Here is a 452,571-nt window from a genome sequence, read left to right as displayed (position 1 = left end):
CCGAAGCGAAAAAGGCGCGAACGCAAGGCTTGACCGCTTCGTCTATGCTGCCTAGATGCGCGCCACACCACCGGCCCCCGAAGGGGACTGGCCCCTTCGTCTAGCGGTTAGGACGCGGCCCTTTCACGGCTGAAACACGGGTTCGATTCCCGTAGGGGTCACCACGGTGGCGTATTTCACCTCCCATTTGCAAACATCGTCGAAGTCGTCTGTCTTTGGGCTGGCCCGGCGAGAGCGTGCGCGGTAAGCGGCTGCGGATGGATCGCAACAGCGCCCTCCCTTGGCCGAGCATGGCAATTGCGGTTTCCGGGTGTGTCGGCCTGCTCGTACTGGGTGTGTCGTGGCTGGTGGTCGCTGTGCTGCTGCTGTTGTGGCTCGCATCGCTGCTGCTGCATTATCAGGCTGAACCGAAGCTGGAACCGCCTGCATCCTCCGACACGATTTCCCGCGAAAACCTGACCAAGCTTATGGAGCACTCCTCGCTCCCGTTGCTCGTGGCGGATGGGGACCGCGTGGTCGAGGTCAATATCCTTGCCCGCGAATTGCTGGGCGACCATCTCGTGGGGCAGGATATCCGCATCGCCCTGCGCCACCCCGATGCCATCGCACTGATCGAAGGGACGAAGGAACAGGCCACCGTACGCGGATTGATCCGTCGGCGCGATATCTGGCAGATCAACCGTCAGCGCGTAAACGGATCGCTGACCGTGCTGGAACTGGTCAATCGCACGCCGGAAGCCGATATTGGCCGCGCGCATACGGATTTTGTGGCCAATGCCAGCCACGAATTGCGTACCCCGCTCGCCAGTATCATCGGATACGCCGAAACCCTGTCCGAAGACGGTGTGCCGGAAGAAAAGCGCGCAAGGTTCCTCGATACCATTACTCGTGAGGCACGGCGGATGAGTGCGCTCGTCGAGGATCTTATGTCGCTATCGCGCGTCGAGGCGGAGAAGCACGATCAGCCCCGCGCACCGATCAATCTGTCGGAAATTGTCGAACGCGGCGCACGCGACGGGGCCGGACCGCAGCGTTCTGGAAGGCTCGACCTACACATTGCGCCGCATATCGAAGCTCTCGGCGATAGCCAGCAGATAGAACAGTTGTTGCGGAACCTGGTTGATAATGCGCTTAAATATGGGGACTCCGAACAGCCGGTCACCGTGTCGCTAACACGTGGTCAGCGCGATATGGCGATGCTCACTGTGAAGGATCGCGGTCCGGGCATTCCGGCGGAACACATCCCGCATCTGACCCGCCGGTTCTACCGCACCGATCCCGGTCGCAGCCGCGCATCGGGCGGGACGGGATTAGGTCTCGCGATCGTCAAGCACGTCATCGAGCGGCATTGCGGTCACATGGAGATCCGGTCGGAGGTAGGTGTGGGCACCGAAGTGTTGATCAAACTGCCGACTGCTGCATCGAACGGTTGAAAGTCTGCCCAGCGATAGTGCCGGACCTCTTTAAATCAGACTAATCCCATCCGCCGATGTCATATAGCTGCAAGAAGGTCATATAGTTGTAAAAAAACTGTCACACAGCATCCCTAGGTGCACGGTCAACATGGCGATCAGGTCATGACCACGGACCGTACCGAAGGATTTTGTTTTATGTCTCGTATCTCGCTTTATCGCACCGCCGCATTGGGCGCAGTCTGTTTGTGGGCGACACCCGCTTTCGCGCAGGATGCCGGTGATGCTGCCATTCAGCAGGAACTGGCTGAGATGCGCGCGCAGATGCAGGCGATGGCGCAGCGGATCGATGTTTTGCAGGCCGAACTCGCATCGACCGAAGCCGAACTGGTGGCCAAGGACGAAGCGAACGAGGCGGCCATTACCGCAGCCGGTGTTGAGATCGCATCCGCCAAGACTGCCAATGAGGGCGGTGTCGGTACGGTATCGGCCTGGAAGGGTGCCCCGGTCATTTCCGGACCTGGCGGTGTCACTTTCAAACCGCGCGGTCGTCTGCAGTATGATGCAGGCTCCATTTCGGCGCCCGATTCGACCGGCGTCGATGACGGCTTCGGCAATGAAGCACGCCGCATCCGCGTAGGCGTTCAGGGCGATCTGACCGGTGGTTTCGGTTACAAGGTGGAAGTCGACGTCACCGACGGCGCGGAGCTGACCGACGCCATCATCACTTACGACACCGATAACTTCGGCGTCACTGTGGGCCAGCACAACAATTTTCAGGGTCTGGAAGAACTTACTTCCAGCCTCAGCATTTCGTTTCTGGAACGCGCTGCGTTTACGGATGCGTTCGGTTTCCAGCGTAAGGTCGGCGTATCCGGCGAAGTGAAAACGGGCGACCTGCTGCTGCAAGGCGGTGTCTTCACAGACAACATTACCGACCTGCCGAACAAGCAGGTTGGCGCCGATGCGCGCGTAGTGCTCATGCCAAAATTCGGCGAAGCGCAGCTGCACCTGGGCGCATCCGTCCACTACACCGACTTCGACGAAGCCAATTCCTCGGTCCGCTATCGCCAGCGTCCGGCCAAGCACTTCACTTCCACCCGCTTCCTCAACACCGGAACCTTCGAGGGCACCAATGCCACCGGCTACGGTCTGGAAGCGGCCGCTATCGCTGGACCTTTCCACGTCACCGGCGAGGCCTTCTGGCAGAATGTCGACCGCCCCGATCTCAACAACGATCCCGGCTTCTTCGGCGGCTATGCGGAAGTCGGGTACTTCCTGACCGGCGGCGACAGTCGCGGATACAAAAGCGGGAAGTTCGACCGCATCAAGCCAGCAAACCCGGTTGGCGACGGCGGGATCGGGGCCATCCAGCTGAACCTGCGTTACGATTACCTCGACCTCAACGATGCAGGTATCGTAGGTGGCAAGCAAAACGGTTATCTGGCATCGATGATCTGGTCGCCGACCGCTTATACGCGTTTCATGATCGACTACGCATCGCTGGCCTATGACGACGCTGTCATCCCGGCTGCGAATGGCGATCGGGATTATACGGTCAACACACTGGGCCTTCGCGCTCAGGTCGACTTCTGATCGTCAGTTGAGAACCTTCCTCAATTCTTTGGGTTCGGGGCGCATTTCGGCTAGGGCGACAACGCCCGTACCCTTCAGGCCGGAATGCGCCCCGGCACTCGCACCCCTCAGACACCAGTTCACGGCAGCAGTGTCGCGGGGTTGTAACATCTGTCTGCCAGCGCCCATCATCACGCCCGACCGGGCAAACAAGGGAATCCATCCGATGAAATTCACTACCAGACTGGCCGCCACGCTGTGCGCGGCATCCGCTCTCACTCTTGCCGCATGCGGTGACGGTTCCAGCACCAATGGCGGCAGCCGCGATTCGGTCCGCGCCGTGGGTTCCTCCACCGTTTACCCGTTTGCAAAAGCCGTCGCCGAATCGCTCGCGCGTTCGAACCCCGACGTCAAATCCCCAATCATCGAATCGACCGGCACCGGCGGCGGCATGAAGCTGTTCTGCGCGGGCGAAGGCCCCAGCACGCCCGACATGGCCAACGCGTCGCGCCGTATGAAGGCGAGCGAGTTCGCCACCTGTCAGGAAAACGGCGTTAACGACGTTATCGAACTTCAAGTCGGCCTCGACGGGATTGCGTTTGCATCGGCCAAGGGCGGCATCACGATGAACCTGACACCGGAAATCGTCTATCGCGCACTGGCCGCCCGCCCCTATGGCGAAGAGCAGACCGCGACGCTGTGGTCGGACGTCGATCCAAGCCTGCCGGCGGAAAAGATCCTGGTATACGGCCCGCCATCAACATCGGGCACGCGCGATGCGCTGAAGGAACTGGTCTTGGAAGCAGGATGCGAAGCCGAAGCGTCGATGGAAACCATCAAGGCCGAGGACGAAGATCGTTACGACCAGCTCTGCACCGAAGTCCGCAGCGACGGCGCTTATGTCGATCAGGGCGAGCAGGATAACCTGATCGTCCAGAAAATAGAGAATAACGACAAGGCTGTGGGTGTTTTTGGCTATTCCTACCTTGAGGAAAATGCCGACAAGGTTCAGGGGCTGCCCATGAACGGGGTTGATCCGACATACGAAAACATCTCGACCTTCGCCTATCCCGGCGCGCGTCCGCTGTATGTCTATGTCAAGAAGTCACACATTGGCGCGATTCCAGGCTTGGCCGAATATCTTGCTGAATGGACCAAGAGCTGGGTCAAGGATGGCCCGCTTGCCAAGATCGGTCTTGTCGCCTCGCCGGACGATGTCATGGCCGCCAACATGAAAGCTGCCACCGACTACACGACCATCGACGGTAGCGAACTGAAGTAACCCACGCGATGTCGCCGGTCATCCTGCTTCTCCTCGCCCTGGGGCTTGGTCTTGCCGGATGGCTGGCGGCGCGCGCCCGCGCCTGGACTTTCAAGCGCGATACGAATGGCGGCCGGATCGCCGCCCTGCCGAATTATCACGCCTGGTATGTGGCATTGTGGATCGCTGTACCGGTGCTAGCATTCATCGCGATCTGGAGCGTCGTTGCGCCCAACCTTGTGAACCAGTCGGTGCTGGCCAGTCCGGCGGCGGCGGAGCTGCCTGCATTCGGCTTCAAGCGCGACGCCATCCTTAACGAAGCCCGCGCGGTCGCCAATGGTGATGCGCAGGCGGTGTTCAACGATACCGCCCGCGCGCTGGTCGATCCGTTCCGCGATGCCTTCGCGCGCTACAATTTCATCGGCATCGCCGTCACCCTTGCCATCGGGCTGTTGTCCGGGATGATAGCATTCCTGCGCCTGAGACCGGACTTTACCGCCCGCACCCGGGTCGAGCGGGCGGTGATGACGATCCTGTTGCTGGCGTCGCTGGTGGCGATCCTCACTACGTTGGGCATCGTGGTGTCGCTGGTGTTCGAGACCATCCGGTTCTTCGGCATGGTCAGTCCCATCGACTTCCTGTTCGGCACCCATTGGGGGCCTGACCCGATGGCCAATCCGGACAATCCCGATGCGAGCCGTTACGGCGCGATACCGCTGTTCTGGGGCACGATCTTCATTGGTGCGATCATAGCCATGATCGTGGCGATCCCGCTGGGTTTGATGAGCGCCATCTACCTCACCCAATACGCCCACCCGCGCATACGTAGTTGGGTGAAACCCGCCCTGGAGATACTCGCTGGCGTACCCACAGTGGTCTATGGCTATTTCGCCGCGCTGACGGTGGCGCCATTCATTCGTGACGTGGCTCTGTCGATCGGGTTTTCCAGCGCGTCGAGTGAAAGTGCGCTTGCTGCCGGCTTGGTTATGGGCGTCATGATCATTCCATTCGTCTCTTCCATGGCCGATGACAGTATCGCCGCTGTCCCCGCCGCCATGCGCGATGGTAGCCTGGCCATGGGCGCGACCCAGTCCGAAACCATCAAGCGGGTGCTTATCCCCGCCGCCCTTCCCGGAATCGTCGCTGGCGTGATGCTCGCCATCAGCCGTGCGATCGGGGAAACCATGATCGTGGTCATGGCCGCCTCCACTGCCGCAAACTTATCCGCCAATCCGCTGGAATCGATGACCACCGTGACGGTGCAGATCGTGGCCATGCTGACGGGCGAAGGCAGCTTTGACCATCCGGCCACGCTAAGCGCGTTTGCATTGGGCTTCGTGCTGTTCCTGGTGACGCTGGGGCTGAACTTCGTCGCCCTGCGCGTAGTGAAGAGGTTCCGCGAAACCTATGAGTAACGCAGCAGTCCCGACCGGCGAGCAGTCCGAGCCGCGCCCCGACAGGCGCGAAGCGTTCGAGGCGCGGCTGAAGAAACGTTATGCCTCGGAAAAGCGGTTTCGGCTGCTCGGGCTATCCGCAATCATATTTTCGATGGCTGTGCTGGCCGTGCTGCTGTTCACAATGACGGTGAACGGCGTTGGGGGCTTCCAGCGCGCCGAACTCACTGTACCCATTGCACTATCGGAGGCGGGCCTTTCGGCTACCCCCGCCGATCTGCAGGAGTCCGGCGCAGTGCAATTGCTGGAAGCACAAGGATTGCCCGGCGTCGTAGAATATTACGCGATCGAGGCATTGGGGGAAGAGGCCGCGGCAGAAGTCTCGCCGCAGGCGTGGCGCGATGTCGCCGATGCCATAATTGTGGACCCGTCGCTGCTGCGCCGTGATACCGTATTCAACCTTCCCGCTTCATCCGATCTTGCCTCCGGACTGAATGGCGAAGGGAGCGCGGAAAGCCGTGCCATGGCGGAGCAGCTATCGGCAGATGGTCAACTGTCCTCGAATTTCGACGAAGGGTTCCTGTCACGCGCAGATGCCACGAACCCGCAACAGGTGGGCATATGGGGCGCGCTGAAAGGCTCGATGCTGACCATGCTTGTCACGTTGGTGCTGGCGTTTCCCATTGGCGTGCTGGCCGCGCTCTATCTGGAAGAATACGCGCCGAAGAATCGCTGGACCGACCTGATCGAGGTGTCGATCAACAATCTTGCAGCAGTGCCGTCCATCATTTTCGGGCTGTTGGGGCTGGCGGTGTTTCTCTGGCTGTTTCCCAACCTTCGGTCCGCACCTTTGATCGGCGGCATGACGCTGGCGCTGATGACGATGCCGGTAATCGTGATTTCCGGGCGCAATGCGATCAAGGCCGTACCGCCGTCCATCCGCGACGGCGCGCTGGCCGTGGGTGCGTCGCCGGTGCAGGTCGTGTTCCACCACGTGCTGCCGTTGGCGCTCCCAGGCATCCTTACCGGGACAATCATTGGCATGGCGCGTGCGCTTGGCGAGACGGCGCCGCTCCTTATGATCGGGATGCGCGCATTCGTCGCCACTCCGCCCGATGGCTTCACCTCGCCCGCCACTGTCCTGCCGGTGCAAATCTTCCTCTGGTCCGATGAAATCGATCGCGGTTTCGTGGAACGCACCAGTGCTGCTATCATCGTGCTCCTGCTGTTTCTCCTCCTGATGAACGGCCTCGCCATCTATCTGCGCAACAAGTTCGAGAAAAGCTGGTGACCCTGATCCACCCCAATCTGAACCCGACCGAAGCCAAGATGAGCGCGCGCGACGTGTCTGTCTTCTATGGCGACAAAAAGGCTATCGACGAGGTGTCGATCGATATCCCGACCGAATACGTCACCGCCTTCATCGGGCCGTCGGGTTGCGGAAAATCTACCTTCCTGCGTTCGTTGAACCGGATGAACGACACCATCCCGACTGCGCGCGTCGAAGGCACGATCGAACTGGACGGCGAGGATATCTACCGATCCAAAATGGACGTGGTGCACCTGCGCGCACGGGTGGGCATGGTGTTCCAGAAACCCAATCCGTTTCCCAAGTCCATCTACGATAACATCGCGTACGGCCCCCGCATCCACGGGCTTGCTGAAGGCAAGACGGAGCTGGACGAAGTGGTCGAACGCTCGCTCCGACGGGCCGGACTGTGGGAAGAAGTCAAGGATCGACTGGAGGATAGCGGCACTGCGCTTTCCGGCGGTCAGCAGCAGCGATTGTGCATTGCGCGCGCTATTGCGGTAGACCCCGAAGTCATTCTGATGGACGAACCCTGCAGCGCGCTCGATCCCATCGCGACAGCCAAGATCGAGGAACTGATTGCCGATCTCAATGGTCGGTATGCTATCGTGATCGTAACGCACTCCATGCAGCAGGCAGCCCGCGTGAGCCAGCGCACGGCGTTCTTCCACCTTGGCAAAATGGTGGAATATGGGCGCACGACCGACATCTTTACCAACCCCTTGGAAACGCGCACCAAGGATTACATCACCGGCCGATACGGTTAGAACCAGGCCAGGAGCGCTTCGATGACCGAACATACAGTCAAGGCTTTCGACGAAGACATTACCCGTCTGCGCGGCATGATTGCCGAAATGGGCGGACTCGCCGAAGTTTCCATCCAGGAAGCGATGGAAGCCATCAGCAAGGACGATCAGGAACTTGCCCGCAAGGTCATTAAGCGTGACAAGAAGATCGACGCCATTGAAAGCGATGTGGACAAACTGGCGGTGCGGATCATCGCGCTGCGCGCGCCGATGGCCGACGATCTGCGCGAAGTCATCGCCGCCATGAAAATCGCTGGTATGGTCGAACGGATTGGCGATTATTCGAAGAACATTGCCAAGCGGGTGAAGAAAATTGAGGCGGGCAAACGCTTCGCACCGCTCGCATTACTGCCTGCGATGGGCGAGATAGCCGCAGAAATGGTGCACGACGTGCTGACCGCTCACGCCGCACGCGATCCGGTTCTGGCGCGCGAAGTCATCGCTGCCGACGACAAGGTGGATGCGTTCTATAATTCCATCTTCCGCAACGTCGTGACCTACATGATGGAAAATCCCGCCACCATTTCCAGCGCGGCCCAAATCCTGTTCGTGGCGCGAAATATCGAACGCATCGGCGACCACGCATCCAATGTTGCAGAAATGGTGCACTACGCCGCGACAGGCCTCTATCCGCCGGAAGAGGACGAGGAACAGGGTGAGGCAGGCAAGGCCTGACCGGCCAATCAACGAGCAGGAGCGGCAGTTATGAGCGAAGGCAAACTGCTACTGGTGGAGGATGATCCCTCGCTTGCCGAACTGCTGGAATTCCGGTTCGAGAAAGAAGGCTACACCGTGCGCGTAACGCCGGATGGCGACGAAGCACTGGTCATGGCACGCGAAGAATTGCCCGATTTGGTAGTGCTCGACTGGATGCTGGAAGGGACCAGCGGAATAGAAGTTTGCCGCCAGTTGCGCCGCGACAAGGCAACCGCCCATGTGCCCGTCATCATGCTGACTGCGCGGGAGGCGGAGGATGACCGCATCCGGGGTCTGGAAACCGGCGCCGATGATTATGTCACGAAACCGTTCAGCCCGCGCGAGCTGGTCGCCCGCGTCGCAGCCGTCATGCGCCGCATCCGGCCGGCTTTGGCCGGGGAGGAAATTACGGTTGGCGATATCACGCTGGATCCGAATGCGTTCCGGGTGACCCGGGCAGGAGCAGACGTGCAGATCGGCCCGACCGAATACCGTCTCCTTAAATTTTTCATGGAACGGCCAGGCCGGGTATTCAGCCGCGACCAGTTGCTCGACGGGGTGTGGGGCGCGGAAAGCGACATCGAATTGCGCACGGTAGACGTGCATATCCGCCGGCTCCGCAAGACGCTGGAAGGCGAAGGCCTGTCGGACCCGATCCGCACCGTTCGCTCCGCTGGATATGCGCTGGAGGCGCCCGCCCGTTAGCGTACCCGTGACGGCGTCAGCGACATACCCCGCCAAAGCCGCGATCTTGCTGGTCGAAGTGGAAATGGTCGCCATGCGCCGCGTTGTAATCGGGTGACAATACGGTCGCGAAACTGTCGCAGGCATGTTCGCGAACCATACGGAGGAAGCGGGCCTTGTCGCCTGTACCGCCTTCGTCCTGCCAGTCGTTCAGCACGCTGATGCGAGTGTCATCCTCCAGCAGGAAGCCTGCAATGTCGATCGCGTTGCCCGTCGCATGCTCGCTCCAGCGACCGTCACTCTGCCCATAAAGGCGGCGGCAGGAAAACGCGCCGTAATGTTCGATGGAGGCGAGCGGCGAACCGAAGGTTTCCAGCGCTGCCGGTTTAACGCCGCGCTCCAGCCAGAGATGCAACGCGCTCGATACCGCGCAGCTGGTCGGGGGTCGATCGGGCGACAAGGGGATGTCGTCCAGCACTACCCGGTCGGGCCTCGCGCAAGCACCCTCACCCTGCGGTGGCAGCATGGTGAATGCCACTTTGCTACGGGTCAGAACGGCGCGGCATAATTCCGGATCGCCGCGCAGCGCCAGCAATTTGCGCTCGGTCGCCCATCCTGGCGGATCGCGCAGATCCAGCGGCGCGCGTGGGTCATGTTCGGGGTGCATCGCCAGCCATGCGGCACCAAACAGCAACGGTGCTGCAAGCCACATCAGCCCGATCGCGATCCGGTCATACCGAAACGCCTGCTTGCCAAGCGTGATTGCGGCAAAGCCACGTTTCATCCAGTCATGCCTTCCGCAGCCGAGGCTACTGCATGTACAAACGGCGCGCGGCCCGTCACGCGTTTGCCAGTTCCCTAAGCCGTTCCGCCACGGCAGCGAGATCGGCATCGAACAGCGCTGCTTGCTTCATGCGGGCGTCTCCGTCCAAGCGCAGGAGATAGGAAGGATGCGCTGTAATCCACAATTCGCTGCCATCGTCCAGCGTAACGGCTTCACCGCGGGCCCGCGTGATACTGACCGTTCTACCCAACATGCTGCGCGCCGCGCTTGCCCCCATGGCCAGCACCAGCTTGGGTTTCACGACCTCACGTTCCGCCTCCAGCCACCAACGGCAGGTGTCGATCTCCTTCGCGCCGGGCGATTGATGGATGCGCCGTTTTCCGCGCTGGACATATTTAAAATGTTTTACTGCGTTAGTGACGTAAGCAGTGGCACGATCGATCCCGGCCTTTTGGAGATGCACGTCGAGCAATTGGCCGGCCGGGCCGATGAACGGTCGGCCGCCCAAATCTTCCTGATCGCCCGGCTGTTCGCCAACGATCATCAACCCGGAGAAGTTTTCGGCTTGATCCGGCCCCTCCCCCATCACCGCGCGATTTTCCAGTTGCCCGATGGGACATTTCGCGCAGCCGTGAATTGCCTGATCGATGGCCGGAAGCGTTTGGGGCCTCTCCTCGAATTCAAGCGCGCCAGCAGCCACCATGGTACTTTCCCGCGACTGCGCGCCTGCGATAAGTTCGGGTATCAAAGACGCCTCGGGCAGGTTCTTCCAGTATTTCTTCGGCATCTCAGACATCATCGCCCCGACTTTCAGCCGCGCCGGATTAAAAATGTTGGCGTAATAGCTGCGCCACAAATCCTCTACCGGATCGCCTTCCGGTGCATCGCTACGTTCCGCAGGCGGACCTTCATGCATGGTTTCGCCGTCCCAGTGCAGTGTGCCCCGCGGCGTAAGGATCGACCATTTCATATTGGCAAAACGCCGCATGAAGAAGCCGGCATTGGCTCGCAATATATGGTGGTCGGGCTCGAACCACGCGACGTAATGTTCTACCTCGTCCTGCACGGCCGCTTCTCGCGGCATATCATCCTCGATTAGTCGAAAGCGCACAAATGCGTGCATCTTGTGGCTGTCACGGCGCACAGCCTTGTCCAGATCGAGCAACTTGCGAACATCTGCATCGGTTTTGTCGTCCAAAGTACGCGGTTGCGACTGTAGCCGCCATAACAGCCGGTATAACAGCGCAAAGCGGTCCGGGTCGGAATGGAGCGCAGCGTTGCCTGCCAGTTGGAGGAACCGTTTGCTGGCGCGCGGCTGCGATGCATTCTGCGGTGGATCTGGAAGGTTCGCTCCGCCACCGCCTAGCTGACTTTGCGAAAACAGGTCGCCAGAACCACCCGGCTCCACCCAAGCAACCTTGTCCGGCGGGACACCGCATTGCACCAAACGCCGGGCCTGTTCACGCCAAAACGCGAAATCGTCCGGCGCGGGCATTTCGATCGAATAATACGCGCCCTGCGTGAGATCATTAGCCATCGCGGTCATGCGGCAAACAATTCCAGCTGCTCCTCTTTCGGAGCAAGCAATGCGCGCAAGTCCGCGCGGTCCGTCAGCTGAGTCGGGCGCCAATCCGGCGTACATATAAACGGCCGAACCTTGGCGATGGATACGGTCAGTTTACCCACATCCTCCAACCGTAATGTCTTGTAGCGTCGAGCGACAAGAATTTGGTTGACCGCCTTTACACCCAGCCCCGGTACGCGAAGCAAGCGGTCTTTCGGCGCGCGGTTCACATCCAGCGGGAACTCACCCCGGAATTTGAGCGCCCAGGCAAGTTTGGGATCGATATCGAGCGGGAGGTTTCCATCAGCACCCGTCGCTTGCATCACTTCGCCAGCCTTGTAACCGTAGAACCGCATCAGCCAGTCGGACTGATAAAGGCGATGTTCGCGAATAAGCGGCGGACGTTTCAGAGGTAACACAGCACTTGCGTCAGGGATTGGACTGAAGGCGGAATAGTATACCCGGCGCAGACTGTACCCATCGTATAGCCGGCTCGCCTTCCCGACGATATCGGCGTCGGTGGCCGCATCCGCGCCAACGATCATTTGCGTGGACTGCCCTGCCGGTGCAAAACGAGGCGCATGTTTGAACCGTTTGCGCGCATCCGTTGCTTCCACGATAGAGCTTTTCACGCCCTTCATCGCGCCCTCGATCTGGCGCGCGTCCTTGTCCGGCGCGAGACGTGTTAATCCGCTATCGGTGGGCAGTTCGACATTGATGGAAACCCGGTCTGCATAAAGCCCCGCCTGATGCACCAGTTGGGGATCAGCCTCAGGAATGGTCTTCAGATGGATATACCCACGAAAATCATGTTCTTCACGCAAAATGCGCGCGACTTCCACCATCTGTTCCATCGTATGGTTCGATGTCTTGATGATACCGGAAGAGAGAAAAAGACCCTCGATATAATTGCGCCGGTAGAAGTTCAGCGTGAGATCCACGACCTCCTGCGGCGTAAACCGGGCGCGCGGCGTATTGGAGCTTTTGCGGTTCACACAATAGTGGCAATCGAAAATGCAGTGGTTCGTCAGCAGCAATTTCAACAACGATATGCACCTGCCATCAGGTGCATAGGCATGGCAGATACCCATCCCTTCGGTCGAACCGATACCTTTCGACGAACCCAACGAGTTTTTCTTCGCGGTACCCGATGACGCGCAGGAGGCATCGTACTTGGCCGCATCGGCAAGTATTTCCAACTTCTGCAAAATCGTCTGCTGCGCCATGCGTTCTTTATATGTTCCAATACGGGGAAAAGCCAGAACTTTTCCAACATATTGTGCATGCGGGCGCGCCTTCCAAGGTGCATGATCAAATATCAATCCGGACGTACGCCATGCTGCAAGGGCGGGAACCGGTCCGTAAATGACACGTAGTATGAACGCGGCCGGGCCCCTCTGGCGAGTAAGAACTCGTGATGTCGGACGTAGCATACAGGGGCCGAATATTCTCTTCGATCCTCTATATAAATTTGCAACCGATCTTGCCGGGCGGTCATGCCTTGCGACAGATGACTGGAGACGAACATGAAATTCAAGACTGCAATTGCCGCTGCCTCGCTGACCGCACTGTCCGCGGCCGGTATCGCCACGGGTGCCGCAGCAGCAGATGGCCAGCTGGACTGGAAGTATACCGACGGCATGACAGCCGAAAGATGGTCCAACGCCAATTCCGATTATGCCGCCTGCGATGCTGGCGCGATGCAATCCCCGATCGAACTCGATCAGGCCAGTGCTATCGGCGATGTGAAACTTTCTGCCGCATATGGCAACGCGGCTGGCAAGCTCGCTATCGGCACGCACAAGGTCCAGGTCGATACGCCGACGGGCCAGGGCATGATTTCCGGAGACCGCCTGTTCAACCTGTTGCAGGTGCACTTCCACACCCCCTCCGAGCACGCCGTCAGCGGTAAGCGCTACCCGCTGACAGCACATCTGGTACACGCGACCAGTGACGGTACGCTTGGGGTTCTTGGAATAATGTTCGAAGCGGGCGCAGCCAATCCGGCGCTCCAGAATATCGTCGATGCCATGCCACGCGGGAATGGCGGCGATGTTACGGTCGATATGAGCGATATGGTTCCGGCCGATCTCTCGGTTCATCGTTATATGGGTTCACTTACTACGCCGCCATGCAGCGAAAATGTGAACTGGCATGTTGCCGAGACGGTGATGACAGCCAGCCCGGCGCAAATCGCGGCTTTCGAGGGCGCGCTGGGCATGACCGCCCGTTCGCTTCAGCCACTTAACAACCGCCTGCTCGTGGCACCGTCGAAGTAATTACGACCTCTTGAACATTAGCCGCCCGCCCTGTTTTACAGGACGGGCGGCTTCTTTCTTTCAACGCCGAGCCCCACGTGCGGACCTTCCCGGCATTTTCACACGGGAACGATGCTGCGCGAAATATCGTTGGTGGCGAAAGGAAGGAATTTTATGACCGACAACCCAACCGCCGACGAGCAGAAGACTCAATTCTGGAAAGCGATGGCGGATTCGCCGTTCGTCTTTCTACAGTTGGACGGCAAGCCTGATACTGCCGTGCCGATGACCGCACAGCTGGACAAGGATGCCAACAGCGCAATCTGGTTCTTCACGCAAACGCGCAGCGACTTCGCCAAGCTGGGTAAGGCTACAGCCAATTTCGCAAGCAAGGACCACGAGATGTTTGCCCGCTTCGACGGGACACTGGCGATTGAGACCGACCGGCAGCGCTTCGACGATATGTGGAACAACTTCGTCGAAGCCTGGTACGACGGCGGGAAGGACGATCCCGACATTCTATTCCTGCGCATGGACCTCGGCGATGCCGAGATTTGGGGCGCCGATTTGGGCTTGCTGACCACCGCCAAGATGGCGCTGGGCATGACTGTGCATGACGAAGCGGAAAAGAAGCACGTCGAAACCAGCCTGTAGGCTGACGGTAATACCGACAAAAAAGGGCCGCTTCCGTTTTGGGAGCGGCCCTTTTTTTGTGCGCAGGCGATTTATGCAGCGCGCCTGAAAGCGAACTGAAGAGTTACTCCATACCGAACACTTCAGGGAAGATGCCAACCAGCAGGATCAACGCCAGCGCGATCGGGCAAAGCCAGCGAACCAGAAACAGCCAGAATACATGCAGACCGCCGCTCAAACCGTTTTCGCTATCCACCAACCGCTTCGACGCAATCCAGCCCACAAATACCGATGTGAGAATAGCGCCGACCGGCATCAGGATCTTGCTTGTCAGGGTATCGAGAATGTCGAACATGCCCTGCCCTTCGAACAGGGCAAAACCGGTCAGCGGCTGGAATTCGGACAGATCGTTGAAGGACAATGCAGCGAGCGCGCCGAGAACCAGCGCCCCGAAGGATACAATGGCAGCGGCGATGGGCCGCGCGATGCCGAACTTGTCCTTCACCCAAGCGGTGGGCGCTTCCATCAGCGATACCGAACTGGTCAACGCAGCGAAGAATACCATGATGAAGAACAGCATTCCGACCAACGAGCCGACCGGCATATCCTGAAACGCGCGCGGCAAGCTTTGAAACATCAGGCCGGGGCCGGCATTCGGCTCCAACCCGGCGGCAAACACAATTGGAAAGATGCACAGGCCGGCCAGCAATGCGACCAGCGTATCTGCGCCTGCAATGATACCGCTGGTGCTGCCAAGATTGACGTCCCGCCCGACATAGGCGCCGTACGTCATCATCCCAGCCACACCCAGCGACAGCGAGAAGAACGCTTGGCCCACTGCGGCGAGCATCACGCTTCCTGTCAGTTTGGAAGGTTCGAACGTGAAGAGATAACTTAGCGCTTCGGCAAACGCTCCGGTGAAGGCACCGTAGATCGTGATCGCCACGAACAATACGAAGAACGCCGGCATAAGCCAGGTCGCGACCCATTCGATACCGCCCGATACGCCGCGGGCGACGAAGTAGAATGTGACCGCCAGAAACGCGACATGCAATCCGACCATTAAGGTGCCGTTACCGAACAAGCCAGGCAACAGCGCCTCGACCTCTTCGGCCGGACGGCCTTGGAACGCACCGCCGGTTAGACCGGTCGTGAAAAGATCCTGCACGAACGCGCCGACGTAATACAGCACCCAGCCGCCGACCACGCAGTAGAAACTGAGGATGAGAAAGGCAGAAAAGACCCCGACCGACGCCAGCACGTCCCAATGCCGCGATTTGCCTGATTCCTGCGCCATGCGCCGCACGCTTTCAGGGGCCGCAGATTGTCCATGGCGGCCGATCAGCGTTTCCGAAAGCAGGACCGGCAAGCCGATCAGAACGACGCATAGGATGTAGAACAGCACAAAAGCGCCGCCGCCATTTGCTCCAGCTTCGGCGGGAAACCGCCACATATTCCCCAGCCCGACAGCCGAGCCGATCGCCGCTAGGATAAATGCCGATCGCGAGGACCAGCCGTCGCGTTTGGTGATGCCGTCGCTTCCGGTGGTTGCAACCATGATGTCGTATGTTCCCTCATGAGCGCGGTACCCGCGCCTCCCGATCGCCTTGTGCATGGAAAGTCCCGGCTCGCCAAGACCCCGGGCATATTTGCAGCTCAGCTTTTCAACGCCTGCGCGAAGGGATAAGAGCCGTGCCCATGTCCACCACCTTCCAGCTCGACACGGCAACCAGCCGCGCCAATCCTACACCCGCGCCGATGAAGCGCCTTACGGTGCCGCGCATCCGTGGCCGCAAGGTGGACGGTGTAACAGCCGATCCGCTGGTGATGCTTACTGCCTATACCGCGCGGCAGGCACAGTTGCTGGATGCGCATTGCGACCTGTTGCTCGTGGGGGATTCGCTGGGTCAAGTCATTTACGGCCTCCCCTCCACTGTCCCTGTGACGATGGATATGATGGCTAACCATGCCGCCGCCGTGGTGCGGGGAAGCTATCATGCCGTTGTGGTCGTCGACATGCCCTTCGGAGCGTATGAAGCCAGCCCGCAGCTGGCGTTTGAAAGCGCCGCCACGCTCCTGAAGGCGAGCGGCGCGGCTGCCGTCAAGCTGGAAGGGGGCGAGGCCATGGCCGAAACCGTCGCCTTCCTGACCCAGCGCGGCATCCCGGTAATGGGGCATGTCGGCCTGACTCCGCAGGCGGTAAACATGCTCGGCGGCTATATGGCGCGCGGACGCAGCGATGCAGAGGCGGACAAGATCGTCAGCGATGCGCGCACGCTAGACGAAGCAGGCGCATTTGCCGTGGTGGTGGAAGGCGTCGTTGAACCGATCGCGATTGCCGTGACCGAAGCGATTGCCTGCCCTACTATCGGCATCGGCGCGTCGGCCCGCTGCGATGGGCAAGTGCTTGTTACCGAAGATATGCTGGGGATGTTCGAACGGGTACCGCGCTTCGTGAAGAAATATGAAAACATTGCGGAAACCATCGAGAACACCGTGAAGCAATACGCTGCCGAAGTGCAGGACCGCAGCTTCCCCACCGCCGAACAGACTTACCAGCCCAAGGGCTGACGCAAAACTTTTCCGACAGGACCGGACTGATATGGCCACGCTGCTGCGCTTCTACACGCTTTCGATCATCTTCACCGTTGTCTGCCTAGGCCTGGCCGTATGGTATGGCTGGGCCAGCACCGGCACGGTATCAGGTACACTGGCGCTACTGTGGATCGTGATTGTATTATCCGTACTGGAAGTATCGCTAAGCTTTGACAACGCGGTGGTGAACGCCAGCGTCCTGAAGGATATGGACGAGGTCTGGCAGCGGCGCTTTCTTACCTGGGGGATCGCCTTTGCCGTATTCGGGATGCGGATCGTGTTTCCGCTCGCGATCGTGGCGATTGCTGCAGGCATCGGCCCGATGCAGGCGATCGACCTATCGCTCAATGATCCGGAAGAATACGAACGACTGGTCAGTTCCGCCCATGTCAGCATTGCCGGGTTCGGGGGCGCGTTCCTCGCTATGGTTGGCCTCAAGTTCTTCTTCGACGGTGAAAAAGACATTCACTGGATCAGCGCGGTGGAGAAATTTCTCGCGCGCTTTTCCGCCCTGCCCGCGGCGGAGATTGCCATCCTTTTGCTCGTGCTGTGGGGCATTGCAGGCCTGCTTACGCCCGACGACGCGCTGACCTTCCTGACCGCCGGAATACTCGGTCTGGTCACGTTCATCGCCGTCGAAGGGGTCAGCACGCTGCTGGAGTTGAAAGAAGAGGCAGCGCGCGCCCGTGGAGCAATCGTGCGTAGCGGTCTGGGCGGGTTCCTTTATCTCAACATCCTCGATGCGAGCTTCAGCTTCGACGGGGTGATCGGGGCCTTCGCGCTGTCCAACAATATGGTAGTGATCGCACTGGGTCTGTCGATCGGCGCGATGTTCGTGCGCTCGATGACAATCCATCTTGTGAAAAAGGGAACTTTGGCCGAATACCGGTTCCTGGAACACGGCGCGTTCTGGGCCATCATTGCGCTGGGAGCGATCATGCTACTGTCGGCCAAGTTCCACATTCCCGAAACCATCACCGGTCTGATCGGTGCAACGTTGATCGGTATTTCGCTTTGGTGGTCGGTCCGGCACAACCGGGCCGAGGCGCGAAACACGGGAGCAGCGCTCAGGGAAGCGCCTGCCGAGTAAGGCGCTGTGCGATGGGCGCGGAGACGACTAGTTGCAGCAGGTGATAGGCCAGTAACGGCACAATCACGAGCCCGGCCATCGCCGGCGTAAACAGGATGCTGGCCAGCGGTACGCCCATCGCAGTGCTTTTCTGCGCGCCCGCAAACAGGAACGCGATACGATCGCCGCGCGGCAGCCGGAGAGCACCGCCTGCTGTCCAAGCTCCGCCGAAGCCGAAGAGCAAAAATACCGCCACACCCGCACCAAGCCAGCCCCACGCCGCCGGATCGACGCGCGTTCCCAGCCCTTCGGCAACCGCGCCGGACATAGCGACATAAACCGCGATCCCGATGGCGATACGGTCCATCCAGCCAATCAGCGGGCGATTGGCCGCAGTCCAGCGCGCCATGCGGACTTGAAACATCTGACCGATCGCAAACGGTAACAACAGGATCAGTGCGATGCGTATCAGCGCTTCGGAACCGAACGTTACGGCCCCGCCGCCCCCCAATACCGAAAACAAGGGAGCAGTGACAAATACGCCGAGGATGTTGAGCAAGGCTGCGGCCACTACCGATGTCGCGCCATTGCCGCCTGCCATCGAAGTATATGCCGTTGCCGATTGCACGGTGGATGACAGCGTGCCGAGGAACAGAAACCCGAGCGCCAGCATCGGTGGCAAGACCGATGCGGTTACGTGCCACAAGCCCAGCCCCGCCAGCGCCATCGCGCCATAGCACCAAGCGACCAGTGGCAGCATCACACGCAAATTTCGCAAACCACCTGCAACATCGCTGCGCGAAAGCCGCAATCCGTTCAGCAGGAACAGGAGAAAGATCGCGCCGTCGCTGATCCAGCCTGCGACCACGCGCGCATCGCCGGTCGCAGGCAAGATTACGGCGAATGCGATGGCAAGCAGTAACAGCCGGACCATCGGATCGAACAGGCGGGCAAGCATTCTCATGGACGATGGTCGCCCTGCCCCGCATCAATGCCAAAGTCGACCTGCTGGACCCGCTATCTCGTCGAAATCGCACCGGCCTTTTCGAGGAACACGTCGCGCCCCTCCTCTTTGCCAAGTGTCAGGCCTAGGGTTAGCGTAGCGAAGCGGTTCATCGGCTGGACGGCGTAGGCCTTGACAGCAAAAGCGCGCGCCTCTTCCAGACGGCGTAGCCGCAACGCCGCCTGCGCGCGCAAAGCCAGCATTTCCGGATCACGCGACGCGCCATGCGCAATAGCGTGATCGAGTGCGGCCACCGCACGAATCCAGTCCCCACGCTCGGCCATGACCACGCCCAACATGGCCGCCGCTTCGTGATTGCCGGGATCGCCCGCCAGATGCCGTTCCAACAGCGATACGGCATCGTCTTGGCGGTAGAGCGCGCGATAAGCGGCGATCATGCGGCGGGTGAGCGGCCAGGGCCTGCGAATATCTGCCGATCGTCGGTAAAACTCGATCGCTTCCAGTATCTGCGTATCGGCAAGGCTTGCATCGGCGGCCAACCCCAACGCGTCGGCAGAACCGGGAAAGCGGCGGCGGATCGCGGCGCCGCTGCTGGCGGCGGCATCAAACTGACCATCCACGATCAGCGCGCGCACCAGCGCCAATGCATCGCGGCCGCTCGCCGCTCCGCGCGTTTGCGCCACGTTAAGCGGTGTGTTGCCTCGCAACGCGGCCAGGTTGGCACTGCGAGGCTGCGCCGCACGTGCCAGTACATCCGCCGCGGCCTTGCGGTTGCCCACCCGTTCCTGCGCCCTACCAATTAGCTCGAGCAGATAGGGGCTGCTTCCGGGGCGACTGGCGGCCTCGCCCATGCGGTAGATCAACTCGCCATCGGCTCCGGAGAGCGACAGCGCGCGCGCCAGCAGGTCGCGTACGCGGCCATTATCGGGCTGTAGCCGATACAGCCGGTCAAACATCTGCGCGGCGCTGGAATAATTGCCGTTCTCGAGGTCTATGAGGCCGGACAGGAGCATCGCCGCGGGGACATTCCGGTCGAGGTTGCCGCTGCGTGACAAGAGCGACCGCGCAAGATCGAACTGGTTCGCCCGTGCTGCCAGGACCGCTTGCAGATAGTATGCGCGCGGATGACCGGGCGCTATCTCGGTCATCCTTCTAATGGCGGCCAGCATTTCCTTTGCGCGGCCGGTCTCTCCCAACGTGGCCGCATATTCACCCAGCAGTTCGGCATCATCGGGATTGCTTTTCAGGGCACGTTCGAACCACGGCAGGGCGGCGTCCATACCATCGGAATCGCGCACGAGCTGGCCGTGAAACTGCAAGGCAGCGGCGTGGTTTGGCCCCAGTTCCACAGCGCGCTCGCTTGCCTCGACTGCCTGCGCCTGCTCCCCGCCGCGATAACGCAGGCGCCCGATATCCACCCATAGTTCCGGGTTTTCGTCATCGATCGCCGCCGACCGGTCGAACGCTTGTCCCGCAGCAGCCAGATTGCCCTCTCGCATCTCCAGCCGCCCAAGCTGCAGGAAGCCGCGCGCGGCCGTATCTGGCGTGAACGCACCGGGTGCGAGCCAACGGCGCGCTTCCCCCAATTCGCCCTGCAACATTTCCGCTTCGCCCATGTCGGCAGCGATTTCGGCCTCGCCCGCTCCATCCTCGAGCTTCTGACGAAGGCGCAGTTCGGCAGAAAATCCGTCACCATCCGCCAGCAGCGCGGCAACATCGCCCCTTGTGTCAGGTGTGTCCGGACCGCCTCCACACGCGGCAAGCAGCGTGCAGCAAGCAAGCAATATCGCTGAATGGGTTTTAGGGCTGAAGATCATACTGCTTGAGCAAATCGTACAAGGTGGGCCGGCTGATGCCGAGCATCTTTGCAGTGCTGGAGATATTGCCGTCGCTCCGGCTCAGGGCATGCCGGATGATCTTGCGGTCCGACACTTCACGTGCTGCCTTCAGGTTCAGCGCCTGTGTATCGTCGTCCTCGCCCAGATCGAGATCTTCGGCGGACACCAGCTTGCCGTCTGCCATGATGGTGGCGCGCTTCACCCGGTTTTCCAGTTCGCGCACATTTCCCGGCCATCCCCATCCGTCGATCGCGGCCAATGCATCAGGCGCAAAGCCTTTTACCTGCGGGTTCATTTCGGCAGCAAACCGGCCGAGAAAGAATTTGGCCAGCAGCACGGCGTCGCCGGGCCGATCAGCGAGCGTCGGGATATTCACGACGATTTCGGCGAGGCGGTAGAAGAGGTCTTCGCGGAATTGCCCTTCTCCGATCATTGCTTCCAGGTTTTGGTGGGTGGCGCACACGATTCGGGTGTCCACCGCAATTTCCTTCCGGCCGCCAATGCGCTCGATCGTCCGTTCCTGGATAAAGCGCAGCAATTTGACTTGTAACGGCAGCGGGATGTCACCTACTTCATCAAGGAACAGCGTCCCCCCATGGGCCTGTTCGATCTTGCCCTCCGTGGTTTTTACTGCGCCGGTAAACGCACCCTTTTCATGGCCGAACAGTTCGCTTTCCAGCAGCGTTTCGGGGATGGCAGCGCAATTGATCGCCACGAATGCCCCATCCGCGCGATTGCTGGCATCATGCAGGCCCCGCGCAATCAGCTCCTTTCCGGTACCGCTCGCGCCCAGCAGCATGACCGACACGGACGTATCCGCGACCCGTTCGATCGTGCGGGCGACCTTGCTCATTTCCGGTGCGGCAGTGACAATCCGGCCAAGCACGGTCTGCTCCTGCGACACGCGTGCTGCCAGTCTGCTGTTCTCTGCCTCGATCCGGTGCAGTTCATACGCCCGGCGCACGATCAGCCCCAAAGTGTCGATGTCCACCGGCTTCTGATAAAAATCGTAAGCACCGCGTTCGATCGCCGTCAGCGCGCTTTCGCGGGCGCCGTGGCCAGATGCGACGATCACTTTCGTGTCGGGCTTCAGCGCCATGATTTCGTCCAGCACGGCGAAACCTTCGGTGGTGCCGTCAGGGTCAGGCGGCAGGCCCAGATCCAGCGTGACCACGGCCGGCATATCGGATCGCAAGGCGGCCAGAGCCTGATCGCGATTGGTAGCCTGGACAACCTCGAAATCTTCATACGCCCATTTCAGCTGCGCCTGCAGCCCGGCATCGTCTTCCACGATCAGCAGCTTGGGTTTGGTATCGGGCATCATGCAACCTTGTTCGGATGTTGTACGTGTGCGTCGTCTCGTGCGGATTCATCCGAAACGTGGTTCGTACGCAGCTGCGCGGCTGCCGCTATCGGAAGGCGAATGACGAAGCGTGAACCGAGCCCTTCCCGGGCATCGACGTCCAATCGTCCGCCCATTGCGAGGATAAGCTCGCGCGCCTCATACGCGCCGATACCAAAGCCGCCTTCTTTGGTCGACACGAAAGGTTTGAACAGTCCTTCGCGAATGAACTCGGCGCTCATGCCGCAGCCGGAATCGCTGACTTCGATACGACCTTCCAGCGCGTCGCTGGACACGTCCAGAATGACGGGCATATTGACGAGACTGGCATCGACGCTGTTGCCGACAATGTGGATCAACGCCTGTTCCAGCGCCTCGGGATCGCCAGCCACAATGCACTGCTCGTCCCGCGAAAGCTGGACCGGGTGGGTGCCGACATAATGCGCGGCAACCTTGCGAGCCAGTTCGGAAAGGTCGACGTCCTGCGCCTGGCTTTGCGACGATTTGCCATAGCGGCCGAGCCTTGCCAGCAATGTCTCAAGCTTGTCGGACGAATTACGCAGGGTGACGAGCATATCGGCATGGAAGGCCGGATTATCCGCGTGCTTCTCAGCATTGCCCGCAAGCAGCGACATCTGGCTGGCAAGGTTCTTAATATCATGCATCACGAACGCAATCCGCCGGTTAAAATCGTCGAACTGGTTGGCCTCCAGCAAGGCACGTTGGCTTGCCTGTTCTGCCATGTAACTTGCCAGTTGCCGACCCGCGATGCGGAGGAGGTCGAAATCTTCCCAGTCCAGCCTGCGAACGTGCTTGGGCCGTGCAAGAATGACCACGCCGGTAAGCTGGTCGAAATGCAGCAGAGGCACGATAGCCCATGCGCGTTGTTCTCCGATCAGCCAGTCCGGCATGGCGGGCAGTTCACCGTGGTAATCGGTTCCGGACCGGGCCTCGTCCATGTCCAGAATGAATTCATGCCGTTCGAACAGCGACACTATCCGCGCCGGCAATGCGCGCGGCGGCACGTCGAGGGTCGGCCAGTTGAAACGCGCACCAAGTTCCAACGCACCATCGTCCGACGGCAGCAGCAACAATCCCGACGGGCTATCGGTGATATCTGCCATCGCTTGTACCACCCGTTCCCCGAAACTGGCGTCGCCGCGATCCGCCCGGCCGATCGTTTGGGTGAAGCGCAGCCACTCCGCCCGGTAGTCGTATCGGTGTTTGAACAGGTGTTTCACGACGTTCACGCGAAGCCACCCGCGGAGCTTGTCAGACGGCAGGGCAACCAGGGCAAAAACCGCTGCCACGACGACGAAACCGACTTGCGCCAGCCGACCAAGGTCCCCACCCAGCAAGCTGAGCGAGCGCGCGCCCACGACCATCGCGCCGAAATACAGTCCGATTACCGCGAGCGACAGGGTCTGGAATGCCACTGCGCGCGATGGACGCAGGCGCAAATCGGCGCTGCGTGCGCTGGCCGTCATCAAGATTGCCGCGGCGACAAACACAACGATCAACCCGCGCAGACTGGCCAGTTGCGGAGAAAACCCATCACCAAGATAGCCGGCGGTGTAGTAATTCAGATCGAAAGCCAGCAACAGCGCCAGCGCTGCAATCGCCCAGCGCATGGCTGTCGCTTGCGACCGCGCCGCCACCGAATACACGTTGTGCAGCAGCATCAACGTGCCCACCGCGAACAGCATCCGCAACAGGGCGGACACCTGCTCGGCCAGCATGGTAAGGCTCTGACCGCCCGATAGACCGGCGGTCAGCACTACCAGCAGCGGCTGCATCCCTTCAACCAGCGCCAACGCAAATACGAGCGGTTTGACAGGGGTTAGCCGCTCGGCCCGTCCGTCATACTGGAACTGCCGATAAATGACGTGGAGCCAGGCAAGATTGCGCATCGTTTCGGCGATATTCACAAGCGGGGCACCCGATCCCCACGACGCGGACACCAGGCACCACAGCGCTGTTGCGAGAAGCGCGGCAGTAACGGGAACACGCTGCTTCGCGCGGCGGGCGGGAAGCCGCCATAACCAGACCGCCACAAACAGGCATGCCGCCGCGCCCGCAATCTGCGTTGCGCTGCCGGCGATTGCCCAAAGGTGGATGGAGCCAAGGGTCATGCGTTCACGCTCAGCGCGCGCCCTCCGGCCACAATACCACGCGCAGCGTTTGCAGCAGGATCAGCAGGTCGAGAAACGGGGTGTAATTCTTCGCATAATACAGATCATATTCCAGCTTATGCCGGGAATCCTCGACCGAAGCGCCATAAGGATAGTTGATCTGCGCCCATCCCGTTATGCCAGGCTTTACCATGTGCCGTTCTGCATAATAGGGGATCTTGTCGTCGAGATCGGTGACGAATTGCGGCACTTCCGGACGGGGACCCACAAAGCTCATCTTGCCGGTCAGCACCGTCCATACTTGCGGCAATTCGTCGATCCGCACTTTGCGGATGAACTTGCCCAACCTGGTAACGCGCGGATCATTCTGCGACGCCCATTTGGCACCGTCCTTTTCCGCATCGGTGGCCATGCTGCGCAGCTTCACCAGTTCGAAATCGCGCCCATACAGCCCGACCCTTTGTTGGCGGAAGAATGCCGGCCCGCGGCTGTCCATTTTTACAAGGATCGCGAACAACGCGATCACCGGCAGCGTCAGCAGCAATAGCGTCAGGCTGGCAATTACGTCGAAGATGCGTTTTGCGGCGCTGGAGATGACCCGACCCGAGGAGAAGCCGTCGGAGAAAATCAACCAGCTGGGATTGAGCGTGTCCAGATCGACGCGTCCCGTCTCACGTTCCATGAAGCTACTGAAATCATTGACGTGTACGCCCATGGTCTTGACCCGCACAAGGTCTTTCAAAGGCAACGCATTGCGGCGCTCTTCCAGCGCCAGAACCACTTCGCTCGCGCCGATATTTTCCACGAACCGGCCCAGATCGTGAATTGCCGCGCGCGGAATCGCCTCTTCCACTTCCAGCGCGCCTTCATTCATGCCGAGGAAGGACACTACGGCAAAACCGCTACCATCCTTTTCCGAAAGGCGCTTAATCCGCATCGCGCGCTTGCCAGCGCCCAGCACCAGCACACGGCGGCGAAATGCGGAGGTTCCGATGAAACTGCCGATCAGCAGCCTGTTCGCCACCAATAGCAGGATGGCGAAACCCATCGCGTAAAGGAGTGTGGAGCGCCAGAATGTGGCGCCCGGCACGAGAAAATCCATCACTGACAAGCCGATGATACCAAGGCTGATGGCCACCAGCAGACGGGCGCACGCATAGCGCATCGAACGTAGGGCGTCGGTGCCATACACTCCGACCGAGATCATCGCGATCCAGACGGTGCCGGCGAATGCCGCAAGCGGGACGACGCGCGTATACACTGACCCCGGTCCCGTACCGATCTGTGCCGCACGCAACAGCCAAGCGCCTTCGCCTGCCACGATCAACAGCAGCAGGTCGAACAATCCCAGCAGCAACACGGCATGCGGAATGTAGTGTTTGAACAGGCGTATCATCGCAGCGGTCTGTATCCTGAGCCCGAAATGGAACTAGGATGCGCGAGTAATCACCAGGTGTGAAATGTCGGTTAAGCATATGCATACGCTGACACGCAGAAAACAGCCAATCACGGTTTCAGGCGATGTTAAAACTGCATCGTTTGCCTTCAATGACTTGGCGGACGGTGTTCAAACCAAAACGGCCCGATGCGAGACTGGACTCTCCACACCGGGCCTACACACGCGAAAGGACCGCGCATGACTGATAAGCAAATAAATACTCGACCTGTCCGCGTCCAGCTTTCGCGAAAGAAGGGATGGCGGTTGCCGCCTAACACCGCCTCAGTTGCGCGGCCTCATAAGTGGGGCAACCCGTTCGTGCTGGAATGGAACGAACGACTGCGTCGATTCCAGGTGATTAGGGGCGGTCTCGTTTTACATCAATGCAAGGACCGCTTTGAGGCTGCGCATTTCGCGGTGAGCGGCTTTGATAATGAGATCGTCGGTAACCTGCCTGTCGAAGAACTGCGCGGCAAAAACCTTGCCTGCTGGTGCCGCCTCGATCAGCCCTGCCATGCCGATGTGCTACTGGAACTGGCCAACCCCACCCCATCCATCAAAGCACATGGAGGTGCACTATGACTGACCTATCCCCCGCTGAACAGCGGGAGCGTGATGCTGTCGTGAAGTGGCTGCGTGCGAGGGCCGACGCGCTTCTAGATGCATCCGAAGTGTGCGGGGAAAAAGGCCATAGTACGATCGCCGATGCATATTCAGTAGCGGGGCTTCAGGATCGTCATATCGCCGAAGCTATTGAATCCGGCCACCACAGGAAGGAACAGTAGCTATGGAATGGAACCCGATTGAGACGTTGCCAGATGAAGGCGAAGTGCTGGTGATCGGCGGCATATGGGATGGCGAGGTTCATGGAATAGACAAGGATGATGAAGGTCCCTGGCTGGTGACATTGCCCGAATGCTGGGTGAAGGGCTGTGATTGCTACACGACTACAATCCTAGACCCGACACACTGGTCGCCCCTTCCCCCACCCCCACCGAAAGCATAGAACATGGAACTGAAAGAGAGCCAATGCTTTGCCTTAAAGGATGCTGTGGAATTGCTTGCGAAGGAAGAGCAGAAACTACTTGATCCATTCGGCGAGGCGGCGAGAAACTTGCCCGAACAAACACGGAAATTCAGGGCTGGAAAATGCGCTCGGTCTGGGCGTATTTTAGCCGCCATGATCGAAGCAGCCCCATGATAACCACCGCCCTAGCCATAGCCCTATGCCCAGCCCCGCCTGCTGTTCGGGTTACGTGCGTAGTGGATGGCGACACAGTGTGGATCGATCGGGAGAAAATCCGCATCGCCGGTATAGACGCGCCCGAAACCAGAGCGCGATGCAGACGGGAAAAGCAGCTCGCCAGTGCCGCTACACACAGGCTTGTCGCGCTGTTGAACGAGGGGCCTATCCATATCAGGCGCACCGGGCGGGATCGGTTTGACCGGACCCTAGCCAACCTCACCGTGAATGGTCGCGATGTAGGCAAGCTTATGGTGTCCGGCGGATATGCCCGCCAATGGACCGGACGGCGCGAGACGTGGTGCTAGATGAAACCCGGCGGATAGCACGGGCCTAGATACACCCGCTTTAGACCGCACTTGCTGCACCGCATTTGCCCTGCCAGCCTATCGATCACCGGCGCGTAATTGTTCCGGTAGCATATCATTTGCACTTCGCGGGGATCCAGCTTGGCGGAATGGTGACACTCCCGGCATTGGACATATAGCCAGCGGCTGTCCTGCACCAGATCGCCAAGGGTTCGGTGTGTCTTGCGTCCCATACGTCCAGTTGGAACGAAATAGGAACGTGTGCAACGATTCGATGTTTCCTACAGGCCCTCGTCCATGCCTATCGGGTTGAATGCAAACCGATATAACCCCTCGTAATCGCCGTGAACGTATTAGCCGTCGCGGATGGAAGGCCCGTGATCGCAGGCTCATTGCCTTGGCAAAAGAATGGCGGTCGGTGAAAGAGCACACCACGTCCACCCGCTGAGGTCACTCCATAGGGAATGAATCGGGATGCCTCGCTAGTGCGCTCTATCGTGTTTACCTGCACTGCCTGTGACGTAGGCCAATCGCGGTCCCCTCCGATGGCTATTGCCTGCCGAGGTCGCATTATCTCCCCCGTATTGGGAAAGGTGACGTAAGGTGCAGATATCCCTTGGCCAGCTAGCTAGGCGTCAGGGGGAGCGGGTGTGTTCTCCCACGATATCCGCCATTTTAGACGCTGGCGAGGCGTTTTGCGGGATTGGATTTTGCCGGAATTAACTCGACTTGATATCCGATACCCAAGGCAGCTTTTTCGCATGGCCGCCGGAGAAAAACGCTCAATTCGCTTAACCGGGCTTGTCGGATTCCACGCTGTTCGTTATTGAACTGCATGGGCGTCGTCCGGGACCATCGGGCGGCGTCTTTTTACATGCTCAGGCATAGCGAATGTTCCGAGAACGTTCCAGCAACATGCATTGAATTTAACACATCAAAGTTTGAATCTTTGGCAGGTTATTTATCGCGAAAGCGATTACCGGCCCCCACACCCGTAATCCACGTCAAACCTATCTTCTAGCAGCAGGCATAGGTTTACACCGGCGGCCTGTATCCGTTCACCCCATGCCTCGATAGCTGCATCATCGCGGGCCTTGGCCTTCGCATCCGTCACCGCTTCCACCGATGGTAAAGGCTTCGCTTCTGTAACCGCTACAACGTCAGCGACAGGCGGCGGGGGTGTCGATACCGGCGGCGCGCAAACGCTCGCAAGCAAGGGCAGCACCAGGGGCGTCAGTTTCATCGTCGGCAGCATTGTCTATTACCTCCTGTCGGGCATTATCGGATCGTTTCAGGCGTTCGGTATCGGCAGCACGGCGGGCCGCAGCCTTCGCATCATCATCGCGGGCTTTGCGTTCAGCCTGCAGTTCAGCCTTGGCTATGCGGGCTTCGACAATGTCCTGCCCTGTAGAACAGCCGTGAAGCCATGCTAGGGACGCGCACAGGACGATAGCGGCTAACCACTTCCAACCACCAGTAATGAACGACAGGGCGCGGTCGCCTAGCTTGGCGAGTTCGGGCATCACCCTAACACCTGCCGAATGAGTTTCTCTTTCAACAATTCCACCCCGCCAATCATCGTGGAAACCGATGGCATGAAGGAATGTCCGCTGCCTGTTGTTCCATCGCGATAAACAACGGAAAACGCTAGGCTGGAAAGCTTACCTGCCTCATTCTGCTCTATCATGTCTTCTAGAAGTTCTGTGATACCCTCGGTAGGCGGTTCACAATCTAACTTGTGTAATTCGGCAGTCATTATTCCGGCTCCACAAATACAGGATCGGCAGGCGTTCCATTCGGGCGCGCACCGATGATTTCGGTCTTGTCGGACGATCCTTTGGACGACCCCAGCCAATAGCCTACGGCCAACATCGAGATTGCCACGATGGTCTGTTCGATGGCCGGGGAGTAGTGCTTGAATGCGGCATATCCAAACAAGCCCATGATAAAGACGGTGAGGGCCAGACGAGGCCATTCTTTGGCGGTCATGAGAACAGCCCCGTGCGGATCATCTGCGTAACCCGCCCCGCCCGTTCCGGGGTCTGGCGCGCCCATTTGCTTTTCATGAAGTTGTCGGCCGCATCGGCAAACCGGCCCTGCTCCACCATCCGAAGGCTGTTCTTGAACTTCGCCAGCCCATCCGCTCCCAGCTGGAAAGCCATCGATGTAAGCGCGACCTTGCGAGGGATATTATCGCCCACCGCCTTCCACGCCGGCCACTTGCTGATTACCGAAACGAAACGCTCAATGTCGTTCAGCTTTAGCATGTTCATTTCCGGCTCGGTCAGGACATATTGCCGCCAAGACTTCCCTTGGCGAGACGGGTCATTAGCCAATAAAATCGCATCCTCTTCAGGCGTGATACGCCCGCCCTTGCGAGGATCGATCAAACGCCCGATCCCGATAGTCCAATAGCCCAAGTGGTCCCGGTAGGCTTCTGGACGAACCCCCTCCTCGTCCCTGAGGTGCGCGATTACAGCCTTATCAAAGTCGCTGACCGGTTTCGTTGGTACGGGTGTAGGCTCTAAGCCCAGCAGCTTATCAAGCGCAGCGTCAAACGCGACGATGGCACCGGGCTTGTTCCAGATACCGTCCGCGTAACGGTTCACAGTGTCGAAAACGTGCTTGCGATCGCTCATCATTCATCCTCCGGTTCTGGCATCGGTATTTCTTCATCGGGCCAGTAGTCTTCGTCAGGCATCGGGCCAGATCACAACGGCGATGCTCCAAATTGCGATGGCGGTAAGGTAAAGCCGCCATTTCCAACGCTTGCCGTTCAGCGAGGCGGAATAAATGATTGCGCTCCCGCCGACGGAGAGAAGGCCGAGCGAAATGCCGGTCCAAAGATTGGATAAGCCTCCGTCCCACCCCAGCAATATCTGCATGACGCGGTAGCCCGAAATTAGCAGCACGCCGATGCTGTCCATGGCGAGGCCAAGTGCGAACAGAAATTGTTGGCTTTTGAACCAGTCGGAGCGCGGTAGGGTGTGCATGTAGTTCCACACCAGCGGCACGGTCGAAAGCAGCATTCCCAACGCCGTGATGGCTGCCAGACCATGCATGGTCGTATCGCTCATATATCCCTCGCAATTAATTCGATCGTGTTTTGTATGTCGCCTTCACCGCGCGCCTGCTTTGACAGCGCTTCAGCCGTGCGCCCTTGTTCGTCCAACCGTGTCAGGAGCGCCTGCATTTCAGCAGGAGGTTCACGCAGAGGCAGTTGCAGGCGGAGCCATGTCCGCAGCCCGTCAATCATTTCCCATGCCCAATTTACTCTCTATGCGAGACAGAGCGACGGCCACCGACAGGTTGGCCTGCGATTGCTTTTCCGAAACTTGGCTGAGACTGGCGAAAGCGTCTTTGATCAGCTTGTCGCGCCCGGACAGAGACTTGAGCAGCACACCACAAAAGCCGATCAGGGCAACGATCACGAACAGCAGCCCGTAGAACGCGATGCCGACTTCGCCCTTGTCGATTAAGGTTGCCGCAGGACCGTCCATCACCGGTCGAACCACTTGCGCCAAATGCGGCGAATGAACGGGACAGCGAACACAGCATCAGCCAGCAGCAACAGCGTGACTGCACCTGCAAATGCTATGGCGATCCAGAGGGGGTCCATCATGCGGCCTCCTGACTACCGGCAAAGCTTGCGCCAGAGCGCACAATCACGTTACTGTAGCGGTCTGAATTTTCTCGCAAAACGCCGGGGGCAGAATAATGGCTGACAACACCGAAGACAAAATTACGCGCGCTCAAAACGCAATCGATCAGGGCATTCGAGACTTGGGCTGGCATCTCTCTTACGATGATGAAGCTGCCGATAACGACCGCAACGAAGGCACCATCGAGACGATTGGCCGCATCGCCAAAATGGCGGCAACCGCTATCATTCGGGAATTGGACAAGTAGGGCCATCACACTTGCCCGCGCAGGAAGCCCTTGAAGCGTTCCTTGTAGATAAAATGCCCGTTCACATCGGGATGCGTCCAGTCCGGCACGAAACGATTGAATAGCGCCGTGCTGCTCTCCTGCGAGTTCGCAGTGTCCTGGACATATTCAGGCGTGAGCCCGCTATCGTCGTATGCGTAGAAGCATGAAATGCCATAGAGATCAGCGACCTCCGCAACTATGTCAGCATAGAGCCGCAACCCTTCGCGCAGCGTCCCTTCCGGTCCGGCATACGCACGGCGGATCGGTGTGGACCATGCGACCACGCTGCGCTTTGCCTCGGCAATTGGCTTGTCGTAAAATGCCAGCTTATTCATGCCTCGAGCGATGTGACCAAGCGCGCCATAGAACGTGTTCTTCGGACCGCTCAGGTTCTTCGCATCGTCTATCGTGCCGACAGGATAGGTGCCGAGAATACGCTGCGCATCCTCATCATTCGTACCGCCTTCGAAGATGAAAAAGTCGGCGGTCGGATCAAGGTTTTGCCAGCGGTCCACCATCGGGTTTTGCGCGCCCCCAACGTTCGCAACACGGCTGCTTGGAATGCCGTCATTGTCGAATGGTATGCCGAGGTCCGCGCAAAGCTGCGTGGCGAAGCTGTCGATCTGTGTCTGCGCGCTGGTGGCGTAAGGGTCGGTCCCGTAAAGGATGCTGGTGCCAAGCCCTGCCGCGCGTGTGAACCGCCCGATCAGAGGATCATTTATGCCCGACACCGGCAGAACCGATGCAGGAACCTTGCCATCCACCAGCGGCGCGACTTCGGTGCCGAGCTGCTTTTTCTGGATAGGCTCGTCGCCAGCGTAATTCGTCGGCTGTGCTGGAAGGTCGCCTAGCACAATCTGGAACGATCCGATGGGAGTATCGGTTTTGCGGAAGCTAATGCGAACCCAAGGTGCGCCGGCCGGAACGGTAAAGTCACCGCTTGATGTAGCCTGCGACACAAATGCTGTATCGTCCGCAGCGGAGTGGAAACTCACCCGCTTCGGAGAGGAGGGCGTGCTGAACGAATACCGCTCACCGGGGATAAGTTGAACGAAATTCGTGGTTGCGAAAGCCGATAGCTCAGACGTGCCGCCCGCATCTTGTAGCAGCGCTCGGTTATCCTCGACGTTTCCGGGACGGTGCAGATTCTTGCCATCGGTTGTGCGAAGGTGGACCGGGTCGAACTTATCGTCGCTGTCCAGCCCCAGTGCGCCACCGGGCTTCGACAGATTTTGGCGACGCAGATAAACGTCACCATTGAAAGTATCGTTGGGAAACAGCGTTGCCCCTTTGGAAATGGTTAGCGCAGAAGGGGCAACTTGCGCTGTTCGCCCAGATACCTCCATCGCTACTGCGGCGGGGTTCGACAGGGTATTGAACTGCGTCGTGTTGGCTGGATGCAGAATGGTGCCGAGATACGCGCCGTCTTTATCGTAAAACACCAGATACCGGCCTGATGCCGCAGGTGTGATTGAGTACTGGACCCCGCCACCCTCAACATTGATGTTTTCGGCAATATAGAACGCTGCGTTTGCGGTGCGCTCAGGGCCACTTGCGCCGAAAGTGACGCCGTCCACAAAAGACATGCCATCGAAGTATTGGTTCGTGTTGTCGTCGGAGCCGAGGGCAACAATTTTATCCGCCTCGCTTTGGGCAATCGTAGAGGCATCCTGCGCCGCCGCAGCAGCAGCCTTCGCTAGTGAGGTGCTTTCGCCCAGCACCAGACGCGTTCCACCCTCGACCAGCTTAAGGACAATCGTTTGCATTATTCTGTGCTCCCTGCGGTGACGATAAATGGACCGCGCAGCAGAACGGCGGGCGTGTTGTCTGTGATGAGGTGAAAATCAAAAACCAGCGTAACGTCCGCGTCCGGGTCGCTGTCGTTTTTCGGCATTGCTTCCATGGTCGTTTCGTTAATGCGAATTTTCAGCGTGCTTTCGGGAAACTCGCCGGTCGTATCGACGCTTTCCAGCTTAATGCCTTCCGCAGACAATGTGGTTTGGGTCACCAGATCAGCCCGGATTGCGCCGCCGTTCCAGCGGTCCCTCACCTGCATGGCAAAGTCCGCGTTCGTCAGATCCAACGGCACCACCAATGTGAGAAAGAAAGGAACGAAGCGCCCAGCACGAAGGGGCGGGCTTTCGACCGGCTCAAAATCCATGGGAATGGTCTTTCAGTTAGGGGGTGTTGTAATTCGGGTCGCCGCCACCCTCATGCCCCGGCGGTGCGGTCGGTGGCGGCGTGTAGGTTCCATCCGGGTTCGACGTGGCGTTCCAGGATATGAAAACGTTGTCGCTGTTTTGCAGTTCGTCGATTGCAGGCAGCGGCACAGCAATATAATTTTCGTCCGTCAAACTGTAGAGAACGGCGAATGTTGTCGCTGTCGGCAAGCCAGTTACGCTGCCCGCTGGGAGAGTAATTTTCCGGCTATCGTCCAACACTGCTTCAAACGTCTCGATGGTAATGCTGGTATCGTCACTTGTGACCGGGAACCGAATATCGCGCGTTACAATTTTGAGGGCCGAACGTTCTTCCGCACGGGCAGCAGCGGCGGTGCGGTCGCGTTCCTCAGCAGTCTGGCCGAGATAAGGCGTAGGTGGCGGCGTGGCCGTCTGTCCAAGCGCAAAGGCGTGCTTCGCAGTCGTCTCGCCCACCAGTGTCAGCGTGACCTTCATTGAAACCGGGTCAAGTTGGCGGCGCAGGATAATTGCGTTTGTGTCCAGCCCAAGTTCCGGAACATCGATCGCAAGACATTCGCCCGGCCGATAATGACGCAGGCGCGGTTGGCAGGTCAGTGTGATCGGTGCCAGTTCGCGGCTATCCCATACGCGGTAGGTGGCAAGCTGCGCGGCCTGCGAAGGGTTCTTCACGAAGTTAAACGGCCAGACTTCGCGCTTTTCCTCGCCATCCTCGGCAACAAATGTAGAAACCGCCACCGGACTGGCGTCGATCAATTCCCAGTCATGCAAGGGGCTGCGATACTTCGGAACGACAGTGTTCAGGCGGTCGCGGAAACTTTGCATTCCCGTTACGTCCTGCCGGTCCTCAGTCAGGTCGTTCACCGTGATGGTGTCCAGCGCGACTACGGGAGCAGAATAACGGAACGACAGTTTCCCGCCGACCACCGGCTCCGCACCGCCCGCAACGCAAATGTCCTCAAGGTTAGCCCAGCGATCGCCCGGTTCGTAAACGACGCCAAAAATCGTCCATCCGTTCGCATCGCAGACATTCGCCCAAGCCGAGATAACGGCCCAGTCAATGCCATCGGCAGGAAGGCCCATACCAAAGGTGCGCTTGCCGTTCTGATACCGCCCATAGGCGTAGGTGCCGGCGTGCAGCGCGGGGTTTTCACTCCATTCGTAAGTGGCTTCCGTGCCAAGGCGATGCGCGCCTACACCGCCGGGCTGCGTATCGTCCTTGCGCGGATCATAGACTTTGACCCATTTGCCTTCGGCAGCCAGCAACGGCACGCCGCCTGCAAAAACCTTGCCGTCCTTGTCAAACTTAAGGTTCCAGCCAATTGCGGCATGCCCTGATAGCTTGCTGGATGCGTTCCACCCCGGCGCGGCTCCAAATTCCGGCACCAGCGCGTCGGCTTCCGGCACTGTTCCAAGCTGCGTATCGGTATGCAGGAACCCACTGTAATATCCGCCGATGGATGCAAAATCGATGCGCGGTTCAATGCTTTCGACCGGCCCGCCGCCTGAATAGACCACCGGCATCCAGCGATAAGGATTAGGCACCTTCTTGAGCGTCGGCCCGTAGCCTACATCATGACGCAGGATGCCTGCAAAATAGCCCTCGCCCATGGCATAAGGCTGAGGTGCATCCGCTTGAATAACGAGGCTGGAAACCGATCCGCGAGCTGGTGGTGGCTTTTGAAGGGCCTGCGCACCCATGTTCGCAGCGGTGGAAACCAGACCCGCTATCCCGGCGACAACCTGCCCACCCGGAACAACCGAAGCGACCAGAGCGACCGCACCCGCAATCTTGCCGACAACCTTAAGGGCTTTTGCCATTCAAACCCTCCACGCTGCCGATATTTCGGTAAGGTCGATGTCCAGAACGACGAGTTCGGGCGCATCCTCACGCCACCCGAACACCTTCAAAGGTCCGGCACAGATAAACACCGCGTCCAGTCCGGAATCCCCTCGCAGCACCGCCAGATCGCCCAGCAGCATTTGCGCAGGCGCGATGCGAGGCAGCATGGTGTCCAGCATCGCTTGTACACTGTCCCACCCGTTATCTTTCAATGCGCGCTTTGCCGCCAGCGCACTTCGCACGCGGGGCATCGTCTGCGGCTTGTGTCCCATATTCTTCAGGTGCACGCGGGCGAGGTGAACGCAGGTTACGCCTGTTTTCCAGTCGAACGCTTTCCCGCGATACCGGGTCAGCGTCTTTTCGGTTGCGACCCGGCGGCGTTCCAGTTCCATCAGTATATCCGGACGTTCCGGCTTGGCTGCGTCGATCCGCCGCCATCCTTGCGGCCCTTGCCCATTCCACCGCTGCCGGGGCTTTCAATGCCCCATGCCACTTGCCGCGACAGGCCGGTTGCGTTGTCGTGTCCCGTTTCGCCGGGGTGAATGCTCTTGTGCCAGGACGGGTTCAGCGTGTTCCCGATATTTCCCTCGAACAACCGTTCGGCCAGACTGACAATTGATACGGCCACCTCGCGGCTGCCGGTGGCGATACTCAGAACGGTTTGGTCGACCTGCCCGTCAAACTGCACATCGGCGCTGGTTATGGCCCCGGTCTGCACATCGTATTCAGCCAGCCAGAATCGCACGCGCGAGGTCTGATAACCCGGCTTCGACAGCACACCCGGCGGGGCATCATTGGACGGCAACAGCGACAGGTTCAGGGCAGGAACGCTATCGCCAACCCCTTCGCTTAAAGACTGCACCCCGCCGATCGTACCAAAGGTGTCGTCCGCGCTCTGGTATATCTCGCCTTCAAACTGGAAAAACCCCCCATCGCACAGACGTATCGTTTGCTCCGGCAGTTCAATTCGCAAAAGCCCGGTAAGGCCAATTTGCCTCACTTGAATTCTTCCAGCATGAAGCCGACAGCAATTAAGCGATTAATTGGAACAGCCCAGCCCCACTCATCGCCATCCAGAAAACCTTGCACGAAGGGCCGCGCCAGCTCCACGCGGTCACCATCAGCAAACGGAGCACGCAAAGGTGGCACAATATCGACCGAAGCAAGGCCGATGGCATCAGCAACCGCAGTTTGGGCAACCGAATGAAGATACGCCGTGCCATCGGCTTCAACGACAGTCAGCCAGAACCCGGACTTGGCGATGTAACCCGGTGTCAGCCCGCGCAGAGCCAGCACCTTACCCGCTTGTCCCGCGCCATTGACGACCGGCGCACCCGGTAGGCCTTGCGACACTCCCAGCAGCGGAATGTCGATCTGCAAGCCTTCCGACTTCGCCCGCTGCAATCGGCTTGTAAACTCACGCGCCCGGTCCGCTGGCATGGGCGGATAGGAAACCTCGAACCTGTAGCGACTACCTGCGCGGTCCACCCTAAGCGACGAAGCCCCGCGCTGCGTGAACCCATAATCCAGCAAAGTAGGGCTAATGCCGTTCGGTGCCGGTGTGGCAGGCAGTTCGATCATCGCAGACGCCTCGAACGCTGTTGTGACGCTTGTGCGCCTGCTATCTGTGCGCCCGCTCCGGCGATACCGGGTGAAGCCTCTGCCACGACACTTCCTGCCGTATCGCGCACCATCGCGCCAAAACCGTTATTATTGGCAAAGACTTCGATCTTCAGATTGGAGTTGGCGGCGTTCTGTAGTTGGCTATTGGGCGTAACAGTCGTTCCGCGCGGCATATTCACCAATTCAGGACCCCGCTCCCCGACCATCGCGAGACCGCCGGGATGGAAGTCTGTTCCCCCAGCATAAGCCGGGACTTTGTTGAGGTTGGCAGCCAATCCCTTTCCGAATAGCCCGGTGCTGCCAAGCTGCGTGAACAAACCGACCGCCGCACCCAATATGTCGAGAAAACCGCCCCCTTTGATCGCGCCCAACATGTTCTGAAGCGCACTCATGGTGCTGTCAGCCATATCTTTGAACGATTGGCCTACGCGAACCGTCTGGACGCGGGCTGTATCTCCGAACGCTAGGAGGGCTTTTTTACCCTTAGCGAGACCTGCTCCCATTTCCTCAAGCGACAATGCTTTGGGTCCGCCACTGGGCAGATCAAACGAATACCCAACCTTGCTGTTCAGGCCGAGGTTTTCTTTCCGCAGGCGATATTGCGCTTCCTCTTTCGCTTGCGGAGCAAGGTTGGACGCTTCCAGCAAGGCCATTTCGCTGCGAAACGTCATGGCCTTGCGAATTTCAGGAAACAGCCGGTCTAGGATGCCGCTTACGTCGCTCGCCATATCCCGCATGACTTGGGTAGTAGTGCGGGCTGCCTGTGTAGCAGGGTTCACCATTACGCTGCCCAAACGAGCCATTTCGGCAGCAATGTCATTCACCATGTCGGGAATGTAAGACCGGCGTGTCACCTTGTCCCAAAGGTTGAAAAACGCCGCGCGAACTGTCTCGATCTTTTCCAGCGCGCCTTGCCATACCGCATTCAAACGGCTCGTGACCGCGCTTTGAATGCCATCCACCATCTTATTCATCGATGCGACCGCCGACGTCGCCAGACCTGCAAGAACGGCCTTTATGTTCCCTGCAATACCGTTCATTTTTTCGGTGAGTGAAACAAACCCGTCGATAATACTTTCATTGCGCGCACGTGCTGATGCAGCATTACGCTCATTCATCTTGTCGAAGTCGTCAGCCAGCCTTTGCAGGCCGTCCGATGCGCCCCGCAACCCCTCGCCTAGAGTTCGCCAGCCTTCGTTCTTCGCCAGTTCTTCGGACGTTCGGCCGGCCTTACCCTCTACGATCCCCAACCCCTCGCCAACCGCCATAAGCTGGTCGATTATCGGCTGTAGGCGCGGCGCTATGTCGTCCCAGTTTTTCCAGATCAGATACGCAGCACCGGCGGCAATAACGAGCGGTCCGAATGCACTGGCGATGCCAGCTACGCCTGCTTTGGCCGCGACCAATCCACCCTGTGTCGCCCCGATAGCCTTCAAGGTTCCTAGGAATGGAGCCATGGCTTTAACTATTGGCCCGACAATCATGAGGATAGGCCCAAGAGCGGCTGCAAACCCAGCAACAGCCACAATCGCAGTCTGTACACCCGACGGCAGTTTCGAAAACTTGTCCAGCAATCCGGCAAGGCCGCTAATCAAGGGTGTAATAACTGGGAGAAGCTTGTCGCCGAATGTGACCTTTAATTCTTCCCACGCAGCTTCAGCCCGCTTGATCTGGTTGGCCGTACTGCTTTGGGTACGGATAACGTCCCCCGATGCGTCTGCGAATTTCTCCTGCAGCAAGGTCGCGCGGATCAGAACCTTTTGCTGTTCGGTCAGCTTGGCCGTGCTGTTGCCGAGGCCCATTTCCATGGCCTTCTGCTTCATCACATTGTCATTGATAACCACACCAAGAGCTTTCAGGCCTTCGGTTTCGCCCGTTAGCGCGCTAAATATCTTTTGTTGGGCAACATCGTTCGACAGGTTCTTGAAGCTTGCTACATCCTGGGCAAGGACCGTGAATGTCTTGGACATTTCCGCCGCTTGTTTCGGGTCGAAACTGTCTTTGAAAAATCCTTGGAACACCGCAGACGCTTGCTGTAGTTCCTGCGTAGACCGCCCCAATGCGTTTCCGGTTGTTTCGGCCCACCGGTTCATTGATTTCGACATGTCATCGAAGGTCGTGTCGAACATGCCTTGCAGCTCGACCGCATCCGCCGCCGCGTCGATTGAAGCCTTCCCGAACAGGGCTAGCGGAGCAGTCACGCCGACGGTCAATTTCTTGCCCATCGACTGCATTTTTGTGCCTACTTCGGACGCGACAGTTCCCGCCTTGCGAGATACGCTGTCCAGATCCTTTTCGGCGTTCTTTAGACCCTTGGTATCAGCATCAAGAACCAGCTTCGCGAAGTCAGTCATAATCGCGCTCCATCGGTTCTATGCTAAGGGGACGGGTATCAGTTATGCCGCGAACGTAAGCCCGGCTCATATCCATCAGGCATCGGGCTTCGAACGCAGTAAGGTTCGCCCCGGCCGTCCGGCTGTAAGCGTCAATTTCAGACCATGTGAACGGCTGCACATCGCCGGTTGGCGATCGCATGGCGTAACCCACTTCGCGCCAATGATCTGGCAGGCTTTCACCGGGAGGCAAATCAGGCAAGCGGTGGCCGAATATCTCCGTTCGACTTTCAGGGCAGCCCTCAGGTTTGGCCAAAAGCCACCCTGATTGTTCCGCGAAAGTCAGGAGCCTCCGTCGGGTTCGGTAAAAGGGTCGTGCAGTTTTCCCATATCTTCAACGATGGTCATTACCAGACGAGAAAGCGGGGCCTTCGGTTCGGTCATGTCCGCCAACGCCTCTTTCGAAAACGTCAGCTTTTTTCCGCCCTTCTCAATGTTTTCCCAATCGAGAATGACCGTGTTGAGAAAGGTCTGAACCGCCTTCTGGGTCTGTTCTTCGGCCTGATCGAGGCGCGTTTCGGCGGTCCTTCGCTGTTCCCGGTTCACCGCGTTTGCAAGCTGATCGGATAGCGCAGCCTGCCGGCCGATAGACCGCTGCACAGACTTCATGACAGGCTCGACACCGTTACTGGCGGGAGAGGCCACGCGCACACGGCACGGACCTTCCTGCTTATCCATATCGGCATACAGTTTGGTTTCGCCGTGCCTCAGATGCAGCCAATACTCCTCATCTTCGGCATTGCGAAGGTCAAGGGTGTCGAAATCCATACCTTATGCCTCCGTCGCATCGACAGGCAGCGCGTTCTGCTTGAAGTTCACACTGAAGCCTTCATATGTCGTGCTGTCGCCCTGGTTGCGAATGAAGCTGTGCAGATAACCATGAGCGTACTCCACGGGATCGCCGGTGGCGGGCGCTTGATCCGGTCCACTGCCCTTCACAATACGGATGGAAGCAACACCTTCATCACCGCCCGCATTTGCCAGTGTCCGCACCAATTCCTGCCCTGCGTCACCTTCGACATTACGGAAGGATGCCGTGCTGTCGTTGCCGGAACCTTCACCTTTGATGCCTTTTGCAAAGCCGGTTTCCAGATCGGAAACGTCGATATTCGAGTGGCTTACACCTAGCTGAGGGAGTGTCTGGACACCTTCAACCTTCGTCCAAGCAAGGCCAGCAAAGCCTGCCGCGTCGTTGGTCGCTGGTGCTGCACCAGATACGTAAATGGTCTTTCCGATATGCGAGCCGGTCATTTGTCGTCACCTTTTTTCTTGGAGGGTTTGGTATCGGGAACAGCTACCCATCCGGCGGCTTCCCAAGTCGAAACTTCACGCAACTTCACGTTCGCTTCCCCGTGAGGGAAACGCTTGTTCTTCATCTTGACTGTCATGGTTAGTCCTCGGTCAGATACGGAACGGTCAGAGGTTGCCGCCAATAAGCGCCATCGGGAAAACCCGTGCCGGGGCTAACTGGATCGTAGATCAAGACGGTTTCTCCGCCTGCGGTAAGTCGCAGACCTTTGGGAAAGCGGTCCATAATCGCGCTGGCAGTGTCGTTCGCGGCAGTGGTAAATACGTCCTTGGCCGATACGACTGTCAGCAGCACCAGCCCAATCTGATAGGCTCCTGCGGCGTCTATGGTATCGTCCCTGCGTTCGTTCGGAGCATGGCGAAACTCGATGTAAGTCCCGTTCGGCGTGAAGTCCTTGTTAGGCCATGCGATCGGTGGGCAGTTGGTCATTCCAGCGAGGTGTTGTCCGATGGCCTTTTCGATTGCATTCATCGGACCATCCTTGCATTCTTCGCCACGTAACCAGGCCACCGCTGTGCTGCCTTATCGCGCCACAATCCCCCGCCTTGGCCTACACCGACAGCGTAGTGCCGAGGGATCGCATAGTCGGCAGTCCATGCCACGCTGAAAGGATCGCCCAATTCCATGGACGACAAACCCAAAACAAAGCTGCTTGCGCCTTCACCGGCGGTTGAACCGCGAACGCTGGTTACAAGGCTGTTGCGGAGAAAGCCCTTATCGACCGGCATATCGCCACCCTTGCCGACCGGCGTTTGCGCTTGCTTCACCACGTCCTGAATTGATTGCTTGGCGACCCGCAGCATTTGATCTGCGGTCTTGTCTGCGAATGCGGCAACGTCAGCGACGAACTTACGGTTGTCGTTCACCTAATCAGCTTTGCGCAATAGCCCGCTCGCCAATGCTTCATGGACATCGGCAGTGAAATAGACCGTGTTGTCGCGGCCGTCAGCTATGACGGCTTTGTAATCCTTACCCCAGCGCGTGCTAGCGACAGGCGGCGCTTTGAGTGCCGTTCCCGCCGCGATGACAATATCTCGTGTAGTCACATAAATCATATTCTGATCCTCACGGCGTGAGCCAATCTATCTCCAACACCTCATAGCACCGACAGGCCACCGTCTGACTGGCTGGAGCTCCCAATGAGGCGTCTCCTGGGAACAACATTCGGCTCCCGTCAGGGAGGGTGTATGGTGTATCCATGCCGTCCACCTCCCGCCCGTCCATCGCCCGATGATCGGCGCGAACGCGATTATCGCCACTGCTGTCCCATATCCGCTTCACCCGATCGGCCCGAATGGCCCCGGCTTCGATACCTTGCAGCATTCCTTCGCGCCGCCCAGCGCGTAGTGCCGTAATGCTTTCCGTCCGCGCTATCGTATCAGCCCGATGCTTCAGCATTCGGTCGCTATATCGGCCAGCGATGCGTTCGACGTCGGCCACGGATAGCGGCTTGCCTGTCGCGATGGCTTTGCGGACAATTCCGTCGAACCGCTTGTCGCGAAGCTTGCGGGTGAAATATTCCCCATTCAGTTCCTCTAGTTCCTGCCGCGCATTCGCCAGATAGCCGATCTGAGACCGCGACAATCCGATGAAACCACCTTGGCGTTTCCCGCCGGTTGTCCGCCCTGCAATGCGAACCGCAACACTGCGAGGGGCCTCACCAGCCTCTAACTGCTTTGCAATCGTCTCGCGGAGTAATTCCACCTGTTCGTCCGCAATGTCCGTCACAAGCCCGCCTACATGCGTTCTTGCCCATTCTGCCGCATGGCTTGCCCGACCATCGAAACCGAACTTCAGCGCAAAGGCTGGTGCGGCTTCCGGGATGGTTTGGCCACCTGCCACGTAAGCGCCGTTTATCTCGGCATCGAACGGGTACAGTTCCGCCCGTGTCAGCCCGGCAATCCGAAGCGCCCGGTTTAAATCACGAGCTTCAATCGCGTTGGTCAATTCCGCCAGATTGATCGATGCGGCCTTATCCTGCACGGCTTGCAGGAAGGTCCGCTCAATCTCTCTGTCATATTTCTTCAGTAGCGCGGCCAGCCTGTTTGCCAGTTTGCGGCGGTTGGACATTTAGTATGTGCCGCGCCCGCGGTGCGTCTGGTGGACAATGACGCGGCTCTTATATGCAAGCGCATCCACCGAGGGGCGCATGATAATCTTGCCGCCGTTCGCGTCCCATGTGTCCAGCGCATAAGCTCCGGTCGTCCATGTGATCTTCTTGTCGCCGGTAATCTTGTTGTGGCTGATCGTGCGCGGATACAGTTCGACCGGCCCAGCAATACCGATGTCTATAAAGCAATCCACCGCCCATTCGCCCGTTCCGGTGGCGCGGCGAATGATCGTCTCGAATGAAATCATAAGGCCAGAACCAGCCTGCGGCGTTTGGATCGTGTTCGTTACGTTGTCCCAAAAGGTTGCTATGCCAAACGGCAATTCCTGCGTCTGGCTTACTGCACCGTCAATTTCGACTGTCGTGTTCGTGTCAGTAGCGAAGGCTTGTGGGGAGGTATTGGAATACTGCCCATCCTGATAGTCGGCCCAGCCCGTCTGGCCGAGAGAGGAAACGATCAGATCGCGCATGTCTTGAGCCGTGATTGAGGCATCGGGCTGTCCATCTGCGAACGTAGTCAGAATATCCGAAAGTGAGCGGACTGTTTCAGGCATTATGCAAACTCCGCTGAAAATTCGGCGCTGAACGGTGATGCAGGGTCAGGCGGTCCAACTGTGGTCGTTGCAGGAGCGCCATTCCGAAGGACAAGCGTGTATCCGAGTGCAAAACCCGCTGGCTGCATTGTTTGGATCATGACTATTTGATACGTCACGCCCTTCATTTCCACTTGCCAATCCTGCTCAGGATTCGGGGCGGTCCCAGCAATCTTAATCAGTTCGTCGTCGGCGCGGATTAGCGAACCGTCAATCCACGCGTCACCGCCAGTGCCAGCATTGGCGAAGGTCGAGCCGACGAGTGCAGGAATATCCTTATGCCGGGTCGCCGCACCGCCAGGCTCATCCCAAGGGTTCGCCTGGCCCTCGCCCGGTTCGATCAAGGTAACAGTGAACGCCTTGCCTTCGCCAACCTCAACGCCGACGCTGCGATAAGCCGCTTCGATTTCAGCGGAGATGGATGCTCCGGCCATTATCCATCTCCCTGCGCCGCCTTCATGAGGTCCAGCAATTCGCTTTGCGCCATATCAGCCGCGCCTAGCAGCGAATAAGGCCCGACCATTCCAGCGATCGAATACGAGGCCAGCTTGTCGCTATGTAGTGAGGCGCAGACTATTCCGGTTATCTCCCCGGCTTCCGCGCGCTCAAGCAATTCCTTAAGTTTCGCAACACAGCCCGCATTTGGCGCGCCTGTCACAATATCCCCGCCGTGAAGCGCGGTTACTTTACGCCCGTATGAGGTATCGGGTTTGTCCATTGCCATGCAGATACGGCTTTAGCAGATCCAGCGCCATTGTCACGACACTGCGCTGCGCATCGATGCCGCCCTGGCCCGTCGGGGTCCATCCAATCTCACCCACCTGCGTCAAAATCTTTTGCTGACCTGGTGTGATATTTGGCTGCAAGCTTTCGGGCGATGCCAGTTCAGCGCGGGCCAGAATGCCTTGTGCGACCTTTACATCGGCCGGAATCGTGCCGCCGAACGAGGGGAACGATTTACTCCACCCCATCACCTTCATGGCAAGCCAAGCGCGCCGCAATGCGCTTTCCTTCTCGGCCTGAGTGCCATTGATCGGGGAAGGGAAGTAGTCCGCCTGCACCGCATCGAACTCAGCAACCGTAATGAAGCTGGACGCCCCGTCTATGCCAGCGCCGGTTTCGACAGTCAGTGCCATGGATCAGCCTCCCGCATGAGGGCGGCAGGGCGTTAACCCCGCCGCCGCCCGATCACTTGCTTCCGCCGCCATTCTTGGCTGCGCTGCCCTTGTCGCCAGCGCGCTTGGCTTCCTCGTCCTTCTTTTCCTGCGAAGTGGGCTTCGAAGCTGGTTTCTTGTCCATAGCTTCGTCCCAGGTTTTCTTGCCAACATAGTTGTCGGGCTCGGGGGAATGGTTTGCCATTGTGTTATCCTTTCAAAAGAGGTCGGGCGGGATGCAGGAGCGACACCCCGCCCTATCTGGTTAAGTTGCCGAGACCGTGAGGAACGCGATAGGGACCTGCTTGCGGTCCGCCTTGCGCTCCCAGTTGGCTGCGTTGGCGAGATCGGCCCAGCCTGCGCCGCGCGCGACAGTTTCCGTGCCATTGCCGGTGATTGCAGTGCTGGTGAAGTCATAACCCAGCGGGTGAACGATCATGTTACGGCGGGTCCACAGCGTTTCCGTGCCGCCGCCGTTACCCCGTGCGGCTTCACGCTCATACTCAAGCGGAATGCGCGGGTTCGCCATGCCGTAACCGAATGCACCAGGACCCATTAGGGTCACGACGGGCGAACCATTCAATGTCATGGCGGTGTCATTCACGATTGCAGGCAGCCCACTTACTGTGCGCTGTAGGACACCATCTTCACGGTATTCTTGGGCAAGTCCTTCACGGCGCAGCTTGAAAAATCCTGCAGAATTGAGAACGGCACCGGCAAGAGCGCCAAAGGCATCACCCATCGTCTCCTGAGTGCTCAAAACGCCATCGCTGGTCACACCATCGGCAAGTGCCGCTTCGTGAACCATTCCATTGCCTTCAGCCACGGCATCGTTCAGCAGGCCCTTGAGGGTAGCCACGATGCGCAGCTCGGCTTCCTGACGCCAGTAGTTGTCAAGACGCGATGCAACGCGCTGAAGCGGGTCCCTCCCGGTCAGATCGGTCACAAGGTCCATGCTGCCGAAACCTTCATTCAGGTGGCAGTTGCGAGCCTTGAGCGAACCGGTGCCGATCTTGCGCGGTACGGCAACGTCTTCGTAAATGTCGTTACTGTAGTTCGGCTCGACCGATGCATCGATAGCCGCCCAGTAAGGCAGTTCGGCAATGCCGGTGCCAGACGCAGCAGCTTCTTCGATGATGGGATTCGATACGATCAGTCCGCTTTCGAAAAACGGCGTCTGAGTAACGGGATCGGTGTCCATATAGCTTTGTATCACATCGTAAGACGCGGTCCGGTCAGCAGCGAACACATCGGAGAGAGTGGTATAGGGCATTCGTTATTCCTTTTGGGTTTTGAGCTTCCCGGCTTTCGCCAGCTCTAGTCGTTCAGCGTCCCCCATCTCGGACAGGGGTTTGGGTCCGCCACCATCTCCACCTTTTCCGCCGCCACCCTTGGGTGCAGTCACGAAATCTTTCCCCTCGCCGGCCGTCCAACGCTTCACGTGATCGGACAACGAAACCGGTCCCATGTCGGTATCGACAAAAGGCTGGCCATCGTCGCCGATCTTGACGCCGTCGGAGAGCATCGTGCGCGCTGCCTTGGCAAAGGCGGCATTCGTCACACCGGCTTGCGTCAAAGCGTCCGTCAAATCGCGGTCCAGCGCATTCCGGCGAGCCGCTTCTTTCGCAGCATCGCGTTCCGCAATGGCTGTGTCGCGCTCGGCTTCCAGTGTTTGCCGCAAGGCAACCAATGCAGCCTCATCCGGCTTGCCATCCTTGAGCTTCGCCCACTTTTCGGCGTCGAAGTCGTCAGGATAATCGCCAGCCTTGGACTTGAGCGTGTCGCGTTCAGCCTTGAGCGTGACATTATCCGCTTTCTGGCGTTCGAATGCAGACTTCAAGTTGGCCACTTGCGGATGCGCGTCCACACCTTCGATCTGAAGGATGAACCTGCCGTCCGCTTCGGCATACAGGGGGATAAGAGCCTCATCGAGGCCTTCGGTAGATTCGATTACGGTCTTGAGCATCGCTCGCAAGTCCTTTGGTTGTGTGATTGCCCATCGGGCAGGTGGGTGGCTTAGGCCACGTTCTCTTGACCCATCGGGCCATCAAGCAATTCAGCTTCTTGTTCAGCGGTGCGCTCGGTCGAATAAATCCCGCCGCGTAGGCCATTTTCGTGGAGCGTCTCCCAAGACATTCCGCCTTCGGCATAAACACCGAACAGCGCTGCGAAATCCTGCGGCGACATGGTGCGGTCCATTAGGTCGGTCGGCGCGTTCACGACTACTTCGGCTTCGTTCAACCCCATAATCATGGCCGCATTGCGCAATGCTCGTTCCAATAGCTGGCATGACGCTTGGGCGATCGACACCAGGGTTGCGGTTTCGGAGGCATACCGCAGCCGCTTGGCCTCGCCGCTTTCCGCACCGGCCGCAGTTTTCTCGAACAAGCGCGCGCCAGCCATCACAGCGGCCTCGCGGTTATCCTCCATCGCTTTCTTGTGCGCTTCGATCCCTGAACACGTAGGCGAGACGTATTTCAGATCAGGCGTCTGGCCCTCGCCGCCCTGCATCTCATGGACAACACCAGCGCCCACCGCTTCCGGGGCATCGCCATTGATTGCTACCAGCGTCTCTTGCCCACTCATGTATAGCTGGTGGCGGTAGTCAGCCGATAGCTGGTAAATCGCCTTCGCTGCGTTTGCCACGCCGATCAGAGGCGGGGTTTCCAGCTTGGCGGAAATGTCCATCGAATTGCCGATGCAGAACGGCACACGGGGCAGTGGTTTGCCACCTAAGCCGCGAACTGAGACCTCCCTGCCTTCCTTGTTGTCGGCATCGTAAACCAGCACTGAGTAAGCGCCTTCGTCGAGTTTCAGGACGCGGTGCTTTTCGACATTCTCCCAGGTGAACCCGTCCCGAACCAACCCGGTTTCATCAAGGACAAACCAGTCTTCATCCCAATTGATAACCGCATCGCGCCGATAACCAGCGAGCCATGGCTGCCCGCCCTCCTCCGGCATATCGGTAAGAACAGCATAGGCCCCAATAGTCAGCAGTTCGCGTGTGATGCGCTTATGGAAAGCTTCCAGCGGCAACCCCATGCCGTCTGCATCTTCCCAAAGGTAATTCATCGCCTCAGGCATATCGATAGGGATTTCCTGCCCGTGGATAATGCCGATCATCGCGCCCACCGATGGCTTCAACAGCTCGGGGAATTGTGCGCGGTTACGGTAGGCGGCATACATCCCCCGACCCCCGTCACTCTGCGCCTTGAACCCGCCGGGCATCGGCAGATAAGCTTCAGCAGCCTTCTTGACCGATTCCTCGCCCCCCATAGCGTCGCGGACTAATTGCCATTCCGCCAGGGTTTCCAACGTCAATGAAGGATGGAGGGTCTTCACTGACATATCAGATCATTCCCTTCACCGTGCGCGTTAGCGACTTTGGTTTCTGCCGCTGTCGGATCATCGGGCCAACTGCGTATCGGATCGCATCGATGTAGTGATTGTGCGCGTCCACAATGCTAGTCGTCACATCGCCAGTAAGACGATCGACCTTGTAACTGTATAGGCGCGCTTCGCTTTGAACCGCAGCGCAGTCAGGATGGACGACAATCGCACGAAACGTCCTTAGGTAGGCTATCCCATCCTCAACACTGCCGGGCCATTTCTCGCAGGATGTAACGCGGGGCAGCCCATGCCGTTTTAGGTGCGATATGCTTTCAGGCCGGGAGTTATCCCAGCGGCTTACTTCCTTGTCGAACCCCGGTATCTTGCCGCGAACGAACTTTGCTGTGTCGTCCAGCTCTAGGCCAACCCTGCCGGCTTCTCGGCGAACGTAAATCTCATCGCCGCCAATCCACACTTCGACTGCCGCTGTTGGATCTTGGCTGAACCCGAAGTCCCCGCCGTAATATGGTCCGTCCCAATGCAGCTCTGGCTCGAACGATTGCACTCGAACCTTGCCGTGAAGAACCTGCGCATCTGAATTGGTGAGGTATTCCCCATCCCAGATATGCGCATAGGTCGCCGGGTCCAGTCGCTCCTGTTCACGCTGGCGTAGTGTCTCAAGGCCTTTCGGGAAAAACGGGTTGTCGTTGTAATTGACCTTCGTAACGATCGCATTGCTCGGCGGGTTTTTGCGAAACCGTTTATCTACCGGGGAGCCGTCCAAGCGCGGGTTCCAGATCGCCCACAATTCTGAATCTGCCTGCCGAAACACCGTGGCTTCCAAAGCCAGCCAGCTTTCCTCAGGAACATCCTCCGCCTCTTCGACAATCGTAAGATCAATCTTCGCAAGCGATTTGATGCTCGCCGTATTGTGACGAAGTCCGCGAAATATGAACTCGGTCCCGTTGGCCCCTTTAATGTAATCCACACCAACTGAATAATGCGCTTCCAGCCATGGCTCGCTTGATATCGCCGCCTTTAGTTCCGCGTGAAAACTTTCCTTGATCGAGACTTGCAACTCGCGGGTACAAAGTATGCGGAGCGGATCAACCATCCCCCAAACTGCCGCCATCATGGCCGCACCGAACGACTTTCCGGAACCACGCCCGCCATAAAGCGCCCTGTACTGAACTGAGCCACGAGCCGGAGCGAATGCGTCCCGAATCTTGCGGGGGAGCCTAACCCTTGCTGTATGCATCAACCGCCTCTAGGGCGATCCGACCAATTCCCTTATGCGTCAGATCAACTTTGGCAGGCTCGTTATAGCCGTGCATCGCGTTCAGTTCCTTGACCGACGACACTCTGGCCGCTTCCGGCCCGGTGTTTGTATCGGCAATCGATCGAAGCACGCGCACACTATCCGCACGGCTCCACAATTGCTGCTCAGCAAGGTCGGCCCTCAACTGCTCAACCCTTTGCGCCACCTTAGTGTCAGCCATTAACTTGCTGGCGTTCACATGAATGCTATCAGCCTTCATCCTTCCGGCGCTGTAATTGGCTCGGTAGGCGTCTGCCTGGGTCAGGCCATCAGCGATCGATTGCGCGAAACCTTCCTGCTTGGCGGTCAGTGTCATAATTCACTCCGCCCCTCTATGCGCCCATGACGTTCCCGCTTGCCTGCCTTGGTGTATTGAGGCAGTTTGCGCGCCATGAAAGCCCTACTCCCAATCTTCGCCCTTAGCCTTGCGTCCTGCGATGCGCCCGACCCTGTAACCAGTGAGGCTCCTGAGCCTGAACCAGTTGCCGAGGCTGAGCCTGTCAACGCACCCGGTATGTCCGCCGCCGAGTTCGCCGAATTGCAAACCGGTATGTCCTATGCCGATGCGATTGCCGTTATCGGGTCCGAAGGCGAGCTACTAAGCGAGAATGAAATCGCTGGAACGCATACCGTTATGTATCAATGGGAAGGTGAAAGCGGCTTCGGGGCCAACGCCAACGCTATGTTCCAGGATGATAAGCTCATCCAGAAATCACAGTTCGGCCTTGAGTGAATTTCGCCCGTCTCGCGTCTAGCCGCTGATTAATCAATGTCTCGGCTGAGGATCGGGGCAGGGCCTAAGCCCTATCTGAAACGAAACACCGGTGATCAATTCCGGTGGCCTAGCTAACTAGGTCTCCAAGCCCGATGCCGAAGCAGAGCGGGAATCAAAAAAGCCCGCCGTGTGGCGAGCCTCAGGCGCAATATTCGATTACGCATTAACTGCGCGATTGCACATATGCAGGGGAATGTCAACCGGTTCTGCATCTTTTATCTGGCCTACTGTGTCCAGCGACTTGATTGCAGCCTTCAGCAACAGCTTGTGTGCTGCCGTGCCCTCCCCATCCAGTATCGCATCCAGCCAATAAGGTCCGGTGTCGGTGTAGGTCTTCAGGATAAGCTGGTCGAGGTAGGGCCTGCCTCCTGTATCGTCCAGGCGCTTGCGAGCTGCATCCAGCCATTCCTGCTGGTGAAGGTCGCGCTCGTGGTCTGTGACCCCCGTCCCGCCGCTTCCGTCACCCAATGGACAAGAGTAGCTGTCTCCGCCGATCAGCTTACTGTACCGAAGCGCAAACTTGTTGCCCGCGTCATACCGTTCCTTGGCCTCCGGTCCCTTGCCGAACAGTCCGCTGATGTACGCCCTACCCAATGCGCTGGAATAGTGATTGCCGAACCGCTCCTGGCGCGCAGCCACCCAATCGCTCGGCTTCACCCGCTCCCCTGCTCGCGATAGCTGCCCGCTGGCCGTGCGCTTGCCAGCCTTGCGCTTACGTCCCTTGGGCATCAGCCACCCCCTTGGACTAGGCTTTGCTTGACATATTCAAGCGCACCCAAAATGCGCCAGCGATCATCGAAGTTGGCGAAGGACGAAAAACACTGGTCGTCACGATGGTTGGCTGCGACCACAAACTCGGTAATTTCGCCCGCTTCCACATCATCTGCCATATCGCGCAAATATTTCGCGTTCTCGGCACGCTCCCCTGCCGAAGCGTCGTCCAGTTTAACTACCTGCATTCATCTTCCTCCCGCTCAATTCAAACCATCCGCGTGCATATTTGGAGTTCATGTTTCCGTAGTCCTCTCAAGGTTTGGCAATGCCTTCGGCCCCGGCTCTCGTGAACCGAGTCTATCGTCTCGGCCCTTCGGGCTTCGATCCGTATCGCGTTCACGCCCGCTTGACCGCCACCACATCGCCCGGCCCTCCATCATGCTTCCAGCGAGGCCCCTTGGCAGGCCACGGCGCAAGGTTATCAACCCAACCGGTGCGAAGCTGGACCCACCACTTGTCGCCACCGCGCGGGCCTTGTTTGCCGCTAACCAGTTTGAAGCCAGGTGCAGGTACGTCATGCTGCACGCGGCACCAGCGCCCGGACTTCGGCGGGATCTACAAAGTCGGCGGTCGGCTCCTGCCATTCGCGTTCATGCAGCCAAACCAGGTGCTTCGCCCGGCTCTTCGCGTACTTGCGAACCGCACCATGGCGCAGGGCAGCGGTCCGAATTTCGGCCGGAACCGGCAGGAACGTCTTACCCCGCACAATATCCACGAAACCGGCGCGTAGGTCGTCGGCGGGAATATCGTTCAGCGCCAGCCAATAGAGGTTGAACCGCTCATCGACTTCCGCATCCGAAAGCCTCGCCTGCGCGGTTGCCATCGCCAGCTTGCCTAACATGGTTTCCACCTGCCCCTGCGTTGCCAGCGGCGGCTCCGGCGTGTCAGCGAACGATTGCAATTTGCCTGCCGTCACTGGCCCCACCACCGGGCTGTCGTTGCTCAGCAGCAGTTCGCTCAGCCGCTCGTCTTGCAGCAACGCGAGCGTATGGGTTTCGGATTTCCTCGTTTGCGGCAGGGCGGCGGTCATTGGTTTGCTTTCGGTCATCGTATTGGCCCTCAAGGATTTTTGGAACGGTGTCGGGTCGCATCAGGAAATCGAGGTTTGCCCCAGTCCAATCGCCCTTCTCACCCCGCAGAAACGCGCTTTTCGGAATGTGTTCGATTGCTTGGCGGATCGGTTCAAAACCGTGGTCTCGCAGCCTCGAAGCGATCAGTTTTCGGCGCTTGGGCGTCAGCTTTTCCCAGCAGGACAGGTCAAGCGGCTTGGCTACACCCCGCCAAACTTCCAAAACCGTTTCGGGGTCGTCCGCTGAAGAGTGACTTTCATCGTCAGATGAAATGTCACTGGGGGTATGAGTTATATCTATAGGGGGCGTAACGCCGTTACTGTGACGGCGTGACTTTACAACCTTACGCTTGGCACGATAGCGAGCCTGCCGCTCAGCGCCGGTATGGTCCCTCTTCTTTTCAGACGCAGCCATGACATCGGCAATATCCTGCGCTGAAAGGCCTTTATCTACCAAGATTTGCACGGCTGCCGCGTTGATGCTCATGCCCAACCCCATTCGCTCAGGGTTTCGTCTACATCGTCATTGGACCTGCACACGGCATAACGGTGGCCAAGGGCTTCTAACGCCGCCTGACAAGTCTTCTGGTTCGGTTGTTGATACTTCCCTTCCGCCTTTACCTCGATCATGCCTACGCGGCCCTCAGGGCCATACAGCACCAGATCGGGGAATCCTGCGACAAGGCCCTCAGCTTTTAGGCGCGCGCCGGTACGCAACTTCTGCTGGCGAGTGCCAGGCAGCTTCCCTCCGTTCGGAACGTGGCAAACAAACAGGCCTTTGGCGCGAATGTGCTTCACCATCGCCTTCTGGATGATGCTTTCGGCGTGGATCATGTATCCACCTCCGGCGCTCGGTCCTTGAACCGATCGTATGCCATTTGAACGCGTGGGTTTACGGCGGCGTATTTCTCGAAATTGTGATAAGAATTGAAAACTGTCGAATGGTCGCGGCCGCCTATCATTCGCCCGATTTGTGGGAACGACCAATGACGCTCACGTAGTATGCGAGTAATTACACTTCGCGGATGTGTGTGACTGGCACGGCGGCAAGGTCCGTCAATGTCAGCCGAGGTCAACCCGAAGGTCTTGGCTACAGCGTCCTTCAGCTTTGGTGGGCGCATCCGGCCCGAACGTAGTTCATACAACCGCTCGGCCTCGATCTGCCGGCTGTTGGCAATCTCACGCGCCGCCGCAGCAGCCTCCCGCCCCAGAAGCATTTGCTTGCTTCGTGCGCGCATGACATTGGTTTGCAGGCTCCTACGACATTTTTGCCGACGGCATGGCTTGCACTGCTTGACGAAGCCGACCGTATGCGTAGTAAGCTCGGTGCGATGATGCCCACAGGGCCAGCGCTGCTCTGTCGCTGCGCCCAAAGCCTCTGCCAACCTTTGCGAGCCGCGAACCATCATGGCGCGAAACTTGAAATCACAGTGAGTTATGGGTATCATGCCCGCCCCCGCCGCGTCAGCCATCCGCGCTTGCCGGGTTCGTCTCGCAGGGCCTTACGCTGGGCAAGGTTGCGATCGATCTGCCGGGCGATCATCGCCAGCGATTGTTCAGGGTGCGGAGCTTCGTTCGTGAAGTCCGGCTCGGCCCGGCCGTCATTGCGGCGGCGGAAGTAGTTCAAGAGCCTCATGCTGCCATCCTTTCGGAATCAACCGAACGAGCCATGCCGATCAGTAGTTTGCGGAATGGTTCGGGGGTTCCGATGCGGGGCGTGCTGTCTTGACCGCCGCCGCGCGCGCCGACTTCGCCAAGGCGCTTTGCCCGCTTCAAACCCATCCGTTCAATTACGGCAGGGTCCAGACGTGGCTCGCCTACGCCCCAGTCAAGCTCTGGAAGGTCGGTTCCATAAGCCAGCAGTAATGTTGGTTTTCGGGCGTAATGCCCGTAGCGTCCCTGCTCGACACAGCAAGTCCAGCCCGGAACGGTTCCGGGCAGTTCGGCAGCAATCCAGCCACCTTCCCTTGGCGGTTTGTTCAGATTGAAATGTGCCCAGGCATGGCTACCCCACGGGTGCTCAAGAACCCCGCCGTACCGGCGCACGGCATCAAGGGCCGCAGCAAAGCATCCGCCATCATCGCCTTTGACTTTGCGAATACCGGTGCGCTTGATATAAAGCGGTTGTCCCGCCCACAACTTACCCCATCGCTGACACGGTGGGTGCGCCACGACAGGATGCGGACCGGTATAATTGCGGGCATCCCGCGCTTCGTCCCATGGGTCTATATCGTGTTCGCCAAAGTAGCACCCGCCGGATTGGACGTACAACGCGGCAATGGTTGTCAGATTACCCACAGGACACCCCCTAGGATGGCCCAGAAAGGCGTTGAGGCTAACAACCCGTTGCGGAGGCCGTGGAGGAAGGAGTTCATGCGCCCACCGCCTTCAGCTTGGACCCGCAGGCCGTCAGCCGTTCACTTTCGCATTCGGCAATATCCACACCATCCGGACTTGCCGGATTGCGAGCCGCCGCATATTCGGCAGCATATTCGATGCAGTGGGTTGCCAGCGTGTCGTGGTCGAGGTCGCCGCCGGCCCGCACAAAAAACATGCCATCAGGCAAAAGCAGGCTCAGCAGGTCGTCAGGAATAACGCCGATCATCTTGAACAGCGATGGACCGGACATAGCCGATTCACCGCGCGCATACTGGCCAATAACGGACGAGCTTAGCCCGGTTTTGGCGGCAATCATCTTTTGCGTTGCGCCACGGTTCGCTGCCAGACGGAACATGTCCTGCTGAACGGTTTTCATCACTGCCGTTATTGTGCAATCGTGGGCCATGTTAGCGGTGACCTTTCGGGCTATTACTTGTGGAATGGAAAGAGCGAGACAGCGAACTACCGGGGCAGCCGGTCATGGTGCAGTGAGTGCCTTCAGGCTGTCCGCAGTCGGGAATGGTGCACACGCTGCTTCCCATGCGATGGTGCGGGGCATTGTCAGCCGCCTGTTGCTCGCGGACCTTGGCCTGCCATCCGGCAAGGTCGGTGAAGTCGCGTGGCCAGATCAGGGTGCCGTCTGTTTCGCTATCGGGGATGGACGGGGGGCGCATTTAAGCGGACACCGGAATGGCTTGCGAGGTGCAAGCCAACTCAAGCAGCGCGTTGCGAAAATTGAGAGGCGTTGCATTGGCCTCTGCCTTATTAAGCGTCGGCTTATTCCGGGCAGGGCCACGTTGGTCGTGGAAACCAACTTGATGAGAACCCCGAGGACGATCCCAAAGCAAAGCAGTCGGTTCGTTCTGTCCGACATAACAAAGCCAAGTGGCCTTGTTTGCTCGATGGCCATAGGCGGATTGCCAAACCTCGCAAACCCACTCGCGATCGGAAACTCTTGCCCAGCCAATCCCCTTGGGTTTTTGCAAGCCGTAAGCTTTCCAGGCACGGCTTTTTGCGGGGTGCTCCAAGACACCCCCATATTTGCGCAGCGCCTTCAATGCCGAAGCGAAACAACCACCATCATTGCCCGGTCGGTTATGCTCACCACCCCAACGAGCAAAATTAACCGCTGCCATTGCACCCCAAAGTTGGCAGGGAGGGTGAGCTATTATCGGCCAAGGTCCATTGTAAGACCGGGCATCACGGGCCTCGTCCCATGGATCGACATGATCAATTCCAAAGTAACAACCGTTAGTTTGCACAAACAGCGCAGCAATCATCCCTCACCCCCTCCGCATTGCGTTGCGCAGACACACGGCGATAACCGGAATTGCGATGATAACAGCGATCAGGGTCAGACCGTCTGTTCCGATAAGGGCGGTGTGAAGGGCGCTCATGCTGCGCGCTCCGGTCCATTGTCGTTATGAGGGCGCGGATATCCGAGGTATGGCGGGAAGTGCCGCGAAAGACGGTTTGCTGCCGTCAGGATAATGGCCCGGCGATGCAGGGCAGAAACGTCCACGCCGCTCATGCTGCCGACCCCGCTTTTTTCACGTTTCCTATCAAGTTGTTAATACCTGAGGCAGCAAAAGCACCTAGGGTCGGGGGAAGCGACAGGAGGCTGAAATCATGGCAGAAACGACTAAAATCGCCGCGCTCGTCAACAAGTCGGTTGAAATGCACAAGGAAGGCGGGCTGTTCTTCCTCAAGGGGCCGATGGGCAGGGCGTTCTGCCTTCCCGTTTCGTTCACTCGCCAGCAGGCGCTTAGAGCCATTGCTATCTGCGACGAAGCCGATCTTGTCGCTCAGCCGGTCGAACCCATCCGGTCCCGAAATTACACCGACGCAAGGTTCGTCAACGTTCAGCCCACTGTCGAAATTATTGACGGGATCGTTTACATCTCCACGCTGGATGGCGGGAAAGAACACACCATTGCCATGCGGGTTAGCGACTATTACGCCCATGCCAGACGTTCCATTGCTGCCATGGATGAATGGTTTGCTGAGCGGGAAGCTGGATAGCGTCATGCTGCGCTCTTCACCGCGCCGGACATGAGTTCGTCCGCACCGCAAAGGCCTTCGCCAACCAGCAAAAGCCATTCTGTCGATGGTATGCTATCCCGACCATCCCAAGAGCGGACGGTTGCAATGGGCCTTCCGGTCAGTTCGGCAATCTGCGCATGACCGGCTTCACGAATAATCTCTCGGTGAGTTCTCATAAACCCGTTATGCATTATGCGTTACGCGATTGCAAGCGCCTTTTGCGTAATGAATTGCATTATGATCGTGGTATGTCCGATCCATCCAGCAGACTGCGTATCGCCCGCCTACGTGCCGGGTTTGAAACCGGCAAAGAGGCCGCAGAGGCTCTTGGGTTTCCCGTTTCGACATATCTTGGCCACGAGAATGGCCGCCGGGGTTACCCCGCTAAGAAGGCGGAGGTTTACGCGAGGCGATTCAAAGTGCGCGAGCAATGGCTACTATATGGAGTCGGCGCGGGACCTGGTGAGAATGAGAATCCAAAAGCAGAAGTGGTGGACATTTTTGACCGGCTACCTCCCCTGCGACAGGCGGAAGCCCTAGGGTATCTGCGGGGTCTGCAAGGGGGTAAGGGTAATTGACTTGGTATCTGTTAGGCCGTTTTGTCGGCAGCTTTCTACTGATCGCGCTACTAACTATTCCGATTGGGCGCTTCGCGTTTAAAGAGGATGCACCAGCGTCAAAGATAGCCAAAACGTCGTTTTGTGCGACTTTGGCGGTGGCGGCCTTGACGATCTTCGGGGAATACGGCGATGAATTTCTAGGGCCTCTCTCAATAGCGCCCGTGCTTGTTGCTGGGATCGCAGTATGGCGTGTCCAGCTTAATCGACTCAAAGCGCCTTCCGCCCCAGACATCACCGGGTAATTTTGAAAAAGCGCATTAAATAACGCAAAATGCGTTGACTACTCGTAACGCATAATGCATAACCGTTCCCAGAGACAAGGCATTGCCTTCAACTGAGGAACGAAAATGGCTATCGAAGTTAAGCCCGATGATCGCGAAATTCCTGACTACCCGTTTTTCGAAGTAGATGGTCTGACTGCGGCCTTTGGCGCGGACAGAAGTGTCTACTTGAGTAAGTCTGAGGGTAGCGCCGTTGCCAGGCGTCTGCCCGACAAAGCAGAGATATTTTCTAGGCTGTTTTATGTCGGCGGAACCTTAGCAGAGCACAGCCTTCGCTTTCGCCCTGAAATTGCTCGCAAAGGTCACGCCACACTAAAGGCGTTAATGGTCTCTTTCGAGCCTTCTCACGAGGCAAAAAAAGGGACTGTAGCCCTCGCTTTGCATCATTGGTGCGAGCCTATTGTCGCGGAGAAATCCGCATGACCACCACATCATTCAACGCCCGTATCAGCGATCGGCAGCGCGCCGAGATCGCCAAGGCTAACACTGCATCACTGGCTATGAGCCGGTTCGCTTGCGCCCTTGAACGCGATGGCGGACGCTACACCCCGAAAGTCAACATTGCTGCACTGGAAGCTGCCGAAGCTGTTCAGGCCTGCATGAATGACGTCCCCAGCTTCATCGACGAAATGTGCAATGAATTGTGCGTCGGTCCCGATGGCTTTCCGCTGGATGGGGAAGGCTTTGCTGTTCCCGGTGCTGAACGTCTTGTTGCTCCGCAGGTGGCGGCATGAGTAGAGTAAGCCATACGCCGGGGCCGTGGCGGATAAAGCGATGGTCGGGAAAAGAGGCGCAGGTCATTGGTACCGTGCCTATTGCGAGCGGACCTCAGAAAGGTGAACTGCCCTTCATTTCGCTACCGGCAAGCAATGCGGACGCCTGCCTTATAGCAGCCGCACCCGATATGCTGGAAGCGCTGGAAGAGTGCAAGCGCCAGCTTGAGTATCTTGATGGTCGCAGTCCAAGCGGAACGACGCCAGCTACCTTGCTCCGCGTCCGCGCTGCAATCGCCAAAGCTAAAGGCGGTGCATCATGACTGACCGTATAGAACCGGGAACGCCGCTGCCTTGGGAGTATGAGGATAACTACTTTTATGGCTCCGTCACTGCTGACACCGAATGCGGCAATGGATGGATAATTTGCGACATGAGCGTTCGCACCGATCTAGTGTGTAACGCACATGAGGACTTGGCTGAAAAGCATAAAGAAGCAATCACTGCAAACGCCGCCTACATCGTCCACACCGCCAACACCCATCCTCTACTTGTAGAGGCGTTGGGCGATGTATTTGAGACGCTGATATACATTTTTGAATGTAGTGACTGCGCGGCTTCCAGCAAGTCAGCAAAAGAGGCTGCTGATAAGATTGAAACCACCCTCTCCGCAGCCCGTGGGGAGCAAGTCACATGACCCGCCTCCGCACCATAACAGCATGTGATGCGTCTGTAGCGGCTGAGCGCAATGTCGTCCCGTTCGCTTCGCCTATCGCGCTGGCTGTTGACCGCGTGCGCGTCACCGATGTGCTTATGCAGGCTGCATTCGACAATGGCAACGAGGCGCAATCCGTCTCTGCCGAAACCCAATATCTCACCGCCGTAGAACGTCTGACCGACAAGCTGGAAGGCTTGGGTCTGGACCGGAAAACGGCCTCACAAATGGCAGGTGCTATATGAACGCTCCCGTAAAGATCGACACTGCCGGTGCCACGCCGATTGTGCACGCTACGCCGATTGTGCACGCTACGCCGATTGTGCACGCTATGCCTGAGGCAACGCTATCTCGGTTGCGGGCGATGGCGCTTGCCGATGCAATTTTTCACCTCAGGATAGAGGCTGACCGGCGCGACCATCGCGGGCTTAAGTCCGACCACCTGCACGCTTTCATCACACAGGCGAAGGGGTTGATAGCATGACCGCGCCAATTGGACATAACAACCCGCCCCCCATCGTCTATTTCAGCAATGCGCTGGACGATGTTCGGGACGAAGCCGCCAACTATCTCGATGGCAAGCCTATTGAAACGCAGGCGCAGGCTGATGCTGTTGGCTTGTTCCTATCCACCGCTCGCAAGATCAAAGCGGATGCAGACAAGGTGCGCAAAGCCGAAAAGGAACCGCACCTGAAGGCTGGCAAGGCCGTGGATGCGGAATGGAAGCCGATCGATAAGAAGGCGGACGATGTAATCACCGCTGGCCGCGCCCCGCTTACGGCATGGCTGCAAAAGCTGGAAGCTATACAGGCCGAGGAAGCCCGTAAAGCCCGCGAGGAAGCCGACAGGCAGCAACAGGCGGCAATAGAGGCCCGCCGTGCATCCGAAGGCAACCTTGAGGCACTGGAACAGGCCAACGCCCTGCAGGACGAAGCCGACCGCGCCGCCAAAGATGCGAAGCGCGCTGAGAAGGTAAAGCCGCTTGTCGCTGGCGAAGGCCGGTCCTTGTCGCTGCGATCAAGGCAGGTGGCAATCGTCACTGATCGTAAGGCGCTTTTGGAACACGTCATGAAAACCGACCCGAACGCCTTGACCGAATGGCTGGAAGGCTACGCGACTCGCGCCCTGCCCAGCAAATTGCCCGGCGTCGAAATCGAAACACAAAGGAGCGCGGCATGACGCCTGAACAAACCAAGATGCTGGAAGCGCCACTAGATCCGGCGCACGTCAAGAAGCCGTCCGGCAATTTCGGACCCAAGGGTGATTATCTTGAGGGCTGGCACGTCATGAACGAACTGAACCGCGTGTTCGGGTTCGGTGGCTGGTCCTACACCATCGACCTCACCCGTGACGCCCTGGAACAGGCTGACAGCAAGAACGGGAAGCAATGGCAGGCGGCTTACACCTGCGTCTGCACCCTGACCGTCGGTGATATTGTCCGGCAGGATGTTGGCTTCGGCAGCGGCTTTGCAAAGCAGATCGGTGACGCAATCGAAGGGGCCACAAAAGAGGCCGCTACCGATGCTTTGAAGCGCGCTGCCCGCACGTTCGGCAACGTGTTTGGGCTTGCCCTTTACGACAAGAGCCGCGTCAACGTTCACACCCCGCCCCCGCCGACAATAACCGACGCCCAGCGTGAAGAGTTGATGGCGTTTCTTGATGCCGCAAACTTCCCGGTCGCACGCCTGTTGGACGTGTCCAAGATTACCGACCTTAGCCAGCTTCCCGCCGCCAAGTTTGAAGGCGCGAAGGGCTGGGTCTCCGAACAAGCTAAATCACTCGAACAGAAAGCAGCATAAACATGGCAGGCTCACTCAATAAAGTAATGCTGATCGGCAATTTGGGCGCGGACCCTGAGGTTCGCAGTTTCCAGAACGGCGGCAAGGTGTGCAACCTGCGGATTGCCACTTCCGAACGCTGGAAGGACAAAGAAGGCCAGCAGCAGGAAAAGACCGAATGGCACACCATCGCAGTATTCTCCGAAGGCCTAGTGCGCGTCTGCGAGAACTATCTCCGCAAGGGCAGTAAGGTCTTCATCGAAGGCCAGCTTTCCACCCGCAAATGGCAGGATCAATCCGGCGCTGACCGCTACTCGACTGAAGTTGTTCTGCGAGGCTTTAACGGCACCCTGACGATGCTGGACGGCCGGAACGAAGGCGGCGGCAATCCCGGCGGATCGCAGGGTGGCGCACCCGCTGGCGATGGCGGCGGATGGCCTACCGATAATGACGCGGACGGGATTCCTTTCTGATGGGCTATCAGGTCGATCACAAGCGGATGCGGGATAAATACAACCCGATACCTACTAAGCGAGAGCGTGAATTTCATCTGTGGCTGATCGATAACTTTTCCTGTTTTTGTGAATGTGGTGGGCCTGCGGAATGCGTCCATCACCCACTGCAAAGGCATCGTGAACAACGCTGGCGGCGGGACCATGAGTTCGTCGTTCCAATGCGGTCAGCTTGTCACATGGCGCTTCATCTTGCGGGTAGCGAGGATGCCTATGCCGGACAACTCGACTTCCCTGAAGGCGCCGCTGAATATCGCTTTATGGGTCAGCAAGGGGGGTTGTTGTGAACGACGACACCGACCGCGCCATAAACGACGCTGAAGAACTATTCGTATCGGCTGCTCAGGCAAAGATACGGGCCGAAAGCATGGATTACCGCCGCAAGCGTGTCCGGGCCACCCTGTTCGTCAAATACAAGGCGGATGGAAACGCAGCCGGGGCAAGCGAACAGATGGCCGAGGCCGATCCTGTTTACGAATTGGCGGTGAACGACTGGGAGGCAGCCGCGATGGAAGCGGAAACCTATCGCGCCCGCGCCGAAGCTAAACGCATGAAGTTTGAAGCTTGGCGAACCGAACGGGCAACCGAACGCGCCCAAATGAACCTTCGCTAACCACCCTACAGAATGAAGCGGCCTGATGGCTGGAATGGAGATGATGATGGACTGGATTTTTCACATCGTGGCGTTGGTCTGCTTGGCCGTAAGCGCAGTTTATTGGAACAACGGTGGCGGCGCCAACCAACTGATAAAAACTGGGATGGCTCTTGCTGCAGCATTTGCTGCAGTCATGGTTGCGACGGACTGGGTATCGCCATGACCCCTGCGCTTCACCGCCCCAAACCCCCAATGCAATCAGCCCACCGATACCAGGTATTCGGCAAGGTCCAGCCCATGCACTCCCCCGGATTGTTGGCACGCTTATTCAGGAAGAAACCATGACAGATACCGAAACACAAGTAGAAGTGACACCTGAAAACCGGGATGTCTACGATATGGGTTACACTGACGGTTTAACCAACCGGATGAACAAGGCTCGTGCCAAAGGAGGTGACGTAATAAGTGCGGAGGAATCATTGGCTGACTTGGCTGATGTTCCGCCGACGCCATCGGAAACCTTTACTGCCCACGAAATGCTAGATTGGCTTTCCGCTACTTGGCCTGCGGGTTCGGGCTCTGACTTTAATCAGGGTGTGGTGCGCGGATACCAAATAGTTCAAGCACAATTGCGCTATGGGCACGTAACCCGCAACATACTTTCACAACGGGATGCCATCCGCACCACCCCTACAGCAAGCCCGGAACTGGTGGAGACAGCGCGGGCGCTCAAATTTGAAATTGGCCCACGGTTCGCTGATTATCCAGCAACGGACTATGCAGATGCTACGCTAACGCTTGGACAGTGGAGAACTATTGTCTCCGCCCTCCAAACCACCCCATCCCAGCCCATGATAGATGCGCTGCGGGAGGAAATAATCAACACGCCGGAAACACAGGACTTCATGGCTGGCGTTCCCATTGAAGCAACCCACCAGCGCGGGCGGTGGGGAAGCGAGCATGACGCGGGTAAAGGGCCACTCGATTGGTTTTGGCTGATTGGCTACCTGTCGCAAAAAGCAGCGACCGCACAAATGGCCGGTGACATGGATAAGGCTGCGCATCACACAATCAGCAGCGCGGCGGCACTTGCAAATTGGCACGCGCAAATCACTGGCCGATCATCTGCCATGCGCCCCGGTATTGAACCGCCGTCCGACACCCTCCTATCCCAACAGGAGCAGGGGACGTGAGCGGGCATATTTGGTTGGCAGACCACTACTCGGTTCCCGCTGATACGCTTTGCCTAAAGCGCGCGCCTTCACCGGATGCTGATCACTTTTGCGTTCGCGCCAAAGACCACGCCGGGCGTTGCGAGTTTCAGTATGGGATAGACCGCCGCGACCACTCTTGGAAGGACACCCCATGACCTCCCCAACCGATAGCGCGCTGGTGGAGCGGAAGTGGGCCTTGGGCGATCTCGTGCAGAAAAAGCGCAACTCGGAATGGCGAGGCGTCGTGGTGGGTTTCTACAGCACAGACGCAACACCCGAAGGCTACAATGTGGAAAGCCTGTTCGAGCGCGGATCATGTCAACTTTGGCCCGCTTCCGCCCTTATCGATTGGGATGGCCAAGGGGCACCGGAACAACTGGCCGCCCGCATTGAGGCGCTAGAAACAATGGTGCGCAGCCTAACGGCATCACTCGACCAGATCACCGGCGACGTAGCAAACGACAGTTACGAAGACCTGCTGGACGAGGCCCGCACCCTTACCGGAGAAACCCCATGACCGAATACCAAGGATATGCCGAAGAGGTCCCGATGGATAACGAAGCGCAGTTGGTGGATGGCTATTGTTACTGTCACACCCTTGTAGGGTCCGATGGCCGCACATTGGCGACAGCCTACAGCAAAGTCGCGGCTCACCCATTTTCAGCCCATTCAGGCGTTCACAGCGGCATGGCAATCGCGACGGAAAAGATCAGCCAATCCGCAACCAAGCCCGAAGAGCACAATACACTGGCCGCCTTCCTGCGCGAGTATCGCCTTGTAATGGGTGACGACACGCCCGAAATTCGTGACGCAATGCTCGCTTTAGAGGCCAAGCCCGATGCGGGGGAGCCTGCTGCACCAGACCCGCGCAAGCCGCAGTCAAATAGCATTGCTGCCAAAAGTGGTGGGCAAGTGTTCAACTCACCACCTACCGCCCTGTCCACGGTGAGCGATGATGACGTGGAGCGGGCTGCGCTTGTGCAGGAATTGCGAACACTTAGCCTAGACACAAATGCGGACGTCGCTGACGACAAAGCGCGGCTTCGATACATTCGCGCATTGGGTCAAGCTGCCGCCGCCCTGTCCACTACGGATGCGGTAGATATGCGTGAACGGGCAGTTGAGGCTGTCGCTGGTAGTAAGCTCCCGAAAGAGCGGTGGGCTTGTTCTGATGATGAAAGCGGCACTGCACTGACGCTTAGTCGCCAAAGGCGCGCTTCTATGGAAGCCATCCGGTCCCTTCCTCTTACTCAAGGGGATGGGTGGTGAAAAACATTAGTTTGACGATGCCTTACGGCCCGCGCTGCGACCGCTTCGCGGCTCAACCGGCTGCGCCGTTTTCGTGCAAGCATCACATCGCTATCGCGGGAGGTTCGTGATGGCCACCCTGACGCTGCCGATGAAGGGCGAATATTTCGATCAAATACGCGATGGTTCCAAAACCGAAGAATACCGGGTTCGGAACATCCATTGGGGATGCCGGATCGTAGGTAAGACCTTTGACGCAATTGTCCTGACGCGCGGCTACCCAAAAGGCGGCGGAGTCGAAGGCCAAACCCGGCTGACGCGTGAATGGCGCGGCTTCGAACAGAAAATGATTACGCATCCTCACTTCGGTGAGAAGCCCACGCCTGTGTTCGCGATCGATGTTTCCAGGCCAGCGCAAGGGATGGCCGCGCGAAGCGATGAAACGCCGCAGGCGGTTCAGCCGGAACGGCCACAGCCCAGTTCGCAAAGCGAATGCGCCCAACCCACTCCATCAAAGGACACTTCAAATGAATAGGGAAGAACTGCTGAAACTGGCGGAGCGGTGTGAAGCTGCCGAGGGGCCGGATGAAAACCTAAACAAAGGTATTGCTGTGGCTACTGGCCAATATCGAGCCGACCGATACAGGCCGGGAATGTTTTTCAAAAGTGATAACGACGTATGTAGCGTCTACGGCGTCCCTTATTACACCGACTCTCTCGACGCTGCCATGACACTGGTGCAGGAAGGGTTGCGAGTATGGCATTACACCCACGACGATGGTCGCTCTACAGTGTGGGTAAGGCATAGAGCAGCCGACAACCCGGATTGGAACGATTGGGGTAAATTGTTCGCAACCCCCGCCCTAGCCCTATGCGCCGCAGCCCTTCGCGCTCAAGCCGGGGATCCTTCCGATGGACGATAAAACACCTGCTGAGATAGCAGCGCAGCTTAGTGATGCGCAGCGGCGGGCAATGACTTGGCCTCAAGGTGCTGCACCTTATGCACGAGCCTGCACCACTTATTCTGAAACCGAACGGGTGCTGTATGCTCGCGGGCTTGTTGACGCTGGGCGCTGTTGGCTAAATCTTACACCCCTCGGCCAGCAAGTCCGCTCCTACCTCATGGAACAGGAGGGGTAGGTGACTGCACGCTGGCCTCATATGATGAAGCGGGACACGGCGGCGCAGTATTGCGACCTGTCGCCTAGCGCATTCACCGGAGAGGTCGGCGCGGGCCGCTTACCAATGCCTACAACACTTGGCGGACGCGACCATTGGTTCAGGCCTGCGCTGGACAAGGCGCTTGCCCGTATCGCTGGTGAGGTAGTGGACGATTACGAAGAGGAGTTCTGGCGCAATGGCCAAGCTGCCTAAAATGCCTTACGTCAAATTCGTCCGGTCCAAGGGCGAGGTCTATGCCTATTTCAATACTGGGCAGAAGGACACAGCTGGACAGCGTATCTATTCGCCCATGGGGAAGCCATCCAGCGTCGGCTTTCAAGATACCTATGCCACCCTCATGGGGCATCGCACCCGAAAGTCACAACAGCCGTTCACCGTTGCCGATCTGGCCGAAAAGTTCGAGAACAGTCCCGAGTTTGACAAGCTGAAGCTTGGCACCCGCCGGTTTTACAAGAGCCTTCTCAAGCACGTCAAAGTTCAGGTCGGCATGTTCCCGATCGATGGACTGAAGCGCAGCCATATCGTGGAAGTGGTAGGCAACCGGCTGAACGACCAACCCGGCACCCGGAATGGTTTTCTGGCGCTGATCGGCGTGCTATATCGCTTTGCCCGTCGGAACGAACTGACCGAACGCCCTTCTCCTTCTGCCGACATACCGAAGTTCGATACAGGCTCCCATGAACCTTGGCCGGAGGCAATCCTGTATGCAGGCTTAGAAGCGGAACACGAAAGAACGCGGCTTGCCATCGCGCTGCTCTATTACACGGGCCAGCGCATCGGCGATGTTGTGCGATTCCGCTGGAACGACGTTCGGGGCGGCGCGCTGTATTTCACGCAGCAAAAGACGGACAAGCCCATGGAAGTGCCGCTGCATTCGTCTCTGAAGGATCTGCTGGATGGTACACCGAAGCGCGGTATGACGATCCTGTCCACCTATGGCGGGCTACCCATGACTCCCCAGGTTATTCGCCGAGAGGTGAAAGCCTTTGCCGCTGAACACGATGAACAGCTTGTGCCGCATGGCCTACGAAAGAACAGTGTGAACGCTCTGCTGGAAAGCGGCTGCACGATTGCTGAGGTCGCTGCGATTACCGGCCAATCATTCCGAATGGTCGAGAAATATGCGCGCCGGGTCAGTCAACGCCAGCTTGGCAATGCGGCCATTTTAAAGCTGGAGAACAAAGAACGAAAGTTCAAACGAGTTGAAAACAGGGGGGCGAAACCCGCATGAATCCTTGCTATCAAATTAAATGTCGGTAAATTTTACAAACCGGGCGCGGTTTTTGTCGCGCCCGGTTTGGTATGAATGTTATGTGATCTAGCGCGGCGGGCGCGCCAGGCTATTCACCAGCAACGCTGTCCGCCGCATCCTGCGCCGCATCACCGACCTGGCCCGCCGCTTCACCCACGTCTCCGGCAGCTTCCGCCACAGCGTTATCCTTGGCAACCTCGGCACCACTCATTGTGCTCAGGAAGTAAATTGCGGCGGCTATCGCGCCCAGTACGACGAGCATCAGCACGACCTTGCCTCCGCCGCCGCCCGAACCGCGCGGTTCGTCATGGACGATTGTGGTCCGCGTGGTGGTGTTGCCATCGACGTCGCGCGTTTCCGTAATCCGTTCTTCAGTCATGGAATTCCCCTTTCGTAATATTTAGTGAAACCAGACAGATGGTGCTACAGTTCTAGCCTGTTGTTAAGCATAAACCATTAAGCCTTGGCAGAGAAATCGAACGGCGTCGTGCCACGCTTCGATCGGTCGAAGCGTAGGGGTGTGCCATGCGGCGGAAGCGATCGCTGCTGGCAGTTTTCGCGCAAGCAACGCGCACATCCATGCCCGATGGGCTGGGCGTGGTCGGGCTTCAATGACACGGGTTTGGCCTGCGCCAAGTCACCCGCGAGCCGGGCTTCGACGCCGATGACGACTACGAACCGCGCATCGCCTTCCGCCCCGCTGCCATCAACTGTGCGGGCGATCGTGAACCACTGGTCCCGCGCGGTGCCTGCACCGTCCGCGCTAACAGACTGCATATGGAATTCGCCCGCACGGCCGAATGCTTCATGGATATTCCACAAGGGACAGCTCGACGAGCCATCGAGCAGCGTGGCGCCGCTGGCCCCGGCGAAACGCTTGGAAAACTGCCCTGCCCGGTCCACCCGCGCCATGAAGAACGGCAAGCCGCGTTGACCAACACGCTGGAGGGTCGTCAGCCGGTGGGCCAACTGCTCGAAACTGACATCGAAGCGCCGCATCAACACCCGCACGTCATAACCGGTCGCCTCGCATGCGCGCAGGAACCGGCCATAGGGCATGATCAAAGCCGCCGCGAAATAGGCGGCCAGATGACGTTCGAACAACGCCCGCGCGGTATCGTCGGGCAATTGCGCGCCGGCCGCGAATTCCGTGATCAGGCTCTGGCGTTCCAGCCGGGCCAATTGCAGCGCGACATTGAAATTACGCGAGCGAGTATCGAGCATCTCGGAAAGTTGCAATTGACGGGCGTGTAGGTCGAGCCGGCGCAACGCATCCGGCATAATTTCGCGGGGAAGAATGCGTACGGACAGCTGATGCTTCTCGCGCAGACGCTCTGTCAGCGCGGCACCGATCTCGGCGCGGGACAGCCGCATCTCGTCGGCCATTTCTTCCGCCGCTGTATCCAGGTCGGCGAAATGGTTGCGCCAGCGTTCGATCTCGCGCCGCGATGCGGTCAGCGGGTCGGTGCCTTCCACAGCGTCACTTCCGGCATGGTCATACAGATGTGCAAAAGCAGCGGCGGCTTGCGGCGCGCTGGCGAGCAGTTCGGTGATCTCGCCGCGATCGACATCGAACGCGGCGAAGCGGTCGTCGGCGAACCGTCGCACCAAGCCGTCCACCCCGCCAATGGCAGCGTCTTCGCGCAAGGCGCGCGGATCGAAGTCGAACTCGTCGACTACTTTTACGACCACTCGAGCGGACAAAGGCCGCTGATTGCGTTCCAGCAGGTTTAGATAGCTTGGCGAAATCGACAGGCGCGACGCCATCGCGGCCTGTGTCAGCCCTTCCCGATTGCGCAACCGGCGCAGTGCAGCGCCTGCGAATAACGGTCCTTCGGACAAAACATGCTCCTGTAAATATCTTTACAATATGACACAGGGCTATGCCAAAACCGCGTCATTCAGACAAGTTAGTTTGTAATTTTACCTATCAATACGATCGTGCATGCGTGACAAGAAAAGGGACACGGAAGCAGCGCAGCCATGGGCACCGAAGCGATGCATATATTTTCAAGGAACCCCCGATGACCTATCAGGCCACTATCGAAGCCGCCGACAAGACAATCGCCAGCCAAGGCAAGGCTTGGGAAGCCATCGACGCGGAAACCGTCGCGCGGATGCGCGCGCAGAACCGCTTCGCTACCGGCCTCGACATCGCGAAATACACCGCAAAGATCATGCGCGCCGATATGGACGCATATGATGCGAACCCTGCCGATTACACGCAGTCTCTCGGCTGCTGGCATGGGTTCATCGGCCAGCAGAAGATGATCTCGATCAAGAAGCATTTCGGCAGCACGAAACAGCGCTACCTCTATCTTTCCGGCTGGATGGTCGCCGCCCTGCGTAGCGAATTCGGCCCCCTGCCTGACCAGTCGATGCATGAAAAGACCAGCGTTCCTGCTGTAATCGAGGAATTGTACACCTTCCTGAAGCAGGCCGACGCCCGCGAACTGGGCGGCCTGTTCCGCGATCTGGACACGGCACGCGACGGCGGTGACGAAGTGGAGGCCAAACGCATCCAGAACGAGATCGACACTTTCCAGACCCATGTCGTGCCGATCATCGCAGATATCGACGCCGGTTTCGGTAATGCCGAAGCAACCTACCTCCTCGCCAAGAAGATGATCGAAGCCGGTGCCTGCGCCTTGCAGATCGAAAACCAGGTTTCGGACGAAAAGCAGTGCGGCCACCAGGATGGCAAAGTCACCGTACCGCACGAGGATTTCCTGCAGAAGATCCGCGCCATTCGTTACGCCTTCATGGAACTGGGCGTGGAAGACGGCATCATCGTGGCCCGTACGGACTCGTTGGGTGCCGGCCTGACCAAGCAAATCGCAGTTACCAAGGAAGACGGCGATCTGGGCGACCAGTATAACAGCTTCCTGGATTGCGAAGAGGTCGACCCCGCCAACATCCAGAATGGCGATGTCTTCCTAAGCCGCGAAGGTAAGCTGCTGCGGCCCAAGCGTTTGCCCAGCAACCTGTTCCAGTTCCGGGCCGGAACGGGCGAAGATCGCTGCGTGCTCGACAGCATCACCAGCCTGCAGAATGGTGCGGACCTGCTGTGGATCGAAACTGAAAAGCCGCATATCGGCCAGATCGGCGGGATGGTCGATCGTATCCGCGAAGTGATCCCGAACGCGAAGCTGGTGTACAACAATTCGCCAAGCTTCAACTGGACGCTGAACTTCCGCCAGCAGGTATTCGACGCGTGGCAAGAAGCCGGTAAGGACCTGTCGGCCTATGATCGCGACCGTTTGATGAGCGAAGACTACGACAGCACCGAGCTTGCCCAGGAAGCGGACGAGAAAATTCGCACTTTCCAGCGCGATGCTGCGGCGCAGGCCGGCATTTTCCATCACTTGATCACGCTGCCGACCTATCACACGGCGGCGCTGAGCACAGACAATCTTGCGAAGGAATATTTCGGCGATCAGGGTATGCTGGGTTATGTAAAGGGTGTGCAGCGTAAGGAAATTCGCCAGGGCATCGCCTGTGTGAAGCACCAGAACATGTCCGGTTCGGACATCGGTGACGACCACAAGGAAGCGTTTGCCGGCGAAGCGGCCCTGAAGGCCGGCGGCAGCAACAACACCATGAACCAGTTCGCAGCGGCCTGACAGCCACTGCGAAGGGAGAACGAAAATGACCGATACCGACACACCGAAGACCGAACCGGGCCGGGCCCGGGCGCTGTTCTCGACCGCGGATTTCAAACTGTTGCGGGCCGCGCTCACCAGCCACGCCCGCGCTACCGAAGACCGCGAGGAGTTGGCGAAGATCAATGCTCTGCACCACCGGCTCGGAACCTATGTCTGAATAGGTTGCGTCAGGCGGGAGACCGGCTCTCCGGCTTGCCGCAATTACCAAATCTCCTGGGGAGGAGATACGGCCGCCGGACACGCAAGTGCACCGGCGGCCGTTCAATTTATGGCATACCGACGACCCGGACGACGATCAGTCGCCGTTTCTGGCCAGCAGATCGAGCGTCGAAGCGGCCATCGCTTCGGCTGCGGTGGCGATCACCTTTTCGGCATCCGGCGCCCAATACGGGCTGTGCAGCGATGGCAGGCTGCCTTTACCGTTTTGCACCGCGTCATATTGATCCTGCGGCACACCGCCGACCCAGAAAATGAGCGATTCGATATTGTCTGGATCAGCCCTGTAGAACTGCCCGAAATCCTCGCCGCCCATCACCGACGGCACCTGCATCACCCGATCTTCGCCGAACCGTGTGCGGTAGCCCGCCATCATCTGGTTGGTGAACTCCGGCGTGTTGTACGTCGACGGGGTGTAAGGGTCGGCGACCGTTACGGTCGGCATCCGATCGTCCGGCATTCCGGCAGCTATCGCCTCCCCCCGGGCCACACGCGCGATCCCGTCGAGTAGCAGCTTGCGCGATTCGTCGGTGTAGGACCGCACCGTTAGCTGCAGCTTGGCCTCGTCGGAAATGATGTTGTGTTTCGCGCCTGCATGAAAACTACCCACTGTGATCACCGCAGGGTCCAATGGGCTGGACTCGCGGCTGACCAGTGTTTGCAGTTTCATTACGATGGCGCTTGCCAGCACAATCGGATCCTTGGTGGTATGCGGATAGGCCCCGTGCCCACCCACGCCCGGAACCGTCACATCGACGCTGTCCACATTGGCGAGCGCAAAGCCCGGCGAATAGCCGATCATGCCTGCTGGAAACTGCGCCGCATCGTGGAAGGCAAGCACGTAATCGGGTTTCGGAAAGCGTGTGAACAACCCGTCCTCAAGCATCGCCAGCGCGCCCTCACCCAGCTCTTCCGCCGGCTGTCCGATCATGACGAGTGTGCCCGACCATTCGTCCTTGCGTTCGGCCAGTAATTGCGCAGAGCCGATCCAGGCTGCCATATGAGTGTCGTGACCGCACGCATGCATTACGCCTGTCGTCACACCCGAGGCCGGGGTCGCCGTCCGTTTGGAAGCGTATGGAAGGCCGGTCTGTTCGACCACTGGCAACCCGTCCATATCCGCGCGTAGCATGACAACTGGGCCGGGGCCGTTTTCCATCACCGCGACCACGCCGGTACGGCCGACTTTTTCGGTTACGGTAAAGCCAAGCGCCCGCATCCGTGCCGCCAGCTTCTTAGCCGTTTCCACTTCCTGGAAGCTCAGTTCGGGATTGGCATGGAGATCGCGGTACAGTTCCATCAGGTCCGGCATGTCGGCCATCAGGTCGTCGCGCAGTTCATCCGCCTGTGCAGGTGCGCTCGCAATCGCAAGAGCAGCCGCAGTGGCCAGCAGAGTCGTTATTTTCATGTCCCAATCCCCCGAGAAATGTCCGTTAATTCAAGTCGTAGGCAAACATCAGCGCAATCGATAGCGTGGCGACCATCAATACGACAAGCGGTACGCCGGTGCGGATGTAGTCGCGGAATTCGTAGCTGCCTTCCGACATGATCAGCATATTGGTCTGATATGCAATCGGCGTTGCATAGCACAGATTGCACCCGAACAGCACCGCCAGCACCAGCGGTTCGGCAGGCATACCAAGCTGGTTTGCAATGCTGAACGCGATAGGCGTGCCGACCGTCGCCGCAGTGGCATTGCTGGCAAAATTCGTGAGCACGGTGACGAACAGCATGATCGCCGCCAATACGCCCGCAGGCGGCAGAAACTGCAATCCCGATGACAGGGCCAGCCCCAGCCAGTCCGCCGCCCCGCTTTCGTCGATAATCCGGCCGAGCGCGATACTGGCGGCAATCAGCACGATCACCTGACCCGACAGTGCACGGCCCACACGGTCGAACTTCACACAGCCGGTCACCAGCATCAGGATTGCGCCGCCCAGCGCGGCGATGGCGATTGGGAATATGCCAATCGAGGCGAGCCCAACGCTGACGGCCATGATGGTGGCGGCCAGCAAGGCCTTGGCCCGGCGAGGCACCTCGCGGCGTCCCTCCAGCATCAGCAGGCTGTCCGCGCGGGAGAACTGGTGCAGATCGTCGGCTAACCCCATTACGAGCAGCACATCGCCCTCGGTGAAACGCATGTCGTCACCGGCCAGCGTCGGATCCGGCTTCTGAAGGATGGTGGGGCGATGAATACCCAGTACGGCAACCCCATACAGATCGCCGATCCCGCTGGTGGGAAGCGTCCGGTTCAGTAGCCGGGAATCGGCGGTAACCGCCATTTCCACAACGATGATGTCTTGCGCGGTCTCGCTTGCGCGCGACCTGATCCGGTCCAGCACCCACCCCGGGGCAACTTCGCCCTGCAGCACCCGCATCGCGTCTTCCAGGTCCTTATGCGTACCCGAAACGTCGAATTCCTGATTTGCTTCCATCGTCCCTGATGGCGCATTGAAGAAGATTATATCGTCCGGCAGGCGCGGAATAATTTCGCTCATGGTTTTGTTAATGAGGTCGCTGTTCGGCGATACGCGTAGATGCGCACGAAACCGGCGTTCGCCATGCTCGACCTCGACACGATTGTCCTTCAACAGCCGCGGCATAACGAGCCAGATGTAGGGCAAGGCCACCAGGCCAGCGATCAGTACGATGGGCGTGTAATGGAATACCCCCATACGCGGCATCCCAAGGTCTACCGCAATCGAGACCACGAGAATATTGGTCGAGGTACCGATCGTCGTGGCCAATCCGCCCAACAGTGATGCTGCGTTGAGCGGAATCAATGCCTTGGAACTGGGCAAGGCACCCCGCGCCGCCAGTGCGGCAAAGATCGGTATGAGCAGCACCAGAACCGGCGTATTGTTGACGCCCATTGACAGCACGAAGGCAATTACCAGCGAAACCAGCAGGCCAAGCTGAAGGTTGATCTTGAACACCCGTTCGAGGAAACGCGCCGCAGGTTCGAGCGCGCCCGTCACCACCAGCCCGCGCCCCATAATCATGAGGGCACAGATGGTTATCAGCGCGTAATGCCCGAACCCCTCGAAAGCGAGCTTCAACCCGTCCGTCGGGTTGGTATCCGGCATCGGGAAGAAATACAGGCCGACCGCGATGACTGCGATGGTGAGCAAGGACACGATCTCGATCGACAGACGTCCGCGTATGAAGCCGACGAACATAGCTATCGTCACCACCATGGCAGCAATCGCATGAGGGGATGGGGGCGGAATCATGTAAACCTGCGCTCCCAAACCCTGCGCCTGATGGCAAGGCCTATTCGATCATGCGGTCACCTTTTTTGGCGATGGCGCCCGAACGATAAGCACCAGAAGCAGAGCAAGCACAGCTGCGGCAGCCGTACCTGACGCACCCGCAGGCTGAGCCCAGCGCATACCGCCTGCCATACCAAGCAGATTGAGTACCGCCGCAGCCATTCCGGCAAGCACCCCCAGACCGCCGATGGCTTTCGCGGCAAAGGTTCCGCTGGCCCAGGCACGCAAGCCGAAGCCGATAGCGGCCAGACCGATCAGCGCCTTTCCATGAAAATACAGGAAAAAGGCGCCGGCAACTACGGTTCCCATCAAAGGCTCAAGCCCCTCCCCCGCAGCGGAAGCAGGTGGAAACATGGCCAGTCCCATTCCAGTCTGAAGGACGTTCACGAACCCCGCAACGGCGATGGCAGCCCATGCAAGCGGAGATCGTTCGTCGCGAGCGGCCATCGCAATGCCGATGACGGCAAGAATGGTGAACATCGCCATTTCCGTAGTCCAGACCATCCGCACAGACGCCGCCTCGGATCCGCCGCCGACTATTCCCGTAACGTACAGGACCTGGGTTATGACCGTCACAACCAGTGCAGCGGCCACAGTTCTAGCCGCATTCATGTGATTGAATGTCAAGATTACCTCCTCTTGTTCGAAGCAGGCATCGTGTCCTGCAGACGAGCCTGTTCGCAAATGCGGACACACAAGTTACATGAGGCGCTATGGAAGCACACGCTGTGGCTTGATTATTAAAGGTGGTGCCCCCGGCCGGAGTCGAACCGGCACTCCGTTAGGAACCGCATTTTGAGTGCGGCGCGTCTACCAATTCCACCACGGGGGCACATAGCCGCGGACAGCTTGCAGGAGTGGTTGAGCGCGCATAGCGTCGTGACTGCGCTGCATCAAGCGGGGCATGCACAGAATTCGCGATGTTACGCCGCTCGCGGTTTGCGCAACACCTCGGCCACGATCTTGTGCATCCGTGAATGCAATGACTGATTGCCTGCCAGAACCTGCTTGAAATGGATGTTCTCAGACCGCCCGCGATAATCGCTGACGAAGCCGCCAGCCTCACGCACCAGCAGGCAACCGGCAGCGGTATCCCAGATTTTCAGGTCGCTTTCCCAGAACCCGTCATACCGCCCGGCCGCCAGCCATGCGAGATCGAGAGAGGCGGCGCCGTACCTACGTATGCCCGCAACGCGCGGAGCGATAGCGCCGAAAATATTGGTCCATTCGGCAAAATCGCCATGTCCCTGAAACGGAATACCGGTCGCGATAATGGCGTCTGCCATCGAACCGCGGGTAGAAGTCCGCAGCCGGGCATCCTGCAGCCATGCCCCGCGAGTTTTTTCCGCCCAGAACGTTTCATCCGTGATCGGATTGTAAACCACTGCACCGAACACGTCGCCCCAGCCGCTATCGTCCAGCTTGCGCTCCTGCGCGGCTATGGAGATAGCAAAATGCGGGATACCGTGGAGGAAGTTGCTAGTACCATCGAGTGGATCGATGACCCAGCGCGGCTTGCCCGGCTCGCCTTCGATCGTGCCGCCTTCTTCCAGCTCGAAACCCCAGTCGGGGCGCGCCTTCAGGAGTTCGTCATACAGCGTGCGTTCGGACCGCTGGTCTGCCTTGGACACAAAGTCGCTCGGCCCTTTGCGGCTGACTTGCAGATGCTCGACCTCGCCGAAGTCGCGGCGCAAGCGATGTCCCGCCTTGCGGGCCGCGCTTTCCATGACGCGGATCAATCCAGATATGGCTACCATGGCAGCTTAGCTCGCCTTCCCGACATAGGTGCGTTCGTACACATCGACCACAATGCGCGTTCCGCTTTCGATATGCGGCGGGACCATCACGCGCACGCCGTTTTCCAGCACAGCGGGCTTGTAGCTGGACGAAGCGGTCTGGCCTTTCACCACGGCGTCGGCCTCGGTAATGGTCGCTTCAACCGTGTTGGGAAGTGCAACGCTGATCGGTTTTTCGTCATACAGTTCCAGCTGCACATCCATGCCATCGTCCAGAAACGCTGCCGCGTCGCCGACAAGATCGGTGGGCAGATTGATCTGTTCGTAATTGTCCTTGTCCATGAAAACGAGCATTTCGTCTTCGGCATAGAGATACTGGAATTCCTTGGTGTCGAGCCGGACTTTCTCGACCGTGTCGGCGCTGCGATAGCGGACATTGGTCTTGCGGCCATCGACCAGGTTTTTCATCTCGACCTGCATATAGGCCCCGCCCTTGCCGGGCTGGGTGTGCTGGATCTTGCCGACTTTCCAGATGCCGTTTTCATATTCGATGATGTTGCCGGGACGAATGTCCACGCCGCTGATCTTCATGGGGATGACCTTATATTTTCGGGGCGCGGAATTACGGGAAACCGCGAAGCTGCGCGCGCCTTAGCGGGTCGGCGATAGGGCGGCAAGGTGGCGCGGCTGAACCGGACGCGCTATACGAGGATCAATGAAGTTCGTCCGAACCCTCTGTGCAACCCTTTCGCTTACCGCCGTGGCGCTGTTCGCCGGCCTGCCGCAGGGCGCCGGCGCGAACAGTGCTGAAGGCGGGCAAGGTGAGAAACCGGGCGGGCGATTGGGCTTGCTGAAAACCGGCCAATATCGCTGCGCTCTGCCGGGTGATGCCGCCGGACCTGCGATCCGGGAAATGCCCGAAATGAATTTTACCATCGATAATGCCAGCACCTATCACGATGTTTCGGGAAGCGGAACATACTTGCTGATCGGCAATGTGGTCACCTTTACGCGTGGTCCGATGAAGGGCGTTCGGTTCGCCCGGTACACGGCGAACACGTTGCGGAAGCTGGACGATAATGGCGAGAAGACCCGGCTGCTTTGCAAGCGGGCGGGACCGGCCAAACGACCATAGCGCCACCGAACCAGCCGCGCCCTGCTCGTGGCACCAAACTCAGTTTTGTCGCGTGAGCAGCGGGTAAGGATTTATTGCGTTGGCCGGTTCCCACCACTTGGCATCCTTCGTTGTGCGAAGGATCGCAAAATGCAGGTGCGGCGCATCGGATGACGCGTTGCCGGTACTGCCAACCGTGCCGAGCCGCTGGTTGCGGCGCACTCGCTGGCCTTCCTTCAAACCCTTCGCATACTCGGCCAGATGCGCGTAATAATGGATGGTTTCGCCGTCGGCGCTGCGGATATACAGCGTCTTGCCCCCGGCGTCGGAAAGGAAAATTCGTTCGATCGTGCCGGGTGCCGCAGCGACAACCGATGTGCCTTCGGGTGCCATGATATCGATTGCCTCATGCAGCCGCGTACCGCCGCCACGATCATCGGTGAACGTGTCGGTCAGGTCTTCGCGCCGGACATTAAGTACGGGCACCGCCAACTGGTCGCTTTGCGCTGTATCCTGCGTCTCTACCCCGCCGCCGTCCAGCGGCAGCACGGCGCTTTCGGGGGCCTCGCGCCCTTCTCCGCCGGGTATAGCGACGATATCGCCCCCGTCACCAGCAACCGGGCTCGGACTGGGGGCCGCTTCAGCGGGGCGCGTTTTGCTTGCCTGACTGTCAGCAGTGGCGTTCTCGATGAGGCTGCCACCCGCAACGATCCAGATTGCCGACGTGATGGTGGCTGTAATCAGGATGGTTATGATGCGGTCCAGAAAATTCATGTCGTTCCTATGGCTATGACGCCCACCGGACTTGGGCCGATGGCAGCGCGCGGCAGGCTGATTGCAGTTCTATAGGGCAAAAAGCGCGAACGGCGAAGGGCGTCCTGATAACCAAAGGGCATGAGCCTTGTTGTTCCATGCGGAATCAGGCGCGGTTCTCCGCCAGGACTTCTGCAAAAGCGCGTATGGCTTCCACCTCGTCACCATTCCACACGGCACCGGAAACTGCCAGAAAGTCAGCCCCTGCGGCTATCAGCGGCGCTGCGTTGTCAGGAGTAATCCCGCCAATAGCCACACATGGTATTTCGAACAGATTGGCCCACCATTCCAGCACATCCAGCTCGGCGCGGTGCTCGGTATCCTTGGTCGTGCTGGGATGAAACGCCCCGAATGCGACGTAATCCGCGCCAGCTTCCCCTGCCTCCATCGCCAAATGCTTTGAGGCGTGACAGGTGACGCCGACCTGCACGTCAGCGGGCAGTTCCTCGCGCGCTTCGGCCACGGTGCCGTCGCCCTGCCCCAGATGCACCCCATCTGCGCCGAGCCGCCTAGCCAGCGCGGTGCTGTCGTTGACGACGAAAGCGACATCACGTTCCGCGCAGATTGCCTGCAAAGGCGCAGCAAGCGCCGCCGCCTCATGCTGGTCCAGCCCTTTCACACGAAACTGGAATGCCGATACCGGATTGGTCCCTTCACTTGCATCCAGCGCGCGTGCCAACCGACCAGGAAAGTCACCCCCGGTTTCAAGCGGAGAGATCAGATAGAGCGCACAGGGTGGGGGAGGTTTGGCCATTGGGCGCGCATTATAGGCTACTCCGGAATTCTCCAACCCCGCTATGGCTGAAGCCGCCCCGCCCCCGGCATTCGTGTTTGGTTCATGAATATTATGGGATGTTGGCCAGCATGATCAAAATGCTTCTCGGCCTCTTGCTGCCCGCTTCCGTCTTGGTTCACGGCCCGCAACAGGCCGCAGCGCCCGATGTTCAGCTCCCGGTCGCGCTTGGCGAAACCTTTGATGCCGGGCACCACGTGACCGTCACGCCGCTCGCAATAATCGAGGATAGCCGCTGTCCGCCCGACGTCATGTGCATCCAGGCTGGCAAGCTGTTGGTCGCTGCCCGCATCTCGGAACTTGGGGCAGTGTCGGAACGCACCATGGAAGAGCATGTCCCGCTACGCTTGCGGCGCGGAATGTTGACGATGCAGGCCAACCCACCTCCTGCGGCAGGATCGCAGGACGAGGGGCAGTCGGATGCCGACATGAACAACGACACGAGCGAGGATGGCACGAACAAGGACGCCGCGTCCTCATACCGTTTCACGTTTAGCTATGCGCCGGATATTGCCAGCAGCCAGCCCCGAGCGAATTCAGGCGCTTGACCGATCCGTTCAGGTCGCGCTGGCTGCGCTGATCTGGTCGATGGCGCTGGTCAGGGCAGCGTCGAACTGGGCATCGTCCATATCATACCGCAAATCCTGCAGAAGGGCACGGCTGAAGCTTGCAATCATGCCGTGATTTTTCGCCAGTTCCGCGCAAGCCTCGTCCCGTTCATATCCACCTGAGAGCGCGACCACGCGCAGCACTTTCGGATGATCGACCAGCGGGACGTAGGTGTCAGGTTCGACAGGGATGGTCAGTTTCAGCATCACCTGTTTACCGTCGGGCACGCGGTCCAGCTGCTCCAGCATATTGGCCAGAACCAGCGCTTCGGCTTGCGCGCGAGTGCTGCTTTTCAAGCTGACTTCGGGCTCCAGGATCGGAACCAGTCCGTTGCCCAGGATCTGCAAGCCGAAATCCATCTGCTGGCTGACATTGGCGGCGACGCCGGTTTCGTCGGCCTCATGAATGACGCTTCGCATCTTGGTGCCGAATACGCCAAGTTCCTTTGCCCGGGCGCAATTCTCGTCGAGCTGCGGCATCGGCTTCATCAACTGCCCGCCGTTTTCCGTATCGTGCATACCCTTGTCGACTTTCAGAAACGGCACGATGCCTTTCGCTGCCAGCCGCTTTGGAATGGGCATGCCTTCGGGGTTGCAGCCCTCCATCGTTTTCTCAAAGAGAATTGCCCCCACAACTCTGTCACCAGTAAACGCCGAGCTTTCAACGATGCGGCAGCGCATCTCGTGGATCTTGGCGAACATCTCATCATCGCCAGACCATGCACTTTCATCGACGCCATAGCCCGCGAGGGCCTTGGGGGTAGAGCCGCCCGACTGGTCCAGCGCGGCGATGAAGCCCGTTCCGTTGGCAATACGATCCTTCATTTCATCGAATGTCATGGCTGTGTCCCTGTCGGTTTTCGTGGGTAGAGTGTGTGTATCTGGCGGCGTGCATACGAATGCGCCGCACATCGCGCGGGCCTTAGCCAGACGGTAAAGCGCCCGCAACCGGTTCGCGGCAATTTAGTCATTAGGTTTCGTTCGATCGGCCCGCCCTTGCGGTAACCAAATGCGCCGGTGAAGCGTATTGGAAAGGCAGCAGGGAGATTTGCACGCGATGCTCGACGATACGCAGGAGCGCCTTTGCGCCGAAAACAGCACCGATTTCAGTGACCTGAAAGCGCTGACTATCAACTGCACGCTGAAACCAAGTCCGCAGGGTTCGCACACGGACAAGCTTTTGGGCATTCCCGAGACGATCCTTACCCGCAGCAATATTGCGCTGGAGCAGGTCCGATTGGCCGATCACACAATCCCGGCCGGCGTCTATCCCGACATGACCGAGCACGGTTTCGACCATGATGACTGGCCCGCGATCTGGGACAAGGTCGCCGCGGCCGACATCCTTATCATAGGCACGCCGATCTGGCTGGGCGAAAAAAGCAGCCTTTGCCAAAAACTTGTCGAACGACTTTACGGTCATTCCGGGCAGACCAACGACAAAGGGCAGTATACCTTTTACGGTAAAGTCGGCGGTTGCATCGTGACCGGAAACGAAGACGGCATCAAACATGTCGGGATGGGCGTGCTCTATTCGTTACAGCATGTGGGCTACACGATCCCTCCACAAGCCGATGCCGGATGGATCGGCGAAGCAGGGCCCGGCCCGTCCTATGGCGATGCCCTGGAAGATGGCCCGGACGGGGAGAAGCGCGGATATGTCGGCTTCGACAACGACTTTACCCGCCGCAACGCCACTTTCATGACATGGAACCTGATGCATATGGCCCGAATGCTCAAGGATGCAGGCGGAATTCCTGCACATGGGAATTCGGTCGATTTATGGAAAGAGGGATGCAGCTTCGACGCGCCGAACCCCGAATACAGGTAAGTTTCGTCGGTAGCGCGTCAACTCATCAAAGCTGCAACTCCTGGCAAATCCTTGCCCTCCATCCATTCGAGGAAAGCGCCCCCTGCCGTTGAAACATAAGTGAAATCATCTTTTACTCCGGCATGAGCCAACGCTGCGACCGTATCGCCGCCACCGGCCACAGAAGTCAGCGATCCGCCTTCGGTTAACGCAGCAGCAGTGCGGGCCAGCGAAACGGTGGCCGCATCGAACGGCTCGGTTTCGAACGCGCCCAACGGCCCGTTCCAGACCAGCGTGCGACAAGTCTTCAGAACATCGCCCAAAGCCTCGACCGCTTGCGGGCCGATATCGAGTATCATTTCGTTTTCAGCCACTTCGTGGACGTTGCAGACACGCAATGAAGCAGGGTTCGCCGCAAATTCCTGCGCCACGACGACATCATACGGAAGGTGGACGGTGCAACCGGCATGGTCGGCCTTGTCGAGGATCGCGTTGGCGGTACCGGTCAGATCGTGTTCGCACAGGGACTTGCCGACATCGACGCCCCGCGCAGCAAGGAACGTGTTGGCCATGCCGCCGCCAATAATCAGGTGCTGAACCTGTGTGACGAGGTTGTCGAGCACGGCCAGCTTGGTGGAAACCTTTGCGCCCCCTACTACGGCTGCGACAGGCGCTTCGGGATTGCCCAAGGCCGCATCCAACGCATCGAGTTCGGCCTGCATGGCGCGCCCAGCATAGGCTGGGAGGTGGTTCGCCAGTCCGACGGTGCTCGCATGGGCGCGATGCGCGGCGGAGAACGCATCGTTCACGAAAATATCCGCGTGATCGGCCATGCCCGCGGCGAAGTCAGGGTCGTTGGCCTCTTCGCCCGGCCAGAACCGCACATTGTCCAGCAAACCGATATCGCCATTACCCAGAATGCCGATCGACTGTTCAACCACCGGGCCCATGACCTCGGGAATGAACATGATTTCGCGGTCGAGCACCCGCTCCACATCGCCCTGCACCCAGCTGGTACTCATAGTGGAATGCCGCTGACCCTTTGGGCGCCCGTAATGCGCCAGAAGCAGGACCTTCGCGCCCTTGTCAGCCAGCTCCAGCACGGTTGGCCTGACTGCCTCGACCCGGCTCACATCGGACGCCGAACCGCCATCCATCGGCAGGTTCAGATCGACACGAACCAGCGCGACCTTTCCAGAAAGGTCGGCTGGCAAATCGTCAAGTGTCTGGAACTTCGGCATTATCGGCCCCTAAATCCTCCCCCATACGGGGAAGGGTCTGCGCTTCTAGATCAGCTTCGCCATGACACCGGCGGTATCGATCATGCGGTTGGAGAAGCCCCATTCATTGTCGTACCAGCTGACGACGCGGGCCAGCTTGCCCTCCATTACGCTGGTTTCCAGACTGTCTACGGTAGAGCTAGCCGGGTGATGGTTGAAATCGCTCGACACCAGTGGCTGCGAGGTAAAATCAAGGACGCCGTTCATCGGACCGTCCGCCGCCGCTTTCAGCGCGTCGTTCAGTTCCTCTCTCGAGGTATCGCGGCCCGGTGTGAATACCAGATCGATCAGCGACACGTTGGGGGTTGGCACCCGCACACTCGATCCGTCCAGCTTGCCATTCAGTTCCGGCAAAACCAGTCCAACCGCACGGGCGGCACCGGTGGTGGTGGGGATCATGTTCTGCGCCCCGCCGCGTGCCCGGCGCATGTCGGAATGCATCTGGTCGAGCATCCGCTGATCGTTGGTGTAGCTATGAATGGTGGTCATGAAACCGCGCTCGATACCGACCGCGTCGTTAAGCACCTTGGCAACCGGAGCCAGGCAGTTCGTGGTGCAGCTAGCGTTCGATACGATCACATCGTCTTTTGTCAGGCTGTCTTGGTTTACGCCGTAAACGATTGTCTTTGTAACATTCTTTGCAGGGGCGGAGATGAGCACTTTCTTCGCACCGGCTGTCAGATGCGGGCGTGCGGCCTCGTCGCTCTGGAAGAAGCCGGTGCATTCCAGCACCAGATCGATGCCCATGTCCTTATGTGGCAGCTTACCCGGGTCACGCTCGGACGTGACGGTAATAACCTTGCCATTTACAGTGATGGTGTTGCCATCGACGCTGACCTTGCCGGGGAAGCGGCCGTGGGTGGAATCGTACTGGAACAGCAGCGCGTTGGATTCCGCGTCGGCCAGATCGTTGATCGCGACAAGATCGAGATCGTGATCGGTCCGCTCCAGCAAGGCGCGTGCGACCAGCCGCCCGATCCGTCCGAAACCATTGATTGCAACCTTCGTCGCCATAGTCGTAACTCCTGCTTATGCGTTCAATTTATTGGTTATTTGCGGGACGATCGCGTCGACGGTGAAGCCGAATTTCTCGAACAGCTCGCCCGCCGGGGCAGAGGCCCCGAAAGTATCGATGCCGATCCGCATCCCGTTGAGCATGGTGTAGCGATCCCAGCCAAAAGTAGTGCCCGCCTCGATGCTGACCCGCAAAATCCGCTTAGGCCCGACATTGGGCAGAACGTCCTCGCGATAGGCCTCGTCCTGTTCGTCGAACAGCTGCGTGCAGACCATCGACACGACATCGGTGCCAATGCCCTGCTCTTCCAGCCTGGCGGCGCATTCCATGGCAAGATGCGTTTCGGATCCGGTCGCAATCAGGATAACGCGCCGTTCGCTTGTTGCTGCCTTCAGGCGATATCCGCCCCGCTTCGACAGGTTCTCGCCCTTATCTTCCAGCCGCAGCTGCGGCAGGCCTTGGCGGCTCAATGCCAGCACGGTTGGCCGGTCCGCTTGACGCAGCGCTATTTCCCAGCACTCGGCTGTTTCCACTACATCCGCCGGCCGCATTACTAATAGGTTCGGCATCGCGCGCAGCGATTGCAGGTGTTCGATTGGCTGGTGGGTCGGCCCGTCTTCGCCCAGACCGATGCTGTCATGCGTCATCACGTAGATCACGCGGGCCTGCTGCAGGGCCGATAGCCGGATGGCACCGCGCGCATAATCAGTGAAGACCATGAAAGTGCCGCCATAAGGGATCACGCCGCCATGCAGTGCCATGCCGTTCATGGCCGCCGCCATGCCGAATTCACGAATGCCGTAATACAAGTAGCGGTTGCCCGGGACGTCGGCACTGAACGCCTCCATCCCGGCTGTCTTGGTGTTGTTCGATCCGGTCAGATCGGCGCTGCCGCCGATGGTTTCGGGTAAGATGGGGTTGAGCGCCTCCAGCGCAATCTGGCTGGCCTTGCGCGTCGCGACCTTCTGCGGTTCGGCATACAGCCCAGCGAAGAAACCGTCCGGATAGATATCGTTGGGAAGGTCGCCCGCCATGCGGCGCTCGAATTCGGCGCGGTGATCACTTTCTTCCAACCGTGAAGTCCATTGGGCACGTGCATCCTTACCGCGCTGCGCGGTTGCGCGCCAGTCTTCCAGAATACGATCGGGGATGATGAAGGGATCGTGGTCCCAGGCCAGCACATCACGGGCGGCCGCGATTTCCTCCGGCCCCAGCGGCGCACCGTGAGTGGCGCTGGTGCCCTGCTTGTTAGGGGCGCCCTTGCCGATAATCGTCTTGCACGCGACCAGCGTAGGCAGGTCGGTTGCCGCCGCCTCGTCCAGCGCGCGCTCGATGTCGGCAAAATCATGCCCGTCGCAATCGACCACATGCCAGCCGGTCGCGCGGTAGCGGGCGCGAATGTCCTCGCTGGTGGAAAGGTCCGTACCGCCGTCGATAGTGATGTTGTTATCGTCCCACAGCACCTTGAGCCGGCCGAGATTGAGGTGCCCGGCAATGCCGATCGCTTCGTGGTTGACGCCTTCCATAAGACAGCCGTCGCCTGCAACTACCCACGTTCTGTGGTCCACCAGATCGTTACCGAAAGTTGCGTTCAGATGCCGTTCCGCCATGGCCATGCCGACACCCATGGCCAGCCCCTGACCCAGCGGCCCGGTGGTGCATTCCACCGCATCGAGCAGGAAGTTTTCCGGGTGGCCAGCGCACGGGCTGCCCAACTGGCGAAAATTGCGGATATCTTCCATCGTCGGTGCGGCATAACCGGTGAGGTGCAGTAGCGAATAAATTAGCATCGAACCATGGCCCGCACTTAGAATAAACCGGTCGCGGTCGGCCCAGTCAGGTGCGGTAGGATCGAACTTCAGATGTTTGGAAAACAGCACCGCCGCCACATCGGCCATTCCCATCGGCATTCCGGGATGCCCCGAATTGGCCGCCTGCACGGCATCCATCGAAAGCGCGCGGATCGCCGTCGCCATAGGTTCCAGACGGGCGGGGTCGAGGCTCATGCGAGAAGGCTCCTGCGGAATAAGGGATTCGGGCGCGCCCGCTGTCGCGGAGGGACCGGTTGAGGTCAAGCGTAGCGGACGGCATATTTCACCCTCGCCGTGCTGCTTTCGATCGGCTCCGACAGGCAGCACCGGCAGGCGTTTATGGTTACCCTTTTTCCATCGGTTCGGCGTGTAGCAGCCACCACTTATCAACAGCACCGGCGAAGCCTTTGCCATTCCATGAAGAAAGCCGTAAATTCGCATCATGAGCAGCCCCGATCCGCAATCGTCCGCAGGCGAACCCGAACAGGCGCGGGAGCGAATGGAGCAAGCGGTGGCGCGGATTGAATCCGCTCTCACGCGTATTCGCAAATCGGCCGATACGATCCGGCCGGCTCCGCCTTCGGTGTCTGCGCTGGTGGTCCGTCACGAGGCATTGCGCGATGAAGTCGCCGTCAATCTCAGGGAACTGGACGCGCTGATCGGGACGCTTGAAGAATGAGCGAAGTCAGACTGCAAGTTGGCGGCAAGAGCTACACCATTGCCTGCGAAGCCGGGGAAGAAGATCGCGTCGCTCAGCTCGGCGCGATGATCGACGGTAAGCTGCGGGACATGGGGCGCCTTGCGCCGCAGGAAGCGAAGAACCTGCTATTCGCCAGCTTGCTGTTGGCGGACGAGCTACAGGACACGGCCGGCAAGCTGGCGGCGCTGGGAACACAGGATGCCGAGGTCGCTCAACAGGTCGAAGTCCTTCGCACAGATCTCGCTTCCAAATCGGACGCCTTGACTACCGCCCAGCGAGAGCGGGACGAGGCACTGCACCAGAACGAAACCCTGCAGACGACGCTACAAAAGCTGAAAAGCGACCGCGACAACCCGCAGACCCTTCACACGAAGCTTCAGGAACAGGTCGAATCGCTTGAAGCCGATGTCGAGGCGGCACAACAAAGTCTCGCCGCCGCCACGCAGCGGCAGGCACCCGCCGCAGCCGAACTGGCCCAATTGCGCGAAGAGGTCGCCGCCTTGCGTTCCGCCCGCACCGAAAGCGCAGAAGCCCTGCGCAAGCTGGAAGCAGAGCGCGACGCCGCGCAAGATGAGGCTTCCAGCGCTGGGGAGGTGAAACAACAATCGGACGGCGAACTGGCGCAAACGCGTAAAGCGAATGCCGCGCTGAAGGAAGAACTGGAAGCTACACGCAGCTCTGCGTCCGTCTCGCCAATATCATTACTGGCTGATCCCGATGTGCTCCCGGCGCTCGAACGCTTTGCCGGCCTACTGGAAGAATGCGCGACCAAGCTTGAGACAAGCGCCACCGCACACTAGATAGATGGTGGCGGGACTGCCCGGCACGAGCCGTAGAACATCCCTGAGGCTATAAGCTATCCTAGGGAGCTGTCCCTGTTTTTGGGTACGGGCCCCTCTTTCGGGAGGGAAAGTCCCGGGCCCTGGAGCATACGGCGCCCACCTGACGTTTTCGCGTCAGAGGATTTCCCTGGCACCGACCCATGGTGGTTCCGCCACCCACCATGGGCCCGATCCCGGCCATGCCGGTGGACTGGATTGCACCTTTGATGACAGATATTCCTCCGCAGACCCCGCCCGCGCATACCCCGCAGAGCATCGAGACCGGCATTGCGAAGGCGGCTTTACGATCGGAACTGCGGGCGGCGCGTCGGGAGCATGTAGCGGCGCTGGACGATGCGACACGCGGCCTACTGTTCATGCGTCCGCCCGCGCCTCTTGCGGCGTTAGTGCCGCAGGGTGCGATCGTGGGGCTTTACCACGCCACCGCGCACGAGGCACCTGCACATTCCTACGCCAGGCATTGGCAGGAGCTAGGGCATACCGTTGCATTGCCAAGGCTCAGCGATACCCCAAACGAAGACGTTGCCGAGCCCGTCGTGGAATTCGCCGAATGGACCGACATGTTCGAGGAAAGCGATCTGGAACCGGGTCCGTTCAAGATGAGGCAGCCAAAGGCTGACGCAGCGCCTGCCGAACCGACCGTGTTGTTCATACCGTTGCTCGGCTTCACCGCTGCTGGCGATAGGCTGGGTCAAGGCGGCGGGCATTATGATCGCTGGCTGGCCGACCATCCCGACACCGTCCGCATCGGCATGGCCTGGGACGTACAATTGCGCGACGAATTGCCGACGGAGCCGCATGACCAGCGCCTCCATGCCATCGTTACCCCCACCCGCTTCTACGAGGTTTGATCCATGCGCGAACAACCAACATGGCGCATTCCTTTCGGCATTGTGGGATTGCTGCTGGCACTCACCATCTATGCCTTGTTAATCGCGCGTTATGCGCCACCACTTATCGGCGGATGGCCGGTGCTAGCGCAGACTGTCGTGTACATCGTTCTGGGCCTGTTATGGCTGGTTCCTTTGCGCAACTTCCTGATCTGGATGGAGACGGGCCGCTGGGGCGTGCCGGAGGATTGATCCTCGTGTAGCAGGAATTCGGAATCTGCTGAATGCTGGTCGGGCTACGCACTCGCTTTCGGACTGTGCGACCAACCACGTAACAAGAATGGCTTTACTGTCGGCTGCCCCTGAAACGGCCGCCGATCCAACAACTTCAAAATAAAGAAAATGGCGCGAGTGACGAGACTTGAACTCGCGACCTCCGGCGTGACAGGCCGGCGCTCTAACCAACTGAGCTACACCCGCGCGGGTGTGTCCGACAGCACCTTGACCACCGGAGAAACGCGCCACTAGGCCAGCCTCATTCGGGTGTCAACAGTCTGCAACAGAGTAAGCGCGAAGTTATTTTACAGACCGCCAATTAACCATATTTTCGGGCTTACAAACGTACGGCATCCGCAGCGCTTCCGTGATGGAAGGCAAGGGGGTTTGGGGCCATGAAAACAGCACGGACGGTGGCATTTGCGTTCGGATTGACCGGCCTGATCGGCGCGATATGGACTACCAGCGCGGCGGCCGAGGTCATTCACGCCGTCTCCCGCTCAGTCTATGTCGAGCGCACGGGACTAATTACGCAGGGACGTACCGCACGAACCCTGGCGCCAGCCAACGAGCTCGAGCGCGGCGACGTCGTCGTGCTTATGGTGGAGTGGGAGAAGCCGAGAGACGACGGTGATTTGACAGTATCCGTTGCCGTGCCGCGTGCCCTCGCTTTCACCCGCAGCAGCCGGGCGGGCCTGACGGTATCGGCGGATGGCGGACGCCATTGGGGGCGGTTAGGCCAATTGCGCCATGCCGGCCGGATTGCATCCCCCGAAGATGTGACAAACCTGCGATGGACAGTACCCCCGCGCAGCGGGCGCATCACCTACAGCGCCCGCGTGCGCTAAGACAGCCTAGCCCGCCAGCATCGTCGCAGGCGCTTCCAGCATCCGTTTCAAATCCTGAATGAAGCTGGCCGCATCATACCCGTCCACGACACGGTGATCGCAGCTGATCGAAATATTCATCAGCTTGCGTTTTTCGATCCGCTCACCGCCCATACCGTCAGGCACAAACATTGGGCGTTCGATAATACGGTTGGGGCCGATAATGGCGACTTCCGGCCGATTGATTACAGGCGTAGTTGCCACCCCGCCCAGCGGACCGAGCGAAGTTACCGTAAGCGTAGAGCCGGATAGCTCGTCAGACTTCGCCGTACCGTCCCGCGCCGCATCGGCCAAACGGCCGATCTCAGTCGCGAGCTGCCACAAATTGCGGCTCTGCGCGTCGCGTATCACCGGCACCATCAAACCGTTCTCAGTCTGCGCGGCCATGCCTAGATGAACGGCGCCATGGCGCGTTACCACCCCGCCCTCATCGTCATAGCGGGCATTGATCATCGGATAGTCCGGCAGGATCTTGCAGATCGCGGTTATCAGAAGCGGCAGCATGGTCAGCTTGGGCTTGCCGCCCCGCCTGTCGTTCAGCTGCGCCCGCATCCGTTCCATTTCTGTAACATCGGTTTCTTCGACATAAGTGAAGTGCGGGATGTTGCGCTTGGCGGCCTGCACGTTTTCGGCAATGCGGCGGCGAAGTCCGATCACCTTGATCGGCTGGTCTTCGCGGGTTGCGCCAACTGAAGCGTAACCACCGCTACTGGAATAGGACAGGAATGCGTCAAGATCCCCATGCCGAATACGGCCTTCTTCGGATGACCTTACTTCGGAAAGACTTACACCCAAGTCCTTAGCCCGCTTGCGAACTGCGGGCGAAGCCAGCACCTTGGGATCCGTTGCTGAGACAGATCTAAGTTCAGGCTTCTCTGGTGATGGCTTGGCTGGCGCAGTTTCTCCGCGCCCTCTTGCAATCGCGTCATTGGCGTCGCTTGCATCGGACGTTTCCGTTTCGATCCGCTCGGTGACCGCTTCGTCCTTGGGTGCCGGAGCAGGCGTCACGACGTCGTCAGCATCAGCCGCTTCGCCAACATCGTCACCTTCGTCACTCGCCTCACCTTCGACTTCGATCACCAGCAGCATCGAGCCGACTGGGACGATATCGCCTGCTTCTCCAGCGATTTCGAGCACCTTGCCATCCACCGGACTTTCGATATCGACGGTAGCCTTGTCGGTCATGACGTCGACAAGATGATCGTCCTCGCTGATCGTATCGCCTACCTTGACGTGCCATTCGACCACTTCAGCCTCGGCCACGCCTTCACCGACGTCGGGCATATTGAATGTGAATTTCGCCATGACTCAGGCCTCCAGAATTCTGTCGATGGCCTCGCCGATACGGACGGGCCCGGGAAAATACGCCCATTCGAGGCTGTGCGGATATGGAGTGTCGAAGCCGGTCACGCGTTCGACCGGAGCTTCGAGGTGGTAGAAGCAGCGTTCCTGAACCAGCGCGGACAGTTCGGCACCGAAGCCTGAGGTGCGCGTCGCTTCGTGTACAATCAAACACTTGCCCGTCTTTTTTACCGAGGTTTCGATGGCCTCGATGTCCAGCGGAACAAGCGTGCGCAGATCGATGATCTCGGCATCGGCGCCTTTGGCTTCGCACACTGCCTTCGCCACATGGACCATCGTGCCATAGGCCAGCACGGTAACGGCCTCGCCCGACTGCACGGTGCGCGCCTTGCCCAAGGGAATGCGGTAGTGACCTTCGGGAACCACGGCGTCGGCATGGCGCTTCCAGGGTTCGACCGGTTTGTCATAATAGCCGCTGAAGGGACCGTTATATATACGTTTCGGCTCAAAAAAGATTACCGGATCATTGTCCTCGATCGCGGAAATCAGCAGGCCCTTCGCATCGTAGGGCGTGGACGGGATGACCGTCTTCAGGCCTGACACGTGCGTGAACAGGGCCTCTGGACTTTGACTGTGTGTTTGTCCCCCAAAGATACCGCCGCCGAATGGGCTACGTACCGTCATCGGGGCGATGAATTCACCAGCGGACCGGTAGCGTAGCCGCGCCGCTTCACTAATGAGCTGGTCCAGGCCGGGATAGATATAGTCTGCAAACTGTATCTCCGGAACCGGACGCAAACCATACGCTCCCATACCGACCGCAACACCGATAATGCCGCATTCGTTGATCGGCGTATCGAACACCCGCGTCTTGCCATGCTTTTCCTGCAAACCTGCCGTGCAGCGGAACACCCCGCCGAAATAGCCAACATCTTCTCCCATGATCACCACGTCCGGATCGCGCTCCAGCATGATGTCGAGCGCCTCGTTAATCGCCTCGATCATATTTAGTGGGCGCGGTTCGTTCTCATCCGAATCGTTGGATTTCGGCGCATCACTTGCTGACGTCATGGCGTTCGCGTCGCTCATTTCGGCAACCCTTCAGGAAATTTGGTCTTGCGTTCATGCACGGCCTGCGCCGCCTGCTCTTCCAGGTGCCACGGCAAATCCTCGAACACATCTTCGAACATGGTGTGGAACGGATGGTGCAAACCATGGCCGAGAATACCGTTCTTTTCGGCTTCTTTGGTAACCCGCTTCACTTCGGTAACGCATTCTGTGTCGAGCGCGGTCTGGCGCTCCTCGTCCCATTCACCCAGCGCGATAAGGTGGTCTTTTAGCCGCATCACTGGATCGCCAAGCGGCCATTCGTCGCGTTCCTGCGCGCTTCGGTAAGCGGCAGGATCGTCCGATGTGGAATGCCCCTCCGCACGGTAAGTAAAGTGTTCGATAACAGTTGGGCCGGCATTGGCGCGCGCACGATCAGCTGCCCATTTTTCCGCCGCGTACACAGCCAGCGGATCGTTACCGTCAACCCGTAAACCGGCCATGCCATAGCCGATGGCGCGCGCCGCGAAGGTCGTCCGCTCGGCTCCTGCAAAGCCTGAGAAACTGCTGATAGCCCATTGATTATTAACGATATTGAAAATGACCGGCGCGTTATACACAGTGGCAAAAATACAGGCGGCGTGGAAATCCCCCTCCGCCGTCGACCCGTCGCCGATCCACGTCGCCGCGATCCGGCTGTCACCTTTGATCTGGCTCGACATCGCCCAGCCGACGGCCTGCGGGGTTTGCGTCGCCAAGTTTCCGCTAATCGTGAAGAAACTGTGTTCGCGGCTGGAATACATGATCGGCAACTGGCGGCCTTTCAGTTTATCGCCCCGGTTGGAATAGATCTGATTGATCATTTCAATGAGCGGATAACCGCGCGCCACCAGCACGCCCTGCTGTCGATAGCTCGGGAACACCATATCGTCGCTTGCCAAGGCCATCGCCGCGCTGATGCTGGTTGCCTCTTCGCCGGTGCACTTCATGTAGAAGCTGGTCTTACCCTGCCGCTGCCCACGATACATCCGCTCGTCGAAAGCCCGGGTCATCGCCATATGCCGCAGCATTTCGCGCAGCGTGTCCGGCGACAGTTTCGGGTCCCACGGACCATGCGGCATATTGTCGTCACCCAGCACCCGGATAAGATCGGTGGTCAGTCCAACCGTTTCGTCAGGGTGGCAGTTTTCGTCAGGCCGAGGCTGGTCGCCCGGCGTGGTGACAGTAACGTGGCTGAAATCGACCGCGTCGCCCGGGCGATAGTAGGGCTCTGGCACATGAAGCGACAGAGCGGGTCGGTTGCTACCGCCGCCCGCGCCGGTGTTCGGCCGTGCTGTATCGGGCTTTCCGGCCATTCTGCGCTCTCCCATGGTCCTCAACAATCTCGGCTTCGCATTCTCGGCTTCGCTTTGTAGCAATCTTGCCGAGCAGCATTATTTTATTTCAACCTGGCCGAGCGGTCAAGTTGCGCCCCGCCCGTACTTTTATACCGCCACCGCTGCCTGGATCGGAGGATGCGGTTCGTATCCCGACACCGCGAAATCTTCGATCTTATAGTCGAATATCGTCGGAGGCTTGCGAACTATTTCAAGCGTCGGACAGCCCTGCGGTTCCCGTGCAAGCTGCGTCTCGATCAGATCGGCATGGTTGCTGTAAAGATGGGTATCGCCGCCATTCCAGACCAACTCTCCCGGCTGCAATCCTACCTGCTGCGCGATCATTCGTTGCAGCAGGGCAGCCGACCACAGGTTGAACGGCAGCCCCAGGGCTACGTCGCAACTGCGCTGATACAGCAGCGCGTTCAACCGCGCCTCCTTACCCCTACCGGAAACATGAAACTGGTATGTCTTGTGGCAAGGGGGCAAGGCCATCCGGTCCAGTTCGGCCACATTCCACCCTTCGATAATGTGTCGACGGCTGAACGGATTATTTGACAAACTTTCAATGACTTGCGCAACTTGGTTGATACCATTTCCCGCCCGGTACGAACCATCCTGCGTCCGGTCGTAAGTCGGCCAGTCCACCCATTGTTTGCCATAGACGGGGCCAAGATCGCCCCAGCGTGCGGCAAACTTCTCATCGGCAGCAATCCGCTCGACAAATGCTTCCAGCGACAAGGCATCGCCAGTCTCGTTGACATATCGCGCATGGGGCCACTCATTCCAAATCTTCACACCTTGGAGCACGAGTGGACGGATGTTCGTCGATCCGGTCAGGAACCATAACATCTCGCGCGTCGCCGTCTTCCAGTACACGCGCTTGGTTGTCAGCAAGGGCATCGCGCCGCCGGACAAATCGAAGCGCAGCGTGGCACCAAAGATGGAGCGTGTGCCGATCCCCGTACGATCCTGCCTTTTGTCCCCATTGTCCCAGACATGCCGCATCAAATCGAGATATTGCTGCTCCGGGTGAGGAGAATCATTACTAACGGGATCGGTCGGCATGGAGGCTGCCTAGCGCCGCACGTCCATGCTTGCCACCCTGCAGGTCGGTGCCTATAGCGCGCGCCTTGCCGCGACCCGGACGGCGTTTAGCCTGGTTCGGGACCGACACGGTCGGGGAGTAGCTCAGCCTGGTAGAGCACTGTCTTCGGGAGGCAGGGGCCGGAGGTTCGAATCCTCTCTCCCCGACCAATTTACTGCCGCGCCGCCTTATTTAAGGACGAATTGCGCATTCAGCGTGAAGTTGGAATTGGCTGCAAAGGTTCCGGTCGGGATCACCCGGAAATTCGTGATTGCCGCGTCGCAACCATCTGCGTCGAGCGTCACGGGCGCGTTCCAGGTAGCGCCGTTATTGACCGAAAACTCTACTGTGTCCCCAGTATTGGTGGGTCCGGCGTAGCTGAAACCGAGGGTGGAGGTTGGCGAGCCTTGGGTGAACGCCACGGCGGGGGCGCCATTCGGGTTGGTGAAGCAGAACTTCAGATTGGCCGGCACGGCGTCCGACAGAACCACTCCATCGAGCCTGAGATCGACAGGATTGGCGACCGAGAATACGTAGTTCAGACGCGCGCCGGGCAACGCCTTTGGATTGTTGGTTCCATTCACCGGATCGGACAGCACCGTGCTGACCTTGGTGAGCCCCAGATCGACCGTCGGCAAACACAGCCTGATGTCGTGCAGCGCAATCCCCTGTTGCCCCGGGTTTGCAGGCGCGGCCGAGTGATTGCCGTAGCGTACGATGATCGTGTCTATCGGCGCAGTGAACGTCGCGACGACGTTGCCATCCGCGGTATTGTTTGCAGCAACGACATCGCCATATGCCGTGTTGGCTATGACGTAGTTTGCAACCCCGTTAGTCAGCGTCGGCTGCACCGTCACGCCATTGCGGCGACCCTCGATCTCGATCAGGTCGGCGAACTGGTTGGTGCCGAAATCAACATCGAAAATCTTGAACTGCGCGCCGGCAAATGTTCCGGGGAGAGTTACCGTAAACGTCGCACGACCTTCGCGACTGGTCATGTCCACCAAAGAAGCCAGCGAACGTCCCGGCGCTCCCAGTCCCCCATCGAATCCGGTTTGCAACGCTGGCGACTGGCCCCCAAAAGCCGCATTGTTCAAAAATACGCCGTCATTCGCTATGGCGATATTAACATCGCCCAACGTGGTCAGTTGTAAATTGTTATTGGTCGAACCTGCCGCCCAGCTTCTGCCTTGCCATGAAAACAGGTTTTCGCCAGCCGGGCATACCAGGTTAGGGGGCGTGCCAGCCACCCTTGCCCCAGCAACCGTGAAGCTGACTGACGCGTAGTCATCTTCGTTCGTTGCGCCGTTTCCAGGCGTGGAATCCGGATCGTATGGGGTACCGGACGTCACTTCGGCAGTGTTTGTGATCGTGGCTCCGGCAGATGCGTTAACTGTCCCGGTGAGCTCGATCGATACGCTGGTTCCCGGTGCGATGGTCGGGACTGTCCAAACCCCTGTGCCGGAGTTGAAAGTTCCTGTTCCCGATGCGGAAACAAACGCAAAACCCAATGGCAATGTGTCTGTAACGCGCACATTCGACGGTGTACGGCTCGAACTGGCGGCGCTGCTTAAGGTCAGCCTGTATGTCACGCTACTGCCGGGCGTCGGGGCGGCGTTCGATACCGTCTTGGCGAGCGAAAGGTCGGTGTTCGGACGGCTGTAAGTCAGATCGGACAGGGCCGCGAACTGTCCCGAAGGATTGCCGCCAGCCGCATTCACATAGCTGAAATATGTTATGCGGACGCGTTTGACGTTGGTGTTGCCGAACGACATGGCCAGCCGCCCGTTGGTCGAACCAGTGCCCGACCCGGCGACGCCGGTCCAGCCGTTCACGATCGTATCGTTGGTGCGCGCCACGGACGAATTGGCTTGCCAGAATGCGTTGTTGAGTGCGGCGTTCTGCCAGGTTCCATTGCCAGTATCGTAGGAAATCTCGACCGCATCGATAAATGCGCCTCGATCGACATCGTTGAGTGAGAACTGGAGGTTTTTCACAGCTTCGCTGAGCGTTACGATCGTCGTTACTTTGTCGTTCGGATCATATTCCGAATTGTCGAAATTGATGATGAGCGGCTGCGGGGCGTCGCCCACCGTTCCGTTGAAGTACGATACGTAATTGCCGTATGGGGCAGTAAATGTTCCCGGTCCGACGGTTTGCGCATTGTAGGTAACGGTCGCCGTCGTGCCATCGGACCCGGTCGCGGTCGATGGGCTCGGGATACCGGTCAGATTACCGGCGCCAAGTGTGGCCCAGTCCACAGTTTCCGTCTGCGCGCGCGCACTTCCCGGCAGCATCCCTGCGGCCAGCACGATGGCACTTAGCAGGACGATCAGGAACAGGCGGACAAGGCTCATGCCGCTGCGATAGTCCGGCATGGTTAACAGCGGCTCAACATCTGCCAATGGGATTGGACGGAAGCACATCATCGGCCCAGCCCCAGAAAGCCGAATGTGTCGGCATCGAATTTCAGGCGGACTGCGGCATACACACCCTTGTCGGTGTTGCGGGCGGCGGAAAAGTCGGGATCGCGGAAGCCGGAGATGTTGTAGCCCAAAGTCACCAGCACGCCGTCAGCCGGAACCACGCCAATCTGCGGCCCGAAGGCGAAACTGGTGGTGTTGTCAGTCAGGTTGGCGCGCACAGTGGCGGAACCGCCCAGCTCGATATGCTCGCCCACACCGATGCGTGCGTCGAGACCGGCCAGCGCAGTGAAACCTTCAAGGTCGAAGCCTTCTACGCTATCGAAATTGTAGCGACCTCCCAAAAACAGGCTGTATTCCTCGCGGCGCACCTGGCCTTCGACATCATCGGTCGTGCCATCGCCATCGACGTCGTAATTAGCGGTGCCGTGGGGCGACCAATTGGTAGACAGGCTGGCGATGGCGCGGCGCGATCTGGCGTCGCCGTTTACTAGCAGCGCTGTGCGTCCGGTCGGGCCGAAGTCCCCTGCAACAGCGTTCGTCACCGCGTCGCTGCGATATTCCAGCTTACCCAGGAAAGCGACTTCCGATGCGGCAGGGCGATGGGCGAGCGCAATCGCACCGTCGAGAATTTCTGTGGTCGCGCCATTTTCACCTTCCGCGCGGGTATAGGTGAAGCCGGAGCCGACAATGCTGCCCTCGCCCAATTGGCGGATTGCGCCCAGGGTGACGCCAGTGCGATCAGCGAATTCGCCATCGCGGTACTCGGCGCGGCCGGTCGCGCTCCAACGGTCCTTGCGATACGCAGCGCCCAGCGAAATGGCGGTGAAGTCTTCGAAGAAGGTCCCATCCTGGCCGAGCTGGCCGCCGCTAGCGACGGGCTGTGCGGGGTTTACGATGTCGGCAATCAAACCGAGCTGTTCGTCGCTGCTGTTCAACGTGCGGCTGCCGTCGATGGAGGCATCCAACACCAGCGTCGGCGAAACCTGCATGGTCTGGGCGAGGCCGAAGGCGGCGTAGCTGCGATTGCCCAGCTCGCCGATGTCCTGCTGGCCAAGTGCGGTAACGATTTTACCGCCGGTCCACGGGCTGGCTTCGACACCGGCCCGGAATGTGCGCGCATCGATGGTCTCGCCGTTGGCAATTTCATACACGCCCACCAGTGCCACGTCGCTGGTCACGGCGTAACGTGCGCCGAAGCGATGACGGGATGGCAGATCGATGCTTTCGGTAGTGCCGAGGCCGATGCTGCTGGTGCTGCTGAGTTCCAGCCTATTGTCGAGCAGACGCTTCGTGATGCCGCCTTCCAGCACGGTGGAGGTATTGATGGTGCTGTCGGGCAGGCGATCGGTAAAGTGCGTCAGACCGAGGCGCAGATCGGTGGTGTCGGCGGAATAGGTGCCCTGAACCTGCGCTGCGCGGCGGCGGGCGGTGTCCGTCATGCTGTCATCCTGCCACACGCTACCTACCACGCTAAGCTGGTCGGAAAGCTGCACCCGAGCGTCCACGCCAACTTTGCGGCGGCCCCGTTCCGCGCCACTTTGCTGGCCGACACCATAATCAGCCTCCAACGATCGGGCGTATGCCAGCACGTCGAGATTGCCGGTACGGTGCTCCGCCTCGACCATCCAACCCGTCGACGTCTCACCATCGCGGCGGCTAGCGGCGAGTTCGGCGCGGACTTCGGTAGCGTCCCCGATGCGGATGCGTGCGTCGACAGCAGCGATGTTGGTGCGCTCGTCGTCGCCCTTGTCGGAAATGATCGTTGCGCCGAGACGCACGCTGTCATCGTCATTTGTGAAAGTGGCGCGCGCGCCGGCGTTCCAGGTATCGCCCGACAATTCGTCCACTTCGTAATCCACGATAATGAATTGCGGGTTGAGGTCGAAATCGCGGCTGGTGACAGGAGCCTTGAAGGTGATGGTGCCGGATAGCAGGTCGATGTCGTAATCGATGAAGCGCGTCAGTTCACGGCGCTCGATGATGATTTCGCTGCGGAACCGGTCGCGCGTCTCGATCGCCACCTGTTCGCTGTTAGGCACAAGACGGCGGCTGCCGAGGCGGTATGGTCCGGTAATGCCGGCGCCTTGGATCTCGTCGCGGCGGTAGCGGGTGGCAACTTCCGCAGCGAAGCCTTGCACCTGCACCGCGCCGAGGCGTGCTTCCGCTTTTACACCAGTCGCGGTGCGGTTGTAACGCGCAAGCGAAGTCTGGTCGAAGCCGGTCGTGAAATCTCCATACAGCGCGTAGAACGTCGCGGTTTCGATACGCAGATAGAGCTTCTCGCGGCTGGCAGCGTCGAAACGGCGGCTGCTGGCATCGGCATACACCGTATAATAGGCGTTGGGGTCGATCGTACCGAGCAGGCGCTGGTTATCGCGCTGCTTGGCACTGTCGTAGGACAGCGTCAGCAGATACTTCCCTAGTACGCGGCCCTTGGCATACAGCGCAACACGGGCGTCGTTGCCCAGATCGCTGTCGAAGCTGCCGCTGCGCTGCATGTTGTCAGCTACACTGCGCGCACCGACCGTGCCTTCTGCGAGGCCCACAACCGTCCATTCGATATCGCCCGGCTCGATCCAGCTTTCGACCTTTTGCGTGCGAGTAATGTCTCCATCGGAAAATGCGAAATCAAGATCGAGCGAGCCGCTGACCATGGTCGGTGCAAGTTCGATCCGGGCGATGCCGTCATTACCCTGAATCAGCCAACGCGCGCTCGCCCCGCCCAGCCCGGTCAGCTGGCGCAATTGTTGCGCCTCGATCTGGCTGGCGCTCTGATAGGGAGCGTTGATGGTAAATTCGCCCGACACACCGGCACGTACCGGACGCCCGCGACGGTCCAGCATCCGGACAGCGATCACCGGACGCGTACGGCCGTCGGCAATCAGCAAGGATTGGTCGCGAACCAGTTCGGCGCGGTTGGGAAGCGAAGTGAAATACACCATGCGTTCAATCGACTGCGCGACAGTACCATCGGCGTTCAGGATATCCGCAGTGAGCTGTGTCCGTTCGCTCGGCAGCATGACACCGCGCCATTGGCTGACGGAGAAAGCCTTGTCGGCAGACGTGCGCATGCCCTCGAAGGACAACGGCTCGACTTTCTTGCCATTGGCCCGCAGCACCACCTTCTGCCCCGGACGATGGCGGATTGCCACGCGGGTTGCAGGCGCACGCGGGTTGTAGTCGGTACCCGGAAACAACCAGCCGTCGGGGCCGTCACCCAATTCCAGCCAGTTGCGCACACCAATTTCGGCTTCGCTCGAAGCATCGTTTGCGGCTGCATTAACTACGTTAAGCTGCGCAGGCGCTACAGTCCCGCCAAGCAAATCGCTTTCATTTTCAACGGTTTCGTTCAGCGCCAGCTCGCCCGGTCCGACCGGCGCTGCTGCTGCAATTTCAGCTAACGCAGCCTCGGTCAGGATGGCGTGGAAATCTGCCACCACCAACGAACCGCCCCGCCCGATTACGAAACGAGAGGTCGCGCTACCGGCATTACGGGTCGAGCGGCTGCAATCGACGAATTCGCCGCCTTCGGGCAGCGTCATCCGTGCGGCCTGCACCACATGCGTGCCGGGTACCACGCCTTCGAAATGATAGCGGCCTTGCGCATCCGTAACGGCAAAGCTGCCATCTTCCATCATCACCCGGATGCCGGGAATGCCGATGCGCTGCGCTTCCTCGATGCGGCAGTCGCCCGCAGTGATGCGCCCGATGATCGTCATGCGGCTAACGATGATATCGCGCAGAATATTGACCGTGGCGCTTGCTCTTGCGTTGCGCCCTCGGGAATCAATCGCTTCTGCGCGATTTTCCGCAGTTCCTGCAGGGGCATCGGAGCGCACCGTCATGGCGTAGGTTATCCGCCGGGTCGCCCCACCAGCAATATCACCCAGCGCCAGCGTAAGCGTGCTGCCATCAGGCGCGAAAGTCGCCGCTTGCGGAGCGGGTGTTCCGTCGATGCGGACGGAATCCTTCCGCAGGCGGAGCGATGGCGACGGCGTATCGACCAATATCACGTCCTGCTTGGCGCGCACGGCATCGGGATTGCGCACTGTAACGGTGTAAAACACCGCATCACCCGGCTGCACATCGGCGCGCGAGGCGGTTTTGGTTATCGCAACGGCCACTCCCGGTCGATCGAGCGGAATATCGATCTGCACCGGCGTGCGCGATACCAGGGCCACTTCGTCGCCATAGGAAGCATCCACAATTACAAATTGTCCGCCACCCGGTCGCGACAGCCGTGCAATCTGTTCCGGGGAGACAACCGAAGGGTGGCTGTACGGACCGGGCGGTTCAACCAATAGACGGTAATTTCCCAAAAATGTCAGCGGAAACCAGTATTCCCCGTCTTCCATCGGGTACACATTACCGGAGGCGTCCGTAATTGGCTGGCCGGCAATAACAGTTGATGGCCAACGAGTAACACCGTCTTCGGCAAATACCGTCGCGGGCAGTCCCGTTGCAGCTTCGACAAGAGTGACCCGGCCGCCCGACACTGCTTCCCCGGTTTCGCTGTCGAACAGGATACCGAATGGATCGACCAGCACCTCGACCTGCGCCTGCAGGATCGTAGCGGTTCCACCTGTCTCCAGGACGGCGATCTGAATCGTACTGCCGTTTGTCAGGCTGAGCGCGCAATCGTCCTGCCGGACCGGCGGGGGGATGCGGCGGGTGGCGATCTGTCCGATGAACAGCCCGGTGTTAGCCCCGGTTTCGTAAATAATTATTGTTTCACGGTCGCCGGTGCTGGTGGTGATGACAGTAGTCAGGCTGTCGACTGCACCAGGATCGACATTCGCCGATGCCGCGCGCACCTCGTAGACCAGCGGCTGGCCTGCACGAAGGATGGAGCTCTGCTCGACGGTTTGCGACAGCGTTCCACCAGCGGTGCGCGCGCTGGCAATGCCATTTGAGGCAGTGTCGCCTGCCGAGGCTGGGCAAAGCGGTGCCGGAAATTCGAGCGGGGTACCCCCCGCTCCGGGACGAAAAGTGCGAATTTGCGGCGGCAAGGCGTCGCGCGTCGTAACAATCGTGTTCGATTCAACCGAGAAATCCACTCCGCCGAAGCTCCATTCGGCCCTGGCGGTATTCGTAATGTCCTGCGCGCGTGCCATCCCACTAAACACGACGAGAGGCAGCAGCACTAAAAGTAGCGCTGCTGCCCATTCGCGAACAGTAGGATGAAAACGCACATTCATCCTGGATTTACGGTGTCGTAAACGTCACATCACCATCGATGATCGCCCGGAAATAGAACGCTTGGGATCCGCCAGCCGCAATATCGCTGAGAGTACCTGCAACGGTCCGCGTGCCAGCCGTATAAGTGCCGGAGTCCGTACCGCCGGAGCAGACGTTATTCACATCCGCGGTCGCGTCGACGAATACACCAAAGGTGTTATCGAACGTCAGGTTCGCGACGAGAACGTCGGTAACCTGGATGCCTGTGGCAGTAGCACTTCCGGCGCCGTTTTCCACATTAATACAGTATTCGACCACTGCGCCTGGAATGGCTTTCGGATTGGTGACGCCGCTGACCGGATCGGAAATTACCCGGCTGGTCTTCGATACGGTAAGCGCTGCGGCACTTACTACGAAGGTGTCTGTATCGGATTCGATCCCGTCATTGCCGGTGTCGGCAAACACGGTATCCACCGCATTCGGATCATCGGCATCGCCCGTGTTTGCAACTACATCAGCGCCAAGAACGCCGGTGGTACCCGCTTCAGCTGCAGTACCGGTTAGGGTAACGTTCGCGGTGTTGCCGGTAACCGTTCCGCCTGGAATATCACCAACGACGAAAACGGTGACCGTTTCGTCTTCAGGGATTTCGTCGAGGAACGTAATCAACGTATCGGCTGCGTCGAATTCACCCACCGTACCCGCCAACGGATTGTCGAGATACAGCTGGAAGCCGTCGTTGAGCGTGCCTGGCTGGCGGATGTTGAAGTCGTCCGCACCGTCTTGGGCAACGTCGAGCGAGAAGTCGAGCGCCGCGTTGGAGAGGTTGGTCACTTCAAACGTCACGTAGGATTCTGAAGAACCCGGCGAGACGGAAGTGGCGCCATTACCTGTTTCGACAACCGTGAAGTTGACCCGGCGGTCGACAGTAAACGTATCAGAAGCGGTTTCCGCCGTCTGGGCGACTCCACCGACATTGTAGTTCACCGTTACGGTGTTGGTGATGGTCTGGCCCGCCTGGGTGCCTTCTGCCATCGCTGGTGTACTGAGCCCGATAAGTGCGAATGCACTTACCGCCCCCAGCAATTGAGAGGTGCGTTTCATTCTACTGGTCCCTTGTTTTACGTCTCGCGCTTACCCGATCCGCCCGCGAAAAATGGCGGTATTCCATGCACTTGATCAGCGCACGATTGCGTAATATTCCAGTCGGCCGCTCTCGCCGGGAGCAATGCTCGCCAGCGTCCAGCGAACATGGGTAACGTCAATTTCAGCTGCATCGCGCGACACGCCGCCTTCGCTTTCGACGCGAAGGTCGTTTAGCTTGCCCCAGGTTTCGCCCCCGTCGACCGACACGACGAGATCAGCGTCGGATCCTTCGGACAAGCGCACGGCCGCAGGCAGCGGATTGGTTACGACGAAATCCTCAATCGCCTCGCCGCTGGTGTTGGTGTAGCTGGTCGCGAACAACAGACGGTCGCCAGGAATCACTACGTCCGGCGCAACCATCTCGATACGATCGCCGCCATTGTCATCGAGCGTGATCTGTTCCTTCATGACATCGCCGGCCAGAGTAACCGGTTTGTCCTGTGCCGTGGCTGGCGCGGAAAACGCGCCGATCGCAAAAGCGGCCGCAGCGAAAACAGAGATAAATTTATTATGCATGGCTATTACCTTACTCGTCGATCTTGACATCGAATGTGATGATATTGTCGGTTCCGCCGGGGGCATTGCCCAAATCCACGCGGATGCCGGTAGCGTCGGCCTCGCCGGCGTCGGTATCGTCCGCATCGGTTAGCGGAGCCGCGTCCAGCGCCAATGTTCCGAACTGGTAGGATGTACCGGATGGAATGGCGTCCGTGATGACCAGCGCCGTCGCCGTTCCGCTGCCGCTAACGCTGGCTGACAGTGTATACGTAATGATTGCACCGGGCACCGCACTGGTGCCGCCGAAAGGGTCGCTGACAACGCCGGTTTTCACGAGCTCTACCGTGGTAACACCGACGATGAGCGAACCGGTCGCATCGTCGTCCGCGCCGGTGGTTCCAACGACAGCGTCTACGCCATTTTCACCTTGCGCGCCGAATGTCGTCCCTGGCGCGCCGCTACCTGTCACGGCATCGGCGATGAGTTGCACCGAACTTTGCTGGCTGTCGGTGGCGGTATTCGGCACCGTGACCAGGACAAAGACAGTAAGGTTGCCATCGGCTGGCAGGATCGCGGTGGTTTCCGGCCCGGTGAGAACTTCGTCGATGCCGGGGTCGTAAACACCGTTGCCGTTCGTATCGACGGCAATGCCATCGACTGTTGTGTCGAAATCGTTGCCAGAAACGGCAGCGTTGGTGGTCAGCACGAACGCTTCCGGTCCGTTGCCAATATTGGTGAGTTCGAACGTTAGAACCGCATCGCCCGGCGCGGTACCTACCGCTGCCGCATCGAGCGAAGTCACGGTCACGTCGAGCAGCTCATCCACTTTAAGGGTTACGGTGTTGGAATCGACTGTCTCCACCCCATTGCCTACGTCGTATGACGCTTGCGCGGTGTTCTCGATCAGCGTTCCTGCCGGCACGCCTTCGGCATGTGCGGCAGAGGCAGCCAAAGCCGCGCTGAGAACAATAGGAATGAGCCCAATACGGGTTTCTACTCGTGTCATAGACACAAGATTTAAGGGAAATAGGTTATCAAACCGTTGATCCAGCCGAGTTCAGATGCCCGGAAACCGCGGTTTATCAACGATTACAGGCCGTTCATCAATCCGACAGCTTAGTTAACCGTGATCTAGCAAACCATGCATTTGCTTAGTGGATAACGCGTATTATCAGGTTTCCGTAACGTCGCTGGGACATCAAATCGCTAATTGAGAATAATCCGGGACAAAGACCATCCAGCGGTTCGAACAAGGCTCAATACGCGTTGGGGTGCACCAACACGCGCAAGGTCTGTGCAATGATTGTCAAATCGCGCACCAGACTCCAGCTCTGGACATACTCAAGATCGCTCTCCAGCCGGTTCACCAACTGGTCGCTCGTCTCGGTAGCGCCCCGGTAGCCGCGGATCTGAGCAAGCCCGGTCAGGCCAGGCTTCATCTTGTGCCGGTGCCAGTACCGGCTGTCGATTTCCCAGAACAACGCGTCTTCCGCCTTGCTTTCCAGCGCATGGGGTCGCGGGCCGACAATACTCATATTGCCCACCAGCACGTTGTATAATTGCGGCAATTCATCGATGCTTGTCCGGCGCAGAAATCTACCCACCTTCGTCACCCGGTCATCCGTGCGCGAAGTTGAGGTGGTGCCGTTAGCGTCGAGGCTGTCGGTTCGCATGGAGCGGAATTTCAACATCTGAAAGCGGCGATTGGCAAGGCCCAGCCGTTGCTGTTTGAAAAGCACGGGCCCCTTGCTGTCGAGTTTGATCGCAATGGCCGCACCGATGAGGATCGGAGCAAGTAGGATCAACGCTGCGACCGAGACGATCAGGTCCAGCGCTCGCTTCGACACCCGGTCGGCCAGTTTCATCGGGCCGCGATCGATCACGAGTGAGGGCGTATCGTAAAACTGGCCCAGCGCCACCGGCCGGGATTCCAGCAGCTCGGGCGCCAGCAGGTCTATCCGCATTCCAAGCCCGCGCAGCATATTGGTCCAGACGCCGCGCCGCTCCGGCCGGCAGGCCACCACTACAGCATCGCATCCGCGCAGCTCTTCAGAAAGGCGCTCGTACATGTCGGGGTTGTCGCGTTCGGGATCCAGCCAGTCGCCCGGCTCCACCACCACCGAAAATTCGCGACCGGGGCTGGCGTTCGGCTCGTCCACGATCAGGCCGACCCGGCTGACCCCGCGCGGCCAATTGCGTGCCACCAGATAGGCCCAGCCCCAGCGTGCCGGAAAAATCATGCCGAGGAAGATTATCGCCGACAGGAATATCTCTGCGCGGGAGACGAGCACCTGCCACTTTAACAGGAACAGCGCAGCCAGCAGGAGCGCGAAGGCAACGAAGAACGTGCGGATCGGAGCCAGTACCATGCGCCGCAACCGGGCGCGCCGGAAGAAGGCGAAATTCTCGCCCATGTACACGCCGCGCTCAAGCGCAGTACCGACGTAAAGAACGATGAGCGCAATCGCGACTTCCGTACCGCGCTGGGCCTCACCCGGCCAGATAGTGGCAGCGATAATTTGCGCCAGCGAAAGCAGGACTACATCGAGCATCACGAGCGAAAGCGACAGCTTTCGACGCAGCCCGATTGCCGGCACGAAACGCCGATCTTGCAAGAGTGCCGGTTTCAGCAACATAGAAGCGGTTTACACCCGTGAGCATCAACGTAAGAAAGGTGCCCGAACCACCCCGGGAACTGCCGGTGCCAATGCACCGTAAGCTATCAAATTTCAAGGCCCGGCCGTCGGAACGGGAAAATCCGATAGGCTGCAAGAGTTTACAGCTCGGATCGCTGGCCCGGCCCGGCCCGCCGTACTTTTGAGGAACGCGTCTTTCGCATACGCCTTGCGCGCCGTTCGGCCCGCAGCAGCCATACGCCGTAGGCGGCAAGCGCGAGTAGCCCAAGTTCCAACAGATAGTTAACCCGCAAGGGGCCAGCGGAGGCATAGATAAGTTGGTCGAGCGGATGGAATGAGATTATGCGCAGAACGATCAATCCGATAAAACCCAATGTAGCAAGGGTCCCTGCCAGCATCGAAAAAGTGCGCTTGCGAAACGTCATCGCCTGCCAGACCCCGACTGCGACCGCTATCAACACCAATGCAGCAGCAACCGGCCCCTGGACGGCGTAACGTTCTGCATAAGCCGCCTCATCGGTAAAAGTACCGCGCAGGATGGCGCGCAACCCTTCCTCTGCCTGAACCATCCGAAAAACCGCAAGTCCGACGAAGAACAGTGCGATCCCGATCCAATGCGCGCGGCCTGCCAAAGGTGCGCCGCGTGTGGGTTTCCTGAACCCTGCCCAGAAATACAAGCCGGCGACAAATATGTACAGCAAGCTGCCAGCGGCGTCGGCCAGCGTGAACGTTTCCATGCAATCCATTCCGTTCCATCCGGGCCGAACCTCATTATGAGGGGGCTGCCGGGGTTCAGCCGAAGCGATTCGATAACGCCCGGCAATGTGCACGCGGATTAAGCGATCGAGAGGCCGAGACAAAGTGCAATCAATCGAACCTGCCCATGACATTGCGGTTCCTTCGGACACCGCGCCTGTCGCAAGGCGAGATCGTGAAGTGGTCCGGACCGGCACGGTAGCCGGTTGGGCCTGGAGCGTGGCTATCGCCGTTATGCTGGTATTTGGCGGTACCAATCCAAGCTATCCGGCCACCCGTCATTTCGCTGAACTAGTCGCTTGCGGCGTGATTGCGGCTGCTCTGGCCGGCCGTGCAAGCGCACGGTTCCGCATTGGCACCACAGATGTGTTGCTGATCGCGCTGATCGTACTGATGGTTGCAACCATGATTCCATTGCCGCCCGGCCTGTGGTCCCTATTGCCGACTCATACAGGTGTCGCTGCGATGGATGAGGCGGTATTCGGAGCGGCGCAATGGCGAGCGATTTCGCTGAATTCTGAACACACGTTGCGCGCTTCCCTGTTCCTTCTTCCCGCCATCGCCATTTATCTGGCAGTGCGCAGCGGTGACGCGTTCCGTCACGAGGCGCTTTCGCGCGGCATCCTGATTGCGCTGGCAATCGCCATAACCATGGGTCTTGGTCAGACATTAATCGGCGAAGGGTTCTATCCTTTCTCCCGGTCGGACCGCGAATTCTCCATTGGATTTTTTACAAATCACAATCATCAGGCGACCTTCCTTGTGATGGGCGCGTTGGTATGGCTGGCAAGGGATCGTATTGCGCAGCCAATAAAGAGAACCAGCGGCACGGCACCCTTGCAGCTTGAACATTACATTTTGCCCGTTGCAATTGTAGCTCTGACAGCGCTCGCGGTTCTGCTCACTGCGTCGCGCGCAGGCCTCGGGTTATTGGTGTTCGCTTTGGCTGCCGGTGCCTGGGTGTTGGTACGTGCACGCTTGGCGCCCGGTCGGACTGCAATCTTATATGCCGGCGGGGGTTTTGCACTATTAATCGTCAGCGTGCTCGCACTACCGTTTATCGACGGCGGCGCGCTTTCAGCAATTACGGATCGTGGGGCCATCGGCGTGGATCGGCGGTTCGAAATCTGGCCACAGGCTGTTACGGTAGTGGGTCAAACGATGCCGCTAGGTAGCGGGTTCGGCACTTTCCGCGAAGTATACGAGCAGTACGAGCCGCTCTCACTGGTTGGAATGCTTTACGTCAACCATGCGCATAATGATTACCTCGAACTGCTAATAGAGGGTGGTATCCCGGCCGCTGCGCTTCTTATCGCTTTTGTTGTCTGGTTCGTCCGGCGCACCTGGCCATTGTTCATAAAGCGTCTCGCGCCGCCTTCGCTTTCCTTGTTTGCTACAGCTATCGTGGTTGCGATGTTGCATTCGGTGGTGGATTATCCGCTGCGGACAATCGCGGTCGCCATGCTCTGTTCATATGCCATCGCCCACTTCGCAAACCGCGCCGCACCCGATGCCAGGCAGGCTGGGCCGGTGCCGCATTGATCATTTTGTCGTGTCTGGCCCCGGGATCGGATCGACGGCGAACTAACATAGGTGAATCAAAGGCCCACGCCTTGCCACACGCTAGAGGCACCGTTAGTGGGAGGTTGAAATCGGCGACAGGTCGCAGCGCGCAGGATCGGCGTGTTCACCTGCCGGAAAAATGGACGTTTATCGATGAAGTTGGCCAATTTGTTATCGCGCGTTCTGATGGCGACGCTGGGCGCAGCGGCGCTGGCGGGATGTCAGAGTACACCACCCGTCGAAACAGGAGTCGTGCGCTCGACAATACCGGTAGATGCCGAATTGCTTGGGCTCGCGTCCGCCACGCGCCAGCTATCGGTGTACCCAATCGGCGCCAACGATACGCTTGCAATAACGGTGATGGGCGAACCAGAACTGTCGATAAATAGTGTGCGCGTTAGTCAGGACGGTACGTTCCAATATCCGTTGGTTGGCAGCGTGATGGCAGCTGGCCGAACCACTGAAGCGATCGGCAATTCCATTCGGGACCGCCTCGCTGCTCGCTATTTGCGCGACCCGGTAGTTACAGTGAATCTGCTGGAACAGGGCAGTCATTTGGTGACTGTCGAGGGTGCGGTGGAAAGCCCCGGAATTTTCCGGTTCCAGCCGGAAACCACGTTGATGGGCGCGGTGGCGCTTGCCAAGGGGCCGGAACGGTCGGCTGCGCTCGATCAAGTCGTGCTTTTTCGCGAAGTCGACGGTCAGCAGATGGCCGCCCGTTTCGATCTGCAGCAGGTCCGCACAGGGGCCATGATCGATCCGGTCCTGTTTCCCGGTGACAGGGTGATGGTGGGTACCAACAGGCGCTCGGTGCTGTGGCAGGATCTGATCCGCACCCTGCCCGCCTTCGGCATTTTTGCCACCGTTCTTCGATAGCGTTTGCGTGCAAGGCAGGACTGATACAGTGCAGGACATGACTACACGGGGCAATTTGCTCCAGAGCGAACGAGCGACAACCGAGCAGCCAGGAGGGTTTATGCCCGAAGGCTTCAGCTTGGCCGACTTGCGAGCGATGGCTTGGCGGCAGCGCAAGATGGTGGCGATCCTGGCCGGCATTGCGTTGATCGTTGGCCTTATCATCACGCTGCTGCAAACGCCGATGTACGCTGCCGCTGCGACAGTGCGGGTAGATAATGAAAGCATCCGGGTGACGGAGGGGCAGGATGCCAACCCGGTTATCAACGCATTCGAGACGGATCGTTACCTCAACACGCTTGTGGAAGTGGTGCAAAGCCGCGCCATGGCGCTCGAAGTGACGGACGATCTGAATTTGGCGCAGAACGAAGCGTTTCTGCAGCAGATGGGCTTCGCGCCGGAAGAAATCGCTGCAACTTCGGCAGCCGACATCGCCAAGCTTCGCAACGGTGTTGCGGACCTGTTGCAATCGCGCGTCGTCATGACTGTGCCGCAAAACAGCCGGGTGGTCTCGATCACCTATACATCGGAAAGCCCGACGGCCTCGGCGCAGATCGCCAACGCTTACGCCCGCAATTTTGCCGAACGCAATGCCAGCGGAAAGGCCGACGCCAACGAATATGCCGGCACCATTCTCAACCAGCAGGTTATCGAAACGCGCGCAGCCTTGCAGGAAGCGGAAGTGGCCGCGGTAGAATACGCCCGTCGCAATCGACTGATCTTTGCCGAAGGCGGCACCGCCGGCGACAATGAAGGCAATGCGGCGCCGGTAGGCCAGTCTATCGTGGCTGCAAACCTGACTTCGCTCAACCAGGCCTATGCCGATGCCCGCGCACGCCGCATCTTGGCAGAGCAACGCTTTCGCGGTTCGCGCGGGGTCGATGCGCTCAGCCTGCCGGAAGCGCAGCAGAACGGTTCGCTACAGAACCTTCTGCAACAGCGTGCCAGCACCCAGGCAGAATTGCGGCAGTTGCGCGAGCGCTATCTTGCGGACTATCCCGCAGTCCAGCAGACACAGGCAAAGCTGAACACGCTTCAAGGACAGATCGACGCTGCGGCACAACAGGTCCGCACTTCGATCAAGACCGAATATGAAGTGGCGCAGCGGCAAGAAAGCGAGCTCGATGCGGCCCGTTCCGAACTGGCTAACGAGACATTGGGCGAACAGGATCGCCGTGTGCAGTTCAACCTGCTTACCCGTGATGCCGACAATCTGCGCGAGCGGTTAAGCGACTTGCAACGTCGTGCCGCTGAAATCGCCGGCGCTTCCGATGTGGATGCCAACAACATTCGTGTGCTCGATCCAGCTGGCGTGCCCAGCGGACCGGTTTCGCCAAGCCTGCCGAAGAACATGGCGATCTCGCTGATTCTGGGCCTGCTTGTAGGCGGGGGTCTTGCCGTACTCAGGGAAGCCAGCGATGATACGCTCTACTCACCCGACGACGTGGAGCGGACGCTCAACGTGCCATTGCTCGGCAGCACACCGCTGGTGGATACGGTCGACACCGACGATCTGGAGGACGCGAAGAGCGATATTGCCGAGGCTTATTATTCGATCCGGGCGGCCATCGACATGGCGACGGGTGGCAGTCGTAAAAAGATGCTGCAGGTTACCAGTTGCCAGCCGGGCGAAGGCAAGTCGACGACCTCGCTGGCTATTGCGCAGGACTTCGGAAACATCGGGCGGCGCGTGCTGTTGGTTGATTGCGATTTGCGCAAGCCCAGCCTGCACAAAATTTACGGCATCCCGAACGAGCGCGGCCTGATGGACGTACTCGCAACGGAAGTTACATTGGAAGAAGGCATACGCCGCGCAGGAACCGGTGGCAGCAATCATGCTTTCGACTTCATTCCGCTCGGCACGCGTCCGACCAATCCCGCACAGATATTGAGTACGCAATTGCTACCCGACCTGCTGGCGCAGTTGCAGGATGAATATGACGTCATCATGCTAGATTCTGCGCCGGTTATGGGTCTTGCGGACGCGCCGATGCTGTCGCGTACTGCCGACCATACTATCGTGGTCACGGAGGCCGGCCGGGCCAGCACTGGCCAGACCCGTACCGCCATGCGCCGCCTGACGGAAAATGGTGCGAATATTGCTGGCGTCGTGATGACAAAATTCGATTTCCGACAGGCTGGCTACTCCTACGACTACCATTACAGCTATTACAGCTATGGTGATGAAGCCGAGGCAGGCTGAGGGGTGACATCTGCCGAATTGCGCCAGCTCGGTCGTTTGTACTTTGCATGGAGATGCCGTTTGGGTGAGCATAAACCATGATAGCGCGTTGGCTCGGCTGGCTGGTAGGTATCGCTTTGGCGGTGCCCGTATTCCTGGCCTGGGGCGGAACCGGTCTTGCTCTCACTCGCAACAGTCTTGCGATGGATGTGCCATTTGCCAATACACTTATTGCCCCGCGTATGCTGGAAAGCGAACGCATCGTCTTGCCGGAACTGCAAACGAGGCGAATGGCACTGGAAGCCCTCGAAGTATCGCCGCTGCAACAGCGCGCCATGCTTGCGCTAGCACAGCAGGATATGACCGAGCCGGCTACTGCGACCGCACTCCGAGCACGGATGGCGCAAACCGGATGGCATGATCTGCGCGTGCAGCAGCAGCTGTTCCTTAAAGCTGCATCGGCCGAACGTTTTGATGTGGCCATGGTCCACGCAGAGGCCATGTTGCGCCGCCACGACGAAGCCCGCCCATGGTTTTCGCAGCAGGTTCGGCAATATGCCGCTAACCAGCGCTTTCTCGCCGCCGCGGAACAGCGGCTGAATGATCCGGGAAAGTGGTCGGAAGGCTGGCTTCGCGCCGAGTACTCTGCCCTGCCCGCGCGTTCGTTAGCCGAAGTTTTTGCCGCGCGTAGTGCTGCTGGCAACCCGATCAGCCGTGACACCGCGGTACCAATTATTGCTGGATTGGCCGAACAGGGCGACATAAAAACCGCTGCGCAATTGGCCAGATTACTGAACGACGGTGCCAGCGATACGCGCAGCCTGATCGCCCCATGGCCATCACGCGAAGCGCAGCAGCGACCGAGCCCATTCGACTGGCGTATTCCAGCCGGATATGCAGTGCTCGAAAACGCAGAAGCCAGATCTCTCACACGAATTCCCGGAAATGCCAGCCGCCCGGTCGAGCTTACTGCGGCGCTGGCACCCGGCACCTATGATTTTCGCACCGATGGTGCGGCAATGGGCGTGTGGTCGTATGGCTTTTCTTGTGTAAGCCTGCCTCAACCTTCGAAGCCTTTGAATACTGCGCAAACCATTGTGGTACCCAGCAACTGCCCGCGGCAGTTTTTCGCAGTGGCGGCCAGTCCTGCGGCCATTGGTCAGGACGGTTTGGCTCCTCTACGCCTCGACGCGCGCGATTGAACCGAACCGGACATGCCCGTAGCGAACGACAAGGCGCGCATCGTACATGTCAGCGCCGACTTTCCCGATGCGTACGCCGCGCAGAAAACGCCAGCTATTGCGCGTTTGGTCGAACTGTCCGATCATGCTTTCGAAAACCATATAATTTCGCTGAACCGGCGCAATCCATCCAAATTCCGGTATGCCTGGCCAAATCTGTCGGTCGAGCGGGTTGCGCAGGACGGACCGGTTACCACCCTCGCTTATACCGCCCCGCCCGTTGGACTACATCATTGGCGGTTGCTCAACAATCTGGGTCACCAGCTGGCAGAGATGCTGCGAACAGTGCCACGTCCTGATTTACTGGTGGGACACAAGCTGACTGTCGAAGGTATTTGCGTTGCCCGTGCGGCACAGTTGCTCGGCGTACCTTACGCACTGTCGGTGCAAGGCAATACCGACACGCGCATCCTTCGGGCGAGGCCGGATCTGCGCGGCCGGCTTGCGCGAATCTACAGCGAAGCGGCGTGCATCTTCCCGTTTGCTCCATGGGCACAGCGATCGGTCGAAGAGATGCTGGGCGTAAGTGCGCGAAGTGCGACCCTGCTTCCCTGCGCGATGGCTCGCGACACGATTATCCCGCCTCGGCAGGGCGGGGACGGGCTGGTAACGGCCTTCCATCTGCGTAACGCGAAACTGAAGAACCTTCCTGCAATGACAGCTGCGATGGCAAACCTTCGCCACAGCCTTCCTAACGCCACCTTGTCCGTGATCGGTGGCGGCTCGGCGTCCGACGTAGCTGCTGCCGAGGCGATGGCGGGCGACGGTACCACTTTCGAGGGGGCCATCGACAACGCAGCTATCGCCAGGCGGTTTAATCGGGCAAGCGGCTTCGTCATGCCGTCCAGCCGCGAAAGCTTCGGTCTGGTATTCATCGAAGCGCTGTTTGCTGGATTGCCTATTGCATATCCCGCAGGCACTGCGGTTGACGGGTATTTCGACGATTGTCCGTTCGCAATTCGGGTCGATATGCGCCAGCCCGGGGCGTTGGAGAATGCCATGCGCACCCTGCTCGAGGACGAAGACGACTTGAAAGCGGCGCTGGCTGAGTGGCAGAAAAGTCCCGCCGCCCAGCGCTTCACACGCGGCACAATAGGCGACAGATTTGTGTCAGGATTGCGCGATGCGATCGGTACCAAGCGATGAGCGTCGGCCGCAACGCCGCCTATAACCTCGCCGGATTCGGCATTCCGCTGGTGCTGTTTATCGTCACGATCCCGATTTATATCGGGTTGATCGGGCCTGCCCGCTATGGCGTGCTGGCGATAGTCTGGCTAGTGCTCGGACTTGGCGGCCTGCTCGATCTTGGGCTTGGGCGTGCCGCAAACCAACGCGTAGCCTCCCTGAAGAACGACACGGCGGAGTCACGACGCGCCGCGCTAGGCACGGCGCTTGCAACCAATGTACTGATCGGGGCAGTTGGCGCGCTGATCATCGGCGGCGTCGCCTATTACGTCTTCGCCCACGCGATGAAAATGCCTGACGAGCTGCGTACAGAAGCGGTTCCGCTGGTTTCCTTTATGGCACTCAGCCTGCCAATTGTGACCACCATCGGTATTCTTAGTGGCGCCTTGATGGGCCGGGAGAAATTTTTCGTGGTCAACCGGATCACGATTATCAACGGCGCTTTATTTCAGCTCCTGCCTCTTGCAATCGCCCACTTTGTCGGGCCTGAATTAATGCCGCTGGTGGTGGCAGCGCTTTGTGCCCGGGTCGCAGCGCTATTTCTGCTACTGCGCGAGTGCCGCCGCGAATTTGGTCGAGGTGCCTTACTACTATGGGAACGCGTACAGTTCGTTTCGATGTTGAAGTATGGCGGGTGGGTTTCCGCGACCGGCCTGATTGGCTTGATGTTGGTCTTCTCCGACCGGCTGCTGATCGGTACAGTGCTGGGCGCGGTCGCCGTCACGATCTACGCCGTTCCGCTCGACGCGACTAGGCGGATTGCTGTGCTAGCCGACAGCCTGGCAAATGCGTTATTTCCGCGACTAGCATTAGCTAACAAAGAGGAAAGTCGCGAATTTTCAGCATACGCCGTTGGCGCCCTTTACGCAATTACAACGCCCCTGGTAGCGGGTTTTATCGTTGTGGCCGAGCCTGTTATGCGAATTTGGTTGGGCGATGATATCGGTGGCCAATCAGCTCCACTGGCTCAAATTTTGGCAATTGCGGGGTGGGCGAATGTTTTCGCCAAAGTACCATACGCGCGTCTTCAGGCGCAAAATCGACCGCATCGCGTGGCGCAAATCATGCTGGCCGAACTGCCGCTCTATATTCTTGCCCTATGGTTTGCGCTGGGATGGTTTGGTCCCGCGGGCGCTGCATGGGTCTATCTTGCGCGTACCGCCGGTGATACTGTAACAATGTTCTTGGTCGCAGATGGTCGGCTCCAAAATGGTGCGGCTTTGCTAGCGACCTTCATGGTCTTATTGGGAATGACGATTGGACTTGGTGTTTCGAAACCGCTTGGAGCGCTCACGGCTTTTGCGTTGGCTGTTCCTGTAACTCTCGTTACTTTGGTGGCTAGCTGGACGATGACACCACCGCCAATGCGTGCCTGGTTAAAGGGTTTGGCTACGCAAATTAGGAGCGGTAAGGAAAAGGGCGCATGAGGTATCGCCCTTTGTCACACCGCCTTGCCAGCAGGCTGGGTATCAAGATCAGGCCTAAACAACTGGCTAAGGTCTATCCGCAATACGATATCGGGCGTGGAAGCTACGGTGATCTCGAAATCCTCGATTTTGGAGAGGGAACGACATTCCTCATGGGCGCCTACTGTTCCGTCGCGATGAACTGCAAGGTCATCCTCGGCGGTGGGCATCGTACCGAATGGGTCACGACATACCCTTTTTCTGCGCTTGAAACCGACCTAAAACATATCCCCGGGCATCCGGTCACGCGCGGCGACGTACGCATCGGCCACGATGTCTGGCTGGCGAGCGGCGTTACGATTACGTCAGGTGTAACCATCGGTAACGGGGCGGTCGTGATGACGGGTTCGGTAGTAACGCGCGATGTCGAACCCTATGCAATCGTTGGGGGCGTGCCGGGACGCGAAGTGCGCAAACGCTTCGATGCGGAAACGATAGATCGCCTTCAGGCCGTCAAATGGTGGGACTGGCCGCACGAACGCATCGTCGCCGCCGGAACGCTCATGTTGTCCGACGATATCGGTGCGTTTTTGCACGCTGCGGAATCAGGTGAAATTTGACTGCTTCTCAAGCGACCTGAAGCCTATCAATCGTCGCGGCGAACCCTGATCGCAAATTGCAGTGCCGAGAAAGTGTTGATGATCGGCAGTTTGACCAGAGTCCGATCGATCCGGCCTCCCGATGGTAGCAAAGCGACCGACTCTAGCGTCAAACCACTCGACGTCATCAGTTCGATGGCGGTTTTCTTCACGAAGAACCGCAAATGGGTCCGATCCAGAATGCCGGAGTCCCGGTACTGCCATTTATTGCCCAGCAACAACGGTACGGTGACAGAACGGTGCCGCACGTTGGGCACACTTGATACGATCACGCCGCCGGGTTTCAATTGTTGGTGCAATCGCCGCACCATGGTCCAGGGATCTTCCAGGTGTTCAAGGATGTCCAGGGTCAGGATCGTATCGAACGGACCTTGCTCCTCGCCAATTTTTTCGATGAAACCATCCTGCGTTAGATCGCCCTGGTAGTTGAAGTCGAGCTTCGATCCCGGTGCCGGTTCGACCATATCGACGACCCCCACACGATCGGCCAATCCTTGTCTGCGAACCTCCGTTGCCGTGGCGCCATCGCCCCCGCCCAGGTCCAACAACGTACCTCCGCGCGGAACATGAGGCAGGACATCGTGCCGGACGTTGGAGTGATAATTGACAATGGCCGGATCGGACATGGCTGGCTCGTCCTTGTTAGTAAGATTGCGTGCGTTGACCGCGCCGCGTCAGGCCGTTGCCCTTAAAGCGTTTTAGGCTCGCTTGCCAATGGTGGTTGGAGTGGTTAGCGAGCGCGCAACTGTCGGCTCGGCCGCGTGACTCAAGGACAATTGATGGACCATCGTAAACTCGACAAACGCCAACGCCTGAAACGAGATATGTTTTTCTATGTGCTTGGCACGATCGTGCTCGTCGTCGGTCTGGCCGTGGTTTTGCCTCGAATGTAGAATGTCGGCGCATCACCTCCCGAGAAATAGGTAGCATTACCTGCTTTGATAGGGAGTTAACCGGATAGCGGGCTAGAGGCGTTTGCGCTCTTGCCGTTATATGGAACGCCTGCTCTTTTTCGTTACATTATTCGCCTCCGGTTCGCTGGCCGGAGCAGGCCTGTTTCAATTGAACGATTATGATCCCCCGGCCTATCCCGATAGCAGGACGCCGTTCGTGGTGAATCTGGCGCAGCAGTTTGGGAAGGCTGACACGTTGGTGCTGGGCGATAGCCTTATCGAACAGACCAACATGGACGGTGCCTGCGGAACGACTTTCAACGGTGGTATCGGTGGAGCGCGGCTGCAGCACGCTATCAAGGCCGCACCGGAATTGATTCAAGCCACCGATCCGGACACAATAGTCATTGCACTTGGCGCAAATCATTTTGCCGCCGGAAATGAGATCGGAGATTTTCGCAGGCTTTACCCCCAGCTTCTCGAACTGGCCGGCGAACGTGAACTCGTGTTGGTCGGGGTTCCCAACTCCGACGTGGCCAGCAGGAACGTGGCCGCGCTCGCCAGAAAGACGGGCGCGACCTACGTTCCTGCAATAAAAGGCCCAACCGGCCCCGATGGCCTGCACCATAATGCGGAAGGGTCCCGCGCCTATCGCGAGGCCATTTCCCAGGGGTGCGCACGCGCCTGAACAGCCGTGCATCGACCCACAAGCACGCTACTCAGGCATAAGCGCCTGCAGCCTGCGCCCCGCCGCCACGCGCCATACCATCCATATCGAAGGCGAGGACCGGTTTGGGCTGGATAGCCCGCGCCGCACTTTCCGGCAGCAAGTGGTAATCACCGCCGCCCATTCCGGCTACGGGAGCCTCTGCCGTGCCCGAAGTGCTGCGATCGTTCACGAACAACACCTTTCCGGCCCCGATCCTAGTGCCGGGTCCGGCGAAATCCTGCTCTTCCGCTTCCGGGAAGTTCGCATGCGAAACTGCGTAATTACCGCTGCACCCGACCCCGTGATTAAATGCGAACTGCCCAAGCCGTGTGCCATCCTGAGCGAAAATATCGCCCTTCGTATTGAGCTGTTCGCACAGGTTCCCCTTGAAGCTGTGCAGCCGATGTTCGCGCGCGCCCCCTGCGTTTTCATCGTAATAGAGGTTCCATCGGCCAAGCTGACCCGCGCCGGTTCCGATATTGTGATGGACCACGCTGTGCCGCGATGCTCCGCTTGCAGCGGCCAATAGAAACGCGGCGACCTGAGCCGTAGTATGCGTAACCTCGATAAGATTTTGCACCACCGCGACGGGTCCGACGATATCCGCCACGCCAACAGCCGACAGTCCGATGGGGCCTGTGCTGGCTACAGGTGAGAGGAACAGATTGCCGTGGTAAATCACTCCCTTCGCAGCGTCCGCCATTCTGCCTGCGTTGGCGCGAGTCAGCCTGCAACACAGTGTTACCCAAGCCTCTGGGCCGCCCCCCGCCAAATCCGCATCGAGCGCACGCAAGATGCGCACTTCACCCGCCGCGGTCTGCGCCAGCGTGTTGGCATAGCCGGTCATCTCCATGCCGAAGATCGAAACATGCGAACTGGTCCGCCAGGTTCCGGGCTGTCCGTTATTCCGCATCACCACGTCGTGAAACTGCACATGCAGCGGCGCCGCCGTCTCTCCGTAGAATGCCCATCCGGCGGTGCGATCGATGGTGCAGTCGCGGAATGTCAAAGCGCCTTCGGTGATGCCGGGCGAATGGTCCTTGAAATAACATCGCAAATGCGTGTTCCAGCGCACGACAGCGTTGCTGCGGCTGGTTTCGGGTGCTCGTTCCACGACCACGGCGGCGCAGTCTTGCGGATAGCTAACCGCATAGGGAACGCTGCCACTATCGACCGTATCCAGCACTCGAACACGCAGGCCGTCCATCGTACCACGGCCGTTACCCAACACGGTGCGAGCGCGAGCCCAAGCGCCGCCCAAGGTTCGGCAAGGCTTTGCCCGAGCAGTTGCGCTGTCAGATGACACCTCACCCAGGGCATCATCACCAGTAGACGCCACATACACCATCGGTGGGTTAGCTGCGCGGGTGACGTTCTTGCAGAACCAGCGGCGCGAGAATTCCCGCTGGCCAGTGCGCGCTTCGCTTTTCAGCACGCTGCCGGTACCGCCAAACCAGGGGAACACTTCCGCTTCCAGCCAGAACGGGCCGTCGGCCAATGCGCCGATGTCCAGATCGCCCTCGAAGCATTCCATGGCGGATGCATCCTGGCAAAGTGTGGATATCGACGTTTTACCGACCGTCTGCCAAGGCGACGCCTCGGTGCCGTTATTGGCTCGCACCCGTACCGCGGCGACCTGACGGCCAACACCGGTTATCGGATCCGAGCGCGCGTCACGATGATAGGCCGCTATTTCCCAATGGACCGATCCTGCAACCAGCTCGCATGCGGGCATTATCCAGGCTGCAATGGGTGGCGGACTGGTTTCCAAACTCCCGTTTGTAAAACCCTTCGCTATATCCTCGGCATAGATATAATCCGACACCGCAATCCGGTCTGCCGTAAATGCAGCTTCGTCTGGGTATGCCTGGCGGACACGCTTGGTCAGCAGCACGCTTTCCTTCCAAGTGGTAGCCATACCGGTTTGGTCGAAGCCGGCCCGGTCCACCGGAACGGCGGCAAAGGACAGATCCCGAGGCGATGCGGTGGTGACGGACCAGCCATCGGTTCCAACCGCGCCGGTAGGTTGCCACGGCGCCACAGGCACCGCACCGCCATTCATCAGCAAATGCGCCCGTGATCGTACGTTTGATCCGAATCCAAAACCCAACGCCCCCATCAGGCGAGCGCCACGATGTCGGCAGCGGTCGTGCCGCTTGCACGGACATTGGTAACGCGAATGTCCAGGATCATACCGGCAGGCACATTGCGGAAGATAACATCAAGATTATCGTCGGCGCAGCGCAGCGTAATGTCCCCGCTGGTTCCGACATACAGCGCCTTCGGCACCCTTGGCAGGTTTTCGGTGTCCGAGGGGCTGACAGCAAAGCAAGCCCGTGCCGGGGCGGACGGCGTATCGGAATGGCCGGAAAAAATATCGAGCGACATAAGCGATTCTCCAGTTGAAACAAAACAAGAACAGGCGCGCTATGAGCAAGGCATTGCTGTAGGAAAGCGTTTTCTGTGATTCGGCATAGATGGATCGCCGCGGTCGTATGCTGAGAAACACGGTCCGTGTTGGCGAGGAATCTGGCTAGTGCAGTTTTGACTTTGGTAGGCAACCGGACCAGTGAACTCGCCTGCAAACATAGCCCGTGTTCATGACAGCCGGACCGCCCCGAATGCATCAAGATCATTGGTTCCTATCTTTGTTTGAAGCGCCAGAGCGACAAGCAGAGTCTGGCCGCCTGAAGGGACCGGGAAATGGCTAAAACTGAATTGGAAACGCCGACCGTGCTCCTGGTGACCGATCCGCCGGGGCTGCCATGCATCCCGGCCCAGGCGTGTGTGTTGGAACTCGACCGTGTCATTGCTGATACGATCGCGTGTAAGGTCGTGCATGCCCCTTCGGAAGTGGGGGAGCATGGTGATCTTCCGTGGATTTTCACCGCAATCGGCTTTGCCACCCTGGTTGCCGATCTTGCAGAATACAGGGACAGAATTTCCGCGAATGCGAAAGTTTACGCCTATGTTTTTGATGGATTTTTATCGCCAAAACTCGTGAAGATCCCGCGCGCCTTGCGGCCGTTTACCAGCTATCGCAAGTTGCTGAGCCGGGTCGACGAAATTTTCACACCCATGAGAAGCCTGATCGCAGAGCAGGCGGACCTGCTTGGCACCAAGGTTTCCTACATGCCCATCGGTGTCGACACACGATTGTTCGGCAGTGACGTGCCAATGAAGTCCAGACCGATCGATGTGAACGGATATGGCCGCCAGCCCCCTGAATTGAGCGCGGAGCTCGCACAGTATCACAACATTGAAAAGCGCGGGTTTTTCCATCATACGAACCATATGACGATAGGCGCTCTTACCGATTGGGTAGCGCACCGAGCTCACTTCGCCAGCCTGCTACGCTATTCGAAGATTGCTCTTGCCTACGCGCCTGAAGCTTACGACCCGCATAACCGATTTACCTGTTCTTTCGTTGGTCAACGCTGGTACGAATCGATGGCTGCAGGATGTGTTATTGCCGGCCAACGCCCCAGCGCACCGGAAACGAGCGATCTGTTCGACTGGCCCGATGCTCTGCTAGAGTTGCCTGACGAAGCACCCGAAGCGCGTGCATTTCTTACCGATCTGGCTTCGCAATCAGACCATCTACAGGAGATCGGATCAAGGAACGCCCGCGAAACTGCCGAGCGTCACGATTGGCGCATCAGACTGCGCGAAATGTTTAGGAAGGAGGACGGCATTATAGAGCGAAGCTATGATGTATAATCGCTATCCTTTAGAAGTTAACTGGCGTTTCTATAGAGAATTAATGATTTATTGAGCCCCAGAAACTTCTCGGTTGTCAATTTGGATTCCGGAAACAGCGCTTTACATTGATCGATGGATAACAAGCGTGTTCCCCGGACAGCGTGAAGCGCTTTTTGATAGTCTCCGATACGGCCTGCTGTTGCGATGGAAAACTTTTGCAATAGTCTGGCTCGTACCGATTCTGGCAACCAGTGGAACCCTGGAAATTTCCAGAAATGAGGATCGATGGGAAACCAGAAATTTGGCGTTTGCACATAATGTGCCGGGGCCAGTCGCCGCGTTTCACAAGCAAAGGCGGCAATTTCTGCTTGCCCGCCAACATGCTCGATAACGGAGTTTGAATGAACGATATCGAAGGAGCCGTCGGGTAAATCCAACTGGGTGGCATCACCAACGAGCATCTTGAAAGGTCCTGTTCCAAGGTCGTTGGCTTCCAAATTTACTATCGTGACTGTAAAGCCATTCTCGTTGAGGAAGTTCAGACCGACGCGCCGCCAGTAATGCGCCGTCCCACCTAAATCGAGAATCCGCCGCCCGTTATTTACTAGGAACTTGCGGAGAAACCTGTCTCTACGACTGCGCAGCTTATATGATAACGAACGGTTGTTCCGTGGATCAGACAGCGACATAATAAGGTCTCGTTCGTGAACGTTGACTTCAGTACCGATACTGAGACGGCGCCAAATTTACAAGCGTTTCCAGTTAGAAAGAGGAAGCAATCGCTTCTAAAATCTGGACGAGCCGCGCACGGCCATGAGCGATAGTGGTCTGAATGGCTGGCGATGACAGGGAAACGCTACTAAAGCACCTTGCCAGATGCTACGCGAGAAACCGCCGCGGTCTTGCAGCCGCTTTGATGAATTGTTTCGTTTCGTTTCCCCCCATCCCAACCATACCAAAGGTCTGCTTACATGTTTCGGAACTGCGGCCGTTCGGTCAAGCCATGGCCGGCCTGTAGAAATGGGAACCAGCCGGCCTGTTTCGGGGCGCTAATAATTTGCACAAATACCGCCAATGTTACTGACCATGGATAGAAGCAGACCAATAACACTCGCGAACGCCGCTCACACGGGAAGACCGACCGTCTGGCTGCTGGTTATTTTCATTTATGCGCTTTTGCTACCGCGCGAGGTTCGCCTCTCGGCCGGCGACCTTGTGTTCTTTGCCGATCGGCTGGTTGCCATCGCTGCGCTACCCCTAATTATTTCAGCCTTTGCCAATCGTGCCTTAAGGATTACGCTCTGCGATACGCTGCTCGGGCTTGGCAGCTTGTTTATCTTCGTCAGTATGAGCTACCATTACGGTATTACGTCCGGCCTTGAGCGCGGGGGTGCGCTCGCTCTTGATACCGCGATGGCTTATTTCATAGGCAGATACTCGGTACGCAATATGGCAGAATTTCGCACGGTCATGATATTGATCGTCTTTGGCTTGTTGATCGCTGGCGGCTCGATGGCACTCGAATCAATCAGGGGTGCGCCAATTGTAAAGCCTATATTTGCAGGGATTTTCGGGCCGTTACCTTACTACGATGCTGGTTTGGAAATAACCGGTCAAACGCTACAAAGCGAATATCGGCTCGGCCTCTTACGGTCCAGCGGACCGTTCTCGCATCCTATTCTTGGCGGGCTAATACTATGCTCAATCCTACCAATTTATTTGATTGGGGGAATACGCAAATGGCCCCGCATCGCCGGTACGATTGCTGCCCTACTCAGTTTCTTTTCCCTTAGCTCTGCCGCTCTCATCGGTCTTTTCCTAGGCTTTGTAATGATCTTCTACGATTGGTTGCAAAGCCGCACCATGCTTTTGAGTTGGAAGACCGCGATAATATTTACTTCGGTTATCATGCTATTGTTGCAGGTTTTAACTCAAAGCGGGGTATTCTCGTTTATCGTTCGATATCTGACTCTAAGCGCCGCTACCGGCAACTATCGTATGTTGATTTACGAATTTGGTTTCGCGACTGCTTTGAACAATCCGATTTTCGGTATTGGTTTTGCCGGGTACGACCGCCCGGCCTGGATGGTCAACGCAACTGTCGATTCCCATTGGCTCCTTTTGGCATTGCGCCATGGGTTTCCCACGGCCCTGCTATTTTTCGCACTGGCAATAGTATCGATTAACATGGTCGCGAAAGCAGCTGGCCGATCGCGAGGGCAGGATGCTCTATTTTATAAATCAATCGCAATTCTGCTTTTCTTACTAACCTTCCTTGGATTTACGGTCGCGTATTTTGGCGGCGCCAACAGCTGGTACTTGGCCTTTACCGGCGCTGCCGTGTCCCTAGCTTTGAGCGATACGGCCCAGCGCCGCGCTCAATTGCCTAACGTCGTCCGGCCATCGCATTCTGGCGTAACCAGCACACACAGTCCCGCAGGTGCTCTACCTTTGCCTAAAGACCGTCCGCCAGAGCATGTACGCTCATACACCGCATGACCCGCCGAATCAGGTTCTTCGACACGCCGGTCGATCTTTTGACCATGGATCAGACGGTTGCGCGCGCCGAAGCCGCGATGAGTGCACGCGATACCGATCCCGCTAGCCCGCCCGTTCGCCATACGGCGCTAAACGTGGCCAAGCTTATCAAGCTCGACAAGGATCCCGAGCTGGCAGCAGATGTTCGGGGCAGCGATATCATTGGGATCGATGGTATGGGGATCGTGCTCGGGTTGAAGATGTTCGGTGTAGACGGCGCGCAGCGCGTGCCTGGGGTCGATCTGTTTCTCGAACTGCTCGCTCATTGCGCGCGCACCGGTAGGCGGCCGTATATTCTCGGCGCAAAACAATCGCAGCTCGATGCCGCTATAATCGAGGCCAAGCGCCGCTTCCCCGGCTTGGAATTCGCCGGATCGCGCCACGGTTATTTCGCTCAAGAAGACGAGTCGGAAATCGTCACCGGTATTCGCGAAAGCGGCGCGGATTGCCTGTTCGTCGCCATGCCGACGCCGCACAAGGAACGCTTCCTCAACCGCAATGCCAGCAAGCTGCGCGTACCCTTCATCATGGGTGTAGGCGGCAGTGTCGATGTTCTGGCCGGGCATGTCAGCCGCGCGCCTGAATGGATGCAGCAAGCGGGGCTTGAATGGTTCCACAGGATGGTGAAGGAGCCGCGCAAGATGGTGGGCCGTTACGCCAGCACGAATAGCGCGTTTGCCATGCTTCTGCTGAAAACGCGGCTGAGCGGACGGAACCCAATTTCGTCGTGATCCGGTCCATGCTTCGACCAGCCCTTTACCGGCAATCGGTTTAAACAGCTGCAAACTTGCCCGTGGCAAAACGCACCCGGTCCGCTATGGGCTTCACGACTGCAATTCGATGGGGGGCCTTAGGGCCAATCCGTACATGACGACAACTGACGCACCACAATTCGATGTGGCCATGATCGGTCTCGGCTATATCGGACTGCCAACCGCTGCCGTAATCGCCCGCTCCGGCTTGAAGGTCCGCGGGGTCGACGTGACGCAAAGTGTGGTCGACACAATCAATTCGGGCGCGGTGCATATCGAGGAGAAGGACCTCGACGAGCTGGTCCACCGCGTCGTGGAAAGTGGGCATCTGTCGGCCGCAACACAGGCCCCGGTGGCGGACGTTTATCTCATCGCGGTGCCCACTCCGTTCAAGGGTGATAACCAGCCCGATATCTCGTTTGTTTTAAGTGCGCTGCGCATGATCGCGCCGCAGGTTCGACCGGGAGCCTGCGTGATCCTGGAATCGACCTCGCCAGTGGGTACGACCGCAGCGATCGCGCAATTGCTGGCGGAGTTGCGTCCCGATCTTGCTGTGCCGGGCCATTCCGACTCCCCGGACATTGCCGTCGCCTATTGCCCCGAACGCGTGCTCCCTGGAAAAATTATCGAAGAATTGGTCGCCAACGACCGCGTGATCGGCGGATTGACCGATGCCTGCTCAGTGCGCGCGGCGGCGTTCTATCGCGGGTTTGTGGATGGCGAATGTGTGCCGTCGAACGCTGGCGCGGCGGAAATGGTCAAGTTGTCCGAAAACAGCTTTCGCGACGTGAACATCGCCTTCGCCAATGAACTGTCGCTGCTGGCCGAGGAACAGGGCATCGATGTTTGGGAGGTCATCCGGCTGGCCAACCGGCATCCGCGCGTGAACATCCTTCAGCCCGGCCCCGGTGTTGGCGGACATTGCATTGCGGTCGATCCATGGTTCTTGGTTGCAGGTTCGCCCGAAACAGCTCGCATCATCCGTACCGCCCGCGAAGTGAACGACGCGAAGGCCGTTCATGTCGCCAATCGGATGCGCGCCATGCTGGACGCCGCGCCTGACGCGAAGCTTGCGCTGCTGGGCCTGGCGTTCAAGCCGAACATCGACGATTTCCGCGAAAGTCCGGCATTGGAAATTGCCGAGGAACTGGCCACCGATTACGGACCGCGCCTGTTGGTCGTAGAACCATTCACAACCGAACTGCCCGGGACGCTGGCGCAACGCGGCGCGCAGTTGGTAGATTACGATACGGCCATGGACCAGGCCGAACTGGTCGGGGTACTGGTCGATCATGATGCGTTCAAGGATGCGCCCCGCAGCTTGAGCGAAGGCAAGATAACCTACGACACGCGGGGCATGTGGGCGTGAGCGCTCCAGCCAAGACCGCCGGACAACCGCGCATTCTGGTTAGCTTCGGCACCAGGCCGGAAGCCATTAAGATGTTTCCGGTCGTACACGCTTTACGCAATCACGGCGGGATGGACGTGCGCGTGGCGGTCACGGCGCAGCATCGCGAATTGCTCGACCAGGTGCTGGAGATCGGCGGGATCGTGCCCGATATCGATCTCGATCTGATGCAGGCCGGCCAATCGCTCGACGATCTATCGGCCCGCATCATCACCAGCTACGGCGCGGCGCTGGACGAATGGAAGCCGGATCGCGTGCTTGTGCATGGCGACACGCTGACCACCATGATGGTGACGCTGGCGAGTTATTTCCGCAAGATCCCGGTTGGCCATGTCGAGGCAGGCCTGCGCAGCGGGGATATCTACTCCCCGTGGCCCGAGGAAGTGAACCGCAAGGTTACCGGCACTGTCGCCGATCTGCATTTTGCACCGACCGATGGGGCTGCGGCCTCGCTGCGGGCCGAGAATGTGCCGGACGCAAATATTCACATTACCGGCAACACGGTGATCGACGCCCTGCTGTCGACGCATGACCGAGTGGCAAAGGATGCTTCCTTAGCTAATGGGCTCGATGAAGTGGCCTCGCGCTTCGCTGGGAAACGGATCGTGGCCTTGACGGCGCATCGGCGTGAGAATTTCGGCGAGGGAATGCGCAGTATAGCCGCTGCGGTGGGGCAGATTGCAGACCGGGACGATGTCGCCGTCATTTTCCCCGTACACCCCAATCCGAACGTGCGCCCGGTGATGGAAGCGGCGCTCGCAGGACGCGAAAACGTCGCCTTGATCGAGCCGCTCGATTATCCTCATTTCGTCCGTTTGATGGGTATGGCGGAACTGTTGCTGACCGACAGCGGCGGCATTCAGGAAGAAGCGCCAAGCCTCGGCAAGCCGGTACTGGTGATGCGCGATACGACCGAGCGTCCGGAAGGCATCGACGCCGGTACGGCCAAACTTGTCGCGACCGACCGGGACCGTATTGTGAGCGAGGCAAATCGCCTGCTCGACGATAAACAGGCCTATGACGCGATGGCGCAGGCGCATAATCCGTATGGTGATGGCAAGGCTAGTGCGCGGATCGCTGCGGCAGTGGCGACGGCTCACGGCCTCGCATAACTGCTAGCGTTTGAGCAGCACCTTCGCGCGCAATCTCGCCTCCTGCTTCAAGCGTGCGGCGATGCTGCAACTTTCTAACAAAGCGTGCGCCTGCGCTGCGATGTCGCGGTCGCCGCGGAACGAAAGCCTGGGAATAACACGCGTGGGGTCAGCGTCTATCATGGTGTAACGCGGGCCGCCGTCGCTGCTGTAGGCGGCTGTATAGCCTGCATCGGCAATATCTTTCAGAACACCGCGATCATACGCGCCAAACGGAATGCCCGCCTCGATCACCGGCGCCTGGATGGCAACTTCCAGCTGCTTGCGAGATCCGGCAATCTCTGCCTTGCGCGCTGCGCCCGACACCGTCCGCCAGCTTGTGTGATCGCATCCGTGGCTTCCGATGCGGAAATTTCGTACCGCTGCCAGTTCCTGTAACTGTTCCCGGTCCAGGTACCCCTCCCGCCCGATCCTGTTCGAGCAGATAAAGAACACCGCCTCCGCGTCACCCAGCGCAGGCGCGCCGATGTCGAGGTCGGACAGATTGCCGTCATCGAATGTGAACAAAACCGCCTTATCGCTATCCATCAGGCGGGATATGGCTTCGGCATATTGCGTCTCGCTAAGCCAATAAGGCCGTTCATCCGCATCGATCGCGATAGGGGGTTCGCCAATACCGTGAAAGTTGGCGACGGGCCGGGTCATATCCGTTTTCCTTTGGCGTACACCGCTTTTGCAAGACCCAGCAAAGGACCGCGCCATCCGCCCGCCTTGTAAGTTACCGGAGCGGGCGAAACGATTTCGGTACCACCCATACGATTTTTGAAACGATACACTGCAGGGTTTTCTTCAGGGTCGATCCCACCCAGATCGTAACGTGTGATGCCCAGGGATTTGGCTGTCAAAATGGCGCCCCACTGCGCCAGATAGGCAGCGCGCAATGGCCGGCCGCGTTCCGATGTCGCGCCGAGCAAATAGACCGCCGTATCGCCCGAGTAGGCGCCGATATGCCCGGACAGCAATTCGCCATCCTTCCAGATTTGCTGAATGATGAACCGCTCACCCTCGCCCGCCTGCCTCGCGGCTTCGGCAAAGAATGCAGCGTCCTGCGGTACGGCAAACCCCTTGGTCCGGGCCAGTTCATCGAGCAATGGCTCCATACGCTCGATCTCGTCGGGGTCGCCAGAGGAACGTAGTTCCAGCCCCTCTTTCCCGGCGCGGCGCCAATCGGTCCGCCATTTCCCGTGAAAGCCTGCCTGGATCAGCTCCTCGTCGCGGCTGATATCGAGCACTATCGTCCGGTATCCGTCGCTAACCGTGGTTTTGCCTGTATCGTTCGCAATTCGCAAATCCAGCTCTGCCAGGAAGGGATCAGGGTCGATGACCAGTTCGCCCTTCTCCTCACCAGATATGCGCTGCCGCAAGGTCCGTACAACGGTATCAAGCGCAGCCTGTGTGGGCTCACCCAGGAACACCGGACCATGACTGATTAAAGTGCTCGACAGTACCCCGGCAGCGACTTGTTTGGTACGCAGATTGGCAAGCGCAACTGCCGTGCCGTCCTGCTTAATCAGCGCATAGCGGGACCGTGCGCCAATTCGCCGCGCGGCCTGCGCGGCGTAGGCTGGGTATTGCCGCCAGCTTCCTTTGCCCGCCAGCAAGTCCTTCGCCTCGGCGTCCGAAATGAAGCGCAGTTCAGCCATCATGGCGCAGCTTCGTACCGCTCCAAACCTTACGCCCGCGCCAGACCTCGGACCATATTTTCGCCGCGTCGCGCTTGCCAGTCAGCCGGTACCCGACCGCGCGCATTGCTGCCGCCAGTTTCAGTGCGGCCTGCCCCGTCCAACGGCTGCCGAGAGCGAAATGCCGTTCCGCCATTCCTTGTGTTGCGGCAAATGTCCGCTCGATCTTCCGCGCGCCGGGCTTGGTGCTGCCGCCGTCATAATGAATTATGGTCGCATCGGGCGTAATCATCGGGGACGCGCCCTGTTCGGCCGCGCGCAGGCACAAATCGGCCTCCTCGCCATACATGAAGAATTGCGGATCGAAGCCGCCCAGTTCTTTCCAAAAATCCCTGTCGATCATCAACAAACATCCGGTTACAATGTCCACCTGACGCACAGTGTCACGATCCCAACCGGGATAAGCGCGCGGATTGAACAGCGCCGATCCGGGAAACGCGGCAGACAATCCGGTGGCGTAAGCAAACATCGACCACGGCGTTGGCTTCGCCCAGCAGGATGTGGGGTTCAGGGTTTTGTCCGCATAGAGCGTCCGTCCGCCCCATATTTTCGCTTCCGGATTGCCTTCCGCAAATGCGAAAAGATTATCGATCGCCCCGTCCAGCACGACCGTATCCGTGTTGAGCAACAGCAACTTACGCCCTTGCGCCTGTTTGACTTGAATATTGGTGGCCCGCCCGAACCCATGATTTTCGGTTTCGACAATCAGGCGGACTTGCGGAAATTGTTCCCGGATTGCCTCGACCGAGCCGTCCTTCGACGCGTTATCGATGACGATCACTTCGAAATCGGTGCGAACCGTTTCGTCGTAAATGGACTGCAGGCATTCCAGCGTCATCTGCCGGGTATTCCAATTGACGAGGAGTACGGACAAGTCGGGTTGGCCGGGGCTGTCTTCGGCCATCACAACTGCCCCTCGGTTCCGTCGAATGGTTTGAGCGCGCTCGGCGGAACGGTGGCAAAGGACTTGAAGCCGACTTTCTCGAAGGCGCGCCGGGCGGAACTGTTCCAGACTTTGCAATCGACCAGCATATCCGCTCCCTCCTCCTGCTCCGCTAGCAATGCCGCACGCACCAGATCGGGTGCGAGGCCGCGGCCCTTGAACGCTTCTGCCGTCACTACCGCGTAAACAACCTTGTCGCGCGGCTGAAGCGGTATGTACCAACCCGGCAGCGCAGCGCCCGTGACGACCCACAGGAACGCGGCGTAGTCACCATGTTCGACTGCAGCCCAAAGCACGGCCTCTTCTGCGAAGCGGTCCTCATACCATTGGCGCGGCATGCCACCGGAACCGCTTTCGCTGAAAGCCTTGGCGTCCAGCGCGTCGATGTTTTTATAACGGCGGGCATCCAGTCCCGCGCGCGGCGGCGTTAGCAGGGTCTTGTCGAGCCGATACAAGACATGGCGTTTTTCTACCCGCGCCCATACCGAATTTCGCAACTTCCCAGCCAGAAACGCGCGCAGCTTACCCGCCCGAATGGCCGATCCGGCATCGGCGGCAACAGTGCCCAGGCGGGACAGCAGCGCCATTGGCTCAATTCGCCATCAAGGGGCGCCACCAGTCCTCGTTATCGAGATACCAAGCGAGCGTTTGCGCGAAACCTTCATCGAACGTGCGGCTGGCGGAATATCCCAGCTCTTCGCGCGCCTTCGTTTCATCGATGGCATAACGGCGGTCATGACCCTTGCGGTCCTCGACAAAGGTTTTGAGACTGTCGCTCGGCTTACCTTGTGCCGCCGGTGCGCCCGGGAACCGCCTAGCCAGTTCAGGGTCGGCAGCGAATGCAGCGTCAACGCCGCGGCAAACTGCATCGATCACATGGAGGTTGGGCAATTCCTGCCCGCCACCGATATTGTACACCTCGCCCGCCTTCCCATCGGTAAAAGCCGCCTCGATCCCGCGGCAATGGTCTTCTACATGCAGCCAATCGCGCACATTCATGCCATCGCCGTAAATGGGCAGCGGCCGGCCATGCAGCGCGTTGATTAAGAACAGCGGAATCAGCTTTTCCGGGTACTGGTACGGCCCGTAATTGTTGGAACAATTGCTGGTCGTGACATCCAGCCCGAACGTGTGGTGATAGGCTCGCACGAGGTGGTCGGAGCCAGCCTTGGAGGCCGAATAGGGTGAATTGGGCGCATACGCGGTCGTTTCGCTGAACGCCGGATCATTCGGGCCGAGCGAGCCGTAAACCTCATCGGTGCTGACATGGTGGAAGCGGTGACCGCGTCCCGATCCATCAAGCCAAACCTTGCGCGCCGCCTTTAACATACTGTGCGTGCCGACGACATTGGTTTCGATGAATGCGTCTGGTCCGGTAATGCTGCGGTCGACGTGGCTTTCGGCGGCAAAGTGCACAACCGTATCGATAGCGCGGTCACGCAACAGCTTTTCAACCATGTCCGAATTGCAAATATCGCCTTCCACGAACTGTTCGTCCGGCAAATCGGCGATAGTCGCACGATTGCCAGCATAGGTCAGCGCATCGAGCACATGGATCGTGTCCTCAGGATGCGCTTCGCGCCAATAATGTACGAAATTTCCGCCGATAAAACCGGCCCCGCCAGTGACGAGCAAATTAGCCAATGCGCTGTTCCTCTTGCAGCATTTCGCGCAGGTTTGCGCGCCAATGCGATGGGGCCTCGTTCAATATGCCGGTTGTCTCGGTCACGTCCAGTACGCTGAAGGCGGGACGGGCGGCCGGTGTGGGGTATTGGCTGGTGGGGATCGGCGCAATGGCTACATCGCGCGTCAGCAAGCCAAGGGCGCGGGCTTCTTCGTAAATTGCCACAGCGAAATCATACCAGCTCGCTACGCCAGCATCCTGATAGTGATATGTGCCCGGTACGTTGGCCCGCGCCAGCCCCCACAACGCTTGCGCCAGACCTGCAGCATGTGTCGGCGCGCCGATCTGGTCGGACACCACGTTCAGCGCGTCTCGCTCCCCCATCAGACGCAACATGGTGCGGACGAAATTCGCGCCGCCTGCGGCATAGACCCAGCTGGTGCGGCAAATGATCGCGTCTGCACCTGCTGCATCCTCGCCCGCCGCCTTGCTCGCGCCGTAAACGGAAAGCGGGTTGCGCGGCGCATCGGGCGTATAGGGTGTGGACGAGGTGCCGTCGAAAACGAAATCGGTGCTGACCTGCACCAGCCTGCCGCCCATTTCGGCAAGCGCGGCAGCGAAATGCCCTGGTGCCGCGCCGTTGATGGCCTGCGCCAGTTCCGCTTCTTCTTCCGCCTTATCAACAGCGGTGTAGGCGGCGGCGTTGATCACGAAATCGGGCTTGTGTCGGGCAACCATCGCGCGGATTGCCCCGCCGTCCGCGAGATCCAGCTCTGCGCGGGCCAGACCCACAACGTCCCATTCCTCAGGCGCACTGGCCATCAGTGCGGAGCCCACCTGTCCGCCGGTTCCTGTCACCAGAACCTTCACGCAAATGCCTCGATTTCTGCAAGCGGCGTGCCGTTTCGGTCCTTGTCCGAAAGGATCGGTTCCAGCCCATCCAGTGGCCATTCGATGCCCACCGACGGATCATCCCATTGCAGCGAATGTTCGGCTTGGGGTGCATAAGCCGCATCGCATTTATACAGGAAGTCCGTTCCGTCTTCCAACGTCAGAAAGCCGTGCGCGAAACCCTGGGGGACCCAGAATATCCGTTTGTTCTGCGCGCTTAGTTCCACGCCCATCCATTGTCCAAAAGTTGCGCTGGAGCGCCGCAAATCGACCGCAACATCGTACACCGCTCCGGAAACCACGCGGACCAGCTTGCCTTGCGGACCCGGATTCTGGAAATGCATCCCGCGCAGCACGCCCTTGCCGCTGCGACTATGATTGTCCTGCACAAATTCGGTCGGCAGGCCTTCGCTGCCAAATTTTTGCGCGTTCCAGCTTTCCATGAAGAAGCCGCGTTCGTCGCCGAACACCGCCGGTTCGATAATCACCGGCCCCTCGATGTCGCCGCGTACCAGCTTCATTGGGTGTAACGGTGGTTGGGCAAGTCGGCGAGATAGTCGCCATAGCCCGATTTCTTCAATGGCTCCGCAATGCGGGCAAGCTGCTCGTCATCAATGAAGCCCTTGCGCCATGCAATTTCTTCCGGGCAGCAGATCTTCAGCCCCTGCCGTTCCTCGGTAATGCGGACATAGGTTCCGGCATCCAGCAACGACGAATGCGTGCCCGTATCGAGCCAGGCGTAACCACGCCCCATAATTTCCACATTCAACGCGCCGTCGTCCAGATACAGCCGGTTTAGGTCGGTAATCTCCAGCTCTCCACGCGGCGAGGGCTTAAGGTCGCGGGCGCGATCGACAACGGTTTCGTCATAGAAATACAGGCCTGTTACCGCGTAATTGGACTTAGGTTGCGAAGGTTTTTCTTCGATCGTCCGGGCGCGGCCCTGCTCGTCGAATTCGACCACCCCATAGGCCTGCGGATCACCGACGTAATAGGCAAAAACGCTGGCGCCATCGGTCTGCGCATCTGCATTACCGAGCAGTTCGGGCAGGCCGTGGCCGTAAAAGATGTTGTCCCCCAGCACGAGCGAGCTAGGTCCACCGCGCACGAAGTCCGCACCGATATGAAACGCTTGCGCCAGCCCGTCGGGAGTGGGTTGCACGGCATATTCGATGCTCATTCCCCAATCCGCACCATCGCCCAGCACCGCGCGAAACGCCTCGGCATCCTGCGGCGTGGTGATGATCAGCACTTCGCGGATACCGGCCAGCATCAAGGTGCTGAGCGGATAGTAGATCATAGGCTTGTCATAGACCGGCATCAGTTGCTTCGACACGCCGCGCGTCAGGGGCCAAAGCCGTGTGCCGGTTCCCCCTGCCAGAATAATGCCCTTGCGGTCGCCGCCGCCAGATCGTTTTGCGTTCATGTGCCGGGAATGTCCGAAGTTTCTGTCTTTCGTAGCCCTTAGCCGTAAGGGCTACCGCGCGGCAACCCGCGTGCGGGCGGGAATGTCTCGGGATTGGGACCGACCGCGTTGTTACGGCGTTGGGCTGGCATGGACGATGGAAATAACAAGCGCGGCCGGGCCGTACCCAGCGGCAGGCTCGCGCGGTTCGGCGGATTTGCTCGGCTGGCAGGCGGAGTGGCTCAGGGAATGGCGGCGGAAGGTGCGCGGCGTCTCGCGTCGGGCGAACGGCCGCGATTGGAAGATATGTTGCTGACGCCGGGCAATGCGCGCCGTCTTGCTGACAGGCTCGGCCATATGCGCGGCGCCGCGATGAAGCTTGGCCAGATGATTTCCATGGATGCCGGCGATTTCCTGCCTGCGGAACTGAGCGGTATCCTAGCGACGCTGCGCGACAATGCGGATTTCATGCCGCCTAAACAGCTCGACCGGGTGCTGGCTGTCGAATGGGGCGAAGGTTGGCGCAAACAATTCAAGCTGTTCAATGCCCGGCCGATGGCCGCAGCATCCATCGGGCAGGTTCACAAGGCGGAAACGCGCGACGGGCGCACACTCGCCATCAAGGTGCAGTATCCCGGAGTGGCCGAAAGTATCGATTCCGATGTCGACAATGTCGCTGGCTTGCTGCGAGTCTCCAAGATGCTGCCCGAGGAGTTGGACATTGCGCCGTTGCTTGCTGCTGCCAAGGCACAACTGCACGAAGAGGCGGACTACCGACGCGAAGGCGAGCAGATGCAGCTTTACGCGGGTTTGCTGGAAAACGAGCCGGCCTTCGTTGTTCCGGAGCTTGCAGAAGACCTGACGCGCGACAAGGTTCTCGCCATGAGTTTCGAACCGGGCGTGCCGATCGAAACCCTCGAAACCGAATCGCAGGAACAAAGGGACCGGATGTTTGCGCGGTTGATCCGCTTGGTCGCTCGGGAGCTTCTGGAGTTCGGCGTAATGCAGACCGATCCGAATTTTGCCAATTATCGTTTCCGACGAGGGGTGGATGGGGTGGACGACAAGATCGTCCTGCTCGACTTCGGCGCAGCGCGGGCTGTCGCGCCCGATGTCCAGGCTGCCTATCGCAGAATGATCGATGCGGGGCTGTCGGAGGACCGGCAACGCGTACGTGAGGAAGCTCTGGCAACAGGCTTTCTAGGCTTGGCAGCTGTCGATCGTCACCCGGAGCGGGTCGACAGGCTGATCGATATCGTCGTCACGGAAATGAGCCACGAGGGGCCGTTCGACTTCGGTGACCGTGCGTTCGTGCCGGAACTGCGCGAAACGTCCATGCCCATCGCAAGAGATCGGGAGGCGTGGCACCTGCCGCCTGCCGAAACTCTGTTCGTCCAGCGAAAAATCAGCGGCACCGCACTACTGGGCGCACGCCTGGGTGCGCGGGTGGATGTCCGCGCAATTCTGCAGGAGATGCTCAGGCCTACCGATTAGGCCGCGGCAGCGTCGCCCTCCAGTTCGGCTGAAATCCAGCGGTCCACATGCGCTTCCAGCACGTCCAGCGGCACAGCGCCATTTTCCAGAACGGTATCGTGAAACGCCCGTAGATCGAACTTCGCACCCAGCGCAGTTTCTGCCCGCGTACGCAGTTCACGGATTTTGAGCTCGCCGATCTTGTACGCCAACGCCTGTCCCGGCCAGGTGATGTAGCGGTTGACCTCAGCATCGATATTACCCGGCGTCAGCGCCGTGCTGTCCAGCATGAAGTCCACGGCCTGTTGCTTGGTCCAGCCTTTGGAATGAAGCCCGGTATCGACCACCAGCCGCGTGGCGCGCCACATTTCGTAGCTTAGCCGACCCATTTCCTTCGCGGGCGTATCATACAGGCCCATCTCGATACCGAGGCGTTCGGAATACAGCCCCCAACCCTCGACAAAAGCGGTGAAGAATGTTCCATGCCGGCGCAGCGGGTGAATATCCAGTTCCTGTTGCAATGCGATCTGGTGATGATGTCCCGGTACCGCCTCATGCACGCCGAGCGCGGGCAATTCCCACAATGGGCGCTGGTCCAGCTCGGTCGTGTTGACGCGGTAAATGCCGGGTTGTCCGGTTTCCAGCGATCCGCTTTCATAATAGGCGGTGGTGTTGCCGGGTGCCTGCGCGGCCGGGATCGGCTGGACCGTATAGGGAAGCCGGGGAAGCGTGCCGAACAGCTTCGGCATCCAGCCGTCCATTACCTTAGCCAGCGCCTGCGCCTCACGCATCAGCTCTTCCGGTGTTTCGGCATAAAATTGCGGATCGGTGCGCAAGTGATCGATAAACGCCTCGCGCGTGTCGAAGCCTGCCTTGCCTGCGACTTCCACCATCTCGGCCCTGATCCGGGCGACTTCCGACAGGCCCAGATTATGGATCTGGTCGGGTGTCATGTCGGTGGTCGTGAAGTTCTTGACGCGATAGGCGTAATAGTCATCCCCGCGCGGTGTCTCGGAAACGCCGGGCAGCCCGTTGCGGCATTTTGGCATGTAGTCGTCGCGGTAGAAGGCAACAAATTCGCGGAGCGATGGATACACGCCGTCGGTCAAGGCGGTTTTCGCCCTCATCTGTAGCGCGGTCCAATCTGCCTCCCCAATAGTGGCCGGACGTTCTGCAAAGGGTGCGTAAAGGCCGGACTCTTCCGGCGTGTCGAAGATTGCGCGTTCGACGCGGGCGTCCAGTCCCTGCATCGGTTCGCAAGCCTGCGTTAGGCCCATCTCCACACCCTTGCGCGCCCGCGCCATCGCGTCCCGGTGCATGGGCTGGAAGGCTTCCAGCCGCCCGACATAGCTTTCATAGTCGGCTTCGGTGAAAAGCGGTGAACTATAGGGCAGCGAGGCGAGCGAAAAGAACCAGCCCCCGCGATTGGTAAACATCACGTAGCGGGTATGATCGAACTGTGATGCGTCGATCTCGCCCTGCAAGGACCGGCGCAGAATAGCGTGATCGACCCGCAGATCGGCGGGTAGGCTGGCCGCGTCTATCTGCTCCAGCCGCGCAAGAAATTCGCGCGCTTCCGTAATGTCTTCGAGGTAACCATCGAGCGACAGGTCGCCCAGCCTGCCATCCCCGCGCCGATCCCCGACGCGCGTTGCAAGGGTGGGGTTATCATCCAGCACATCCTGCCAGATTTCCTCGCGCAGCTCGATATAGTCGTCGGCCGGCGCGGCGAAGGCTGGTGCAGCTACTGCGCAAAGAGCTACGCACGAGGCGGTCAGAGCAAGGTTGCGAATGGACAAGCGTGTTCTCCTGTAAAAGCTGGGCTGACCCTATTGCCCCTTCCCCGCTTGGTCCAGTAGGCAGGGGTATGAGCAATAAACCCAAAGTGCTGTTCGTCTGCCTCGGTAATATCTGCCGGTCCCCGATGGCGCATGGCGCCTTTCGAACGGCGGCAGCGGAGGCCGGGCTGGAAGTGGAGATCGATAGCGCTGGTACCGGCGACTATCACATCGGCAAGGAACCGGATGGCCGCGCGATTGCCGCTGCGGCACGGAATGGCAGCGCCATAGAGGATCTGCGCGCGCGGCAGGTGACTGCGCAGGATTTTTTAGATTTCACCCATATCTTCGCCTTCGATGCGCAAAATCTGGCGGACCTGGAAGCGATCAGGCCGGCAGATGCGACAGCGCGGCTCGCACTGCTGATGGATATGGTACCCGGGCGGGAGGGACATGCCGTGGCCGATCCCTACCACGGTGACAGTTCCGATTTCGACCTGGCATGGGCGGACGTTAACGCGGCCGCCAAGACGCTGGTTGCGGTGTTGATAAGCGAGCAGGGTTGACTGCCAGGCGGGGTGTTTACCCCCCGCGCAGGGTCTTCACTCCCCAATCGCGCTCGAACAAATAGAGCAACACCCGCGCCGCTTCGCCGCGTGCGCCCTCCAGCCCGTCGCCATGCTCCATCAGCAGCCGTGCATCGGCATGGGCGACAGGCAACAGGCGCTGGATTTGTTCGAGTGTGGCAGTGCGGAACGGCGTGTCGCCCGATTGCCGTATGCCCAGCAATTCGCCGCCGCCGCGCAGCTCCAGATCCTCTTCCGCCAGACGAAAGCCATCCTGACTTTCGCGCATCAGGGCCAGCCGACGCTTGCCGGTTTCCGAGAGCGCGTCGCCCCGCAGGAGAAGGCACACGGATTTCTCAGCGCCCCGCCCCACCCTGCCGCGCAGCTGGTGAAGCTGAGCAAGGCCGAAGCGTTCGGCCTGTTCGATTACCATCAAGGTCGCAGCAGGCACATCGACGCCGACCTCGATGACCGTGGTCGCCACCAGCAGCTTGGCCTGCCCGCTGGCAAACCTCTGCATTCCTGCATCCTTCAATTCGGGTGTCAGCTGGCCGTGGACAAGCACCACATCGTCACCGAAGCGTTCCCGAAGGCTGGCATAGCGCGCCTCCGCCGCGGCGATATCTTCGGTGACAAACTCGTTTTCGCGTACCATCGGGCACACCCAATAGGCCTGCTGCCCGCCCGCCACGTGCCGCGCCACACCATCGACCACTTCGGCCAGCCGGTCCTGCGGCACCACGCGCGTATCGATCGGCTGGCGGCCCGGCGGCAGCTCGTCGAGCCGGCTGACGTCCATCTCGCCATATTGCGCCAGCGTCAGCGTGCGCGGGATCGGCGTCGCGGTCATCGCCAGCGTATGCGGCGCGCGGCGACCCTTGGCCGCCAGCATCAGGCGCTGCGAGACGCCGAACCTGTGCTGCTCGTCGATCACGACCAGGCCAAGGTTCCGGTAGTTCACACTGTCCTGAAAGATCGCGTGCGTTCCCACGATGATATCGATGCTACCATCCAGCAGCCCCATCAGGATACCTTCCCGTGCTCGCCCCTTGTCGCGCCCCGTCAACCGCGCGATTTCCACCCCAACCGGGCGGAGCATGGCCTGCAGCGTTTCGAAATGCTGACGAGCCAGGATTTCGGTCGGAGCGAGGAGCGCGGCCTGTGCGCCAGACTCCACCGCGACCAGCATCGCTTCCAGCGCGACCACGGTTTTGCCTGCCCCGACATCGCCCTGCAACAGCCGGAGCATCGGCGACTCCTGCGCCATGTCGCCAGCAATCTCTTCATTGGAGCGTTTCTGCGCGCCTGTAAGCGGGAACGGCAGCTCTAGCTTCGCCCGCAATTGCCCGTCACCGCGCAACGGCTGGCCCGCTCGCTTGCGGCCCTCGGCCCGGACTAGCAACAGCGCCAGGCTGTTCGCCAACAATTCGTCGTAAGCCAGACGGTCGCGCGCGGTTTCGTGGTCGCTTTTGTGCGCCAACGCCAACGCATCCGCCCAACCGGGCCAGCCCGCGCCGTCCAGCTGCGAGGTCTCGATCCATTCCGGTAGCTCCGGCAGCCGCTCCAGCGATTGCTGCACCAGCGACGCCACCTTCGGTTGTGTCAGCCCTTCCGCCAGTGAATAGACCGGCTCGCACAAACGCTGCAGAGTATCGCCGCTGCCTTCCACCACGTGATCGGGATGCACGATCTGCAGCATCTGGCCATACTGGTCGAGCCGCCCCGCCACCCAACGCGTCTCGCCAACCGGCAGCAGCTTTTTGGCCGAATAGGATGCCCGCCCGAAATATGTGAGCGCGCAGACATTGCCGAGAGTATCGGTCGCCATCACGCGATACGGCCCTCGCCCGTTGCTGGCGCGATGTTCGGTAACGGTCAGCGCAACGACAATCTGCTCGCCCGGCGACGCCGCGTCCAGATTCTGCACCGCGCGCCGCGTAACGAACCGTTCGGGCAGATGGTAGATTACGTCACGGATGCGGGTCAGGCCCAGCTTCGCCAGGGGTTTGGCGAGTTTCGGCCCGACGCCGTCCAGCGTATCCGTTTCGGCAAACAGGGGGTTGAGAATATCGGGACGCATCGTGGGTCTGCCTATGCCAAACACGGCCTGCGATTGCGAGTGGCAGCTAAGGTGACGGCGCGTGCTGGGAAGAGCAATCGCGAATTGAACGCTGCCATGTGAACGGGTATGGCGCAGCCATGTCCTCCACAACGCCAGATATGCCCGACCTCGCCCCCCGCTTTGCGCGTGCCAAATTCCGTTCCTGGCATCGCGGCACGCGGGAAGCCGACTATATGATCGGCGGATTTTACGATGCCTATCATGCCGATTGGAGCGAACGCGAACTGGCATGGTTCGAGGCGCTGCTCGACGAGGACGATGTGGAAATCATGGCCTGGGCGCTCAAATCCGAACCGACACCCGATGCGCTGGCGGGCGAGTTGATGGCGAAGATGCAGTTGCTCGATTATGTCACGATCGGCGCGCATCACAAGGCGTAGTCTCCATCCTTCCAAACCGCTTTTTTCTTACATGACAGGATAAAACGCAGCCTCCGTGCGCTTCGTTCACATATGCCCGACCTCAACCGTATTCTGCAGGCCGAGCGGCCACTAACCCTGTCCTCCGTTGCACGCGGAGCGCAGCCGCTCGTCATGTCCGACCTAGCGCGCGCAGCCAAGACGCGCGCCGTTTTTGTTGCGCCAGACGACACCGCGATGCGCGCCATGGTGGAAGCCGCGCAATTCTTTGCTCCAGAGATGGACGTGCTGGAGTTCCCGGCATGGGACTGCCTGCCCTTCGACCGGGCCAGCCCGGCGCTCTCCATCAGTGCAAAACGCCTCTCGACCTTGCACCGGTTGCAGAACCCGGTCGGCGGCAGTTCGCAGCTGGTCGTGACGACAGCCAACGCAGTTCTGCAGCGCGTACTCACCCCGTTCCGAATTCGCGAATCCGTGCGCGAGCTGAAACCGGGTATCACCATCGGGCATGACAGCCTGACAGGCCTGCTCCAGAAACAGGGTTATTCACGCACGGATACCGTGGCGGACGCCGGTGAGTTCGCGGTCCGTGGTTCGATTTTCGACATCTATCCATCCGGTCTCGAACAGGGTTTGCGGCTGGATTTCTTCGGCGATGAGCTGGAAAGCCTTCGGCTGTTCGATCCGCAGACGCAGCTGACTACCGGTACGCTGGATAGTTTCCTGCTGCTGCCCGCCAGCGAAGCTTTGCTGGACGAGGACAGTATCAAGCGGTTCCGTAGCCGTTACCGCGAACAATTCGGTGCTACCGCCACGCAGGATCCGCTTTACGAAGCGGTCAGTGAAGGCCGCCGCCTCGCCGGCATGGAGCATTGGCTGCCGCTTTTCGAAGAACGGCTGGTCACCTTGTTCGATCACGTCGGCACCGAGGATGTTGCGGTAATCGATGCAGGCGCCATTACGGCCGGCGAGGAACGCCTCACCGATATTGCAGACTACCACCAGAACCGCGTCGATGCCGCAGGACAGGCGAAGGGCAGCTACCGCCCGCTCGATGCCGAAACGCTGTATCTTGCGGAACGCGAATTCAAGGTCGCATTGGAAGGCTGGCCGATCCACCGCACCGTAATCTTCGCCGAACCCGAAAGCGACAAGGTGATCGATTTCGGTTTCCAGTCCTCACGCGATTTCAGTGCGGAGCGAGCGCGCGGCGATAACGTCTACGAAGCCGCTGCCGGGCATCTGAAGGGCTTGGCCGCGCAGGGCAAACGCCCGCTGATTGCCGCCTATTCGCAAGGCAGCCGCAGCCGGATCGCATCGATCCTATCCGAGGCGGGCTTGGATATCCGGATTGCCGATAGCTGGCAGGAAGCCCTTGGGGCGGCAGCCGCCAAGGGCGGAAGCAGGAACCACCCTGCCGCCATGGTGCTGCCGTTGGAAAACGGTTTTGCAAATGCGGAGATGGAAGTCCTTACCGAACAGGATATCCTTGGCGACAGATTGGTCCGGCGGCGGAAGAAGAAAAAGGGCGCAGATGCTTTCTTGGCCGAACTACAGGCGCTCGCCCGCGGCGATCTGGTCGTTCATACCGAACACGGCATCGGCAAATATCTGGGTCTCGAACCGGTCGCAGTCGGCAAGAGCCAGCATGACTGCGTAATCCTGGAATATAAGGGCGGCGACAAGCTGTTCATTCCTGTCGAGAACATCGACGTCCTCACCCGCTACGGCAGCAGCGAAGATGCCGTTATGCTTGATCGGCTGGGCGGCGAAGCGTGGCAGAAACGTCGCAGTAAGCTGAAGGAACGTATACGCGCCATTGCCGGCGAGCTGATGCGGACCGCCGCCGAACGCGCGCTGAAGAAAGCACCCGTGCTGGAGCCGGACGAGTCCAGCTACAACCAGTTCCTCGATCGCTTCCCATGGGAAGAAACCGACGATCAGGAGCGCGCGATCGAAGACGTGCTGCGCGATTTGGAAAGCGGCCGCCCGATGGACCGTCTGGTTTGCGGCGATGTCGGCTTCGGTAAGACCGAGGTGGCCCTGCGCGCAGCCTTCGTCGCGGCGATGAATGGCGAACAGGTCGCGGTCGTGGCCCCCACCACCCTGCTCGCCCGGCAGCATTTCCAGAATTTCGCCGAACGGTTCAAGGGCTTCCCGTTGAATATCGGGCGTCTGTCGCGGCTCGTCCCGTCCAAGGAAGTTACAGAAACGCGCGAGGCGCTGGCGGCAGGGACAATGGATATCGTTGTCGGTACTCATGCCATCCTGTCGAAAAGCACGCAGTTCAAGAACCTTGGACTCGTGGTCGTCGACGAGGAACAGCGGTTCGGCGTGACGCACAAGGAGAAGCTGAAAAGCCTGCGCGCAGACGTGCACATGCTCACACTGACCGCCACCCCGATCCCGCGCACGCTGCAAATGGCGATGACGGGCCTGCGCGAGCTTTCGACCATTCAGACCCCGCCGGTGGACCGGCTGGCGGTGCGGACATATGTGATGGAATGGGACGATATGGTCATGCGTGAAGCCCTGCTTCGCGAACACCACCGCGGCGGGCAAAGCTTCATCGTGGTGCCGCGCATCTCCGACATGGAGAAGCTGGAAGGCTGGCTGCGCGACACGGTCCCCGAAGTGAAGGCCGTAAGCGCGCACGGGCAGATGAGTGCCGGCGAAGTGGAAGCGCGAATGAGCGCGTTTTACGAGAAGAAATACGATGTCCTGCTCAGCACGACCATTGTGGAAAGCGGGCTCGACATTCCGTCCGCCAACACCATCATCATCCACCGCGCCGACCGGTTCGGTCTGGCGCAGCTTTATCAACTTCGCGGGCGTGTCGGCCGCTCCAAACTGCGGGCCTATGCCTACCTCACTTATGGCGAAAACTCGCAGCTATCGGAAGTGGCGGAAAAACGACTGAAAGTGCTTGGCGATCTCGATACGCTGGGTGCGGGGTTCCAGCTGGCCAGTCACGACCTCGACATTCGCGGTGCCGGCAATTTGCTGGGGGACGAACAATCGGGCCATATTCGCGAAGTCGGCTTCGAACTGTACCAATCCATGCTGGAGGACGCGATTCTGGCAGTCAAGGCAGGCGCCGCGGGCCTGACCGAACGCGATACCGTCAGCCCACAGATTACCGTCGATGCGCCAATTATGGTTCCCGAAGAATACGTGCCTGATCTGGCCGTCCGCATGGCGCTGTATCGCCGCCTCAACGATGCCGCCGATAAGGGCGAGATAGAAGCGCTGGCAGCCGAAATGATTGACCGGTTCGGTCCGCTACCCGACCCCACACGCAATCTGATCCGCCTTATTGAAATCAAACATCAGGCCATCGCGGCCAACATCGCCAAGATCGATGTCGGCGCACGCGGTACGCTGGTCACGTTCCACAACAATGATTTCCCCGATGGCCCCGGTCTGATTGCCTATGTCGACCGGTTGAAAGGCACAGCGAAGCTACGTCCCGACATGAAGCTGGTTATCCACCGCGCGTGGGGCGATCCGCAGAGCCGCCTTAACGGTTTGTTCCAGCTTACGAAGGGCCTGAGCGGCGTGGCGAAGCGAGCTTTGAAGAAAGCGGCGTAGCGGGCACACCGAACCTTTTACCGCGTAAGTTTCAGGAAATCTTCCGCGCCAACCGGTTTCCCGGTCAGGAATCCCTGCACAACTTCCACGCCCTCTCGCTTGGCAACCTTGCGTTGTGCTTCGGTTTCGATACCTTCCGCTACCAGTGACAAGCCGAGTGCGCGGGCCATTGCGATAATACCGCGCAATACTGCCAGATCGCGCGGATCCTCGGCGATGCCTTCGATCATCGCGCGGTCCAGCTTCAGCGTGTCGAGCGGCAGGACCTTCAAATAACGAAAATTGCAAAAGCCTGCCCCGAAATCATCCAGCGCGATCCGCATGCCTGCTGCACGTAATTCGCCCAGCGCCTCTCCCGCCTGCTCGATATCGGAAAGCAACACCTGCTCGGTCAATTCCAGCGTCAGACGATCAGCCGGAAAGCCGCAATTTTTAAGCAGGCCGGTGAAGCTTTCGGCAAAGCTGGTGGAGGCGAGGTCGGCCGGCGTGATGTTGAGGGACATGCGCAAATGGCGCGGCCAAGCCGCCGCCTTAGTCAATGCGCGCTCGGCTATATGGCGCGACAGTTGCGCCACGTGATCGGCCCGTTCCGCTATCTCGAACAATGGCCCTGCGCCGACCAGCCCGAGATCGGGGTGCTGCCAACGTGCCAACGCCTCCGCGCCCACCAGTGTCCCGTCGGACAGGGAATATTGCGGCTGAAAACAGATTTCGATTTCGTCGCGGTTCAGTGCTGCCAGCAGGTCCACTTCGAGCTGTGCTGCGCCCCGCCCCGGCACCTCTGCCGTCTGGTCCGCCCAGAACAGGCGTTTGCCGTGGACGCGCTGCGCCGTATCGAGCGAGTGCGCGAGCCGGTCCAGCAGGCTGTCCGCAGCCTCCCCCGGCGCGAGCCTGATCAGCGACAGGCGTGGCCACAACCGGACCACTCCGGCCCCTTCGGCGGCAGCAATCGGATGAGCAAGCGAATCCGCCAGCGCCTCGCCCAGCCATTGCCAGCGTTCGCGGCTGCACGGTTCGCACGCGGTCAGCAGGAACTTCCCGCCATCCAGGCGCGCCGCCAAAAAGCCGCCGGTTTCAAACTCGTCGGCCGCAAAGTGATCGATGCGCCGCGCGATTTCGGAAAGCGCCCCGTCACCTGCGGCTTCGCCATAGGCCAGGTTCACGGTAGCGATCCGTCCGATACCGATCAGCATCGCATGGATCGGGGCCGCCTCCCCTTCTGCTGCGGCTTTCGCTTGCCACTTGGCGATGCGCGTCATGGCACCTGCCCGGTTGGCAAGCCCGGTCAGCATATCGCGGGAGGGTTCATTTCGGTCGATCACGGCATGACGCATAGCGCACAGTCTATAATGCGCGAAGAACCGATATGCGCTGGCGAAGCGGGGCTGCGTTGCCAAATGGGACACCTCGCCATAGGACTGTTCGCGATACTGCCAGCCGGCTTGCCTTCGATAAGGTCACGCCGGGCCGAGCAGGGCCACTCGGGGGATGGATCGCCATGACTGCAACGCAGGAGATAACTCGGCTGGCGCTGGCCGTATCGGACACACCTCAGGCGCTGGAATCCGCCGAAACCATGCGGGATACGCAGCACTTCGTATCACTTGAGGAAGCAGACGCGGTGGTCGTTCTGGGCGGTGACGGTTTCATGCTGCAAACCCTGCACCGAATGCTCGACAATGGGCGGGTTATCCCGGCCTATGGCATCAACAAGGGCACTGTGGGCTTCCTCATGAATCGCCCACGCAAGGGCGCAAACCTGCTATCGCGCGTCAATCGCGCCAAGTGCTTCGATGTGGCGCCGTTGGCAATGACAGCGACCACGCAGGACGGTGAAACGCAGCATTTTCGCGCCATCAACGAAGTATCGTTGCTGCGTGAAACGCGCCAGACGGCGAAAATCGAAATATCGATCGACGATCGTGTGCGGATCGAAGAACTGGTGAGCGACGGCGTGCTCGTCGCAACGCCCGCCGGCTCCACGGCCTACAACCTGTCCGCCAACGGACCGATATTGCCGCTGGATTCCGCCCTGATTGCGCTCACCCCGATCAGCGCGTTTCGGCCAAGGCACTGGCGCGGCGCCATCCTGCCCGACCGCAGCCGCATCACTTTCCGCGTCCTGGAGGCCGAGAAACGCCCCGTGTCCGTCGTCGCGGACCAGCGCGAACTGCGCGATGTGGTCAGTGTGGAGCTGGCCATCCAGCACGAAAACAGCCTCGGTCTGCTATTCGATCCGGGGCACGCGCTGGACGAACGCATCGTGGCGGAACAGTTCGTTTTCTAGGCCGAGCCGGCTGCGCAGCCGCTCGTCAGCTGAACAGTTCTTCAATTCCCGCAACACCCTCTTGCCAAAGGCGCGGCCCACCCATATAGGCGCATTCCTGCCTTCCTCGATACCGCTTGGAAGGCTGCTCCCCGATAGCTCAGCGGTAGAGTAGGTGACTGTTAATCACTTGGCCGTAGGTTCGAATCCTACTCGGGGAGCCATTCTTTTCAAAAGCTTGAGCTGAATAGCCCTGAGCGGCCCATTGGTCAGCTAGCACCGTTGGCTCGAACTGGGCGGCACTTCTGCCATACCGCCCCCCAATCCGTCCAAGCCTATACCCGATCACGAGTGCCATTATTGGTGGGTACGTTCAGGCCGCCGCCCCGTGGCAGTGTTTGTACTTGCTGCCTGACCCGCAAGGGCATGGCGCGTTCCGGCTGACATTCATTGCAGCGTAGGGATCGTCCTGGACCGCGCCGCCCGGACCAGTGCCTGCGCGAGATGCCCCGGCTAGCGCTCCGAACATCGCTTCCTGTCCTCGCGAACCGTCATTGTCGTCCGAATTATCGAGGCCGGTCAACGGATCGATATGGCCGGTGAGGAAGTCGGGTAGATCCGGCAACGCTTCGCGTGGCATGACCCGCAATTCATTCTTCAGAAGAATGCTCGTCACATCCTCACGAAGGGTTTCCAGCATCCGTTCGAACAGGCCGAACGCTTCACGCTTGTACTCGTTGATCGGCTGTTTCTGGGCATACGCACGCAGCGAAACGACCTGGCGCAGAGCATCCAGCGTGGCGAGGTGTTCCTTCCAGTGATGGTCGAGCCGTTCGAGGAGAATGCTCTTTTCGACACGGCGCCATACGCTGGCGTCCGTCGATGCGATCTTCCCGTCCATGATCCGGTCGGTTTCAGCGCGGACCCGTTCTTCGATCAGCTCCGGTTCGACCTGATCTTCCTGCAACCAATCGTCGACCGGGGGCTGGATACCGAACACCTCCTGCAGGCGTTCCTTCAGTCCATCGATATTCCACTGTTCCGGATAGGAGCCCGGCGGGCAGGCTTCCGTCACCACGTTGCCCACAGTGTCATGACGCATGTCGATGACCACATCATCGACCGATTCGCTGTCCATGATCTCGGCGCGTTGTTCGTAGATCACCTTGCGCTGGTCGTTCATCACATCATCATATTCGACGACCTGTTTGCGAATATCGTAATTGCGCGTTTCGACCTTCTTCTGCGCAGTTTCGATAGCCTTGGACAGCCATTTGGAGCCGATCGCTTCGCCATCTTCGAGGTTTGAATTCATCATCCGGGCGAACAGCGTATCGGGGCCGAAAATCCGCAACAGATCGTCTTCGAGACAGAGATAGAAACGCGAGAGGCCGGGGTCGCCCTGACGGCCAGAACGACCGCGCAGCTGATTGTCGATCCGGCGGCTTTCGTGCCGTTCGGTACCCAGAACGAACAGGCCGCCTGCTTCCAGCACCCGTTCGCGTTCGGCGCCGACCTCCTCGGTAATCTTCGCCACCGCCGCATCGCGCTCCGGCCCGTCTTCCATCTCCGCCAGCTCATCATTGACACGGAATTCCACGTTTCCGCCAAGCTGGATATCGGTACCGCGGCCGGCCATGTTGGTCGCGATGGTAACTGCGCCAAGCCGGCCAGCCTGCGCCACGATATGCGCCTCACGCTCGTGGAAGCGGGCATTCAGCACTTCGTGTTTCACACCCTCGTCGTCGAGAAACTTGCTGAGCAGTTCGGACTTTTCGATCGAGACCGTACCCACCAGCGTCGGCTGGCCGATCTCGGCCTTTTCGGCGATGGCTTTGGCGATGGCTTTGAACTTATCGACAGTGTTCTTGTAGAACTCGTCATCCTCGTCGATCCGCTGGACCGGCACGTTGGTGGGGATCTCCACCACATTCATCTTGTAGATATCCCAGAATTCGCTCGCTTCGGTCGCGGCGGTACCGGTCATGCCGGACAGTTTGGGATACATGCGGAAGAAGTTCTGGAATGTGATCGAGGCCATGGTCTGGTTCTCGGGCTCGATCTTGACGCCTTCCTTCGCCTCGACCGCCTGGTGAAGGCCATTAGACCAACGCCGCCCTTCCATCATGCGGCCAGTAAATTCGTCGATGATGACGATCTTGTCGTCCTTCACTATATAATCGGTATCGCGCTTGAACATAATGTTGGCTTTGAGAGCCTGGTCGAGGTGGTGGACGACCTGCGTATTTTCCACGTCGTACAGATTGTCGGTTTCCATCAGGCCGGCCTCGACCAACATCTGTTCGACTTTTTCGTTACCGTCTTCGGTCCACGAAATATTCTTGGTCTTCTCGTCCGCTTCGTAAAAGTCGGGATCGATCTGCTTCACGATAGCGTCGATGGTGACGTAAAGGTCAGTCTTGTCTTCGGTCGGACCGGAGATGATCAGCGGTGTTCGCGCCTCGTCCACGAGGATGGAGTCAACCTCGTCGACGATGGCGAAATTGAAGGGGCGCTGGACCATCTGGCCGCGCTCGTGCTTCATATTGTCGCGCAGATAGTCGAAGCCGAATTCGTTATTCGTGCCGTATGTGATGTCGGAGGCGTATGCCTGACGCCGCGCATCTTCGCCGATATTCGGCACGATGGTTCCGAAGGTAAGGCCGAGGAACTCGTAAATCTGCCCCATCCACTGTGCATCGCGGCTGGCGAGGTAATCGTTCACGGTAATGACGTGGACACCCTTCCCCTCGATCGCGTTGAGATAAGTCGCAAGCGTGGCCACCAGCGTCTTACCCTCACCCGTGCGCATTTCGGCGATTTCACCGCGGTGAAGCACAACGCCGCCGACCAGCTGCACATCGAAATGCCGCATACCCAGCACGCGCACCGAAGCTTCACGCACGGTGGCAAAGGCCTCCGGCAAGATATCGTCAAGCTTGCTGCCATCGGCCAGCATATCGCGGAACTTCTGCGTCTGTCCTTGCAGCTCCACATCCGACAGCGCTTGAATTTCAGGCTCCAGCGCGTTGATTTGCGAAACGACCTTGCCGATAGACGTGACATAGCGATCGTTGGATGAGCCGAATATCGACTTCATGAGCGATTGGATCATGGGGAACCGTGTTCCTGAATTTTATAGGCTGAATGAAAATGGGCCCCGCCCCCTTTAAAAGGGGAAGCAGCGACCGGAAACGAAATCGTATAGTATGGTAAGCGCGCGGCTACTTAGCGGCGCGGTCGATGCCAATCTGTACTGTTGGAATATAGATTGTTACCGGCTTGAGCGGACGGCACCCCTTGGGCAATGCGGTCTTGTCACCCCGTGCGATACGCTTACGCGCATCGCGACATTCTTCTTCCTTACGCTCCCGGTCGGTGTCACCAAAAGCCACCATTTCGCTGACACTCGACGACGAAAGCTGCGCGTGCGCTGGTGCACCTGCGGCAGCAAGGCCGGTAATAATAGCAAGTGTGGCAAGCAAACGACGAAGCATCGCCTATAGCCATACGCATATCGATCAAATAAATCCAGTGCTGCGCGGTAACTATGTAACCTGCTGCGTCAATTACCCCGGAACAGCCTTCTTCCGCCATGCCGATTTCGGTTCGCGAGGTCCGCCGTTGCCCATGCGGACCTTGGGCGGTAAGCGACGTACCCGATGGATCTTGCCCCTTCCCCTTTGGCCCTACCGTTCGCGACCCTGCCTCAAATCGCAGGTGTCACTGCGCGCGTTGCAAGGGCACATTACAAAGATTGGGACCGTTGCGATCTGACCTATGTCGAGTTCGCGCCCGGTACGGCTGTGGCGGGGGTCTTCACGCAAAGCGCCTGCGCCTCGACCGAAGTCGAGCTGGGCCGTGAGCAGGTCAAACAGGGGGTCGCTCGCGCGTTGATTGTAAACGCCGGCAATTCCAACGCGTTTACAGGCCATCGCGGGCGAACCGCCGTGGAGCAGATTGCCGCGCAAGTTTCCGCACATCTTGGTTGCGCGCCGGAAGCTGTTTTCGTGTCTTCCACCGGGGTAATCGGGGTGCCGCTACCGATGGACAAGGCGAAAGCCGGCGTTGCTGCCGTGCTGGATGCCGAACCTGCTGATTGGCGAGATGCAGCGCTGGCAATCGGCACCACCGACACCTTCTGCAAGGGGGCGACCGCTACCGCCATGATCGGCGATACGAAAGTGCAGTTGAACGGCATCATTAAAGGCAGCGGCATGATCGCGCCCGACATGGCCACCATGCTCGGCTATATTTTTACCGACGCCGCTATTGCTCCCAGCCTGTTGCAGCAGATGCTGGAGGATGCGAACAAGCGCACGTTTTCCTGCATTACGGTTGATGGGGACACGTCCACCAGCGACACGGTGCTCGCCTTCGCGACGGGAGCGGCCGGGAACCGGCCCTTGCTCGAAATGGACGACGCCGGAGCATACGCGTTTGCCGCTGCCTTGCACGATGTCTGTAGGCAGTTGGCGCAACTGGTGGTGCGCGACGGTGAAGGCGCCGCGAAGTTCATCGAAATTCGTGTAACGGGTGCGGCCAGCGACGACAGCGCGCGTAATATTGCGCTGGCCATTGCGAACTCCCCCCTCGTCAAGACCGCCATAGCGGGCGGCGACGCGAATTGGGGGCGCGTGGTTATGGCCGTGGGCAAAGCGGGCGAGCCTGCCGACCGGGACAAGCTATCCATCGGATTTGGTGGAATCTGGGCTGCGCGGGACGGGCAGCCCGTAGCGGATTACGACGAAGCGCCCGTTGCCGAGCATCTGGCCGGAGATGAAATCGACATTGATGTCGATCTGGGCATTGGCGACGGGCGCGCGACCGTATGGACCTGCGATCTTACCCACGGTTATATCGATATCAACGCGGATTACCGTTCGTGAGCGCGCTCGACGACGAGATACTCGGCCTGATGCGTTTTGCAGCGGAACGGTCGATTATGCCGCGCTGGCGCAACCTTGCCGATGGTGAGGTGGAGGAAAAGGCGAAAGACGATCTGGTCACAATTGCAGACCGCGAAACCGAGGAGTTTCTGACCGAAGCGCTCACGCGATTGCAGCCGGACGTAGCGGTCGTGGGTGAAGAAGCCGCGCACGAGGATCCGTCGGTTATGGAGCGATTGTCCGATCCGTGCTGGATTATCGACCCGATCGACGGAACATCCAATTTCGCAAGCGGCAAAGGTCATTTCGCGATCATGATCGCGTTGGCAGATGCGGGTGAGGCTGTTGCCGGATGGATCTACGATCCGCAAAGGGATCGCTTTCTCTCGGCAAGGAAGGACGCGGGGGCCTTCGTCAACGGCGATCGAATAACGGTAAATTCGACTGGCGAGACCCCGCCCAGCCTGTCTGCCATGCGGCGGTTTATGTCCGACAGACAACGCGAAATTTTCGCGCGTGATATCGATCCTGTGTACCGGGCCGCCAGCGCCCCCGGCTGTGCGGCGGAGGAATATCCACTGGTAGCCATCGGCGATCACGATCTCGCCATCTACGAGCGGACCCTGCCCTGGGATCATGCAGCAGGTTGCCTGTTCCTCAACGAGGCAGGTGGAACTTGCCTGCGGCTGGACGGATCGCCCTATCGCGTCGACGATGGACGTAAGGGAATGATCGCGGCCGCCAGTCGCCATTTGTTCGACGATCTGGCGGCACGCTTGTCTGCTTCGGGTTACGCCTGAAACTACGGCGTATCAGGCCAAGCGCTTAAAGCTGCCCTTCGATCCAGCTTTTGAGCTGGCTCTTTGGCGCAGCGCCTTTCATCTCCGCAACCTTCTGACCGTTCTTGAACAGCACCAGATAGGGGATGCCCTGCACGCCCATATTGCCCGGAACGTCGGGGTTTTCCATAATATCCATCTTAGCGATCGTCACCTGTTCGCCAAGTTCGTCGCTGATCTCTTCCAAAGCGGGCGCAATCATCTTGCATGGCCCGCACCATTCAGCCCAGAAATCGACCAATACAGGCTTGTCTGCTTCCAGAACATCGGACTGGAAACTGGCATCGGTTACGGCTTGTGTCGGCATGAAATGCTCCTGTATTTGTGCTGGCGCCCTATCTGGGGGGCTGGTGTCATCATTCAACGGGTGAGGCTGCAAAGCTTTCCTGTTCGGGCTGCAAGCGAGGGCCGTTTTCCGCCAGCACCGCGTCCGGAATTACGAACAATGCGGGTGTCTGAGTATATAGTACCGCCGCCTCAACCGGACGATCGGGGAAGATGACCTGCAATGCTGCGGCGTAAGCGGCCATCTGGCGCACTATACCTGCCGGGATGGCCTCGGCCGACGTCGGCGGACGGCGGGCGGTTTTGTAATCCACCACGAGCACCTTTTTGTCCGTTACCAGCAGCCGGTCCGCAATGCCTGCGACAACCACCTTGTTCACGGTCGCGGCAAGCGGCACTTCTGCCAGCGCGCCGGGTGCAAACAGGTCCGCAAAACTCGGTGTTTCGAGCACGCCCAGCGCGGAGGCCAGCATCTCATCACGCTCGTGTTCCGGAACGTCGGCAGCCTGCCGTGCAAGCCACCCCGCGCCCAGCTCACGCCGCTGCGCCGCGTCGACTTCCGGTAACCGTTCCAGCAATCCGTGGAGCAGGATACCACGCCGCGCCGCATCTTTCGCACGATCTGCGGGCAATGGCGGATCGGCGCCTTGTTCATCCCCCGCCGATGACGGAGCAAGCGGGCGTGGCGGTACCGGTTCAGGGCCGATGGGTGTTGTGGCCCATGTCGGCAAATCGGGCAGCGTTCCGGACTGTATCTCCGCAAGCGCAGGCTGGTCTGGTGCCTGCGAACCGCGTGTGTGGCTGCTGCCCCATATCGGGTCTGGCTGCCCGTCGCCTTCGAACAGCGGAGCAAGCTGCGCATACCAGCTATCGGGTGCAGGTTCCTGTTCCCGCTTCGTCAGCGCGCCGCCGATGAACAGTGCTTCTTCCGCGCGCGTCATGGCAACGTAAAGCAGCCGCCAGTGCTCTTCGCGTTCTTCGCGCGATTGCACTTCATCCGCGTCTGCAATTGGACCGACACGCTCCGCGCTACGCAGGGGCGGCAGCGGTATGGCGGTACCCGTCATATCCGGCAGAGCGAGGCCACGGGTGGGCGAGGTGTCCGGATTGCCCGTCGCATCGGCCAGGATGACGATGGGTGCTTGCAACCCCTTCGATCCGTGCACAGTCATCACCCGGACTTGACCGCCAGCGCCTTCGGCCTCGCGCTTCAGTTCGCTATCGCCGGCGTCGAACCACCGGATGAACCCTTGCAGGCTGACCACATGCGCGGCAGCGAAGGACGCGGCGGCGTTGAGCAGTTCGTCGATCGGGTCCGCCGCCTCCCGGCCTAGACGCGCCATCAGCTTGCGCTTCCCTTGCCATGGGCCAACCAACAGCCAGTGCAGCAAAGCCTGCGGCGATTCGATATCGGCGAGGCGGAGCAAATCGCGCAGCCTGTCGGCGGTCGCGGCGGCTTCGGGATGCTCCGCCTTGCGCAGGTGGTCCCACAATCGCGTTTTGGGATCGCGATAGCCATGCTGGAGCAGTTGTTCCTGCGTCCATCCGACCAGCGGACCGACAAGCAGGTTCGCCAGACTGAGATCGTCTAATGGCTGCGCGGCGAAGCGCAGCGCTGCCATCAGGTCCTTCACCGCCAACGGCGCACCTAGCCGGAGCCGGTCGACCCCCGCAACCGGCACATTGCGCGCATGGAGTCTGGCGACGATCAGCCCGGCCAGATCCCGGCGTTTGCGGACGAGTACCATCACATCGCCCGGACCCGCCCGGCGGCCGCCATCCTTCATCAACGGAAAACCGTCTCTCATCCAGCCGCGGACCTGATCGGCGATACGATCGGCCATTTCGAATTCGGGTTGGGTCAGGTGGTCGCCTGTTTCCTCGTAATCTGAGGAGGCGGATGCGATATCATCCGCTTCCGGCGCAGCACCGATCGGGTCCCACAGCCGCACCAAACCCGGGCGATCGAACCCCTCATGCTTACCTGCCCCATCGGCCAATCCGAACTCTGCCGGACCGATTGCGGCGATGGCGTCGTCCACGATATCGAGTACGGGCTGTGAAGTGCGATACGACCGACCCAGTCCCAGATCCTGCAATTCGCCAACCGATGTCCGTTCGCCGATGGCCAGCGCATTGCTGCGCGCGGTCGCCATGGCATCGGCGAAATAGTCGCGCGCGATGCGGAAGTTTTCGGGGCTGGTCCCCTGAAAGCGGAAGATGGCCTGCTTGTAATCGCCAACCACGAAAATCGTGCGCAACCGATCGTCCCGCTGGCCCCGACCGGAGAAGAAATCGTCAGTCAGTGCCCGGATGATGGACCATTGCGCCTCGTTCGTATCCTGCGCTTCGTCAATCAGGATGTGGTCGAACCGGCGATCGAGCTTGTAACGGATCCAGTCCGACATTGCGTCATTGGTAAGCAGGTCGGCGGCGCGCCTGATCTGATCGTCGAAATCGATCAACCCTTCGCGCGCCTTGGCCGCCTCCCACCGTAAGGCGAACCTCCGCCCGATGGTTAACGCAGGGACCAGCAGGTCCACAAGATCGAACAGTGCCTGCTGCTGGCGGATCGTATTTACACTGTCCTGCACGCGTGCGCTTGCATCGCGAACGGCGTCGCCAGCCGCCTTGGGCAGACGCGGATTGCCATTTTTGAAGAACAGCGCGGCTTCCAGCGTGTTCAGCTGAGCAAACCGGCCCTCGGCGTCCGCCGACAGAAACGGGGGAATGACCGCCGCCGCCTCGCGCCCGCCCTTCGCATTCCATCCCTCATATTCCGCAAGACAAATCCGTAGCGCCGCGACATCGAAACGGTCGTCGCTGCACAGCTGGGACAGGCCGTCGCGCGTGGCGTCCGACGGCAATCCCAGCAACACGCGGGTACGCGAACCGATGTCGCTTTCCTGCCACGCACCCTTACCCTCCCACGCCGAGCGATGGTCGGCGCAGCGCATCATCCAGCTGCGCACGCCGTCCGGCCCCATACGCAGCGTCATGCCGCCGAGATGGCCTAGCAGGTCGGTTTCGCCCGTCCGCTCCCAATCCACCAGCATGTCTGCAAGCACCTGATGGCTCAAAACCTCGCGATCGCGATCTTCCATCGCGCGGCTGCCGGGCATCAGGCCGGCCTCGTCGGGGAAGGCGGCGAGCAGCCATTGCGAAAATGCGTGGATCGTGTCGATCCGCAGCCCGCCGCCCGGAGTGTCCAGCACGCTTGCGAACAGGCTGCGCGCAAGTTCGCGCGTGTCGGGATCGGTCGGCGCGCCGATGGCTTCCATATCCGCGGCCAGCGCATCGGCGGGCATTCGCACCCAGTTTGCCAGCACCTCGTTCACGCGGGTTGCCATTTCGGCAGCCCCCGCCTTGGTGAACGTCAAACACAGGATTTGTGACGGATCGACACCCTTTCGCAGCAACAGACGCAGCACTCGCGCCGACAACACCTGCGTCTTGCCCGTGCCCGCGCTGGCGGACAGCCAAACGCTTTGCGACGGGTCGACCGCGCGCGCTTGGTTATCCTTCAGCGGATAAACCTTACCTGTGGGTCCGGCGCCGCTCATATCCGGCCCATCCATTCGTCCAGCCGCATCAGCTGGTCGTAGGTCGCATAACTTGGCGCATCGGGGTTCTCGCGCGCAATAAACGGTGCGTTACCTGTAATGTATTTGTCCAAGGCCTCACCCAACATACGCCGCGTTTCGGGAAGAAAGTCTTCGGGCGGGATGCCGCTGCGCTTGTTGCCGGTCATGATGGGAGTGGCGATAAACCCGAAAGCATTGTCGGACCCGGCGGATTTAGCCAGCGACCAGTATTCGAAGACGCTTGCCTCGCCCCTCGCGGTCGGGTCATCCTTAGCGAACCCGCCGGCCTCCACCATAAGCCCCAGCGTGCCGAGTTGCAGGGCATAGCCAGCCTCTACCTGCGCACCGGTCGGCGGCCTACCAGTCTTGTAATCGACCACGGCGAAGCCGCCTTCCGCCAACCGGTCCAGCCGATCGATACGGCCGAATATCTCGACTTCGGCCATTTTGAAATCGCCCCATCGTTCGAACAATGCGGGCACACGGCTGTCATCGTTGCAGATTGTGTCATCGACCCACTGTAACGCCTTCATAAGGCGTGGTTGCCACAGCGCGCGCATCAGCGGATGGGCGTTCATTCGTTTCAGCTCGCGCTTTGCAACCTCGTCGATCGGACCCTCGCCCTCATGCCATTTCTGCAGGATGTCGTGGACCACCTGCCCTTGCCAACCGGGCGAGGGTTCGGCGTCCAGCGCGTCCATCTCCGACAGGCGCAGAATTTGAGCGGCATAGAACTGGTACGGATCGGAACGCAGCCGGTCGATCGCAGTCACGCTGATGCGGTGCGGGCGCTGCTCTGCCGTGGGCATCGGGGCTGGCTGCGGATAGGGGTCGGCGCGTGGCGCGTAATCCAAGGCTCTAGCCAATTCCGGGGTTTCGGTATCGACGTGGCGAGACAGTAAGTCTGCACCCAGCAGGGCGCGTACCCGCAACAGGAAGCGGGAGGCAATTGCTGGCCCAGCGCTGTCGCGGCGTGCGCGGCTCAGCACTACTTCGGGCGCACCCATCGCGCCCGCCAGATCGTGCGCCGACAGGCCAATGCGGAAATCTGCACCCGGTACGCCGAGCGCTCGCAGCACGGGGGGCGCAAGCAGCGGATCGGTTGCAGGGCGAGCGGGCCAGGACCCTTCGTTCAGTCCGGCACAAATGACGAGATCCGCCCGCGCCCCGCGCGATTCCAGCAAACCATAAATGGCGACGCGCGGATGCCCGCCATAGGACGGACGCACCGCCACGCCTTCCATCGCATCACGTAGCGCGAGATGTAGCTCGGACGCAGCAAGAGTGGTGCCGCGCTCGCGAGCGTTCAGCCGCAACGCTTCCACGAAACGCGACAATTCGCGCCCATCCTCACGCGCCCACAGGGCCTCGCCGCACAACGCTTCCGCAGTGGTCGCCAGCAGGTCCAGCCAGTCGGCCAGCGGAGCCTCATCGGTGTCAGCGGTATCTCGTTCGAACAGCGGGGCGAGCATACCGGCGACATCGCTCCACCATTCTGCGACCTGCGCATTTTGCGCCACAGCATCAAGCGGTTCCAATCCGGGCGCAATTCGTGGACCGCGCAATGCGCGTTCGAATGCGCGGGCGTTGGACAGCCATTGACCGCGATCCTGGTCGATAGCGACAAGTGGGTGTTCCAGCAGCGCGGCAAGCGGTACGGGCGCGGCATGCTCGGCCAGCGTTTCGGCCAAGAGTAGGAAAAGCCGCCCGCTCCGCGTCTGGTCGAGCGACTGCCCAGCGGAATCGTCGGCCTGTATGTGCCAACGGCGCAGATGCTGTACGATGCGCCGCGCCAGCCCGCGATCCGGCGTAACTATGGCTACGCGGCGCTCGGAATGTTCGACCGCCTGCCGCACCAGCAAGGCCACGGCCTGCGCTTCCTCTTCCGGATTGGCCGTCTCGATCAAAGAGACGCCAGCCAGCCGGCGCTTGTCGGCCGGCAAGTCGACCCAACCCTTGCTCGCTTCCGGCGGTAGGAACAGCGAAGATATTGCGTGCGTGCGTTCGGGGGGAGCAGCCGTATCGCCCTTGCGGTGCCATTGGCGCACTTCGGCGCGGGCTACGCCCATGCGGTTCAGCAGCAGTTTAAGATGATATTGCGGATGCGTCACCGCGTCTTCCCGCGCGAAGGGCGGATCGCCGGGATTGTCGCCGACCCCGGCCCGCCCCAGTTCGTCCCAAACCCCATCATCCATCGCGAGGTCCAGATCGGGCATGATCACCGCGCCTTGCGGCATATCGGCCACCACGCGCAACAAGGCAGCAAGAGCAGGGGCGGCGCTAGTGACGCCTGCGGCCACGATAGGCGTTTTCGGCTGATCCGCCTTCCAGCGCTGCGCCGCGTGGTCGAACAGGCGGTTGCGCCGGGCAGATGCGTCGAGCCGGTTCATGGCTTGCAGTTCAGTCAGCCAATGCTGCTGAACCCGCGCGAAAGTCCGCAGGGAATTTTGCCAATGACCTGCCAAATCGCCCAGCAGATCGAGGATGCGATCCGACGTCAGGTCTTCGGGCGCGACATCTTCCGCCAGCAACCTGTCCATCGTCGCGGCAACATCGCGGGCAAGACGAAGCAAGGTCGCGCCGGATGGAGCCTTGTCAGCGAGTTCGTCCTTCAGGATATCCGCGATTGCCAGCCACCGGAATGTCGGATCGACCGCAGGCGGGATATCCGCTGCACCCAAAGGATCGAGCAGGCTGCCCAGCGTCTCGTCGAGATCGAGGTCGCCGATCACTGCCATGCGCGGCAGCAGCAATCCCTGCGCGGTATCCGCCCCAGTGCCGGAACGTGCGTCGTAGTGCCGGATAAACGCCTCGGTCACGGTACGCTGCATGCGCGAACTCGGCAGCAGCAGCGTCAGCCGGGCCAGGCCAAGTGCACCGTCCGAATAGCGTGGAACCAGACCCGCCACCAAAGCATCGGCAAACCCGCGATGCGCTGCAATGGAATAGACCTGCGGGGCTAAGCGACCGGTCAAGACTTTGCCCGACCTGAAGGCATGAATATCCTACCCACGCCGCAGAGCTTCCTCGGTCGGAGCGATGCTTTGCGGTGTGCCCACTTCGAACCACAAGCCGGTGAAAGCGGCACCGAACAGGCGCCCCTCCTCCATCGCGCGGGTCCACAAGATGTTGGTGGAAAACTTTCCGTCAGGCGCGTCGCGCAGAAGGCGGTGGCTTACCAGCTGGATGCCGGAATAGATGAACGGCGCGATGCGACCACTGCGGCGGCGGCTGAGCAACCCCGTGCCGTCCATGTGGAAATCGCCTTTGCCGCGAAAGTTCACTGCGCGGCCATGAGGGACTACCAGCAGCAGCGCATCCATCCGTGCCGGGTCCCACAATTGCGACAGGTCGGCAAACGCAGTGCGCGGTCCGTCAAGCCAGATATTATCGGAATTGAGGCAATAGAACGGGTCGGGCAGATCGCCTTGAGCCTTAATCATGCCGCCGCCCGTTTCCAGCAGTTGGTCGCGTTCGTTGGAAAAGCTGACGGAGATGTCCTTTCGCTCGGCCAGATGCGCTTCCAGCGAATCCGCAAGATAGTGCACATTCACCACCGCCCGCGTGAGGCCACTTTCCACCATCCTGTCGAGCGCATGGTCGATCAGCGGTTTACCCGCCACGCGCACCATCGGCTTTGGCTGCGAGGCGGTGAGCGGACGCATCCGTTTACCCATCCCGGCTGCCATTACCATCGCAGTGTCGGATACCAGCGCACGCGAACTCATGCTGCTTGCCTGCCGTTGGCGGCGCGCACGGATTGCGGGATATTTTCGTCGAACCAGCGCGCTACCGGTGCAAGCGCCGGATTGGCAAGATCGCGTTCCAGGGCAGCCCATACCCGCGGGATCATTTCCAGATAACGCTTCTTGCCATCGCGCACGGACAGCCGCGTGAAAATTCCGATGATCTTGGCATTTCGCTGCGCGCCGAGGATTGCATAATCGTCGGCAAAGCCAGCATCAGGTGCGGCCTGCGCGGTGTAATAGGCCAGCATCCGGCTTTCCAGATCTTCCGACACATCCCGCCGCGCATCCTGCAACAGCGATACCAGATCGTAAGCCGGGTGTCCGACCAGCGCGTCCTGGAAATCGATCAAACCCTGGCGCGCGGGATCAGCGGCCTCGTGCGCAGGATCGTGCGGCAGCATGATGTTTTCCGCATGATAATCGCGCAATACCGTGATGCCGGGCTGCTGCCGGTCCAGCAGCGGTACGAGCGCTTCGTCCCAGCTTGCAGCATAGCTGTCCGCATCGGCATCGATCCCGGCATGGCGTGTGTACCATTCGGTAAACAGATACGCCTCGCGCCGGTACGTTGCCAGATCATAAGCGCCGAACGGCCCGGCAGGCAGGCGGTGCAGTTCGACCAGCGCATCGATGGCCGCACGATAGGCGGTATCCTCGTCCTGCGGATGGGCATCAAGCCATTCGCGCATCCGGTCATCACCGAAATCTTCGGTCAGCACCCAACCTTTGGCTTCGTCGGCAGCGAGAATTTCGGGCGCGCGCAAGCGGTTCGCACCGAGCCAGCGCGCAACATGAAGGAATGGTGCGGGGTCTTCATGCGGCGGCGGCGCGTACATCAGCATCGCCCGTGTGCTACCCCCGTCTCTGTCTTCTCGAAACTTTGCCACCCTGAAATACCGCCGAAAGGACGCATCGCCCGGCATCGGGTCGATCGCGGCATCATGCCATCCGGCATCGGTCAGGAATTCGTGTAATCCATCGGGCAGTTCGTTCATGGCATCCGCCTTTGCCAAGCATCGCCGCCGTCCGCAATCGCGCGCCGTCCGTCATCCGCAATTTCCAGACGGATCGAAAGACAGGCCGCTTCCTGCGCGAAACCACCTGCCATTTCGGGCCACTCTGCAAGCAAAGCGGCACCGTGGCGATAATCGTCGAGTCCCAGCTCTTCGGCCTCCTGCGCAGTTTCCAGCCGGTAGAAATCGGCATGAACGATCGGCAGACGCGTTGCCGGCGGATCGTAGGCCTCGATGATTGTAAAGGTCGGGGATGGAACTTCGCCGGTATGGCCACATCCGCGCAAAATTGCCCGGGCTAACGTAGTCTTACCCGCACCAAGCGTCCCGGTCAGGGCAACGACATCGCCGGCGCGCAACTGCGCAGCAATCTTCGCGCCGAACCACTCCATCGCGGCGAGGTCGGGTAGGTCCACGATCATGGCAGGTGGATAATTGCGGCGGTACCGACACCCTTTTCCGACTGGATATCCAGCGTGCCGCCATGCGCCTCGACCAGTTGACGGGAAAGCGGTATGCCAAGTCCCTTCCGCTGGCTGTCGTCGCCCGCGTTTGCCCTCCCGTCCAAAGCGCGGCGCAATTCCGCATCGGTCATGCCAGCGCCATTGTCGGACACGACGATCCGCACGCCCTCTTCCTGCTTTGAAAGGTCGACCAGAATTTTACCGCCATCGCCTGTGGCAGTGATGGAATTGTCGAGCAGATGAGCGACTGCGCGGCCCAGTTGTCTTACGTCCGCGTCGATGCGCACCCCCGGTTTGCCGCGCAGGTCCAGTTTCAGCCCGCCGCGCGATATATCGTCCTGCCGCTCACGTACCAACCGCGTCAGCAGCGGCATCAGTTCGACTTGTTGTTTCTTGATCGGCAGCAACCCGGCTTGGCTCTGCGAAAGATCGAGCACGTTTTCAACTTGCTCCGTCAGCCTATCGACAGACTTCACGATAGCGTCGACATACTCCACGCCTTGCTCGGAAAGTTCGCCCGCAACCCCGGATTGCAACAATTCGGCAAACCCGCCGATCGACGTCAGCGGCGTGCGTAATTCATAGGACATGTTGGCGAGAAAGCGCGTCTTAACCTGGTCGGCCTGTTCCAGCGCCTGGTTCCGTTCACGCAGGGCGTCCTCCGCCTTCTGGCTGTCGGTTATGTCGAGCACGGTGAGCAGGCCATTTCCGTCAGGGAGCGGAACACCGGCATATTCCAGCGTGCGCCCGTCCTGCAGCATCAACCGGCCGCCTGTTTCCTTCCGGTCGAGCGTCGCAGCGCGGATGACTTCGCCGATATGGTCGGCCTGCTTGTCCTTGGCCAAGTTGGGCCGCAACGCAGCCAGCAGGTCCTCTGCCGAGGGATGCCCCTTCAGCGCATCGGATTCCAGCCCCCATGTTCCGGTAAAGCTGCGGTTCCAGAGCTGCAACCGGCCATCGGGCGCGAACACGGCAAGCGCTTCGAACAGGCTGTCGAAAATCGCCGTACGGGTGCGCAGCAAGGTGTCGCGCGTGGCGGACAATGCAAGCTGCTCAGTCCGGTCCTCCGCAATCAGCACCAACCCGCCATCGGGCATCGGTTGGCCGACGATGCGCAAATGCGTTCCGTCAGGAAGCGGCCAGGCTTCTTCCTGCGTTTCCCCGCTGGCAAACCAGGCCAGATGCTCGCCGCGCCATTCAGGAAAATCGCGTACTTCGGGCAAGCGTCCTGCCTCGCGCGCTTCGTTTAGCAGCCGATCGAACGGAATGCGAGTGGACACCGTGCCGGGCGAGATGTTGAATATCCGCCGAAAGGGCTGGTTGGCGAAGGCGATCTGGCGTTCGGCGTCGAATTGCGCCACGCCGATGGAAAGCTGGTCCAGCATGGTCCGTTGCGCTTCGCGGAATGCGCGGAAGGCCCGGGACTGCTCCTCCATCTCCTCAATATCAACCGCGTAACCCGCGATGCCTTCATCGCCCAATGGCAAGTCGCTTACCCGCAGGCTGCGCCGCTGCCCGTTGATGGTAGCGCTGACGGTGCGTTCGATAGCGCGCGCTTCCTGCAAGGCCTGGCGCGCAATATCGGCCGCCGCTTCGCCCTTCACCGGCTCCACCAATTCCGTCCCGGCTGCGACCACAGCGTCGGCATCGGTGCCTCCCACAGCCTCGACATAGGCGCGATTCACCAAACGCAGCGCGCCGCTGGGTTCGCGGAACCACATCGGCATCGGCGCCGCTTCGATCAGGCCGACCAGCGCACCGAAATCACCCCGTGCGCGATCCGCCTGTTCGCGCAGACGGCCGAGTTCCGTTTCGCTTTCGCTAAAATCGAACAGCCACAACAACGCCGCCCCGCCGGGCGATACTTGCGGGTCCGCCAGTGAACCGCGCACCGCCAAACTTCGCTGCGATCCCTTCGGGTTGAGGACCATGCGAAACGGGGCGGCTGTTTTCTGGGCGCGGCGCACGGCTTGGGCAAGCTCGCGAGCTTGCTCCGCAGGCAATACCGCGTTTTCAGTCGCGTCTTCCCCCGCGAGTTCGGACAGGAAATGCGGCATCGTTTCGAGCCCGAGCCAGCCTGCCAGCCGGTCCGGCCCTTCCAGTTTGCCATCGGCGCGCACCAGCAGCGGAATGGCCGGGCTTTCGTCGATCATGCGCGACATGCGCCGGGCGGCTTTGCGGCTTCCCTCCGCCTGCGCCGCGCGGTTCGCAGCCGCCACAGCCAGCCACGCCGCACCCGCCGTCCAGACGGCGAGCAGCAGGGCGACCATGACCATGGCGAAGGGCGTCAATTCCATGGGCTTCAGCTATGCGGTGCGGGCAGAGGATGCAATCGTCAGAGACAGAAAAAGCCCCCGGCCTGCGTGTGCTGACCGGGGCCTTTTCAATGGTTTGAATGGCGATGCAGCCGCAGTTACCTAGTAACGGTAATGTTCCGGCTTGTACGGGCCTTCCACCGGCACGCCGATGTAGTCGGCCTGCTGCTTGCTGAGCTGCGTCAGTTTCACGCCGAGCTTGTCGAGATGGAGCTGCGCCACCTTCTCGTCCAGATGCTTGGGCAGGACGAACACTTCATTCTCATACTGGTCATGCTTGGTAAAAAGCTCGATTTGCGCCAGCACCTGGTTGGTGAAGGAACAGCTCATCACGAAGCTGGGGTGACCTGTCGCGCAAGCAAGGTTCACCAGGCGTCCCTTGGCCAGAATGATGATCTGCTTACCGTCGGGGAAGGTGACGAGGTCGGTACCTTCCTTCAGTTCCGCCCATTCGTAATTGTCGAGCGCGCCGATCTGGATTTCGCTGTCGAAGTGGCCGATGTTGCACACGATGGACATGGGCTTCATCGCCTTCATGTGTTCCGCCGTGATGACGTCTTCATTGCCGGTGGTAGTTACGAAGATATCGGCGCGTTTCGTCGCCTCTTCCATGGTGACGACTTCATAGCCTTCCATCGCTGCCTGCAACGCGCAGATCGGATCAATTTCGGTGACCATCACTCGCGCACCGCCATTGCGAAGACTGTCGGCCGAACCCTTGCCGACATCGCCAAAACCGGCGACGCAGGCGACCTTGCCCGACAGCATGACATCGGTTGCGCGCCTGATCGCGTCTACCAACGATTCGCGGCAGCCATACAGATTGTCGAACTTCGACTTGGTCACACTGTCATTCACATTGATCGCGGGAAACGGCAGCTTGCCCTTCTTGGCAAGCGAATACAGGCGGTGGACACCGGTGGTGGTTTCTTCCGAAACGCCGCGAATATTCTGTACCGACTTGGTCAGGTAGCCGGGGTTTTTCTTGATGTACGCCTTCAACGCACGCTGCATCTCGACTTCTTCGGCATTGGCGGGCTCGGGCATGGTTTCACCGGCTTCCACCCGTGCGCCCCACAATGCGAACATGGTTGCATCGCCGCCATCGTCGAGGATAATATTGGCTGTCTGGTCCGGATCTTCGTTGGTACCCCAGTCGAATATGCGGCCGACGTAGTCCCAGTAATCGGCCAGCGTTTCGCCCTTCACAGCGAAAACCGGCACGCCGGATTTCGCGATGACCGCTGCGGCATGATCTTGGGTGGAGAAGATGTTGCAAGTCGCCCAGCGTACATCCGCGCCCAACGCCGTAAGCGTTTCGATCAGCACGGCAGTCTGGATGGTCATATGCAGCGAACCGGTAATCCGTGCGCCCTTCAGAGGCTGCTCGGCACCATATTCTTCGCGCAGAGCCATTAGGCCTGGCATTTCGGTTTCAGCAATGTTGATTTCAGCACGGCCGTAATCCGCGAGACCGATATCCTTGATGATGTAATCCTGGGCTTTCGTGGCCACAAAAATTCTCCTGCATTTGAAAAGCGAAACGGGCCGCGTAACGGGCCCGTTTGTGTGGCGCTTTACCTAGCGATTGCGGACTGCTCATGCAAATATAAAGTTATCTTTATATGTGATCCGAACAAAGCTTCCGTTGCCGCTACGCCCAAGCCGCCTATATCGGTTGCGCACCTGTATTCTCACGAAAGGAAATTACCCATGCGCATTTCAGTTGGCGACACATTGCCCGACGTAAAGCTGGTCAAGGCTACGCCCGATGGGCCGGAACAGGTCCAGTCGAAGGACTATTTCGCGGGCCGCAAGGTTGCGCTGTTTGCCGTCCCTGGCGCCTTTACTCCCACTTGCTCCGCCAAGCATCTGCCGGGTTATATCGACAAGGCCAGCGACCTGAAATCCAAGGGTGTCGATGAAATTGCCTGTACTGCCGTCAATGATGCATTCGTGCTGGGCGCGTGGAAGAACGAAAACGGTGCAGACGCCGTGACCATGCTGGCCGACGGCAATGCCGAGTTTGCCAAGGCGATCGGGCTGGACGCGGATTTCTCAGGTTTCGGAATGGGAACGCGCGCGCAGCGCTACTCGATGGTCGTGAATGACGGCGTGGTCGAACAACTCAATGTCGAACAGCCCGGCGACTTCAAGGTATCGAGCGCAGAGCATATGCTCGAGCAAATGTAAGCCGTTCGCCAGACCAAATGTGAAAAGGGCGCTCCGCGAGGGGCGCCCTTTCTGTATCAGTATCCCATCAGGCTGAGCACTTCCTTTCGGCTGCGTTCGTCTTTCAGGAAAGTGCCCATCATGCGGCTGGTCGTCATGCCGACGCCGGGCGTGCGAACACCCCGGGCGGTCATGCAGGCGTGCGACGCTTCGATCACCACGGCAACCCCCTGGGGTTGCAGATTGTCCCAGATACAGTCCGCAACCTCTGCCGTCAGCCGTTCCTGAATCTGCAGCCGCCTGGCATAGCCATGCAGCACCCGGGCCAGCTTCGATATGCCGACCACGCGGTCGCTCGGAAGGTAGGCAATGGCTGCCTTGCCGATGATCGGGGCCATGTGGTGTTCGCAATGCGACTGAAACGGAATATCCTTTAGCAGGACGATTTCGTTATACCCGCCCACTTCTTCGAACACGCGGCTCAGATGGATGCTGGGATCCTCCCCGTATCCCTGACAATATTCAAGCCACGCACGCGCCACCCGTTTGGGCGTATCGAGCAAGCCTTCGCGCTCCGGATCGTCGCCTGACCATTCGATCAGCGTCCGAATGGCGTCCTGCACATTCTCGGGTACGGGCGGCTTACCGCGCGGATCGTCTTCATCCGGTCCAACCAGACTGCTCATTTACGTCCCTTTCTGCTGAATTTCCGGCGCGCCCGGTCGAGTTTGCCTCCTTTGCGAAACAAACCCCCATCGGCATAGGCTTCGAACATATCGTCAGGGTTCTCCGGATCGAAGAACGCCGACTCTGCAACGCCTTCTTCTATGTCGTTCAGTTCCGGCGGTTCGTAGCGGCGCAGGCTGCGTTCGCCGTCACCCAGTGTCGCATCGAACAGCGCCGCCATCGAACCATGCCGTTCCAGCAGGCCAGCGACGTCCTTTTCCTCCAGCCCGCAATGCTCCGCAATCAACGAATGGTGGAGGGCGGTGATCGCATCCGAACAATGGCTGTTGGCGGGTCGGGCGGCGTCGATGAACATATCGCATTCGCTATCCAGCCCGAGCGAGCGGTTGTTGAGATTGGCAGACCCGATACGCAGCACCTCGCCATCGATAATCATGATCTTGGCATGGACATAGATCGGCGTGTCGCCGGTATATGGAATCCAAAGCGAGAAACGACCATGCACATCGGCTTTCTGCAAGGTCTCGACGATTTGCGCGCGAGCGTGATCCATGGCTTGTTGTTCCAGCCAGCCGTCCGCATGCGCAGGATGGACAATTACGATTTCGGGCGGGTCGTCTTCCTGCAACCTTTCCAGGATTGCCTCGCTGACCTTGCGTGACGCGAAGTACTGGCTTTCCGCGTAGATGAACTTTTTGGCACGCGCGATATGGTTGAGAAATAGCGCCTCGATTTCCGTTACGGCATCCCATTCCCGGTATTTGGCCCGGGTGCGCGCGATGCCGATCTCGACGTTCTCAAATTGCGCTTCAAGTCCATCGGGCCAGATACTCTCGGCAGGCGGACGCATCGGGACGAGCGGCGTACCGCCAGCCCTGATCCAGCGGTCGCGCCCAAGGTCGTCGAGCGCCTGGGCTACACCGCCCTCCACCATCATCGTTGCATCGTGCCACGGTTGGTAAGGTTTTCCGCGCGGTGTCTTGCGGGTTTCATCATGCTCTTTATGCTCGCGCGTGTCCCATCGCCCGATCGTCATATCGATGCCGCCACAGACGGCCAATGCGTTGTCGATCACAACGATCTTCTGGTGATGACTGCACCCGACCGGATGCGCGGTATCGAATTTGAAATCGATCCGCCTATGGGGAAGCCAGCGCAGCAGGTCAGCCCACATGCTGCCGCGGAACGTCAGTTTGAACGCACCGAAGCTCCATTTCAGGATTTTTATCTGCAATGACGGCCGATGGCGCGACAGCCAGACGAAGAAACTGCCGAGGCGCGACGGATATTTTTCCTTGAACCCTTTTTGCCACCAGCGCCGACCCTCGGCCAGATGGATGCGGGTGTCGAAATCCCAGCCGATCATCATCAGTCGGTATTGGGCATTCAACATGGCCGCCTGCATGACGGAAAAGTAATCGGCAGCATCAACGATTACGGTGGCGCGATCCGCATGCGCATAACGCCAGACGCCCGGCTCCACACTTTCGCGGAGCCGGGACACGTCTGTCGGGTCTACAAGTTGCTCCTCGTCGGACCCGGCATTGTCTGCAAATTGGTCGTTCATCTAACGGGGATGCCCCGCTTCGGCTCCCGGCTCAATCCTTGGCGTCCGATTTCTTTTCCGGGGTTACCTCAGCGTCCGCCTTCTCTTCCTTTTTGCGACGTTCGAAAACTTCGCGCATGTGTTTGCGGTCATCGTCGGTCAAATGCTTTTCGAAGTCCGGGAAATGGTCCTCTTCCTCTTCTTCGATATGATGCCGGTAATCGTGATCGAGCTGCTTGAACTTGGTCATCCATGCGCTGGAAGACATGTCCGTTGCGGCCAGATCGTTCAGGGCTTCGTTCAATTCGTGATGCTCGGCAACGGAGTGGCGCGTGTCATCCGTGGTGGGCGGCTTACGCAACATCGTTGAATAGAGAGCTTGTTCCTCGGCCGATGCATGACTTTTCACTTCTTTCGTGAATTTGGTCAGCAATTCCTTGCGCTTCTCGGTCTCGCCGCTGGTTTGCGCCATCTGGTCCAGGATATCGCGATGGCGATTATGATCTTCCTTCAAACGGGCGAAAATATCTTCGGACTGGTTCATGGCGGGGGCCTTTTCGAAAAAGATGTGCTTGGTATTCCGAACAGGTGAGCGCGGGCGCGGTTCCTGATTGGCTGGCCAATCCGGGCCGCAATACCCATAATATGAGTTATGGCAGAGGAGCTGAGGATGCACCCAACCGACCCCCCAGGGATGGAAGCGATGGCTGTCGCCGCTCTCTCCTCACTGCCTGCAAAGTTCGCCGAGCACCTCGCCGATGTGGTCGTGCAGGTGGAGGAGTTTGCTACGACCGAGCAACTGCAGGCAGTGGGACTTACCGATCGCTGGCATCTGACCGGGCTATATGAAGGTCGCCCGCTGCATGAACGATCGGTGATGGATACTGCTGAAATGCCGCCCATGGTCTCGCTGTTTCGGCAACCCTTGCTGGCGGAATGGCGCGAAACGGGCGTGCGCTGGGCGGATCTAATACGCCATGTGGTGATCCACGAAATCGGGCATCACTTCGGACTGTCGGACGACGATATGCATGCGTTGGAGGATCAGGCGGATTAAGCTTCCGTTGCTTCAGTGGTCGGATGACGAACGTCTGCCAGAACCTCGCCAACGAAAAAGGCCGCCCTGATCGGACGGCCTCTTTTATTTGGTGCGCCCGGAAGGATTCGAACCTCCGGCCACCTGATTCGTAGTCAGGTACTCTATCCAGCTGAGCTACGGGCGCACCCGAGGGGCGGCACATAGTCAGGGGTCGCAAGCTTGGCAATCCCTATCGCGCGCGTTTGGCGAACTATTTGGCAGGTTCGGGCAGGCCGGCAAACAGTTGCCCAGCCAGTTCCAGATCGAGCGGAGGACAGTCGAGGCGGGATATTTCCGGCTGCGTGAACCAATCGGGTGCCGCACCTTCCTGTGGAACCGGCACACCCACCCATCGCGCCGTACTGTAAAGAAGTATGACAATGGTGTGATTATCATCCGCTGACGGACCTGTGGCAAATCCGGCCGGAGCAAGTTGCTCCGCGTTCAGTTTGATACCGAGCTCCTCCCGGACCTCTCGAACCAAGGCTCCGACCGGCGTTTCACCGGGTTCTACCTTGCCACCGGGAAATTCCCACAAGCCCCCATGCAGCTTGTTTGCGGGGCGGCGCTGCAACAGCCAGCGGCCGTCACTACGCTGCATCGCCGCTGCTGTTACGAGCATGATCGGCGGTGCCGGAATAACATCATCTGTCGGACTTTTTTCCACTTCCACGCGCAATCCTCACTTTTTCTTAACTTCGCAGTTCGATTGGCAGGGATGTTGAACACATTCTCAACTGAAGGTTCGGGCGAAGCCAATGCTGAAACTTATTCTCCGTATCACGCACGATCAGCGCGGCACCAGTGCCGTTGAATATGGCTTGATTCTCGCTTTGATCTTTCTTGCGATTGCCGGTGCCGTCTCGGCTTTGGCCGATGAAAGCACCGAGCAATGGGATGGTCTCAACACAAAGGTAACGGACGCTTCGAAAAACAATTTCAAGGAATAGACCTTAGGATTTTGTCAACGAGTTGGCCGTACCAATCACATAGCTCCTGACGAAACCGTTTCGTGAGGGGTCGGGTAAGAAGACTACAACCAGGAGACTACACATGAAATTCATCAAGAACCTCGTTCGCGACGAAGAAGGCGCCACGGCTATCGAATACGGCCTAATCGCAGCTCTGATCGCTGTTGCCGCCATCACTGCAATGCAGGGTCTCGGTAACCAGCTCTCCACCACCTTTGGCGGCACGACCACGAAGATGGCTGAAAGCAACGACAAGTTCAATTAAGCTGATACGCCTTCCAACAGGGGGCAACAAAAGAAAGGCGGCGGGAGCGATCCCGCCGCCTTTTTTGTGCCTGTTGCCCAACTTGAACAGAAAGAAATGGGCGAGACGGGACCGTCGCCCCGCCTTGGCCTACTCGCCCACCATCAGCGTGACTTGACGACGATCTTCACTTTCTGGCCCGCGCGCAGCGCTTCGTTGGACGAAAGCCCGTTGAGGACCCGGAAGCGCTCTACCCGGCCATTGGGATAGGCCATCCGGTTAGCGAGCGAATTGACGGTGTCGCCAGCTCTGACAGTCACGACATCGATCCGGCGCGGGATGATATTGGCGGCTTCAGTCTGAGTGATGCGCCGCATCGAATTGAACATCGGATTGAACACCGAAGTACCACCCGCCTTGGTTATGGTCTGAAAATGGAAGGCCTGCGAGTTGGAAAACTCGTAAGCAAAGATCGTCACGTCCACTTGACCGTTCTGGGTGTTGACCCGAGCTGTCGAATAAGCGGCGGGCAGACCATTCACGGTCGTGCGCTGCACATTACCCGGATTTACCTGCTGTTGCTGGCTGCTCAGCGCAGAAAAGCCGCTCCGCACATAATTTTCCAGATTGCCGTTATATTGCGCGGTCGTGAGCTGAGCCTGGCCGCTCTGGCCGTTGATGGACACAGCGCGCGTGCCGTTGACCATGTAAAATCCGTTTGGCGAATTGAATGCCAGACGCAGGTCGGGATGCAGGAACGTATTGCCCTCGATCACGCCCTGCGCAGGGTCGTCCCCATAGATCAGACCGTCGATCCGAGTAAGGAACGTGTCGCGATTGGTAACTTGTCCGGGAAGACCCTGCGCTTTTTGCAGTGCTGTCTGCACACGCGTTGCCGGGTTGGGGTGAGTTGACGACCATTCAGGGATCGTCGCATTATTACGGCCCTGCAGACTACGATCGAGATTGTTTTGCGCGGCCAGGCTGGAAAGCACGGTGCCCATCGCACGCGGATCGTAGCCAGCCCTCGTCAGGTACTGGATACCTAGCGTATCGGCCTCAAGCTCCTGTTTGCGCGAGAAGCTCAAAGTGAGCAGCTGCGACCCTTGCAGGAACCCGCGCGAAAGTGTGTCGCCAAGCCCGCTATTGCCGAGCAGCACACCGGAAAGGATGGCGCCCAGTCCGCCGAGCAGTGAATTGCGCTGCGAGGCCTGTTGGCGGCGCTGCGAATGGCGCGCGGCAACGTGGCCTACTTCGTGTCCAAGCACAGCGGCGAGTTCCGCCTCGTTGTTCATCAGTGCGACGAGTTGGCGGGTGGTGTAGACGTAGCCACCGGGTACCGCGAAGGCGTTGTTCACACTGCTGTTGACCAGCGATACCGTGAAATCTTCACGCGCATTGCCAAGGCCGGACTGAACCGAAATGTTCTTGCCGACGGATTCCACGTAATTGGCTTGCGGGCCAGTCATCGCGCCGCCGAACTGGGCCAGCAATTGCGGGTGCGCTTCTGCGCCCTGCTGCGCCTCGGTCTGGGTGATAGGTGCGGACGCATCGGGAACCGGACCGCCACCGACGGCTGCGCAGCCGCCAAGCGAGAGAGCCAGAATGGCGGTGGATGTACAGGCAGTTTTGGTCAGACGTGGCATAATAGTCCCCTTCACGTTTTCGGACGCGGCAATCCACCCATCGCCGGCAAGTGTGTCCAAAAGTTAACCGTAGGGGACGCAGGTTGGTTCCCGCAAACAGTACGCTGTATGCTTGCAGTTCGTCAGGACGCGCCGAGTTGCAGGAAACGTTCTTCACGCTGACGCCGCAGTTCGACGGGATCGATGCCGGCCAGCGCGTCAAGCTCCTCGCCCAGCGCCTGGCCCACCGCACGCCCTGTCGCCGCAGGATCGCGATGCGCCCCGCCCACAGGCTCTGGCACGATACGGTCGATCACACCCAGTCGTTTCAAATGCTGGGCAGTGATTTGCATCGCCTCCGCCGCGTCGGGCGCACGGTCGGCCGAGCGCCACAGGATCGAGGCACAACCTTCTGGTGAAATCACGGAGTACACTGCGTGTTCCAGCATCAACACGCGTTCGGCACTGGCCAGCGCAACCGCACCCCCGGAACCGCCCTCGCCCACCACGATCGCGACCATCGGCACTTCCAGCGCAAGGCACGCCTCGGTGGACCGCGCGATCGCCTCCGCCTGGCCGCGCTCTTCCGCTTCTACACCGGGAAATGCTCCGGAGGTGTCCACCAGCGTCACTACCGGCAGGCCGAACCTTGCGGCCATTTCCATCAGGCGCACCGCCTTGCGATACCCCTCCGGCTTGCCCATCCCGAAATTGTGCCGCAACCGGCTTTCGGTATCGTGCCCCTTTTCGTGGCCGATCAGCATCACACGGCGGCCGTCGAGCCGCGCGAAGCCTCCCATGATTGCCTCGTCTTCGCCATAAAAACGGTCCCCGCCCAGTGGCACGAACTCTTCGAAGGCGTGGCGCACCAGATCGTGGAAATGTGGGCGCGAAGGATGCCGGGCAACCTGCGTTTTCTGCCACGGCGATAGCGCGGCGTAAGTGCTGGCAAGCAGATCCGCGCTTTTTATTTCAAGCCGCTGAAGCTCGTTCGAAATATCGACTTCATCCGTATCGGCGGCAGCGCGCAGATCGGCGATACGCTTTTCCAGCTCGGCGACAGGTTTTTCAAATTCGAGATAGGTAATCATCGGCGCTGAGCGCTAGTCGCTGGAGCGCATGGAGGCAAGCGGATGGCGCTCATTTACCAGTGCGACCAGCCGCGCGGTATCGACATGAGTATAGATCTGGGTCGTCGCGATATCCGCATGACCGAGCAGCGTTTGCAGCACGCGCAAATCCGCCCCGCCCTCCAGCAGATGCGTGGCAAACGCATGGCGCAAGACGTGCGGGCTGATTTTCTCAGGCGGCAATCCTGCGCGCGTGGCAAGTTCCTTCAACAGCTGGAACAGGCGAACCCGGGTCAAATGCGCGGCACGGCTGGGGAACAGGTATCTGGCAGCGCCGTCACGCGCCACAGTGCGCAGCGGCAGCCAGCGCCGCAAAGCCTCGTTGGCGCGGCTGCTGATCGGCACCATCCGCGTTTGGCCGCCCTTGCCGGTTACCGTGAGAAGCGGCGCGTCACGCGGGACCGAGGCGAGCGGAAGGCCGACCAGTTCGGTGGCGCGCAGGCCCGACCCGTACAACATTTCCAGCAGAACAAGCGTACGAATGGCGGCCGGACGGTCACTCGCCGCTTCCAGTTCCGCCTGTTCGAACAATGCGCCGACCTCGTCGTGCGAGAGGATTTTTGGCAGGCTGCGGCGCGCGGTGGGCCGGGGCAAGGCCGGTGAGGGATCATCCTGCCGCAAGCCTTCGTCGAGCAGATAGCCGTAGAACTGCCGCAGTGCGGATGCCTTGCGCGCGACCGTCGACGGGGCGAGCGCAGACCATGCTTGGCCCAGTCTAGCAATTGCCGCTCGGTCCGCCGATATCAGGGGTCCGGCGGCTTCCTGTGCGCCTTCCAGATCGCAGCGATAGGCAGCGATGGTGTTGGCCGCAGCGCCTCTTTGCGCGGCCAGCATGGCGAGGAAATCTTCGATCGCGTCATCCGTAGGCTTCGGCGAGCCGCCGATCTGGCCCATGACAGCCATCAGCCCCGCGCGACCGCCTCCGCCGCGATCATCCGCGCTTCCGCGCCGAGGCCAGAGCGGTTCAGCGCACGCACGATGTGGAACAGATGCCGCGGCGTCATTTTGTCCCAGCTATCTCCCTGCATACCCAGACCCGCCAGCATAGCTGCAAGCGCGGCGTTTCGATTGCTACCGGCGGCATCGATGGCGCGGCTCCAGCGGGTTGCACGGCCGGTTTCGAAACCGAGATCGGCAGCATGGTCTTCCAGCGCATCGTTTTCGATGCGGCCGAGACCGGCAAGTCCAGCCAACAGAAACGCCGATTTGCGCTGCTGGCCGCTTTCGTCGCGGTCGCGAAAATCGTCGAAGCGGTTTTCCGTGACGGGCGATGTACGGTTTGGCGCAGCCAATGCCAGCAGTGCCCAACCCTCGCTACCCGCGGGCACGACTTCGCGCCATTGCATGGCGTCCTGGTCCAGACCTGCGGCAAGCATCGCAGCTATCAGCGGTGCGGCGCTGTCAGCAAGATCGTCGGACGCAGAAATGCGCGCCGCGGCATAGGCCGTGAGCACCTGATCGGCATAGTCGATGCCGGCTGCATCGGCAGTACCGTCCGGACTACCCCAAAGACTGCGGATAGCGGCGAACCGTTCGGCAGGATCACGTGCCACATAAGCGGTGCGCAGGGTCGCGGCGCGGCTGGCCACATCGCCATCGATCCCGTCAGCGGCGTAAATCTGGCTATAAAGATCGACCATCGCGGCGGATGACAGGATGCCCTCGCGGCTCGCCACCTGCGCGCCGCCTGCGCGTTGCGGAAGGCCTAGCATCGGGGCAGTTGCTGCAATGCGCTGGTAGTACGGTCCCGCATCGTCCAGCAATGCTGCGGGAACGGTCTCACCCACGGCATTGGCCAGAGCATAGCGCCAGGGGTTCAGCGCCTCGACCTCGTCCCATTCGATGTTGACCGCATTGCGGCCCTGCCCGGCAGCCCCGGCATATCGCTGGGCCAGCAGCACATCGATGTCCGCAAGCCCGTCGTCACCCAGCATCCCACGTAAGTCGCGGCTAGCCCGGGCGGTCTGTCCGGCATAGGCGGCGCAGATGGAGCGCAGCATAGTCCATTCGCTATCCTTGCGCGCGGTACCCTGCATTTGCACGATCGGGCATGCACCCACGATATCACCGGTCCCGATATAGGCATCGACTGCCGCGTTGCGGAGCGCCGGGCGCCAGTCTTCTACGTCTACCTGCTGGGCCAGAGCGCGCGCGACTTGATGTTCGCCCATCCGGTTAAGGACCGCCACACGCAGTCCCACGAAATCCGCCTTGTTCAGCCCTTCCGGACCGGCCATCCGGCTCGCCAAGGCACGACGGAGCAGGATGTGACCCCAGCGCGATACGAGCGGACCCTTGGTGCCTTCCAGCGCCGCCCTGACAAGCGAAGCCGGTTGCCGTGCGAGTGAGGCCGACGGCAGGCCACCGCCGGCTGCACCGATAATTCCCACCTGATCGAGCGAGCGGCGGTCCGCCGACGGAATGTCGTATTTGGGTTTCAGGCCCAGCAGTTCGTCAAGCTCATCCGTTGGTAGACGTTCCAGCTCGCGGATCGATGGCAGGCGCCTGGCAGATTCACGCGCCAGGCCTGCCGATGGAGCCGGTGTCGATGGCGCAGCTGCGGAAGGGGTTGGCGCAGGCGCAGGTGCAGGTGCAGGAGCGGGCGCGGGCGCCGCTTCACCGGGTTCAGGCTGTGACTGCGCCACCGCCCAGCTCGACGAAAAGACCAGCAGCGCCCCGCCCATCAGCCACGCCCGCTTCATGGTGTAGCTCCTTCGACGCTGACAGGCTGGACGATGGGACGGATCGGTTCTTTCCCGCCGTCGAACCATGCCGCAAACAGCACGAAGATAGCGAGCGCACCCACCGCAAGCGCAATGCGGCGATTGCGCCTGCCATGCCCGCGAGCGCGATCGGGCCCCGTAGACCCCAATGAAACCTTTGCTGACATGACTTTCGCCGCCTCGTACCCGTCACTATCGATCAATTGCCTTCGCTCTAGCGCATTGATAGGCGAAGCGGCAATGCGCCACACCACATCCCCGACCGAAGCAGACGATCTGCGCGCTATCGCCCGGCGTATCAAGCGCCCGGTGGTGCTCGTGGGGATGATGGGCGTGGGCAAATCAACAATCGGCAGGCGGCTTGCGGGCCTTTTGCAAACTGGTTTCGTGGACGCCGATGATGCCATCGAGGACGCAGCGCAGCTTAGCGTAGCGGAGATTTTCGAACGGCATGGCGAAGACTATTTCCGCGACGGCGAACGGCGCGTAATTGCCCGCCTGATGGATGAGGGTAGCGGCGTCGTTGCCACCGGCGGCGGGGCATTTTGCAACGAGCAAACCCGCGCGTCGATACTGCAACGCGGGATCGCCGTGTGGCTCGATTGCGATATCGAAACCTTGGTCGAACGCACGGCGCGCAAAAGTCATCGGCCTTTGTTGCAAACCGGCGACCCGCGCGAAATCCTTACCCGCCTTCATGCCGAGCGAAAGCAGTTCTACGAACAGGCCCCCATTCGCGTAGTCAGCGACGATGGTCCGCATGCGGAAACGGCGCGCGACATTCTGGAGGCGATAGACCGATGGCTGTGAATACGGACCAAGGGTCGAGCCAAATGTCCATTGTCGACGTGGCGTTGGCCGGACGATCCTATCAAGTGCTCATCGGTGGCGGACTGCTCGACCGGATTGGAGAGTTGGCTGGTTCGTTTTTGCGAAAGAAAACCGTGCCGGTCGTCGCCGACGCCAATGCTCGCGCGGCCCATGGTGCACGGCTGGAACGCGCGCTGGAAGCGGCCGGAAAGAGCGTGGTTTGGTACGATGTGGAACCGGGTGAGGCTTCCAAAAGCTGGGATGGGCTGCAGCGCCTTACAGACTGGATGTTGCGCATCGGTGTAGAGCGGAACGATAACGTCATCGCGTTCGGTGGCGGCGTAGTCGGCGATCTGACCGGCTTCGCCTGCGCCATCCTGAAGCGCGGCTGCGGGTTTATCCAATTGCCCACCACACTGCTTGCGCAAGTCGACAGTAGCGTGGGCGGGAAAACTGCCATCAACACGGCTGCCGGCAAAAACCTGATTGGCGCGTTTCACCAACCGTCGCTGGTGCTGGCCGATATCGATTGCCTGAAGACGCTGCCCGACCGCGAGATGCGCGCCGGCTATGCCGAAGTTCTGAAATACGGCGTGCTGGGCGATGCGGCATTCTTCGACTGGTGCTCGCAAAACGGCGCGCCCGTGCTCGCGCATGATGCTGTTGCAGTTCGAGAAGCGGTTTCGTCCTGCGTCGCGGCGAAAGCGCGTATCGTGGCGGAGGATGAGCGCGAAACAAGCGGTACTCGCGCCCTGCTGAACCTGGGTCATACTTTCGGTCATGCGCTGGAAGCGAAAACGGGGTTTGGCGACCGATTATTGCATGGTGAAGGCGTCGCGCTCGGCATGGTGCTGGCGGCGCGGTATTCCGCCCGTCGTGGCCATCTCGGTATAGATGAGGCGGAGCGGGTGGCACGCCAGACCGCTTTGGCCGGGCTGCCATCCGACTTATCGGCCTTGGGTCTGACTGCCGATGGTGGGCAGCTTGTCGATCATATGCTACACGACAAAAAGATGGACGCCGGCACCCTTCCCTTCATCCTGCTGAGTGGGATCGGTGAGGCATTTCTCGCGCGCGATGTCGAACTGGCTGACGTCGCCGCGTTTCTGGACGAGCAACTGCGCGCGCACTGACGGAGCCTTAACGCATCAGAAAAGCCGCGAGCCGTTCGGTACCGGACGTTCGGGCATGGCCAGCACTACCTCTCCTGCGTCGTCAGCAAAGCCCAGTGTCAGCACTTCGGAGCGTGCGGGTCCGATCTGGCGAGGCGGGAAGTTCACCACCGCTGCAACTTGCCGCCCGACCAGATCTTCCAGAGCGTAGTTAGCTGTAATCTGGGCGCAGCTTTTCTTGACGCCAATTGCCTCCCCAAAATCGATCCGCAGCTTTGCAGACGGTTTGCGTGCTTCTGGAAAAGGGTCCGCAGCTACGATCGTCCCGACGCGAATGTCGGACTTCAAAAACGTGTCGAAGTCGGTTTCCTCAGCTGCAGGGGCTATGGCCGAGTGGTTCATATGCATCCTACTCCAGCTCCAGAATGATTGCGTCCACCGCGAGGCTTTCGCCTTCCTCTGCGTTTACCTTGCTGACGGTGGCTGCCTTTTCGGCGCGCAAAATGTTCTCCATTTTCATGGCTTCCACCGTGGCGAGCGGCTGGCCCGGCTGCACCTCTTCGCCTTCGCCTACATGCAATTTAACTAGCAGGCCCGGCATCGGGCAAATCAGCAGCCTTGAAAGATCGGGCGGCTCCTTCTCGATCATGTGCTGCGTCAGCGCGGCAATGCTGGCGGGCAGGACACGCAGATCATGCGCCGCCCCCTGTGTCGTCAGCCTCATTCCCGTGGCATTACGAACAATCTGCATGCCATAGCTAGCCGCCGGTACGGCATCTTCAACCGCTTCGCTGCGCGCCGGATCGAACACATCCACCGACACCACCCGGTCACCGGGCGTGTAGCGCATTGCGATGTCGACAGGCTCGCCATTCACCGTGATACCTGTCTCCTCCAACGATACGTCATATTCGGTATCGCCCAGCCGCACGTTCCACTCACCCGGCGGAGGCAATGGTCCGTCGAGCTGGCCGGAAATGCGGCGCGCGCGATCCGCCTCGATGGCTGCAATCGTTCCGCCGATCGCAGCAAGGCGCGGCAGAAGTTCTGGCGCTGGCGCTGCACCGGCGAAACCGTCTGGGTATTCCTCTTCGATAAAGCCGGTTGTCAGCGCACCTTTGCGGAAACGCGGATGCTGCATGATCGCGCTGAGGAAGTCGATATTATGGCCCAAGCCCTCGATGCGAAATTCGTCAAGCGCCTGAACCTGCAAATCGGCGGCCTCGTCCCGCGTAGGCGCCCAGCTTACCAGCTTGGCGATCATCGGATCGTAGAAGATCGACACTTCGCCGCCCTCCATCACTCCGTCATCGACGCGGATGTAGGGGTCCGATTGCTTGCCCGGCTGCGGCGGAGCCTGATGCGCGTGAGCCTCGGGCGGTTGGTAATGTACGAGCCGCCCGGTGCTGGGCAGGAATCCGCGATAGGGATCCTCGGCGTAGACGCGGTTCTCTATGGCCCAGCCATTGATGCCAATATCGTCCTGCGCCATGTCCAGCTTCTGGCCGGCCGCCACGCGGATCATCTGTTCGACCAGATCGATGCCGGTGATGGCTTCTGTCACGGGATGTTCGACCTGCAGGCGGGTGTTCATTTCGAGAAAGTAGAAGCTTTCCCCGCTTTCATCCGCGCCGCTAACGATCAGTTCCACGGTGCCGGCCGAATGATAGTCCACGGCGCGGGCCAGCGCGACGGACTGCTCGCCCATTGCCTTACGCATCTTGGGCGTGACGAAAGGCGACGGCGCTTCTTCCACCACCTTCTGGTGGCGGCGCTGGATCGAGCATTCGCGTTCGTTGAGGTAAAGGATGGTACCGTGCTTGTCGCCCAGCACCTGGATTTCGATGTGGCGCGGATCTTCGATGAACTTTTCGACGAACACGCGGTCGTCGCCAAAGCTGTTCTTGCCCTCGCGCCGCGTGGCCTCGAACCCCTCGCGCACATCTGTGTCGTTCCAGGCAAGCCGCATTCCTTTGCCGCCGCCGCCCGCACTGGCCTTCATCATTACTGGGTAACCGATGTCGTTGGCCCATTTCAAAGCGTCGTCTGTGCTTTCAATGGCTTCGGGGCTGCCGGGCACGGTATTTACACCCGCCGCCTTGGCCAGTTTTTTGCTCTCGATCTTGTCGCCCATCGCCGCGATGGCGTTGGCGGGCGGGCCGATGAAGGTGAGGCCTTCTTTGTTGAGCTGCTCCACGAAGCTCGCGCGTTCGGACAGGAAGCCATATCCCGGATGTACCGCCTCGGCGCCGGTTTCCTTGGCCGCCGCGATGATCTTTTCCGCGACGAGGTAGCTTTCCGATGCCGCCGCCGGGCCGATATGAACAGCCTCGTCCGCCAGCGAAACGAATGGTGCGTTACGGTCGGCATCGGAATACACCGCCACCGTTGCGATACCCATCCGCTGCGCCGTCCGAATAACGCGGCAGGCAATTTCTCCGCGATTGGCGATCAGGATTTTCTTGAACATCTAACGTTCCCAGCCAATGCGAAGATTTTGCGCAATGAAATAAGTGCCAATTATCGTTCCGCCAAAACAAAATACGTACCCGATAACTACGGCGACAATACTCGGAATGACCAGCATCAGAATGCCGATCAATATCGGAGTGATAAGCATCATAAGCATTAGCAGCGGGAGACCGATAAAAAGCCGCAACATTTGATAGCGCCAGAAACTCACTCCGCCGGCTCCACGACCTTGCATGCCCGCATCGGCTCCTCGCCCTTCAGCGCAGTCAGGCCGAGCCGCTCGAACAGCATCGCGTCGCTATCATCGCCCGCATTGGGTGCTGTCAGCAGCTTGTCGCCGGTGAAGATCGAATTCGCGCCCGCCATGAAACACAGCGCCTGCGCCGCGTCGCTCATGCTTTCGCGGCCCGCGCTCAGCCGCACCATGCTCATCGGCATGGTGATGCGCGCGACCGCTACGGTGCGGACAAACTCGATATCGTCGATCTTGGCCATCGGTGTATCGGCCAGCATATCGCCCAGCACTGTGCCCTTCACCGGTACCAGAGCGTTCACGGGCACGCTTTCGGGATGCTGGGGCAAGGTGGCGAGCGTGTGGACGAAGCCCACGCGGTCTTCCCGCGTTTCGCCCATGCCGACGATCCCGCCGCTGCACACATTGATGCCGGAATTGCGAACATGGTCGAGCGTCTCGATCCGCTCCTCGAACTTGCGCGTCGAGATGACCCGTTCGTAATATTCCGGGCTGCTGTCGATGTTGTGGTTGTAATAATCGAGGCCCGCTTCGGCGAGCATATCGGCCTGTTTCGGCGTGAGCATCCCCAGCGTCATGCAGGTTTCGAGGCCCATTGAGCGCACGCCCTTCACGATTTCGACGATGGCAGGCATGTCGCGGTCCTTGGGATTGCGCCAGGCGGCCCCCATGCAGAACCGCTGGCTGCCGGCATCCTTCGCCTGCGCGGCAGATTGCAGGACGGAGCGCACATCCATCAGCTTGGTCGCCTCGACCCCGCTATCAGCCTTCACCGACTGCGAACAATAGCCACAATCCTCCGGACACCCGCCGGTCTTAATGCTCAGCAGAGTGCAGAGTTGGACCTGCTCCGGCGGATGATACTCGCGGTGCACGGATGCGGCCTGGAAGAGTAGCTCGGTGAAGGGAAGGTCGAACAGTGTCGCGATTTCATCGCGGGTCCAGTCGGTGCGAATCTGGGTCATTTAGAAAAGTCCAAGTAAGAATACAGAAAGAAACGCGCCGATACCCATGCCGAAGCCCAGCGAACTGACGCCCCGATAAAACGCAATACGCTTTGGCCGCGCATCTCCCTTCATTTTGCTTTGAATGATTTCGCCCATTCCGGAGTATGCTCCGATACCGCCAATTGCCACCAGTCCCACTACCGTAGCCAAGGCAGCAGCTGGAATTTCGACTATTTTCTCTGAAGCAATCGTCATGATGCCGCCCAGCGAAACCAGAGACAAAGTCGTCATGTGCTTGAAAAAATCATACAGGCGATCATCGACCGACAACGCAAGCAGCGGCATACGATCGCCATCGGCCTGCACGATAGCCTGCTCGCCCTCACCCGCACTTTTAGGCCCAACATTGCTCACTCTGCAGCCTCCCCGATTTCCTCACCAGCGGGCGGCATATTGTGCCCCAGCAGGCGCAACACGTCCGCAGCGCATTCGACCACGTTGCTGCCCGGACCGTAGATGCCCTGCACCCCGGCGTCGCGCAGGAAGTCGTAATCCTTCTGCGGGATTACCCCGCCGGCGATGACCTTGATATCGGCGCGGTCCGACTCTCGCAAAAGCCCGATCAGTTCCGGGATCAGCGTCTTGTGGCCCGCCGCGAGCGAGGACGCGCCGATGGCGTCAACATCCTCGGCCAGCGCCATATCGCGGGTTTCCTCTGGCGTCTGAAACAGCGGGCCGCTGAGGACGTCGAAGCCCATATCGGCAAAGGCGCTGGCGATGACGTTGGCCCCGCGATCGTGACCGTCCTGTCCCATCTTGGCGACCATCAGCTTCGGTTTGTGACCAAGGCGGCGCTCCACCGCACGCACACCCTCCACCACTTGGTCGTAGCGGCTGTCATTCTCATAAGCCTCGGCAAACACGCCGCGCACCGGGGTCGGTAGCGTGTTGTAGCGGCCGAACACGTCCTCCATCGCGGACGAGATTTCGCCCAAGGTTGCGTCCTGCCGGGCAGCGTCGACGGCGAGCGCGAGCAAATTCGCCTCGCCCTTCGCCCCATCACGCAGCGCATCCAAAGCAGCCCGGCACGCTGCCTCGTCGCGCCCGGCGCGCACCTTTTCCAGCCGCGCAATCTGGCTTTTGCGCACAGCATGGTTGTCGATATCGAGCGTGTCGATCTGGGCTTCTTCGTCGAGCACGTATTTGTTCACGCCGACCACCACAGTTTCGCCCCGGTCGACGCTGGCCTGTTTGGCGGCGGCAGCACGTTCGATAGCGGCCTTGGGCGCGCCGCTGGCGACATAGGCGGTCATGCCGCCCGCCTCGTCCACTTCGGCAATCATGGCCCGCGCCTTGTCCACCAGTTCGGCGGTCAGCGCTTCGATGTAATAACTGCCGCCCAGGGGATCGGCGACGTTGGTGATGCCGGTTTCTTCCTGCAGCACAAGCTGCGTGTTGCGCGCGATACGGGCGCTGAAATCGGTGGGCAGCGCGATGGCTTCGTCGAGGGCATTGGTGTGGAGCGACTGCGTGCCGCCCAGCACTGCTGCCATCGCCTCTACCGTCGTGCGGATCACATTGTTGTAAGGGTCCTGTTCCTGCAACGAGACACCCGACGTCTGGCAATGGGTACGCAGCATCTTGGACTTCGGGTTCTGTGCCCCCAACTCGTGCATGATGTCATGCCACAGCGCACGCGCCGCGCGCATCTTCGCGATCTCCATGAAGAAATTCATGCCGATGCCCCAGAAGAAGCTGAGGCGCGGGGCGAAGGCGTCGATATCCAGCCCCGTTTCCATCGCGCGCTTGGCGTATTCCTTGCCATCCGCGATGGTGAATGCAAGCTCCTGCACCGCCGTCGCGCCCGCCTCGTGCATGTGATAGCCGCTGATGGAAATGCTGTTGAAACGCGGCATGTTTTGCGACGTGTAAGCGATAATGTCGCTGACGATCCGCATGGATGGCTGCGGGGGATAGATATACGTGTTGCGGACCATGAACTCTTTCAGGATATCGTTCTGGATGGTCCCCGATAGCTTGTCTGCCGAAACGCCGGCTCGCTCCCCCGCCACGATATAGAACGCCAACACCGGAATAACCGCGCCGTTCATGGTCATGGATACGCTCATCGTTTCGAGCGGTATCTCGTCGAACAGGATTTCCATGTCGCGCACTGTGTCGATTGCAACGCCCGCCTTGCCAACATCGCCGCGCACGCGCGGGTGGTCGCTGTCATATCCGCGATGGGTGGCCAGATCGAAAGCGACCGATAGGCCCTTCTGTCCGGCGGCCAGATTGCGGCGGTAGAATGCGTTGGATTCCTCCGCCGTAGAGAAGCCCGCATATTGCCGGATAGTCCACGGGCGGCCGGTATACATGCTGGCATAGGGGCCGCGCGTGAACGGCGCGAAACCGGGCAGGCCGGGGTCCAGCGCCTCGGTATCTTCAGCGGTGTAAAGCGGCTGGATCGCGATACCTTCCGGCGTGTGCCAGGTGAGGTCGCGGCCCTTCACTTCCTTGTCGGCGCGGGCCTGCCATTCGGATTTGCTTGGTTTGTCAGTCATTCAGACCGCTTAAGCACAATCGCCCGCGGCGCGAAAGCGCATGGCCGTTACTTACCCGTAAATTCCGCCTTGCGCTTCTGCAGGAACGCCACCGCGCCCTCGACCGCATCCTGACTTTCGCCGGCCTTGCGCTGGCCGAGCGCTTCCTGATGCAACGCGGCAGGGTAATTCATCTGTAGCGCCGCCATGATGTTGGCGCGCATCTGGCCGATGGCCTGCGTCGGGCCGCCTGCCAACCGAACCGCCAGCGCGCGCGCCTCGTCCATCAGCGCATCGTCTGATACTGCCTTGTAAATGAGACCCCATTCGGCCGCTTTCTCAGCACCGATCTTCTCGCCCAGCATCATCATTTCAGTCGCCCGCGCCTTGCCGATCAGACGCGGGAGCATCCAGCTTGCCCCGCCATCGGGGACCAGACCGATATTCACGAAAGCCTGCAAGAAATAGGCGCTGGAACCGGCAAACACGAAATCCGCTGCCAATGCGATCGAGCAACCCACTCCCGCCGCCGGACCGTTCACCGCGCTAACGATGGGCACCTCGCACTGCGCCATCTGCATCATCAGCGGATTGTAACTGCGGCTGAGCGAATCGTAAGCGCGCCGGCCGGGTGAGGTCGCGCCGCTGTCCGCATTGTTCGCCAGATCCGCGCCCGAACAGAACGCCCGCCCTGCCCCGGTCACCAGAATGCAGCGCGCATCCCCCGGATCGGCAAACACATCGCGCAATTCCACGCCCATGTCCGGCGGGCAGGCGTTCAGCCGGTCGGGCCGGTTGAGAGTGATGGTGGTAACGTCGTCGGCAGTTTCGACGAGGATGTGTTCGTAGGACAAGCGGCTTCCTTCCGGTTAAATTCGTCACCCCGGATTTGATCCGGGGTCCAGCGCGAAACTTGGTCGCAAGTGCTTAGGGGCAGAATGGATCCTGAAACAAGTTCAGGATGACGTAAGGGGGGGCGCTAGTGCCCGCCATCCACTTTCGGCGTTTCCATGATTTCCGTCAGCTGCCCCATCATGTCCTTGGGGTGCAGGAAAAAGATCGGCGTGCCATGCGCCCCGATACGCGTGGGGCCGAGGATGCGCTTGCCCAGCCCCTCGAAATGCGCGCGCGCCGCGTCGATATCCTCGACCTCGAAACACAGATGATGCTGTCCGCCCGCCGGGTTCTTGGCGAGAAAGCCGTTAATAGGCGAGCTTTCGTTATACGGTTCGATCAATTCAATCTGCGTGCCGTTCATACCAGATGCGGTCGGCGTGTCGACGAAGCAGACCTTCACACCCTGTTCGGGCAGGTCGAATGGTTCGGTGATAACTGTCGCGCCCATGGTGTCACGGTAATGCGCGATGGATTTCGCAATGGACGGCGTCGCGACGCCGATGTGGTTGAGACGGCCGAGTTTCATTTAGTTTTCTCAGCATCCTTTGCTGCTTGTTTTGCCTCATCCAGATTGCGACAAAGCAAGCTCAGTTCATCAAACGAAATTTTCGTTCCATTTCTGCGAGTTACCTTCCCATCACACCAGATGATGCCGGTTTTAGCGACATAGATGTCACCGAATTGCTTGTCGCCGTCCCATACGCCAATCTCAATTCCGTTGTTTTTCAGTTCTTGTTCTACCGCAAAGTCTTTCACAAATGCTGATTTAGCCATTTCAAATAGTCCTCCTACAACGGAATGTTGTCATGCTTCTTCCATGGGTTCTCGAGCACCTTCCCGCGTAGCTTCCGCAACCCCAGCGCAATGCGCCGCCGGGTCGAGTGCGGGTAGATCACCTCGTCGATATAGCCGCGTTGGGCGGCGATGAAGGGATTGGCGAAGCGGTCTTCGTATTCCTTAGTTTTCTCAGCGATCTTTTCCGCATCGCCGCGGTCTTGGCGGAAGATAATTTCCACCGCGCCCTTTGCGCCCATCACCGCGATTTCCGCCGTAGGCCAGGCGTAGTTCAAATCGCCGCGCAAATGCTTACTCGCCATCACGTCGTACGCCCCGCCATAGGCCTTGCGGGTGATCACGGTGATCTTGGGCACCGTCGCTTCGGCATAGGCAAACAGCAGCTTCGCGCCGTGCTTGATGATGCCGCCCAGTTCCTGGCTGGTGCCGGGGAGAAAGCCGGGCACATCCACGAAGGTCAGGATCGGAATGTCGAACGCATCGCAGAACCGCACGAAGCGCGCGGCCTTCTTGGAGCTGTTGATGTCGAGCACACCGGCCAGCACCATCGGCTGGTTCGCCACCACGCCCACGGTGCGCCCTTCCACCCGGCCGAAGCCGCACAGGATATTGCCTGCATGGGCCGGCTGCACTTCGAAGAAGTCGCCCTCGTCCAGCACCTTCGCCACCACTTCGTGCATGTCGTAAGGCTGGTTGGCGTTGTCGGGAATGAGCGTGTCGAGGCTCGGTTCCTCCCGATCCCACGCATCGCTGGTCGGACGTTCGGGGGCATCGTCGCGGTTGCTGAGCGGCAAATAATCGAAGAAATCGCGGGTTGCCAGCAGCGTTTCGATATCGTTTTCGAACGCGATATCGGCCACGCTGGTCTTGGTGGTATGCGTGATCGCGCCGCCCAGTTCCTCCTGCGTAACCTCCTCGTTCGTCACGGTCTTCACCACTTCGGGCCCGGTCACGAACATATAGGAGCTGTCCTTCACCATGAAGATGAAGTCGGTCATCGCAGGCGAGTACACTGCCCCGCCCGCGCATGGGCCCATGATGAGCGATATCTGCGGCACCACGCCCGATGCCAGCACGTTGCGCTGGAACACCTCAGCATAGCCGCCGAGGCTGGCCACGCCCTCCTGGATACGCGCGCCGCCGCTGTCGTTTATGCCGATCACGGGCGCGCCGACCTTCAGCGCGGTGTCCATCACCTTGCAGATTTTTTCCGCGTGGCGTTTCGACAGGCTGCCGCCGAAGACAGTGAAATCCTGGCTGAAGACATAGACCAAGCGGCCGTTGATCGTGCCACTGCCCGTGACCACGCCGTCGCCGGTGATCTTCTGGTCTTCCATCCCGAAATCGGTGCAGTCGTGGACGACGTAGGTATCCAGTTCTTCGAAGCTGCCTTCGTCGAGCAACACAGCCAACCGCTCGCGCGCGGTCAGCTTGCCCTTGGCGTGCTGCGCCGCAATGCGCTTCTCACCGCCGCCAAGTTCGGCTTCGGCACGGCGGCGTTCCATTTCAGCGATATTGGCGGACATAGCGTTCCTTGCTTGGTTGGCCGCCGGGGTTAGCTTGGCGCAGGCCGCCGTGCAATCCCGCGTCCCAACCGGTTGACCTCAGACCTTTACCACACCGTGCGCGATAAGGCTTTTCGCGCAGTCGAGGATGCTTTCCTCCTCCGGCCGGGTCTGCCAGCCAAGCCTGTCCTTGGCGTGGCTGGCATCGACATGGCGGCTCTTGCCGATCTCGCTCTTGATGGATGCGACGCCGGGGTTGAACAGCGCCAGCACCTTCACCATCAGGTTGGGCATGATGCGCTTGGGCACCTTGCGCGTCTGCGCGGAAGGCAGCCCATCGCGCAGCACTCCGGCGATTTCGATGATCTTCATGAACCGGCCGGCCGCCAGGAAACGTTCGCCGCCGAGCCCCGGCTCTTCCAGGCATTTGACGTGAAGCTGCGCCACGTCGCGCGTATCCACCACGGCAAAGCCAAGGTCCGGCGCCATCGGCATCGATCCGTCCAGCACCTGTTTGACCGCTTCGACCGAGGCGGAGAAATCCGCGCTGTGGACCGGACCCAGCACCATCGACGGATTGACGGAAACGAATTCCATCTCGGGCGCATTTTCCGCCACCCAATCGCGCGCCGCGCGTTCGGAAATGGTTTTGGATTTGACGTAGGGATAGACGTCGGGATGCGAGATATCGGTCCAGTCGCTTTCGTCCACGATGTAGCTTTTCTCGCTGCGGCCATAAGCGACCGCAGCCATCGAACTGGTCTGGACGAACCGCTTGACCCCGGCCTCTTTCGCAAACCGCAATGCGCGTAACGTGCCTTCACGTGCAGGCACGATCATGTCGTTTTCGTCCTTGGGCGTTGCTGCCGCGATCGGGCTGGCGACATGAGCCACATGGGTGCAGCCGTGGTTGGCCTCAGCCCATCCCGCATCGCTCATCAGTTCCGCCTCGAACAGGCGAAGACTATCGCCGGCATCGGGGAAGCGTTCGCGCATGATGCGTTCGCTCTTGCCAAGGCTGCGGACCGTGGCGTTCACCCGCCATCCGCGCGCCAGAAGCTGCGCGATGAGTTCGCCCGCGATATAGCCGGTGCCCCCGGTGACGAGGACCTTGCGCTGTTCAGTGTCGTTATTGGCCATCAGTCAGCTCCCAAGCCCTATTTCATCAAGACCAGTTCTTCCGACATCGTGGGATGCAGCGCAACCGTGGCGTCGAAATCATTCTTCGTAAGCCCGGCCTTCACCGCGATAGCGGCCGCCTGCATGATCTCCGGCGATTCCGGACCGATCATGTGCAGACCGACAATCCGGCCTTCGTCCCCGTCGCAGATCATCTTGTAGAGGCTGCGCTCGTTGCGGCCCGCCATGACGTTCTTCATCGGTCGGAAATCGGAAAGATACACTTTCACGGTGCCCAGCTTGTTCTTCGCCTCACCCTCGGTCATGCCGACGGAGGCGAGTGGCGGATGGCTGAAAACGGCGCTGGGAATGTAATCGTAATTCACGCTGGTCTGCTTGCCGCCGAACACACTGTCGGCAAACGCCTGCCCCTCCCGGATGGCGACCGGTGTCAGCTGCACCCGGTCGGTGCAATCGCCCACGGCATAGATGTGATCGACGCTTGTCTTACTGAAGCGGTCGACCTTGATCTCGCACTTGTCGCCCAGTTCGACGCCAGCCTTTTGCAAACCCAGTCCCCTGGTATGCGGCACGCGGCCCGTGGCGAACAGCACCAGATCCACATCAAGCGGATCGTGGTTCTTCATCGATACGCGCATGTTCCCGTCGTCCAACTTCTCGATCCCAGTGGGTTCGGCGTGGAAGCGGAAGTCGATGCCCTTGGTCATGCTGATTTGCAGCAACCGGTCGCGCAGGGTCTGGTCGTAGCCGCGCAGCAATTGGTCGGACCGGTTGACGATGGTCACCTTAGCGTCGAATTCGTTAAAGATCCCTGCGAATTCGTTGGCGATATATCCGCCGCCAGCAATCAGCACACGCTTCGGCAAATTGTCGAGGTGAAACACCTCGTTGCTGGTGATGCCCAGTTCGCAGCCGGGAATATCGGGCACGTGCGGGGTGGCCCCCGTGGCGATCAGGATTTTGCCCGCCGTGACGATCTTGCCGCTGGCCAACGTAATCTCGTGTGGACCAGTGATTTCGGCGCGTTCGTTGAACAATGTTACGCCGTGGCTGTCGAGCGTGGTCTTGTACGCCTCGTTCAGCCGGTCAACTTCGGCGAGCACATTGTCGCGCAGCTTGATCCAGCTGAATTCGGGCTTGTCCATGGTCCAGCCGAAAGCCTGCGCGTCCTCCAGGTCCTCCGCAAACTGCGCGCCGTAAACGAGCATTTTCTTGGGCACGCAGCCGCGGATGACGCAGGTGCCGCCGACGCGGTGTTCCTCGGCAATGGCAACGCGCGCGCCATGGCTGGCGGACACGCGGCTGGCGCGCACCCCGCCCGACCCTGCGCCAATAGTGAAAAGGTCGAAATCGTATTCCTGCGCCATGCGGCTCTCCTGACTGGAGCGCGCGCTATGGCGGCAGCGGCCCGGCTTGCCAATGGGGCAGGCAATTTACGGCGCGCAAACGACAAGCGCCATCCCGAACCCGGTTCGGAATGGCGCTTGTATTTACCAGTTAGTGATTTGGCTCAACCGGGCTGACGGCGCTGGCTGCGTTGTCCGCCGCCGCTTCCCCCTGGACGGCCACCCGGGCGGCCACCGGGACGTCGATCGCCCCCGCCACTGCCGCCGCTACGGGCAGGATTGCCGACGGGACCACGTTCGCCCTGCGGTTTTCCGCCGCCGCCGCGATGGTTCTTGCCGCCGCCGCCGGACTTGGCGCGCTGGCCGCCGGGCTTTCCGCCAGAATGGCCGCGCGCGCCCTTGGGATTTGCGTGGACTTTCTTCTGGCGCTGCCCCGGTGCAGCTCGCTTGGTAGGGCCGACGCCTTCCACCACGGCGCGGAAATTGTCCGGCAAAGGCAGGCGTTCGAGCGAGGCGTCGGTCGTCTTCTGAATGTCCTTGAGATACGCGCGCTCGTCTTCAGCACACATCGCAATCGCCACGCCGTCCGCGCCCGCACGCGCGGTGCGCCCGATGCGGTGAACATATTGTTCGGCCACATTGGGCAGTTCGTAATTCAGCACATGGGACACGCCGGGAATGTCGATCCCGCGCGCTGCAACATCGGTCGCCACCAGTACCTTCACCTTCGCGCTGCGAAACTCGTCGAGCGCGCGCTGGCGCTGGGGTTGCGACTTGTTGCCATGGATCGCGTTGGCGCGGATGCCGCACTGCGTCAGTTTCTTCACCACCCGGTCACAGCCATGCTTCGTGCGGGCGAACACCAGCACACGCTCCAGCTTGCCAGGAACCTTGTACCGCCCATCGAGCATCATTTCGAGCAGCGACTGCTTCTCGTCCTGCTGCACCATCAGCAGATACTGGTCGACCCGTTCCGCCGTGGTGGCGGCCGGCGTCACGCTGACCTGCACCGGATTGTCGAGATAGCGCGCCGACAAATCCTTGATGGAGCTTGGCATGGTAGCCGAAAACAGCAGCGTCTGGCGGCCATCGGGCAACAGCGCAACGATCTTGCGCAGCGCATGGACGAAGCCGAGGTCGAGCATCTGGTCTGCCTCGTCCAGCACCAGGATTTCCACACCGTCCAGCTTGAACGCCTTCTGGTCGATCAGGTCGATCAGCCGGCCCGGTGTTGCCACCAGAATGTCGGTGCCGCGGTGCAGCTTGTTGCGGTCGCGATTGACGGACGTGCCGCCAACGATGCTGTGCACCTTGAGGCCTGCAAGCGCGCCATAATCCTTGGCGCTTTCGGCGATCTGGCCTGCCAGTTCGCGCGTCGGCGCAAGCACCAGCATGCGACATGATTTGAACGGCGTCTGTTTGTCCGCATCACGCAACCGGTCGATGCTGGGAAGCATGAACGCGGCGGTTTTGCCGGTGCCGGTCTGCGCGATACCCAGTAGGTCGCGGCCCTCCAGCAGATGCGGGATGGATTGTTCCTGGATGGGGGTAGGCGTGGTGTAGCCCTTCAGGTCGAGCGCCTGCTGAACCGGCTGGGACAGGCCCAACTCTTCGAATGTCTTGGTCATGTAAGTGTATTGAACTCGCAAAATATGCGGCGCGCACGGCAACAGGCCGGCGCGGCGCGGGAGGGATAACCGCCCGCGTGAATTGGGAAGCTTGTAAGTAGAACCGAAACACTGCCGGGGCGGACCTTAAAAAGTCCGCCAGTTCACGCTGCGAGGCGTTTCGATGAACAGCAGATGGGGGAAGAGCGCACGAAAGTCAATTTATTTCGCAAGTGCAGCAATTTCATTGACGTCTCAACCCAACCCCGCCGCCGCCAACAACTCCTCCGTACTCGCGTCGAACCTCTCGCCGCCTGCGTCGATGCGGCCTGCCATCTGCTTGCCCAGTTCCACGCCGAACTGGTCGAACGGGTTGATCCCCATCAGCACCGCATTTGCGAAGGTGCGGTGTTCGTGAAAGGCGATCAGTGCGCCAAGTGTCGCGGGATCGATATCGTCGCACAGCATGGTTGCGCTGGGCCGATTGCCGGGAAAGGCGCGGGCCGGGTCATTGCCGTTTGCGCCCATGTTCCCACCCGCTATCAGCGCCGCGCCTTGCGCGAAACAGTTGGTCAGCAGGATGCGGTGGTGTGCCGGGTCCAGTTCGTCGCCCGGCGCGATGCTGGCGATGAAGTCCACCGGCACCAGATGGGTGCCCTGATGCAGTAACTGGAACACGGCGTGTTGTGCGTCCGTGCCTACCCCGCCCCATGTGATGGGCGCTGTCGGGCTGTCCACCAGCTCGCCGTCTGCAGTCACGCGCTTGCCGTTGCTCTCCATTTCCAGCTGCTGGAGGTAGTCGGGCAGCAGGGCCAGCCGCTCGTCATAGGCGAACACGGCGCGCGTCTGGCAGCCTTTGAGCCGCGTGTAGTACTGATCCGCAAATGCAGCGCGCAGGGGCAAATTGACAGCGCCGTCATGGTCGCGGAAATGTTCGTCCACCGCGCGGGCACCGGCAAGGAACTGACCGAATTCCTCCGTGCCGATAGCCACGGCTACCGGGAAGCCGATTGAGGACCATAGCGAATACCGTCCGCCGACGCTTTCCCCGAACGGTAGCACGCGCGTTTCATCTACGCCCCACTCCACCGCCTTTTCCGGGCTGGCAGTCAAAGCGACTACGCGCCCGTAAGGGTCATCGATCCCGGCACGCTCCAGCCACTGGATTGCGCTTTCGGCGTTGGTCATCGTTTCGATGGTGGTAAAGGTCTTGGAAGCGACCGCGATCATGGTCGCCGCCGGGTCGCAGGCGGCAAATGCCTGTTCCAGTGCCAGCCCATCGATGTTCGAAACGATATGCACGTCCACTTTGGCAAGGTCGCGGGTGAGCGCATCCACCGCCAGCGCCGGTCCCAGCGCGCTACCACCGATCCCCACATGGATAAGGTGTTTGACAGGTCCCAAGGCCCCATCATGAATGGCGTCCACCAACATGGCCATACGCCGGTGCAACGCGCCGGCTTCCTCGACCGAGGCATCCGCCCCGATGCCGCGCTGCGCGGTATGTTCTGCGGCGCGCCCCTCCGTGAGGTTTACCACTTCCCCGCCGAGCAGCGCAGAACGTTTGCCCACAAAGTCCATAGCCTCTGCCAGCGTTTCGAAACCGGACAGCAACCCCTGCGTCAGGTGGGTTTTCGACCAGTCGAACAGGATGCCGGCCTTACCATCCTCGCCGTCCCAATCGATCCGCCCCGACAGCAGTTCCACCCGATCGGTATCGCCTGCAAACAGTTCGAGCAGGGTCGGATCCGGTGCAGTTTCCAGTTCGCTCCAGGCGCCTTTCGCAGCTTCGTTCACGCAGAATTCCTTTCACTATCGGGCGCGTCGGGATAGGGAGCGCGGCGATGATTGGAAAGACCCCAGACAGCGATAATGCCGCCATGCAGGCTGGCGGGCGGGCCGAACGGGCCCAGGCTGAAGAAACCGGCGAAACCTGGGGCAGTTTCCTGCGCTTCCTGCTGACTGTGGCACTGATCGCGCTGATCTTCCGCAGTTTCGTCTTCACCCTGTTCAACATTCCCAGCGAAAGCATGATGCCGCGCCTGATGAATGGCGATTATCTTGCCGCGTCGAAGTGGGATTACGGTTTTTCCAAGAACTCGCTGCCGTTCGATCTGCCGTTGGGGGACGGACGGCTGTTTGCCAGCCAGCCGGAGCGCGGCGACGTGGTGATTTTCAAGCACCCGGTCGACAACAGCGATTATATAAAACGGGTCATCGGCCTACCCGGCGATATCGTTGCAGTGCAGGGCGGCGTGCTGGTGCTGAATGGCGAACGGGTACCGAAAATCCCCCTTGCCGATGCACTGGTTCCGCTTTCGCCGAACACCAGCTGCAATCCGGGCGGTGAGGTTGCGTTCGGCGACAATGGCCTGCGCTACTGCCGATACAAGCGATTTCGCGAGGAATTACCGGGCGGACCATCCTATGAGGTGTTCGATTTCGGACCGTTCATGGTGGATGATACGGAGCCTGTCATAGTTCCTGAAGGGACTGTGTTCCTGATGGGCGACAACCGCGACAATTCACAGGACAGCCGCTTCCCGGCCCGGGCTGGCGGGGGCGTAGGATTGGTTCCTCAGGACTTGCTGGTGGGCAAGGCGCGGCTCATGGTCTGGTCCACCGATGGTTCCGCCAGTTGGCTCAAGCCCTGGACCTGGTTCAGTGCAGCGCGCGGCGACCGTTTGGCAGAGGGTATATGAGCAAACTATCGACCCAGACCGCATCCTGGCTGCGCGACACCGGCTTTACAGTCGAGGACGAGGCGCTCTGGGTCGAGGCGCTCACTCATGGCAGCATGGGCGAAGAACGCGATTATCAGCGGCTCGAATTCCTGGGCGACCGCGTGCTCGGCCTGACGATCTCGACCTGGCTGTTTCGCCGCACAGATGACGCGGAAGGGCAACTGGCACAGCGGCTTAACGCCCTTGTCAGCAAAGCCGCCTGCGCAGATGTCGCGCGGCGGATTGGTGCGTCCGAACATATCCGGCTGGGCAAGCAGGCCCGCGATGACGGCACCGCAACCAGCGAAAACGTACTGGGCGACATTATCGAATCGCTGATCGGAGCCAATTACCTCGAAGCGGGTTTCGATCCGACGCGCGAACTTGTCCGCAATCTTTGGGAACAGGATCTTGTAGGCACGACCGGACGCTCCAAACATCCGAAAAGTGCGCTTCAGGAATGGGCCGCCGGCAACCAGCGCAAAATGCCCCATTACGAATTGTCCGACCGGTCCGGCCCGGACCATGCCGCCAAGTTCACGGTGACCGTCAGCATCCACAATGTTGGCGAGGCCAGCGGTACGGCAAGCAGCAAGCACGAAGCGGAGAAACTGGCAGCCCGCGAATTTATGAAACAATATGGGTGATGGACCTGAAATGACCGCGGAACCGAAATCGGCATCGAAGCCATCCGAACCAACCGCTACCCGATGCGGCGTCGTCGCCGTTATCGGGGCGCCCAACGCTGGCAAATCTACACTGGTCAACCAGCTGGTCGGACAGAAAGTCGCCATCACCAGCGCTAAGGCACAGACCACCCGTGCCCGGCTGCTGGGCATCGCGTTGCACGAACAGACGCAAATGATTCTGGTCGATACACCCGGCATATTCGAACCCAAGCGCAAGCTGGACCGTGCGATGGTCACTGCTGCATGGGATGGCACCCAATCGGCCGACGCCGTGCTGCTGATGGTCGACCCAATCAAGCAGCGCCGGCACGAATTGATCCCGCTGATCGAGGCGCTTTCCAAACGTCCCGAACGCAAGATCCTGGTGCTGAACAAAGTCGATAAGGCGGTGAAGGAACCACTGCTGATGCTGGCGGAGGAACTGACGGCGGGGACCGATTTTTCCGAAGTGTTCTTTATCTCAGCCCTGACCGGTGATGGTGTGCCGCAGATGAAGGCTGCGCTGGCTGAAATGATGCCGAAGGGGCCGTGGCACTATCCCGAGGATCAAGTGTCCGACGCCAGCGAACGCCTGCTCGCAACTGAAATCACGCGCGAGCAGCTTTACCAGCAATTGCATGACGAACTGCCCTATGACAGCGCGGTCCGGCCGGAAAGCTACACCCAGCGCCCCGATGGCAGCGTGGAGATCCGCCAGCAGATCGTGATCGGGCGCGAGAGCCAGAAGCACATCGTGCTCGGTAAGGGCGGGCGCATGATCAAATCCATCGGCGAAGCTGCACGTAAGGAACTAAGCGAAATTCTCGGGGTAAAAGTGCACCTGTTCCTGCACGTCAAGGTCAGCGAAAACTGGGCCGAGGACAAAGAAGTGTTCGAGGAAATGGGGCTCGACTGGGGCCGATGAGAATCGCATTGGCGGGTTGACACAAAATCCTGATTTGGCGGAATCTGCGCAAGACAATCTGGAGAAATATATCCAATTACAGTGACTTGACTCGAAGCTTATGTTGGCTAGCTTTTTCTCTCCTGGCAACAATTGGGAGAAGAAGCATGAAGAAGGCACGTCTTGCATTGGTATCGGTTTTCAGCGCCACTGGCATCGCCTTGGCCCCATCCGCGGCGGTCGCTGGAGAGTGTGAAATCGCGTATGCCAGCGCTATAAGTTCATGCAACGGCGATGATGTTTGCCAATGGTTCGCTTATGCTGATTATGATTTCTGCATCAGGAACCAGGACCCACCGCGCGTCGATGAGGACTTCGGCGGGCTTTCATAACGTCTGACAATATTCAGTTTGGCAGGGTTTTGGAATTGAAACCCTGCCAAACTGCTGTTTGCCGCCGCCGTTACAGAAAGCTAACGGCTCAGCGCTTCTTGGCAATTGCGATCTTGTTTTTCTTGGCAAATTCCTTGATCGATTCCTCGCTGCGGTTCAGCGCCTTGGCGATGGCTTTCAACCCATGACCTTTTGTCGCGAGATTGCGTAGCTGTCCCGCCTCGTCCGCTTTCCACGGTTGCTTGTGCCGCTCAAATCGGTCTTTCGCCATCAGTCTGCAGCCGATGCCGCGGCCGGCTTTTTCGCCGGTGCCTTCTTGGCAGCTGGCTTTTTGGCCGCAGCCTTCTTTGTCGCTGTTTTTGTGCCCGCCGCTTTTTTCTTTGGCGCAGGCTTCTTTTTGGGAGCCGCCTTTTTGCGCGCCTTTTTCTTGGGCGGACCCTTGGCAATACGGTCGTCGATCAGCTGGATTGCCTGCGCCTCAGTCACATCTTCAGGCTTCATGTCCTTGGGGATGGTCGCGTTATTGGTTCCGTCAGTAACGTAAGGGCCATACCGGCCCGGCAGTACTTTCATTTCGCCGCCGCTGGTCGGATGTTCCTTGAACGTCTTGATCGGTTCGGCCTTTTGCCGGCCCCCGCCTTTCCGGTTGGCAGCTTCTGCCAGCAACGTGACCGCTGCATTCATGCCCGTTTCGAAGACATCGCGCGTGCTGGTAAGCTTAGCGTATTTTCCGTCGTGCCGCAGATATGGGCCGTAACGCCCGATGGCCGCTTCGATTTCCTTGCCGGTTTCCGGATGCTCGCCAACAATACGCGGCAGTTCGAGAAGCTTCAACGCCCATTCAAGATCGAAATCGTCCAGATCCTTGGGAATGGATGCGCGCTTGGCTTCCTTGCCCTCGCCCAATTGGACATACGGCCCGAAGCGGCCGGTCTTGCGTTCGACAGGCAGGCCCGTGACAGGATCCTTGCCCATGATCTCGTCTTGCGTGCCCTCGTCGCCATCGGCGCCCGGCTGGGCAAAGCGCCGGGTGAACTTGCATTCCGGATAATTGGCGCAGGCCACGAACGCGCCATACTTGCCGCCGCGCAAAGCCAGCCGACCGTTTTCGCGACCCTCCTTTTCACACAGCGGACAGAAGCGCGCAGGCTTGCCGTCGGCTCGAGCCGGAAACAGGTAGTCGGACAGGAATTCGTCCAATGCCTCGGCCACTTCGGAGGGAAGCTGCTCCATCACCTCGTCGGTTGTGGGTTTGAAATCCTTCCAGAACGCTTCGAGCAGTTTCTTGTATTCGGCCCGTCCGCCCGACACATCGTCGAGCTGGTCTTCCATGCCGGCAGTGAAATCAAACGCGACGTAGGTGGGGAAGAACCGCTCCAGAAATGCCGTCAGCAGGCGGCCCGATTCCTCGGCAAAGAAACGGTTCTTCTCCATCCGCACATAATCGCGATCGCGCAGGGTCTGGATGGTGGAGGCGTACGTCGATGGCCGCCCAATGCCCAGCTCCTCCAGCCGTTTGACCAGACTGGCTTCGGAGAAGCGCGGGGGCGGCTGGGTAAAATGCTGGTTAGCCTCGACCGCCTTCTTGGCTGGGCTGCCGCCCTTGGACATGGCTGGCAAAAGGTTATCGTCATCCGACTTGCTGTCGTCGCGGCCTTCTTCATACACTGCCAGAAAGCCGGGGAATTTCACGACTTGCCCGGTCGCGCGCAGTTCGGTCTGGCCGGTGCCGTCGCGCAGAGTGACAGTGGTGCGTTCCAGATTGGCGGTCGCCATCTGGCTGGCCATGGCGCGTTTGAAGATCAGCGAATACAGCTTGGCCTCATCCCCCGACGCCACTTTGTCGCGCTTAAAATTGGTCGGGCGGATCGCCTCATGCGCTTCCTGCGCGTTTTTTGCCTTGGTGGCATAGAACCGCGGTTTTTCCGGCAGGTAATGCCCCGAATATCGCTCGCTTACAGCTGCACGGCAGGCGGAAATCGCGCTGCCATCCATCTGCACGCCGTCCGTCCGCATATAGGTGATGGCGCCTGCCTCATACAGGCTCTGCGCCAGCCGCATCGTATGGCTGGCGGAATAACCAAGCTTGCGGCTCGCCTCCTGCTGCAGGGTGCTGGTCGTGAATGGCGGGGACGGGTTCCGCTTGAGCGGCTTGGTTTCGATATCTTCGACAGTGAAGTGCCCATCGACCACGGCCTGCTTCGCGGCCATCGCAGCGGCTTCGTCACCCAGTTCCATGCGGGCCAGTTTCTTGCCGCCCAGCGTGACGAGCCGCGCGTCGAATTCGGTCCCATCATGCTCCATCTTGGCGAGCACTGACCAGTATTCCTCCGCCGTGAACGCCTCGATTTCGCGTTCGCGGTCCACCACGAGACGCAGCGCGACCGACTGTACACGGCCAGCCGATTTCGCGCCGGGCAGCTTGCGCCACAGCACCGGGCTGAGCGTGAAGCCGAACAGGTAATCGAGCGCGCGACGCGCCAAATAAGCGTCGATCAGATCCATATCCAGCCCGCGCGGCGACTTCATCGCTTCGGTCACGGCGGTCTTTGTGATCGCGTTGAAAGTGACGCGGTCGACCTTCTCCGGCAGGGTTTTGCGCTTCTTCAGCAGTTCCTGGACATGCCAGCTGATCGCCTCGCCCTCGCGGTCGGGGTCGGTGGCGAGCACCAGCCGCGTCGCGCCCTTCGCCGCATCGGAGATCTCCTTGAACCGCTTCTGCTTGTCGCGATACAGTTCCCAGTCCATCGCGAAGTCCTCGTCCGGACGGACACTGCCATCCTTCGGCGGCAGATCGCGGACATGGCCATAGCTGGCGAGAACCTTGAAGTCCTTCCCCAGATATCCCTCGATGGTTTTGGCTTTGGCAGGCGATTCGACGATGACGAGTTGCATGTGTGTTCGGGTAGTCCCTTACGTGTGTACGTGTATGCGAGGGTGGCGGGCTTTGCCGCGCGCCGTCAAGCGATGAGTGAAACCCGCCCCGCCGCATGGCGTTCCAACCGTCCGGCGATCTCCAGTTCCAGAAGCGCAAGCTGGATGGCGGCGGCGCTGTCGCCAGACTGGCGGATCAGTTCGTCCACGGAAACCGGCGCGGTGGTAAGAAGGGCGCCAATCTCTGCAGGTTCGGCGTTGGCCAACTCCTCCGGTTCGTAATCGAAAACCTCGCTCGGTTCGCGAAAGCTTGAACGCGGGACCCCATCGAACCCGCTGAGGAGTTCGACCACATCCTCCGGAGATTGCACCAGCACTGCCCCTTCGCGAATGAGGTGGTTGCAACCTTGCGAACGGGCATCGAGTGGGCTGCCTGGGATCGCCATCACCTCGCGGCCCGCTTCGCCTGCCAAGCGCGCCGTGATGAGCGAGCCGGATTTCGGTGCGGCCTCGACCACCAGCGTGCCTGCCGCCAACCCTGCAATAATACGGTTGCGACTGGGGAAATGGCTGCCACGCGGCTCAGTGCCGGGCGGCTGTTCGGCCAGCAGCAAGCCTCTTGTCGCAATGTCTTCCTGCAGATCGGTGTGCTGCGGCGGGTAGGCGATATCGATGCCACTGGCGATCACACCGATGGTCGCATGGCTTGAATCGGACAAAGCCCCCTCGTGAGCGGCGCCGTCAATGCCGCGCGCCAGACCGGATACGACCGTATAGCCGGCCTCCGCCAACCCGCCTGCAAACTCGCGCGCGATCTTCACCGCTGCGGCAGAAGCATTGCGCGCGCCGACCATTGCGACACATGGCTTCGCCGCCAGCGACAGATCGCCGCGCCACGTAACGATCGGCGGCGCGCTGGAAAGTTCGGCCAACATTGGCGGATAGTCCGGTGTGCCGAGAAACAGATATTTCGCGCCCGCTTTGCGAACCGCCTCGACCTCGCGCTCGATCCGGTCGCGCTTCGCCGGCGCATAGGTCCGTCCGCCCTTCTTGCCCAGGTCCGGCAAGGCGTCCAGCGCGCTGACCGCCGAGCCGAAACGGGCAAGCAACTGGCGATAGCTCACCGGCCCGATATTTGGGGACCGCAGCAGCCGGATGCGCGCAAACGCCTCGGCCTGCGACAGCGCGGCGCCATCGCTCATGCGCCGGAGCCGACTTTCGGTTCGGTGCCTGTTATCAGTCGGCCGATATTCGTACGATGCAGCCAGAGGATAAGCGCTGCGATAACGGCGAGATACAGTGCTATGTTCTGAAATCCGAAAACCCACGCCGCCAACGGAGCCGCGACTGCAGCCGCCATGCCCGACAGCGAACTGATCCGCGTAATCGACAGCAGACCCAACCACAGAACTGCGTACACCAGCCCGACTTTCCAATCGATACCGAAGCAGACCCCGGCCAGAGTAGCCACGCCCTTCCCGCCCTTGAAGCCTAGCCAGACCGGGAAACAATGCCCCAGGATCGCGAACACCGCCGTCAGTCCGACCCAATCTGGAAACCATTGCCATGCGAGGAAAACCGGCAGGAAACCCTTGAACAGATCGAGCAGGAGTGTGGCCGCCGCCAAACCCTTGTTCCCCGTTCGCAGTACATTCGTTGCGCCGATATTGCCGCTACCGATACTGCGCACATCGCCAAGGCCCGCCGCCTTGGTCAGCAGCAGCCCGAATGGGATCGAGCCGAGGAAATAGCCGAGTGCTGCGGCATAAAGCATTTCGATGTCCATGCCCTTTCCCTAACCATTGTTCCGGACATTGTCGAAACCTTGTCGCACGCCTGCGCCGAAGGCTGCGCTTCACTTTCTACGAGGCACTTGTAGAGACGGGATGCACTTGTAAAGTTGCGCCAACGCTCGCCCGGTCCGGCATGGGCGGATCTGGAGTTTTCCGATTTCCGAAACTGCCCCCATCCTGGTTTTCGATTCCGGTGTCGGCGGCTTCACTGTCCTGGCTGAAATCAGGAAATTGCTGCCGGACGCGCCCATCGTCTACGCTGCCGATACGGCCGGTCTGCCCTATGGCGACAAGGGCGAAGCAGAGATTACCGCGCGCGTTGCCGGCATGTTGGGGCGGATGACCGAACGCTTCGCGCCCCGGCTGGCCTGCATCGCCTGTAACACCGCGTCCACCATCGCCTTGGGCATGGCGCGCGACGTGCTGGACCTGCCGATCGTGGGAACGGTCCCGGCGATCAAGCCTGCCGCCGCGATGACCGAAACAGGCACTATCGGATTGCTCGGCACGGCCGCTACCATTCGCCAGCCCTATGTCGATCAGCTGGAAGCCGACCACGCAGTCGGCAAGACGCTGTTGCGCCACGCGGCGCCCGAACTGGTGGAACTGGCGGAAGCAAAGATGTGCGGCGAACGCGTGAGCGTCGACGATGTGCTGGACGCGGCCAAGGGGCTGGTGCTGCAACCGTGCGGCGCTGACATCGATGTGGTGGTCCTCGCCTGTACCCACTTCCCGCTTCTGACAGCCGAATTGGCGGAAGCCCTCGGAAAGCACATCGCATTCATCGACGGAGCGGAAGGTATCGCGCGCCGTGTAGCCGACCTGACGAAAGGCCAGACTTTCCGGCGCGTCGGCGATGACAGGTTTATCGTCACCGGCCCCTTGGATCGTGTTGCAAACCTTGCACCAGCGCTTGCGCGGTACGGACTTGGACCGCCAGAAAGGTTGTAAAACGCCACTCTTGCGAATCGCTCGCAAAGATCGCGGTGGCAAGCGCGGCCCGACGCCATTAAGTGCCTATCCGAAGCCATGAATTACGATTCCATCTTCGACAAGGCGATCGATCGCCTCCATGCCGAGGGGCGCTACCGCGTCTTCATCGATATTTTGCGCAACAAGGGCGCATACCCCAACGCACGGTGTTTCCATGGTCACAACGGGCCCAAGCCCATTACCGTCTGGTGCTCGAACGACTACCTCGCCATGGGCCAACATCCCAAGGTAATCGGTGCCATGGAAGAGGCGCTGCACGATGTGGGCGCCGGTTCGGGCGGAACCCGAAACATCGGTGGTAACACGCATTACCATGTGCAGCTGGAAGACGAGCTGGCTGATCTGCATGGCAAGGACGCGGCCCTGCTGTTTACCAGCGGATATGTGTCCAACGATGCGACGCTTTCGACGTTGGCCAAACTGCTTCCCGGTTGCCTGATATTCTCCGATGAATTGAATCATGCCAGCATGATTGCCGGCATCCGCAACTCCGGCTGCGAGAAACGAGTGTTCCGCCATAACGACATGGCACATCTGGAAGAATTGCTGGCTGCGGAAGACCCCGCCACGCCCAAGGTCATCGCTTTCGAAAGCGTATATTCGATGGATGGTGATGTCGCGCCGATCCATGAAATCTGCGATCTTGCGGATGAGTATAACGCACTGACCTACATCGACGAGGTTCACGCCGTGGGCATGTACGGCCCGCGCGGCGGCGGAATTTCCGAGCGCGACGAGGCAGCGGACCGGATCGACATCATCGAGGGCACCCTTGGCAAGGCGTTCGGTGTGATGGGCGGTTATATCGCGGCCGACAAACGCGTAGTGGATTGCATCCGCAGCTATGCGCCGGGCTTCATTTTCACCACTTCGCTGTCCCCAGCGCTGGTTGCAGGTGTGCTGGCATCGGTCCGCCACTTGAAGAACCACAGCGAGGAACGCGAGGCGCAGCAGGAAAATGCGGCCACCCTGAAGCGTATACTGACCGATGCCGGTCTGCCGGTCATGCCGTCGACTACGCATATCGTACCACTGATGGTCGGTGATCCCGTGCGCGCTAAAAAAATCAGCGATATCCTGCTCGCCGAATACGGCGTGTACGTGCAGCCCATCAATTTCCCAACAGTGCCCCGCGGAACGGAGCGGTTGCGCTTCACACCCGGCCCCGCCCATACCGAGGCGATGATGCGCGAACTGGTCGACGCACTGGTTGAAATCTGGGACCGGCTGGAAATGGAATTACGCCAGGCGGCCTGATCCGAAACCTGCTTTTTGGCAACAAACTTGCATGTGTTTGGCAACAAAATTGCAGGTGTAAGGTTATCGGCTTGGTAAGCTTTTTTCCCTAAAGATCCGCTTGAAAAAATAGCGGGTATCGGTCGTGCGAAACTTCTTGAACAATTTGAAAAAAGCGCCCGTTGAAGATGACGAGGATGCAGCTATTGCTGCTGCCGAAGCGCTTGCCGCTGCGCCTGCTGCACAACTCAATCGCCAGACTGTTCTGGACGAGTACGAAAAAGTAGGCCTCGGATGGGTGTGGGCGACCGATGCTGCCGGACGACTGGTCTATTTGTCGGATAAAGCCCTCGATAATCTCGGGCATGATGACGGCGTGTTACACGGCAAACCATTCGATGCACTGTTCGAAATCGATACCGAGATCGAAACGGAACGCACAGCGCGCCCGCTTACCTTCCAGCTTAAGGCGCGGACCAAGATACGCGATCAGGTCGTCAGGTTCTCTCACGAAACTTCGGCGCAGAACGTGCGGCAGAAATGGTGGTCCATTTCGGGTTATCCCCTGATCGACGATGCCGGCAATTTTGCAGGCTATCGGGGAAGCGCCCGCGATGTATCGGCCGAGTACGAACGCAAACTGATCGACAGCAAGCTGGCGGATTTCGATTCCCTCACCGGGCTTGCCAACCGCCATAACATGAACCGGCACCTTGACGGCCGGATGGCGGGCGGCAAATCGTCCGGGCGTACATGCGCGCTGATGATGCTCGACCTCGACAAGTTCAAACACGTCAATGACACGCTGGGCCACCAGGCCGGCGATAGCCTGCTGTGCCAGGTCGCCGAAAGGCTAACCGCCATTGCCGGCAAACGTGGGATGGTCTGCCGGCTTGGCGGAGACGAGTTTCAGGTCATGCTGCCGGATATCGACGATCGCGGCGAATTGGGCGAGATGGCGGACAAGATCATCCAGATCCTGTCACAACCCTATCCGATCGACGACAAGCGCGCGATCATCGGCGCTTCGGTCGGCATCGCCATCGCCCCGTTTGATGGTGATACGCGCGAGGACTTGATCCGCGCCGCCGATCTGTCGCTCTATGCCGCCAAGAATGGTGGCCGCGGACAGTTCCGTTTTTATGCTGCGGACTTGAAGGACGAAGAGCAGGAACGCCAGACCATGCTCGACGATTTGCGTCTGGCGCTGGAGGCAGAGCAACTAGAACTGTATTACCAACCTGTCGTAAAAATCGAAAACAGCACCGTCGTCTGCCTCGAAGCACTAATGCGCTGGGAGCATCCCGAACGCGGCTTCGTCAGTCCCGCTGTGTTCATCCCGGTCGCCGAAGACAGCGACCTCATCAACGGTCTTGGCGAATGGGCGCTGCGCAAGGCCTGCGAAACCGCATTGGACTGGCCCAAGACAGTGCGCGTGGCGGTCAATGTTTCAGCGGTCCAGTTTGCCAATCCCGGTTTCCCTGCCGTGGTCGCAAATGTCCTGGCCCAAACAGGCATAGAACCCGACCGGCTAGAGTTGGAGCTAACCGAAAGCGTATTCGTCGGTGACACAGATGCTGCAGAAAAAACCTTCAAGACTTTGAAGGGGCTTGGCGTCCGTCTGGCGCTGGACGATTTCGGGACCGGTTATTCCTCACTCAGCTATTTGCGTTCGGCGCCGTTCGACAAGATCAAGGTCGATCGCAGCTTCGTCACCAGCTGTACCCAGCAAGACAAAAACAGCGCCAAGATCATCGCCGCCATCGTCGGCCTTTCGAATGCGCTTAATATGGAAACCACTGTCGAGGGTGTCGAGGCGTTCGATCAGTTGGATGTGGTCAAACAAAACGGCGCACGCATGGTCCAGGGGTACATCTACGCCCGCCCCATGCCTGCCGAAAAGGTCGCGGAACGGCTGGCAAGCGGCGACTTCCGGATCGAACCCGAAGGGCCGGAACAGTTCCGCCCGGATCGCCGCTCCGTCTTCCGCCGCATCGGGATCATTCACGAGGAATATTATTACGACGCCGTGATGCGCGATCTGTCGCGCACCGGCTCGGGGATCGAAGGGTTGGTGGGCGTGCCGGTTGGGGCCGATCTCGTGCTCGACCTGGGCGGCGGACAGCTGATCGTTTGCAAAGTTGCGCGGTCGCGCGGATCGGAGATCGGAGTGGAATTCGAATCCGAACTGGTCAGCGACGGGGCCGGCGGTCTTTGTACTCGGCACCGGCTATCACCCTACGTGCTGGCGCAGGCCGGCCTTCCCAGCGCGCCGGGCGAAGGCGAAGTAAAAGCCAATGAAGGCATCAAACCAGCCTTTATGCAGGTGGCTGTGGGAGCGAGCGCCAAGCCGGCTTCCAACTAAGCCGACCTGCCCGCTGCCAAACGATTATCGCAAGCTGACTACATTATCGCTGGCGCGCGGATCGGGCCGGTCCCCGCGATAGAGGCTGGCCATTGGCTCATCAGTCACCGTAATGTGTTCGGCGGCCCCGAAACCGTTGAAGCCGGTCTTCATCACCGCGCCATAGGCACCCAGCATCCCTATTTCGATGTAATCGCCGGCCTGAATGTCCTCGGGCAGCAGGAACGGCCCTTTCATGTAATCGGCATCATCGCAGGTCGGCCCGTAGAAACTGAACTCCGCGGGCGGCCGCGTCAGGCCGCTATCCAGCGCGGCAACCGGGAAACGCCAGTCGACATGGGCGGCATCGAACAACGCGCCATATGCGCCGTCGTTGATATACAGATTTTCCCCGCGCCGCCGGTCGACCCGCACGATGAGGGAAGAGTATTCCGCCGCCAACGCGCGCCCCGGCTCGCACCACAACTCGCTGGAATAAGAGATCGGCAGGCTTTCGCTGGCGCGGAAGATCACATCGAAATAATCCTCCAGCGGGGGCGGGTCCATATCGGGATAGATGCTGGGAAAGCCGCCGCCCACATCGATAATGTCCACGGTGACGGCCGCCTCGACGATGGCAGCACGCACGCGTTCCAGTGCCTGCACATAGGCGAACGGCGTCATGGCCTGGCTGCCGACGTGGAAGCACACGCCCAGCCAGTCGCAATGCTGGCGGGTTCGCTGCAACAACGGGGCAGCGTCGGCAAGATCGACGCCGAACTTGCTGGCCAGCGATAGCTGCGCATACTCGCTCGATACGCGCATACGTACAAGCAGCTTGAGGTCCTTGGCCGGATTACCTTGCGTATCGCGGCAGGATTCCACGATCTTCTCCAGCTCCTCGTCACTGTCGAGGCTGAAGGTGTTCACGCCGTGCTGGTGGTATGCCTCTGCAATCGCGCGGGTCGTCTTGATTGGATGCATGAAACACAGTTCTGCATCGGGCAGCGCCGCACGCGTTTGGCGCACTTCGGCGAGCGAGGCCACGTCGTAATGCGTGATGCCGTTGTCCCACAACACTTTCAGGAGGTCAGGCGACGGGTTCGCCTTCACCGCATAGAGCGAGCGTCCGGGAAATTTCTCCGCAAAAAAACGCGCGGCGCGGGCGGCTGCGTGCGGACGATTGAGGATGACAGGTTCGTCGGGCGCAAGCGCCGCAACTACGGACCGGGCGTCAGATTGGATGTGCAATACAAGGGACCCCCAGGAAGGCCCATACGGACCATTAGTTGAAAGATGGCTGCCTTAGCGGTTGGAGGCCCTTCCGGCAGCGGAAACGGGCCTATAATGGCAAGGTTGCGGTTCACAAAACAAAAACCGCGCCGAAGCTGCTGGTTCCAGACTTGCTGAATGTATGCGCTGGCGAGTGAACCTAAGCTTAGGCCTTAATTTTACCTGCGCGGCTTAGCTTAGCCGCATTTTGAAATCTTCGTATCCGAAGCTTTTTACCTGCTCCAGCGCGTCCGTATCGCTATCCCACAGCCAGATCGACGGTAATGGCACGCCGTTGAACGTGTTGGTTTTGACCATCGAATAATGCGCCTGATCGAGAAACGCGATCCGTTCACCGGGCCGCCCTTCCCCCGGCAATACATAGTCCCCGATCACATCCCCGGCGAGGCAGGACGGACCGCCCAACCGCACAGGCTTGGCATCGCTAGCCGCGGTGTCCTCCCCCAGCAGAGCCGGTCTGTACGGCGCCTCGATAACATCCGGCATATGGCAAGTGGCCGAAATATCCGTAATCGCGAAGGGCACTTCGTTGACCCCTGTATCTAGAATGGTGCCCACCAGAATGCCCGCATCCAGCGCGACAGCTTCGCCTGGCTCCAGATAGATCTCCGCACCGGTGTCCGCTTTTGCATCACGCAGCAATTCCACCAGCTCTTCGCGCTGGTAATCTGCGCGGGTGATATGGTGACCCCCGCCCATATTGATCCATTTCAGCTGTCCGAACCAAGGTTCGATAGCGTCGAACACCTTGTCCCACGTCCGGCTGAGCGGTTCGAAATCCTGCTCACACAGATTGTGGAAGTGAATGCCATCGACCCCTTCCATATGCTCGGGCTGCAATTGATCGAGCGGAAAACCGAGGCGGCTGCCGGGGCTGGACGGATCGTAGCGTGCGACCTCGCCGGTTGGCACCTGCGGATTGATCCTTAGCCCCACATCGAAATCGCCGCCCGTCATGCGAGCCTGTTCGAGGATCAGCGTCGCGCGCTCCATCTGACCCGGCGAATTGAAGATGACATGGTCGGAGAGACGGCAGACCTCTGGCAGGTCTTCCGGTTTATAGGCGGCGCTATAGGTGCTGATCTCGCCATCGTAATATTCCGACGCAAGCCGCGCTTCCCACAATCCGGACGTGCACACTCCGTCGAGATACTCACCCATCATCGGCGCGACGGAGAACATGGAAAACGCCTTAAGCGCGGCCAGCATTTTGATGTCGGCCTCGTCGCGTATTTGCGCCAGGACCTGCAAATTGGCGCGCAACTTCGCCGCGTCCACTACGAAGGCCGGACTATCGACGCGCGACAGATCGAATTGCGCAAAAGCGCCCGGGTGTCCGGCTTTGGTTTCCATTATTCCGACTTACTTTCCGTCCACTGGACAACCCGCATGTCGAGCGTTGCAGCCAGAATTTGGTCGAGCCAAGGTTTATGCCCGGCCCCGATAATCAGGAGTACCCGGCTTCCTGGGCGAGCTGCCATGGCACGCCGAAGGTTTGCGGCAATACGGAAGTTTCGTTCATCCCATAAGGCCTGTCTGACCAAACCTGATTTATTTTCGAATGGCATGCGATTGAAAACATCGATCTGCGAACGAACATCGCCGCGCCCGTATTCCGGCGAATTGACATAATCGTAGGCTGGCTCGAGAGACCCGTTTTGCACGGCTTCATCTTGTATTTTGGCCAGCGTAGAAAACGGTTCCGACCCGACGATGGCTTCGATACCGCCCGCTGTTTCCAGACCCGACATTAGTTCCGGAACGATATTACCAAAAGCAGCATCTTCAAGATGACTGTCGACATTCCAGATGCGAGGCGCGCCCAATTCTTCCGCTAGTCGCGCTGCTATGGCCACACGTTCGTTAGTCGACACATCCAGTTTCGATAGCTCCGAACGAACGGCCTTCGGCACATCGTCCGGCCATTCGTCTCGTTCTCGCCCACCAAGCGCCCGGTAATAGATAAGCGCAGTCTCAACCTCGTAGGCAGCAATTGCGGTCATTAAGCGCTCGATCTGGCTAGCTTCGTCAAGACTTCCAGGGCTTCCGACCCACTCACTCATAGCCACTTCGGCTTCGATTGGGTCGAGCCCACTTGCCGCTTGTCCAAGGTTCATTAGCGAAAGGTACGAACCGACATAGGTGTCGAGCGTCCGGGCATAGTGGGGCGTTGTGCGGAACATCGCGATTTCATGTGCTGGTACGCGCTCAACTGCGATAATTTCCGGTGCGAACTGCTTCAGTCGCCTGATGATTGTATCGAAATGCGATGGGGTTACACCTTCGACACCCGCGTAATGCGATGTCGCCAAGATCATCACTTCGGTACGCTCGTCGAAGGGAACCGAGGACAGGTTTGCGACCGGAACACGGTCCTGCGCTGATGCCGGAGCAGCTAGGGAGAATAGTGCTGCCAAAGCCAAAATAAACCTGCGCCGCATCAGAAATCTACCGGTCCATCCATCTCCCGCACATTCCACGGCAGGCCATGTTCGTTCAGCATGTCCATGAACGGGTCGGGGTCGAACTGCTCCATGTTGAAGACGCCGTCACCGTTCCATTTGCCGGTTACGAGCATGGCGGAGCCTATCATGGCCGGCACACCGGTGGTGTAGCTAACCGCCTGATTACCGGTTTCTTCGTAAGCGGCTTCGTGGTCGCAGATGTTGTTGATGTAAAAAGTCTTTTCGCCCGAGCCGTCGAGCGCCTCGCCAGTTGCGATGACGCCGATATTGGTCTTGCCCTTGGTCGTTTCGCCGAGCGTTTCAGGCTTCGGGAGAACCGCGGCGAGGAATTGCAGCGGTACGATGTCGCGACCCTGGTACTTGATCGGCTCGATCCCGGTCATGCCGACATTCTGCAGGACGGTGAGGTGTTTGATGTATTCGTCCCCGAAGGTCATCCAGAAGCGAGCGCGCTGCAGTTCGGGGATGAACTTTGACAGGCTTTCCAGTTCTTCATGATACATCAGATAGGCGTTGCGCTTACCGACCTCGTCGAAGTCGAACTCCGTCCTCACCTGCATGGCAGGGGTTTCGACCCACTCACCATTTTCCCAGTGCCGCGCCGGTGCGGTCACTTCTCTGATGTTAATCTCCGGATTGAAGTTGGTAGCGAATGCTTGCCCGTGATCCCCGCCATTGCAGTCGAGAATGTCGAGCTGGCGGATCGTCTTTAACTTGTGCTTCTTCAGCCACATGGTGAACACACTGGTCACACCGGGGTCGAAACCGCTGCCCAACAATGCCATCAGCCCGGCTTCCTTGAACCGGTCGTGATAGGCCCACTGCCAGTGATATTCGAACTTCGCCTCGTCCTTGGGCTCGTAATTCGCAGTGTCGAGATAGCTTACGCCCGCTTCCAGGCAGGCATCCATGATCGGCAGGTCCTGATATGGCAGCGCCAGATTGACCACCAGTGACGGTTCCACCTTGCGGATCAGGTTTACCATCGCGGGGACCTCCTCGGCGTCGATCTCATATGTCGTCACGTCCACGCCCGCGCGTTCCTTGACCGAAGCTGCGATAGCATCGCATTTCGACTTCGTACGACTGGCGAGATGGATATTTGTGAAAATATCGCTGTTAAACGCCATCTTATGGACGGCGACGGAGCTGACCCCGCCTGCGCCAATTACCAGGACTGTGGACATGGGTATGCTCTCCGAACTTTGGCCAAATGCATTTGCGTGCACATAGGATAATGCACCGGCACTGCAAGACGGTCCTGCGGCGGTTGCCTGTGCGATTTACACACAAGACAGAACAGGTTGTTTTTGACAACCAGCCACCCGGCGCGCCATCAACGATTCAGACAATGGGGTAACGAGGTGAATTCAATGCAAGCGCAAATGCTCGCACCGGCGGCCGTTCTGGTGGCATGGTCGATTGTAATGATGTTCTGGATCATGTTTACGCGCTTTCCCGCGATGGCAAAGCTCGGCAGCGGTGTGGCAACGGCAAAGCCCGGCGGACGCGGGCAGGATCTGGAAGGTGTGTTGCCGGATAAGGCAAACTGGCCGGCGCATAATTATGCGCACCTTATGGAGCAGCCGACCGTGTTCTATGCGGCTGCGATTATCCTGGCGATCATGGGCGCGACCGGGTTCGACGTGTTGCTGGCATGGATCTACGTCGCGTTCCGGATCGTGCATTCGATCTGGCAGGCGACGGTCAATATCGTCAAAATCCGCTTCCTGCTGTTTTTCGCATCGTCACTGGCGCTTGTCGTGCTGGCCATACGCGCCGTCATGGCGACACTGTTTCACGACCCGGGGGCAATCTGATGAACGGCGTTATCGAATCCCAGATGTTCCAGCCGATCGTCGCGCTGACTATCTGGACCATGGTGATGTGGGCGTGGATGTATGCCACGCGGATTCCAGCGATGACCCGGCTGAATGTGGATGCGGACAGTATCGCGCGCGACCCTGCTGCCTCGCTCGATCACCAGTTGCCCGCCAACGTCCAGTGGAAAGCGCATAATTACAACCACCTGCACGAAGCGCCGACGGTATTCTATGCCATTGCGCTGGTGCTGATCCTGATCGGGCAGGGTGACGGGCTCAACGCACTATTGGCTTGGATTTACGTCGGACTACGCGTGATCCATTCGATCGTGCAAGTGACCGCCAACAAGGTGCTGGTTCGGTTCATCCTGTTCGCCCTGTCGAGTGTAGTACTGATCGCGCTGGTTGTGAAAGCTGCGCTGGCGGTATTCTGACGTTGTCCGAGTACTGATACAGGTTCCAAAGCAAGCCTGGAAACACCGATAAGGCGGATAGCTACTACTCCGCCGCTTCGGCTGATTCCATCTTGGCGAATTCCAGCGTCGCGACAAAACGTTCCGCATCCAGTGCGGCCATGCAGCCGGTGCCTGCGGCTGTAACCGCCTGACGATAGGTGTGGTCCATCACGTCGCCGCAAGCGAACACGCCAGGCAGTTCTGTCATCGGTGTGCCGGGCGCGACGATCAGATAGCCGTTATCGTCCATTGGCAGCTTGCCTTTGAACAGTTCGGTCGCAGGCGCGTGGCCGATAGCGACGAATGCTCCGTCCGCATCCAACGTGCTTTCCTCGCCCGTCTGCGTGTCCTGCATAACAATGTGGGTCAGCCCGCCAGCTGCCGGATCGCCTTCGAAACGGATCACGGCCTTGTTCCAGATCGTGCTGATCTTGTCGGACTTAAACAGGCGTTCCTGCAGGATTTTCTCCGCACGCAATTCGTCGCGGCGATGGATCAGGGTCACGTCGTCGGAGTGGTTGGTAAGGTACAGCGCTTCTTCCACAGCCGTGTTGCCGCCGCCGATCACGACGACTTTCTTGCCGCGATAGAAGAACCCGTCGCATGTGGCGCAGGCGGACACGCCCTTGCCGCCCAGTTCCTGTTCGCCCGGTACGCCCAGCCATTTTGCCTGCGCGCCGGTCGCAATGACCAGCGTGTCGCCGATATACTCGTCGCCGCTATCGCCGATCGCCCGGTAGGGAGGCCCGCCCGCGATATCGATGTCCATGATCGTGTCCCACAGCATCCGCGTGCCGACATGTTCGGCCTGCGCCTGCATTTCCTGCATCAGCCAAGGGCCCTGAACCACGTCCTTGAACCCGGGATAGTTTTCCACATCGGTGGTGATCGTCAGCTGTCCGCCGGGCTGAAGGCCCTGCACCACGATCGGTTCCATCATGGCGCGCGCACCGTAGATCGCCGCGCTGAGGCCCGCCGGGCCGGAGCCGATGATAAGCATTTTGGTGCGATGAATAGCCATAATCGATATATCCGGGTCCGGGTGAAAATCTATGTACGAAAGCTAGCGCTTAGGCCCGCCAGTTTAAAGGCCGGGTCTGTCAGTCGAGATAGCGGGCGCGCAATTGTTCGCGCATCGTATCGTCCACACCCAGCACCTGTTCCATATAGGCGTCGATGGAACCGCTTTCAGCCGTCATTCGGCTATAGGCCTGCGCAAGATAGGCTTCTTCGACTGACAGGATGACGCGCAAATCTGCATCCGACAGGCCGCCCCAGCGCGCGCGGAGGCCATCGGACGCCTGATCGACGAGAACATGCATCGTCGGCGCGTCATTGGTGAGAAGATAATCCGCCATCGCATCATCGTCATGCACGCCGAGCGCGCGGTGCAGCAGCGCCGCGGCGACGCCGGTGCGATCCTTGCCTGCGAAACAATGTACAAGACTAGGCGCGGCCACCCCCTCAGCTTGTTCGGCCAACGCTTCGAAATAGCGTGAGAACATAGCTACCATCGCCGGATTGGTCGGCATCCGGTCATACAGCGCAATCATTCGCTGGCGTGCCACGCCAGCATCGAATTCGCCGCTGCCTGCGGCTTCATGCGGAGCACGGCTGCTGGTCTCGCCGTCGTGGAACAGCACCTGGGCGTCGAACCCGGCGGGACGGCGACAGACATTGGCCGCGCGTTCGCTCGGTCCGCGAAGATCGATAACGGTAGCCAGTCCAGCATCGGCGACCTTTGCAAGATCGGCGTCGCTTGCAGTGGAATGCTGGCCCGAGCGGTAAAGCAAGCCGCGCTTCACCCTACCCCCTGCACCAGCGGCGTAACCGCCATAATCGCGGAAATTGTGAACCCCGGTCGTCGGGATAAAGTTGGGGGATGGCATGGGTTATCCTGTGCCACCCTGCCCAGCCCAGCACAACCACCCGATCTTGATCGCTGTCGTGCGCACTGCGCAATTATCCCTAGTCGGGCGTTTCCAGGCGCTTCGCCCTGTTACGCTACATCAGCCTTGCACTGAACTGAAAGAGCAACCGATGGCATACATCCTGATCGTGGATGACGACGAAATTATCGCAGAACTTGCGTCGGACGTGCTGATTGCGGCCGGCCATGCATGCGGGTGGGTGACGAGCGGGCCCGACGCGCTGCAACTGCTCAGTCGTCGCCGTCCCGATCTATTGTTGTTGGACCACGATATGCCGGGGATGAGCGGCACCCAGGTCATGCGTGACATTCGCGGCGACCAGAAACTGTACGACCTGCCCATTATCATGTTCACCGCGATGACCGGCGCACGGGACGAGGAACAGGCGCGCTACAACGGCGCGCAGGACTATATCCGCAAACCCTTCGACGCGATGTTCCTGAAACTGAAAGTCCGGCAAGTGCTGGCCACTGCGGCGGAGGGGCCGAAGCATCGGGATCTGCGCGATTACATGGCAGCCTTAAATTCGGGCCCCAGGCGGACCGTCACCACCCAGCAACGCCGCTACTGTTAAGGCAAAGCAACGGTCGTGACCGCTGCGGTTTGCCACGCGTCGTCAGTCGAGCCGCACTTCGGCAAGATCGCGCGTGAAGTTGGCGGTCCATTCCTGAACATTGTCGTCCTTCACCGTGACCAACATCTTGGCGTGCCGTTCCTTGCGTTCCTCCAGCCCCATATCGAGCGCCACGCGAATGGCATGACTGATATCGTCGGGACTGTGCGGGTTTACCAGCACCGCGTCCGTCAGTTGCTGGGCCGCGCCAGCAAAACGTGACAGGATCAGCACGCCCGGATCGGCAGGGTCCTGAGCCGCAACGTATTCTTTTGCCACCAGGTTCATTCCATCTCGCAGCGGAGTGACTAGCCCGATCTTCGAAGCGCGGTAGAAGCCGCACAAATCCGCGAGCGAATGCCCTTTATTGACGTAGCGGATGGGGACCATATCCACTTCCGAACGCGCGCCGTTGATCTGGCCTGTCTTCTGTTCCAGTTCGGCCCGGATACGCTGGTAACTGTCCACATCCTCACGGCTGGGAGGGGCGATCTGGATGAAGACCAGGTCGCCCACACGGTCCGGATAGGTGTCGAAAAAGCGGCTGATACCGTCGAGCCGTTCGGGCAGTCCCTTGGAATAATCCAGCCGGTCCACCCCGATCATTGCGGTGCGGTCGCGGGTGCTGGCCAGCAACCGCTCGCCTGCCGCGCGCGCCTCTTGCGTGTCGCATTGTGCCAGAACGTGGTTGTAGTCGATCCCGATGGGATAGGCGCGGGCATGGGTGACGCGCCCGTTCAGTTCGATCCGGCCGCTGTCCTCGTCCACGTTGGCGTTCAGTTCTTTGCGGCAGTAATGCAGGAAACTCTCCAGCCATTCGCCCGTCTGAAAACCGATCAGGTCGTAATGCAGCATGGAATCCACCAACCGCTCATGAAACGGCAGGCTGACGAACAGCCGCGTCGGCGGCCACGGCGTGTGGAGGAAGAAGCCCATGCGGTTGTTCAGCCCGCGTGATTTCAAACGCTCGCCCAGTGGCAGCAGATGGTAATCATGCACCCAGACGTGATCGTCCGGTTCGATCAGCGGGCAGACGCTTTCGGCGAAACGTTCGTTAACGCGCTCATACCCCTTGGCGAACTCGCGTTCGTATTCGGCAAGGTCGATGCGGTAGTGAAACAACGGCCATAGTGTGGAATTGGCATAGCCGTTGTAATATTCCTCCACCTCCTGCTGCGTCAGGTCGATCGTGGCAGTGGTTACGCCGTCATGGCGTTGCATGTTGATGTTGCCCCCATCCCCACCGCTACCATTCTGCTCGCTTGCCTCGCCCGACCAACCGAACCAGATACCGCCATGTTTCTTGAGCGTCGAATTCAGCGCACCGGACAGACCGCCTTGCGCGCCCGCAACGCCGCGCGCCTTGGGTACGGCGACGCGGTTGGATATAACGACCAGACGGCTCAGCGGACTTCGCTCCATGGCTTGGACAACAGTCCGGCGCAGTTGATTACACCTACCAGCGAGTAGGTCTGGGGGAAGTTCCCCCACAGCTCACCGGTGGTGAAGTCCAGGTCTTCCGATAATAGCCCGCTTTGGGTGGAATGGCCGAGCATGGCTGCAAACAGCCCGCGTGCTTCCTCGTCGCGGCCGACCAGGTGCAGCGCCTCTATCAGCCAGAAGGTGCATACGTTGAAAGCGGTCTCGGGCAGCCCGAAATCATCTTCGCTTGCGTAACGAAGCATATGTTCGCCGCGGCGCAGCGTCTGTTCGATGGCCGTAAAGGTGGATTGGAAGCGCGGATCGTCCGGCTTCAGGAAACGCAGTTCGACCATTTGCAGCAGGCTGGCATCAAGGTAATCGCTTTCGAAGCTGGCGCCGTAATGCCCCCCGAATTCAGAGCCGTTTTTCTTCCAAGCCTTATCTTCGATAGTCGCGCGAATGGCATCGGCACGCGTGTTCCAGAATTCGCAACGTTCATCTTTGCCAAGGCGGCTGGCGACATTGGCCAGCCGGTCGCAAGCGGCCCAGCTCATCACGGCGGAATAGGTGTGTACTTCCTGCCGCGTGCGGAATTCCCACAACCCGGCATCGGGCTGATCGTGCATCTTCCATGCCATCTCGCCGACTTCTTCAAGGCTGGCAAAGTCACCGTCGTCGGCCATGCGGAGCAAGCGGGTGTCGAAGAACCCCTGCGCTGTCGGCAGAACGATCTGGCCATAGCAATCGTGCTGGATCTGTTTGTAGGCTGCGTTACCGACCCGCACCGGCCCCATGCCGCGATAGCCTGATAGGTGGCTGGCAAAACCTTCTTCCAGTTCGCCTTCCCCCATCACCGAATAAAGCGGCTGAATCTGCCCGCCGCGCGCATCGTCCACGATATTGCGCAAGTAAGCGAGATACTTCTCCAGCACATCGAGCGCACCCAGCCGGTTCAGGGCCTGTACCGTGTAATAGCTGTCGCGAATCCAGCAATAGCGGTAATCCCAGTTCCGCTCGCTACCGGGCGCTTCGGGCACGGACGTCGTGAGCGCGGCCACGATCGCACCGGTTTCCTCGTGCTGGCACAGCTTCAGCGTGATGGCGCAGCGGATGACCTCCTCCTGCCATTCAAGCGGAATGTGCAGCCCTCGCACCCACAGCTTCCAGTAGCGCGCCGTGGATTGCTCCATCCGGCGCACTTCACTACGCAAATTGCCGCTGAACGGCTCGTCCGGGCCGAGGAAAAAGTGCTGGTCCTGCTCCAGCCTGTAGAAGCGATCTTCCAGAACGTACCCGATCGACGCATCCGTGCTGAGGCGCATCGCCTGCGCTCCGACCAGGAAACGCATGTGGTTGGTGCCGTTGGTGGTTGGCGCAAGCTTCTCGCCGTAACCGTGCATCGGTTTAAGGACGACGCGAATGCGCGGTGTACCCGACAATGGCCGGATGATGCGCGCATAGGCCACCGGGCGGTACATCCGGCCACTTCTTTCGTAACGCGGTGCAAAGTCACGTATTTCGACCGCGCTGCCATCTTCCGCGTGCAACTCCGTCACAAGGATGGCGGTATTTCGTTCGTAATACTGATGCACACGGGTCTGCCCAGCGATCTCGAACCGCCAGACGCCCTCGTCCTGCTCATGTTCGTTCATCAGCGCGCAGAACACCGGATCACCGTCCACCCGGGGAACACAACCCCAAACGAAGCCGCCCCGCCGGTCCACCAGCGCACTGACCTGGCAATTGCCCACCGGCCATAGCTCCAGCGACTGTTCGAAGTTTTCAGCAGTCGTCACTTGGCATCGCTCCACATAGTCAGCCAGTCATGCACGGACGGCACATTGGGCAAAGCATAACGCGCGGCGCTGCCATCGCGGTTACCGACAAGTATTCCGAACCCGCCATGCGCTGTAGCCGAACGAAACCCGTCCTCATCGGTCACGTCGTCCCCAATGAATATGGGCGTTGCGCCTTTGAACGGCTCGGTCGCCATGAAGGCAGTTACTGCCGCAGCCTTGGTCGCGCCCCGCTGCACCAGTTCGATCACGGCCTTGCCGGTCTTCACATCCAAGCCCTTGCGGCGGGCCAGTTCGGTTGCAAACGCAATAGCCGCATCGCCTGCTTCCGGGACCTGCCTGAAATGCAGCGCTGCACCGTGCGACTTTCGCTCAAGATGGCAGCCGGTCTTATCGGCATAAGCGGTGAGGAGTTGGACTGTATCGTCGTCCAGCCCGGCAGGCTCTTCCCCCAAGCGTGCGCCATCGGCAGCAAAGCGGCTCGCTCCGTGCGAACCTGCGCGTGCCAGCCCTTCGCTGTCGAAGTGAGTGGCAATATCATCAATAGAGCGGCCTGAAACAATCGCCAGCCTGCCGTCCATCCGCGATGCCAAAAGGCGCAACCGGGGCCCCAGTTCACCGGGCACTTCGATCGTATCGGGAGTGTCTGCAATCTCCACCAGCGTCCCGTCGAAATCGAGGAACAGCGCGACGGGTGTGGTAAGCAGCAACTCTGCAAGCGTCGGCGGTGCAGGAAGCGTTTGCGCCCGTGTCTCGGGCGCGGATGTGTCGCGCGGATCCATGGCGATTGCCTTAAACACTGCCGGAGCAGCGTCAAACGGCTTAGCCGCCCGCTTCCAATGCTGGCTGGGGATTGTTCGGCACGAGGATAAGCACGTTGCCTTCCACGCGCCAGCTGGCCAGCCGCGACAGCAGGTTCATGCCGATTACGTTCTTATCCGCCAGATTGGGCGCAATAACTGCGTCCAGCCCCCGCGCCACCACATTGCCGAAGCGCAATTCGTCGATCGTAGTGAGATCAGCGGCAATAACGCCGTTCGCAGTCTGGATACGGACCGGCAAACCACCCGAACGCGGTACCAGTCCGGCAGCATTGGCTGCGTTGGCGGACAGCCCGGTCAGAGTGGCACCAGTGTCGATCAAAAATTCGGTGGGTTGGCCGTTTACGTTCGCCGTCAGCCAGAAATGGCCATCGGCCGCCAAGGGCACACGGGTCTCTCCGCCTTCCACCACCTGTTCCGCCAGACCGATCTGCGGGAAGGAAAGATCGAATGCCGGGTCGAAGCGCGATAGTTGCAAAACAATGGCTGCCAGTATTCCAAGCAGGCACAATGTGCTGAGCGAAGAGATAAGCCGCCCGAACGGTACTCGCTTGCGCGCCATGGCCGCGCCAATCCAGCTGAAGATTACCGCCGCCAATGCCCCAATCATCAGGCCGGACCGCGGAATATCGCGGAGCGCCCCCAGCATCAATTCGAAAAGATGGCCGAAATCCATATTCGTCACATAGGTACCCGTGTCCTGCGGTGCCATGAACCGGATGGTGTTTTATCGTGCCGCCGCAATGATCCGTTCGGCTGCATGGCGCCCCGACAGCCATGCTCCTTCCACTCTGGGAGCAACCAGCCAATCCCCGCAAACGCCTAGTCGTTTGGCTTCCCAGCGCCGAGAAGCAGCCCCGGATACTGGTTCCGCCATGGCATATAGCCAGCGATGGGCGGCGAGATGCTCCGGCTCGACCGGGTCAATTTGTGCCTGCGCGAAAAAGTCCGCCAGCAGGAGCTTGGCGACAGCTTCCTTCGGCAGGTCCAGAACTTCGCGAGACCTGTGTGGTGAAGCGTGAATGACCCAGCTTTCCATGGCATCTCTGCCAGGTTTGGCTGAATTGCGTACGGCCCAAGAAACGGGCTGCTGTTCATTGCCTTTCAACGCGTCCCGCGAAAAAGCCAGCGGCTTTGCGAAAGCTGCCATGACCGCCCAGCATGGCGCGGACCGGACGGAACCTGCTTCCACCGCAAAATCGGGCTCGGCATCAGCCAGCAACACGGCGGCCTGCTCAGCCGGGATGGCGACAACCAGATCAGTAAATCGATGCTCGGCGGTGTCGGAACGGATAATCCACTCGTCGCCCTCCCACTCGACCGGGTCGATACGGGTTGCCCAATGTACTTCAACTGCCTTGGCCATCGCCTTGATCGGGGCGTTCATGGCGGGAATACCGACCCATGCCTCATCACCAGCTGCGGGCCAGCGCGCGGCGTAGCCGGCCTTCTCCCAAGCGAGGACCTGTCGTTTGAAATCCTCGTCCCGTGCCGTAAAATATTGCGCTCCGTGGTCGAAGTGCAGCATTTCGCCAGCAATCTCCGCCCTCCGGGTTGCCATCCGCCCGCCTGGGCCGCGCCCCTTGTCGAACAATGTGACGGCTATGCCGGCCTCCGCAAGCCGGGTCGCACATGCAAGGCCTGCCATGCCCGCGCCGACGATACCGACGCTGCGCGCATCGGTCACGGAGCGTCGCGAGGTTCGGTGGCTTCTGCAAGGATGACGCTGAAGCGCCCCTCGGCATCTTTCCAGCGCATCTGGGGTGTCCAGCCCCCGGCAAGCAGTAGGGCGTAGGAGCTACGCCGGCTGAATTTGTGGCTGTTTTCAGTGTGAATGCTTTCACCTTCAGCCATGGAGAATTCCTGCCCGCATACCGTGAAAGCGATGTCCCGCTTGGCGACCAGATGCATCTCGATCCGCGCAAGGTTGTCGTCCCACCGTGCTTCGTGCCGCAGGGCATCCACGGGGATATCGCCGCCAAGTTCGCGATTGATGCGGCGCGCGAGGTTAAGGTTGAACTCCCCCGTTACGCCGGCCGCATCGTCATACGCGGCGCGCAGCACAGCTTCGTCCTTGATGAGGTCCATGCCGATAAGCAGCTTGGACCCGCGTCCGAGTGTAGCGAACATTGCGCGCAGCAGGTCCACCGCGCTGCGCGGGACCATATTGCCGATGGTCGAACCCGGAAAGAAACCCAGCTTTGGCATATCCGAAACAGCATCCGGAAGCGCCACTTCACGCATAAAATCCGCTTCCACCGGATGCACCGGCAGGCCCGGAAACTTGGCTGCCAGAGCTGCGGAGGACTCGCGCAGGAAATCGCCTGCAATATCAAGCGGGACATACGCTCCGGGATCGATCGCCGTCAGCAGCAGCGGCGTCTTGACGGACGATCCGCTACCGAATTCCACCACCGCGCGACCAGTTCCGACCGCTGCGGCGAATTCCTGACCACGCGCATCGAGAATTTCGGTCTCGGCGCGCGTAGGATAATACTCGGCAACCTGCGTGATATCCTCGAACAGTTGCGAACCCGCATCGTCATACAACCAGCGCGCCGGTATCGCCTTTTGCGATTGCGCCAGGCCAGCCAGCACGTCGGCACGGAAGGCGCGGTCCACCCCCTCCTCGTCGCGGTCGACAAGGGCAAGTCCGGTATCGGTCGTCATCAGATGTCTTTCGCAAGCCTCAGGCCGGTAAATTGCCAGCGCTGGTGTGGGTAGAAGAAATTGCGGTAGCTGGGCCGTGAATGACCGCGCACGGTAGCGCAGCTGGCGCCCTTCAGCACGAACTGCCCGCTCATGAACTTACCATTATATTCGCCCACCGCGCCTTCTGCAGGCTGGAAGCGCGGATACGGCAAATAGGCAGAGCGCGTGAAGGTCCAGCAATCGCCGAACAGGTCGGTGCCGCCGCGCGGCATTGGGGGCGCGGCAGCGTCGAGCTGGTTGCCGCCATCGGGATCGTGCGCTGGAGCGTCGCCGCCGCGCTGGCCCCATGCAATCGCTTCCCATTCGAACTCCGTCGGCAGCCGGTAGCCAGCCCACGCGGCGTAGGCGTCCGCTTCGAAATATGAGATGTGGGTGACTGGCGCATGCGGGTCGCGGGACTGCCATCCAGTGTGGGTAAAATGCTGCGCGCCAGCATCGCTATCACGCCAATATAGCGGTGCCGCAATCCCTTCTGCCTGGACCCAGGCCCAGCCATCGGCCAGCCAATGCGCTGCATCGGCATAACCGCCGTCATCGATAAATTCCTGCCATTCGCCATTGGTCACCAGGCGGTCTGCCAAGGCAAACGGTTCGAGCAATGCGCGGTGGTTCGGCCCTTCGCAATCGAAGGCGAAGCCGGTGCCGTTGTGGCCGATCGATGCGATACCGCCCGGGTGAGTGTGCCAGCCAAGCTGAGCAGCTTCTGCCGAGGGACGCTGCGCGTTTTCGAACATCGCCGGGCCTGCCGGGTTCTGGAACAGGGCATGCTTGATATCGGTAAGCAGCAATTCTTGGTGCTGCTGTTCGTGCGCGATGCCCAGCCGGATCAGCGGTTCGTGTTCGGACACGTCGATCAGGGCGTCCATCGCGGCATTAACATGTGCGCGCCAAGCGAGGATCTGGTCTAGTGTCGGCCGCGATAACAGGCCGCGTGAGAAACGGTCGATCCGCGCGCCTTCTGCCTCGTAATAGGAATTGAACAAGAACGGCCAGTCCGCATCGTACAGCTCATACCCAAGGGCATGGTCGCGCAGCAGGAAGGTTTCCCAGAACCACGTGGTGTGGGCCAGATGCCACTTCGCGGGCGAAGCATCTTCCATCGACTGCATGGTCGCATCTGCATCCGACAGATGCGCAGCGAGCCCCTCGCTCAGATCCCTCGTCGCAGCAAATTCCGCCGCGAGGGCTCTTTCGGTGGCCGCAATAGCGGTGGCCCGTTGGCGGGCTTCTGACACGTCGTCTCTCCTGCAAGGCCGCGAACGCCGAAGCCCCTGATGGCACAACCATGGCGTAGAAGTGCCGCAAATTAAAGGGGCTGTCCGGAACAAAACGCAACCCTGCGGCCCAGAGAGGGTATTACGGGATGAATTTCCGACGCTTTGCCAGCGTTACAATAGCTTATATCAAGCGGCGTCGGCTTCGCGTTGGACGGCTTCGTTGTTCAGCATTTCGGACAGTTTGAACGCCAGTTCCAGCGATTGCGCAGCGTTGAGCCGCGGATCGCAATGGGTGTGATAGCGATCGCCTAGCCGTTCGTCGGTTATGGCAACGGCGCCCCCCACACATTCAGTCACGTCCTGCCCGGTCATCTCGATATGGATGCCGCCGGGGTGGCTGCCTTCGGCGCGGTGTACGTCGAAAAAACCCTGCACTTCGGACAGGATCCGGTCGAACGGACGGGTTTTGTAACCGCTATCCGATTTTACCACGTTGCCGTGCATCGGGTCGCAGCTCCAGACGACCGGATGGCCTTCGCGCTCTACCGCCCGCACGAGGCGAGGCAGCCCGCTTTCGACCTTGTCATGTCCGAACCGGCTGATGAGGGTGATCCGACCCGCTTCCCGTGCAGGATTCAGCGTATCGAGCAGTTTCAGCAATTCGTCCGGTTCCAGCGACGGGCCGCATTTCATGCCCAGCGGATTGCCGATGCCGCGCGCAAATTCGATATGCGCGCTATTTTCGAACCGGGTCCGGTCACCGATCCAGACCATGTGCGCGCTGGTATCGTACCAGTCACCGGTGAGCGAATCGCGGCGCGTCATCGCCTGCTCGTATGGCAGCAGCAACGCCTCGTGGCTGGTGTAGAAGCTGGTGCCCTGCAATTGCGGCACGGTGGCGGGATCGATGCCGCACGCTTCCATGAAGTCCATCGCTTCACCGATGCGATCCGCTGTTTGAGCGAACTTGTCCGCCCACGGGCTGCGGCCCATGAAGTCCAGTGTCCACTGGTGGACCTGGCGCAAATTGGCATACCCACCCGTGGCAAAGGCGCGCAGCAGATTGAGCGTTGCCGCGGATTGCGAATAGGCGCGCACCATCCGCTGCGGATCGTTGCGACGCCCCACCGCGTCGAACTCGATCGCATTGACATTGTCGCCGAAATAGCTCGGCAGGGTTACATCGCGGCCGGCCGCGTCCTTCTGTGTTTCGGTATCGGAACTGCGAGGTTTGGCGAACTGTCCCGCCATGCGCCCGACCTTCACCACCGGCCGCTTGCTGGCGAAGGTCATCACGACCGCCATTTGCAGGATCACACGAAAGGTGTCGCGGATATTGTTGGGATGAAACTCCGCGAAGCTTTCTGCGCAATCACCACCTTGCAGTAGGAACCCATGGCCATTCGCAACGTCGGCCAGTTCAGCCTTCAACGCCCGCGCTTCGCCTGCGAATACCAGTGGCGGATAGTCCGACAGGGTCGTGACCGCATCTGCCAGCTCAGCCGCATCTTCGTAATGCGGCAGATGCCGTGCCTCGGCCTGTTTCCAGCTATCGGGATTCCAAGTTTGTGCCACGCGAGTGCCCTTTGCATTGGGATTGACGCCACAGATACGCGCCGCTGCCACCAAACGCAAAGCCGGTGGTATGGGCAAGCGGCGAAAACTATGGCTCGCCGCAAGCCGGCTTTACCGTACCTGCCTACCGGCCGGTGTAGGCCGCATCTAAATCAACGGCCGGTTCGGCAAGCTTTTCCGGCATGGTTGGCAGTACCTTCGCTTCCGGCGGCAAGTCCTGACCTTCCGGCAAGATCGCCATCCGCCAACCCGGGCGCTGTGCCAGGTAACGCTGTGCCAATGCCTGCATTCGGGCAGGTGTGGTTTCCGTATAATCCACCAGCAGAGTGCGCAGAAATGCACGGCGAACGGGGTCAACGGTCGACCCCTCGAGCTGGTAGAGCCAGAACGTATTGCCGGTACTCGCCCGCCGGATCAGCTGGTTGAACGGTTCGGTTACGCGCGCCAGTTCATCGGCGCTTGGCGGGTTCTGGGCAAGGTCCAGCGCAATCGCGTCGGCGGCAGCGAAGAACGATGGCACATCTTCGGGCTTCAGCTGCGCCAGCGCAGTGATCGACCCTCCCGACTGGATATCCACCGGCCAGTCACTGGAAACCGACGGCGAATAGCTGGCCCCGACCCGCTCCCGCATTTCGTCCACCAGGCGATTGTTGAACAAGTCGGTCAATATTTCGAGCTGCCGGGATTCGCGCAGGCCGGAACTGCCGGCACCGCCTGGCCATGCAATCACTGCAGCAGCCTGATTGTCGTCGCCGCGATGGTTTACGACCACCGGGGCGCTACCATCTTCGGGAAAACCGGGCACACGGCTCGCAATTGCGTCGGGCAACGGGGCACGCGGTTCGATCGCGCCGAACGTGGTCCGCAAAGCTTCCAACGTGGGTTCGGTTTCGAAGTCGCCGAACACCAGTACCTCGACCGGACCCTGCGCCAAAGCCTCGGCCCAGAATTCGCGGAAGCTTTCGGGTGTGACGGCGGCGATCTGGTCAGGCGTGGCCGTCTGGAAGCGAGACTGGTTGCCGCGAATGAGATATTCGAAATCGCGCTGAAGCACGCCAGCCGGACTGGTCGCAAGACTTTCATATGTCAGCGTCGATGCCGCCTTGGCGCGAATGACGGGGTTCGGATCCCAGCTTGGGTTGCCCAGCTTGCCTGCGAACAGATACAGTTGATCCGCCAGATCTTCCTGCCGGGTTTGTGCGGTCAGCGTAAACACACCCTCCGCGATCGCGAAATCGAAGCCCAGCTTGCGACCGGTCGATATCCGGTCAAGCTGTTCCTGACCCAATTCTCCGATACCGGAGCCTACCAGCGCCATGCGGCCCAACGTGGCATAGGCTGCATCGTCGGGTCCGAAAGCGCGGTAACCGCCGCCGAAGCGGACGCGCACAACCACACGGCCCGGTTCGGCCTTGTTGGACCACAGAACCGCTTTCACGCCGTTGTCGAATGCGACGTCCTCTATCTCGAACAGGCCGGGGCTAGTGCGTGACACGATGGTGCCCGGCTCACCCAGCGGCGGCAGCGTATCGAAAGAAATGTCGCTCGCGGCGAGCCTCGCGGAACCGTCGGCCTGGACTGCATCGAAGAACGCAGTCCTGAGGGCGCTATCGTCCGCCTCCCCGACTGAAGGGGTGACGTAAATGGAATTCAGCACATCGCCGGTGAACAGCTGGCGCGTGTGTTTCTGGACATTGGCAGGAGTGAACTGGTCGCGCATTCCGTTGAACACCGTCAGCACTGTTTCGGGCGCCGCAACGGCTTCACGGATATCGACCGCTTGCACGACGGTATCAGCCAGCTTTGCGCCCGCCATAACTTCGCGTTCCGCAACCGAACTGGCGAACACGACCTCGAATTGAGAAAGCTCCCGGTCGATCTCTTCCTGCGTGGGCGGCGTGTCGAGAGCGTCCTTGATAACCCCGCGAACATCGGCCAGCGCCGCACGCCAGTCATCGCTCAACGGGGCGAAGCTGACGAAGGTCGCATCGGTGGAACGGCTGACATCGTCCTGCTGCACCTGCGCATACAGATACGAACCACCTGCCCGTGCGCGCTTTTCCAGCCGCCGGTTGATGATGGCCTGCGACACCGCGTCGATCATCAGTCCTTCGTTGTACTCGATAGTGTCGTCGACCGGCCGCCATGGGCGCATGATGCCATAGGAGAAACTGCGCGGCAGGTCGGGTTCCACCAGAACCCGGGTAGCGCCAACCGGATTGGCCGGATCGGCGCCTGCCGGTGCCACGGGATCGCCGAAGTCTGGCGCGGGGACCAGCGGCCCCTCCCCCTGCCAGTCAGCGAACCAGCGTTCGACCAACCGGGCCAGCTCGACCGGATCGGCATCGCCCGCAGCCACGATCACGGTATTTTCCGGACGGTACCAGCGGGAATGGAACGCGCGCACGGATGCGGGAGTGGCACTGGTCAACGTTTCTGTCGTGCCGATCGGCATCCTGTCGGCCAGCCGCTGCCCGGCATAGATCGTGCTGCGCGTCGCTTCCAGCACGCGCATGGACGGACCGCCACGCTCGCGCTTTTCAGCCAGCACGATCGGTATGTCCGCTGCGAGGTTGGCAGCAGAAAGGGCCGGTTCACGGATCATGCCGGACAGCAGCTTGAAGCTTTCATCCAGCTTGTCGCCGCCATTGTCGGGGCCGATATTGGGCAGATCGAGCTTGTAGACAGTATGTGTGGGGCTGGTTTCGGCGTTAGTGTCGCTGCCAAAGGTTGCACCCAGCCGTTGCCACGTCGGGATAGCCTCGCCTGCACCCAGATATTTGCTTTCGCGAAACAGCAGATGCTCCAGCAAATGCGCATATCCACGCTCGCTGTCTTCCTCGTGCAGCGATCCTGCATCTATGCGGATGCGGATGGACATCTGGTTGGGCGGCACACCGTTGCGCCGGACGGCATAACGCAGCCCGTTCTCCATTTCGCCGAACAGCCATTCCTTGTCACGCGGGACATCGCTGCCGCGGTATATCCAAGGCGCTTCATCACCGGTTTGCAGGCTGGCGGGCAATGTCGGCGTCGGCGTTGCCGGAGCCGGCACCGTTTGCTGAGCCGATAGCGGCACCCCTGTGCAAATGCCTGCAATTGCCGTGAGAAGGAGGAGCGGGCGTGCGAAACGCGGGTATCTTGTCATGCTGCAAATATAGGGATGGATGGTGTGAAGGGATAGTGAACATTTCGCGGAGAGCAGCGAAAAATCACAGGCCGTTGTCCGCATGGACATGGCGGACTGACCTTGCACCGCGTTGTGGGCAGGCTTATCTCACACACCATGTTTATTGAAACCGAAACCACACCCAACCCCGCCACCCTGAAGTTCCTTCCGGGGCAGGAGGTCATGCCGTCCGGCACGCGCGACTTCGCCAATCCGGAAGCTGCCGAAGTATCGCCCCTGGCGCAGGCGATCTTCGATACAGGTGAAGTGGTGAATGTGTTTTTCGGTGGCGATTTCGTTTCCGTCACCGCCGCTCCTGGGGCCGACTGGTCGGCCTTGAAGCCGCAAGTCGTGTCGGTTCTGCTGGACCATTTCGTGTCCGCCGCGCCCTTGTTCGCCTCCAGTGGCGCAAACGGTATTTCCGTGCCCGAGGAATCGATCGACATGGTGGTGGAAGACGATCCGGCCAATGCCGATATCGTGGGTCAGATCCACGAGCTGCTGGAAACGCGGGTTCGCCCGGCCGTGGCAGGCGATGGCGGCGATATCGTGTATCGCGGTTACAAGGACGGAGTGGTCTACCTCGCCATGCAGGGTGCATGCGCAGGATGCCCTTCTTCTACCGCCACGCTGAAGCACGGTATCGAAGGCCTGCTGAAACATTATGTGCCGGAGGTCGTTGAGGTTCGAGCAGCCTGACCGACCAAAGGATTTTCATGACCCAGCAATTTCACGGCAACACACTGTCCGACGCCGCCCTCGACCAGATCTTCAACGAAGCTCGCAGCTACAATGGCTGGCTCGATAAGGATGTGAGCGAAAGCCAAATCAAGGCGATATACGAGCTTCTGAAGATGGGGCCGACATCGGCCAACATGCAGCCGGGTCGGTTCGTCTGGGTCACTTCGGATGAGGCGAAGGAACGCCTCGCCGGTTATGCGTCCGATGGTAACAAGGACAAGGTGCGTGCAGCGCCTGTCACAGTCATCATCGGGTACGACATCGATTTTCACGAAGAACTGCCGTGGCTGTTTCCCCATGTCGACGCCAAAAGCTGGTTCGAAGGGGACGAGGAAGGACGGAAAGAAGGCGCTGCTCGCAACTCCGCGTTGCAGGGCGCTTACCTGATGATTGCGGCGCGCGCACTCGGCCTCGATTGCGGTCCGATGTCAGGCGTCGATTTGGATGCGGTAACAAAGGACTTCTTTGCCGATCAGCCGCGTGTGAAAGCCGACTGGATCTGCTCGGTCGGATATGGCGATCCCGAAAGCATCTTCGAACGCAGCCCGCGCCCGGACTTCAAGACCTTCAACCGAATAGTGTAATCGCGCCCAATAGGCTTCCGTATCGCGAACAGCGGCGATAGAGGCGCTGGCGATGCGTATACTGGCGATAGAAACCGCGACCGAGGCGTGCTCCGTAGCTCTGTTCGAGCAGGATGCGGGCGACGACGAGCCGAGCCTGCTTGCGCATGACCACCGCGTATTGGGCCGTGGTCATGCGGAACGGCTCGTGCCGATGATTGCCGGCTTGCCGGACCGCGGAAAGTCCAGCCGCGTGTTTGTGTCGCGCGGTCCCGGTAGCTTCACCGGCGTTCGTATAGGGATCGCGGCGGCCCGCGCACTGGCCTTTGCTTGGGGCGCCACCCTTGCTGGCTACCCGACGCTTGCGTTGGTTGCCGCCATGGCACGGTCGCAAAGACCTGCAACGGCAGTGGATGTATGCATGACCGGCGGCCATGGCGAATGGTACTGCCAATCTTTCGGCAATGACGGACAACCCACGGGTTCTCACGCATCAAGCACCCCCGAAGCTGCCGCACGGCAATCCACCGCTGGTTTGATTGCCGGAACGCAGGCGGACGCGCTTGCTGTTTTGAGAAACGATGCAGAAGCGCTCAACTTCCACCCTGATGCACGTCACGCATTTGCCATACCGCAAAGCCTGTTTACCGCCGACGTGTCGCCGATCTACGGACGAGCACCCGATGCGAAGCCAGCCGCATGAGGCGGCCCCGGTGAGAGACAACGTCGATGCCGCGATGACCGTAATGGAGGCTGCGTTCGATCCGCATTGGGGGGAGGCCTGGACCCGGCGACAATTATGCGACTCGCTCCTGTTGCCAAACACCCGGATGTTGCTGGTGGATTCAGGCGGCGTGGTTGGTACCGATATTCGCGGACTGTCGGATGATATTGCCGGGTTCGCCCTGATCCGCAGCGCAAATGTAGAACAGGAGCTGCTGTTGATCGCCATCCACCCTGATTTTCGTGGGAAGGGATTGGGTGGGCGGATGCTGGAAACCTTTATAACCGACGCGCGACAAAGCGGTGCGGACAGCGTCTTTCTAGAAATGCGTTACAACAATCCGGCGCAGGCGCTTTACAAGCAACATGGATTCGAACCGATTGGACGCCGCGAAGGATATTATAGACTTACAAATGGAGAACGGATCGACGCCGTTACTTTTGCCCGTAAAATCAAGGACTAGTCTCATGGTCCTGTTATTTTTTATACGCGCCCGAACCCTTGTCGAACTACGTATTATCAGCTATAGTTATGTCTCTATGGCCCACAATAGGGTATAGGTCGCACTGAAAGAACAGGATTAATATGACCGAAGTTGAATTCGATATGTCGGAAACGTTGATTACGCTTACGTCCGACATTGTTGCTGCCCACGTGAGCAATAATGACGTAGCCGTTGACGATGTGCCGACGCTTATCACTAATGTTTACGGTGCATTGGCCGGTTTGGGTGACGGGGGAGAGCAGGAAGAAGAACGACCCGATCCCGCAGTATCCATACGGGCATCGATAAAGCGCGATCACCTCGTTTGCTTGGAAGATGGCAAGAAGATGAAGATGCTCAAGCGCCATCTGATGACCGAACACGGTATGACGCCCGACGAATATCGCGCGCGCTGGGAACTTTCTTCCGATTATCCGATGGTTGCGCCGGAGTATGCCGAAACGCGCCGCGATCTCGCCAAGAAAATTGGCCTCGGCCGAAAGCCCGGCCAGAAACGCGGCCGCAAGAAAAAGACAGCCTGAGGCAAAATTGTCCGATAGCTTGAGGAACACGCCCCGGCGCTTTATGGCTCCGGGGCGTTTTTCATAGGAGTGTGCGGCTTGCCGAAGATCGACCTCGAACAATTATGCGCCGACAAAGGTCTGCGCATCACCGAACAGCGGCGAGTGATCGCGCGCGTGCTTTCGGAAAGCGAGGATCATCCCGACGTCGAGAAATTGCACGAGCGCTCCAGCGCAATCGACCCTCGCATTTCTATTGCGACAGTATACCGCACCGTGCGTTTGTTCGAGGATGCCGGCATTCTCGATCGGCACGATTTCGGCGATGGCCGTGCGCGGTATGAACCGGCGCCCGAGGCCCATCACGACCATTTGATCGATGTGGAAAGCGGTACGGTGGTCGAATTCGTCGACCCTGAGCTGGAAGCTTTGCAGAAACAGATCGCCGAAAAACTCGGCTACAGGCTCGTCGATCATCGTATGGAACTATACGGCGTCAAAATCGACCGTGAGCGCACCGCTAATACTTCTACTACAGCGCATGAAGGCGATACCGCGCGCTAATGACGCAAGACGGTGCCATTCCCGCAACACGCGCGGTTACTCCGCTGGGATGGCTTCTGATAGGGTTTCGGCTGGTACTGATGGTGCTTGTTTTTATGCTTTGCGCGCCGCTCCATTTGCTTTGGCGCGCATTCGGGTTCGGTCGGTTCTGGCCGCGAGTGTTCCTCGCGTCGATCGGCGCCATCGCCGGGTTGCACATTACAGTGCGAGGACAGCCCGCCCGCCATGCCCTGCTCCTCAGCAACCATGTGAGCTGGCTCGACATCCCAACCCTGGCGCATGTTACGGGAAGTGCCTTCGTCGCGCATGACGGGCTGGCAGACTTCGTCTTTCTCAAGTGGCTGTGTGAGATGAACGACACGATTTTCATCGCCCGGCACGACCGGCAAAGTGTGGCGGAGCAGGTCGAGCAGGTGCGCGCGGCCATGGCTACCGGCGGCGCGCTGACCATCTTCCCTGAAGGCACCACCAGCGATGGTACCGGGCTGCTACCCTTTAAAAGCGCGCTGTTATCAGCTGCCACCCCGTTGCCGCCGGGGATTGTCGCCCAGCCCGTTTCGCTCGATTACGAAAACTCGCGGCAGGTTTGCTGGGTTGGGGACGAGCCGGGCTTGGATAATTTCCTCCGCCTGCTGGCACGCCCCAGACCGATCCGGGTGACGGCGCACTTCCTCGCGCCGCTCGCAGGAGAAGAACTGGCCGATCGTAAGGCCATGGCTGCAACCGCCCATGCAAAGCTGTTGCGGCACCTGTCACAGTAGCGTTGGCCTGCGCCGTTGCACCTCGCTGCCGAACCGCCTAATCGCGAACGCCATGCGTCCCGTGCCCCCTCCCAAAACCTATCGCGTCAAAAGCTTCGGCTGCCAGATGAACGTCTATGATGGCGAACGGATGGGCGAATTGCTCGACCAGCAGGGAATCAAACCTGCCGCCGAGGGCGAAGATGCCGATCTCGTCGTGCTGAACACCTGCCACATCCGCGAGAAAGCGGCCGAAAAGGTCTATTCCGATATCGGCCGCCTCGCCAAGCATGGTGATCCGATCATTGCCGTGGCAGGCTGTGTGGCACAGGCGGAAGGCGAGGAGATCATGCGCCGCGCGCCGGCCGTGTCCATGGTCGTCGGCCCGCAGGCCTATCACAATTTGCCCGACATGCTGGACGCCGCTATTAGCGGTAAGCGCGCCACCGATACCGACATGCCGGTTATCGCCAAGTTCGGGGCGCTGCCGAAGCGTCGCAAAAGCGCGCCTTCCGCCTTCCTGACCATTCAGGAAGGGTGCGACAAATTCTGCACTTACTGCGTCGTACCCTATACGCGCGGCGCGGAAATTTCCCGGCCGTTCGACGATCTTGTGACCGAGGCGCGATTGTTAATCGACGGCGGCGCACGCGAGATTACGCTGCTCGGTCAGAATGTCAGCGCATGGAGCGGTGTGGATGACGTTGGCCGCTCGGTCGGTCTCGCCGGACTGGTCCGCGCGCTTGCCAAACTCGATGGGCTAGGCCGGCTGCGCTACATGACCAGCCACCCAGCGGACATGGACGACGCCCTGATCGCTGCGCATGGCGAATTGCCCGAACTTATGCCGTTCCTGCATCTGCCGGTACAATCCGGATCGGACCGGGTGCTGAAGGCGATGAACCGCAGCCACAGCGCGGACAGCTACCTCAAATTGCTCGACCGGTTCCGGGCTGCTCGCCCCGACCTCGCTATTTCAGGGGATTTCATCGTCGGTTTCCCAGGCGAGACAAACGCGGAATTCGAAGAAACGCTGCAACTGGTAGATGCCGTCGGTTATGCGCAGGCCTACACCTTTAAGTACTCGCCCCGCCCCGGCACACCGGCAGCCACGATGGACGATCAGGTGGCGGGCGAGGTCATGGATGAGCGGCTACAACGGTTGCAGGCTGCGATCAACCGCGACCAGCACGCCTTCAATACGGCAAGCGCGGGCAAGATTTGCGATGTGTTGATCGAACGCAAAGGCAAGCATGATGGACAGTGGCTCGGCAAATCGCCGTGGTTGCAGTCGGTCTGGATCGACACCGCGCCCGGTAGCGAGATGGCCCTTGGCGATCTGGTCAGCGTTACTCTACAGGATGCCGGGCCAAAATCGCTGCGCGGCGTGATGCGCGAAACAATCCCGGCCTGATCGGCGCCCGCTCAGTCGAGCGTTTCGTTGTTTTCCATCTTGTCCATCGCTGTTGCTACCCGCGCGTATAGGTCGAGCGGGTTCAGCGTGGCGGGATTATTGTACAACGTCTGCAAATACGCGCGGTCAAACACCGTCAATTCTTGCGGCGCAAAATCGTCGGCAAACAATGACAGGATCGAATCGAACGGTGCTCCGCTCGGGTCCGACACTTCCCTGACCGGAGCAAGCACCCGCATCGTCGCATAGTCTGCTAGCTGGTTCAGCGAACGGCCTGGAAGCGCAGATACGTCGAACACTACGATTGCCGCCATCGTTTCCATCGACACCGGCGAGCGTAAACGCGTAGCTGCTGCAGTCTTGTTAATCGCTGCTCCACGCGACCCCTTGCTCGTATCGTACGCAAGCGCACGGCCGCGGTCGTCGCGCACTTCGGCGTAATTCCACGCGCGCACCGGGCCGGTTTCGTCGAACACGCGGTCTTTCTGATAGCTCAGCAAGCTTTCGAACAATTCGCTATCGTTCTTCGCTGCCATGCGCAGTTCTTCGTCGGCGTTGCGCAGAAACATGATGTAGATGTTGGGTTTGCAATCCGCTTCAGCGACATTGATTTCGACCGCTTGCGCGTTGGCGCGAACACGGTTCTCAATGACTTTGGCATAGGCCTCCTTCATGCCGGAAACTTTCGGGCACAATGGCTGGAGGAAGCGTTCGACCGGCTTGTCCACACGCGGGCGACGCGTGATCGTATCGGCATATTTGCGGATAACCTTGCGGCGCTCCTCACGTACGCCTTCCACCACGATCGGATCGCTGACCTGGGGTGCGGTTGCAGGTGCTTCCTGAGAATTCTGCGCCATCGCCGGAGATGAAAGGGCAAACAACGCGGTGCTAAGGGCCAGTGCGGAGAGCGTGTGCATCTTCATCATTTTCATACCTGCCTGTTTCAACTTCGCCGGGCTCGACTTTATTCAAGGCCCTTACCGAATGGGTGTGGCCTCTACGACCGCCTACCTACCAACGACTTATATCGTTCGATAACGGACCCATATTTGCAAATGAGCCGCACAACGAACACTTCTTCTATTGCCTGTAACCACGCGAGCATTACATTTGCATGACCGCTTGAAAGGACTGCATGACTCGTAAGAACAACGCGAATTCCGAACCGACCCTGTCCCGCCCCCCGGTCCCGCAGCGCGAAACGCGCCGGGCACGGGCGGAAATGGAGTTCGAGAACCAGTCGCTGCTGGTGCCGTTGTTCGGCCAGTTCGATGCCAATTTGGTGCAGGTGGAAAACCGCTTGGGCGTATTTATCTCCGCGCGCGGGCAACAGGTCCAGATCGAGGGGCCCGAAGACGCCGTCGCACGGACGCGGGACGTATTGCAGAAAATGTACGACAAACTTGCCCAGGGACAGGACCTGGATGCCGGCGCTATCGAGGCGCTTGTGGCGATGTCGAACGAGCCGACACTCGACGGCATCGTTGGTGCAGGCCCTTCCAAGGCGCCGATCATGATCCGAACACGGCGCAAGACCATCGTGCCGCGTAGCGACCGGCAAATCGAATACATGACGTCGCTTGCGCGGGACGAGATTATTTTTGCGCTCGGACCGGCGGGTACGGGCAAGACCTACCTCGCCGTGGCACAGGCCGTGGCACAGCTGATTACCGGCAGCGTGCAGCGGCTCATTCTCAGCCGACCGGCAGTTGAGGCGGGCGAGAAGCTGGGCTTCCTTCCCGGTGACATGAAGGACAAGGTCGATCCCTATCTTCGCCCGCTATATGACGCACTGTACGACTGTATGCCGCCCGAACAGGTGGAGCGCCGCATCGCCAGCGGCGAGATCGAGATCGCGCCCATCGCCTTCATGCGTGGACGTACGCTGGCCGACGCCTTCGTCATTCTTGACGAGGCGCAGAACACCACTCGCGAACAGATGAAGATGTTCCTCACTCGCTTTGGTCAGAACAGCCGCATGGTCGTGTGCGGTGACCCCCGGCAGGTCGACATCCCGGGCGGCGACCGGATGAGCGGGCTGGCCGACGCGGTCGACCGGCTTGAAAAGGTCGACGGGTTCGGCACGATCCGCTTCACCGCCGCCGATGTCGTGCGCCACCCGATCGTGGGCCGCATCGTGGAGGCTTACGAGGGCGAAGATGCGAAGCCGTGAAGATCCTTTCCTTATACGAGCGGGATCGGTGTCGATGAGCCGGGATGTGCAGCCGCGCCTGGATCGAGCGGAGATGAACCGGTGCAACTTTACATAGACGTCGAGGGCTGGCCGGAGGGAGAATGGGACGCGGTCGCCAACCGCGCCGCGTCGGCCACAGCAAAAGTTGAACCTGCACTCGACAATTCGCGGCTGACCGCCAGTATCCTGTTTGCCGCAGACATTGAGATCCACGCGCTGAACCGGGAATGGCGCGGGAAGGACCAGGCTACCAATGTCCTGTCCTTTCCTATGCTGGAACGCAATAGCCTGGTCTCACTGCCTGCAGACGGCCCGCCCGAAATGCTTGGCGATATCGCGCTCGGCTATGAAACCTGCCAGCGGGAGGCCGACGAAAAAGGCATCCCGCTTGCCGACCATGCGGCGCACCTGCTGATCCACGGCCTGCTTCATCTGGCGGGTCATGACCACGAAACCTCCCCCGCCGATGCCGTTGCAATGGAGGCTTTGGAAACGAAGATACTTGCATCAATGGGTCTGGCGGACCCATATGACGAGAACGCGGCCGATCCGCCCGTGACAGGAGTGCAATAAAGGGCGATGCCCGAGACAGATAACGAACGTTCCACCCCTTCGGAAGACGCAGAGAGTAGCGGCGGGCTGTTGCCCGCATTGCGAAAATTGTTTTCCGGCGAGAACGGCGACCGCTCGCTGCGTGCGCAGCTCGAAGACGCGATCGACGAACACGAGGTTGAGAACCCCGAAGACACCACAATTGCGGGCGAAGACGGCGATTTGACCACGGTCGAGCGCCAGATGCTGCGCAACCTGCTGCATTTCAGCGAACATGATGCCGACGACGTGGCCATTCCGCGCGGTGAAATTATTGCAGCGAAATCGGACTGGAGCTGGGACGAGCTCGTCGCGGCCTTTTCCGAACACGGCCACAGCCGGATGCCGGTCTATCGCGACACGCTGGATGAGGTAATCGGGATGATCCACATCAAGGATGTGTTTCCCACTCTCGCATCCGGCGCCGCGCCCCCCGAAAACTGGACCAGCCTGATGCGCCAGCCGCTTTACGTGCCGCAGGCTCGCGGTGCGCTCGACGTGCTGGCCGATATGCGCAGCCACAAAATGCATCTCGCCATCGTAGTAGACGAATTTTCCGGCACCGATGGTATGATCACGATCGAGGATCTGGTGGAAGAAATCGTCGGCGAAATCGAGGATGAACACGACGAGACCCCCGCCCAGTCCATCACCGCCATCGGCGAGGGGATGTGGGACTGCGATGCCCGAACCGAACTCGACGAGGTGGCGAGGCAGATCGACCCGCAACTGGCCGAGGTCGAGGAAGCAGTCGACACTTTGGGCGGTCTTGCATTCGTGCTGGCGGAACAGGTCCCCGAAGTCGGCAGTATGCTGGACCATTCAAGTGGATGGCGAATCGAGGTGCTGGAAGGCAACGACACTCACGTCACCCGCCTGCGCCTGCACGCCCCGCATACCGCACCTGACGAGGAGCTGGCCGCCAACTCGGTTTAAATCTCGCTGGTCGCCATCGGACAACGTACCGGTATTATGTTTGGCATCGATGGGCGGTTGCTCCCCGCCGATCGAGCGTGGATTTCGTGCAAGTGTTGCAAAAAACGCGTGACAAGCGCCCGGTGCGATCCCACTTCTAAGGTATGGCCATCCGCCGCCTACCTCCATTGCGCGCCTTGGAAGCGTTTATGCGCACTGTGCGACTTGGATCGGCGCGTGCTGCTGCGGACGAATTGTCGCTCAGCCCATCTGCCCTGTCGCGCCGGATTGCCAATTTGGAAGAATTCGTCGGGAAGAAGCTGTTTACACGCGCCCGCCAGGCGATGCAGCTGACTGACGAAGGACACGCTTTCTACGAAGCTGTCGCTCCGCAATTCGAGGCCTTGGCGCGAGCGGTGGAGAGCCAGTCGGACAATCTGTCGCTGCTGCGCCTGCATCTCGGTGTGCTACCTTTATTCGGTAGTCAGCGATTGTTTCCCAAGCTCGGCCAGCTTCGCCAGTTGCACCCCTTGCTGCATATCGACATCGACACCGGACCGCATCTGGAAGATCGCGTGGGCGATACGCTGGACGCAGCCATTATCCTGTCGCGCGGCCCCGACCGGTCCCTGCACGCGGTGCGACTGGACGAGAACAAGGTACATGCGATCGTCAGCCGCGATCTTTCCGACAAATTGGGCGCGGAACCGGATATGAAGGCGCTGGAGAAACAGACCTTCCTGATTCACAACGAACTGCCTGAAAGTTACGAGGCCTGGAAACAAGAGATGGGGATGCGCGATCTCGATCCTGCAGCCATCGATCATTACGATTCCGGCCAGTTGATGCTGGAAGCAGCGGCGCAGGGCCTCGGTATCGCGATTATGCATGACGACCATTTGAAACGCGCGTCGGATAATCGCCTGACCGAATTGTTCGAAGCGGAAGTGGACAGCCCTTACAGTTACTGGTTCGTCTGCAAACCAACCGCTCTTGAAGAACGCCCCGTGCGCCTCTTTCATGACTGGCTGGTTCAGGCAGATTTGTAGTCGACACGCTTGGCCGACGTCAGGCCCGTCTTATGTCCTTTCCCGGTTTACTCTCAGGAATATCCGGCTAGATTATTAGGAACAACAGTCCCTTAGCTGGAATGGACGACGCGCACATGCTTTCGGCACGCAGCCTGACCGGCAAACCGATCGGTATTGTCGAGGATTTCATTACCGAACAGGAGCGCAAGCAACTACTGTTCCATGCCAAATCTCCCAAAGCGCAGTGGGATACCTCGTTACCGACGACCGATGTCTGGCATGGCAGGATGATCAATCCTTCCAAAATGCCTGCCAAAACGCTGAAGCTGATGGAGAAGATCAGGCGGCGTGCAGCGAAAACGATTACGGCTCATTACGGCATCGTCGATTCCGTTTATGCCGATACGTTGCAACTGGTTCGGTGGCGGCCGGGGGATAGCCAGGCCCCGCACGCGGATTGTGAACATCCCAATGGCAAGTCCAACGAATTCCCGTGGCGCGCCTTTGCCTCCATCATCTATCTCAACGACGAATTTACCGGCGGCGAAATCCATTTTCCGGTGCTTGGTATGCAACCAACCATCAAGCCCCGCATGCTGGCCTATTTCCCATCGACTGCAGCATATCTGCATGGGGTGAAGAAGATTACGTCCGGAATGCGCTACACGCACAGCTGCTTCTACACATTCGATCCCACCCATCATGACGGACACTCGGTCTAAAGCCGCTCAACCGAACCATCACGCATAAAAAAGGGGGCAATATTGCCACCCTTTTCGAAAGTATCGCAAATATGCCGTTCAGCTGATCGTGGCCTTGGCAATCTTGCCCGGGTTCGCGGGTGGCTCGCCCTTGGGCAGCGCGTCCACATGATCCATACCGCCGGTTACTTCACCCCAGACGGTGTATTGCCCGTCCAGGAAATGGGCATCGTCGAAGCAGATGAAGAACTGGCTGTTGGCACTGTCCGGCATCTGGCTACGCGCCATGGAACAGGTGCCGCGTGTGTGCGGCTCGGCACTGAATTCAGCCTTCAGATCGGCTTTCTCGCTGCCGCCCATGCCTGTGCCGGTCGGATCGCCGCCTTGCGCCATGAAGCCTGGGATCACACGGTGGAACACCACGCCGTCGTAGAAGCCGTCTTTCGCCAGCTCCACGATGCGCTCAACGTGCCCGGGCGCAAGATCGGGGCGAAGCTTGATAACGACATCGCCGTTCTCACCGTTGCCGGTGTCGAGCGTGAGGGTCAGGGTCTGATCGGCCATTAATGTATTCCTCCACTGAAATGTTGCCCGAGATATAGGTGCGCGAGACGCAATGTCACCCCAAGACGTGGATGGATGCGTCAAAAGGTATCGCCGCCGACTTGGTTAGCAGTACTCTTGTTTTTCGCCTCGCCCCGCCTAGGACCTACGCATGGCCGACCTTGCACCAGATCCTGCCGAAGAAAAGCTGCTGGCGGCAGAGCCGGGCGGCCGTCCCGACGACCGGATCGACGACGAGCGGCATGACGAAGAAAACCGGCTGAAGCCCGAATATGTTCGCAGCGTGACTACCGCGCTGGACGAAGATGACACCGACCGAGCCTACGATCTGGTCGAACCGTTGCACCCCGCCGACATTGCCGACCTGCTGGAACTGCTCGACCGCGACGACCGCCGCGCATTGGCTGCCGCTATTACCGATTTGCTATCCAGCGAAGTGATCGCGGAACTCAACGATTACGTCCGTGAGGACATGATCGAAACGCTGGATGCTGGCGCGGTTGCAGGCATCGCGGAGCAACTGGAAACCGACGACGCCGTCCAGATGATCGAGGATCTGGACGATGCGGACCAGCAGGCGGTTCTGGCGGAGCTGGATGCAGAAGACCGCGCCGCTATCGAAAGCGCGCTCGCCTATCCCGAAGAAACCGCCGGCCGGTTGATGAGCCGCGACTTCGTGGCCGTTCCTGAGCATCTGACTGTTGGCGACGTCATCGATTATTTGCGGCAACGGGAAGCGACGACCGACTTCTGGGAAATTTTCGTGGTCGATGCCGCCCACCACCCGGTTGGCACTTGCGAGCTGTCCTGGATCCTGACCACGCCGCGCACTATCGCGCTCACCGATGTGATGAAGCGCGACCAGACGCTGGTCCCGGCCGCGATGGACCAGGAAGAAGTCGCGCTGATGTTCCAGAAATACGGCCTCATCAGCGCCGCCGTAATCGACGAAAATGGACGGCTCGTCGGGCAGATGACCGTCGACGATGTGGTGCACATCATCTCCGAAGAGGCCGGCGAAGATACGCTGCTGCTGTCGGGCGCTGGCGAAGGCGACATCAACGAACCGATCCGCGATGCCTATTCCAGCCGCGTTCGATGGCTGATCGCGAACCTCGGCACGGCGGTGATTGCCAGCGCCATCATTGCGTTTTTCGGTGCTGCCATCGAACAGCTGGTCGCGCTTGCGGTGCTGATGCCAGTCGTCGCCAGCGTGGGCGGCAATGCCGGAACGCAGACTATGGCCGTGACCGTGCGCGCCATTGCGATGAACCAGCTGACCCGCAGCAACACCGGGCGTATGCTGGTGCGCGAGATGCGGGTCGCGCTACTGAATGGTGTGACCATTGCCGTGTTGGTGGGTCTCGCAACTGGCGTGATTTTTACCCCCATGTTGGGCGGCGTGATTGCGCTCGCCATGGTAATCAACGTCATCACTGCGGGACTGGCTGGCGTTGCCGTGCCGGTCATGTTCGAACGACTGGATCAAGATCCTGCCGTGGCCAGCAGCGTGTTCGTCACCATGATCACGGACTCCATGGGCTTTTTCGCGTTTCTTGGCTTGGCGGTGGCAGCGGGCCTTGCGGGTTGAGCCGCAGCGCTACGTGACTATTTAAACACTGATGCCGCTGCACATGACCAAGATCGCTTTCGGAGCGAAAAGCCACGCCGATCTGGAAAGCTGGTTTCGCAATCGCAGGGATATGCGGCTGACCACACGCTACCTGCCCAAGCGGCATAAAGAGATGGTGGGCGGCTCTCTATACTGGATTCGCGAACATGCGCTGGTCGGTCGTAGCCCCATCAAACGCTTCACCCAGCGCGACGACGGGCGCTGGTTCATCGAACTCGAGCCGGTACTGATCCCCGTCTATCCCCAGCCCAAACGCGCCCATCAGGGCTGGCGCTACCTCGCGGAGGAAAACACCCCACGCGACCTGGAAGAGGGTGAGGATATCGGGGATGTGCTGCCGGGGCGGCTAATGGGAAAACTGCAGAAGCTGGGGTTGGTGTAGGCTCTACGACACTCGCCATTCGCAGCCGGCGCAGACTTAGTACGTTTTCCTACCCTTGTAATCCATTGCAGCGATGACGCGCAAACGGCGTATCCTCAGGTTTTCACCTTGGACGCGATTCGCCGTAGCGCGTTTACATACACGTCCGGCTCCTGCGCGCCGGGGATCAGGAACTTTCCGTCCACCACCACTGCCGGGACGCCGGTGATGTTGTTGTCCATGGCTTGCCGCTCCTCCATCCGCACGATGTGCGCGACGGTTTCATCGTCCAGCGCAGCAGCGGCGGCATCACGGTCCAACCCTTCTTCCTCGGCGATATCGAGCAGTACATCGCGCTCTCCGATACGTCGCCGGTGCTGGAAGTGCGCAGTAAACAGAGCCAGCTTCAGCCGCATCTGCGCATCGGACCCGTGTTCCGCCAGCGTCCAGCGAAGCAGTTTGTGCGCTTCGAACGTGTTCCACATCATGGCAGGCGGCGCCTCGCCCTCCCCCGCATAGTCGAAGCTGAACCCGGCATCCGCTGCCTGCCGGGACATATGCGCGCCCATCTTCGCAGCATCTTCCGGTGTGCGGCCATATTTTCGGGCCAGATGCGACGTTCGCTCCTCGCCTTGCGCTGCCATGTCCGGGTTGAGTTCAAACGGTAGCCAGCGGACCTCCGCAGCGATCTCGCCATCCAAAGTGGCAAGCGCCTGTTCAAGCCGTTTCCAGCCGATGATACACCACGGACACATCACGTCGGACCAGATATCGATCCGCATTTCGGTGGGCGCAGGACCGCTCACCGGCCTAGCCACCATGTCACCAGATTGTGCGCGATGGCAGACCGTTGCGGGAAGATCAGCTCGGCGGTTCCCTCGTGCCCGGCGTCGCGCGCAGCTTCCAGTTCCTCGCGCGAGAACCAGCGGGCATCGTCGAGTTCGGTCCTGTCGATGGTGATCGCCGGATCATCGCACGTGCAATAGCAGCCGATCATCAGCTGGCTTGGGAATGGCCAGGGTTGGCTGGCGACGTATTCGACCGCATTCACCCGGATACCTGCCTCCTCGTGAACTTCGCGCGCCACGGCTTCCTCGATGGTCTCGCCCGGTTCCACGAAGCCGGCGAGCGCGGAATACATGCGTTCGGGAAAGCGCGGCTGGCGACCCAGCAATAGCTGCCCATCATGTTCCACCAACATGATCGTGACAGGATCGGTACGCGGAAAATGCTGCGCCTCGCATATCGGGCAATCGCGCTGCCAACCGCCCTTTGCAAGACGCGTCGCCGCACCGCAGCGTGCGCAGAACCGATGCCGGGCATGCCAATCGACGAGACTGCGCGCGCCGCCATAAGTGGCGAGGTCGGACGGCGGCAGGGTGCGCATCGCGCTCCAGATGGCGGGATCGGCATAGGCCGGGCCACCCGCGCCGTTCGCTGGAACGGCGGCGAAACACGCCTTGCCATCCTCCATTCCGAGAAACACCAGTTCCGCATCATCCGGCGCATCGGCCAGCGTGCCCCATTCCAGCGCGCCATCCTGCCCGATCACCGGCGACAGTCCATCCAGCTTCAGCAACCGAGCGCGCCAGTTCAGCAGGCCCGTCAGCGCCTCGGGATCGGTACGCATATTATCGGCCCGGTCGAGCGGCGACCCCGAAAATGCAATCGGTAATGCGGCGGTGGCCACCGCGGTCAGCTACCCGCCCGCATCATCGCCACATCCTTCATCACCAGTTCGGAAAAGTTGCTTTGAATGGGGTACGCCTGGCTCGGCATATATTGCGTGAAAAGCTGCGCCCGCAACCCGGTGTCGAAGTCAGCAAAAGCAGCGGTCCCAGCCGCCCCGCCCCAACCGAACGCCTTCCCAGTAACGCGCCCGCCTGCACCGAAACCGCCATCGCCCATGAAGGTACCGGCAGTGGAGGTGTTGGCCGGCAATAGGTTGGATGTACCCACGCGAACCGCCAGCTCGCCCATCACCCGCTTGCCGTCGATCTTGCCGTAGCCAATCAGCATTCGCAGAAAACGGTCGTAATCGCGCGCGCTGGAGACCAGCCCGGCCCCGCCGAATGCGAAGGCAGGATCATCGAGATAGATGGAAGTTTCTGCTGGATCGATAGGCAGCAGCGCCCCGCCCAACACCCCATAATTGGTGGTAAATCGCTCGATTTCGCTTTTCGGGACGGTAAAATACGTGCTGTCCATACCGGCAGGCTCGAACAACCGTTCCTTGAGGAAAACATCGAATGGCTTGCCCGAAGCGACCTCGATCACCCGGCCAAGCAGATCGAGACTGACGGAATAGCTCCATTGCGTACCCGGCTGATAGACCAGCGGCAATTGCGCCAGCTCGTCGGCAAACTTTGCCAGACTTCGCACCGGATTGCCCCGGCCGAGCCCAGGGATCGGCAGGCGGCTGACTTGCCCCGGAACCAGCCCGCGTTCGGTATAGGCCTGCATGATCGGGCCCTTCTGGATGATGCCGTAACCCAGCCCTGACGTGTGCGTCAGCAGATGCCGGATCGTGATGGGTCGCTTGGCCGGTTCCAGATTCTCCGGCCCGATGCTGCCATCCGCTTCCACCTGCACCTGCATGTTGGCAAATGCCGGCAGGATATCGGCGAGCGGCTGGTCTAGACCGAGCTTGCCCTCGTCGATCAGCATCATCACCGCCATGCCGGTAATCGGCTTGGTCATGGAATAGATCCGGTACAGGCTATCCATATCGACAGGGGTCTGGCCACCCTTCTGGCCAGGCTTGGCTAATGTGCCACCCATGATGACCTGCGGATCGCGCTGGCCGAAGCCAAACGTCGTGAGCATGTTGGCTACCTTGCCGCTCGATACATACTCCTCCACCGTGGCGCGAACATTGGGCCAGGGCAGATCGCCAGTAGGCGCGATCGCAGTTTGCGTATGTGCCCATAGCGCCTGCGCCGGGAGCCCTGCCGCCAACGCGCCGAAGCCTGCTATCGCGCCCCCGCGAAGCAGGTTGCGACGGGACAATTGCGGGTCGGCAAAGTTACGATAGGCCATGGTTGCGCGCGATCCTTCTCACGATAATATTGCTGGCGAGGTCTGCGGCATACAACATGCATGGTCAATGACCGGTTTTACTTGAAAACCATTACTGTGTTAGGTAGATAAGACACATGCTAAATCTTGTATCCATACTCGTCGGTATCGTCGCACTGCTGCTAGCCATACCATCCACCATCCCTTTGCTCGGCTGGGGGAACTGGTTCGTTCTTCCGATTGCGCTGATCGGCGCGGCGGTGGGCGCGCTTTCATCGAAGAATGGCGGCCGGAACTTTTGCCTGGTGGTATTTGTCATTGCCGTGGTGCGCCTGAGCCTGGGCGGCGGCATTATCTAGGTTTCGCCCCGCCGGTTCGCCAGCACCCGCGCGGAGGCTTTCTCAAACAAAGTAGGCAGACCCGCTTCGTCAAGCGTCGCGATCGGCCACCACTCGCCTTCCCCTTCAGGCGCTTCTGCAGTCAGGGTCGCTCGTACGTCGAGCTCGATGGTAAAGTGCGTGAAACCGTGAACCACGCTACCGGCAGGGCTAAACTCCTGTGGCAGCGGGGGTTGCGCATTGCCATCGGCTTTCGCGTTCCAGCCATCGTCCGGAAGGGCGCGCATGCCGCCCAGCATTCCGGTTCCCTGCCGGGTGACCAGCCAGACGCGCTGGTCCTGCTCGATCCACCATGCGGTCCCGTAACGGAGCGGTCTGGCCTTTTTCGGCGGTTTGACGGGAAGGCGCGCCGGATCGCCCGTCTTGCGGGCTTTGCAACTGTCCGACAGCACGCAGAGCAGACATTTGGGGTCCCGCGCCGTGCAGATTGTCGCGCCGAGGTCCATCATCGCCTGCGCGAAATCTCCACTGCGTAAGTCAGGTGTGATCGTATCCGTAGCCGCGCGGATTGCTTTGCGTGCGCCGGGCAACGGTTCGTCGATCGCGAACAGGCGCGACACCACCCGCTCCACATTCGCGTCCACCACCACCGCGCGGCGTCCGAATGCAATCGCGGCGACACTGGCCGCGGTATAGGCTCCTAGCCCCGGAAGTTTTCGCAGACCTTCCTCGGTGTCGGGGAACCCGCCCAACCCGGCCACTTCGCGGGCAGCCTTTACCAGATTGCGCGCGCGGGAATAATAGCCCAGTCCGGCCCACGCGGCCATCACGTCCTCTTCAGGCGCAGCCGCCAGCGCGTCGACACTTGGCCATGTGTCCGTAAATTTCGCGAAATACGGTTTTACGGCCGCCACGGTGGTCTGTTGCAGCATTACCTCGGATAGCCAGACACGGTATGGGTCTTTCGGAGCATCACCTGGTCTTGCCCGCCAAGGAAGATCGCGCGCATGTTCGTCATACCAAGCGAGCAGGCGGTCGGCGATATCCTGGCGGCGGGTACTGGCAGTCATGGGGCGCCTATGGCATGGCTGGTGCATCTATGGAACGCGACGATCCCAAACCTGCGCCGGCGGCACGCAAGAAACCCGCCGTGCCCAAGGCAAAACGCAAGACGCCGCGTCCTTACGAGCGGCCCCGCGGCGGTTCGGCCAAGCCTATTTCCGAACTGATGCCGCAAATCGGGCGAACCGCCTTTCGCCGCTTCGGCTTCGTCCAGTCCAATGTCGTGACAAGATGGCCGGAAATCGTGGGCGATACCCATGCCCGCGTTTGTATCCCCGAGGCGATCCGTTTTCCGCCGGGTGAGAAAGAAGAAGGCACGCTGCAACTAGTCGTGAAAGGTTCGCACGCGCCGCTGATCCAGCAAGTGGTGCCGGAAATTATCGAACGGGTGAACCGTTTCTTCGGGTACAATGCCGTGGCCCGCGTCAAGCTGCGGCAAGGCGAGGTGCAGCCGCCTCCGTCAAGGGATAAGCCCAAACCACCGCCATCGCTGAAGGCTATCCCTATGGAACTGGGCGAAAGCCTGCGCGATATCGGAGATCCCGAATTGCGATCCGTACTTGAAGCATTGGCTCGCAGTCTGGGCGACAGGAAAGACGAACAGAGATGAAAGCGACATTACGCCGTATCGCGACGACCACCATGTTGGCACTGTTCGCATTGCCCGCGATGGCCTCGGCGCAAAACTGGAATGCCACGGTCGAAAAAATCGAAGGCGGACACCTGATCGGCAATCCCGAGGCAGAGGTCGAGCTGGTCGAATTCGTCAGCTATACCTGCCCGCATTGCGCGCAATTTACCAAGGATGGCGAAGGTGCGCTCCGGCTGGTCTATATCCGCAGCGGTCGCCTCAGTCTGCAAATCCGGCATTTCATCCGTGATGATATCGATTTGACAGTGGCCTTGCTGGCGCGCTGCGGCACCACCGACAAATTCGTACAAAACCACACCGCGTTCATGCTGAGCCAGCCGACATGGCTGGCCGAGGTCAGCAAGATGAGCGCCGCCCAGCGACAGCGTTGGGCCGTAGGAACCGGAGCCGACCGCAGGCGCGCAATCGCCAGCGATTTGCGTTTCTATCGCATCATGGAACGGCGCGGCTATCAGCGTAACGACATCGACCGATGCCTTGCCGATGCGGCGGAAGTGACTTCTCTGCAGGCGGCGGACGAGGCCAATCGCGCGGAATTCGGCGTTGCCGGCACTCCCAGCTTCATGGTCGACGGCATTCTTCTTGCCGGGACGCACGACTGGGCAATGTTGCAACCGCAGCTCGATGCACGGTTCTGACCCATTCCTGTTTCCCTGCCTTCCACCCAGAATTCGCTTAAAGCCAGCCGCAAACCGCGCTATTCAGTGCAAAAGCGCCAATCGCCGCTTAACGTTGAGGGGCGCTGCAGCTAGCTTCGCTTCAATCGCTGACAGGAAAATATAGATGACACCGCTCCGCACTTCCGCCTTTGCCTGGTTCGCTGCTCCCCTTGTTCTTGCCTTGGCCGCATGCGGTTCCGAGGACGGTACGGTCGATGGCGAAGTGCCCGAGGGTGAGGCCGTAGCAGCGGTAGACGCGCCCGAAGGAACCAGCTGGACCGAACAGCTGACCGTGACCGCGGAAGACGGTTACAAGATCGGCAATCCCGATGCGCCCATTACGCTGATCGAATATGCCTCACTTACTTGCCCCGCATGCGCCAGTTTTGCATCCAGCGGGCTGGAAAAGCTCAAGGCCGATTATATCGAAACCGGTCAGGTCAGCTTTGAATTGCGCAACCAGATTCACGGCCCCCACGACCTCGCTTTGGCGACGCTGGTGCGGTGCGGCGCGGACGAATCATTTCATCCGCTATCCGATCAGGTGTGGCTGAACCTGCAAGAGGTGCTTAGCCCGTTGCAGACGAACGGCGCAGCGGCGCAGCAGGCGATGGCTCTGCCGGAAGATCAGCGACTGGTGCAGATTGCTGAAGTTCTGGGCTTCCTCGATTTCTTCGCCGCGCGCGGATTGAGCAAGGACCAGGCTCGCCAATGCCTGGCCGATCAGGAAAGTTACAGCGCCATTGCGGAACGGTCGCGAGTGCAATCGGACGAGCTCGGCGTGACCGGCACGCCGACCTTTTTCATCAATGGTCGCAAAACCGATGCGGGGAACTGGGCGCAGCTCGAACCCCTGCTGCAACGCGCCGGGGCCCGTTAGGCCGAACGACAAAACGGGGCGAAACGACAAGGCAGGCAAGCCGGGGGAGGTACCGACGTTTTGCAGATTGACCGGCTAAAACTGACCGGCTTCAAGAGCTTTGTCGAACCTGCCGAATTGCGCATCGAACCCGGACTGACGGGTGTCGTCGGCCCGAATGGCTGCGGAAAATCCAACCTGCTGGAAGCAATCCGCTGGGTAATGGGCGAAAATTCGCCTAAATCCATGCGTTCGGGCGGTATGGAGGACGTAATCTTTGCAGGCACCGCCAGCCGCCCACAACGCGACTTTGCCGAAGTCGTGCTGCACGCAGCGAGCACAGATGGCGAAGAGCTGGAAGTAATGCGGCGGATCGAGCGCGGCGCGGGTAGCGCCTACCGCATCAATGGTGATGACGTTCGCGCCAAGGATGTGGCGCTGACCTTCGCCGATGCTGCCACCGGCGCGCACAGCCCGGCGCTTGTCAGCCAAGGGAAGATTGCTCAGGTCATCGCCGCCAAGCCGGCAGAACGCCGCGCGATGCTGGAAGAGGCTGCCGGAATTTCCGGTTTGCACGTCCGGCGCCGCGACGCCGAAAGCAAGCTGCGCTCGACGGAGAAGAACCTAGCACGGCTGGAAGATCTGACGGCCGGCCTCGACACCCGGATCGCTTCGCTCAAACGGCAGGCAAAACAGGCGGAACGGTACACCAGGCTGACGGGCCAGATTCAATTGGCCAATGCACAATTGGTGTTTGCCCGCTGGCGGGACGCAACAGAAGCGGCAGATGCCGCTCGCGCGGAGGCGAAAGGTGCCGAGCAGCGCGTGGAGGGAGCGCGCATAGCGGCTGACCAAGCGCAGGGCGTGCAGCAAGCGGCGGCCCGCACGCTCGGCGATGTACGCGAAGAATTGGCAGATCGGCGTGATGACGCAACCGCGCACGGGCATAGGATGGCTGCCTTGTCCAGCCAGTTGGAGGCTGCCGAACAGCGACTCGCCGATCTCGACCGGCAGAAGCAACGGCTGGAGGAAGATCAGGGCGATGCGGACCGGCTGACACGCGATGCTGCCGATGCGCTGGCGCGGTTGCAGAAGGATATCGACACCGGCGCGGTTGCATTGGCGCAGGACGAAGCGCGGCGCAGCGGCATAGCGGCGTCGCTCGACAATGCGGAACGCGCAAGCCGCGCGGCCGAACTGGCGCTCGCCAAAGCCACGGCAGACCAGGCGGAAGCGCAAGCGGAATGGCGTGTCGGAGCTGCGGCGCTGGAACAAGCCGAAGCGCGGTTGGCCAGGATCGACACGGAAGCCAGCCGATTGGCTGAGGCTCGTAAAGCTTTGGGCGAGGCCGAGGCGGCAGAAGAATCGGTAACAGAGGCCCGACTGGCAGCAGACACCGCCGCTGCCGTCCTCGCGGAAACAACCGCAACGCTCGAAGATGCGCGGAACGACAAAATAGCCCTGCAACAGCGACGCGACGACGCGGGAACTGTGCTGGCTGAAGCCCAAGCTGCACTGGCAGGGATCGTGCGCGAACATACTGCTCTTACCCGCGATCGCGAGGCCCGCGAGAAAGCTGCTGCGGAGCGCGGAAACCGGGCGCTTGCTATCGACCGGATACGCGCCGAACCGGGCTACGAAAGGGCGCTTGCCGCCGTATTGGGCCGCGATGCGAATGCACCGCTCGGCGCCCCCGATGGGGAGGTGGAAGGCCGGTACTGGACCGGACGCGATGCGCCGTTGAAAGTTGCAGACTGCTTGGCCGAATTCGTAACCGAATGCCCGCTCGAACTGGCCGCCCGCCTTGCGCTCGTCCATGTGGCGGACAGCGACGACGGCCGTATTCTAAAACCGGGCGAGTGGCTGGTCACACGCGGCGGTTTCCTGAGGCGGTGGGATGGGTTCATCGCGCGCGGCGAAGGCGCGTCCGAGACAGCGAGGCTGGAAGCCGCCAACAGGCTGGCAGAACTCGGTGACATCCTGCCGCAAATGCGTGACGCTGCGGACGCCGCCAATGCCGAGGCCCGTGCCGCACTAGATGAGCTGACCAAGGTGCAGCAACGCATCGCCGAGCTGGAACGCACCGCTGGTAAGGCCAGCGGGGCCGAACGGCAGGCCCTGCGCACGCTGGATCAGGCGGAAGCGGTTCGCGAGCGTACAGCCGCACGTCGCGCCGAACTGGAAGCTGCCGAAACCGAACTCGCTGCCCGGCGTACGCAGGCAGACAGCGATATCGAACAGGCGCGTGCAACGCTGGCGGCCCTGCCGCCACCAGATGCCGGAAAGACCTTTCTACAAACCGCGCAAACAAAGAACGATGCCGCGCGCATTGCCTTGCAGGCCGCAAGCGCTGCGCTTGCCTCGCACGATCAGGCACTGGCCGTCGCACGCGAACGCAGTCAGGCGCAGCGCAGCGATATGGCGGGCTGGGAGGCCCGATCCGGTGATGCAGCAAAGCGCCTGTCCGATATGGCAGCCCGCCTCGATGAAATCGAGCAGGAGCGGGCAGTCATCGCTACTAAGCCCGAAGGTCTGCTGCGTGAGATCGAACAAGGCGATGCGGTGCGCGATCGGATTACAGCCGAACTCGAAACCGCCCAGACAGCTGTCAGCGCTGCACAATCTGCTGCCGAGACTGCCGACACTGCGCTCACCGCTGCGACCGAGGCGCTTAGTCAGATGCGTGAGGCAAGAGTCACTCTGACAGCTCGCGCCGAGAACGCGGAAACCCGCAGAAACGATGCCGCGCGCGCTTCTGGCGAACGCTTCGGCTGCCCGCCGCCCCTGCTGCCGGATCGGTTTGCATTCGATGAGGCGGACGTGACCAGCGCCGACAGCCACGCCGAGAAAATGGAGCGATTGACCGTCAGTCGCGAAAGGATCGGGCCGGTCAATCTGGTTGCAGCGGACGAGTTGGAAGCGCTGGAAGGCGAACATGCCAGCAGTGCCGCCGAACAGGCGGAACTGGCAGAGGCGGTCAGCCGATTGCGGGGATCGATCGGCAGCCTGAACCGCGAAGGACGCGCGCGCCTGCGCACCGCTTTCGATCAGGTGGACACTCACTTCCGCCATTTGTTCGCGCGATTGTTCGACGCTGGCCAAGGCGGCGGGGCTGCCCATCTGGCACTGATCGACAGCGATGATCCGCTGGAAGCCGGCCTTGAAATCTTTGCCCAGCCTCCGGGCAAGAAGCTGCAATCGCTTACGCTGCTATCCGGTGGTGAGCAGGCGCTGACGGCCGTCGCGCTCATTTTCGCGCTGTTCCTCACCAACCCATCGCCCATCTGCGTGCTGGACGAGGTCGACGCGCCATTGGACGATGCGAATATAGAACGGTTCTGCGATTTGCTGGATGTGATGACGCGCGAAACAGATACGCGTTACCTCATCGTAACGCACAACGCGGTTACCATGAGCCGGATGCACCGTCTGTTCGGAGTGACGATGATCGAGCAGGGTGTGAGCCGGCTGGTCAGCGTAGATCTGGGTGCTGCCGAGGAGTTACTGGCGGCCGAGTAGCCAGCGTTCCTAGTAAGGTAATGCGCTCAGCGTTCGAGAGCGGCGGCCAGATTTCCGCGAATGGTTTTGAGCTGGGCAACTACCTCGGCCAATGATGCATCATCGCCAGTCACCTGCCGGTCCGGCACGCTACGCGCTTCGTCAGAGCGATCTTGCACCTCGCCGTCGCGCAACGCCTTTGCCGCGCCTTTCAGCGTGTAACCCTGCCGGTTTACGAGTTGGTCGATGGTCCGTAACAGCGCAACATCGGCCGGCCGGTAATAGCGCCGCCCGCCGCTGCGCTTCAATGGTTCGAGCATGGGAAACTGCTGCTCCCAGTACCGGACCACATGCGCTTTCAGGTCGAGGGCCTTGCACACTTCTCCGATAGTACGGAGGGCGGCCTCGTCCTTGCCATCGTCGAAGAGACCGTCTTGCGCCATCACCCGCCCTTTGCGATCCGGTCTTTCAGCAGTTGACTGGCACGGAAGGTCATGACGCGGCGCGGGGTAATTGCAACTTCCACGCCGGTTTTGGGGTTGCGCCCCATTCGTTCCTGCTTGTCGCGCAGGACGAAGCTGCCGAAGCCGGAAATTTTTACGTTTTCACCATTCGACATCGCCTCGCACATATGCGCCAGTACGGATTCCACCATGTCGAGCGATTCCGACCGGGATAGGCCCACCTTGCGGTTGATTGTGTCGGCCAAATCGGCCCGCGTTAAAGTGCCCACTGATCGCATCCTTCGTACCTTCCCACCAGGATTGGCACGCCCGTATTTATACCAGGCTGCCCAAGCATTTCAATTCATAACCAAAATGCACACAATCGGCAAGAACGTGATAAATATTAAGCGCGAAAAAGTGATGCACCCCAGGTGAACCCGCCACCCATCGCTTCCAGCATCACCAGATCTCCGGGCTTTATGCGGCCGTCGCGAACCGCCGCATCGTAAGCCAACGGCACGGATGCTGCTGACGTGTTGGCGTGTTGGTCCACTGTTACCACCACCTTGTCCGGCGAAATGCCAAGTTTGCGAGCGGTCGCGTCGAGGATGCGGCGGTTGGCCTGGTGAGGCACGATCCAGTCGATGCTGGATGGTTCGAGTCCAGCCTTTTCCATAGTTTCTCCAAGGACTTCCGCCAGATTGACCACTGCATGGCGGAAAACCTCGCGGCCCTTCATGCGCAACTTGCCCACAGTCTGCGTAGTCGAGGGCCCGCCATCGACATAAAGCAGGTCGCAATGTGCGCCGTCAGCGTGCAACTTGCTGGCAAGGATCCCCGGTCCGTCTTCGGCCACGTCTCGCCGCTCCAGCACCACCGCGCCGGCCCCGTCGCCAAACAGTACGCAGGTTGTGCGGTCTTCCCAATCGAGGATCCGGCTGAAGGTTTCCGAGCCGATCACGAGCGCCTTTTCCGCCATGCCGTTGGCTAGCAATGAGTCCGCTGTGGCGAGCGCGTAAAGGAAGCCCGAACATACCGCCGCGACATCGAACGCGATTCCGCCATTACAGCCCAGCGCGTGCTGGACTTGCGTCGCGGTGGCGGGAAAGGTGTTGTCCGGTGTGGCGGTGGCGACGATGATGAGGCCGATATCGTGCGGCGCCAGACCGGCCGCCTCCAACGCGGCCCGCGCAGCGTCGGCCGCAAGCGTCGAAGTGGTTTCACCGTCCTCCGCGATATAGCGGTTGCGAATTCCGGTGCGCTCGACAATCCATTCGTCGGTAGTATCGACTGTCTTGGTGAGTTCAGCGTTGCTAACGGCGCGTTTCGGCAAGGCGGAACCGCTGCCGGTCAGAACCGAGCGCTTCATTGTCCCTCGCCGATCCGCGCCTCGGACGCGGCGGCAGTCTTGTTCAACTCTGCCAGATCGGTCGTGATTCGTTCGGTAATGTTGTTTTCCAGCAGCCGCGCGGTCACCGCGACAGCATTGGCCACCCCGCCTGCCGTGGCGCTGCCGTGACTTTTCACCACCACACCATTCAGGCCAAGAAACACTGCACCATTGTGGTTGTTCGGATCGAGGTGGTGACGCAGCAATTCCGTTGCCGGACGCGAAATCGAATAGCCGATTTTCGACCGTAGCGACGATTTGAAGGCGGTCTTGAGCAGATCGGTTACGAAGCGTGCCGTACCCTCGATCGCTTTTAGCGCGATATTGCCGGAAAACCCGTCGGTCACCACCACATCGACATTGCCGCGGTTGATCTTGTCGGCCTCGACAAAACCATCGAATCGCATTTCAAGATTTGTCGCTTCACGCAGCTGTTGCGCGGCTTCTTGCAGCGCATCGGTGCCCTTCTGCTCTTCGGTACCGATATTCAGTAGCCGGACGCGCGGTTCCGCGCTGCCCGCCACAATGCGGGAATAGGCCGCACCCATAATGGCGAACTGCACCAGATTGCGGGCGTCGCATTCAGTGTTTGCGCCAAGGTCAAGCATGATGACGTCGTGGTCTTCAAGCGTTGGAAGCAGCGCGGCAAGTGCGGGCCGGTCGATGCCGGGCATGGTGCGCAGTGCCAGCTTGCTCATCGCCATCAGAGCGCCAGTATTGCCAGCGCTGACTGCCGCGCCTGCGTCGCCCAGCTTCACCGCGTTGACTGCCAAACCCATCGATGTCGTCTTGGCACGGCGAATAGCCCGACTGGGCTTCTCATCGCCCGCCACCACATCTTCGCAGTGCAAAATTTCGGACGCCCCGCGCATATTCGGGTGCGCATCCAATGCTTTTTCGATGCGGGCCTGATCGCCCACCAGCAGGAACTTGAAACGGTCGTGATCACGGCGAGCCTGAGCTGCGCCGTCGATCATCACGCGCACGCCTTCATCGCCGCCCATCGCATCGATTGCGATACGCGGCAGACTCATTGCGCTCTCCTGTCGTTAATTACGATCGGCTTAAACGCCGACGGCAACGATCTCGCGGCCGTTGTAAAAGCCGCAATGCGAACAAAGATTGTGCGGACGCTTCAGCTCACCGCAATTGTCGCATTCGTGATGCGCTTCCACTTTCAACGAATCGTGCGAGCGGCGATTGCCACGACGATGGGGCGAAACTTTTCTTTTGGGGACAGCCATGGCGGCACCTGTTCCTGGAATACTTGAATATGATGGGTCGCCTGATGGCGCCGTTAGCGGTCCGCCGTAAGGCAAGGCCGGCTGGCGCACAAGGGCGCGCCAACTGGTTTGATCCTTACCCGTGGCGGGAAAGCGGGCGCTATAGCGGAAAAGCTGTGCGTTGCAAGCGCTGCGGCGTTAGGGAAAGCGCGAATGCGGCCGCGTTCAAATCGAGACTGCCAGACAGGGGCCAATACCATGCCGATCATCACCCTATCCACCACATTGGCAATGGCTTCTGCCGCCGCCATCATCAACATCTGGCTGGCGGTGCGGATCGGTGCCGTGCGCCGCGCCTACAAGGTCAGCGTGGGTCATGGCGGGAACGAAGCAGTGGAGCGCCGGATGCGCGCGCAACTCAATTTTGTCGAATACACATCCTTCGTCTTGATCCTGATTGCGTTGATCGAATTGTCGGGACGGGGCGGATTGTGGCTGAACGTCGTTGGCGGTGTCTATATGCTGGGCCGCGTGGCGCATGGGGTCGGCATGGATGGCACCGGACCGCTGGCAGTCGGCCGGATGGTCGGCACGCTGACAAGCATGCTTATCACGCTGGGGTTGGCGATTGCAGCCGCGCTGATAGCGGCCCGGGTAATTTGATCGCGCCGTTACAGACGTTACTCCGCCAGCGCGTAATCGCTGACAAAGGCGTTGGTCTTGCGTTCCTGACCGAAGGTGCTGGTGGGGCCGTGGCCGGGAATGAAGGTGATGTCCCCGCCCAGCGGCCATAGTTTCTGCGTAATCGAATCGAGCAGGTCCTGATGGTTGCCGCGCGGGAAATCCGTACGGCCGATGCTGCCCTGGAACAGCACGTCCCCGACAATGGCGAACTTGCTGGGTTTGTGCACGAACACGATGTGGCCGGGCGTGTGGCCGGGGCAATGCACAACGTCGAGCACCAGATTGCCCACCGTTACAGTATCACCGTCGTCCAACCAGCGATCAGGCTCGAACGATTGGCCCGCAATCCCGTATTTCGCGCCGTCCGTGCCAAGCCGGTCGATCCAGAACCGGTCCTCCTCGTGCGGACCCTCGATCTCAAGGCCCAACTCTTTGGCGAGAATACCCGCTTCGCCGCAATGGTCGATGTGGCCGTGAGTGATAAGTATCTTTTCCAGCGTCACCCCGGCCTTGGCAACACCGGCCTTCAGCTTTGGCAGATCGCCGCCCGGATCGATCAGCGCGCCCTGCATCGTTTCGGTGCACCAGATCAGCGAGCAGTTCTGTTGCAGCGGCGTGACCGGCATGATGGCAGCGCGCATCTTTGGGGCGGGTTTGGCAGTGGCGGTTTCGTTCATGCGAGCGATGTGGCGCGTCGTGCGTTGTGAGACAAGGGCGGTCGCACGCCCGAGCTGGCAGCGAGGCTGATCATAGCCGTCCGCCCTTCCAGACCACGCGGCCCACGATGTCCAGCTCGTCTGCCCCAACCTCGACCGGGGGATAGGCCTCGTTTGCGCTGATAAGCGCGATCCGCCCCGGGCGCGCCGGGGCGAGGCGTTTGACATGAAGCGCATCGTCCAGCCGCACCACATGGATACCGTCACGGCCGGATCGATTGGCCCGATCGACGAGTATCTCGTCGCCGCTGCGCAGCACGGGCTCCATCGAATCGCCTTCCACACGAATCGCGGTCAGTTCAGCATGTTCCAGTCCCATTTCCCGTACCCACCGTTCGGAAAATCGGAAGCTGTCGAAGGAAATTTCCTCTGCCCCCAATGCGCCCGGCCCGGCGGACGCGCCCAGAGGCAGGCGCGGAACATCGATCCAGCGCACGCCGTTTTTCAACTGCGAAATTACCTGCGAATCGGCCGCCCCATCTGCAAAGCGCGGTTTGCGGTAGCCCTCCCCCGCCCGCAATTCGCTTTCCGGAACGCCGAGGAATTCTGCGATCTTCAACCTGTCGCGCTCTTCCAGCCGGCGCGGGCTGAACCGTGATACGAACTGATGGAGATACGCGGCATTGCGGCCGATGAACTTGGAAAGCTGCGCCATGCTCACGCCCTGCGCCTTCGCAGCCCCGACAAGGCGTTCACGTACCAATCGTTCAGCTGAGGATATATCTTTCATATTTCCTACTTAGCATAGGATTTTTCCTAGACAAGTAGGAATTGGGCTGGAACGAATGGGGAACAGAAGGCGAGTCGGTTGTGCGATTCGCCGCTCGAAGGGCTCCCTGACTAGGAAGCATTCGGGCCCGAAGTCAGGGAAAGCCATGCTGATCCGCTCCATCGAAAAGTTCCTTCGCGAACAGGAAATGCCCGCTACAAAATTCGGCCGGTTGGCCGCGCACGATCCGCGCTTTGTCCTCGATCTTCGGAATGGCCGCATTCCGCGCCCCCATACCGAAGCGCGCGTGAGGTCGTTCATGCAATCCTTTCAGGAGACGTCCCATGTTGCTTGAACTGAAATCGGTGCCGGATGGAGAACGCACACCCGCCCGCCCCTTCGACGAGCCTGCCGAAGCGCCAACAGCGCCGCGACGACGCGCCCGCCGGACACCTGCGGATCGGCTGCGGGCAGCGCTGCTGGCTTTGTCCAGCGGCCATGGCGAGGTGCAACATCACAACACACGCGGCTGGTCCAGCATCACCTTTTCCGGAACACGTCACACAATCCGCATGGCCTTCGATGGTGCCGAGGCGGTGGCGGCAGGAGAGCATCTCGTTGCCGAACTGTCGGAACACGAATTCACCATTCCCGGACAGCTCGTTGCCGATGCCGAAATCACCGGAGTGGAAAATACGCTACTGCCTGAACCGCGCATGCTGGTCGAATGCGAGATCCTGATGCTTGAAGACGCCTGACCTGGTAACCCCGCGCTTGAACCCTATGCTAATATCCCAGCGCGAGGTTCATTTGCGGGACAACTGCCTCCCCACGGCGCCAACGTCCGAGATTTTCGATAAAGCGGTCGGCGCTCCGCTGAAACATTTTGGTCTGCGCACGGCCCGAAAGATGCATCGAGATATGGGCCGTGTCCTGATCCCATAACGGATGGTCGGCAGGCAGGGGTTCAGGGCTGGTCACATCGAGAAACGCACCGCCGATCGATTGCGATTTTAGGGCGGTCAACAGGGCGTCCTGATCGACCACCGCGCCTCGCGCTATGTTTACCAGCACAGCATCGCTCTTCATTGCGCCAAGCTCTGCCGCGCCGATCATCCCATCGGTTTCGGGTGTCGCGGGAACGGCCAGGATGGCCCAATCGAACTCACCCAGCCGCGCTTGCCATTCATCCGGTGCCAACGTGTTTTCGCCCGGTGTACGGCGCACGACCGTAACCTCCACGCCGAACGGTATCAGCCGTTCCTCGATCAGCTTTCCGATCGCGCCATAGCCAAGCAACAACGCTCTGCTACCGTAAAGCTCGCGCTTGCCTGGGCTATCGGTCAGCCATTCGCGCCGTTCCTGCGCGCGCACAACGTCCCGGTAGCCCTTCGCGATATTCAGCATTCCCATTACGACATATTCGGCAATGGTGATGGCGTTAATGCCGGTGCCGTTCGTAATCACGACATCGCGTTCCGCCAACAGATCTAGCGGCAGAAAATCAAGCCCGGCATAGATGGAATTCAGCCACTTAAGATTGGTTGCCGCCCGGGCGACGTCTGCCATTTGCCCGTGATCGTAAAGATCGAACCAACCGATCTCGGCTTGCGAGGCCAATTCCGCAGCCTCCTCACCGGTCGAGAACCAGATCGGTTCGACCCAATCCGGCAGGCGCGGTTCCACCAGCGGACGGATGAGGGCGGACAATACGGCCTTGGTCACGATGCATCTCCCAGTTTCCAGTCCCAGCCCAGCGGATCGCCGTCCATGACCTCCACCCCCTTCGCTGCCAGTTCGTCGCGCAAAGCATCGGAAATGGCAAAATCCTTAGCCGCGCGCGCTTCTTTGCGGCGGTTCAGCGCTGCCTCGATTTCTGCTTCGGTGACTTGAGCGTTGGCGGGAGTAACACGCAGGTCGGCGCGGACGATCGACAAGAGGCCAAGCCCAAGCACTGCATCCATCTCCTCGACGACAGCACGCTTTGCGCCGGCATCGATCTTCTTGACCGCCAGCGCCTCTTCCAAGGCAACCAGCGCAACTGGCGTGTTCAGATCGTCCGCCATTGCTGCGGCAAAGCGCGCGCGGATATCTGTAAATTTGGGATGGCCTGCATCGCCAGTTTCCGCGTCGGCCAGACGCTCCGTTGCCAGGACGATCCGCTTCAGCCGGGTCGACGCTGCCCCCAGACCCTCCCAGCTGAATTCCAGCTCGCTGCGATAATGCGCCTGTAGGCACATCATGCGGTAGGCCAGCGGATGGTAGCCGCGATCGCGCAACAGCTTCAGCCGTAGGAACTCGCCGCTGGACTTGCTCATCTTGCCCGAGCGTTCGACAAGAAAATTGTTGTGCATCCAGATATTCGCGCCACTGCCCGAGCCGCCGCAGAACGCCTGGTTCTGCGCGATCTCGTTAGGGTGGTGGATTTCGCGATGATCGATGCCGCCAGTATGGATATCGAATGGGAAGCCAAGCAGCTTCTCGCCCATGACGGAGCATTCCAGATGCCATCCGGGTGCGCCTCTGCCCCACGGCGAAACCCATTCCATCTGCCGCGTTTCGCCTGCAGGGGTCTTGCGCCAGATAGCGAAATCGGCCGCATTCCGCTTCCCGTCGACCGGCGCGATACGGCCGTGCTCGGCATCGTCATCCTGTGTGACAGCGCGCGCCAGCCGCCCGTAATCCGGCACGGTCGACGTATCGAAATACAGCCCGCCTTCCAGTTCGTAACAATGTTCAGGCGCGATTTTGCTGGCCCATTCGATCATCTGGTCGACATAGTCGGTGGCGACCGACCAATGCGCGGGCTGGCGAATATTGAGCGCTGTAACATCGTCCCAATAGGCCTGCGTATAATAACGCGCGATGTCCCAGATATCGCGCGACTTTTCCGCCGCCATCTTCTCCAGCTTGTCCTCGCCCGCATCGGCATCGTCAGTCAGGTGCCCGACATCGGTGATGTTGATCACGTGGGTCAGGCGATACCCCGCCCAACTAAGCGTGCGGCCCAATACATCAGCGAAAACATATGCGCGCATATTGCCGATATGCGGGTAATTATAGACCGTGGGACCGCAGCTATAGACCCGCGCCTCGCCCGGATGAACCGGCACGAACGGTTCGATGCTACGGGTAAGGCTGTTGAAAAGGCGAAGTTCGGTCATGTGCCGCCTTTGCCAAGCGCGCCCGTGGCAGGCAAGCTTACTCCCAGCCTTCCCAGCGCACGGCCTCGTCCAGCGGGGCGCGGTCGACCGGGAAATTGTTTACCGGCGCTTCCTCAGCGCGGTAGCCGATGGCCATGCCGCAGAAGAAGATATGGTCGTCTGGTATCTCCACCATTTCCCGGATTTGCGCGGAATATACCGCCCAGGCTTCCTGTGCGCAGCTGTCCAGCCCTTCCTCGCGCAGCAACAGCATGATGGTCTGCAGCCACATCCCGATATCGGACCATTGTGGCGGACCCATATATTTGGGCGTATGGACCAGCATCAGGACCGGAGCCCCGAAGGCACGGAAATTGTTGGCGAACCACATCAGCCGGCCCATCTTGTTATCGCGCGCGATATCGAGTGCGGTGTACAGCCCCTCACCCACCCCGCGGCGGCGCTGTTCATAGGCACCGTCCAGACCCTTGGGGTAAATGTCGTATTCCGGCTTCTGCGCCTCGCGCCCTTGCGGCACGACCTCTGCCACTTTGCGGATGAGCGCGTCCAGCGGATCACCCGTCAGCATGATCCCGTGCCAAGGCTGGGTATTGCCGCCCGACGGACTGCGCTGCGCCTTTTCCAACACACGGCGCAAAACCTCCTGCGGCACGGGCTTATCGGCAAAATCACGGATCGAGCGGCGGGTGGCAACGGCCTGGGATGTATTCATACCCCGTGCCTACCAAAGATATGCTTCCACTCAACAATCTTGACAGCTTTGCCGTATTGCTACACTAATACAGCAAAGTAAGAGGGAGAAAGCCGGTGGCCGACTTTTCACCGTTACTATGGGTACACGTGATGGCAGCTGTCGTTGCCATCATTTCCGGAGCAGGAATGTTCCTCATGCGCAAAGGCACGCCGCGGCACCGGATCAATGGGGCCATTTACATCGCCAGCATGTTTGTGGTCATCGTCTCGGTCATCCCGGTCGAAGCCACAACCCTTCGCATCGGCAGCAGCCGGTTCGGCTTTTTTCATGTGTTCATCGTAATTGGGTTCATTTCGCTGTGCGTTGGTTTGGCGGCACTGCGGCGTTGGCGGCGGACCGGCCGGCCGAAGGATTTGCGATCGCATCAGGTCAATTTCGCTTACAGCTATGCCGGATTACTGATGGCCGGGTTCAGCCAGATCGCGACCAACCCGATGTGGGGGCTGGTGGAGGGAATGGGGGTGGCGCAGTTCTGGATCACTTTTGCTGCCCTTAATGCAGCGATCTACGCGGTCGCTACCTGGCTTATCGTCACCCGTATCGCGAAGCGCGATCCGCTGAGTTTCATGCCAGGCAAAACGACTTAACCGTCCACTTCGAACAGCCCCGCGAGCTGTTCGATGATCGTCCCGCCCAGCTGTTCCACGTCCATGATCGTGACTGCGCGCTTGTAATAGCGGGTCACATCATGTCCGATGCCGATGGCGACCAGTTGCACGGGGGATTTGGTTTCGATCCAGTCGATAACGCGGCGAAGGTGCGTTTCCAGATAACCGGCATTGTTTACGCTCAAAGTGGAATCGTCGACCGGTGCGCCGTCGGAAATCACCATCAGGATGCGGCGGTCTTCGCTTCGGCCGAGCAGGCGGTCATGCGCCCAGACCAGCGCCTCGCCATCGATGTTCTCTTTCAGTAGCCCCTCGCGCATCATCAGCCCGAGGTTTCGGCGAGCGCGGCGCCAAGGTTCGTCGGCGTTCTTGTAAACGATGTGGCGCAGATCGTTGAGGCGGCCGGGGCTTTGCGGCTTGCCATCCGCAAGCCATTTCTCGCGGCTCTGCCCACCCTTCCAGGCGCGCGTGGTGAACCCCAGCACTTCGGTTTTCACGCCGCAGCGTTCCAGCGTCCGGCCAAGGATATCCGCGCTGATAGCGGCGATGGATATCGGGCGGCCGCGCATCGATCCCGAATTGTCGATCAGCAATGTGACGATGGTGTCCTTGAAGTCCTGCTCGCGCTCCACCTTGTAGCTCAAGGACTGTCCGGGTGAGATTACCACGCGGGCGAGCCTGGCTGCATCCAGCATCCCCTCGTCCTGATCGAAATCCCAGGCGCGGTTCTGCTGTGCCATCAGGCGGCGTTGCAGGCGGTTGGCAAGCTTCGTTACGATCGATTGCAGACCGGTCAGCTGGCTGTCGAGATAGGCGCGCAGGCGGTCGAGCTCGTCGGGATCGCACAGCTCGGTTGCCTCGATCACCTCATCGTAGCTGGTAGTGAAGGCCTTGTAGTCGAAGTCGTCCGGCAAGTCGGTCCACGGGCGGTTCGGGCGCACTGGCATCATACCCTCCTCGCCCTCGTCGCCAGCCTCGCCGTCGTTCATTTCCTCTTCGCCGCGGGCCTCGCTTTCACCTTCGCCCTCGCCGTCCCCTTCTTCCATTTCGGCATCGAGATCGGCGGCCTGCGGATCGGCGCCGTCGTCGCCCTCGCTGTCGTCGGTTTCCTCGTCCTCGCTGCCATCTTCGTCGGAATCGTCGTCGCTATCTTCGGACGCGTCGGGTTCGTCATCGCTGCGGGTAAGGTCGAGATGACGCAACATATCGAGCGCAAGCGACTGAAAAGCCTCCTGATCGTCGAGCGAAAGCGACAATCGCTCCATATCGGAAGCTGCGCGTTCCTCGATGAAGTCGCGCACCATGTCTACGCCGGCCTGCGCCTGTTTCGGGATTGGCGCGCCAGTCAATTCCTCGCGCAACATCAGGGCCAACGCAGATTGGATCGGCACGTCTTCGGCGCGTTCCGCACGCACGATCGGGTCGGCTGCGGTACGCATCTTTTGCGCGCTGTTCAGATTCGCGCGTATGCCGCTGAAATTGTTGGAACCAAGCGCCTCATACCGCACCTGTTCAATCACATCGTAACATGCGCGCGCAACGGGTTCGGATGGCGCGTTCTTGCCGTGCAGCCCCTCGTCATGATGGCGTAGCCGCAGCGCGAAGCTATCCGCGAAGCCACGCGCTTCTGTGGCCTGCCCCGGGGGTAGCGACCGGCCCGGCAAAGGCACGCGAAAATTGCGCCCGGCCTGGCTTGGCGCATCCGCGCTCCACGCCACTTCGACTTCCGCCTCGCGCGCAAGGGCACGGCTGGCGCCGGTCAGCGCCTGTTTGAAACGGTCGAGGGGTGTCTGTTCAGTCAAATTTCGAATGCCTGCATGGAAGACCTAAAGGATGCTCTGTCCGGTTGCCTTCCAGTCCTTCATGAAACCTTCGATGCCCTTGTCGGTCAGTATATGATTGGCCAGCGCCTTGATCACCTTGGGCGGCGCGGTCATCACATCGGCGCCGATCCGCGCGCTTTCCAGAACGTGAGTCGCGTGGCGAACGCTGGCAACCAGGATTTCGGTGTCGAACAAGTAATTGTCGTAAATCAGGCGGATATCGCGGATAAGTTCCATCCCGTCGAAGCCGTTATCATCGTGACGTCCCACGAACGGGCTGATGAAGGTTGCCCCGGCCTTTGCCGCCAGCAATGCCTGATTGGCAGAGAAGCACAGCGTGACGTTCACCATGGTGCCATCGTCGGTCAGCGCACGGCACGTTTTCAGCCCGTCGATGGTTAGCGGCACCTTGATGCAGACATTGTCGGCAATGGCGCGCAGTTTGTCCGCTTCCTTCATCATGGTTGCGTGATCCAGCGCGACGACTTCGGCGCTGACCGGACCGTCAACGATTCCGCAAATTTCTTTCGTCACTTCCATGAAATCGCGGCCGGACTTGTGTATCAATGACGGGTTGGTGGTTACCCCGTCGAGCAGGCCGGTGTCGGCAAGTTCGCGGATCTCTTCGATTTCGGCGGTGTCGGCAAAGAATTTCATGGCTCGTGCGCTCCGGCAATAAGGATTCGCTGACGGGTTAGCGGAGCGGGCGCATGCAAACCAGTGGGGGCGGCACGATAAACGCACCGCCCCTGGATGGTGTGGCTATGTTGCGATCAGAAGCGCGCTGCGGTTCCGAACACGCCAATGATCGCCGGATTGCGCGTGGCTTCGGGGTTGGCGCGGATGAGCGCTTCCTCGCGGCCCATTTCGTTCCAGATGCTGTTGTCGATCTCGCCGGCGAAATTGGCGGCGATACTGCCCACATCGACGCCGGTCAGCGCGCCCAGTGCCTGTCCCAGCACCGGATCGCGGGCGACGCGCATGGCCTGGCCCAGTTCCGGCACCATCACTTCGACCAGCGAGCGGCCCATCGATCCGCGCAGGAACGATGTGGCTGCACTTGGCCCGCCGCGCACAAGATCGACCGCGTTGGCGAAGCCGATCGTGCGCACGGTATCGGCAACCAGCGGCGCGGCCCGCTCTGCCCCTTCGATCGCGATATCGGCAAAGGCGTTTTGCAGCTGGTTCTTGAACAGACCGCTGGTCAGGATGCGCGACAGCACATCGCCGCGCGTACCCATGATCCGGCCAAGTCCAACGCGTTCGACCTGATCGTCCCAATAGCCGCCATCGGCCGTCAGGCGCGCAAAAGCGCGATCGCTCGACAAAAGCAGCATTTCGCGGATGGCGTCGGTCAAGGTGAAGCCGCCCAGCCCGCCGAGGCTGGTGCAACCGGGCAAGGCAAGCGCGCCAGTGGCAATGATGCCGCCGAGGAAGCCGCGTCGGCCGACAGAGGAAGTAATCAAAATCGGGTCGGCGTTGGAAGTATTAGTAAATTCGGTCATGCTATCGGTCCCCATCATAAAGCGGAGCCCACCAGAACCGCTGCACGTTTCATATTCTGTCGATCGGCCCCATATGACGAACGCAACATGAACCGCGTCCGCTGCCTCGTTTTCAATGCCGCTATCGGCCCGCTCGACTACCGCGTTCCCGATGGGGTTGTGGTGGAGTACGGCTCGGTCGTGACCGTGCCGCTTGGCCCCCGCCAGCTCACCGGGATCGTGTGGGAAGAAGAACGGTTGCCGACAGACCCGGTTCCGGCGGAAAAACTGCGACCGATCGCCGCTGTCCTGCCGATCCCGCCCTTGCGCGCCCAATTGCGCCGTTTGATCGAATGGACAGCGGACTATTATTGCGCGCCGCTGACGGCGGTCGCCCGCATGACGCTTGCCAGTGGGGGCGCTCTAAAGGGTCCGGCGACGATGACCGAATACCGGTTATCGGGCGGGATGCCGGAACGCATGACGCCGCAGCGTGAACGAGCGATGGAGCGGCTGGAGGGCGAGCAGGCTACCATCCGCGAACTCGCCGACATGGCCGGGGTATCCGACGGCGTGCTGCGCGGGCTGGTCGCCCAAGGCGTGCTGGAGCCGGTCGAGGTGGACTGCGACCGTCCCTACCCGCCCGCCGATGCCGATTTTGCGCAGCCTGAGCTGAGTGATGACCAGCGCAAGGTGGCCGACCAGTTCACCGCTGCGGTCGAGGCGCGCCGGTTCGCACCTTTCCTGCTCGATGGAGTGACCGGATCGGGCAAGACCGAAACCTATTTCGAACCGCTCGCCGCCGCCTTGCGGGCGGGACGACAAGTGCTGGTGCTGCTGCCGGAAATTGCACTGACCACTGCCTTCCTGCGCCGGTTCGAGGATCGCTTCGGTGCGGCCCCGCTCGTGTGGCATTCCAGCCTTAAAAGCACAGAGCGCCGCCGGGCCTGGCGGGCGATAGCGGAAGGGCCGGAGAAAAGTGGCGCACAGGTTGTGGTCGGGGCACGCTCGGCCCTCTTCCTGCCTTACGCCAATCTTGGCCTGATTGTAGTGGACGAGGCCCACGAAGTCAGCTTCAAGCAGGATGACGGCGTACGATACAACGCCCGCGACGTGGCCGTAATGCGGGCGCGGTTCGAAAGCATCCCGGTGATCCTGGCGAGCGCAACTCCCGCGCTGGAAAGCCTGCAGATGGCCGAAAGCGGCGTATATGAACGCGTCGAACTACCCAGTCGGTTCGGCGGGGCGACACTGCCCGATATCGCAACGATCGACCTTACCGAACACAAGCCCGATCGCGGGCGCTGGCTTGCCCCGAAACTGGCCGAGGAACTGCAAGTCCGGCTGGACCGCGGCGAACAGTCGCTATTGTTTCTCAACCGTCGCGGCTATGCCCCGCTGACGCTGTGCCGCAATTGCGGGCACCGGTTCCAATGCGCCAATTGCAGCGCCTGGCTGGTCGAACACCGCCTATCCAGCCGCCTTGCCTGCCATCACTGCGGGCACGAGGAACCGCCGCCGGCCCTTTGCCCCGAATGCGGCGAGCCCGACTGCATGGTTGCCTGCGGCCCCGGCGTGGAACGGATTGCGGACGAGGTACGCGACATCCTGCCGAAAGCGCGCGTGGCGCTCGTCACCTCGGACACGCTGAATTCCCCCGACAAGGCAGCTGCCTTTATCGCCGAAGCGGAAGCGGGCGCTATAGATGTGATCGTCGGTACACAGCTGGTCACCAAGGGGTTTCACTTCCCCGAACTCACTCTGGTGGGAGTGGTCGATGCCGACCTCGGTCTGGAAGGCGGCGATCTTCGCGCGGCGGAGCGCACATACCAGCAGGTCGCACAAGTCGCGGGGCGTGCCGGGCGTGGGGCGAAGCCTGGCGAGGTATATATCCAGACGCGCCACCCTACCGCACCGGTCATCGCCGCACTCGCCAATGGTGACCGCGATGCCTTTTACGAAGCCGAAACCGAGGCGCGGCGCGATGCGGGCGCGCCGCCGTTCGGGCGCTGGGCTGCCATCATCGTATCCAGCGAGGACGAGGCCGAGGCTAAGCAAGCGGCAAATCGCATCGGCGGAACTCGTCCGGACCATCCCGATATCGCAATCCTGGGACCTGCCCCTGCCCCGATGGCAATGCTGCGCGGGCGCTATCGCTATCGCCTGCTCATCAACGCGCGCCGCAGTGCCGAATTGCAGAACGTCATTCGCGATTGGTTGGGCGCGCTGACCTTCCCGAACGGTGTGCGCGTGGGAGTGGATATCGACCCATACAGCTTCGTGTGAACGCGAAAGACCTTGGTAGCGACGGTAATGCACCCTCTTGCATTCTTCGTCGGAATCGCCTTGTATGTGTCGGCAAGATATAGCTTATCTTGCGATCGAGGGGGAAATTCGATGTCGTTGCTGCGCTTCACGAAACTGATGCTGGTGGTGTTTGCCGCCATCGGACTTGGCTTTAGCGTCAACGCCAAGACCTGGCACCGGGCCGACACGCATCACTTCACGATCTACAGCGACGGGCGGCAGAGCGATCTGGAAGATTTCGCACATGAAGCGGAGAAATTCGACGCCTTGTTGCGAATGCTTTGGAAGAAGCCGGTGCAGGATACGCCGACCAAACTGACCATCTTCATGGTGTCGGAATCGGGTCAGGTCGCCAGTTTGATCGGGCAGGACAATGTGGCTGGGTTCTACGTGCCGCAGGTGGAAGGCAGCTTCGCAGTCAGCAACCGCCAGAAAACGCGCGACAAACGCGCGCTGTCGGGCCAGCAGACGCTGTTTCACGAATATGCGCATCACTTTTTCTTCAACAATTTCTCCATTCCCACGCCGTCCTGGTTCGTGGAAGGGTTTGCAGAATTCGTCGCCACTGCGGAATTCAAGAAAAATGGCGAGTGGTATTTTGGCCGCCCGGCTTTCCACCGTGCCGGTGAGATCGAGTATTTCGGTGCAATCGATGTGCGCGATCTGCTGACCCTGCGTCCCGGCCAGATGACCGGCCGCAGCCGCAATGCATTTTATGGCTGGAGCTGGGTTCTGACCCATATGCTGTATTCCAAGGAACGCGACCGGGGCGACCAACTCAATCGCTATCTAATGCTCCTCAACAGCGGAATCGAGGCAATTCCGGCAGCCGAACAGGCGTTTGGAAGTATAGACCAGCTAGACCGGGATATGCGCGATTATGCCGATGGCCGGATGGGCTATTCCAAATCCGACACACCAATCGCCTATAAAGATACGATCGCGGTGAAGGAACTTGGCGAGATGGAATCGCAGCTCGTCGGCCTGCGTATGCGCCGCCTGGGCCGCGCCAGCCTCGACGAAGCGCGGGACGAACTGCGCGAACTGACACGCTCGGCAAATGCTCCTGCTCAAGCTTTTGCAGAACTGGGTCTTGCCGAATACGCCATCGCCCGGCGCGAGGCCGAGCCCGAGCCTGTCACCAAGGATGGCGACGATGAAACCGACGCCGAAGAAGGCGACGCCGAAGAAGGTGACCAGGAAGCGGTAGAATACACCGCCACCCTGCCCGACTATGCTCTGGCCGATGCGGCTTTCGACGCTGCCTTGGAGCGCGACCCCGCCCATGGCCGCGCTAATGTCTACAAGGCGAAGATCGCCATGGACCGGCTATGGCACGCCGACGATTGGGATGACGAGAAATGGGATGCCGCGCGCAAACTGATCCTGCTGGGCAACCGTGCCGATCCCTATGACGCGCTGCCATTGTACGAATATGCGCGCAGCTTCAGCCAGCAGGGCAAGCACGATCCACAGGTTTCGGTGGGTTACGAAACCGCCTTCGCGTTCACGCCCGAAGCGAACGATGTACGCGCGGCCTATGCACTCGATCTTGCCGCGAATGGCAAATATAATCGGGCGCTGGCACTGGTCCAGATTCTTGCCAACAACCCGCATAACGGCGCCCGGGGGCGGTATCTCGTATCCCGGATCGCGGCGATGCAGCAGCAGGCGATGGACGACGATTCCGATGATGGTTCCGAGGAAGACGGATCGGTCGATGTCATCGTGACCGACGAGGTTGAAGCGGACGTGTCCGACAACTGAGTGCGCCTCGTCAAAAGAAGTTGTTCGACGGGCTTTGTTTGACGAGACGGGTCAGTCTCGCCAAGACGCTGATACGTCCCGACCTCTTACCAGACTTCGCAAAGGCACCGAAATGCTCAAGATCCATCACCTCGGCATCTCGCAGTCCGAACGTATCGTCTGGCTGGCCGAGGAGCTTGGACTCGATTACGAATATCACCGTTACGATAGGCGGGCGGACAACCGCCTTGCGCCGGACGAGTACAAGGCGCTCCACCCGATGGGTATCGCGCCTGTCATCCAAGACGGCGACCTCGTGTTGGGTGAAAGCGGGGCAATCTGCGAGTATATCGATCGCAAATACGGCGGCGCGCAACATTCCCCCGGCCCCGATCATGCTGATTTCGCGGACCATTTGTTCTGGCTTCATTTCGCCAATGGCACATTCATGACCAACGGCATGATGCAACTTATGCTGGCAATGGCGGAACCCAAGAACGAAATGCCCGCCGCATTTGCCGCCGACCGCACGGCCAAGGCATGGGACATGGTGGAGCAGCGGCTGGGCGAGGCGGAGTTTTTCGGTGGTTCGCAGCTGACCACCGCCGATATCATGATGGTCTACGGTCTGACCACCGGGCGGATGATGCGGCAAACCCCATTGGGTGATCGGCCCAATACGGCTGCCTATTTGCAACGCATCGGCGAGCGTGAAGCCTATCAGCGCGCATGGGCCAAATGCGAACCCGGCATGGAGCCGAACCTGACTTGATTGCGGCCAGTGCGTAACTGGCCTGGCACCGCGCAACTCTTGCTACGTTAGAATACCATGTCCGCCGACAAGCCCATTCTCGTCCCCATCCTCGGCGACCAGCTGAGCCGCACCCTTCCCAGCCTAAGCGGCCGGACCAAGGACGATACTGTCGTTCTGATGATGGAGGTGTGGGACGAAGCGACCTACGTCAAACATCATAAGCAGAAGATCGTCCTGATTTTCTCGGCCATGCGCCACTTCGCCGCCGAACTGGAAGACGCCGGGTGGACGGTGGATTATGTGAAGCTCGACGCTGCCGACAACGCCGGCAGCTTCACCGGAGAAGTCGCCCGCGCAATCGAACGGCACGATCCGCGTGCGGTTCACGTGACGGAAGCCGGCGAATGGCGGGTGCAGCAAGCCATCGAGGAATGGCCCGACAAGTTCGACTGCGAAATCGAGATCCTGCCGGACGACCGCTATATCTGCGCGATCCCCGAATTTCGCGACTGGGCGGAAGACCGCAAGACCACGCGGATGGAGTATTTCTACCGCGAAATGCGCAAGAAGACCGGGTTGCTGATGGAGAACGGCGATCCGATGGGCGGCAAGTGGAATTACGACCACGAAAACCGCGAACCACCTAAAAACAGCATGGATGCTCCGCAGCGCCCGCTATTCGAACCGGACGCAGTGACACGAGAGGTCATCGCTTTGGTCGAAAACAGCTTCGGCGATCATTTCGGCAATCTGGGCAGCTTTCATTGGCCGGTCACCAGCGAAGAAGCGGAGGAAACCGCGGATGCGTTCTTCCTGGAACGCTTACCCAGTTTTGGCCAATACCAAGATGCTATGGTGTTCGGGGAGGACGATCTGTTCCACTCCATGCTGTCTACCTCGATCAATCTCGGTTTGCTTGACCCGCTCGATCTGTGCCGGCGCGCCGAAAAGGCATATCTCGACGGCGACGCGCCGATCAATTCGGTGGAAGGATTCATCCGCCAGATCATCGGCTGGCGCGAATATGTGCGCGGGTTTTACTGGCTGCATATGCCGGGTCTGCAGGAAACGAACGAGCTGGACGCGCACCGGCCGCTGCCCGATTTTTACTGGACCGGCGATACCGATATGCGCTGCCTGTCGGATTGTATCCGGTCCACGCATGACAACGCCCATGCGCACCATATCCAGCGGCTAATGGTACTCGGCAATTTCGCTTTGCTGGCAGGGATCGTCCCACAGGATGTCGAGGACTGGTTCCTAGTCGTTTATGCCGATGCCTATGAATGGGTGGAACTGCCCAATGTCGCCGCGATGATCCTGTATGCCGATGGCGGGAAACTGGCGACAAAGCCCTATGCGGCCAGTGGAAATTACATCAACAAGATGTCCGATTACTGCAAGGAATGCGCATATTCACCCAGCGTCAAAACAGGCGAAGGCGCCTGCCCGTTCAACCCGCTTTACTGGCATTTCATGGTTCGCAACCGCGACCGGTTGGAGAACAACCCCCGCGTAGGCCGCGTCTTTTCAACCTGGGACCGGATGAGCGAGGAACGTCGGGCGGAATATCTGGACAGCGCCGAGGCTGTTCTGGATGGGCTGGAACCAGCCAAAGCTGGCTGGGCCCGGGACTGACGGGAGCTACGCCAGTTTCTCTTGTTCCAGGCGCCGCCGCGTCCACCACGGTTGCATCACATGGCCGCGCCTGACCGCCATCCTTACCAGAAATAACCCCGCCGCAGTCGCCAGCACCATGGCAATGACCGAGGCTTCGAGCCCGAACGCACCGCCAGATAGCAGTTCCGGGCCCTGCGCACGGGCGTCCACAATGCCGTCCACCTGATTGCCGGACACCGGCACATCCCACACCAGTCCCTGCGTCACATTCCAGCTGAAATGAATACCCACCGCCAGCCATAGCGACCGGGTGAGCATATAGGCCCCGCCCAACATCACGCCCGCCTCGATCGCAATGGCGAAGCTGGAAAGCACGGTGGCGTTGTCATTGCCATAATGCACAGCGCCGAACAGCAGCGATGTTACGGCCAGCGCCGCCCAGCTGCCTGCAAATTCTTCAAGGAACCGGAACATTACGCCGCGAAAAATCACTTCTTCGACGAACCCTGCAAACACGCCTGCCACCAACAGGATGAAGCCCGCATCGCTCGCCGTGCCCCAGCCATCGATGCGATAAACGCCAAACAGTGCCGCCACGCCGACTATGACGCTCATCAGAATGGCAGCGCCAACGATGCCAACGGTCAGATCGCGTACAGCAGTCGCCAGCGGCAGGTCGTCACGCTTCGTGACGCCGATCCGGTTGATGACCAGCTTGCACACCGCGAAAACGGCGAAGACCACGGTGAAGGTTGCGATGGCTTCGGCGGCAAGCTGGCTTTCGGGCGGCTCTATTACAGTGCGCAAAAATGCAAAACCGGCGATTACGGCAGCGATTGCCACCAGTCCGATCACCAGCGCCGAAAGGGGGAAGTCGATGATCTGGCGCCAGATCGGGGTATTCTGCGCAAGCGGCCGCGTTTCTCCCGATCGAACCGAAATCTTGCTGTCGCCGGAATTCATACGCCCCATCCCCTATATGCAGCGGGTCCCTAACCGGTAGCCGCCCCATCCTTGTTCACGTTGTTGTTTCGGCCTCGCGCTCAAGCAGGGCGCGTTTTATGTCAAGGCCATAGGCATAACCGCCCATGCCACCATCGGCTGCGATCACGCGGTGGCACGGGATGAGCACAGCGACATGATTTGCTCCGTTTGCACTGCCCGCCGCACGCACCGCCTTGGGCCGGCCGACCTCCGCTGCAATCTGCGAATAGGACCGTGTCTCGCCAGCCGGGATCTGGCGCAAAGCTTTCCACACCGCCTCCTGAAATGCGGTACCGCGTATGTCGAGCGGGATATCGCGGGCGTGACCAGGTTCCTCGACTTGGCCGACGACTTCGCTTAGCAGCCGCGTGAACGCATCGCCGCCTTCCGCCAGTTCGGCATTGGGAAACCGGCGCGCCAGTTCCTCCGGCCCTTCCCCGAAGGATAGCCTGCACACTCCCTTATCCGTGGCGGCGACCAGCATCGGGCCAAGTGTCGTGTCTGCAACGCCCCAGCGGATGGTCACACCCGCCCCGCCATTGATCCAAGCCGAGGCTGCCATCGCATTATCCTTTCGCGCATCGTAAAATCTCGACGGAGTGGAAAAACCCGCCGCATAAATTGCCTCGGTTACCGACGCCGCCTCCCCAAGCGCCCGCTCCGTCCGCTCGCGCTGCAGTGCCTTGCGGTAGGCCGCCGGGCTTAGTCCGATGGCCCGTCTGAATACACGCTGGAAATGGGTGGGCGAATAGCCGGTCCGCTCGGCGAGCATGGTAAGCGAAACCGGTGCATCGCTGCGGCGAAGGAGTGTGAGCGCCGTCCGGATGGCCGCCTCGTCACGTGCCACATCGTCGGGCAGACACCGCTTGCAGGCCCGCAGCCCGCATGCGCGTGCCGCCTCCGCGCTATCGAAGAACCGGACGTTACGCCGCGCCGGATGACGCGCCGCGCAGGATGGCCTGCAATAGATGCCGGTGGACAGCACGCCAGTAACGAAGCGCCCGTCATAGGCGCGGTCCCGCCGTTGAACCGCTTCCCACGCTTCGTCGGAAGGCGGAAATCCGGTTCCGCCGGGTTTGATGACATCGGGGCTTTGCATCGCATCCTCCTATCATGGAGCCGCCATGTAATGCGAGCAGGGGCGCCCACGCATCCCGAACCTTGCGGTCAAACCACTCGCTCGCGTAAAGGCGCGGGGTGATGATCCGCCTTGTCATAGCGATAGCCAGCCTGCTGGCATTACTTCTCCCTGGAAGCGTATCTGCCGATCCGGCCGACGTGGCGGCATCCGCGCGCGGCGTGGTGCGAGTGGTCATCGTCGGCAGCGATGGGGAAGAAAGCTTTCCCATCAGCCACGGTAGCGGCTTTGCCATATCTGCGAACCGCATCGTGACGAATTCCCACGTTATAGAAGAAGCACGGAACGACGAAACGCTGCGGATCGCGATCATCCCGTCCGAAGGTGATGAAGTTTCCAGCGCACGCATCCTGGCCGTCAGCCCGCGCAATGACCTCGCCTTGCTTGAACTGACCGGGGGGCTGCGCCTGCCACGTCTGACGATTGCGGGCGGTGCCGGGCAGGATAGCGGCGAGGTTTCGGCCATCGGTTACCCCATGAACGTCGATCGGGCGCAAGGGCTGGACATTGGCGACGTCCTGAAAAGCCAACCACCCGTTAAGAGCCGCGGGTTCCTGTCCGGCGCCCGGCCCAGCCGCCAATTCGATACGATTCTGCACACCGCACCCATCGCACGCGGTAATTCGGGTGGGCCGCTGGTGGACAGTTGCGGGCGGGTGCTGGGCGTAAATTCCTTTGGTGCGGATTCCAATGGGTCCGATGCAGAGTTCTTCTTCGCCATATCCATGCGCGAGTTGTTGCCGTTCCTGCGCGAAAACGGGGTTCAGCCGGCAGTCAATTCACTGCCCTGCCGCAGTTTGGCGGACCTCGACGACGAGGAACGCCAGCGTCTGGCACGCGAACAGGAACAGGCCCGCGCCGCCATGTCCGCCCGCACCAGCGAAGCGCGCGACAAACGCGAGCGGGCCCGCCTTGAAGCCGAAATGGCTGTGATGGAGGAACGCGAGGATATCATGGCGCTTTGCGCGGTACTGCTGCTGATCGGCTTCGGTGCTGCCCTGTTCGCCTGGTCCGCGCGGCAGAAGGCCATGTCGGTGGACGATTATGCCGAGGATGACGATGATGCCGCGGCACTTGGATGGTTCACGAACGAGCGCCTGTTCGCAATTGCCGCGTTGATCGCCGCGGCCGCGTTCGTTGCCGCACTCGCACTCTGGTTCAGCCGTCCGGGTCTGGCAGAAATCGACCGGCGCGTGGACGCTGCAATGCGCGATGGCGAAGCGCCTGATACAACCGGACAGCAAAACCCGATCGCCGGAACCTATCTCTGCTCGATCGACGTCGCGCGCAGCCGTATCACCGGCGCACAAAGCGAGGATCTTACGCTGGAATGGAGCGCGGATGGCTGCGTCAATTCGCGCACGCAATATGGCTTTGCCAAGGGCGAATGGAACCGCGTGTTCGTACCCAACGATGAAGACGCCGTGTCGGTCAACAGCTTCGACCCGCAAAGCGGCACCTACCGCTCGGAACGGTACCTGCTCAGCCGTTCCCAGATGGCCAGAGCGCGCCGCGAACGAGGCGGCTACACCGCCCCGGGCTGCGAAACACCCGATGCCGCAGCCAGCCTGGGCGAAAAGCAGGAGGCAGTGCTCGGCCTCCTACCGGGCCGTCCGAACGAACGGCTGGTCTATAAGTGCGAACTCCGACGCTGAACCTGTACCGCATGATTGCGGCCAACAACTCCACCTCCAACGAGCCTATTCCATGCTGCAACCTAAGTTGCGAGCGGTTCACCGCTTAGCGTAATGCGGTGCATTTCGCGGGCGTGCCCGGGATAGTCGTTCAGCGCCATGTGCCAGGTCGTGCGATTGTCCCAGATGGCTACCGTCCCGGGCTCCCACACCACACGGCACTGGTTTTCCGGTAGTAATGCTGCGGCAAACAGTTGCTGCAGCAGCGGCAGGCTTTCGTCCCGCGTCCGACCCACAAAATTTATGGTGAAGCCCGGATTGACGTAGAGCAGCTTGCGCCCGGTATGCGGGTGCCGGATCACGACCGGATGGACGGCGCCGGTCTTCAGGTCCTGCCCCCGCAGATCGCCGCCCATATCGGTTTTCGCGTAAGCACCGTCGGGGGCATAGATATGGTCGGCCGTATGAAACGCCTCCAGCCCCTCTATACGCTGCTTCAATTCGTCCGTCAGACAATCATAAGCTGCGCCCATATGCGAATATAGTGTGTCGCCGCCGCTTGGCGGTAGCTGGCGAGCGACCAGGATCGATCCCATCGCGGGAATCTGGTCATAGGAATGGTCCGTATGCCAGCCCCCGCCGATATTGGTCTGCTGGTCGGCTTTCTTGCGTACGATGGCGATCTCGGCATGTTCGTCGGTCAGCGGAAAGTAGTTGTTGATATCGATCCCGCCCCAGCGTTTGGCGAAGGCGATGTGATCCTCCGGGCTGAACTGCTGATCGCGGAGCACAGCAACGCCGCGCGTGTAGACCACTTGCTTCAACGCTTCGAGAGTATCGCCGTCGGTTTCTGCAAGCTGGATATCGGAGACATACGCACCCGCGCTTGCCTCAAGATCAGATACGCAGAATTGTGCGCCGCTACCGGTGGGCGGGCGGGTGCGGGCCGAAGTTGCCATCATGCTCTCCTGTCGGCGTCGTGATGCGCCGTTCGGTGATATGAGTACCGTAAAAAGACCGGTCGTTCCATTGCAATCGCTTTTCGGCGCAATCGATGGGTCTGTTCCACCGGACTCGGCTTGCATAGAATCGGGGCCGATGCTAGGCGCGCGCCAGCCTTGCAGGGGGAATTATCGCCTTGCGAACGACACCGTTATGCAGGGCTGTCAAATTCTTGCTTTTCCGCCTGTTTCGAAGGAACCAGTACGCGTGGATATTTCCGCCGGTATTCAGTCAAGCCTTGCAGGCCGATACGCCTCTGCCCTGTTCGATCTCGCCGTTGAAGACGGCACGGTCACGGCTGTGGAGTCCGATCTCGAAACCCTGGACGGGGCGCTCGGCGAATCGGCCGATCTGCGCGCGCTCACTACCAATCCGGAAATCAGCCGCTCCACCAAAGGGAGCGCGATCAAGGCTGTGGCGAAGGCTTCCGGCCTGTCGCAGCTTACCACCAACTTCCTCGGCGTGCTGGCGGACAACCGCCGCCTGTCGCAGCTGCCCGCCGTTATCCGTGCGTTCCGCAGCATCGCGTCGGCCCAACGGGGCGAAGTGACCGCACAGGTCACCAGCGCCCATGCGCTGACCGACGAACAGCTCGCCACATTGAAGCACAAGCTGACTGCCCGTGAAGGACGCACGGTCATGTTGTCCAGCAAGGTCGATCCCGATCTGCTGGGCGGCCTTGTCGTTACCATCGGATCCAAGCGCATCGACGGTTCGCTGCGCACCCGCCTCAACTCTCTTGCCCAAGCTATGAAAGGCTGACGGCACACGCCGTACAGAAAGCCCGATTATGGAAATCCGCGCCGCAGAAATCTCCAAGGTCATCAAGGATCAGATCGCCAATTTCGGCACCGAAGCCGAAGTCAGCGAAGTCGGTTCCGTCCTCTCCGTGGGTGACGGCATCGCCCGTATTCACGGCCTCGATAATGTTCAGGCCGGTGAAATGGTCGAATTTTCGAACGGTGTGCAGGGCATGGCCCTCAATCTGGAAAGCGACAATGTCGGCGTGGTGATTTTCGGCACCGATGCCGAGATCAAGGAAGGCGACGTCGTCAAGCGGACCGGCACCATCGTGGACGTTCCCGTTGGCAAGGGCCTGCTTGGCCGCGTGGTCGATGCGCTCGGCAATCCGATCGACGGCAAGGGTCCGATCGTATCGACGGAACGCCGCCGTGTAGAGCGCAAGGCACCGGGAATCATCCCGCGCGAATCTGTTTCCGAACCCGTCCAGTCCGGCCTCAAGGCTATCGACGCGCTCGTGCCAGTGGGCCGCGGCCAGCGCGAGCTGATCATCGGTGACCGGCAGACCGGCAAGTCGGCCGTCGCGATCGACACCTTCATCAACCAGAAGGATGCGCATCAGGGCGACGACGAATCCAAGAAGCTGTATTGCATCTATGTCGCAGTGGGCCAGAAGCGCTCCACCGTGGCGCAGATCGTAAAGTCGCTCGAAGAAAACGGCGCGATGGAATACTCCATCGTGGTCGCCGCGACCGCGTCCGAACCGGCCCCGCTGCAGTACCTTGCGCCCTATACCGGCTGCGCAATGGGCGAATATTTCCGCGACAACGCTATGCACGCCGTGATCGTGTATGACGATCTGTCCAAGCAGGCCGTGGCATACCGCCAGATGTCGCTGCTGCTGCGTCGTCCTCCGGGCCGCGAAGCCTATCCGGGCGACGTGTTTTATCTCCACTCCCGCTTGCTCGAACGCGCGGCGAAGATGAACAAGGCCGAAGGCGGCGGCTCGCTGACTGCGCTGCCTATCATCGAAACGCAGGCTGGCGACGTTTCGGCTTACATTCCGACCAACGTGATTTCGATCACCGACGGCCAGATCTTCCTGGAAACGGACCTGTTCTATCAAGGCATCCGTCCAGCGATCAACGTGGGCCTTTCCGTGAGCCGTGTGGGCGGTGCCGCGCAGACCAAGGCGATGAAGAAGGTATCCGGTTCGATGAAGCTGGACTTGGCGCAATACCGCGAAATGGCGGCGTTCGCGCAGTTCGGTTCGGACCTCGATGCTTCCACGCAAAAACTGCTCAATCGCGGTGCGCGTCTGACCGAATTGCTCAAGCAGGCACAATTTTCGCCCATGCCCTTCGAAGAGCAGACCGTGTCGATCTACGCTGGCACCAATGGCTATCTCGACAGCGTGCCGGTCAACCGGGTGAACGACTATGAAGAACAGATGCTGTCCTTCATGCGCAGCGAGCACGCGAGCGTGCTGGATGACATCCGTTCGAGCGGCAAGTTCGAAGGCGATGTGAAAGACGCGACGGTCAAGGCGCTCGACACCTTCGCCAAGCAGTTCGCGTAAGACAGGAACACCATGGCAAGCCTCAAGGAACTCAAAGGGCGGATCGCCTCGGTCAAATCGACCCAGAAGATCACCAAGGCCAAGCAGATGGTTGCAGCGGCGAAGCTTCGCCGGGCTCAGGCTGCTGCCGAAGCCGCGCGTCCCTACGCCGAACGGCTGGGCGCCGTCATGGCCAGCCTTGCGGGCAAGGTTTCGGGCGACAGCGCGCCGAAACTGCTAGCGGGCACGGGCGGCAACCAGCGCCACCTGCTGGTCGTCGTCAATACCGACAAGGGCCTGTGCGGCGGCCTCAACTCCAACATCGTGAAAGCTGCTTTCGTGCAGGCGCGCGAATTGATGGCAGCGGGCAAGATCGTACAGTTCTACCTCGTCGGCAAGAAGGGCCGTGCCCCGATCAAGCGCGCATACCCTGAACGCATCGACGATATGTACACCACCGCCGACGTGCGCGACCCCGGCTTCAACGAGGCCACGGAAATTGCCGATGCACTGATCGCCAAATTCGACGCTGGTGAATTCGACGTAGCGCATCTCGTTTATCCGACCTTCCAGTCTGCGCTGGTGCAAAACCCAACCGTGCAACAGCTCATACCCGTCCCTGCCCCGGCGACTGCCGAAGACACGGACTCGGTCGTGGAATATGAACCGGGCGAGGAGGAAATTCTCGAGGAATTGCTACCGCGTTATGTGAAGACGCAGTTGTTTGGCGCGCTTCTTGAAATTGCCGCTTCCGAACAGGGCGCATCGATGACCGCGATGGACAACGCCACGCGCAACGCCGGCGACCTGATCAAGGATCTGACCATCCAGTACAATCGCAGCCGCCAGGCCGCGATCACCACCGAACTCATCGAAATTATCGCTGGCGCTGAAGCGCTTTAAGCTTAGCAGACCAAGGAAACACCATGGCCACCGCACCTGTACTCAACCAGACCACCAATGGCACAATCAGCCAGGTCATCGGCGCTGTCGTCGACGTCCAGTTCGAAGGCGAACTGCCGGCGATTCTCAGCGCGCTCGAAACGAAGAATGGCGACAACACGCTGGTTCTCGAAGTGGCGCAGCATCTGGGTGAGAGCACCGTTCGCACCATTGCGATGGATGCGACCGAAGGCCTGACGCGTGGGCAGGAAGTTATCAGCACCGGTCAGCAGATCCGCGTGCCGGTTGGCCCCAAGACGCTTGGGCGCATCATGAACGTGGTTGGCGAAGCCATCGATGAGCGCGGCCCCATCGGCGCGGAGAAAACTGCGCCGATCCATGCCGAGGCCCCATTGTTTGTCGACCAGTCGACCGAGGCGGCCATTCTGGTCACCGGCATCAAGGTCATCGATCTGCTCGCGCCATATGCGAAGGGCGGCAAGATCGGCCTGTTCGGCGGCGCCGGCGTGGGCAAGACCGTGCTCATCCAGGAACTGATTAACAACATCGCCAAGGGTCATGGCGGTGTGTCCGTCTTTGCCGGCGTGGGTGAGCGTACCCGCGAGGGTAACGATCTCTATCACGAATTCCTCGACGCTGGCGTCATCGCCAAGGATGCGGATGGCAATGCCACTTCCGAAGGTAGCAAGGTTGCGCTGGTGTTCGGTCAGATGAACGAGCCTCCTGGTGCGCGTGCCCGTGTCGCCCTGTCCGGCCTGACCATGGCGGAATATTTCCGCGACGAGGAAGGCCAGGACGTGTTGTTCTTCGTCGACAACATCTTCCGCTTCACCCAGGCTGGTTCCGAAGTGTCCGCCCTGCTCGGCCGTATTCCTTCGGCCGTGGGGTATCAGCCCACGCTCAGCACCGACATGGGCAATCTGCAGGAACGCATTACCTCGACCAACAAGGGTTCGATTACCTCGGTGCAGGCCATCTATGTGCCCGCCGATGACCTTACCGATCCAGCTCCTGCAACTTCGTTCGCCCACTTGGACGCCACAACCACGCTGAACCGCGCGATTTCGGAGCTGGGCATCTACCCGGCGGTCGATCCGCTCGATTCTACCAGCCGCGTGCTGGAACCGCGCGTTGTGGGCGCAGAGCATTACGAAACCGCCCGCCGCGTTCAGGAAACGCTGCAGAAGTACAAGAGCCTGCAGGACATCATCGCCATCCTCGGCATGGACGAGCTGTCGGAAGAAGATAAGCTGACGGTCCAGCGCGCGCGCAAGATCCAGAAGTTCCTCAGCCAGCCGTTCCACGTGGCAGAGGTTTTCACCAACATTCCCGGTAAGTTCGTGCCGCTGGAAGATACCGTAAAGTCGTTCAAGGCCGTGGTCGAAGGCGAGTACGATCACCTTCCAGAAGCCGCATTCTACATGGTTGGCGGAATCGACGAAGCGGTCGAGAAGGCCAAGAAAATGGCCGACGAGGCGTAAGGAGCGAATTATGCCCCTTCACTTCGAACTCGTCACGCCGTCCAAGCTGGTCCGGTCGGAAGATGTCCACATGGTCGTCGTTCCAGGTTCCGACGGTGAGTTCGGCGTTCTGGAAGGCCATGCGCCTTTTATGTCGACCGTGCGCGATGGCACTTTACAGGTTTACCGCACCGAGGGCGGTGCGCCCGAGAATGTCAAAGTGCGCGGCGGTTTTGCCGAAGTCGGCGAAAATGGCCTTACCGTGCTGGCGGAACACGTTGAAGGCTGAATTTCGGCCAGATCGACCTACGAAAAAGGGCGGCCCGCGGGTCGCCCTTTTTTGTATATGTCTGTGATATCGACTAAACGTCCCGCTAAACTTGGCCGTCAGGTGCTAAGGCTACCTATCCCTCAACCGGGATCATGACTTCGTTCCGGCGCATGGGCGGCGGGACCATCGGAGCATCGTAGAACGCATATTCCGCCGCGCCGCCAGTATCCAGCCCGCGGGTGCCAAGCCATTCGCGTAGCCGCGCTTCCTGTTTCGCCAGATCGTCGCTCGACGGACTGCCGCTGAAGCGGATTGCCGCCATTCGGCGCCCCGGTACGGTATCGATAGCGATGTCCGATGGCGTTTCCGGCAAAGTCTCTGCCGTGTACTTGCCCGGCATGACAAAGCGCGTGCGCCATTCGCCGGTATCGCTGCCTTCGCCGCGCTGCGAATTGCCATCCTGTATGACAGGCGAAGTCATCGCAATCTTCTCATCCTGCATGACGGGGGAGGTCATCGCGATTTCTTCCTGATCCTTACCCGGCCGGTCTTGCGCGAAAATATAGGCGGCCAGCCTGCGGAACCCTGCATTCAAGGCTTTATCGCGAGCTCCGATCGTGGTGACTTCCGCAACCAGCATCGGATCATATTGACGTAGTTCGAAATCTCCATCGCTGTCGATTACCGAGTAGCGCGGTTTTTCCAGCGAACGGTCATATTGCGCATAAGCCGCAACCCCGGCGGCGGCGGCAACGCCAAGTCCCACCGCAACCCAAATCCATTTCCGCATCATTCTTCCCTCTATCGCACTGCAATAGAAGCGCGCCGCCATCCCCCCGGTTCCCTCCATATACCAATCGGGTGCGCATCGACTGCTGAAAGCATACCCTGCGGCAATACCTCAGACCGCCAGCAACAACTCGTCGCTACGATGCAGGATGACCACGATCAGCACATACGCAGCCGCCTCGAGCGCCGCAAAATACCATTGGCGCTGCCAACGAATGGCCCGGCTCACGGCAAAGCAGGCAATCGATACATAATGATAAACGCCGAAAGCGACCCCCTCCAATTGCGAGGTCGGCACTGCCGGGACAAGCAGCAACAGGGCAGTAAACAGCAGCAGCGTTTCGGTCAGGTTCTGGCTTCGGCTCATGCTCCGGGCCCCTTATTCGAGGCAGCCTTTTTCTTTTTCATGGCATCGTGGAAGCGGTCGGCCCAGCCCGGTTTGACCGATTGTTCGGCGCGAACCAACCGCAATTCGCCTTCGCCCACATCGCGCGTTACGGTCGCGCCTGCACCCACGATAGCATCCGCGCCAATGCTGACCGGTGCGACCAGCGCGCTGTTGCTGCCGATGAAGGCCCGCTCGCCGATGGTAGTCTGGTATTTGAAGTAACCATCGTAGTTGCAGGTAATCGTACCCGCGCCAATATTCGCGCCTGCCCCTACCGTAGCATCACCGATATAGCTGAGGTGATTGGCCTTGGCCCCGGGGCCAAGCGTGGCCTTCTTCATTTCTACGAAATTGCCGATCTTTGCGCCTTTCTCCAGCACCGATCCGGGGCGCAGGCGCGCATAGGGGCCGATTTCCGCGCCTTCGTGCAGGGTCGTGCCCTCAAGATGGCTGAAGGCGCGGATGGTACATTTATCCGCGACCGAGACGCCAGGACCGAACACCACGTTCGGTTCGATCACCACATCGCGGCCCAGCTGCGTGTCGTAGCTGAAGAACACGGTCTGCGGCGCGCGCAGGGTAGAGCCCTCGGCCATGGCTTCCTCCCGCCGGAAATCCTGCCATTGCGCTTCGGCCTCGGCCAGTTCGGCCCGGCTGTTTATGCCCGCGACCTCGCTGGGCTTGTCCGACGTGACCGCAGCGCAGGTTCGCCCGTCGGCAATGGCGATATTGACGATGTCGGGGAGGTAATACTCGCCCTGCGAATTGTCGTTGCCGACCCGGTCCAGCAGCGCGAACATGTCTTCCGCTCGCGCCGCCATCAGGCCGGAATTGCACAGGGTGCAGCCGCGCTCGGCTTCGCTGGCATCCTTGTATTCGACCATTTTTGCAATCGTGTCGCCGCCTTCGGTCAGCACGCGACCATATTGCAGTGCGTCGTCCGGTTCGAAGCCCAGCACGACCACGGCAGGGGCATCGTCGCCGTGCAGCCGGTCTAGCATGGCGCGCATGGTGGCGGGCCGCACGAACGGCACATCGCCATACACGACCAACACGTCACCGGTGAACCCTTCCAGTTTGCGCTGCGCCTGCTGCACCGCGTGTCCCGTGCCCAGCTGCGGCTCCTGCAGGCAGGTGGCGGCGCTGCCATCCAGCGCATTTTCCAGCTGTTCCCGCCCGGCCCCGACCACGACGACCTTGTGCGCAGGCGAAAGCTCGTCGACCGAGGCCATCAGGTGATGCAGCATCGAACGTCCCGCGATGGGATGCAGGACCTTGTGCAGGTCGCTTTTCATGCGGGTGCCCTTGCCCGCAGCAAGGATGATGGCAGCAAATTCATGGGATGCGGTGGTCATGGCGTTTCCTCTTTCCGGCGCAATGCCACCAATCGCTTTCGGATTGAAGGACTTCTGCATCGGTCGCGATAGCAGCAGTTGTTATGCAAGCTGGTATTCTTGGAGAGCACACCGAGGCGAACGTAGTTCGGACGAATCGCGCGCGCTTCAAATACTCAATATTTCCCGGCTGGTGGCCAGGCAGAGATCTCCGCCGCGTAACCTTACGGCATGGCGCTTTCTCGGACGCCAGCTTGCGAAGCCGCCGGGAACCTGTAAACCCGCCAGCGTATTACCGTTCACGTAAACTGCCATTATCGACCCCATTCGGAGAATTCGCATGACCATTTCGTTCAAGGATAAAGTCGCCATCGTTACCGGCGCAGGCGGCGGACTTGGCCGCGAATATGCGCTGGAGCTCGCCCGCCGCGGCGCCAAGGTGGTGGTCAACGATCTGGGCGGATCGCGCGATGGCACGGGCACGTCCGATGCGGCAGCGAAAGTGGTCGAGGAAATTGAGGCCATGGGCGGCGAAGCGATGGCCAATGGCGGCAGCGTGACCGAATACGACCAGATGGAAAAGATGGTCGCCGATGCCAAGCAGAAATGGGGCGGCGTCCATTGCTTGCTTAACAATGCCGGCGTCCTGCGGGACAAGAGCTTCGCCAAGATGACACCGGACGATTTCGAATTCGTCGTCAATGTGCATCTGAACGGCAGCGCCTATGCCACCAAGGCCTGCTGGGAACTGTTCCGCGAACAGGCCTATGGCCGCATCATGATGACCGCCAGCAGCACCGGCCTTTTCGGCAATTTCGGCCAAGCCAATTACGGCGCGGCCAAGCTGGGTCTGGCGGGTCTGACCAAGACGCTGCAGCTGGAAGGCGCAAAGTATAACATCAAGGTAAACACACTGTCGCCGGTTGCCGGCACGCGCATGACCGAGGACCTGTTCCCTGAAGAAGCATTCAAGCTGTTCGATCCGGTCAATGTGGTTCCCGCCGCGCTGTATCTGGTAAGCGAGGACGCGCCGTCCAATGCCATCGTCGGCGCAGGCGCAGGCGGTTTCCATTCTGCCTGGACCGTGATGAACGATGCGGTCTGGCTGCCGGAAGGCGAGCGCACCGTGGAAGGCTTCGCCGCCAACTGGGACAAGATCAGCGAAATGAGCAATCTGAAAGCTCCGCAATCGGGTAGCGAACAGTCGGGCGCAATCCTGACTGCGATGCAGAAGGTCACCGGCAAAGGCCCCGACAGCGCGCGGGGCTAACATTCGCTTAACTGTATTGACGCACTAACACACTCGGCCTATCCTTCTTTAAAAATAGAGGGGTAGGCCGAAATGTATTCACAGGACGAGATCAATTCTGCCATCGCTTCGGGCGCCCTGAGCGCGGACGCCGCAGAACAGCTGCGCGCGCATGTAGTGCAGATCCGCGAACGGCCCGTGACGGACGAAGAGCATTTCCGCCTCGTCTCAAGTTTCAACGATATCTTCGTGGCGATCGGCGCGGTGATCATGCTGTTCGCGGCAGGCGCTATCGGACAGGCGCTTGGTAGGGCGATTGCGCCTGATCCAGCCTTTCCCGGCTACGATTATGTATCTGACACCGCTCGAGAGGTTTGGTTCAGAGAAGACCAATTTTCCAGTGGCATCGCCATGGCGGTGGGGGCTGCATTGGTGGCATGCACGGCGTGGGCGTTGTCTGAATTTTTTACTCGGAAACGGCGCATGGCGCTACCCAGTATTATACTGTTGCTTGCCTTTGTTGGCGGCGTTCTTGCTACCTTCCTTGGCATATCTATGGCCCTGACTTCCGGTATGGACGACAGTTCAGATCGGCTCGGAGCGCTTCTAGGTTCTGTTGCAGCTTTACTCGCCGCTGGTGGGGCGTATCTCCACTGGCGGCGGTTTGCCGTGCCGATCACCGTTGCGGCGGGCGCTGCGGCGGTTGCGGGCACGGTCGTGCTGCTGATCGCAGCGGCCGTGGGCGAAGATGGACCCATCGATACGGGCGATCTCATACTCGTCCTGGTGTTCTTGGCCGGTTTGGCGATTTTCGCCTTTGCTATGCGCTGGGATATAAGTGACCGCACGCGGACGACACGCAGGGCAGACGTGGCGTTCTGGCTGCACCTTATCGCAGCGCCGATGATTGCGCATCCGGTGTTCTATGCGCTGGGCGTGACGCGTGGCGATTCCATCGGAGTGGGAGCGGCCCTGGGCGTAGTTGCCGTGTACGTGATCTTCGGATTGGTTGCGCTGGCGGTGGACCGCCGCGCATTGCTGGTGTCCGCGCTGGCTTATGTTCTGTTCGCGCTGACCATTCTGTTCGACCGCTTTGGCGCCGTAGAGCTGAATGTGGCGCTGACAGCACTGGTGATCGGCTCTGCCCTGCTCACCCTGTCAGCCTTTTGGACCCCGATCCGGGCGCGCGTTGTGGCGATGCTACCAAACGGTTTGCAACAAAAGCTTCCGATCAGCGCGGTGACAATTCCAACCTAATTGGCTGAATTGAATGACGGTCGGGCATAGCGGTTCCGTCACCCCAAGCTTGCGCGCCCTACCCCTGCACGCTTTTAAGCAACCGTCGTTCCATCGGGGCGAGCACGCCGGGAAGTTCATGGCCGCGTTTCAGCACCTGCCCATGTTCACCAAATAGGGTCCACATGCCCTGTTTCGCGCGTAGCGAGGGGCGTTTTTCGATCCTTGCCTGCGGGCGCTCCGCAGCGCGGAGGAATGCAGCAAACACTGCCACGTCCCGGGTAAAATCCATCGCATAATCGCGCCAGTTTCCCGCCGCGACCATCCGGCCGTACAGATCGAGAATGCGCTGCAATTCATGCCGTTCGAAGCCGACCTGTCCGGTGCCCCTTGCCGAACCGGAGCCCGGAAACGGAAGCACAGTAGCGGACCCGCCGCCTGTTCCTGACATCAGCTATCGGTCCCGCTGCGCCGCCCGGGATCGGTATCTTCGGTATGACCGCTACCCTTCAACGCATCGATCTCGGATCGCACTGCGTGCAACTGCGCTTCCAGTTCCGCGATGCGCCGATCGCTGCTGCCATCATCCGGTGGACAGGGTTCGCACGGGTCGCCGCAGGGAGTGCCATAAGGCATGAATTCGCGCATCCACGTCTCCACGGGCACCAATGTGGACCGCGCCTTCAGCCCGATCATCGTCGCGCCGCCCGGTACATCGTCTAGCACTACGGCATTCGCGCCCACCCGCGCACGCTCGCCCACAGTGATCGGCCCGATGATCTGAGCGCCAGAGCCGATGATGACATTGTCCAGCAATGTGGGATGCCGTTTGCCCGGTACGCCATTGGTGGGGTTGGTCCCCCCCAGCGTCACGCACTGGTAGATCGTCACGTTATCACCGATTTCAGCCGTTTCTCCGATGACGGTAAAGCCATGGTCGATGAAGAAATTGCGTCCGATCTTGGCGCCGGGATGGATGTCGATCCCGGTAACCATCCGGCTGAAATGGTTCACCATCCGGGCGATGAAATACATCTCCGCCTCGAACAGCCAGTGTGCCGCGCGGTGCCAGAACAGCGCCCAGACCCCGGGATAAAGCAGAACTTCCCAGCGCGAGCGGGCGGCCGGATCGCGGGCCTTGATCGAGTCCAGATAGGATATGAGCGCGTCGAACATGATAGCACCGATTCTTTCAGCAAAACCCGCCTAAAGCAAGCGCGCCTGCTCCGGCCCCTGGACCGCATCGAGCGCAGCGCGCCAGATCATGCGCGTTGCCGGCACCTTGCGTTCAAGGCTCAGCCGGTCGATTTCGGCCACGATCCGCTCGACGCCGGCAAAACTACGCTCCATGCGCGGGACAAGGTATGTGGTGGCGCCATCATCCAGCGACAAGCCCCGGCGTGCAGCATGCAACTGCAACAATTCGCCGAGCATGACATCGTCGGGCGGACCAATCTCCAATTGAAGCGCAGCGCCCAGGCGCGAGGCGAGGTCCGGCAGCGCAATCCTCCAGGGCTGCCGATCAGTAACCAGCAATAACAGCGTATCGTTTTCCTGTGCCCGGTTCCACCGGAAGAACAATTCGGTCTCGTCCAGCGCATCGGCCCCGTCGATAAGGATTCTTCCCGGTTCGGATGTAGTATCGGATGCACCCTGCGCCGCGAACCATGCGGCAAGCAGGCTTTTTCCGGACCTTGGAGGACCCGCCAGGATGGCTGTGCGGTAGGGCCATTCCGCCGGGCTTCGCAATGCGTCCACCACCGCCGCATTCGCCTCACCCAGAATGATCCGGTCAGGTTCGCCATTGCCGTCACCCAGCGCGAGCGGCAATGCGATTTGCGACAGTCCGGACATATCCTAACGGCTGATGCCGAGCCCTGTCGGACCCTGCCGCACCGCAAAGCTGCGCGCTCTCAGCGCACCTGCCAGTTGGCCAAGCGACCCTTCGAACGTCACATTCATGACCGATGTGCCGCCGATCGCGGTGCTGGTGACGCTCGCTCCGCGTACGCCCGGCGCGGCGCGTACAGCCGCCAGCGTGGTGTCCAGCGCACGGGCGTCGGGAGTGGCGAACTGGACGACGTAACTGTTCGCGGTGGCGGTGGGCGTTGGCGTCGGCGTGGGTTCCGGTTCTGCGGCGCGGGTTCGCTCCGCCTCCGCCGCGCGCCGACGCGCCGCCTCCGCCGCCGCATTCGCTCTTTCCTGGGCTCCGGCCTGCCGCCCTGCCTCGATCAGTTCCCGGATCGCGGGCGCAGCCTCACCCGTCCGCTGGCTGAGCGAAAGGTCCGGGCGCAGCTTGCCATCCGCTAGCGCTTCTTCAAAAATATCGTCGAAGCGACCAACCGCGTCCTCCAGCATTCCCGGTAGCGCGGCCTGGTTCCTCGCAGTCAGAGAGAAACTGGCGAGATATTTGCTATCGGGACCGTACCGCGCGACGAATGTCCCCTCGATCGGGCCGCCGGGATACTGGTAGCGCAGATTGGCGATCGGGACGAGCACGTCCGTGGCACCGAACTGGTCAAGAATGTTGCGCCACCATGCACGGCTGCGGCGCCCGACCTGACCGTAATTGATCAGCAGCGAATCGCCGCCAGCCCCGCTTGGCCGGACATAGCTGATGCGGCTGCTACCGGCCTGGTACTCGGCCCAGGCCCGCTGCCACGGGTTGCGCATTTCATATACGGTCTGCGTCCCTGCAGAGAATGTCACGGGCACCAGCAGCATCGGGGCGGAGCGCGACCGCGCGCCCTGCCGTCCAAGATAACGGCCAGCGCGCTGACGGTCGAAGATCACGCCAAGCCGCGCGATATAGCGGTTCGCGCCAAGTTGTTCCCGCTCCACCACTACGGCGGATACGATCGACTCGATCTGGCTATCGGAAAGATTGGGACCATCCAGCTTCTTCCAAGCGAGCGATTGTGCCTGCCGCCACCCCTCCACTCGCGCCTCCTCCAGCGTGTCCCCCGTCACATCCACATCGATACCGCCTACCGCGATGTCGGCGCTGGCCACGACCGGCGCAATTCCGCGATCGCCGCTTACCTGCGCCAGCAGCATGCGCGCGCCAAGAAACGCCGCCAGCGACGCGACAACGCACGCGATTGCGAGGAAGGCCTGCCGGCGGAAAGGGTAAGGAATGGTCATGCAGTCTGGGCGGACCTCAGGCGGAAACGGGTGATTGGGGGAAAACTGGCTGCCTTTTGCCGAAAAGGGCATGATAATCCAAGCGCGAATGAGTAGGTAGCCGATATGTCCGCAAACAAGCCCGATAATACGCCCCCGCCCAACCGCTACACTTACGAACAGGCGGGCGTTTCGATCGAGGCGGGCAACCGGCTGGTCAAGGCCATCGGCCCGCTGGTCAAGGCCACCGCCCGCCCGGGTGCCGATGCCGATATCGGCGGCTTCGGCGGGTTCTTCGACCCCAAGGCCGCGGGTTACAAGGACCCGTTGCTGGTGGCTGCGAATGACGGCGTCGGCACCAAGGTCAAGCTCGCCATCGATCACGATCGGCACGATACGGTCGGTATCGATCTGGTTGCGATGTGCGTTAACGATCTGATCGTGCAAGGCGCGGAACCGCTGTTCTTCCTCGACTATTTTGCTACCGGCGCGTTGGAGGAAGGCATTGCGGAGCGGGTTGTGGCGGGTATCGCCGATGGCTGCCGGATTGCAGGCTGCGCGCTGATCGGCGGCGAAACGGCGGAAATGCCAGGGATGTATCAGCCGGGCGATTACGATCTGGCGGGTTTTTGCGTGGGCGCGGTCGAGCGCGGCGAACAGCTGACCGGCGACGGCGTTGCAGCGGGTCAGGTTTTGCTGGGGCTGGCGAGTTCGGGGGTTCATTCCAACGGGTATTCACTCGTCCGGCGGCTGGCGGAAGACAAGGGCTGGCGAATGGATCAGCCGGCGAGCTTCGATAATAACAGATTACTGATCGACACGCTTGTGGAACCCACCCGCATCTATGTCGCCAGCCTGTTGCCTGCCATTCGCGCGGGGCGGATTTCCGCCTGCGCGCATATTACCGGCGGCGGTTTGCTGGAAAACATCCCGCGCGTGCTGCCCGATGGAACCCATGCCGTTGTCGTCGCTGACGCCTGGGCCCAGCCTGGTCTGATGGCGTTCCTGCAGGCACAGGGCAATATCGAGCCTGCTGAAATGGCTCGCACCTTCAATTGCGGGATCGGCATGGTGCTTGCCGTAGATGAAGCGGAAGCCGATGCGCTCTCCGCCGATTTGGCTGAGGCAGGCGAAACGGTCCACCGGATTGGGCAAATCGAAGCGGGCGAACGCGGCTGCACCGTGCGCGGTTCGTCCGGCACCTGGAGCGCAAAGGATGCGTGGGAGGCTCGCCACCTTGCCTGAAGGGGTGCAAGATACTGCGTCTGTACCAGCGCAACCCCTCAAGGCCCCCAAAGCAAAAATCGCGGTGCTTATCTCAGGCAGCGGCACCAATATGGCGGCGCTCCTTTATGCCAGCCGGATGCCGAGCTGCCGCCACGAAATCGTCTTGGTCGCCAGCAACGATATGGACGCAGGCGGGCTGAAGCTTGCCGCGGCAGAGGGTGTCGCAACGTTCGCCCAGTCCCATCGCGGCATGGACCGAATGGCGCACGAAGGAGCGATGGAGCGCGCGATCCGCAAGAGCGGTGCCGATTACGTCGTACTGGCCGGATATATGCGGATCCTTTCCGAAGAGCTGGTCGGCCGCTGGGCTGGCAGGATGCTCAATATCCACCCGTCGCTGCTGCCCAAATATCGCGGGCTGGATACGCATAAACGCGCGCTGGATGCCGGCGACAGCGTGGCAGGCTGCACTGTGCATCTTGTGAACGAGAAATTGGACGGCGGCGAGCCGTTGGGTCAGATCGAGGTCGCTATTCTCCCCGGAGATACGCCCGACACGCTAGCGGCGCGCGTACGGATTGCCGAACATCAGCTCTATCCCCGCGTCCTTGAACGGTATGTCTCGCGCGGGTTCGACGCTGGGTGGCTGTACGAAAAGGTGCAGCGGATCGCGTTGTCGTTGCCGGAGAGCAAGGAACGCCCCACCCACGGCTCCCCGGGATGGCGGACTGGCGGAAAAACGGGGAAGTATTTTGCCATTTTCAGCGATCGTCATCATGACGACAAGCGCATCGCAGTATTCGCCAAGACCAGCGGTCCGGATGAACTGGCCATGCTAATCGAGCAAGACCCGGATGTGTTCTACAAGCCTGCATATTATGGCGCATCCGGCTGGGTCGGCCTGGTGTTGAACCGCGCCGACACTGATTGGGACCAGGTGGAGCACCTGATACGCCGGAGTTGGCAGAGCGTTGCGCCCAGACGACTGACGAAGCTGCAAAGCGCCGCCGACGAGTTCTAGACCGATCGCGCCCCCTCCCCGCCCTAATCTGCTGGCCCGCGCCCGGCTGGTCGACCGGATCGACCGCTGGTTGGGCCAGGCATGGGCCAGCGGACGGTTGCCGGAACCCGAGTTGGATACGAACGTCCTGTGGGCCAACAGTGTGGCAAAGTTTGCGTCCGGGGACGAAAGCGGCAGTCGTCTTCCAGAAGATGTTGCGGATTTTCGCGAGCGGTTGGCGGCACTGGGCGAGGCGGTGCGCGGGGAAGCGCAACTCAACAATCTGGGCCGGGCGTTCGCTTTCGGGCAGCTTTCACGCGCCATAACGCAGCGGTTGCAGCTGGGGCGTTTGTGGCGCGAGCAACCGCACTTGGCGGATATCAGGCTTGCCCCGCCGATCATTGTGGTCGGGCAGATGCGATCGGGCACCACCCGCATCCATCGCCTGCTGGCAGCCGATCCAGCCCATAGCGGGACCCGTTTTTGCGACGCATGGAATCCGGTGCCGCCGAACCGCGCTTGGAAGCCCGATTTACGACCGGTGAAAAGTGCGCTGGCGCTGTTGGGCGCGCGCAGACTAAACCCCTGGCTCGACACGCTGCACCCGGTTTCGCCGCGCGGACCCGACGAAGAACTCGGCTGGCTGGCCAGCGCGCTCGATCATTCGACCTACGATACGCAGTGGCAGGTGCCGTCCTATACGGCATTTAGCGAGGCACGATGCCATGCACCCATCTATCGGGAACTTCGGCGAATCTTGGCTACCAACGCGGCGCGCAGCGGCACCGCCCATTTGCCGCGCGTCATGAAGGTGCCGCAGTTCAGCGAGGACCTGCCAGAATTGCTCGATCAGTTTCCCGATGCGCGGCTGGTCGTGGCCGAGCGCAGGCATGACGAGGTTGTGCGAAGCGCCGTCTCGCTTGTCTCGAACCAAATGGCCATGCAGTCCGATAATGTGGACCTCGATTGGCTGGAGCGGGAATGGGAACGCAAAGTCGCTTTAAGGGAGGAGCGATCCCGGCGCGCATTGGCGAATTTTGACGGACCGATGGTGCGCCTGGAGTTCGAAGCCTTGAATGGAGATTGGCGCGCACAGTTGCGCAGGTGTTATGCGGCGCTGGAGTTACCGCTCAGCGCCTTAGCAATGGCCGCTATGGAACGCGAACATAGTCGCAGCGCACATGGCGCGCACCGGCACCATGCGGCGAGCTACAAAAACTTTAATAAAGGCTGACTATCGCGCAGACGCCCGGGCCCAGTCGAAATTATCCGCCAGCGCTCTTTCTTGCGGAGAGTACAGGCTCGGCGGACTTTTCGTCGTTAGCCGCAACTTGCTGGCGGGTCACATACCCATTATCCGACAACAAGCGTGCCATCGAGACACCGCTTTCAGCGCGGTATACCTGCCATTCACGCACCTTGCCCTTCACGATCGTGGCCCGCCACTGGCAACGCCCGGCGAGCCGCGCATCGTTCGCTGTGGTGTAGCCGGTCAGACGTACATCGTTGCCGGTGTTATGCAGGTCTTCAATTACGAGCTGATGTTTCGCATCGAGCGACGGCAACCGACCGACCGCGCGAATCACGGCATCAGCGCCTTCGATTACAGAATGCTGGCTGTCGATAAATCGCACGTCCGGGGCGCATAGCCGCAAGAGTGTATCGGCATCATTAGTATTAATGGCCGCTACCAACTGACGGGCGATGGAGAGGCGGCGTTTTGCAAACATTGTGGGCGACCATAACAGCCGCCCACATTTTGTCTAATTACAGAGGGCTCCGTAACTTAAATCAACTATCGATCAGCCGACAATCTCGTCATCGTTGAAAAAGAACGCAATTTCCGTCGCTGCGTTCTCGTCGCTGTCCGAACCATGGACGGTATTGGCTTCGATGCTTTCGGCAAACGCCTTGCGGATCGTACCTTCGTCGGCATCGGCGGGGTTGGTGGCGCCCATGACGTCGCGGTTGCGCTTCACGGCATCTTCCCCTTCCAGGACCTGCACCACGACCGGACCGCTGGTCATAAATTCAACCAGTTCGCCATAGAACGGGCGTTCCTTGTGCACTTCATAGAAACCGCCGGCCTGTTCTTCGGTCAGCAGGAGACGCTTGGACGCGACGACGCGCAGGCCGGCTTCCTCCAGCATTTTAGTGACGGCGCCGGTCAGGTTGCGGCGCGTGGCATCGGGCTTGATAATCGAAAACGTGCGGGAAACCGCCATGTTGAATTCCTAAATGTTGGAGAGTTTCTGTATGGAATGTCGTTGCAGGCGCAACTAGCGGCAGTGCGTCTCGCCTGCAAGGTTTGTGCTGCAATTGCGAAGGGACCGGTCGGCCATGGTCGGATTGCTTATGCCGCCTTCACCCAGCGGCCGCCCTCCTGCCGAAAGAAACTGCGTTCCATGCCTTCGCGATCGTCCAGCGAGCGCCAGATTGCGCGCGCTTCGTCCTTGCGGTCGGCCGGAAACAGCACGAACGCACGTTCGAAACTATCGGCTCCTTCAGGCCAGGTACCGTCGGCGAGGATAACGTAAGGGGCGCCATTTGCCGCCTCGCATTCGGCGGAAAGCAGGATGGGCTGGCGCGCGGCGCCGGTCTGGCCAGCCTCCCCATTGGCCAGGAAGCGATCCGGGCGGTGAGCCCACAGACTGCGGGAAATGGCCTTCCGAACGCCTGCATCCTGCGCCACCACGAGCACGCGTTTGTCTTCGGCAAGCGATTTGTCTGCGATCAGTGTGACGACCCGTTCTACCGGGTCGCCATCGAGCAGCCAGAAATCGACTTTCATATGTCTACCTTCCGGCCATTACCGGTTTGCAAGCCGGCCTCGACGCTTTTGTTACGGCGGCAGCGTTCCGAACAGTAGCGGACTTCGTCCCAGTCCTTCGCCCACTTCTTGCGCCAGGCGAACGGTAACTGGCAGGTCGCGCAGATTTTCTCGGGCAGGTCCCCCTTCTTGCGCATCCTGCCCACGATGATCCGCGCGCGCCGGACCGATCAGTTTTCGACGTTCTGGCGGATATAGGTGTCCATCAGCCGCACGCCGAACCCGGTCGCGCCCTTGTCCCACGTTGCACCCGGCTTGTCAGTCCAGACCGTCCCGGCAATATCGCAATGCGCCCATGGCGTACCCTTGGCGATGAAGCGTTGCAGGAATTGCGCCGCCGTAATTGAGCCTGCACCCTTGCCGCCGATGTTCTTCATATCCGCAATCGGGCTGTCGATCAGCTTGTCGTAAGCCTTGCCCAAGGGCAACCGCCAAACCGTATCACCGCTGGTCTGACCAGCCTTGGTCAGCGCGTCGGCCAACGTGTTGTCGTTGGAGAACAGCCCGGCATGCTCATGGCCAAGCGTGATAATGATCGCACCCGTCAGCGTGGCAAAGTCCACTACAGCGCGCGGTTTGAACTCCTGCTGCGTCCAATGCAGCGCGTCGGCAAGCACCAGCCGCCCCTCGGCATCGGTATTGAGAATTTCGATTGTCTGGCCGTCCATCGATTTCACGACATCGCCGGGTCGCTGCGCCTTGCCGTCGGGCATGTTCTCGACCAGGCCCATAACGCCGACGATATTGGCCTTGGCCTTGCGCGTCACCAGTGCGAGCATTGCACCGGCCACTGCGCCCGCGCCGCCCATGTCCCACTTCATGTCTTCCATACCGGGACCGGGTTTGATGGAAATGCCGCCAGTGTCGAAAGTCACGCCCTTGCCGACGAACGCCATCGGCGCGTCGCCTTCCTTACCGCCATTCCAGCGAATGGCGAGAATTTGCGACTCGCGCTCCGACCCCAGACCGACACCTAGCAGCGAACCCATCCCGAGCTTTTCCATCTCGGCCTCGCCCAGAACGATCAGTTCTGCGCCTGTGCCGTCAAAGCGTTCCTTGCACCGTTCTACGAAGCTCGCAGGGTAAATAACATTGGCGGGTTCGGTAACCAGCTCACGGGTGAACTCCACCCCGGTTGCCAGAGCATCTGCCTCGGCAAGAGCCTCGGTCGCACCATCGGGCGCACCGATCACAGTCACGCTTTCCAGGCTGCGCTTGTCTTTTGCCTTCATGGTGGTGCGGTAAACATCGTGACGCCAGCCGCGCAGCCGCACACCAAGCAGCATCGCGCCCAGCGCCTTCGCATCCAGCCCGGCATCCGAAACATCGAGAGCCAGAGTGGTCTCACCGGATGTCAGATATTTCGCAGTCAGCGCTGCACCGGCTTTCTCCAGCCGTGACATGCGGTGTTGCGCGTCGCCATCGGATTTGCCCATTCCCAACAGCACCTGCCGCCGGTTCTTGCCATCCACTTCGGTCCAGAATTCGACAATCTGCCCTGTATCCCCTTCGAAGCGGGCTGCATCGGCGGCGTCGGCAGCGTGGGCGGGAAGGCCATTGGGCAACGCGCCCTTGTTCATCGGGCGGACGACGGTGCGAAGGTCGGCTGGAAGGGCGTCGGCAAAGGTGAACTGCATAAAATCTCCGGGCAAAATCGGGTTGTCGCGTTATGGACTACAGCGCGCCGCATCGCGCACCGTTCCCCCATTTCGGGACTGTGTTTCGTTGCGATTGCGATTAGGCGGAAGGGGTGCGATAGGCAAGCCATGCTGCCCCGCCCGTGCCATTATCCAAAGCCTTCGTTCCGGCAAGACAATGCAATCCGAGCGCTGTCGGCTGCGCTGTTGGCAGCGGCTTTGCCCGCTACCGCTTACGCCCAGGACGGCGCCGCGCCGGGCGTGGAAACGGCTGGCGGAAAGACCGAGATACCCGACCCCGCCTCGCCCATTTTCGAAGGCGAACAACAAGACGGGTTTCCGACGATCGAGGCTGGCGAACAGCCACTGCCGGAGCTGCCTCAATCGGAACAGCAGGACAGCGCCCTGCCCGGCACTTTGCCGCCGCCACCGGACGGGCAGGTCGCATTCGAAGCGGATGCGGTGGAGTACACCTCCGACGGTGACACCGTTACCGCCACCGGCAATGTCATCCTGCGCGAAGAGAATGCCGTTCTGCGATCCGACACGGTGGTCTACGACCGTAAGGCAGGCATCATCACGGCAAGCGGCAACACGGTGGTCCGCACCGATGACCAGCAATCCGTCCGCGCCGATCGCGTGATTTACGACCGTATCGGCGGCGGGATCACGGCCACCGGCAATGTCCGCTTCGTGGATGCGGAGGGCAACCAGCTATTTACCGACACCGTCCAGCTGACCGACGCCTTCGAGGTCGGCAGTATGGAAGACCTGCTGCTGTCCCTCCGCGAAGGCGGCCGCCTGGCGGCGCGCAGCGGGGAGCGCCTGGAAGATGGCAGCGTGCAGCTACGCCAGGCCGCGTACAGCGCATGCGCGGTCGAAACATCCGATGGTTGCCCGAAAAAACCGAGCTGGCGCGTTACCGCCCGCGAGGTAAATTACAGCGCGGCGGACAAGCGCATCCGCTTCGAAGGCGCGCGGCTGGAACTGTTCGGGCTGTCGCTGCTCCCGCTACCCGGCCTTACACTCAACACCGATGGTGAGCCGGTCTCCGGTTTTCTGATCCCCAACATCCGTTTTTCGGAATCCAACGGCGTCGAAGTCAGCGGCAGTTATTACTGGAAACTGGCGGAGAACAAGGAACTGACCGCGTCGGCCTATGTCTTTTCGGACGTTCCGCCGATGGTGTCTGCCCAATGGAAGCACCTGACGGATAAGGGCGCCTATCAGATCACTGGTTACGGGACTTACAGCCGCCGAATTTCCAGCTTTACCGGCATCCCTACCAGCGAACGAGATCCGCGCGGTTACCTGTTCGCCAATGGGCGTTTTCAGTTCGACCCCAACTGGTCCTTTACAGGGTCGGCTCGCATCGCGTCCGACCGGACGTTCCTGCGCCGTTACGATATCAGCCGGGACGACCGGCTTCGCTCGATCGCAGAACTGGAGCGCATCGACCGGGACAGTTATTTCTCGCTTGCAGGATATGCCACCCAGACCTTGCGCCTGAATGCCGATCAGGGGCAGGTCCCCATCGCCTTGCCAGTGCTGGATTACCGGCGGCGGTTGGCCGATCCGGTCCTGGGCGGCAAGGTCGAGCTGCAGGTGAACACGCTCGCCATCACCCGTACCGAGGGTCAGGACACGCAGCGCGCATTTGCCGGCGCACGGTGGGACTTGCGCAAGCTGACCCCGGCGGGACAGGCGGTCACTTTTACCGCACTCGCGCGCGGCGATGTGTATCATTCGGACCAAAACGGCCTTACCCTGACGCCCTCCTATCGCGGCGATAGCGGGTGGCAGGCGCGCGCAATCGGGCTGGTCGCGGCAGACGTTCAATGGCCCTTCGTGGGTGAGGCGTTCGGCGGCACCCAGGTTCTGACGCCGCGGGTCCAGTTCGTCGCCAGCCCGCCGATCCGCAATCTGGCGATCCCGAACGAGGATTCGCGCGCAGTCGATCTGGAGGACAGCAATCTGTTCGCCCTCAATCGATTTCCCGGATACGATCGGGTGGAGGACGGCGCGCGGATTACCTACGGTGCGGACTGGCAGCTTACCATTCCCGGCTGGCGGCTGGATGCGACGGTGGGACAAACCTATCGGCTGGACAATCAGCGCAATCTGCTGCCGTCCGGCACAGGGCTTTCCGACCAGTTTTCAGACTTCGTAGGCCGCACCCGCATTCGCTATCGCGATTTCCTGAAGTTCACGCACCGCTACCGGCTGGACAAGGACAATCTGGCTATCCGCCGCAACGAATTCGACGCCACCGTCGGCACGGCGCGGACTTACGGCGAAATCGGCTATCTGCGGCTCAACCGCAATATCACCACGGTGGAGGATTTGCAGGATCGGGAAGAATTGCGCCTGGCGGGCCGTGTGGCATTTGCGGATTACTGGTCGATTTTCGGATCGGGCGTGTTCAACCTGACCGATCGCGAAGAGGACCCGCTGTCCGGTTCCGACGGGTTCGAGGCGGTGCGCACGCGGCTAGGCTTTGCCTATCAGGACGATTGCCTCGAACTGGGCTTCACATGGCGACGCGATTTTGCCGATAGCGGCGATGCTCGGCGCGGCAACACTTTCCAGCTGAACTTCGCATTGCGCAATCTAGGTTTCCGGTAACGCACGGTGTGGCGACATGGCACAGCCGCCCGTTGGCATGACCCGGCCAATCCGCTAGGCGCTGGGGCAAGCCGGACCGGGTGTGCCCGTGCCACTCAGCAATCATTCAGCCATTTGCCGCCATTCGCATCAGCAGACAGGCGCACCACGCGCCGATAATTACGGAACCTGATCCAAGTGATTTTGAACGCACCATCCCGGATTTGCCTTGCCCTCGCCGCATTCGGCACGGCCCTGTCCCCTGTCGCGTTGAGCGCGCAGGCGGCACAGCCTGAACCTTCCGCGCAGAATAATCAGGGACCGCAAACGGCGCAGAACCCGCTCGGCATTCCAACCGATGTGGCGATGTTCGGCAAGACCGATCCCAATGTTCGTACCGCCACTGCGGTGGTGAACGGCTATGTCATTACCGGTACCGATATCGACCAGCGCGTGGCGCTCGTCACCGCCGCGTCCGATGCGCCCGTGCCGGAGGCAGAGATGCAGCGCCTGCGGATGCAGGTCCTTCGCAACCTGATCGACGAAACCTTGCAGATCCAGGAAGCTGCGAGCCAGGAAATCGTGCCTACACCGGCCGAGATCAACCAGACCTATGCCCGCGTCGCATCGCAGAATTTCGGTCAGGACATGGCCGCGATGAGCGCTTATCTGACTTCCATCGGCTCTTCCGAAGCTGCCCTAAAACGGCAGATCGAAGGCGAACTTGCATGGCAGCGCCTGCTCCGTCGTGACATCGCACCGTTTATCAACGTTTCGGAAGAAGAAGTGACGGAGCTCGCCAACCGGCTCGAGGCGGCGCGCGGTACCGATGAATACCGGGTGGCGGAAATCTATCTGTCCACCACGCCGGAAACGGAAGCCGCCGTGCGCGAAAACGCCGCGCGGATTATCGAACAATTGCGGCAGGGCGGCAGCTTCGCGGCATATGCTCGCCAGTTCTCCGAAGCGTCCACTGCGGCAGTCGGCGGTGATCTCGATTTCGTGCGGTTGGCTCAGCTCCCCAGCGAGCTTTCCACCGCTGTCAGCCAGATGCAGCCCGGGCAGCTTGTCGGCCCGATCGCCATTCCTGGCGGTTTGTCGATTGTCTATCTTTTGGACAAGCGCCAGATTCTGACCGCCGATCCGCGGGATGCGCTGCTCAGTCTGAAGCAGATTTCCATCACCTTCGCCCCGGATGTGAACGAGGCGACGGCCGCTGCGCGGGTGGAGGAATTTACCGGCGCCATCAATTCCATGCGCGGTTGCGGCGATGCCGAACGCGTCGCCGCGACCATTGGCGCATCGGTGGTGACCAACGACCAGATCCGCGCTCGTTCGTTGCCGGAAACGCTGCAGCAGCCGTTGCTCGCGCTTCAGGTAGGTCAGACCACTCCGCCATTCGGCTCGGTCGCGGATGGCGTTCGCGTGCTGATGCTGTGCGGACGTGACGATCCGGAAGCGACCACCGGCGTCGATGTCGAACAGATCATGGACCGGCTGGCCGAAGAACGCATCGGCAAGCGCGCCCAGCGTTACCTGCGCGATCTGCGCAACGACGCCTATATCGTCTACAACTGATCCTGCGGGCGCGGCAGCACGGCCATGAACGGACGCGCTGCCGCGAACCCTGCCGACGAGCGGCCCCTCGCACTTTCACTGGGCGATCCCGCCGGTATCGGCCCGGAGCTTGCATTACGCAGCTGGCTGGCGCGTGATGATGCGGGCGTCGTACCCTTTGCCGTTATCTTTGGCTTCGAAGTATTGCGTGAGGCGGCGGCGAAGCTGGCGCTGGATGTGCCGGTCCAACGGATCGAGACCCTTGCCAACACGGCGGATGTTTTCCAACGCGCCCTTCCTGTGCTTGCCGATAAGGATGGCCGGTACACTCCTGGAATGCCCAACCCCGATAGCGCGCAGCTAGCGCTTGCGTCGCTGGAGGAAGCCACGCGGTTGGCATTCTGTGGGGAAGCGGGCGGTGTTGTCACCGCGCCGATCGCGAAATCGCTGCTGGCGGATGTAGGCTTCGACCATCCCGGCCAGACCGAATACATGGCGGCTGCCTGCGGGTTGGACCCACAGGCGTCCGTGATGATGCTGGCCGGACCGCGCCTGCGCACGGTGCCCGTCACCGTTCACTGCGCCCTGGCCGATGTGTCGGGCCTTTTATCCAAAGACCTAATCGTGGCCCGCGCAACAATTGTGGCCACGGCTTTGAAAAACGATTTCGGCATCGCAAATCCACGGCTCGCCGTGACGGGCCTGAACCCTCATGCGGGGGAGGATGGCCGTTTTGGACGCGAGGAAATCGAGGTTATCGCGCCCGCCATTGCCGCGTTGCAGGCACAACGCATCAACGCGACCGGCCCGCATCCCGGTGATGCCCTGTTCACTCCGCGCTCCCGCAAGACCTTCGACGCGGCGATCTGTATGTATCACGATCAAGCCCTCATACCGCTGAAAGCCCTGGACTTCGATGAAGGTGTGAACGTTACGCTCGGCCTGCCTATCGTGCGCACTTCGCCCGATCACGGAACCGCATTCGATATCGCCGGCACAGGACTAGCCGACCCCGGCGCGACGATCGCCGCCTTGTGCATGGCTGGAGATATCGCAGCGCGGCGAGCCTGCGCGCGTGCCTGACCTTCCGCCGATCCGCGAGACGATCAAACGCCACGGCCTCAGTGCGGCTAAATCGCTTGGTCAAAATTTCCTGCTCGACGAACAATTGCTGGACCGGATTGCCGCTATTCCGGGTGATCTGGACGGTAAGGCGGTGCTGGAAATCGGCCCCGGTCCGGGCGGGCTGACGCGGGCGCTGCTGCGCGCCGGGGCACGGGTGACGGCAATCGAAATGGACGCACGCTGCCTGCCAGCCCTTGCCGAACTGAACGAAGCGTTTCCAGGTCAGTTGCGCATGATCCAGGACGACGCGCTGGCCATGGATCACGCAGAGCTGATGGGTGAGCCGTTCGCGGTGCTGAGCAATCTGCCATACAACATCGGCACCGCGTTATTTGTGCGTTGGCTGGGCGGGGATCATTGGCCGCCGCAATGGACGTCCTTGACGCTGATGTTCCAGCAGGAAGTGGCACAGCGCATCGTCTCTGCTGCAGGCAGCAGCGCTTATGGCAGGCTCGCCATCCTGTCACAGTGGCGCAGTTCTGCGAAACTGGCGATGAAAGTCCATCGCAGCGCCTTCACCCCGCCACCCAAAGTGATGAGCGCGATCGTTCACGTGACGCCCGCCGAGATGCCGACCGGCGTCTCGGCGAAGGTTCTGGAACAAGTCACCGCTGCCGCATTCGGGCAACGCCGCAAGATGCTCCGCCAAAGTCTGAAGGGCATTCCCGGCGCGTTGGACGCATTAAACCAGCTTGGCATCGAACCAACCCGCCGCGCGGAAACACTGAGTGTCACCGAATTTGTGAGCCTGGCCCGCGTTTTAAGCTGACAACTTTTTTCGCCTCCTGCCGCCATGCGTGAAGCAAGGGCTCCGTATATCCGCTCGGCTGTTGAGTGCCCTTGAACACCAAATCGCACGCAGCCTTGAACGCGATACTATCAGGATCGCCAGCCATCGGCCGGTAATTCGGGTCGTCCGCGTTCTGCTCGTCCACTTTGGCAGCCATGCGTTGGAGGCTGTCCATCACCTGATCGCGGGTGACCACGCCGTGATGCAACCAGTTCGCCATATGTTGCGAGGAAATGCGCAGCGTCGCGCGGTCTTCCATCAGCCCGACATCGTCTAGATCCGGAACCTTGGAACAACCGACCCCGTGTTCCACCCAGCGAACCACGTAGCCCAGCAACCCTTGCGCGTTGTTGTCCAATTCCTCGCGCAGTTCCTCTTCGCTCCAGTTTGTGCCGGTGGCGACTGGAATGGTCAGCAGCTTGTCGAGGCCCGGCACCTCCCCCAACCCCTGCTGCAGTTCGAATACGTTCTCGCGGTGGTAATGGATCGCGTGCAACGTCGCAGCGGTGGGCGACGGAACCCAGGCTGTGTTCGCCCCGGACCGCAAATGGCCGATCTTTTCGGTCATCATCTTTCCCATCAGGTCCGGCGCAGGCCACATACCCTTACCGATCTGTGCACGGCCTGACAGACCGTGACGCAAGCCGATACCGACATTGCGCGCCTCATAAGCGCCGAGCCAGTCGGCGGACTTCATCTCTGCCTTGCGGACCATCGGGCCCGCTTCCATCGATGTGTGAATCTCGTCACCCGTCCGGTCGAGGAAGCCGGTGTTGATGAACACGATTCGATCGCGCACCGCGTGGATGCAGGCCCCCAGATTGGCGGAGGTCCGCCGTTCTTCGTCCATCACGCCGACCTTGATCGTGTGGCGGTCCAGCGCGAGCATATCCTCCACTGCATCGAACAAGTCGTTAGTGAACGCGCATTCTTCCGGCCCGTGCATCTTGGGCTTCACGATGTAGATCGAAGCCTTGCCTGACGAGGGTCGGCTATTACCGTAGCGGGTGAAACCGCGCACATCCTGCGTAGAGATGGCGCTGGTGAGCACCGCGTCCATAATGCCTTCAGGGATTTCCGACCCGTCGGACAGCAGGATTGCGGGATTGGTCATCAAATGGCCCACATTCCGAACGAATAGTACCGACCGACCAGGCAGTTCCGCTTGCGTCCCGTCTGGCAAAGTGACCGCTTTGTTGCCCGCCAATTCGCGGGTCATGGTCCGGCCACCCTTTTCGAAGCTTTCTTCCAAATCGCCGCGGATTACGCCGAGCCAATTGCGATAGGCGAGCTGCTTGTCCTTGGCATCGACCGCGGCAACCGAGTCTTCGAGATCGACGATCGTCGTGAGTGCTGATTCCAGCACGATGTCGGAAATACCCGCGCGATCGGTTTCGCCAACCGGGGTTGTGCGGTCAACCTGCACGTCGATATGCAGGCCGTTGTGCCGATAAAGAAAGCCGCGTTCGGTCGTGCCGACATATTGGCCTGGATCGGCAAGCTTTGCGTCTGCGATGTCCGTCAGATCGGACCAGCTGCCAGACGCCAAAGGCAATGTTTCGTCGAGGAACTTGCGCCCTTCTGAAATTACAGCATCACCGCGCTTCTGGTCGTAACCGCCCGGTTTGGCGGGCGGCGCATCCAGCGCGTCGGTCCCGTAAAGCGCATCGTACAGACTGCCCCACCGGGCATTCGCCGCGTTCAGCAGGAAGCGCGCGTTCAATACCGGAACCACCAACTGCGGTCCGGCCATCGTGGCGATTTCGGCATCGACGTTTTGGGTGCCAATCGTGAAATCGCCCGGCTCTTCCACAAGATAGCCGATCTCCCGCAGGAAGTTCTGATACGCCGACGTGTCATGCGGCTGGCCCTTGCGTTCCCGGTGCCAGGCATCGATTTGCGACTGCAGGCTTTCGCGCCGTTCGAGCAAGGCCCGATTGCGCGGGGCGAAGTCTGCCAGCAGATCGGCAAAACTCTTCCAGAACACATCCGCATCCTGCTCGATCGGCGGGAGAATTTCAGCCTCGATAAAGGCGGCAAGCGACGGATCGACCCGCAGGCTGGCACGGTTGGTGTAATCGGGCATGGAAACTCCAGAGTGGGACGGCGCTTGGCGCGCGTATGGGTTGGCAATGTCGGTCCCGGGGAGGAGCGGCATATATGGCGGGGTGCAGCCAGCTTTGCAATTCAATTGGGGTTTGCCGCACCGCCGGCTTGGACTTGACCAGATGCGCGGCTAAGGCTGCGGGCATGGAAAATGAGCCACAGATTACCGCGCTGGGCAGCGTCGACGCCGCGCTGATCGACTCTATCGATGCACCCGCGATGCTTGAACAGGTACAGGGCTGGAGCGCAATCAATTCGGGCACAGGCAACCTTGCCGGCCTGGAACGGCAGGCGCATGCGCTGGCGGATGCGTTTGCTGCGCTGCCGGGCGAGATCGAGCTGGTGGAACCGGCCCCCGTCACCGCCATCGATGACCGCGGCCGCGAATATGAACGCCAGTTCGGCAAGCACCTCGTCATGCGCGTACGCCCGCAGACGCAGCGGCGCTTCATACTGACCGGCCACATGGACACGGTGTTTCCTGCCGATCACCCGTTCCAGGACCAGCAATGGCTGGACGACGAAACGCTGAACGGTCCCGGAGTAGCGGATATGAAAGGCGGACTGTCGGTCATGCTGCACGCGCTGCTCGCATTCGAGCGCAGCCCCGTTTCAGGCCGTGTTGGATATGACATCATGATCAATTCCGACGAAGAGACAGGCAGTCTCGCATCGTCCGACCTGATCGCCCGTCTGGCAGGCGGCAAGGCGGCAGCGCTGACTTATGAACCCAGCGCCCTGCCCGATGGAACGCTGGCGCATGAACGCGGCGGGACCGGCAATTACTCGATCACTGCCAGCGGCAAGTCCGCCCATGCCGGACGCAATCCGCAGGATGGGCGCAACGCCATCGTTGCGCTGTCCGATCTGGTGCTGCGCCTTACCGAGATGGCGGGTGAGGATATCACTGTAAACCCTGCCAAGATCGAAGGCGGCAGCGCCAACAATGTCGTGCCGGACCATGCCGTGTTGCGCTTCAACATCCGTCCCAAGACAACGCATGCGATGGAGCGGTTCGATAATGAATTGAACGATTTGCTGCGCAATATTGAGGCGCAGCATGAAGTCGGGCTTTCGCGCCATGGCGGCGTCACGCGTCCGCCCAAGAAGGTCGATGCCAAGGCGCAAAAACTGTTCGATCTGGTCAAGGAATGCGGTGCGCTGCTCGGCCAGGATATCGGATGGAAATCCACTGGCGGCGTGTGCGACGGCAACAACATCGCGGCCTGCGGCGTGCCGGTGGTCGACACGATGGGCGTGCGCGGCGGATCGATCCATTCGTCTGATGAATTCCTGATTGTCCCCAGCCTGAAAGAACGCGCCGCATTGTCCGCCCTCGTATTACAACGTCTCGCTACCGGAGATAAATTTTGAGCTTTCGCCTGCGTGCGGCCCGTCAGGGCGATCTTGAGCCTTTGTATGAAATGGCGAAGCTGACCGGCGGAGGGTTTACCAACCTTCCGTCCGACCGCGATGCCATAGCCGACAAGCTTGAACGTACCGGCAAGGCTTACGGGCGCGACACGCAAGAGCTGTCGGACGAGCTGTTCGTGCTGGTGCTCGAAAACACCGAGACCGGCGCAGTGCGCGGCACCTGCCAGATGATGACGCAGGTCGGGCAGCAATGGCCGTTTTACAGTTACCGCACGTCCACTCTGACGCAGCATAGCCAGGAACTGGACCGCACGGTGCGCGCCGAATTGTTGAGCCTGACCACCGATCTGGAAGGGTCGAGCGAGGTCGGCGGCCTGTTCCTGCACCCCGGTGAGCGGGCGGGCGGACTTGGATTGCTTCTGGCGCGCAGCCGCTATCTGTTCATCGCCATGCACCGGAAGCGTTTTGCAGACCGCGTAATCGCGGAATTGCGCGGTATCATCGACGAACGCGGCGGGTCGCCATTCTGGGACGGGGTCGCCGGGCGTTTCTTCGGCATGACTTTTCAGGAAGCGGACTATTTCAACGCCATCAACGGCAACCAGTTCATTGCGGACTTGATGCCCAAACATCCGGTCTATGTCGCCATGTTGAAGGAAAGCGCGCGCACGGCCATCGGCGTGCCCCACCCCAGCGGCCGCGCGGCGATGCGGATGCTGGAGAAGGAAGGCTTCGCTTTCGAAGGCTATGTCGATATTTTCGACGGCGGCCCGACCATGATCGCCCGCACCGATGCTGTAAAGAGCGTTGCCGGCGCGGTGGAAGCTACAATTGTGGCTACCGATCTAAACTCTGGCGAACGGGCGTTGGTAGCGAGTGGGCAGCTCGGCGATTTCCGCTCCAGCTACGCCATGCGTGAACTGCGCGATAGCGGTGTGGCGATCGATCGGGCAGCATCTGAAACTCTGGGCGTCAAGACCGGCGATATCGTATGGAGCGTCGCGCGTTGACCGACCGGAAGCTGCAGGAAATCAATTTCGACGGTATCGTCGGCCCAAGCCATAATTATGCCGGGCTGAGCCTCGGCAATCTGGCGGCGACTTCCAACAAGGGCGACCGGTCATACCCTCGCGCGGGCGCATTGCAGGGCATCGCCAAGATGCGCGCGAACATGGCGCTCGGCCTGCCGCAGGGTTTTCTGGCCCCGCTGGACCGGCCCAACGATGCGCTGGTCGCTTCGCTGGCACCCGATCCCGTGAACGACCGCGCGCTGGTCGCCGCAGCATGGTCCGCCTCGTCGATGTGGACCGCGAATGCCGCCACCGTGAGCCCCGCACCCGATACGGTGGACGGCCGCTGCCACCTGACGCCTGCAAATCTGGTCACCATGCTGCACCGCGCGCAGGAATGGCCTGAGACAAAACGCCAGCTCGACATTGCCTTCGCCGACGCGGAGCATTTCGTCGTTCACGATGCAGTGCCACCCAGCTTTGGGGACGAGGGTGCAGCCAACCACATGCGGTTTTGCGAGGGCCATAATACCCAAGGTGTGGAAGTGTTCGTCTATGGCCGGCCGGGCGGCAAATTTCCCGCCCGCCAGCACGAACAGGCCAGCCGCGCCGTGGCCCGCCTTCACGGGCTCGACCCTTCCGCTTGCGTCTTTATCGAACAGAACCCTGCGGCCATCGAAGCCGGTGCGTTTCACAATGATGTGGTGTCGGTCGCAAACGAACGCGTGCTGTTCACCCACGCGGAAGCCTTTGCCGACCAGCAGGCCGCCTATGACGCCATTCGCGCCGCCTTCCCGGCATTGGAAGTCGTGGAAGTGCCTGCCGATGCGGTGTCTTTGGCGGAAGCGATACGTACCTATCTGTTCAACGCCCAATTGCTGACTTTGCCCACAGGCGAAATGGCGCTCGTCGTGCCTAGCGAATGCCGTGAAAGTAAGCCGGTGTGGAATTGGCTCGAAACGATGCAGGCAGGAAACGGTCCCATTCGCAAAGTCATCCCGGTCGATGTGCGGCAATCGATGTCCAATGGCGGCGGTCCGGCCTGCCTGCGATTGCGCGTCGTTGCAGACCCGGCGACGGTGGATGCGCGCTTCATGATGGATGTCGATAAGGCGGACGCTATGGAAGCGGTCATCGACGCTCATTGGCCCGAACATATCGATCCTGCCGATGTCGGCACCGATGCGCTCGCAGGAAAGATCCGTGCTGCGCGCGGTGCCCTGCTCGATCTGCTGGATCTCGGCGAGCTTCGCTAACCAAAGCTGTTCAGGGTTAACGCCCTTGCCGTTCTGTCGGCGGCCCTTACACTCGCCCCTGCATTAACCTTCGCCGGCCGCACGAATGCGCCGCTGGCACGGTGCTTGCTACCGAAAAGGTTAAGAAGGGGCGTTCATGTTGCTGAAGATAAAAAGGCTTTTCGTCATTAAGACGCGGTGGGAGGCCTATCTCATTATCTATGCGCTCGCTTTGGGCGCAACCGAACGCGGCGCGAATTACCTCACACAGTTTCCCGGCTATTTCGGCTGGTTCATGTTTCTGTGCTGCACCGGCGCGGTGTTTCTTGCAGGCGCGAAGATCCTGGATTGTTTGAAGCTGGAAGCTGGGTTGGATAGGGCAGTGGATGAGCCGGAGCCCGTCACAGTCAAGTGACCGATTGCTGCCAGTTTTTGTAGTAGCCTCAAGCGTCGGCGGTCGCATGCGCTTTCTTAGGCTTCCGGCCTACCGGCCGGCGTGCGGTCGCACGCTGGACTGCCGTGACCCGGAACCGGGACTACCTTGCAGGCTTGGCGCAGGACCCGTTTGCGATGAGCAAACCAAAGGCCCGAACGGGCCGCCCGCAGCGAAGTGGCCGAAGGCCGCGGGAGCGAGGAAGCAAGCAGGCCGGATGGCCTGCGCCCGCAGGGACCCAGAAAAGGAGTGGGGGGTTCTGTTGCTAGGCCCCCCGGGCCCCCGTAACACTTCTGTTGCCCGGTGTGTCCAACCGCGCTTTAGCTTTGTAAATTCAGACCGTTAGGCCCTAAAATTACGCGGCGATTGCGAGTGCTTCATTGTCATTTGCACTTATGGTTTGTGAGCCTTAAACGGGTTACTCAGCCCGAACGAAAACAAAGCCTTTCAACACACGTCGATCCTAGTTCGGCCCCATCAGGAACGGCGCAAAACCGCCGCTTTTGGTGGAGCCGCCGGGTACTGCCCCCGGGTCCGTTGTGCCTATTACACAGTGCACTTTATCGTCATATCCGGCCAAAACCGGCTCTCTCTATATAAGCGTTCCAGCGTTAATGTGAAGTGAGCAGTGCAAGGTGCGTCAGCCCTTAACGCTATCGGCGCGCAATTCGGCCAATATTTTCTTCAACACGTCGAGCTGCGGATCGGTCGGAACCTCGTCGCTTTTTGAGCTGTCTTCGGTTTGCGCCTGCTTTTCCTGTATCTCGTCGAGCACCCGGTTCACCGATTTCAACAGCAGGAACAGAGCGAACGCGATGATGACGAAGTTCACGAGCTGGGTCAGGAAGTCGCCATAACCCAGCATCGCCACCCCGGCCTCCTTCAGTTCGGCGTAATTAGTGCGCGATCCCGTATATTCAGCCGGTATCGTACCCAGGAGAACGAACCAGTTGGAGAAATCGACATCGCCAAACACCCAGCCGATCAGCGGCATCAGCATGCTTTCTGTGAGCGCGGTCACGATCTTGCCGAATGCCGCGCCGATTACCACGCCCACCGCCAGGTCCAGCACATTGCCGCGCGCGATAAATTTCTTGAATTCGCCAAGCATCGAAGCCCCCATATCCAACCCGTGATTTTGTCCCGCTTAGCAATTGGCAGTAACCGCGCAAGAGTGAGAAAAGCGTGCGCCCAGCTTGCACCACCGCCCAGCCGTGCTATCCCCATAATACAGCTTTTTATCGAAGGAAGATTCATGCCGTTCGTCAAACCTGTCAGAGCCGCGTTCATAGGGTTTCTGGCCCTCGCCATTTCCGCATGCGGTATCAATTCCGTCCCAACCAAGGAAGAAGCCGCCAAGGCCAAATGGGCCGACGTTCAGGCGGCCTACCAGGCGCGCTCCAATCTCGTGAACAACCTCGCGGAAGTCGCGCGCGGCGCGCAGGAGGGGGAGCGCGGGATCCTGACCGATGTGATCGAGGCGCGTAGCCGTGCCACCAGCGTCAATATCGACGCATCCGATCTCAACGATCCCGCGAAGGTCGAACAGTTCCGCGCGGCGCAGGCTGAACTCGGCCAGGGGCTCGGGCGGTTATTGGTGAATGTCGAACGTTACCCCGACATCAAGTCGAACCAGAACTTCGTGATGCTGCAAAGCCAGCTGGAAGGCATCGAGAACAAGATCCGTATCTCGATCATGGATTACAACGATGCGGTGCGCGATTATAACACCACCATCCGCACCTTCCCCGATACGATCGGCGCGAACATCATTCACGGTGCGGAACCCATGGTGCCTTACGAAGCCACGACCGAAGGTGCGGAAGAGGCGCCCGAACTCGATCTGACGCCCAACAGCTAAGGGCGAGGCCATGGCCCTTCGATCCATCGTTCGCCTGCTGGTGGCGAGCCTCGCGCTCGGCCTCGCCGGGCCGCTCGCGGCGCAGGAGTTTCCTGCGCTGAGTGGGCGGGTGGTGGATGAAGCGGACATTATCCCGGCAGATATAGAGGCGGAGATCGACGCGAAGTTAGCTGCTCTGGAAACCCAGTCGCAGCGGCAATTCGTGGTCGCGACCATACCCGATCTGGGCGGATACCCGATCTCCGATTATGGATACCGGCTGGGCCGCGAATGGGGCATCGGGGACGAGGAGCGCGACGACGGCGTCATCCTGCTGGTCGCACCCAACGACAAAAAGGTTCGGATTGAAGTGGGCTACGGCGCAGAGCCGGTGCTGACCGACGGGCTTTCCGGGTTGATCGTGCAAAACACCATCCTTCCCCGCTTTCGCGAAAACGATTTTGCAGGCGGTATCGTGGCCGGGACCGACGCCATAATCGAACAGCTTATCCTGCCCGAGGAGGAAGCGCGCGCCATCGCGGCGCAAGCCGGCGAGCAGCGGGCCCGCAGCGAAGGGGCCGGCATTCCGGTCAATGCCATCATCTGGGTCGGCTTCCTGTTCTTCTTCTTCATCCTGCCACTGCTGCGCGGCAAACGGGGGCGCAAATACCGCCGCCGCGGCGTCGGCGGTGCCGTGGGTGACATCCTGCTGTGGGAAGCGGTCAACCAGGCCACGCGCGGTAGCCGCCGTGGTGGCTGGGGCGGCGGAGGTTTCGGGGGTGGTTTCGGCGGAGGCGGCTTTGGCGGCGGAGGTTTCTCCGGCGGCGGTGGCAGCTTCGGTGGCGGCGGCGCGAGCGGGGGCTGGTAGATGGCGTATCTGGACGAAACAGGCCACCGCATCGTAACCGAAGCCGTATCGCAGGCAGAACTTTCCACGTCCGGCGAAATCGTCACGGTACTGGCCGATCGAAGCGATGGTTACAGCGACATTGCGCTCGCCTGGTCCGCCCTCGCTGCGTTTACCGCGATGACGGTCTGGGCGGTTTTTCCGGACTTCTTCCTGGACAAGGTCAACTGGATCATCGGTGCCTGGAACACCGATTGGAGCACTGGCGGTATAATCGGGCTGGTCACCGCCTTGGGAATTCTGAAATTCGTCGGGGTCTGGCTCCTGCAACTATGGACGCCGCTGAAATTCGCGCTAATCCCCGGGCTCGTCAAAACCACCCGCGTGCACGACCGTGCCATCACCCATTTCAAGGTCGGTGCCGAACGCCGCACGCATGGCCGCACCGGCGTGTTGATCTACTTGTCCATGCACGAACATCGCGCTGAAATCGTGGCCGACGAACCGATCGCGGCAAAGGTTTCCGCCGAAGTCTGGGGGGAAGCGATGGCCGACATGCTGGTCGAGATAAAGCAGGGCCGCATTGCGGAAGGCATGGCTGCCGGTGTTCGCGATGTCGGGCAAATCCTGTCCGAGCATTTCCCACGCGCGGAAGATGACACCAATGAACTGCCCGACCGGCTGATCGAAGTCTGATGCCATTCGGAAAGGGCGACGGCATTGCCCATGGTCAGGTAGACGGCCTTCGCGATCCTGATGCAGACCTGCCGGAAGAAATACGCTGGCAGGGAAAATTCATAACCGCCAAGACGCGCGGTCGCTGGGAATATGTCGGCCGCGCTCGGGGCATTCGGGCTGCGGTCATTCTGGCGGTGGAAGATGGGCACATATTGCTCGTCGAACAGTACCGGGTCCCGCTCGGCAAGCCATGCATCGAACTGCCCGCCGGTTTGATCGGCGACGAGGATGGCGGCGAAGGCGAAGTTGCGCTTGCCGCAGCCGGACGGGAACTGGAAGAAGAAACTGGTTACCGAGCCGCCCGCCTGACGAATTGCGGCGAGTTCTACTCCTCCCCAGGCATGGTCAGCGAAGCATTCACGCTGGTCCGTGCGCAAGGCCTTACCAAGGTCGGTGATGGCGGCGGGGTCGCGGGCGAAAACATAGCGGTCCACCGCGTACCATTGGACGGTATCGAGGACTTCATTACAGATGCACGGGTACGCGGAGCGGGCATCGATACGCGTATCCTGCTCGCGCTCGGCCAAACAATATTGGGAGACGGATTATGACTGACCGCAAGGCAGGCCGCGTGGCCGGAAAACTGGCGCTGGTAACCGGGGCTGCGCAAGGGCTCGGCGCAGCGGAAGCGACCATGCTGGCACGTGAAGGCGCGCGCGTCCTTTGCACAGATATCAATGGCGAAGGCGCCGAAGCAACCGCAGCCGCACTCAATTCAGAACTGGGGGCTGGTACTGCATTCGCACTGAAGCACGACGTGACGAATGCGGAAGACTGGGACGCTGCGATCGAAATGGCGCGCGACCAAATGGGCGGGTTGTCGGTGCTGGTCAACAATGCCGGGATCGGCGTGAAGGGCAATATCGAAACCTGCAGCTTCGAAGACTGGAAGCTGGCATTTTCGGTGAATGTCGACAGCGCCTTCCTCGGCTGCCAGCGCGCTCTGCCGCTGATGGCCGACAACCAGCCCGGCTCGATCGTGAACATCAGTTCCATCGCCGGCCTGATCGCAAGCGATACAATGCCCGCTTACAACGCATCGAAAGCGGCCGTCTGGATGCTGACCAAATCGGTCGCGCTCCATGCCGCGAAAAAGGGTTGGGATATCAGGTGCAATTCGGTCCATCCGACCTTTGTAGATACGCCCATTCTGGACGGAATGGCGGCAAATGCCGGGATCGACAAGGAAGTGGTAATGGGCAAGCTCGCGCGGCAGGTGCCGCTCGGCAGAGTCGGGGAACCCGACGACATCGCCGCCGGGGTGCTCTATTTGGCAAGCGACGAAAGCCGCTTCATGACCGCCGCCGAACTCAAACTCGACGGCGGAATTTCCGCTATGTGAACCTGGACATGAGTGTGAGAGTGAGTACGATTGTCCGATCGGGCCTGTATGAGGATGGAAAGATGGCTGGCGGCGATCAGTCCGCCACCAGCGCGATGATAAGATAAACGATCAACAGCGATCCGAAGCCAAGCAGCGTTCCTGCGACAAACCCGATCCGGACCATCGTGGCATCCACTTCGAAGTATCGTGCGATGCCGGAGCAGACCCCGGCCAGTTTCGCGTTTCGCTTGTCGAGCGTAAACCTGTGGCTATTCGATCCGGTACGGTCGGACGGCGCACCGCCGCCCGCGTTGTGGTTCAGCTGGTTCATGCGATCATTCCGCTATTGGCGACGCTTTGTGTGGCCGGCAGAATTGCAGTTGCCAAAAGAACGGCGGAAATTGCGAGCGAGCCTACGGCAGCGGTGATGCGGTTCGAGAATGCGGTCATGGAAAGTCTCCTTTGTTAAACTGTCTGGCCGGGACTGGCTGGACACCGGATACTTTGCACGGGCCGTGCCAGTTTCGGTAAATCGCGCGTTATCAAAGGGTTCCTGACAAACTTATTCATCGATCGTCAATGAAAATACAAACAATCGGTGATTTGCACCAACTTTTGGTTTGTTAAGTTTGCCCGTTTGGCAGCCAGCATGGTTTCGCTGGCGATTTCGGTTTGCTGCTCCTATCTCGAACGCCCTCATGGCACTTACCCAGATCAGCCTCGCGCGCTTTCGCAATCATAGCGCGACCACTCTCGACGACACGCGGCGCTTCAACCTGCTGATCGGGGAAAACGGTGCGGGAAAAACCAACGTATTGGAGGCAATCTCGCTGCTGGCACCTGGGCGCGGGCTACGCCGCGCGATGTTGCCAGATATGGCTGAGCAGCGCGGTGCGGGCGGATTTGCCGTAGGGGCTACCCTGCAAACAGATGATGGCGGCGACCCCGTGCGGCTGGGTACCCAGACCGAGGCCGCGCAACCGACCCGGCGATTGGTGCGCATCAACAGCGCGGCCGCCAGCGCCCTGGCGCTTGGCGAATGGCTTTCTCTAAGCTGGCTCACGCCGGCAATGGACCGGTTGTTTACCGACAGCGCAGGCGCACGGCGGCGGTTCCTCGACCGGATGGCGCTGGCGCTCGATCCTGCCCATGCCGGACATGCAAGCCGGTATGAAGCCGCCTTGCGCGAACGTAACCGGTTGCTTTCGGATGCGCAGGATCGCGGCCAGCCGGCCGATCCGCAATGGCTTTCGGCAGTCGAGCCGCGTCTTGCGGAACACGGCGCAATGCTGGCGCAGGGGCGCGCGCGGCTGGTGGGCGCGCTGATGGAGGCATTGTCCGCCCTGCCCGCCGAACCATTTGCCCGTCCAGCCCTGACGCTGGTGCCCGGCGGGCCGATCATTCGCGAGGAACTGATCGCGGCACTGGCCACGAACCGTCCGCAGGATCAACGCGCCGGTCGCACACTGATAGGCCCGCATCGTGACGAGTTGGAGGTTCGAATGGCGGCTTCCGGCGAAGCAGATCACAGCGCCGGAATGGAGGCTGCGCGCTGCTCCACCGGTGAGCAGAAAGCCATGCTGATAGCGATTACCCTCGCCCATGCCGAACTTGCCGCACGTGGGCGGCCTTCGCTACTTTTGCTGGACGAGGTCGCTGCGCATCTCGATCCAGTCAGGCGCACCGCGCTGTTTGCACGGCTGCGCGAAGGCGGCGCGCAGGTCTGGCTAACCGGCACAGAAAGCGCGCCGTTCGCGGATATCCTGGAGGAAGCTGCCGTATGGCGGGTCGGGAACGGAGTTGTGGAGCGGGTCTAGGCCCCGCCCCGCACGCCCTTTACTTCGCAGCGTCCGGCAGCGCTTCCGCCACGTCATCCGCCGTATAGGCTACCAGCGCCTCGATCCCTTCGGTCGTGGGATGGATACGGTCGGGCTGGATCAGCCGTGGTTGATCGTAAACCGGCTCAAGGAAAAACGGCACCAGCGCGGCTCCGTATTGCTCCGCCAAATCGCGGTACAGCGCATCATATTGCGCGACGTAGTCCGGCCCCAGGTTGGGCGGCGCACGCATACCGAACAGAATTGCCGGGATGTCGCGCTTTTTCAGTTCATCCAGCATCGCGGCAAGGTTTGCACGGGTCGCTTCGGGCGGTAGATTACGCAGCAGATCGTTGCCGCCCAATTCAAGGATCACCAGTTCGGGCGGGGTATCCTGCGCATTCAGAGTAAACGCGAAACGCTGCAACCCGGCCGCCGTGGTGTCGCCCGACACACCGGCATTGACGACCTGCGCGTTGATGCCGCGCGCTCGCAATGCGTTCTGCAGTTTCGCCGGATAGGCATCCGCCGCCGGCACGCGGTAGCCGGCGAACAGGCTGTTCCCGAACGCGAGGACTTGCCGCTGCGGACCCATAACCGGCTGGCTGACATCATCTGCCACCTGCTCCCGTGCGGCAGTTGGTTCCGCTACCGCATCGCCGGCATTTTCGTCGCACGCGGCAAGAGCGGCGCACATTGCAATCGAAGAAAGGCACCGGGCGATAGCCAAATTACTGAGTTTCATGGGGTCCATCCTTGTTTGAGACCTATGCCTATGCCATCTATATAAGGTGACAAGTCCAGACCTTGCGATTTCCGCCCGAAACCTGACCCTGACCCTCGGTAGCCACGATGCGCCGGTCGATATCCTGCGCGGTGTCGATCTCGACGTTACTCGCGGTGATGTGGTCGCCCTGCTCGGCCCGTCGGGTTCGGGAAAGAGCTCCCTGATGGCAGTGCTTTCCGGCCTCGAACGGGCGACGGGTGGCGCATTGCAGGTGGCGGGAGCCGACTTTGCTGCCATGGACGAAGACGCGCTGGCACAGGCGCGGCGCGGACGGATCGGCATCGTGCTACAGGCGTTTCACCTGCTTCCGACCATGACCGCTACCGAAAATGTGGCAACGCCGATGGAGCTTGCCGGAATTGCCGACGCGGATGCGCGTAGCCGGGCGGAACTGAAGGCGGTCGGGCTTGGCCATCGGCTGGGGCATTTGCCCGCGCAGCTCTCAGGGGGCGAGCAACAGCGCGTCGCTATCGCCCGCGCCACTGCCGGTCGGCCGGACCTTATCTTTGCCGACGAACCAACCGGCAATCTGGATGCGGCGACCGGGCACGAAATCATCGACCTGTTGTTCGCTCGCCGCGCTGAAACCGGCGCCACGTTGCTGATCATCACGCATGATGCGGAACTGGCCGCTCGCTGCGACCGGGTGTTGACCATGGCCGACGGTATCATCGCGAGCGATACACGCAGCGCAGCCGCCGCCTGATGACGGGCGAGGCCGCACAAACCTCTCTCGGCTGGGGAACCGCGTGGCGTATTGCGCGACGCGACCTCAACGCGAATTTTCGCGGCTTGCGCCTGTTGCTGATCTGCCTGTTCCTCGGCACCGGGGCGCTTGCCGCCATCGGCACGCTTACCAGCGCCATCGAGAGCGAGCTGCAAGATCGCGGCCAGACGATCCTTGGTGGCGATCTGCAGGTAGAGCTTTGGCAGCGCGGTCCCAGTGCGGAGGAACTTGCGGCTCTGGAAGAATATGGCGATGTTTCCGGCGGCACAAGGCTGCAGGCCATGGCGACTTCGGGCGAAAACGCCGCGCCGGTCGAGCTGAAGGCAGTCGACGAGAACTGGCCTCTCTATGGCGAGCTCACCTTGGCCGACGGACGCACCGCAAGGGCGCCGCCCGAAGGACAGGCATGGCTGGCCCAAGGCGCAATCGACCGGCTGGACTTGGCAGTGGGCGATCGTTTTCGCATCGGCACGGTCGAGCTGGAGATCGGCGGAATTATTGCGGACGAACCGGACCGGCTGGGCGAAGGCTTCCAGCTTGGGCCCACCATCATCGTGGCTAAAACCATGCCCGAACGCGCCGGCCTGATCCAGCCAGGCGCGATGTATCAGAGCAAGTATCGCGTGGCGTTCGGAGATGCGACACCGCCCGATACCGTGCGCGAGGCTCTGGAAGAACGTTTCCCCAATTCAGGCTTCGAATATCGCACGCGTGATCGCGCTTCGCCGGGGGCGGACCGGTTCGTCGGGCGGATGGGCGAATTTCTGACATTGGTCGGTCTGGCCGCGCTGGTAATTGCCGGGATCGGCATCGGCGGCGGCGTATCATCCTATCTCGAAGCGCGCCGGGCCAGCATCGCCACTTTCAAGGTGCTGGGTGCTAGCAGCCGCGATATCGCGCGTATCTATGCGTTGCAGATCGGCGCTGCTGCGCTGGTCGGCACGGTTGCAGGATTGCTAGTGGGTATGCTGGTGACCCCGTTGCTGGCCGGCGCACTGGATGGGCTACTGCCGGTATCCAGCGGCTTCGTGTTCGCGCCAATGGCTCTAATAGTCGCCGCTGCTTACGGCTTGCTGGTTGCACTGGTATTCGCCGCGACGCCGCTGGCCCGTGCACGCCAGTTCCCTGCCATGGCGCTGATGCGGTCGCGGATGGGGTCGCTGGGACGCGATGGACGGGCACTGACTTGGATCGTCGGAGGACTGGCAGCAATTATTGCCATCGCGTTGCTGACATCGTCCAATCCGATGCTGTCGGGCTTGTTTTTGGTAGGTGCCGCCGCTGCTCTGGGTCTGCTTGCATTGCTTGGCTGGGCGATCCGTAAGGCCTCTACCCGGTTGCCCCGTTCGTCCAACCCGCTGCTCCGCAATGCGCTCGCCAATCTGCATCGTCCGGGGTCTAGCACCGGGGCGCTGGTGACGGCTTTAGGTTTCGGACTTGCCGCGTTCGTGCTGCTGGCGGCCATTCAGTCCAGTATCGATGGCAATATCCAGAGCCGTGTTCCGGCTGAAGCACCCGACTATTTCGTGCTCGACGTGCCGCGCGACGGGGAAGCGGAATTTCGCGCGCTCGTACGCCAGACCAGTGCCGACGCGGCGATCCGCACCGTGCCGGCCCTACGCGGCGCAGTGCTGGCATATGGCCCGCAAGACGCGATGACGCGGGTGGCCGATCTGGAGGAACTGCCGGATGGTGCCTGGGCGCTGCGCGGCGAACGCGGGCTAACCTATTCCGCAAATGTGCCGCCTGGCAACTCGCTCACCGAAGGCGAATGGTGGGGCGAGGCCCATGACGGCGAGCCGCTGGTGTCGGTGGATGAGGAGTTTGCTGCCGCTATCGACCTCGCCATCGGGGATTACATTACAATCGGGGTGCTCGGCGTCGAGCGTACCGCCCGCGTTGCCAATTTGCGGCGGATCGACTGGGAAAGCATGGGCTTCAACTATGTGCTGGTCTTCAGTCCCAACGCGCTCGCGGACGCCCCGCACAATCTGGCCGCCACCATCGACCTGCCGGAAGGCACGCCCACCGGCCCGTTGCTACGGCAACTGGTCGGCGCGTTCCCGTCAAGTTCCGTGATCGAGATCGGGCAGGTGCTGGAAGAAGCGCGCACCATCCTCGGCCAGGTCGGGATTGCCACGCTGGCGGCGGCATCGGTGGCGGTGCTGGCCGGCCTCGCCGTGCTGCTCGGCGCAATCGCGGCGGCCCGGGCTGCGCGCATGTACGATACGGTCGTACTGCGTGTGCTGGGAGCGAGCAGGCGGCAGATACTGCTGATGCAATTGTTCGAATACGGCTTGCTGGCCCTCATTCTCGCAGGCGTCGCGCTGGCCTTGGGCAGCGGGCTTGCGTGGTTGGTCATCACACAATTGTTCGAATTCGACTGGCTACCCGATTGGGGGCAGGTGTTCGCAGTACTGGGTTTCGGCCTCGCTACCGTCATGGTGTTCGCACTGGCCGGATCGCTGCCGCTGCTACGGGCTAAACCAGCGCAGGCATTGCGCACGCTATAGAATGGTTACTTCAACAAGTAATCGGGATTGCGCTCCACCGGATCAGGACCGTAGCGGTTTTCCTCCTTCGTACCGGGCAACGCCATCTGAATAAAATAGGCAATGGTCAGGCTGATACCGAGCACCGGCAGCGATGATAGAACAACATAGCCAAGGTACCACCAGCCGGAAAAACCGCGGTCATGCAGCCTTCTGACGTTAAGCCCGATATAAGGCAACGTGACCACGACCAGCCATATTGCGATAATAATCGATAGCGGCCTAAACGCCGGATTGTCGGCATTCGCTTCTGCCGTAACGCTCCAACGCATCACGCCGTCGTTCGCCCATTCGATGCCAGCTGCCAGCGAGATCGCCACCAAGGCCAAGCCCACCAGCAAATTGGCGAGCGTGAACAACCAGTATTCGCGGCGCCCGGCGCGATCTTGCCAAACATTCCATAAAACGAACGGTCGCTTCAAGGTATCTAAGATGCTCAAGCGATGCCGGCTCCCGTCATGCAATACACTATTTCCAGTTGGCAGGTCCGATCGCAACACCGGCATAAAAAGGGGGCCGCGAAGGACCCCCTTTTTTCATTTGGTCATGCAATCCCGATTAGAACCGGAAACGGCCCGTTACACCGTAAGTGCGCGGAGCGTTGGGGTAGCCGGAAATCGATCCGGCCTGCGCCACGCTGGGGAAGATCGTCGTGATGTAACGTTCGTCCAACAGGTTGCGCGCCCATGCGCTGAGTTCGAAACCATTATCCAGAGCCAGCGTGAGCGAGGCGTTCACCTGGTTCACTTCGCGGCGATAATTGCGCGCGATACGGCGAGCAACTTCGTTGGCGGTCTCGGTTGCCGTGGCACCGAAGCCGGGCACGCCGTCAAGGATCTGGGTGTTGCTTTCGTGGTAGTAATCCACCCGCCCGATCAGCGCGCTGCCGGAATTGCCCAGCTCCTGCGTATACTGCGCCGAGGTAGAGATGGTCCATTCCGGAATGCCGGCTGGCGTTTCACCCGTCAGATCGCCCACGGCGGAACCGGGGAAGCTGTCGAAGGTCGCATCGAGATATGTCGTGGCGAAGGTAAACAGCAACGCATCACTGGGTGAAATCGTCGTGTCGAACTCCACGCCGCGGGTCGATTGTTCACCAGCGTTGGTGAGGGCAAAGCCCGTGCCTGTAAATGCGAACGACTGGAAGCCTTCGATCGTCTGGTCGAATATAGCGAGGTTGAAACCGAAACCGGGGAAACTGGCTTTCAGGCCGACTTCATAAACTTCGGAATCTTCCGGCCCGGCGAAACGCGAACCGCTGCTCAGGTTGGGGACGGCCAGCCCGGCATCGCGGATTGGCGATGATGGTGCCAGGATCGTGCTACCGCCCGGTCCTGCTATGAAGTCCGCATTCGATGGGCGGCTGTCACGTGACAGGTTGACCGAAGACGCCTTGAAGCCCGTCGCATAGGTCGCATAAACGTTTACGTTGTTGTTGACCTCGTAAGACGCACGCAGGGTATAGCTGAAATCGTCATCGTTCGTTTCGCCCGGCTCGACCGAGTTCGGCAAGTCCACGAACGGCGGCTGGAATTGCAACGCCTGCAGCCCAAGCAGCGGGTTGAGCGCAGGATTGGTAGCCGCTGCAGCGATCTGGCCGAACGCAGCGGGATTGGCTTGCTGGAAACCACCGATAACCGCAGGGGTTACTGCGCTGGGTGGGATTTGCAAAATCTGGGCGATCTGACCCACGATGACCGCATCCACCAGATTGATGTTGGCTAAGGGATCGCTGGACTGCTGCGAAAGCGTAAAGTCCTTGGAATCGTCGGTGTAGTTGAACCCGGCAGTCAGTGTGAGCCGGTCGGTCAGTTCGAAATCGACCGTACCGAAGATCGAGTAGGACGTGTTGTCCAGCGTAAACAGTTCCCGTGTCAGCGGGCCAGGTGCAAAGATGCTACCGGCTGGCAGACCGAGACCGGCTTCTGCAAACGGAAGCGCACCGCCTGCCAGCAGATTGAAGAACGCCCGGCCCTGCGGGCCAGTGTCCAAACCACTATTCTGGACCACGGATTCATCGAAATAGAAGCCGCCGAGCAGGAAATTGAGAGGCCCGTCGAAATCCGACGTAACGCGAACTTCCTGCGTGAACGTATCGATCGCCTGATCGCGGAATTCATTGACGATATTGGCGCTGGTGAAATCGACATCCTGAGCGTTGAAGCTGCGCAGTTCGCGATAGGCGGTGATGGAGGTAAGCGTCAGCGCGCCCAGTTCCAGATCGCCTTGAAGCGAGCCGCCATAGCTTTCGATCTCGTTTTCCGGCAGCACATTCAGGAATGTCCGGTCGGAAAACAGGTCGTTTGGCTGGATCTGTCCGCCCGCACCGATGATAGCCGCTGTCGTAGGACCAGCGAGGACGTTACCGGCAAAGCAGCACAGCTCATCGATCTTGGAATAATCGCCGATGGCACGCAGCTTGAGCGTATCGGACGGTTCGAACAGCAATTGGCCGCGAACGCCGTAACGGTCGCGCTCATTGATCTTCTCACCCAGGTTCACAACATCGACATAACCGTCGCGCTTGTTCAAGTTGCCGTCGATCGAGAACGCGATGGTATCGGTAATCGGGCCGGTCACATCGGCCTTCAGCACGATCTGATCGAAATTACCGTAAGTGGCGGAAACCGAGCCGCCGAAATCGAACTGCGGTTCGCGGGTGATGACGGAAATGACACCGGCGGAGGCGTTCTTGCCGAACAGCGTAGATTGCGGTCCGCGCAGCACTTCGATGCGCGACACGTTGGCGATGTCACCGATCTGGCCAGCGGAGCGGCTGCGGAACACCCCGTCGATGAAAACACCAACGGATGGTTCGATGCCGACATTGTTGGCGCCGTTACCGAAGCCGCGAATGATGAAGGTAGTGTTGGCGGAGCTTTGCAGCTGGCTGACGCGCAAGGACGGGGTAACCGTCTGGAGATCGATAAGGTCGCGAATTTCGGCGCGTTCCAGCGTTTCGGCCGTCGTCACGCTGACGGAAACGGGGGTATCCTGCAGGGTCCGGGCGCGCTTGGTCGCGGTGACGATAATCTCGTTCGCGGAGCGGCTTTCCTCGATCCCGGTAAAAGTATCGCCATCGTCGGGCGTTTCGATCTGGGCTTCGGCTTCGTCCGTCCCGACGCCTTGGGCGCTGGCGATCGAAGGAACCGAAAACGCAGCTGCCGCAGCGCCGGTCATCAGCAGGGTGCGCACATTGGTGGCGCCGAAAGACGTGAAGTTCATGTACTGGTGTCCTCTCCGTAGCGGGCAATTCTTGGTACGACCTGGGCCTTGATACGACCTTGGCCCTTGATACGGCCTTGGCAGGTGTGTGTGGTTTGCCTCTATGCTGATGCGCATAATCGCAGGCCCCACACGGCACAAGCGTGAAATAGCGCCCATACCCGCTACTTAGCGACTGGTTGTGGCACGCAAGACACACCTGAACCGCGCAGGTTCGCCGGCAGGACCTGCCTACCTTCGCAGGTGCAGCAAAGCTTGCCCTGCCAGGCAAGCTGGGGTAAGGCGCGCGCAACGAAAGGGCGCTCACGGCGCCTTTCTTTTTTCCAGCACTCCGCCCCCGCACTTCCGCGCAGGAATATGGCGGCGTGCCGACCAGACGAGACAGCATGACCTCCTCCCTTCGCAACGTGGCGATTATCGCCCACGTCGACCACGGCAAGACCACTCTCGTGGACCAGCTTTTCCGCCAGTCCGGCACCTTCCGCGAAAATCAGCGCGTCGAAGAACGGGCGATGGATTCCAACGATCTGGAAAAAGAGCGCGGAATTACTATTCTAGCGAAATGTACGTCGGTGGAATTCGGCGATACGCGTATCAATATTGTAGACACACCGGGCCACGCCGATTTCGGGGCCGAGGTGGAGCGTATCCTGTCGATGGTCGATGGCGTTATCCTGCTGGTGGACAGCGCCGAAGGGCCGATGCCGCAGACCAAGTTCGTCACCGGCAAGGCGCTGGCGCTCGGGTTGAAACCCATCGTGGTCGTCAACAAGATCGACCGCAGCGATGCACGCCCGCAGGAAGTGCTGGACGAAGTGTTCGACCTGTTCGCCAGCCTCGATGCGAACGACGAACAGCTCGACTTCCCCTCGCTTTGGGCGTCGGGCCGCGACGGTTATGCCTCCGATAATGAAACCGCGCGCGAGGGCGATCTGACACCTTTGTTCGATCTCATCATCAGCCATGTGCCGGAACCGGGCCTCGACAAGGATGGCCCGTTCAGCTTCCTCGCCACACTGCTCGACCGGGACAACTTCATGGGCCGCGTGCTAACGGGGCGCGTCCAGTCTGGCACGGTCAACATCAATGATCCGATCCGCGCCATCGACGCCGATGGCGAAGTGGTGGAAGTGGGCCGTGCAACCAAGCTGATGAGCTTCGACGGGCTGGAGCGGGTGCCGGTGGAAACTGCTAGCGCAGGCGACATCATCGCCATCGCCGGGCTGGAGAAGGCGACCGTATCCAACACCATCGCCGATCCCGCCGTGACCGAACCGATCTTTGCACAGAAGATCGATCCGCCCACGCTCGCCATGCAGTTCAGTGTGAATGATTCACCCTTGGCGGGCCGCGAGGGTAGCAAGGTGACGAGCCGCATGATCCGCGACCGTCTGGCGCGCGAGGCGGAAACCAATGTCGCCATTCGCGTCACCGAAAGCGCCGACAAGGACAGTTTCGAAGTGGCCGGGCGCGGGGAATTGCAGCTGGGAGTGCTGATCGAAACGATGCGCCGCGAAGGCTTCGAGCTGGGCATTTCGCGCCCGCGCGTCCTGTTCCGTGAGGACGATAACGGCAAGCGTACCGAACCATACGAAACCGTCGTCATCGATGTGGACGATGAATATTCGGGCAACGTCGTGGAGAAAATGCAGAAACGCAAGGGCGAGCTTACCGACATGCGCCCCAGCGGCGCTGGCAAGACCCGCATCACCTTCTCCGCCCCCTCGCGCGGCTTGATCGGCTACCACGGTGAATTCCTGTCCGACACGCGCGGCACCGGGATCATGAACCGCCTGTACGAGAAGTACGACGTGTATAAGGGCCAGATCGAAAGCAACGCCAACGGCGCGCTTATCTCCAACTGCGACGGTGAAGCGGCGGCCTATGCACTCAACATGCTGGAAGAACGTGGCGAACTGTTCATCGGCGCAAATGCCAAGATCTACGAAGGCATGGTAATCGGCGAAAACGCCAAGCCCGACGATCTGGAAGTCAATCCGATGAAGTCGAAGCAGCTCACCAACTTCCGCTCCACCGGCAAGGATGACGCTATCCGCCTCACCCCGCCGCGTGTGATGACGCTCGAACAGGCCATCGCTTATATCGGCGACGACGAAATGGTCGAGGTTACCCCATCGAGCATCCGCCTGCGCAAGGCCGAACTCGATCCGAACGAACGCAAGAAAAACCGCCGCCGCGCTTCCGATTGAACCGGCGTGGGGTTTGGGCGGCTTTGCTCAGACCCCCAATATTATACCGCCAATATTATACCCCCAACATCGTTCCAATGGCATAGGCCAGCCCCGCCGCGACGGGTAATGTGGCCACCCAGGACAGCAACACGCTGCGCACGACAGACAGGTCCAGCGTACCTGCGGCCGCGCCGGTGCCGATAATCGATCCGACCGACACATGTGTGGTCGAAACTGGCAGGCCAAACCGGCTCGCCCCAAGTACCAGGCCGGCGGTGATCAGATTGGCGGAAACACCTTGCACTGCGTCCAGGCGATTGAGCTTCAGGCTCATCGTTTCAGCCACTCGGCGCGATAACAGCCAACCGCCCACGGCCATCGCCAGGGCCACCGCCAGCGCCGAGTATTGCGGGGTCACCATTCTGGTCCCGATCAGCAACGCGGCGATCTTCGGTGTGTCGTTTACTCCACGCGCAAAACAGATGCTTGCTGCCGACAGCAGATGCAGCGGCTCAATCATCTTGGCGAAACGAGGGCGCGGCGAGGTGGTGGCGGCCGACAGTCCCGGCATACCGCCATACCCTACCGCGGACCGTGCCCGCCGCACTTTGATAAGGCGCAGCAGCACGAAAACAGCAAACGCCAGACCGGCAGACAGGAACGGACTTGTCAGAAGGGGCAGCACGAAACCCGTTCCCAAATTGCCCAAGGCCACGCCGGTATCGCTCAACGCTAGCCCCGCGCCGACCAATCCGCCGACAAGGGCATGGGTAGTGGATACGGGGAAACCCAGCCGGGTTGCCAGAATGACCGTTCCGGCTGCGCCCGCCGCGACAGCCAACGCGAACCCCGGGGTGTTAGCCAGATCGTCACCCACCAGCCCTTTTCCCGAAAATTGCGCGACCAACCCGTCCGCAATAAACACCGATGCGAGGCCGCCCAGAACGGTCGCCCCTGTCGCCATTATCAAGGCGCGGCGATAGGGCAGCGTCGCACTGCCCCAGACCGTAGCAAACCCCTTGAAATTGTCGTTGGCCCCATTGCTGAAAGCGAGGAAAAGCGCCGCGAAGGCGAGCAGTGCAATGGTCATGGGGTCTCCCGGTGTGGACTTGCCGGTGTTACGGTCAGGTCAGATACGCATCGCGCTTGGCAACGCGCTTGGCGAGACCGGTTCGTTCAACTGCTTCGAGTGGTTACAGCGCGGCTTCATAGTCAGTAGTAAATGCAAGTCTGTCCTTCGCAGCAGCCGGGATCAATCGCACCTTACCCACGTCTGGCGCTCGCCCTTATCGTACCGGAAGCGCAGGGTCTCTCCACTTTCCAGCGCCATGTAGAAAACGTACTCGCTGACCTCGTCCGCATAGGGTTCCCTGATGCTGGCGGCTGCATAATCGCCGTCGACCCGCACCGATTGGACTTCACCGTTGCTTTCGAAAAAATCGATGCGATCGGCCGTTATCGTGAAGTTCCCGTGATTTCGTTGTGCGCAGGCGTCACGAGTTTCGCCATAAGTCCCGCGGAAGCGTTCAGGAATAACCGTTTCCTCCGGAGCTTTCACGGCCTGCCGCTCTGTATAATCTTGCGCAAGGTTGGGGTCTTGCGAAAGGTCGGAAGTGGCTTTGGTTTCGCCGTCGGCCGCCGCAGTCGCTTCCAACTGGGCGCTGCCGGATTTTGCTGTGTCCGGTGCCGGTTCGCCGCAAGCTGTCAAAGCGATCGCCGACAGGGCGAACGGCACGATCCTGAAGATACCAGTTGCTTTCATGCAGTAAATACGCGCCTTACAGTATCACGTTTCCGATACCACATTACTCCCAACCAACCACGGCAACCTCGCCCAGCACGAGCACAGAGTAGAGGACAATGCCGAGCAGGAACGGCTGGAAGGCGCTTTCCCGGTCGGTCGGCAGTTCTTCCTTCAGCACCACCAGCACGATCGCCCCGCCGACAAACGCAAACAGGCATCCGATGGCAAGTTCGGGCAATTCCACGCCCAACCCTGTCAGCCAACCGCCCAGCGTCGCTACGACGAGCACCCAGCGGCCACGACTGTCGTAGATTTCGGGATGGTCCGCGCGGGTACCGTAATCTGCGGTTACGAAGTGCAGTACCATTGCGGTAAAGAACAGCGCGATACCCGCGACGCTGTCATCTTCACGGTGGTTCAACAGGTAGCCGATAATGAAAACCAGCAGCGCCGAAGCAGCGATATGCAGCCAGAAGACGGAATGGTGCGGACGGTCGCGCCCCTCCTGCTCCATCCGGGTCCCGCGTGACCGTTCTAGCGCCTGCTCGATGCCATAGAACAGCACGAGTCCAGCCAGCGCCAGCGTGTAAACCGCCGCTTCTGCCGCGGGAACCGACCATCCGGTAGCACTGGCGAAGTCACCTCCATGTGCCCCGATCTCCGGCATGACATGCAGGAACACATACCCGACCGCGACCCCGCCGGCGAAGCTGAGCCACCGGGAACGTGGCGCAACGTCGAGAAACCGCAGCTTGCCGACAAATAGATGCACCGCACAGAAAGCGAGCGCCATCCCGGCGGTCAACAGTACAGGTGCAGTCATGATCGCACCCGCACTCGGCCGTGAAGGCTGCCTTGACCGGCTAGGATTGTCCTTAAAACGTTGTTGGCGTTCAAATGCATAACCCGCCCCCTCTCCAACCGTCTGCCGCGCCATGACCTTGTACGCAAGTCTACCATTCTCAACTGGTAGCCAGATCGGTGTCAGGCGCGGCAATTGTCTTTTCCCGCCGCCCGCTGTTAGGGGCGGATCATGGAAACCGGCACTCTCGTTTCGCTCGCCCTGTACTTTATCCTGATGCTGGGCATCGGACTGTATGCCTGGCGCAAATCGACCGCTGACAGTGCGGGCTATCTGCTTGCCGGTCGCAGCCTCTCCCCCGCCGTGGCAGCCCTGTCGGCTGGTGCGTCCGATATGTCGGGCTGGTTACTACTGGGCCTGCCCGGCGCGCTATATGCCGCCGGTCTGGTCGAGGCGTGGATCGGCATCGGACTGTTTGCGGGCGCGGTGGCCAACTGGATCATCGTCGCCCCGCGTCTGCGCGAACAGACCGAGCGGCTGGGCAATGCGCTGACGATACCGGAATTCCTCGCCAACCGCTTCCCCGACAAGGCCGTGGCGCTGCGGGTCATTTCCGCGATCGTCATCGTGTTGTTCTTCACCGTCTATACCGCCGCAGGACTGGTAGGCGGCGGCAAGCTGTTCGAAACCGCGTTTGCCGGGTTGCTGCCAAGCTCTGACTTGTTCGGGGGCCAAAGCGACTACATGCTGGGCATCTGGATTACCGCGACCGTGGTGCTGGCCTATACGATGATCGGCGGATTCCTCGCGGTCAGCCTGACCGATTTCGTGCAGGGCTGCATCATGGTGGTGGCGCTGGTGCTGATGCCCGCGGTCGTATTGATGAGCGATGCCGGTATCGGGGGCGGGTTCGGCGGTGTCATGGCGACGATGGACGCGGTCCAGCCGGGGTTCTTCAACCTGTTCGGCGGGCTTACTTTCATAGGCTTCATCAGCGCGGTGACCTGGGGCCTGGGCTATTTCGGGCAGCCGCACATCATCGTGCGGTTCATGGCAATCCGCAGCGTGGCGGAGGTACCCACCGCCCGCAATATCGGATTGAGCTGGATGGCAGTGTCGCTGCTGGGAGCCATCGGGCTGGGCGTGACAGGCCGCGCTTTCGCCGAAGCTAACGGCATCGCGCTGGCCGACCCCGAGACGATCTTCATCGTGCTGGCGGGCCTGCTGTTCCATCCGCTGATCACAGGTTTCCTGCTGGCGGCATTGCTGGCCGCGATTATGTCCACCATCAGTTCGCAACTGCTGGTCAGTTCCAGCAGCCTGACGGAAGACTTCTACCGCCTGTTCATCCGCCGCAATGCCAGCGAACGTGAGACCGTGAACGTCAGCCGCCTGGCCGTGCTGCTGGTCGCCATCATGGCCGGCATCATCGCTGCCGATCCGGAATCGCAGGTGTTGGGGCTGGTTGGTAATGCCTGGGCAGGGTTCGGTGCCGCCTTCGGTCCGCTGATCGTACTGGCGCTGACATGGGACCGGATGACCGGAGCAGGCGCGGTGGCAGGACTGGTGACCGGCGCGGCAGTCGTCGCATTATGGATCGCGCTCGGCTGGAATGCGTCCTTCCTCGGGGGACCGGGCTTGTATGAAATCGTTCCGGGCTTTGTCGCAAGTTGGTTGGCGATCTGGCTGGTAAGTAAAGCAACACAGGCAGCGCCTGTGCACGCACAGGCGTAAAATCAGGCTCAGTCGATTAGGCCGCCCTTAATCTTGCAGGTTTCACAATGGCTGCATGACTGCCCGTCCCGCCCTGCTGACTATACTTGTAGTTCCGTTTGCTCTGAGTGCGTGCAATCTTCTGCCGGAAGGTCGTACTGGCGAGAACGTAAGGCCCGTTGTTGGTACGACTAATACTACCGCCCGCATGAGCCGAACGCCCGGTGCGCAGCAATGTCTTGCCCAGCTAGGTCAGACGGGCGCGCGTTTCTCGCCACTACCGGACAAGCTTTCGCCGGATCGGTGCAACCTTCGCAACACTGTGGAGTTCACTGCACTGCGCGGTGATCTGGCAAACTTTTCCGTAAGCAATCTGGGTCCGGTGGCCTGCCCTGTGGCAACCACATTCGCAGCGTGGGCGCGGTTCGGGGTGGATCGTGCGGCGCGGCAGATTCTTGGCAGTCCGCTCGCCCAAATCGAAACCATGGGTAGCTTCGCCTGCCGTAATGTCGCCGGTTCTTCCCGCCGTTCGGCCCACTCGACCGCTGAAGCAATCGATGTGGGCGGGTTCGTATTGGAGGATGGCAGGCGCATATCGGTATTGCGCCATTGGGACGACGGCACACAGGCGGAGCGCGAGTTTCTACGGACTGTCCACAGAAGCGCTTGCCGCCGGTTCGGGACGGTCCTCAGCCCGGATTACGACAGCGCGCATCGCGATCATTTCCATCTCGAAAGCACAATCGGCGGTCGGCGGAATTTTTGTCGCTAATGGACCTCGAGCCACCGGGCGCGTTTATAGGTCACAACTACGCCGCCACCGGCTGCCGCATGGCCATTTGCGTCCCGTCGATCTGCGCTTCGATGCGCATCCGGACCGCTTCAGCCGAATGTTTCGCGCCCAGCTTGGTCATCATGTTCGCCCGGTGGATTTCCACGGTACGCGGACTGATTTCGAGTTCGCGGGCGATTAGCTTGTTGCTGCTGCCTTCCGCAAGCCAGTCCAGCACTTCACGTTCACGGACCGAGAGATTGGCAATCCGCGTGCGCGCGTCGATCATCCGGCGGCGCATGACAGAATGCTCCCGAGCCTCGCGCCCGATCCGCTGGATAGCGTTGGCAAGGTTGGTGGAATCGAGCGGCAGGCTGAGATAGTCGAGCGCACCCGCCTTGATTGCGGCCACGATCCGGTCCGCCTGCGGGTTCTCGGCAGCTGCAATCAGCGGCAGCCATACGCCGGTTTGCGCAAGCCGGTCCATGATATCCCCGATCTCACCGCATGCCGGACTGTCGCGCAGGACCAGAATGCCTTCCCGTGGCGGATCGGCCACCAGTTCATCGCCATCGCTGTAAACTTCGGCATGGTGGCCAAGGTCGTAGGCAAGGCGGGACAATTCGGCCCGCATCCGGCTGGAGGGGTCGACGAAATGAATGATCTGACGCTGTTCCATGCCCGGAAGAGTGCGGCATTACGCAGCTTCGCGCATTCCGGACCAATACCGATCCGGTTGTTCAACCATTCATCAGACCATCCCAAACGGCGGAAATGCGGTAAAAATTTCGCACCGATCTGGAGTTAACGGCTAGGGGATCATCCTTGCGGAACACCCCCTAGGCCGTTTTCCTAAGGGGGATTACGTATCCGGAAAGCTGTATGGCGGCAGCGAATGGAACGCCGTGCGAAGGGCATTGCCCCATTCGTCGCTCAACCGTTCGAAATAGGGATCGTCGTGCGTGAGCCGACGCTCATGCGTAGCCGCAAAATCGTCACGGCCGATCACCATCATATCGAGCGGCAGCCCGACCGACAGGTTAGCCTTCAGTGTGGAGTCGAAGGACACCATCAGCAGCTTGACTGCGTCTTCGAAACTCATGTCCCGGTCGTAACCGCGGATCAGGATCGGACGGCCATATTTAGTCTCGCCGATCTGGAAGAACGGCGTGTCATAGCTCGCTTCGATGAAGTTGCCTTCGGGGTAGATCATGAACAGGCGCGGTTCCATACCTGCGATCTGTCCTGCAAGAATGATCGAGGCGGTAAATTTGCGCCGTCCGGCCTCGCCATTGGCTTTTTGCCGATGAGCGATCGTTTCACGTAACATCTGACCGATTTCGGTTGCCACTTGAAACATCGTCGGCGCCTCGAACAGGCCGATGCTGCGATCCTCGGGTGCCTTGGTTCGTTCTTCCAGCCTGCTGATAACAGCCTGCGTAGTGGCAAGATTACCGGCGGTCATGACCGCCATCATGCGTTCACCCGGCTTCGACCAGTGGAACATCTTACGGAAGACGCTGATATTATCGACGCCCGAATTCGTTCGGGTGTCGCTCATCATGACGATCCCTTTTTCGAGCATCATACCCACACAATACGTCATTGTAGCGTCTATCCTTTATCGCGCGCTGCCGGTGGCAGGCGGGTTGTTATTGCTGGTTCTGCTGCTGTTCGACAGCGACATTCACTTCGAGATTTTCCGCCAGCCCGCCAAAGCTGATGCCGGTAATCGGCGCGGCGTCACGATAATCCCGGCCCGTCGCCACGCGAACATAGCGGGGATCCGGGCTGATGCCGTTGGATACGTCGAACCCTACCCAGCCAAGCCCATCGACATGCGCTTCGGCCCAGGCGTGCGTAGCTTCCTGATCGATACGGTCGTTCATCATCAAATATCCTGACACGTAACGCGCAGGGATATCGGCCGCACGCGCCGCGCCCAGGAAAATATGTGCATGGTCCTGACATACACCGCTCCCATGCTCTGCGGCCTCTTCGCCGGTCGTCTTCACCCCGGTTTCGCCGATGCGATAATCCACGCGGTCCACGATTTTGGCAGACAGAGCGTGCAGGAACGCCACCTTGTCGTTCTCGGGATCCGGCAAATCGTCCATCAGCGCGCGGACCGCCTTGCCTGGTTTGGTCAGGCTGGTCTGCCCCAAAAAGCTCCAGAGCGGCAGATGCCCTGAATGCTTGCCGATTACCCCGGCATTGTCTTCCGTATCCACGACACCGCTACATTCGACCATAACCTCGCGCACTTCCGGTTCGACAGCGACCAGCGTCACGGTGTTGAAGTGCTGGTCTTCATATTCGAGTTCGGGGTTCGCGTTAGTGTATTTCATCCCCCACTTGACGATTTTCTGTCCCTGCGTGGCTTTGGGGGTCAGGCGCAGACGTTGCAACGCATGGACCACAGGCCCGCCGAAGCGATAGGTGCTGGTATGTTTGATGGAGAGGCGCATTGGCGTATCCTCAGGCAAGAAACCGGTAATCGTCCGCGATGGCGGATGATATGGCGGCATTGCGATTAGTGAATTGCTGCAGGAACTGGTGCAATCCCTGCTCGAGCACGGCGTCGATCGTCAGGTCGGTCAGTTCGATATCGGCTTGGCGGATGATTTCGTTGCACTGCCCTTCGCGGCCATGCACCCGGGCCAGCGCCGCCAGATTATCGCGGAGAGCCGAATGGCAAAAGGCGAGACTGCGCGGAAACCGGTCGTCCAGCACCAGAAATTCGACCATACCGCGCGCATCGATATTGCCTGCATTGAGCCAGCGATAGGCACGGTCACCCGATACGGAGCGCAGAATATGCTCCCATTGGCCAGTATCCAGGCTGGAGCCGACATGACTGAAGGACGGCAGCAGCAGGTAGTACTTGATATCGAGGATGCGGGCGGTGCTGTCGGCGCGTTCCAGGAAGGTGCCCGCCCGGCCAAAGTAATACGCCGCATTGCGCAACAAAGTACCGTCAACCGCGCCATGAGCGAGAGTAGCGGCGCGGCGAATCGTCGCGATAACCTCGCCAACTTCGCCTTGGCCGACCGGCCGTGACAGCAGCTCTTCGATCTGCATCCAGCCTTCGTTGATGGCTTCCCACAATTCGCCGCTGATCGCGTTGCGCGCCAAACGGGCGTTTGTTCGAACACCTTCGAACATTTTCAGGACGTTTGCCGGATTGTCATTATCCCGCAGGATATAGTTCCAGGCCTGTACGCCCGTATAGGTACCATGCTTCGTTTCGTAACCGGCGCGCTGCCCGGCAGTTTCCATGACCGAGCGCCACTCTTCCTCCGCCGTAACGATATCGCGGGTGAGCGCCATGCGCAGACCCGCATCCAGCAGGCGGGCGGTATTTTCGACCCGCTCCAGATACCGGAAGAGCCAGAACACGCCATTTGCGGTGCGACCTAACATGAAGCTGTTTCCCGTGTTGCGCGCGCAGCCATCAGTCTTTCAACACCCAAGTATCCTTGGTGCCTCCGCCTTGCGAAGAGTTCACGACCAGCGATCCATCCTCCATCGCTACCCGCGTTAGACCACCGGGCGTGATATCTACCCCATTGGGTGAAACCAGCACGTAGGGCCGTAAATCGACGTGACGCGGGGCAAGGCCGCTTTCGGTAAAAATGGGACAAGTGCTAAGCGCCAGCGTCGGCTGTGCGATGTAATTTTCCGGATTGTCCCGCAGCTTGCGGCGGAATGCGTCCAGTTCGTCGGAATTCGCCGCCGGGCCAATGAGCATTCCGTAACCGCCCGAACCGTGGACTTCTTTCACCACCAGTTCGGCCAGATTGTCGAGCACATAGGCCAGGCTGTCCGGCTCAGCGCAGCGCCAGGTCTGGACGTTCGGCAGCAGCGGCTTTTCGCCGGTATAGAATTCGACGATTTCCGGCATGAAGCTGTAAATCGCCTTGTCGTCGCACACGCCGGTACCTGGCGCGTTTGCAATCGTGATGCCGCCCGCGCGGTATACATCCATGATGCCCGGCACGCCCAGCGCGCTGTCGGGGTTGAAAGTCAGCGGATCGAGAAAATCGTCATCAACCCGCCGGTAGATCACGTCGACCGGCTGGAACCCATGGGTGGTCCGCATCGCCACGCGGCCATCGATCACGCGCAAATCGCTACCCTCGACCAGCTCTGCGCCCATCTGATCGGCAAGGAAGGCGTGTTCGTAATAGGCGCTGTTGTAGATACCCGGCGTCAGCACAGCGACGCGAGGCTTGCCGGTCGTCATATCGGGGGCACAGGCCGCAAGGCTTTTGGCAAGGCGGCGCGGATAGTCCGAAACCGGGCGCACGCCGACGCGGGTGAATAGTTCGGGGAACATGCTCATCATCGTTTCGCGGTTTTCCAGCATGTAGGAAACGCCCGACGGGGTGCGCGCATTGTCTTCCAGCACGTAAAACTCGTCCGGCCCGGTACGAACCAAATCAATTCCTACGATGTGGGTGTAGACCCCGCCCGGCGGCGTAAAACCGACCATGTTGGGAAGCCAGGCTTCGTTATTGCGGAACAATCGCTGCGGCAGGCGACCGGCGCGGATGATCTCCTGCCGGTGATAGAGATCGTACATGAAGGCGTTTAGCGCCTTGACCCGCTGTTCGATACCGCGCGTAAGCCGGCGCCATTCGCTCGCAGTCAACACCCGCGGCACCATGTCGAACGGGATTAGACGTTCTTCAGCCTCATCCTCGCCATAGACATTGAAGGTGATGCCGGTCTTGCGAAAGGCCCCTTCCGCCTCGGCACCCTTGCGCGCCAGAAATCCGTCTTCCTGCTCATCAAACCAGGTTGCGTAATCTTCGTAAGCCGGACGCACGCTGCCGTCGGCATTGCGCATCTCGTTGAAAAAACTGTTGTCGCCGATGATGAACCCCCGGGGCATCGCGCCCGCTGATGGCACAGGATGCAGCGCGCCTTGCGGAAATGCAGCGCGCTTCCCCTTACCAAGCCTTCAGGGCGCGTCCAGTTCCGCCGCCAGAGTTTCAATCGCCTCCCGGCTGAAGGAAAAGCCCATATGCGTGCACCGCAGGGCAATCGCGCGATCCCGTTCGCCCTGCCTGCCGCAGGCGGCACGCGGCGCAATAATACCGTCGCGCGGACTCCATAACGCTACCGTAGGCACGGGTGGCTTGATCGCTACATCACCCGTGATCGGGGGCGCATCCACGCTGTGGCCGGTAACGAATTGATACGCGCGCCAGGCGTTGTTGGCGCGCGGGCTACCAGAAAACGGCGTACCCATCGTGATGACTTTCGCCACATTCGCAGGGCGCCTGCGGGCAAGCTCGCGCGCGAACAGCCCACCCAGGCTCCAGCCGACCAGCGATACCTTGTCGCCCGACAATTCGGACAATGTCGCCAGCCGTCCTTCGAGAAAGGAAACGTTTTCAGGCGTCGGTCCCCAATTCGTGCCGAGGCCCCAGCGCCTGACGGTATGCCCTGCCCGCTCCAGCTGCACGGCGAGATAGCGCATCCGCCACGGTGTTGTGGCGAAACCTGGCAGGATCATGACCGTGCGCGGATGGGCGGCGCGCGGGACGTCGATCTTGCGGAACCGGCGACGCACCGGTTCGGCCATATATTCAAGTTCCGCCATCATCCGCCATACGGGCGGGCGTGGTTCGGGAACGGCAGGCCGTTCGCTTGCAAGCGCGAGCCGGGTGCGAAACCCGATGGCGTCCGTTGGCGCTAAAGTTCCGGTCGCACTCGCCATGGCTACCGGCGGGGAGGTTGCGGAACGCCGCAATGTCAGATTGCTGAAAGCCATGCCCGGTTTATGTGAGCGCCTGCTTATACTGCCCATGAACCAGCCGATCGCGACTGAAGAACAGTCAGCCGCAGGGGCCGCTATATTCTGCAGTCGTTCGCATCTTCATCGTCATCTTGCCTCCGGGTATCATGCTGCTCGACGTGGTGATGGTCATGACCATATCCTGCTGTTCCGCGCTGACCGTGCCGTCCATCTCGATGTCCGCCGTGCCGCCACCCGGGACCGAGCATGACATTGCGGCATCTACGTCGTCGCCATCGGTTTCGAACGCGGTAAAGTCGCAGCTTTCGCCCTGCTTCTGGTTCAGGCGGCGAAGCGATTCCTTGAAACCGCCCTCCACATCGGCCTGCGTCAGGCAATAGGATTGCGGTGCCCCGCGCATGCCGGACATCATGTCCTTCATCCGGTCGGCTTGCTGCGGCGGGAGGCCGGCAACATCGAATTCCAGCATTTCGGTGCTCGCGTTGTAGAGACCGGCCTTCGGCATCACCAAAGCGTCCGCACGCGCCAGCAATTCTTCCTCGTCCATTGGCGTCGCCGGATCGCTGCCGCACGCGGCGAGTGTAAGCGCGAATGCGAGAATAACTGCGTAGGAATAGCGCATCGCCAGGTCTCCAAAATCGTCGGTAGCCGACCGGCAGGCTACCGCGCGTGGCATCGCTTGCCAAGGAGCTTGCCAAGATGCTGGCGACCCCGGCGGTGACAGCTTCACGCGGCCGCTTGCCCCGGCCGCCGCTGTTCCCCATATGGTCCGCCATGGCAGAACTGGTTATTCGCAGAGGCTTGGAGGAACCCGACACCACGGGCGAATTCAAACCGCACAAACCCGTACGACCCAACAAATCGATGGGCGGCCGTAAGTTCGAACTGGTGTCGGATTATTCGCCAGCAGGCGACCAGCCACGCGCGATTGCGGAACTCGTTCAGGGCGTGAAGGACGGCGAACAGACGCAGACGTTGCTGGGCGTCACCGGCAGCGGCAAGACTTTCACCATGGCCAAGGTGATCGAGGCAACGCAGCGGCCCGCGCTAATCCTGGCACCCAACAAGATCCTAGCCGCCCAGCTATACGGCGAATTCAAGAGCTTCTTTCCCAACAACGCGGTCGAGTATTTCGTCAGTTATTACGATTACTACCAACCGGAAGCCTATGTCGCGCGGTCGGACACCTATATCGAGAAGGAAAGCTCGGTAAACGAGGCGATCGACCGGATGCGTCATTCGGCCACACGCTCCCTGCTGGAACGCGACGATGTAATTATCGTGGCATCGGTATCGTGCCTGTACGGGATCGGCTCTGTCGAAACCTATTCCGCCATGATCTTCGATATCAAGGCGGGCGAAACAGTCGACCAGCGCGAACTCATTCGCAAGCTGGTGGCGCTGCAATACAAGCGCAACGATGCCGGGTTCGGGCGCGGCAATTTTCGTGTCCGCGGCGACAATCTGGAGATATACCCCAGCCATTATGAAGACATGGCTTGGCGCATCAGCTTCTTCGGTGACGATATCGAGGAAATTCACGAATTCGATCCGCTGACCGGCAAGAAGGGCGCCAGCCTCAAGACTGTGCGCATCTATGCCAATTCGCACTACGTCACACCCGGCCCGACGATGAAGCAGGCCGCCAGCGCCATCAAGTTCGAACTGACCGAACGGCTGAAGGAATTGCAAGAAGAAGGCTTGCTGCTGGAAGCGCAGCGGTTGGAGCAGCGCACCAATTTTGACCTCGAAATGATTGCTGCGACCGGAAGCTGCGCAGGGATCGAGAACTACTCGCGTTTCCTGACCGGTCGCCTGCCCGGCGAACCGCCACCGACCTTGTTCGAATATCTGCCGGAAAACGCGCTGCTGTTCGTCGATGAAAGCCACCAGACCGTGCCGCAGATCGGCGCGATGGCGAAAGGTGATCATCGCCGCAAGCTGACGCTCGCCGAATATGGCTTCCGCCTACCATCCTGTATCGACAACCGCCCCTTGCGCTTCAACGAGTGGGACGCGATGCGGCCGCAGACCTTTGCTGTCTCCGCAACTCCGGGCGGGTGGGAGATGGAGCAGACCGGCGGTGTGTTTGCCGAACAGGTCATTCGCCCGACCGGCCTGATCGACCCGCCGATCGAAATCCGGCCCGTGGAAGACCAAGTGCAGGATTGTATCGAGGAATGCCGCAAAGTTGCCGCCAACGGCTACCGCACGCTTGTCACCACGCTGACCAAGCGGATGAGCGAGGACCTTACCGAGTTCATGCACGAGGCCGGGCTGAAAGTCCGCTACATGCACTCCGACGTGGAAACGCTGGAGCGGATCGAGCTGATCCGTGATCTGCGGCTGGGCGTGTATGACGTGCTGGTCGGCATCAACCTGCTGCGTGAGGGATTGGACATTCCCGAATGCGGGCTGGTGGCGATCCTCGATGCGGACAAGGAAGGCTTCCTCCGCTCCGAAACCAGCCTGATCCAGACCATCGGGCGCGCGGCGCGCAACGTGGATGGGAAGGTTATCCTCTATGCTGATCGGATTACCGGAAGCATGGAACGCGCCATGGCAGAAACCGAGCGTCGGCGGGAAAAACAGCGCGCTTATAACGAAGAACACGACATCACGCCGCGCACGATTACGCGCGGCATTGCCGATATCGTTTCGATCTCCGCTGCGAATGACGGCATGTCGAATGCCGATGACGACAACGCACCGGCAAATTTGGTCGGCCACAATTTGCGCGCCTATATCGAGGATCTGGAAAAACAGATGCGCGCCGCGGCCGCCGATCTTGAATTCGAGACGGCCGGACGGTTGCGAGACGAAATCCGCTCTCTCGAAAATGACGAGCTCGGCCTGCCCGAACTGGAACACAAGGCGCCGAAGGTGGGTCGCAGCAACGAAGGCAAACCCGGCACCCGCAAGACCCGTTACGGCCAGAAGAAAAAGCGCTGGGGCAAGTGATAATGGCCAGTATGGGGGCCAGCATGTGGCGAAAATGCGGTGTGGTAGCACTGACGGCAGGCGCTGTTACCGCGTGCGCCCCGCCGGCGGCGGACGGCTATGTCGAGCGGGTGGACCTTGCGGAAAGCCGCGATTTCGCAAGCGAGCCGTTGCCCTCTCCCGATACAGAAGGCGCAGTCTGGGTTGCCACCGATTTGCGCCCGGGTATCGATGCGCGGCTGGTTTACGGCGTACCCGGCGCAGCGCCTCTGCTGGCACTGGAATGTTCCGCCGCCGATGATGGCACCGGGCAACTCGAATTCACCCGCTTTGCACGGGCAGATGCCAAGGCACAGGCGCTGATGGCACTGGTTGGCAACGGCCATGTCGCCCGTGTGCCGGTCGATGCGGAATATAACGGCCGGGCGTGGCTGTGGCGCGGCGTGGATGCGGCGGACCGGACGGAGTTTAACGTCCTGACCGGGCCGCGCGATGTTACGGTAACAGTACCGGGCGCCGGCCTGGTCAAATTGAACGCCAGCCCGTTGCCCGGCGAACTTGTCAGCCAATGCCGCGCCGCACCTCCCGAACAGGATCTGGGTGCAGAAACGGAAGATTTGGAACAGGACGCGCCGGAGGAGGAAATGGAGCAGGAGGACCTGGACTAGCTTCCAGCGCCACTCTCAACGAGCGGCACTCGCTTCGGCCAGTTCGACCAGCGCATCCTGCCCCAGCAATTGCGGCAATTTCCTGCCCGGCCCGCCATCGTCGTACCAGATATAGAGCGGCACCCCGGCCGCGCCCTGCTCGGCTATATACGCCCCAATTTCAGCATCGCGCCGGGTCCAGTCGCCGCGCAATACGGTGACATTTGCGGCTTCGAACGCCTCCCGCGTTGCCTGACGTTCGATGGCAACGCTTTCGTTGATCTTGCAGGTGACGCACCAATCGGCGGTCATCCATACGAATACCGGCCTACTTCCTGCGCGCGCCTCGGCCAAGGCAGCGGCGGAAAATGGCTCGGTGTCCAGCACGCTTTCGATCTCTGTAGCAGTCGTGCCGCCAGCAACGACGCGCGACATTACGAAGATCGCCGCTACAGACAGCACCAGAGCAGGGGCGACCGTGCCGCCAAGAACATGCTTGCCCGCCATCCTGCGCTGCGATGCGCGCGCCATGGCGAGAGTCAGCAGGAAAGCCAACGCCACCGCGAGTCCTGCGAATGCAGCGCCCCCGATCCGCCAGCAAAGCCACACCAAAGCCGCCGCCGTCAGCGCCATGGGTACCGCCATCAGCTTGCGGAATGTCTCCATCCATGCCCCCGGTTTGGGTAGCATCCGGCGCAGCGACGGGACGAAGCCGATTAGCAGGAACGGCAGCCCCAGCCCTACTCCCAGCATCCCGAACAGGGCCATCGCCTGCCAGTTCGGCAGCAGCAAAGCCGCGCCCAGCGCCGCCGCCATGAACGGACCCGTGCATGGCGTCGCCACGAAAGCCGCCAATAACCCGGTACCGAACGCGCCACTCGCACCCGTCTGACGAGAGAAGGACAGGCTGGGCAGGTGAAACAGCCCGGCCAGATTGGCGGTGATTGCCACCATCAGTACCAGCAGGGCTGCGATAATTGCCGGTTCCTGCAACTGGAAAGCCCACCCAGCCTGCTCCCCACCGGCGCGCAGGACCAGTAACAGAGCGCCTAATCCCAACGTCATTGCGGTGGTGCCTGCCAGATAGGCCGCACCTTCGCGCCTTGCTGTGCGCTCGCTCCCACCGGCGCGCACCAGCGACAGGGCTTTCAGGCTGAGGATCGGAAACACGCAAGGCAGGATGTTGAGCAACAACCCGCCCGCCAGCGCCGCCAGCAGGACAAGCCAGAAGTCGCCAACTTGGCTATCAGCGGCTGCGAACAGCGGCAGGCTCGAAGGCACAATCCCGACCTCGGCCTCAAAGCGAACACCTTCGCCATCTGCAAAAGCCAGAATGCCGCTTACCGTGTCGGGAAGGACGGGATCGCCATCAAGCGGTATTTCCGCCACCAGAACATCGCCCTGCCGCCGGAAAGTCTGGGCGGCGGAATACCGCACCAGATCTTCGGTTGCGAGGAACACATGCGGATCGCTCAGCACGGCGGCTTCTGCCAGCGGTATGGCTATCCGCAGGGTACCGCCTTGCCGGTCGAACCGGCCTTCCGCGTCCAGCATCGGCGGAACCGCAGCGCGCCATTGTGCGAACTGGCGGGCTGCCGCGCCCGGTTTTGCGGCCACTTTGACATCAGCGGTCAGGACACCCCCTTCGGGCACACAGATCTGGTCGGTGCAGGCAAGCCATTGCGCATTTACCGATATGGCCTGCACCAATCCGGGCTGCGCGCTTTCTGGAACCGTTATGGGCACCAGAACTGCATACTCCCCTTCGTAAACGTGGTTCATCAGCCCCGCAATGAGTAGCCGGCGCGGTACGGGATAGTCGGGCTCTCCCGCTTTCCATCCGTCCGGCAGCTGCCAGTCGAGCTGCATCCCGATCCCCGCATCGCCCGGATTGGACCAGTAGCCATGCCATTCCGGCGTACGCGGTGTGAAGCGGATCGCGAGTTCCAGCGTTTCACCCGGAACGGCAGCGCCCGAAGGGACAAGTTCGGCAGCGAGATTGGTCTCGCCTCGGGCCGCCGACATGCCCGGCCAGCAAGCAGCGGACAACAAAACCAGCATGGCCGATAAAAGTTGGTAAAACGGGAAGGTGCTTGCGCGCATCGTGCCGGTGGCCATAGGGTTCATGCGATGATTTTGGAATGGAAAACGGCATGAACGCGGCGCACGCGAAGCGGAACGACCTGGTCATACTGGGCGGCGGGCTGGTCGGCATGACGCTGGCACTGGCAGCCGCGAACAAGGGGATGACTAGCCATGTTGTAGACCGCGCCGATCCGGCCGCACAAATGGCGGAAGGCTTCGATGGCCGTGCGTCCGCCATTTCCACTGCCAGCTGGAACCTGTTCAAGAATATCGGTCTTGCCGAAGCGCTGGCGCCGTTCGCCAGCCCGATTTCCAAGATTGCCGTCACCGACGCCATGCGACCGGGCCGGATCGACTTCCAGCCGGGCGAAGGCGAGGGATCGCTGGGCCGGATGTTCGCCAATCGGCAGTTGCGCAAGGCGATGTTCGATGCCGCGCAGGATGAACCACTCATAAACTGGCACCCCGGTGCTGAGGTGGTGGCGCGACATCGCGGCGAGCATGGGGTGTCGGCAACCCTGGCGGACGGAACGGTTCTGGAAGGTGCGTTGCTGGTCGGCGCGGAAGGGCGCGGCTCCCCCACACGGGACGAAGCCGGGCTCGCCATCGCGAAGTGGGATTACCGCCACCGCGCCATCATTTCCGGGTTGATCCACGAAAAACCGCACGATCATGTGGCGTGGGAAATCTTCTATTCCGCAGGGCCGTTCGCGCTGCTGCCTCTGCTCGATGACGAACAGGGCCGTCATCGCAGCGCGCTGGTCTGGACGGTGGACGAAAAAGACGCCGCCGGCAGCTTGAAACTGGGCGACCGGGCTTTCATCGCAGAAGCGGAAATGCGGATGGACGGTATCCTCGGCAAAATTACTGAGGCAGGCCCGCGTAGTTCCTGGCCGCTGGGCTTCCACCACACGGCCAAAATCACGGCGGAGCGGCTAGCCTTGATCGGAGACAGCGCGCACGGCATCCACCCCATCGCCGGACAGGGCCTGAACCTGGGCCTGCGCGATGTTGGCGCGTTGGTGGAAGTGCTGGATGACGGGCTTCGGCTGGGGCTGGAGCCGGGTGACGCCCAATTGCTGGCGCGTTACGAAAACTGGCGCGGGCTGGACGCCTTTTCCGTGGCGCTTGCAACCGACGGCCTGACGCGGCTGTTCGGTATTCCGGGCCGAGGTGCCTCTGCCGTCCGCCGCTTGGGAATGGCAGGCATCCAGCGCGCGCCGATGCTGAAAGACTGGTTCATGAACGAGGCGCGCGGCGTTTCGGGCGATCTGCCGGAATTGCTGCGAGGATAGATATTGCGGATAAGTGGCGCGGACCCCGCTTATTGCGCTGGGCTTGGCTGCTCCACCCGCTGTGCATCGGCATCGCGCAACTGGCGGGTTTCCAGTATCGCTGTCGTCTCCAGCAGGTCCAACGCTTCCCTGATCCGGGCGTAACGCTGCGCGTCGGTAATCCAGTCCTGCGCGCTTGCCGCGCCGGGCAATTGCTGCACTTCCTGAATCGCGCGCGGCACGCGTCCGCTTTCAAGGAAAAACCGCGCGCGCTCCAGACGGCGGCGGGGTTGGGGTGACGGTGTGTTTTCGCGTCGGACGACGAAGACTTCGCCCAGTTCGCGGCGCAGGCGGGCAAAGCTCAGCTCTTCCTCGCGCGTTTCCAGTACCGGAGCCAGCCCGTCGAGCCGGGCGATCAGCCCATCCAGAGTAACCGGATCGCGCGCGCCCTCTATTACGGCGCGCACTGCGTTGGGTTTGGCGTCCCCGAACCGCAACCGCAACTGGTCCGCAAGATACCCAAGTTCGGCGCCGCGATCGAGCGTGCGGCGCGCGGCAAACGCAATCAGCAGGCCTTCCGCTCGCGCCGCATTGCCCGACGCAGCCTGCGCCTGCAGGTCGAGGCGCCCGATCCGCTGTTCCGCAGCTGCCAGTCGCTGGTCCAACCCACCTTGCGTTTCGGCCACCCGCTCAGCTGCCTCAACCGCTTCGACGGCCTGCGTTTCGTCCAGCGCCTCCGGCTCGTCAGCAGCGCCAGCCTCCAGCGCGGCGTCGATACTGGCGCTGTCTGCGGCAAGTTTCTGCTGGGTCGAGATTTGTGCGGTCTCGGGCCGGTCGGATGTGTAGCCTGAAAAATGGAGCAACACTGCAAGCAGCACGGCGCCCGCCAGAAACGCGGCTGCAATCAGGCCGATCATTGTGCGGACCGAAACGGCTCCCGCCTGTTTTGCCGTTGGCTTGGCCGACGAAGCGGTCGATCCGGCATCCGGCGTATCATCCGGTGTCGTGCCGCGATCTGCAGCATTGCCTGAAGTTCCTGAAGTGAAGCTGTCCATCATACCCTTGCCAGACGGCGCCGATGCGCGGTTGCAGCCAATGCTGGCTACCGATTAATCGTGGCACAACTGCGCGGCCAAGGCCAGCAGCGCGGTATCGTCGGGCGTTTCCGCCACCAGAACAGCGCGCCAGCCGTTACCGGCCGCCACGGCAATGGCGGGCGCAAGCGCCACCAGTGCGATGTTGCCGCGATGGATTCGCAGGCGGTCGATCTGCTCCGCAAAATGTCGCGCCGCAGCGGCCGAATGTAGCAGCACGACGCCGCCATCGCGCAGGATCGCGCCCATTTCAGCCGGCATGGGAAGGGGCGCACTTTCGTAAACTGCCCGGTCGGTGACCGAAACGGCTTCATGCACCGACAATTCGACCCGATCACGCCCGCACAATCGTAACAGGTGAAGCACCCCGCCCCCCAGCGCATCGAGCACGGATTGCAACCCACCGCGCCCGATCGAGGCAACGGTGAACCCGTGCTGGCGGGCGAGTTCGGCGGTGGTTTGCCCTACCGCGTGAACCGGCAGGTCTTTGTACAATGCAAGCCCCGGCCCGCCCTTGCGAAAGACGTTCGCGCTACCAGCCAAAATCGCATCGAAGCGGCCTTCGGGTGGGTCCCAGGATACGCTGCGGATGGCGAACATCGGTTGGCCCTTGACCTCGATGCCAGCCTTTGCCGCATTGCGGCGGGTGGCGGTCAGTCCGGGTTCGGGTCTGATGCAGAGCACCGGCTGCGTCTGTCGCATGGGCTTTTAATTCCGTTCTACTGCATTTGGCCGAATACGGCGCGTGTTGCAGGCTTTGCGCGCTTCAGGAGATCGGCGGCAAAATCCGCCACCGGCCCGACCGGGTCCGATAGCGACGCGGCGAACGCGACTTCGCCGGCCACACGATCCGACCCGTCGGGACTGAAGATTACGGCACGTAAATTGACCCTACCATCGATATTCTTAACAGCGGATGCAGCAATCGGACTGTGGCAACTGCCTTCCAGAGCGGAGAGGAGCGCGCGCTCGGTCAGGATTTCGGTGTGACTGGTTTCGTGATCGATTGCGGACAGCAGCTTCAGCGTACGGGTATCGTCGGCGCGGCATTCCAGCCCGATTGCACCCTGCGCAGGAGCGGATAGGAATTCATCCAGGTCGAGCGCGGCGCCCGTGTCCGTTTCTCCCAACCGCTCAAGCCCGGCTGCGGCAAGCAGCGTCACATCCGCCTCGCCCGCCGCCAGCTTGGCCAACCGCGTGGCGACGTTTCCGCGAAACAGCACGACTTCGCAATCGGGCCGCAGGTTCAGCATCTGCGCGGCGCGGCGCGGTGCACTGGTGCCGATCTTGGCACCATGCGGGATGGCGGCGATGGACGACGCGCCCACCAGTACATCGCGCCGGTCCGCGCGCGGCAGGATGGCAGCGATCACAAGACGCGGCGGGCGGATGGTCTCCACATCCTTCATGGAATGCACCGCCGCATCGATGCGTCCTTCGTCCAGCCAGATGTCGAGCTCGCGCGTCCACAGGGCCTTCCCGCCAATCTCCGCCAGAGCGCGATCCTGGATCTTGTCGCCGCTTGCCACCACCGGAACCAGTTCAACGGCACCCTCTTCCCATCCATGGGCCGCACACAGGCGCCTGCGTGCTTCCTCCGCCTGCGCCATCGCCAGCGGCGACTGCCGCGTGCCGAGGCGCAGCTGAATGGCGGTAGAGGATGGAGTGGGATTGTTTTCGGTCATGTAGCCTGCCTATTGCGATGCTTGCCCTAGCTTCGCAACAGGTGCAGGGAAAGCGGCATGGCAATCGTGCTGGGAATTGAATCGAGCTGCGACGAAACCGCGGCCGCACTTGTTGCCATTGGCGGGCCCGATGATGCGGATGACGACCGGCGCATAATCGCGCAGCGGATAGCCTCGCAAGACGCCGAACACGCACCCTATGGCGGTGTCGTCCCCGAAATCGCCGCCCGCGCTCATGCCGAACGGGTCACGCCGCTGGTGAAGGCTGTGCTGGAAGATGCCGGACTGGCGCTGAGCGACCTCGACGCGATTGCAGCGACCGCCGGGCCGGGGCTGATCGGCGGGGTCATGGTCGGCCTGGTAAGTGCAAAGGCGCTGGCCATGGCAACGGACGTCCCGCTGATCGCGATAAACCATCTGGAAGGTCATGCGCTCAGTCCGCGTCTCGCCGATCCGGAGCTGGATTTCCCCTATGCATTGCTGCTGGTATCGGGCGGGCATTGCCAGATATTGCGGGTCGACGGCGTAGGCCGGTACACCCGCCTTGCCACCACTATCGACGATGCCTTGGGCGAGGCGTTCGACAAGACCGCCAAGATCCTGAGCTTGGGCTATCCTGGCGGACCGGCGGTGGAAAAGCTCGCCTTGCAAGGTGATCCGAACGCGGTGAAACTGCCGCGCCCGCTGGTCGGCAGCGGCGAACCGCATTTCAGCTTTGCCGGACTGAAAAGCGCGGTGATGCGCGCCAAGGATGCGCAGGCCGGTAGCAAAGGCGTGGCCTATTCTGACGCCGATATTGCTGCATCCTTCCAGCAAGCCGCAATCGAATGTGTGACCGACCGGCTGCGCATCGCACTGGATACCATGCCCGACATTCCAGCACTGGTGGTGGCTGGCGGAGTGGCTGCCAATGCCGCCATGCGCAGCGCTCTTGGTGACTTTGCCAGCGCGCGCGGCATCGGCTTTTCCGCGCCGCCGATGGCGCTGTGTACGGATAATGCCGCGATGATTGCCTGGGCGGGCTGCGAGCGGCTCGGCCAGTCCGATCCGTTGGACATCATGGCCCGTCCGCGCTGGCCGCTCGATCCCGATGCCGCCCCTGCGCGCGGAGCTGGAGTTAAAGCATGAGCGAGACGCAAAATCCGGTCGCCGTGATTGGCGCAGGGGCCTGGGGTACTGCGCTGGCGCAGATGCTCGCCAGTGATGGCCGCGCGGTCACGCTATGGGCACGTGAACCCGAGGTGGTGGCCGATATAGGCGCATATAACCGCAACGATCACTTCCTGCCCGGCATCGAGTTACACCCCAATATCACCGCCACCGGCGACGTGACCGATCTGGCAGGCATAGACACCGTGCTCGCCGTAACCCCGGCACAACATCTGGGAGCAGTCCTCGGCAGTCTGACCACCCAGCCGCGCGACCTGATCCTGTGCAGCAAGGGTATCGAACGCGCCACCGGGCGGCTGATGAACGAAGTGGCAAGGGACGCTGCGCCGGTCAGCGCAGTAGCGGTCCTTTCCGGACCCACTTTCGCGCATGAGGTCGCAGCAGGTCTGCCTACGGCGGTAACGCTCGCCTGTTCCGGCGGCGAGGAGCAATGGGATCGCATTTCGCCAGATATCGCGCGGCCCGCCTTCCGGCCCTATTACTCCGACGATCTGACCGGAACCGAGATTGGCGGCTCGGTAAAGAACGTCCTCGCGATTGCGTGCGGTGTCGTCGAAGGTCTCGGCCTTGGCCAGAACGCCCGCGCAGCCTTGATCGCACGCGGCTATGCCGAAATGCTGCGTTTTGGGGAGGCACTGGGTGCGCGGGCCGAAACGCTGGCGGGGCTGTGTGGTTTGGGGGATTTGGTGTTGACCTGTTCCAGCACGGCCAGCCGCAATTTTTCGCTCGGCAAGACGCTGGGCGAATTGGGCGCGCAGGGTAATGGCGAGCGGACAGACCCCACTTCACTAATGCAGGACCGCACGACCGTAGCCGAAGGCGCGCACACTGCGCCGGTGCTGGCTGAACTGGCCCGCAAGCACGGCGTACCGATGCCGATCGTTTCGGCGGTGGACGAAGTGCTGAAAGGTGCGCCTGCACCAGTGATCGTGGAAGCGCTGCTGGCCCGCCCGCTCCGCCGAGAAGTGTCCGGCGAAGAAGGCGCGCCTGCGTGAGCGAACCGGACAATCCGGTACATCCGCGAACCCTGGGAAGCGGGTCTGCTGCGGCGGCTTCCGGTGAGGACGGTCAGGATATCGCCGCGCTGGCCAAGGGCGGGCGCACCAATTTCTTCGGCTTCCTGCTGCGCCTCGCGGCCCGCATCCCGTTCCTGTTTATTGCCGGGCGGCTTTACGGCGCGGAGGAGCTGGGCCGCTTCGCCAGCGCGCTGGTGGTCATCGAGCTGACGGCGCTAATGTGTTCCATGGGCGAAAAACGCGGACTGGCGCAGCGGTTGGCAAACAGTGAAGCGCGCCCGGCAAATACAGTGTTCGACGCCATCCTGCTCGCCACCATCTTTGGCACTCTGGCGGCGCTGTTTTTCTGGTTCGTGCCCGCGCCGATGTTCCCGAGCGGCGAATATTCCCTGATCGACCAGATGCTGGTGCTGGCCATCCCAGCCTATGCGCTGACGGAGATTGTGTTGGCGGCGCAGGCCTATCGCTATGACATCGCAACCACCGTGCGCGCCCGCGCAATCGTCGAACCGTGGGCGATCAGCATCGGCGCAGGCGCGTTCTATTTCATCGCACCGGAAGACGGTCTGAGCCTTGCCTATATCCTGTCGATCTATGCCGGGCTTCTGACCGGCTTGTGGCCGTTCCTGCGCACCTACGGCCTGCCAAAGGCATGGACGCCGCAATTGCGCGCCATGGGCAAGATGACGATGCGCGCGCTGCCGCTTGCCACCGCCGATGCCATCGAATGGGGCACGCGCAGGATCGATATCTTCATCCTCGGCCTGTTTGCGGCACCGGCTGCTGTCGGTGTCTATTACGTGGCGCAGCAGGTGGCGAGCCTGCCGCAAAAACTGAAAACCAGCTTCGAGCCTATCCTCGGCCCGGTTATTACCAAGAACCTGAAGACGAACAATTACGGCGCCATTGCGCGCCAGCTTTGTCAGGTGGGGTTCTGGATTCTTGCCGCGCAGGCGGGCATCGCGCTGGCGCTCGGTATACCCGGCGAGGCTGTCATGGGCCTGGTCGGTCCGAACTTCGTGGGCGGGACCGCCGCACTCGCCTTCCTGCTGATGGCAGAAGTTGTGGCCGCGACCGCCGTCGTTTCGGAAGCGGCACTAGTCTATATGGCGCGCGTCCGCAATCTGTGGATATCCATCGCTACCATCGGCTTTCAGGCCGCGCTGACGGTCGGCATCATGCTGGCAGTCGAAGCCTACGCCTGGCCCGAAGCGTACAAGGCCGCCGGTGCTGGACTGGCCCTGATGATCGCACTGGGCACGGCATCGCTGGTGAAAGCTTGGCTACTTGGTCGCCTGCTGGGGCACCGCATCAACAACTGGCGCTGGGCACTGGTATACGCCACCGCGCCCGCTGTGGCTGTTGGCTATGCCGCCACGTTCCTGCCCGAATGGCTGGAGCTGCTGATAGGCATTCCCGCCATCCTTGCCACATACGGTTTCGTCATATGGCATCGCGGGTTCGGGCCGGAGGATCGGGTGCTGTTTCGTAAGAACATCGCCGGTGGGGAGGAAGCGGCGGAAGCTTCCTGACACTTCGCTCGCACTGCGGCAGCGTCCCTGTTTCACCACGGCGGACATGCGAAATATCGTGCAAGGCGGATTTGCCCTTTTGCCCTCGCACCTTTTTGCTAGAGCATGCAGCATGCCTGTCCGCTCCACTCTCATCATCACCGCTGGTGCCATCGCGGTCGCTGCGCTGGCAGGTTTTGCAGGCGAGATCACGGACACCGAGCTTGCCGCCGAACTGCACGCGTCGGCAACCGGCGCCATCACCGATGCAGGCGGCACGGGTGTCGTGGCGGACTTCACCAGTTTCGACGGCTCCCCCTCGCGCCACCCGACGCTCTCCGGCGGAGGAGCGCTAGACGAGGCGACCCGCCAGGCCGTCGCCAATGCCGTGGCCGCGGTGCCCGGAATGGGCGGCATTCGCTGGGCCGATGGCACGATGGTGGCGGAACGCGGCAAGCAGGTGTTCACTCCGATGCACTGCCAGGACGATGTGCAGGCCCTGCTGGGCGCGCGGACCATCCGGTTCGAGGAATCCAGCAGCACCATCGAGGGTGGCAGCGTGGAATTGCTCGACGAGGTCGCTGCCGCATTGCGCCCGTGTCTCGGCAGCATCATCGCGGTCACCGGCCATACCGACAGTTCGGGTGAGGAACCGCGTAACATCGCGTTATCGCAGGAACGCGCGGCCGCCGTGCGCGAGGCATTGGTGGCACGCGGCATCCCGCGCGACGGCTTGCGCGCTACCGGGGTCGGATCGTCGGCACCGGTCGAGGGTCTGGACCCTGCCGATCCGGCAAACCGGCGGATCGACTTTTCCGTGATAACCACCGTTCCGATCCAGCCCACCCCCATCGACACCCCCAGCGCGAGGTAGCCTGAATGCCGATCTGGATCGAATTGCTGGTACTCGCGATTGCCGCCTATGCGACAGGCATCGGGATCGGCTGGCTGTTATGGGGAGCGCGTGAATGATTGCGGCCCCGGATTTCTCCCTACCTCTTGCACGGAACGCACGATGATCGAACTGGTCCAAACGAACTGGCCGCTGCTGGTGGCGGCATTGGTAATCGGCCTGCTGGTCGCATGGTGGTTGTTTGTCGCCCTGCGCCGCACCAAGGTGGAAACGACCCGGACCGACGTGCTGGACGAAGGTGCCGACGCCGCCGCCCGCAATCAGGCGCTGATCGATGCGCCGCCCGCCTCCGCAGTGCCGACCGGCCTGGCCGGGACAGCCATACCCGCAACCGTCGCCGCGCGGCAGGTAGCTGGCGCGCCTGTTGGTACTTCCGCACCGGCAGCAACAGACGGCGACGATCTGACTCGTATGAAGGGCGTGGGGCCGAAACTTGCAATGACACTGCGCGGTATGGGAATAACCACTTTCGCGCAGATTGCCGCTTGGACGGACGCCGATGTGGCCCGCATCGACGGCCAGCTCGGTCGCTTCGCCGGACGCATCGAGCGTGACGACTGGCGCACGCAGGCCCGCTATCTCGCCGATAATGACGAGGCCGGGTTCCGCGCAAAATTCGGCGCAGTCTGACAACCGGAGGGAGACCAATCATGTCCAGCACCCATCCAGTTCCTCCCCACTGGGCCGCCAACGCGTTGATCGACGCGGACGGCTACCGCGCAAAATACCGCCGGTCCATCGAGGACAGCGACGCATTCTGGCGCGAAGAAGCGCAGCGGATCGACTGGATAACATCGTTCGATACGGTGCAGGATGCCAGTTTCGACGAACGTGATTTCGGGATTGCGTGGTTCACCGGCGGCACGCTCAATATGGCGGCCAACTGCCTTGACCGGCATCTGGCCGAACGCGGCAGTCAGGTCGCTATTCTGTGGGAGCCGGACGACCCACAGACTGATGCGCGCCGCATCACCTACGCGCAGTTGCACCGGGACGTCTGCCGCTTCGCCAACCTGCTGAAAGCTCGCGGGGTCACGAAGGGCGACCGTGTGACGATCTACCTTCCGATGGTGCCAGAGGCTGCCGTGGCGATGCTCGCCTGCGCGCGGATCGGAGCGGTGCATTCTGTGGTGTTCGCAGGGTTCTCACCCGAGGCGCTGGCCGGCCGGATCGAGGATTGCGCAAGCGATATCGTGATTACCGCCGACGAGGGCCTGCGCGGGGGCAAGCGCGTGCCGCTGAAGGCAAATGTCGATGCGGCGCTGGAGAAAGCGTCGGCCAGCACGGTCATCATGCTGCGTCACACCGGCGCGGACGTACCGATGGTGGAAGGCCGCGATATCGATTGGGCGGAAGCGGTCGCCGGAGTGCCGGACGATTGCCCGGCGGAGGAAATGGACGCGGAAGACCCGCTGTTCATCCTCTACACCAGCGGCTCTACCGGCAAGCCCAAGGGCGTGCTGCACACCACCGGCGGTTATGCCGTGTGGACTTCCATGACGCATGAATATGTGTTCGATTACCAACCGAACGCCGATGGCTCGATGCCTGTCTATTGGTGCGCCGCCGATGTCGGCTGGGTCACCGGACACAGCTACGTCGTATATGGCCCGCTGCTCAATGGAGCGACGCAGGTGATGTTCGAAGGCGTGCCGAACTTTCCCGACCAATCGCGGTTCTGGCAGATCGTGGACAAATACGACGTGGAGATTTTCTACGCGGCACCCACGGCCTTGCGCGCTTTGATGCGTGAGGGGGACGGTTATGTCACCGCAACCAGCCGCAAGTCGCTCCGGCTGCTTGGGACGGTCGGCGAACCGATCAATCCCGAGGCATGGAACTGGTATTACAACGTCATCGGCGATGGCCGTTGCCCGATCGTCGACACTTGGTGGCAGACCGAAACCGGCGGCGCGATGATTACGCCCCTGCCCGGCGCGACGCCCTTGAAACCCGGTAGCGCCACCCTCCCTATGTTCGGCGTACAGCCTGCACTGGTCGACAATGATGGCAAAGAACTGGAAGGTGCAGCGGAAGGCGCGCTGGTCATCAAAGCCAGCTGGCCCGGCCAGATGCGAACCGTTTATGGCGACCACGAGCGGTTCTTCCAGACCTATTTCAGCACCTTCCCCGGCTCCTATTTCACCGGCGATGGCGCGCGGCGTGACGAGGATGGCTATTACTGGATCACCGGCCGGATCGACGATGTCATCAACGTGTCGGGCCACCGCATGGGCACCGCCGAAGTGGAAAGTGCGCTCGTCGCCCACCCGTCGGTCGCAGAAGCCGCTGTCGTGGGAATGCCGCATGAGGTGAAGGGACAGGGCATCTACGCCTATGTCACGCCAAATGCCGGGGTCGACTCAGACGGCAGCCTGCGTGCCGAACTGGTCCAGTGGGTCCGCAAGGAAATCGGCCCGATCGCCACGCCCGACGTGCTGCAATTCGCGCCCGCACTCCCCAAGACACGAAGCGGCAAGATCATGCGCCGTATTCTGCGCAAAATTGCAGAAGGCGACGTCGCCAATCTGGGAGACACCAGCACTCTGGCCGATCCTGAGGTGGTCGAACATCTGGTGGCGGGCCGACCGGCAAGCTGACGAACCACCTCCCTATCCGCTCGTGTCGAGCGGGATCTGGAAGCGCAAGAGAGCCTCCCCCTTAAACCAAAAATCCCGCCGTGCCCCTTGCCCCGCCGCCCGCCCCCTGCAAAGGCATACGGCGGAAAAGGAAGAACACATATGGCCGGCATGGCACGTTTCGATTGGGAAGATCCGTTCAATCTGGAAAGCCAACTTTCCGACGAAGAACGCATGATCCGCGATGCCGCACGCGGCTTTGCACAAGGCGAATTGCAGCCCCGCGTAATCGACGCCTTCCGCGATGAGGTGGACGCGCCGGAACTGTTCCCGATGATGGGCGAAGCGGGCCTGCTGGGCGTTACCGTACCGGAAGAATATGGCGGCGCGGGCGCATCCTACGTCTCCTACGGCCTCGTCGCGCGTGAGATCGAGCGGGTCGATAGCGGCTACCGTTCGATGGCCTCTGTTCAATCCAGCCTGGTCATGTACCCGATCCAGGACTTCGGCACCGAAGACCAACGCAAAAAATACCTGCCCGGCCTCGCTTCGGGCGAACTTATCGGCTGTTTCGGCCTGACAGAGCCCGACGCAGGCAGCGATCCCGGCGGTATGAAAACCTACGCCAAAAAGGACGGCGACGGCTACTCGCTTTCGGGCAGCAAGACGTGGATTTCCAACGCGCCGTTCGCGGATGTGTTTGTCGTCTGGGCCAAAAGCGAGGCGCATGATGGCGCGATCAAAGGCTTTGTGCTCGACAAAGAAATGAAGGGACTATCCGCGCCCAAGATCGAGGGCAAGCTGTCGCTGCGCGCCAGCACCACCGGCATGATCGTGATGGACGAGGTTAAGCTTCCCGCCGACGCGATCCTGCCCGATGTGGCCGGGCTGAAAGGGCCGTTCGGCTGTCTCAACCGCGCGCGCTACGGCATTTCATGGGGCGCGCTGGGCGCGGCGGAGTTCTGTTTTCACGCGGCCCGCCAATATGGCCTCGACCGGCACCAGTTCGGCAGACCGCTCGCGGCAACGCAGTTGTTCCAGAAAAAGCTCGCCGACATGATGACCGACATCGCGATGGGCCTGCAAAGCTCGCTGCAGGTTGGCCGGCTGATGGACGAAGGCAAGTTCGCGCCCGAAATGATCTCCATCGTGAAGCGCAATAATGTGGGCAAGGCGCTCGATATCGCGCGCCAGTCGCGCGATATGCATGGCGGCAACGGAATTTCCGAAGAATACCAGGTCATGCGCCACATGGTAAACCTGGAAACCGTCAACACCTACGAAGGCGCGCATGACGTGCACGCTCTGATCCTGGGGCGTGCCATTACGGACATTCCGGCATTTTGAACGATACGATGAAACTATACGGATATTACCGCAGCTCGACCAGTTACCGCCTGCGGATTGCCCTCAATCTGAAGGGTCTCGATTACGATATCGAGCCGGTCAATCTGCTCAAATCGGAACAGCGCGGCGATGCCTTCCGCGCGCGCAACCCGTTCGCAGGTGTGCCGATGCTTGAAGCCAGCGGGCGCGACCGCGCGCAGTCCATGGCGATCCTGGAATGGCTGGACGAGGCGCATCCCGCACGCCCCCTGCTTCCTGCCGATATCGAGGATCGGTATATTTGTCGCGAACTGGCGATGGCGATTGCGACCGAACTTCACGCGCCGCTAAACCTGCCGGTTCTGAAATATCTCACGAACGAGCTGGAACAGGACAAGGAAGCGGTCGGGATCTGGTACCGGCACTGGTTGGAGAAAACGCTGGTGCCGCTTGAACAACGTCTGGAACAGCTGGAAACCGGCGACTTCCTGTTTGATCGTCCCGGCCTGTTCGAGGCGGTACTGCTACCCCAGGTCTACAATGCCCGCCGGTTCGATTACGATTTTGCCGCTTCGCCCCGTATTACTGCGATCGAGGAGGCCTGCCTTGCGCTGCCCGCCTTTATCGCCGCCCATCCCGATAACCAGCCCGACACGCCTGAGAAGGAAAAAGTCCTATGAAACTCGCCAGCCTGAAATCCGGTCGTGACGGCAAACTCGTTGTCGTGTCGAAGGACGTGACGCGGTATTGCGCGGCGGACAACATTGCGCCGACGCTCCAGGCCGCGCTCGACAACTGGGCCGAATGCGCGCCCAAGCTGGAAGCGCTCGCCCGCGATGTGGAACATGAGGCGGTGCCTTGCCAGCGGTTCCACGAGCGTGAGGCACATTCCCCGCTTCCCCGCGCCTATCAATGGGCAGACGGCAGCGCTTACATCAATCACGTGGAACTGGTGCGCAAGGCACGCGGCGCGGAAGTGCCGGACAGTTTCTACCACGATCCGCTGATGTATCAGGGCGGCAGCGACGGCTTTCTCGCCCCGCGCGACGACATCCCCCTGAAGGACACCGCATGGGGCTGCGACATGGAAGGCGAGGTTGCCTGCATCGTAGACGATGTTCCGATGGGCGTTTCGAGCGAGGACGCTGCGGGCCACATCAAGCTTATCATGCTGGTGAACGACGTGTCGCTGCGCGGGCTGATCCCGGGCGAACTGGCCAAGGGGTTTGGCTTCTTTCAGTCCAAGCCGCCTTCCGCCTTCTCGCCCGTTGCCATCACCCCGGACGAGTTGGGTGATGCCTGGAGCAAAGGCGTGATCCAGCTACCTCTGAAGATCGATTACAACGGCGAGGCGTTCGGTCGTCCCGAAGTGGGCGAGGATGCGACGTTTAACCTGCCCGATCTGGTCGCCCATGCAGCCAAGACGCGGCCCCTGACCGCTGGCACGATTATCGGCTCCGGAACGATTTCCAACAAGGGCGCCGATGGCGGCCCGGGCAAACCGGTGGCGGAAGGGGGCGCGGGCTATGCCTGCATCGCGGAAATCCGCATGATCGAAACGATTGCGGACGGCGAGGCCAAGACCCGCTTCATGCAGCCGGGTGACAGCGTGAAAATCTGGATGGACGATGCCGACGGCCATTCGATCTTCGGCGCTATCGAACAGGACGTGGTGCAGGCTTAGAAGCCGAAGCGCACCCCGCCCCAGATCGTACGTGGTGCGCCAAGATCCAGATTGCCGCCCGAATTGCGCGTGACGATCTCGGCGTCGGTCAGGTTCTCCCCGCGTAAAACCAAAGCTAATTGCTTGCGCAATGGCACCTGTATGTAAGCGCCCAGAGTGGTGAATGCGGGCAGGACCGTGGTTTCCAGATCATCTTCGAACTGGTCGCCGATATGCCGCACGGAAAGCGACAGCAGCCAGTCCGCCGCCGGACGCCAGCTGACCGATCCGCCGGCATACCAGCGCGGCGTCTGCGATGGGCGGTTGCCATCCAGTGCAGCGGCGAAGCCGGATCCGCGCGCGGTGGCGTCGGTGTAGGACAAAGCGGCGTCGAGCGAGAACGCGCCATGAGTGGCCGAACCGGTCAGCTCGATCCCCTGCGCCTCGATTGCATCGATATTCTGCCGCTGCCGCAGGTTGGTATCGATAGTGACATTGGCGATGGCGTCCTTCACCCGGTTGTCGAAGGCGGTCACTGCCAGCCTGATTTTGGGTGCAGGTGCAAAATCGATGCCGGCTTCGAACCCTTCCAGCCGTTCGATTTCCAGCGCCGCATTGGCCTGCGTCACGACGGGGAACACGACGAAGGGTCGATACAGCTCATTCAGGGTCGGGAGGCGCAGGCCGGTGTAGGCTGCCGCCCGCACGCTCAAACCTCCGCCCAGTGTCGCCAACGCAGCACCGCGGAAGGATGGCTCCCATCCGGAGCGGTCGGCGAATCTGTCCTGCGACACGAACCCGCCACCGGCCGAGCGGCTGTTAAAGAACCCGTCGGTAATGGCGTAGCGGTCTGCGCGTACTCCGCCAGTAAGTGTCAGAGCGCCGAAAGACCGGTCGTATTCAGCGAACAGACCCAGATCGCTGGTGACGCCGCCGGCGTTGCGGCGTTCGCGCACCCGGCCGGTGAAGGCGCTGATGGCAGTTTCGAACAGTTCGCCATCCGAACGCCGATAATCCGCTCCAAGCCGGAGGATGCTGTCATCGCCAACCGGCGGGCGCAGTTCCAGCTTGCCGCCAATGCCCGTGGCAGGGGTGTTGCGCTGGTCCAGAACAGGCACGAACCGGGTGGAGCTGACGACCACGTTGGAAAAATTGCGCGCCTGCACATAACCAAGCACATCGAAGGCCCAGTCGCCTGTTCCGACCAGGCGCACGCTGGCATCCTGCCCGCTGCTGGACGAATCGGCACCGCCGAACCGCAACGTCCGGTCATCATCGAACAATGCCATTCGCGCCTGCAATTCGGTGTCCGGGGCGATGGGGGCAACTGCGCGCGCTTCCACCGACCATGCATCGAACGCAGCGCGTGCCGATGCTGGAACGCGCTGGTCTTCCGGTGTGGTAAAGAACCCCTGCCCCCGATCCCACCGGCCCGACACGACGGCAAAACCTTTGCCGAGCTTCGGCGCGATGCTGGCGGCAAGCTCGGTCTCGCCGCGGTCGTTTATCAACGCGCTGCCATAGATTGGCGACCGGTCGTCCGGCCCGGCGCTTTCCAGTTCGATCGTACCAGCGAGTGCGCCTGCTCCAAACGGGCCGGAGCCCCCACCCCGTCTTACGCGGATTTGCGAAAGCCGCTCGGGCGGCAACGCACTGAACGGGATATAGCCGAAGAACGGGTTGGTTTGCGGCACCCCATCGAGCAGCAGCAGCGCACGGCTGGTGGCGTTGCCTCCCAGCGCACGCAGGGTCGCACCCTGCGCGGACGGATTGGCGCTGCGACTGTCGGAGCGGCGGAACTGCTGGAACCCGGGAATGGGGGCCAGCGCATCCTCCAGCCGGCCGGAGGGTGCGGCGATGATCTGCTCGCGCTCCAGCACTTGGACATCGTAGGCTTGCGCGGCAGGTGTGTCCGGCAGTCCCTCGCCGGTCACCACGATTTCTGTTTCTGCATCGGCGGGTTCGACGAGACCGTCCTGCGCCGCCGCAAAGCTGGTGTGGCTGGCACCGATACACACAAGCGAGGCCGCGAGCGCGCGAAGGGAAATAAAGTCTGTTGTCATAGAGGCGAACGCGCGCTTTCAGAAAAACTTAGGGCCGGGCGAGATCATTGCTCCCGGCGAGATCACTCGTCGGCGGTCAGCGAGGCTACCAGTGCCTTGACCTTTTTCTGCCGCCATTGCGGCAGCGGCGCGACCAGCCAGTATGCGCGGCGGCCCTCATCCGGTCCCTCCAGCGCGGTCAGGCGGCCATCTTCCAGCGCATCTTCCACCAGCAAATATGGCAGAATCGCCTTGCCGAGACCCGCCAGCGAACTGGATAAAGCCTGTCCGGCATTGCCGGCCTGCACCTGCGCTTCTGCGCCTTCCGGCAAGGGCGCTCCGGGCCAGTCGATCCAGCTGTCGGGCGCACCCGGCGCGGCCACGACCACGCGGCGGGCTGGCGCCAGTTCCACACCCTCCAGCTCGCCCGGTCCATCCACCAGCCTGACTGCAACATCGAGATTGGCTTCGGTGAAATCCGCATTCTCGTCCGCCACGAGCTGAAAGTGGATATCGGGATTCGCGGTCCGGAAGCGGGCCAGGCGCGGAGCCAGCCATTGCGCGTAGAACTCGCGCGGCGCAGCGATAGTGTACCGATCGGAGGCCTGCCCGGCCTGCATGGATTGCACGCTTTCCTCGAACCGCAGGAATCCTTCGCGCAGCGCGTCAAGCCCGGCCAGCGCCTCGTCCGTCAGTTCCAGACCGCGCGATGTTCGGCGGAACAGCACCGTGCCGAGATGGTCCTCCAACGCGCGAATCTGTTGGCCCACAGCAGCGGGGGTGACCGCCAGCTCGTCCGCCGCGCGGGTGAAAGACAAATGCCGCGCGGCTGCATCGAATACGCGCAGCGCGTTGAGGGGAAGATGGGTACGCTTCATGACAACAGGGCCCTTACCCGCTCACACGCCGGAGCGGTAGGGGCGTCATATCAGCCGGCCGTCGCGGGCGCAGCAAGCGGAAAGTAAGGGATTCGCACTTCCATGGGAGCGCCATCGGCGTCCTGGAAAGTATAGAAACCTTCCATCGATCCGCTTTGCGTGGTCAGCGGGCATCCCGAAACGTAGTCATGCGCCTCGCCCGGTTGCAGCACCGGCTGTTCCCCGACCACGCCATCGCCGTCGACGTGGTTCACCATCCCGCGCGCATCTGTAATCCGCCAATGCCGTGCGATCAGCTGCACCTGCCGGTCGGAATTGTTCTCGATCCGGATATGATAGACCCAGAACCATTTATCCGCTTCCGGGCGGGATTGTTCAGGCAAGAAGTTCACCGCGACGCGGACGGTAATGCCATCGGTCGTAGCGGCGTGCTGGAAAAGCTCTTTCATAATACCGTCAAAGGTAACGTTTCACCGGCAGGCCGCAAGGGGCTCGCGGAAAAACCCGCAATCTTAACAAAGGCGCGTCACTGCTGGCGCCGCTGGTAATCCTGCGCGGTTCCGCGGGCGCTTATGGCTTCGCACAGCCTTATGAGTGCAGCGCAATACGCCGCCGTCCGCATATCCGTCTGGTTTTCGTCCATCACCCGCAGCGTCTTGGCGGAAGCGTTCTCGATCGTGTCCCGAAGATAATCGGCCACGCGGTCTTCGCTCCAGTCCAAGCCCTGCCGGTTCTGGACCCATTCTGCATGACTGACCGTAACCCCGCCGCCATTGGCGAGGATATCGGGAATTACCTCGATACCGGCGCGGCGCAGGTGCTCGTCCGCATCGGGTAGTATGGGACGGTTGGCGATTTCCAGCACGGCGCTGCATTTCAGCGAGGCGGCGTTATCGCCATCGATGACGCCGCCGAGCGCGGCCAGCGCCAGCACGTCGCATTCCTGTTCGATAATTAGGCTGCTGGTTTTCAGCGTATCACTGCCGGCCTGTTCGGCATCGGCCACAGAGCCCCCGTTTTGCTTGGCCGCTTCCAGCGCATCGGTGGAAAGCCCTTCGCCATGCCGGATCAGGCCTGACGAATCCGATACTGCGACGATCTTGTGACCAGCCCTTGCAGCTTCCTTTGCAAACCAGCTCCCGGCATTGCCGAAGCCCTGCAGCGCAATCTTCAGCGGACCCAATGGCAGGCCAAGTTTGTGGCGTACAGCCTCCAGCGCGATCAGCGCACCATGGCCGGTGGCAGGTGTACGGCCCTCGATACCGCCCAATGGCACGGGTTTGCCGGTGAACGAACCCGGACGCATCTCTCCGGTGAGTGTTCCGAATTCATCGGCCATCCACGCCATCTCGCGCGCGCCGGTGGCGACATCAGGGGCGGGCACGTCGCGGTCCGGGCCAAGGATGCGGGCGAACGCGCGCACCCAACCGCGGGACAGAGCTTCTTTCTCATGCAGGGACAGGTCATCGGCATCCACGCATATGCCGCCCTTACCTCCGCCGAAAGGCAGGCCCATCAACGAACATTTCATGGTCATCAGGAAGGCGAGCGTCTGCACCTCGTCTTCCGTAACGCTATGATGGAAGCGTATGCCGCCCTTGCTCGGCCCCAGCGTATCGTCGTAGCGGCAACGCCACGATTTCAGCTGCATCAGCGTGCCATCATCCCGGCGTAGGGGGATCGACACAGCCAATGTTTCGGCAGGATAGTCCAGCCGCTGGACCAACTCCTCGTGCAAATCGACCTGCTTGGCGGCACGGTACATCCGGCTGCGCGCCGCGCTCAACATCTTGCCCATCGGCTTTTCTCCCCGAAATTACAGACCGTTCGCCTACAATCCTGCCGAACTTAAGGCGCGATCCAGATCGTCGATCACGTCGCGCGGATCTTCCAGGCCGACATTGATCCGCAGGAGCCCCTCTGTCACTCCCATCTCCTGCCGGTCTTCATCGCTCAGACCGGCATGGGTTGTGCTGGCCGGATGACACATCAGGCTGCGCGCGTCGCCGATATTGTTCGAGATGTCGACCAGTTCCAGCGCGTCGAGAATGGCATGCGCCTGCGCCCTGTCCTCGACATGGAAACTGAAGATCGGCCCGCAGGCGTCCATCTGTTTGGTCGCCAGGTCGTATTGAGGATGGCTGGGCAGGCCGGGATGCAGCATCCGCGCCACGCGGCCGTCCATCATCTTGCCGAGTGCCAGCGCGTTTTCGCTTTGCCGCCGGGCGCGCAGGTCCAATGTTTCCAGTCCCTTCAGCACCACCCAGGCGTTGAATGGCGCCAGCGTCGGGCCGGTATTGCGCTGGAACGGCATCAGTGTTTCCTCGATGAATTCCTCCGTCCCGCAGATTGCGCCTGCCAGCACGCGGCCCTGCCCGTCCATCAGCTTGGTTGCCGAATACGCGACTACGTCCGCGCCGAATTCCATGGGCCGTTGCAATGCGGGGCTGGCAAAGGCGTTGTCCACGACGGTGACGATACCGTGCGCGCGCGCCAGTCCGCAGACGAATTCCAAATCCACGATATCGAGCGTTGGATTGGCGGGACTTTCGAAGAAAAACACCTTGGTGTTCGGCCTGATCGCGGCTTCCCATTCGGCATTCACGGCGCTGTCGATTACAGTCGTTTCGATGCCGAATTTGGGCAGCAGATTGTCCACCAGCCAGCGGCACGATCCGAAGGCAGCGCGCGCGGCAACACAGTGGTCTCCTGCCGATAGCTGGCACAGCAGCGCCGCAGTCATTGCTGCCATCCCGCTGGCCTGCGCGCGGCAGCCCTCAGATCCCTCCATCAGCGCGATACGTTCTTCCAGCATCGCGACGGTAGGGTTCTGCAACCGCGAATAGGTCATGCCGTCCGCATCGCCTGCAAACCGTGCGGCGACCGTGGCGGCGTCGTCGTAAGTATAGCCGCTGGTCAGGAACAGCGCCTCGCTGGTTTCGCCATGTTCGCTGCGCCAGGTGCCGCCGCGCACGGCCTGTGTGGCGGGACGCCAGCCTTGCGTGACGGAACGGTTCATGCCGGTGGTCTTTTTCATCGGATAAGCGGTTAAGGCGCACAGCTCGCGCGCGCAACCGGGAAGGGTGCGCATTTGGTCCCGCGCTTGCTTGCGCAGGCGCGGCGTACTGCCTATCGCGGCGGCCGATGCAGCCGCCACCTGTCCACTCCCGCGACCCCCTCGGCTGGTGCTGGGCTCTGACTCTGGCTTTCCTTGCACTGGTGCTGTGGCGGATCGGTATTCCGTCCAAACCCTATTTCGACGAGATGCACTACCTGCCCGCAGCACGCGAACTGCTGGCAATGGGCACGTTCAGCAACCGCGAACATCCTTTGTTGGGTAAGGAGCTGTTGGCAATCGGCATCGCACTGTTTGGCGACAGCCCCACCGGCTGGCGAATTGCCCCGGCCCTCGCAGGAGCGTTGGCGATGTTCGCGTTCATGCGCGCGCTCTGGTTCGCCGCATGCTCGCGCTTTGCGGCTGTGGCCGGAGGCATATTGTTCGCCACCGGCATCTTCGCCTTCGTCCATGCGCGTATCGCCATGCTCGACATCTTCATGGTCGCCTTCCTGCTGACGGCGTTCTGGCAATGCGCGGCGGCTATGCGGGAGCCAGAAAGAGGCCGACTGCGGCTTGCAGTGGCCGGAATTATGTTGGGCGCAGCGATGGCGGCTAAGTGGAACGCAGTGCCGCTGGCCGTATTGCCGGGACTGGGGTTCCTGGCAGTCAAACTTCAACGGCGCGGGCTGGAGGGACTGTTCGCTGCACGCGGGCGGCCCGTACGGGGGATTGGGCTTGCGGAAGCGGCATTGTGGCTCGGGATCGTGCCGCTGCTGGTCTATGCCGCAACATTCCTGCCAGCCATCGGATTTGCGCAGCAGCCATTGAGCGGATTATGGGCGCATCATGTGCTGATGCTGGACCTGCAGACCCAGATTCTCGCACCGCATCCCTATCAGAGCGGCTGGGCTGACTGGCTGCTGACCCTGCGCCCCATTTGGTATCTGTACGAGCCGGTCGACGGGGCGCAGCGCGGCGTCCTGCTGATCGGCAATCCGGCGACCATGTGGCTTGGCCTGCCTGCGATTATCTGGTGCGGCTGGCGCGGCTTCTATCGCAAGGACCCCGCGCCATTGGCCGTGTTTGTGTTGTTCGCCGTCAGCCTCGGCTTCTGGATCGTCGCTGCAAAGCCGGTGCAATTTTACTACCACTATTTCCTGCCGAGCTGCGCTCTGCTTGCCGCACTTGCGCTCGCTTGCGATGCGGTGTGGAGGGCGGGCCGCAAATGGCTGGCGCTTACCCCGATCCTTGGCGGTGCGGCGATGTTTGCGTGGTTCTATCCCATCATTTCTGCCGCGCCCCTCGCCGGACCCGGCAGTTTCACCGACTGGATGTGGCTGGATAGCTGGAGCTAATACCTGCCCCATACGAAGCGGCTTGACAGCGCGTAATTCCACACCGACCCAACCACGATCCCCGCCAACGCTGCCAGCACCCAGACCACCCCGCGCCCTTCCAGCAGCGTAGCGACCGCGACATTGGCGAACGCGCCCACCGAACAGGTCGCGCAAAACCCCATCCATCCGCGCAGCAACGCCGCCGGGCCGCGTAAACGCTGATCGCGGTAGGTCAGCCAGTTGTTAAGCCAGAAGTTGAAGCTCATCGCGCCGAATGTGGCGATCGCCTGCGCTTTCCAGAATGTGGCAGTGACCCCGCCGAGCAGGACAGCGAGGATCGCCATATGCACGGCAATACCCACCGCGCCGACCGTACCGAACAGGGCGAAGCGGGTCGGGACAAGCTTGCCCAGCAACCGGTCATACAACCCGACCAGAAATTCGAATGCCACGGCCCGGTCGAGCTTGCTATCGCCCGAACGCCTGTGCGCAAAGTTCAGCGGTACTTCCACAACACGCATCGGTTCCGGCGCGGCGGCAAGTATGTCCAGCAAGATCTTGAAACCTATCCCGGAAAGCTTCGGGACTAACGTCCGGAAGGTCCCGGTACGCATCAGGAAGTACCCGCTCAACGGATCGGTCAGAGACACACCGGTCAATCGCCGGGCGAGATCGTTGGCGAGCCGCGATCCGGTTTCGCGGTGTGCATCGGCCAGCCCGTCGGCGCTGGCACCCTCCACAAAGCGGCTGGCCACGGCCACCTCCGCCTCACCGTCCCGTACCTTTCTCAGCATGGCATCGAGCAGTTGGGGATCGTGTTGGTGGTCGGCATCCATCACCGCGACAAACGGCGCTGCGGTCGAGCAAACACCTTCAATAACGGCAGAAGCAAGGCCCCGCCGCCCAACGCGCTGGATCACACGGATGCGCGGGTCGGCAGCGGCCAGCCTGCGCGCCTCGTCCGCAGTTCCGTCGGAGCTGTCGTCATCGACGATGATAGCTTCCCAACCATCCGGGCCGAGCGCCGCGTCGATGCGCGCAATCAGCGGCGCAATATTATCGCGTTCGTCGCGTGTCGGCAGGATGATCGCAAGAGTAAGCACGTTATGCGTTGGCGCTTCCACCTGGTTCTACAGCCGCGCGAGTACGGCGTCGCCAATATCCACCGTCCCGGCCGAACCTCCTAGATCGAACCCGCGGACGCCATGGTCCAGCGCCGCGGTTATCGCAGCTTCGATTCGCGCCGCATCATCCTCGCGGCCAAAGCTGTGACGTAACATCATTGCTGCCGACAGGATGGTGGCCATGGGGTTGGCGTTACCCTGCCCGGCGATGTCGGGCGCGCTGCCGTGAATGGGTTCGTAGAGGCCGAACGTGCCATATTGCGTCTGTCGCTCGCCCAGGGCGGCACTGGCGAGCAGGCCGATGGAGCCGACACACATACTCGCCTGATCGGACAGAATATCGCCGAACAGATTGCCGGTAACGATCACATCGAATTGTCCGGGCGCGCGAACCAGCTGCATGGCCGCGTTATCGACATACATATGGCTAAGATCGACACCGGGGTAGTCCGCCGCAGCCTCGATCATCACGTCGCGCCACAACTGGCTGGTCTCCAGCACATTGGCCTTGTCCACACTGCACAGCCGCCCGTTGCGGCCCTGCGCGGCACGGAACGCCACATGAGCGATGCGGCGGACCTCCGCCTCGTCATAGCTCATCATATCCCAACCCTCACGGGTACCGTCCGCCTGCGTGCGTGTGCCCTTGTCACCGAAATACACATCGCCGTTCAATTCACGCACGATCAGCAGATCGATCTTGCTGGCGATTTCGGGCCGCAATGCGGACAAACCTTCCAGTCCGGGCATGGCGCAAGCTGGGCGCAAATTGGCGAACAGTCCGAGTTCGCTACGCAGCCCGAGAATTGCCTGTTCGGGGCGCAAATGCCGTTCCAGATTGTCGCAGGCCGGATCGCCGACCGCGCCGAACAGGACCGCATCCGCCTCGCGCGCCATGGTAAGCGTTTCGGGCGGCAGCGGATGGCCATGGCGCTGGTATGCGATACCGCCTACGTCGCCTTCGAACACGGTCAATTCGGGCAACCGCAGCGCGTCCAGCACACGCATCGCCTGCGCGGTTACTTCCGGGCCGATGCCATCGCCTGCCAGTACCGCGATCTTCATGCCTGCATCCGTTCCAACCGCGCCGACAGCAGCGCGCGAGCGGCCATAACATCGCCCCGCTGCCCGGCAAGGATGTAGCGTTCCAGCAAGGGCGCATTTCGGGCAAGCAATTCCAGCAGCGTATCAAGCGGTGCTTCGGCAGGTGGCATCGCGCCGCCATAGCCCATTTCGCGCAGCAGCAGCGCCTCATAGGAAACCAGCGCCCGCACCCAGTCCCGCGCGGATGCGCTGTGGCAAACCGCAGTCAATAGCGCATCGAGCGCCGACCAGAGTGACGCATAAGGATTGCGTTCCGGGAGTGCGGTCGCCGTCAACGCGGTAGCCCAACCGATAGCTGCCGCGGGCAGCGGTTCGGCCAGCCACGGCGCGCGGCTCGTCACCAGCTCCAGCCGTGCGAAGGGTAATTGGCTGTCGGATTTGGCGCGAATATCGGCGGCTACCAGATTGCCTGGAATGACAACCGGACGCAGGTTTCGCCCCCGCCCGCCCGCAATATAGGCTGCAACCAGTCCGGCTTCCTCGGTCAGCATGCGCGCAATCACGGCGGTTTCACCATGCGACCGCGCGGACAGGATTATGGCGGGGGCGCGCAGGTGCATGTCAGTGATGTGGCGCGGCGGTGCGGCATAGGCAAGTGTATGCGATGCGCCGGGTTACCTCAGTCCTGCTTGGCGTCCGCTCGTTTGGACGCATCGACAGCGAGAGATTGCGGCCGCCCCATGCTCCAGTTCTTCTGCATCCGAACTTGTGGGTTGGGTGCGCACCAGATTTCGCCGGTCGCATCGATCGCCGTGACCCACAGTATGTTGTGCTCCGGACCGTAATCGATAACCGCCAGCGCCAGCCCGTCACCCTTACCCAGGACATGAACTGGTAGCGATGGATTTAGCTGGGTGAACATAGCCTACCAACAGGTAGAGAATATTACCCGTTCCGGTTTTGACTTTGTTTAATACCCGGCCGCGACTGCGGTGTATGGCTTGGACGCCTCAGCTTTTGGCGTGTTTGGCTTCCAGCGCGGCAATGCGTTCGGCCAGCGCATCGTTTTCGTCGCGCGCCTTGGCTGCCATGGCTTTTACCGCATCGAATTCTTCGCGGCTGACGAAGTCCATGCCGCCCATCGCCTCTTTCAGGCGCTCGCGCGCGCTTTCACGGGCTTCCCGCGTCATGCCGGCGAAGGTGCCCGCTGCGCTGTTGGCGAGTTTGACGAAGTCGGCGATCATGGGGTTCTGGCTCTGCATGGCGCTTATCTGGGATGCCCCGCGGCCGAGTGCAAGCGCGTTTACAGTTCGATCCGCTGGACCGCATTGCTGGGTTCCACGCCATCGGCATCCGGGTTTAGCACCAGGAACTGGTAATTCAGCAAGGTCGCGAACAATATCCACACAAGATAGGGAAGCAGCAGCATTGCCGCCGTCTTGCGGACCTTCCAGAAGGCGAAGATCGTGGCGATCACCAGCACATCCAGAATGCCGATCACCACCAGAGCGGCGCGTATTTCATGCAATGCAAAGAACACCGGCGACCATGCAAGATTGACGCAGAACTGCAGGGCGAACAGGGCAATCGCAATGCCCCGCCCCCGTGCACCCCATGCCGCGCAGACCAGCGCCAGAGCCACTCCCATCAACACGTAAAGCACGGTCCACACGATGCCGAACCACATCGGCGGGGGAAAAATGCCGGGCTTGGTCAATTCGGCAAACCAATAATCGTCCGCCCCGCTGCCGGAGAACTGGCCGGACAGGAATCCCAGTAATACACATGCAGGCACGGTAAACAGCGCCCAGCGCAGGAAGCTGGCCCGTAATTGCGCGCGGCTGGCAAGAAGGTTCATGCTGTCTCCGGCCTGTAATTCTAATAAGTCCGCCGCCAACTTTTGCGATTCGCCTGCGAACTGTGGCTGCGCTTCATGGCCGCAGCAGCGCGCACTGGCAATGTCGGGGAGATCACGGCCCGCAGACCGTCCCACCATGGGAGTGTTACGAAGGACGTCGCCGTCACTTGCGCAGCGCGCTGACGAGGAATTCCACGTTGCCTTCCGGTCCGGTAATCGGACTGGGTACTATGCCGTCCACAGTCCAACCTTCGCCTTCCAACCACGCCTGCACGTCTTCGCATACCCGGGTATGCAAGGCGGTATCACGAACCACGCCGCCCCGCCCCACTTCTTCGCGCCCGACCTCGAATTGCGGTTTAATCAGCGCGACCAGACGGCATCTCGGCTGAGCTAGTTGCAGCGGTACTTCCAATACCTTGCGCAGCGATATGAAGGATGCATCGCACACAACCCAATCGAAAGGCCGGTCGATCATGTCGGGAGTAAGCACCCGCGCACTCGTCTGTTCCATGACCGTTACGCGCGGGTCCTGTCGCAGCTTCCACGCCAGTTGGTTGGTACCGGAATCCACTGCGAACACATGGCTCGCGCCGGTTTGCAAAAGCACGTCGGTGAAGCCGCCGGTCGAACTCCCGACATCCATCGCCGTGACGCCGGATGGGTCCAGCGCGAATGTCTTCAATGCATGGGCCAGCTTGATCCCGCCCCGGCCTACCCATGGGTGATCGCGCCCGCGCACGTCCAGTATCGCGTCGTCCGCCAGTTGCTGACCTGGCTTCGCCAGCTTCGTTTCGCCGGAAAACACCAGCCCCGCCATGACGAGCGCCTGCGCGCGGGTCCGGCTTTCGGCAAGTCCGCGAGCGACGAGCAGCTGGTCGAGACGTTGTTTCTTGGCCATGGGACCGAAGCGGGTTAGCCTGCGTTATAGAATTAGGCCACCGGACATGATCATGCGATTTCAAAAACCCCTTCTGCTTTTTCCCCTTTTCTCCCTAGCGTGCTGCACTTCGCCAGCACCGGCGCCGACACCCGCACCGCCCGTTGCCGCACCAGCTCCGATACCGGCACCAGTCGTCACGCCGCCGGTTGCCGCTGCGCCCAATTCCACCGACTGGATGGATGCGCCATTGACGGCAGGCGACTGGAGCTATGCCAGCGGCAGCTCGCTTACTCGCGCCACATTCGGACCGCCGGGCGGAAATGCGCTGTTCGGTATCGAATGCCTGCGCGGTAGCGGGCAGATGCGGCTGGTCCGTTCTGGTGGATCGACCCAGGATATTTCCATCCGCGTTCGCACCGAAAGTGCGGAGCGGTTGCTGACCGCCCAGCCCGATGCGGGTGGCGGGCCGTTCGTCGCCGCATTCCTGAACGCGCGTGACCCGCTGCTTGATGCAATGGCTTTCAGCAAGGGCCGGTTCGCTATCGGAGCGCAGGGCCGCGATACGCTCTATGTGCCCGCTTATCCGGAAGTTACCCGCGTCATCGAGGATTGCCGGTAACACCTGACCACCAAACATGCAGGCGAAATGGGGATAATTGCAAATCCCCCTTGCCAACGACGCTCCGACGATTCACATATGCGGCACGAACAGGCAATTCCTGCCGGTTCCAGACCCCCCGATGATCGGCAGGGTCTTTGGCTTTCAAGCGCGAAAGGAGGTGATCCGATGTCTCATGGTTCAGCAAAGGGGTCGGTGATGAGCCGCCTGGAGTATAATCGGTAGTTTCTTTCGCCGATTAAGGCTCAGGCGCGGCCACACTGGCCGCTGACCATGCAAAGGGCGGTACCTGCATATGCAAGGGCCGCCCTTTCCATATCTGGAGCGATTTCACTCCGTACAGCCCCGAACACCTACAGGGTCGCCCGGCCCGCATAACTGATTTCATTTGCGACCGAACTTGCGCGCAAACCGCTTCCGCCCTAATCGCGCTGGCGCAAAGGAGCCCTGCCGATGGCCGATGCGCCGAACACCAAGTTTACCCGTATTCCCCACCCTTCACCGATGAACGATACCCGGCGAGAAGCGATTTTGCAGGACCCGGGCTTCGGCACCAGCTTCACCGATCACATGGTGATGGCCGAATATGATGCGGACAAGGGCGGCTGGCAGAACCCGACCATCGGCCCGCGCGAGCCCATATCCGTCGATCCGGCCTGCGCCGTGCTGCATTATGCGCAGGAAATCTTCGAAGGCATGAAGGCCTATCGCCATCCCGATGGCACGTCCGCCCTGTTCCGTCCCGAACAAAACGCCCGCCGCTTCAACGCATCCGCACGGCGCATGGCGATGCCCGAAGTGCCCGAGGCGCTGTTCCTCGACGCGGTGAAGGAACTGGTTCGGACGGACCGCAACTGGATGCCTCAGGTCGAAGGCGGCTCGCTATATTTGCGCCCTTTCATGTTCGCTTCCGAGGCGTTTTTGGGTGTCCGCCCCGCGCGGCAATACAAGTTCATCGTCATTGCCAGCCCGGTAGGCGGTTATTTCAAGAAGGGCGCCAAAGCTGTCAGCATCTGGGTCAGCCAGGATTATGTGCGCGCGGCGCAGGGCGGTACCGGCGCGGCGAAGACCGGCGGAAATTATGCTGCCAGTCTGGTCCCGCAGGCAAAAGCCATCGCCAAAGGCCACGATCAAGTAGTGTTCCTCGATGCGATCGAGCGCAAATGGGTGGAGGAGCTGGGCGGCATGAACCTGTTCTTCGCGTTCGACGATGGCAGCGTGGTTACTCCGCCATTGACCGGTACGATCCTGCCCGGGATCACCCGCGACAGCCTGCTCTCCCTGATGCGAGATGAGGGGCTTGCCGTGCGCGAGGAACCTTACAGCATCGACCAGTGGCGCGATGATGCGACCAGCGGCAGGCTGGTTGAAACGATGGCATGTGGAACCGCCGCCGTTGTCACGGCCGTGGGCGAAGTGGCCGGGCGCGATGGCAGTTTCTCGATCGGATCAGGCGGCACCGGGCAGTTGACCGCAAAATTGCGCGCGAAGCTGACCGGCATCCAGCGCGGCACCGAACCGGACCCGCATGGCTGGGTCGTCCGCCTGGATTAGCCGATACGGCTCGCCCGCATTGCCAGATTTGCGGTCGGCGGTATCAGTCTGGCAAGCTGCGTAATTGCCGTTCCGCCGTGTTTGCTCTCCGCGATCCGCCAGATCGCCTTTGCCACACCGACGGGCCGCCGGGCCATACGGGCAAACTGTCGCTGGTAAGTTCGCGCATCCATATTCGCCAACACCGCGTCTGCCGCGTACATCCCGCTCGCGATGGCGATGCTCATTCCCTCCCCGGCAAGCGACGGAATAACTGCGGCTTGGTCACCCAACCGGTACAACCCATATGGCGTATCGCGTGCGATCCAGCCATAGGGGACGTTAGCAATCGTATCGATTGGCAGGTCCGGGCCGGCAAACGCCATGCGTGCGCCGAAATGCGGGTGTGTCTCGGCAAGCATATCCAGCAGGGCGCGAGGTTTCCCACCTCCTTTGACCAGCAGCGATTTGCGTAACGCCAGGCAGATGTTGGCGCTGCCACTCTCCTGCCGAACAATTCCTGCATATCCCCCTTGGAAAAAATGCAGCTCGATACGCCCGTCGATCAGTCTGTGGAGGCCGGCAGAGCCCGGAACGCGTATCCGCAAGCCGAGCGCCGGATCGTCAGATTGGCGTGGCCGCGATTGGCCGCGAACATCATGTTTGCCGCTGGCGAGCATGATATGCTTGGCCTGCCAGTCCTGCCGATCGCCTTGTGCAAATCCGGTGGAAACCAAGCGGATCCGGTCGATTTCAAGCGAAGCGCCCGCTTCCACAGCGCGCTCGCGCAGAGCTGTGTCGAGCGCGTGCCGGGAAAGACCAAAGCCAGTTTCGGGAAGCTCGGCATGCGCCTCGTACCGGCCTGCATAGAGGGAGAGGCGCGTGACATGGTGCGCCGTACTGCCAGCCAGGTCGAAACCAGCCATGCGCAATTGTTCCGCGCTGCGCCAGCTGAGGAAGCCGCCGCAGATCGCGTCGCCCACCACTTTGTCACGGTCGATCAGCAACGGTTTCGCGCCCGCGTGCGCCAACCGTATAGCAGCCACGCACCCGGCGGGGCCGGCACCCAAAATCAACGGCTGGCTCAGCGCACTTTCCCAGCGCGCAATTTTTCGACACATAGGCGAAAAGGAAACGCTCGAAGAACCCGGGCGTCATTAGCTCCGGCTTCGGCCAGCAGCGGCGCCCATTCCGCAGGACGGTAGGATCGCGCAATCGACATTCTGCCATCGTGGCGCACGATCTCGTGCCAACCTGCCAGACGCGCCAGTAGCGGGTATCCCATATATGCGAACGCATGTCGGTGGAGGTCGTTGACGAACCAGCCCGCTCTCGCCTCCGCATCCATGAAACGCAGGAACTGCACCAGCTGCGTGCGGGTCATATGATGTGCGACAAGGCTGGAGACGATGCAGTCGAAGCCTTCGCCAGTCAGATCGGCATAGTCGCCTGTTCGATAATCTATGCCCAGATCGTCGGGCGTGGACCGGCGCGCTGCGGCAAAGCTCTTTTCATTCAGATCAATGCCGACCAACCGCGCCCGCTTGCCGCGCTTCCTAGCCCAATGCGCAATCGTGCGCAGCATATCCCCATCGCCGAACCCGACATCGAGCAGGGAGAACTCGTCACGATTTCCTATCGCGCGATCCAGAAAGCCCAGCGTCGGGCGCGCGGCCATCGTAACGCGGTTCACTTTCGCCAGATCGCCCAGCACGGCGGCGTAGGTTTCCGGCGGCAATGACGGGTCGTCCATCAACTCGTCGGCGATAAGCCTTTCGGCCAGCATCACGGGTTCCCTTCGGTCCAGCCGAAGTGAAAGCCCTCCATCGCCAGCCCCGGTCCGAAAGCCAGAGCGACGCCGCTTTCCGGCCGGTCGCGCAGGGTCCTTTCCAGCACGAACATCAGCGTGGAAGAGGACATATTGCCAAATTCGCGCAGCACAGCGCGTGAATGGTCGAGGGCTTTCGGATCGAGGCCCAGCCCGTTTTGTACGGCGTCGAGAATGGACCGGCCGCCCGCGTGAACGGCGTGGGCGGCAACCTGCCTGCCGCCGGTCACGCGCTTCGTTATATCCGGGCGGGCCAGCGCCGCCGCGATGCGCCCGGGCACCTCACCCGACAGGTGCATGTGGAAGCCCGTATCGCCGATCTGCCACGTGATAAGTTCATCGCTTTCTTCGAGCGCGGCTGAGATACCCTCGCCCAACGTCAGCCCTTCGCCCGAGGCCGCAACGATGGCGGCGGCAGCGCCATCACCGAATTGCGCGCCTGCCAGCAAAGGTTCGATATCGACATGGCCCTGATGGTGGAGAGTGCTCAACTCGACAGTCACTACCAGTACGCGTGCGTCGGGCTCGCTGCGTACGATATGGCGCGCGGTACGGAGCGCTGTGACCGCGGCATAACATCCCATGAAGCCGATGAGCACGCGTTCGACGGCATCCGAAAGACCCAGCCGGCGCGCAATGATCTGGTCGATGCCCGGCGCGACGAAGCCGGTGCAGCTTGCGACCACAATATGCGTAACCTCGCCCAGTTCAGGCAATTTCGCTATTGCCGCCAAAGCCAGTTTGGGCGCCTGTTCGGCATAGATCGTCATCCGCCGCGCGGTAGAAGGTGCGTCTGCCGAGTAGAAGCCGTCACCCCGGTCGAGCTTGGCATCTTCTTCGCTCAGCACGGACCAGCGATGTTCGATGCCGGAGCGTGCCGCCATTCGCTCGTACAACTTCGCCTCGCGCTTCTCACCCAAACGGCGAATGGCCCAGCCACGGTAATCCTGCTCGAAATCGATGTCCGGTACGGCGGTTGCGATGGAAGTGATGCGGGCTGTCATGGTTGCTGTGTCGTCCTTCGCCGCCCGTCAAGCGCATCCGCCCTTAACCCAAGCTGTTCCTGCTGCCTGCCTATGTGGTGTCGGACGCAGTGTCGGGCAATGCTTCGCGTAGTTGGGTAAGCCAGACATCCGCCACCGCATCGCTTGGGGCGCGCCAGTCGCCGCGCGGACTCAACGCGCCGCCGCTGGTGACCTTGGGGCCGTTGGGCATGGCGCTACGCTTGAACTGGCTGAACTGGAAGAAGCGGTAGAGGAATTTTTCCAGCCAGCCGGCGATCTGCGGCAGATCATATTCGTTCTTGCGATCATCCGGGAAATTCGGCGGCCATGAACCACCCTTCGCATCATGCCAGGCATGATAGGCCAGAAACGCCACCTTGCCCGGCAATTGGCCGTAGCGAATGATGTGATGCAGGAAAAAATCGTTGAGCTCGTACGGGCCGATCCTGCCTTCGGTACTCTGGATGCTCCCATCCGCTGCTTCGGGCACGAGTTCCGGGCTGATTTCGGTATCGAGCACTGCTTCCAAGGCTTCATCCAGGCCGGGATCGAACTGGTCGGTGCGCTCGGCCCAGCGGATCAGATACTGGATCAGCGTCTTGGGCACGCCGGAATTTACGCCATAATGGCTCATCTGATCGCCGACACCATAAGTGCACCAGCCCAGCGCCATTTCGCTCATATCGCCTGTTCCGATGACGAAGCCGCCATGCTGCCCGGCCAGGCGGAACAGGTAATCGGTCCGCAATCCGGCTTGCACGTTCTCGAACGTGGTGTCGTAGACTTCGGGAGCATTTCCGCCATCCGGATCGTAAGCATGGCCGATATCGGCCAGCATGGTGCGCGCGGCCGGCTTGATATCGATTTCTTCCGCCGTGATGCCGGTTGCCTTCATCAGCTTCCAGGCGTTGAATTTCGTACCGTCGGATGTGCCGAAACCGGGCATGGTATAACCACGGATAAAACTGCGCGGCAGATCCAGCATGTCGCAGGCCTTTGCACAGACAAGCAGCGCATGGGTGCTGTCCAGCCCGCCCGATATGCCGATCACCAGCGACTTTGCGCTTGTTGCCATGATCCGCCGCGCCAGCGCATCGACCTGAATGTTGAATGCTTCGTAGCAATCTTCGTCCAGTTTGTGGGCCCGGCCCGGCACGAAGGGGAAGCGGCGAATGGGGCGGCGCAAGCCGATATTGCCCGCTGTGTATTCGTGGTCGAACCCGATGCGCCGATACCAGTCTTCCGGACGGCCTGCAGCTTCCGCCGTATCGTTGAATGTCCCCATCCGCATTCGTTCATTGAGAATACGCTGGGTGTCGATATCGGTGATGCACAATTCCGGTTCGAGATCGAAGCGGACGCTTTCCACCATCAGGTCGCCCAGTTCATAAACCATGCCCTGCCCGTCCCACGAAAGGTCGGTGGTGCTTTCGCCGAACCCGCTCGCTGAATAGGCGTAAGCGCAAACCGCGCGACTGGACTGGGCGCGGCTAAGCAGGTGCCGCTCGTCCGATTTGCCGATAGTGATGTTGGAAGCGGACAGGTTCAGGATAATGGTCGCGCCGGCCAGCGCCGCCGTCGTGCCGGGCGGGTTGGGCGACCAGAAATCCTCGCATATCTCCGCACCGAACACGAAGCCCGGCAGGTTCTGCGCTGCAAAAATCAGGTCCGTCCCGAACGGCACGTCTTCGCCATTCACGGAGATTTCCAGCCCGACGCAATCGCGGCCATGGGCGAACCAGCGCTTCTCATAAAATTCGCGGTAATTCGGCAGGAAGCTTTTCGGGATTGCGCCCAACAGCCGCCCGTTGGCGATGGCGAGCGCGCAATTGTAGACACGGCCATTGCGGCGCAGCGGAGCGCCAATCACCAGCACCGGCGTCAGTCCCTCGCTTGCAGCGACAATGTCGTCCACTGCGCGTTCCACCGCATCCAACAGCGCGCCCTGCATATGTAAATCGTCGATAGCGTAGGATGACAGGCACAGTTCGGGGTAAAGCAGCAAGTCCACCGCTTGCTCATCCGCCCGCCGCGCTTCTTCGATTATACCGTGCGCGTTATACGTCACATCGGCGGTGCGCACTTTCGGCGTGCTGGTTGCGACACGGACAAAACCGTGGGTGTGCATGTCGAAGAATGAATGCGTGCTGTCGCTCATCGGCGGACGGCTCCCTTGTTGCGTGCCTGCCCTAGCGCGGGGTCATGGGGGGAGCAATCGGGTTGCGCCCCAACCTCTTCTGTCAGGCTGACAGGAGTTCAGCCGCGTCGGGAGCTGTTTGCAGAAAATTGAGCAGCCCGCGCTCCTCACGCTTCATCCATTGGGTGCTGCGCGGCAGCTGAAGGTCGGCACGCCAGTCCTCCTGCCGTTCCATCAGATCGAAAATGGCCGGGTGGATATAGCTTTTGCGTGTCACTGCTGCGGTATTGCCCAAACGGTCCGCCACATGTTCGGTGAGTGCCTTGATAGTCACCTCCCCTTTCGCATGGGCAAGCATCTCGAATGCCAGCACGGTGGCATGCCATGTGCGGAAGTTCTTGGCGGTGAAGTCTTGTCCCATCGCCTCGCGCAAATAGTCGTTCACGTCGGACGAGGTGACTGCCTGGTACTCACGCTCGTCATCGACATAACGGAATAGCCGCTGCCCGGGCAGATCCTGCATTCGCTTCACCACTTTGGCCAGACGCTTGTCGGTCAGTTTGACTTCGCGTTTCTTGCCGGACTTGCCCCTGTATCTCAGGCGCAGAGTAGTGCCAGTGACCTCCGCGTGGCGGGCGCGAAGTGTGGTCGCACCGAAGCTTTTGTTGGACTTCGAATACTGGTCGTTCCCAACGCGCACGATCCCTGTGTCAAGCAGGCGCAGCACGCTGGCTATCGACCGTTCGCGGGTCAACTCGCTGCCATCGAGATCGCTTTCCACGCGCTTGCGTACCAGCGGGAGCAGATTGCCGAAAACCGCGCAGCTATCGAATTTCTCGCTTTCGCGCGCAGTCCGGAAATCCGGGTGATAACGGTACTGCTTGCGGTTTTTGTCATCGTAACCGGTGGCCAGGATATGACCGTTCTCAGCCGGGCAGAACCAGGCATCGCGATATGCAGGCGGGAAGGCGATGGCGTTCAGACGTTTGCGCTCGGCCCGATCCTTGATGAGCTTGCCGTCGGGGCTGTAATACGACCATCCCTTGCCGCTGCGTTTGCGGCTGATACCGGGCAGGTCATCGTCCACGAAGATCAGCTTCAGCGGTGCAAGATCGGCGGAGGATGAAGCAGTGGCCATGATGCGGGATGAACCTACCACACCCCCTTGCGGTTCCACACGCGTCGTCCCAGATGCGATGCGACAAGCGCGGCGTGACAGCCAAGCACAAGGGGATATTACCGATGACCGACCAGGCTTACACTCCGCCAGAAGTTTGGACACACGATGCGGAGAATGGCGGGAAATTCGCCAATATCAATGCCCCGACCGCAGGTTCGCGCGAAAGCCGGGAATTACCGGTGGGCGACCACCCGTTCCAACTCTACTCGCTCGCCACGCCGAATGGCGTAAAGGCAAATATGATCCTGGAAGAACTGATCGAGGCGGGCCACCCGCTCGATTACGACGCCTGGCTGATCAACATCGGCGAAGGCGAACAGTTCACCAGTGGGTTTGTAGATATAAATCCGAACTCGAAGATCCCCGCGCTGGTCGACCGGACCGGCAAAAACCCGATCCGCGTGTTCGAAAGCGGTGCGATCATGCTACATCTGGCTGAAAAGTTCGGCGCTTTTCTGAGCGACACGCCCGCTGGCCGCGCTGAAATGTTGAGCTGGCTATTCTGGCAAATCGGCAGCGCGCCATCCATCGGCGGTGGCTTCGGGCATTTCTATGCTTACGCGCCTGAAAAGTACGAATATCCGATCAACCGGTACGCCATGGAAACCAAGCGTCTGTTCGATGTTGCCGACAAACGACTTGCCGAAACTGACTATCTGGCAGGTAACGATTACACGATTGCCGATATGGCCGCGTTCGCATGGCTCGCGCCGTTTGTGGAAGGGACGATCTACAACGACGCGCATACATTCCTTTCGATTCGGGAATACAAGAACGTCGCGCGCTGGGCGAACGCAATCGCACTGCGTCCGGCAGTCAAGCGTGCACGTATGGTCAACAAAACGTGGGGCGAAGAAAACGAACAGGTCCCGAACCGCCATTCCGCGGCAGACTTTGCGGGCAAGTCGCTGTAACCGGCTTGCAGGCGACGAAACGCGCGCTATAGAACGCGGCAGCCGCAAGGTCAGTGCTGGGGCGTCGCCAAGTGGTAAGGCACCGCTTTTTGGTAGCGGCATTCGCAGGTTCGATCCCTGCCGCCCCAGCCAACCTTGCCCTTGCCCCTACTTGACGCATAAAAGCATCCGCCAAGCGCGCTAATAATGACATACTAAGCCTTCAACAAACCGCAGTTTTCCGGGAAGGGGATGGCGGAGAGGGTGGGATTCGAACCCACGGAACCCATAAGGCTCAACAGTTTTCGAGACTGCCCCGTTCGACCACTCCGGCACCTCTCCGCACTCCGCATCATGATAGGTGGCTGGTCGGCAGCACACTCGCGAGTTTGCGGAAGCGGCGCGGTTAGCTTGGCAGGAGGGTTTTGCCAAGCCTAAACGGTGCCTTCCCGTCCCTGGCTATGCACAGCGTTTGCCCAATCAACCGCGCGAGCTGCCGCCGACATTCCCACAGTCTGGCGGCGTCGCTGCACGGCGTTCCTTGTTTCGCCATACTCCGCCGCCTATATTCGCGTGATGGACCGCACCCAGTTTTTTTCCCCACAGGCAGGACGCACGATCGAGGCCCCGGCCAGCGTCACCGCAAACTTCGCCATCGGCGACGTGGTAAAGCATCGTATGTTCGATTTCCGTGGGGTGATCTTCGATATCGATCCGGTTTTCGCCAATAGCGAAGAATGGTACGAATCCATTCCCGAAGATATTCGTCCGCCCCGCGAACAGCCATTCTATCACCTGTTCGCCGAAAGCGACGATTCGTCCTACGTCGCCTATGTCAGCCAGCAGAACCTGCTGGATGACAGCGTTGGCGGGCCGGTCGATCACCCGCAGGTCGATCAGGTCTTCGAAGGCTTCGATGCCGGCCGTTATCGGATGCGCGCCGCCCTTCGCCACTAGGGCCGCGCCTCTCGCCTATTGTTTGATCTTCCAGCCTGATTGCAGCACGCGATAGGCAACGATCGCCAGCACAAGGTTGAAAACGCCCAGGCCGGCGGCGGCCTGCACCACTGCAGTAGAACCGTCGCCAATATCGCTTTCGCCAAGGAAGCCATAGCGGAAACCTGAAATCACATAGAAAAACGGGTTGAAACGGCTAATCGCCTGAAATGCAGGTGCGAGATTGTCGATCACGTAGAAGGTGCCGGACAGCAGGCTAAGCGGGGCGACGACGAAATTCGTGACTGCCGCATTATGGTCGAACTTCTCCGCCCAGATACTGGCCAGTAGCCCGCCCAGCGCCAGCATGACCGCACCCATCAACCCGAACCAGATCACGGCCCATCCGTGCTCCACCGAAAGATCGACGCCGGGATAGAACGCCATAGCGAGCGACACCGCGCAACCTACCATCATCGCGCGCGTGATCGCCGCGCCGACGATACCGGCCATCAGTTCGCCATTGGATAGCGGCGGCATCAGGAGATCGATGATCGTCCCCTGGATCTTGCCCGACAGGAACGAGAAGCTGGAATTGGCAAAGGCATTCTGCATCATGCCCATTACGATCAGTCCCGGCGCGACGAAGCTGGCGAATGGCACGCCGAGCACTTCGCGCCCCGATCGCCCAAGCGCTACGCTAAATATGACAAGGAACAGCAGCGTCGTAACCGCAGGTGCCCAGACTGTCTGCGTCTGAACCTTGAGAAAACGGCGGACTTCCTTGAGATACAGGCTCCACAGCCCGATCCCGTTGATACCGGTGATGACGGGTTCGCCGCGCGGGGGAAACGGGCGGTTTGGCCGCTCCACGGCGGCACCAGTCCCAGCATCTGCCCGAACAGGTTCAATAGCGATGGTTTTTTCAGATTGATCGACCATGAAAGGGCGGTTAGGCCGCAGGCCAGTCGCTGGCAAGCATCCCCGGCTAAATCGCCTTGAAGGACGCGCTGCAAGCGCCATATTGGCAGGCAACATATTTACGCGAGCACGGCCCGGTTAAACGGCAGTGCAAGCACAAGGAAACGGATACTCGATGAGCTGGACACCCGAACGCACAGCCAAGCTACAGGAAATGTGGGAGGGCGGATCGACCGCCAGCCAGATTGCGGAAGCACTAGGTGAAGTGACGCGTAACGCGGTAATCGGCAAGGCACACCGTCTGGGCCTGAAATCTCGCCCTTCGCCGGTCAAGGCGAACGACAAGAAAGCGGCCAAGAAACCTGTTGCTGCGAAACCTGCACCAAAGAAAGCAGCACCCAAGCATGCGCCAAAAAGGCCGGCAGCCGATACCTCTGTCGCAGCTCAAAGCGCGCCGCCAAGCGATGTGAGCGCAGCGCAGACCGGAGAAGCAGGGTCCGATACTTCATCAGCGAAGTCTGCGGCGGCCCGTGTTCCGGCAAGTGGCAGCAACAGCCCGCAACCGATGCCCAATCCGTCCAACGCCCTGCCGAAGATCGTCTCGGTCGGTCCCGGAGGTTTCCTGCGGCAGGGTCCCGGCGACCAGCAACCGCCCATCCCGCCCGCTCCGCCCCGGCGTCTGGTGCCAGCGAAGCCAAGTCCGGAAATGGCTGAAAAGACCAGCCTGCTCGAACTATCGGACAAGGTGTGCCGCTGGCCGATGGGTCATCCAGGCGAGGCGGATTTCCACTTTTGTGGCGTCAATGTGAACCCCGGCTTCCCCTATTGCGTCGAACATTGCGGCCGGGCCTATCAGGCGCAGCTACCCCGCGGTGCCCGCCGTCCCCCGCCGCCCTTGCCATTCGGCGGACCGCGCGTTCGCTGACAGATTTGAGAATGCCAAGGGGCGCGGATTAAAACCGCGCCCCTTTTTCTGACGCCTTCGAATTTGGAGACCGCCATGCCGCTTTCGCTTCATGCAGCCTATGTTCCCAGCGCCCTGCAAATGCTCGGCACCGCTACGAAGTTGGTTGAGACGGCCAAAAACTGGTCGGCGGACAATAACATGTCCGAACGCGAAATGATCAGCGCGCGCCTGTACGAGGACATGTTGCCATTCAGCTATCAGGTAAAATGTGTGGCCGAGCACACCCAGGGTTCAGTTGAAGGCGTGCGCGCTGGCGTATATTCGCCCGACCTCAATCCGCCGCCAGCCACATTTGATGCGCTGCGCGAAAAATTGGCAGGCGCAACACAGTTCCTGCAAGGACTGGATAAGGCTGAGCTGGAAAGCTTTATTGACCAGCCTATGCGATTTGAATTCAAGGACCGGAAACTGAACTTTACCGCCGATCAGTTCCTCCTCAGCTTCAGCCAACCCAATTACTATTTTCACTGCTCGACCGCGTACGGTATCATGCGTTCGCTGGGTGTGCCTGTCGGCAAGGCCGATTTCACCGGCCGGGTGCGGATCAGGACTTCCTGAAGTCAGCTATCCGACGCTTGCTCGGTCAGGCTCGCCTTGCGCGCGAACCAGATGGTGAAACGCGGACCCTTGTTGTTGGGGCGCGCCTTTACCACCCGTTCTTCGACTTCGAAACGCGCGTTTTTCAGGCGGCGCGCAAATTGCGGGTCCGGTCCGGCGGACCAGACTGCCAAAATGCCGCCCGGGTTCAGTGCATCGCGCGCGCGGGCAAGGCCGGTGCGCGAATACAGCTTGTTGTTGTCGCCCCGCACCAATCCGTCCGGCCCATTGTCCACATCCAGCAGGATCGCATCGTATAGCGGCTGGAACCGGTCGCTGGCATCGCCGATCAGGTCGGATACATCTTCGATTTCTACCCGTCCGCGCGGATCGTCGAGCGTATTGCCGGTAAGATCCGCCAGCGGACCTTTTGCCCAATCGAGGATTTCCGGCACGAGTTCCGCTACGACCACGCGCCCCTCTTTCGGCAGACGCGCAAGAGCGGCACGGTAGGTGAAGCCCATACCGTAACCGCCGATCAGGATGCGCGGTGCAGGTACGTCGAGCCGGTCCAGCGTAAGCTCTGCCAGCTGCTCTTCACTGAATTGCATCCGCGTACCCATCAACTCGTCGCGGCCGAGCATGATGATGTAATCCTTGCCGTGCCGAACAAGCTCCAGCGTACCGCCACCGGGTATTTGCGCACTGTCGACGGGTTCGCGTGGAAGCATGGCTATAGCACCTCGTCTTCATCGAACAGGGGGTCGTCGAATGCGGCTTCCTCAATTGCGGTCAGGCGCGCATCGGCGGTTCCGGGGACCATCACTCGCGCGATGTGCACCAGAGCATCGCCCTGATTGACCACAGGCATCACGCTACGGCCGATTATAAGCCCCGCCATGGGAGCGATGACCGGTGTATCGTGGTCCCCAAACGGATCGCTGATATAGCCTATCTGCTCGTTCTGCGCGACCATGGCGCCGGCAGGACGGATGGCGCGGAAGATACCACCCTGATCGGCGCGGACCCAGCGGCTGCCATCGCTGCGGACGGCGAATGCGGCAGGTTCGGGCTGTTTGCGCACGCCCATTTCCAAATGCGCCATCACGCGCAGGATACCGCGTACGCCAATCCGGATGGCAAATTCGTCGAAGCGCAGCGCCTCGCCTGATTCCATCAGCAGCATCACGCACCCGTTCTCGTCCGCCGTCTGCCGCAGCGATCCCGCGCGCAGGGGTGAACCGATAATGGCAGGCGCCCCGAACACGTCCGCCAACGCCGACGCGCGTTCATTGCCTGGGCTGTAGCGTATTTGCGGCAGATTTTCCCGGTTCAACCCGGCTGAATGCAGATCGATACCGTAATCGCTGCGCTTGATGATCTCTTCTGTGAACACGTTGGCAAGCTGCGCAGCAAGCGAGCCCTTGGAAGTGCCGGGAAACACCCGGTTCAGATCGCGACCATCGGGGAGGTAGCGACTATGCGCGGTGAACCCGTAGGCGTTGACCACCGGGATGCATAACAGTGTGCCTGCCAGACGTTTGACCGACACGTTCTTCAGCACACGCCGGATCATTTCCACGCCGACGATCTCGTTGCCATGCACCGCCGCACTGACGAATAGCGTGGGGCCGGGTTTTGCGCCATGGAGAACACGGACGGGCATCGTGATTTCGGTGCGAGTGGACAGCCGGCTGATAGGAAGGTCGACCGTGTCGGAAGTACCCGCGACAACGCTTTGTCCGCCTAACAGGAATGGATCGCGCTTGGGTGTGCGCTTCCGCGGCTGCGACGGGCTTGTGGACTCGTAGTCGAAATCGGTCATTGCGGGTCGGTGGTTTTCCCTGTGTGGCGTGCTCGCCGCGGCAAGCATAGCTACTAAACGATACACTTTCCAAAGAGAAAGGGCCGCGACTGATCGCGGCCCTTTCGAAGATTAGTGTGTTGAAGGCGTCAGTCCTTCAGAAAGTCGGGCATCTGCGCTGCACCGCCCCCGTCAATGCCGCCGCCGTCGCGATTACCGCCATCGCGGTTGCCACCGCCGCGATTGCCGCCTCCGCGACCGCCACGGTCACCGCCGCCGCCACCGCCGCCGCGCGGACGACGATCACCGCCGCCGCTTCCGCCGCGACCACCGCCGCCGGAGCGAGGTTCACGCGGAGGGCGGGTATCTTCCAGCTCTTCACCGGTTTCCTGATCGACGACGCGCATGGACAGACGAACCTTGCCGCGCTGGTCGATTTCCAGAACCTTGACCTTAACTTCCTGGCCTTCGGACACGACGTCGGTCGGTTTTTCCACGCGCTCGTTTTTCATTTCGCTGACATGGACGAGACCGTCCTTGCCGCCCATGAAGTTCACGAATGCGCCGAAGTCCACGATGTTGACGACCTTGCCGTCATAGACCTTGCCGACTTCGGCTTCTTCCACGATGCCTTCGATCCACTTTTTCGCGGCTTCGATCTGGCTGCTGTCGCTGGAGGAAATCTTGATGATGCCCTCGTCGTCAATATCCACCTTGGCGCCGGTTTCGGCCACGATTTCGCGGATGACCTTGCCGCCGGTGCCGATGATGTCGCGGATCTTGGACTTGTCGATCTGGATCGTCTCAATGCGCGGGGCATGCTCGCTGACTTCGGTGCGGGCGTTGCCTAGCGCCTTGGTCATTTCGCCCAGGATGTGCGCGCGGCCTTCCTTGGCCTGCTCCATCGCGGTCTGCATGATTTCCTTGGTGATCCCGGCCACCTTGATGTCCATCTGCAGGCTGGTGATGCCCGCCTCGGACCCAGCAACCTTGAAGTCCATGTCGCCGAGGTGATCTTCGTCGCCCAGAATGTCGGACAGAACCGTGAAGTCCTCGCCTTCCAGAATGAGGCCCATCGCGATGCCGGAAACCGGACGTTCGATCGGCACACCGGCGTCCATCATGGAAAGGCAGCCGCCGCAGACCGTCGCCATCGAGGACGAGCCGTTGCTCTCCGTAATGTCGGACAGGATGCGGATGGTGTAAGGGAAGTCTTCGTGGTTCGGCAGCACCGGGTGCAGCGCGCGCCATGCTAGCTTGCCGTGACCCGTTTCGCGGCGGCTGGTGAAGCCGAAGCGGCCCACTTCGCCGACCGAGTATGGCGGGAAGTTGTAGTGCAGCATGAAGGGGTTGTACGAAAGGCCTTCCAGCCCATCGATCATCTGTTCTGCGTCCTTCGTGCCCAGCGTGGTGGTGCAGATCGCCTGCGTTTCACCGCGCGTAAACAGCGCCGAACCGTGCGTGCGGGGCAGCAAGCCGACCATCGCCTCGATCGGGCGCACTTCGTTGGTCTTGCGGCCGTCGATCCGCTGGCCGTCCTTGAGGATGGCACCGCGTACGATTTCGGCTTCCAGCTTCTTCACCGCCTTGTTCGCGGTCATCTGCGTCTGGCCATCTTCCTCGGCATAGGCTTCCTTCGCCTTTGCACGGGCTGCATTCAGCGCGTCGGAACGCTGCGACTTGTCGGTCAGCTTGTAGGCTGCGGCAATGTCGTCACCGACGATGCCGCGCAGCTTTTCCTTGATGGCGGAGGTATCGTCGGACGTATCGATGTCCCACGGTTCTTTCGCAGCCTGCTCGGCCAGATCGATGATCGCACCGATGACATTGCGGCATTCGTCATGGGCAAACATGATCGCGCCCAGCATTTCTTCCTCGGTCAGCTCCTTGGCTTCCGATTCCACCATCATCACGGCGTCGTTGGTAGCAGCCACGACCAGGTCGAGGCGGCCGTCTTCGCCCAGCGCGTCGGCAGGCGAAGGGTTGAGGACGTATTCGCCGTTGGTAAATCCGACGCGCGCCGCGCCGATCGGGCCCATGAACGGCAGACCGGAGATGGTCAGGGCAGCGGATGCTGCGACCATGGCCACAATGTCCGGCTCGGTTTCGCCGTCATAGGACAGCACCTGGCAGATCACGTTGATTTCGTTGTAGAAACCTTCAGGGAAGAGCGGACGCACGGGGCGATCGATCAGGCGGCTTGTCAGCGTTTCCTTCTCGGTCGCGCGGCCTTCACGCTTGAAGAACCCGCCGGGAATACGGCCGGCGGAAGAGAATTTTTCCTGGTAGTGCACGGTGAGCGGGAAGAAATCCTGCCCTTCGCGGACCGACTTTGCAGCGGTCACAGCGCACAGCACCACGGTTTCGCCATATGTCGCCAAAACGGCGCCATCGGCTTGGCGGGCAATCTGCCCGGTTTCGAGAGTGAGGGTCTTGCCGCCCCACTGGGTCGATACGGTTTTCTTGTCGAACATGTAGTTTCCTTTTGACCCGCCAGCCACATTGCCGCGCGGGGCCTTCTGTTTGCGGATTGGCCGGTCCGCGCCGGTGTGGGGCTATGTTTGGCCCCGGAGCCAAGTGAGCGCCGAATTGCGCTGTTTGCTCTTTTCTCCGTGATCCCCTGCGAAGGCAGGGGCCTCGCGCCACCATGCGATATGCTTGGGGTTGGAGGTTCCAGCCTGCGCTGGAACTCACAAATAGCAAAAAGGCGGCTCCGTGTGGAACCGCCTTTTCACGAAACTCTTATTTACGCAGACCCAGCTTCTTGATCAGGTCGTTGTAGCGCCGCAGGTCTTTCCGCTTGAGATAGGCCAGCAGGCTGCGACGCTTGTTGACCATCATCAACAGACCACGGCGGGAATGGTTATCCTTGTGGTGCTTCTTGAAGTGGTCGGTCAGGTTCTGGATGCGGGTGGTGAGGATCGCGACCTGCACTTCGGGGGAGCCTGTGTCGCCCTGCGAAGTTGCGTTTTCCTCGATAACTTTGGTCTTCTGATCGGGTGCTACCGACATGTCATTTACTCCGCGACATCGGGAAAGTTGAAACCCCGCACGATACTTACCGTGCCGCCGACGATCTCTATCAGGGCGACAGGGACAGTGCCCAGCCGCGCAAAATACAGCCCGTCGGTTTGGGGCATTCCGGTTACGACACGGCCCTGGCGGACCGCAGCTGCCTCTTCCGGAGCGAGGTTTAGAGCCGGGATGTCGTCCAGCCCCGCCTCAAGCGGCAGAATTATGTCTGATAGTCGCGCGCCACTAGCTGTTTCGCGCAATTTGTCCAGCGAAATCGCTTGGTTTTCGGCAAACGGTCCCGCCTTCGTTCGCCTCAGATAGGTCACATGGCCCACGGTCCCAAGGGCGCGTGCGATGTCCCGTGCAAGGGAGCGGATGTAAGTGCCCTTGCTGACACTGGCGATCAGCGTGACGCTGTCGGCGGATACCAGTGGCGGCGGCGGGTTGTAGGGATCGGGCTGCGCGAAGGATGTTTCCAGTTCGGAAGGATCGCCGCTGCCGGTGTAATCGCTCGCCAACTCAAGCGAATGGATGGTGACCGCGCGCGGTTTCAGCACCACATCCTCGCCCGCCCGCGCCCGTTCATACGCGCGCTTGCCATCCACTTTCAGCGCGGAATAGGCAGGCGGCATCTGTTCGATTGCGCCGGTGAAAAGCTCCAGCACGGCAGCCACCGCTTCCATTGGCGGGCGGCGGCGGCTGGTGGAGATAACCGCGCCCTCGGCATCAAGCGTATCGGTTTCCTCGCCGAACTGGATGGTGAATTCATACGTCTTGCTGGCATCGAGCATCCGCCCGGCCAGCTTAGTCGCCTCACCCAGCGCGATAGGCAAGACGCCTTGCGCGAGGGGATCGAGTGTGCCGCCATGTCCGACCTTGGTCTTGACATAGCCGCCTTCGCGCAGGGCACGCTTGACCGCGCTCACCACAGGGGTTGAGCCCATACCGCGCGGTTTGTCGATCACCAGCCAGCCGGACAACCGGGTGCTGGCATCGTCTGGCGCTGTCTTGCTTTCTGTCCCGCTCATTGACCGGCGATCGAGCGGGCAAGGTCGAAATACACTTCCTGCAACCACAGCACCGGGGGCAATACGAACCGTTCAACCACTCCCAATTCCGGGGCGATCCACGTCAGCGCAATAAGGCCGAGCAGCAGCACCATACCGAGCGGCCGCAACTTGCCATAATGTCTCGCCACCGACGGGGGCAGCAGCCCTTCCACGATATGTGATCCATCGAATGGCGGGATCGGGAGCAGGTTGAACAGCGCAAGGAAGATATTGATCAGGATAAAATAGGTCAGCCCATCGCGCAGCACGACCATCGCGCTACCTTCCGCATATGGTCCGCCTGCTAGATACCCACCGAGCGCCACCGCGCCCACCAAGGCGAGCAGCAGGTTCGTGGCAGGCCCGGCCGCAGCCACCGCCATCATGCCGAAGCGCGGATTATTGAGCCGACGCTGGCGCACCGGGACAGGCTTTGCCCAACCGAAGATTGGACCACCCATCAGTGCCAGCGCGCCCGGCACCACCAGCGTGCCGACCGGATCGACATGGCGGATGGGATTGAGCGAAAGCCGCTTCCTCTCCTTTGCGGTGGGATCGCCCAGCATGAGCGCGACCCAGCCATGCGCCACCTCGTGAAAGACGATCGCGACGATCAGGCTCGGCACGAGGAGCAGAACGAGTATGAGAGTTTCGGACATTCCACAGCAACTAGGCATTCTGCGTCGCATTTGCACCATGGCAGACCAAGATAAGCACATGGGCTGGTCATTCATCCAGCACTTATGCAAAAGGTCGTAACAGGCAATTCGCTTATAACAAAAAAACTGCTTGCCAGGGACAGGAGAGGACCAGAACATGAGCGATACGGCACTGTCTGGAACGCAGACGCAACCCGATAAAAACGGAATACTTGGCTGGATCGAGCGTAGCGGCAACCGGTTACCCGATCCGGTGTTCCTGTTTTTCTGGTTGATTGCCATCCTGGTGTTGATCTCGATCGCCGCCAGCCTGCTTGGCTGGTCCGCCGCTCATCCTACCGAAGTCGATCCGGATACCGGCACGGCGCGGATCATCACCGCTGCAAGCCTGCTGAATGCCGAGAACATTCAGCGCCTGTGGGTGGATATGCCCACCACTTTTACCCATTTCCATCCGCTGGGATATGTGCTGGTGGTCATGCTGGGCGCCGGCGTGGCGGAGCGTGCGGGGCTGTTCGGCACCGCCATGCGCGCCGGTGTACGCAACGCCCCGGTCTTCCTGCTGACGCCGATTGTCGCCCTTATCGGAATGCTGGGAAATCTGGCGGCCGATGCCGCCTATGTCGTCTTGATACCGCTGGCGGGGATCATTTTCCACGCGGCCGGACGCCACCCGATAGCTGGCATAGCAGCATCGTTTGCCGGCGTATCCGGAGGCTTCTCAGCCAATCTGCTGCCGGGCCAGCTTGACGCGCTGTTGTTCGGAATTACCGAAGCCGCAGTCGAAACCGTGTTCGGGGACTTCACTGCCAACATCGCCGGCAACTGGTATTTCATTGCCGCAATGACCTTCGTTTTTCTGCCCGTGATATGGTTCGTTACCGACCGCATCATTGAACCGCGTCTCGGTAAATGGAACCCTGCCATGGCAGGCAACGCCGTATCACCGCAGCAGCGCGGCACAGATACGGCGGAAGCCGGCGTATTAGGTTCGGCCACGACCGACTTGGCCGAAGATAGCCTGGATGATGGCGACAGGCAGTTGACCGCGAACGAGGCCAAGGGTCTGCGCTGGGCCGGTCTTGCGGTACTGTTCGTGGTGGGTTTGTGGCTCTTCTTCACGCTCGGTCCTGGAACACCCCTTATCGACGAGGAGGCCAGCGCAGAAGCGCGACTGACGCCGTTTTACCGCAGTCTGGTGGCGGGGTTTTTCCTGCTGTTCCTGCTGGCGGGCTGGGCTTACGGCAAGGCGGCAGGCACGATTGGCAACCATCGCGATCTTGTCAAAATGATGGCCGGTGCGATGGAAGACCTTGCTTATTATCTCGTGCTCGCCTTTGCCGCGGCGCATTTCGTGGCGATGTTCGCTTGGTCCAATCTGGGTCTGATCCTGGCGGTACAGGGCGCGGATTTTCTCGGAAATTCCGGGCTGCCCGCATGGGCGTTGCTGGCGGCGATCATCCTGGTATCCTCGCTGCTCAATATCTTCGTCGGTTCGGCGAGCGCGAAATGGGCGCTGCTATCGCCGGTGCTTGTGCCAATGCTGATGCTGCTGGGGATTTCGCCTGAAATGGCCACCGCCGCCTATCGCGTGGGTGACGGCGCGACAAATATTATCACCCCGCTGATGGTCTATTTCCCGCTGATCCTGATATTCTGTCAGCGCTGGCAGAAGGATTTCGGACTTGGGTCCCTTGCTGCGACGATGCTGCCCTTCTCCATCGGCTTGCTGTTGGCAGGTCTGGCCATGACGATCGGCTGGGTCGCGCTCGATCTGCCGCTGGGCCCCGGTGCTGGCGTCTTCATCGAAGTACCCAGCACGGTCGATCCGGTCGCGCCTGCACAGGCGCAATAGCTTGATCGATATGGCTGGTTGCGCCGCCGGGCGCGATCAGTCTGACAGATCGCGGGACACTTTTGGGTCGGACAGCAACCGTTCGATGCGGTCTGCCTCCTCGAAGCTTTCATCGGGTTTGAAGCGCAGCTTGGGCGCGAATTTCAGGCCAAGGCGTTTCGCTACTTCCCGCTGGAGGAAAGCCGTGTTTTGGCGGAGCGCGGTGAGGACCGCGTCCTCGTCCTGCCCCAGCAAGGGCTTCACATAGGCGTTGGCGTTACGCAGATCGGGGGTCATGCGGACCTCTGTCACGCTGACGGTGGTGGCGGACAGCGTCTCGTCATGCACCTCGCCGCGCGCGAGCAGTTCCGACAGGATATGCCGCACCCGCTCGCCCACTTTCAGGACGCGAACCGATTGCTGTTCTTTGGTGTGTTCCTGCAGATGCGCCATCAAGCCGCGCCCTTTCCGTCCAGTTCGCCCATCTTCGCAGTAATGCGTTTCAGGCTGCTCATGTTGCGTGCGGTGCCGCGAACTTCAAGGCGGCGTTGCAGGAACGGCCCGGTCAGCGAGGACACGCCGGCCCCGTGGACGTAATCGAGGAACAGCATCCGGTCACCCAGCGCCAGACGTTCCCCGCCCTTCGCCTTGTGCTCGGCGAGCAGGTCATGAAAGCTGTCTTCGTCCGGTTGCCCGTCCAGGAAAATAGTGTGAACCATCTTGTCCGATCCATGGTCGGGACCGGTCCCGTGGAAGGGGTTGCCGGTAATCGCCGCATCCACCTCGATGCGCGTCTTGACGATAACGAGACTGTCTATGTCGAAGCGATCCTGCACCACCCAAGCCAGCTTGTCCGCCAGTCCTTCGCTCGGGCGCGGTTCGTGGCTGAACAGCACGTTCCCACTCGCCACGACGGTTTCGACATCGGTAAAATCCTCACGCCGCAAGGCCTCACGCAGATCCGCCATCAGGATGCGGTTTCCGCCGACATTGATGCTGCCTAGGAAGGCGACGTAGCGCTGCATATCAGCCGGCATCGGGTCGCTTAGTTGGAATTGCGGTGGATGTGGAACGAGCCAGCAGGTTGCCGATCTCGTCGAACAACTCACCTTCTAGAAAGGTGATACGCTGCCCGCGCCTTATCACACGGCCGGTGGCCTTGAGCGGACCGGCAGAAACGGGGCGCAACAGGGTCAGCGCGATGTCGAGGTTGAGCGGAGCCTCGGCGCCTTTGGTGGCGCAGACATGGGCCCATCCCATCGCTTCATCCAGGAAGCCGCACACCAGCCCACCTTGTACGCTGCCACGCGGGGTCACGAAGCTTTCAGGTGCGGTAAAACGAACCGTGACGGTCTCCGTCTCCTCGTCGAAGGATTCGAAGACCGCCCCCATCAATGCAACGTGGGTACCCTTGTAGCTCGGCTCGAAGCTCACAGCGTACGTTCACGCTCCTCGACTTCGAACACTTCGAGGCTGTCACCGGGCTGCACGTCGTTCGTGTCTTCCAGCACGACACCGCATTCCAGACCCATGCGGACTTCGTCCACATCATCCTTGAACCGGCGCAGGCTGGCGATGGTCGTCGCCGAAACAATAACATCGTCGCGGGTAAGACGGGCAAACAGACCCTTCCGGATGACGCCTTCGGACACCATGAGGCCGGCGGCCTTGTCCTTCTTGCCGGACTTGAAGACTTCCTTGACGTCCGCACGGCCAACCACATTCTCGACCTTGAGCGGGCCGAGCTCGCCGAGCATTTCCTTCGTAATCTCGTCCGTCAGGTGATAGATCACGTCGAAATACTTCATTTCGACGCCATCGCGCTTCACCAGTTCGCGGGCCTTGGGATTCGGCCGCACGTTGAAACCGATGATCGGCGCCTTGGAGGCAGCCGCCAGTTGCACATCGCTTTCGGTGATCGCACCCACGCCCGCGTGCAGGACGCGGACCTTGATGAGATCGTTGCCGAGATTATGCAGCGCAGTCGTAATCGCTTCCACCGAGCCTTGCACATCGGCCTTCACCAGGACGGGGAATTCTACCAGGTCGCTTTGCAAATTGGTGAACATCGTATCGAAGTTCGTCGGCGCCAGTGCTGTGCGTTTGGCGGTCGCGCGTTCCTGACGGAACTGGGCGACTTCACGGGCACGTTGTTCGTTTTCAACGACGGTGAGCTGTTCGCCCGCACCGGGAACGCCGCCGAGGCCAAGGACCTCGACCGGCATGGACGGGCCAGCTTCCTTGATCTGCTTGCCCGCATCGTTGACGATGGCACGAACCTTGCCACTTTCGGTGCCGACCACGAACGTATCGCCGCGGCGCAGCGTGCCGCGTGTGACGATGACGGTCGCGACAGGGCCGCGGCCCTTGTCCAGCTGAGCCTCGATGACGACTGCATCTGCTGCGCGATCGGGGTTGGCCTGCAGTTCGAGCAATTCGGCTTGCAGCGCAATTTTCTCTAGCAAGTCGTCAAGGCCGGTGCCTTCCTTGGCGGAGACTTCCACGTCCTGGACCTCGCCCGACATGGCTTCCACGATGACTTCGTGTTCCAGCAGACGTTCGCGGATTTTCTGCGAATTGGCTTCCGGCTTGTCGATCTTGTTGATCGCCACGATCATCGGGACGCCGGCGGCCTTGGTGTGTTTGATGGCCTCGATCGTCTGCGGCATGATGCCGTCATCCGCCGCGACAACCAGCACCACGATATCCGTCACATTTGCGCCGCGCTGGCGCATCTCGGTGAAGGCAGCGTGGCCCGGCGTATCGAGGAAGGTGATGACGGACTTGTCTTTCGTCGTCACCTGATAGCTGCCGATATGCTGCGTAATGCCGCCAGCCTCGCCCTTGGTCACGCGGGTTCCGCGCAACGCATCGAGCAGGCTGGTCTTGCCGTGATCGACATGGCCCATGATCGTGACAACCGGCGGACGCGGCTTGAGCGTATCCTCCGGATCCTCGTCCTGTGCGACCTTGATGTCGAGATCGTCTTCGGACACGCGTTTGATAGTGTGGCCGAACTCCTCGACCAGCAATTCTGCGGTGTCCTGGTCGATGGTCTGGTTGACCGTGACCATCATGTCCATGTTGAACAGCGCCTTCACCAGATCGGCGCCCTTTTCGGTCATTCGCTGAGCAAGTTCCTGTACGGTAATCGCTTCCGGCACGATTACTTCACGGTACTGTTTCTCACGTGGTTTGGAGCTGCCACCGCCCTGCGCGCGCTTATCACGTTCGCGGGCACGTTTGAGCGCAGCCAGGCTGCGGGCGCGGCGGCCCTCATCCTCATTCAACGCCTTGGTAACGGTCAGCTTACCAGCGCGGCGTTTGTCGGGCCGTTCCTCGGTCCGCTTTTCTTCCTTCTTCTTCGGCGGGCGCTTGATCTCGGGCCGGGCTACGGGCGTGAACTTGCGAGCCACCGGCGTTGGTGTAGTACTTTCGACGGCTACCGGCTTCTCCACCGGTGCTGACGGCGGCGCATCGGCTTCGGCTGCAGGCTCGTCTGCCGCAGGTTCGGCTTCCGGCTCCGCTTGCGGTTTTTCAGCAGCTGCCTTGGCGTCGATTTCTGCCTGTTTGGCGGCTTCTTCCTCAGCCTTCTTGTTGTCTTCCTTGCGCTGCTTCTCGGTCGTTTTCGCCTGAGCGCGCTTTTCTTCGTCGCGGCGACGGGCGTCCTCCGCCAAGGCCAGGCGCGCTTCTTCCGCTTCGCGCTGCAAGCGAGCAACACGTTCCTGCGGCGTTTCCGCGCTGGCTGCCGGTTTGGGTGGAGGAGGTGCCTTGGCTACCGGAGCGGGCGTTGGCGCGGGCGCAGGCGCCGGGGCCGCTTCAGGAGCGGGCGCAGGCGCAGGAGCAGGCTCTTCGCCCGGCTTGACCAGCTTGCGGCGCCGCTTCACTTCCACTGCCACCTTGTTGGTACGGCCGTGGCTGAAAGTCTGCTTGACCTCGCCGCCATCCACCGCGCGCTTCAGTCCAAGCGGCTTGCGAGTGCGTGCAGGTTTGTTTTCGTCTTCGGCCATAAAGCTCAAGTCTTCCCAGTTCTCAATTCGTCGTCGATATCCGAGCCATTGGTATTCAGGGACGCGCCAGCTTCGGCGAGCCCCAGAAAATGCAATAGCCGCTGCAGTGTTTGCGATACCCTGTCGGCAGCAGGTGCCCCGACCAGCGCCAGATGGACGACGTTATCCCGGCCCAATGCCACAGACAGAGCGTCGCGGTCCAGTGCGAAGCGGATTTCGCCCGCAGTAATTACCGGCAGGCGAATGCCGCGCTGGCCCGAACCTTCCACGTCGCGGCCCACGCGCCATGCCTGGTCGAGCTTGCGCGTGCCATCTTCGCTGGCGTCGCTCGCGTGCAGCAGCAGGTCGATCCGGCCCGCGCGCGCCTTTTCGGCAATCTTGTCCGATCCCAATATAAGCGCGCCAGACCGCATTGCCAGTCCCAGCCGGTCAAGCAACAGCCGCACCAATCCGGTTTCGATACGCTTCGCAAGGTCGTCCGGCACGGTGAGCGGCGCACCGTTGAATGCGCGCGCCAAGGCCCCGCGCAGGCGGCCCTTCATAATCGCGGTTTCCAGTTCGGACCGGGTCACCCCGATCCACGCGCCGCGCCCCGGTGCCCTTGCCAGCAGATCGGGGAGTACATCGCCTTCGGGCGAAATCGCCAGCCGGATCAGCGTGCTGCGTCCGCCATGTTCGCCGGACAACACACATTTGCGTTCCGGTTCGATTTTTCGCGGGCGAGCGGAAGGGCGCGCAGAAACGTCCGCGCCGGGTTCAGCGATGGCTGAACTTACGCTCTCATTGGGTGGAGTCCGCATCGGCGGCCTCCTGAGTGTCGGGTTCGTCGGACTTGGCAGCCGCAGGCTCCTCGTCTTCGAACCAGTGCGCGCGGGCAGCCATGATGATCTCGTTGCCCTGTTCTTCGGTCAGGCCGTACATGCCCAGCACACCGCCTTTGTCCTCGGCACGCTGTGGGGGGCGCTTCATCGGCGGGCCGTCTGCCGTAGTGGCGGACGGACGGCGACGTGGTGCCTCGCGCTTCTTGGCAATGAGCTCGTCGGTGGCGAGATCGGCCAGGTCGTCGAGCGTCTTGATGTCGGCCTTGCCCAGCACCACCAGCATCTGTTCGGTCAGATGCGGCATGGTCGCAAGATCGTCCTCGACGCCCAATTCGCGGCGTTCGGCGCGGGCGGTCTCCTCGTGCCGCTCCAGCGCCTCGGTCGCACGCGACTGCAATTCGCCAGCAAGGTCTTCGTCGAAGCCTTCGATAGTGGCGAGTTCGTCGAGCGGCACATAAGCCACTTCTTCCAGCTCGGCGAAGCCCTCGGCAACAAGCAGCTGCGACAGGGTTTCGTCGACGTCGAGTTCCTCTTCGAACATCTTGGACCGTTCGGCGAATTCCTTCGACCGCTTCTCGCTCGCCTCTTCCTCGGTCATGATGTCGATCTGGTGACCGGTCAGCTGACTGGCGAGGCGCACGTTCTGGCCGCGGCGGCCGATGGCGAGCGACAGTTGGTCGTCCGGTACCACGACTTCGATGCGATTTTCGTCTTCGTCCAGCACGACGCGGGACACCGTGGCCGGCTGGAGGGCGTTCACCACGAATGTGGCGATATCGTCCGACCATGGGATGATATCAATCTTTTCGCCCTGAAGTTCCTGGACGACAGCCTGCACGCGGCTGCCCTTCATGCCGACGCAAGCACCCACAGGATCGATGCTGCTGTCATGGCTGATCACGCCGATCTTGGCGCGGCTGCCGGGATCGCGCGCGGCGGCCTTGATCTCGATAATACCGTCGTAGATTTCGGGGACTTCCTGCGCGAACAGTTTGCGCATGAAATCGGGCGCGGCGCGGCTCAGGAAAATCTGCGGGCCGCGATTGTTGCGCTCCACCTTGGTGATGAGAGCACGGACGCGTTCGCCGACACGGGCTGCTTCGCGCGGGATCTGCTGATCGCGCCGGACAACGCCTTCGGCGCGGCCAAGATTGACGATCACATGACCGAATTCGACCGATTTGATGACGCCGGTAATGATTTCGTCGGCGCGGTCCTTGAACTCTTCGAACTGGCGTTCGCGTTCGGCGTCGCGGACCTTCTGGAAGATCACCTGCTTGGCGGATTGGGCATCGATCCGGCCCAGATCGACGGGTGGCAGCGGATCGACGATGAAGTCACCGACCGACGCGCCCTCTTCCAGCTTCTGTGCAGCCTTAAGATCGACCTGCTTGAAGTAGTCTTCCACTTCCTCGACCACTTCGACCACGCGCCACAGGCGCAGTTCGCCGGTTTGCGGGTCGAGCTTGGCGCGAATATCGTTTTCGGCGCCATAGCGGTTGCGCGCGCTTTTCTGGATCGCTTCTTCCATCGCCTCGATGACGATCGCCTTGTCGATCATCTTTTCCGAAGCGACCGCAGTCGCAATCGCAAGCAGCTCTGCCTTGTTGGCGGAAATTGCAGTGGCCATCAGTCGTCAGCCTTTTCTTCATCTTCGAGAATGTCGTCGGCACCGGTGGTGTCGATCGGTTGGGTTGCGGCGATCAGCGCGTCCGTGAGGACCAGCTTGGCCGAATGAATTGTTGCGAGCGGTACGTCCACCCGTCCGGCCCGGTTGTCCTCTATGGAAACCGTTTCGCCTTCGATGCCGAGCAATTCGCCCCGCAAATTGCGGTGCCCGTGAACTTTTTCGGACAGCGACAGCTTCGCCTCGTGCCCAGCCCAATTAGTATAGTCTTTGGGGCGTGTTAGCGGACGATCGATGCCGGGGCTGCTGACTTCGAGATGATACGCACCGGGTACGAAGACATCGCCATCCGCTTCCAGCGCGTCGAGTTTCTCGGACACACGGCGCGACAAGGCGGCGCATTGATCAATGATCAATTGCCCGGTCGCCGGGTCCTCCGCCATGATCTGCAGCGCCATTGCGCCATCGCCAGCCTCGGACGTCATCATTTTCACGCGCACGAGTTCGAATCCCAGAGCCTCGGCCTCGGGTTCGATCAGACTATGCAGGCGTGCCAGATCGGCCATTCATGCTCCGTAACGTAAGGACATCGCAGCAACAGTTTTTCGCGCCGGCCCCTTCCGGCGCCAGCCCCACTCTACAACCACAATGTCGGGATTGATGTCGAGATAGGAGCAAGCGCAGCGATTGGCAAGAGAAGTATGAAGGCCGACCGCGCTGCACTACTGACATCGTCGACAACGCGAGGCCCGACGCCTTGTCGAAAATTGTAGAAAGCTAGTCCTGATCAGTTAATCCGTGCTTTTTGACGGCATGGCGTAGCTGATCGTAGCTCAGGCCCAGCGACTTGGCCGTCTGGCGCTGATTCCACCGGTTCCGGCCTAGGGCATTTTCCAGAATGGCACGTTCATGCGCGTCCACTGCGCCGCGCAAATCGTCGATACTGTCGAACGACGGCACTGGTGCGCGCTCAGGTGTATCCGACGCGGCCCCTGTACCTTTCGATACGCCGGCCTCGCTCGACAGTGGCTTCCACGGACTTTCGAACGGGTCGAACTGCACGTAACCAACGGGATTTTCCCAATCGCTCCAGCGATATACCGCGCGCTCCACCACATTGCGCAATTCGCGCACGTTGCCGGGCCATGGGTGTTCCTCAAAAGAAGCCGCGACATGTTCGGCAAAGCCCGGCCATCCTTCCCAATGTAATTCCGCCGCCATCCGCCGTCCGAAATAATCCGCCAGGACCGCCACGTCGCCTTCACGCACGCGCAAAGGCGGCAAGGTAATTACTTCGAAGCTCAATCGGTCGAGCAAATCGGGGCGGAACGTCCCCTCGCGCGCCAGCCGGGGCAGGTCTTCGTTGGTAGCAGCCACGATCCTGACGTCGACCCTGATCGGACGGGACGATCCGATCCGCGTGACTTCGCCATATTCGACCGCGCGTAACAGGCGCTCCTGCGCGGCCATCGACAGTGTACCGAGTTCGTCGAGGAACAGCGTACCCTTGTCGGCTTCTTCGAACCGCCCCTCCCGCGCCTTGGTCGCACCGGTGAACGCTCCGGCCTCGTGCCCGAACAGCTCCGCTTCGATCAAGGTCTCTGGCAGAGCGGCGCAGTTCATCACCACCAGCGGCTCGCCCCAGCGGTTGGACAGGCGATGAAGTCGCTCGGCGATCAGTTCCTTGCCCGTGCCGCGTTCCCCGACCACCAGGACCGGACGCTGCATCGGCGCAGCGAGACTTGCCCGCTCTACCGCATCGAGAAATGCACTCGATTGTCCGACAAACTGACTACCGCGCTCCATGCGCCAACCTATAGTGAAAAACACCAAAGGTTGGCAACAGAAACCACATAAGAAAGCATGCGAAAGCGCAGGAACCGCCCGACCATGCCATTTGTCAAGTTTGGCACACCCCTTGCTATCATGTGAACGACAGACACATTTTCGAGGGATGAATCGCCATGCCAGACAATCGCTTTTTCAGCAGCCAGCTTACCCGGGCCGTGACGCTCAGCGTGATCGCCATGGTGTTTTTCGTGGCATTAAGCGGACAGCTGCACAGCGTCCCCGCACCGATGGGCGACGCGCCAGCGCATGGCGGCTTGTTCCAGATCGTGGAGCTGGCATGAACGCGCCACGCACTCCCCCCAAAGGCAGCAAAAAGCCTGGCCAGTCAGACGACAGGCTGAAGCCGGAAACGTCCGAAACACCTCGTACTTCCGGCGAACCCTCACGCCTTGACGAGGAAGTGGAGCGCCTTCGTCGCAATCCGCCTCCCAGCCAGGCCAACCGCGTGAGCAACAACACCCGCGTCCGCTTGACCGGTACGCAACCCAAACCCGCGCCTGCGTCCTACGAGACTTTCGGCAGCCTTTTTTCCAACGGAGCACCTTTGATGGGCATCTTCAACCGCACCCGCGACATTATCGCGGCCAACTTTACCGACATGCTCGACAAGGCCGACGACCCCGCCAAGATGATCCGGATGATTATCATGGAAATGGAAGAAACGCTGGTGGAAGTCCGCGCCAGCGCCGCCCGCACCATTGCCGATCAAAAGGAAATGCACCGGCACACGGTGAAGCTGGACCGGCTGCAGACCGACTGGGCCGAAAAGGCGCAGCTCGCCCTGTCGAAGGATCGCGAGGACCTGGCCCGCGCGGCACTGGTCGAGAAACGCAAGGCTGCCGACATGGGTGAACAGCTGAAGGAAGAGATCACCGTACTGGACGACGCTTTGCGCGCATACGAACAGGACATTGCGAAACTGCAAAACCGCTTGCGGGAAGCGCGGAGCCGCCAGACCGCCATCGCAGCGCGGCTCGAAAGCGCCGAGAACCGCGTCAAGCTGCGTACGCTGATGACGAACGAACGCACGGACGACGCGCTATCGCGGTTCGACCAGCTGGAACGCCGAGTCGATTATGCCGAAGGCCGCGCCGATGCGCTTGGGATGGAAGGTGGCGCACCCCCCAGCCTGTCCGACGAGATCGCCGCGCTGGAAGGCGCCGACAAAGTCGATGACGAGCTGGCCGAAATGAAGCGCCTGCTGGGCAAGAGCGGCGCCCCAGCCGACGATGCCGCGAAGAAGGAGGATTGAGACATGGAAGAACTGATTATCATCCCTGCCATTTTCATCGGCCTGCCCTGGATCGTGCTGCATTATATCACGAGGTGGAAAACCGCCGCCACTATCACTGGTGATGACGAGCAACTGCTGGACGAGCTTTATCATCTGGCAAAGCGTCTCGACGAAAGGATGGATACGGTCGAACGACTTGCCGCATCGGACGATAGTGGTTTCAAACCCACCCGCCTAATCCACGACCAGGCCGTCGATAACCACAAGCTTGACGAGCTCGAGCGCATGATTGCCGAAAAGAAGGGAGAACGACTGTGAACAGCCCACGCACCACCCTTTACCGGGATAAACTCAATAACAAGCTGATGGGCGTATGCGCCGGAATTGCCGACTATACCGGTGTCAACGCGCTATGGGTCCGGCTCGGCGCACTGGTCCTGATCCCGCTTACCAGCGGCATGGTCATACCCGCCTATTTCATTGCCGGTGTGCTGCTGAACAAGAAACCGCCGCATCTCTACGTCGACAATCAGGAACAGAAATACTGGCAGCGTGTGCGGCAAAGCCCGCAGCGCACCGCCCGCGAAGTGCGCGCCCGGTTCCGGGACATTGATCGCCGCCTGGCGGAAGTGGAGAACCATTACGTCTCCAGCAACCCAAGCTTGGACGCCGAAATCGCGCGGCTTCGCTAAACAGGAACTCCGCCGGCAAAAGCTGGAAATTCAATGAGGAGAAATGGAAATGGAAGGCTTTTTGGCTCTGATGATCCCAATCATCGCGCTGTCGATCCCCATCGTGGCGATCTGGACCAAGCACCAGCAGAAGCTGGCGGAAATGAATATTAGCGCGACGGCGGACGCCACGGCGGAAAAGGCGGCGCAGTATGCCAGCCACGTATCCGAACTGGAGCAGCGCGTCCGCGTGCTCGAACGCATCGTCACCGATCGCGGTTACGACATCTCCACCCAGATCGAGGCGTTGCGGGATACCCGCGCGGCCGAAGACATGGATAGCGGCGTACCGCTCCAAACCAATCGCGAGGAGCGTGTATAATGAGTTTCTGGACAGCAGCCGTTATCATCGTGGCAATTGGAGCAATCGCCAGCATCATCAAGGCCCGATACAACGCGCAAGCCGGTATTACCGAGGATATGATGGGCAATCAGACCATCAACCATCGCCCCGATGCCGCCGACCGGCAGGAATTGGAAGCAGCCCGCCGCGAAGTCGAGGAGCTGCGCGAACGGGTCAAGGTTCTCGAACGGATTGCGACCGATAGTTCGGCCCGCACCGCTGCCGAGATCGAACAGCTGCGCGATCGCTAGGCGGCACTCGCACACAACCACCGCAAAAAAGAGGCAACCGAGGAAGGAGCCGAAGCGATGACCATTCCCGCGACTGAAATTACCGTAATGGCTAGCGCATCCTTGCTTGCGCTCTTTATCCTGACCGCGGCCATCCTGCATGGCTGGCTTGGCTGGCTGGCGCTGAAGGAGCGCGAACTTGACCGGCTTGGCGCGCCTCATGGTATTTTGTTGGAAATTGAAGGCGGCGCGCCTGTCCATGGCTCGATCGCAGGGGCAGCTCGCATCGAAATTGCCGACCTCAAGGAACGTATCCGCAAGCTGGAAGCGATAGCCAGCGGGGTCGAACTGTAATATCGGCCCTATCCCGCGCGCCACACCGTACCTACATAGGTGCCATGCGAACTCTCGATGACATTGCCGAAGAATATGAATTTCTGGAAGGCGACGAACGTTACCGCCTGCTGATCGAACTGGGGCGTGAACTCGACCCGATGCCGGATGCGCTGAAAACCGACGCTACGCAGGTTCGTGGCTGTTCCGCCAGCGTTTGGGTGTATCCCACCGATGTGGGCGAAAAGCTGCATTTTCTGGCTGACAGCAACGCCGCCATTACCAAAGGCATCGTCGCGCTGGTAATCGCTGCGGTGCAGGATCAACCAGCCGCCGAAGTGGCATCGATGGACGTAGCAGGCGCGCTGGCACCGTTCGACCTGAAGAACCAGCTCAGTTCCAACCGCACCCAGGGCGTGCCCAATATGATTGCTTTGGTACAGGAACATGCCGCGCGCCTTGCCGCTTCCGATAGTGCCGGGACCCGCGCCACAGGGACTGCGGGCTGACCATGCCGTTCCCGTCCGGCCAAAAACCCCTGCTTGGATAATGAAGGAACGGCTATATTTCGGCATGGGGCTGGTCTGCGTCGGGCTTGGCATTATCGGAGCCGCCCTGCCGATCATGCCAACGGTAGTGTTTCTGGTGATGGCGCTGTTTTTCTTTGCCCGCAGCAATCCCGAATGGGAACGCAGATTGCTGGAGCATCCGACCTATGGCCAGTCCTTGCGGGATTGGCGCGACCGGCGTGCAATCAACCGCAAGGGTAAGGCGGCGAGTGTACTGGCGATGGCGGCGGGCGTTGGTTTCACCTGGTTCACCCTGGGTTTCCCATATGCATGGATTTCAGTCGCCGTGCTGGTGCTGGCTGGTGGATGGATCCTGACGCGGCCTCATTAACGGACTTCAGTCGACCGGAAGGCACGACACTTGCGGAACGCCTGCACGGCCCGCGGGTTGTTGAGCCGATCCCTAAGATTCTCCAGACAGAACGGAATTTTCAAATGATGGCCATCCTGACGCTTATCGCAACGATCCTGCTGCCGCCCCTTGGGGTCGCCATGAAGCACGGCCTCGATCGCGATTTCATTATCAACCTGGTCCTTACGATCATCCTGTTCGTGCCGGGTTTGATACACGGTATCTACGTCAATTATCTTCGGTAAGAGATACCTTTGCTGCGATCGGAACGGAGGCTTCGGCCTCCGTTTCCGCGCGCGGCGCAGGCAGCGCGTCACGGTGCATTTCGAAGGTGCCGGCCCATTCCGGTAAGCTCCACACACCCGTGACTTCAAGGCCGTCAGCACTAACGATTGCTTTGTAATCTACTGGCGTGCCGTAGGTCATACCGGTCGTGCGGTAAGTCTTCACAAAGTCCAGCTGCCGGTCAGTGCATACACCTGACGCGATGGCTGAGATCGTCCGCCCGCCATATATTGATGGCTCGATGATCTCACCGGTAAACGCGTTTCCTTGGTGGCGAGCTTTCAGCACAAAAGGCGTGGTAGGCATATCCCCACCGGGATAGGTAAAAACGCCTTCCCAACTGCCTGACAGATCGTGCCCGCTACTCATGCAAGCCGTCAGGCCCCTGCGCTATCCCGCACGACCGCTTCGCCAGCTTGACGCTGGCGGCGCAGTTCGCTCTTCAGCTTCGCCGGATCGCCTGCAAATACGAAGCCAAAGCTGACCCCGCCTTCCTTGCCGATCGTCGCATGGTGCAACTTGTGCGCCTGTACCAGCCGCTTGGCATAGCCGCGTTTCGGCACCCACCGAAAGAAGCGCTGATGCACCAGCCCGTCATGAATGATGGTATAGATCAGCCCATACAGTGTGATGCCCAGCGCGATCCACCACAGCCGTTCCGAAAAGAGATGGCCGATGGCAAACATCGCAAACACTATTCCTGCGAAAGTAACCGCATAGAGGTCGTTTCTTTCCCACACGTTGTCATGCGGTTCGTGGTGATCGCGGTGCCAATCCCATCCCCAGCCATGCATGATGTATTTGTGCGCCCACCAAGCGAACACTTCCATCCCCACGATGGCGGCGATTACGGTCAGGATAATATCGAGCACGCTCATTGCGCGGGTGGTCCTGCAAGCTTTGCGTCGGTCGTCTCACGCCGTTTAAGGGGCAATGCCCACCATGGCGTGGACGGGTGGAGGTGATGTTCGTGATGATACCCGAAATGGTAGCACGATGCCAGACTGGCCAGGGTGCCGAAGCTCTCGCTGCGAGCATTGTGCCGGTCTGCGAATGCCGCTTCCCGGCCGTCTCCCGAACTTACCTCGTGGCGATGCGGGCGAAACGTGCCGAAATAGAAAAGCTGGAGCGACGATGCGATAGCCGGCAGGCCGTATAGCAGCATGATCTGCACCATCGGGACTTCGAACAACAGCCAGTAGGCCATCGTCACCAGCCATACGTACAATGCTGACCGCCAACCAAAATAACGTTTGAGAAATGTCGTATACCAGCGGCCCATATGCCCAGGGTTGTTCTCGTCGAAGTCGGGATCGCCAACCTTTCCGGAATGCTTGTGATGGTCGAAATGTGCAGCTCGCATCCTGCGCCAGCCAAACCCGGCATAGAGAAGCAGCAGCGCCCCACCAATTGCGCCATTCAGCCGGCCGAATCCCGGGGCCAGACTGCCATGGATCGCGTCATGCGCGATGATGAACAAACCCACGAACAGCCAGCATTGTACCGCAGCCATAAACAGCGCGGCGGGCAAGTTGGTCCACGTCAGCTCGAACACCAGCATCGAATATACGTGCAGCGCTGCCCAGGCAGCCACGATCAACGCCGCCAGCGTCAGGCCAATGGCAGCTTGGCGGTTGGCAGGTGCGCTTACGCGATCGGTATCGGAAACTGTCGCCATACGTGCCGGATATAGTCCGTCAGCTCCTGTCACGCAAAGCGGAAGACGGGGCGGACGACGGGGCGGAGCGCAGCACGGATAGCTGCTTCAGCTTTCCTGAGGAAAGAAGAACCGGCGCATTTCTTCACCAATGCGGCTGGGGCGGAGCGTTTCGGCATCCACACAGCACCAGCTCGATTCGATTTCGGCGAGCACTTCCTCGCCCCGCTGGATCACGGTGCGATAGAACGCTCGCGCGCCAGCGTATTTTTCCAGCACGGTGTTGGCAAACACATCGTCTTCCAGAAAAGCTGGCTTGCGGTAGGTAATTTCGTGCTTCAGCGCGACCCACAGCTTGCTCGCAACTGCGTCGGGCGGGGCAAGTTTGTTCCAGTGCGCCAACACGGCATCCTGAACCCAGTTCAGATAGCGCGCATTGTTCACATGGCCCATGAAGTCGATATCTTCGGGCAGGACCTGGATCGGGAATTTAAAAGGTGTTGCTGACATGAGTGTAAGTTAGGCGCTGATACATTACCTTTCCATGACCCGGTATTTGCATGGCCCGGATAATCTTGCGCCTGTTGCCCAAAGGTCGCAAAACGCACCCATCATGGCAAGCAAACCACGCACGCTTTACGAAAAGATATGGGATGCCCACGTCGTCGAACGGCGGGAGGACGGAACCTGTCTCGTCTATATCGACCGCCATCTGGTGCACGAAGTGACCAGCCCGCAGGCGTTCGAGGCCTTGCGGATGGCGGGCCGCAGCGTCCGCCGCCCGGACCTGACGCTGGCGGTACCCGACCACAACCTGCCCACCACAGCAAGGGTGGATGCCAACGGCGCACGCCTGCCGATTGCCGATCGGCAAAGCGCGCAGCAACTGGCCGCCTTGGAAAAAAATGCGCCCGATTTCGGCATTCGCTACATCGATTCGACCGACGCCCAGCAGGGGATCGTCCATGTGGTCGGGCCGGAACAGGGGTTTTCGCTTCCGGGCACAACCATCGTCTGCGGCGATTCGCATACCTCGGCGCATGGTGGGATCGGCGCGCTCGCCTTCGGTATTGGCACAAGCGAAGTGGAACACGTACTCGCCACGCAGACACTGCTACTTACACCCTCGAAAACGATGGCGGTTGAGGTTTCGGGCGAACTTGGTCCAGGCATTACGCCCAAAGATCTGATCCTACATATCATCGGGGTGGTCGGCACGGCAGGCGGCACCGGGCAGGTGATCGAATTTCGCGGCCCGGTGTTCGAGGCGATGAGCGTGGAAGGCCGGCTGACCGTCTGCAACATGAGCATCGAAGCGGGTGCACGGGCCGGCCTTATTGCGCCTGACGATACGACTTTCTCATATCTTGAGGGTCGCCCGATGGCACCGCGAGGCAGCGATTGGGACAATGCCGTGGCTTGGTGGCGCACGCTCGCCACGGATGTTGGCGCACGATTCGACCGCACCGTGCGTATCGACGCGAGCGAAATTGCACCGACGGTTACCTGGGGCACAAGTCCCGAAGATACGGTCGCGATTGGCGGCATTGTGCCCGACCCTGCCGGTTTCTCCGACCCTTCCAAGCAGGAGGCGGCAGCCAAAAGCTTGGCCTATATGGATCTTGCTCCCGGAACCCCGATGCAGGACGTCGCCATCGAAAACGTGTTCATCGGCAGCTGCACGAACAGCCGGATCGAAGATCTGCGGGCCGCTGCCGACATTTTGCGCGGACGCCGTAAGGCGGACGGAGTCAAATGGGCGATTGCGGTGCCCGGCTCCGGCCTGGTCAAACGACAGGCGGAGGCGGAGGGGCTGGACCGAGTCTTCACCGATGCAGGCTTCGAATGGCGCGAACCGGGCTGTTCCGCCTGCCTCGGCATGAACCCCGACAAGGTGCCACCCGGCGAACGTTGCGCCAGCACCAGCAACCGCAATTTCGTCGGCCGGCAGGGTCCCGGTGCACGGACGCATTTGATGAGCCCGGCAATGGCAGCGGCAGCGGCGGTAACCGGACACTTGACCGATGTGCGGGAGCTTGCGACGCCTTCGTCCGTTGATACCCCGTTCCATCCCAACCCGCACGAGTCCTCCCCATGACCAAGCTTCCCAAACATTCCGGACCGGCCGCCATCGCCGGTGCAATCGGGTCCGCCGCAATCGCAGCTGCGCTGCTCTATGCGAGCAAACGGCGCGCAAAGAACAAGCCGCAGCAACCCGGCCCCATCCCTTCGGGCGAGAAGCCGGAAACCGATTGATGGAAGCGGTCGTCGGTGTCGAAGGGCGCGCCATCCCCTACGGCGCGAAGAACGTCGATACCGATGTGATAATCCCCGCGCGCTGGCTCAAGACCATTTCCCGCGAAGGTCTGGGCGAAGGTGCGTTCGAAACCGTGCGCGCGGTTCCGGGCAATGTGTTCGACGAGGAGCGCTATCGGGGCGCACCGATTTTGATCGCAGGCGACAATTTCGGCTGTGGGTCCAGCCGCGAACACGCCGCATGGGCGTTGCTCGACATGGGTATCCGCGCTGTCATTGCGCCCAGCTTCTCTGATATTTTCAGCGGCAACGCCTTCAAGAACGGCATACTTGCGATCGCCTTGCCGCAAAGCCAGATCGATCGGCTGCTGGAGGTTGCACTAACGGAGACCGTCGCCATCGACCTAGAAAGCCAGACCGTCACCACGCCATTCCAGGACCGGTTCGCTTTCGACATCGACCCGTTCCGCAAACAATGCCTGATGGAAGGTCTCGATGAGATCGGCCTGACCTTGGCGCGCGACGCCGCCATATCCACTTACGAAACCTCCCGCCTGCGCGACATGGCGTGGCTCGACAAAGGAACCCGCACGCAATGCCAAGCACCATGAAAGCCCTCCTGAGCAAATCCGTCGGCGGCCCCGAAACGCTGGTCGTCGAAGAAATCGAAGCGCCAGCGCCCGGCAAGGGAGAGGTTCTGGTTAAGGTCGCCGCCTGCGCGATTAATTTCCCCGACACGCTGATCATCCGCGACCTTTACCAGATGAAGCCGGAGCGTCCTTTCTCCCCCGGCGGAGAAATTGCTGGCACCGTTGAATCCGTGGGCGAAGGCGTGTCGGACTGGCAAGCCGGCGACCGCGTTCTGGCAGGAATTGGTGCCGGCGGCCTGCGCGAAAAAGTTATCGTCAATGTAGCGCAGCTGTTCCGCGTGCCCGACGGCATCAACCTGCCCGAAGCAAGCGCCCTGCTGATGACGTACGGCACCACCATCCATGGGCTGAAGGATCGCGGCGACATTGCGGAAGGCGATACCATGCTGGTGCTTGGCGCGGCGGGCGGCGTCGGCCTTTCCGCTGTGGAACTGGGCAAGGCCTATGGCGCGCGCGTTGTGGCGGCGGTGTCGTCTGAGGAAAAAGCCGACGTTGCGCGCAAGGCAGGCGCCGACGACGTGGTGATTTATCCCCGGGCGCCGTTCGACAAGGAAACCTCCAAGAAAGTCGCCGGCATGTTCAAGGAGGCGGTCGGCCCCGGCGGTGCCGATATCGTTTACGATATCGTTGGCGGCGACTATTCCGAACCGGCCCTGCGCTCCATCGCATGGGAAGGCCGGTTTCTGGTAATCGGCTTCCCCGCGGGCATTGCGAAGCTGCCGCTCAACCTGACGCTGCTCAAGAGCTGCGATGTGCGCGGAGTGTTCTGGGGAGCGTTTGCCGCGCGCGAACCAGCCCGCAATGCCGCCAACATCCAGGAATTGTTCGACCTGTGGCAGGCCGGAAAGATCAAGCCGCAGATCAGCGAAACCTATCCCCTCGACCGCGCTGCCGATGCTATCGCCAAGCTGGAAAATCGCGAAGCTACGGGCAAGCTGGTAGTGGTGATGGATAGCTGATCGCCGCGAACCATACGATGCTGGGAATTACCGTCTGCTTGTCGTAAGCCATCGCGAAGAATACATACGGTATAGCGCCGAAACACAGGAACATGACCGATGACCAATTTCAAAGACCGGGAACGCGGTGAAGAAGCCAAATACGCGATGGACGAGGAAACCGCTTTCAAGGTTGCCGCACGCCGCAACCGGCTTCTGGGTGAATGGGCAGCCGGTCTGATGGAACTGACGCCCGAAGAAACCGACGCTTACAAGAAAGCGGTCGTGCAGGCTGATTTCGAAGAAGCCGGCGATGAGGACGTTATTCGCAAACTGCTGGGCGACCTGACCGCGGCGGAATGCGACGTTTCCGAAGACGATATCCGCGAGAAGCTGGCCGAAAAAACCGTCGAGGCGCGCCGCCAGTTGATGGAAGACAACTGATACGATGCCCATGTCTGCAACCGAAATCGAAGGTATGATCCGGGCCGGTATCCCCGATGCCACAGTCGAAATGACCGATCTGGCGGGCGATAACGATCATTGGCAGGCCCGCGTAACCTCGCCGGCATTCGCCGGCAAAAGCCGCGTCCAGCAGCACAAGATGGTGTATGACGCGCTGGGCGGAAAGATGGGCGGCACGCTGCACGCCTTGCAACTGACCACCGCCCTTCCCAGCTAAAGACCAATAGCAATTACCCGGGACCAACCGATGGCAGACGCAAACAATCGCATATCCGAAACCGTCAAAGCGAATGACGTGGTTCTGTTTATGAAAGGCACGCCGCTGTTCCCCCAATGCGGGTTCTCCAGCCGGGCCGTCGCAATCCTCGATCATTGCGGTTGCGCTTATGAAAGTGTGGACGTGTTGCAGGATATGGAAATTCGCCAAGGCATCAAGACTTACTCCGAATGGCCCACCATCCCCCAGCTGTACGTCAAAGGCGAATTCGTAGGCGGAAGCGATATCATGATGGAAATGTTCGAAGCAGGTGAGTTGCAGGAGCTAATGGTGGAAAAGAAGGTAGCTACCACCTCCTAGTTCCGGTCCTGCAGGCGCCGACCTTTGCGCCTGCTTGGCCCTTCATATGGACCCAGGAAGTTCCTCAAAGCGACGCGATCTAGTGGCGGTTGTCTAACGATAACCTGCACTCGTATCTACGAACGTTTTTGAAATATCTGCGCTCGCATCAATACGGCTCAGGAATCACAAGATACCAAGAAGCGAAAAACCCGCATCCCCGGGTAGTGGGAAGCGGGCTTTTCTTTCGTCGGGGAGGTGCGCCGGGGGAGACCAGGATGGCGCGCCTCTTTAAGAAGACTTTCGGGTGCCAGACATGATGCATTTCCCGTGCCAGTTTTGGTGATCGGCATGATTGCGGGGAATACGATGGTTAACGTGCGTTAATTAGCTGCAGAACTGTAAACCGATCCGACACGACCTCGATCCCATCATACCGCTTGGCAAAAGGCGCGGCTCTCTGCACGGTAGGATAATGGCAGATATTCCGGACGATCAGACCGTCAACGCGGCGGGAATTCCTGCCGCAACCGTAGTGGTGTTTCGCAACGCAGCGCAGCCCGGCCCGCCCGAAATCCTGATGGTGATACGGTCCAGACAACTACGTTTCGCAGGAGGAGCCACCGTGTTTCCCGGCGGCCGTGTCGATCCGGCGGATTACGCATTGGCGGACAACCTAGGCCACGATCTCGACCGTGACGAAGCTGCGCACCGAATTGCGGCCATACGCGAAACTTTGGAGGAAACCGGACTTGCGATCGGAATGAAGGAGCCCGTTTCCGCATCGCAGGCATCTAAGGCGCGCGCCATGGCGTTATCTTGCGGTGCGCTGGCACCGGTACTGGACGCGATGGGATGGACGGCGCAGCTTGACACCGTGGTGCCGTTCGCGCGCTGGTTTCCCAAGAACGAGAAGCTTTCCCGGGTGTTCGACACACGCTTCTACCTTCACGATCTGGGTACCGGCGCTGTCGATCTGACGGTCGATGAAACGGAAAACACGCGGCTTTTCTGGACTACCGCAGCAGGCGCGCTGGAAGCAGCAGATCGCGGCGACATCGACATAATTTATCCAACCAGACGGAATCTGGAACGCCTTGCGCAATTCCCCAATTTCAGTGCCGCACGCGCGCAGGCTGAAGCGATTCCCGTACGCACCATCATCCCGTTCCAGACCGAAGAACACGGTGCGCGGTGGATCCGGATTGCGAATGATGCGGGCTATCCAGTGACCGGCGAACGGATCGACAGCGCCCGCCGCGAATAGCGCTCCCCGACACAGCAGAGAACAGCCCCGTAGGTACATGATTACCACGATAGAACGATGTGCGGTTGCATTAGAAATGCGCCCCGATCCAGGATGATCGTAGATTTGCAATCGGGTGAGTTGCAGAAGCGTGCACCTATCGGGGCGCGAATTCGCAACCTCTGCACCTACAAGTTTTCAAGCGTGGCACGTCCCACCCGAGCCGGAGACCCGTCGGAAACGTCATAAAATCTGAATTATCGCAGAAACTTTGCAACTGCGGTTTGCCGGCAGAAGCCGGCCGGGCCCAGATAGGGGACACCGGAAACCAATGCGTCCTCATAGGCTTTGTGGACGCTGACGTTTCGTCGCAAGCCAAGTTCAGCCGAGGTAATGTGTCGTCTGCCAAGCTCGAGAACACGCTGAATTGGTAGAGACTTGGCGCGCTGCCCTTTTTGGGTTGGAACATCCGCGAAGATGTCTGTCACCTCTCTGGGACCGATATTGAGTATCTCGCTCGCGTCAGCCTTGGAGATCAGTTGCGATGGCGCAACCTTGGGCACTGGGATTTTCGTCGTTTTCAACCCTTCGATCATCGACAGATCACGCTTCCTGACAAGGATACGTCGAACCAGTGCCTGCGAGCCTGCCTTGATCCGGAATGGAAGGGAGCCACTGATCAGCATACTGAAGATCGCGCCCCACGGCTTAACACGTCCCCCGATCACTTTAACGGCCGTGAACAGGGGAATAAGCCCGTCGTCTGTTATGAGAACGGCGGCTTGGTCGAGAAGATCGAGTAACTCATCTCTCGATGCGTTTGTGGTTTGTGGAATACCATACCTCGCCAGGAAGAAGGGATGGTGGAGCAGTTCGAGATGCCCCAGCTCAACCAATTGCTCGACGCCGTTGCGCGAGATCCCCAGTTTCCACGCGAGAGAATCAATGCCCAAACGCGAAGCTATGTCCTTCGCTATTGCCTCGATTTCGTGCCGGTCAAACATCGGCTGAAGTCTGCCTTGGTCGTCGAGGACGAGTTTGACGCTTATGATCCCATCGCGGCGCAATTGTGCGACTTCGGAAGTTCCGATCCCAAGAATCTTGGCGACTCTTTTTATCGGAAGGATAGCCTTGGCGATGCCTTCCGCTTTTTCCCCTTTCAGATCGAACTGGTTGCGGAGATCGCCGATAATCCTGGTGATTTTTTCAGAGACGTCGTTTGAATGACCCGTCTTTAAGAAACGGCTCGTCTCTCCTCGGTTGCCGTCTCGATGCCTTCCCGCCCGTTCCGCAACCTTTGTCACAACGAAATTTGAAAATCCGTCGGGCCAAGCTTTCATGATACGCCAGCTTGTGGCCACAGCTTTTGCAAGCTCCAGCGGATTTGCTTGGTGGAGACGGTATCGAAAAGGCCAAAGCGATGGATTGGCTACAGGCAGAAGGCGAAGTAGGAGATCGATTGCCACCTGACCCTCGTCCTCTGCAATCGCGATGGGAAGCGAGGAAAGAGCTTCGCCACGCTTCTCCGGGCTAAAGAGGTTCGCGATGGGACGCAGCTGCGCGAGAAGATCGGACGGAATTTTCGATGACTTCGAATGTGTTAGATCGGCGATGCAGAACTCACAAGTTTCGATCCCGAGAGTGTGCCTCCATCCCAGGTCTCCGCCGGGACATTCCGCATTCCCGCAGTGATCAATGAGCATCTGACCGGTCTCGAGGCAGCAGGGAAACAGGCGGATATTCCAAAGCGCTCGGTGATAGGATGCGGTTCGAAGCGATGCGGGTGCGAACCGGCGACGTTTTTTCTCGATCAAGGTTGTTGGGAGGATCAATCCGTTGATCATCGTGAAGCGGCGGTTTCCGACGCCTGGCCCGATGTTCGGCATGGCTCGCATGAGCAATTCTTTGGGATCGACTTCCATCTCCGCCGCTAGGGCGCGGATATCCTTCTCCTCTGCCGCAGCTGCAGTCTGGACATGTCCCCATTCGACGCCGGCTACGCGAGTGACGTCAAGCATCCGCTCGATCCATGCGCTCGCTGCCCAACGCGCTACCGCACCGTTGAAAGACTCGTCTTTGTAGAAGCGAAACTCTTCGTCGCCGAAGTTGGACGACATCAGTGCTCGCCCTCGTCGTCTACGGCCTTAGAACTCGCAAATCCCGGTGTGTCCTGGTCAGCGGACTCATCGTCTCCGTTTTTTGAGAAAGGGTTATACCCAATGCGCCTGTTCGCAACGGCCCAGTCATCTACGGCATCCGACAAATCCTGTCGGGTGATGATCCTTTGTCCCTCGCGGGTGATAGCAATGACAGCCGTCTCTATGATACGGCTGAACTGGCCAATGAGTCCGTTGGAAGCTTCGAGCAGCAGTTGAGCTGTCTCTTCGTCGCCGAAGCCGGATTTAATGTCCGTAATGTCAGCATCGACCAGTGCTTGGTCGAAGGCATCAGCAAACTCCATAAATTCAACGCTGTCAGTGAGCCAGTTGAGGCTCGGCATCCTGACTGGCGCGTCCAGCCTGTTTTCGAGGTCAGCGCAGGATGCGAAAACCTGTTCGGCTTCGGTTTTGCCTAGGAGGGCGCAGGCGCAATCACCTTCATCAACTATGTCGAGAATCTTCCCGGCGATTACAGGACTGATCGTTGGACGACGACCTGTGCGCTGGAATTCGTCAAGGATGAGAAGGCAGACACCCTTGCTTCGAATGGTCTGCCTCGCACGATCCCAGCGCTTTTCTCCGGAAAGACTATACGGACGTTTCGCACCGCAGCCTCGGAGGATATCTGCAGCCAGCGAGCCGACGGTGCCATCCGTATCGACTTTGGTGTAAACGACAGGAACGGTCCCGGGTCCCGCTTCCAGGCTTGCCAGTTTTTTCCGAACGTAATGCTTTGCTCCCGAACTCTTGCCTGAAAAGCTAACATTGAGGATCGGCACTATCGCTTGCTGGAGGCCAGCATCCCGTAGTTCGACCGCGCCGCACAATGCCTCGTCAAGCGCGTCTTCTAGATCGAGCTGCGCGGCAAACGGAAGGTGGATAGAGCGAACTGCGAGACGACGTATCGCTATCAGCTTGTGCAGTTTTGATCTGGCGTCCCTGTCGGCGCCCCTCGACGCGGTGTCCGCAATGGCGTCCTCGTCGTGGTCCGGATCGTCCCTGTAGTCTTCATTTGTGTCTTTGGTCATGGTCATGTCCTGGTAGACCCCGCCCGCTTGCGCGGGCGGGGTAAGGGTTCAGCCGCGAGCCCGGCGACGGCGATTGGGCGAAGCACTCCGATCCTGCCGCGAGGATTCCTGGCGCGCATTGCCCTGCCCCGACCTGCGACGATCATGACGAGCTTTCCGCTGCTTCGGCAGCCCGGACTTGTCCGGCCTGTCTGCGAGGATCTCTGCGTCGAGGTTGGTCAGCGCTGACACGTCGTGCGAGATAAAGTCGTCGGTGGTGACGGTCTTCGAATAGTCGGTGTCCAGGCTGACGAGGTTACCGGTGATGGCCCGCACGCGCGGGATATCGTAGAGCTGCGCCAGCGTCTGCCGTTCCCTGGCACGAGCGCCCGGTGCGATGGCGCGGATGGCCTCGATCCGCCGCGCACGGGCGGCGAGCCGCTCGGCTTCGGTGTTGAAGCCGCGAGGCGCAACTTCCGCGTTCATTTCGGACAGACGACGCAGACCGGTTTCGCTTTCCGAGCTTTCAGCGTCGTCCTGCTTCTTCTTCGAGCGCTTGGGCGCGGTCGATTCCGCCGGAGCGGTGGCCTCGCGCTTTGCGAGCTCCACCAGGTCTTTGTGGAACCAGAGCGGCATGCCGTCCGCGTAGGTCTCATCCTGGCATCTCAGCTCGACGTAGCTCCGCGTGGTTTTGTCCCACGCATGGATGACGGCGATATTCTCGGGATCGAATTTGATCTTCGTGTGGACGACCGCGTCCACCCGTGCCTGGCGGCGGGGTTCGAAGCGGAGATTGTTGTCGATCAGACGTGCGCAACCCTCTTGAGAATAGTAGCGCAGTCCGTCGAAGATCCGAACGCCGCTCTTGGTCACCTTGACGTTGAGCTTGGAATCGTAGGTCTCGAGAGTGAAGCGACGCACATCACCCATCACATCGATGCCGTGCTTATTGGCCGATCGCTGAAAGACGAGCGCCGGCTGCTGGTCATTGATGCCATCGTGCGGTTCGGTGTGATATTCGGCGATCGCCTTGTTCGCGAGCGCTTCCATCTCGTTCGGTGTCGCGATGGCCAGTTCCTCGCCATCGTGTTCCGTGCGCCGGTTATAGTCGATGGTCATCGAATGTCCGGGCAGGTTCTCCAGCATCTTCTCCTGGATGGTCTTAATGCCCCGCTCACCGATGGCCCGGTAGCGCGGACGCCTCACCGAGCAGAAACGGACCGAGAACGAGCCGCTCTTAGCTGCATCCTCGAGGCCATGCCCGGTGAATTCAGCGGCATTGTCTAGTATCAGCTCTCCCGGCTTTCCGCAGATCCGCTTCAGGATCGGGTAACGCTCCGCATCGGCCGGGGGCGGCTTCTTGGGGAGGTTCATCCGGCGCAGGGTTTCGCAGACTGTCCAGTAGCTCGGCGGCCGGAAAGTGATGACCCATGCGAGGATGGCGCGGCTGTGAACGTCGAACGCGAACGTAATCCACGGGCGCCCTCCCACAATGTCGCGCTCCGGATCAACGATGAGGAAAGCATCGAGCCGGGTATGATCGATGATCACTTTCTCGAGGATGCGACCGGCCGTGAGCGGCCTGCCACCACCACGCATGGTGTTTTCCATGGCCTTCTCGCCATCCGCGGCCTTTACGGTCTCGGAACCTTCCAACTTGATGCAGTCCCGCCGGAAGGTGTCGTAACTGAAGATCGGATAGGGCTTCTCCGGCTTGGGATAGAGCGCCGACTTCCCCTCGTTGACCTCCTTCAGTTCCGTGGCCGCTCTCGCGTAGATGACAGTCATCGGACCACGAGACGACTTACGTTCGAGCGCGTGCTTCATCCGGATTTCGAGCGGCACGTCATCGTCATGCGGCGAACGGGGCACCTTGCCTCCGAGACGCACGAGCAGATGCGGCGGCCGATTTCCCGGCTCTCCCCGCTCGGCACGCCAGCGTTTGATTGTTGCTGGCAGATCGTGATTGCCGAATTTTTCGCACAACTTGGGGGTCCAGAGCGTCTTGAGCGCCTTTTCGATCGCGCCGACCCCGTTCTTCACGCCGTTCTCGTCGAGCAGCGTCACCTGCGTAATCGTCTTGCGGATACCTGGGTCGATCGCCTCGAGATCGGTCATATCCCATTCGGCTTTCGCGGCCAGTGCGCGCGACGTGACCATGTTCTCCGGCAGAACAATCTCCAGACGCCCTTCGCGCAGGAGATCGTCGTAATGGTCCTCGGTAGGGAGGGCAGTGCCGACCTTTGCATCGGGAACCAAAAAGGGCTGACCGGTATGGCAGTCGAGCATGGCGAGACGACCGGGGATGGGTCGCGTCGGCTTCTGATGCGGACGTCCGTCGATATTAATGATCGTGCCTACCGGGAGGTTGTAAGGCGGAAGCTGGCTGTTCATGGGGATGCTGGACATTCGTCTTCTCCTTCTGAAGAGGACGTGCGCTGGCCTTCGGCCAACCGCAGGCACGGTCCCGGTTATGCCGGGCCTGCGATCCCGGAAGGGGAGACCCTCGTGTTCTCCCTATTTCGTGATGCTCACCGCCGCTTCGGCGGAGATACGCAGGTCATTCGAGCTGGTATCCGACAATCTTGCGGGACCAGGTATCCACTGCGACCGTGAGATGCGGCCTGCGAGGATGCCTTCCGTTATCGAGGACCAGGACATTCGGCCTAATCTTCGTGACCGTGATCACGGGCTGGACTGACCGGTCCCTTTCGCAGTGCGCGGCATGCTTCATCTCTTCTCTTCTCTAATGCATCTTCAAGGGGGTGCGGTTGGTCAGGAATTCGCGCAGGTCGATCTCGACCCGGCGACGAACCGTAAGGCCCTGGATGATGGCCGCGCCGCGCGCGGGGCAGTTCGGTTCGATGATGTTCGCGAGTTCGCCGTAGGTGGTCTGTGTTCCGTTTCGCAGTGCGAAGTCCTCGAACCGTCGCATGTGCTCCGGACCAATGCTTACGAACCGACGCGAGGCAAAGAGTTCGACATTGTCGCAGTGGTGTCGATTGATGGCGATCTCGTCTGCCATCACCAGCCGGAAACGCCAGCCGATCCGCCGACAGATCTCACGCACGCCCGCGAGCTTGAGGCGGTAGCGCGGATCTTCGAGCTGCCGCTCATCCTTCTTGATTTCCCACAACTCATCAGGGGCATTGAACCGACTGACTTGGATATCGGCATACCATTCGAACCATTCATCGCCGATCGGGAAACGCACGAGACACGGTTCGCTTTGCGCCCACTCGACTGAAAAATCGCATTCGAGCGCCATCAGAGCCTGGCGTTGCGTCTCGCCCTCCCAGTGCTGAAGGCGCCTCTGCTTGAAGCTTGGCCACCATCCATTTTCGTGCGCTCGGTTACCTGAGAAAGTCCGCAGTGACCCACCATTGTGTTCCACGATCATCTCTCCCATGCTGACGACGCGTTCGTCGCACCGCAGCGTGCCCTCCATTTCCGAGACGAGGAGAGAGCGGTCGGGAGCAATTGAGCTATCGCGAAGCTCTTGATCCAGCTCGAGCCCGCGCACTGCCTTTTGAGACAGTGGTATATGGATCCTATCTGGGCGGGTGGCGGGAGAAGACATCATCGGCTGTCTCAAGATCCGCTTGGCCTGGCATGCTGGACACCCGGATACGCGCGAGGCCGCCACGCCGGGGCCCGGCCGACCGAGCGTGCAAGGCGAATGTGGCGATCACGCAGATGTCGGACGCAGCGAGTGTTGGCGATCTGATCTCGGTCGGCCCGCCCATTAGCGTCGATCGGTTCTTCGCCAATCGTTTTGGCGTCCTTTGTGATTTCACTCTCCTTCGTGGAGCGACGGTCTCGAATGTCGAGGTAATCGGAATGATCACGATCCATAACGAAGGCTCCTCGCGTTGAGCTGACGGACAAGAGAATAGACCGTCGCCCGGTCCATCGCTGGATCATCCCAGCATTCGGTGGAAAGCCATGCGATGATGTCGAGGAGGACTTCGCGTTCTTCGGGAGCCAGGGTCGCACCATTCTCGCTGAGGCCATTCGTCTCAATCGCCCTGCCCCCAGATGCAATCAGACGCTGCTCGGTGACCCTCAGGCTCCGAGGTGAGCTTTCTGAAGCGGACGACATCATTCTTGCACCAGACAAACGAGCCAACATTTTCACGCTCCTAAAACTAGACATCGCGCTAGTTATGGATGCGGCTCGGAAAAGTCAATGCGATAATACTAGACGCCCTGTCGATTGATGGTTAACCTTTGCTCATGTCGAAATTGAACGATGCCGATGGGAGAACCGCAAAACTGCTTCAGGCGCTCTGGCCCGATGGAATGCCAGAGAGGGATCGCGTCATTTTCGAGGGTCTTCTGCCGGATCGTCGTGCGGCGGTGATTGCAAGACTAGATGCGGTTTGGCGGGCCGAGAACGGAGAACCTCTCGCACCACTTGCCAAAGGGATCGGGCTCAAGAGAGCTGCCTTCTACAATCTGAGGCAGGCATGGCAGGAGCGGTCACTCGAGGGGATCATCCCGAATGCGCTGCGTAAGCCCCGAAGGATGAAGATTGCTCTGGACTCCCCGCTTCGTGCCTTAGCTCGGTCACTGATCATCGAAGATGGGATGACGAGCCGCAATCTCGATATCGCCCGCCGTCTGGCAGATGATCCATTGGGGATCGCGGAAATCTTCGGCCGAACAGAACAAATCCGCCTACAATCAGCGGAGCGGCTCGTTCGTCACGAGCGACGGGCCTTGTCACGAGAACCAGATTATCTGCGCAATAATTTCTCGAGACGTTTGGTTATCGACATGACCGCCGTCTCGATACTCCTGGAGGGCAACAGTCAGCTTGCTGTCGTTGCGGTGGTGCTAGATGCGGGGAGCGGACTAGTGCTCGGAAGCGCGCTGAACCGCCTTGAGACTGCCGTTGAAATAGAACGCGCGGCTGTCGAGGAAGCCCGCCGGTTCATCGCGCGCAGTCAGGTCGACAAGACCCTAGGGACCGGATCGGCTTGCGATCTCGACATAATGCTCCCCACGATGGCAACGGAACCGGAAGATTTTGGAGAACTTCGCGAAGTCACTCGCAAGCTCGATGTCCGTCGGCCCGGCACCTACGGCTTTGGTCAGGAGCTTGTTCAACTGATCGGCCCCCGTATGGGGCGCTTGCCGCTCGCTCCGCGTAAAACGCTGTCGATCGATGCCGACCCGGCCGCGCTGCGCCGCAAAGTTGTGGAGTTGGAGCCCTCCCAGGCCGGCGCCTATTGGGATCGAGAGGTTCTCCGACATAACGAGCCTATTCTAAATGCGCTGGCCGCCGCGAATATCTTGGGGCTTGGGGTTCCCGAAGGTCGGATGACTGCTGTCCTGTCGGCCGTCGACGGACTTCTTCTTGGATCCTGATATTTCACATGCGAGCTAGCCGATGGAGGTTCTGGTGCAGCTGGGTCAGACGCTGCCTCTCGCCATCAGTGAAGATCTCGGCATCTCGCTCAATTCCCAGTCGGCTTGAAACGAGCTTCTCGCCTTCGTCTGGGGTGAGCGGATCAAACGCTGATTGCCCCCGCATTCTCCTACGTTCGCCTTCGACCTCGACCAGACGGGGTCTGAAGGTGATCCCATTGGTCAACCGACCGAAGATCGCCGCTGTGCAACGTCCGTGACCATAAGGTCCCGGTCGATATGGCGAAACGGCGAAGCCTGCCTGATCCAGAGACCCGCACAGATCGTCCCAGTTTTCGTCCGCAGTCTTCGGGATAGCGATACGTGCCGTATAATCCTTGCTCGACGCCTTTAGCGATGGGCCAATGCATTGGAGGATTACCCTCGCGACATCAGCGCTGGTTGGCTTGCCTTCGGAGAGGGTCAAACCGCACAGTTGCGCCCTGCTCGTCTGAAATATCATCGTGGCCGTCGGTCTTGATACGACATCACCGCGAAAAGCGATCGGCAGGTCGAGCACGGTGTGCTCCACGATAAGGTCGCCAAGCGCGGTGATCTGTGAAGGCAGCTGTGCAGCGCTGTTGGCGATGACGTAACGCTTGATCCTTCCGGCACCGGGGAGTTTGACATCGTCCTTCGCGCCCCTTTTCATTGCCGCCTTCACAATCTCGTCGGGCACGCTGTTCGGCATTTCTGAGATTGTCTTGTCAATCAGCTTCACCTGATTTGGATGGAGATCGACGATCCGTTTGCGTGGGCGCGATTGTCCGGACAGATGCTGTGGATCGCGAAGGTTCCTCCATGCCTTCGCCAGATTATAGAATTGCGCGGTCCCTATACCCAGGCTTTGCGCAAGTGTCTCTGCGCTTGCGCGTCCTGGCTTGCTCTCAAACTGCCTGATCGCCTCTATTCGTTGGCTTACGACCGAACGCAGTTCTGGCGGAATGCCGGACAGATCGACGTCCTCATCCTTTTTCTTGTTCATGTTTTGTTTCTTTCTTGGCTATAGCGCATTGATCGCGAGGAAATTCGAAGGTCATTGATTGGACTGAGCGGTCCGGTAAGAAGTTCGGATGTCGGGACTTCTTCTGTTCGCGGCCGCAATCATCCCCGGTGGGCAGGCCTTCGTGTGCACACCCGAAGCTGTGTAGGATGGCGACGGGCCGGTATGGTGCGCAGAGGGTCCACGGGTCCGCTTGGCGGGCATTGCTGCACGAGAGCTGGATGGATCATGTTCCGATGGTCACCCCTGCCCCGACGCTAGCGGGATCACGGCGCGAGATGCGTTGGTCCAGCTACTTGGCCGTCCTGTCGGCGTCGGGCGCCATGGCCATATTCTGATCGCTGGTCCCGCGCTGCGATGTGTTTCGACTGGTTCTGCTGGTGGCGACCGAACAGGCGCATGGTGTGTCTCGCCAAAGTCTGGCGACTTATCCTGCGCTATGGTTCGTGGTGGCTGGGCCGCTCGTTGGAACCATTATTGGGGGAAGCACCAATGTCGCTGAGGGACTGGGGCGATCGACAAGACGACGGGCGCAGTTGGCTTATCCGGCTCGAATTCGGGCTCGCCGCCTTCCTTTCGATTGGCTCGCTAATGATCGTCATTGTCTCGGCGGTTTGGCCGATCATCGCTTCGGCGCATCCTGGGGGTCTAGGCGCCGATGGTTGTCATAATGATCGCAAGACCGGTGGGCGGCATTGCCATCGCGGTCCTGCACCTCAAGCGCGCGAGCGACAGCCAGTAGAGGGAAACGTATATTACGCGAATTGCGCTGCCGCTCGGGCTGCGGGTGCTGCTCCGGTTAAGCGAGGCGATCCAGGCTATGCTTCACACCTCGATAGAGACGGTGACGGTATCGGGTGTGAGTAAATGATGCGGAGGGTCGAATGAAGGGTCTATGGCGCAAAATCGGTGAGCGCCTGTCTTCAGACAGTGGATCAGCGCCGGAGCCAAGAACCTCATTGCCAACGAACGCGACATTAACCGTTTCCCGTCGGGTTCAGATGTAGGCCACGGATCGCCCCATGAATAGGCTGGATAATTTTCTTGGGCTATAAATAAGATGATAAATATGGGCTTGGGTCGTCACTCCGTGCGAAGTCACTCTTAGCGCGCTCCACACATAATCGAACTCGGCTGTCCGGAAGCTTAGTCGGGCTATATACAAGCTTCGGCATCGCTCGCAGCGCCTCGCCTTTCGCCTATAGCGCCAAAGTCCATTCACCTTCTCGTATACGGCTTTGTCCGTCGACATCCCGGGTAAGTCAATCAAGCCCGATTGCCGTTTCAGTCGTAGATATCGCCTTGGGAATATGAGCCACTGACGAAGTCGTTCGGGTAATGTGAAATCTACTGGCGGCACTTCTGCCAGCAAACCCGCCCAGAGTGCACCTTAGCGACAAGCGAACATTGAAACAGTCAATGCTTGGCTCGCTTTACCCCGTCGGAATTTGCCAATTTCAGAACGAGATTAGTCGGCTGCCTATTCCGGAAAAACCTCATGTTTGCGGTCAAGCCAGATCAGGTAAAAAATCGAGTTTTCTATGACGCCGTGGATGCGCGCGGCGTTGCTCTTGTCTACTCGAACCTCGTGCATGCGAAAGTCTTTCGCAACGCTAACCGGGCGAGAGAAGCGTTTCGGGATTTTCGATCCCTTGCGATGGGGCGAGCAGAGGCTTGAATTGCGAAATTGCGTGACCGTCATGTCACGCATTTTCTCGATCGCACCAACGAGGCTTTTAAGGTCGGATGGCCCCCAGCTGGAAAGACACTCCGTTTCGGATCGGTAGTGCGCGAAGCTCAGCGATACCCCGACATCATCTTTCGTTGTTCCAAGCCTCGATCGGGGTGCCGCTTGGTCCGTGCGCAAGCCGCTGGTGTTTCCTTTACGCGGCATCCCTAAGCTTCTTCTTGTAGAACGCTTTCATCGCCTTTTTGCTGATCACTTTCTCGCTGGGAGCCAGTGGCGCCAGACCCTCGCGTGCCTCATGCCAGGGTCCACCCGGCTCTTTCGCAAGCTCGTCAAGCTTGAAAGGCATATAGCAGCCGTAATCTCGCTGGATGCATTCCAACATTTCCAGTTTGCTGCCTGTGATAGCGCGGCTGTTCTCGATGTCCGGCAGGCTAGCTGCATCCATGTGTTCGAAACGTTCGTATACTGAAGGGACGACTGGGCCCGTGCCCCAGGCCTCGAAATCCTCCTCGAACATCTCGTGTCCGGTGTTCGCCAAATACCAGGCTTGTGCAAAATAGAGCATTCGCTGGACGATATCGGTGGTGATAATGTCACCCATCCGTCTGTCGATCCGATTGATAAACCAGTCTGCGACATCGTGGGCATCGATCTTACGGGCCATATCTTCCATCTCTTTGTTTTCCTTTCCAAGATGAACTTCAATCCCGAAATTTCCGTAAAACAGCCCTTGGTTTTTCGACTATCAAGCTTGGGCTTCATCCGCTCGCCAAGACACTTCATAGCGAGAAGGCTGAGACACCTGACTCACCTCGCACCAAGAAGATGCTGCGATCCATTGGGGCAGTGTGCGTGTCATCGTCCGGGGGTAACGAATGGCTATTCGCGTCGTGCTGTCTCGGCTCGCAGAAGCACTGGTATGTGCTAGATGGCGCACATGGCAGTTTACTTCATTTTGGAGGAGAACGACGCTGATTGGCGAATGAAGATCGGTCGATCATGCGACCCGCAGGCTCGCGGTCGCGCCTTGCAAACCGGAAACTCCCGGCCATTAAAATTGGTCGGTTGGATAAACGACGGATCCGACACCGTGACCGAGGCTCGTCTGCATGCCAAGTATGCTCGGGCCAATGTTAAGAGAGCAGACGACGTCGCGGCACGGGAATGGTTCTACCTGGAACCGGCCGATATTCTTTCGGATCTCATAGATGCGGGGCGATTTGGTTTTGTTGCCAAGAACGCAGATGCATTCGAGATTGTCGGCTATGATCGCGATGCAGTCCCGGAATATGTCGGCGTCTGGGATTGGGCTAACTTGGAAATCGACGAATGCTGCCCGTTCTGCGGATGCTTTTGCGGGATGCATTTCCAGGAGGCGTCATGGATGTATCACTGTCCAAATTGTGACACTCTGACCGATTTTGAAGGAGGTGGTATCGCTTGATGCAGAGAAAAATGCGGGCTCCGTAAATTAGCGGAATGATAGAACAGCGAAATTGCTTAAGACTGAGGTGCTGGAACCTCGACCGCGGTATCTGTAGAAGCACCCTCAACTGGCGTGGTCGTAGCTGTCGCCGAAGCATTCTCGGCCTCTTGGGGGTTTTGATCGGCCTCTACCGTCTCTTTACTCACCCAACTCATCGCAAAAAACATAGTCAAAATAGCAATGACGCCCAGCGCTGAGGCACCCCACAGTGCTCTTTCGGCAGTCTTGGCAGGATTGCTAACGAGCGCGTCATAATCGCTTGTTGGCAGAAAACGATAGAGGCGCGGCTGCCAGGCTTTACGGACATTTTGTTGTAGCCGAGTAAGTAATGCCCCTGACAAAATGGTGATAGCTACATAGGTCGCCGCAAGGCCGAGCACTATTTTCAAAAAATCAGGATTTACGTTACTGGATAGTCGCACCGCAATCATGCCGACACCGACCGCCAGAGCTCCCGCAACAGCAGTTATGATCTGGCGGGTGCCGTCAGCGGTTTTTGCAGTGTCTTCGGATATTGCCTTCCGAAGGTCGCTAAGCGCCTTGAGAGCATCGCCGCTCATACCTGCAAGCTGCATTTGGTAAGCCGTTTTCGCACCCGCGAGAGCGTCGGCTATATTTTCTTTGAGAAAAATCTCCGTGGCATCCTCGCCTCCTCTCGAGCGCGCCAATTCCGTTGCCAAAAGAATGTGTCTCATCTCAGCTTCACGTTCTAACTCGAAGACCCAGTCGACTGCTGCTTGCAACGACAGGAAACCCTTGATTGTGAGATTTGTGAGTATCTCTGCTGCTTCTGATGGCACACTGAGATCGAGCCGAGGCGGACCGCTGAAGCGCAAGATCTGTCGCTCGCCATCAAGTTCTGTCGGCAATGCCAGCATGAGTTTGAGGGCTGCGAGATTGGCCCAAGAAGCTGCAGCGCTATCGTCAGTCGGAAAGTCGTCTGGTTCAGTTAGCAGCCACCGATTCATGCTCTCCGGAACTTGGCGCACTATCGTAGCCTCTCGAACCAAGCGACGCGGAGCTCTCGTTTCGAGTTTTTCGTTAGGCTCTAGGCTTGCGCTATCCCATGGCTCGAAAGCAACGGCATAAGTGCGAAACGCCGTCTTCAAGGCACCAATTTGCCAGACACGACGATCGTCGCCGCGGCTCAGCCAGTCCATAAAGCCTGCACATGAAACGAGCCTCAAAACGTCGGTCGTTGTGCCCGGCTTATTGATGACGAGAGTGTAAGGAGCATATTCCGGAGTGAGTTGATCGGGCGACCATACATTTTCATGCTTATCCTGGATGGTTATGCCCCATCCAATTGCGTCACATAGCCCTAGGAGCCCCTTCGTCTCTGCCAAAGGGGCATCCGATACTGTAATGACATCTTCGGCTTCGGTTACAAAATAACCGGCTGCATCGAGAGCGTCGAGCTTAGTTGCGAGATCCGAGACGGACAATGTCATCCTCCTCGATACGACGAGTAGTAATGGTTATGATTTCTCCCCCGTCAACTCTTTCCTGCCGATCCACGTTGGTCTGCCCAACTCTGTCCGGATAAGTCACCGAAACACCCTCTGCCGTTTTCAATCGACGCAATGCAGGCGCTTGCAAGAGTTCGCGAACAGGAGGGAATTCAAGCCCCTCTAGCTTGGCAACCCGAACTTTTCGACGGACGCAATTTTGTATCTTCCCGACAGTCCTCTCTTCTTCCGGATGGCCGGCCGCGGCGAGAACGGCCTCCTGAACTGCCGCCTCATCGATTCTGTTTCGCGTTCCCAACATGGTCTTCACCTGCCTGAACGCTAACGCCACGTCGCGATTTGGGAGCAATTCCCGCAACTCCTTAAGTGCGTCGCTTACCGCACGAACTGCCTTCTCTGTGAGCTGGCGGTTGTCTCGCACCCTCCTGACATGCAAATAATTGGCGAAATAGTCACCAATTTCCGGGGCCTGCTTCATCCGATCTCTAGCCGCCAAGGTTTGTTCGGCGACACCGTCAATTGTGCGGATCAGCGCAAATTTTTGAATTGCCCTTTTATCAGCCACGAATGCTTGCACTATCAGGCGAAGCAAGTTCACCCCGTCTTGGTTGCGCTGTTCGATCGCCTCTTCGTAGTCGTATTTGATAAGGCAATAAATGCGCACAGTTGGATCATCGGTTCTAAGTTCGAAGATAAAAAATGCCCCATCACGACTACTGCCCGGATGGAGACGTGCGAAATCGCGGGAAAGTGCCTGACCGCCCTCTTCGAAAGTATCCTCCTCTTTAGCCATTCGCTCAATTTGTGCCTTGGTCTGCGAACCGTCCTCGAAAGCAAAGACTGCAGCTACATCGGCCTCACGGATACGTTCGATGAAGAACTCTTCATGCTCGACTTCACGGGCAGGTTCGGGGCGAAATTCATCATCGCCCACGACATGCAAGATCATGCTTTCGATGCGCAGCGATGCGGCATCTTCATCTGTTATGAACGACAAACGATTCCCCTAAATGTCTATACTGCTTCGCGTATAGCCTCGACCTCGAACGAGCAGTTTGCAATGCTCAAAAGACAATTACTAGCGCGTTTTGTCACCTCGAGCGGGCTTCCTTCGCTGACATAATACCAGGGCGTAAGAGGCAATCCGGCTGGGCTTGCTGCTGCTACGATTGATGTGTGCGTCAGGGTATGCGCCTCCGCTCCGTCAGTAGCCGGTTGAGTTTTACCACGTCGCGTTCAATTCGTCGCGTCAGACGTATGAGCTCGTCAGTGCGTTGCATTGAAGGTGCCGGATTCCGTTCCAGCCACGCATCCATAGCGTCATGCATGCCATTCGTGAGGGCTGCAGTTCCTCGCACGATCTTGCTGTAATGCGGCTGCGTTATTCCAAGCTGCTCCGCAACCGCATGCTGGGTGAAGCGGCGCGCCAGGCGCGCCCGCTCCATCTTTTCCAGTAGCCTGCTTGCTGCCAATTCCGAATGCATATATAATGCATATATGCATTCTCCATCCCTCTCAACCGATCAAATCGTCTACGCATTGAAAGAAGAGAAATTTCTCGAATTGCGCTTGCCTTCCGCGTCTACGGGCGTTGGCAATTCGGATTTGCGGTGGGGTATCCATGACCATCCCAAGACTCCGGCATATTGGGCGGCGCAGTCATGGATGTGGGGGTTGGAAGCACCTAGGCATTACAAGCTCGGCAAGTCCTTGGAGGAGGAGCTGATCGCTTGCCTCCTCGGAGGTTATGGCATCCCCGCCGAAGTCGGTATCGCCGCTTACGAACGCATTAGATCTGAATGCAATGGATGTTACGAGGTCTTGGCAAATGAGGACCGCGTATTGGAACTGCTGAGCACGCCGCTCGAAATTAGAGGTCGAGAGGTGCGTTACAGGTTCGCGCGGCAGAAGGCGCATTTCCTGGCAGCGTCGTTTCAAGCTTTACCGAAGATCGACCAGCATCTCCCTGATCGGCCTCTACGCGACCGGATCACGACCCTTAAGGGGATTGGCCCGAAAACGGCGTCGTGGGTCGTGCGCAACTGGCGGGATAGCGATCAGGTTGCCATTCTCGATATCCATATCATTCGCGCCTGCGAACATATGGGCCTCTTCGAGCCCGGCTGGAAAGTGGAGCGCCACTATCTCGCCATGGAGGAAGCATTCCTCGCTTTCGCAAAGGTGATCGGAGCGCGCCCCTCGCTGCTCGATTCGGTCATGTGGAACGTCATGCGTGAACTGGCCAGACAGCCAGTCATTGATCGCAGGCTGGAACCGACAGCCGATCTTCCTCTCTTTGCTTCGGTCAACTGAGTATTCCGCCAAAATGAGCAAGGTCGCGGTTGACGCGCTTGCACACCGGACACCATTCTTCCTTTTAAGGGAGAAGTATAATGTCTGGAAGAGGACCGGATTCGGGAACGGATCACAATCGCAACTCGATCGGAAGCAGTGGCTCACCCGGTGGAGGATCCGGAGCGGGTGGGGGCTCCGATGGTGACGACTGTATCATCGTCCAGACCGCGCCTCTCTCCAGTCCGGTCCCAGCGGTCGTTTCGGGCTTGAAGGTCGGCGATGTGCTGGAGGTGGATCTCCAGAATACTCCCTCCGGTAATCGCTTGGTAGTCAGCACCGCAGGCGGACAAGCCGCAGGTTCGCTCACACACCCCGGTCACTTGAAGATAATCCAGTGCATTGGCAACGGACACATCTACAAAGCGACGGTCGTCCAGAAAACGGGCGCCCTCATTGCCCTCAGGATCGAACCGAAATGACCGCTGTGGTCGGCGGTGTTTACGCCGAGGAATGCCTCGAACCGTTCTGGAACGATGTATACGGGTCGGGTGGCCGAGCGGCAGCCGCGCTTTCGGGCTGGTGCGATGATCTGAAGCTCGTCACCTATCGGGCATCAGCGTTGGCAGATGGGCTGGAAAACCTATCGGCCATATACGGTTTCCCGATTGACGGGCCCGACGTCCGGGATGCGGTAAGTTTTCGTTATATCCATTCTTTGGATGAACCCAGGATCGCACCTCGGCCCGACTCCATCAGCGTCCACCCACCAATCGAAGTCAGCGGTGACGTCGTCCTAAGGTTCGGCATGCTCGAAGGGGATGCGAAGGTGGCAGCCCGTCGAGCGATTTACGACCCACAATCGGCCTTCGATCCCCGGCCGTTCCACGAGAATGGATCCACGGCAGACGAGCTCGCTCTCATCCTCAACGCATTCGAAGCCCGGCGGCTGACGAACGAGACCGAGCCCGAACGCATGGTCGAAGCATTGATCGAGAAGCAGGATGCCAGCATCGTCGTCCTTAAGCTTGGCGGTCATGGAGCGATAGTCGCGACGGGAACTTCGCAAACCCGCGTTCCTGCCTACCGCAGCGACACGGTATGGAAGCTGGGCACCGGAGATGTCTTCTCGGCTGCTTTCACCAAGTTCTGGGCATGCGATGGTCTGGAACCCGCGGAGGCTGCCGATCTCGCTTCGAGGTCGGTCTCGGTATATGCGTCGACTCGCTCATTGCCGATCCCCGCGAAGAGGGAACTCGCGGCGCTAGACCTCTCGCCCGTCACACCTTCGAGCGGACGGGTTTACATCGCAGCACCGTTCTTCACTCTGGCTGACCTCTGGCTCGTCGAGGAGATCAGGCAGCGTCTGCTCGACATGGGCGTTAGCGTATTCTCGCCGTTGCACGATGTTGGCTTGGGAACGGCACAGGAGGTCGCGCTGCGAGACCTCGAGGGACTTGACCAAGCCAATGTGGTGTTGGCAGTCCTTAGCGGTTCAGATCCAGGGACGATATTTGAGGTTGGATATGCGGTGGCGAAAGGCAAACCTGTCATCTGCCTCTGCCAGAACATGCGCGACGAAGATGCCAAGATGCCAGAGGGTAGCGGATGCCTCATGGTATCGGATCTCGTGACCGCCATCTACCATTCGATCTGGGCGCTGGCATGAAGGGACTGCTTCTCTCAGGCGGAATGGATTCGATTGCGCTTGCCTGGTGGCTAAGGCCCGAGCAAGCCATCACTGTCGATTACGGGCAGCTTGCAGCGATCGCCGAGACGCGGACCTCGCGTCAGGTATGCGAGGAATTAGGCATCGGGCATACGGTCATCGATGCGCGATGTCCCGAGCTAGGCTCAGGCGACATGGCGGGCGACACGCCGCACCAACTGGCGCCGGTTCCCGAATGGTGGCCATTCCGAAATCAGCTGTTGGCAACATTGGCTGGCATGAAAGCCGTTCAACTCGGCGTAACGGAGCTGATATTCGGAGCAGTCCAAGGCGACGGTTCGCATAGAGATGGTCTCCCTCGGTTCTTCGAAGACCTAAACCGCTTGATGTCCGGGCAAGAAGGGGGACTGAACGTGACAGCGCCCGCGATCGGGATGTCCACCGAAGAGCTGATCGTAAAGTCGAAGGTTCCGCGATCTGTCCTCGCCTGGGCGCATTCCTGTCACAGGGGCGATCTGGCCTGCGGCGACTGTAGAGGCTGCTACAAGAACGCGGAAGTGATCGCGAACGTGTATGGGGATTTTTGATGAGCCTCGGCCAATTGCGGGCGCAGAAGCTCCGACGAGATCATGGCCGGCGTTCGAGCGTGTCATCCCGCTAACTCGGCGGATCCTGACCGATTCTGATAGTTTTTTCGAAGTATTGTCTCGGCGCCACTCCGCGCTGGGAGGTTCTGTCAACGAGCGCGAACTGTCCTCCGTGCTGTGGCATGCCATGCTGCTTCGAGAACGGAACCGTAAATCGAGGTTTGGCGAGTGGGAGAGCCGCGCGGCCCCGTCCGCAGGGGGGCTCCACTCGCTAGGCATTGCCTGTCTTCCCGTCGACGGCTCGCCTTGGTGCGGATTATACGATCCCGAAGCACACGAGCTTCGGAGTTCGACCACTTTTGAAAGCGCCGTCTCGCTCAATCGGAGCGAGATAAACGAGATTTTGAGCTCGAAGCACGGGATCACCCTTCAGTTCATCGGTGATCGTCGACGCTACGAGGCGTGTTACCACCATTGGGAAACGCTGTTCTGGCGGGACGCAGGTGCACTCCTCGGTATCATCACAATGACCGCAGCTGCGCTGGGTCTCGAAGCGACGCCGGTTGGTCGGAACGGAAGCGACATCGTCGCAGAAGCTGGTTTTCCGACCGAATATCTGGCGGGCGGTGCAATACACATCTGCTCTGCAGTGAGAACTGATCACTCTGGCAAGGGGACGTCTTGAAGTGGGTTTGCACGTGAAGGCTACCCGGTTGACGGTCAATGATCGGAAGCCGCGAAGGGCGAGAGATCCGCGACTGATGTGATGACGTCGAATGCCTGCCCCAAGGCAGCATTAAATTGCATCGGGACAAGTGATGACGTGACAAGCGCGGATACCAGAGAGATATCCTCGGCCTTCAAGCCTGTGACTTTCGCTAGATCATCGAGGTGATCCCTCAACACCGCGATGCGGTCGGTGTGCTTGACCGTCGGCCCTCTTTTTGCACCGTCCGCCGACAACGGTGAATACTCCGAGAGGCGTTCGGCGATTTCGCCGACCGTCCGGTCGGCGCGGAGGCGTTTGCATTCTATGGCAAAGACGCGGCCGTCGGGGGGTCGCCAAGCCAACACATCGACGTCACCGTTTTGCTTTACGCCTCCCAGCCGCGTCATATCGACCTCGGAGATTGCCTGCAGTCCCATTGCTTCGAGGTTGTCTCTGACCTTCTGGTTGAACGCGTGCCCCCTCTCGTCAATGACCGTGCCTATCCAGCTCCGCATTTCGTCACTGCGATAGAAATCGACAGGCAGTCCGCCGGAATGCGCGCGCAGAGCGTAGGTCAGGGCATGGTCCAAAAGGATTGGGGAAAGCACAAGTTCGGGATCGTCTCTAACGTCGAGATTTATGATCGGCCGCGCCAGAAGGCTGAGGCGCCGCGAATGGCGCCATGGCCACCAATCCCTGGCTGTTGCGCCCTCAGGATTCTTCTCGTCCCACTTGGATCGTGGTCGCAGCGACCATGCGTCTAACAGACCCTCGATTCCTTCCTGGCCAACTTCAAGCCGGTCCTCGGCTATTTGGACCAATTCGGACCGGCGCATCCGCACGATATCTCCGCCCCGTTCGAATGCGATCAGCCCGACGAACGACACAATGTCAGCCATACCCAAAGGATCCACGCCGTATTCCGCCAAGAACGCAGCATCGAATGCCGCGTCCCTTTTTTCCTCATACTCGTCCCGCTCCAATGGTTCTGCACGTCGATAGATATCTGCGTAATCGCCAGCAGCGGCCTCGAATTGCTCTTGGGAGGATGCCCGAAGGTAAGGCGTATGCACTTGTTTGGCGAAATCGTTTTCGAAGCGGAGTGTGCCATTCGGCATCACCGCGAGTTCGGAAGCGAAGCCATGGTGGATCTCGTCACTTCGGGAGGCGATCGCATTCATCAAGGAGATTTCCGCCATCATCTGATCAAAGTCGTAGACCGAACACTCGCGCCCGTGCTCCGCAGGCGAAGTGCACAACGCCATTTCAGCCAAGACCCGTGCGCATAGTCCGGCTTCGGCTCGCTCGCTTTCAAGGTCGATGGCGACCCGGATACCCTCTTCAGGGGGGTGGAGCGAGAGAACCGCCGCAGCCGTCGTTCGCCATCGGTTCCTGTCCTTGTCCACCGCATGATGATTGCGAAGCGCCATCTCGATAATGTCGGCCCTGTCCAGGTCTTCAAGCCTCGTCCTGATCCTGGTCCATAAATCGTCCACCAAACCAGCGAGGAACTTGGTTGCTTCGACGCCGCGAACTACATTCGTTTTGTCGTCGGCACCGACGCTGGCCAGTCCGACTTCCGCCCACGCCCGGACCTCCGGTTGCACCTTCCGAAGCGGATGATGGACGGCACTTGCTATCACCATCTGCGTGGTCGTCGCAGCGTTGAACACGTGAAGATGGCGCGCGGAGTCATCCTTGACTATCTTGCGTTCCATCGCATCAGCGCACGCAACCAGGTCTCGATTTGCAAGGTTGGCCGCACCCGAGGCGATCGCCCGCACCATCCATCGGTCACCCTGATTACCGGGTTGGCCGAAAGAACGAAGATAGGGTTCCGCACAGGCGATCCGGATCGTCCCGCCGCCAAGGGCGACATTGGGCGGCTCGATTTTGCCTTCCTCTGCCAGCAGTTCCTGCTCATCAATCCGTCCGAATGTCAGGACTACCTCGACATGTCCCGGCAGTTCTTCATCAAGATGAATCTCGAGTTCTGGGGCGAGCGGGATGAGCCAGTTCTGCGCCATGTCCCATACTCGAAAGGGGAGCGATCCGGCAGCGACCGGGTCGCTAGCCTCTATCGTCAGCCACCACGTTGTCCGACTGCCCTCTATTGCGACTGCGGGGTGGCCATGACGCAAATCGTCGATGCTCACAAATGCGTTCTCGGTGCTGACCGCTTCGAACAAAGGCAAAGCAGAAGGACGCTGGACCTCGGCCCGGTAACGTCCCGAAGGACGGGCGACGCTATGTCTGTCGAGCGCCTGCCGTATACGGACGCGAAGCTTGCTGAGATAATCGGTAGCCATCTGGATCATGGATGGTGCCGAGTGATCGACCTGCTCGGGCAGAAGAGTAAAATCCTGCTCTTCAACCATGCCGTAGAGGTTCATGAAGCCATTCGGGTTGAACAGCCGGACACCTCGACGTGCGAGTTGATCCTCCTGTTCGAGAATCCTGAAAATGCGCAATGCATCGATCTCTCCAGCTGATGCCAGTAGCGAGAGGTCATCGTAACCCAGCCCGACGATCTGCCAGCCGTCTGGCGACCGTCCGTGATCGGCGACCACACCGCGGCCCTGTCCACCGAGAACCAGCAGCGTCATGCCGCGCAAGAAGTCATCGCGCGCGCTGCACTCTGCTGCTGTTTGTGTAATCAGCCTTCGAACCGACGCTGAAACGTCGCGGACTGAGCGGAAGCCTTCCGCAATTACGTCATCAGGGCGGTCCGGCACGAATACGATCTGGCAGAAGGCTCCTGCATCGAACGTGCATAGCTGCACCACACAGTGACTATCCACATCCGACCAGGGTGGAGCGGAAGGGGTTAGGTTGAGACTGCGCGCCGCGCCCCCTACCTCCCGCAAGAACTGATGTTCGGTCAGATAGCCTTCGAAAGCATCCGCCGCTTGGTTATTCGTCGCGAGTTCCAGCGCGCGGCGGCGGACTGCCGCTCCAATTGCTGTGGGAAGAAGGACGATTATGCCATCCTCGGTCCGCGTAATGGGCCGCCGCTCGAAGCTCGTCCAGTTGACGGTTTCGGTTTGCAAGAGATGCGGATCGACGCGCGAGAAGTCGAACGCGAGAAGGTCGAAAGGTTCCACGCCGATCGCACGCAGGTCCGCTTCAGTGAAGCTGACTGCGGCGCTTGCCTGCCGTGCCTTCGCAGTATCGAACCGAAAACGGTCGCGCGGCTTGCCCTCGTTGGCTTGGTAGCGCCGCAATCCTGCTCGCTCAGCAATCGCATCGCTAACCGCCAACAATGCGTTCGCCTGACGCATCCCGTGTTGCGCCCATTTGTGACCGTCTGCGATTGCACTGTTGAGCGCGTAGAGGCAGCTTTGGGTGTAAGCAGCATTCGCTTCCCATGTGCCTTCGAGCATTCGAAAGTCACCGGCACCGGTGGTAACATTGGAGACGAAAACGTCCTCAGAGGGATCCTCCAGACGCCAAACGGCCCCGCGCGCAAGATCATCGTTGAGGAAATCTCGGATCCGCCCCGCCGTGGGCTCTCCGTGACCATTGCAATGTGCGGCCGCAAGGTGGGCGAGCACTTCCAGCCGAAGAATACCGCCTTGTTGGCCCGGATCGAGCATCAGCCCTGCGATCATGCCACAAGTCAAGTTTCGATCCAGCTTTCGCAGTCGTCGACACAGCCGGCTGTTCGCCCGCGTTAGTGCTTCAATATCGAGCACGGCTCCCGCTGTCGTCATCGCTTCCAATTCCATGCCACGCAGATGGCTTGGCTGGCGGCAATAAGCAAATGAGCGCGTCTCTCGTGCACGATGATCAAACTTCGCTCGCCCCTGAGTTGTCTCTATAGGCTCATCGATGCCTCAGAGAATCGGACAATTTGGCGAGCGCTACTTCGCGCAACTTGTGGCCAGCTTTCCCGGTGGTGCCAGCTGCAATCCGAGCATCGAGGACAACAAGGGATGGGACCACGTCGTCGAATTCGACGAGGGCGACAATCTCGCTGCATCGGCGGACCTCCGGCGAGATCTTCCAGCCATCTTCGTGCAGACCAAGACCACGACGAAATCGGATAGAGCGGTTGCCCGCATTAGTCTTTCGAACGCCTTGCGGATGACGCGCTCGCTGGATCCTTTCTTCATCGTTCACATCACTATGCGCGATGGTCTCGAACCTGTCGTTCGGCTGCGACATTGGTGGGCCGACGAGATGACCCTCATTCTGGAAAAGGTCCGGACGCTTTCTGTGCGGGGTGTTGATGAAGATGACTTCGCTCGCAGGACAGTCACTATCGCGTTGACCGAGGATGAGCGAATTGAACCGGAACAACTGATTGCCACACTTCGTCGGTCACTCACTGATCGCGGAAAGGACTATGCGAGTGTCAAGCACGGTCTTTTGGAGACTTTGGGATACCAGACAGATCGCTTTGTAGGCGATGTTCGAATTGGTCCGTTAGATTCTGTGTGGACCCTGTTGAATCATCAACTCGGCCTGACGCCGAGCATCCCATTGGAAAGCGTCCGCTTGGCGGATAGACGCTTCGGCGTCGACGTTCCTTTACCAATTCCAGATTGGCCGATTGCGCACGCGTCGATGCACGCAAGCCCGGTAGCAGCATGCCGGGTCCGCGCCAGAGGACCTGACGGATCGGTATTGACGGTGAACGGCGAAGTCTTCTCCGCATCCGCAGGTAAAGGCGAGCGAGACCCTTGGGCATTCCGAATCCGCACACCGGTGTTCGAGCTTGTTCATCGCAGCGATGGGCAATCTTCATTTGTTTCGAACTTCGACGGATCGCAGCGGTTTCGGCTGAGCGATCTTGAGGGAAAAATTCGTATCCTCTCTTGGCAGGATCAAGGACCGATCGACTTTACGGTGACGGTCGAAGACAAACGGATTTTCGGCTTCACAGGAAGCGTCGGTAGCGGATTGGACACTGCGCTCCCACCGGAGCTGGTTCAGCGCGTGCGATTTCTCGCAACCCTAACCTGTGACCTTGAGAGCCAGCCATTAGTCTCGCTGGCTGACATAAACGAAAGCGAGGATCTGCATCTCTTGGAAGCTGTATTGGCCGCCTCGGATGCCTCGGTCCAAGCCGAGTTACACGAAGGCACGAAAATTGATTCTCAAGTGGACCAAGCGGTTGGATTTGCCGTGTCCACGGTCGGCGACTTCAAATTTGCTGTCCTGCTCGCCTTTCCTGTAGAACGCCTCACCCTCGGGGAAGACGCATGCGAATTGTCGCTTGGTAAAGCTACGGTTCTGCATAGCTACATAGATCCGGCGAGCTCCCCGCAGATGAACGAACTACTCGTTGATGATTTTCGGCGGGAGGCCACTGGGATCGGGAAGATTGGACTGGGTAATCTCCTTTTTGGATTACGTCAGTCATCGTGAAGGCGTCGAAGCCGGACCGGGAAACCTGTGTTCCGGTTTGAACGGCAATCAATGTCGTCGGATCATCTGCGACCAGATGATGAGTTCCCGGGAACAGAAATTTTGATCGCTACTGTTACGCATTTTTGGAAACGTTTGAGTGGTTCTTCGTCAGCGTTCCGATATTGGCTTGCACTGACTTGAGAATCTCGGTTTCCAATCGATAAGTCACAACCCGCCCTTTTTTCTCGGACGACACTAAGCCTGCGGCTCGCAGGACGGACAAGTGGGATGAAGTATTGGTGGGCATCACGCCAACATGCTCGGCAATGTCAGTCGACGACATGCCTTCGGGTCTTTCGGCGAGAGCTTGAACGATCTTCAATCGCGTCTCATGCCCCAGGGCGCTCAGCCGGTTCGACAGTTCCACTTTTTCCATTCTCCTATCAATAGCGAAGCGCTGCCGGACCGACAAGTTAATTCAATAATACAATTATGGTTGTAGTATTGTAGTTATGCGCTATATGCGCTCCCAGATGAGGACGGGTGATCCGTTCCTTATGCAAAGGAGCGATGGCCATGACCTTCACCATCGATGCAAATTTCGAACCCCGCGATCCAGCTCAGCTGACAGATGCTTGGCAGCTCGATCCTCTCGATGACGAGCGGGGTGATTACATAGTGGTCGACCGCGTCGATATCGTGCGTATCGCCTGTGTGGCTGCCGAAACCGGTGCTCGGTTCCAGCGTGATGGCTTGGCGCAGGATCCGATGGATTGGATGCTTTCGGCCTCCGACCTTTTCGCAGGATGGCCGCCCATCGAAGCCTGTAGGCGTAAGGACGCGTGCTCGCTCGCAATCCTCGTGCACGGATTGGGACTTCCTGCTGATATCGCCCCGACCACGCTCAACTCGATCTTCGCCGAACATGGCCTGGCGTTAGCAGAGTCCAATGAGGAGTGGCTGGCATGACCGCGACCGCGAGCCAGCATGCCGAAGCAATCCCGCAGTCGGCGGTGACAGATCACCCCTCAGACGCGGGCGATGTTCGAACCCTGCAGAAAATCGACATCCGCACGGGTATCACACGGCTTGGCGATCTTGATGGTCACACGACGACAGCTCTCGTAGTTGATGTCGAGACGACCGGTCTCGATGCGCAAAGCGACGTCATCACCGAACTGGCCATGCGGCGCTTCCGCTATGACGATAATGGTATCATCGTTGAGATTGGACGCGGCTGGACTTGGCGCGAGGATCCCGGCTTTCCGCTGTCGCCCGAGATCGTATCGCTCACAGGCCTGACGGATGGGGATCTCGCATCGCAATTTGTCGACGATGACATCGTTCAACAGATTATCGGCGAAGCGGATCTCATCATCGCCCACAACGCAGCCTTCGACCGACCGATGCTGGAGAAGCGCCTGCCCGATATGCCGGGCCGTCCCTGGGCTTGCTCGTTAGAGCAGGTTGATTGGCGAGCGGCCGGCTTCGAGGGTCGCTCTCTTGGTTACCTGGCCATGCAGGCTGGCTGGTTTTTCGACGGCCATAGGGCTCTCAACGATGTCGACGCTGTAGTCCAGCTACTTCAGCATGAGGACACCGACGGCTGCCCCCTGCTCTACCAGCTCAACGAAAATGCACTGGCTGACAGCCACCTTATCGAAGCGGTCGGCTCTGCTTTCGAAACCAAGGATGCGCTGCGAGCTCGAGGCTACCGTTGGAATGCGCCCGAGCGAGTGTGGTGGCGTGAAGTGAGCGATAGTCAGCTTCTGACCGAACAAGCGTGGTTGGCGACCGAAATCTACGCCTTCGGTAAAGGCTCAACTTCGATGGGGCCGCGCATCACTCGACGCAATGCATTCAGCCGATACCGTTAGCCGACCCACCTTGATCTCGACGATCATCACGAAACGCAATCAAGCGGAGATTGACCTATGGTCAAATTCACAGGGCGAAATTCCAAGCCCACAAAGCGCCAGATCAAGCTAGCGGAAGAAAGTGACATTCCAGATGGCTTACAAAATGTAGCCCCTGTCAGTTGCCCGGTTGCGAAAACGACAATCACGGCCTTGCAGGTTTATCATAGCCCCGAGCGTAAGCCCGAGGGAAATGGGCCGTGGAATAGGGAAGCAGACAAGGTCGCTTGGGTCGACGAGCACACTGGCTTTGGCTGCATCATGCTTCGTCAGACCGACGGCACACTCTCAGGCTACGTCGGCGTCGGCCCAGACCATCCGCTTTACGGTTTCGATGCGGCTGCAGTCCCCCTTGGCATTTCAGACCAAGTCCATGGCGGAATTACCTACGGCAAAGAATGCGAAGTCAATCGGACCGAACTTCGAGCCAAGGGCAAACCTCGCCAGGAGCGTTACACTGTCTGCCATACAACCCGGACGCGCTGGGTTCAGGACTATGAAAACGTCCAGACCACCGAGGACGAATTCGAGCACGAAGAGCTGTGGTGGCTCGGGTTCGATACCAATCACGCCGGCGATCTCATACCGGGCGATCCGCATCACACGCCGCGCAAATCCGATGTCTATCGCGACCAGTCTTACGTCTACGAACACTGCGTTGCTCTCGCGAAGCGGCTGAAGCAGGTTTCGGATCGTAAATCCGCCAGCCGCTCGCAGGCTGCCGCTCACGCATTACCACCACCTACGAAGGAGGAGCGATGATGGTTCGCACTTACTTCGAATCGACCCTTCGCTGGGACGGGGAAGCATACGGCAATGGCCGGCACCCCGACTTGCCTTGGGGATACTGGTTGACCTCTTCGGGCAATGTGCATGGCGAACCGCCGCTCGTTGATGAAGATGGAAGGCAATGGAGCTCAGTCCGAGAAGCCTTTTGGAGTGGGCGTCTGGGCTTTCCTGATTTTCACTATCGCTGGGTCGATGCCGTTCTCGGATTCATGATGTCCTACCTAGCAGTGCATGACAGCAGATTCGTCGACCAGCAGGAGCGCATCCGAGACATTTTTCTGGGCGATGGTCATCTCGACCAATTTTTCTCCGCTTTTATGATCACGGCTGGTTTCATTAAGGCAAACCAGGATCTGACGCCCGAAGGTCGGGCGGTGCTTGCCATGCTCATTGCTACGCGCTCACAAGAAGAGAGCCAGAACGACGTGGGTTTGCCTTGGATCAGCGCGAACCGTGGGTTCATCCCGCACCGCGACCGAACAAAGGCTGCTGACATGATTGCGGAGCGCGAGATCGTGGCTTCGCGCATGAAGAATAGATTTGCTGCCGATAGCATCGATGATTGTCCGATTGTGAAGCTCGTCAGCTTCAAGGTTACGGACGAGATCCCGCTTCGCAGCACGATCTGGTCGATGTCGTGGGAGGATGGCGATCGCTATGCACGCGATGCCTTCTACCTTTGGCTCCTAGAGCGCATCGACCGCTGGGATGAGTGGACGAAGATGGTTGAGGCGCGTGGCACGAGGGCCCTGACCGAGCACATCATGAAGCTTGCATTCACCGATCGTTTCCCGAGCGTCGACCGCGCCGCTTAGATTTGCAGTGGCGACCGCGGTCACCGCCCCCCCACAGAAGGTGCATACCGGAATGCACGGTTTTCGTAACCTTCCGCGGAATATGCTGTCGATCGTCTTGGTAGAGAGCGCCCGGACGCCAAAGCGATCTCTAACCTGTTTTGGCGCGCTCGAGGTCATCATCCATAGAGGCCAACCGACATTCAGAACCTACCATCTCTCGGCTGCGGGGATGGGAGGATCGGATGCGCTGTGCGAGCGTCTGGCGCAGCTGTCGGCCGACCGGCACATCATACTAGGGCAGCCTGCCATCTATGGCGATTTCTGGGATTGGCAGGAGATGCTTTCGACCGGTGATTTTTTCGTGTCCTCCATCCGGCTTCTTGAAGATCTGCAGCCGTCCGGCATGTCCTTGCTGACCCTGTCTGGTTCGACTCTGACTGAGATCGCCGAGAGGATGAAACTCCCTATCGCGCCCCAGGCGAGGTCGTTGCAGGCAGCAAGGTTGGCGCCAGAGCGAGCGCATCTGTTGTGGCTTGGATACATTCAGTCGCGGGCGCGGAAGAAAACCAGCGATAGTCTTTTCGCCGCTTATCAAGCGTGGAGCGCTATAGAGCGTGCGCGCCCGTTGCCGTTTTGAAATGAGCTAGACTTACGCAGCGCAAAAGCGGTTTGGCCAATTCCGTCATCACCATTGGCCAACGAAAATCATCGTGTCCCTAAACGACTTAGCCTGCGGTCATTGCAGTGTCCCAAAGACGACAGGACCGATATCAAACCTGCGGCGCACTCTTTTGCTTGATCAGCGCACCGCTAATGCAAATGCACAAACGATTGGCGCGCCCGGCAGGACTCGAACCTGCTGCCTCAAGATTAGAAGTCTCGCGCTCTATCCAGATGAGCTACGGGCGCGCGCCGGCGGCTTCCTAACCCTAATTCCTGTAACAAGCCAATCAGCCGAGCATGTCGGTTGTCGAAATTTGGGTGATGCCGCGCTTGCCCTGCCCGTCGCGCCCCAGCTGCACGACCACATCGATAACGCTGGCGGCGTAGGAAAGCGTATCTGCGCGGGTCAGACCAATGCCGGTCTGCATCACCATCAACGCCAACTGTTCCAGAGCTCCATGAACGCTGTTGGCGTGAATGGTGGAGAAGCTACCGGGGTGGCCGGTGTTGATTGCACGCAGGAAGCTGACGCTTTCGCCGCCGCGCAATTCCCCCAGCACGATCCGGTCCGGCCGCAGGCGCAACGCCGCCTGCAGCAATTCATTGGGCGTAACCTTCGCCTCGCCGGTATCGCCTTTCACTGCAATCAGACCGACGCCGTTTGCGCCCGGCATTTTCAGTTCGGGTGTATCCTCCACCAGCACCAGCCGCTCGCCACTTGGTATCTCCCCCAGCATTGCGTTGAGAAATGTCGTCTTGCCGGTGCTGGTACCGCCGGAAATCAGGATGGTTTTGCGCTGCCGTATCGCCTCATGCAGGAACGAGATCGGTTCTTGCTGCGCGTCGGGTAACGGGTCGGGCTGCGCCTTGCCCAACGGTCCGGTGTCATACGCGTCGAGCGGCAGGTCGAGCCGCCGATGCCGTCTGATCGCCATTGCCCAGTGCTTGCGCGTTGCAGGCGGACCGCAAAACTGGATACGGGCGCCGCTTTGCCCTGGTGCGCCGGGCAGGGTTGCACCCAGCAAAGGATGTTCGCGGTTAATGCCCTGATGGCTGACGCGCGCGACCTGTTCGGCAAGGCGCTGCACCAGCCGGTCGGTTATGTCCGCAGCCTCCACCCGGGTCATGCCGGGATTGCTGGCATCCTCGACCCAGATCTCGCCGGGGCGATTGACCATGATTTCGGTGACGGTATCGCGTTCCAGCCATTGTGCAAACGGCGCAAGGTAGGCATCCAGATAGACGCTCCGACCCGCTTCGGGAACGGCTTCCACTGCCGGAACGTCCCCTACGCCGGCATTGTCTTCGGCTGGCACTATTCCATGCATTGTCTGGTTCATGCCGGCCGCGCAATCAGACGCCGCTGAAGTCGAGGTCGCGCGCGGTGAATACCCGGATCGGTTCACCCTGCTTCACGCGAATGGTCGGGCCGACCTGGCTGTCCTGCTGCGCTGCGACCGTAGCTGCAGACTGGCTCGCCCCGCCCAGCACTACCGATGCGCCGCCGCTGCCGATGGCCGACAGTCCGCCGATGACAGATAGCAACATGGCGGATCCGAACCGTTTAAAGAATTTGTTGTCGACCTTGCCTGGCAGCCCGGTCGTCCCGTCGAAACCGATGGCGGGCGACGCCAGGTTGACCGAAGCGCCGTCCGGCCGGATCAGCCGGGTCCAGATGACATATGCGCGCTTTTGCCCGCCCTGCACACCAGACTGATACTGCCCGATCAGACGGCTGGAGCGTGGGACGAGAACTTTGGTACCGTCGAAACTACGCACATCTTGGCTCACCATGGCGCGCACATAGCCAGGCACATCTGTATCGATCGCGGTTTCGAGAATGGCCGGAATCAGCGTACCCTGCGTGACCGTGGTGGTGGGGTTGGCCATCGCGGTTGCTTGCGCGGTCGCCCCGCCCACACCGCCGATCCGGGAAGCAAAATCACCGATCGATCCTCCGGACGAACCTACGTTCGATGCCGCACTACCATCGGCGGGGGAAGCCAGCCCGGGCGTTGCACTCGTGACACCGGCGGCTCCGCTGGCGTCGAACACAATGGTCGGCGTGGCATAGGGGTTACCGACGGGCATTACCGAGGCGCCGGGCGCCCGGGAAAGGACCGGTTGCGGCGATGGATCATATTGCGGCGCAGCGTATGTCTGCGCGACTGGTTGAGCATCGGCCACCGGCACAGGCAAGTCGGTTTGGGTGGTCTGGGCTGCGACGGGAGGCGCGGCGACTTGCCCGCCCACACTTGCCGGTTCCTCCATCCTGGTGGAGTTCATGCTCCAAAGGGTCAGCGCGCCCAGGCCGGCGACGATGGCAATTCCGGCGACCATCCCCAGCCCGTCACCCTTTCCCTTGCGCTGGGTGACGACCGGGAACGCGCTGCGGCTGGCCAGATCGATGACTTCTGCACTTTCGGTATCGCGCGGATCCTCGTCATTCGCTGGCGTGGCGGGTATCTTGTTGGCGAGACGCATCAGCTGCTCCCTTCAGGCGTTGCAATCTGGCTGGTTCTGCCATCGGCGGATTGTGTACGTGCAGGCGACGCAGCTGTTCGAGGCGATTGTGCAGGCCGTACGGGGCCGGTGTTCGTCAGTTTCGCCATGTCCTGCCCAGACCGCAGGATGATAAAGGGCGGCACGCTGTTGAGAACGATCGTATCTCCGCGCACAGTGAAGTTCACCGGGCCTTCGGTACCCTTCTGATCGGTGACGAGAATGGCCGGAACCGCGGCCCCACCGGCCCATGTCAGGAAGGTCGCATCGCCATCGTCGAAAGCCTGTACCGGAAGCAGTGCCGCATCACCCTCGCGCTTCCATGCGAAGTTGAGATTGGCTGGATCGACTACGGCATAGGGATCGCGCGCGGCCGTCAGTTCCGCTTCAGTCGCGCCGGGAAGATTGCCTTCCGCCAATTGCGGTTCGGCCTCTTCCGGCTCCGGCGGGTAGAGGAATTTCATTACGTAGATGGGCCGATTGCGCGGGCTGGATACGAGATCGAAAAGATACGTCCGCTTGTTGGTCACTACGGTCATGTTAGTGGAACCATTAGCGGATAAAGGCTTTACGAACAGCAGGTTGGCGCGTTTGTTGGGTGTCACCTGCCATGCCTGCGAATCTCCAATGGCGACATTTTCAATGCTTTCCCCCTCGCCGAACTGGATTGTCGCCTGCACTTTGGGCTTGCCCAAGATTTGGACCACTTCGGACGGATCGTACATCCGTTCCACCAGCCGTGGATCGGCGGCGGCGGGCGCGGACAGCATCGCCGCGCAGAGCAAGGCCGCGAATGTTGCAGAGCGAAAGGGTACGGAACGGCGGCTCATCTCATCTTCTCCGTTGAACGCGGCGGTGCGGCGCGGAAGCGATTGCCGATACCGCGCGTACGCAAATCCGATGTTGGCGCAGGCGCGGGTCCGCCAGCGGCTGCCATCATCGTGACTTCCCGTTTTACGCCGCCCGACCCACCTCCCGTAGCGCTCCCACCGGCAGAGGTGCTGGCCGGCGACGTATCGTTCGCAGCCGCGCCGGTCGGAATGGCCGCGATATCAATCCGGCGCGCTGCGGCATTTGCTCCGGCAGCCTGAACCGGGGCTGCAATAGTGTTTGCCTGCTGGACAGGAACGGGCTGCGACAGCAGTTCCGTTTGCCGTTCTGCCACCTTGTCCGGCACCAGCCCGAATACGGTCCAACCTGCAACCATCGTCGCGGCGACCTTTATCACCATGACCATCAACGCGATGTGAACCGCCCCGACCAGAAAGAACGCCATAGCCGCCTGCGGATTGAGCTGGCCTGCATTCTGCGTCAGCGCGCCGATGATCGGTACTGCCAGTTCCAGCATGGCCCCGCCGCCCAGCACCGCGAACAACGGCACCAAAGCCATCATCACCGCACCCTTGAGCCAGCCGGTGAACAGCCCGCGCGTGCCGCCGAACAACGCCAGCACGATGAATACAGGCCCAAGCGCCACCAGTACGGCCAATGCGATGCGCGCGGTTACCAGCACGCCTACCGTGCCGAGCAGCAACATCATCGCGCCCAGCCACATCATCCCCGCGGGCGAGAATGCGGACACGTCGGTACTTTCGGCGCCATTGGGTCCGGCTGCACTGCCGGATGTGCTTTCGCTTGCCTGCTGAATGGCCACGAACACCACGTCGATCTTGTCCGCAAACACCGTGGTGGCGGACCCTTCCGAGCCGGTCAGCAGCGACGCCAGATAGTCCGGCGCACCGATCAGCAGGTTCCAGACGAAGGATTGGTAAGCCACCCAACTGGTCACGAATGTCAGCACCAGCCCCAGCGTCAACATACGCGGCGTCAGCGCAGAAATACCCAGCCGACTGCGCCCGGTAAGCAGCGATATGGCGAAGAACGCGACATACAGGGTCAGCAGGATCGTCAGCACCGGGGCCAGCGATCCGCCGGGGGCGAAAAGGCGCGAGAAAGCGGCGGCTGCGGTTTCCCCTGCCATGCAGTCCACCGCCCGCAGCGACGCGCCAACCCCACTGGCTACGCTGTCCATGGCCTGACTACATGCGCCGGTGCCAGATGTCGGGGCGGGCGTAACCATTACTCGGCTGCCTTATCGAAGGCGGTCTCGTACGCGAGGGCGGGCGCGACCAGGTCATCCTGCGCCGGACCAGGCCACGCATGACCGGTCAGCGGACCGAACCAGTCGGCAGGGTTGTCCCCCACCGCATCGCGTAACCTGTCAAGCTGGCGCACGGTGCTTTCGCGGCCCGACAGCATGGTCAGTACTTCGGGCGCGCCGGACAGGTCGAGCCGGACCACCACGCTCGCATCGGGTTGCCGCACCAGGAAGCAGCGCGAATGCGCGGGCAAAGTCCGAATCAGGGATAGTTCGTGCTGCGTCAGGCCGAAGCCGTCGCAGTAATCTTCCGGCCGGGCGCGGGCGTTGGGCATGAAGACCATTGTCGCGGTTTGTTCGACCAAAGCGGTGGCGATCCGGCTGTCCAGAGCATCGCGCGCGCTTTGCGTGGCGAAGCCCACCAACGCGTTGCGCTTCCGCAGGGTTTTCAACCAGTCGCGAATGCGGGTCGCGAACACCTCGTCGTCCAGCGCCTTCCACCCTTCGTCGATCAGAATCATCGTCGGTTGCCCGTCCAGCCGTTCCTCGATCCGATGGAACAGATACATCATGACAGGCGTGCGGAGGCGCGGGTTTTCAAGCAATGCAGTCATGTCGAAGCCCAGCGTGGATACGCTCAGGTCCAGCCGGTCCACATCGTTATCGAACAGCCAGCCATGTTCGCCGCCCCGCCCTTCGCTGCCACCGGCAGGTCTGATCCAGGCCGATAGCCGATCCGCCAGATCACCGGGTTGTGGGCGGCTGGCGCCTGCCAGAAGCTCACGGAAATGGCGCAATTGACGAAGCGAGGCGTCATTGGCGTAAGCCGCATCGACCGCCTGCCCGATCGTGGCAAACTCTTCCGGACCGCCCGCGTCGAGCAGGACCGCCAGCCAGTCCCGCAGGAAAGCGCGATTTGCAGCGCTGTCCGGCAGGCTTAAAGGGTTGAAGCCGGATGGCTCGCCCGCAACGATCCGGTCATACGTCCCACCGATCCCGCGCACGAACAGTTCCGCCCCCCGATCCTTGTCGAACAGGATGGTGCGCGGGGTGTATTTCTGCGCCTGCGCGGCGAGGAAATTCATCACGACTGTCTTGCCCGAACCGGACGGGCCGATGACGCTGAAATTGCCCAGATCGCCATGGTGGAAATTGAAAAAGAACGGTGTGCCGCTGGTGGTTTGCAACAGCGTGACCGCTTCCCCCCAGTGGTTGTTTTCCGCCTGCCCCAGCGCAAATCCGTGGAAACTGCCGAAGCTGGCCATATTGGCGGACGAGATCATGGCGCGGCGCACGATGTAATGTTCGTTGCCGGGAAACTGGCCCCAGAAGGCCGGCTCCAGATTGGTATCCTCACGCACGGCGATCGCGCCGGTATCGGCCAGCGATGCGGCCACGGCGGCGCAGGCATCGTCCAGTGCGGGCAGCGTCTGTTCGCGCACCAATACGGTCAGATGGTGGTCCCCGAATGCCACCGCGCCGTTACCCAGCGCATCGCGGGCGGCCATCATATCAGCCCGTTCGGCGGCGGCTTCCTCGTCGGCGGAGCGCAGACGCCTGATGGCAAGATCCATCCGTTCGCGCGCGGTCTGGCGTTCTGCGGGCGCGTAGCTTTCGGTGACGACCATTTCATATGGCAGGCGCAACATCTGGTCGAGCAGGCCGGGCGATGTCGCGTCGGGGTAGTCCTTCAGTCCCAGAATGGCGGCAAAATCCGGCTCGCCCGAACCGCGCAGTTCCATCGCATCGAGCCCAAAACTTGCGCGGCGATAGGGCAACATCTCACCGATGTCGGTGTCGTCCGATGGGCGGCGCACAGGCCGCATCTCACCATTGTAAAGCGCGCTGAGCAGTTCCAGCATCTCGGAATTGGTCTTGTCGTGACCTCCCGCATAATCGCCCAGCAGGATAGCGCCATAGGATTGCAGGGAAGCAACCAAGCCAGTGGCAGCCGCTTTCAACGCCCGCACGTCTTTCGGATCGGGTTCCATTTCCGTGCTGGAGGTCTTGCGTCCCCCGGTATTCTTGGCCCGCTTCCACAATTTCGCCGCGCGTTCGGCCATGCCCGCCTTGCCGCGTGCCGGGCGGCGGATGATCGTTACGAACTGGTCGTTCACGAACAATGAGCCCGACGCCAGCCGTTCCTTCCACCGCGCATCGATATGCGCTGCCAGCGGATCTGCGAACTTCGTGTCCAGTTCCACCGAAACGCGGCGGCGGATAACGTGATGGTAGAGGACGAAGCGCGCATCCAACGTGGAGCGCAGCATCACCTCGCGCGTGGCGGCATGGGCGTTGAGCGCTTCGGAATCCTCCGTTTCGAACAACAGGCCAGGCACCTGCAGGCTGGTCATGACCGAACCGTCGCGCAGCAGCACCGTCTGCCCGTCCAGCAGCCGCGCATAAGGAAGGCGTTCGCCAACCCGCGCTTCCTTGCCGCTCCATGCAGCTGCGCCGCGCCATTTGTTCATGGCGCACCCTTTGCGTTCGAAACGCTAAGCGGCATAGCTGTTGCACCCCCAATGCTTCCAGTTCTTCACCCGCGGGCATTTCGACACTTTGGTCAGCCACAGGTCGAAGAAGCGTGGCTCTCGCAGGCAAGCGAAATAGCCGATCACGTGCATGATTACCGCGCCAAGCAGCGCCAGGAAACTGCCCGTTATAAGGAACAGTTCGGTAGTCACCGCAGCGTTGATGATGAAGTAGTTATACGTCACCCCGGCAAACATCTGCGGGCGGGTGAGCGCGCGGTGGACGGGATGGCGGGCGAGCGTTTCCATCAGCCTATCCGGCGGCGGCCTGGATGCCGCCGACGATGCTGACGGCGCCGAACAGGATGAAGCATCCGATGATCACGGTCGCGCCGAAGCGCCAGTTCAGTCGCCCGGTCAGCATCATGAAGCCGACTGCGGCGACGGCCATCACCGCCACTGCGGTCGCCACGCTGCCCAACAGGGTGCTTTGCAGCCACGACAGCGCCGATACGATCGGGCCAGACCCCTGCGGATCGGCGGCGGCCTGCGCCAGCGCGGCAGATGGCATCGCCAGCATCACGGTCATTGCGGCGAGAAAAGCGGGCAAGCGCATATCAGTTCGTACTCCGGGAATGGTTGGACAGGCGGCCCAGTATCGCCGTCACGTAATGTTGTGTTTCGCGGATGCGCGGGACGCCGCCGGCACGCAGCACGCGGTTCGGTCCGGCATTATAGGCGGCCAGCGCCAGTTCCAGATTACCGTCGAACGTATCGAGCTGCTGGCGCAGATACCGCGCCCCGCCTTCAAGATTGGCGAAGGGATCATCCGGGTTCACACCCAGTTCGCGGGCGGTAGCGGGCATCAATTGCGCCAGCCCGCGCGCACCCACGGGCGATACCGCATCATGCCGCCAGCGGCTTTCCTGCCATACCAGCGCCTCGATCAGAGCCGGACTGAGATCGAACCGGCGCGAAAGGTCCTGCACGGTTTTGACATAGGCCAGCGGTACACCGCGCGAATGTTCCGCCGGGTGCGTATTCGCCGCCCCGGGTACGGTGTAATCCGCGGATAGCTGTGTCACATTCGCCGTTTCTGCAAGAGCGACAGCGCCGTCAACAGGCAGGCCCAACCGTTCGCCGGTAACCCAGCGGGCACCGTCGTCACCGATTTCAAGCACGTCCGCCTTGGCTGGAACGGTACATATTGCCAGCGAAACGGCCACAATCAGCCCGCCGGACACAACCCTCGACATGATCCCTCCATCCAAGTTCCGACGCGTTATAACCCCGAACCATACAATTCCAAAATGAACCGGCGATATCAGATCGTTGCATTCGATTCGCCAGCCCGGCAAACCCAGCTCCTGACTAGGCCTCTAATGTGACCGTTTTACGACGTCGTCGTGACTTGTTCCAACCCGCCCGATTCCATCACTTCCGCATCGCCGCCATCAACCTCGCCGTTGCTGCGAAGTTGCCGCGAATAGAACCACCCGATCCCGATCAGGCTGAATCCAAGCGCCATGAACGACGCGATCCGTGCCAGCCCTTCTAGCCCGGCGGTGTCGAACAGGAAAACCTTCAACACGGCAAGCAACATCAGCACCAACGACCCCACGCGCCAGCTGCGCTGCCCGGTATGGCTGCCCCACAGCAGAAAACCTACTGCCAACACGATTCCAAGGAGCGAGCGCAGCAGGTCCTCGGTTTCTGTAATTGGCACCGAAGTGAGCCAGGAGCCTGCAAACCCTTGCCGCAACTGGGACAGTGCAAAGGCCGAAATGACCAACATCAGCGCCGCATCCCGCGCCCAATACGGAACGCGCCGTTCGCCCAAAGTTCGCGCAACCAGCAAGATCGCGGCGACGCCGGCGGCATAAGCGGGCACCAACCAGTTCAGCACTGGCAGCGCGCCCACCGCCTGCCGGTCCCATAGCGGGTTGTGAATGCCGAGAGTGTACACCGCGAAATGCGCCAGCGCCGTTACCGACAACACAATACCGACGGCTGGCAACCAGCGGTGCGTCCCGCGCAAATGCCACGCGGTGAATGCCGCGCCCGACAGGCCCGCCTGCCAGACCGTTCGCTCGATCAGGCCGAGCCGATCGAAACGCATGTCCTCATCGATCCAGAACACATGCTTGAACAGCCAATGCGCTGCGGCCAGACCGACTATCGAGAGCGCTGCAATCACGATCCGTCGGCGCACATCGCTATCGGGCGCAAGAAACGCCAGCAAGCCTGCTGCAGCCGCAAAAGGCGGGGCGAGGTACAGCCCCACCTCGGTGAAACGCTCCTCAACCATCAGGAACGGTACGCCGCCAAGCGAAGCGAACGCGGGCTCCGCCCATTCGGCAAAGGTAAACAGGGCCAGAACACCCGCGATCGCACCGAAGGTAACGGCTGCCGCACTGCGCACGGGCAATTTCCATGCGATCATGATGGCAAACGCCGCCGTATACCAGCCCAGCGCTTTGTCCGGCAGCACCCACGCGCCCGCTCCAAACAGGCCGAGTGCGGCAATTATTTCGAAGAATTTGGTCCAACGGATGCTCTGCCCTCGCCATGCAACGATGGCCGCAGCGCCAGCGACGCCCAAGATTTGCAAAGCTCCAAGAATGTCACGCGTATCGCGGGTTATTTGTGCCGGATCGAAGCTGATAGAAATCACGCCGACTGTGAGTGCCCAGCTGCCGATGGCCGTCAGACCGCCCACACGCAATAATCCCGAAAGCAGAACCGAGACGTGCTTCCCCGCGATCCATGCTGCCAAAGCCGTGAGAGCAAACGCTCCGATGGGCGCCATCCATACCGGCAGTCCGGCGAGCCATGCCAGATAAGCCGTCAGAAACGCCCCGCAGGCCGGCAACAAAGCGCGCTTGGTCAGATCCTTGTCGGTAGCCGGCCAAAGCAACCACGCCGCCAGCGCAGGCGGTATTGCGAGAGCCAGCATCGGTAGGGCAACCAACGGCTCCCCAACAAGAATATACTCGCCGAACTGGTCGTAGATGATCGCGGCCAGCGCGGGCGAGAACAGCGCAACCTGTACGATGTCGGTCCAGCGCGCACGATCCTGCCACATCAATGCCAGCGGCACTCCGGCAAATATCGCAGCGGCTGCCAGAACGACCGGCGCAAACAAACCGATGGAGGGATCGGGCCACAAGGCCAGCAGGCCGAGCGCAATCAACCCCGCGATCCCGCTTGCTTCGCGGAAACGCGCATCCAGCCAGCCCAACGCAGTCACTCCGGCGCTCAGCAGCAGATACAGGCCCCACGAAAGCGGCTCGAACCCGGCGCTCGCTACCATGGTCGCCAGTTGCAAGGCTGCGATGGCGGCAGCACCGATGCGCAGCATCACAGGCGTGGTTCGCTCGCTTTCGCCGCGCATGGCTGCGAAGGTTGGCAAAGCTGCACCCAGCACCACCATATAAATACCGAAAGCCACGCGGTCGCCAGTGTCGATCAGCCCACCAATCAGCAGGAGCAAACCCCAGCCCAGCCCGCCACCGATCGCCGCGATACCGAGCCATGCGCGCTGCTGACTGCGTCCGGTAAGGACCAGCCCAGCCGTTACCAGAGCGAGGTATAGCGACAGCAGCGGCACGTTGGCCTCCTCGCCGCCCACCATCATCGGCGCGGCGAACCCGCCAACCAGTCCAAGCACCGCGCATGGCAGGCCAAAGCGAAACGACAGCCCGATCGCGGCCGCCGTCACCGTTGCCATGCCGACAAAAGCCACCGTCGATCCGATTAGCCCGTATAACGTCCCGGCCATGTAAAAACTGGCAAACAGTGTTGCGATACCAGCCCCTGCCAACGCTTGTCGGACCCGGTCGTCAGCAAGGCGCTGCTCGAACCGATACGCCCCCTCCGCCGCTGCGATCAGTGCGATACCGAAAGTGAAGCCCAAAGCCACTCGAACACCGGGCGATAACAGCCCCGCATCAATGGAATAACGCACGAGGAAAAATCCGGCGACCGCAAGGGTGATGCCGCCTGCCCAGATCGGCAAATAGCGCCCAAAAACCTCTTCGAAATCGAATGTCGGCAGCTTGAAGTTTGGCCGGTCGATCCAGCGATCGGAGGATGCCGATCCGCCATCAGCCTCAGCCTCAGTGGTGGGTGTCAGCAGATCAGCATTTGCTCCTTCGGCAACATATTCTGCCCGCCCCGTGTCGCTCGCCAACATCGCGGTCGGTATCAGCGCCCGCTCGCTATCTTCGGCTGGCTCTTCCGTGGCTGTATCCTGCTGCGGATCCGCCGTCGTCCGCACGGTTAGCGACGGGACGCGAACCTGTTTCGGCTCGCTTTTGGCTTTGGTGGAGCGCTTCGCCCGCCACTCCAGCGCGCTCACTCTTTCGGCCAGCTCCCGCGCTTCGCTCAAGGCCGTTTCGCTTCGGGTCCACAATTTCGCAGTAACCGCACAAAGGGCAAAAATAGCCAGCCATTCGAACATATCAGCTATCCCCCATCCGCCATACCGACCTTAGCCATTGGCCTCGTGCGACGATTGCCCCTACTATTGGCAATAGCAAGTATGCTTGCGGCTTGACGGGTCGGGAGGCCCGGCCCAAAGTCCGGCAAATACAAGGTTTTCGCGGATGACGATGCGGATATCCAAGGTTTCAAGGGGGTGTCAATTGTCCGAAGTCGAAATCAGCCAATATCCGTTATCCGGACGATTTCTGTCCGGCAGGTTCCGCCATGCCATGTCGGAACATGAGAAAGCGGTGCTGGAATCGCTGTTCTACGAAGTGGCCGAATACGACACTGACCATGAAATCCTGCGTCGCGGCACGTCCTGCGATTTTTCCACCATGCTGGTCGATGGGTTCGCAATGCGGACCATCTACCAAAACGACAAACGCTACATCGTCGGTGCGCAGGTGCCGGGCGATTTCATTGACCTGCACGCCTTCGCGCTGAAGCGGCTGGACCATAACCTTGTCACGAACGGCCCTGCGAAAGTGGCCTACGTCAAACATACTCGCCTTCGCGAAGTGATGGAAACCGAACCGCATCTGGCGCGGATGTTCTGGTTCTCCACCCTGCTGGATGCCGCCATCCACCGCGAATGGATCCTGAAGCTGCAACAGCTGAAGGCCGAACGCCGGGTCGCACATCTGATGTGTGAATTATGGTATCGGCTCGATCTGGTGGAAATGGGCCTGCCCGATGGTTTCCAAAGTCCGATGACGCAGGTCGATCTGGCCGATAGCTGCGGCACCACGGCAATCCACATGAACCGCGCGCTGCGCGACCTTAAGAAACAGGGTCTGGTGGAATTCAGGCGGGGGCGCGTGTTGTGCGAAGACCGCCGGGCGCTGGAACGGCATTCGCAATTCGACCCGACCTATCTGTACGGCAAAGGCGATCTGTATATCGGACGCGACTTCGAGAACGATGGCGACGGCTCGTAGGATGCCGACTTAATACCGATACTGTGCGCTTAGACTATCCGCGCCCGCGGTAAGGGGCCACACCCTGATCGGGCAGCCACAATCCTTCGGGCGGAGTGCCAGACTGCCAGAACACGTCGATCGGGATGCCTCCGCGCGGATACCAATACCCGCCGATACGCAGCCAGCGTGGCTGCATCTCGTCCATCAGTCGCTGTCCGATACCGACCGTCACGTCCTCGTGAAAGCCGTTATGGTTCCGGAAGGCGCCAAGGAAAAGCTTGAGGCTTTTGGATTCCACGATCGTTTCACCAGGGGCATAATCGATCACGAGATGCGCGAAATCGGGCTGGTCCGTCACTGGGCATAGCGAGGTGAACTCCGGCGCTGCAAACCGCACCAGATACAGTGTCCCGGCACGCGGGTTCGGCACGTAATCCAGCACTGCCGCCTCGGGCGACGCTGGCAAGGCGGTGGTCTGGCCTAGATGGAGCGGCTGCGCAGGATCGGTCATGGGGTGCTGTTGCCGCCAAATACGGGCGCTGACAAGCGGCGGGTGGGCCGGGATGTCCATTCAGCCTGCAATCAAACCTAGTCGAAGCACACGAACCCGCTTATGCAGCGCCGCTTCATCGAAAGCCCGATATGGCCCGCCCAATGACTCGCACCGACACCCCACCTGCTCCATCAATGCGCCGCGTTCGCAAGCACGGTGTCGCTGCGGCTGGTGCATATCTGGCGGCTGCAGCCGCAGTGTGTTTTACCAGCGCGATAACGGTTAGCGACACGGCGCAAGCGCAGCCGCGTCCGCCTATTTTCGAGCTTCCCCCCGGTCCGACGCCGACCCCCAGCCAGGCACCGCAAGTTCAGGGGCCGATCGATCCGGAGAACCCGGTGCGGACGCGTCCGTCATCGCCGATCGCTACTCCGACAGCTACGCCCGCGCCTGCTCCTGCACGGACCGCAACTCCCATTCCCACCAACACCCCGACAACCACTCCGGGAGCCACCCCGGCACCGGTACGCAGGCTGCCCCCGGCCACGGGCGCGACAGCGCAACCTGAAGTGCGCGCCACACGTCTGCCGCAACCCGCCACGGTGACGCCTGCGCCCGCACGGCCCCAACGCACCGAACCACTGCCGAACACCGCCACACCGCTTCCCCAGCTTCCGGCCGATCCGTCGGCACAGTCCGGAGTGACCGGTGAACGGCCGATTACAACTCCTCCAGCTGTGCCAGGCGACGCGTCATCGAACGAAACACCCCTGCAACAGGATGGTGATAAACCGCTATGGCCTTGGTTGCTCGGCCTTGCCATCGCGCTCGCCGCAGTAGTTGCGGGTGTAGTGATGGCGCGCCGCAAACGCGCTGCCATACCTGCTGAAAGCGCGCCGAAACTTGCACCCCGCCCAGCGCCGCGTCCCTCGCCCGAAACCAATGTTCCGGCTCCACAGCCATCTGCTCCTGCCGCACCGCTGACTGGCACGGTGACACCGCCAGCATCCCCGACCGCAATCCGCCCTTCGGCCAAACCGCTTTCAGTGGATCTCGTCCCGGTGCGCATGACTCGCAGCGTAATGAACGTCACCGCTGCCTATCGGCTGAAACTGCGCAACAACGGCCGTACACCGCTGACCGGGGTGAAGGTGCTGGCCGATCTGACTACGGCGCATCAAAAGGTCCCAATCGCAGAACAGGTCGCGGACGACAGTCTTGCCCTTCCCGAACGGCATGTCGATCAAACCATCGCCGCCGGTGAGACGCTTGAACTGGCCGGCGAAATCCGGCTTCCGATCGGCGAAGTGCGCCCGATCAAGCAAGGCGGGGGCGCGGTGTTCGTCCCTCTGCTTCGCCTGAGGATCGAGATTGCGAACGGCAGCGCGGACGCCGCCAAAGCTGTTGCGCCGATCATCTCCACCCACGTTATCGGATCGCGCCCCGCTCAGCGTGGCGGGCGGATGCAGCCCTTCCGCCTCGACGGGGTGCCTCAACCGCACAGCTCCCTGATGCAGCGGCCTATCGACGCGCCGCCTGTGGCGGGGTAACCGTTGCGGCCATGGAACAACTGGTCGACACATCCTGGCTTGCCGCGCGACTGGACGCAGCCGACCTCGTCATACTGGATGCCAGCGCGCATCTTCCGAATGCCGGCCGCGATGCGAAGGCAGAGTTTGCGGCTGCACACATAAAGCACGCGCGCTTCCTCGATCTTGGATCATGGAAGGATGCCGGGTCACCTGTTCCTGCGGCCCTGCCCAATCCCGCGCAGGTCGCCAGCCGTATGGCCATGCTCGGCATTTCTCCCGATCAGCGCATCGTGTTGTACGACGATAGCAACCTAAAAAGCTCCGCCCGCGCGTGGTTCATCCTGCGCCGCGCCGGATATGATCGGGTTACGGTGCTGGATGGCGGGCTGGCGAAATGGAAGGTTGATGGCGGGGCGATGGAGGCCGGAAAAGTATCCCACGCTCGTATTGCGGAAAAACCAGTACCCAGTTCCGGCGAACTGGCTGTACGGACCAAGGCTGAAATGCTGCAGAACTGTGAGACGCAGGCGGCGCAAGTGGTGGACGCCCGCGACACGGGCCGGTTTGCCGGAGTCACTGCCGACACTGTGCATGACCTGCCCGGCGGCCATATCCCCGGCGCGCGCAATGTACCGTTTGCGCATGTGCTGAACGATGATGGTACCTATAAACGCGGCGAAGCCCTGCGCGCCGCCTTCACCTCCGCTGGTATCGACCTCGATCGTCCCGTCATCACCAGCTGTGGCAGCGGGATGACGGCTTCGGTGCTGCTGTTCGCGCTCCATCTGCTCGGCAAGACCGACGTGGCGCTTTATGATGGTAGCTGGATGGAATGGGGCAGCGATCCCGACACACCAAAGGAAACCGGCGCCGCATGACTGATAGTCGATCAGGGACTGATACCGCGAAACACGGCCCCGGCACTCGCCTCGTCGAGGCAGGACGCCGTCCCGAATGGACGGGCGCAGTAGTCAACCCGCCGGTCTGGCGCGGCAGCACGCATTTGTACGAAAACTGCGCAGCGCTTAAATCCGCGCGCAATGCCGACGGTGCTTTCTTCTACGGGCGACGAGGCGCGCCGACGCAGTGGGCGCTGGCCGATGCGCTCACCTCGCTGGAAAACAGAGCGGAAGGCACGGTCCTGTATCCCAGCGGTGTGGCCGCGATAACCGCCGCCGCGCTGACCGTGCTGCGTCCGGGCGACCGTCTGCTGGTGACGGACAACGCTTATGATCCCAGCCGAAACATGGCGACAGGATTGCTCGCCAATTTCGGGGTCGAGCACAGGTTCTTCGATCCGCAGGATCTGGACAGCTATGCCGCCATATTGAGCGATTCAGGCGGTAGCGCGAATACGGCGGTGCTGCTGGAGGCTCCCGGCAGTCTGACTATGGAAATGTCCGATATTCCAGCTCTCGCGGCAATTGCCCGTGACCGTGGCGCGATCAGCATGGTCGACAACACGTGGGCCGGGCCGCTGGGGTTTCCGGCACTGGAGCGCGGCTGCGATATCGCACTCATGTCGCTGACGAAGCATGTCGGCGGGCATTCGGATCTGCTGATGGGCAGCGCATCGGCACGGGGGCCGCTTTACCGAAAGCTTCGCATGACCGCGCAGGCGCTTGGCCATGTCGTATCGCCCGACGATGCTGCGCTCGCCTTGCGCGGATTGCGAACGATGAGCGTGCGGCTGACCCGCGAAACCGCCACGGCGCTGGAGCTCGCATATTGGCTGCAGGCCCGCGACGAAGTTGCCCATGTGCTCTACCCCTGCCTGCCCGGCGACGCGGGACACGATCTTTGGCAGCGCGACTTCACCGGCGGCTGCGGGCTGTTCAGTTTCATCCTGAAGGGCCGGGACGAGGCAGCCCGCGCCCGGCTGATCGACGCGCTCGAACTGTTCGGTATCGGCTATAGCTGGGGCGGCTTCGAAAGCCTGGCAATTCCGTTCAATCCGGGCCCAATACGGGACGGCGCATGGCCGCCGGCCGGATGGGACGCAGGCGACAAATTGGGCGTGCGCCTTTCCATCGGGCTGGAGGATGCCGGCGACCTCCAGCTTGACCTGACCCGCGCCTTTGCCGCTATGGATAGCGCATGACTTCACCTGCCAGCATTGCTTCTCCGTCCAGCCCGGCCCCTACGCCCTCACCGACAGGCGAACCGGCCGAACAATTGCGTGCAGGCGATACCGTTACCCTCGTACCCACCGAACAGTTCGACGAGGATGGCAATCCGATCGAGCCGGTAATCCCCACACCCGAACAGGAAGCGCCGGTAGAAGAGCCTGTCGCTGCCTCGGAAGGGATCAAAGACGCCGTTACCAACCAGAACGAGACCGCTGGCGGCATAATCGAAACGTTCGACGCCATGGCGTTCAGGGTGGGCGAAACGCGCATTTCCTTGTGGGATGCCCTGGTCGTCATCCTAGTGATTGCCGCCGTCGTCACCTTTGCCTGGCTAGCCACCAAGGCGGCGCATTGGGTGCTTAAACGCATCACACGGCTCGACATCGCGCAGCGTCTGTTGGCCGAAAAGCTTCTTACGATGGGCGTTTGGGGGCTGGCGATCCTGATTGGGATCGACCTGCTCGGAATTGACCTTACCGCTCTCGCGTTTTTCGGCGGTGCGTTCGGCCTGGCCATCGGTTTTGGCTTGCAGAAAACGTTCGGTAACCTCATCGCTGGGATTATCCTGCTGATGGACCGGTCGATCAAGCCGGGCGATGTGATCGCAATTGCCGATCAGGCAGGGGTGTCCACTTTCGGGCAAATCCGGAAGATCGGCATTCGCGCCGTGTCTCTCACTACACGCGATCAGAAGGAATATTTGATCCCGAACGAAAACCTGATGATCAACCAGGTCGAAAACTGGTCCTATTCCAGCAAGAATGTGCGGATGCAGGTGCCGGTTGGCGTGAGCTATAATTGCGACCTGCATCTGGCGGAAAAACTGATGCTGGAAGCCGCCAAGAGCGTCAGACGGGTCAGCAAAATGCCCCCGCCCACGATCTGGCTCGACGCTTATGGCGACAGTAGCGTCAACTTCGTCATCCATTGCTGGATCACCGATCCCGAAGAAGGCATCGGCAACGTGAAAAGCGAAGTGCTTAAAAGCCTGTGGGACAAGTTCGCCGAGGCCGGGGTCGAGATTCCCTTCCCCCAACGCGACATCAATCTTCGCGGCAACGAACAGTTCGAACAATTGATCGCTGCCATTACGCAGCGCATGGAAGAACGCGGCAACACGCCCGCGCAAGCTACCGAAACGAAGGACTGACAGCCTTCCCGGGCGACATTATCCACCGGTTACTATAGGCCGTTGCAAGCTTTCCTACCCGGTCTGTTATCCATTCTCGCTGGCGAAACAGGTTTGACCGGAGCATTTATCGGTCATGCCAAAACCCGGAACCATCCATCTCGTAGGTGCAGGACCCGGCGATGCCGACCTGCTGACATTGCGCGCTGCACGTTTAATCGAAAATGCTTCGCTGATCGTGCATGACGGGCTGGTCGACCGCTCGATCCTGCAGCTCGCGCATCCGGACGCCCGCCTGATCTCGGTCGCGAAGAAACGCGCTCGCCACACCCTGCCGCAGGAAGACATCAACGCCCTGCTTATCCATGAAGCGCGCGCGGGGCGCGATGTCGTTCGGCTGAAAGGCGGCGATCCGTTCGTGTTCGGCCGCGGCGGGGAAGAAATGGAGGATGCCCATGCCGCCGGTATACGTGTGGAGGTGACGCCCGGCATCAGTGCCGCCAATGGCGCGGCAGCAGCGGCGCAAATTGCGCTGACCCACCGCGATTGTGCCAGCATCGTCAGCTTCGTCGCCGGTCAGTGCAAGGGACTGGCGGAGCAGAATTGGGCGGGCCTGGCCGGGACTGGTCGCACGCTCATCATCTACATGGGCGTGAAAACCGCCCCTCAGATCGCGGAAAAGCTGATGGCGGACGGGCTGGCCCCGGATATGCCGATAGCCGTGATCGAGAACGCCGCGCGCCCGGAAATGCGCGTGTTGCGCGGTCCGCTTGCCGTGTTGCCCGAACTCGTCGAGCGGGAACGCATCGTCAGCCCCGCGCTGATCGTAATTGGCGAAGTAACCGCTCGCAAAACCCCGGCGATGGTCCAGTTGGCCATGGAGGCTGCGCAATGATTATCCTGACCGGCAACGATTTGAAGACAGGCGCCGTTACCTGGTGGACAGGCGATGGCTGGAGCGAGGAAATTGCCCGCGCTGTCGATGTCGGAGACCAGGCCGAGGCCATACTCGCGCGCGAGGAAGCCAGCCGCGCGGTCAATGTACCCTATGCCATTCCGGCAAAACTGGACAATGGCGTGCCCCGCCCCGCCCATATCAAGGACCGCGTGCGCGCGCTCGGCCCGACGGTCCGCATGGACCTGTCCAACCAACCCGATAATCCGGCCGCTGCCGAACAGGTGACGTAGATGTATCAATACGATCAATACGACCAGGCGATGGTCGACGCCCGCGTGGCAGAGTTCCGCGACCAGGCACAGCGCCGGCTCGATGGCAAGCTGACGGAAGATCAGTTCAAGCCGCTGCGGCTGATGAACGGCCTCTATCTGCAACTGCACGCTTATATGCTGCGTGTCGCGATCCCCTATGGCACGCTGTCCGGTGCGCAAATGCATGCGCTGGCTGACATCGCGGACAAGTATGATC

At 60.4% G+C, this 452,571-nt stretch carries 455 protein-coding genes, 9 tRNA genes, 2 other RNA genes and 1 pseudogene (1 of these 467 only partly in view); 207 read left to right on the top strand and 260 right to left on the bottom strand.

Annotation, left to right across the window (positions count from 1 at the left end):
* Positions 1-89: 89 nt before the first annotated feature.
* From HME9302_RS05040 to phoB, 9 genes are all read left to right on the top strand, one after another.
* Positions 90-164, top strand: a tRNA-Glu gene (locus HME9302_RS05040).
* Between the two features lie 93 nt (positions 165-257).
* The gene (locus HME9302_RS05035; RefSeq protein WP_115367485.1) at positions 258-1,433 is read left to right on the top strand and encodes a sensor histidine kinase; all 1,176 of its coding nucleotides are present in this window, start codon (positions 258-260) and stop codon (positions 1,431-1,433) included.
* Positions 1,434-1,610: 177 nt separating this feature from the next.
* Positions 1,611-3,008 (top strand): OprO/OprP family phosphate-selective porin, encoded by a 1,398-nt coding sequence (locus HME9302_RS05030; RefSeq protein WP_115366110.1) that lies wholly within the window; start codon positions 1,611-1,613, stop codon positions 3,006-3,008.
* 205 nt (positions 3,009-3,213) lie between these two features.
* The gene (locus HME9302_RS05025) at positions 3,214-4,269 is read left to right on the top strand and encodes a substrate-binding domain-containing protein (protein ID WP_115366109.1); all 1,056 of its coding nucleotides are present in this window, start codon (positions 3,214-3,216) and stop codon (positions 4,267-4,269) included.
* Between the two features lie 8 nt (positions 4,270-4,277).
* Positions 4,278-5,663 (top strand): phosphate ABC transporter permease subunit PstC, encoded by a 1,386-nt coding sequence (gene pstC, locus HME9302_RS05020; protein WP_115366108.1) that lies wholly within the window; start codon positions 4,278-4,280, stop codon positions 5,661-5,663.
* Positions 5,656-6,933 carry a phosphate ABC transporter permease PstA gene (gene pstA, locus HME9302_RS05015; protein ID WP_115366107.1) on the top strand — a complete coding sequence of 426 codons (1,278 nt, stop codon included), beginning with the start codon at positions 5,656-5,658 and terminating at the stop codon, positions 6,931-6,933. Before pstC ends, pstA begins: the two co-directional genes overlap by 8 nt.
* A gap of 38 nt (positions 6,934-6,971) precedes the next feature.
* Positions 6,972-7,718 (top strand): phosphate ABC transporter ATP-binding protein PstB, encoded by a 747-nt coding sequence (gene pstB / locus HME9302_RS05010; RefSeq protein WP_230080033.1) that lies wholly within the window; start codon positions 6,972-6,974, stop codon positions 7,716-7,718.
* A 21-nt stretch (positions 7,719-7,739) separates the two neighbouring features.
* A complete protein-coding gene (gene phoU / locus HME9302_RS05005) occupies positions 7,740-8,432 on the top strand; it encodes a phosphate signaling complex protein PhoU (protein WP_115366105.1) in 693 nt (230 codons plus the stop codon).
* A 30-nt stretch (positions 8,433-8,462) separates the two neighbouring features.
* On the top strand, positions 8,463-9,158 hold the full coding sequence (gene phoB, locus HME9302_RS05000) for a phosphate regulon transcriptional regulator PhoB (RefSeq protein ID WP_115366104.1): 696 nt from the start codon (positions 8,463-8,465) through the stop codon (positions 9,156-9,158).
* Between the two features lie 16 nt (positions 9,159-9,174).
* Here phoB and HME9302_RS04995 read toward each other — a convergent pair whose 3' ends face one another.
* The 3 genes from HME9302_RS04995 to HME9302_RS04985 are packed head-to-tail and all read right to left on the bottom strand — an operon-like array spanning position 9,175 to position 12,711.
* The gene (locus HME9302_RS04995) at positions 9,175-9,921 is read right to left on the bottom strand and encodes an extensin-like domain-containing protein (protein ID WP_115366103.1); all 747 of its coding nucleotides are present in this window, start codon (positions 9,919-9,921) and stop codon (positions 9,175-9,177) included.
* Between the two features lie 55 nt (positions 9,922-9,976).
* Positions 9,977-11,467, bottom strand: a complete 1,491-nt coding sequence (locus HME9302_RS04990; protein ID WP_115366102.1) for a UdgX family uracil-DNA binding protein — start codon at positions 11,465-11,467, stop codon at positions 9,977-9,979.
* Entirely contained in the window at positions 11,464-12,711 is a 1,248-nt protein-coding gene (locus HME9302_RS04985) for a putative DNA modification/repair radical SAM protein (RefSeq protein ID WP_115366101.1), read from the bottom strand. Before HME9302_RS04985 ends, HME9302_RS04990 begins: the two co-directional genes overlap by 4 nt.
* Positions 12,712-13,011: 300 nt before the next feature.
* Here HME9302_RS04985 and HME9302_RS04980 point away from each other — a divergent pair, with 300 nt between their 5' ends.
* Together HME9302_RS04980 and HME9302_RS04975 are read left to right on the top strand one after the other, a co-directional pair.
* Entirely contained in the window at positions 13,012-13,764 is a 753-nt protein-coding gene (locus HME9302_RS04980; RefSeq protein WP_115366100.1) for a carbonic anhydrase, read from the top strand.
* Positions 13,765-13,917: 153 nt separating this feature from the next.
* Positions 13,918-14,397, top strand: coding sequence for a pyridoxamine 5'-phosphate oxidase family protein (locus HME9302_RS04975; RefSeq protein ID WP_115367484.1), 480 nt, complete (start codon positions 13,918-13,920; stop codon positions 14,395-14,397).
* A gap of 103 nt (positions 14,398-14,500) precedes the next feature.
* On the opposite strand, the gene HME9302_RS04970 is transcribed toward HME9302_RS04975, so the two are convergent.
* Complete coding sequence (locus HME9302_RS04970; RefSeq protein ID WP_115367483.1) at positions 14,501-15,934, bottom strand: sodium-dependent transporter; 1,434 nt, start codon at positions 15,932-15,934, stop codon at positions 14,501-14,503.
* A gap of 140 nt (positions 15,935-16,074) precedes the next feature.
* On the opposite strand from HME9302_RS04970, the gene panB reads away from it, so the two are divergent.
* Entirely contained in the window at positions 16,075-16,947 is an 873-nt protein-coding gene (panB, locus tag HME9302_RS04965; RefSeq protein WP_115366099.1) for a 3-methyl-2-oxobutanoate hydroxymethyltransferase, read from the top strand.
* Between the two features lie 31 nt (positions 16,948-16,978).
* On the top strand, positions 16,979-18,061 hold the full coding sequence (locus HME9302_RS04960) for a DUF475 domain-containing protein (protein ID WP_181815690.1): 1,083 nt from the start codon (positions 16,979-16,981) through the stop codon (positions 18,059-18,061).
* On the opposite strand, the gene HME9302_RS04955 is transcribed toward HME9302_RS04960, so the two are convergent.
* Genes HME9302_RS04955 through HME9302_RS04935 form a run of 5 tightly spaced genes read right to left on the bottom strand, consistent with a single transcriptional unit; the run spans position 18,039 to position 25,712 of the window.
* Positions 18,039-19,004, bottom strand: coding sequence for a bile acid:sodium symporter (locus HME9302_RS04955; RefSeq protein ID WP_115366098.1), 966 nt, complete (start codon positions 19,002-19,004; stop codon positions 18,039-18,041). The two genes, HME9302_RS04960 and HME9302_RS04955, sit on opposite strands and share 23 nt — an antisense overlap.
* 53 nt (positions 19,005-19,057) lie before the next feature.
* Positions 19,058-20,821 carry a tetratricopeptide repeat protein gene (locus tag HME9302_RS04950; RefSeq protein ID WP_115366097.1) on the bottom strand — a complete coding sequence of 588 codons (1,764 nt, stop codon included), beginning with the start codon at positions 20,819-20,821 and terminating at the stop codon, positions 19,058-19,060.
* Positions 20,805-22,163, bottom strand: coding sequence for a PEP-CTERM-box response regulator transcription factor (prsR, locus tag HME9302_RS04945; protein ID WP_115366096.1), 1,359 nt, complete (start codon positions 22,161-22,163; stop codon positions 20,805-20,807). Before prsR ends, HME9302_RS04950 begins: the two co-directional genes overlap by 17 nt.
* Complete coding sequence (gene prsK / locus HME9302_RS04940) at positions 22,163-24,316, bottom strand: XrtA/PEP-CTERM system histidine kinase PrsK (RefSeq protein ID WP_115366095.1); 2,154 nt, start codon at positions 24,314-24,316, stop codon at positions 22,163-22,165. The genes prsR and prsK overlap by 1 nt, the downstream gene beginning before the upstream one ends.
* Before the next feature lie 10 nt (positions 24,317-24,326).
* The gene (locus HME9302_RS04935; RefSeq protein ID WP_115366094.1) at positions 24,327-25,712 is read right to left on the bottom strand and encodes a TIGR03013 family XrtA/PEP-CTERM system glycosyltransferase; all 1,386 of its coding nucleotides are present in this window, start codon (positions 25,710-25,712) and stop codon (positions 24,327-24,329) included.
* A gap of 189 nt (positions 25,713-25,901) precedes the next feature.
* Here HME9302_RS04935 and HME9302_RS13655 point away from each other — a divergent pair, with 189 nt between their 5' ends.
* The 4 genes from HME9302_RS13655 to HME9302_RS04900 all read left to right on the top strand — a co-directional run bounded on the left by HME9302_RS13655 (position 25,902) and on the right by HME9302_RS04900 (position 28,738).
* The gene (locus HME9302_RS13655) at positions 25,902-26,336 is read left to right on the top strand and encodes a DUF4326 domain-containing protein (RefSeq protein ID WP_407641299.1); all 435 of its coding nucleotides are present in this window, start codon (positions 25,902-25,904) and stop codon (positions 26,334-26,336) included.
* Between the two features lie 427 nt (positions 26,337-26,763).
* On the top strand, positions 26,764-26,955 hold the full coding sequence (locus HME9302_RS04915; RefSeq protein WP_115365323.1) for a hypothetical protein: 192 nt from the start codon (positions 26,764-26,766) through the stop codon (positions 26,953-26,955).
* Positions 26,952-27,305, top strand: a complete 354-nt coding sequence (locus tag HME9302_RS04910) for a thermonuclease family protein (protein ID WP_115365322.1) — start codon at positions 26,952-26,954, stop codon at positions 27,303-27,305. The genes HME9302_RS04915 and HME9302_RS04910 overlap by 4 nt, the downstream gene beginning before the upstream one ends.
* Positions 27,306-28,399: 1,094 nt before the next feature.
* A complete protein-coding gene (locus tag HME9302_RS04900) occupies positions 28,400-28,738 on the top strand; it encodes a hypothetical protein (protein WP_115365320.1) in 339 nt (112 codons plus the stop codon).
* Between the two features lie 89 nt (positions 28,739-28,827).
* Here the strand turns inward: HME9302_RS04900 and HME9302_RS04895 are convergent, their stop codons facing one another.
* The 7 genes from HME9302_RS04895 to HME9302_RS13485 are packed head-to-tail and all read right to left on the bottom strand — an operon-like array spanning position 28,828 to position 30,927.
* Entirely contained in the window at positions 28,828-29,061 is a 234-nt protein-coding gene (locus tag HME9302_RS04895; RefSeq protein WP_115365319.1) for a hypothetical protein, read from the bottom strand.
* Complete coding sequence (locus tag HME9302_RS04890) at positions 29,061-29,294, bottom strand: hypothetical protein (RefSeq protein ID WP_115365318.1); 234 nt, start codon at positions 29,292-29,294, stop codon at positions 29,061-29,063. Before HME9302_RS04890 ends, HME9302_RS04895 begins: the two co-directional genes overlap by 1 nt.
* Positions 29,291-29,944 (bottom strand): glycoside hydrolase family protein, encoded by a 654-nt coding sequence (locus tag HME9302_RS04885; protein ID WP_115367481.1) that lies wholly within the window; start codon positions 29,942-29,944, stop codon positions 29,291-29,293. The genes HME9302_RS04890 and HME9302_RS04885 overlap by 4 nt, the downstream gene beginning before the upstream one ends.
* A gap of 54 nt (positions 29,945-29,998) precedes the next feature.
* On the bottom strand, positions 29,999-30,382 hold the full coding sequence (locus HME9302_RS04880; protein ID WP_115365317.1) for a hypothetical protein: 384 nt from the start codon (positions 30,380-30,382) through the stop codon (positions 29,999-30,001).
* A complete protein-coding gene (locus HME9302_RS04875; RefSeq protein WP_115365316.1) occupies positions 30,379-30,561 on the bottom strand; it encodes a hypothetical protein in 183 nt (60 codons plus the stop codon). The genes HME9302_RS04880 and HME9302_RS04875 overlap by 4 nt, the downstream gene beginning before the upstream one ends.
* Positions 30,554-30,805: a hypothetical protein gene (locus HME9302_RS04870; RefSeq protein WP_115365315.1), complete on the bottom strand. Its 252-nt coding sequence runs from the start codon at positions 30,803-30,805 to the stop codon at positions 30,554-30,556. Before HME9302_RS04870 ends, HME9302_RS04875 begins: the two co-directional genes overlap by 8 nt.
* Positions 30,805-30,927 (bottom strand): hypothetical protein, encoded by a 123-nt coding sequence (locus HME9302_RS13485; protein ID WP_268243466.1) that lies wholly within the window; start codon positions 30,925-30,927, stop codon positions 30,805-30,807. The genes HME9302_RS04870 and HME9302_RS13485 overlap by 1 nt, the downstream gene beginning before the upstream one ends.
* A gap of 95 nt (positions 30,928-31,022) precedes the next feature.
* Between HME9302_RS13485 and HME9302_RS04865 the strand changes: the two genes are divergently transcribed.
* Positions 31,023-31,214 carry a hypothetical protein gene (locus HME9302_RS04865; protein ID WP_115365314.1) on the top strand — a complete coding sequence of 64 codons (192 nt, stop codon included), beginning with the start codon at positions 31,023-31,025 and terminating at the stop codon, positions 31,212-31,214.
* Between the two features lie 5 nt (positions 31,215-31,219).
* Here the strand turns inward: HME9302_RS04865 and HME9302_RS04860 are convergent, their stop codons facing one another.
* The 25 genes from HME9302_RS04860 to HME9302_RS04755 form a co-directional block, all read right to left on the bottom strand.
* Positions 31,220-33,001: a hypothetical protein gene (locus HME9302_RS04860; RefSeq protein WP_115366093.1), complete on the bottom strand. Its 1,782-nt coding sequence runs from the start codon at positions 32,999-33,001 to the stop codon at positions 31,220-31,222.
* Positions 33,001-33,396: a hypothetical protein gene (locus tag HME9302_RS04855; RefSeq protein WP_115365310.1), complete on the bottom strand. Its 396-nt coding sequence runs from the start codon at positions 33,394-33,396 to the stop codon at positions 33,001-33,003. The genes HME9302_RS04860 and HME9302_RS04855 overlap by 1 nt, the downstream gene beginning before the upstream one ends.
* 16 nt (positions 33,397-33,412) lie before the next feature.
* Positions 33,413-35,254, bottom strand: coding sequence for a phage tail protein (locus tag HME9302_RS04850; protein WP_115366092.1), 1,842 nt, complete (start codon positions 35,252-35,254; stop codon positions 33,413-33,415).
* A complete protein-coding gene (locus HME9302_RS04845; RefSeq protein WP_115366091.1) occupies positions 35,255-35,668 on the bottom strand; it encodes a DUF6950 family protein in 414 nt (137 codons plus the stop codon).
* Positions 35,668-36,276, bottom strand: a complete 609-nt coding sequence (locus HME9302_RS04840) for a hypothetical protein (RefSeq protein ID WP_115366090.1) — start codon at positions 36,274-36,276, stop codon at positions 35,668-35,670. Before HME9302_RS04840 ends, HME9302_RS04845 begins: the two co-directional genes overlap by 1 nt.
* Positions 36,273-36,857 (bottom strand): hypothetical protein, encoded by a 585-nt coding sequence (locus tag HME9302_RS04835; RefSeq protein ID WP_115365303.1) that lies wholly within the window; start codon positions 36,855-36,857, stop codon positions 36,273-36,275. The genes HME9302_RS04840 and HME9302_RS04835 overlap by 4 nt, the downstream gene beginning before the upstream one ends.
* Positions 36,854-39,253 (bottom strand): phage tail tape measure protein, encoded by a 2,400-nt coding sequence (locus HME9302_RS04830; RefSeq protein ID WP_115366089.1) that lies wholly within the window; start codon positions 39,251-39,253, stop codon positions 36,854-36,856. Before HME9302_RS04830 ends, HME9302_RS04835 begins: the two co-directional genes overlap by 4 nt.
* Entirely contained in the window at positions 39,246-39,494 is a 249-nt protein-coding gene (locus HME9302_RS04825; protein ID WP_147270770.1) for a phage tail assembly chaperone, read from the bottom strand. Before HME9302_RS04825 ends, HME9302_RS04830 begins: the two co-directional genes overlap by 8 nt.
* 80 nt (positions 39,495-39,574) lie before the next feature.
* Positions 39,575-40,060 carry a hypothetical protein gene (locus HME9302_RS04820; RefSeq protein WP_115366087.1) on the bottom strand — a complete coding sequence of 162 codons (486 nt, stop codon included), beginning with the start codon at positions 40,058-40,060 and terminating at the stop codon, positions 39,575-39,577.
* Between the two features lie 3 nt (positions 40,061-40,063).
* Positions 40,064-40,543, bottom strand: coding sequence for a hypothetical protein (locus tag HME9302_RS04815; protein WP_115366086.1), 480 nt, complete (start codon positions 40,541-40,543; stop codon positions 40,064-40,066).
* On the bottom strand, positions 40,540-40,680 hold the full coding sequence (locus tag HME9302_RS13245; protein ID WP_181815689.1) for a hypothetical protein: 141 nt from the start codon (positions 40,678-40,680) through the stop codon (positions 40,540-40,542). The genes HME9302_RS04815 and HME9302_RS13245 overlap by 4 nt, the downstream gene beginning before the upstream one ends.
* 2 nt (positions 40,681-40,682) lie before the next feature.
* Positions 40,683-41,072, bottom strand: a complete 390-nt coding sequence (locus tag HME9302_RS04810; protein WP_115366085.1) for a phage tail terminator-like protein — start codon at positions 41,070-41,072, stop codon at positions 40,683-40,685.
* Entirely contained in the window at positions 41,069-41,467 is a 399-nt protein-coding gene (locus tag HME9302_RS04805; protein WP_115366084.1) for a hypothetical protein, read from the bottom strand. Before HME9302_RS04805 ends, HME9302_RS04810 begins: the two co-directional genes overlap by 4 nt.
* Complete coding sequence (locus HME9302_RS04800; RefSeq protein WP_115366083.1) at positions 41,468-41,656, bottom strand: hypothetical protein; 189 nt, start codon at positions 41,654-41,656, stop codon at positions 41,468-41,470.
* A gap of 10 nt (positions 41,657-41,666) precedes the next feature.
* Positions 41,667-42,671, bottom strand: a complete 1,005-nt coding sequence (locus HME9302_RS04795; protein ID WP_115366082.1) for a phage minor head protein — start codon at positions 42,669-42,671, stop codon at positions 41,667-41,669.
* A complete protein-coding gene (locus HME9302_RS04790; protein WP_115366081.1) occupies positions 42,672-43,265 on the bottom strand; it encodes a hypothetical protein in 594 nt (197 codons plus the stop codon).
* Positions 43,265-43,738 (bottom strand): hypothetical protein, encoded by a 474-nt coding sequence (locus HME9302_RS04785; RefSeq protein ID WP_115366080.1) that lies wholly within the window; start codon positions 43,736-43,738, stop codon positions 43,265-43,267. The genes HME9302_RS04790 and HME9302_RS04785 overlap by 1 nt, the downstream gene beginning before the upstream one ends.
* On the bottom strand, positions 43,738-44,028 hold the full coding sequence (locus HME9302_RS13120) for a hypothetical protein (RefSeq protein WP_147270769.1): 291 nt from the start codon (positions 44,026-44,028) through the stop codon (positions 43,738-43,740). The genes HME9302_RS04785 and HME9302_RS13120 overlap by 1 nt, the downstream gene beginning before the upstream one ends.
* Complete coding sequence (locus HME9302_RS04780) at positions 43,991-44,440, bottom strand: DnaT-like ssDNA-binding protein (RefSeq protein WP_115366079.1); 450 nt, start codon at positions 44,438-44,440, stop codon at positions 43,991-43,993. Before HME9302_RS04780 ends, HME9302_RS13120 begins: the two co-directional genes overlap by 38 nt.
* 52 nt (positions 44,441-44,492) lie before the next feature.
* Positions 44,493-44,663, bottom strand: coding sequence for a hypothetical protein (locus HME9302_RS13240; RefSeq protein ID WP_181815688.1), 171 nt, complete (start codon positions 44,661-44,663; stop codon positions 44,493-44,495).
* 60 nt (positions 44,664-44,723) lie between these two features.
* Positions 44,724-45,731 carry a hypothetical protein gene (locus HME9302_RS04775; protein ID WP_115366078.1) on the bottom strand — a complete coding sequence of 336 codons (1,008 nt, stop codon included), beginning with the start codon at positions 45,729-45,731 and terminating at the stop codon, positions 44,724-44,726.
* A gap of 3 nt (positions 45,732-45,734) precedes the next feature.
* Positions 45,735-46,424, bottom strand: a complete 690-nt coding sequence (locus HME9302_RS04770) for a hypothetical protein (RefSeq protein ID WP_115366077.1) — start codon at positions 46,422-46,424, stop codon at positions 45,735-45,737.
* Positions 46,425-46,474: 50 nt separating this feature from the next.
* Positions 46,475-47,806 (bottom strand): DUF4055 domain-containing protein, encoded by a 1,332-nt coding sequence (locus HME9302_RS04765; protein ID WP_115366076.1) that lies wholly within the window; start codon positions 47,804-47,806, stop codon positions 46,475-46,477.
* 1 nt (position 47,807) lies between these two features.
* Positions 47,808-49,046: a PBSX family phage terminase large subunit gene (locus HME9302_RS04760; protein ID WP_115366075.1), complete on the bottom strand. Its 1,239-nt coding sequence runs from the start codon at positions 49,044-49,046 to the stop codon at positions 47,808-47,810.
* Entirely contained in the window at positions 49,027-49,422 is a 396-nt protein-coding gene (locus HME9302_RS04755) for a terminase small subunit (RefSeq protein ID WP_115366074.1), read from the bottom strand. The genes HME9302_RS04760 and HME9302_RS04755 overlap by 20 nt, the downstream gene beginning before the upstream one ends.
* 75 nt (positions 49,423-49,497) lie before the next feature.
* Here HME9302_RS04755 and HME9302_RS13410 point away from each other — a divergent pair, with 75 nt between their 5' ends.
* Positions 49,498-49,839: a hypothetical protein gene (locus tag HME9302_RS13410; RefSeq protein WP_230079876.1), complete on the top strand. Its 342-nt coding sequence runs from the start codon at positions 49,498-49,500 to the stop codon at positions 49,837-49,839.
* 198 nt (positions 49,840-50,037) lie between these two features.
* Here HME9302_RS13410 and HME9302_RS04745 read toward each other — a convergent pair whose 3' ends face one another.
* The 9 genes from HME9302_RS04745 to HME9302_RS04695 all read right to left on the bottom strand — a co-directional run bounded on the left by HME9302_RS04745 (position 50,038) and on the right by HME9302_RS04695 (position 55,383).
* The gene (locus tag HME9302_RS04745; protein WP_115366073.1) at positions 50,038-50,610 is read right to left on the bottom strand and encodes a hypothetical protein; all 573 of its coding nucleotides are present in this window, start codon (positions 50,608-50,610) and stop codon (positions 50,038-50,040) included.
* Complete coding sequence (locus HME9302_RS04740; RefSeq protein ID WP_115366072.1) at positions 50,610-50,840, bottom strand: hypothetical protein; 231 nt, start codon at positions 50,838-50,840, stop codon at positions 50,610-50,612. The genes HME9302_RS04745 and HME9302_RS04740 overlap by 1 nt, the downstream gene beginning before the upstream one ends.
* A 329-nt stretch (positions 50,841-51,169) precedes the next feature.
* Positions 51,170-51,703: a hypothetical protein gene (locus tag HME9302_RS04735; protein ID WP_147270768.1), complete on the bottom strand. Its 534-nt coding sequence runs from the start codon at positions 51,701-51,703 to the stop codon at positions 51,170-51,172.
* A gap of 504 nt (positions 51,704-52,207) precedes the next feature.
* A complete protein-coding gene (locus HME9302_RS04725) occupies positions 52,208-52,558 on the bottom strand; it encodes a VRR-NUC domain-containing protein (RefSeq protein ID WP_115366069.1) in 351 nt (116 codons plus the stop codon).
* On the bottom strand, positions 52,555-52,845 hold the full coding sequence (locus HME9302_RS13650) for a helix-turn-helix domain-containing protein (protein WP_407641333.1): 291 nt from the start codon (positions 52,843-52,845) through the stop codon (positions 52,555-52,557). Before HME9302_RS13650 ends, HME9302_RS04725 begins: the two co-directional genes overlap by 4 nt.
* 323 nt (positions 52,846-53,168) lie before the next feature.
* Positions 53,169-53,360 (bottom strand): hypothetical protein, encoded by a 192-nt coding sequence (locus HME9302_RS04715; protein WP_115366067.1) that lies wholly within the window; start codon positions 53,358-53,360, stop codon positions 53,169-53,171.
* On the bottom strand, positions 53,357-54,022 hold the full coding sequence (locus HME9302_RS04710; RefSeq protein ID WP_230079875.1) for a hypothetical protein: 666 nt from the start codon (positions 54,020-54,022) through the stop codon (positions 53,357-53,359). The genes HME9302_RS04715 and HME9302_RS04710 overlap by 4 nt, the downstream gene beginning before the upstream one ends.
* A 73-nt stretch (positions 54,023-54,095) precedes the next feature.
* Positions 54,096-54,479 (bottom strand): helix-turn-helix domain-containing protein, encoded by a 384-nt coding sequence (locus HME9302_RS04705; RefSeq protein ID WP_147270767.1) that lies wholly within the window; start codon positions 54,477-54,479, stop codon positions 54,096-54,098.
* Between the two features lie 298 nt (positions 54,480-54,777).
* The gene (locus tag HME9302_RS04695) at positions 54,778-55,383 is read right to left on the bottom strand and encodes a hypothetical protein (RefSeq protein ID WP_115366064.1); all 606 of its coding nucleotides are present in this window, start codon (positions 55,381-55,383) and stop codon (positions 54,778-54,780) included.
* A 349-nt stretch (positions 55,384-55,732) separates the two neighbouring features.
* Between HME9302_RS04695 and HME9302_RS04690 the strand changes: the two genes are divergently transcribed.
* The 21 genes and pseudogenes from HME9302_RS04690 to HME9302_RS04600 all read left to right on the top strand — a co-directional run bounded on the left by HME9302_RS04690 (position 55,733) and on the right by HME9302_RS04600 (position 66,235).
* Positions 55,733-56,125, top strand: coding sequence for a hypothetical protein (locus HME9302_RS04690; RefSeq protein WP_115366063.1), 393 nt, complete (start codon positions 55,733-55,735; stop codon positions 56,123-56,125).
* Positions 56,126-56,283: 158 nt separating this feature from the next.
* A complete protein-coding gene (locus tag HME9302_RS04680) occupies positions 56,284-56,724 on the top strand; it encodes a helix-turn-helix domain-containing protein (RefSeq protein ID WP_147270766.1) in 441 nt (146 codons plus the stop codon).
* 389 nt (positions 56,725-57,113) lie between these two features.
* Positions 57,114-57,470, top strand: a complete 357-nt coding sequence (locus tag HME9302_RS04670) for a hypothetical protein (protein ID WP_115366059.1) — start codon at positions 57,114-57,116, stop codon at positions 57,468-57,470.
* Positions 57,467-57,781, top strand: a complete 315-nt coding sequence (locus HME9302_RS04665; RefSeq protein WP_115366058.1) for a hypothetical protein — start codon at positions 57,467-57,469, stop codon at positions 57,779-57,781. Before HME9302_RS04670 ends, HME9302_RS04665 begins: the two co-directional genes overlap by 4 nt.
* Positions 57,778-58,083, top strand: a complete 306-nt coding sequence (locus tag HME9302_RS13115; RefSeq protein ID WP_147270765.1) for a hypothetical protein — start codon at positions 57,778-57,780, stop codon at positions 58,081-58,083. The genes HME9302_RS04665 and HME9302_RS13115 overlap by 4 nt, the downstream gene beginning before the upstream one ends.
* Positions 58,080-58,457: a hypothetical protein gene (locus HME9302_RS04660; RefSeq protein ID WP_115366057.1), complete on the top strand. Its 378-nt coding sequence runs from the start codon at positions 58,080-58,082 to the stop codon at positions 58,455-58,457. The genes HME9302_RS13115 and HME9302_RS04660 overlap by 4 nt, the downstream gene beginning before the upstream one ends.
* A complete protein-coding gene (locus tag HME9302_RS04655; RefSeq protein ID WP_115366056.1) occupies positions 58,454-58,720 on the top strand; it encodes a hypothetical protein in 267 nt (88 codons plus the stop codon). Before HME9302_RS04660 ends, HME9302_RS04655 begins: the two co-directional genes overlap by 4 nt.
* Positions 58,717-58,959 carry a hypothetical protein gene (locus HME9302_RS04650; RefSeq protein ID WP_115366055.1) on the top strand — a complete coding sequence of 81 codons (243 nt, stop codon included), beginning with the start codon at positions 58,717-58,719 and terminating at the stop codon, positions 58,957-58,959. The genes HME9302_RS04655 and HME9302_RS04650 overlap by 4 nt, the downstream gene beginning before the upstream one ends.
* Positions 58,956-59,654 carry a hypothetical protein gene (locus HME9302_RS04645; protein WP_115366054.1) on the top strand — a complete coding sequence of 233 codons (699 nt, stop codon included), beginning with the start codon at positions 58,956-58,958 and terminating at the stop codon, positions 59,652-59,654. Before HME9302_RS04650 ends, HME9302_RS04645 begins: the two co-directional genes overlap by 4 nt.
* Positions 59,651-60,274 carry an RAD52 family DNA repair protein gene (locus tag HME9302_RS04640; protein WP_181815687.1) on the top strand — a complete coding sequence of 208 codons (624 nt, stop codon included), beginning with the start codon at positions 59,651-59,653 and terminating at the stop codon, positions 60,272-60,274. The genes HME9302_RS04645 and HME9302_RS04640 overlap by 4 nt, the downstream gene beginning before the upstream one ends.
* Before the next feature lie 2 nt (positions 60,275-60,276).
* A pseudogene (gene ssb / locus HME9302_RS04635) lies at positions 60,277-60,687 on the top strand (single-stranded DNA-binding protein); the annotation flags it as partial.
* A 38-nt stretch (positions 60,688-60,725) separates the two neighbouring features.
* Complete coding sequence (locus tag HME9302_RS13110; protein WP_147270764.1) at positions 60,726-61,052, top strand: hypothetical protein; 327 nt, start codon at positions 60,726-60,728, stop codon at positions 61,050-61,052.
* Positions 61,049-61,378, top strand: a complete 330-nt coding sequence (locus HME9302_RS04630; protein WP_115366051.1) for a hypothetical protein — start codon at positions 61,049-61,051, stop codon at positions 61,376-61,378. The genes HME9302_RS13110 and HME9302_RS04630 overlap by 4 nt, the downstream gene beginning before the upstream one ends.
* A gap of 25 nt (positions 61,379-61,403) precedes the next feature.
* On the top strand, positions 61,404-61,583 hold the full coding sequence (locus HME9302_RS13105) for a hypothetical protein (protein ID WP_147270763.1): 180 nt from the start codon (positions 61,404-61,406) through the stop codon (positions 61,581-61,583).
* A 118-nt stretch (positions 61,584-61,701) separates the two neighbouring features.
* Positions 61,702-62,553 (top strand): hypothetical protein, encoded by an 852-nt coding sequence (locus HME9302_RS04625; RefSeq protein ID WP_115366050.1) that lies wholly within the window; start codon positions 61,702-61,704, stop codon positions 62,551-62,553.
* A gap of 172 nt (positions 62,554-62,725) precedes the next feature.
* Positions 62,726-63,091, top strand: coding sequence for a hypothetical protein (locus HME9302_RS04620; protein WP_115366049.1), 366 nt, complete (start codon positions 62,726-62,728; stop codon positions 63,089-63,091).
* Complete coding sequence (locus HME9302_RS04615) at positions 63,088-63,843, top strand: hypothetical protein (RefSeq protein WP_115366048.1); 756 nt, start codon at positions 63,088-63,090, stop codon at positions 63,841-63,843. Before HME9302_RS04620 ends, HME9302_RS04615 begins: the two co-directional genes overlap by 4 nt.
* Positions 63,844-63,952: 109 nt before the next feature.
* The gene (locus HME9302_RS04610; protein ID WP_230079874.1) at positions 63,953-64,357 is read left to right on the top strand and encodes a hypothetical protein; all 405 of its coding nucleotides are present in this window, start codon (positions 63,953-63,955) and stop codon (positions 64,355-64,357) included.
* Positions 64,350-64,745: a hypothetical protein gene (locus HME9302_RS04605; protein WP_115366047.1), complete on the top strand. Its 396-nt coding sequence runs from the start codon at positions 64,350-64,352 to the stop codon at positions 64,743-64,745. Before HME9302_RS04610 ends, HME9302_RS04605 begins: the two co-directional genes overlap by 8 nt.
* A 217-nt stretch (positions 64,746-64,962) precedes the next feature.
* Positions 64,963-65,196, top strand: coding sequence for a hypothetical protein (locus tag HME9302_RS13100; protein ID WP_147270727.1), 234 nt, complete (start codon positions 64,963-64,965; stop codon positions 65,194-65,196).
* Positions 65,180-66,235, top strand: coding sequence for a tyrosine-type recombinase/integrase (locus tag HME9302_RS04600; protein WP_115365326.1), 1,056 nt, complete (start codon positions 65,180-65,182; stop codon positions 66,233-66,235). Before HME9302_RS13100 ends, HME9302_RS04600 begins: the two co-directional genes overlap by 17 nt.
* A gap of 109 nt (positions 66,236-66,344) precedes the next feature.
* Here HME9302_RS04600 and HME9302_RS04595 read toward each other — a convergent pair whose 3' ends face one another.
* Together HME9302_RS04595 and HME9302_RS04590 are read right to left on the bottom strand one after the other, a co-directional pair.
* Positions 66,345-66,635: a hypothetical protein gene (locus tag HME9302_RS04595; RefSeq protein WP_115366046.1), complete on the bottom strand. Its 291-nt coding sequence runs from the start codon at positions 66,633-66,635 to the stop codon at positions 66,345-66,347.
* Between the two features lie 77 nt (positions 66,636-66,712).
* The gene (locus tag HME9302_RS04590) at positions 66,713-68,098 is read right to left on the bottom strand and encodes a helix-turn-helix domain-containing protein (RefSeq protein WP_115366045.1); all 1,386 of its coding nucleotides are present in this window, start codon (positions 68,096-68,098) and stop codon (positions 66,713-66,715) included.
* A gap of 182 nt (positions 68,099-68,280) precedes the next feature.
* Between HME9302_RS04590 and HME9302_RS04585 the strand changes: the two genes are divergently transcribed.
* Together HME9302_RS04585 and HME9302_RS13235 are read left to right on the top strand one after the other, a co-directional pair.
* Entirely contained in the window at positions 68,281-69,879 is a 1,599-nt protein-coding gene (locus tag HME9302_RS04585) for an isocitrate lyase (RefSeq protein ID WP_115366044.1), read from the top strand.
* Between the two features lie 25 nt (positions 69,880-69,904).
* Complete coding sequence (locus tag HME9302_RS13235; RefSeq protein WP_181815686.1) at positions 69,905-70,078, top strand: hypothetical protein; 174 nt, start codon at positions 69,905-69,907, stop codon at positions 70,076-70,078.
* A gap of 138 nt (positions 70,079-70,216) precedes the next feature.
* Here the strand turns inward: HME9302_RS13235 and HME9302_RS04580 are convergent, their stop codons facing one another.
* The 6 genes from HME9302_RS04580 to efp all read right to left on the bottom strand — a co-directional run bounded on the left by HME9302_RS04580 (position 70,217) and on the right by efp (position 75,736).
* A complete protein-coding gene (locus HME9302_RS04580; RefSeq protein ID WP_115366043.1) occupies positions 70,217-71,545 on the bottom strand; it encodes an amidohydrolase in 1,329 nt (442 codons plus the stop codon).
* Between the two features lie 25 nt (positions 71,546-71,570).
* Positions 71,571-73,370: an SLC13 family permease gene (locus HME9302_RS04575; protein ID WP_115366042.1), complete on the bottom strand. Its 1,800-nt coding sequence runs from the start codon at positions 73,368-73,370 to the stop codon at positions 71,571-71,573.
* A 48-nt stretch (positions 73,371-73,418) separates the two neighbouring features.
* Entirely contained in the window at positions 73,419-74,036 is a 618-nt protein-coding gene (locus HME9302_RS04570) for a hypothetical protein (RefSeq protein WP_147270762.1), read from the bottom strand.
* Positions 74,037-74,156: 120 nt separating this feature from the next.
* Positions 74,157-74,241, bottom strand: a tRNA-Leu gene (locus HME9302_RS04565).
* Positions 74,242-74,332: 91 nt separating this feature from the next.
* Entirely contained in the window at positions 74,333-75,166 is an 834-nt protein-coding gene (locus HME9302_RS04560; protein ID WP_115366040.1) for an inositol monophosphatase family protein, read from the bottom strand.
* A 6-nt stretch (positions 75,167-75,172) separates the two neighbouring features.
* Positions 75,173-75,736, bottom strand: coding sequence for an elongation factor P (gene efp, locus HME9302_RS04555; protein WP_115366039.1), 564 nt, complete (start codon positions 75,734-75,736; stop codon positions 75,173-75,175).
* 124 nt (positions 75,737-75,860) lie between these two features.
* On the opposite strand from efp, the gene HME9302_RS04550 reads away from it, so the two are divergent.
* Entirely contained in the window at positions 75,861-76,280 is a 420-nt protein-coding gene (locus HME9302_RS04550; protein ID WP_115366038.1) for an elongation factor P, read from the top strand.
* 39 nt (positions 76,281-76,319) lie between these two features.
* On the opposite strand, the gene HME9302_RS04545 is transcribed toward HME9302_RS04550, so the two are convergent.
* Entirely contained in the window at positions 76,320-77,033 is a 714-nt protein-coding gene (locus HME9302_RS04545) for a M23 family metallopeptidase (protein WP_115366037.1), read from the bottom strand.
* A gap of 145 nt (positions 77,034-77,178) precedes the next feature.
* Positions 77,179-77,826 (bottom strand): thiamine phosphate synthase, encoded by a 648-nt coding sequence (gene thiE / locus HME9302_RS04540; RefSeq protein WP_115366036.1) that lies wholly within the window; start codon positions 77,824-77,826, stop codon positions 77,179-77,181.
* A gap of 110 nt (positions 77,827-77,936) precedes the next feature.
* On the opposite strand from thiE, the gene HME9302_RS04535 reads away from it, so the two are divergent.
* The gene (locus tag HME9302_RS04535) at positions 77,937-78,413 is read left to right on the top strand and encodes a hypothetical protein (RefSeq protein ID WP_147270761.1); all 477 of its coding nucleotides are present in this window, start codon (positions 77,937-77,939) and stop codon (positions 78,411-78,413) included.
* A gap of 9 nt (positions 78,414-78,422) precedes the next feature.
* On the opposite strand, the gene HME9302_RS04530 is transcribed toward HME9302_RS04535, so the two are convergent.
* Complete coding sequence (locus HME9302_RS04530) at positions 78,423-79,313, bottom strand: fructose bisphosphate aldolase (protein ID WP_115366034.1); 891 nt, start codon at positions 79,311-79,313, stop codon at positions 78,423-78,425.
* 217 nt (positions 79,314-79,530) lie between these two features.
* On the opposite strand from HME9302_RS04530, the gene HME9302_RS04525 reads away from it, so the two are divergent.
* Positions 79,531-80,304, top strand: a complete 774-nt coding sequence (locus HME9302_RS04525; RefSeq protein ID WP_115366033.1) for a flavodoxin family protein — start codon at positions 79,531-79,533, stop codon at positions 80,302-80,304.
* Between the two features lie 17 nt (positions 80,305-80,321).
* On the opposite strand, the gene HME9302_RS04520 is transcribed toward HME9302_RS04525, so the two are convergent.
* Genes HME9302_RS04520 through tkt form a run of 3 tightly spaced genes read right to left on the bottom strand, consistent with a single transcriptional unit; the run spans position 80,322 to position 84,584 of the window.
* On the bottom strand, positions 80,322-81,524 hold the full coding sequence (locus HME9302_RS04520) for a phosphoglycerate kinase (protein ID WP_115366032.1): 1,203 nt from the start codon (positions 81,522-81,524) through the stop codon (positions 80,322-80,324).
* A 45-nt stretch (positions 81,525-81,569) separates the two neighbouring features.
* Positions 81,570-82,577 (bottom strand): type I glyceraldehyde-3-phosphate dehydrogenase, encoded by a 1,008-nt coding sequence (gap, locus tag HME9302_RS04515; protein WP_115366031.1) that lies wholly within the window; start codon positions 82,575-82,577, stop codon positions 81,570-81,572.
* A 15-nt stretch (positions 82,578-82,592) separates the two neighbouring features.
* Positions 82,593-84,584 carry a transketolase gene (gene tkt, locus HME9302_RS04510; protein ID WP_115367478.1) on the bottom strand — a complete coding sequence of 664 codons (1,992 nt, stop codon included), beginning with the start codon at positions 84,582-84,584 and terminating at the stop codon, positions 82,593-82,595.
* A gap of 247 nt (positions 84,585-84,831) precedes the next feature.
* On the opposite strand from tkt, the gene HME9302_RS04505 reads away from it, so the two are divergent.
* The 5 genes from HME9302_RS04505 to HME9302_RS04485 all read left to right on the top strand — a co-directional run bounded on the left by HME9302_RS04505 (position 84,832) and on the right by HME9302_RS04485 (position 87,013).
* Positions 84,832-85,068 carry a hypothetical protein gene (locus HME9302_RS04505; protein WP_115366030.1) on the top strand — a complete coding sequence of 79 codons (237 nt, stop codon included), beginning with the start codon at positions 84,832-84,834 and terminating at the stop codon, positions 85,066-85,068.
* The gene (gene zapA / locus HME9302_RS04500) at positions 85,065-85,889 is read left to right on the top strand and encodes a cell division protein ZapA (protein ID WP_115366029.1); all 825 of its coding nucleotides are present in this window, start codon (positions 85,065-85,067) and stop codon (positions 85,887-85,889) included. Before HME9302_RS04505 ends, zapA begins: the two co-directional genes overlap by 4 nt.
* Positions 85,890-85,899: 10 nt before the next feature.
* A non-coding RNA gene (gene ssrS / locus HME9302_RS04495) (6S RNA) lies at positions 85,900-86,085 on the top strand.
* Positions 86,072-86,782 (top strand): 5-formyltetrahydrofolate cyclo-ligase, encoded by a 711-nt coding sequence (locus HME9302_RS04490; RefSeq protein ID WP_230079873.1) that lies wholly within the window; start codon positions 86,072-86,074, stop codon positions 86,780-86,782. The genes ssrS and HME9302_RS04490 overlap by 14 nt, the downstream gene beginning before the upstream one ends.
* A 3-nt stretch (positions 86,783-86,785) precedes the next feature.
* Positions 86,786-87,013, top strand: coding sequence for a DUF2842 domain-containing protein (locus HME9302_RS04485; protein ID WP_115366028.1), 228 nt, complete (start codon positions 86,786-86,788; stop codon positions 87,011-87,013).
* 151 nt (positions 87,014-87,164) lie between these two features.
* Here the strand turns inward: HME9302_RS04485 and HME9302_RS04480 are convergent.
* Positions 87,165-87,241: transfer RNA gene (locus HME9302_RS04480), tRNA-Asp, on the bottom strand.
* Between the two features lie 191 nt (positions 87,242-87,432).
* On the opposite strand from HME9302_RS04480, the gene HME9302_RS04475 reads away from it, so the two are divergent.
* A complete protein-coding gene (locus HME9302_RS04475; protein WP_230079872.1) occupies positions 87,433-87,885 on the top strand; it encodes a hypothetical protein in 453 nt (150 codons plus the stop codon).
* A gap of 6 nt (positions 87,886-87,891) precedes the next feature.
* Here the strand turns inward: HME9302_RS04475 and HME9302_RS04470 are convergent, their stop codons facing one another.
* The 4 genes from HME9302_RS04470 to HME9302_RS04455 form a co-directional block, all read right to left on the bottom strand.
* The gene (locus tag HME9302_RS04470; protein ID WP_115366027.1) at positions 87,892-89,229 is read right to left on the bottom strand and encodes a dihydrolipoamide acetyltransferase family protein; all 1,338 of its coding nucleotides are present in this window, start codon (positions 89,227-89,229) and stop codon (positions 87,892-87,894) included.
* Between the two features lie 3 nt (positions 89,230-89,232).
* On the bottom strand, positions 89,233-90,297 hold the full coding sequence (locus tag HME9302_RS04465) for an alpha-ketoacid dehydrogenase subunit beta (RefSeq protein ID WP_181815796.1): 1,065 nt from the start codon (positions 90,295-90,297) through the stop codon (positions 89,233-89,235).
* A gap of 14 nt (positions 90,298-90,311) precedes the next feature.
* Positions 90,312-91,628 carry a thiamine pyrophosphate-dependent enzyme gene (locus tag HME9302_RS04460; protein WP_230079871.1) on the bottom strand — a complete coding sequence of 439 codons (1,317 nt, stop codon included), beginning with the start codon at positions 91,626-91,628 and terminating at the stop codon, positions 90,312-90,314.
* A 129-nt stretch (positions 91,629-91,757) separates the two neighbouring features.
* A complete protein-coding gene (locus HME9302_RS04455; protein ID WP_115366024.1) occupies positions 91,758-92,717 on the bottom strand; it encodes a thymidylate synthase in 960 nt (319 codons plus the stop codon).
* Between the two features lie 112 nt (positions 92,718-92,829).
* Between HME9302_RS04455 and HME9302_RS04450 the strand changes: the two genes are divergently transcribed.
* Positions 92,830-92,906: transfer RNA gene (locus tag HME9302_RS04450), tRNA-Pro, on the top strand.
* An 18-nt stretch (positions 92,907-92,924) separates the two neighbouring features.
* On the opposite strand, the gene HME9302_RS04445 is transcribed toward HME9302_RS04450, so the two are convergent.
* From HME9302_RS04445 to HME9302_RS04415, 7 genes are all read right to left on the bottom strand, one after another.
* Positions 92,925-95,093 carry a DUF11 domain-containing protein gene (locus HME9302_RS04445; RefSeq protein WP_181815685.1) on the bottom strand — a complete coding sequence of 723 codons (2,169 nt, stop codon included), beginning with the start codon at positions 95,091-95,093 and terminating at the stop codon, positions 92,925-92,927.
* Positions 95,094-95,161: 68 nt separating this feature from the next.
* Positions 95,162-100,306 (bottom strand): isopeptide-forming domain-containing fimbrial protein, encoded by a 5,145-nt coding sequence (locus tag HME9302_RS04440; protein ID WP_230079870.1) that lies wholly within the window; start codon positions 100,304-100,306, stop codon positions 95,162-95,164.
* A gap of 61 nt (positions 100,307-100,367) precedes the next feature.
* Complete coding sequence (locus HME9302_RS04435) at positions 100,368-101,444, bottom strand: hypothetical protein (protein WP_147270760.1); 1,077 nt, start codon at positions 101,442-101,444, stop codon at positions 100,368-100,370.
* Between the two features lie 75 nt (positions 101,445-101,519).
* Positions 101,520-102,002 carry a hypothetical protein gene (locus HME9302_RS04430; protein WP_181815684.1) on the bottom strand — a complete coding sequence of 161 codons (483 nt, stop codon included), beginning with the start codon at positions 102,000-102,002 and terminating at the stop codon, positions 101,520-101,522.
* 10 nt (positions 102,003-102,012) lie between these two features.
* A complete protein-coding gene (locus HME9302_RS04425) occupies positions 102,013-102,990 on the bottom strand; it encodes a hypothetical protein (RefSeq protein WP_115366019.1) in 978 nt (325 codons plus the stop codon).
* Positions 102,991-103,240: 250 nt separating this feature from the next.
* On the bottom strand, positions 103,241-104,620 hold the full coding sequence (locus HME9302_RS13405; protein WP_115366018.1) for a sugar transferase: 1,380 nt from the start codon (positions 104,618-104,620) through the stop codon (positions 103,241-103,243).
* A gap of 140 nt (positions 104,621-104,760) precedes the next feature.
* On the bottom strand, positions 104,761-105,357 hold the full coding sequence (locus HME9302_RS04415) for a hypothetical protein (protein ID WP_115366017.1): 597 nt from the start codon (positions 105,355-105,357) through the stop codon (positions 104,761-104,763).
* A 124-nt stretch (positions 105,358-105,481) separates the two neighbouring features.
* Here HME9302_RS04415 and HME9302_RS04410 point away from each other — a divergent pair, with 124 nt between their 5' ends.
* From HME9302_RS04410 to HME9302_RS04395, 4 genes are all read left to right on the top strand, one after another.
* Positions 105,482-106,918: an O-antigen ligase family protein gene (locus tag HME9302_RS04410; protein WP_181815683.1), complete on the top strand. Its 1,437-nt coding sequence runs from the start codon at positions 105,482-105,484 to the stop codon at positions 106,916-106,918.
* 174 nt (positions 106,919-107,092) lie between these two features.
* Positions 107,093-107,815 (top strand): polysaccharide biosynthesis/export family protein, encoded by a 723-nt coding sequence (locus HME9302_RS04405; protein ID WP_115366015.1) that lies wholly within the window; start codon positions 107,093-107,095, stop codon positions 107,813-107,815.
* Between the two features lie 100 nt (positions 107,816-107,915).
* The gene (locus tag HME9302_RS04400) at positions 107,916-110,057 is read left to right on the top strand and encodes a GumC family protein (protein WP_181815682.1); all 2,142 of its coding nucleotides are present in this window, start codon (positions 107,916-107,918) and stop codon (positions 110,055-110,057) included.
* Positions 110,058-110,134: 77 nt separating this feature from the next.
* A complete protein-coding gene (locus HME9302_RS04395) occupies positions 110,135-111,238 on the top strand; it encodes a hypothetical protein (protein WP_115366013.1) in 1,104 nt (367 codons plus the stop codon).
* Here the strand turns inward: HME9302_RS04395 and HME9302_RS13645 are convergent.
* Positions 111,215-111,379: a hypothetical protein gene (locus tag HME9302_RS13645; RefSeq protein ID WP_407641313.1), complete on the bottom strand. Its 165-nt coding sequence runs from the start codon at positions 111,377-111,379 to the stop codon at positions 111,215-111,217. The genes HME9302_RS04395 and HME9302_RS13645 overlap by 24 nt on opposite strands.
* Positions 111,380-111,790: 411 nt before the next feature.
* On the opposite strand from HME9302_RS13645, the gene HME9302_RS13640 reads away from it, so the two are divergent.
* Genes HME9302_RS13640 through HME9302_RS13550 form a run of 3 tightly spaced genes read left to right on the top strand, consistent with a single transcriptional unit; the run spans position 111,791 to position 114,488 of the window.
* The gene (locus HME9302_RS13640; protein WP_407641332.1) at positions 111,791-112,423 is read left to right on the top strand and encodes a glycosyltransferase; all 633 of its coding nucleotides are present in this window, start codon (positions 111,791-111,793) and stop codon (positions 112,421-112,423) included.
* Positions 112,420-113,889, top strand: a complete 1,470-nt coding sequence (locus tag HME9302_RS04385) for an oligosaccharide flippase family protein (protein ID WP_115366011.1) — start codon at positions 112,420-112,422, stop codon at positions 113,887-113,889. The genes HME9302_RS13640 and HME9302_RS04385 overlap by 4 nt, the downstream gene beginning before the upstream one ends.
* Positions 113,886-114,488 (top strand): CatB-related O-acetyltransferase, encoded by a 603-nt coding sequence (locus tag HME9302_RS13550; RefSeq protein ID WP_115366010.1) that lies wholly within the window; start codon positions 113,886-113,888, stop codon positions 114,486-114,488. Before HME9302_RS04385 ends, HME9302_RS13550 begins: the two co-directional genes overlap by 4 nt.
* A gap of 26 nt (positions 114,489-114,514) precedes the next feature.
* Here HME9302_RS13550 and HME9302_RS04375 read toward each other — a convergent pair whose 3' ends face one another.
* Positions 114,515-115,153, bottom strand: coding sequence for a class I SAM-dependent methyltransferase (locus tag HME9302_RS04375; protein ID WP_115366009.1), 639 nt, complete (start codon positions 115,151-115,153; stop codon positions 114,515-114,517).
* A gap of 367 nt (positions 115,154-115,520) precedes the next feature.
* On the opposite strand from HME9302_RS04375, the gene HME9302_RS04370 reads away from it, so the two are divergent.
* The gene (locus tag HME9302_RS04370) at positions 115,521-116,108 is read left to right on the top strand and encodes an SGNH/GDSL hydrolase family protein (protein ID WP_115366008.1); all 588 of its coding nucleotides are present in this window, start codon (positions 115,521-115,523) and stop codon (positions 116,106-116,108) included.
* A 31-nt stretch (positions 116,109-116,139) separates the two neighbouring features.
* Here HME9302_RS04370 and HME9302_RS04365 read toward each other — a convergent pair whose 3' ends face one another.
* Positions 116,140-118,191 carry a hypothetical protein gene (locus HME9302_RS04365; protein ID WP_115366007.1) on the bottom strand — a complete coding sequence of 684 codons (2,052 nt, stop codon included), beginning with the start codon at positions 118,189-118,191 and terminating at the stop codon, positions 116,140-116,142.
* Between the two features lie 56 nt (positions 118,192-118,247).
* Positions 118,248-118,517, bottom strand: coding sequence for a spike base protein, RCAP_Rcc01079 family (locus HME9302_RS04360; protein WP_115366006.1), 270 nt, complete (start codon positions 118,515-118,517; stop codon positions 118,248-118,250).
* Between the two features lie 330 nt (positions 118,518-118,847).
* Here HME9302_RS04360 and HME9302_RS04355 point away from each other — a divergent pair, with 330 nt between their 5' ends.
* Complete coding sequence (locus HME9302_RS04355; RefSeq protein WP_181815681.1) at positions 118,848-119,849, top strand: glycosyltransferase; 1,002 nt, start codon at positions 118,848-118,850, stop codon at positions 119,847-119,849.
* 17 nt (positions 119,850-119,866) lie between these two features.
* Here HME9302_RS04355 and HME9302_RS04350 read toward each other — a convergent pair whose 3' ends face one another.
* A complete protein-coding gene (locus HME9302_RS04350; RefSeq protein ID WP_115366004.1) occupies positions 119,867-120,520 on the bottom strand; it encodes a class I SAM-dependent methyltransferase in 654 nt (217 codons plus the stop codon).
* Positions 120,521-120,905: 385 nt separating this feature from the next.
* Here HME9302_RS04350 and HME9302_RS04345 point away from each other — a divergent pair, with 385 nt between their 5' ends.
* The 4 genes from HME9302_RS04345 (at position 120,906) to wecB (ending at position 125,641) form a co-directional block, all read left to right on the top strand.
* Complete coding sequence (locus tag HME9302_RS04345) at positions 120,906-122,330, top strand: O-antigen ligase family protein (RefSeq protein WP_115366003.1); 1,425 nt, start codon at positions 120,906-120,908, stop codon at positions 122,328-122,330.
* Positions 122,327-123,100: a WecB/TagA/CpsF family glycosyltransferase gene (locus tag HME9302_RS04340; RefSeq protein WP_115366002.1), complete on the top strand. Its 774-nt coding sequence runs from the start codon at positions 122,327-122,329 to the stop codon at positions 123,098-123,100. Before HME9302_RS04345 ends, HME9302_RS04340 begins: the two co-directional genes overlap by 4 nt.
* 136 nt (positions 123,101-123,236) lie before the next feature.
* The gene (wecC, locus tag HME9302_RS04335; protein ID WP_115366001.1) at positions 123,237-124,490 is read left to right on the top strand and encodes a UDP-N-acetyl-D-mannosamine dehydrogenase; all 1,254 of its coding nucleotides are present in this window, start codon (positions 123,237-123,239) and stop codon (positions 124,488-124,490) included.
* The gene (gene wecB, locus HME9302_RS04330) at positions 124,487-125,641 is read left to right on the top strand and encodes a non-hydrolyzing UDP-N-acetylglucosamine 2-epimerase (protein WP_268243473.1); all 1,155 of its coding nucleotides are present in this window, start codon (positions 124,487-124,489) and stop codon (positions 125,639-125,641) included. Before wecC ends, wecB begins: the two co-directional genes overlap by 4 nt.
* A gap of 3 nt (positions 125,642-125,644) precedes the next feature.
* Here wecB and HME9302_RS04325 read toward each other — a convergent pair whose 3' ends face one another.
* The 8 genes from HME9302_RS04325 to rfbA are packed head-to-tail and all read right to left on the bottom strand — an operon-like array spanning position 125,645 to position 132,246.
* Positions 125,645-126,325 (bottom strand): polysaccharide deacetylase family protein, encoded by a 681-nt coding sequence (locus HME9302_RS04325; RefSeq protein WP_181815680.1) that lies wholly within the window; start codon positions 126,323-126,325, stop codon positions 125,645-125,647.
* Positions 126,322-127,326: a lipid II:glycine glycyltransferase FemX gene (locus HME9302_RS04320; protein WP_115365999.1), complete on the bottom strand. Its 1,005-nt coding sequence runs from the start codon at positions 127,324-127,326 to the stop codon at positions 126,322-126,324. Before HME9302_RS04320 ends, HME9302_RS04325 begins: the two co-directional genes overlap by 4 nt.
* Positions 127,316-128,266, bottom strand: a complete 951-nt coding sequence (locus HME9302_RS04315) for a glycosyltransferase family 2 protein (RefSeq protein ID WP_115365998.1) — start codon at positions 128,264-128,266, stop codon at positions 127,316-127,318. Before HME9302_RS04315 ends, HME9302_RS04320 begins: the two co-directional genes overlap by 11 nt.
* Entirely contained in the window at positions 128,266-128,892 is a 627-nt protein-coding gene (locus HME9302_RS04310; RefSeq protein WP_115365997.1) for a GNAT family N-acetyltransferase, read from the bottom strand. Before HME9302_RS04310 ends, HME9302_RS04315 begins: the two co-directional genes overlap by 1 nt.
* Positions 128,893-128,896: 4 nt before the next feature.
* Positions 128,897-129,949, bottom strand: coding sequence for a dTDP-glucose 4,6-dehydratase (gene rfbB / locus HME9302_RS04305; protein ID WP_115365996.1), 1,053 nt, complete (start codon positions 129,947-129,949; stop codon positions 128,897-128,899).
* Positions 129,942-130,799, bottom strand: a complete 858-nt coding sequence (rfbD, locus tag HME9302_RS04300) for a dTDP-4-dehydrorhamnose reductase (protein WP_115365995.1) — start codon at positions 130,797-130,799, stop codon at positions 129,942-129,944. Before rfbD ends, rfbB begins: the two co-directional genes overlap by 8 nt.
* The gene (rfbC, locus tag HME9302_RS04295; protein WP_115365994.1) at positions 130,796-131,341 is read right to left on the bottom strand and encodes a dTDP-4-dehydrorhamnose 3,5-epimerase; all 546 of its coding nucleotides are present in this window, start codon (positions 131,339-131,341) and stop codon (positions 130,796-130,798) included. Before rfbC ends, rfbD begins: the two co-directional genes overlap by 4 nt.
* Complete coding sequence (gene rfbA / locus HME9302_RS04290; RefSeq protein ID WP_115365993.1) at positions 131,338-132,246, bottom strand: glucose-1-phosphate thymidylyltransferase RfbA; 909 nt, start codon at positions 132,244-132,246, stop codon at positions 131,338-131,340. The genes rfbC and rfbA overlap by 4 nt, the downstream gene beginning before the upstream one ends.
* Positions 132,247-132,375: 129 nt before the next feature.
* Here rfbA and HME9302_RS04285 point away from each other — a divergent pair, with 129 nt between their 5' ends.
* Complete coding sequence (locus tag HME9302_RS04285) at positions 132,376-133,719, top strand: ABC1 kinase family protein (RefSeq protein WP_115365992.1); 1,344 nt, start codon at positions 132,376-132,378, stop codon at positions 133,717-133,719.
* Here HME9302_RS04285 and HME9302_RS04280 read toward each other — a convergent pair.
* A complete protein-coding gene (locus HME9302_RS04280) occupies positions 133,716-135,497 on the bottom strand; it encodes a DUF885 domain-containing protein (protein ID WP_230079869.1) in 1,782 nt (593 codons plus the stop codon). The two genes, HME9302_RS04285 and HME9302_RS04280, sit on opposite strands and share 4 nt — an antisense overlap.
* Before the next feature lie 68 nt (positions 135,498-135,565).
* On the opposite strand from HME9302_RS04280, the gene HME9302_RS04275 reads away from it, so the two are divergent.
* Positions 135,566-136,042 carry a low molecular weight protein-tyrosine-phosphatase gene (locus HME9302_RS04275; protein WP_115365991.1) on the top strand — a complete coding sequence of 159 codons (477 nt, stop codon included), beginning with the start codon at positions 135,566-135,568 and terminating at the stop codon, positions 136,040-136,042.
* Between the two features lie 16 nt (positions 136,043-136,058).
* Here the strand turns inward: HME9302_RS04275 and recG are convergent, their stop codons facing one another.
* Complete coding sequence (gene recG / locus HME9302_RS04270; protein ID WP_115365990.1) at positions 136,059-138,122, bottom strand: ATP-dependent DNA helicase RecG; 2,064 nt, start codon at positions 138,120-138,122, stop codon at positions 136,059-136,061.
* 119 nt (positions 138,123-138,241) lie between these two features.
* Between recG and HME9302_RS04265 the strand changes: the two genes are divergently transcribed.
* Both HME9302_RS04265 and mfd read left to right on the top strand, forming a co-directional pair.
* A complete protein-coding gene (locus tag HME9302_RS04265) occupies positions 138,242-138,544 on the top strand; it encodes an FAD assembly factor SdhE (RefSeq protein WP_230079868.1) in 303 nt (100 codons plus the stop codon).
* Positions 138,545-138,616: 72 nt separating this feature from the next.
* Entirely contained in the window at positions 138,617-142,114 is a 3,498-nt protein-coding gene (mfd, locus tag HME9302_RS04260; protein ID WP_115365988.1) for a transcription-repair coupling factor, read from the top strand.
* 17 nt (positions 142,115-142,131) lie between these two features.
* On the opposite strand, the gene HME9302_RS04255 is transcribed toward mfd, so the two are convergent.
* Positions 142,132-143,436, bottom strand: coding sequence for a GGDEF domain-containing phosphodiesterase (locus HME9302_RS04255; RefSeq protein ID WP_230079867.1), 1,305 nt, complete (start codon positions 143,434-143,436; stop codon positions 142,132-142,134).
* Between the two features lie 176 nt (positions 143,437-143,612).
* On the opposite strand from HME9302_RS04255, the gene HME9302_RS04250 reads away from it, so the two are divergent.
* Together HME9302_RS04250 and HME9302_RS04245 are read left to right on the top strand one after the other, a co-directional pair.
* On the top strand, positions 143,613-144,401 hold the full coding sequence (locus tag HME9302_RS04250) for an NAD kinase (RefSeq protein WP_115365986.1): 789 nt from the start codon (positions 143,613-143,615) through the stop codon (positions 144,399-144,401).
* Positions 144,402-144,529: 128 nt separating this feature from the next.
* A tRNA-Asn gene (locus tag HME9302_RS04245) sits at positions 144,530-144,604 on the top strand.
* A gap of 149 nt (positions 144,605-144,753) precedes the next feature.
* Here the strand turns inward: HME9302_RS04245 and secA are convergent.
* Together secA and HME9302_RS04235 are read right to left on the bottom strand one after the other, a co-directional pair.
* Positions 144,754-147,495 carry a preprotein translocase subunit SecA gene (gene secA / locus HME9302_RS04240; RefSeq protein ID WP_115365985.1) on the bottom strand — a complete coding sequence of 914 codons (2,742 nt, stop codon included), beginning with the start codon at positions 147,493-147,495 and terminating at the stop codon, positions 144,754-144,756.
* 109 nt (positions 147,496-147,604) lie between these two features.
* A complete protein-coding gene (locus HME9302_RS04235; RefSeq protein ID WP_115365984.1) occupies positions 147,605-147,877 on the bottom strand; it encodes a hypothetical protein in 273 nt (90 codons plus the stop codon).
* A 165-nt stretch (positions 147,878-148,042) separates the two neighbouring features.
* Between HME9302_RS04235 and argJ the strand changes: the two genes are divergently transcribed.
* Both argJ and HME9302_RS04225 read left to right on the top strand, forming a co-directional pair.
* Positions 148,043-149,269 carry a bifunctional glutamate N-acetyltransferase/amino-acid acetyltransferase ArgJ gene (argJ, locus tag HME9302_RS04230; protein WP_115365983.1) on the top strand — a complete coding sequence of 409 codons (1,227 nt, stop codon included), beginning with the start codon at positions 148,043-148,045 and terminating at the stop codon, positions 149,267-149,269.
* Positions 149,266-150,069, top strand: a complete 804-nt coding sequence (locus HME9302_RS04225) for an inositol monophosphatase family protein (RefSeq protein ID WP_181815679.1) — start codon at positions 149,266-149,268, stop codon at positions 150,067-150,069. Before argJ ends, HME9302_RS04225 begins: the two co-directional genes overlap by 4 nt.
* A gap of 25 nt (positions 150,070-150,094) precedes the next feature.
* On the opposite strand, the gene trxA is transcribed toward HME9302_RS04225, so the two are convergent.
* The 8 genes from trxA to ahcY all read right to left on the bottom strand — a co-directional run bounded on the left by trxA (position 150,095) and on the right by ahcY (position 163,033).
* Positions 150,095-150,415 carry a thioredoxin gene (gene trxA / locus HME9302_RS04220; protein ID WP_115365981.1) on the bottom strand — a complete coding sequence of 107 codons (321 nt, stop codon included), beginning with the start codon at positions 150,413-150,415 and terminating at the stop codon, positions 150,095-150,097.
* Positions 150,416-150,464: 49 nt separating this feature from the next.
* Positions 150,465-153,956, bottom strand: a complete 3,492-nt coding sequence (gene addA / locus HME9302_RS04215; RefSeq protein ID WP_115367473.1) for a double-strand break repair helicase AddA — start codon at positions 153,954-153,956, stop codon at positions 150,465-150,467.
* Positions 153,953-156,952 (bottom strand): PD-(D/E)XK nuclease family protein, encoded by a 3,000-nt coding sequence (locus HME9302_RS04210; protein WP_230079866.1) that lies wholly within the window; start codon positions 156,950-156,952, stop codon positions 153,953-153,955. The genes addA and HME9302_RS04210 overlap by 4 nt, the downstream gene beginning before the upstream one ends.
* A gap of 30 nt (positions 156,953-156,982) precedes the next feature.
* Positions 156,983-157,705 carry a nucleotidyltransferase family protein gene (locus HME9302_RS04205; RefSeq protein WP_115365980.1) on the bottom strand — a complete coding sequence of 241 codons (723 nt, stop codon included), beginning with the start codon at positions 157,703-157,705 and terminating at the stop codon, positions 156,983-156,985.
* Complete coding sequence (locus tag HME9302_RS04200; protein ID WP_115365979.1) at positions 157,702-158,721, bottom strand: aminoglycoside phosphotransferase family protein; 1,020 nt, start codon at positions 158,719-158,721, stop codon at positions 157,702-157,704. Before HME9302_RS04200 ends, HME9302_RS04205 begins: the two co-directional genes overlap by 4 nt.
* Positions 158,718-159,161: a tRNA (adenosine(37)-N6)-threonylcarbamoyltransferase complex ATPase subunit type 1 TsaE gene (gene tsaE, locus HME9302_RS04195; RefSeq protein WP_115365978.1), complete on the bottom strand. Its 444-nt coding sequence runs from the start codon at positions 159,159-159,161 to the stop codon at positions 158,718-158,720. Before tsaE ends, HME9302_RS04200 begins: the two co-directional genes overlap by 4 nt.
* Positions 159,158-161,500: a PAS domain-containing sensor histidine kinase gene (locus HME9302_RS04190; protein ID WP_115365977.1), complete on the bottom strand. Its 2,343-nt coding sequence runs from the start codon at positions 161,498-161,500 to the stop codon at positions 159,158-159,160. Before HME9302_RS04190 ends, tsaE begins: the two co-directional genes overlap by 4 nt.
* A gap of 120 nt (positions 161,501-161,620) precedes the next feature.
* Positions 161,621-163,033 carry an adenosylhomocysteinase gene (gene ahcY / locus HME9302_RS04185; RefSeq protein ID WP_230079865.1) on the bottom strand — a complete coding sequence of 471 codons (1,413 nt, stop codon included), beginning with the start codon at positions 163,031-163,033 and terminating at the stop codon, positions 161,621-161,623.
* 198 nt (positions 163,034-163,231) lie between these two features.
* On the opposite strand from ahcY, the gene HME9302_RS04180 reads away from it, so the two are divergent.
* Positions 163,232-163,711, top strand: coding sequence for a peroxiredoxin (locus HME9302_RS04180; RefSeq protein ID WP_115365975.1), 480 nt, complete (start codon positions 163,232-163,234; stop codon positions 163,709-163,711).
* A 56-nt stretch (positions 163,712-163,767) separates the two neighbouring features.
* Here HME9302_RS04180 and folE read toward each other — a convergent pair whose 3' ends face one another.
* From folE to HME9302_RS04165, 3 genes are read right to left on the bottom strand one after another with little or no spacing between them, the layout of a single operon-like run.
* On the bottom strand, positions 163,768-164,376 hold the full coding sequence (gene folE / locus HME9302_RS04175) for a GTP cyclohydrolase I FolE (protein ID WP_115365974.1): 609 nt from the start codon (positions 164,374-164,376) through the stop codon (positions 163,768-163,770).
* The gene (locus HME9302_RS04170; RefSeq protein ID WP_115365973.1) at positions 164,373-165,944 is read right to left on the bottom strand and encodes a phospholipase D-like domain-containing protein; all 1,572 of its coding nucleotides are present in this window, start codon (positions 165,942-165,944) and stop codon (positions 164,373-164,375) included. The genes folE and HME9302_RS04170 overlap by 4 nt, the downstream gene beginning before the upstream one ends.
* Before the next feature lie 31 nt (positions 165,945-165,975).
* Positions 165,976-166,467: a hemerythrin domain-containing protein gene (locus HME9302_RS04165; RefSeq protein WP_115365972.1), complete on the bottom strand. Its 492-nt coding sequence runs from the start codon at positions 166,465-166,467 to the stop codon at positions 165,976-165,978.
* Positions 166,468-166,626: 159 nt separating this feature from the next.
* Here HME9302_RS04165 and HME9302_RS04160 point away from each other — a divergent pair, with 159 nt between their 5' ends.
* Positions 166,627-166,980: a metallopeptidase family protein gene (locus tag HME9302_RS04160; protein ID WP_230079864.1), complete on the top strand. Its 354-nt coding sequence runs from the start codon at positions 166,627-166,629 to the stop codon at positions 166,978-166,980.
* Positions 166,981-167,069: 89 nt separating this feature from the next.
* Here HME9302_RS04160 and HME9302_RS04155 read toward each other — a convergent pair.
* Together HME9302_RS04155 and HME9302_RS04150 are read right to left on the bottom strand one after the other, a co-directional pair.
* A tRNA-Arg gene (locus tag HME9302_RS04155) sits at positions 167,070-167,146 on the bottom strand.
* A 66-nt stretch (positions 167,147-167,212) separates the two neighbouring features.
* A complete protein-coding gene (locus HME9302_RS04150; RefSeq protein WP_326833151.1) occupies positions 167,213-167,674 on the bottom strand; it encodes a (deoxy)nucleoside triphosphate pyrophosphohydrolase in 462 nt (153 codons plus the stop codon).
* An 85-nt stretch (positions 167,675-167,759) separates the two neighbouring features.
* Between HME9302_RS04150 and HME9302_RS04145 the strand changes: the two genes are divergently transcribed.
* Positions 167,760-167,951 (top strand): Flp family type IVb pilin, encoded by a 192-nt coding sequence (locus tag HME9302_RS04145; protein ID WP_115365971.1) that lies wholly within the window; start codon positions 167,760-167,762, stop codon positions 167,949-167,951.
* A 103-nt stretch (positions 167,952-168,054) separates the two neighbouring features.
* Positions 168,055-168,237, top strand: coding sequence for a Flp family type IVb pilin (locus HME9302_RS04140; protein ID WP_115365970.1), 183 nt, complete (start codon positions 168,055-168,057; stop codon positions 168,235-168,237).
* 143 nt (positions 168,238-168,380) lie between these two features.
* Here HME9302_RS04140 and HME9302_RS04135 read toward each other — a convergent pair whose 3' ends face one another.
* From HME9302_RS04135 to HME9302_RS04115, 5 genes are all read right to left on the bottom strand, one after another.
* Complete coding sequence (locus HME9302_RS04135; protein WP_115365969.1) at positions 168,381-169,862, bottom strand: M48 family metalloprotease; 1,482 nt, start codon at positions 169,860-169,862, stop codon at positions 168,381-168,383.
* Between the two features lie 122 nt (positions 169,863-169,984).
* Positions 169,985-170,932 carry an acetyl-CoA carboxylase carboxyltransferase subunit alpha gene (locus HME9302_RS04130; RefSeq protein ID WP_115365968.1) on the bottom strand — a complete coding sequence of 316 codons (948 nt, stop codon included), beginning with the start codon at positions 170,930-170,932 and terminating at the stop codon, positions 169,985-169,987.
* Positions 170,933-170,944: 12 nt separating this feature from the next.
* The gene (locus tag HME9302_RS04125; protein WP_181815678.1) at positions 170,945-171,874 is read right to left on the bottom strand and encodes a tyrosine recombinase; all 930 of its coding nucleotides are present in this window, start codon (positions 171,872-171,874) and stop codon (positions 170,945-170,947) included.
* Entirely contained in the window at positions 171,874-173,673 is a 1,800-nt protein-coding gene (locus HME9302_RS04120) for a hypothetical protein (protein ID WP_181815677.1), read from the bottom strand. Before HME9302_RS04120 ends, HME9302_RS04125 begins: the two co-directional genes overlap by 1 nt.
* A complete protein-coding gene (locus tag HME9302_RS04115; RefSeq protein WP_147270759.1) occupies positions 173,670-173,897 on the bottom strand; it encodes a hypothetical protein in 228 nt (75 codons plus the stop codon). Before HME9302_RS04115 ends, HME9302_RS04120 begins: the two co-directional genes overlap by 4 nt.
* Positions 173,898-173,934: 37 nt before the next feature.
* On the opposite strand from HME9302_RS04115, the gene HME9302_RS04110 reads away from it, so the two are divergent.
* Positions 173,935-174,504, top strand: coding sequence for a shikimate kinase (locus HME9302_RS04110; protein WP_115365966.1), 570 nt, complete (start codon positions 173,935-173,937; stop codon positions 174,502-174,504).
* A 23-nt stretch (positions 174,505-174,527) separates the two neighbouring features.
* Positions 174,528-175,637 (top strand): 3-dehydroquinate synthase, encoded by a 1,110-nt coding sequence (gene aroB, locus HME9302_RS04105; RefSeq protein WP_115367467.1) that lies wholly within the window; start codon positions 174,528-174,530, stop codon positions 175,635-175,637.
* Between the two features lie 15 nt (positions 175,638-175,652).
* On the opposite strand, the gene HME9302_RS04100 is transcribed toward aroB, so the two are convergent.
* From HME9302_RS04100 to pgi, 13 genes are all read right to left on the bottom strand, one after another.
* Positions 175,653-176,024 (bottom strand): tRNA-binding protein, encoded by a 372-nt coding sequence (locus HME9302_RS04100; protein WP_115365965.1) that lies wholly within the window; start codon positions 176,022-176,024, stop codon positions 175,653-175,655.
* A gap of 1 nt (position 176,025) precedes the next feature.
* On the bottom strand, positions 176,026-178,086 hold the full coding sequence (locus HME9302_RS04095) for an acetyl-CoA carboxylase biotin carboxylase subunit (protein WP_115365964.1): 2,061 nt from the start codon (positions 178,084-178,086) through the stop codon (positions 176,026-176,028).
* A gap of 209 nt (positions 178,087-178,295) precedes the next feature.
* Entirely contained in the window at positions 178,296-179,306 is a 1,011-nt protein-coding gene (gene bioB / locus HME9302_RS04085) for a biotin synthase BioB (protein WP_115365962.1), read from the bottom strand.
* Positions 179,307-179,702 (bottom strand): hypothetical protein, encoded by a 396-nt coding sequence (locus HME9302_RS04080; protein ID WP_115365961.1) that lies wholly within the window; start codon positions 179,700-179,702, stop codon positions 179,307-179,309.
* Positions 179,699-181,852: a methylmalonyl-CoA mutase gene (gene scpA, locus HME9302_RS04075; RefSeq protein ID WP_115365960.1), complete on the bottom strand. Its 2,154-nt coding sequence runs from the start codon at positions 181,850-181,852 to the stop codon at positions 179,699-179,701. Before scpA ends, HME9302_RS04080 begins: the two co-directional genes overlap by 4 nt.
* A gap of 47 nt (positions 181,853-181,899) precedes the next feature.
* Positions 181,900-182,685, bottom strand: coding sequence for an enoyl-CoA hydratase-related protein (locus tag HME9302_RS04070; RefSeq protein ID WP_115365959.1), 786 nt, complete (start codon positions 182,683-182,685; stop codon positions 181,900-181,902).
* A 125-nt stretch (positions 182,686-182,810) separates the two neighbouring features.
* The gene (gene mce / locus HME9302_RS04065) at positions 182,811-183,254 is read right to left on the bottom strand and encodes a methylmalonyl-CoA epimerase (RefSeq protein ID WP_115365958.1); all 444 of its coding nucleotides are present in this window, start codon (positions 183,252-183,254) and stop codon (positions 182,811-182,813) included.
* Positions 183,251-183,502 (bottom strand): hypothetical protein, encoded by a 252-nt coding sequence (locus tag HME9302_RS04060; RefSeq protein WP_115365957.1) that lies wholly within the window; start codon positions 183,500-183,502, stop codon positions 183,251-183,253. Before HME9302_RS04060 ends, mce begins: the two co-directional genes overlap by 4 nt.
* Positions 183,503-183,516: 14 nt before the next feature.
* Positions 183,517-185,049, bottom strand: a complete 1,533-nt coding sequence (locus tag HME9302_RS04055; RefSeq protein WP_115365956.1) for an acyl-CoA carboxylase subunit beta — start codon at positions 185,047-185,049, stop codon at positions 183,517-183,519.
* A 78-nt stretch (positions 185,050-185,127) separates the two neighbouring features.
* Positions 185,128-186,168: an NAD-dependent epimerase/dehydratase family protein gene (locus HME9302_RS04050; protein ID WP_115365955.1), complete on the bottom strand. Its 1,041-nt coding sequence runs from the start codon at positions 186,166-186,168 to the stop codon at positions 185,128-185,130.
* Between the two features lie 17 nt (positions 186,169-186,185).
* Positions 186,186-187,535, bottom strand: coding sequence for a glutathione-disulfide reductase (gorA, locus tag HME9302_RS04045; RefSeq protein ID WP_115365954.1), 1,350 nt, complete (start codon positions 187,533-187,535; stop codon positions 186,186-186,188).
* A 143-nt stretch (positions 187,536-187,678) separates the two neighbouring features.
* The gene (locus HME9302_RS04040; RefSeq protein ID WP_115365953.1) at positions 187,679-189,142 is read right to left on the bottom strand and encodes a DEAD/DEAH box helicase; all 1,464 of its coding nucleotides are present in this window, start codon (positions 189,140-189,142) and stop codon (positions 187,679-187,681) included.
* Positions 189,143-189,376: 234 nt separating this feature from the next.
* The gene (gene pgi / locus HME9302_RS04035) at positions 189,377-190,918 is read right to left on the bottom strand and encodes a glucose-6-phosphate isomerase (RefSeq protein WP_115365952.1); all 1,542 of its coding nucleotides are present in this window, start codon (positions 190,916-190,918) and stop codon (positions 189,377-189,379) included.
* Positions 190,919-190,965: 47 nt separating this feature from the next.
* On the opposite strand from pgi, the gene lepB reads away from it, so the two are divergent.
* The 4 genes from lepB (at position 190,966) to HME9302_RS04015 (ending at position 193,808) form a co-directional block, all read left to right on the top strand.
* On the top strand, positions 190,966-191,823 hold the full coding sequence (gene lepB / locus HME9302_RS04030) for a signal peptidase I (protein ID WP_230079863.1): 858 nt from the start codon (positions 190,966-190,968) through the stop codon (positions 191,821-191,823).
* The gene (gene rnc / locus HME9302_RS04025; protein WP_115365951.1) at positions 191,820-192,491 is read left to right on the top strand and encodes a ribonuclease III; all 672 of its coding nucleotides are present in this window, start codon (positions 191,820-191,822) and stop codon (positions 192,489-192,491) included. Before lepB ends, rnc begins: the two co-directional genes overlap by 4 nt.
* A 10-nt stretch (positions 192,492-192,501) precedes the next feature.
* Positions 192,502-193,437 carry a GTPase Era gene (era, locus tag HME9302_RS04020; protein WP_115367465.1) on the top strand — a complete coding sequence of 312 codons (936 nt, stop codon included), beginning with the start codon at positions 192,502-192,504 and terminating at the stop codon, positions 193,435-193,437.
* Between the two features lie 146 nt (positions 193,438-193,583).
* Positions 193,584-193,808 (top strand): hypothetical protein, encoded by a 225-nt coding sequence (locus HME9302_RS04015; RefSeq protein WP_115365950.1) that lies wholly within the window; start codon positions 193,584-193,586, stop codon positions 193,806-193,808.
* Between the two features lie 88 nt (positions 193,809-193,896).
* Here HME9302_RS04015 and HME9302_RS04010 read toward each other — a convergent pair whose 3' ends face one another.
* The 4 genes from HME9302_RS04010 to plsY all read right to left on the bottom strand — a co-directional run bounded on the left by HME9302_RS04010 (position 193,897) and on the right by plsY (position 198,468).
* Complete coding sequence (locus HME9302_RS04010) at positions 193,897-194,079, bottom strand: hypothetical protein (RefSeq protein ID WP_115365949.1); 183 nt, start codon at positions 194,077-194,079, stop codon at positions 193,897-193,899.
* Positions 194,079-196,703 (bottom strand): type I DNA topoisomerase, encoded by a 2,625-nt coding sequence (gene topA / locus HME9302_RS04005; RefSeq protein ID WP_115365948.1) that lies wholly within the window; start codon positions 196,701-196,703, stop codon positions 194,079-194,081. Before topA ends, HME9302_RS04010 begins: the two co-directional genes overlap by 1 nt.
* A gap of 65 nt (positions 196,704-196,768) precedes the next feature.
* Positions 196,769-197,884 carry a DNA-processing protein DprA gene (dprA, locus tag HME9302_RS04000; protein WP_115365947.1) on the bottom strand — a complete coding sequence of 372 codons (1,116 nt, stop codon included), beginning with the start codon at positions 197,882-197,884 and terminating at the stop codon, positions 196,769-196,771.
* On the bottom strand, positions 197,881-198,468 hold the full coding sequence (gene plsY, locus HME9302_RS03995; protein ID WP_115365946.1) for a glycerol-3-phosphate 1-O-acyltransferase PlsY: 588 nt from the start codon (positions 198,466-198,468) through the stop codon (positions 197,881-197,883). The genes dprA and plsY overlap by 4 nt, the downstream gene beginning before the upstream one ends.
* A gap of 163 nt (positions 198,469-198,631) precedes the next feature.
* Here plsY and murI point away from each other — a divergent pair, with 163 nt between their 5' ends.
* The 3 genes from murI (at position 198,632) to HME9302_RS03980 (ending at position 203,069) form a co-directional block, all read left to right on the top strand.
* Entirely contained in the window at positions 198,632-199,426 is a 795-nt protein-coding gene (murI, locus tag HME9302_RS03990; protein WP_115365945.1) for a glutamate racemase, read from the top strand.
* Positions 199,427-199,504: 78 nt separating this feature from the next.
* Positions 199,505-200,725, top strand: a complete 1,221-nt coding sequence (gene hemA / locus HME9302_RS03985) for a 5-aminolevulinate synthase (protein ID WP_115365944.1) — start codon at positions 199,505-199,507, stop codon at positions 200,723-200,725.
* A 136-nt stretch (positions 200,726-200,861) separates the two neighbouring features.
* Positions 200,862-203,069: a putative bifunctional diguanylate cyclase/phosphodiesterase gene (locus HME9302_RS03980; RefSeq protein ID WP_115365943.1), complete on the top strand. Its 2,208-nt coding sequence runs from the start codon at positions 200,862-200,864 to the stop codon at positions 203,067-203,069.
* Positions 203,070-203,093: 24 nt separating this feature from the next.
* Here the strand turns inward: HME9302_RS03980 and HME9302_RS03975 are convergent, their stop codons facing one another.
* From HME9302_RS03975 to HME9302_RS03960, 4 genes are all read right to left on the bottom strand, one after another.
* Positions 203,094-204,299 (bottom strand): type III PLP-dependent enzyme, encoded by a 1,206-nt coding sequence (locus HME9302_RS03975; RefSeq protein ID WP_115365942.1) that lies wholly within the window; start codon positions 204,297-204,299, stop codon positions 203,094-203,096.
* A gap of 213 nt (positions 204,300-204,512) precedes the next feature.
* Positions 204,513-205,694, bottom strand: a complete 1,182-nt coding sequence (locus HME9302_RS03970) for a carboxynorspermidine decarboxylase (RefSeq protein WP_115365941.1) — start codon at positions 205,692-205,694, stop codon at positions 204,513-204,515.
* Positions 205,694-206,758, bottom strand: coding sequence for a DUF5694 domain-containing protein (locus HME9302_RS03965; protein WP_147270758.1), 1,065 nt, complete (start codon positions 206,756-206,758; stop codon positions 205,694-205,696). The genes HME9302_RS03970 and HME9302_RS03965 overlap by 1 nt, the downstream gene beginning before the upstream one ends.
* 23 nt (positions 206,759-206,781) lie before the next feature.
* Positions 206,782-207,993: a saccharopine dehydrogenase family protein gene (locus tag HME9302_RS03960; RefSeq protein ID WP_115365939.1), complete on the bottom strand. Its 1,212-nt coding sequence runs from the start codon at positions 207,991-207,993 to the stop codon at positions 206,782-206,784.
* Between the two features lie 186 nt (positions 207,994-208,179).
* Here HME9302_RS03960 and HME9302_RS03955 point away from each other — a divergent pair, with 186 nt between their 5' ends.
* Both HME9302_RS03955 and HME9302_RS03950 read left to right on the top strand, forming a co-directional pair.
* On the top strand, positions 208,180-208,626 hold the full coding sequence (locus tag HME9302_RS03955) for an MAPEG family protein (RefSeq protein ID WP_115365938.1): 447 nt from the start codon (positions 208,180-208,182) through the stop codon (positions 208,624-208,626).
* A complete protein-coding gene (locus tag HME9302_RS03950; protein ID WP_115365937.1) occupies positions 208,626-209,063 on the top strand; it encodes an MAPEG family protein in 438 nt (145 codons plus the stop codon). The genes HME9302_RS03955 and HME9302_RS03950 overlap by 1 nt, the downstream gene beginning before the upstream one ends.
* A 64-nt stretch (positions 209,064-209,127) precedes the next feature.
* On the opposite strand, the gene trxB is transcribed toward HME9302_RS03950, so the two are convergent.
* Entirely contained in the window at positions 209,128-210,105 is a 978-nt protein-coding gene (gene trxB, locus HME9302_RS03945; RefSeq protein ID WP_181815676.1) for a thioredoxin-disulfide reductase, read from the bottom strand.
* Positions 210,106-210,184: 79 nt separating this feature from the next.
* On the bottom strand, positions 210,185-210,973 hold the full coding sequence (locus HME9302_RS03940; RefSeq protein ID WP_115365935.1) for a tyrosine-protein phosphatase: 789 nt from the start codon (positions 210,971-210,973) through the stop codon (positions 210,185-210,187).
* A gap of 151 nt (positions 210,974-211,124) precedes the next feature.
* Between HME9302_RS03940 and HME9302_RS03935 the strand changes: the two genes are divergently transcribed.
* On the top strand, positions 211,125-211,589 hold the full coding sequence (locus HME9302_RS03935; protein ID WP_115365934.1) for a response regulator: 465 nt from the start codon (positions 211,125-211,127) through the stop codon (positions 211,587-211,589).
* A 42-nt stretch (positions 211,590-211,631) separates the two neighbouring features.
* Here the strand turns inward: HME9302_RS03935 and HME9302_RS03930 are convergent, their stop codons facing one another.
* The 9 genes from HME9302_RS03930 to HME9302_RS03890 form a co-directional block, all read right to left on the bottom strand.
* Entirely contained in the window at positions 211,632-213,050 is a 1,419-nt protein-coding gene (locus HME9302_RS03930) for an alpha,alpha-trehalose-phosphate synthase (UDP-forming) (RefSeq protein WP_230079862.1), read from the bottom strand.
* A complete protein-coding gene (locus HME9302_RS03925; protein ID WP_230079861.1) occupies positions 213,032-214,846 on the bottom strand; it encodes a glycoside hydrolase family 15 protein in 1,815 nt (604 codons plus the stop codon). Before HME9302_RS03925 ends, HME9302_RS03930 begins: the two co-directional genes overlap by 19 nt.
* The gene (gene otsB / locus HME9302_RS03920) at positions 214,843-215,628 is read right to left on the bottom strand and encodes a trehalose-phosphatase (protein ID WP_115365933.1); all 786 of its coding nucleotides are present in this window, start codon (positions 215,626-215,628) and stop codon (positions 214,843-214,845) included. Before otsB ends, HME9302_RS03925 begins: the two co-directional genes overlap by 4 nt.
* Before the next feature lie 40 nt (positions 215,629-215,668).
* The gene (locus HME9302_RS03915; protein ID WP_230079860.1) at positions 215,669-216,379 is read right to left on the bottom strand and encodes a retropepsin-like aspartic protease family protein; all 711 of its coding nucleotides are present in this window, start codon (positions 216,377-216,379) and stop codon (positions 215,669-215,671) included.
* A 15-nt stretch (positions 216,380-216,394) separates the two neighbouring features.
* Positions 216,395-217,354: an NAD(P)/FAD-dependent oxidoreductase gene (locus HME9302_RS03910; RefSeq protein WP_230079859.1), complete on the bottom strand. Its 960-nt coding sequence runs from the start codon at positions 217,352-217,354 to the stop codon at positions 216,395-216,397.
* On the bottom strand, positions 217,351-218,337 hold the full coding sequence (egtD, locus tag HME9302_RS03905; protein ID WP_115365932.1) for an L-histidine N(alpha)-methyltransferase: 987 nt from the start codon (positions 218,335-218,337) through the stop codon (positions 217,351-217,353). Before egtD ends, HME9302_RS03910 begins: the two co-directional genes overlap by 4 nt.
* On the bottom strand, positions 218,337-219,614 hold the full coding sequence (gene egtB / locus HME9302_RS03900; protein ID WP_407641312.1) for an ergothioneine biosynthesis protein EgtB: 1,278 nt from the start codon (positions 219,612-219,614) through the stop codon (positions 218,337-218,339). The genes egtD and egtB overlap by 1 nt, the downstream gene beginning before the upstream one ends.
* A gap of 168 nt (positions 219,615-219,782) precedes the next feature.
* Entirely contained in the window at positions 219,783-221,171 is a 1,389-nt protein-coding gene (locus HME9302_RS03895; protein ID WP_115367459.1) for a class II 3-deoxy-7-phosphoheptulonate synthase, read from the bottom strand.
* A gap of 124 nt (positions 221,172-221,295) precedes the next feature.
* Positions 221,296-224,319, bottom strand: a complete 3,024-nt coding sequence (locus tag HME9302_RS03890) for a M16 family metallopeptidase (RefSeq protein WP_115365931.1) — start codon at positions 224,317-224,319, stop codon at positions 221,296-221,298.
* A 138-nt stretch (positions 224,320-224,457) separates the two neighbouring features.
* On the opposite strand from HME9302_RS03890, the gene HME9302_RS03885 reads away from it, so the two are divergent.
* The 8 genes from HME9302_RS03885 (at position 224,458) to miaB (ending at position 230,091) form a co-directional block, all read left to right on the top strand.
* Positions 224,458-225,039: a NifU family protein gene (locus tag HME9302_RS03885; RefSeq protein ID WP_115365930.1), complete on the top strand. Its 582-nt coding sequence runs from the start codon at positions 224,458-224,460 to the stop codon at positions 225,037-225,039.
* Positions 225,040-225,056: 17 nt separating this feature from the next.
* On the top strand, positions 225,057-225,665 hold the full coding sequence (locus HME9302_RS03880) for a malonic semialdehyde reductase (protein WP_115365929.1): 609 nt from the start codon (positions 225,057-225,059) through the stop codon (positions 225,663-225,665).
* Between the two features lie 52 nt (positions 225,666-225,717).
* A complete protein-coding gene (tsaB, locus tag HME9302_RS03875; protein ID WP_115365928.1) occupies positions 225,718-226,347 on the top strand; it encodes a tRNA (adenosine(37)-N6)-threonylcarbamoyltransferase complex dimerization subunit type 1 TsaB in 630 nt (209 codons plus the stop codon).
* 10 nt (positions 226,348-226,357) lie between these two features.
* Positions 226,358-226,831, top strand: coding sequence for a GNAT family N-acetyltransferase (locus tag HME9302_RS03870; protein WP_230079858.1), 474 nt, complete (start codon positions 226,358-226,360; stop codon positions 226,829-226,831).
* 122 nt (positions 226,832-226,953) lie between these two features.
* The gene (locus HME9302_RS03865) at positions 226,954-227,394 is read left to right on the top strand and encodes a Ros/MucR family transcriptional regulator (RefSeq protein ID WP_115365926.1); all 441 of its coding nucleotides are present in this window, start codon (positions 226,954-226,956) and stop codon (positions 227,392-227,394) included.
* Between the two features lie 78 nt (positions 227,395-227,472).
* Positions 227,473-227,937, top strand: coding sequence for a Fur family transcriptional regulator (locus HME9302_RS03860; protein ID WP_115365925.1), 465 nt, complete (start codon positions 227,473-227,475; stop codon positions 227,935-227,937).
* A complete protein-coding gene (locus HME9302_RS03855) occupies positions 227,937-228,698 on the top strand; it encodes a lysophospholipid acyltransferase family protein (RefSeq protein WP_115365924.1) in 762 nt (253 codons plus the stop codon). Before HME9302_RS03860 ends, HME9302_RS03855 begins: the two co-directional genes overlap by 1 nt.
* Before the next feature lie 52 nt (positions 228,699-228,750).
* A complete protein-coding gene (miaB, locus tag HME9302_RS03850; protein WP_115365923.1) occupies positions 228,751-230,091 on the top strand; it encodes a tRNA (N6-isopentenyl adenosine(37)-C2)-methylthiotransferase MiaB in 1,341 nt (446 codons plus the stop codon).
* 11 nt (positions 230,092-230,102) lie between these two features.
* Here the strand turns inward: miaB and HME9302_RS03845 are convergent, their stop codons facing one another.
* The gene (locus HME9302_RS03845; RefSeq protein WP_147270757.1) at positions 230,103-231,020 is read right to left on the bottom strand and encodes a hypothetical protein; all 918 of its coding nucleotides are present in this window, start codon (positions 231,018-231,020) and stop codon (positions 230,103-230,105) included.
* Between the two features lie 209 nt (positions 231,021-231,229).
* Between HME9302_RS03845 and HME9302_RS03840 the strand changes: the two genes are divergently transcribed.
* From HME9302_RS03840 to HME9302_RS03820, 5 genes are all read left to right on the top strand, one after another.
* Positions 231,230-232,267, top strand: a complete 1,038-nt coding sequence (locus HME9302_RS03840; protein WP_115365921.1) for a PhoH family protein — start codon at positions 231,230-231,232, stop codon at positions 232,265-232,267.
* Between the two features lie 81 nt (positions 232,268-232,348).
* On the top strand, positions 232,349-232,861 hold the full coding sequence (gene ybeY / locus HME9302_RS03835; RefSeq protein ID WP_115365920.1) for an rRNA maturation RNase YbeY: 513 nt from the start codon (positions 232,349-232,351) through the stop codon (positions 232,859-232,861).
* A gap of 6 nt (positions 232,862-232,867) precedes the next feature.
* Positions 232,868-233,815, top strand: a complete 948-nt coding sequence (locus HME9302_RS03830) for a hemolysin family protein (RefSeq protein WP_115365919.1) — start codon at positions 232,868-232,870, stop codon at positions 233,813-233,815.
* A gap of 143 nt (positions 233,816-233,958) precedes the next feature.
* Entirely contained in the window at positions 233,959-234,843 is an 885-nt protein-coding gene (locus tag HME9302_RS03825; protein WP_115365918.1) for a LysR substrate-binding domain-containing protein, read from the top strand.
* Between the two features lie 101 nt (positions 234,844-234,944).
* Entirely contained in the window at positions 234,945-235,547 is a 603-nt protein-coding gene (locus tag HME9302_RS03820; RefSeq protein ID WP_115365917.1) for a 2OG-Fe(II) oxygenase, read from the top strand.
* Between the two features lie 78 nt (positions 235,548-235,625).
* Here HME9302_RS03820 and HME9302_RS03815 read toward each other — a convergent pair whose 3' ends face one another.
* Entirely contained in the window at positions 235,626-236,090 is a 465-nt protein-coding gene (locus HME9302_RS03815) for a peptidylprolyl isomerase (RefSeq protein WP_115365916.1), read from the bottom strand.
* Between the two features lie 151 nt (positions 236,091-236,241).
* Between HME9302_RS03815 and mgtE the strand changes: the two genes are divergently transcribed.
* Entirely contained in the window at positions 236,242-237,681 is a 1,440-nt protein-coding gene (gene mgtE, locus HME9302_RS03810; RefSeq protein ID WP_115365915.1) for a magnesium transporter, read from the top strand.
* A gap of 31 nt (positions 237,682-237,712) precedes the next feature.
* Positions 237,713-238,105, top strand: a complete 393-nt coding sequence (locus HME9302_RS03805; RefSeq protein ID WP_115365914.1) for a DUF1489 family protein — start codon at positions 237,713-237,715, stop codon at positions 238,103-238,105.
* Between the two features lie 95 nt (positions 238,106-238,200).
* Here HME9302_RS03805 and HME9302_RS03800 read toward each other — a convergent pair whose 3' ends face one another.
* The 3 genes from HME9302_RS03800 to HME9302_RS03790 form a co-directional block, all read right to left on the bottom strand.
* Positions 238,201-238,890, bottom strand: a complete 690-nt coding sequence (locus HME9302_RS03800; protein WP_326833149.1) for a DsbA family oxidoreductase — start codon at positions 238,888-238,890, stop codon at positions 238,201-238,203.
* The gene (nudC, locus tag HME9302_RS03795; protein WP_115367457.1) at positions 238,887-239,714 is read right to left on the bottom strand and encodes an NAD(+) diphosphatase; all 828 of its coding nucleotides are present in this window, start codon (positions 239,712-239,714) and stop codon (positions 238,887-238,889) included. The genes HME9302_RS03800 and nudC overlap by 4 nt, the downstream gene beginning before the upstream one ends.
* Positions 239,715-239,779: 65 nt before the next feature.
* The gene (locus HME9302_RS03790) at positions 239,780-241,123 is read right to left on the bottom strand and encodes a serine hydrolase domain-containing protein (RefSeq protein WP_115365913.1); all 1,344 of its coding nucleotides are present in this window, start codon (positions 241,121-241,123) and stop codon (positions 239,780-239,782) included.
* A 116-nt stretch (positions 241,124-241,239) separates the two neighbouring features.
* Between HME9302_RS03790 and HME9302_RS03785 the strand changes: the two genes are divergently transcribed.
* Positions 241,240-241,461, top strand: a complete 222-nt coding sequence (locus HME9302_RS03785) for a hypothetical protein (RefSeq protein WP_115365912.1) — start codon at positions 241,240-241,242, stop codon at positions 241,459-241,461.
* On the opposite strand, the gene HME9302_RS03780 is transcribed toward HME9302_RS03785, so the two are convergent.
* Positions 241,458-242,510 carry an A/G-specific adenine glycosylase gene (locus tag HME9302_RS03780; RefSeq protein WP_115365911.1) on the bottom strand — a complete coding sequence of 351 codons (1,053 nt, stop codon included), beginning with the start codon at positions 242,508-242,510 and terminating at the stop codon, positions 241,458-241,460. The genes HME9302_RS03785 and HME9302_RS03780 overlap by 4 nt on opposite strands.
* A gap of 14 nt (positions 242,511-242,524) precedes the next feature.
* Here HME9302_RS03780 and HME9302_RS03775 point away from each other — a divergent pair, with 14 nt between their 5' ends.
* The 4 genes from HME9302_RS03775 to HME9302_RS03760 all read left to right on the top strand — a co-directional run bounded on the left by HME9302_RS03775 (position 242,525) and on the right by HME9302_RS03760 (position 248,191).
* Positions 242,525-243,112 (top strand): DUF721 domain-containing protein, encoded by a 588-nt coding sequence (locus HME9302_RS03775; RefSeq protein WP_115365910.1) that lies wholly within the window; start codon positions 242,525-242,527, stop codon positions 243,110-243,112.
* Entirely contained in the window at positions 243,109-243,792 is a 684-nt protein-coding gene (locus HME9302_RS03770) for a thioredoxin domain-containing protein (RefSeq protein WP_115365909.1), read from the top strand. The genes HME9302_RS03775 and HME9302_RS03770 overlap by 4 nt, the downstream gene beginning before the upstream one ends.
* A 145-nt stretch (positions 243,793-243,937) precedes the next feature.
* Entirely contained in the window at positions 243,938-244,693 is a 756-nt protein-coding gene (locus tag HME9302_RS03765; protein WP_115365908.1) for a thioredoxin domain-containing protein, read from the top strand.
* A 60-nt stretch (positions 244,694-244,753) separates the two neighbouring features.
* Positions 244,754-248,191 carry a chromosome segregation SMC family protein gene (locus HME9302_RS03760; protein ID WP_115365907.1) on the top strand — a complete coding sequence of 1,146 codons (3,438 nt, stop codon included), beginning with the start codon at positions 244,754-244,756 and terminating at the stop codon, positions 248,189-248,191.
* Between the two features lie 26 nt (positions 248,192-248,217).
* On the opposite strand, the gene HME9302_RS03755 is transcribed toward HME9302_RS03760, so the two are convergent.
* The 5 genes from HME9302_RS03755 to rpmF all read right to left on the bottom strand — a co-directional run bounded on the left by HME9302_RS03755 (position 248,218) and on the right by rpmF (position 251,250).
* The gene (locus tag HME9302_RS03755) at positions 248,218-248,613 is read right to left on the bottom strand and encodes a MerR family transcriptional regulator (protein ID WP_115365906.1); all 396 of its coding nucleotides are present in this window, start codon (positions 248,611-248,613) and stop codon (positions 248,218-248,220) included.
* Positions 248,613-248,912, bottom strand: coding sequence for an integration host factor subunit alpha (locus HME9302_RS03750; protein WP_115365905.1), 300 nt, complete (start codon positions 248,910-248,912; stop codon positions 248,613-248,615). The genes HME9302_RS03755 and HME9302_RS03750 overlap by 1 nt, the downstream gene beginning before the upstream one ends.
* 107 nt (positions 248,913-249,019) lie before the next feature.
* Positions 249,020-249,985: a beta-ketoacyl-ACP synthase III gene (locus tag HME9302_RS03745; protein ID WP_115365904.1), complete on the bottom strand. Its 966-nt coding sequence runs from the start codon at positions 249,983-249,985 to the stop codon at positions 249,020-249,022.
* Positions 249,982-251,040: a phosphate acyltransferase PlsX gene (gene plsX, locus HME9302_RS03740; RefSeq protein WP_115365903.1), complete on the bottom strand. Its 1,059-nt coding sequence runs from the start codon at positions 251,038-251,040 to the stop codon at positions 249,982-249,984. Before plsX ends, HME9302_RS03745 begins: the two co-directional genes overlap by 4 nt.
* 30 nt (positions 251,041-251,070) lie before the next feature.
* Positions 251,071-251,250: a 50S ribosomal protein L32 gene (rpmF, locus tag HME9302_RS03735; RefSeq protein ID WP_115365902.1), complete on the bottom strand. Its 180-nt coding sequence runs from the start codon at positions 251,248-251,250 to the stop codon at positions 251,071-251,073.
* Between the two features lie 237 nt (positions 251,251-251,487).
* Between rpmF and HME9302_RS03730 the strand changes: the two genes are divergently transcribed.
* Entirely contained in the window at positions 251,488-251,892 is a 405-nt protein-coding gene (locus HME9302_RS03730; protein WP_181815673.1) for an MAPEG family protein, read from the top strand.
* A gap of 17 nt (positions 251,893-251,909) precedes the next feature.
* Here the strand turns inward: HME9302_RS03730 and HME9302_RS03725 are convergent, their stop codons facing one another.
* Positions 251,910-252,554 carry an MBL fold metallo-hydrolase gene (locus HME9302_RS03725; protein WP_115367455.1) on the bottom strand — a complete coding sequence of 215 codons (645 nt, stop codon included), beginning with the start codon at positions 252,552-252,554 and terminating at the stop codon, positions 251,910-251,912.
* A gap of 106 nt (positions 252,555-252,660) precedes the next feature.
* Positions 252,661-253,359, bottom strand: coding sequence for a LexA family transcriptional regulator (locus HME9302_RS03720; protein ID WP_115365901.1), 699 nt, complete (start codon positions 253,357-253,359; stop codon positions 252,661-252,663).
* A gap of 145 nt (positions 253,360-253,504) precedes the next feature.
* Here HME9302_RS03720 and HME9302_RS03715 point away from each other — a divergent pair, with 145 nt between their 5' ends.
* On the top strand, positions 253,505-253,693 hold the full coding sequence (locus tag HME9302_RS03715; protein ID WP_115365900.1) for a hypothetical protein: 189 nt from the start codon (positions 253,505-253,507) through the stop codon (positions 253,691-253,693).
* Positions 253,683-254,096 (top strand): hypothetical protein, encoded by a 414-nt coding sequence (locus HME9302_RS03710; RefSeq protein ID WP_230079856.1) that lies wholly within the window; start codon positions 253,683-253,685, stop codon positions 254,094-254,096. The genes HME9302_RS03715 and HME9302_RS03710 overlap by 11 nt, the downstream gene beginning before the upstream one ends.
* A gap of 28 nt (positions 254,097-254,124) precedes the next feature.
* On the opposite strand, the gene HME9302_RS03705 is transcribed toward HME9302_RS03710, so the two are convergent.
* Genes HME9302_RS03705 through HME9302_RS03695 form a run of 3 tightly spaced genes read right to left on the bottom strand, consistent with a single transcriptional unit; the run spans position 254,125 to position 257,214 of the window.
* Positions 254,125-255,063, bottom strand: coding sequence for a D-2-hydroxyacid dehydrogenase (locus tag HME9302_RS03705; protein ID WP_115365899.1), 939 nt, complete (start codon positions 255,061-255,063; stop codon positions 254,125-254,127).
* The gene (gene cysS / locus HME9302_RS03700) at positions 255,060-256,502 is read right to left on the bottom strand and encodes a cysteine--tRNA ligase (protein WP_115365898.1); all 1,443 of its coding nucleotides are present in this window, start codon (positions 256,500-256,502) and stop codon (positions 255,060-255,062) included. The genes HME9302_RS03705 and cysS overlap by 4 nt, the downstream gene beginning before the upstream one ends.
* 37 nt (positions 256,503-256,539) lie before the next feature.
* Positions 256,540-257,214 carry a nitroreductase gene (locus HME9302_RS03695; protein WP_115365897.1) on the bottom strand — a complete coding sequence of 225 codons (675 nt, stop codon included), beginning with the start codon at positions 257,212-257,214 and terminating at the stop codon, positions 256,540-256,542.
* A 131-nt stretch (positions 257,215-257,345) separates the two neighbouring features.
* On the opposite strand from HME9302_RS03695, the gene HME9302_RS03690 reads away from it, so the two are divergent.
* The gene (locus tag HME9302_RS03690) at positions 257,346-257,843 is read left to right on the top strand and encodes a DUF2306 domain-containing protein (RefSeq protein WP_115365896.1); all 498 of its coding nucleotides are present in this window, start codon (positions 257,346-257,348) and stop codon (positions 257,841-257,843) included.
* On the opposite strand, the gene cobT is transcribed toward HME9302_RS03690, so the two are convergent.
* The 3 genes from cobT to HME9302_RS03675 all read right to left on the bottom strand — a co-directional run bounded on the left by cobT (position 257,840) and on the right by HME9302_RS03675 (position 261,192).
* Positions 257,840-259,666 (bottom strand): cobaltochelatase subunit CobT, encoded by a 1,827-nt coding sequence (cobT, locus tag HME9302_RS03685; protein ID WP_115365895.1) that lies wholly within the window; start codon positions 259,664-259,666, stop codon positions 257,840-257,842. The two genes, HME9302_RS03690 and cobT, sit on opposite strands and share 4 nt — an antisense overlap.
* Positions 259,667-259,690: 24 nt before the next feature.
* Positions 259,691-260,344: a fructose-6-phosphate aldolase gene (gene fsa, locus HME9302_RS03680; protein ID WP_115365894.1), complete on the bottom strand. Its 654-nt coding sequence runs from the start codon at positions 260,342-260,344 to the stop codon at positions 259,691-259,693.
* A gap of 116 nt (positions 260,345-260,460) precedes the next feature.
* Positions 260,461-261,192: a DUF4197 domain-containing protein gene (locus HME9302_RS03675; protein WP_115367453.1), complete on the bottom strand. Its 732-nt coding sequence runs from the start codon at positions 261,190-261,192 to the stop codon at positions 260,461-260,463.
* Between the two features lie 87 nt (positions 261,193-261,279).
* Between HME9302_RS03675 and HME9302_RS03670 the strand changes: the two genes are divergently transcribed.
* The 4 genes from HME9302_RS03670 (at position 261,280) to HME9302_RS03655 (ending at position 267,616) form a co-directional block, all read left to right on the top strand.
* Positions 261,280-263,457, top strand: a complete 2,178-nt coding sequence (locus HME9302_RS03670) for a primosomal protein N' (protein WP_115365893.1) — start codon at positions 261,280-261,282, stop codon at positions 263,455-263,457.
* 111 nt (positions 263,458-263,568) lie between these two features.
* On the top strand, positions 263,569-265,245 hold the full coding sequence (locus HME9302_RS03665; RefSeq protein WP_115365892.1) for a tetratricopeptide repeat protein: 1,677 nt from the start codon (positions 263,569-263,571) through the stop codon (positions 265,243-265,245).
* A 112-nt stretch (positions 265,246-265,357) separates the two neighbouring features.
* A complete protein-coding gene (locus tag HME9302_RS03660; protein WP_115365891.1) occupies positions 265,358-265,996 on the top strand; it encodes a glutathione S-transferase family protein in 639 nt (212 codons plus the stop codon).
* Positions 265,997-266,053: 57 nt separating this feature from the next.
* Complete coding sequence (locus HME9302_RS03655; protein ID WP_115365890.1) at positions 266,054-267,616, top strand: cryptochrome/photolyase family protein; 1,563 nt, start codon at positions 266,054-266,056, stop codon at positions 267,614-267,616.
* 6 nt (positions 267,617-267,622) lie between these two features.
* Here HME9302_RS03655 and HME9302_RS03650 read toward each other — a convergent pair whose 3' ends face one another.
* Complete coding sequence (locus tag HME9302_RS03650) at positions 267,623-268,561, bottom strand: CPBP family intramembrane glutamic endopeptidase (RefSeq protein ID WP_181815672.1); 939 nt, start codon at positions 268,559-268,561, stop codon at positions 267,623-267,625.
* Positions 268,562-268,616: 55 nt separating this feature from the next.
* On the bottom strand, positions 268,617-269,681 hold the full coding sequence (locus tag HME9302_RS03645; RefSeq protein ID WP_115365888.1) for a bifunctional transcriptional activator/DNA repair enzyme AdaA: 1,065 nt from the start codon (positions 269,679-269,681) through the stop codon (positions 268,617-268,619).
* Positions 269,682-269,782: 101 nt separating this feature from the next.
* Here HME9302_RS03645 and HME9302_RS03640 point away from each other — a divergent pair, with 101 nt between their 5' ends.
* Complete coding sequence (locus HME9302_RS03640; RefSeq protein WP_115367452.1) at positions 269,783-271,375, top strand: S1C family serine protease; 1,593 nt, start codon at positions 269,783-269,785, stop codon at positions 271,373-271,375.
* A gap of 62 nt (positions 271,376-271,437) precedes the next feature.
* Here the strand turns inward: HME9302_RS03640 and HME9302_RS03635 are convergent, their stop codons facing one another.
* Positions 271,438-272,313 carry a TauD/TfdA dioxygenase family protein gene (locus HME9302_RS03635; protein WP_115367451.1) on the bottom strand — a complete coding sequence of 292 codons (876 nt, stop codon included), beginning with the start codon at positions 272,311-272,313 and terminating at the stop codon, positions 271,438-271,440.
* Positions 272,314-272,563: 250 nt separating this feature from the next.
* Here HME9302_RS03635 and HME9302_RS03630 point away from each other — a divergent pair, with 250 nt between their 5' ends.
* Genes HME9302_RS03630 through HME9302_RS03610 form a run of 5 tightly spaced genes read left to right on the top strand, consistent with a single transcriptional unit; the run spans position 272,564 to position 277,307 of the window.
* Positions 272,564-273,118, top strand: coding sequence for a F0F1 ATP synthase subunit delta (locus HME9302_RS03630; protein WP_115367450.1), 555 nt, complete (start codon positions 272,564-272,566; stop codon positions 273,116-273,118).
* A gap of 28 nt (positions 273,119-273,146) precedes the next feature.
* Positions 273,147-274,676, top strand: a complete 1,530-nt coding sequence (gene atpA / locus HME9302_RS03625) for a F0F1 ATP synthase subunit alpha (protein WP_115365887.1) — start codon at positions 273,147-273,149, stop codon at positions 274,674-274,676.
* Positions 274,677-274,688: 12 nt separating this feature from the next.
* Positions 274,689-275,558: a F0F1 ATP synthase subunit gamma gene (locus tag HME9302_RS03620; RefSeq protein ID WP_115365886.1), complete on the top strand. Its 870-nt coding sequence runs from the start codon at positions 274,689-274,691 to the stop codon at positions 275,556-275,558.
* Positions 275,559-275,581: 23 nt separating this feature from the next.
* Positions 275,582-277,039, top strand: coding sequence for a F0F1 ATP synthase subunit beta (gene atpD, locus HME9302_RS03615; RefSeq protein ID WP_115365885.1), 1,458 nt, complete (start codon positions 275,582-275,584; stop codon positions 277,037-277,039).
* 10 nt (positions 277,040-277,049) lie between these two features.
* A complete protein-coding gene (locus tag HME9302_RS03610; protein WP_115365884.1) occupies positions 277,050-277,307 on the top strand; it encodes an ATP synthase F1 subunit epsilon in 258 nt (85 codons plus the stop codon).
* Between the two features lie 115 nt (positions 277,308-277,422).
* On the opposite strand, the gene HME9302_RS03605 is transcribed toward HME9302_RS03610, so the two are convergent.
* The 3 genes from HME9302_RS03605 to glmU form a co-directional block, all read right to left on the bottom strand.
* On the bottom strand, positions 277,423-278,079 hold the full coding sequence (locus HME9302_RS03605) for an SOUL family heme-binding protein (protein ID WP_115367449.1): 657 nt from the start codon (positions 278,077-278,079) through the stop codon (positions 277,423-277,425).
* Positions 278,080-278,190: 111 nt separating this feature from the next.
* Complete coding sequence (locus HME9302_RS03600; RefSeq protein ID WP_115365883.1) at positions 278,191-278,445, bottom strand: hypothetical protein; 255 nt, start codon at positions 278,443-278,445, stop codon at positions 278,191-278,193.
* Positions 278,442-279,821 (bottom strand): bifunctional UDP-N-acetylglucosamine diphosphorylase/glucosamine-1-phosphate N-acetyltransferase GlmU, encoded by a 1,380-nt coding sequence (glmU, locus tag HME9302_RS03595; RefSeq protein WP_115367448.1) that lies wholly within the window; start codon positions 279,819-279,821, stop codon positions 278,442-278,444. Before glmU ends, HME9302_RS03600 begins: the two co-directional genes overlap by 4 nt.
* Before the next feature lie 319 nt (positions 279,822-280,140).
* Between glmU and HME9302_RS03590 the strand changes: the two genes are divergently transcribed.
* Both HME9302_RS03590 and HME9302_RS03585 read left to right on the top strand, forming a co-directional pair.
* Complete coding sequence (locus HME9302_RS03590) at positions 280,141-281,070, top strand: SDR family NAD(P)-dependent oxidoreductase (protein WP_115365882.1); 930 nt, start codon at positions 280,141-280,143, stop codon at positions 281,068-281,070.
* 72 nt (positions 281,071-281,142) lie between these two features.
* The gene (locus tag HME9302_RS03585) at positions 281,143-282,306 is read left to right on the top strand and encodes a hypothetical protein (protein ID WP_115365881.1); all 1,164 of its coding nucleotides are present in this window, start codon (positions 281,143-281,145) and stop codon (positions 282,304-282,306) included.
* 58 nt (positions 282,307-282,364) lie between these two features.
* On the opposite strand, the gene HME9302_RS03580 is transcribed toward HME9302_RS03585, so the two are convergent.
* The 4 genes from HME9302_RS03580 to HME9302_RS03565 are packed head-to-tail and all read right to left on the bottom strand — an operon-like array spanning position 282,365 to position 285,429.
* Positions 282,365-282,736 carry a DUF2794 domain-containing protein gene (locus HME9302_RS03580; RefSeq protein WP_115365880.1) on the bottom strand — a complete coding sequence of 124 codons (372 nt, stop codon included), beginning with the start codon at positions 282,734-282,736 and terminating at the stop codon, positions 282,365-282,367.
* On the bottom strand, positions 282,736-283,461 hold the full coding sequence (gene epsC / locus HME9302_RS03575) for a serine O-acetyltransferase EpsC (protein WP_115365879.1): 726 nt from the start codon (positions 283,459-283,461) through the stop codon (positions 282,736-282,738). Before epsC ends, HME9302_RS03580 begins: the two co-directional genes overlap by 1 nt.
* Positions 283,462-283,491: 30 nt before the next feature.
* The gene (locus tag HME9302_RS03570; protein WP_407641311.1) at positions 283,492-284,139 is read right to left on the bottom strand and encodes an HdaA/DnaA family protein; all 648 of its coding nucleotides are present in this window, start codon (positions 284,137-284,139) and stop codon (positions 283,492-283,494) included.
* A 3-nt stretch (positions 284,140-284,142) separates the two neighbouring features.
* Positions 284,143-285,429: a heavy-metal-associated domain-containing protein gene (locus tag HME9302_RS03565; RefSeq protein WP_115365878.1), complete on the bottom strand. Its 1,287-nt coding sequence runs from the start codon at positions 285,427-285,429 to the stop codon at positions 284,143-284,145.
* Positions 285,430-285,534: 105 nt separating this feature from the next.
* On the opposite strand from HME9302_RS03565, the gene purM reads away from it, so the two are divergent.
* The 3 genes from purM to HME9302_RS03550 all read left to right on the top strand — a co-directional run bounded on the left by purM (position 285,535) and on the right by HME9302_RS03550 (position 288,869).
* Entirely contained in the window at positions 285,535-286,653 is a 1,119-nt protein-coding gene (gene purM, locus HME9302_RS03560) for a phosphoribosylformylglycinamidine cyclo-ligase (protein ID WP_115365877.1), read from the top strand.
* A 64-nt stretch (positions 286,654-286,717) separates the two neighbouring features.
* Positions 286,718-287,656 (top strand): phosphoribosylglycinamide formyltransferase, encoded by a 939-nt coding sequence (purN, locus tag HME9302_RS03555; RefSeq protein ID WP_268243472.1) that lies wholly within the window; start codon positions 286,718-286,720, stop codon positions 287,654-287,656.
* A gap of 112 nt (positions 287,657-287,768) precedes the next feature.
* Entirely contained in the window at positions 287,769-288,869 is a 1,101-nt protein-coding gene (locus HME9302_RS03550; protein ID WP_230079855.1) for a sulfotransferase family protein, read from the top strand.
* 31 nt (positions 288,870-288,900) lie between these two features.
* Here the strand turns inward: HME9302_RS03550 and HME9302_RS03545 are convergent, their stop codons facing one another.
* From HME9302_RS03545 to HME9302_RS03525, 5 genes are all read right to left on the bottom strand, one after another.
* A complete protein-coding gene (locus HME9302_RS03545) occupies positions 288,901-289,365 on the bottom strand; it encodes a nuclear transport factor 2 family protein (RefSeq protein ID WP_115365874.1) in 465 nt (154 codons plus the stop codon).
* Positions 289,366-289,437: 72 nt separating this feature from the next.
* The gene (gene ndk / locus HME9302_RS03540; protein WP_115365873.1) at positions 289,438-289,860 is read right to left on the bottom strand and encodes a nucleoside-diphosphate kinase; all 423 of its coding nucleotides are present in this window, start codon (positions 289,858-289,860) and stop codon (positions 289,438-289,440) included.
* A gap of 128 nt (positions 289,861-289,988) precedes the next feature.
* The gene (locus HME9302_RS03535) at positions 289,989-290,426 is read right to left on the bottom strand and encodes a DNA polymerase III subunit chi (protein ID WP_115365872.1); all 438 of its coding nucleotides are present in this window, start codon (positions 290,424-290,426) and stop codon (positions 289,989-289,991) included.
* The gene (locus HME9302_RS03530) at positions 290,423-290,602 is read right to left on the bottom strand and encodes a DUF2256 domain-containing protein (RefSeq protein WP_230079854.1); all 180 of its coding nucleotides are present in this window, start codon (positions 290,600-290,602) and stop codon (positions 290,423-290,425) included. Before HME9302_RS03530 ends, HME9302_RS03535 begins: the two co-directional genes overlap by 4 nt.
* 33 nt (positions 290,603-290,635) lie before the next feature.
* The gene (locus HME9302_RS03525; RefSeq protein ID WP_115365870.1) at positions 290,636-292,102 is read right to left on the bottom strand and encodes a leucyl aminopeptidase; all 1,467 of its coding nucleotides are present in this window, start codon (positions 292,100-292,102) and stop codon (positions 290,636-290,638) included.
* A gap of 129 nt (positions 292,103-292,231) precedes the next feature.
* Here HME9302_RS03525 and HME9302_RS03520 point away from each other — a divergent pair, with 129 nt between their 5' ends.
* The 4 genes from HME9302_RS03520 (at position 292,232) to rsmA (ending at position 298,157) form a co-directional block, all read left to right on the top strand.
* On the top strand, positions 292,232-294,727 hold the full coding sequence (locus HME9302_RS03520; protein WP_115365869.1) for an LPS-assembly protein LptD: 2,496 nt from the start codon (positions 292,232-292,234) through the stop codon (positions 294,725-294,727).
* Between the two features lie 183 nt (positions 294,728-294,910).
* The gene (locus HME9302_RS03515; RefSeq protein WP_230079853.1) at positions 294,911-296,284 is read left to right on the top strand and encodes a peptidylprolyl isomerase; all 1,374 of its coding nucleotides are present in this window, start codon (positions 294,911-294,913) and stop codon (positions 296,282-296,284) included.
* A gap of 24 nt (positions 296,285-296,308) precedes the next feature.
* Positions 296,309-297,346 (top strand): 4-hydroxythreonine-4-phosphate dehydrogenase PdxA, encoded by a 1,038-nt coding sequence (pdxA, locus tag HME9302_RS03510; RefSeq protein WP_115365868.1) that lies wholly within the window; start codon positions 296,309-296,311, stop codon positions 297,344-297,346.
* On the top strand, positions 297,339-298,157 hold the full coding sequence (gene rsmA, locus HME9302_RS03505; protein ID WP_115365867.1) for a 16S rRNA (adenine(1518)-N(6)/adenine(1519)-N(6))-dimethyltransferase RsmA: 819 nt from the start codon (positions 297,339-297,341) through the stop codon (positions 298,155-298,157). The genes pdxA and rsmA overlap by 8 nt, the downstream gene beginning before the upstream one ends.
* Here rsmA and HME9302_RS03500 read toward each other — a convergent pair.
* A complete protein-coding gene (locus HME9302_RS03500) occupies positions 298,120-300,264 on the bottom strand; it encodes a malate synthase G (RefSeq protein ID WP_115365866.1) in 2,145 nt (714 codons plus the stop codon). The genes rsmA and HME9302_RS03500 overlap by 38 nt on opposite strands.
* Before the next feature lie 164 nt (positions 300,265-300,428).
* Here HME9302_RS03500 and HME9302_RS03495 point away from each other — a divergent pair, with 164 nt between their 5' ends.
* The 4 genes from HME9302_RS03495 to HME9302_RS03480 all read left to right on the top strand — a co-directional run bounded on the left by HME9302_RS03495 (position 300,429) and on the right by HME9302_RS03480 (position 304,318).
* A complete protein-coding gene (locus HME9302_RS03495) occupies positions 300,429-301,658 on the top strand; it encodes a hydrolase (protein WP_115365865.1) in 1,230 nt (409 codons plus the stop codon).
* Positions 301,655-302,668 (top strand): arginine N-succinyltransferase, encoded by a 1,014-nt coding sequence (locus HME9302_RS03490; protein WP_115365864.1) that lies wholly within the window; start codon positions 301,655-301,657, stop codon positions 302,666-302,668. Before HME9302_RS03495 ends, HME9302_RS03490 begins: the two co-directional genes overlap by 4 nt.
* Entirely contained in the window at positions 302,665-303,924 is a 1,260-nt protein-coding gene (locus HME9302_RS03485; RefSeq protein ID WP_407641310.1) for an N-succinylarginine dihydrolase, read from the top strand. Before HME9302_RS03490 ends, HME9302_RS03485 begins: the two co-directional genes overlap by 4 nt.
* A 136-nt stretch (positions 303,925-304,060) precedes the next feature.
* Positions 304,061-304,318 carry a hypothetical protein gene (locus HME9302_RS03480; RefSeq protein WP_115365862.1) on the top strand — a complete coding sequence of 86 codons (258 nt, stop codon included), beginning with the start codon at positions 304,061-304,063 and terminating at the stop codon, positions 304,316-304,318.
* A gap of 301 nt (positions 304,319-304,619) precedes the next feature.
* Here HME9302_RS03480 and ssrA read toward each other — a convergent pair.
* Both ssrA and mscL read right to left on the bottom strand, forming a co-directional pair.
* Positions 304,620-304,961: a transfer-messenger RNA gene (gene ssrA, locus HME9302_RS03475) on the bottom strand.
* 15 nt (positions 304,962-304,976) lie between these two features.
* Positions 304,977-305,447 carry a large conductance mechanosensitive channel protein MscL gene (gene mscL / locus HME9302_RS03470; RefSeq protein ID WP_115367445.1) on the bottom strand — a complete coding sequence of 157 codons (471 nt, stop codon included), beginning with the start codon at positions 305,445-305,447 and terminating at the stop codon, positions 304,977-304,979.
* Positions 305,448-305,591: 144 nt separating this feature from the next.
* Between mscL and HME9302_RS03465 the strand changes: the two genes are divergently transcribed.
* The 5 genes from HME9302_RS03465 to HME9302_RS03445 are packed head-to-tail and all read left to right on the top strand — an operon-like array spanning position 305,592 to position 309,103.
* Positions 305,592-306,197, top strand: coding sequence for a LemA family protein (locus HME9302_RS03465; protein WP_115365861.1), 606 nt, complete (start codon positions 305,592-305,594; stop codon positions 306,195-306,197).
* A 10-nt stretch (positions 306,198-306,207) separates the two neighbouring features.
* Positions 306,208-307,044: a TPM domain-containing protein gene (locus HME9302_RS03460; RefSeq protein WP_115365860.1), complete on the top strand. Its 837-nt coding sequence runs from the start codon at positions 306,208-306,210 to the stop codon at positions 307,042-307,044.
* Positions 307,045-307,719, top strand: a complete 675-nt coding sequence (locus HME9302_RS03455) for a TPM domain-containing protein (protein ID WP_115365859.1) — start codon at positions 307,045-307,047, stop codon at positions 307,717-307,719. It abuts the gene before it with no gap.
* The gene (locus tag HME9302_RS03450; protein WP_115365858.1) at positions 307,719-308,312 is read left to right on the top strand and encodes an NUDIX hydrolase; all 594 of its coding nucleotides are present in this window, start codon (positions 307,719-307,721) and stop codon (positions 308,310-308,312) included. The genes HME9302_RS03455 and HME9302_RS03450 overlap by 1 nt, the downstream gene beginning before the upstream one ends.
* On the top strand, positions 308,309-309,103 hold the full coding sequence (locus HME9302_RS03445; RefSeq protein WP_115365857.1) for an SDR family oxidoreductase: 795 nt from the start codon (positions 308,309-308,311) through the stop codon (positions 309,101-309,103). The genes HME9302_RS03450 and HME9302_RS03445 overlap by 4 nt, the downstream gene beginning before the upstream one ends.
* 76 nt (positions 309,104-309,179) lie before the next feature.
* On the opposite strand, the gene HME9302_RS03440 is transcribed toward HME9302_RS03445, so the two are convergent.
* Together HME9302_RS03440 and HME9302_RS13475 are read right to left on the bottom strand one after the other, a co-directional pair.
* Entirely contained in the window at positions 309,180-309,416 is a 237-nt protein-coding gene (locus tag HME9302_RS03440) for a PspC domain-containing protein (RefSeq protein ID WP_115365856.1), read from the bottom strand.
* Entirely contained in the window at positions 309,413-309,535 is a 123-nt protein-coding gene (locus HME9302_RS13475; RefSeq protein ID WP_268243471.1) for a hypothetical protein, read from the bottom strand. Before HME9302_RS13475 ends, HME9302_RS03440 begins: the two co-directional genes overlap by 4 nt.
* Positions 309,536-309,783: 248 nt before the next feature.
* On the opposite strand from HME9302_RS13475, the gene recF reads away from it, so the two are divergent.
* Entirely contained in the window at positions 309,784-310,902 is a 1,119-nt protein-coding gene (gene recF, locus HME9302_RS03435) for a DNA replication/repair protein RecF (RefSeq protein WP_115365855.1), read from the top strand.
* A gap of 19 nt (positions 310,903-310,921) precedes the next feature.
* Here the strand turns inward: recF and HME9302_RS03430 are convergent, their stop codons facing one another.
* The gene (locus HME9302_RS03430) at positions 310,922-311,647 is read right to left on the bottom strand and encodes an arylesterase (protein ID WP_115367444.1); all 726 of its coding nucleotides are present in this window, start codon (positions 311,645-311,647) and stop codon (positions 310,922-310,924) included.
* 46 nt (positions 311,648-311,693) lie between these two features.
* Between HME9302_RS03430 and HME9302_RS03425 the strand changes: the two genes are divergently transcribed.
* Entirely contained in the window at positions 311,694-312,395 is a 702-nt protein-coding gene (locus HME9302_RS03425; RefSeq protein ID WP_115365854.1) for an ABC transporter ATP-binding protein, read from the top strand.
* A complete protein-coding gene (locus HME9302_RS03420) occupies positions 312,395-314,929 on the top strand; it encodes an ABC transporter permease (protein WP_115365853.1) in 2,535 nt (844 codons plus the stop codon). The genes HME9302_RS03425 and HME9302_RS03420 overlap by 1 nt, the downstream gene beginning before the upstream one ends.
* A gap of 5 nt (positions 314,930-314,934) precedes the next feature.
* On the opposite strand, the gene HME9302_RS03415 is transcribed toward HME9302_RS03420, so the two are convergent.
* Positions 314,935-315,408: a DUF805 domain-containing protein gene (locus HME9302_RS03415; protein WP_181815671.1), complete on the bottom strand. Its 474-nt coding sequence runs from the start codon at positions 315,406-315,408 to the stop codon at positions 314,935-314,937.
* A gap of 118 nt (positions 315,409-315,526) precedes the next feature.
* Positions 315,527-318,193 (bottom strand): TonB-dependent receptor, encoded by a 2,667-nt coding sequence (locus HME9302_RS03410; RefSeq protein WP_115365851.1) that lies wholly within the window; start codon positions 318,191-318,193, stop codon positions 315,527-315,529.
* 386 nt (positions 318,194-318,579) lie between these two features.
* Between HME9302_RS03410 and typA the strand changes: the two genes are divergently transcribed.
* Positions 318,580-320,403 (top strand): translational GTPase TypA, encoded by a 1,824-nt coding sequence (typA, locus tag HME9302_RS03405; protein ID WP_115365850.1) that lies wholly within the window; start codon positions 318,580-318,582, stop codon positions 320,401-320,403.
* Positions 320,404-320,458: 55 nt separating this feature from the next.
* Here typA and HME9302_RS03400 read toward each other — a convergent pair whose 3' ends face one another.
* The 3 genes from HME9302_RS03400 to HME9302_RS03390 all read right to left on the bottom strand — a co-directional run bounded on the left by HME9302_RS03400 (position 320,459) and on the right by HME9302_RS03390 (position 322,952).
* Positions 320,459-321,475 carry an inorganic phosphate transporter gene (locus tag HME9302_RS03400; RefSeq protein ID WP_115365849.1) on the bottom strand — a complete coding sequence of 339 codons (1,017 nt, stop codon included), beginning with the start codon at positions 321,473-321,475 and terminating at the stop codon, positions 320,459-320,461.
* A gap of 162 nt (positions 321,476-321,637) precedes the next feature.
* Positions 321,638-322,147, bottom strand: coding sequence for a hypothetical protein (locus HME9302_RS03395; RefSeq protein WP_115365848.1), 510 nt, complete (start codon positions 322,145-322,147; stop codon positions 321,638-321,640).
* Positions 322,148-322,190: 43 nt separating this feature from the next.
* A complete protein-coding gene (locus tag HME9302_RS03390) occupies positions 322,191-322,952 on the bottom strand; it encodes a hypothetical protein (RefSeq protein WP_115365847.1) in 762 nt (253 codons plus the stop codon).
* A gap of 210 nt (positions 322,953-323,162) precedes the next feature.
* Here HME9302_RS03390 and putP point away from each other — a divergent pair, with 210 nt between their 5' ends.
* Positions 323,163-324,665: a sodium/proline symporter PutP gene (putP, locus tag HME9302_RS03385; protein ID WP_115365846.1), complete on the top strand. Its 1,503-nt coding sequence runs from the start codon at positions 323,163-323,165 to the stop codon at positions 324,663-324,665.
* 187 nt (positions 324,666-324,852) lie between these two features.
* Positions 324,853-325,416, top strand: coding sequence for an extensin family protein (locus HME9302_RS03380; RefSeq protein WP_230079852.1), 564 nt, complete (start codon positions 324,853-324,855; stop codon positions 325,414-325,416).
* A gap of 37 nt (positions 325,417-325,453) precedes the next feature.
* On the opposite strand, the gene HME9302_RS03375 is transcribed toward HME9302_RS03380, so the two are convergent.
* The 7 genes from HME9302_RS03375 to HME9302_RS03345 all read right to left on the bottom strand — a co-directional run bounded on the left by HME9302_RS03375 (position 325,454) and on the right by HME9302_RS03345 (position 331,859).
* Positions 325,454-326,095: a response regulator transcription factor gene (locus HME9302_RS03375; RefSeq protein WP_115365844.1), complete on the bottom strand. Its 642-nt coding sequence runs from the start codon at positions 326,093-326,095 to the stop codon at positions 325,454-325,456.
* A gap of 183 nt (positions 326,096-326,278) precedes the next feature.
* Complete coding sequence (locus tag HME9302_RS03370; protein WP_115365843.1) at positions 326,279-327,022, bottom strand: proteasome-type protease; 744 nt, start codon at positions 327,020-327,022, stop codon at positions 326,279-326,281.
* Positions 327,023-327,068: 46 nt separating this feature from the next.
* A complete protein-coding gene (locus HME9302_RS03365; RefSeq protein ID WP_115365842.1) occupies positions 327,069-327,884 on the bottom strand; it encodes a transglutaminase family protein in 816 nt (271 codons plus the stop codon).
* A 10-nt stretch (positions 327,885-327,894) separates the two neighbouring features.
* Positions 327,895-328,839: an alpha-E domain-containing protein gene (locus tag HME9302_RS03360; RefSeq protein ID WP_115365841.1), complete on the bottom strand. Its 945-nt coding sequence runs from the start codon at positions 328,837-328,839 to the stop codon at positions 327,895-327,897.
* Between the two features lie 31 nt (positions 328,840-328,870).
* Entirely contained in the window at positions 328,871-330,313 is a 1,443-nt protein-coding gene (locus HME9302_RS03355) for a circularly permuted type 2 ATP-grasp protein (RefSeq protein ID WP_181815670.1), read from the bottom strand.
* A gap of 69 nt (positions 330,314-330,382) precedes the next feature.
* Positions 330,383-331,198: an esterase/lipase family protein gene (locus tag HME9302_RS03350; protein WP_230079851.1), complete on the bottom strand. Its 816-nt coding sequence runs from the start codon at positions 331,196-331,198 to the stop codon at positions 330,383-330,385.
* A gap of 64 nt (positions 331,199-331,262) precedes the next feature.
* Positions 331,263-331,859, bottom strand: coding sequence for a DUF3617 domain-containing protein (locus tag HME9302_RS03345; RefSeq protein WP_115365839.1), 597 nt, complete (start codon positions 331,857-331,859; stop codon positions 331,263-331,265).
* Positions 331,860-331,957: 98 nt separating this feature from the next.
* On the opposite strand from HME9302_RS03345, the gene uvrB reads away from it, so the two are divergent.
* Positions 331,958-334,144, top strand: coding sequence for an excinuclease ABC subunit UvrB (gene uvrB, locus HME9302_RS03340; protein WP_115367442.1), 2,187 nt, complete (start codon positions 331,958-331,960; stop codon positions 334,142-334,144).
* A 2-nt stretch (positions 334,145-334,146) separates the two neighbouring features.
* Entirely contained in the window at positions 334,147-334,791 is a 645-nt protein-coding gene (locus HME9302_RS03335; RefSeq protein ID WP_115365838.1) for a hypothetical protein, read from the top strand.
* Between the two features lie 15 nt (positions 334,792-334,806).
* Here the strand turns inward: HME9302_RS03335 and HME9302_RS03330 are convergent, their stop codons facing one another.
* A complete protein-coding gene (locus HME9302_RS03330; RefSeq protein ID WP_230079850.1) occupies positions 334,807-336,888 on the bottom strand; it encodes a protein-disulfide reductase DsbD family protein in 2,082 nt (693 codons plus the stop codon).
* A gap of 35 nt (positions 336,889-336,923) precedes the next feature.
* On the opposite strand from HME9302_RS03330, the gene HME9302_RS03325 reads away from it, so the two are divergent.
* Positions 336,924-338,150 (top strand): FAD-dependent monooxygenase, encoded by a 1,227-nt coding sequence (locus tag HME9302_RS03325; protein ID WP_115367440.1) that lies wholly within the window; start codon positions 336,924-336,926, stop codon positions 338,148-338,150.
* A 29-nt stretch (positions 338,151-338,179) separates the two neighbouring features.
* On the opposite strand, the gene HME9302_RS03320 is transcribed toward HME9302_RS03325, so the two are convergent.
* Genes HME9302_RS03320 through hemC form a run of 3 tightly spaced genes read right to left on the bottom strand, consistent with a single transcriptional unit; the run spans position 338,180 to position 340,908 of the window.
* Positions 338,180-339,187, bottom strand: a complete 1,008-nt coding sequence (locus HME9302_RS03320; protein WP_230079849.1) for a mitofilin family membrane protein — start codon at positions 339,185-339,187, stop codon at positions 338,180-338,182.
* 51 nt (positions 339,188-339,238) lie between these two features.
* Positions 339,239-339,925: a uroporphyrinogen-III synthase gene (locus tag HME9302_RS03310; RefSeq protein ID WP_115365835.1), complete on the bottom strand. Its 687-nt coding sequence runs from the start codon at positions 339,923-339,925 to the stop codon at positions 339,239-339,241.
* Positions 339,926-339,942: 17 nt separating this feature from the next.
* Positions 339,943-340,908, bottom strand: a complete 966-nt coding sequence (gene hemC, locus HME9302_RS03305) for a hydroxymethylbilane synthase (protein WP_115365834.1) — start codon at positions 340,906-340,908, stop codon at positions 339,943-339,945.
* 57 nt (positions 340,909-340,965) lie between these two features.
* Here hemC and tsaD point away from each other — a divergent pair, with 57 nt between their 5' ends.
* From tsaD to HME9302_RS03260, 9 genes are all read left to right on the top strand, one after another.
* Complete coding sequence (tsaD, locus tag HME9302_RS03300; RefSeq protein ID WP_115365833.1) at positions 340,966-342,036, top strand: tRNA (adenosine(37)-N6)-threonylcarbamoyltransferase complex transferase subunit TsaD; 1,071 nt, start codon at positions 340,966-340,968, stop codon at positions 342,034-342,036.
* Positions 342,033-343,073 (top strand): NAD(P)H-dependent glycerol-3-phosphate dehydrogenase, encoded by a 1,041-nt coding sequence (locus HME9302_RS03295; RefSeq protein ID WP_115365832.1) that lies wholly within the window; start codon positions 342,033-342,035, stop codon positions 343,071-343,073. The genes tsaD and HME9302_RS03295 overlap by 4 nt, the downstream gene beginning before the upstream one ends.
* A complete protein-coding gene (locus HME9302_RS03290; RefSeq protein WP_407641309.1) occupies positions 343,070-344,626 on the top strand; it encodes a lipopolysaccharide biosynthesis protein in 1,557 nt (518 codons plus the stop codon). Before HME9302_RS03295 ends, HME9302_RS03290 begins: the two co-directional genes overlap by 4 nt.
* 112 nt (positions 344,627-344,738) lie before the next feature.
* Entirely contained in the window at positions 344,739-345,479 is a 741-nt protein-coding gene (locus HME9302_RS03285) for an OmpA family protein (protein WP_115365831.1), read from the top strand.
* A gap of 141 nt (positions 345,480-345,620) precedes the next feature.
* Positions 345,621-346,148: a helix-hairpin-helix domain-containing protein gene (locus tag HME9302_RS03280; RefSeq protein WP_115365830.1), complete on the top strand. Its 528-nt coding sequence runs from the start codon at positions 345,621-345,623 to the stop codon at positions 346,146-346,148.
* Positions 346,149-346,168: 20 nt separating this feature from the next.
* Positions 346,169-348,118, top strand: coding sequence for an acetate--CoA ligase (gene acs, locus HME9302_RS03275; RefSeq protein WP_407641308.1), 1,950 nt, complete (start codon positions 346,169-346,171; stop codon positions 348,116-348,118).
* A gap of 141 nt (positions 348,119-348,259) precedes the next feature.
* Positions 348,260-349,444, top strand: a complete 1,185-nt coding sequence (locus HME9302_RS03270; protein WP_181815669.1) for an acyl-CoA dehydrogenase — start codon at positions 348,260-348,262, stop codon at positions 349,442-349,444.
* 8 nt (positions 349,445-349,452) lie between these two features.
* Entirely contained in the window at positions 349,453-350,103 is a 651-nt protein-coding gene (gene maiA / locus HME9302_RS03265; protein ID WP_115365828.1) for a maleylacetoacetate isomerase, read from the top strand.
* Complete coding sequence (locus tag HME9302_RS03260) at positions 350,100-351,107, top strand: fumarylacetoacetate hydrolase family protein (protein ID WP_115365827.1); 1,008 nt, start codon at positions 350,100-350,102, stop codon at positions 351,105-351,107. Before maiA ends, HME9302_RS03260 begins: the two co-directional genes overlap by 4 nt.
* Here the strand turns inward: HME9302_RS03260 and HME9302_RS03255 are convergent.
* The 5 genes from HME9302_RS03255 to HME9302_RS03235 form a co-directional block, all read right to left on the bottom strand.
* Positions 351,104-353,149, bottom strand: a complete 2,046-nt coding sequence (locus HME9302_RS03255) for a TonB-dependent receptor plug domain-containing protein (protein WP_115365826.1) — start codon at positions 353,147-353,149, stop codon at positions 351,104-351,106. The genes HME9302_RS03260 and HME9302_RS03255 overlap by 4 nt on opposite strands.
* Positions 353,150-353,211: 62 nt before the next feature.
* Positions 353,212-354,006: a LysR family transcriptional regulator gene (locus tag HME9302_RS03250; protein ID WP_115365825.1), complete on the bottom strand. Its 795-nt coding sequence runs from the start codon at positions 354,004-354,006 to the stop codon at positions 353,212-353,214.
* Positions 354,007-354,056: 50 nt separating this feature from the next.
* Positions 354,057-354,455: a Co2+/Mg2+ efflux protein ApaG gene (gene apaG / locus HME9302_RS03245; RefSeq protein WP_115365824.1), complete on the bottom strand. Its 399-nt coding sequence runs from the start codon at positions 354,453-354,455 to the stop codon at positions 354,057-354,059.
* A 77-nt stretch (positions 354,456-354,532) separates the two neighbouring features.
* Entirely contained in the window at positions 354,533-355,804 is a 1,272-nt protein-coding gene (locus HME9302_RS03240) for a Glu/Leu/Phe/Val family dehydrogenase (protein WP_115365823.1), read from the bottom strand.
* A 33-nt stretch (positions 355,805-355,837) separates the two neighbouring features.
* Entirely contained in the window at positions 355,838-357,043 is a 1,206-nt protein-coding gene (locus HME9302_RS03235) for a trans-sulfuration enzyme family protein (protein ID WP_115367437.1), read from the bottom strand.
* A gap of 107 nt (positions 357,044-357,150) precedes the next feature.
* Between HME9302_RS03235 and HME9302_RS03230 the strand changes: the two genes are divergently transcribed.
* The gene (locus HME9302_RS03230) at positions 357,151-358,419 is read left to right on the top strand and encodes a phospholipid carrier-dependent glycosyltransferase (RefSeq protein ID WP_115365822.1); all 1,269 of its coding nucleotides are present in this window, start codon (positions 357,151-357,153) and stop codon (positions 358,417-358,419) included.
* Here HME9302_RS03230 and HME9302_RS03225 read toward each other — a convergent pair.
* The 7 genes from HME9302_RS03225 to HME9302_RS03195 all read right to left on the bottom strand — a co-directional run bounded on the left by HME9302_RS03225 (position 358,416) and on the right by HME9302_RS03195 (position 363,328).
* Complete coding sequence (locus HME9302_RS03225; RefSeq protein WP_115367436.1) at positions 358,416-359,504, bottom strand: glycosyltransferase; 1,089 nt, start codon at positions 359,502-359,504, stop codon at positions 358,416-358,418. The two genes, HME9302_RS03230 and HME9302_RS03225, sit on opposite strands and share 4 nt — an antisense overlap.
* 27 nt (positions 359,505-359,531) lie before the next feature.
* Complete coding sequence (leuB, locus tag HME9302_RS03220) at positions 359,532-360,590, bottom strand: 3-isopropylmalate dehydrogenase (RefSeq protein WP_115365821.1); 1,059 nt, start codon at positions 360,588-360,590, stop codon at positions 359,532-359,534.
* The gene (recO, locus tag HME9302_RS03215; protein WP_115365820.1) at positions 360,587-361,189 is read right to left on the bottom strand and encodes a DNA repair protein RecO; all 603 of its coding nucleotides are present in this window, start codon (positions 361,187-361,189) and stop codon (positions 360,587-360,589) included. Before recO ends, leuB begins: the two co-directional genes overlap by 4 nt.
* Positions 361,190-361,248: 59 nt before the next feature.
* The gene (locus HME9302_RS03210) at positions 361,249-361,491 is read right to left on the bottom strand and encodes a hypothetical protein (protein WP_115365819.1); all 243 of its coding nucleotides are present in this window, start codon (positions 361,489-361,491) and stop codon (positions 361,249-361,251) included.
* Between the two features lie 88 nt (positions 361,492-361,579).
* Complete coding sequence (locus tag HME9302_RS03205) at positions 361,580-361,831, bottom strand: accessory factor UbiK family protein (protein ID WP_115365818.1); 252 nt, start codon at positions 361,829-361,831, stop codon at positions 361,580-361,582.
* Positions 361,832-361,872: 41 nt separating this feature from the next.
* A complete protein-coding gene (locus HME9302_RS03200) occupies positions 361,873-362,427 on the bottom strand; it encodes a TspO/MBR family protein (protein ID WP_115367435.1) in 555 nt (184 codons plus the stop codon).
* 163 nt (positions 362,428-362,590) lie between these two features.
* Entirely contained in the window at positions 362,591-363,328 is a 738-nt protein-coding gene (locus tag HME9302_RS03195) for a TlyA family RNA methyltransferase (protein WP_115365817.1), read from the bottom strand.
* A gap of 52 nt (positions 363,329-363,380) precedes the next feature.
* Between HME9302_RS03195 and HME9302_RS03190 the strand changes: the two genes are divergently transcribed.
* Entirely contained in the window at positions 363,381-363,929 is a 549-nt protein-coding gene (locus HME9302_RS03190; RefSeq protein WP_181815668.1) for a hypothetical protein, read from the top strand.
* Positions 363,930-364,382: 453 nt separating this feature from the next.
* On the top strand, positions 364,383-365,483 hold the full coding sequence (locus HME9302_RS03185) for a branched-chain amino acid aminotransferase (RefSeq protein ID WP_115365815.1): 1,101 nt from the start codon (positions 364,383-364,385) through the stop codon (positions 365,481-365,483).
* Here the strand turns inward: HME9302_RS03185 and HME9302_RS03180 are convergent.
* The 5 genes from HME9302_RS03180 to HME9302_RS03160 form a co-directional block, all read right to left on the bottom strand.
* Positions 365,480-366,583: an NAD(P)/FAD-dependent oxidoreductase gene (locus tag HME9302_RS03180; RefSeq protein ID WP_115365814.1), complete on the bottom strand. Its 1,104-nt coding sequence runs from the start codon at positions 366,581-366,583 to the stop codon at positions 365,480-365,482. The two genes, HME9302_RS03185 and HME9302_RS03180, sit on opposite strands and share 4 nt — an antisense overlap.
* On the bottom strand, positions 366,547-367,251 hold the full coding sequence (locus HME9302_RS03175; RefSeq protein WP_115365813.1) for a methyltransferase domain-containing protein: 705 nt from the start codon (positions 367,249-367,251) through the stop codon (positions 366,547-366,549). The genes HME9302_RS03180 and HME9302_RS03175 overlap by 37 nt, the downstream gene beginning before the upstream one ends.
* Complete coding sequence (locus HME9302_RS03170; protein ID WP_115365812.1) at positions 367,248-368,294, bottom strand: type III polyketide synthase; 1,047 nt, start codon at positions 368,292-368,294, stop codon at positions 367,248-367,250. Before HME9302_RS03170 ends, HME9302_RS03175 begins: the two co-directional genes overlap by 4 nt.
* Before the next feature lie 70 nt (positions 368,295-368,364).
* The gene (locus HME9302_RS03165) at positions 368,365-370,452 is read right to left on the bottom strand and encodes an NAD(+) synthase (RefSeq protein ID WP_115365811.1); all 2,088 of its coding nucleotides are present in this window, start codon (positions 370,450-370,452) and stop codon (positions 368,365-368,367) included.
* 82 nt (positions 370,453-370,534) lie between these two features.
* Positions 370,535-371,569 carry a DNA topoisomerase IB gene (locus tag HME9302_RS03160; RefSeq protein WP_181815665.1) on the bottom strand — a complete coding sequence of 345 codons (1,035 nt, stop codon included), beginning with the start codon at positions 371,567-371,569 and terminating at the stop codon, positions 370,535-370,537.
* 104 nt (positions 371,570-371,673) lie between these two features.
* Here HME9302_RS03160 and yghU point away from each other — a divergent pair, with 104 nt between their 5' ends.
* Complete coding sequence (gene yghU / locus HME9302_RS03155) at positions 371,674-372,525, top strand: glutathione-dependent disulfide-bond oxidoreductase (protein WP_115367433.1); 852 nt, start codon at positions 371,674-371,676, stop codon at positions 372,523-372,525.
* Positions 372,526-372,582: 57 nt separating this feature from the next.
* Positions 372,583-372,657 (top strand) — tRNA-Gln (locus tag HME9302_RS03150).
* A 100-nt stretch (positions 372,658-372,757) separates the two neighbouring features.
* On the opposite strand, the gene HME9302_RS03145 is transcribed toward HME9302_RS03150, so the two are convergent.
* Positions 372,758-372,846, bottom strand: a tRNA-Ser gene (locus HME9302_RS03145).
* Between the two features lie 234 nt (positions 372,847-373,080).
* On the opposite strand from HME9302_RS03145, the gene hspQ reads away from it, so the two are divergent.
* Entirely contained in the window at positions 373,081-373,461 is a 381-nt protein-coding gene (hspQ, locus tag HME9302_RS03140) for a heat shock protein HspQ (RefSeq protein ID WP_115365810.1), read from the top strand.
* A gap of 15 nt (positions 373,462-373,476) precedes the next feature.
* On the opposite strand, the gene HME9302_RS03135 is transcribed toward hspQ, so the two are convergent.
* Positions 373,477-374,382, bottom strand: a complete 906-nt coding sequence (locus HME9302_RS03135) for an ABC transporter permease (RefSeq protein ID WP_115365809.1) — start codon at positions 374,380-374,382, stop codon at positions 373,477-373,479.
* A 154-nt stretch (positions 374,383-374,536) separates the two neighbouring features.
* Here HME9302_RS03135 and HME9302_RS03130 point away from each other — a divergent pair, with 154 nt between their 5' ends.
* Entirely contained in the window at positions 374,537-375,286 is a 750-nt protein-coding gene (locus tag HME9302_RS03130) for a GcrA family cell cycle regulator (protein WP_115365808.1), read from the top strand.
* A 75-nt stretch (positions 375,287-375,361) separates the two neighbouring features.
* Entirely contained in the window at positions 375,362-375,886 is a 525-nt protein-coding gene (locus HME9302_RS03125) for a DUF1993 domain-containing protein (protein ID WP_115365807.1), read from the top strand.
* Between the two features lie 2 nt (positions 375,887-375,888).
* Here HME9302_RS03125 and HME9302_RS03120 read toward each other — a convergent pair whose 3' ends face one another.
* From HME9302_RS03120 to HME9302_RS03095, 6 genes are all read right to left on the bottom strand, one after another.
* Entirely contained in the window at positions 375,889-376,596 is a 708-nt protein-coding gene (locus tag HME9302_RS03120; protein ID WP_115365806.1) for a spermidine synthase family protein, read from the bottom strand.
* Positions 376,597-376,598: 2 nt separating this feature from the next.
* Positions 376,599-377,690, bottom strand: a complete 1,092-nt coding sequence (locus HME9302_RS03115) for a succinylglutamate desuccinylase/aspartoacylase family protein (RefSeq protein ID WP_115365805.1) — start codon at positions 377,688-377,690, stop codon at positions 376,599-376,601.
* Between the two features lie 128 nt (positions 377,691-377,818).
* On the bottom strand, positions 377,819-380,143 hold the full coding sequence (gene pnp, locus HME9302_RS03110) for a polyribonucleotide nucleotidyltransferase (protein ID WP_115365804.1): 2,325 nt from the start codon (positions 380,141-380,143) through the stop codon (positions 377,819-377,821).
* Between the two features lie 268 nt (positions 380,144-380,411).
* The gene (rpsO, locus tag HME9302_RS03105; RefSeq protein ID WP_115365803.1) at positions 380,412-380,681 is read right to left on the bottom strand and encodes a 30S ribosomal protein S15; all 270 of its coding nucleotides are present in this window, start codon (positions 380,679-380,681) and stop codon (positions 380,412-380,414) included.
* Positions 380,682-380,686: 5 nt separating this feature from the next.
* On the bottom strand, positions 380,687-381,712 hold the full coding sequence (gene truB, locus HME9302_RS03100; RefSeq protein ID WP_115365802.1) for a tRNA pseudouridine(55) synthase TruB: 1,026 nt from the start codon (positions 381,710-381,712) through the stop codon (positions 380,687-380,689).
* Positions 381,709-382,392, bottom strand: a complete 684-nt coding sequence (locus tag HME9302_RS03095; protein WP_115365801.1) for a site-2 protease family protein — start codon at positions 382,390-382,392, stop codon at positions 381,709-381,711. The genes truB and HME9302_RS03095 overlap by 4 nt, the downstream gene beginning before the upstream one ends.
* A gap of 157 nt (positions 382,393-382,549) precedes the next feature.
* On the opposite strand from HME9302_RS03095, the gene HME9302_RS03090 reads away from it, so the two are divergent.
* The gene (locus HME9302_RS03090; protein WP_115365800.1) at positions 382,550-384,247 is read left to right on the top strand and encodes an AbgT family transporter; all 1,698 of its coding nucleotides are present in this window, start codon (positions 382,550-382,552) and stop codon (positions 384,245-384,247) included.
* 36 nt (positions 384,248-384,283) lie between these two features.
* On the opposite strand, the gene rbfA is transcribed toward HME9302_RS03090, so the two are convergent.
* From rbfA to pspF, 8 genes are all read right to left on the bottom strand, one after another.
* The gene (gene rbfA, locus HME9302_RS03085) at positions 384,284-384,679 is read right to left on the bottom strand and encodes a 30S ribosome-binding factor RbfA (protein WP_115365799.1); all 396 of its coding nucleotides are present in this window, start codon (positions 384,677-384,679) and stop codon (positions 384,284-384,286) included.
* Positions 384,679-385,251 carry a DUF1697 domain-containing protein gene (locus HME9302_RS03080; RefSeq protein WP_115367432.1) on the bottom strand — a complete coding sequence of 191 codons (573 nt, stop codon included), beginning with the start codon at positions 385,249-385,251 and terminating at the stop codon, positions 384,679-384,681. The genes rbfA and HME9302_RS03080 overlap by 1 nt, the downstream gene beginning before the upstream one ends.
* Position 385,252: 1 nt before the next feature.
* The gene (locus HME9302_RS03075) at positions 385,253-385,660 is read right to left on the bottom strand and encodes a PaaI family thioesterase (protein ID WP_326833148.1); all 408 of its coding nucleotides are present in this window, start codon (positions 385,658-385,660) and stop codon (positions 385,253-385,255) included.
* Positions 385,657-388,236, bottom strand: a complete 2,580-nt coding sequence (gene infB, locus HME9302_RS03070) for a translation initiation factor IF-2 (RefSeq protein WP_115365797.1) — start codon at positions 388,234-388,236, stop codon at positions 385,657-385,659. Before infB ends, HME9302_RS03075 begins: the two co-directional genes overlap by 4 nt.
* A 5-nt stretch (positions 388,237-388,241) precedes the next feature.
* On the bottom strand, positions 388,242-389,036 hold the full coding sequence (locus HME9302_RS03065; protein ID WP_115365796.1) for a DUF448 domain-containing protein: 795 nt from the start codon (positions 389,034-389,036) through the stop codon (positions 388,242-388,244).
* Positions 389,017-390,687, bottom strand: coding sequence for a transcription termination factor NusA (gene nusA, locus HME9302_RS03060; protein WP_115365795.1), 1,671 nt, complete (start codon positions 390,685-390,687; stop codon positions 389,017-389,019). The genes HME9302_RS03065 and nusA overlap by 20 nt, the downstream gene beginning before the upstream one ends.
* Positions 390,687-391,250, bottom strand: a complete 564-nt coding sequence (rimP, locus tag HME9302_RS03055; protein ID WP_115365794.1) for a ribosome maturation protein RimP — start codon at positions 391,248-391,250, stop codon at positions 390,687-390,689. Before rimP ends, nusA begins: the two co-directional genes overlap by 1 nt.
* Before the next feature lie 211 nt (positions 391,251-391,461).
* Positions 391,462-392,490, bottom strand: a complete 1,029-nt coding sequence (gene pspF, locus HME9302_RS03050; protein ID WP_115365793.1) for a phage shock protein operon transcriptional activator — start codon at positions 392,488-392,490, stop codon at positions 391,462-391,464.
* A 158-nt stretch (positions 392,491-392,648) separates the two neighbouring features.
* Here pspF and HME9302_RS13230 point away from each other — a divergent pair, with 158 nt between their 5' ends.
* From HME9302_RS13230 to HME9302_RS03005, 10 genes are all read left to right on the top strand, one after another.
* Entirely contained in the window at positions 392,649-392,816 is a 168-nt protein-coding gene (locus tag HME9302_RS13230; protein WP_181815664.1) for a hypothetical protein, read from the top strand.
* Positions 392,813-393,787, top strand: coding sequence for a phage shock protein PspA (gene pspA, locus HME9302_RS03045; protein WP_230079847.1), 975 nt, complete (start codon positions 392,813-392,815; stop codon positions 393,785-393,787). The genes HME9302_RS13230 and pspA overlap by 4 nt, the downstream gene beginning before the upstream one ends.
* Positions 393,788-393,790: 3 nt before the next feature.
* Entirely contained in the window at positions 393,791-394,087 is a 297-nt protein-coding gene (pspB, locus tag HME9302_RS03040) for an envelope stress response membrane protein PspB (RefSeq protein WP_115365792.1), read from the top strand.
* Complete coding sequence (pspC, locus tag HME9302_RS03035) at positions 394,084-394,461, top strand: envelope stress response membrane protein PspC (RefSeq protein WP_115365791.1); 378 nt, start codon at positions 394,084-394,086, stop codon at positions 394,459-394,461. Before pspB ends, pspC begins: the two co-directional genes overlap by 4 nt.
* A 49-nt stretch (positions 394,462-394,510) precedes the next feature.
* Complete coding sequence (locus tag HME9302_RS03030; protein WP_115367430.1) at positions 394,511-394,822, top strand: hypothetical protein; 312 nt, start codon at positions 394,511-394,513, stop codon at positions 394,820-394,822.
* Positions 394,822-395,094: a hypothetical protein gene (locus tag HME9302_RS03025; protein WP_115365790.1), complete on the top strand. Its 273-nt coding sequence runs from the start codon at positions 394,822-394,824 to the stop codon at positions 395,092-395,094. Before HME9302_RS03030 ends, HME9302_RS03025 begins: the two co-directional genes overlap by 1 nt.
* A gap of 57 nt (positions 395,095-395,151) precedes the next feature.
* Positions 395,152-395,427, top strand: a complete 276-nt coding sequence (locus tag HME9302_RS03020) for a hypothetical protein (RefSeq protein WP_115365789.1) — start codon at positions 395,152-395,154, stop codon at positions 395,425-395,427.
* A gap of 44 nt (positions 395,428-395,471) precedes the next feature.
* On the top strand, positions 395,472-395,915 hold the full coding sequence (locus tag HME9302_RS03015) for a SufE family protein (RefSeq protein WP_115365788.1): 444 nt from the start codon (positions 395,472-395,474) through the stop codon (positions 395,913-395,915).
* A 40-nt stretch (positions 395,916-395,955) separates the two neighbouring features.
* Positions 395,956-396,306 (top strand): YbaN family protein, encoded by a 351-nt coding sequence (locus tag HME9302_RS03010; RefSeq protein WP_115365787.1) that lies wholly within the window; start codon positions 395,956-395,958, stop codon positions 396,304-396,306.
* 104 nt (positions 396,307-396,410) lie between these two features.
* A complete protein-coding gene (locus HME9302_RS03005; RefSeq protein ID WP_230079846.1) occupies positions 396,411-396,572 on the top strand; it encodes a YqaE/Pmp3 family membrane protein in 162 nt (53 codons plus the stop codon).
* On the opposite strand, the gene HME9302_RS03000 is transcribed toward HME9302_RS03005, so the two are convergent.
* From HME9302_RS03000 to HME9302_RS02985, 4 genes are all read right to left on the bottom strand, one after another.
* Positions 396,556-396,981 carry a hypothetical protein gene (locus HME9302_RS03000; RefSeq protein ID WP_115365786.1) on the bottom strand — a complete coding sequence of 142 codons (426 nt, stop codon included), beginning with the start codon at positions 396,979-396,981 and terminating at the stop codon, positions 396,556-396,558. The two genes, HME9302_RS03005 and HME9302_RS03000, sit on opposite strands and share 17 nt — an antisense overlap.
* Before the next feature lie 8 nt (positions 396,982-396,989).
* A complete protein-coding gene (locus HME9302_RS02995) occupies positions 396,990-397,490 on the bottom strand; it encodes a sterol desaturase family protein (RefSeq protein WP_115365785.1) in 501 nt (166 codons plus the stop codon).
* Positions 397,487-398,290, bottom strand: coding sequence for a fatty acid desaturase (locus tag HME9302_RS02990; protein ID WP_115365784.1), 804 nt, complete (start codon positions 398,288-398,290; stop codon positions 397,487-397,489). The genes HME9302_RS02995 and HME9302_RS02990 overlap by 4 nt, the downstream gene beginning before the upstream one ends.
* Positions 398,291-398,377: 87 nt before the next feature.
* Positions 398,378-398,779, bottom strand: coding sequence for an acyl-CoA thioesterase (locus tag HME9302_RS02985; protein WP_115365783.1), 402 nt, complete (start codon positions 398,777-398,779; stop codon positions 398,378-398,380).
* A gap of 103 nt (positions 398,780-398,882) precedes the next feature.
* Here HME9302_RS02985 and leuC point away from each other — a divergent pair, with 103 nt between their 5' ends.
* From leuC to HME9302_RS02945, 8 genes are all read left to right on the top strand, one after another.
* Positions 398,883-400,367, top strand: a complete 1,485-nt coding sequence (leuC, locus tag HME9302_RS02980) for a 3-isopropylmalate dehydratase large subunit (RefSeq protein ID WP_115367428.1) — start codon at positions 398,883-398,885, stop codon at positions 400,365-400,367.
* On the top strand, positions 400,364-400,525 hold the full coding sequence (locus tag HME9302_RS02975) for an isopropylmalate isomerase (protein WP_115365782.1): 162 nt from the start codon (positions 400,364-400,366) through the stop codon (positions 400,523-400,525). Before leuC ends, HME9302_RS02975 begins: the two co-directional genes overlap by 4 nt.
* Entirely contained in the window at positions 400,525-401,136 is a 612-nt protein-coding gene (gene leuD / locus HME9302_RS02970) for a 3-isopropylmalate dehydratase small subunit (RefSeq protein WP_181815663.1), read from the top strand. Before HME9302_RS02975 ends, leuD begins: the two co-directional genes overlap by 1 nt.
* The gene (locus tag HME9302_RS02965) at positions 401,133-402,134 is read left to right on the top strand and encodes an NADPH:quinone oxidoreductase family protein (protein WP_115365780.1); all 1,002 of its coding nucleotides are present in this window, start codon (positions 401,133-401,135) and stop codon (positions 402,132-402,134) included. Before leuD ends, HME9302_RS02965 begins: the two co-directional genes overlap by 4 nt.
* 99 nt (positions 402,135-402,233) lie before the next feature.
* The gene (locus HME9302_RS02960; RefSeq protein WP_115365779.1) at positions 402,234-402,557 is read left to right on the top strand and encodes a DUF1476 domain-containing protein; all 324 of its coding nucleotides are present in this window, start codon (positions 402,234-402,236) and stop codon (positions 402,555-402,557) included.
* A 4-nt stretch (positions 402,558-402,561) separates the two neighbouring features.
* Complete coding sequence (locus HME9302_RS02955; protein WP_115365778.1) at positions 402,562-402,795, top strand: BolA family protein; 234 nt, start codon at positions 402,562-402,564, stop codon at positions 402,793-402,795.
* Positions 402,796-402,825: 30 nt separating this feature from the next.
* Complete coding sequence (gene grxD / locus HME9302_RS02950) at positions 402,826-403,155, top strand: Grx4 family monothiol glutaredoxin (protein WP_115365777.1); 330 nt, start codon at positions 402,826-402,828, stop codon at positions 403,153-403,155.
* Between the two features lie 454 nt (positions 403,156-403,609).
* A complete protein-coding gene (locus HME9302_RS02945) occupies positions 403,610-404,401 on the top strand; it encodes an NUDIX hydrolase (RefSeq protein WP_115365776.1) in 792 nt (263 codons plus the stop codon).
* Positions 404,402-404,637: 236 nt separating this feature from the next.
* Here the strand turns inward: HME9302_RS02945 and HME9302_RS02940 are convergent, their stop codons facing one another.
* The 4 genes from HME9302_RS02940 to HME9302_RS02925 form a co-directional block, all read right to left on the bottom strand.
* Positions 404,638-406,497 (bottom strand): hypothetical protein, encoded by a 1,860-nt coding sequence (locus HME9302_RS02940; RefSeq protein WP_115365775.1) that lies wholly within the window; start codon positions 406,495-406,497, stop codon positions 404,638-404,640.
* Positions 406,497-407,567 (bottom strand): TniB family NTP-binding protein, encoded by a 1,071-nt coding sequence (locus HME9302_RS02935; RefSeq protein WP_181815662.1) that lies wholly within the window; start codon positions 407,565-407,567, stop codon positions 406,497-406,499. Before HME9302_RS02935 ends, HME9302_RS02940 begins: the two co-directional genes overlap by 1 nt.
* Before the next feature lie 48 nt (positions 407,568-407,615).
* Entirely contained in the window at positions 407,616-409,955 is a 2,340-nt protein-coding gene (locus HME9302_RS02930) for an integrase catalytic domain-containing protein (RefSeq protein WP_115365773.1), read from the bottom strand.
* A gap of 337 nt (positions 409,956-410,292) precedes the next feature.
* Positions 410,293-411,069 (bottom strand): PDDEXK family nuclease, encoded by a 777-nt coding sequence (locus tag HME9302_RS02925; protein ID WP_147270756.1) that lies wholly within the window; start codon positions 411,067-411,069, stop codon positions 410,293-410,295.
* Between the two features lie 713 nt (positions 411,070-411,782).
* Between HME9302_RS02925 and HME9302_RS02915 the strand changes: the two genes are divergently transcribed.
* Complete coding sequence (locus tag HME9302_RS02915) at positions 411,783-412,919, top strand: hypothetical protein (RefSeq protein WP_115365770.1); 1,137 nt, start codon at positions 411,783-411,785, stop codon at positions 412,917-412,919.
* A 4-nt stretch (positions 412,920-412,923) separates the two neighbouring features.
* Here HME9302_RS02915 and HME9302_RS02910 read toward each other — a convergent pair whose 3' ends face one another.
* Positions 412,924-413,943 carry a hypothetical protein gene (locus HME9302_RS02910; RefSeq protein ID WP_115365769.1) on the bottom strand — a complete coding sequence of 340 codons (1,020 nt, stop codon included), beginning with the start codon at positions 413,941-413,943 and terminating at the stop codon, positions 412,924-412,926.
* A gap of 375 nt (positions 413,944-414,318) precedes the next feature.
* On the opposite strand from HME9302_RS02910, the gene HME9302_RS13545 reads away from it, so the two are divergent.
* Positions 414,319-414,828, top strand: coding sequence for an excalibur calcium-binding domain-containing protein (locus HME9302_RS13545; protein ID WP_407641307.1), 510 nt, complete (start codon positions 414,319-414,321; stop codon positions 414,826-414,828).
* A gap of 613 nt (positions 414,829-415,441) precedes the next feature.
* On the opposite strand, the gene HME9302_RS02895 is transcribed toward HME9302_RS13545, so the two are convergent.
* Both HME9302_RS02895 and HME9302_RS02890 read right to left on the bottom strand, forming a co-directional pair.
* Positions 415,442-415,855 carry an MAG6450 family protein gene (locus HME9302_RS02895; protein WP_115365768.1) on the bottom strand — a complete coding sequence of 138 codons (414 nt, stop codon included), beginning with the start codon at positions 415,853-415,855 and terminating at the stop codon, positions 415,442-415,444.
* Complete coding sequence (locus tag HME9302_RS02890) at positions 415,845-416,324, bottom strand: Panacea domain-containing protein (protein ID WP_115365767.1); 480 nt, start codon at positions 416,322-416,324, stop codon at positions 415,845-415,847. Before HME9302_RS02890 ends, HME9302_RS02895 begins: the two co-directional genes overlap by 11 nt.
* A 264-nt stretch (positions 416,325-416,588) precedes the next feature.
* Between HME9302_RS02890 and HME9302_RS02885 the strand changes: the two genes are divergently transcribed.
* Positions 416,589-417,095 carry a GIY-YIG nuclease family protein gene (locus HME9302_RS02885; protein ID WP_115367426.1) on the top strand — a complete coding sequence of 169 codons (507 nt, stop codon included), beginning with the start codon at positions 416,589-416,591 and terminating at the stop codon, positions 417,093-417,095.
* Between the two features lie 56 nt (positions 417,096-417,151).
* On the opposite strand, the gene HME9302_RS02880 is transcribed toward HME9302_RS02885, so the two are convergent.
* The 3 genes from HME9302_RS02880 to HME9302_RS13635 form a co-directional block, all read right to left on the bottom strand.
* Complete coding sequence (locus HME9302_RS02880) at positions 417,152-418,582, bottom strand: hypothetical protein (RefSeq protein WP_147270754.1); 1,431 nt, start codon at positions 418,580-418,582, stop codon at positions 417,152-417,154.
* Complete coding sequence (locus tag HME9302_RS02875) at positions 418,557-419,603, bottom strand: nucleoid-associated protein (protein WP_115365765.1); 1,047 nt, start codon at positions 419,601-419,603, stop codon at positions 418,557-418,559. Before HME9302_RS02875 ends, HME9302_RS02880 begins: the two co-directional genes overlap by 26 nt.
* 184 nt (positions 419,604-419,787) lie before the next feature.
* A complete protein-coding gene (locus tag HME9302_RS13635) occupies positions 419,788-420,051 on the bottom strand; it encodes a helix-turn-helix domain-containing protein (protein WP_407641331.1) in 264 nt (87 codons plus the stop codon).
* Between the two features lie 52 nt (positions 420,052-420,103).
* Here HME9302_RS13635 and HME9302_RS02865 point away from each other — a divergent pair, with 52 nt between their 5' ends.
* From HME9302_RS02865 to HME9302_RS02845, 4 genes are all read left to right on the top strand, one after another.
* Complete coding sequence (locus HME9302_RS02865) at positions 420,104-420,919, top strand: 8-oxoguanine DNA glycosylase (protein WP_115365763.1); 816 nt, start codon at positions 420,104-420,106, stop codon at positions 420,917-420,919.
* Between the two features lie 457 nt (positions 420,920-421,376).
* Positions 421,377-422,567: a PfkB family carbohydrate kinase gene (locus HME9302_RS02855; RefSeq protein ID WP_115365761.1), complete on the top strand. Its 1,191-nt coding sequence runs from the start codon at positions 421,377-421,379 to the stop codon at positions 422,565-422,567.
* A complete protein-coding gene (locus HME9302_RS02850; protein WP_115365760.1) occupies positions 422,564-423,154 on the top strand; it encodes a 7-cyano-7-deazaguanine synthase in 591 nt (196 codons plus the stop codon). Before HME9302_RS02855 ends, HME9302_RS02850 begins: the two co-directional genes overlap by 4 nt.
* Positions 423,141-423,839 (top strand): nitroreductase family protein, encoded by a 699-nt coding sequence (locus tag HME9302_RS02845; protein ID WP_147270753.1) that lies wholly within the window; start codon positions 423,141-423,143, stop codon positions 423,837-423,839. Before HME9302_RS02850 ends, HME9302_RS02845 begins: the two co-directional genes overlap by 14 nt.
* 35 nt (positions 423,840-423,874) lie before the next feature.
* Here HME9302_RS02845 and HME9302_RS02840 read toward each other — a convergent pair whose 3' ends face one another.
* Positions 423,875-427,591, bottom strand: a complete 3,717-nt coding sequence (locus tag HME9302_RS02840; protein WP_115365758.1) for a hypothetical protein — start codon at positions 427,589-427,591, stop codon at positions 423,875-423,877.
* Positions 427,592-427,694: 103 nt separating this feature from the next.
* On the opposite strand from HME9302_RS02840, the gene HME9302_RS02835 reads away from it, so the two are divergent.
* Positions 427,695-429,236 carry a hypothetical protein gene (locus HME9302_RS02835; RefSeq protein WP_115365757.1) on the top strand — a complete coding sequence of 514 codons (1,542 nt, stop codon included), beginning with the start codon at positions 427,695-427,697 and terminating at the stop codon, positions 429,234-429,236.
* A 115-nt stretch (positions 429,237-429,351) separates the two neighbouring features.
* Here HME9302_RS02835 and HME9302_RS02830 read toward each other — a convergent pair whose 3' ends face one another.
* Positions 429,352-429,654 carry an ArsR/SmtB family transcription factor gene (locus HME9302_RS02830; protein ID WP_115365756.1) on the bottom strand — a complete coding sequence of 101 codons (303 nt, stop codon included), beginning with the start codon at positions 429,652-429,654 and terminating at the stop codon, positions 429,352-429,354.
* 140 nt (positions 429,655-429,794) lie between these two features.
* On the opposite strand from HME9302_RS02830, the gene HME9302_RS02825 reads away from it, so the two are divergent.
* The 5 genes from HME9302_RS02825 (at position 429,795) to HME9302_RS02805 (ending at position 433,357) form a co-directional block, all read left to right on the top strand.
* Entirely contained in the window at positions 429,795-430,187 is a 393-nt protein-coding gene (locus tag HME9302_RS02825) for a hypothetical protein (RefSeq protein WP_147270752.1), read from the top strand.
* Positions 430,184-431,095 (top strand): 3'-5' exonuclease, encoded by a 912-nt coding sequence (locus tag HME9302_RS02820; protein ID WP_115365754.1) that lies wholly within the window; start codon positions 430,184-430,186, stop codon positions 431,093-431,095. The genes HME9302_RS02825 and HME9302_RS02820 overlap by 4 nt, the downstream gene beginning before the upstream one ends.
* A 300-nt stretch (positions 431,096-431,395) precedes the next feature.
* Positions 431,396-431,896: a hypothetical protein gene (locus HME9302_RS02815; protein ID WP_147270751.1), complete on the top strand. Its 501-nt coding sequence runs from the start codon at positions 431,396-431,398 to the stop codon at positions 431,894-431,896.
* Positions 431,893-432,738, top strand: a complete 846-nt coding sequence (locus HME9302_RS02810) for a hypothetical protein (RefSeq protein ID WP_147270750.1) — start codon at positions 431,893-431,895, stop codon at positions 432,736-432,738. Before HME9302_RS02815 ends, HME9302_RS02810 begins: the two co-directional genes overlap by 4 nt.
* An 82-nt stretch (positions 432,739-432,820) precedes the next feature.
* Positions 432,821-433,357 (top strand): hypothetical protein, encoded by a 537-nt coding sequence (locus HME9302_RS02805; RefSeq protein ID WP_115365751.1) that lies wholly within the window; start codon positions 432,821-432,823, stop codon positions 433,355-433,357.
* 195 nt (positions 433,358-433,552) lie between these two features.
* On the opposite strand, the gene HME9302_RS02800 is transcribed toward HME9302_RS02805, so the two are convergent.
* The 10 genes from HME9302_RS02800 to HME9302_RS02755 form a co-directional block, all read right to left on the bottom strand.
* Positions 433,553-433,629: transfer RNA gene (locus HME9302_RS02800), tRNA-Arg, on the bottom strand.
* A gap of 41 nt (positions 433,630-433,670) precedes the next feature.
* The gene (gene virB11, locus HME9302_RS02795) at positions 433,671-434,723 is read right to left on the bottom strand and encodes a P-type DNA transfer ATPase VirB11 (RefSeq protein ID WP_407641306.1); all 1,053 of its coding nucleotides are present in this window, start codon (positions 434,721-434,723) and stop codon (positions 433,671-433,673) included.
* Positions 434,724-434,736: 13 nt separating this feature from the next.
* Positions 434,737-435,867, bottom strand: coding sequence for a TrbI/VirB10 family protein (locus tag HME9302_RS02790; protein ID WP_115365750.1), 1,131 nt, complete (start codon positions 435,865-435,867; stop codon positions 434,737-434,739).
* Complete coding sequence (locus HME9302_RS02785; protein WP_115365749.1) at positions 435,867-436,715, bottom strand: TrbG/VirB9 family P-type conjugative transfer protein; 849 nt, start codon at positions 436,713-436,715, stop codon at positions 435,867-435,869. Before HME9302_RS02785 ends, HME9302_RS02790 begins: the two co-directional genes overlap by 1 nt.
* Entirely contained in the window at positions 436,712-437,965 is a 1,254-nt protein-coding gene (locus HME9302_RS02780; RefSeq protein ID WP_181815658.1) for a TrbL/VirB6 family protein, read from the bottom strand. Before HME9302_RS02780 ends, HME9302_RS02785 begins: the two co-directional genes overlap by 4 nt.
* Positions 437,965-440,454: a VirB4 family type IV secretion/conjugal transfer ATPase gene (locus HME9302_RS02775; RefSeq protein ID WP_115365747.1), complete on the bottom strand. Its 2,490-nt coding sequence runs from the start codon at positions 440,452-440,454 to the stop codon at positions 437,965-437,967. Before HME9302_RS02775 ends, HME9302_RS02780 begins: the two co-directional genes overlap by 1 nt.
* Before the next feature lie 24 nt (positions 440,455-440,478).
* Positions 440,479-440,763 (bottom strand): VirB3 family type IV secretion system protein, encoded by a 285-nt coding sequence (locus tag HME9302_RS02770; RefSeq protein WP_115365746.1) that lies wholly within the window; start codon positions 440,761-440,763, stop codon positions 440,479-440,481.
* 4 nt (positions 440,764-440,767) lie between these two features.
* Entirely contained in the window at positions 440,768-441,070 is a 303-nt protein-coding gene (locus HME9302_RS02765; RefSeq protein ID WP_115365745.1) for a TrbC/VirB2 family protein, read from the bottom strand.
* A 1-nt stretch (position 441,071) separates the two neighbouring features.
* The gene (locus tag HME9302_RS02760) at positions 441,072-441,710 is read right to left on the bottom strand and encodes a lytic transglycosylase domain-containing protein (protein ID WP_115365744.1); all 639 of its coding nucleotides are present in this window, start codon (positions 441,708-441,710) and stop codon (positions 441,072-441,074) included.
* 137 nt (positions 441,711-441,847) lie between these two features.
* Positions 441,848-444,916 (bottom strand): DUF2339 domain-containing protein, encoded by a 3,069-nt coding sequence (locus tag HME9302_RS02755; protein ID WP_115365743.1) that lies wholly within the window; start codon positions 444,914-444,916, stop codon positions 441,848-441,850.
* A gap of 184 nt (positions 444,917-445,100) precedes the next feature.
* On the opposite strand from HME9302_RS02755, the gene HME9302_RS02750 reads away from it, so the two are divergent.
* Complete coding sequence (locus HME9302_RS02750) at positions 445,101-445,880, top strand: Crp/Fnr family transcriptional regulator (protein ID WP_230079845.1); 780 nt, start codon at positions 445,101-445,103, stop codon at positions 445,878-445,880.
* A gap of 34 nt (positions 445,881-445,914) precedes the next feature.
* On the opposite strand, the gene queF is transcribed toward HME9302_RS02750, so the two are convergent.
* The gene (queF, locus tag HME9302_RS02745; protein ID WP_115365742.1) at positions 445,915-446,373 is read right to left on the bottom strand and encodes a preQ(1) synthase; all 459 of its coding nucleotides are present in this window, start codon (positions 446,371-446,373) and stop codon (positions 445,915-445,917) included.
* 143 nt (positions 446,374-446,516) lie between these two features.
* On the opposite strand from queF, the gene HME9302_RS02740 reads away from it, so the two are divergent.
* The 7 genes from HME9302_RS02740 to HME9302_RS02710 all read left to right on the top strand — a co-directional run.
* A complete protein-coding gene (locus tag HME9302_RS02740; protein WP_147270749.1) occupies positions 446,517-447,905 on the top strand; it encodes a hypothetical protein in 1,389 nt (462 codons plus the stop codon).
* Between the two features lie 11 nt (positions 447,906-447,916).
* A complete protein-coding gene (locus tag HME9302_RS02735) occupies positions 447,917-448,765 on the top strand; it encodes a sulfurtransferase (protein WP_115365740.1) in 849 nt (282 codons plus the stop codon).
* Positions 448,762-449,988, top strand: coding sequence for a cystathionine beta-lyase (gene metC / locus HME9302_RS02730; protein WP_230079844.1), 1,227 nt, complete (start codon positions 448,762-448,764; stop codon positions 449,986-449,988). Before HME9302_RS02735 ends, metC begins: the two co-directional genes overlap by 4 nt.
* On the top strand, positions 449,985-451,166 hold the full coding sequence (locus HME9302_RS02725; protein WP_115365738.1) for a mechanosensitive ion channel family protein: 1,182 nt from the start codon (positions 449,985-449,987) through the stop codon (positions 451,164-451,166). Before metC ends, HME9302_RS02725 begins: the two co-directional genes overlap by 4 nt.
* A 115-nt stretch (positions 451,167-451,281) precedes the next feature.
* On the top strand, positions 451,282-452,040 hold the full coding sequence (cobA, locus tag HME9302_RS02720) for a uroporphyrinogen-III C-methyltransferase (RefSeq protein ID WP_115365737.1): 759 nt from the start codon (positions 451,282-451,284) through the stop codon (positions 452,038-452,040).
* Entirely contained in the window at positions 452,037-452,333 is a 297-nt protein-coding gene (locus HME9302_RS02715) for a DUF2849 domain-containing protein (RefSeq protein ID WP_115365736.1), read from the top strand. Before cobA ends, HME9302_RS02715 begins: the two co-directional genes overlap by 4 nt.
* On the top strand, positions 452,334-452,571 hold the start of the coding sequence (locus tag HME9302_RS02710; RefSeq protein WP_115365735.1) for a nitrite/sulfite reductase. The gene runs 1,397 nt beyond the window's last position; only the first 238 of its 1,635 coding nucleotides appear in the window; it begins with the start codon at positions 452,334-452,336; its stop codon lies beyond the right edge, outside the window.

It is taken from the genome of Alteripontixanthobacter maritimus (genome assembly GCF_003340475.1).
Classification (GTDB): Bacteria; Pseudomonadota; Alphaproteobacteria; order Sphingomonadales; family Sphingomonadaceae; genus Alteripontixanthobacter; species Alteripontixanthobacter maritimus.
This window is presented reverse-complemented; position numbering and strand designations above follow the sequence as displayed.

Excerpts from the sequence above, each read along its gene's own strand:
- HME9302_RS03825 (WP_115365918.1), top strand. The coding sequence starts at position 233,959 with ATGGCCATCCGCCGCCTACCTCCATTGCGCGCCTTGGAAGCGTTTATG.
- cobA (WP_115365737.1), top strand. The coding sequence starts at position 451,282 with ATGCCAAAACCCGGAACCATCCATCTCGTAGGTGCAGGACCCGGCGAT.
- HME9302_RS03120 (WP_115365806.1), bottom strand. The coding sequence starts at position 376,596 with ATGCTTCCACGCGAACCCGTCGACAGTGCGCAAATACCCGGTGGCGGT.
- HME9302_RS04795 (WP_115366082.1), bottom strand. The coding sequence starts at position 42,671 with ATGTCCAACCGCCGCAAACTGGCAAACAGGCTGGCCGCGCTACTGAAG.
- HME9302_RS04235 (WP_115365984.1), bottom strand. The coding sequence starts at position 147,877 with ATGCTTCGTCGTTTGCTTGCCACACTTGCTATTATTACCGGCCTTGCT.
- HME9302_RS04325 (WP_181815680.1), bottom strand. The coding sequence starts at position 126,325 with ATGACCCGGCCCGTCGCCAACTTTCACGGTATTGGCGAACCCCCTATC.
- HME9302_RS03365 (WP_115365842.1), bottom strand. The coding sequence starts at position 327,884 with ATGCGCCTCTCCATCAAACATACCAGCACCTATCGCTTCGGCGGGCCT.
- HME9302_RS03715 (WP_115365900.1), top strand. The coding sequence starts at position 253,505 with ATGCTGATCCGCTCCATCGAAAAGTTCCTTCGCGAACAGGAAATGCCC.
- HME9302_RS03530 (WP_230079854.1), bottom strand. The coding sequence starts at position 290,602 with ATGCGCAAGAAGGGGGACCTGCCCGAGAAAATCTGCGCGACCTGCCAG.
- HME9302_RS03570 (WP_407641311.1), bottom strand. The coding sequence starts at position 284,139 with ATGTCCGGACTGTCGCAAATCGCATTGCCGCTCGCGCTGGGTGACGGC.
- HME9302_RS04865 (WP_115365314.1), top strand. The coding sequence starts at position 31,023 with ATGGCTGACAACACCGAAGACAAAATTACGCGCGCTCAAAACGCAATC.
- HME9302_RS02780 (WP_181815658.1), bottom strand. The coding sequence starts at position 437,965 with ATGGTTACGCCCGCCCCGACATCTGGCACCGGCGCATGTAGTCAGGCC.
- HME9302_RS13655 (WP_407641299.1), top strand. The coding sequence starts at position 25,902 with ATGCGAGACTGGACTCTCCACACCGGGCCTACACACGCGAAAGGACCG.
- HME9302_RS04690 (WP_115366063.1), top strand. The coding sequence starts at position 55,733 with ATGGCAGAAACGACTAAAATCGCCGCGCTCGTCAACAAGTCGGTTGAA.
- HME9302_RS04755 (WP_115366074.1), bottom strand. The coding sequence starts at position 49,422 with ATGACACTGACCGCCAAGCAGGAAGGTTTCGCGCAATCGATCGCTGAT.
- HME9302_RS04445 (WP_181815685.1), bottom strand. The coding sequence starts at position 95,093 with ATGAGCCTTGTCCGCCTGTTCCTGATCGTCCTGCTAAGTGCCATCGTG.
- HME9302_RS02955 (WP_115365778.1), top strand. The coding sequence starts at position 402,562 with ATGCCCATGTCTGCAACCGAAATCGAAGGTATGATCCGGGCCGGTATC.
- HME9302_RS03565 (WP_115365878.1), bottom strand. The coding sequence starts at position 285,429 with ATGACCATTCCTTACCCTTTCCGCCGGCAGGCCTTCCTCGCAATCGCG.
- HME9302_RS03185 (WP_115365815.1), top strand. The coding sequence starts at position 364,383 with ATGGCCGATGCGCCGAACACCAAGTTTACCCGTATTCCCCACCCTTCA.
- apaG (WP_115365824.1), bottom strand. The coding sequence starts at position 354,455 with ATGAAAGAGCTTTTCCAGCACGCCGCTACGACCGATGGCATTACCGTC.
- bioB (WP_115365962.1), bottom strand. The coding sequence starts at position 179,306 with ATGACCCAGATTCGCACCGACTGGACCCGCGATGAAATCGCGACACTG.
- HME9302_RS04125 (WP_181815678.1), bottom strand. The coding sequence starts at position 171,874 with ATGGCTGTCATGGGCCAGATCGGCGGCTCGCCGAAGCCTACGGATGAC.
- HME9302_RS03330 (WP_230079850.1), bottom strand. The coding sequence starts at position 336,888 with ATGGCCACCGGCACGATGCGCGCAAGCACCTTCCCGTTTTACCAACTT.
- HME9302_RS03195 (WP_115365817.1), bottom strand. The coding sequence starts at position 363,328 with ATGGCCAAGAAACAACGTCTCGACCAGCTGCTCGTCGCTCGCGGACTT.
- HME9302_RS03585 (WP_115365881.1), top strand. The coding sequence starts at position 281,143 with ATGTATTCACAGGACGAGATCAATTCTGCCATCGCTTCGGGCGCCCTG.
- HME9302_RS13110 (WP_147270764.1), top strand. The coding sequence starts at position 60,726 with ATGGGCTATCAGGTCGATCACAAGCGGATGCGGGATAAATACAACCCG.
- HME9302_RS04885 (WP_115367481.1), bottom strand. The coding sequence starts at position 29,944 with ATGAGCGATCGCAAGCACGTTTTCGACACTGTGAACCGTTACGCGGAC.
- HME9302_RS03645 (WP_115365888.1), bottom strand. The coding sequence starts at position 269,681 with ATGCAAAGCCCCGATGTCATCAAACCCGGCGGAACCGGATTTCCGCCT.
- HME9302_RS03000 (WP_115365786.1), bottom strand. The coding sequence starts at position 396,981 with ATGAGTAGCGGGCACGATCTGTCAGGCAGTTGGGAAGGCGTTTTTACC.
- leuB (WP_115365821.1), bottom strand. The coding sequence starts at position 360,590 with ATGAAGATCGCGGTACTGGCAGGCGATGGCATCGGCCCGGAAGTAACC.
- HME9302_RS03370 (WP_115365843.1), bottom strand. The coding sequence starts at position 327,022 with ATGACGTATTGTGTGGGTATGATGCTCGAAAAAGGGATCGTCATGATG.
- HME9302_RS04395 (WP_115366013.1), top strand. The coding sequence starts at position 110,135 with ATGATAGCGCGTTGGCTCGGCTGGCTGGTAGGTATCGCTTTGGCGGTG.
- HME9302_RS03805 (WP_115365914.1), top strand. The coding sequence starts at position 237,713 with ATGCCGCTGCACATGACCAAGATCGCTTTCGGAGCGAAAAGCCACGCC.
- HME9302_RS04525 (WP_115366033.1), top strand. The coding sequence starts at position 79,531 with ATGCTCGACGATACGCAGGAGCGCCTTTGCGCCGAAAACAGCACCGAT.
- HME9302_RS03970 (WP_115365941.1), bottom strand. The coding sequence starts at position 205,694 with ATGGAAACCAAAGCCGGACACCCGGGCGCTTTTGCGCAATTCGATCTG.
- yghU (WP_115367433.1), top strand. The coding sequence starts at position 371,674 with ATGACCGACCAGGCTTACACTCCGCCAGAAGTTTGGACACACGATGCG.
- HME9302_RS03325 (WP_115367440.1), top strand. The coding sequence starts at position 336,924 with ATGAACGCGGCGCACGCGAAGCGGAACGACCTGGTCATACTGGGCGGC.
- HME9302_RS02835 (WP_115365757.1), top strand. The coding sequence starts at position 427,695 with ATGCCTCAGAGAATCGGACAATTTGGCGAGCGCTACTTCGCGCAACTT.
- HME9302_RS04815 (WP_115366086.1), bottom strand. The coding sequence starts at position 40,543 with ATGACCGGCTCGCATATCGGAAAGACCATTTACGTATCTGGTGCAGCA.
- HME9302_RS02850 (WP_115365760.1), top strand. The coding sequence starts at position 422,564 with ATGAAGGGACTGCTTCTCTCAGGCGGAATGGATTCGATTGCGCTTGCC.
- HME9302_RS04995 (WP_115366103.1), bottom strand. The coding sequence starts at position 9,921 with ATGAAACGTGGCTTTGCCGCAATCACGCTTGGCAAGCAGGCGTTTCGG.
- HME9302_RS02810 (WP_147270750.1), top strand. The coding sequence starts at position 431,893 with ATGATGGTTCGCACTTACTTCGAATCGACCCTTCGCTGGGACGGGGAA.
- HME9302_RS04550 (WP_115366038.1), top strand. The coding sequence starts at position 75,861 with ATGAAGTTCGTCCGAACCCTCTGTGCAACCCTTTCGCTTACCGCCGTG.
- HME9302_RS02890 (WP_115365767.1), bottom strand. The coding sequence starts at position 416,324 with ATGGAAGATATGGCCCGTAAGATCGATGCCCACGATGTCGCAGACTGG.
- argJ (WP_115365983.1), top strand. The coding sequence starts at position 148,043 with ATGGATCTTGCCCCTTCCCCTTTGGCCCTACCGTTCGCGACCCTGCCT.
- HME9302_RS03655 (WP_115365890.1), top strand. The coding sequence starts at position 266,054 with ATGTCCGCCGACAAGCCCATTCTCGTCCCCATCCTCGGCGACCAGCTG.
- HME9302_RS04465 (WP_181815796.1), bottom strand. The coding sequence starts at position 90,297 with ATGACGTCAGCAAGTGATGCGCCGAAATCCAACGATTCGGATGAGAAC.
- HME9302_RS04385 (WP_115366011.1), top strand. The coding sequence starts at position 112,420 with ATGAGCGTCGGCCGCAACGCCGCCTATAACCTCGCCGGATTCGGCATT.
- lepB (WP_230079863.1), top strand. The coding sequence starts at position 190,966 with ATGATTGGAAAGACCCCAGACAGCGATAATGCCGCCATGCAGGCTGGC.
- HME9302_RS04735 (WP_147270768.1), bottom strand. The coding sequence starts at position 51,703 with ATGACCGAAAGCAAACCAATGACCGCCGCCCTGCCGCAAACGAGGAAA.
- HME9302_RS03235 (WP_115367437.1), bottom strand. The coding sequence starts at position 357,043 with ATGAAAAAGACCACCGGCATGAACCGTTCCGTCACGCAAGGCTGGCGT.
- HME9302_RS04425 (WP_115366019.1), bottom strand. The coding sequence starts at position 102,990 with ATGACACGAGTAGAAACCCGTATTGGGCTCATTCCTATTGTTCTCAGC.
- HME9302_RS04470 (WP_115366027.1), bottom strand. The coding sequence starts at position 89,229 with ATGGCGAAATTCACATTCAATATGCCCGACGTCGGTGAAGGCGTGGCC.
- tsaD (WP_115365833.1), top strand. The coding sequence starts at position 340,966 with ATGGCAATCGTGCTGGGAATTGAATCGAGCTGCGACGAAACCGCGGCC.
- HME9302_RS02825 (WP_147270752.1), top strand. The coding sequence starts at position 429,795 with ATGACCTTCACCATCGATGCAAATTTCGAACCCCGCGATCCAGCTCAG.
- HME9302_RS04960 (WP_181815690.1), top strand. The coding sequence starts at position 16,979 with ATGGCCACGCTGCTGCGCTTCTACACGCTTTCGATCATCTTCACCGTT.
- HME9302_RS04640 (WP_181815687.1), top strand. The coding sequence starts at position 59,651 with ATGACGCCTGAACAAACCAAGATGCTGGAAGCGCCACTAGATCCGGCG.
- HME9302_RS04765 (WP_115366076.1), bottom strand. The coding sequence starts at position 47,806 with ATGTCAGTGAAGACCCTCCATCCTTCATTGACGTTGGAAACCCTGGCG.
- miaB (WP_115365923.1), top strand. The coding sequence starts at position 228,751 with ATGCGTCCCGTGCCCCCTCCCAAAACCTATCGCGTCAAAAGCTTCGGC.
- HME9302_RS04485 (WP_115366028.1), top strand. The coding sequence starts at position 86,786 with ATGCGCGAACAACCAACATGGCGCATTCCTTTCGGCATTGTGGGATTG.
- HME9302_RS04140 (WP_115365970.1), top strand. The coding sequence starts at position 168,055 with ATGAAATTCATCAAGAACCTCGTTCGCGACGAAGAAGGCGCCACGGCT.
- HME9302_RS03610 (WP_115365884.1), top strand. The coding sequence starts at position 277,050 with ATGCCCCTTCACTTCGAACTCGTCACGCCGTCCAAGCTGGTCCGGTCG.
- plsX (WP_115365903.1), bottom strand. The coding sequence starts at position 251,040 with ATGAGTCTGCCGCGTATCGCAATCGATGCGATGGGCGGCGATGAAGGC.
- HME9302_RS04715 (WP_115366067.1), bottom strand. The coding sequence starts at position 53,360 with ATGAGGCTCTTGAACTACTTCCGCCGCCGCAATGACGGCCGGGCCGAG.
- HME9302_RS04275 (WP_115365991.1), top strand. The coding sequence starts at position 135,566 with ATGAGCAATAAACCCAAAGTGCTGTTCGTCTGCCTCGGTAATATCTGC.
- HME9302_RS04745 (WP_115366073.1), bottom strand. The coding sequence starts at position 50,610 with ATGCCCAAGGGACGTAAGCGCAAGGCTGGCAAGCGCACGGCCAGCGGG.
- HME9302_RS03640 (WP_115367452.1), top strand. The coding sequence starts at position 269,783 with ATGATCCGCCTTGTCATAGCGATAGCCAGCCTGCTGGCATTACTTCTC.
- nudC (WP_115367457.1), bottom strand. The coding sequence starts at position 239,714 with ATGCGTACCGATCCCGAGGCGCTGACGGGCCTGCTGAACTGGCGCGCT.
- HME9302_RS13645 (WP_407641313.1), bottom strand. The coding sequence starts at position 111,379 with ATGGTTTTCGAAAGCATGATCGGACAGTTCGACCAAACGCGCAATAGC.
- HME9302_RS13230 (WP_181815664.1), top strand. The coding sequence starts at position 392,649 with ATGCCAGACAATCGCTTTTTCAGCAGCCAGCTTACCCGGGCCGTGACG.
- HME9302_RS04130 (WP_115365968.1), bottom strand. The coding sequence starts at position 170,932 with ATGATTACCTATCTCGAATTTGAAAAACCTGTCGCCGAGCTGGAAAAG.
- HME9302_RS13635 (WP_407641331.1), bottom strand. The coding sequence starts at position 420,051 with ATGGAGCGGGCGCGCCTGGCGCGCCGCTTCACCCAGCATGCGGTTGCG.
- egtD (WP_115365932.1), bottom strand. The coding sequence starts at position 218,337 with ATGACGACCGATACCGGACTTGCCCTTGTCGACCGCGACGAGGAGGGG.
- HME9302_RS04455 (WP_115366024.1), bottom strand. The coding sequence starts at position 92,717 with ATGCCGACCGATCCCGTTAGTAATGATTCTCCTCACCCGGAGCAGCAA.
- HME9302_RS04165 (WP_115365972.1), bottom strand. The coding sequence starts at position 166,467 with ATGAACCAGTCCGAAGATATTTTCGCCCGTTTGAAGGAAGATCATAAT.
- rpsO (WP_115365803.1), bottom strand. The coding sequence starts at position 380,681 with ATGTCGGTAGCACCCGATCAGAAGACCAAAGTTATCGAGGAAAACGCA.
- HME9302_RS03440 (WP_115365856.1), bottom strand. The coding sequence starts at position 309,416 with ATGAACCAGCTGAACCACAACGCGGGCGGCGGTGCGCCGTCCGACCGT.
- HME9302_RS04955 (WP_115366098.1), bottom strand. The coding sequence starts at position 19,004 with ATGAGAATGCTTGCCCGCCTGTTCGATCCGATGGTCCGGCTGTTACTG.
- HME9302_RS03030 (WP_115367430.1), top strand. The coding sequence starts at position 394,511 with ATGGAAGGCTTTTTGGCTCTGATGATCCCAATCATCGCGCTGTCGATC.
- HME9302_RS04530 (WP_115366034.1), bottom strand. The coding sequence starts at position 79,313 with ATGACATTCGATGAAATGAAGGATCGTATTGCCAACGGAACGGGCTTC.
- HME9302_RS04475 (WP_230079872.1), top strand. The coding sequence starts at position 87,433 with ATGAAAACAGCACGGACGGTGGCATTTGCGTTCGGATTGACCGGCCTG.
- mgtE (WP_115365915.1), top strand. The coding sequence starts at position 236,242 with ATGGCCGACCTTGCACCAGATCCTGCCGAAGAAAAGCTGCTGGCGGCA.
- HME9302_RS03480 (WP_115365862.1), top strand. The coding sequence starts at position 304,061 with ATGTTGCTGAAGATAAAAAGGCTTTTCGTCATTAAGACGCGGTGGGAG.
- HME9302_RS04435 (WP_147270760.1), bottom strand. The coding sequence starts at position 101,444 with ATGAAACGCACCTCTCAATTGCTGGGGGCGGTAAGTGCATTCGCACTT.
- HME9302_RS03780 (WP_115365911.1), bottom strand. The coding sequence starts at position 242,510 with ATGACTGCCAGTACCCGCCGCCAGGATATCGCCGACCGCCTGCTCGCT.
- HME9302_RS03710 (WP_230079856.1), top strand. The coding sequence starts at position 253,683 with ATGTTGCTTGAACTGAAATCGGTGCCGGATGGAGAACGCACACCCGCC.
- HME9302_RS04145 (WP_115365971.1), top strand. The coding sequence starts at position 167,760 with ATGCTGAAACTTATTCTCCGTATCACGCACGATCAGCGCGGCACCAGT.
- gap (WP_115366031.1), bottom strand. The coding sequence starts at position 82,577 with ATGGCGACGAAGGTTGCAATCAATGGTTTCGGACGGATCGGGCGGCTG.
- HME9302_RS04405 (WP_115366015.1), top strand. The coding sequence starts at position 107,093 with ATGAAGTTGGCCAATTTGTTATCGCGCGTTCTGATGGCGACGCTGGGC.
- tsaE (WP_115365978.1), bottom strand. The coding sequence starts at position 159,161 with ATGATCGTGGACCTACCCGACCTCGCCGCGATGGAGTGGTTCGGCGCG.
- HME9302_RS03775 (WP_115365910.1), top strand. The coding sequence starts at position 242,525 with ATGGCTGGTGCATCTATGGAACGCGACGATCCCAAACCTGCGCCGGCG.
- HME9302_RS13105 (WP_147270763.1), top strand. The coding sequence starts at position 61,404 with ATGGCTGGAATGGAGATGATGATGGACTGGATTTTTCACATCGTGGCG.
- zapA (WP_115366029.1), top strand. The coding sequence starts at position 85,065 with ATGAGCGAAGTCAGACTGCAAGTTGGCGGCAAGAGCTACACCATTGCC.
- HME9302_RS02940 (WP_115365775.1), bottom strand. The coding sequence starts at position 406,497 with ATGTCGTCCAACTTCGGCGACGAAGAGTTTCGCTTCTACAAAGACGAG.
- HME9302_RS03335 (WP_115365838.1), top strand. The coding sequence starts at position 334,147 with ATGGCCAGTATGGGGGCCAGCATGTGGCGAAAATGCGGTGTGGTAGCA.
- HME9302_RS02985 (WP_115365783.1), bottom strand. The coding sequence starts at position 398,779 with ATGTCAGCAACACCTTTTAAATTCCCGATCCAGGTCCTGCCCGAAGAT.
- putP (WP_115365846.1), top strand. The coding sequence starts at position 323,163 with ATGGAAACCGGCACTCTCGTTTCGCTCGCCCTGTACTTTATCCTGATG.
- HME9302_RS04980 (WP_115366100.1), top strand. The coding sequence starts at position 13,012 with ATGAAATTCAAGACTGCAATTGCCGCTGCCTCGCTGACCGCACTGTCC.
- HME9302_RS13410 (WP_230079876.1), top strand. The coding sequence starts at position 49,498 with ATGAAAGCCCTACTCCCAATCTTCGCCCTTAGCCTTGCGTCCTGCGAT.
- HME9302_RS04850 (WP_115366092.1), bottom strand. The coding sequence starts at position 35,254 with ATGGCAAAAGCCCTTAAGGTTGTCGGCAAGATTGCGGGTGCGGTCGCT.
- HME9302_RS03360 (WP_115365841.1), bottom strand. The coding sequence starts at position 328,839 with ATGTTAGGTCGCACCGCAAATGGCGTGTTCTGGCTCTTCCGGTATCTG.
- addA (WP_115367473.1), bottom strand. The coding sequence starts at position 153,956 with ATGAGCGGCGCCGGACCCACAGGTAAGGTTTATCCGCTGAAGGATAAC.
- HME9302_RS04520 (WP_115366032.1), bottom strand. The coding sequence starts at position 81,524 with ATGCCGAAGTTCCAGACACTTGACGATTTGCCAGCCGACCTTTCTGGA.
- prsR (WP_115366096.1), bottom strand. The coding sequence starts at position 22,163 with ATGCCCGATACCAAACCCAAGCTGCTGATCGTGGAAGACGATGCCGGG.
- HME9302_RS02995 (WP_115365785.1), bottom strand. The coding sequence starts at position 397,490 with ATGAGCGTGCTCGATATTATCCTGACCGTAATCGCCGCCATCGTGGGG.
- HME9302_RS02740 (WP_147270749.1), top strand. The coding sequence starts at position 446,517 with ATGACTCGCACCGACACCCCACCTGCTCCATCAATGCGCCGCGTTCGC.
- HME9302_RS13240 (WP_181815688.1), bottom strand. The coding sequence starts at position 44,663 with ATGGCAAACCATTCCCCCGAGCCCGACAACTATGTTGGCAAGAAAACC.
- HME9302_RS04350 (WP_115366004.1), bottom strand. The coding sequence starts at position 120,520 with ATGTCGCTGTCTGATCCACGGAACAACCGTTCGTTATCATATAAGCTG.
- HME9302_RS13650 (WP_407641333.1), bottom strand. The coding sequence starts at position 52,845 with ATGCGCCCACCAAAGCTGAAGGACGCTGTAGCCAAGACCTTCGGGTTG.
- HME9302_RS03590 (WP_115365882.1), top strand. The coding sequence starts at position 280,141 with ATGACCATTTCGTTCAAGGATAAAGTCGCCATCGTTACCGGCGCAGGC.
- HME9302_RS03580 (WP_115365880.1), bottom strand. The coding sequence starts at position 282,736 with ATGTCAGGAACAGGCGGCGGGTCCGCTACTGTGCTTCCGTTTCCGGGC.
- HME9302_RS04830 (WP_115366089.1), bottom strand. The coding sequence starts at position 39,253 with ATGACTGACTTCGCGAAGCTGGTTCTTGATGCTGATACCAAGGGTCTA.
- HME9302_RS03665 (WP_115365892.1), top strand. The coding sequence starts at position 263,569 with ATGTCGTTGCTGCGCTTCACGAAACTGATGCTGGTGGTGTTTGCCGCC.
- pstC (WP_115366108.1), top strand. The coding sequence starts at position 4,278 with ATGTCGCCGGTCATCCTGCTTCTCCTCGCCCTGGGGCTTGGTCTTGCC.
- HME9302_RS03890 (WP_115365931.1), bottom strand. The coding sequence starts at position 224,319 with ATGACAAGATACCCGCGTTTCGCACGCCCGCTCCTCCTTCTCACGGCA.
- HME9302_RS03730 (WP_181815673.1), top strand. The coding sequence starts at position 251,488 with ATGCCGATCATCACCCTATCCACCACATTGGCAATGGCTTCTGCCGCC.
- HME9302_RS03350 (WP_230079851.1), bottom strand. The coding sequence starts at position 331,198 with ATGGCTTTCAGCAATCTGACATTGCGGCGTTCCGCAACCTCCCCGCCG.
- HME9302_RS03495 (WP_115365865.1), top strand. The coding sequence starts at position 300,429 with ATGGAAAATGAGCCACAGATTACCGCGCTGGGCAGCGTCGACGCCGCG.
- HME9302_RS04095 (WP_115365964.1), bottom strand. The coding sequence starts at position 178,086 with ATGTTCAAGAAAATCCTGATCGCCAATCGCGGAGAAATTGCCTGCCGC.
- HME9302_RS04505 (WP_115366030.1), top strand. The coding sequence starts at position 84,832 with ATGAGCAGCCCCGATCCGCAATCGTCCGCAGGCGAACCCGAACAGGCG.
- thiE (WP_115366036.1), bottom strand. The coding sequence starts at position 77,826 with ATGGCCAAACCTCCCCCACCCTGTGCGCTCTATCTGATCTCTCCGCTT.
- HME9302_RS02815 (WP_147270751.1), top strand. The coding sequence starts at position 431,396 with ATGCTTCGTCAGACCGACGGCACACTCTCAGGCTACGTCGGCGTCGGC.
- HME9302_RS04835 (WP_115365303.1), bottom strand. The coding sequence starts at position 36,857 with ATGATCGAACTGCCTGCCACACCGGCACCGAACGGCATTAGCCCTACT.
- HME9302_RS03400 (WP_115365849.1), bottom strand. The coding sequence starts at position 321,475 with ATGACCATTGCACTGCTCGCCTTCGCGGCGCTTTTCCTCGCTTTCAGC.
- HME9302_RS03420 (WP_115365853.1), top strand. The coding sequence starts at position 312,395 with ATGACGGGCGAGGCCGCACAAACCTCTCTCGGCTGGGGAACCGCGTGG.
- HME9302_RS04595 (WP_115366046.1), bottom strand. The coding sequence starts at position 66,635 with ATGACTGAAGAACGGATTACGGAAACGCGCGACGTCGATGGCAACACC.
- nusA (WP_115365795.1), bottom strand. The coding sequence starts at position 390,687 with ATGGCCACTGCAATTTCCGCCAACAAGGCAGAGCTGCTTGCGATTGCG.
- HME9302_RS02930 (WP_115365773.1), bottom strand. The coding sequence starts at position 409,955 with ATGTCCAGCATCCCCATGAACAGCCAGCTTCCGCCTTACAACCTCCCG.
- HME9302_RS13115 (WP_147270765.1), top strand. The coding sequence starts at position 57,778 with ATGAGTAGAGTAAGCCATACGCCGGGGCCGTGGCGGATAAAGCGATGG.
- rbfA (WP_115365799.1), bottom strand. The coding sequence starts at position 384,679 with ATGGCGCATCTGCAGGAACACACCAAAGAACAGCAATCGGTTCGCGTC.
- maiA (WP_115365828.1), top strand. The coding sequence starts at position 349,453 with ATGAAACTATACGGATATTACCGCAGCTCGACCAGTTACCGCCTGCGG.
- topA (WP_115365948.1), bottom strand. The coding sequence starts at position 196,703 with ATGCAACTCGTCATCGTCGAATCGCCTGCCAAAGCCAAAACCATCGAG.
- pspB (WP_115365792.1), top strand. The coding sequence starts at position 393,791 with ATGGAAGAACTGATTATCATCCCTGCCATTTTCATCGGCCTGCCCTGG.
- HME9302_RS03940 (WP_115365935.1), bottom strand. The coding sequence starts at position 210,973 with ATGCCATCCCCCAACTTTATCCCGACGACCGGGGTTCACAATTTCCGC.
- wecC (WP_115366001.1), top strand. The coding sequence starts at position 123,237 with ATGACGACAACTGACGCACCACAATTCGATGTGGCCATGATCGGTCTC.
- HME9302_RS03230 (WP_115365822.1), top strand. The coding sequence starts at position 357,151 with ATGCAGCCGCCACCTGTCCACTCCCGCGACCCCCTCGGCTGGTGCTGG.
- HME9302_RS03205 (WP_115365818.1), bottom strand. The coding sequence starts at position 361,831 with ATGCAGAGCCAGAACCCCATGATCGCCGACTTCGTCAAACTCGCCAAC.
- HME9302_RS03525 (WP_115365870.1), bottom strand. The coding sequence starts at position 292,102 with ATGCAGTTCACCTTTGCCGACGCCCTTCCAGCCGACCTTCGCACCGTC.
- HME9302_RS04680 (WP_147270766.1), top strand. The coding sequence starts at position 56,284 with ATGACCGGCTTCACGAATAATCTCTCGGTGAGTTCTCATAAACCCGTT.
- HME9302_RS03450 (WP_115365858.1), top strand. The coding sequence starts at position 307,719 with ATGCCATTCGGAAAGGGCGACGGCATTGCCCATGGTCAGGTAGACGGC.
- HME9302_RS04310 (WP_115365997.1), bottom strand. The coding sequence starts at position 128,892 with ATGGCGCTGCTGTCCCGCCTGGGCACTGTTGCCGCCGATGCCGGATCG.
- HME9302_RS04365 (WP_115366007.1), bottom strand. The coding sequence starts at position 118,191 with ATGAATGGCGGTGCGGTGCCTGTGGCGCCGTGGCAACCTACCGGCGCG.
- HME9302_RS04205 (WP_115365980.1), bottom strand. The coding sequence starts at position 157,705 with ATGAGTTCGCGTGCGCTGGTATCCGACACTGCGATGGTAATGGCAGCC.
- atpA (WP_115365887.1), top strand. The coding sequence starts at position 273,147 with ATGGAAATCCGCGCCGCAGAAATCTCCAAGGTCATCAAGGATCAGATC.
- HME9302_RS03200 (WP_115367435.1), bottom strand. The coding sequence starts at position 362,427 with ATGAACCTTCTTGCCAGCCGCGCGCAATTACGGGCCAGCTTCCTGCGC.
- otsB (WP_115365933.1), bottom strand. The coding sequence starts at position 215,628 with ATGGATCCGCGCGACACATCCGCGCCCGAGACACGGGCGCAAACGCTT.
- HME9302_RS03880 (WP_115365929.1), top strand. The coding sequence starts at position 225,057 with ATGACCCAGCAATTTCACGGCAACACACTGTCCGACGCCGCCCTCGAC.
- HME9302_RS04770 (WP_115366077.1), bottom strand. The coding sequence starts at position 46,424 with ATGCTCAAGACCGTAATCGAATCTACCGAAGGCCTCGATGAGGCTCTT.
- rfbA (WP_115365993.1), bottom strand. The coding sequence starts at position 132,246 with ATGAACGCAAAACGATCTGGCGGCGGCGACCGCAAGGGCATTATTCTG.
- HME9302_RS03785 (WP_115365912.1), top strand. The coding sequence starts at position 241,240 with ATGCTAAATCTTGTATCCATACTCGTCGGTATCGTCGCACTGCTGCTA.
- trxA (WP_115365981.1), bottom strand. The coding sequence starts at position 150,415 with ATGCCGACACAAGCCGTAACCGATGCCAGTTTCCAGTCCGATGTTCTG.
- HME9302_RS04375 (WP_115366009.1), bottom strand. The coding sequence starts at position 115,153 with ATGTCCGATCCGGCCATTGTCAATTATCACTCCAACGTCCGGCACGAT.
- HME9302_RS03830 (WP_115365919.1), top strand. The coding sequence starts at position 232,868 with ATGCCCGAGACAGATAACGAACGTTCCACCCCTTCGGAAGACGCAGAG.
- acs (WP_407641308.1), top strand. The coding sequence starts at position 346,169 with ATGTCCAGCACCCATCCAGTTCCTCCCCACTGGGCCGCCAACGCGTTG.
- HME9302_RS03280 (WP_115365830.1), top strand. The coding sequence starts at position 345,621 with ATGATCGAACTGGTCCAAACGAACTGGCCGCTGCTGGTGGCGGCATTG.
- HME9302_RS03955 (WP_115365938.1), top strand. The coding sequence starts at position 208,180 with ATGCAAGCGCAAATGCTCGCACCGGCGGCCGTTCTGGTGGCATGGTCG.
- HME9302_RS13545 (WP_407641307.1), top strand. The coding sequence starts at position 414,319 with ATGTGTTTCGACTGGTTCTGCTGGTGGCGACCGAACAGGCGCATGGTG.
- HME9302_RS02805 (WP_115365751.1), top strand. The coding sequence starts at position 432,821 with ATGCTGTCGATCGTCTTGGTAGAGAGCGCCCGGACGCCAAAGCGATCT.
- pdxA (WP_115365868.1), top strand. The coding sequence starts at position 296,309 with ATGAACGGACGCGCTGCCGCGAACCCTGCCGACGAGCGGCCCCTCGCA.
- HME9302_RS04060 (WP_115365957.1), bottom strand. The coding sequence starts at position 183,502 with ATGGCTAAATCAGCATTTGTGAAAGACTTTGCGGTAGAACAAGAACTG.
- HME9302_RS03840 (WP_115365921.1), top strand. The coding sequence starts at position 231,230 with ATGACTCGTAAGAACAACGCGAATTCCGAACCGACCCTGTCCCGCCCC.
- typA (WP_115365850.1), top strand. The coding sequence starts at position 318,580 with ATGACCTCCTCCCTTCGCAACGTGGCGATTATCGCCCACGTCGACCAC.
- HME9302_RS04860 (WP_115366093.1), bottom strand. The coding sequence starts at position 33,001 with ATGCAAACGATTGTCCTTAAGCTGGTCGAGGGTGGAACGCGTCTGGTG.
- infB (WP_115365797.1), bottom strand. The coding sequence starts at position 388,236 with ATGGCCGAAGACGAAAACAAACCTGCACGCACTCGCAAGCCGCTTGGA.
- HME9302_RS04775 (WP_115366078.1), bottom strand. The coding sequence starts at position 45,731 with ATGCCCTATACCACTCTCTCCGATGTGTTCGCTGCTGACCGGACCGCG.
- HME9302_RS03165 (WP_115365811.1), bottom strand. The coding sequence starts at position 370,452 with ATGAGCGACAGCACGCATTCATTCTTCGACATGCACACCCACGGTTTT.
- HME9302_RS03675 (WP_115367453.1), bottom strand. The coding sequence starts at position 261,192 with ATGACCGAATTTACTAATACTTCCAACGCCGACCCGATTTTGATTACT.
- HME9302_RS04110 (WP_115365966.1), top strand. The coding sequence starts at position 173,935 with ATGCGCCACACCACATCCCCGACCGAAGCAGACGATCTGCGCGCTATC.
- HME9302_RS13485 (WP_268243466.1), bottom strand. The coding sequence starts at position 30,927 with ATGATGGACCCCCTCTGGATCGCCATAGCATTTGCAGGTGCAGTCACG.
- HME9302_RS04855 (WP_115365310.1), bottom strand. The coding sequence starts at position 33,396 with ATGGATTTTGAGCCGGTCGAAAGCCCGCCCCTTCGTGCTGGGCGCTTC.
- HME9302_RS04415 (WP_115366017.1), bottom strand. The coding sequence starts at position 105,357 with ATGGAAACGTTCACGCTGGCCGACGCCGCTGGCAGCTTGCTGTACATA.
- virB11 (WP_407641306.1), bottom strand. The coding sequence starts at position 434,723 with ATGAACCAGACAATGCATGGAATAGTGCCAGCCGAAGACAATGCCGGC.
- HME9302_RS03390 (WP_115365847.1), bottom strand. The coding sequence starts at position 322,952 with ATGACTGCACCTGTACTGTTGACCGCCGGGATGGCGCTCGCTTTCTGT.
- HME9302_RS02975 (WP_115365782.1), top strand. The coding sequence starts at position 400,364 with ATGACCAAGCTTCCCAAACATTCCGGACCGGCCGCCATCGCCGGTGCA.
- queF (WP_115365742.1), bottom strand. The coding sequence starts at position 446,373 with ATGACCGATCCTGCGCAGCCGCTCCATCTAGGCCAGACCACCGCCTTG.
- HME9302_RS03670 (WP_115365893.1), top strand. The coding sequence starts at position 261,280 with ATGAACCGCGTCCGCTGCCTCGTTTTCAATGCCGCTATCGGCCCGCTC.
- metC (WP_230079844.1), top strand. The coding sequence starts at position 448,762 with ATGACTGATAGTCGATCAGGGACTGATACCGCGAAACACGGCCCCGGC.
- truB (WP_115365802.1), bottom strand. The coding sequence starts at position 381,712 with ATGAGCGGGACAGAAAGCAAGACAGCGCCAGACGATGCCAGCACCCGG.
- HME9302_RS03915 (WP_230079860.1), bottom strand. The coding sequence starts at position 216,379 with ATGGCACCGCAGGACACGGGTACCTATGTGACGAATATGGATTTCGGC.
- HME9302_RS02965 (WP_115365780.1), top strand. The coding sequence starts at position 401,133 with ATGAAAGCCCTCCTGAGCAAATCCGTCGGCGGCCCCGAAACGCTGGTC.
- HME9302_RS05025 (WP_115366109.1), top strand. The coding sequence starts at position 3,214 with ATGAAATTCACTACCAGACTGGCCGCCACGCTGTGCGCGGCATCCGCT.
- HME9302_RS03270 (WP_181815669.1), top strand. The coding sequence starts at position 348,260 with ATGGCCGGCATGGCACGTTTCGATTGGGAAGATCCGTTCAATCTGGAA.
- rpmF (WP_115365902.1), bottom strand. The coding sequence starts at position 251,250 with ATGGCTGTCCCCAAAAGAAAAGTTTCGCCCCATCGTCGTGGCAATCGC.
- HME9302_RS04370 (WP_115366008.1), top strand. The coding sequence starts at position 115,521 with ATGGAACGCCTGCTCTTTTTCGTTACATTATTCGCCTCCGGTTCGCTG.
- HME9302_RS03855 (WP_115365924.1), top strand. The coding sequence starts at position 227,937 with ATGACGCAAGACGGTGCCATTCCCGCAACACGCGCGGTTACTCCGCTG.
- HME9302_RS04360 (WP_115366006.1), bottom strand. The coding sequence starts at position 118,517 with ATGTCGCTCGATATTTTTTCCGGCCATTCCGATACGCCGTCCGCCCCG.
- HME9302_RS13235 (WP_181815686.1), top strand. The coding sequence starts at position 69,905 with ATGACCGATACCGACACACCGAAGACCGAACCGGGCCGGGCCCGGGCG.
- HME9302_RS03820 (WP_115365917.1), top strand. The coding sequence starts at position 234,945 with ATGGACGACGCGCACATGCTTTCGGCACGCAGCCTGACCGGCAAACCG.
- HME9302_RS03930 (WP_230079862.1), bottom strand. The coding sequence starts at position 213,050 with ATGGAGCGAAGTCCGCTGAGCCGTCTGGTCGTTATATCCAACCGCGTC.
- prsK (WP_115366095.1), bottom strand. The coding sequence starts at position 24,316 with ATGACCCTTGGCTCCATCCACCTTTGGGCAATCGCCGGCAGCGCAACG.
- HME9302_RS03065 (WP_115365796.1), bottom strand. The coding sequence starts at position 389,036 with ATGCGGACTCCACCCAATGAGAGCGTAAGTTCAGCCATCGCTGAACCC.
- HME9302_RS05035 (WP_115367485.1), top strand. The coding sequence starts at position 258 with ATGGATCGCAACAGCGCCCTCCCTTGGCCGAGCATGGCAATTGCGGTT.
- HME9302_RS03285 (WP_115365831.1), top strand. The coding sequence starts at position 344,739 with ATGCCTGTCCGCTCCACTCTCATCATCACCGCTGGTGCCATCGCGGTC.
- mce (WP_115365958.1), bottom strand. The coding sequence starts at position 183,254 with ATGAAACTCGGCCGTCTCAACCACATCGGCGTCGCGACGCCGTCCATT.
- HME9302_RS03255 (WP_115365826.1), bottom strand. The coding sequence starts at position 353,149 with ATGACAACAGACTTTATTTCCCTTCGCGCGCTCGCGGCCTCGCTTGTG.
- HME9302_RS04615 (WP_115366048.1), top strand. The coding sequence starts at position 63,088 with ATGACCGAATACCAAGGATATGCCGAAGAGGTCCCGATGGATAACGAA.
- HME9302_RS03190 (WP_181815668.1), top strand. The coding sequence starts at position 363,381 with ATGCGATTTCAAAAACCCCTTCTGCTTTTTCCCCTTTTCTCCCTAGCG.
- HME9302_RS04605 (WP_115366047.1), top strand. The coding sequence starts at position 64,350 with ATGAATAGGGAAGAACTGCTGAAACTGGCGGAGCGGTGTGAAGCTGCC.
- atpD (WP_115365885.1), top strand. The coding sequence starts at position 275,582 with ATGGCCACCGCACCTGTACTCAACCAGACCACCAATGGCACAATCAGC.
- gorA (WP_115365954.1), bottom strand. The coding sequence starts at position 187,535 with ATGGCGCAGGAATACGATTTCGACCTTTTCACTATTGGCGCAGGGTCG.
- HME9302_RS13640 (WP_407641332.1), top strand. The coding sequence starts at position 111,791 with ATGCTGGGCGTAAGTGCGCGAAGTGCGACCCTGCTTCCCTGCGCGATG.
- HME9302_RS04560 (WP_115366040.1), bottom strand. The coding sequence starts at position 75,166 with ATGGTAGCCATATCTGGATTGATCCGCGTCATGGAAAGCGCGGCCCGC.
- HME9302_RS03725 (WP_115367455.1), bottom strand. The coding sequence starts at position 252,554 with ATGCGCGCTGCCATCATGCCGGTCACGCCGCTGCAACAGAACTGCTCG.
- HME9302_RS02785 (WP_115365749.1), bottom strand. The coding sequence starts at position 436,715 with ATGAGCCGCCGTTCCGTACCCTTTCGCTCTGCAACATTCGCGGCCTTG.
- HME9302_RS03240 (WP_115365823.1), bottom strand. The coding sequence starts at position 355,804 with ATGGGCAAGATGTTGAGCGCGGCGCGCAGCCGGATGTACCGTGCCGCC.
- HME9302_RS04975 (WP_115367484.1), top strand. The coding sequence starts at position 13,918 with ATGACCGACAACCCAACCGCCGACGAGCAGAAGACTCAATTCTGGAAA.
- HME9302_RS02895 (WP_115365768.1), bottom strand. The coding sequence starts at position 415,855 with ATGCCGCGTAAAGGAAACACCAGCGGCTTGCGCACGGACCAAGCGGCA.
- HME9302_RS03380 (WP_230079852.1), top strand. The coding sequence starts at position 324,853 with ATGAGCCGAACGCCCGGTGCGCAGCAATGTCTTGCCCAGCTAGGTCAG.
- HME9302_RS03660 (WP_115365891.1), top strand. The coding sequence starts at position 265,358 with ATGCTCAAGATCCATCACCTCGGCATCTCGCAGTCCGAACGTATCGTC.
- HME9302_RS03005 (WP_230079846.1), top strand. The coding sequence starts at position 396,411 with ATGATGGCCATCCTGACGCTTATCGCAACGATCCTGCTGCCGCCCCTT.
- HME9302_RS02770 (WP_115365746.1), bottom strand. The coding sequence starts at position 440,763 with ATGGAAACGCTCGCCCGCCATCCCGTCCACCGCGCGCTCACCCGCCCG.
- HME9302_RS03020 (WP_115365789.1), top strand. The coding sequence starts at position 395,152 with ATGACCATTCCCGCGACTGAAATTACCGTAATGGCTAGCGCATCCTTG.
- fsa (WP_115365894.1), bottom strand. The coding sequence starts at position 260,344 with ATGAAATTCTTTGCCGACACCGCCGAAATCGAAGAGATCCGCGAACTT.
- mscL (WP_115367445.1), bottom strand. The coding sequence starts at position 305,447 with ATGCTTGGCGAATTCAAGAAATTTATCGCGCGCGGCAATGTGCTGGAC.
- HME9302_RS04265 (WP_230079868.1), top strand. The coding sequence starts at position 138,242 with ATGTCCTCCACAACGCCAGATATGCCCGACCTCGCCCCCCGCTTTGCG.
- HME9302_RS03750 (WP_115365905.1), bottom strand. The coding sequence starts at position 248,912 with ATGCGATCAGTGGGCACTTTAACGCGGGCCGATTTGGCCGACACAATC.
- HME9302_RS04970 (WP_115367483.1), bottom strand. The coding sequence starts at position 15,934 with ATGGTTGCAACCACCGGAAGCGACGGCATCACCAAACGCGACGGCTGG.
- HME9302_RS03770 (WP_115365909.1), top strand. The coding sequence starts at position 243,109 with ATGAAAGCGACATTACGCCGTATCGCGACGACCACCATGTTGGCACTG.
- HME9302_RS02990 (WP_115365784.1), bottom strand. The coding sequence starts at position 398,290 with ATGGCGACAGTTTCCGATACCGATCGCGTAAGCGCACCTGCCAACCGC.
- pstB (WP_230080033.1), top strand. The coding sequence starts at position 6,972 with ATGAGCGCGCGCGACGTGTCTGTCTTCTATGGCGACAAAAAGGCTATC.
- HME9302_RS03465 (WP_115365861.1), top strand. The coding sequence starts at position 305,592 with ATGCCGTTCGTCAAACCTGTCAGAGCCGCGTTCATAGGGTTTCTGGCC.
- HME9302_RS04655 (WP_115366056.1), top strand. The coding sequence starts at position 58,454 with ATGACCCGCCTCCGCACCATAACAGCATGTGATGCGTCTGTAGCGGCT.
- HME9302_RS03250 (WP_115365825.1), bottom strand. The coding sequence starts at position 354,006 with ATGAAGCGTACCCATCTTCCCCTCAACGCGCTGCGCGTATTCGATGCA.
- HME9302_RS04180 (WP_115365975.1), top strand. The coding sequence starts at position 163,232 with ATGCGCATTTCAGTTGGCGACACATTGCCCGACGTAAAGCTGGTCAAG.
- pspF (WP_115365793.1), bottom strand. The coding sequence starts at position 392,490 with ATGGAGCGCGGTAGTCAGTTTGTCGGACAATCGAGTGCATTTCTCGAT.
- hemA (WP_115365944.1), top strand. The coding sequence starts at position 199,505 with ATGAATTACGATTCCATCTTCGACAAGGCGATCGATCGCCTCCATGCC.
- efp (WP_115366039.1), bottom strand. The coding sequence starts at position 75,736 with ATGAAGATCAGCGGCGTGGACATTCGTCCCGGCAACATCATCGAATAT.
- HME9302_RS04535 (WP_147270761.1), top strand. The coding sequence starts at position 77,937 with ATGATCAAAATGCTTCTCGGCCTCTTGCTGCCCGCTTCCGTCTTGGTT.
- tkt (WP_115367478.1), bottom strand. The coding sequence starts at position 84,584 with ATGAGCCTCGACCCCGCCCGTCTGGAACCTATGGCGACGGCGATCCGC.
- folE (WP_115365974.1), bottom strand. The coding sequence starts at position 164,376 with ATGAGCAGTCTGGTTGGACCGGATGAAGACGATCCGCGCGGTAAGCCG.
- HME9302_RS03355 (WP_181815670.1), bottom strand. The coding sequence starts at position 330,313 with ATGCCCCGGGGGTTCATCATCGGCGACAACAGTTTTTTCAACGAGATG.
- HME9302_RS04200 (WP_115365979.1), bottom strand. The coding sequence starts at position 158,721 with ATGAACGAACTGCCCGATGGATTACACGAATTCCTGACCGATGCCGGA.
- HME9302_RS03765 (WP_115365908.1), top strand. The coding sequence starts at position 243,938 with ATGACACCGCTCCGCACTTCCGCCTTTGCCTGGTTCGCTGCTCCCCTT.
- phoU (WP_115366105.1), top strand. The coding sequence starts at position 7,740 with ATGACCGAACATACAGTCAAGGCTTTCGACGAAGACATTACCCGTCTG.
- HME9302_RS03755 (WP_115365906.1), bottom strand. The coding sequence starts at position 248,613 with ATGGCGCAAGACGGTCTCTTCGACGATGGCAAGGACGAGGCCGCCCTC.
- HME9302_RS04160 (WP_230079864.1), top strand. The coding sequence starts at position 166,627 with ATGGCTGTCGCCGCTCTCTCCTCACTGCCTGCAAAGTTCGCCGAGCAC.
- trxB (WP_181815676.1), bottom strand. The coding sequence starts at position 210,105 with ATGGCTATTCATCGCACCAAAATGCTTATCATCGGCTCCGGCCCGGCG.
- HME9302_RS03865 (WP_115365926.1), top strand. The coding sequence starts at position 226,954 with ATGACCGAAGTTGAATTCGATATGTCGGAAACGTTGATTACGCTTACG.
- HME9302_RS04785 (WP_115366080.1), bottom strand. The coding sequence starts at position 43,738 with ATGGCCGGAGCATCCATCTCCGCTGAAATCGAAGCGGCTTATCGCAGC.
- HME9302_RS13475 (WP_268243471.1), bottom strand. The coding sequence starts at position 309,535 with ATGACCGCATTCTCGAACCGCATCACCGCTGCCGTAGGCTCGCTCGCA.
- HME9302_RS03790 (WP_115365913.1), bottom strand. The coding sequence starts at position 241,123 with ATGGCCTATCGTAACTTTGCCGACCCGCAATTGTCCCGTCGCAACCTG.
- HME9302_RS04780 (WP_115366079.1), bottom strand. The coding sequence starts at position 44,440 with ATGGCACTGACTGTCGAAACCGGCGCTGGCATAGACGGGGCGTCCAGC.
- HME9302_RS04875 (WP_115365316.1), bottom strand. The coding sequence starts at position 30,561 with ATGATTGACGGGCTGCGGACATGGCTCCGCCTGCAACTGCCTCTGCGT.
- HME9302_RS04340 (WP_115366002.1), top strand. The coding sequence starts at position 122,327 with ATGACCCGCCGAATCAGGTTCTTCGACACGCCGGTCGATCTTTTGACC.
- HME9302_RS03090 (WP_115365800.1), top strand. The coding sequence starts at position 382,550 with ATGAGCGATACGGCACTGTCTGGAACGCAGACGCAACCCGATAAAAAC.
- leuC (WP_115367428.1), top strand. The coding sequence starts at position 398,883 with ATGGCAAGCAAACCACGCACGCTTTACGAAAAGATATGGGATGCCCAC.
- HME9302_RS04135 (WP_115365969.1), bottom strand. The coding sequence starts at position 169,862 with ATGCCACGTCTGACCAAAACTGCCTGTACATCCACCGCCATTCTGGCT.
- recO (WP_115365820.1), bottom strand. The coding sequence starts at position 361,189 with ATGCACCTGCGCGCCCCCGCCATAATCCTGTCCGCGCGGTCGCATGGT.
- HME9302_RS04895 (WP_115365319.1), bottom strand. The coding sequence starts at position 29,061 with ATGACTGCCGAATTACACAAGTTAGATTGTGAACCGCCTACCGAGGGT.
- mfd (WP_115365988.1), top strand. The coding sequence starts at position 138,617 with ATGCCCGACCTCAACCGTATTCTGCAGGCCGAGCGGCCACTAACCCTG.
- HME9302_RS04610 (WP_230079874.1), top strand. The coding sequence starts at position 63,953 with ATGGCCACCCTGACGCTGCCGATGAAGGGCGAATATTTCGATCAAATA.
- tsaB (WP_115365928.1), top strand. The coding sequence starts at position 225,718 with ATGCGTATACTGGCGATAGAAACCGCGACCGAGGCGTGCTCCGTAGCT.
- uvrB (WP_115367442.1), top strand. The coding sequence starts at position 331,958 with ATGGCAGAACTGGTTATTCGCAGAGGCTTGGAGGAACCCGACACCACG.
- HME9302_RS04800 (WP_115366083.1), bottom strand. The coding sequence starts at position 41,656 with ATGATTTATGTGACTACACGAGATATTGTCATCGCGGCGGGAACGGCA.
- HME9302_RS02790 (WP_115365750.1), bottom strand. The coding sequence starts at position 435,867 with ATGCGTCTCGCCAACAAGATACCCGCCACGCCAGCGAATGACGAGGAT.
- recF (WP_115365855.1), top strand. The coding sequence starts at position 309,784 with ATGGCACTTACCCAGATCAGCCTCGCGCGCTTTCGCAATCATAGCGCG.
- HME9302_RS04790 (WP_115366081.1), bottom strand. The coding sequence starts at position 43,265 with ATGCCTGAAACAGTCCGCTCACTTTCGGATATTCTGACTACGTTCGCA.
- HME9302_RS03460 (WP_115365860.1), top strand. The coding sequence starts at position 306,208 with ATGGCCCTTCGATCCATCGTTCGCCTGCTGGTGGCGAGCCTCGCGCTC.
- HME9302_RS02820 (WP_115365754.1), top strand. The coding sequence starts at position 430,184 with ATGACCGCGACCGCGAGCCAGCATGCCGAAGCAATCCCGCAGTCGGCG.
- HME9302_RS04015 (WP_115365950.1), top strand. The coding sequence starts at position 193,584 with ATGAAGAAGGCACGTCTTGCATTGGTATCGGTTTTCAGCGCCACTGGC.
- HME9302_RS03375 (WP_115365844.1), bottom strand. The coding sequence starts at position 326,095 with ATGGAACAGCGTCAGATCATTCATTTCGTCGACCCCTCCAGCCGGATG.
- HME9302_RS04990 (WP_115366102.1), bottom strand. The coding sequence starts at position 11,467 with ATGACCGCGATGGCTAATGATCTCACGCAGGGCGCGTATTATTCGATC.
- HME9302_RS04620 (WP_115366049.1), top strand. The coding sequence starts at position 62,726 with ATGACCTCCCCAACCGATAGCGCGCTGGTGGAGCGGAAGTGGGCCTTG.
- HME9302_RS13405 (WP_115366018.1), bottom strand. The coding sequence starts at position 104,620 with ATGTTGCTGAAACCGGCACTCTTGCAAGATCGGCGTTTCGTGCCGGCA.
- HME9302_RS04625 (WP_115366050.1), top strand. The coding sequence starts at position 61,702 with ATGACAGATACCGAAACACAAGTAGAAGTGACACCTGAAAACCGGGAT.
- HME9302_RS03500 (WP_115365866.1), bottom strand. The coding sequence starts at position 300,264 with ATGCCCGATTACACCAACCGTGCCAGCCTGCGGGTCGATCCGTCGCTT.
- HME9302_RS04760 (WP_115366075.1), bottom strand. The coding sequence starts at position 49,046 with ATGCATACAGCAAGGGTTAGGCTCCCCCGCAAGATTCGGGACGCATTC.
- HME9302_RS04400 (WP_181815682.1), top strand. The coding sequence starts at position 107,916 with ATGCCCGAAGGCTTCAGCTTGGCCGACTTGCGAGCGATGGCTTGGCGG.
- HME9302_RS04695 (WP_115366064.1), bottom strand. The coding sequence starts at position 55,383 with ATGATTGCTGCGCTGTTTGTGCAAACTAACGGTTGTTACTTTGGAATT.
- era (WP_115367465.1), top strand. The coding sequence starts at position 192,502 with ATGACCGCGGAACCGAAATCGGCATCGAAGCCATCCGAACCAACCGCT.
- HME9302_RS04345 (WP_115366003.1), top strand. The coding sequence starts at position 120,906 with ATGTTACTGACCATGGATAGAAGCAGACCAATAACACTCGCGAACGCC.
- HME9302_RS04915 (WP_115365323.1), top strand. The coding sequence starts at position 26,764 with ATGGAACTGAAAGAGAGCCAATGCTTTGCCTTAAAGGATGCTGTGGAA.
- leuD (WP_181815663.1), top strand. The coding sequence starts at position 400,525 with ATGGAAGCGGTCGTCGGTGTCGAAGGGCGCGCCATCCCCTACGGCGCG.
- HME9302_RS04285 (WP_115365992.1), top strand. The coding sequence starts at position 132,376 with ATGGACGATGGAAATAACAAGCGCGGCCGGGCCGTACCCAGCGGCAGG.
- HME9302_RS02760 (WP_115365744.1), bottom strand. The coding sequence starts at position 441,710 with ATGTCGAGGGTTGTGTCCGGCGGGCTGATTGTGGCCGTTTCGCTGGCA.
- HME9302_RS03160 (WP_181815665.1), bottom strand. The coding sequence starts at position 371,569 with ATGGCCACTGCTTCATCCTCCGCCGATCTTGCACCGCTGAAGCTGATC.
- HME9302_RS04950 (WP_115366097.1), bottom strand. The coding sequence starts at position 20,821 with ATGATCTTCAGCCCTAAAACCCATTCAGCGATATTGCTTGCTTGCTGC.
- HME9302_RS03115 (WP_115365805.1), bottom strand. The coding sequence starts at position 377,690 with ATGACCGATTTCGACTACGAGTCCACAAGCCCGTCGCAGCCGCGGAAG.
- secA (WP_115365985.1), bottom strand. The coding sequence starts at position 147,495 with ATGATCCAATCGCTCATGAAGTCGATATTCGGCTCATCCAACGATCGC.
- HME9302_RS03095 (WP_115365801.1), bottom strand. The coding sequence starts at position 382,392 with ATGTCCGAAACTCTCATACTCGTTCTGCTCCTCGTGCCGAGCCTGATC.
- HME9302_RS03600 (WP_115365883.1), bottom strand. The coding sequence starts at position 278,445 with ATGAGCCGAAGCCAGAACCTGACCGAAACGCTGCTGCTGTTTACTGCC.
- pnp (WP_115365804.1), bottom strand. The coding sequence starts at position 380,143 with ATGTTCGACAAGAAAACCGTATCGACCCAGTGGGGCGGCAAGACCCTC.
- rimP (WP_115365794.1), bottom strand. The coding sequence starts at position 391,250 with ATGGCCGATCTGGCACGCCTGCATAGTCTGATCGAACCCGAGGCCGAG.
- HME9302_RS02775 (WP_115365747.1), bottom strand. The coding sequence starts at position 440,454 with ATGAACAAATGGCGCGGCGCAGCTGCATGGAGCGGCAAGGAAGCGCGG.
- HME9302_RS03010 (WP_115365787.1), top strand. The coding sequence starts at position 395,956 with ATGAAGGAACGGCTATATTTCGGCATGGGGCTGGTCTGCGTCGGGCTT.
- HME9302_RS04250 (WP_115365986.1), top strand. The coding sequence starts at position 143,613 with ATGACTGCAACGCAGGAGATAACTCGGCTGGCGCTGGCCGTATCGGAC.
- rfbC (WP_115365994.1), bottom strand. The coding sequence starts at position 131,341 with ATGAAGCTGGTACGCGGCGACATCGAGGGGCCGGTGATTATCGAACCG.
- panB (WP_115366099.1), top strand. The coding sequence starts at position 16,075 with ATGTCCACCACCTTCCAGCTCGACACGGCAACCAGCCGCGCCAATCCT.
- HME9302_RS02935 (WP_181815662.1), bottom strand. The coding sequence starts at position 407,567 with ATGACCAAAGACACAAATGAAGACTACAGGGACGATCCGGACCACGAC.
- HME9302_RS04660 (WP_115366057.1), top strand. The coding sequence starts at position 58,080 with ATGACTGACCGTATAGAACCGGGAACGCCGCTGCCTTGGGAGTATGAG.
- HME9302_RS02830 (WP_115365756.1), bottom strand. The coding sequence starts at position 429,654 with ATGGAAAAAGTGGAACTGTCGAACCGGCTGAGCGCCCTGGGGCATGAG.
- HME9302_RS04890 (WP_115365318.1), bottom strand. The coding sequence starts at position 29,294 with ATGACCGCCAAAGAATGGCCTCGTCTGGCCCTCACCGTCTTTATCATG.
- HME9302_RS02715 (WP_115365736.1), top strand. The coding sequence starts at position 452,037 with ATGATTATCCTGACCGGCAACGATTTGAAGACAGGCGCCGTTACCTGG.
- HME9302_RS02915 (WP_115365770.1), top strand. The coding sequence starts at position 411,783 with ATGTCGAAATTGAACGATGCCGATGGGAGAACCGCAAAACTGCTTCAG.
- HME9302_RS04845 (WP_115366091.1), bottom strand. The coding sequence starts at position 35,668 with ATGGAACTGGAACGCCGCCGGGTCGCAACCGAAAAGACGCTGACCCGG.
- hspQ (WP_115365810.1), top strand. The coding sequence starts at position 373,081 with ATGGACCGCACCCAGTTTTTTTCCCCACAGGCAGGACGCACGATCGAG.
- HME9302_RS04585 (WP_115366044.1), top strand. The coding sequence starts at position 68,281 with ATGACCTATCAGGCCACTATCGAAGCCGCCGACAAGACAATCGCCAGC.
- HME9302_RS04985 (WP_115366101.1), bottom strand. The coding sequence starts at position 12,711 with ATGGCGCAGCAGACGATTTTGCAGAAGTTGGAAATACTTGCCGATGCG.
- hemC (WP_115365834.1), bottom strand. The coding sequence starts at position 340,908 with ATGACCGAAAACAATCCCACTCCATCCTCTACCGCCATTCAGCTGCGC.
- aroB (WP_115367467.1), top strand. The coding sequence starts at position 174,528 with ATGTCCATTGTCGACGTGGCGTTGGCCGGACGATCCTATCAAGTGCTC.
- HME9302_RS03260 (WP_115365827.1), top strand. The coding sequence starts at position 350,100 with ATGAAACTCGCCAGCCTGAAATCCGGTCGTGACGGCAAACTCGTTGTC.
- HME9302_RS03310 (WP_115365835.1), bottom strand. The coding sequence starts at position 339,925 with ATGCGACAGACGCAGCCGGTGCTCTGCATCAGACCCGAACCCGGACTG.
- HME9302_RS05030 (WP_115366110.1), top strand. The coding sequence starts at position 1,611 with ATGTCTCGTATCTCGCTTTATCGCACCGCCGCATTGGGCGCAGTCTGT.
- HME9302_RS04935 (WP_115366094.1), bottom strand. The coding sequence starts at position 25,712 with ATGATACGCCTGTTCAAACACTACATTCCGCATGCCGTGTTGCTGCTG.
- HME9302_RS04705 (WP_147270767.1), bottom strand. The coding sequence starts at position 54,479 with ATGAAAACCGTTCAGCAGGACATGTTCCGTCTGGCAGCGAACCGTGGC.
- HME9302_RS02910 (WP_115365769.1), bottom strand. The coding sequence starts at position 413,943 with ATGAACAAGAAAAAGGATGAGGACGTCGATCTGTCCGGCATTCCGCCA.
- glmU (WP_115367448.1), bottom strand. The coding sequence starts at position 279,821 with ATGACCACCGCATCCCATGAATTTGCTGCCATCATCCTTGCTGCGGGC.
- HME9302_RS02840 (WP_115365758.1), bottom strand. The coding sequence starts at position 427,591 with ATGGAATTGGAAGCGATGACGACAGCGGGAGCCGTGCTCGATATTGAA.
- HME9302_RS02735 (WP_115365740.1), top strand. The coding sequence starts at position 447,917 with ATGGAACAACTGGTCGACACATCCTGGCTTGCCGCGCGACTGGACGCA.
- HME9302_RS03960 (WP_115365939.1), bottom strand. The coding sequence starts at position 207,993 with ATGTCCACAGTCCTGGTAATTGGCGCAGGCGGGGTCAGCTCCGTCGCC.
- HME9302_RS04320 (WP_115365999.1), bottom strand. The coding sequence starts at position 127,326 with ATGATGGCTGAACTGCGCTTCATTTCGGACGCCGAGGCGAAGGACTTG.
- purM (WP_115365877.1), top strand. The coding sequence starts at position 285,535 with ATGTCCGCAAACAAGCCCGATAATACGCCCCCGCCCAACCGCTACACT.
- HME9302_RS04670 (WP_115366059.1), top strand. The coding sequence starts at position 57,114 with ATGGCTATCGAAGTTAAGCCCGATGATCGCGAAATTCCTGACTACCCG.
- HME9302_RS02855 (WP_115365761.1), top strand. The coding sequence starts at position 421,377 with ATGACCGCTGTGGTCGGCGGTGTTTACGCCGAGGAATGCCTCGAACCG.
- HME9302_RS04740 (WP_115366072.1), bottom strand. The coding sequence starts at position 50,840 with ATGCAGGTAGTTAAACTGGACGACGCTTCGGCAGGGGAGCGTGCCGAG.
- HME9302_RS02755 (WP_115365743.1), bottom strand. The coding sequence starts at position 444,916 with ATGTTCGAATGGCTGGCTATTTTTGCCCTTTGTGCGGTTACTGCGAAA.
- HME9302_RS04100 (WP_115365965.1), bottom strand. The coding sequence starts at position 176,024 with ATGCATATGAACCACTCGGCCATAGCCCCTGCAGCTGAGGAAACCGAC.
- HME9302_RS03180 (WP_115365814.1), bottom strand. The coding sequence starts at position 366,583 with ATGTGTCGAAAAATTGCGCGCTGGGAAAGTGCGCTGAGCCAGCCGTTG.
- scpA (WP_115365960.1), bottom strand. The coding sequence starts at position 181,852 with ATGACTGACAAACCAAGCAAATCCGAATGGCAGGCCCGCGCCGACAAG.
- HME9302_RS03885 (WP_115365930.1), top strand. The coding sequence starts at position 224,458 with ATGTTTATTGAAACCGAAACCACACCCAACCCCGCCACCCTGAAGTTC.
- HME9302_RS04870 (WP_115365315.1), bottom strand. The coding sequence starts at position 30,805 with ATGGACGGTCCTGCGGCAACCTTAATCGACAAGGGCGAAGTCGGCATC.
- epsC (WP_115365879.1), bottom strand. The coding sequence starts at position 283,461 with ATGTTCGACGCGCTCATATCCTATCTGGACTCGATCAAGGCCCGCGAT.
- HME9302_RS03620 (WP_115365886.1), top strand. The coding sequence starts at position 274,689 with ATGGCAAGCCTCAAGGAACTCAAAGGGCGGATCGCCTCGGTCAAATCG.
- pspA (WP_230079847.1), top strand. The coding sequence starts at position 392,813 with ATGAACGCGCCACGCACTCCCCCCAAAGGCAGCAAAAAGCCTGGCCAG.
- HME9302_RS13550 (WP_115366010.1), top strand. The coding sequence starts at position 113,886 with ATGAGGTATCGCCCTTTGTCACACCGCCTTGCCAGCAGGCTGGGTATC.
- HME9302_RS03025 (WP_115365790.1), top strand. The coding sequence starts at position 394,822 with ATGAGTTTCTGGACAGCAGCCGTTATCATCGTGGCAATTGGAGCAATC.
- HME9302_RS04120 (WP_181815677.1), bottom strand. The coding sequence starts at position 173,673 with ATGAAGCGGGCGTGGCTGATGGGCGGGGCGCTGCTGGTCTTTTCGTCG.
- HME9302_RS03545 (WP_115365874.1), bottom strand. The coding sequence starts at position 289,365 with ATGTTTGCAAAACGCCGCCTCTCCATCGCCCGTCAGTTGGTAGCGGCC.
- HME9302_RS03845 (WP_147270757.1), bottom strand. The coding sequence starts at position 231,020 with ATGATGAAGATGCACACGCTCTCCGCACTGGCCCTTAGCACCGCGTTG.
- HME9302_RS03815 (WP_115365916.1), bottom strand. The coding sequence starts at position 236,090 with ATGGCCGATCAGACCCTGACCCTCACGCTCGACACCGGCAACGGTGAG.
- HME9302_RS04665 (WP_115366058.1), top strand. The coding sequence starts at position 57,467 with ATGACCACCACATCATTCAACGCCCGTATCAGCGATCGGCAGCGCGCC.
- HME9302_RS03395 (WP_115365848.1), bottom strand. The coding sequence starts at position 322,147 with ATGAAAGCAACTGGTATCTTCAGGATCGTGCCGTTCGCCCTGTCGGCG.
- HME9302_RS04190 (WP_115365977.1), bottom strand. The coding sequence starts at position 161,500 with ATGGAATTGACGCCCTTCGCCATGGTCATGGTCGCCCTGCTGCTCGCC.
- HME9302_RS03430 (WP_115367444.1), bottom strand. The coding sequence starts at position 311,647 with ATGAAACTCAGTAATTTGGCTATCGCCCGGTGCCTTTCTTCGATTGCA.
- HME9302_RS04315 (WP_115365998.1), bottom strand. The coding sequence starts at position 128,266 with ATGGCCGAAGACAGCCCCGGCCAACCCGACTTGTCCGTACTCCTCGTC.
- HME9302_RS03950 (WP_115365937.1), top strand. The coding sequence starts at position 208,626 with ATGAACGGCGTTATCGAATCCCAGATGTTCCAGCCGATCGTCGCGCTG.
- HME9302_RS03015 (WP_115365788.1), top strand. The coding sequence starts at position 395,472 with ATGCGAACTCTCGATGACATTGCCGAAGAATATGAATTTCTGGAAGGC.
- HME9302_RS04820 (WP_115366087.1), bottom strand. The coding sequence starts at position 40,060 with ATGGATTTCGACACCCTTGACCTTCGCAATGCCGAAGATGAGGAGTAT.
- HME9302_RS03520 (WP_115365869.1), top strand. The coding sequence starts at position 292,232 with ATGCTGCCCCGCCCGTGCCATTATCCAAAGCCTTCGTTCCGGCAAGAC.
- cysS (WP_115365898.1), bottom strand. The coding sequence starts at position 256,502 with ATGACCGAACTTCGCCTTTTCAACAGCCTTACCCGTAGCATCGAACCG.
- HME9302_RS03745 (WP_115365904.1), bottom strand. The coding sequence starts at position 249,985 with ATGAAGCGCTCGGTTCTGACCGGCAGCGGTTCCGCCTTGCCGAAACGC.
- HME9302_RS04545 (WP_115366037.1), bottom strand. The coding sequence starts at position 77,033 with ATGAATTTTCTGGACCGCATCATAACCATCCTGATTACAGCCACCATC.
- HME9302_RS02765 (WP_115365745.1), bottom strand. The coding sequence starts at position 441,070 with ATGCGCTTGCCCGCTTTTCTCGCCGCAATGACCGTGATGCTGGCGATG.
- HME9302_RS04910 (WP_115365322.1), top strand. The coding sequence starts at position 26,952 with ATGATAACCACCGCCCTAGCCATAGCCCTATGCCCAGCCCCGCCTGCT.
- HME9302_RS04460 (WP_230079871.1), bottom strand. The coding sequence starts at position 91,628 with ATGGCCGGAAAGCCCGATACAGCACGGCCGAACACCGGCGCGGGCGGC.
- HME9302_RS03080 (WP_115367432.1), bottom strand. The coding sequence starts at position 385,251 with ATGCAGCGCTACGTCGCCTTCCTAGGCAGCATCAATGTCGGCGGAAAC.
- HME9302_RS02845 (WP_147270753.1), top strand. The coding sequence starts at position 423,141 with ATGGGGATTTTTGATGAGCCTCGGCCAATTGCGGGCGCAGAAGCTCCG.
- HME9302_RS04645 (WP_115366054.1), top strand. The coding sequence starts at position 58,956 with ATGACCGCGCCAATTGGACATAACAACCCGCCCCCCATCGTCTATTTC.
- HME9302_RS04650 (WP_115366055.1), top strand. The coding sequence starts at position 58,717 with ATGAACGCTCCCGTAAAGATCGACACTGCCGGTGCCACGCCGATTGTG.
- HME9302_RS03125 (WP_115365807.1), top strand. The coding sequence starts at position 375,362 with ATGCCGCTTTCGCTTCATGCAGCCTATGTTCCCAGCGCCCTGCAAATG.
- HME9302_RS13245 (WP_181815689.1), bottom strand. The coding sequence starts at position 40,680 with ATGACAGTCAAGATGAAGAACAAGCGTTTCCCTCACGGGGAAGCGAAC.
- HME9302_RS03650 (WP_181815672.1), bottom strand. The coding sequence starts at position 268,561 with ATGAATTCCGGCGACAGCAAGATTTCGGTTCGATCGGGAGAAACGCGG.
- HME9302_RS04580 (WP_115366043.1), bottom strand. The coding sequence starts at position 71,545 with ATGAAAATAACGACTCTGCTGGCCACTGCGGCTGCTCTTGCGATTGCG.
- HME9302_RS04170 (WP_115365973.1), bottom strand. The coding sequence starts at position 165,944 with ATGAACGACCAATTTGCAGACAATGCCGGGTCCGACGAGGAGCAACTT.
- HME9302_RS04055 (WP_115365956.1), bottom strand. The coding sequence starts at position 185,049 with ATGTCCGCCAATATCGCTGAAATGGAACGCCGCCGTGCCGAAGCCGAA.
- HME9302_RS03605 (WP_115367449.1), bottom strand. The coding sequence starts at position 278,079 with ATGCGGAAATGGATTTGGGTTGCGGTGGGACTTGGCGTTGCCGCCGCC.
- HME9302_RS04600 (WP_115365326.1), top strand. The coding sequence starts at position 65,180 with ATGGCCAAGCTGCCTAAAATGCCTTACGTCAAATTCGTCCGGTCCAAG.
- HME9302_RS04430 (WP_181815684.1), bottom strand. The coding sequence starts at position 102,002 with ATGCATAATAAATTTATCTCTGTTTTCGCTGCGGCCGCTTTTGCGATC.
- HME9302_RS13120 (WP_147270769.1), bottom strand. The coding sequence starts at position 44,028 with ATGGCAATGGACAAACCCGATACCTCATACGGGCGTAAAGTAACCGCG.
- rnc (WP_115365951.1), top strand. The coding sequence starts at position 191,820 with ATGAGCAAACTATCGACCCAGACCGCATCCTGGCTGCGCGACACCGGC.
- HME9302_RS04010 (WP_115365949.1), bottom strand. The coding sequence starts at position 194,079 with ATGGCGAAAGACCGATTTGAGCGGCACAAGCAACCGTGGAAAGCGGAC.
- HME9302_RS03935 (WP_115365934.1), top strand. The coding sequence starts at position 211,125 with ATGGCATACATCCTGATCGTGGATGACGACGAAATTATCGCAGAACTT.
- HME9302_RS03130 (WP_115365808.1), top strand. The coding sequence starts at position 374,537 with ATGAGCTGGACACCCGAACGCACAGCCAAGCTACAGGAAATGTGGGAG.
- ndk (WP_115365873.1), bottom strand. The coding sequence starts at position 289,860 with ATGGCGGTTTCCCGCACGTTTTCGATTATCAAGCCCGATGCCACGCGC.
- phoB (WP_115366104.1), top strand. The coding sequence starts at position 8,463 with ATGAGCGAAGGCAAACTGCTACTGGTGGAGGATGATCCCTCGCTTGCC.
- HME9302_RS03695 (WP_115365897.1), bottom strand. The coding sequence starts at position 257,214 with ATGAATACATCCCAGGCCGTTGCCACCCGCCGCTCGATCCGTGATTTT.
- HME9302_RS03295 (WP_115365832.1), top strand. The coding sequence starts at position 342,033 with ATGAGCGAGACGCAAAATCCGGTCGCCGTGATTGGCGCAGGGGCCTGG.
- HME9302_RS03135 (WP_115365809.1), bottom strand. The coding sequence starts at position 374,382 with ATGGTCGATCAATCTGAAAAAACCATCGCTATTGAACCTGTTCGGGCA.
- HME9302_RS04810 (WP_115366085.1), bottom strand. The coding sequence starts at position 41,072 with ATGAATGCAATCGAAAAGGCCATCGGACAACACCTCGCTGGAATGACC.
- HME9302_RS03345 (WP_115365839.1), bottom strand. The coding sequence starts at position 331,859 with ATGCCACGCGCGGTAGCCTGCCGGTCGGCTACCGACGATTTTGGAGAC.
- HME9302_RS02865 (WP_115365763.1), top strand. The coding sequence starts at position 420,104 with ATGCATTCTCCATCCCTCTCAACCGATCAAATCGTCTACGCATTGAAA.
- HME9302_RS04040 (WP_115365953.1), bottom strand. The coding sequence starts at position 189,142 with ATGACCAAGACATTCGAAGAGTTGGGCCTGTCCCAGCCGGTTCAGCAG.
- HME9302_RS02945 (WP_115365776.1), top strand. The coding sequence starts at position 403,610 with ATGGCAGATATTCCGGACGATCAGACCGTCAACGCGGCGGGAATTCCT.
- pstA (WP_115366107.1), top strand. The coding sequence starts at position 5,656 with ATGAGTAACGCAGCAGTCCCGACCGGCGAGCAGTCCGAGCCGCGCCCC.
- HME9302_RS03690 (WP_115365896.1), top strand. The coding sequence starts at position 257,346 with ATGGCAGCTGTCGTTGCCATCATTTCCGGAGCAGGAATGTTCCTCATG.
- HME9302_RS03170 (WP_115365812.1), bottom strand. The coding sequence starts at position 368,294 with ATGACAGCCCGCATCACTTCCATCGCAACCGCCGTACCGGACATCGAT.
- HME9302_RS04725 (WP_115366069.1), bottom strand. The coding sequence starts at position 52,558 with ATGATCCACGCCGAAAGCATCATCCAGAAGGCGATGGTGAAGCACATT.
- HME9302_RS03720 (WP_115365901.1), bottom strand. The coding sequence starts at position 253,359 with ATGAAAGATATATCCTCAGCTGAACGATTGGTACGTGAACGCCTTGTC.
- HME9302_RS04575 (WP_115366042.1), bottom strand. The coding sequence starts at position 73,370 with ATGATTCCGCCCCCATCCCCTCATGCGATTGCTGCCATGGTGGTGACG.
- HME9302_RS04880 (WP_115365317.1), bottom strand. The coding sequence starts at position 30,382 with ATGAGCGATACGACCATGCATGGTCTGGCAGCCATCACGGCGTTGGGA.
- grxD (WP_115365777.1), top strand. The coding sequence starts at position 402,826 with ATGGCAGACGCAAACAATCGCATATCCGAAACCGTCAAAGCGAATGAC.
- HME9302_RS03210 (WP_115365819.1), bottom strand. The coding sequence starts at position 361,491 with ATGTTCACCCAGCTAAATCCATCGCTACCAGTTCATGTCCTGGGTAAG.
- HME9302_RS02885 (WP_115367426.1), top strand. The coding sequence starts at position 416,589 with ATGGCAGTTTACTTCATTTTGGAGGAGAACGACGCTGATTGGCGAATG.
- HME9302_RS04050 (WP_115365955.1), bottom strand. The coding sequence starts at position 186,168 with ATGGCCAATAACGACACTGAACAGCGCAAGGTCCTCGTCACCGGGGGC.
- HME9302_RS03445 (WP_115365857.1), top strand. The coding sequence starts at position 308,309 with ATGACTGACCGCAAGGCAGGCCGCGTGGCCGGAAAACTGGCGCTGGTA.
- HME9302_RS02960 (WP_115365779.1), top strand. The coding sequence starts at position 402,234 with ATGACCAATTTCAAAGACCGGGAACGCGGTGAAGAAGCCAAATACGCG.
- HME9302_RS03455 (WP_115365859.1), top strand. The coding sequence starts at position 307,045 with ATGGCGTATCTGGACGAAACAGGCCACCGCATCGTAACCGAAGCCGTA.
- HME9302_RS03635 (WP_115367451.1), bottom strand. The coding sequence starts at position 272,313 with ATGGCAACTTCGGCCCGCACCCGCCCGCCCACCGGTAGCGGCGCACAA.
- HME9302_RS03535 (WP_115365872.1), bottom strand. The coding sequence starts at position 290,426 with ATGAAAGTCGATTTCTGGCTGCTCGATGGCGACCCGGTAGAACGGGTC.
- HME9302_RS03320 (WP_230079849.1), bottom strand. The coding sequence starts at position 339,187 with ATGATGGACAGCTTCACTTCAGGAACTTCAGGCAATGCTGCAGATCGC.
- dprA (WP_115365947.1), bottom strand. The coding sequence starts at position 197,884 with ATGAGCGATGGCGCCGCGCTGTCGCAGGCCGAGGCGTTTGCGCGCATC.
- plsY (WP_115365946.1), bottom strand. The coding sequence starts at position 198,468 with ATGGACATCGAAATGCTTTATGCCGCAGCACTCGGCTATTTCCTCGGC.
- HME9302_RS03410 (WP_115365851.1), bottom strand. The coding sequence starts at position 318,193 with ATGAACTTCACGTCTTTCGGCGCCACCAATGTGCGCACCCTGCTGATG.
- HME9302_RS04490 (WP_230079873.1), top strand. The coding sequence starts at position 86,072 with ATGGTGGTTCCGCCACCCACCATGGGCCCGATCCCGGCCATGCCGGTG.
- recG (WP_115365990.1), bottom strand. The coding sequence starts at position 138,122 with ATGCGTCCCGATATTCTCAACCCCCTGTTTGCCGAAACGGATACGCTG.
- HME9302_RS02725 (WP_115365738.1), top strand. The coding sequence starts at position 449,985 with ATGACTTCACCTGCCAGCATTGCTTCTCCGTCCAGCCCGGCCCCTACG.